Below are 461,373 nucleotides of genomic sequence, written 5' to 3'. Positions count from 1 at the left end.
TTCTTCATGATGACAATCAGTATATTGTATATCAGGCCATGCTTATTTTACTTGCATGGTCAATACCCGAAGGATTTGAAATGCTTGATCGTTTCATCCATGAAAAATGGGATCAAAAAGAAAATTTTGAACCCCATAGACTCTATAATGAAGACAATGTATACGATGTAATTACCAATGCATTGTATATTGCAACATTCAATGGAAAAAGCGAACAGGAATTATATCCTTACATCAGACAGTTCCTAAATAGCTATGGAGATAAGTTCTTTGAATCTAATCTAAAGGATTTTCTGTTAAAGAAAAACTGCAGCTTCCTTTTAAAAGAAATAGAGCAGGCCATACAAAGTGCCTTACAAAATAAAAGGTACTATCAGGCCAGTCAGCTGTTTCCGGTTATGGTTCATTATAATCCAAATGCATTTAACGAATATATAGATGTTTTTAATCTTTTCATAAACCAGGATAAAAGAATTAGGCACAATAGGGAAGAAGCGCAACTTCAACTCATAAAAGGAAATCCAGAAAGTAGAATTTAAGGATGATTTTATAAGATAAGATAATATATTGCGGAGTACGAAAATGTTTATAAATGGGTAAGATCAACCAATGATGGGTCTATAACCATATAACGCATGGGAAGATGCCAATATTTTTATAGCTAAAATAGATCTTTTGAATTTTAAGATAGAAATTAAGCATAAGGAAAGTAAATTATCATTATTCAATCAAGAAGATCTCTTATTTGATCGGTTTCAATAGGATAAACGATAAAACATGTAGTTGTAGAGCAGAAAAGAAAAAGAATGAGTTGTTTGGCCGATATTAAATTACTTGTTCGAAATGAAATCTCCGAAGTCAGGAGACTTCGGAGAAGAGGTGACCTCGTAAGAGTATCTTCAAATATCTTTTAAAAGATTTATCTGTATAGGCTTACTTGATGAAGACGATTTCTTTTACGGAATTCCTATTTCTTCAGCCTTAATTAATCTACAGCAGATTAACTATTTTATTTTTGTTTCAATGAAAAGTTATCCATATAAACTGCCTGATGAATGCCATTCAGTAAAACCTTCAGCCCTAAATGGGTATCTTTTTTTATAGAAATAGTGTAAGTCTTTTTTTCTCCTGTTATCTTGGAAGGCTTAGCTATTGAAACATATAATTTTGTATCGGAAGCATTATTTACTGAGAAAATCTCCAATGTAGTTTCCCCTCCGTTATCTGAAATATCAAGGCTAAGAGTATAGTTTCCTGCTTTAATTTTCGGAGTTACTAAAAACATATTTTCTCCAGGACTGTTCATTGAGTAAAATATAATTTTTTTGTCACTCGCATATAACATTGCCTTCCCTCCCGGCTGAGCAGTCCAGCATTTATCAATATCTTTCCATGTATCAAAGTTTTCATTGATGGCAGATTCTGTTTTACATTGTGCTTTTACCGTTAGAAGCCCTCCCATAGTTATTAGCCCTGCTAATACGATTCTTTTCATGTGTTATTTTTATTTATTTTATGTAAAAATAAGCAAAAAAAATTATCCCTGAAATATCCAGTTCAATAGAGTATCAGAGACTTTGCTTACTGTTGTTCTTTTATTCTCTTTAATATTTTTTGTAATTTGTACAGATTGGATAAATTTTAATGATCAAAAATATTCGGAGAACGGGAGTTTTTACGGACTTTTAAAAAGTAATAATGTTTGTTTGGTATGGTCCGAAGCTATTATTATTAAACTTTTTGAGCTTATATTATTTTGTTTTTCAATTCTTTGTATTTTGATCGTCCTACAGGTAGAATTTCACCTGTTTTAAGCAATACACTATAACGTGTTCCGGTGTTTATAAGCATTTTTTCAACCTGGAGAAAATTCACCAAATACGATTTATGAATGCGCTCAAATTGATCAGGAAGAAGTTGGTTTAGTAATTCAAGAGACTTATCATGCAGTTCAGTCCGCCCACTATGAAGATGCAGTTCAGTATAGATTCCAGCCCCTTTGATATAAATTATGTCCGTAATATTGATGAGCCGTATCTGCCCGGATTTCTTTACAGCCAGGTATTTAATCTCCTCTTCAGCCTTTACAACAGGGCTCACAAATCGTGTCAAAGCTTTAAAAAATCTTTCCTGATCAAAAGGTTTGGGAACAAAATCAAGTACACCATACTCAAAAGCGATGATTGCTTTATCAATATTAGCTGAAACAATAATCGTATGAAAGGATGCAGCTACCATATGCTCTAGTATTTCAAACCCATTATCTCCATTGAGATTAAGATCAAGTAACAGAAGATCAGGAAGCTGATAGGCTATTTGATCAAGGCCTTTCTGTAAAGAATCACAAATACTGATCTCAACAGATGTACTGGCAAAAAATTCAATTGTCATACGTTCAACACGGCGGGCAATTCTGGCCTCGTCTTCTATAATCAGTATATTCATCATTTTAAAATATGAATTGTAGATATCCATCCGTCTTCAGCAGCCACAGAATCGAACGTCCAGTTCTGTCCGTAACTTTCGGTAAGGCGTGCTCTTATATATTTAAAGCCATTTCCTCCGGATCGATTGGTCATTACCTTTCTATTTTCTGCGACGGTTTTAAAAGTATATTGGTGCGTCTTATCTTGTAAGATATAAGAAAGCACAAATTTCACGGTGTTTCCGGGAAAAGGTTCACTATGGGTTATCCCATTTTCAAGTAGGGTATGGATAATAGCTGGGGGGATCAGTTGTTTCTCATCTATTCCAATTTCTTCCCACTGATAATTAATTTCCTTGCGAAACCCCATAATTGAAACATGCTGCCGGCAAAGTTCAAGTTCTTTCGTGATGGGAATTAGAGTCTGCTCAGAAATCTCGTTCATGATATCAAATTCTGTAGCCAATGCTTGTATGAAACGGGAACCTTCTTTAGGAGATTCTTCTACCCAATCCATCATGGAGGTAAGGGTATTTCTTAAAAAATGAGGTTGAATATTCTTTTTAAGAAGTTCCAACTGTAGCCTTGAAGAAAGAAGGACCGCATTCTGATGCTCTGCTTCAATAACACTTGTACGAATGGAATGAAGGTAAAGCATGCTCAATACAATGACTGTAAAGCTGATGAATAAACCGAAGTCATAGACCACGAACTTATTGATCAATGCACTGATCAAAAGTGCTGTCAACGCAATGAAACCTCCTTTTTCCTTTTGAATAATCCCATTAAAGACCACGATGAGAGAAGCAATCAGCATTGCCAAACTGTACAGACGGGCGGTCAGATCATAAGATTTATAATTGAGAATATAAAGTAACAAAAGGGTTATAACCAATAGTGCCATCAACCATTTTCCTTTTTTAAAATTAAACTGAATGATAAAGTATAAAGGAACCAGCAATGCATTGGTAAAAGTGAGCCAACCAATGATTTCAAGACGTACAAAGAAATAGGGGTATGGAATAAAGACATGAAACTTAAGATATTCCATAATCAGCAAAGTGAAAAAGAGAAGACAGATAGAAGCAAAGATCAGGATATCCCATTGTCTGCGTTGGCTGTTTAGATAAAGAAAAAAATAATAGACTGCTGCAATGAGAAAAGCTCCGGCCATTAGGTTCATATATGACATGGTTACTAATGGTCTTGTCAATAATAAATTATACGGATCAATTTTAAATCCGATGTTGCGTTGCACATGAGGGAGTAATGATTGTGAACTGCGTAAGGCAACCGTATGAAGACCTGGTGAAATCAGATGGTCTGGGATCCTATAATAGCTACTTTCAGTACCGGGTACTTCCGGGTTACCATTTTGCAGAACTTTCCCGTTATTACCGATCAATACCCCGTCCCAATATACTTCAAAAGAACCAAAAGATTGAATCTGAAGCCCAAGCGGTAATGCCTCATCTTCAATTTTACGCAGATCTAAATGGGTTCGTGACCAGAAGATTTTGCCAGAGATATTGCCTCTCTCCTGTGACCAATTTTTGTCATTATAGTCTTTAGATGCCCAAGCCAGGTCATCACCTGTTTTGTAAACGGGTATAGGGTCTTCATTGCGAATAACAGATGGGTTCAGTATGCCGAGCAATACTAGCAAAAACATAAAACTATGCATGATGTAAATATACAAGGTAATTCCCAACAATTTATGGTCGTTCAGAAGCTCATGGAGCCGTTCAGATGTTTTCACCAATGGGTAGCTTGTCTGTTCTTTAATTTTACATCATGAAACTATTAACAACCATCATCCTGATTCTTATTACCGTTCCTTATGCTTTTGCGCAGAATGGTCAGATAAACGGTATTATTCATGAGAACCAGACAACAGTTCTTCCGTATGTAACTGTCACATTAAAAGGGAATGCAGAACCTGCTGTTGCTGTCGGAATTTCGGATAACAAAGGGCAATTTAAGCTGGAAGGCATCCCTGTAGGACATTATACAATCAGTTATCATCTGATCGGGTTTCAGATGATTACCCAATCTGTACAAGTGAAATCTGGTGAGAGTACAAATATCGGAACAATAATTTTAGAACCTGACACAAAATTATTGCAGGAAGTCTCTGTAAAATCACAGCGGTCATCAGTCAGCTTAAAACTCGATAAGAAGGTTTTTGAAGTGGGTAAAGATGTTCTTTCACAATCAGGAGCTGTCACAGACTTACTCAATATTGTACCCTCTGTGAGCGTCAGTCCCAGCGGAACAATAAGCCTGCGGGGTAATAGCAGTGTATTGGTTCTCATTGATGGAAGGCGTACAGGATTAACCCAAAGTAATGCCCTGGAACAGCTTCCTGCTGACCAGGTAGAGCGGGTAGAAGTGATTACCAATCCATCTTCCCGTTTCGATGCGGCTGGTTCAGCAGGGATTATTAATATCATTCTCAAAAAGAACAAAAAAGCAGGTTTCAGTGGACAAATGCGTCTGGTTGGCGGTATTCCTAATGAGACACGGATAAGTCCCAGTTTAAATTATAAATCCAATACAATTAATCTCTTTGCAACTTATGGTATCCGGCTGTCGGATTATGTTGGGCTCTATACCATGCAGCAATCCACCAGACTCTCCGGTATGCCACTGTATCTGAACCAACGTCAGGATGAAGATCGGCATGATGATGCCAGACTGCTTTATCTTGGTGCTGATTTCCAGATTAATGATCACAATACCATTACTGCAGCTTTTTTGCGAAACTCAACTAATGACCATGACAAAACAGAACTCAATTATCTTTATTCAGGCAAAAATGGCAGTATTGACAGCAGTCTCACCCGAAGTGGTGAATCTTGGGAGAAGCGAAGTTATAATCAACTTGAATTTAATTATACCAAAACTTTCAAGAAACCAGGTAAGAAATTAACGGTAGATATGCAGTATGATTTCTGGGACAGTGATAAAGACTGGAATTTATCAACCGCGAAAATACTACCGGTTACAATGAATCTGCCCATGATCAGGACCCGTTCTTTCGGGAAAAGTAAAGACCTGATGATTAAAACGGATCTGGTACAGCCCTTGGACAGTACCTCTACACTGGAATTTGGTTTAAAAATGGAAGACCGAAGGGTGAACAGTGATTTTATTGCCCAACAAGAGAATTCGGCAGGCTGGGAAGTTATCGATCAGATTGATAACCATCTTTTATATAAAGAATTGATTGGGAGTGCTTATATACAGTTTTCAGGTAAAACCGGAGCTTTTGGCTACCAGGCCGGACTGCGTGGTGAGTTGACGCATATTGGTATTGAAGACCGTACTGGTAGCTACACTAATAAAAAAGATTATAGCAGGTTGTTCCCAACATTAAATATCAGCTACCGTTTTACTGCCACTGCTAACTTGCAAGCCAGCTACAGCAAGCGTATCAACAGGCCAAGACTGGGCATGCTGTATCCATTCAATGAACTTACTGACCTCAGTACCCGCTATGTTGGTAACCCGGATCTTAATCCCTCTTATGCCAATGTTTTTGAACTTGCCTTCCTCAAAAACTGGAAAACGTTTACTTTAAATCCTTCTCTTTATTATCAGAGAAATAATGGCGTCATCGAAGATTATACTTTCCGGGATTCTAATGGGTTATTTATTACCATGCCTGTAAACATTGATAGGGAGACACGTGCGGGCTTTGAACTCTCTTTACTCTATAATCCTTTCAGATGGTTGCAAGCAAATGCTGAGCTCAATGTATTTCATTATAAAGAACAGGGCAGTTATCAACAGCAAAACTTCAACTATTCAGGGAATACCTTTACGGCCCGTTTAAGTTCTCAGGTAAAATTAAAGAATAAGCTTTCTGTTCAGGCAGTATATAATTTCAGAGGGTCCAATGCTACAGCACAAACCCGATCAGATGCTGTGCATGGTATCGATTTTGGATGTAGCAAAAATTTTTTAAAAGATAAAGCAACTCTTACCTTTGATGTAAGTAACCTTTTTGGGCTTCGAAAGTTTAGCAGCAGAACCATTGGGTCAGATTATGAGATTAATCAAACCAGTATTCCGAATGCCGCCAGATATCGTCTTACATTAGTGTACCGATTTAATCAGAAGGATAATCAGTTGGTGCGGCAAGCGAAAAGCGGAAACAGAGATTAATCTGGATGAATATAGAACCATAAAAAAGACCCCTTATCAAAGAGGTCTTGGTATATCCATTATTTTCCGGTTTCCTTTTCAATCTTCAAAAGCATTTCTTTGGCATTTTGGTTGGTTGGTTCTAGTTCCAGGACCTTTGAATAGTCCTCTTTTGATAAATGATATTCTTTTTTGTTGAAGTAAGCTTCACCACGGCTGTCATAAATATTAGCCGATTTTGGGAATTCATTGACATTTAAGTTGAAAATTTTAATGGCCGAGTCTATATTTCCGTTTCTTAAAAACTCATAGCCAAGGCCGTTAAGCTCATTTTCATTTAAGAAATTGTAATCGTTAGGATGATTGCTTTTGAGCTTTTTGTAGAGGGCAATTCCCTTGTCGATATTGCTTTCACATTGTTTTCTGATGGTTAAAACAATGGATTCTTTAGTAGATTCTAAAGGATAGTTTTTCCATTGATTCAAACTGGCAATGCTGGAAACCATTTCTTCCACAAGTCTCATATTACTGCCATTGGTCATCACAACGACCCCGTTTCCGCCTTCCACACTTCCTACATAATGGCAGACAAAACCTTCGTTTCCACCGCTGTGTCCAAAATATTTTGTGCCTTTGAAATCATTCAAAAATACACCAAAATTATTGTCTATTCTTTTTGCCGACATTTCTTGAGACAAAATTTTATTTGATTTTCCTAATAATGATAGTTGCGTTTCGATAATATATTTTGCTAAATCTGTTGGATTGGTCCATAAACCGGCCGCCGCTTTTTCCGGGTAGATATGATATTTTCCGTTGACTTCTTTTCCGTTGACATAAGCTGTTGCAAGCAAACTTTCTTTATTTTTTGCAGGAGGCTGATTGAATGAACTACTACTCATTCCCAAAGGAATCAGAATGTTTTTTAGCATATAATCTTCATACTTTTCTCCAGTTGTAGTTTCAAGGATCAATTGAGAAACCGTAGTTCCACCGCCAGAATATTGAAACTTAAGGCCAGGTTCAAATACAGATCGTACTGCAAGTGAGTTAGCCGGTTTTTGTCCATCAAGAATTTGTACGGTCGTAGGCAGTTCTTTTCCTTTTTCATAACCACCAAAACCTCCTACAGATAATCCTGCGGTATGGTTCAATAAGTTAGCCAATGAAATTTTCTTCCCTTTTGATATGGCATCATCATACGGGAATTTCCAATTGGTCAAATAATTATTGATGTCATTATATAAGTCTAATTTACCTTCCTGAACCAGTTTTAAAGCTCCAAGACTATTGAGCGATTTGCTGATGGATGCTGCCTGGAAAAGGGTTTGGGTAGTGGTGGGTCTGTTTTCGGAAATGTCTGCATAGCCATAGGCTTTTATCCATTCTATTTTATAATCCTTAATCACCGCAATACTTACGGCGTTGGCGTTGTACAGCGCCATTCTTTCTTTCAAAGAACCTTTTTTTTGCTTTAATTTATTCCAATAATTCAGATTGGATTCAAATAATTTTATTTTATCATTTACGCTTTGTGCAAATAGATTGAGTGATAAAAAAAATAGGGTAAGTAATGTCGTTTTTTTCATATTTAAAAGAAGGCTTGTATGGTTATTGTATTGTTTAAGTTAATAGTAAAACAATTGAGAAAAAGATAGTATTACATGGAAGTATGAAATTTTAAAATGTCCCTTATGTTTCATTTCTTTGATAGACTTTCTATTTTCAAAAGCATTTCTTTCGCATTATCATTATTGGGATTTAGTTGCAGTGTTTTCTGATAATTCTTTTTCGATTCGGGATAATCTTTTCTTATAAAATAAATTTCTCCACGTGTATCATACACATTAAAGGAATTCGGGAATTCTGATACTGCATAATCAATGATCTTAAGTGCGGCATCTGTATTATTCTCACCTAAAAATTTGTAAGCTAATTTGTTCAGCTCATTTTCAAAACCGTTGAAATTATAGGAGTTAAATTTATTCTTTTTAATGTCTTTCAAATAAAGAATTCCTTCCTCTACCGATGATGCTTTTATCTTTCTGTATACTTCATAAATGACCAGGGGCTTTGGTAAGCTGATTGTCTTGTTATATAAAACATTAAAAATATCATCAATAACCGATTCCAGCTGTCCGCCTCTTTTCCCTGCTCTGGTGTTATCCAGTAAGATCACATATATTTTATCTTCCGGAATTCTGGCAATATTACAGGAAAAACCATTGATCCCGCCACTGTGTGCCATGGTGGTAATATTCTTTCCTGACTTCAGAAAATCAGAATGTTTCTGAATGACCAGTCCATTAGCATATCCATCCAGATAAGGGGTAAAATAGATTTTTTTATTTTCATCATTTAACAGCGTATTTCTGTATAAGGCAGTGTCCCATTTGTACATATCATTTGCTGTACTATACATTCCGCCTGCTGCAAAGACTGCAGTTTGCATATTGATATAGTCGGTTTTCTGATAACCATCATAATCAAAATCATAACCTTGTGCATAGCTTGAAATGATTTGTTTGGTATTTTCCATGCCTGTGTTTTTCATGCCGATAACATCAAATATCTTTTCCTTTAGGACTTCTTCATAGGACTTTTGAGTAATCGCTTCAATAATTAATCCCAATAAATAATAACCTGTGTTGCAATAACTGTGTTGAGTTCCAGGTTCAAATCTTAAATTGTCTTTGAAATATTTAATAGCGAAGTCTTTATTCGAGGAATTTTCGAAAACCATTTTAGTTTTAAAATCAGGGAAATCTGTGTAATTAGGCAATCCTGAAGTATGGGTCAGAAGATGATGAATGGTAATCTTATCCCCGATAGATTTATTGTACCAGGGTAAATATTGGCTTATTTTATCATCAAGACTGATTTTTCCTTCTTGTTTGAGCTGCATAATCAGCATTCCAGTAAACTGTTTTGTAATGGAACCTATTCTGAACTTAGTATCAGAAGTCGCCTCAATGTTCCAGCTCATATCGGCTTTTCCGTAATTTTTTTTTAGGATGATCCTACCATTTTGAGCAATTAGTGCACTTCCGTTAAAAAGGTCAAACTGATGGTGTTTTTCAAGGATCAGGTTTATCTTTTCAGCTTTTCTCTGTTCTGATTTTAGAATGTTTTGCTGACAAAATCCACTTATTGATAACAACAGGAAACAGGTAAACAGGAAATTTTTCATAATGATTAATTGTTGTATAATTTTCTGTAAAGATGCTTCAGATAGTGTGAATACGCGACCGATTAAAAAAAGTCGAACGCATTTTCCAGATAAAATGGATATTACATTGAACTTTTCCTAAAATCAGTGAGTGTTGTATGTACAGGCTTACCTGATAACGCCGAATTCTTTTTTAATGAAATTTCCATTTTATAAGGAGTAATTGATCTTTATACAATAAAGGATAAAAGAGGAGAATGAGGGTAGGAGCAATTTTCATTTATAGAATTATAAGGTCCCGTTTTGAGCTTTTTGAATTAAGCATCAAGCCTGTAAATAAACTCTTCAATCTCCATCTGTCTTGCATTGGCGAAACCTTTATCTGTACCAACTCTGATAAAGTTACAATTTTCCAGTACCTTTTGTGAGCCAAGATTATCAAAAGCAACCCGTCCAAAAATAGGTCTGGTCGGTTCAAGGGTAAGAAACTCTTTTAACGCTGTTGTGGCAACACCTTTCCCCCAGAGCTCCTTATCAATCCAATAAGTAATTTCTGCATCGCCTTCCATAATAAACTTTGCAATACTTCCCGCGACAACAGTACCTACTATAATCGTCTGGTTATTGACGGTGGGGTCATTCAATAATCTGGTGTATTTAGCCAAATATGCTTCTTTATTGACAGAATCCTTTGAAGTAAATGCTGCCAGATGATTGGCTTCAGTATCAAGCTGAAATTGAAAAAGGATCTCTAAATCAGCAACGGTTGTGGGTCTGAGTTTTATTTCATTTTTAATATTGTTCATTTTGAGTGTCGGGTTGGTTGATTTTCAAATATAATTAAATATTGCCATCAGAAAACACGTTTCAGTTGTCGTGTTTTATCAGTAAGACAGGGATTGCCGAAATCATAAAGTTTAATACAGATTTAATACTACGGTGATCCAGATAAAAATGGAATCCGGTAGTTTCGTGAGCGATTTACAAATGATAAATACGTATTATCCCTTATTACCTAATAATTATGATTCAAAAACAACTCTTTGGATGGATGCTTATGCTTGCTGTAACAGGCATGGGATGTCAGAATAATCAATTAACCTCAGCAGCAATGGAGGAGGAGCTTCCATCGAAAGCCAGTACCAACAGAGTAGAGGCAGAGGTTAGTGTTAATCCTTATGTAGATACCAGTACTTATATCAATTCAGGCTTCAGCTTTTTAAATCCGGCCCAAGTTAATAAAAATCGCCAGGCTATTGGTGGAAATGCATACACCGAAGTCTATGGATTCAATATCCCGGAAGAAAACAGGGTAAGGGGAATCCGCTGGAACACTGATGATGAAACTACTTCTATTTGGAGACCACAAGGAATTGCCGGATTTACCAAAGATGGTGTTCGCTATTTGTTGGTGAGCTGGTATGCAAAAGATGACGCAGAATATAAAGGGTCCCGCATTACCCTGATTGACATCAGCCCAAGTTCAAGCACCTATCTCACCTACCGGCATATCCTTCTGGTACAGCCTGATATCCCAACCAATACCACTACCTATACCCAATACGGCTCTTACGCTCCACTGAAAGTACATGCTGGTGGCATAGCCTATTTCAAAGGGAAAATATATCTCAGCAGTACCAATCTGGGCGTTCGGATATTTGATCTGAATAAAATTATTGAAGTAAGTACCGGAGATACTACCAATGAGAAATGTGGTAAAGATGCCAACGGAAATTTATTCGCTTTTAACTATCGGTATATATTACCACAAACTGGGTATCAAAAGATTAATAATGCTAGCCCTTTCTCCACTATACAATTGAATGATGAAGGAACTCAGCTTTGGACTGGCCAATATTATGCAGGCAGTGCGGATGCTTCTATTGTTCCTAAAGTCTTTGGCTTCCCCATTGATGCCAATGGAACCATCCAAAACTCAGGGATTGTGAGTGTCGCTCCTAAAAACAGTCTTTTTACAGATAATCATGCCCATGGTATCCAGGGTGTATTCCGAAAAGGAAACAGAACATGGCTTTCCTGCACCGGATCTCCAAGCAATTCTTACGGTTCCAATGCCAGATTGGCAAGATATACTGATGGAGCCGATGACACAGTACGTTATAGATGGCCCTACGGAGCAGAATCTCTTTATTACGAATCTCAATACAACTATCTATGGAGTCTTACGGAATATGAGCCTAATGCCGGAGCGCAGAATGGTAACCAAATCAACCGATGCATTTTTGCGGTAGATTTTTCTAAGTATGAATAAGGTAAAATATCTAGTATATATTTAATATAAAAGCATCATTACAATATGATGCTTTTATTTTTTTATGGTTTTCCTGAAATAAAATCTCTAAAAATGGGAGCTGTAATCACTACAGGTATAAATACTTACTAAAATATTGTAGTATAAACGCCTACTGACTACGGTATAAATACCTGACATGAAAATTAGAAATTTATACGCTACCATCACTCCATTTTTCGCCGTTACTTTGACATGTTCAAAAGATGTTTCGAAACCCTGAACAAAAAATGGCAGCCTCCGAAAAGCCGATAAAAGAGTAGGAAAAAAACCAAAAATTATTAATCATGAAAAATCCAGAAAATGTTGCTCCTTTTGTAGAAGCATCAGAACTCATTACAGAATTAAAAGACAAGGCTAATGATATACTATCAAGTGTTTTAAGCACAGAGCTATCCTCTATAACCATTAACGGCAAAGGAAATTTCCCTTATTACTGGCAGGATCCCTCAAATCTTAAGTTTAATAAAAAAACATACGACTGGATCTCATCAAATCTTAAAGCCAATACTGAGCCGGTTCAGCTTGATCAGGTATTTACCAATTATTTTATTGATGTTTTCTCAAAAGTCAATTATTCTTTATCTGAAGAAGATACAGTGATATTAAATGATGCTCATAAAAATGCTACAGATCAGCAAATGGCTTTACTTAATGCATGGGTAGGAGCTTATGGTTCGCTTCCTCCTGCAACAGACACCATGCAGCCTATTGATATCATTATGAATAAAATCGCGACAGAATGGGCTAATCCGGCAACTACCTTATCCCAGATTCAGAAAAGTGATAACCTGGATGCTTTACTGAATAAAACTCCGGCAAGTGGCCAACCTATTCTTCCTGTTTTAGCGAACTATCTGAATGCTCTGGGAGCCACAATATCTTTACAGAACAATGTGACGATGAATAATGGTTATTTATCCAGAGTGTTGAAGAATGTACAACAGCCTAAAAAAGATAACGGAGGTCTGCAGTTGAATGACGACAGTATTTTACCTGCCTTCCAGGTGACAACACCCCTTAGCGATATTTTAAACGGACTTAAAAATACCTCTCAGGCGGCTCAGATAGACATGGAAGTTAAACGTGAATCCGAAAGCCGGTTCCAGGTTTCCGTACAAGGGAAGACTGGTTTTTCTATTCCTATCTTCGACTTCTTTACCTTAGGAATTGGAGGCAATGCCAATTATTTCAGTGAAGATATCGCCATCAGCAAAAACTCGATCAAAATATCGATGTCTTTTACCGGAGTTACGCTTGTCAACTTTGGTCCTACAGATTTTAATATTGCAAGCAATATGTACTGGGCATGGTTTGATCCTATCCGTAAAGCGGAAGTAAACAGTGCAGACAAAGAGAAAGAAAAACATATTTCCGGATATAAATTTTCTCCGAATCCTGCTACCAAATTCGGACCTGACGGACCTTTTGGTTTGCTGAACGGGGTTGCAATTTCTAATTACCCTAGTGTTGAGATTACGGTAACCAGTGAAGATTATAAAAGCATTCAAAAAACCTTTGAACAATCTTCTTCTGCAACACTTTCCTTCTTAGGAATTCCTTTGGCCAGTGTTACAGAATCTACGTATTCTTCTTCTATTCAGGTAGACAGTTCAAAATCAACTATCAAGATTACTTTAACCCCTCCTCAAAGTCTGATCGCTGGTAACAATAGAGATTCCATAGCCTGGGTTCTTGGTGCTATCGTCGATTATCCTGCACAGGTAAATAGTGAAAGAGAAATGCTTGAGAAAGGTGCCTATCCCAATTATCAGCTCTATAAAGATAACACCGGAACTACCTATTGTTCAGGAAGCAAAGTGAAATCTCACGATGTGGGCAGTGCTTGGGTCAGTAAATGTCTTGCAGCCCATCCGGGAACAAGCTGCTCCGGAAAACCATGGACAAGCCCTAGCCAAAAAGGAACAGTTTGGCCATAAACAAATAAAATCCTATTAATAATAAGAGACTGTCTTTTGAGGCAGTCTTTTATATTATAATGGTTTTTCGATTTTTACTCTTAGTTACTGCACGATTGTATCGTGTGGTTCTTTATTTCAATCCTTAGTTACCAAATCCTCTGTGTGGTTTATGGCTTTCTATCTCAATCCCATTCTCATAAAGTTTTTATCTTTATAAAAACATAATTGATGAGTCGTAATTACAAATTCCATAATCCTGAAGGATTATATTTCATAAGTTTTGCTGTTGTAGGTTGGCTGGATGTCTTTATTAGAAATGAATACAAAGAAATCTTTGTAGAAAGTTTAAGATTTTGCCAAAAGAATAAAGGAATGGAAATACATGCATGGTGCATCATGTCAAATCATGTGCATTTAGTGTTCAGAAGTATAAATGGGCAAAAGCCAGAAGCTCTGATAGGAGACTTAAAAAGATTTACAAGCAAAGCACTTGTGGCCGCTATCAAAGAAAATCCTACAGAAAGCAGAAAGGAGTTTTTATTAAATTTCTTTCTCAAAGAAGGCTCAAAGGCTTCAAATGTAAACCAATATCAGTTTTGGAGACATGATAATAGACCTATTGAGTTGTGGAGCAATAGAGTGATTAATCAGAAGATTAATTATGTACATCAAAATCCTGTAAAAGCAGGTTTGGTTTTCCGTGCAGAAGATTATAGATACAGCAGTGCAATAGATTATTCTGATGTAAAAGGACTTTTAGATGATATTGTTGTTTTTAGAATGTTTGATTTGTAATATTATATTAAAACCACACGAAAGATTCGTGCGATAGCGGGGATATTGTTGTTTTTAGAATGTCTGATTTGTAATATTATATTAAAGCCACACGAAAGATTCGTGCGGTAGCGGGGATATTGTTGTTTTTAGAATGTTTGATTTGTAATATTATATTAAAACCACACGAAAGATTCGTGCGATAGCGGGGATATTGTTGTTTTTAGAATGTTTGATTTGTAATATTATATTAAAACCACACGAAAGATTCGTGCGATAGCGGGGATATTGTTGTTTTTAGAATGTTTGATTTGTAATATTATATTAAAACCATACGAAGGAATTCGTGCGGTAGCGAGGGTAGTTTGCTTATTCTTAATCTTAAAAAATACTTTTAGGAAAGTTGAGATGTCTTTATTTTAATATAAATCTTATTATTGGGAATTATTTTTATATTTGTTTCTTAATAAGTTAATAACGAAAAACATGAAAAATTTAAAAAAAGTTTCAAGAAAAGAATTGAAGCAAGTAAAGGGCGGTGAAGGTAATAATGGTGACTCAAAATGCCCTCCCGGAACCAATGATTGTATTTTACCATTTGGAGGGAATATGTGTATTCCTGATGATAATCAAATGGCATGTCCAGAGTTATAAGACAGAATCTTTAAGCATCGGTAGTGCTGAATATATCTCTAAAAAGCAAAAAGCCTTTCAATTCTCCTGAAAGGCTTTTTAATTAGAAAATTTATTATTTTAAAATTTCATTCTGGTAAAGAAGATGACTATCTTCATCAAAACTCATTAAGATCATATTGTTGTTAGAAGGTTTAATTTTTTTAATCCTAAAATCATACGAAATGATTTATGAAAAAATTAGCGGACAAGAAAATATATTCCAACAGCAATTCCGGCATAAGCCAGAACTGTAATAATATCAGCTATGGGTTTTGAAAAACGTTTTTCCGCAATCTTATCACCATTGATCTGGTTCTTATGGAATTTCAGAATTTTTTTAGGACTATTAACCGGATGGGCTACCAGGCTGTCACTTTCCCATCGGTCAACGATTACTTTATAGCTCTTGCCATCAACGTCAATTTTAACATTTTTATTAGGGGTAAGCTTCTCCTGAATATTGATTGGGACAGGCGCTTGTTGTGTGGTAGGATTTTGGAATTCAGCGGCTGCACTTTGCATTTGAGGAGCATCAGGAGTCGTACGAATAGCATTTTTTTTAAATGCTTGTTTATTGTCTGGCGCTGTAGTCACTTGCTTTTTAACCTGGTAAGTATAGCAACTGGTAAGAGAAAATAATATGATGATGAGATAAAGATTCTTTTGCATTGGTTAAATTTAAGAATTAAACGGAATATTTAGTATTTTCTTTTGAAGAAACCTGTTAAAAAATTTAGCGTTTGGATTTCCGTTTATTGTTTTGCTTACCACCTGTTATGGTTTATCTTGTATTTCAGGGAGCTTAATTTCTTTGTTATACAGCAGATCAACAACATTTTGCATAAAGTTTTCTTTTTTAATTCGTTCTCCATTCGTAACATAAGCGATGGAGAGGTCATCTTCTTTATTATAAATAAGAATGGCATGTGATCCTAATGTATCTCCACCGTGTCCATAAAATATAAGATCGTTAAAATGCCAGATTGCCATCCCTCTTCCCCAATCTTCTTTTCCTGGTTTAGGCTCCATCAGCTCCAGGGATTCTTTCTTTAGGATCTTATTATGGAATAAACTATTGATGAAAATATTCAGATCATAAGGGGTCGCAGAGACATCGCCTACGCCAATTACATTGAGTAAATTTATTTCCTTTTTCAGAATCGTCCATGAATTATTTTCATATCGATAAGGCAGAAATACATTTTTTTGATCGGGTTTGAAAGAAGCCAGATTTTTGAGTCTCAGAGGCTGTATAATTTCTGAATAGAGTATTTGGTGAAACGGCTTATTATGTTTTTTTTCAAGAATTTTAGTCAGAAGGTAATAAGCGGAATTTGAATATGCTGTTTTTTCGCCAGGTTCAAAGCTTTTTCCTTGTTTGACAATGAGTTCCATGATCTCCCGGTCAGTGGTCTTTTCCGTTACCCAAACTTCTCCGTCTTTTACCACATAACTTCCCAATCCGCTGGTATGTTCTAATAAATTTTTAAGGGTTATGATCTCTGAATTTGGAACTTCCGGATAAAATGCTGAAAGTTTATCATTTAAATCTAATTTTTTTCCTTCAATTAATTTAAAAATTAAAACAGCAGTCATCATTTTGGTTACAGAACCCACCTGATATCTGGTATTTTTATCATCAATTAATTCAGGTATATTTTTTTGTCCAAAACTTTTAGCATATACTTCTTTCCCATTTTTAAAAACTGACAAACGTCCCACTCCTAAATTATTATTCTCAATATAATTGAAATAATTATCTAATTTTTCAGCATGAATCGTTTGTGAAAAAAAGTAATTTGAAAGAAGAAGAACTAAGAATGCCATTGAGGTTTTCATGATTAATAGGTTTATTAGTTGCTGATATAAAAATTGAAGTCTCAAATATATTACATCTGCTAATATCTGAGTCTGTTTGTATGATAATTTTAAATTATTTTCAAAGTTTTATGGCATTGCATGTCTTCCAGGTTCCGATTTCAAAACTAAAAAAGCCTCTCAGGAAAACTGAAAGGCTTTGTAATCTGGAGAAATATATTATTTAAAGATCTCGTTCTGATAAAGAAGATTATCATCATCATCAAAACTTATGATCAAAACTTTATACTGTTTGGCACTGTCATTATTGAAAAATTTAATTCTTGGCGGAACATAATCGCTGTCGAATAAATTAGGATTCCAGTAAAGGGTTTCTCTCGTGTCATTTTCAATTTTTGCATCCTCATCCAGCATTTCAACAAGAAACTCCGATGGTTTATCATATCCTTTTATAACAGATGAATTGTTCTTTGGGGCATCATTCTTTTTGACCTTAGATTTCAGATCACCTCTCATGGTATAAATGGCTACTGCATCACCTATTAATCCGCCACCTTTAATAATCTTTACCATCGCAATATTACTGACAGGCATAGAGGAGATCATGTTAGGATCTGTAAGGATTTCATCTAAATAGAGTTTAGCTTGCTGGCCACGTATATAAGGCATATTTATCCCTGAATTATTTCTTTGAAAGGTTAAACCGGCAGCTCTTCCCTGTAGCCAGTCGAATATATTGGTGAATCCTTCAGCGTGTTGGTCTTCATTCACAAAATCGAATATAGTAGAGTTCTGAGAACTGAACATTCCGGTGGAAAGTTGTTTATCTAATTCTTCTTTCGGATCTTTCTTTTTTCCTGTTAATTCTACTTCTTTAATTTCCTGTACCTCGGCACCCTCTATTTTTTTAGTGTTTTTTTGAGTAGTGATCGCTCTGGAAATGGTTGGTGGAAGGGTTTTATTTCCGGTGGTCTTTACTAATTTATATCGTGTTGCAGGAAAGTTACCCGTAAATTCTGTAGGGTTTACCAATGGCTCTACCGTTACGAATAAATTCTCAGCATTGGATTCTTTTTCATTTCCTGAATTGGCAAATAACGAAACATTCACAGGCTCATCGTTGCTCAGATTATTTAAATAAACATATCCGCTTTGATCGGTCTGAAACGGGCTGATAACAGGTTCACTTTTGCCGGCTTTCAATAATAAAACCACACTGGAATTAATGATCAGCGCGTTATTTTTAACAGGTTTTACTCTGTAAGAAAGAAATTTTTGAGATTTGGTCTTTATAGTGGGTACAGATCCGCTAAGTACAGAATTCCAGTCAAACCTTTTCCAGTTTTCAGAAATAAGCAGCGCATCCAATGCTTCACTATTAGCACTTTTAGAAAAATATTGAGCCGGGCTATCTATTTTTGTAGTAAAATCTCCTGTTAACCAAAGACTGCTCAGTAAATTTTCTTCTTCGGGCTTATTGCTGCCATCATCCTCACTTACCAAAACCGTATAATGTTTAAAATAGGACTCTGGAGAAAGATCAATGCTATTGAAAGACCTTGGCGTTTGTTTTATGCTCTGACCGATAATTTCAGCTTTCTCAAGTTTTAGATCATTGGGCCTTATAAAGCAAAGTCTTTGTGCAACCAGATTATCCTGATCATCAAAGATGGCTAACTGTAAAACTCCATTCGCTCCATTGCTTATTTTGATAGGAATAAGACTGGAAGCTTCATTGGTTAACTGTTTAATATTGGCCCTGTAAGCAAGGTGATTGTTAATGGTTCCTACAATTTTATAATTTTGGAGCTGTTGCTTTAAGTTAACGCCTTTTAAGGTGTATTTAATTCCATCTTTAGCACTGTTAACTTCTAAATGAAGGCCACTGTCTGCCACTTGAGGCAGGTCTATTGTTTTGCTTTTTCCTGTATTATCCTGAATGATAGCCTGGTATTTTTTTCCTGAAGCCGGCGTTATGGTAAAAGAGGCCACATTTTTATCAAAAGATTTAAAGGTAGCTACAGGAGTATTGGGGTTCTGTACATCTACTACTTTTCCAGTCCAGTTTTCGGGTAAAGAAGAACTGCTTGATAGTCTTACAGCAAATTTTGTAGGAGTTCCGTGAATGAAGGTTCCACCTTCCGGAAACGCTTTTGCAGACCAATCAGAACTTTTAGAAATGACCAATGATTCTGCGGAATTAGGATTGTAAACCGGAATGGTTTTAACAATCTGGAAATCTTCGTTAAAGTTGGTCATGTAAGGCGTATAGGCTCTTACAAAATAAACCTGTTCAGGAAGGTCTTCTTTCAGTTGAAAGTCTCCGCTTCCTTCACCATTGGTAAGAAGTACGGTCTTCCAGTCTATTAATTTTTTATCAGAATTGTATAATTCTACAAATAGGGTAGTAGAGAGTGCAGAGCGGTTATATCCGTCAAATACAAAGCTTTTAAACCAGATTTTATCCCCAGCTGCATATTGTGATTTGTCAGTAAGTACATATACTTTTTCCTGTTCGTAATTGTTCTCAAGATTTGTAATTGCTTTTTCCAGTTTGGTTTGTGCCAGTATAGGTTGTACCATGGAAAGCAGCAATACACCGAATATATTTTTCATAGAAATCTTAACGCATTTTAATTCAGCGCTAATTTAATCATTTAAAGACTTCGAAAATTGATATTTAACCTCTTATTTTAAAAGAAATATATTAGATTGGTGATATTCCTTCGGATATGATTTCTTAACAAGAGATTTGGAAGCGATGTATTACAAAAAATGGTTGAATGTATTAGGTCTTGGATTTCTCCAATTATATGAAAACAAGGAGAATTATCGGAACTGTTCAGGTTTTTGTTTTTTTGCTGCCTGTTCTACCAGCTCATGAATACGTTTTTGTCGGGTTTCTGGGCGTTTGGCAAAAGTCACCCAGTGTAACATCATTTTTTTAGATGTTTTACTCAGCGCTAAAAAATAGTCTTTTGAACCGGCATGTGCTATAAAGGCATTTTCCAGATCATTGGGGATGATAAGTTCTTCAACACTGTCCAGAATAGTCCATGAGCCGTTTTCTTTAGCCACTTTAATAGTTTCAAGCCCGGCTGGCTGCATCATACCTGTATCTATAAGTCTCTGAACTTTTTCTTTATTAATCTTAGACCAGTTACTTTTTGTTTTACGTTGGGTATACAATTGCATAAATGAATTGGAGTCTATCGTCTTTCTTGTGCTGTCAATCCAGCCAAAACAAATCGCTTCATCCACTAATTCACTCCAGCTGACAGTAGGAAGTCCAGATTTTTTATTGTTGCAAATAAGCCATATACTTTGGCTTGAACGATGGTTTTGTACCAGCCATTCACGCCATTCCTGTATTGTATTTATAGCGAGTTTCTTTTTTTCTAAACTTGTTTCCATTGTATTGTTGTTTTGCTTTTGTTTTCTTGAATATTCTGTGCCGTATGACGGATAGAATTTACATGAAATACATACGTGATAAGGATCTTATTTAATTTAATACAACAAAATTAACAGTATCATTGACAGCTATGTGTCAGTAGTGGATAAAATTCCATTGAGTACCTGGTCTCTACGCTCAGATAATGTCCCATTGACTCTAATTACTTCTATCCCAAAATCACTGATCCAATCATAGAGTAAATTATTGACCTGGCTTCTGAGTTTTGGAAGTTCAATCTGGTGTATAGGGATTAAATCCGGTTCTTCAATCGGAACAAATACAAAAAGGTCAATTTCAGCAATTATTGCCTGAGCTTTTTCAAAGAGAGATTGAATATTTCTACGAGGATCAAGAACATGAAGATAGGCTAAGAGATCAATGACACCTCTGTCAAATATCACATTGTCTCCACTTTGCAGAATTAGTTTTGCTGAATAATTGAACTGTTCAACAAAGTCTTCAGCATCAGGAATTTCTGAAAATTCATAACCATATAATTCCATTTGATAATAAGGTTCTGTCTCAAAAGTATAACCTGGAAGATGTTCCAGAAGTTCTTCCGCCAAAGTGGTTTTGCCAACGTTGTGAGCCCCGAATATCGCAATTCTCATATTTCACTTAATTTTATGATTCGCTTTTCCTTTGTGATCTCATTAATGGAAACCTTAAACCTTTCTTTAAAGATATTAAAAATGGTTTAGAAAAATAAAAGCACCAATTTAAATTAATGAGTGCTTTTTGATGTTGAGGATTTTATTTCAGGGAAAATACATTATTCGATCCAAAGATGCCCCATAGAATAGGTTCTGGCTTTACCTGCCACAATCACTCTTTCGCCTTTGTTTTCGCAATAGAGCTGACCTCCTCTTTCTGAAAGTTGACGGGCGAAAAGTTGATCTTTTCCTAATCTTGATGACCAAAATGGGATAAGTGAACAGTGTGCAGAACCGGTAACTGGATCTTCAAGAATAGACGACTGTGGCGTAAAATATCTTGAAACAAAATCACAGTCTGTACCAGCAGCAGTCACAACAACGCCTCCCGGATCGAGATTAATAAGATCCAAAATAGATCTTTCAACGATAATTTTTTTGATATCTTCCTCAGATTCATATACCAAAACATAGTCTCTTGATTTGAAAACTTCTGTAGGTTGTATATTGAGAGACTTTACTATAGTATCCGGAAGAGTAGAGGGTTCAGGCATTCTTGACGGGAAATCCATATAATAGAATCCATCTTTTACATCTACTGTTAATTCACCACTTTTGGTTTCAAAAACAATTCTGCTATTTGGATAATGTAAGATGGAAGCCAGGCAATGAGCGGTGGCAAGGGTAGCATGCCCGCATAGATCCATCTCTATTTCAGGAGTAAACCATCTTAGGTGAATGGTGTCACCATTATCAATAAAGAAAGCGGTTTCTGCTACAGCATTTTCACGGGCTATTTTTAAAAGAATTTCATCAGGCAGCCAATTTTTCAATGGGACAACACATGCGGGATTTCCATGGAAAATTTCTTCTGTAAACGCATCTATTTGATATAATTCTAACTTCATGATTGATAAAATTTAAGGTTGTACTATGGGATTATAAAATAATATGTGTTGGGTGTTGAACTTTACGATAGTTTTTGCTTTTTAAACACCGAAAAGCCATCTGATGATTCCTCTCTTTTCTTTGTTTTTAAAGAGAAAAGAGGGTGGTTGTTCAATAGTTTCATGGTAGGTGATTCAAATTTCCAGTTTGGCCTTTTATCCAGAAAATAAAAAACAGCACCATCATTGGCTTTAATTTCGAAAAAATCATCCGAAAATTTATTCAGCGTATTTCTTACAGGCATATAAGTAATTTCTTCTATTTGCTCAGCAGGATAAGAGATTTTATTGATGACAAGGCCATTATCTGTTAGAAAGACATTGGCAGGAGGCAGATTTTTTTCCAGCATCCGATATTCTGATAAACAGACAAGTGGGAAAAAGATGAAACAGAGAATGGTAGGAAAAATTAAGGTGATAGGATCTTCTTCTTGTGTACTTAAAAAATAACAGGCTATTGTGACTATATGAACGAAAATAATAATTACTCCATACCTGTAAAAGAAGAACTCGAAATAACTGGGGTTTAATTTTTTCACGAATAATAGTGTTTGGTTTTCCCTGCCATACAGGCAGAAAATGTATTTTGTTGCATAAAAATACAAAAGTTTATATTAATATTTATATCGATGCTTTTCAGTATTGTAAATCATTTAAGCTCTTTTTTATATTATTTTGAAGGAATGGTGGAGAACTTGTTTTGAAAGAGTGTGGTTTTTTCTAATAATTAGTTTATACATAAAAAATCACCACTTATTTAAAGTGGTGATTGGTATTTTGTTTGGTCAGGACTCTATGATCTTAATCAGTTTAATAAAAAAGGGTAAGATTAAGCGCCTGCCTCTTCGTCGGTGAAAATCTGAACCCCATCTTTCTTTTTAATTAACTGAAGCGGGTATAGTTTCGGATTATATTCTCCGTGTAAAACTTCATTAAGAGCATGCTTTTTAGAGGTGCCGAATGTGACAATCAAAATATTGTCGGCTTTATTGATAATAGGCTCTGTCAAGGTAATCCTGAACATTTCCTGAGGTTTCAAATAATAAGCTGCAACCCATTTTTCTTTTTCATCCAGCACTGCTTCTCCCGGAAATAGGGAAGCCGTATGGCCATCATCACCCATCCCTAAAAGGATAAAATCGAAAACACCTTCTTCACCTAATACATTTCTGATTTGCGTTTCATATTCTTTAGCGTACTCTTCAGGATCAATTCCATCTTTATACATTGGGAAAATCTGATCTTTATTAACGGGAACTTTATTCAAAAGAGTTTCCAGGGTCATTTTAAAATTACTCTTTTCATCATCAAGAGCAACCCATCTTTCATCTACCCAGAAAACATAAACTTTGTTCCAATCTATTTTATCTGCATATTCCGAAGTCGCCAATAAGCTGAAAATGGCTTTCGGAGAAGAGCCACCGCTTACAGCCACCACAAATTTTCCGTTTTTTTGAATAGATTGGCCGGAAAGCTCAATGAAAGTATCTGCTGCTTTTTTATATAAAGTATCAAGCGTATTAAATATTGTAATATCCATTTTTATTTCTTAGTTAAATATTAAACCCACTGATGCCCTTGTCTTTCAACCAAAGCATTGCTATCATCAGGCCCCCAGCTTCCTGCATCATAATTTGGGAAAGAAGGATCCTTAGTTGTTTCCCAGGTTTCCTGAATTGTTTTTACAACATCCCAGGCTTCCTCTACCTGGTCAGAGCGCATAAACAGCGTAAGATCACCTACAAGAGCCTCTAGTAAAAGGGTTTCATAGGCTTCAGGAGTATCTGTCTGACATGCAAAATTATCAAAAATCATTTCTACAGGCTTTAACTCTAATGACAGTCCAGGTTTTTTTGACATAAACTGTAATCTGATATCCATTTGAGGCTGAATGTTAATAATCAGTCGGTTAGCTGATAAAAGTGATGTGCTTTCTGAAAATGTAGAATGGGGAAGTGGTTTAAACTGAATCGTAATATAAGAATGTTTTTCTTTCATTTTCTTTCCGGTACGAACGTAGAAAGGAACATTTTCCCATCTCTCGTTATCCAGATAAAACTTAATGGCAGCGAATGTTTCTGTATTAGAATCAGCGGCAATTCCTTCTTCCTGACGATAACCGTTTACCTTGATACCATTTACCTTGCCTTTTCCATACTGTCCCCGAACGGCATAATGATCTACTTTATCCGATGAAATTCTACGGATAGATTTTAAAACATCCACTTTACGATCCCTGATTTCACCAGACTCCAGTGAAACCGGTGGTTCCATAGCTACCATACATAGAATTTGTAAAAGATGATTCTGAATCATATCACGTAAAGCACCCGTCTGCTCATAAAAACTGGCTCTTGTTTCTACTCCTACTTCTTCCGCAACGGTAATCTGAACAGATTCTATATGCCTGTGATTCCATAAAGGCTCGAAAATTGAGTTTCCGAATCTGAAGGCTAAAATATTCTGAACGGTTTCTTTTCCCAAATAATGGTCGATACGGTAAATTTGTTCTTCCTGAAAAGTTTGTGAAAGAAGATTATTCAGTTCTATAGCCGACTCTTTATTATGACCAAAAGGTTTTTCTATAATAATTCTATCTTTTGAAGGATCAGAAGCAATAGAGGTATTTTTAATATGATTTGAAATGACCGATACAAAGTTCGGAGCAATTGAAAGATAGAAGAGTCTGTTCCCCCTCGTTCCATAAACTTTATCAAAATGTTCCAGTTTCTGATATAAATTTTGATAAGAACTTTCTTCATCCAACTGATGTTGAAAATAGCTGATGTGCGCCTGAAAACCAGCCCAATCTTCTTTGGTTACTGTTTTTCTTGAAAAGCTTTCCAGATTTTCTTTAATATAGGCTCTGAATTTTTCATCTGTATTTTCGGCTCTTCCCAATGCTAAAATATTAAAGCCTTTGGGCATTCTGCCATCGATATATAAATTATAAAATGCAGGAAAAAGCTTTCTTTTTGCCAAATCTCCTGTTGCACCAAAAATAACAATGGTTGTTGGATGCAGGATTGTGTTGTCGCTCATTTTCCGAATTTAGTTATTTACGTTTTGCCATGAAGTGTGAAAAACTCCTTCTCTGTCAATTCTTTGGTAAGTGTGTGCCCCAAAATAATCACGCTGAGCCTGAAGCAGATTGATCGGTAAAGATTCTGTTGTATAGGCTTCGAAATATCCTAAAGCTGTCTGAATTCCTATGCTTGGAATTCCGTTTGATGCAGCAAAGGAAGCGACTTTTCTTAATGAAGAAATTTTATCTTTTACAATTTCTGAAATCCCTTGATCCAATAGAATATTAGATAAATTCTGATCTTTAGAATAAGCCGAATAGAATTTTTCTAATAAAACAGAACGGATAATACATCCGCCTCTCCATATTTTGACAACATCTTTTAAAGGAATTTCAAACTCATATTCTTCAGAAGCTTTTACCAGTAATGCCAATCCTTGAGCATAGCTGATTAAAGTAGACAAATACAAAGCTTCGCCCACTTCTTTGATGAACAGGTCTATATTTTCAGGAGTTGTTATTGCTCCTTTAGGATATAGTTGAGAAGCTTTCACTCGCTCATCTTTATAGGCAGATAAAATTCTTGAAGTTACCGCGATATCAATAGTCGGAATAGAAACACCAATTTCCATGGCCTGCTCAGAAGTCCATTTCCCTGTTCCTTTTGCTCCGGCTTTATCTAGAATCTGGTCAACAAGAAAACCATCTGTTAAATCATCTTTTTGTTGGAAAATATCTCTTGTTATTTCAATAAGGAAAGAATTCATTTCCCCTTCATTCCATGTTTTGAAAACTTCATAAAGCTGATTATTGTTTAGATTGGCTCCTTTTCTCAACAAATCGTAAGCCTCACTGATTAACTGCATAATAGCATACTCAATACCATTGTGAACCATCTTTACGTAGTTTCCTGCAGAACCTTTGCCCATGTAAGCGGTACTAGGTTCACCATTAACTTTTGCTGCAATTAATTCCAACATAGGTTTTAACAGGTTGAAGGCTTCCAAATCTCCACCAGGCATAATACTCGGTCCTCTTCTTGCTCCTTGTTCTCCTCCGGAAACGCCCATTCCCATAAAATGTAGGTTTTTAGACGCTAAATCAGCAATACGTCTTTCAGTATCTTTGAAATAAGAATTTCCAGCATCTACTACAATATCTTTTGGGCTGAGAAGCGGTGTAATGCTTTCCAGAACAGCATCTACGGGTTTTCCTGCGGGAACCATTAAAATAATTTTTCTCGGAGTATCCAAAGCTGATACAAACTCTTCAAGAGATGCAGTTCCTTTAACTGAAGTTCCAGGAGTGGCTCCTTGATGAAGTTCTCTTACTTTTTCCTCATCCAAATCGAACCCTGCGGTAGAAAAACCATTATCAGCAATATTATAAAGCAGGTTTCTCCCCATTACGCCGAGACCGATGACCCCGTAATTGTACTTTTCCATTCTTCTCTTATTTAAGATTTATTTTATTTTTACAGGTCAAATTTACGGAAATGCATAGCAGTAAAAAAAATATATGAAATTTTCTTTCAATCGTTACAGTAGGTTTCATCAACTGAAAAATCTGCAAACGATCAAGAGAGATTCATATAATTCATGCTGGCTATTGAATTACACGATAATTATATTGTTTATATTAGAAAAAAGGAAATTGATTCATTGAGGTGAATTCGCCTCAATTTAAAAGCTAAAAAAGATGACCATAAAAATCTATAAACCAGAAAACCTTATACTAAAAAAGTATATTGAATGCTTTTATATCCTCGAGCAGACTTCTGAAGAGACCTCTGTGACTTATCTTACCTTTCCGAGCATTTATACGATTGTCACTATTAGTGAGAAAACAGAAACCCAGATTAATAAAAATAAAATGACGATCAGATACTGCCAGTCCAATCCAATTGAAACCAATCTGGTAAGCAATTTTAATGAACCGGTATTGATCAATTATGAAGGGATAATCAATGAAATTACGACTTATTTCAAACCATTGGGGATCAATGCTTTTATACCAAATAAATTAAGAGATTACGCGGAAGGAAGCTTTCCAGATTTTAGTCCATACGAGGATTATAAAGAAACCATGGCAAGTATTCTTTCCATAAAAGATCCGGATGAAAAAATAAGGACGATCGAAGGGTATTGGCTTTCAAAACTTCGTCCGTTTGAGAATGTTTTACTGGCGGAGGTACTGACTGAAATGCTCAGTACAAATAATATAAATCAATCTATGACGAAATTGTCTTATACAACGGGCCGGTCCCGAACAACGATCAACAAGCATTTTGATCAGCATATTTGTAAAACACCTTCCCAGTTCAAAAAAATCATCAGATTCAGAGCCGCGATTCAAAGCCAGCTTGATGAGAAGAATGGAGTAGGATTGTCTTATAGTGTAGATTATTTTGATCAGTCCCACATGATCAGGGATTTTAAAACACTAACAGGTTTTACGCCAAAAGTTTTTTTTTCAAAAATAACAACACTTGAAAAAGGTGTTATAAAATGGATGTTTATTTAGTAGGTTTACAAAAATACAATGATGATGGTTTATTAAGTAGTAACATTGCAGTCTAATAATATCATCAAATAGTTTATGAAGCCAATTCTAATCATACTGTTTTTTCCACTTCTTATTTTTGGACAGAAAAATGCAACAGCTGATCTTGCGAAATATATGCAAGCTCAGGTTGAAATAAATAATTTCAGTGGAAGTGTCCTTGTAATGAAAGACGGCCAGGTTTTACTAAAGAGAGCGTATGGTTTAGCAGATTACGAATGGAAAATTAAAAACACCATTGATACTAAATTTCAGTTGGCTTCAGTAACAAAACAATTTACCGCCACTGCTATACTTCTATTGATTGAAAAAGGGAAGCTATCCCTTAATGATAAACTAAGTCAATTTCTGCCAGATTACCCCAAGGCCGATAGTGTTACGATTCATATGCTTTTATCACATACCTCAGGGCTGGCTATGGGTTTTAAAGAAATAGCCTTAAGTTCGATGGACAAAGATTCTGCCTATGCCGAAATAAAGAAAATACCTTATGAATTTTCTCCTGGAGCTAAAAGCGGATACAGTAATATTGGCTATTATTTATTGGCTAAGATCATTGAAAAAGTGTCAGGTGAGAAGTACGCCGTTTTCTTAAAGAAAAATATATTTGAAAAAGTGGGGATGAACAATACGGGCATCAGTAATAATGAGTCGATAGTTGAAAAAAAAGCAAAAGCTTACTGCCATACAGAGCATGGGATTATTCATAATCCTTATATCAACTGGGAAATTAATTTAGGACATGATGGTGTGTATTCTACAGTTGAAGATCTGGCCTTATGGGATCAGGCCCTATATGGAACTGATATTCTTTCCACACAGATGAAGAAACTAATGTTTAAGCCCTATGGCACTGAAAATTGGGGATATGGCTTTATCATCAATCCGTTTTACAATCAGGGACGTCAATTAATTGCCCATGACGGGGGCTTTTTTGGTACCATAACTTCCTTTAACCGATTTACGGATGACCAACTTTTTGTGACTGTACTTTCTAATAACGAATCATTTTCCCATATTATAAGTTATGGACTCTCCGCAATTGCATTGGGGAAAGAAGTAGAACTTCCTTACAAACATCATCAAATTGAAATAGATACGAGTTTATATGATCAATATGCAGGTAAATATGATCAAATTACCATAGTGAAAATTGATGGTAAACTTTATTTTAACAATGTTGAAATGGAGCTCATCCCAGAGTCTAAAACCAAATTTTTTAGAAAGGATAATAATGACAGGACCATTGAATTTATTCCAGATAATAAGGGCTTTTATACGACTGTAATTCTAACAAAAGGTGGAGTAAAAGAGGTTATAACAAGGAGTAAATAGCCACGATGGTTCTACGGCTTAATTGCCAACCGGATTATTTTTTTTTAATGAGAACATTTCTAATTTACTGTAAGTATTTCTGATTTTGAGAATAGGAATGTTGAAGGTTTTAATTTTTTTGAAAATTAATGAGTTGATTGTTGTTTGCTTAAAATAAATATGCGCAAAATTTAAAAAAATATGCGCATATTGTCGTTTGTAATCAAGACCGAATTATCTTATAACACTTTTATAGATGATCGGTTCCACTTGAGCCAGGCTAAAGGAGAATTACGGAGCTGCTTTCATCCTTGAATTTTTAACAATTTGATATTTTTTAAATTTATCGTATTAGGCTGATCTCATACTTTTGCTTCTTTGTAGAAAACAAAAGCGCTGTTATTCTTTGTTTTTAGATGGATTGATATTAAAATCGATAGCCAATATTCAATCCAAGCTTTATAACTTGGTTATGATCAGTTTTATTTGCATTGAATACCAGTCTTCCATAACCAGCGTTGGCTTCTAAAACAAACCCTTTCTTTGTGACAAACTTCCATCCCAAACCAGCACCCAGTGCTAGATCATAAACATCTTTACCTTCAGTGAAAGTCAGGTTGTCTGCTGCGTATATTTTTTTCCTATCAATAGATGTGAACATTCCAAATCCTTCGACAAAAAACCCGGAAGCATATTTTTTGCCAAAATAATATCTGTAATAGGGGGAAATATAGTAATTCATATCATCTTCTTTTGTATTATCATATACCACCAACGCAGAGATCCCCAGAGATGAATGTTTGTTCAGATACCGTTCAAAACCTATTTCCGCAGCACCGGATAACGGCGAGATTAGATTTAATTTAATTTCATTTTTTTTCTCATAGGGATCTCCATTCGTTTCACTGTTTTGAGCATGAACAGAATAAAAAGTAAACAAAATGATTACTAATAAAAAGCTTTTTTTCATAAAAATTAATTTGAATTATTTATCAGGCAAAATTCAAATAATAAAAGTTAGAAGGGGTTTCAAAAGCTTAAAAATGGAGAAAATGGCACTTATTTGAGGGTGTTTTTATATTCATTTGGAGTTTGACCGGTAACTTTTTTAAAGGCTTTATAAAAAGTTGTTTTTGAAGTAAACCCAGACTCTAATCCCATCGTCAGCAGAGTATAGTTTTCATATTCCGAATTTGATATCATTTCCTTAACAGCCTCCACTCGATATTGATTGATATAGTGGGCAAAGTTGTCTCCTGTTATCGTATTTACAATCTGTGAAAGATATCCCGCACTTATGCTTAGTTTTTCAGCAACTTTTTCTCGGTTTAATGTACTGTCGGTATAAATATGCTGATCTCTGCAAAGAGCTTCCAGTTTTTGGAAATAAAGATTATCTGCCGTGATCGATTCTTTATATTCTTGTGGAGTATTATTTTGTACATTCTGTACAATTTGCAAATCCGTATGCGAAGTAACTGAATCTTGATTTAAAAGATTATAGACAGCATCTTTGTTTTTGGCAAGCTTGTATTTATAAATACCTATATAGGCTGTCCAGTGCATGATAAATGTTGCCGATAAAGCCAGCCCACTCATGGTAGAGGAAATGTCTATTCCAAAAAAGAATCCTACCATATAGGTAATTAGCCAGGTAGATAATAATAAATAGAGAGTCGTTAATAAAGTAATTACCCATTTTTTTTCTTGTGGATCTTTTAAGTATCTTATCATAAAATAAGAATAAAAAGGAGGAAAAAGGATAATGATAAAAGCAAATAAAAGCTGAATCAGTCTAAGTATATTGATGATGAAAATACCAGAACCTGCGATTTTATAGAGTCCTAAAATATCATTAATATGGTATAAAATGGTAAAAGTAGAGGAGTAGGCAAACGGAATGTAATACAAATAAGTTCTTTGTCTGTTCTTTACAGTATCATCAATTCGGTTTATTATAAAAAGGAAGATGAAGACGGGTAGTAAAAATATCCACTCAATATAGTCCAGAAAGCATAGCAAAGGATAGGATTTAAATGCGCCTTCAAGCTCAAAAACGTAATTCAATAAAACAAAGGAAAGTGCAAATAACAAGTAGGCTAAATATCTATTTGAATTGCTGTTGAATAGGGAAGATTTTAAAATAACTAAGCCTAAGACTATTCCCTGGAAAATTGCAATATTTAAAAATGTTGTATAAATCAAATTTTTAATATAAAAGTTGTTTTAAATATAGTTCTTTCATGCAAATTGACACAACAAATTTATAGTACTGCTGATGACTTTTGTTTAAAGATTGAGAAACAAGTTCAATTAAGATGATTTATTAAAAAAGCAATGGAAATAAGAACTGTTGCAATTTAAAAAAAGGGTGCCTTTAAAATAGACAGTACTGTTTTGTGGTAGGTACTCAATAATAGTGTTCTATGCTTGGATGCTTTCAAAAGTTTCTTTCATTCCATCTTTATAAGTCGTTGGTGTAAAATTAAATTTTTCACAAAACTTAGTACTATCAAAAAAATAATCTTGTGTATTTTGATATTGCATTTCCACCAGATTTCTGATTGTTTTATCAAACAAACCAATAATTTTCATTAACCAGGGTTTTAACAAAAAAAATGATGGTTTTTTGTTTGCTAAATCAGCAGCTATTTTTATAAAATCTTTACCCCGTAATTTTTCAAAAGCAGTTGGCAAATGCCAAACCTGATTATAAGCATCTGCTGTATTTCCTAAAATAGCTGTTGCTTTGGCAGCATCTGGCGTGTAGGTAAAAGAGTGAATTTTGTTGGCGTTAGATTGCCACATCATCATCTTACCTTTCTTGATGGGGGTTAGCAAAAGTGTATTAATAATTCCATTTCTAGCATTTGGTCCGTAAAAATCGGCACTTCTGGCAATAATTAATGGTAACCCTTTTGTCTGCATTGCAGCCATCAATTTTTCGAGCACAATCATTCTTACTTTTCCTTTTTCTGACGACGGATTCATTGTAGAGTTCTCTTGCATATGGGGAATTTCCGAATAATCATACACATAAACATTGTCCAAAAATACAAGTTTGGCTTTATGTGTTATACAAGCATTTATCACATTATCGATAACTAATGGCCAATTTTTTCTCCAAATATTTATATCATAAGGAAACCCTACCACTAAATAAACGACATCTGCACCGGTAACTGCATTTTTTACCAAATCTCCATTCGTAATATCTGCAACAAAAAGTTCGTCATCTGTATTTACCTTTTGGGGATTTCTGGCAACTAAACGAATTTTATCAGTGTATTTTTTTAATTCTTTTGCTAATGGAATTCCAATATCGCCACCAGCACCTAATATAACTTGCATAATTTTTAATTTTATTAGCAAATTTCGTCACTATAAAGGTAGAAAAATGATGACTTTGGTTAAGATTTTAAGGTATTTAAACTACGTTTACGGATTCGGCTTAAACTTTCCGGTTCTACACCAATATATTGTGCGATATACCGTTGAGGGACGCGCTGGAGGAGCTTGGGCATTTTTTCAAGTATTTCTTCGAATTGCTCTTCCGGTGTTTTAGATAATAAAGACTGAATTTTTTTGATATTTTGAAGCGTTATGGTTTCCACCAAATTATTGAAATACGTTGCAATTGCAGGGAATTTTTGCAAGCAAAGCATCAAATCATCACAAGAAATAACCATGCATTCTGTTTCTTCCAAACAAATGATGCTGGTGGAAGATTTACATTTTTTTGAAAAGCTTTCTAAGTCAGTAGAAAACTCATTTTCAAAAGAAAAATTACAGGTTCTTTCAGTTCCTTTTTCTGTATAAAAATATTGCCGTAAAGCTCCTTTTAAAACAAAAAAAGCTTCAAAAGAAACACTTTCTTTTTCCAACAGAATAGTATTCTTTTTAAATTGTTTATGTTTAAAATAAGAATAAAAATTCAATGCATCTTCTTCGGAAATTGTTCCGTAACTTGAAAGGAGTTGATGAAAATTTTTCATTGTTAAACTGTTGAATTCTTGAATTCTTGAATTCTTTTTCTATCTAAAAACTTCTGAGATTATTATGCCTAAACATCCGTTTGAACATGCCTCTATTTTTCAGACAAAACCTCCCAATAGTAGATATTATTTTCAAAGGTAAGACATTTAAAAACTTTTATTTTGGTATATATTATGGTTTCATAATTTTTTCTGCTAAAATAATGAGTTCATTCTGAGTGTCTTGATCTGCTTCATTAGAAAGTAGAACGATACCCGAATTTAGAGCCGGATAAAATACCATGTAGCTGCTAAACCCAAGGCTTCCCCCGGTATGTGAAATACTAACCCTGCCATCTTCTGTCTTTTTTACTTTCCAGTTAAGTGCAATTGCTCCATCTTCAATTTTGCCAAAAGTTGGCTGGTGGCTAAGCTTTACAATAGCATTTTGCTCATTCAGTTGAAACGCCATGTATTTTAACATATCCGAACTGGAAGAGGCTATACTTGCGGCTACTCTTAGATCCTCCCAATCAATTACAGGCATAATACGTCCCTTACCATCATAGCCAATTGCCATTTTTGCAGGCCGTTTACCAGATCCTAAGAGATAAGTATTTTTCATTTTTAAGGGTTGCACAAAATGCTTTTTCAGGAGATTCGCATACGAGTCATTATAAATGTCCTCCATTATGTATCCCAGCAATTGTGCTGCAGTATTGCAATGCCTGGAAACACTTCCTGGTGAAACCTTTAACTTCACTTGATGCAGATCTCTGTAAAGATCCTGTCTGCTGTATTTTTTGTGAATAGAATCTAAAATATAAGGTATGGAGTCTGGATCTGCTTTTCCGAAAATATCTTTATCCGGCATCCAATTGGGTAACCCTGAAGTAAGGTTTGCCAGATTAAGGAGTGTAATAGGTGTTCCATTATAATTCAAATTGGGGTAATCTTCCTTCAGATATTTTCGTATATCATCGCTAAGGGCTGCCTTTTTATCAAGAACGGCTTTCGCAAGTAAGGTTGCACTAAATGTTTTGGTAATGGAAGCCAGTTCATATACGGTATTTCCTGTTGGCAGTTCTTGTTTGTCCTTTTGGGTAGAACCATAATTATAAAGATAAGGCTTTCCATTTTTTATAATACCGATTGAAATACCCACTCTGGAATTATTTTGCATAAAGGCAGAAGCTGATTGATTTACCAATGAATCTAATGTCGTTTTTAATTGATTGTCGGTGGGCAATTTTATTTGACTTGTCTGAGCAAAACAATCTGAGGTAGAGATCAGAAATGTTAAAAATAAGAATAGATTTTTCATATATATTTAAGTTTTGATAAGACGTTTTTGAGATTTGGAATAGGTCTACAGGCAATTGAAAAGATACCATGTATTCATTCCTTTAAAGTTATAATTTTAATAAAGGAAAATTCAAAATATATTTGAAAATAGATTTTCACATTTAATATTCCATGTTCTTGTAACAGCATAATTGCAACTTTTGCAAAAGTGTTGACTAACAGAGTTGCTTTGAACCACTAGTTTTTGTAAAATTGATACAATTAATGGAGGCAAGGCAATTATGATAATTTGCAGAGAATTTTCCATTGTAATTTTTTCATGATTAATTATAATAAAGACAAATTATTTTATTCTTTTGTTACATGAATATGAAAATAAATTTCTAATCTTCCTGTATTGTTTGTATTTTTCAAAAAATATATTAGCTGTTTTTTGTCTTAAAAAAGGTGAAAAGGATTTACAAAAGTAATAACATGAAAACAGTGCTGCTTGTAATAAAGTGCACTGTTTTTATAGTTTATGATCTCGCGGGCTGAAATATCGAACCTTTTTACCGATTTAGATATGTTTTTTTATTAAAAATCATAGTTTTTATATGCGGTTCATGTTTGTTAGAATCCCTGTTGGTTGTTTTGTTGATCGTTAATTTAATAAAATGACGGCTTATTGCCATAAACACCAGGTTTGTTGACCCCTACACTGGCTCGTACATCTTTTTCAGGATGTTCAATAATATGGGTAATATAATAAGCTATTGCTTTTCGGGATACTTCTGTTCCCATAAAAGGTTCTCCTTTTTGTGTTGTTTCATAATCCGTCTCATTTTTATCCGTTAACCATGAAGGACGGACGATGGTGTAATCAAGACTCGACTTTTCAATAATGTGAGCTGCTTTACTGTATCTAACCAATTCAGAGCCAATCATTCGGTTATTCCATTCTCCAAACTTACCGGCAACTTCATCATAGATTCCAAGGGAGGTTACGAAAATAAGACGCTTTTTAGCATAAGCTTCCATGGTGCTTACGATTACTGAAGCCATTTTATCCACTTGTCCGGCAAGATTGGCATATACAATATCACTTTCTTTTATGGCTGTTGCAAGGTCATCCTGATTGAGAACATCACCAAGAATAATGTTTGAGGATGAAGCAAATTCCTTAACATGATCTGAATTGCGGGCAAATAATGTCAATAAAATATTTTTATTGGGGATAAGAAATTCAATGACATGTTGGGCAATAGCCCCACCTGCACCCAATATTAAAACTTTTGTGGTCTCCATTTGTATGCTGTTTTAAACAACGAAGTCAGAAATAATCTGACCCGTTGTTATTTATTAATTATAGGTTTTCTTTATAAAAAGGGATTAGCTTATCCAATGCAATTGCTACCGGTTCCGGTTTATCATAAAGATCATAATGTGACCAGCCATCAACCACTACTAATTCTTTTTTCTGAGAAGCGGCACGACGAATAATCTCAAATCCGTCTCTGTATGCTCCGAATGCTCCTGGTTTACGTCCCACAATTACCAGTAACGGCTGGGTTAATAGTTTTTCAGCCAGATTATAAGCATCCCAGGTTATGGCAGCAGCATTATGAGAGAATAACGTTTTGTTTACTCCATTGGCACTTTCACCACGGGAAGTACGGTAATATTCAGTAGCCTCCAGAAGGTCAATATCAGCACCTGCTTCTTTAGCCATTTCGTAAGTAGGATAAAGCCCTTGGTCAACTCTTAAAGCAGCACCTCTGGCCTCTGCTGTCCTTTGCTCTGCAATGGCTTCAAGATTAGCGATTGGATCACCAAATTCACGCATTACACGGCCATAATTAGCTCCGGTTACTGTTGCAACTGCCTTGATACGACGTTCTTTCATGGTGGCATTAATCGAATAGCCTCCTGCACCGCAGATTCCCAAAACTCCGATCCTTTTTTCATCTACGAATGGAAGGGTTACCAGATAATCACAGGCATAGCTGTAATCTTCTACACGAAATGACGGATCTTCTAAAAATCTGGGATCACCACCACTTTCCCCCTGAAAAGAAGCATCCGGAACCAAGACCACAAATCCTGCATCAGCAAATGCCTGGCCATATACATTTCCTGAAGTTTGTTCTTTACAGCTTCCAATAGGATGGGTGCTGATGATGGTAGGATATTTTTTGTTCTCATCAAAATCCGGAGGGAATAATAAGTCTGCTGCTATATCCCAATACAAAGCTTTGAATTTTACTGACTTTTTCATTTTTTAATATTTTTTATGATGATAAAATTTGTTTGTTCATTTTGATAAGACAAAGTTATGCTGGGGGGGCTGCTGTATTTGAAAACAAAATACTGTAAAACAGAAACATTTTACTGATTTCTGAATACCTTGGGAGAAATTCCTGTTTTTTTACGGAAGAAACGGGTAAAATATGTGGGGTATTCAAAGCCTAAACTGTACGCTATTTCATTAATACTAAGGTTTGTATCGCGTAATTTAGCCTTTGCTGATTGTATGATATACTGATGGATATGTTCTATTGGGGATTGTCCCGTAAAATGTTTAATTACATCTCCAAAATAATTGACAGAAAGATGAGCCCTTTCTGCGAAATAAGCAACGGAAGGAAATGTATCTATATTGTTATCTTTTCCAAAATACCAGTCCAGGTCTTTATAAAAATCAGCCACTACTTTATTGTAAACTTTGCTTCTTGATTCAAACTGACGTTCATAAAAGTTTTGGGTATAGGAAAGAATGAGAACAGCATAAGAAACCAAAACATCCTGAGAAAAATCTTCCCGCTGATATTCTTCATAGGCTTTTATAAAAAGATCATATAAGACCTTACTCTCACGGTCTGTCAGAAATAAGGCTTCATGGCGTGTATAACCGGTAAATGTATAATCTTTTGCAAATTTATGAAGCAGTTTAGGGTTGACGAAAATTCCATATCCTATAAAAGGGTGTTCCAGATCCCATTCCATATTATTTCCCGGTTTATCCAGAAACAAGCAGGAGCTAGACATTTCTTCAACAGGGGGCTGCACTGCAATATTGTTTTTGATGGCTATTACATAGAACTCCAGTTCTACAGGGGGAGATTTTAAAAGGATATTCTCGTGCTCATCATAATGAATCACCTGAATAGCATCACTAGTGGAGCTTTGTACATTAATGTATTTTAAAAAGGATGGGATGTTATAGGACTTCATCATTGTATTGTTTATCCAAAAATAAAAAAATACTTAATTGATTAATGAAACTTATTACGGTAAAAACGAAACGATTTACAGATTTGTACATTAGAATGATGAATCAGTTTCAAAAGTTGGATACTATTGTTTGTATATATGCAATTTAATTCAATACAGATAAAACCTGATGATCAAAGAACAGGATTCGGCAGACTAATGGATGTTGTGATGAAACAATATCAATGATTTAATATTTTAGCTGTCTTTTCCTTCAGTAGATCGTGCTTGAATTATTTTTTGATTAAAAAATTAAACACGAAGTTCAATAATACTTCTGCCATTATTTTAAATGGGCAAAACGATGTGACTTCGTAGCTGATGAAGCAGTATGCTTATCCATCCGCTTTTACGAATCAACTTTGTTGATTCTATCTTTGCTCACTTAAAAATCAGCGGTTTGAAAAATAAAAGCTTTGCATCAAAAAATATCATCCGCACATTATTTTTAATCACTAAAATCCTTAAATCTAGGTACTTTCCCATTCGCATTTTATTTGTAAGTTAGTGCCGCAAAAAATAATGCCGTATAAAATATACCGAACGATTTTGATGCAGAAGGATTTGAGTTGTTTTATCCCTCACTATTTAAAAGAAATTATACACCATAAACCTAAAATGTATTAACATGAAGAAGACACTGATTATTCTATCCATAGGCGCTTTGCTTGCTGCCTGTAATAAAAAGGCTGAACAAAAAACAGATACAGCTCACGATACTGTCGCTCTAGAAGATTCCAGGGCAGCAGAAAAATCTTCGGGAGGAACAAATGATTTTGATATCAACTCCATACCGGTTTCTACCGCTGAGGTAGGTGATCTTCCTTTTTTCAGTTTTCCCAAAGGACTGGAATCCCAAAACAAACCGGTACAAAGAAGCTATGATATGCTGTTTTTCCCACTTAACGGCATAATGACGCCCATAGAAGGAAAAGTTTGGAAAACATATGTCGTCAACGAGAAAACTAATAAGGAAGATTGGTCGTTGCCGTATTTTTTGAAAAGCTATGATGACGCTATTACAAAAGTGGGCGGGGTAAAGATATTTGACGGTAAAGTTTCCCAGCAGGAACTTGACAGAATAAAAGAAGACGCAAAATACTTTGGAGAAGAGGGTTCTATAGACTATTGGAATGAACCTGTAAAAGTCTATGTCATCAGAAGAACCAATGGCGATGATATTTATATTCAGCTCTATGGAAATACTTCTACCGGAGGAATACAAATACTCCAGAAAGCACCGTTTAAACAAACAATTTCCATCCTAAAATCTGATGAAATAAAAAAAGAATTAGAGGCAAAAGGCAAAGCTGTATTGCATATTAATTTTGATACCGACAAAGCGAGCTTACAACCCGATGGCAAAACAGCCGTAGATGAAATAACAAAAGTCCTGAAAAACGACAGCAACCTGAAATTATCTATTAACGGCTATACCGATAACAGCGGAAATGATGCCCATAATCTCCAACTCTCAAAAGATCGTGCCACAGCCGTATTGAATGCGATAACCACATCAGGCATCGATAAAGCAAGACTTTCAGCAGAGGGCTTCGGCAGCAAAAATCCGATAGCAGATAACAGTTCTGAACAAGGGAAGGCACAAAACCGTAGAGTGGAGCTGGTGAAAAAGTAATTTTAACCTGATAAGAATATAGAATGAAATATTCTTTTGCTTAAAAAGTTGATGCTTTGCTCATCAGATATACATCAGAGTAGAAATTGATCTGCTCTGATTTTTGTTTTGGTAACTATATACAAATTTACATTAGGTTTATTGTTTAGTTGTTTCGCCTTGTCATTCTGACGAAGGAAGAATCTAAACTCTGAATGAGATTCTTCCTTCGTCAGAATGACAATAGTGTAAAATTATATAAATGCCTTTGTTTTTATAGCTCTACTATTAGGATGAAATTTTAGCAAGTCCCTGATCTCTCCTTTTTGCTGATGCTCCAAACCCGCTGCGCAAAGTCTCCTGACTTTAAGCTGGTAAATAAGATGATTCCCGTTATACTTGCTCCGAAGTCAGGAGGCTCCGGAGAGCGGAGGATTTAATTTCCATACATGGAATAGTCAGGTGAATGTATGCTTTGGTGTACTCAATCTTGTAGTGGGTTGAATGTATTATGAATAACATATTTGATTTATTATTACATTAGTACTACGTTAATTTTAAATCAATTATGAAAGCATTGGTCATTTCAGGAGGAGGGAGCAAAGGGGCTTTTGCAGGCGGGGTAGCTGAACATCTTATAGAACATAATAAAAACGACTATGAACTCTTTGTAGGGACTTCAACCGGAAGTCTTCTGATTCCTTTTCTTGCTCTTGGAGATATCCAAAGAATTAAAAAGTTGTATACCACCATCGAGCAGTCCGATATTTTTACGGTTTGTCCGTTTAAAATAACGAAGAAGAACGGTGAAGTAAAAGTAGGGATCAATCATCTGGCGATTATCAGGCAGTTTATAAAAAGACAAAAGACATTAGGAGACAGTACCAACCTCAGAAATCTTATCCGCAATAGTTTTACAAAGCAGGATTTTGAAAGAATAAAAGAACTGAAAAAAGAAATTGTAGTCACAGTAGCCAACCTTACAACGCAGCAAATAGAATATAAGTCTTCTAATGAATACAGTTATGAGGATTTCTGCGACTGGATCTGGGCTTCATCCAATATGGTTCCGTTGATGAGCTTATGTCAAAAGAACGGAAATGAATATGCTGACGGAGGCTTTGGAAACCTTATCCCTTTACAGCACGCCCTGGAGAAAGGAGCGTCATCCATAGATACCATTGTATTGCGGCTGGAAAAAACGTCATACAATAATCCACCTCTCCAGAATGTATTGGATGTTTTTGCCCGTACCATAGATTTTATGCTGAATCAGATTGCCAGTGACGATCTTATTATTTCACAGTTGGAAGCGGCAACCACCAATGTACACATCAATTTCTTTTTTATCAACAGGATACTCACCACCCATTCATTTATATTTGATAAAGAGGAGATGGCAAAATGGTGGCAGGAAGGACTGGAACTTTTCCAAACCATCGAATGCAAAAGTTTATTGTTAAAAGCGAAGCCTGCAGACCTTATTTAAATGAATGATAAAGAGAGTTACAAATGCTGGTTGGCTATGATTAACAAAAATGTTGGAAGCCGGAGAGCTCCATATAAATTGACACCTATTGATCCGAAGTTTTTATCTGATTCGGAAAATCCTGAGTGGCATAACGAACCTTGAGGTCAGGCAGCATTAAAACGGGTGGTTTTTTACCGGACATAATTAATACCTGATCGATTGGACGGGCATCTGCCGGTGAATCTGCAACGAAAGCCTGAATGAGCCTTATACCTGATTCCGGCAGGAGGTTCTGAGGAACGGAAATGGAATGTCTGTTCATCTTTAATAGCCATTCTGGGCGGCCATTGATAAGTTTAACTGGCGGATGAACTACCTGTAAATCCACAGCTCCGGATAAAAGGCCCGTAGTTAAAGGTTTACCCTGATTCAATAAAACGACTGATGTTTTCGGAGCCTTTAATGAGGCAATTTTGTATAGGTCAACGTCAGGTCTGTTCATTGGGATAGGGGATAGTCCGGCTTGATCAATCGTCAGAGGGTCTATGCCGGTTTTCGCTTTAAGAGTAGCGGCCATTTTCAGATAAGGTTTTTCTTCGTTGAGAACAGGCCCTTCAGCGGCATGGCGCTCGCCGACATACATAAGAATTTTGGCTTCCGGAAAAGACTGCACAGCACGACGAATAAGATTGTCAGCCTGTTTCTCTTCGCGCTCCTGAGCTGTATATCCGCGGCCGGCTGTCTCGTAAGATACCGGATGATACCCCATTGCTAGCGATTGTCTTACGAAATCAGCGAAAATGGGATCATCAAAATAATAACCACTATAGAAATCACCTGCTCCTCTCACGACTCCATCTGCCGACAGCTGATCCATTTTGCGGCGTTCTTCCTGATCATCTGCATACGGTCTCAAAGCTTCCATAGCAAGAATGGTATAGCCAAGTGGTTGTAAAGCTTGGGCCACTTCAAGTCCGAAAGCACGCCCACGAGGATCCAGGTGATTCTCATTCAGGATAACGATACGGGTATGACGCGCGCGCTTTACTATTTCATCGATGGCATTAGTGCCTTTAGATAAACGCAAGTTCGCAATCTGTTCTTTGGGTACATGGAAGTCCGAACTTTTAGCCTTATTGAATGTTGGTATTCCGGTCATTGCAGACATCACCTGTGCCCATTGATCCACCACATCGGGATCATCAATCTGATCCACACTTTCTACATTCAATCTTTTGAGCATACCAAATGAAGCCTCCAGATACAACCCATGTGAAACATCATCAATAGATTTCTTATAAGCCACTAAAAGCGTATCGTTATCTATTTTCTTTATCGGAAGAACAGCGGTTGATTGTGCTGGGATTATGGTAAAAGCAGATGTAGTAAGGATCATCAATAAACTAAAGCGAAGCGGTATTGCAATTTTCACAGGGATAATCATTTTTTTATGATACAATTATAGTCAAAAAAACGATTAAGTTGAGTGTTTGTGATATAGATTACAGATTGACAGGAGTTCTATGCTGCGCAAAATATTACAAGTTTGGGGTAGTCAATAAGATTATTTCCTTTAAACATATTTCAAGTCAAAAGGCTTCGGCAGTTCTGAACAAGGAAAGGCGCAGAACCGTAGAGTAGAGCTGGTGAGAAAATGATGTAAAATCTATAAGAATATAGGATTAGATATTCTTTTGCTTAAAAACCCCAACGCAAGCTGGGATTTTATTGTTTTGATTTCTATTGAACAAAGTCGGGGAAATTTGAGTGCAGAAAATTTATCTTTTTATTTAAAACGATTAAATTTTAGTGCTTTAGCAAGATGAAAAGCTTCTTGCGAAATTTTGAATATTTTCATTCCATCATTATCGAATGTTTTAGTATCTGTAATACCTTGAAAAGCAAGCGGCCCATAACCGGAAGTTGCATTATTCCATTTATGAGCCATAAATTTTTTAATATTATTTTCACCTTCAATTCGTGTTTTTGAATTAAGATATCTTTTAATTGATCCTGATGGAGCCCATTCTGTATTAAGATGATTATAGGTTAGTAACTGACTGTTATCAGATAATGCATTTCTAATGGCTTGAGGAAAAGTATGTGTATAATAATTACCAAAGCCCTCAATCTCCGCTGTTCCAGAGCAGCACGCACTACTACCATCAAATGGTAACAAATCAGTATCAGCTGATGAATATTGTATATTATATTGGGTTGCAACTTTTATCAGTTCCCTATGAAAATGGTTTGCATAATCATTATTAACTAGAAATTCTAATCCACTGATTTTATTGTCTGAGTAATACTTACTTATATCCGTATTTAAAGATTTATTAATGGTTTCGAGTAATTTTTTTTTCCCAATAAAAGGGATTTTAAGAAATTCAACCGAAACATGTTTAACCCCAGCCGACGCTAGTTTGATTAATGCTTCTTTAGCTTTTTCTAAATTTCCAGGAATCATTGGCTGAAGCCTTGCAGAAACCCAACAAGATGAAGCAATTAGCTTAATCATTTCTAATCTTTCTGAAGGTAAGGGGGTGTTAACTTCTAATTTTTTTGAAAGTTCATCATTTAATGTACTAAACGAAACTTGTATTACAAATTTGCCACTGGAAATTAAATCTATATAATCTTCTTCAAAAAGAAGGTTTCCCTTAGTTGAGATAATTGTTGGATATTGAAAATGTGATAAAATTGTTAAGGTTTCAAAAGTTTTTTTCTTTAATGACTCATATGGCATAAACGGATCACTCATACCTCCAAAGTGTAATGGGACTTTTCTTTTCAGGAATTGAGAAATAACATTCTTGCGATGATTATCTTCTTTTAGACGTAAAAAAATATTTTCAAATGCTTTTGTATTTATTGTTTTTATCCCTTTTGGTGGATGATTCCCTCCTCGGTTTTTAGCAAAACAATAAGAACATCTAAATGAACATTTAGAATAGGAATCAAGCCTCAAAGGTAAGCTACAATGTGAAATTTGAGAGCTTATACTTAATGCATAATCATAATTAGTTGCCATATTATAAATAATTCGAAATTTGACTATTTCCCAGATATATTATTAGTTTTTGTTATTTCAACTGAATCTGTTTTTTTTGTAGAATCTAATTTTACTTGAGATTTTTGGTCTATTTTTATTTCTTCAGGGGTGGTATAGTTTTTTGATATATTCATATTTATCGGTGTAGTTGATTCATCTTTTGTTGTAAATGGAATGTCTGATAAAAATATCCCTGAAAGTATTGATATTATTATTGCTGGAATGACCACCCAAAATGTAGTATTAACTCCCTTAGACATAATATCTGTTAATTGTCTCTCAAATTTATTTTTATAAGCATTGTGAACTAGTAATAGATATGCATGCTTTAAATTTTGAATATATAAATCACGAGGAGTAGATTTTATAAAGTTTTCGAAATAGAAACTTGCCCCAATAATATATCCATTAACACCAATTTTATCTTGTTCAAGCTTTTTGCTCTTTTGCCATGCTGAAGAAATAAATGGAATTTTAGATAATCCTTCAACGCCATGATAAAACCATTCCCAGCTGTTTCCTAAATTTGGAATTTTTGTAGTATCAATTTTTAAAAAGTGATATCTATCTGATTTTGTTTGCCAATAAAAGCATGTGATGACACGGAAAGCTGTAATAATCATTGTAAGAAGCCCCAAACATATAGAGATACTAATTAAATAAACAAGTGAAATAGATGAGGATGTTATAAATTTCAATAGTAATCCAAGACCAGTCAGCCCTATAGCAACAAGTTGTAAAGCAGCCTTATAGTAGTCGCCTCTTCGTTGATCCAAAACTTTAGTTAGATCAAGATAATGTTTTATTAAACCTTCTGCTGTTTTAGATTTTGTTTCAATTACCTTTAATACTTCTGGGTCCGTACTTTCAGGGATTTCAGCAAAAAGTTTATCAATTTTCTCAAATTCAATACTCATTCTATCAAGAAATTCTTGATCCGGTTTATTTGTATCCTTCCACCAATCCATAATTTTGTTTTTTAGTTAACTTAAATAATTACTTGTGATAAAAATATATAGATTAAACGACAAAAGCTGTCGCATTATATTTTATTTATATTTTGGATTTAGGTTAGGATTAAAGTTTTTACATATTTATACATTTTTTTTTTATAAATTTTTCCAAATCAGACCTTAATATTTTATAAACCCAACCTCTAATGACGCAAAAATCATCAGCTTTTGTTATTTTCATATTAGGTAGTAATTGAACTGTATTTAATCCTTCATTGATAAGAAAAGCATCAAGTGAAAATGGTCTTAGAATAGATACTTGATCATCTTCAAATGCTTGATCTCTTCTTTCAATATCATAGTAGTAGAATTTATTTATCTCACTTGTAGAACGGCGATATCCAAACATACCCTGCTTTAAAATATCAGAATCTTTCATATAAAAAAAATATTCATGTGGTATATTTTTATAAAATGAAAATTTTTTCTTAAAAGTTGGAAAAAGATCTTCTACAAATTTCTGATATACATTTTCTAAATGCTTAAAAAATGTTTCTATATATAATTTTGCTTGATCTTCACTATATTGGAAGGTTCTAAGTTTATTTAAATTGTATTCATTAAGTTCTTTTGCTTCTATAACTGATTTGTCAGGATACGGTAGGTGGTGATTTTTAATTTCATTATATCCTCTTTTTAACAAGATATTTACAATTTTAAATAGTTCTTCAAAAATAGCAATTTCACCACCGAAACAAAGTTTAGGTATCTCCTTATTTGTTTTAAAAGCTTCTTCAACTTTTTGATCAAGTAGGGGTGAAGACATACCTTTTCTATGTTTATAATGATAGTTTGCTCTAATTTTATATAGTTTATTTCTTAATTCTTTTAAGTTGATAGGGTATATTTGATCAAGTCTTGGTAAATAATAATCAATTGGTTCTATTTCGTAACCTAATTTTCTGTGATAATAATAAAGTATTAACGATATTTTTTCTAAAAGTATGATGTCAGAATTGTAGGTAATTAGTTTATTTTTATTAACTATTTCTTTTAATTGTTTAAATAGGTTTTCTTTTATGATTTTCTTTTGGTTTGAAATTAAAAAAGGTGTATTACTTCCATATACAGAGTTTATTCCCATTCTTAAAAAATCATCCCTATTTAAATCTGAAAAAGGATCTGTTAAATTTTCGAATCGAACTTTTTTTGATGAATTAGGCTTTAAATGAAATAGAGCATATCCATCATCATTTAGAAGATCCTTCGGAAGCATAATACCAATTTCCCCTTCTGTTTTTGGATCAAATAATTTTTTGAAATTTTTGAAATTTTTTTTCTAAATAAGAATTATAATTATTTACATACTGAACAGCTTTATCTTCTTTAAATTTAGATAATATATATTTATGAGATACACTAGCATTTTCAATATAAAAATCGATAGCACTTTGACCAATATAATTTTCATAAAATTCTTCAAGAATATTGTAAAATTGTGTATCACTCAATTGATCAAGTTTGTAAGTGTGAAAGCAAATAATGTAATCTCGAACTTTAGAATAATAAAAATTTACATTATAAGACTCCTCTTTATTAGACCTAATAAGTATGTTTCTTGAAAATAACTCTTCTGGCAAGTTATCATCAATCGCGAAATTTAATTTTTCTAAGAGATTATTGACATCCAATCCGTCATCTTCATACTTTTCTAATGAAGTATAATTACGACTCATTAGTATTTTTCCAACTTTTGCAAGAATTCTTATACCAGATTGAAAACGTAATTCTGTTTTTTCAAGAGACTCTTTGATATAGTTTTTTATTAATTCTTTATCATCTATTTTATCAGGTATTTGTTTATGATTATAAACCTCACTGAATATTCTTAAGAAAAATCCGTTTCTTAATTCATTTGATAAGAGTTTAGAAATATCTCCTTTTAAATTGAAACTATTTTTATATTGTAAAGTGATATTTTTAAGTTCATCATCATTAAATTCTTTCAATAAGAATGCAGGATTATTATTGGAGTCACTTATTCTCTTATGGAATTTACAAAGTTCTTCAAAAAGATGAGTATTTGTCCCTTTTATCTTTAAAATACCATCCCAAATGTTTAATTTACAACTTATACAAATCTTGATCTGACTTAAGTTTCTACATATAAGAGCTATTTCACTTAATTCTAATGAAAGATTTGGGTTCGTGCTTTCATCTATTGCATCAATGAATATTAAAATTTTTTTATTTAAAAATCTTCCTAATTCATCAAGCTTTTTTAAAATTAGGCTACTTTCACTTTTACTCGAAAAAACTCCATTTAAATCTTGAGCAATATGTTCAAGTGGCGATTTATTAATTATAGCAGCATTATAAAAGAATACAAATTTATCTTCTAAATTTTGGATAGCTAATGAGCACATTACGTTTGTTTTGCCAACACCTGCAGGTCCCACTATTCCAAAAAAGTTTGCGTCCGAGCTAATAAATTTATTAAATACTGTTAATAAATCCTGTCTTTCATGGTAAAGTTCTTTTACAAATTTAGAAGAGGGAGTATTAATATCTCCAACAATGAGTCCCATTCTATCTTGAACTTGTTTCTCACAAAAGAATTTCAGATTTTCAGAAGAGAATGACACCAACTTTGTAAGTGCCTCATATCTTATTTTTAGCTCAACATCACTTGAAAGTTTATAATCATTTTTCCAGAAAGCAGATTCTTCTGAAATTTTTTTATTGGTTAGTTCAGATCTGGATACAGAATCAAAAATTTTTGTTACTTTTCCATTAGTAATTATGGTGAAAGGTGCTATATCGTCCAAAAGAGATCTTGCGTATGAGATACCTTGATCTATATCATTTTGGGTTATAGAAATTGAGTCATTTTTTAATTCAATGATAAATAGATTTCTACCATTTCTTTTACATAAAATATCTGATCTTCCCTTGATGATTTTTTGAGTTTTTCCAAGTCTTATGGTAAATGATTTTTCCAACGAAATCTCAGACTGATCAAAGCCCAGGTCATGCAAAAATGGTAAAAGTAATTTTCCTCTAATTTCTTCTTCGTTCATTGATATATTTTTAAATTATCTTAATAACTATGGGGAATTAAGATAATATTCAAATATACAAATACATAAATGTTGTTGCAATAAATATTTGTATTGATCATTGGATAAGTAATTAATGCAGACTAGAATGTTTTCTTAGAATAAATCCTAACTCTCGTCAGGATTTATTACTAAAATAAAATTTTCCTATTGAAAAACTTCCATTACTTTCCAAGATACTTTTGAACGGCAGCGGTAGAAACTCCAACAGCTTTAACTGCATCTTTTAATTGTTCTTTGGTAACACCAAACTTTTTTGACCAATATTCTAGCTCCCAACTTTCGTTTACATTCACTTTGGTTGCATCTTGTGGCCTTTTTTTGCTTAAGTCATCGCTCATAATAAATAATTTTTAGGGTTAATAAGAGCAAAGGTACATGAGCTTAAAATCATATCCTTACGGATTTCCGTAAAGTAAAAATCCCAACTTTCGTCAGGATTATTCATTTATAAGTTTAAAGAAATCAGATAAACTAATTTTTCTTGCTTCACATATTTTAAAAAGTGTTTCAACGGGTATTCTGTATGTTTCTTCACTTTTAATTTTTCTAATGGTACTTTCTTCTACACCATGATTTTTGGCAAAAGAATTTTGTGACTTGCCTTCTTGAAGCCAAGGTATCAACCATTTTTTTGTAATGTATGAACAAATTTTCTCGTTTATATCTGTCATAGAACAAATGAAATAATTAAATAATAAAAAATTACGGTCGATCGACCGTAATTGGATTTGTTTTATTACATTTATAAAAAAAATACAACCTCATGAAAAAAATAAAAACACATTTCGATACCCGGTTTCGGGCAGACAAGAAGCACTCCGGGCTACAGCTGATGGAAACTTTCTTCCATTTCAATGAGCTGGATGATTCCAAAGAAATGCTCAGCAACTTAGTGAACTATGCGGTAAAGAGAAATAACTGGATCAATGAAGATCCGGCGGTGATCTTCCAGTTTCATCAATCGATGAGGTCGTTGATGCGGGCAGGCTATCTCATCATGCTGAAGGAAAGGAAATGGACTGTAGATACCCAGCCGGAAAAGATTTCCCCGTGGCTTCTTGGCCTGCTTTCGGAGAAGGAATACCGGAATCCGCTGCTGGTTTTCAAAAAAGCATTCGGAGCATACACCCTCAAAGAATTTGATTATTTTATGTCCGGAATCGTCTATTTTTCCATGGGTGTCTATGAAAATCTACCGGAAAGGAATATCGTGATGCCCTACATCCATACGGTTAAAATGCTGGATGCTGCACACCTTATCATTCAAAGAAGGCGAGAAAAGAAAACGGCTGACATTAATTTAGGATAGAAGGGTTGTGTATAAATTATTGATTCAGATGGTTAATGTATTGACGATGTGTTTTTTTTAAACGCAAAGATTTAGTTTTATTATGCATATTTTCAGGGAGCAAAGGATAGAATCAACTTTGTTGATTCGTTGAAGCGTGTGGCTAAGCATAAAGCTTCATCAGCGACAAAGTCGCACCACTTTGCCTCCTTACAATAAAGCAGAATAAAACTAAATCTTTGCGTTTAATCTTTTCATCAAAAGATAATTCCAAGTATGATCTATGATAATGTAATGATAACGTTTTTTTTTAACGCAAAGTTTTAGCTTCATTATGTATATTTTCAGGGCTTCATCAGCGACAAAGTCGCCTCATTTTACCTCCTTACAATAAAACGGAATTATCCATAGACTTTGCGTTTAATCTTTTACTCAAGAGATAATTCCAAGTATGATCGATAGTTATAGTAATGTGCTGATGGTTTTTTTGACGCAAAGTTTTAGCTTCATTATGCTTATTAGTAGGGAGCAAAGGATAGAATCAACTTTGTTGATTCGTTGAAGCGTGCGGATAAGCATACTGCTTCATCAGCGACAAAGTCGCATCACTTTGCCTTCTTACAATAAGGCGGGATATCCATAGACTTTGCGTTTAATCTTTTCATCAAAAAATAATTGCAAGTATGGTCTATAGTTATAATAATGTATGTTTTTAGACGCAAAGTTTTAGCTTCATTATGCGTATTTTTAGGGAGCAAAGGATAGAATCAACTTTGTTGATTCGTCGAAGCGTGTGGATAAGCATAAAGCTTCATCAGCGACAAAGTTACACCACTTTGCCTCCTTACAATAAGGCAGAATTATTGATGAGCTTTGCGTTTATCTTTTTAATTAAGAAATAATTTCAAATATGACCTCCACCTGGGCAAAGTTTCCTGACTTTGAGGTTATAGAGTCGTAAGGTTATTTCTTTTAAACCTGTTCCAATGTCAGGGGACTTCGGAGAGCGTGGTTCAGAAAAGATAAACCATTAAGGAAGATGAAGATTTTAAGGAAAGTTAAGATCCATCAAAGATGGATAGGGCAGTTCGCTTAAAAATAGCTTTAGCTGTTCCCTTAACTTTTCTTAAACCCTTAAAAAATCTTAATGGTTCAATATATTTAATCAAGAAAAAATGCCCCTGAAAAGGGGCATTGTATATTATGGTGCTTTTACTTGCTCTATCTTGATGAATATTTTAGTAAGATTGGGTTGGGAATTGCCTGAAGTGGGAGCTCCGGCCATAATGGTTGCGGTATAAGCGGTTTTTGAAGAAGGATTACTGTCTATCCAGGTATATCTTCTGTGCTCAGGTCCGCCACTGGCCCCATCTATAATCCCTATGTTCCCCCAGTATGCATTACCCATTGCCCCTGTGCCTTGAGGATACCAGGTAGCTGATGAATCTGCCATACCGCCCCATACTCCTGACGTAATATTGTTTGTAGTTACCGCTGAACCAATATAACCACCATATTCGGTATTATAATTCCAATACAGATTAACGGTAGAACCTGTATTATTATACAATTGTACATTAGGATTGGCAAGGGTAGTACCACTTGTGGTATCAAATATTACCCTGATCGAATACTTACCATCTGGGGTAGTAAGAGGGAAAGTATAGGCCTGTTTCCCATTGGCATCGGTTGTTAGGGTAGAATATCCCATCACAGCAACAGATGCAATGTCTGCACGGCTGGTATTTCCTACGGTAGCATTACAGTTTTGTGCTGCTGTTAAGAAAGGAACGGTAGTGCTGGTCATAGGAATAGTCATATCATTAGCCGTGGTAGGCGTTCCGGTCACTGAGAATACCAATTCACCATCACCAAACTCTAAAGTTCCGGGTCTTAGCTGGAAAGTTAATCCGTTTACTGTAAAAGGAGCTCCTGAATTATACGAGCCTCCGTTTCCCTGGTTATAGGTAACTCTCAGGTTTCCATTGAAAGGAGTACCGGGAGCATACGTAGAAGGATTTAAGTAAGCGGTAGTACATTGTAATGCGGAAATCGCTGGAGAGATGGTATTGGTTGCTTCTGTAAGTCGTTGCCATACTGATCCATCAAAATAATAATACCCCATAGCAGTAACATTGATACGCTGTCCTGTATCATCTCCTCCGGTAACATCCGTAATATAAATTAATGCGCCTCTCTGATCGCTGCTATAGGTAGCCGTATTGGCGGTAAGCTCAGCTCTTGTAAGCCTTGGAGCCTGTAATCCGAATGTTTGTGTGTTATCCGTAATCACTCCTGAACCATCTCTTTTAGCAGACACATCCATCGTTGTTTTTGGTGAAGCTGTATTGATGCCAACTTGGGCAAATGAGAATCCAGCAATAAGAATAGCACTGAATTGTGTAAATTTTGTTTTCATATTAAGGTGTTGTTTTGGTAAGTCAAAGATAGCTTTTTTTATGAATAAATAAAAAAAATACCTTTATAGTTGAGGAAAAGTAATTAATTCGTAATATTCTATTAAAGTATGGGATTTTAAATAAGTTTGTCATGTTTTTATTGAAGTGCTTTATGTTGGATTAAAACTCGTTATTTTATCTAACCGGCTCTAATCATTTTGCTCACTTAAAATAAAACAGAATGATCATGAACTTTTCGCTCATCCTTATTAATGCAAAAATCAGATCAAATAATTAAAAAATAGCATTTTTCTGCATTATTCTACATGCTAATTTTGCTCTCAAATAAAATGACTGTTACCCTTGGGACAGATCCGGGCAAAAATTCTAGGAACGTCTTGGAGCAAAAGAAAATAAGGATTGGTTAAATTAAGAATGCACCCTATAGAAAATGGAAATGATTATAACAAAAATTACAGAAAACGATATAGCAGAATTACAGGAGATCAGTAAAAAAACGTTCTCCGAAACATTCTCCGAGGATAATACAGCAGAAAGCATGACGCAATATCTTGAAACAAGTTTTGCAGCAGAAAAGCTTCATGCCGAGCTCAACGACAGAAACTCCGAATTTTACTTTGCCAGGGTGGATCAGAAAGTCATAGGATATTTAAAGCTCAACACAGGTTTATCACAAACTGAAATGAGAGGGGATCATGCGCTTGAAATTGAAAGGATATATGTTTCTAAAGATTTTCACGGAAAGAAAGTAGGACAGGCTCTTTATGACAAAGCGATTGCCATTGCCACAGAAAAAAATGCAGATTACGTTTGGCTGGGCGTTTGGGAAAACAATTTGAGGGCTATTAATTTTTACAGCAAAAACGGATTTAAAGCGTTTGATAAACATATTTTCAGACTCGGAAATGAAGAACAGACTGATATTATGATGAAACTGGATTTAAAAAGCAACACAATGAAAACTGAATTTTTTATAAAATCATTCGAAGAATTATCCACTATCGAACTTTACAACATATTAAAATTAAGAAGTGAAATATTTATTATAGAACAAAATTGTGTGTATCAGGATATTGATGATAAAGATTTAAAATGCCATCACCTGATGTGTTTAGTAGATGGAAATCTGGCAGGATATACCAGAATTGTTCCGCATGGTTTGACCTACGAAGACGCATCCATTGGCCGCGTTGTAATTGGTTCGGATTATAGAGGATTGGGATTAGGAAAACAGCTGATGGAAAAATCTATCAAAGGCTGTCAGGATATTCTTAAGGAATCAAGAATCCGGATCAGCGCACAATTGTACCTGCTGAAATTCTATAATGCCCTAGGTTTTAAAGAAGTAGGAGATTCTTACGATGAAGACGGAATTCCGCATATAGAAATGGTTTTAAATTAATTCCAGAATATTTTTAAGAATCGGATTAGGGTCGTCTTTTCGCCATTGGATGTACAAATCTGTAACAAATGGAATAGGGATAAAACGGATTCCGGTATTTTGGTGAAGATGATAAGAATGCGGCAGAATCGAAATGCCTAATCCGTTTTTAATCAATGAAATAATAGTAGAGCCAAACTCACAGCGAATATAAGAATCAAGATTGATGTTGTAAAAATCGAGGACTTCCTGAACCAGTACATTGTAACTGCTGCCATCATCTCCTGTGGTTAAAAGAAATTTCTGATCTTTCAATGTTTCTGCAGAAATATCTGATAAGGTTTTAAAATGATGATTTTCAGGAACTACTAAAGAAAGATTTTCCTGGTTTAACTTCTTTTCATTAATTCCAGAATACGTATTGATATCACGGGAAAATGCCAGATCTATCTTATAATTTTTAAGATAATCTTCCTGAATTTCATTAGTCAGCTGAAACAATTCCAGATGAAGGGTTGGAAAAGCAGCCGAAACCTTTTTTATAAAATCGGGTAAAACCGAAGAGGAGATAGAATCGGGATGTGCAATTCTTATCGTTCCATATTCACCTAAATGAATTTGCCGGGCCAACTGATGAAAAGATTCCATTTGACTAAGCTCTTCGCTCCATTTTTCCTGCAAAAATTTTCCTGCTGGGGTAAGTTTCACATTTCGTTTATCACGATAAAACAGCTGAACGCCCAGTTCACTCTCTAAAGACTGAATGTTCCGGCTCAAAGCAGATTGTGTAATATTCATTTTCGCGGACGTATTCCAAAAATGAAGTTCTTTTGCCAATGCCAGAAAATATTTGAGCTGTTGTAGATCCATTGATGCAAATTAATCATTAGTTAGACAAATTTAATAAGTAAATTGAATTAAACGGACCTCAATAAAAGAAAACTGTAAACTTTAAAAAATCGGAATCAGGTATTGATACTAAGAAAGCACTATTTTTTTAAAGCAGTGCTTTTTAATTGTTTGTAAACTGTAATTAAAATTTGTGGCTCATGGAAAAAACTCGCATCTTTAGCCCGTAACATCATGCAGCGGCAAGATGTTGGCGGCTATTATACCGCAGAAACTATTTAACAGTGAAAACAAAATAAAAAACATGAAAAAGATAACGCTATTTTTTGCTTTAGCTTTTGGGATTATAGTATCCGGACAGACTCAGAAAACAAAGATTTTATTAATCGGAACGATTCATTTTGAAACCCCGCATACCGATCAGTTTGAATTAAAGGTAGACGATTTTTTAAGTGCAAAACGACAGAGTGAATTAGAAAACTTAACGAATGTTCTGTCTCAGACAAAAGCTACTAAAGTAATGATTGAAAGGCCAATTGACAAACAAGGCGCTACCGACAGTTTGTACAGTTTATATGTAACAGATCGTTATAAAATGACAGTTTCAGAAAGAGAACAAATTGGTTTCAGGTTAGCTAAAAAATTAAAATTAAATCGTGTAAACTGTATAGACAAATTTTATGGAATGACGCACGATAGTTTAATGGCTGCAACTGCAAAAGAAAACAATCAACTTTATTTACTGAAGGACTTACAGGTCCATGCAAAAGCAATGATCAGTGATTTTGATAATAAACTGAAAAATGGTACCATAACTGATGTTTTAAAATACATCAACAAACCTGAAGAATTAAAAAGGAACTTATCAATTTATCTGAATTATATAGCAAAGGTTGGAGCAGGTAAAAATTTTGCAGGAGCACAATATGTATCAGATTGGTATTTAAGAAATCTTGCCATTTATTCAAATATTCTCGATCAAATTGAACCTTCAGACCACTATGTTGTTTTAATTTTTGGGCAGGGACACATTCCTATCTTAAAACATTTTTTAGAAAACAATGATAATTTTGAGGTGGTGGAGCTTAAAAGTGTATTAAAATAAAAGCCCCTCAACAACCCTTTTGAGCCAGTTAAAATGGAGTTAATGCTTGTTTATATTAAGTTTTCGTTAATCCAAAAACTGATCATCTATGCATTTTCAGTTATCTCCAAGCATTGAAACGTTGGGTGTCATTTGCAAACAGCAGAAATAACTGAAGTTGCTGGAATTAACAATTTTATAAAATATAATCGGGCAGATCCAGGTATAGAATGCCATAATTTTCTCTATATTTAGACGATCTATATAAAAATGGCCTGTGTCTGCAATTTGTGGTCTACAGCATGCTGATAAACAAATATAAAAAGGACAATGCCAATACATCAATTCCCTCTGGACGGAGGCATGTTATATAAAGAAACAGATATGGCTCAGTTTTTCCCTGAGCCGTTAAATGCAATAACAGCTGCATTCTTTTTAGCCTTAGCCATTTTTTGGACCCTTAAAATGAAAGGACATTTTAAAGAATATCCTTTTTTAACGTACTGCCTGGTTTTATTATACATAGGTGCCGTAGGAGGAACTGTCTATCATACATTCAGGCAATGGCCGGTATTTATCATGATGGATTGGTTACCTATTATGGTATTGTGCTTTTCTGCCGGGTTTTATTTTTTAGCTCAGAGCCTCAAATGGTACTATGCTGTTGTAATGGTTCTTGTATATCTGGTATTGATGCTGGGGTTGAGAAATTGGATTTTGGTAGATAAGACTTCTCTTTTTATCAACGTAAATTATGCAATCATGGCTTCATTTGTGCTTTTTTCGGTATTACGATATTTAATCTATACCCAATGGAAAGCCGGTAAATGGGTAGGATTTGCTTTATTGTCGTTTGCTCTCGCACTCACCTTCCGGATCATTGATAAATGGGAATGGTTGAGTTTCGGAACCCACTTTTTATGGCATACTTTTGGGGCGGTAGCCACATTTTGCATGTTTAATTATCTCTATCTTACACGGGATATAATGAGAAAAAAATAAGTGGTTTTTATTTTCTTTGAAACTTTAATTCATACGCGATTATCAATATTTTGGTTCTTTTTAACTTCATCGAACTCTGAGTTTGTGATTAAAAGAGTTTCCCGCAGATTCCATAAATTTCACAAATGTTTGTGAACATTTTCTCTCGCAGATTTTATTTTATAAAGGGACTAAACCTTATAGGTTTTTAATATGCATAAGTTTTAAAACCTATAAGGTTTGATTCGATAATTTCCAAAAGATCTCAGAATTCTTATGGGTGAAAAATCTGCTCAATCTGTGATAATAATAGAAATCTTTGATTTTTTAAGATTCTTATATACAAAGTATATAACTTAAATCGCTTAAGTGTTTAAAAAGCTTTTGTGTCTCCTTTAGGGTTTAATAAAAAAGTTTAAACAGCTTTATCGATAATTAGCAATAAAGTTTATTTTATTTTGTGAAATTCAGAGTCTGATTCTTTTACTATTGAAAGAAAGATGATTTACTTATATTTGCCCTGCAAAGCAAATCTAAATGTTCAAAAAAGTAATCACTGTATTTATCCTTAGCTTTTATACGGGGTTTTGTTCGGCCCAACAGGTTCGGCCCTCCAAATCCTCTGAAATTTACCGCGATCTCAAAACGCTTAAACAGCTGCCTAAAGTTTTATACCTTGCAGCGCATCCTGATGATGAAAATACAGGATTACTCTCCTGGTTAATCAACGATCAAAATGTAGAAACGGGCTACTTGTCTTTAACGAGAGGCGATGGTGGTCAGAATTTATTAGGGACAGAGCAAGGGGCTGCATTGGGTTTAATCAGAACGCATGAGCTTTTAGAAGCGAGAAAGTTAGACGGTGCCCAACAGTTTTTTACCCGTGCGATTGATTTCGGCTTTTCTAAAAATACCACTGATACTTTTAAACAATGGGATGCAGACAGCATTACAGCGGATGTGGTTTGGGTCATTCGTAAATTCCGTCCTGATGTTATCATTTGTCGTTTTCCTCCTACTGCTGCGGCAGGTCACGGACAACATGCTGCTTCGGCTGTAGTGGCAGAAAAGGCTTTTAAGCTGGCAGGGGATAAAAATGCTTTTCCAGATCAATTAAAATATGTCAATGTATGGCAGCCCAAACGCGTTTTGTGGAATACTTTCCGATTTGGTGGGGTCAATACAACAGCTGAAAACCAACTGAAAGTTACCGTTGGACAATATGATGCGCAACTGGGAATGGGCTATGGTGAATTGGCAGGATTAAGCAGAAGTTTACATAAAAGCCAGGGGGCGGGAACACAGTCTGTAGCTGGTATCAGAACTGAATATTTTGCCCATGTTCTGGGTGAACCTGCAAAAGAAACACTTTTTGACGGAGTTGCTAAAACCTGGACCTCACAAGGAAACGCTGATATTGACCAATCATTAGATACAATTATTTCCGCTTTCAATTTCAATAATCCGGACCTTAGTTTACCTGCTTTGCTTGCTTTGCGAAAAAAGGTGATGGCGTTAAAAGATACAGATCTGAAAAGGGATAAACTTCAATCTCTTGATCAGATCATTTTGAGCTGTGCCGGATTTATGGGTGAAGTGGTGACCAATCAGGCTGAAGCTGTTGCCGGAGATCATTCCAATTTCAGGTTAAATCTGGTTTCAAGAGCTGCCAATCCTGTCGTTTTAGAAAATGTAAAATGGTTAAGTCAATCAGAAAGCTTCAATAAAAAACTCTCAAAAGATTCTTTAATTACCATTCAACATGACATTCAGATTCCTGCTGATGCAGCACTCACGGAACCTTACTGGTTAGCAAAACCTCCTACGAACGCAGCAACTTTCTCTGTTCCGAATGAGACTTTAGTCGGTTTGCCTGAAGCAGAATCACCATTGAATGTTTGGGTTGGTTTAAAAATCGGTTCAGAAGATTTTCAGGTTAAACTTCCTTTATCTTTCAAGAAATTAGACCCGGTGCGTGGTGATGTAGTTGAAGCCTTACGTATTGTTCCTGCAATAGAACTGAAATTTACACAGCCATTGTATGTGGCCAAAGACAATGAAGATGTACATTTGAGTTTAAATGTTAAGGCTAATTCTAACAAACCATATAGTAAGGGTGTTCTAAACCTGATGTATAACGGAGAACGATTAGGCAGTGCTGATGTTAATTCAATCAATGGGAAAGATACTACCATCGATTACGTTATTCCGAAAGCTAAGCTTGCTGCAATACGCTCATCCCGTCTGCAATTGGATGCCAATTTTGTGGCAGATGGAGTCACCTATCATAAAAAACAAATAGTAATTCAGTACCCGCATTTACCTTCCTTGCAATATTTTGAGCCTGCAACAGCCACTGTAATGAAGGGCGATATTCAGGCAAAGGTTAAAAAAGTGGGGTATATAGAAGGTGCGGGCGATTTCATTCCCGAATTCCTACGCATTGCAGGGATTCAGGTAGAGGTCCTGAAAGACGAAGATTTTTATGGCAACATAGATGGATATGGCGGAAATGGTAGTCAAAATAAGTTATCGCAATATGATGCCATTGTATTGGGTGTTCGTGCCAATAACACAGAGAAAAAACTGGGTCGCTGGATGCCTTTTTTATGGTCTTATGCAAAAGCGGGAGGTAATTTGGTGATGCAGTACAATACCAACCAGGATACATCCGTTGACCAATTGGGAATGTACAATTTCAGCATTGCCAATAAGAGGGTTACCGAAGAAAATGCTGCGGTTACGTTGTTAAATCCCAATCATAAGTTACTGAACTTTCCGAACAAAATTACTAAAGATGATTTTAAAGGCTGGGTGCAGGAGCGTGGTGCCTATTTCCCTGCCCAATGGGATGCGGCATATGAACCGCTTTTTGAAATGCACGATACGGATGAAGAACCTCTGCAGGGATCAACTTTATATGCTAAATACGGGAAGGGCAATTTTATTTATACCCCGTTGGCATTTTTCAGACAGCTGCCTGCAGGAAATGTGGGTGCGGCACGTTTATTTTTAAACTTTTTATCTGCACAAAAAAACTGATGAACAAACAACTTAAGAATTGGAATATCTGGTACATACTATTAGCTGTTGCATTAGTATTGCAGATCGCATTTTATTATTGGTTTACTAAATTCTGGGCATGAGTACTATAGATTGGACAGTTCTTATTTTTACACTTGTTGTAGTGGTGGTTTATGGCGTATTGATCGGTCGTGGCCAAAAAAGCAACGAATCTTACCTGAAAGCAGATAATAAAATGCCTTGGTATATTGTGCTTTTAGGAATTATGGCTACCCAGGCAAGTGCCATTACCTTTCTTTCAGCACCGGGCCAGGCGTATACAGACGGGATGCGTTTCGTGCAGTATTATTTTGGTTTGCCTTTGGCGATGATTGTGATCTGTATCACTTTCATCCCGATTTTTCAGCGTTTAAATGTTTACACTGCCTATGAATATTTAGAAAACCGTTTTGATAAAAAAACAAGGGTACTTACCTCATTGCTATTTCTTTTTTCGAGAGGTTTATCAACAGGAATCAGTATTTACGCTCCGAGTATCATCTTGTCAAGCGTTTTAAACTGGAATATTTACTTAACCAATGTTTTAACAGGAGGTATTCTGCTGATTTATACCTATGTTGGTGGAGCAAAAGCAATTGCTCACACCCAAAAATTACAGTTTCTCATTATTCTGGGAACCATGGCTTTTGCAGGGTATCTGCTTATTCAGAATATGCCAAATGGAATTGGTTTTAAGGATGCACTTTATCTGGCAGGGAAGTCAGGAAAGCTCAATGTTATCACCACAGAATTCGATTGGAAAGATAAATACAATATCTGGAGCGGGCTGATTGGTGGTTTTTTTCTGGCACTTTCTTACTTTGGTACTGACCAGAGCCAGGTGGGGAGGTATATAACGGCGAAAGACACTACCAATGCAAAAATGGGCTTACTGTTGAATGGATTGGTTAAAATTCCGATGCAGTTTGCAATTCTCCTGATAGGTGCTTTGCTTTTCGCTTTCTTTTCCCTGAAACCAGCTCCTATCTATTTTAACGAACGTTCTTATCAATATTTAAAGGAAACAAAACCTGAACAGGCTGCTGTTTTTGAAAAAGAACATCAGGATTTACAACTTAAATTCAATGCAGAATCAAAAGAAATTCTAAAGTTGAAAGAGACTCATTCGCCCGAACTCAATAAAACAATTCAGGATTTTAAAAACACACAAACCGAAGTAAAAGCACTTCACGGAAGGGTAGAGGAAGCAATTAATCATTCAAACTATAATGCGGAGAAAACGGATACCAATTACATTTTTCTGTATTTCGTAAAAAATACCTTGCCTGTAGGGATGATCGGTTTACTGTTTGCTGTCATTTTTCTGGCCAGCTGGGGTTCCATTTCGGCAGCACTTAATTCTCTTGCTGCCTGCTCATTAAAAGATGTTCATCTGATATTTAAAAAAGAAATTCCTGATGATGCCACCGAATTGAAGTATAGCCGACTGCACACTTTGGCCTGGGGTATTTTCTCAATCGGTGTGGCCATGTTTGCAACGCAGATGGGTTCCCTTATTGAAGCGGTTAACGTATTAGGTTCTCTTTTCTACGGCCCAATATTAGGGATTTTTCTGGTCGCATTTTACTACAAAAAGATTACCGGTTCCAATGTATTTATAGCGGCGATATTATCAGAAATTACGGTGATTGCCGTTTATCAGTTTGATATCGTATCGTTCCTTTGGCTTAATGTAATTGGGGCAGCGGCAGTCATAATATTTTCTGCAATCGGGCTATTGTTTTATAAGCCGAAAGAAGTAAATTCGTAAACAAACAATAATAAAAACAAATAAATAAGAATAGTATGAAAACAATGATTAAATCAGTGGTCGTAGTTATGGCTGCCATGACAATTTCAGTGAATGCATTTGCTCAGGAGGCTAAAAAACCAGCTAGCCCTCCGGCTACAGCAACCGGAAAAATTAAAGATGCAACTATTACAATAGCTTATAGCAGTCCTTCTGTAAAAGGACGTACCATCTGGGGTGGTTTAGAAGCGTATAATAAAGTGTGGCGCGCAGGTGCCAATGAAGCCACAACTTTCGAAACGGATAAAGATATTACTGTTCAGGGTAAAAAACTGGCTAAAGGTAAATATAGCTTTTTCTTAATTCCTAAAGAAAGCGGAACCTGGACTGCCATCTTTAACAAAGAGCCAAAACAATGGGGTGCTTATAAATATGAAGAAGCAAAAGATGCTTTACGTGTTGATGTAAAAACAAAAGCTTTACCAGCCACACAGGAAACTTTAGTGTATAAAATAAACAATAATGGATTCACAATGGATTGGGATAAAATCTCAGTTCCTGTAGAGATCAAATAAATGTAAATAGAAGAATTTAAAATCCCGGTTAATCCGGGATTTTTTTTGTTTAAAATTTTAATACTGTATCAAAGATTATAATAACTTTACTGGATAATCGCTTGAGTAGATCACTGAATTTCCCGGTTCAGTAATAAATCATATTCTTTCTGATCCTTTCATTTGTTAATTGTACCATTCCATAAATTGTCCTCAGGCTTTTCCTGTTACCGTCTTGTTTAGATTTTTTGAAGAATAGAATCTTTTATTTTTAAATGGTCACAGTTTTGATGTAAAAAGAAGGAACATTGAATTCAGAAACTGAAAACAAAAAATTCAAAATGTTTTTCGATCTTTTTCTTTTACCCATTTACAAAAATTATTAATTAAAAATGTAACAATGGAAAATAAAAACTTAACTCAAAAAAGTATTGATACAGTAAGGGTTCTCTCAGCAGACGCAGTACAGAAAGCAAATTCAGGACATCCAGGAACGCCAATGGCTTTAGCACCACTGGGACATTTGTTATGGTCTGAAGTCATGCATTACAGTCCACAAAATCCAGGATGGGCCAATCGGGACCGGTTTGTTCTTTCTTGTGGTCATGCCTGCATGCTGCAATACTGCTATTTATATTTGACAGGGTATAACGTTACATTAAGTGACATTGAAAACTTCAGACAGCTGCACAGTATTACTGCGGGTCATCCTGAATATGGACTCACTCCGGGAATTGAAGTGACGACCGGTCCGTTGGGGCAGGGATTTGCGAACGGAGTGGGAATGGCGATTGCTCAGCAATACATGGCAAAACGTTACAACCAACCGGATTTTAATATTTTTGATTATAAAATTTATGCCATATGCAGTGACGGTGATATAATGGAAGGTGTTTCTGCAGAAGCAGCATCGCTTGCCGGACATTTGGGTTTAGGAAATATGATTTATTTCTACGACAGCAACCATATTACGATTGAAGGGAATACTGATCTGGCCTTTGATGAAGATGTTTCCAGGAGATTTGAAGCGTACGGATGGCATGTACAAAATGTACCGGATATTAATGACCTTGAAGCATTATCCATTGCCATCAGGAATGCACAAAAAGAAACAGGACGCCCTTCTTTAATAAAAGTTCGTAGCCATATTGGTTATGGAAGTCCCAATAAACATGATTCGGCGTCAGCACATGGCTCACCTCTGGGAAAAGAAGAAGTTCGTTTAGTAAAAGAAAATTTCGGATTTGATCCTGAAAAAAGTTTCATCGTACCTCATGATGTACTGGATTTTTATCGTGAAGCAGGCAGAAAATCCTCAGAGAATGAGGATGAATGGGATACCTTGTTTGAACGTTACAAGAAAAAGTATCCTGATCTTGCTGAAGAATACGAGTCTATCTCTTCCGGAAAATTACCTCAGGGCTGGGAAGAAAAGATGCCGGTATTTGAACAAGGGGAAGAGATGGCAACCCGTAAGGCTTCTGGCAAAACACTAAATGCGATCGCAGAATATTTACCTCAATTAATAGGCGGTTCAGCAGATTTGTCGCCTTCTACCAATACAGTTCTGGAAGCTTATCCATCATTTTCCGCAGCCAACCGGGACGGTCGTAATTTCCATTTTGGAATCCGCGAGCATGCCATGGGAGCTGTGCTTAACGGAATGGCTTTAAGCAATTATTTAATTCCATACGGTGCAACATTTTTAATATTTTCAGATTACATGCGTCCGCCGCTCCGGCTTGCAGCGATTATGAAAATACGCCAGATCATGGTCTTTACCCACGATAGTATTGGTCTCGGAGAAGACGGAACAACGCATCAGCCGGTAGAACAACTGATCGGATTGCGGACCGTTCCGAATATGACCGTTATTCGTCCGGCGGATGCAAACGAAACTGTACATGCATGGCGGGTTGCGATTGAACACAAAGAAGGACCTGTTGCTATTGCACTGACCAGACAGGAAATTCCGGTTATCGATCAAAAAAAATATACGAATGCAAAAAACCTGGAGAAAGGGGCTTATATTCTTTCAGATTCGGAAGGAGAGCCTGATATGATCTTAATTGCCAGTGGATCTGAAGTTCATTTAATTTTGAAAGCTCAGGAAGAACTGAAGAAAAATAAGATTGATGCCCGTGTGGTAAGCATGCCTTCCTGGAATTTATTTGATCAGCAAGCTGATGCCTATAAAGAAAAGGTTTTACCAAAAAAAATCCGTAAGCGATTGGCTGTCGAAGCGGGCTCAACAGTGGGATGGATGAAATATACAACTGACGATGGTGATGTGATCGGAATCGACAAATTTGGCGAATCTGCACCGGGAGAAGAAATCATGAAAGAATACGGATTTAGCATTGAAAATATAGTACAAAGAGCGGTTGCTTTATTTTCGAAAAACATATAAACTTTTTTACGACCTTAGTATGTATTCTTTACGATGACAAAAATATTTTAGAATTAAATAATAAATTGGAATGTCGATATTCATAAAAATTGGAATCTGCGCAGATCACGGTGGTTTTGAACTTAAGGAAAAAATAAAATCTTTTTTAGTTGAAAATCAATTCGAACCGGTAGATTATGGCGCAATGGAACTTAACAGTGCAGATGATTTTCCGGATTTTGTAATTCCCCTTGCAAAGGCTGTGGCTTCAAAAGAAGTTTTCCGAGGCATAGCAATTTGTGGCAGTGGAGTGGGAGCCTGTGTTGTTGCCAATAAAATTCCCGGTATTCGGGCGGCATTGATCACAGATTATTTCTCGGCACATCAGGGTGTTGAGGATGATGATATGAATTTAATCTGTCTCGGCGGACGGGTCATAGGTTATGCAATGGCCGAAGAATTGGTTTTAGCTTTTCTTAATGCAAAATTCATTGGAGCTGAAAGACATCTGCGGCGCCTGGGAAAAATTCGGAATCTGGAAGACCGTCCATCCTGATAAGTGTTTTTAAAAGCTTAGTATTCTAAAGCAATCAATGAATGACGGGCTGTTTTTCATACGAAACGGTGATGGAAAATTTTAAAAACTAACCTGTTGTTTTAATTTAATTTTAAAAAAAAGTAAATAAAAAATGTCAAAAACTTCAGATACAAAAGTAAATGCTACAGTCTTAATTATTTTCGGAGGAAACGGAGATTTGACTCAACGGAAAATCATTCCTGCATTGTATAATCTCTTTCTTGAAAACAGATTGCCTGAAAAATTCGCTATTATAGGAACTTCAAGAACAGAATTGAGTGATCAGAAATATCGGGATTCCCTGTTGGAAGGGATCAATCAGTTTTCCAGAACAGGGAAGGCTAAAAAAGAAAAGTGGGCAGAATTTTCCTCAAATATTTCATATCAGGCAGCTGATATCAAAGATGTAGCATCTTACAATGAATTCTATTTAAAAATAAACAAGTTGAAGGAGGAGTGGAAGCAGAATCCTTCAATACTGTATTATTGTGCTGTTTCACCGGATTTGTTCTGTACCATTGCAGAGAATATTTCCAAAAGCAAACTGGAGAATGACCAGAAAACCACCCGCATCATCATTGAAAAACCATTTGGCAGAGATCTGGAATCTGCAAGGGCTTTAAACGCAAACTTACTGACCATTTTTGATGAAAAGCAAATCTACAGGATAGATCATTATTTGGGAAAAGAAGTAGTTCAGAATGTGATGGCTTTTCGTTTTGCCAATACCATTATGGAACCTCTATGGAACCGTACGCATATCGAACATGTTCAGATCTCGGTGACCGAACAGATTGGTGTAGAAAATAGAGGAAGTTATTTTGACCGTGCAGGCATCTTGAGGGATATGATCCAAAACCATTTGCTGCAATTGTTATGTATTGTTGCCATGGAACCGCCTATCAACTTCGATGCTGACCTTGTGCGTGACCGGAAGGTTGATGTTTTGAAGGCTATCCGGAAAATTGTTCCGGGTAAAATTGATACTATAGCTGTCAGAGGACAATATGGATCAGGCTGGGTTGAAGGCAAAGAGGTTCCCGGTTATCCTGAAGAAACTGATGTGCAGGCGGATTCAAATACTGAAACCTATGCCGCTATGAAATTCAATATCGATAACTGGCGCTGGCAGGGTGTTCCTTTTTATTTGCGAACCGGTAAAAGACTCTCTAAAACAGCTTCCTATATAGTGGTGCAATTTCGGGAAGTGCCACATAATATGTTCAATAATGAAGAACACGCTATTCCAAAACAGAACAGGCTTATTATTAGTATCCAACCGGATATGTCGATTAAATTTCAGCTTGAAAGCAAAACGCCGGGTCTTGAAATGATGCTGAATACGGTGGATATGGTATTTGATTATTCGGAAAAAACAAAGACCGAGTCGCCGGAGGCTTATGAAACACTATTGTTAGATGTTATTTCGGGAGATCAGACCTTATTTATGCGGGCTGATCAAGTGGAGGAAGCGTGGAAAGTTGTCATGCCGATTCTTGATCATTGGGAGAACAATAAAATGACAAGCTTCCCGAATTATCCCGCCAACTCCTGGGGTCCGGAAAATGCAGATGCACTCATCGCCAAAGACGGCTTTCACTGGATCAATTTACCTCAAAAAAAATAGTATGACCAAAAATGTTACGTTTCTAAATCTAATTAAAGTAGACCGTTTTGATAATCGTTTTATTTTTGAAGGCTGAAATTATATAAAAATTTTTGAGCTTACACCATTTGTTTTTTTGTCCTCTCAATAATATTGTATTCATTTGGTATTCAATATTTAATATAATTTTAATTTTATTGATGCTTAATTCGTGAGATTGGTCTGTAGTTTGGATATAAATGATTGGAAAAAGGATGTTATTCAATAGAAAATAAATAATGACTTTATTTTATTAACATTAATGCCTTTATTCCCAAAAATAATTAAGAGTAATCCCCATACATTATAGTTTTTCAATTGTAATTTTTTGATAACTATAACCTCTATGAGGTATGATATAATAATTTAAATCAAACCTTAAATCTCTTTTTTATGAAAACAAACACAATTTCCTATCATGAAGACGTATTTCTAATGAAGGATGATATGATCTCAGACGGTACTCAATTGCTTGCTGCAAAATTGTACATGGCTCTGAAAAAATTGATAATGCTTTCCATTATTGCTCTCTTTGCAACAACTTCTTTTTTTGCACAGAATACAGGGTATATTGATGATCAAACGACTGTTACTGTAAAAACTCAGCTTGCACCACCTGCATTACCGGATTATGTACAGCCTCCGTGTCCGGGAGATGGTTATTTGTGGACTCCCGGATACTGGGCCTGGGACGTAAGCGGATATTACTGGGTTCCAGGAGTCTGGATTTTACCTCCTTCTGTTGGCCTATTGTGGACCCCTGGATACTGGGGATTCTACGATAGCTTCTACGGATGGCATCCTGGATATTGGGGACCTAGAGTAGGGTATTATGGAGGAATCAACTATGGTTTCGGATATTTTGGAAGTGGTTTCTACGGCGGAAGATGGGATCATGGCCACTTTATGTACAACACTTCAGTGTGGAGAGTGAATAATAATATTCACAATACCTACATCAATAAAGTGAATATTGTCAATAACAATCGTATGAGCTTTAATGGAGGAAAAGGCGTAATGTATCATCCGAATAAAGATGAAATGGATGGCATGCATGATAACCGGGTTTCCGCAAGCAAAGAACAAATGGATCATGAAATGAATATGAGGAATAATATGGGACAATTTCATCATAATTCCGGCCCAATGATCCACAGCATGAACTTTCCGGGCGGACAGGGATTTGACAGAGGAGGAAGAGAAATGGGAATGGGAGGAATGCACAGAGGTGGTGGTGGAAGAGGCAGAAGATAAACGAATTCCCGATATTATAAGTAATAAAAAAACCGTTTCGCTATTCGTATGAGACGGTTTTTTATTTTGAAGCAGTTTATTCTTTTCATGATGTATTAAAGTTTTCTTACCCTTGCCATATTCGCTTTATCATCCATTTCATAATTTAGTTCACCCATCTGAATATTCAGATATCTTTCATTTTTTATAATTCTGTATAGCCCAAATCAGTAATGCATTTTTTTCTTTTGGAATGCCCAGTTTTTCTATAATTCTGGTACGGTGTCCTTCTACTGTTTTTTCAGACAGGAAAAGAAGTTCTGCAATTTGCTTACTGGTTTTTTGACCCGCTATTAATTCTATTATTTTTCTTTCAGAAAGTGTTAATAGGTTGAGTTTGCCAAGGTCATCCGTGTGTTCTATGGTGTAATTTTGAAGTAAAGCTCCGGAATAATATTTCTTTCCTAAAGCAATTTCCTTCATACATTTTTCTAAATCAGGACAAGCTTTTTCTTTTAAAATATAACCATCTACTTCAAATTCTTTTGCCTTGTTCAGAACTCCGATTTCATTGTGCATGGTAAGGATGATCACTTTCGTGCGCCATTTATTTTCCATTACTTTTTTGGCCACTTCCAATCCGTCCAGCCCCGGCATATTTAAATCTAAAACCGCTACATCCGGCAAATAAATCTGAATGTAATTAAGTGCTGCCGTTCCATTAGAGCAGGCACTCACTACGTTATATCCTAAATTGGTAAGGTAAGAAACAGTTCCATTCAGGGTTAGAGGATGATCGTCTGCAACTAGAATTTTCATTGTATTATTTTTTTATTTGAACCACTATTTTTGTGCCTTTATCAGTGGATGTGATAGTGGCTTGTCCACCAATGGCTTTGCTTCTTTCTATGATATTGTGTAAACCAAAAGCATCCTTTTTTTCAAGCGTTTCTTTTACATTAAATCCTTTTCCGTTATCCATAATTTCTAAAATAACGGTGTCTTTATTTTCAGTGAGAACTACTTTTGCCGCGATCGCATCTGCGTATTTTATAATATTTGAAACCGCTTCCTGCACAATTCTATAGATTTGTAATTCTTTTTCAGTCGTGAGACCATCCTGATAATGGATTTCGGATGAGATCATAAAACGATGGGTATTTTGAATACGTTCCATGAATTGTTCTAAACTGGCTTCGAGTCCTATTTTTTCAAAAAGAACGGGATGTAAATTTCTGCTGATGGCTCTGATGTCGTTAATAATGCTATCCACCTTGTCATTTAATTGAAGCTGGCTTACCTCAAAGGAATGCTTAAGCGACAATAGCTCATGGCTCACGCTGTCATGGAGATCAGAGGCAATTCTTTTGCGCTCTTCCTCGGTTTTATCCAGAAGGTTTTTAGTAAACTGCAATGATCGTTCTTTTTCTAAAGACAATTTCTTTTGTTTTTGTTTTAAATAATAAATAATAATGGCTAATAACAATGCAATAAAGACGAGTATTAGAGCTATAATAACAGCATTTTTATTGATAATAGTTTCTTGTTGGAGTTTAATTTCCTGCTCTTTTTCTTTCGTTTCATATTTTGCTGCGAGTTCTAAATTGATCAGCTTACTTTTTGCGCTCGATAAGCTGTCCTTGGTACGGTACACTTCATTATTATAAAAAACAACCTTGTCCGGATCTCTGCTTTGAATTGCTTTTTCTAATAAAACATTATAAAATAGGTTAGCTCTTTCGTAGTTTTTATGTTCAAGCAAATTGGGTAGTGAATTTTCTATATATTTTGTGTTACACGTTTTTACATCTCTGGCGATTTGATATAAAGCTAATGTTGCTTGGTAATCCTTTTGCCAATTTTGAGAGGTGTTTTTTTCTGCAACAGGCTTTATTCTGTCTAAAACTATATGGGCATCGTTTAATTTATTTTCTTCAACTAAAGCTTCTATTTCGTAATCAGAAATACAAAGCAGCAGTACATCATTATCATATTGGCTGGCTATATATTCTTTGTAAGTTTCGTGGATATATTTATTTTTCAACTGATGCTGATTAAAAAAACCATAAACGGAGCATTTATTATACTTGCCCATAAAATAATCATAGGTGTTCCCGATTTCTTTAGAGATCTTTATCACTTCATCCGCACTTGCGATTGCCTTCTGAAAAGAACCATTTGCTTTGTAAATATTGACATAATTCGACTCTACAGAAGCTATACTTTCCTGATCTCTGATTCTTATGGAGTAATTTCTGGATTTTTCATTTGCTTCTATACTATTTTTTAAATCTCCTAAAACAAAATAAGTATATGATAAATCATAATAAGCACGGGCTATTTTGTAACAGCTTTTGTAATCATCCGGTTCTAAGGCTGTAATTTTTAAAAAGTAATCCTTAGCCTTGTTGAGATGGTCTCTGTCAAATTCTAAATTGCCATAATAACTATCAATGTAAATTGTTTTTATCGGTGGTAATTCTCTTCTATACCTTTCATCAAATTCTTTTACAACGTTGGTAAGACGAGGATCAAAATCATAAAAGTAAACAAATTTTGTAGTCACTAAATCCAGAATTTTGGAGGCGTCTGAATAATCACCTTTTGCCATTTTACTTTGATAGTAGTCCAAAAAAACTTTCAGGTAACGGTCTTTATCTGCGTTATAGTTTTCATTTTTTCTTAACCAGACTTTTGTAGGCTCTTCTTTTGGCGGAGTTACTTTTTCAAAATAAAAACTTTCCTTTTTTTCTCTGCATGATAATGTGAAAAAAGTAATGAATAAGAATATGATTTTCTTAATCGTAGGCATACTTGTATTTTTTTACAAATGTATCAATTTCTAATATTGAAAATTATACAATCTTCAATTCAGGGGTTTACCCTTATATAAATCTCCGGAAGAATAATACAATTTTGTGAAGTAATTAATAAAAATTCTTATCATGAAAAGAAAAATACTTTTAATGCCTTTCAAACTAAATTTTCAAAAAATTTGGATTGCCTATTTTTTAATGATTTTCCAATTTGGATTTTCTCAGCAAGGATCAGCGCTGGATTTTGATGGCGCAAACGATTATGTAAACTGTGGAAACATTTTACCTACAAGTTATACCAAAGAAGCTTGGATTTATGTGAAAAGTTTAAGCACCCAAAACAACATTATCTCTGGTGGTGATTCGGATGGGCTGCACGCTTTCTGGATCCCCAATAGTTCCGGTAAACTTTCTGCTGGGCATAATGGTGGTTGGTTTAGCGTAGAAGACTCTGTGCCATTGTCTATTAATACTTGGTATCACGTTGCAGTAACTTATGATGCTGCTACTAGTACAATGAAATTGTTTAAAAATGGAGAATTGGTTGATACCAATAATGAGGTTGATCCAGTTGAAGGAGGAAACATTGTCAGATTAGGCGCTTTTAATAATGCCGCCAATAGCTTTACAGGAACTATGGATGAAGTAAGAATCTGGAATAGAGCTTTATCTCCCGGTGAAATAACAAACCATATGAACTGTGAGCTATCAGGTCCGGGAGCAGGATTAATGGCATATTATAAATTTAATCAGGGCGTTGCTAATGCGAATAATACTTCTGTAACAACCTTGCAAGACAGCAGCGGAAATAATTATAATGGAACTCTTAATGGTTTTGCTTTAAACGGCAACTCTTCTAACTGGGTTGGCAATAGTATTATAAATACCGGGACTACATGTTCTGGTTCTTTAAATGTATCGTCAGTAGAAAAAATGAAATTTAAATTCTTTCCTAATCCTGCTACAAACAAGGTGTTCCTGAGATCCGAACAACCCATTGTAAATGTTGAAGTGATTAACTTTCTAGGACAAACTGTTATAAAACAGGAAATAAGCAGTGGGGAAGCAGAAATCAATTTGTCATCTCTTACTCCAGCCTCTTATTGGATGAGAGTAAAAACTGAAAAAGGTATTGAGACCATAAAAGTCATTAAAAAATAAAGACGGTAGAACTAGAAATTTTTTAAAGATATCTTTTAAAAAATAGCGCCAACTGATTTTAGTTGGCGCTATTTAGCTTTTTGTGACCTCGACAGGGCGCTATCCAAACTCTTTTTTACTGACATAGAAAGTGTTTTGGATTTATATTGCTGATAATGAGATGAATTATTTCATATTGCTGATTTTGTACCTTATTAATTTAAAATATGATTTCATTTTTTAGATATTTGCACATGGCTCTATTGATAACTTTGGATAATGTCTATAAATTGTACAATCTTGATTCTTCAAAAAAGACGGAAGGAATAGTTATTCTCAATCAACAAAATGATCCTAAAAAGAAATATACAAATAATAGCCGTTTATTTGATGGTTTATTGCTAGGGTTCCTGATACAAGGATCCATGAAAGCACAGATTCATTTTTTAGAATATGAAATGAACGCAGGTGATATTGCTATTTTGCAGCCGCAATTGATGATCGACACAAACTCATTGAGTGAAGATGCCAAAATTGTAACCATTGGTCTTTCCTTAGATTTTATTACAGCATTTCCAGTTTTACGTGAGTTTATAATGAACAACCAAATTAGATGGCAGCCAATTATCAGACTTCAGCCTGAAGAAATAAAATTGCAAAATGAATTATTGACGCTTATACAGAATTTCTACAATAAAAAGCCTAGCCATAATAAAACGGAAATGCTTCGACATCTTGTTATGGTTCTTATGAGTATGATTTCTGAAGTATATTCTTGTTTACCGAGTAACAAAAGCTTGGTGAAAAACCGCACACATGAGATTATAGATGATTTTTATCTACTAATTTCAAAACATGCAAACCAACAAAGAAGTGTTGCGTTTTATGCTAAAAAGCTACATTTAACACCACAATACCTTTCCACTTTCCTGAAACAGAGAACTGGAAAATCTGTATTACAGTGGATTGATCATATCACAATTCTACATGCTAAAACACTATTGAAATCTTCTAATTTATCAATTAAAGAAATTAGCAATGAGCTTCATTTCGAAGAAACAAGTGTCTTTTGCAGATATTTTAAAAGAATAGTGGGAGTGTCACCAAAAACCTATAGAAACGAATACTAATTTATGTTCTTTTATGTCTAAACTATTTACAGATTGCTGAACATGATTAGCTTTCAGATTGTACGTAAACACCATTAAATTGTTAATACCTGCTTTTTATCTCTGTTTAATTTTACAACATGAAAAAAACAGGAAAAAAAGCAGCTATTGGATTTATATTTGTAACGTTGTTGATTGATATTACAGGTTGGGGAATTATACTTCCAGTGGTTCCTAAACTCATTGGAGAACTTATCAATAGTGACCTTAGTGAAGCTGCAAAATATGGAGGTTGGCTTGGCTTTGCTTATGCTATTACGCAATTTATATTTGCACCTATAGTGGGTAATCTTAGTGACAAGTATGGAAGACGCCCAATTATTTTAATTTCTCTTTTCGGATTTGCTATTGATTATGTACTATTAGCACTAGCGCCTTCTATTGGGTGGTTGTTTTTTGGAAGAATCATTGCCGGTCTTACTGGAGCTAGTATTTCAACAGCTAGTGCATATATCGCCGACATATCCACCGATGAAGATAGAACTAAAAATTTCGGCTTAATCGGTGCAGCTTTTGGATTAGGTTTTATTATAGGTCCGGTAATAGGTGGTTTGCTTGGACATTATGGAGCAAGAGTTCCCTTTTATTTCGCGGCTATATTATGCATGGTGAATTTTCTTTACGGCCTGCTTATACTACCGGAAAGTTTAGAAAAAGATAAACGCCGGTCATTTAGCTGGAAACGTGCAAACCCTATTGGAACAGTTAATTTTTTGAAAAAACAGTCAAAAATATCAAATCTCGTCATCGCTTTAATTTTGGTCTATATTGCGCTCCATGCTGTACAAAGCAATTGGCATTTTTTTACTATGTATAAATTTAATTGGACGGAAAGAACTGTAGGTCTATCGCTTGGTTTGCTTGGCTTATTGCTTGGCTTAGTACAAGGAATTCTAATTAGATGGACAACTCCAAAATTAGGAGAACAAAAAAGTGTATATTTTGGGTTGATATTGTATGCATTAGGTTTAATGCTTTTTGCATTTACTAATCAAGGATGGATGATGTTTGTTTTTCTCGTTCCTTATTCCTTAGGTGGGATCTGCGGACCCGCACTTCAATCAATAATCAGTAAAAATGTTCCTGCAAATGAACAAGGTGAACTGCAGGGGGCATTATCAAGTTTAGTGAGTGCTACCTCTATTTTGGGACCTCCAATGATGACCAACTTATTCTATTATTTCACTCATGATAAAGCCCCTTTTCAATTTTCAGGAGCTCCATTTTTTCTGGCATCCATTTTAATGTTTATGAGTGTAATTATTATATATTTTGCTTTTCGACAAAAAGGTGAAAAAGAAGCTAAAGATTAAAAAAATGCAATAATATGAATAAGTAGGGGTAAAGATTTAGCCTTAGACCGGTTTTTGTTGCAATTCCAAGATTTTTATGCGTAAAAATAAGAGACAACTATCAAATAATTGTCTCCTTCAGTGACTTTGACGAGCGTATCGATGATTTGGTTTGTTGGTTCGCAAATACGACAATTTATATAGAGATATATTTTGGTTTATTAAATTATATTGTTTCCTCCCGCTAATAAGAGATTTTTTATTTAAAACTTGATTTGAAAATTTTACTTACCTATTTCTTTTACTATTTTGTCGATCATTTTTTCAGCATTACCTTGGGTTCCTCCCAGTTCAATTGCTTTTTTATAGCAATCTATGGCCAAATCATATTGCTTGTTGGTATAATACGCTTCACCCAAACTATCTATAACATTGGGGTTTTTTGGAAATTCTTTTACAACCAATTTAAAGATTTCAATGGACTCGCTTATTTTGCCAGCTCTTAGCAATTCATAGCCTAATGAATTTAGGTCGCTTGGGTTATCAAAACTATATTCTTTTTCAGAAGTTTTTTTCAGTTGATAATAATTTTCAATCGCTTTATTTACATCGATTAGAGCTTCTTTTCTTAACGCTTGATAAACCGATTTTTTAGGGATTTAGTAAGTTTTTCCAAGCATAATGTCACGGATTGTATGTCCTAAACTATACACTTTATTGAGGTTATTGGATGCCAGGATTACAATGAAATCATTTTTTATATCATTTAATAAAATAGATTCAAATTTATACGAAATACCGTTGTGACGTTGCAATTCATCTTCTTCATAATATCTACCAAGAGAACCACCTTCTTCTTTTGCATAAGGATTATTCAATAATGTTTCAAAGGATTTTCTGGAAATTAACCGATTATGATTCATTGCATCAATCCATTTGTACATATCATTGATGCCTAACCAAAGCCAACCGCTTATAAATTCTAATTCCGGGCATCTTACGTGGTCCATATCATAACAGGATGTTCGGTTTTTGTACCCTGCTTTTGCATCAAAAACGGAATTGGTCATTTTCAAAGGTCTGATAATGTTTTTAGTAACAAAATCCTGGAAAGTGGCTCCTGTTACCTTTTCAATAATTCTTCTTTGCAAAAACACATTGCCGTTATCATATCTATAGCCTTTTCCCGGCTCAAATAAGAGGGTGTCCGTTTTTCTCAAAATCTTCCAAGCTTCTTCATCATTTTTCGGGACGATCATTTTATTTTCAATTCGAGGGATTCCACTGGCATAATTGATTAAATGTCTGGTCGTTACTTTTTCTGACCATTTTGGCAAGTCCAAATTATATTTCGAAATGGGATCATCAAGATTTAACTGACCACGCTCCACCAACATCATAATAGCAACTGCATTAAACTGCTTTACAATAGAGCCAAAATTAAAAATGGAATTTTTCGTTAAAGACGTTTTTCTCGTTTCATCGGTAAAACCAAATGATTTTTGATAGATGATTTTTCCTTTTTTAGCGACCAAAATATTTCCGTTGAACAAACCTCTTTCGTAGGATTTGGTCATGAGTTCGTTAATTTGATTGATTTCTGTTTTTTGTTCAGTTGGCTTTTGGGCTGAAAGAAAATTGGTGAATAAAATACTTAATGATATTAAAAAAAATATTTTTTTCATTGTAATTATATTTTAAAAAACTTTCTGCAAATATGTTGTGAAAATCTATACTATACGACCGACTAAAAATAGTCGAACGCATTTGTAAGGAAAAAAAAATGAATTATTTTGGGTTTCTTCTGAAATCTGTAGGAGTTGTTCCCGTATATTTTTTGAATGAGGTATTAAATGAAGATTTAGAATTAAATCCAACTTTGTACAAAATTTCCAAAACGGTCAACTCTTTTTGAGAAGAATCTTTTAGAATTTGCATGGCTTTTTCAATTCGATATTCATTCACGAAATCGAAAAAATGTTTGTCCATATACAAATTAATCAAAGCGGATAAATCTTTCACAGGTATTTCTACTTGCTCTGCTAAATTCTGAATCGTTAGTGAAGAATCGAGATAAGGTTCATTTTTAATCATAAACTCTTTTAAAGAATCGATTTGAGTATTCTTTTCTTTATCTATTTTTGGAGAGGATTTTTCTTCGGAAACTACTTCTTCTATCGGTTTTAAATCAGAATTCACACCTCGGAAAAATTCGGGATTATTTAACGCGACAAAAAGATACCAACACGTACAAAACAAAAATGCTACTCCATCAATAGTTACAATCCACGCCCGAATCTCACCGATGCCAAAAATATACGTAACCAACCATCTTATCAGAACAATAAAATGTAAAACGTAATAGAGAATTGCTATTGTGTAAAGAGCATTGAGTGATGAAATATTTGGGTTTGTGTAATTCTCGAGATATACTTTTTTAGCCTTTCTAATTGCGAAAAATGAGGCAATAAAATAGACTTGAAACAACGCTTCGAAAAGGAAGAGGAAAAATTGCAAGAGCGGCATATCGTTCATGCCGTTGATGAATTTTATTTTCGCAGGTCTATCACTACAATAAATTCCCCACATCATAAACGCATTGAACGCCAAAAACGGAATAAGATGTATTAAGTGTTTCGGTTTTAATCGAAAGTTGGTGTAACAAACAGACAATACATAAAGATAAAATAATGCTGAAACCACGTAATTAGTGCTCCAACGAAACGCTTCGAGGTTGATAAAATTAACTGGAAATCCGTGTTGCAAAAACTTGATAGCGTCGAGTGCATTTATAAAAAGAAAGAACGCTAACAGACAGTTTGAAAGTTTGTTCTTGGTTTTTACAGTTACTAAAAACAATGCAAGTACAAGTACAAGAAAAATTCCTATAAAAGCGGCTATTTCTTTAAAAGTGAAGTTTTCCATTCTTATAAAACAATTCCTGCAAATTACTTATCCTATCTCTAGATCTTTATAAGATGCAAAGATATTGATTTATGATCACTAAACTATATTAGGGGACCCATATTATATTGAAATCCAATCAAAATCTTTAATCCTTTTTTCTTCTGAATTGGAATGTCTTCATTATTGTAATTTAGATTTTGGTAACTCTATAATTGAATGTACAAGTTAATTGAAATAAGTTTTTATTAGAATGTATGTTACTCAACAATTAAATTAATCTAATCATAGTCATCCTTACAATTTCTTACAAGTCTATTTAACATTAAAATTTTAAGAAATTTTTTCTGGTTTAGGCTGACATCATAAACAAAAAAATAGCGCCAACTAAAGAGAGTTGGCGCTATTTGGCTATTTGTGAACTTGACAGCACGCTATCCAAACTCTTTTTTTACAGATATAGAAAGTGTTTTAAATTTAACTTATTGAAAATTAGTTATTTGGCGGTTATGTGGTTTTGTTTCAATCCTGTCAGGTTATTCCTTAATTACTATATTTTGACATAACTAAATTATACATTTAAATTACACATTATTTATATTTTCTTTTATGAATTTAATTGATATCATCTATAGCTGGCCTATTTTTTCTTAGTATTTCTTAATTGGATGTTTCTTGATATTTCGTAAGTTTTTTTGAGTATATTAATGCCTATAATTTTTTTGTGATGAAGATTTTAGAAAACGCAGTTGATGCGATCGAAATAGGCTTGGAAGACTACAAAAGCGAAGACCCAAGGAGGTCAAAATCTGCAATTAGGAATATTTTCGCTGGTATGCTTCTTTTATTTAAAGAAAAGTTACGTAGAATGTCGCCGGAAGGAAGTGATGATGTATTAATAAAACAGAGTATAAAACCGAAAATGGGATCTAATGGAGATTGGTCATTTCTAGGATCTGGAAAAAAAACTGTTGATGTACAACAAATAAAGGATAGGTTTGGAGGTCTAGGTATTCAAGTAGACTGGATGGCTTTTGATCAGATTAATAAACTTAGGAATAACATTGAGCATTATTATACAGATGAAGCACCTTCGGTTGTAAATGAGATTGTTTCTAAGTCATTTAAAATTATACGTGATTTTTCTAAAACTTATTTAGAAATAGAGGCAGCTGATCTTTTGGAACAGTCATCTTGGGACATTTTTTTAGAAGTAGATGAGGTCTATGAAAAAGAAAAGGAAGAAAGTATAGAATCATTTAATCAAGTCAATTGGACTTATTCTTCACTTGCTAGGGCAATACAACATGTTCGGTGCACAGCATGTGATTCTGAACTTGTACAAGCGATAAAAGATCAAGTATATGAACCAGGACGACCATTAGCCTTAAATTGTAAAAAATGTGGAAATGAGTTCGATCTAGAAGATGTTCTCAACGATTGTTTAGAAGAAGAATTTGGAATTGAAGCTCATATTGCGATTATGGATGGAGGTGATAGTCCTTATGCCGATTGTCCTGATTGTAATGAACCTACTTATATTTTTGAGGATGATTGTTGCCTTTCTTGCGGTTATATCCAAGTTAATAAAGAATGTCACGTTTGTGGCACATCACTTGACTTAGAAGAAGCGTATGAAGGAGCTGTATGTTATGCGCATAAAAGATTGTTAGAAGAGGATGATTAAGTACAATTTAAAAAAGTAAAAACTTAACATACATTACCTGAAATTTATCGATTTATTTTCCGACACAAAAGTTAGAGTTCAAAACAACCTATTATTTATCAATATATTAAAAATATCGGGAAACAAATGAGTTATATAATAGATCTAAACATAACTTCATGTATAATAAGCTGTTGTATTTTTGTATTAAACCAAGTCAAACTGGAATTTTTATTGATTTTCAATATGTTAATTATCAATTATCTTTCCTGTTCAGAGGCATTAAAATATTCTATTAAATTAGTACGATCGTAAGCGGATTTTTGCATTTATTTCGTCCACTTGATTTTTGATATTTCATTAGTGTCATTTAGTGTAAATGTCATTCTGCTAAAATTGATTGTCGTTTTTGGACGGTCAGTTGATTTTGCTGTATAACAATCTAGATTGATTGCTACATCTGAATTATCAAAATACCATTTGGTACGAATCTTAAATTCCTTTTGACAGATTTCCTCATCAGGTGACTCAAAATAGTTTCGAAAATCTTGGATATTATTTATTACTGTTTCTGTTTCCCAGTTGCTTGATATTTCAAAAACAATGTTTTTGGAAACATTGTTGAAGATCAGGCCATGATCTTTACTATTGCAGCCCTTTATAAAATTTCAAATAATTTTTCTTGGAATTTTTTCAAACTCTCTTCTTTCTTTTTTCTTTACCTCAAAGTAATTTAAAAAATCTTCTTTGGTAATGTCCTCAATTTTATCAATTCCTCTATGAAACGCATCTTGTGGACTGCTGTACAATTTGTCTTTCAAAATTGGAGGATTTTCGCTTTGGCTTTTCTCAGAAAAATTATCAAGTAGCAGAAAGCCCTGTTCTCCTGTAGCTGTATTTTTGCCTGCTACTATATTTACATAATAGCTTCTGGTATCTTTTCCGAATAAAACTTCAATCAAAGGAGAAAATCTGACAGGCCTACTCGGTGAAGTTTTAACCAAATATTTAGTTTCATTTAATGGATTTTCGATCGGGCTACCCCAGTCTGTGGTACTAAATTCCGATTGATAGCGTGTTATTTCCAATCTGATTTCTTTTCTACCATTATTTCCTTGTGTTACAAATTGATATGCAGGAAATAGGTTCAATATTGCTAGGTCAAGTTCCCACTGTTCGTAGTCACTTTAGAGACTGATTAGAAAATTATCTTCATATTCGACAATGATGATAGGGGTATCAATACTTTCACCTACCAAAATATCTTTTATAAGCTCGATATCGGATTTACGGTTTACCGATATGCGGATAGCTGTTTCTATCATAAATAGATTATATAATACTGTTACTTCTCAATATATTTTCGTTCATCATAGAATAGATTTACACAGCTTAGTTCGTCTTTATAGATAAAGCACTCTGTCCTGAAATCCTTTCCATATGGACATTTTTCTACTTTTAAACTTTTAACAGTATAGAATTCGATGTTATTGACTACTTCATCATTTTCCAAATCGTAGTTTGGTATCATTTCCAAAAATCTATAGTTCAAAATATTGTTATTAATGGGATGTTGTCCGGTATAAAAAAGAGATATGACATAGATTTTACTTACGTTCCGAAAAAATGGATCTTGCCTTTTTTTTATCAGTTTTCGGATGGTTCTACCATCGTTTACCACATCCGTTATGATAAGTATATTTTTGAATTCACCGTCAGGATTGTCGAAGTTTAACAATCGTTCAGATTCGTGATGCTCATCATGTCTATATGAATATGGTAGAAACGAATATGGCTTATTAAATTTTATAGCTGCTTTTGTTGAGATAATATTTCCTTCATACCCCAACCCAACAATCATATCAATATTTTCTTCCCCAATTTTTTTTTCCAGCACGTCAATGACTGCATTTTTTAAAAAATTCAGGTTATCTTTATTTTCTATAAGTTTCGATACGTCAATCCAATTATGTGCTCTGGAAGTTTCGCTGTAATGGTAATGTCCAGTATAAAATATCTTAAGATCCTTTACTTTGTCATATAGAACATCGGTAAATTCTGGACTATAATAAATATTTTCTTCGGAAGACTCAAGGTCAGTAATTGAAATTTCTGCAACATTAGTAATTTCAGTTGTATCTTCCGTAGTTATCTCGATTATCTCTGAACCAAGCTGCGGTGGCTGTTTTTTGAAAATTATATATTCCTCTTGTTGATGCGATGCCTGGTGGCTTCTTACGTCCCATTCATAATCGAAATTATTGTCTGAAATCTTTTGCAAAGCATAGATTTTATTATGGAGGATGATATCATCATCAATTTCAAGAGGATACACCTTAAAGGTGGCATCATATGCTAAGGTTGTTAAACAGCCTGCGTCGCTTATAGTAAGCTGATCACCTGGAATTGATCTGCTACTACTTATATGCTCGTTGCCACTCAGTACAAAATTGATATCGAATTCGATCAATTTATTGATGAATCTTGTCCTATTTTCACTTAACCATTGTCCAGCGTTCTTATTCTCGTAAGCTGCGGTTAAATTGTGATGGGTACATGCAATAGTTTTTATGTCTGCCCCTGTCATACTTCTGTATTCCTGTTCAAAGTCGGCAACTGTGATGCTTCCATCACGCTGCTGCATATCAATTCCCAAGCAGGAGTTTAGCCCCATCAGTAAAATACGGTCTTCCACTATCAATGTATCGAAGATAACTTTATTGGAGTCAAAGGTTTTACCTAACAAGTTAAAATAAAACGCTGAAAAATTTTTAAATTTTGTTTCATTGACAATCGCCTTTGCGGGATTTTCATTATCTGCATATAGGTTTTGAATTGCCCTCCTGTTTAAGTCGTGGTCGCCAGGTATCAGTAATATTTCTTCTCTGTTGATGTTAAGATCGTTGATAATCTTGTTAATATACTTAGTCGCAAACTCAAATTCTTTGACTTCTCCAGCATTAGTAATGTCTCCGGTAATCAAAAGATATATTTTAGATCCGGAATAGTCTCTTTTTACAACACTGATAAATTTGTCAATATAGTGCATTCCCGGTTCTGTATCATTCTCAGTACTAAGACGAAAATCTACTTTAGCTGGTCCGCCTCCTAAAACCTGGTGCAGTGATACGTGCAAATCTGAAAGGTCTAAAATAATATTACTCATTGAGTGGTTTTAAGTTAGTGTAAATATAGTATCCCAATTCTTCATTATTATGCTCGGAAACTGAGAATATCGCAATTGTCCGGTCTACATTATCAAGTTGCAGGTCTTCGCGAGTTAAGGTTTCAATTTTGACCAAAGAAACATTTCCAAGATATTTTCCACCTGAAAATTCTATTAAGTTTTTAGTTATTTTAACCTCCGTTCCTAAACAGACAAGGTCGGATACAATTATGTATTTCGTGTTTTCAAAACTATGTTTTTCAAGTTTATTGTATAACTTGTTGATAGGGCCAATTTTATCAAAAATAAGGATATCTAATTTCAGCATCTTGGATAATATGGAGACGATAAATGTACTTGTCAAACTCTGGCCGACCAAAATAGGACCATTGTCAATCTCGCTTTTCCATTTGCTGTAAATTTTGACTGCCAGTTTGTACAGGGCAAAATATATAAATGGTCTTTCTAGGCTGATCAATTTTTTCAAATCGATAAATGAATGTAGATATACGAAAGACGATGCATGTTTCTGATTATATGGCGAAATATACTTTTCCTTGATCAATTCCTTGAAATAGTTACTGAAAAGAACAGTTGCTCTGAGTTCATTGGAGTAAATTTCTTCCGTTTCACTTGCGAAAAAATAAAATAGATCGTAACGGCCAGATTCGTTGGCGATATTTTTCACATTCTCTATATTTTCCAATGAAAGTGGCTTTATCAGTACTTCAGTGACATTTTTGAAAATAAGTTTGTACCCGAGATTTCGGATTTCTATAATTTTATCTAAGATGTTATTTTGTAGATGTTCTATATATCTAAAATCTAAAATAAGATATTTTATTCCGGTAGGTGGATCATCCTGTAAATGAGCAAAAAGCCGGCATACTGTCTCGTATTGCAAACTTCGGACAAAAATGCCGTCATTATTGTCTTTGATATAGTTGGAAGTGAAAACCTCTTCTGCGTGCAAACTAAAGTATAGAAAGTTTGCATTTTTTATTTGCGAAACTATCATACTTAACTGTTAGGTATTTCTACTTCGATGTGAACACCACGAAATTTAACATTGAAAAATCTTATGGAAGAATATTTGTAATCATCATTATATTTATTGCAGATGTTTTCGTACAACAAAACAAAGTGATCTAAAATTAAATTTTTTAGCTCCAACATGTACGCTAATTGTGATTCAGTCGTAACGTCATTTATTAATATTTTTCGATGGATGTTGAAAAGTTGGTTCCGTAGATTTGAAAGGTTATTTAGTTCTTTTTGCATTCTGCTTGAAATGATAATTTGGGCATTGTCACAATGTAACCTGAAGTAGCCATTTGAATTAAGAACTACCGAAAGCATAAGGTCAAATAACCCTCTTCTGTCTTTTAGGCATGAATAGTACAGGGTTTCAATAATAAAATCAAAATTCTCAAGAATTTTGGAATTAAGATTTAAGATTTTAATTAACTGTAATTTCTGGATCAGTTCCTGAGGTTTGTACAATGTATCTGCCGTCTTTGTTTTTAAGGACTGGACTAGCCCTATGCCATTGTCCGATATTGAAAATTTTGTTGCAAATTTATTAACAAACATCAAGGCAAATGTATTTGATTTTGAGTGTAATACACCATTGGTGATCAATTCGGATAAGATCTCAACATAAATATCAATTTTGTCGGCAGTATTGGTATTATCGAATAGCAAATCTTGAAAATGGTCCCTTACAATATAACTGTATTCAGAAATTAGATAATCCCTTTTGTCGTCCTCTTTCGTAAACTCGTTAAGTTTTTGTTGCAGATTATTTTCCAATAATGAATAAAAGCGAACACGGTGTTCTGAACGTGGTCTGTTGGTAATAAAGTCGCCTAGATATTCTTCTTTGAAATTCAGGATATTTCTACCATAAGGATGATAAGGGTTTCTGTTGTTTCCAGCGACGTAAAAGAAATCACTTTTGTACAGAAAGTTAAGTACGTGTTTTGTTGCCTGATTATTATACAGTGATAAGTTGATCGGTTTTTTATAATGTTTACTGAGCTGTTCAATGAGACTGAGCAGCAGGGGAATAGTTATGGGTTCAATATTATATACTGAGTCATATATCTGAGCATCTCCATTTTCCACTAACTTGAATGTGATATCTTGCTCTGTTTTAATGTTCAGTGCAACATCTCGTAAAAATCTTGTGTAGAATGAATATGGGGTCAGTTTTTCATTATTCTTTAAAATACTTACCATAGATCTTATAGGCTTTAGTAATATATATATATTAAACCAACTGATTATTTATGAAGGTTATTCTAGTATGGTCTTGTACAAAATTAAAAAAAATATCTTATTCATAATAATTTCGTTTTTATATAATATTGTATGTCTTGAACCATTGGATATTTAGGGAATTTACTAATACTGTCATAAAAATACTGTGAATTTAATATCTAACTTTACGGGTTTCCGTAATTATCTAGATAAATCGTCGGCCGTTATTAAAAATTAATTCTTTTTTTGTATTTTTTCACTTTAACCATATTAACTCTACATGTATATATCTTCTTTAAAACTTTGGAACTTCAGAAAATATGGAGGTCCAGTTTTTGATCTTAGCTCTCCACATCTAACAGTACATTTTAATAAAGGAATGAATATTTTGATCGGAGAAAATGATTCAGGGAAATCTGCGATCATAGATGCCATAAAGCTTGTGTTAAAAACCCATGCATACGAATGGATAAAGGTCGAAGAGAATGATTTTTTTAGTGATGATAATCAGATTTCACCTATTTTAAGAATTGAACTGGAATTTTCCGGAATCACCAATGCCGAAGCTGCCAATTTTATAGAGTGGTGCGGAATTCAGGATGAGGTCATGGATGTTGGCGGTAGGGAAGAGATATTCCGGAGGCCAAAGTTGTATCTGATCTATCAGGTTGAATACAAGGATGGCAGGATTTTGCCTGCCGACGTAAAGGCGGGGATGGACCGTGTGGGAAATACGTTGACAGCAGAAGCTAAAGAATATCTCAAATGTACATACCTTAAGGCTTTACGCGATACCGATAATGAGCTTGCTGCGAAGAAGAATTCAAGATTGTCCCAGATTTTGAAGGAGCACAAGGAATTCAAGCATACACAGGAAAATGGAATGCACGAATTCGAGGAACTGTTTGAAGGTACAAGTGAGCAGATAAGGGATAAATTTAAAGATGAACAACTGGGCTATCACACAAATATCAAAAAGGTAGTGGATGATTTCATCGTTTCGTTCATAGGCGACAATTCCGAGTCTGTGTTTGATTTCGGACCGACAAAGATTACCAATATTTTAGAGAAAATTTCGCTTGGAATAATCGGTGCGAAAAATTTGGGTTTGGGAACTATGAATAGGCTGTTTATGGCTGCAGAATTGCTCCATCTCAGAAAGGCGGACTGGAACGGTCTTAAACTATGTTTAATCGAAGAACTCGAAGCACATCTTCATCCACAGGCGCAGCTAAAAATAATAAATCGGTTGAAAAAAGAGGTAGGAATTCAGTATATCCTTACCAGCCATAGCCCTAATATTACCTCACAGGCAGATTTAAGGGAAATTATAATTTGTAAAAATAACGACGTGTTCCCGCTAGGTGAGGGAAATACTAAACTGGATCGAAAGGATTATAAGTATCTGGAGCGTTTCCTAGATGTTACCAAGAGTAACCTTTTCTTTTCAAAGGCAAATATCATAGTTGAGGGTTGGTCTGAAGAGATACTTCTTCCTACGCTGGCCGCTAAATTAAGAATGGATCTCGCCAGGAAAGAAATTTCGGTTATCAATGTGGCTTCAACAGCCTACCTGCATTTTGCGAAAATATTTTTGCGTGCGGATGCTCGTAAAATGAATGTCCCAATTGCAATTATTACCGATCTGGACAATAGACCTGATGAGTTTGGCGTTTTCAGGTCTTTTTTTAGGGAAGACAAAACGTTTAAAAACAAACTCTGCAACATTAATGTTTTAAAACGTGAACTCAAGTCTACAGATATAAAATTAAACATCGCTATACAATGGACTCTGGAATGGTGTCTTTATCGTTCTTGTTTATCTGATATATTTAAGGAAGCAGTTTTACAAGTACACAGTAAAACAGAAGAGTTCCAAAAGGATAATGATGCATTTAAAGCTTCATTTGAGGGGAAGTTTATTAAGAAGCTGTCAAAGAAATCGGGGACATCTCCCATAGATAAGGTGGCAGTTATGAATGTTTTTGCTGAACTGTTGTTGGAGGATACCACCATAACGGCTGATCAGATTACTGAAGATCGGTATCTTTCTTATTTGGTGAACGCTATTAAACAAGTATATGATTATGAGAATTGATCCATTACACTTGAGAGCTGCCGAAGAGATTTTGATAGGCGGGGAGGTTTTCGATCCTGAAAGAAGGGCATTTATTGCTAACATGAATACGGTTGATTTATTGGCAGTACCTGGAAGTGGCAAGACTACAGTTTTACTGGCTAAATTGTATTGTCTAGCTAAACAAATGCCCTTGGAGGCGAATCGAGGGGTATTAATACTCTCTCATACAAATCATGCCATCCAGGAGATTGAAAAAGCTTTAAAGCCTCTGTGTCCGCAGCTTTTTGCATACCCAAATTTTGTAGGGACGCTTCAGAGTTTTACAAATAAATTTGTGGCCAATCAGGCTTGCTTTGAGCTGTATGGTAGCTATATTCATAAGAATGACGATGAGATGTACCACTATGAAGTAGAGACATTTTATAGAAGCCTTCAGTATTCCAAAAAAGGACAAAATCCTGCTAATCTTAAAAATAAGCTTTTCGGCTTGGTTAACAGAGATTTCGTAGGTACATCTAGAGAAAAGGAAAGAAATATATTAAAGTTTCTGAAGGATTGCTCATATGATCTTGATGGAAGAAAGGTTAAAATTGGTAATACCTCGAAATTGACATATGCTGGTGTTAATAGAGAATACTATCTTGAGTTGGAAAGGTGGAAGTTAAGTCTTTTGTCCCAAGGTGTTCTGTCATTCAAAGATAGCTTTGATATCTCAAAAAGGTATTTAAATCTTCCCGGTTCAACTGATCTTAAAGAGGTTTTACAAAGTCGGTTCAAATACGTTTTTATTGATGAAATGCAGGATCTTGATTTTGATCAGGTACAATTAGTAGAAGGTATTTTCTTTACTGAAGGTTCTGCCACCACTATTCAAAGAATTGGCGATCGAAATCAGGCAATTTACTCTAGTTCATCGTTACATAGCGAAATTGTCTGGAGGACCCGGAATGAGACTGATCCTGAAAGATTTCAAGCAGATCTAAGTCTGACTAATTCACATCGGTTGACACCAGTAATTGGTAAGCTAGTTGATGGCTTCGTATTGAACCGAAGTGGTGGATATCGGGTGGTAGGTGCTTCCGGTCGTGAATCAATTCCACCCCATCTTTTAATCTTTACGGATGAAACTCAAGCTATGGAGCTTAAGGAAAGATATATCGGACTAATTAAAAATTTCGGACTAAACCAAAATGCTAAAAATATTGAAAGAGGATTTCATATCATTGCTTGGACAACTGACAAGGAGGAAGGTTCTGAAAGGTGGCATTTAAGAAAGCTTTTTCCAGAATATTCGAGGGAGATCAAGAAAGGAAGAGACGATTTCGATTGTTTAAGAAAGTATATATTTTTGTTTGACCGTAAAAAGCCAACTTTTGAAGCTGTGCGGAAATCTCTTTTAAATGGAATTGTTAGAATTTTACGAATTGAAGGCGTTAATATTCCTGGAGATTCTCCCAAAAAGTATCGTAAGTCTACTTTTGTTCAGTTGATTAAAAGTAAGGGGGATGCATACTATGACGTATTCAAGAATCGACTATTTAATTGGTGTTACTCAATTGTTGTTGAAGAAAATTATGAGGAGGTATTTGATGATTATGTTGATTATATAAGAAATCAAATTATCGATTTAATTGGAAATTTTAGAATTGCAAATTCAGAAGGTTTTATTAACAGGGAATTCAATTTCAATGCCGCTGAAATGATAGAATCTGAGGGGGTTGAAGACGATGATCTTGTCGTCAAATTAGGATCTATCCATTCGGTAAAGGGACAGACACATTGTGCAACTATGTATGTTGAGACGGATTACCACACATCCGAGCTGGCTAAGTTGACTGTGTTTGTTAAAGGAACAAAGAAAAGACCCGATTTTATAGGACGCAATCCTTTGTTTTTTCAGGAACAGGATTTTTCTCATTTAAATAAGGTGAGATCCAATGAAACGCTAAAAATGATGTATGTAGGCTTTTCGCGACCGACGGATCTGCTCTGTTTTGCAATAAGAAGAGATAGCGTTGGGCAAGATGTAGAAAAGTTTAGGGAGGCAGGTTGGACGATCGTACCTGTGGATGAGGAATGTGGCCAGACCGAGGCCGCTGTTTAGCTTTTCTATTTGATATAATGCATTGCATTGCAGGAAGCTGATGATGGTAGTCTCTTCATACTAGTTCATTTCAGAAGCAACCCCCAATCGAGCATAAGAAACAGTAGGAGAACATATTTCATTTTCTCTAGAGAGACGACTATCAAATAATTCTCCTTCAGTAAATTAAAAGGACGCTGTCCAAAGTCTTTTTTAACTGATTTAGAAAATATTTTAGAAATATGTATTTGAAAATGAATTATTTGTTTTCAGAAATTAAAAAGAAATCATTAGGAGAAGATAAAAACATACTATTTATAAAATGGGACAGATTCATTCGTAATGTTGAATATGCTTACAAAATGATTAGAAAGCTGCGAAAATATAAAACGACAGCAAAGGCTATTGATCAACCAATTGATTTCTCTGTGCTGGAAAGTACTGTTATGCTGGCTGTGTATTTAGCGGTTCCGGAAGCGGAAAATACCAGGAGGGCTCAAAATACTGCAAATGGCATTCGTTGAGCTAAGTTGATGGGTAGGTATCCTAATATAGTGCCTATTGTTAATAATAACTGGAATAGTCCTAACTCTAATTTTTCAGGTGTTAATTTATTGTAACTGTCATAATACATACTTATTTGCTTTTAAATAAGATCTCCAAAGCCTTTAAATTTGGAGATCATATTTTATTTTCCTTGCGGGGGTAAGTGAAGGTGTATTTCTGGGAGTTTTTTATTATCATGTTGGCGTTTATGAGGTTCTCCTGTCGACTTTGAAATCTCTTAGGTCTTGTTTTTAAAGCTATGAGTTTTAAATTTGTTGGTTTATTAAATTTAATGAAAAATAAACTGAAATATAGTATATAATAAAAAAGCTATATCTTTTTTATTAAAGCTCTCCATTCATCTGGTAAAATTTCATTTTTAAAATAACTATGCGCAAGATATCTGATACAAGATAGCCCCAATAAGTCCGTATTGTATTGCTGAGGCGATTCTACTTTTTCTAAAACAGTACTTTTAAATTCACTTAGTATGCCACTGTTTTTTAAAAATTCTAAATCATCTTTAACCCTGTCAATTGTTTCTACAAAATATTCATTGTGTAAATTTCTTTCAAACAAAAGTTTTTCGACCTTATGTTTTGCCGGGTCAATTGATACAATTTGTAAACTGAGGTTTTCATCTATAAAGGATAGTATTTGTTTAAACAGATCTTCAGAATTAAAAATGATGCTAAATTCCAGCATGATTGCTAGTAAGACAGAGGATTTATCACTATAGTTTTCTGGTTTTATATTCGTAGAGTAAAACTCGACAACTGAGTCAATATTATTGTAGAGTTCTGGTAGTCTATTGTATCTAATCTTTTCAATTCTTATATTTGAAACAACCTGATCACAGTAATTGTATAAGAAATTAACATCCTTTTGTCTCAATATTTTTTTATCACTAAAAAATAGAAATAATTGGACTATAGGTATTGAATGGTTATCAAAAATTGGTCTGTTGAAGCCACTATTATTTTCTACCAATTCTATAATTAAGTCTTTTTGTTTGTTTTTAATCTTCTCTATATTTTTCGATTCATATACTGTGTTTCTTAATCTACAATAATAAATGATGTCATCCAAATACTCAAAACATCTTATTGGATAACCAATTTTCTCGTAAAATCCACCCATTTCGGAAAATAACCCATTTTCAATCTTTGCTGCTAGAAAGGTTTTTTGGAAATATTTTCCTAAAATTAAAGTTTGGTTCTTAAGGAGTTTTCTAAATTCAAGGACAACTGCTTTTTTGGATTGTAAATTATTCTCTAAAATCCAATGCCAAGTTTTCAAAATTAAAAATTTAGAACATTCTTTTGCTGGTAATAAGTAGTTGTTTTCACTACTATAATGATATATTAGTGAGTTTAATAGATTTAATGTAGCAAATAACTTCCTGAAAGCTCTGCTTCTAATGCTTTCAAATCTTTTGAACTGTATATTTACCAGTTCTTTAAATTCTAAAAATTCATTGTCAGGAGCATCTAAGAATGCTAAGGTTTTTTTCAATAATCTAGCGCTGTCGCTGTCGGAAAGTAGATATTCGTTGAATAAATATTTTCCAAATAATTCGGTTAAATAGTAAATATCCCAACGTTCAAATTCTCCATCCTTAAATTCTCGCGTAATTAAGCCTTCAAAGGTGTTCCGGATGTTTGTTTTCAAAACTCCATTATGAACAATAACAATCTTTACGGGTAGCTGATTAAAATCTGAAATACTTGAATCCTTGAAAATGGTGTCTTTAGCTTCCATTATTGATTCTCTGATACCGTCAGTCTTGAAGTATGTAGCTTGGGTGATATCTCTATCAGCATGCCCTTTTAGTTCGAAATACCATTTGTGATCAATTCCATTCTTGTCTTTGCCCACTGCAATGATATCTTTACCATATTGCGATTGTCCCTTTGATTCTTTAGCTGTTTGTATGATTCTAAATCCCATTACGTTGAGTAGTAAGGGAAACAAATAATCTAATTCTGAATCTTCCTTTAAGGATGCTAAATATTCCTGTACTATAATGGCACTACTATTCATTTTCAAGTGTTTTTATTATCTGTGCAAAATCCTCATCTGACCAATCTTTTTTTCGATATAACCCTTTTTCTATTTCATATTTATTATAATTAATGAAATAACTTCTTGGCATTGTAAAACTGGAACCAAAAGTACTGAGTTCGGAGATAGGCTGGTCTGCTCCCATTCTGAAGCCTCCACCTTTTGCAAGTTGTATAGTATTTCCTCCTAAGATTGAGAGAAGACTATCATTTTCAAGATCTTTGTTAATTGATTTCCCCATGCTTTTGTGAAAAGAGTCATTAAAACTCCTGATCAACTTGTAATTCGTATTATAAGGATTGAATTCTTTAATAGAGTTTTTTAATTCAGTATTCTTTTTATGATATTCTGAAATATAAACTTTAATCCTTTCAAGTGTATTTTTATAAAATGGATTTTGTAGATCTAAATTATTTTCTAAAGCCTGTGGTACGTGCCCTCCATAGTCTTCTGATATTTCTTCTAATTTACATATAAAACTTTCCCTGATTAGCTCACTGCTGGAATCTAACAATGGAAGTAAGGGAACAATTCTTTGGGATGGATCATTAAAATCATCGGTTAGAGACATCCAAAGCTTGTATTGTGAAAGCGGAGATAGTTCCAAAATATTTAAAGTAAATATGTATGGAACTCTATCAGAAAGGAAATGAAAGATTTCAACGCCTAAAAAACGTTTACTTGCTGTATTGTTGGTTAAAAGATCAATTAAAAAGCTATCCAGATCAGATTTATCTAAGGTAAATAGGTATGATTGGAAACTTTTTATAAAACTTTTAAATGGCTTTTTATCAGTTATATTAAGAACTACATTTTTAAAAAAGCATATTTTTCTTACATGCCACAAGAAACCATTCAGTAAACGAATATGTTTTTCAATACTAAAATACGGTTGTCTTATAAATTTGATTACAACTTCAATTTTTTGTGGATAGTATTCTTTGACCAGCATCAAATTTCCTAAAATGTACTGCGCTGTATTTTCATTATCAATTTCATTAAGAAATTTTTGAAAACAATATGCATGATATTTTTCTTCATTCGATCTCAATATTGTAAAGACAAGTGCTAACACAGAGGTTTTGTATAAATAGCTTCCAATATACTTTTCTACAATTTGAATGAATATATCACAATCCCTATTTTGTATGTTTGAAATTTTTGATAGCCCAAAAAAGATGACATTTAATTTTAGATCCTTTTCTATTAACTCGTTTAGAATGTCGTTATAAAAAACTATATTTTTACTTTCGTAGAGACCTGTAACAATCGCAGATAAAATATTGTCATTAATGTCTTCTAAATCGACTGATTTTTTTAGAAGCTCTATGCCAAAATCATAATCTGAATAACTTTTCTCTCGAATTCCGCTTAAAATTAGACCTAGATTAAAATTGTACTCAGTGTCACTTTTAGTAATTTCCACTAGACAAATGGTGTTTGCTAAAATCTGGTCGACCGTCAAATTTAGCTCCGGAAGTAAACTTGAATAAGCCTCAGAGAAGTTATTTATATATTCAGGAATGTTTTCGGAATCAATAGCTTCTAGGAATGTATTGAAGGATTCATTATGATTTGAATTAGCCTTTCTTATTATGAATTTCCAAACTTCTTTTTCAAAGATCAGAAAATTATGGAAATTTTCAGTGTGATCAAAGTGCTGTAAGATATTGATGATAAATTCTATGTTTTTTTCAAAAGAGTCACTCATCTGAAAACCATATTTATCTTGATATCTTCCAAAAAGATAAGGAATAAGTATCTCATAATTTGATATGGAGAGCAAATTATTTTCCTGCTTAACTATATTCTCTTTTATTAATACAGCATCAAGATCATTAGGGGAAAATTGCAGCTTTTTCTGTTCCAATGCAAAATCAACAAATGTGTTTATAATTTCTTTCATAAAAATAGCCTATCTTTTGATAGATGTTTCGTAATAGTTTGACACCTATCAAATATACGAATTTGCTTATCCAAAGTCTAAAAGTGTTTCCTAATATTATCAGCTGGATTAGCCATTGAATTACTTTTTAATGTTTCTTCTTCTGAAAGAATCAGATTTTTTATTGAATATAAATTTCTTGTCTTTGCAGATATTTAGAATTTTCAATTAATATCAATATAAAACTAGTAGTGTATGACTTCTTATTTTATGTTTTTTAATTATTAATTTGTAAGTCAAATAAATAAATTAATTATATGAAGTCAGCCTATTTATACGTCCGCGTAAGTACAGATGAACAAAAAAGAAAAGGTTACTCCCTGCCTGAGCAAGAAGATAGATTATTGAAATATTGTAAATATAACAATATCGAAGTTAAAGGAATCTATCGTGAAGACTATTCTGCCAAAAATTTCAACCGACCTGAGTGGAAAGAATTGTTTTCAGAAATTAAAAAGAAATCATCAGGAGAAGATAAAAACATACTATTTATAAAATGGGACAGATTCAGTCGTAATGTTGAATATGCTTACGAAATGATTGGAAAGCTTCGGAAATATAAAACAACAGCAATGGCTATTGATCAACCAATAGATTTTTCTGTGCCGGAAAGTACCGTTATGCTGGCTGTATATTTAGCGGTTCCAGAAGCGGAAAATACTCGGAGGGCTCAAAATACAGCAAATGGTATTCGTCGAGCGAAGTTGATGGGTAGATATCCTAATAAAGCACCTATTGGATTTATTAATTTGACATTAATGGATGGTAAAAAAACTATTGCTCCTAAAGAGCCTGAAGCTGATATTATAAAGTGGTCTTTTCATCAAGCTGCCCAGAACGATCATAAGATTTCCGAAATAATGAAAATGGCTAATGAAAAAGGATTGATATGTTCACGGTCACACTTCTTTAGAATTTTACGGAATCCAATTTACTGTGGGCTTATATCAATCAAACTTAAATCTAATGAAGAACAAATGATAAAAGGTTTGCACGAACCTTTAATATCTGAATCGTTATTTTATCAAGTTCAGTCTGTTATTAATACAAAAAGAAAAACTACTTCTAAAAAAGATGATTTAAAAGAGCTGTTTTTTCTTAGAGGTTTTTTGACTTGTCCTGTTTGTGATCGAAAACTCAGTGGGAGTATTGCACAAGGAAGCTCAAAAAAATACCCATATTATCATTGTCATGATCGCTGTAGAACAAGGATAAACGCAGTTTTGCTGAATAATTGCTATCAAAATAAGCTTCAGCAATTGATACTATCAAATAACACAATTGAACTATTTAAGGATATTTTGGAAGGTCAGAATATAAAGACACAGAAAGCAAGTTATTTATACGGTCAAAAACTATTAGAAAGAAGAATAAAGGAGGAAGAACTAACTCTTTCTAGAGGTAGAAAATTATTTATAGCAGGAATATTGAAGATTGATGATTATAATGAGTTAAAAAAAGAATGCCTGGTTAATACTAAAAATTTTGGCAAAGAAAGACGTGATATTGCTCTTAAATTAAAAGCTATTGATAGAAAGAATCAAATAGAAAATAAAGCACTAGTTGAAATTTTCCAAAAATTTTCCGAGTTTGATACCTCAGACAAAAGATGTATTGTAAGTCTTATTCCACCAGTTGATATTGATTATAAAACAGGAGATCTCTCTTTGGGCTTGAATCAAGCATTCTCAAAAATATTATTAAAGAAAAGTAACCGAAAAACTAATAAGAAAAATGAATTTCATTGATAAAAATGTTTCAGTTGAGCAAGCAATTATTCTTCTTGCTAAGAATGGAATTCAGGTAAATGAGAAGGAAGCTAAAATTATATTGGAATTACTATATTTAGTATCAAAAAATTATGATAAGCCAAAAGAGAAAAAAATACTAGAACCTTAATGGGATTTCAAACTACGCTTCAATACCGATGAAATCTCTGATAGAGCACTTTTAGACTGTCTGTTTCAGATGGGCTAGGGATTTCACATCAAAAAATTCAAACCATAAAATATCAGGCTGTAAAAGTTTGATATAGAGATTTTTATGCATAAAAAAAGAGAGACAACTATCAAATAGTTGTCTCCTTAAGTGACCTCGACAGGATTCAAACCTGTAACCTTCTGAGCCGTAATCAGATGCGCTATTCAGTTGCGCCACGAGGCCGTTTTGTTATCTTGTTGTTTAACGGTTGCAAATATACCACTTTTTTCCTTTCTTTGAAAGATGAAACAGAAAATTTTACTTTTATTTACGGCATTTTCGCTAATTGCCTGTAAAAGAGAATCAAAAATTTCGTCCTCAGATTGGACGACTCTCTCAAATCGTACCCAATACAAGGAACAGAACGGAAGTCTGGAGCTTAAATCGGGGAATTTTACCTATAATTTTAAGCAAAATCAGACTCCTTTCAAGAAAATCATCCTTCTTAATGCCAGTATGGCGGGGTATATTTCAGAGATTGGAGCTGAAAATTTAATCATTGGTGTATCAAGTCCGGAGTACATTTATTCAGCAAAGATCCAGAATCTGATTAAAGAAGGAAAAATTCAGAACGTAGGAAGTGACCAGAAGTATGATCTGGAGAAAATTATTTCCATGAAACCAGATGCTATTTTCACTAATTATATTGCAAGTTTTGATAATGCTTACCAGCTATTGAAGAACAATGGAATCCAGGTTATATTCCTTGATGAGTATATGGAGCAGCAGCCATTGCAAAAAACAGCTTATATTAAAATTTTCGGAGAACTTTTCGGAAAAGAAAAAGAAGCTGAAGCTAAATATCAGGAAGTAGAAAAAAACTATAATGACCTGAAACAATTGGCGTTAAAAGCAAAAGAAAAACCCGTTGTTTTAGCCAATGAAATGTATGGTGATGTATGGTATCTCCCAGGTGGAAATACTTCGGTAGCCCACTATATTGCTGATGCTAATGCTACTTATATTATGAAAGATAATAAGGATGAAAAAGCGTTGACGATGAGTTTTGAAGAAGTGTATGCTAAAACAAATGGTGTTCAATACTGGGTAAATGCAGGAAATCACACTTCAAAAAAGGAAATGTTGAAAATGAATCCTTTTTATGGAAAACTGGAGGTGTTCAATAAAGGAAAGCTGTATACAATGGCAGGAAAAGAGAGAGAGAAAGCCAACGATTTCTTTGAAAGTGGTGTTGTAAGAGCAGATGTAATCCTTAAAGATTATATTAAAATCTTCCATCCTGAACTTTTACCGGATTATCAGCTTACTTATATGAAAGAATTGCAGTAACTCGGACTATTTGCTTATTTTTGCCTTTCCTTTTTATAAAGTTATGTGGAAAAGAATTAAACAATTTATTTTCATCGTTCTTGTATTGAACGTAGTTTTCATCATCTGGGGAAGATTTTTTAATCCACCCATTACCTTTACCCAGATAGGAGGCCTTTTTGAGTACGGAAAATTACACAGAGACTATATTTCCTATGATGAAATGGGAAGTAATGTAAAAAAAGCGGTGATTGCTTCAGAAGACCAGAAATTCTTTGACCATAACGGTTTTGATTATACTGCCATTGAAAAGGCAATGAAATATAATGAAAAAGGTAAAAAAATTAGAGGAGGAAGTACTATTTCTCAGCAGACGGCAAAGAATGTCTTTCTTTGGCAGGGCAGAAGCTGGGTAAGAAAAGGATTGGAAGCCGTTTATACTTTCATTATTGAGAAAGTATGGAGTAAAGATATTATCCTTGAAAGATACCTGAATTCCATTGAAATGGGTCAGGGCGTATTTGGTGTAGAAGCAGCAGCACAATATTATTTCGGTAAATCATCCAAAGATCTTAGTACCTCAGATGCAGCCTGGATTGCTGCTGTATTACCGAATCCGAAGAAATATGATCCAAAGAATCCATCTCCTTATTTGAGAAAGAAACACAATTGGATCATGAGACAGATGAGGAATGTAAGTTTGAAATAGTATCTTTGTACTAATGAAATTCTTTAATTCCAGCACAAATTTTGAGTCAGTTCTTAAAAAATACTTTTCTTTTAAGAACGAAACCCTTTCTTTGGAACCCTTTGCAGAGTTGTTAGAGAGTGTAAAAAGGGCAGACTTTACAGATGTGCTTAACTTTCTCAGAAACAATCCGAATTTTGCGGAAAACTTTAAACATTATATTCATAATATTTTTAAAGAAAGACCCTTCAATCTGTCCTTGACGGAAGCCAATATTCTTTCTGAAAATGCCTTCTTCCCGGAGCTTAAAAAAAGGATCCTGAATAAGGTATTACCCCCTGTAGAAAATGAAAAGACAGTGTGGTATATGATTGATAATGTAAGCCTCAGACCTAAAACCGATCTGAAATACCTTCACAACCTTCCGGAGAACGAGGTTAATGAATTTTTGAGACTTATTGGAGCTTCAGACTTTATCATTAAACCTAATGTAAAAAAAGAGCTTATCTTCTCCATGAACATCCTTTCATGGAGGGTTACGGGAATGGCTATGGAAGTAGAAGTGGTAAGAATGGCTCCTCAGTATAGGAATCTTTCCAATCCATTTTTAGCACTACAAAATGAACTGGAAGCTCTGGCAGATGATCTTGTTAAGGATCCCGAACTGCAATTACATTCCAAAGACAGCCGATATAAGCAGATTAAGATTTACTCGGAGCAATGTCTGGAGTTTGTGAATATTGCGTTTAAAAATTCAGCCAAATATGGGATTTCAGGAAAGATTAATCAATCATTGCTGAAGATTCGTCAGCAAACTGACAGGATTTATGAGATTATACAGCTGTTGATTATTGACAATGAAGAAGATGTTCTTGTAAAATCAAAACAGCTGATTTTTAATATTCTAAATTATAAATCTCATAAAAATAATATCGCAGATCTTATCAATGACAGTACAAGGCTAATTTCCCATCTTATCACCAATCATACTGCAGAAGCAGGAACCCATTATATTACTTCTACAAGAAAAGAATATATGACGATGTTCTACAAGGCGAGTGGTGGTGGGATCATTGTAGGAGCACTCTGTGTTCTGAAAATGTTATATGGATATATCCCCGGAAGTGACTTTTCACATGCGTTTTTGTACTCGATGAATTATGCCATGGGATTTGTGATGATCTATCTGATGGGATTCACACTGGCCACAAAACAGCCGGCAATGACCGCTGCAACAATGACTAAAGTGTTGTCTGAAGAAGGGAACAGCCAAAGAAATAATACAGAATTTGCCCATCTTGTCTCCAAATTATTCCGAAGTCAGTTTATTGCTTTCGTAGGAAATGTTTTACTGGCATTTCCGATAGCGCTTGCCATTATTTATGGATTGGATGTATTCTTTTCCCAAAACCTTGCTGTTGACAGGTCCGATAAATTATTAAAAGACCTGGACCCTTTCAAATCCAAAGCGATTCTGCATGCGAGTATTGCAGGCTTCTACCTTTTCATTTCAGGAATTATCTCAGGAAATATTGGTAATAATTCTGTATTCTACCAAATTCCGGAAAGGATTGCCAAAAATCTTTCTATCAGAAGTTTTTTCGGTAAGAAATTCGCGAAAGGATTATCAAAATATTATGCTAAGAACTGGCCGGGAATTGTTTCTAACTTCTGGTTCGGAGTGTTCCTTGGAGCAACCGCACCTGTGGGATTATTTTTCGGGCTTGATCTGGATATCAGACACATTACCTTTGCCGCAGGAAATTTTGCACTTGGACTGTATGGAAAAGATTTCTCCGTAGACTCTTATACGTTTTGGATATCCTTTTTTACTGTGTTTTTAATAGGTTTCTTTAACTTCCTGGTGAGTTTTAGTTTATCTATGTTTCTGGCTTTTAGATCAAGAAAGATGAACTTTGGACAGGTAAGTGAAATCTATAAAGAGATTTTTAAGTATTTTGTAAAACATCCATTGAAATTCTTCATTCCATTACGCTCAGGATTGGATAAAAAAGCTGATGATTTGATGAGCAGTACGATCTCTCATAAGTCGGAAGAGAAGGATCATTAAAATAAAGAAGCGAAAATAAAATAGAAAAGTCCCGATAGAGTTCGGGATTTTTTATGAGAAATAAATTCTCAATAATGTGAATTAAAAATAATTGTTTACTTTGGCTAAATATTATTTCGCCGTGGTAAGATTTGATATTTTATGGAAAATCATCCTGGAACATTTTCTTAAGGTATAATGGAAAAGTAACTTCATACACATATCCAGACTTTAATGTTCAAAAGATCATAATCATATTGGGAGCAACTAAAAAAGATCGTCTGAATAAAATTACCGGAACTGAAATTCAAGGGATTTTATTTAAAAATGATAGTATAAAAATTGCTGGAGTTTTGAAAAACTACAGTCCAATTAATCCGGAAGCCGGGATTGATGAAAAAGATTATTGGGGACTGGCTTCAGGAATATATGAAAGATAGAAGTTAATAAACTTTAGTGGAATCTTACTTTTAAAGGATTTGCAGATCATCAAATTTATCTATTCCAAACTTATCCTGAAACTTTTTCAGGTAAAAGCTTTTACGCATTTTAAAATCATTCTTTAATAAGGGAGAATCAATTTTAATAATGATGCATTTGTTTTCAATATTCACGCTTCTGATTTCATTGAACAGACTTTGATCTAAATAATCCTCAAGAAAGTCTTTGATATCAAAAGCCACCAGTTTATCTTCAAAACCATAGATTCTTGCAAAAGATTTTACGAGCTCCGAAGATTGGTATTCGCGTTTTTTCTTCTTCATAATTGTGTTGTCTGGTTCGTTATATCTCAAAAATAATACTTTCTTCGTTAATCTTTTTCACTACGCTTTCGGTACGTTCTCTATGTGTATCGGTAATGAAAATTTGCCCAAAGCTTTCACGATTCACTAATTCAATTAATTGCGAAACTCTCGTGTCATCAAGTTTATCAAAAATATCATCCAATAAAAGGATAGGCGTTTTCTTAGTCAGTTCTTTAATAAGACTCATCTGAGCAAGTTTTAAAGAAATCAGAAAAGATTTTTGTTGTCCCTGAGACCCTATTTTTTTGATCAGAATGTTGTCCATTTCAAAAAGAAGATCATCCTTATGGATTCCTTTTGAAGTGTAGGTGAGCATACGGTCTTTCTCAATACTTTCCTTCAAAAGTTCTTCAAAAGTATTTTCCAATAGGTGAGATTCATAGATTACAGAAACTGTTTCTTTTCCACCGGAAATAATCTGATAGAAATTCTGAACAATAGGATTGAGCTGCTCTACAAATATCTTTCTTTTATTAAAAATTTTAGTCCCAAATCTGGTAATCGGATCATCGTAAATTTCCAGTGACTCTTTATCCCATGTTCTGTTCTTAGCAAAATATTTCAGCAAAGCATTTCTCTGCTGGATTGTTTTCTGATACTGGATCAGATCAAAAAGATATTCAGAATCTGTTTGAGAGATCATAGCATCCAGAAACTTTCTTCTGCTTTCCCCCGAATCAGAGATAAGGTTTGAATCGTAAGGTGAAATCATAACACTTGGAAGATAGCCAATATGATCTGCAAGCCTGTCATAGCTTTTATCATTTTTTTTAATTACCTTCTTGGCTTCCTTGGGCTGGGTAATTCTGATGTTATCTTCACTATCTTCATTATGTATCTCAGCATCAATGGTGAAAAAATCTTCTTCTTTTTTGATGTTGTTGAAATCTGTATTTCCCAAAAAGCTTTTACCTACTGATAAATAATGCAGAGCATCCAGAATATTGGTTTTACCCACTCCATTATTACCCACAAAACAGTTAATTTGTGGGGAAAATTCGAACTTCTTCTCAGAATGGTTTTTGAAATTATATAGGGAAAGCTTTTTGATAATCATTCTTCAAAAATACTCCATTATTAGTAAAAATAAAAAAGGAAGTGCTGAGCAAGTTTCCACTCCGAATGAAAAATAAGAGTCATCTCTCTTATTTTCAGAGAAATAAATAAAAATATAAGTGATGATGCTGGATGAAAAAAATGCAATTGCATAAAGTGGCTCTAGATAAAAAACTCCAATGATATTGCTTATAAACACCATACCGTACGCAATATATTTTGTATTTTGAACACCAATAAGCATAGGGAAGGTCCTTACTGTATCACTATTCATATCCCGGATATCAAAGGGAAGCACTAATGCCGTAATATAAAAGAAACTGATAAGGAAAATAGGCAGACTGAACTCAGGAAGAGTCAGCCAGCAGTTAACCAGTGCCCAGACTAATCCTACATAAAATACTTTTAATAAAGGAATTTTCCGAATATAAACATCCAGAAAGAAACTGTTGTACAAAAGCCCTAACACAACAATAATAAACCATTTTAGTAATCTTACCTCATTATGATTATGGATGATTAAAAAAGCACAGACAATCCCGGCAACAGCATTAAGGACCAATATTCTGAAAAAATATTTAGTGTATTGATACTTCGTATAAATATACCCACTGAAATACGTGATGAAAATCAGAAGAATAGTAGGGAAACGGAATGTGTTTTGCTCTTTCATGAAAAATACTGCAAAAAGAGTTCCCATTAAGGAGACATAAATTTGACTGTCTATGACGGTTTTTTTCAGTATTTTTATAATATTCATTTATCAAAATTAATATATATGAAAAGATTTTCCAAGATATTTATGCTTTCGTTGCTATCATTGGGATTTTCACCGGTTTTCGCACAGAAATATTATGATGACCAGTGGAAAAAAATAGCAGAAAACAGCCAGAAAGGAGCGTATAAATCTAATCTACCCATTATTTTAGACATGGAAAACCAAGCTATGAAAGAAAATAATACCATTCAGTTAATCCGTTCTTTGAAAGCGGAGTTCAGTATTGTAAACCAAACTGTAGATGATGATCAGAACGATGCAGCTTCAAAATTCTTTAAAAAACTTCAGGAAGCAGAAGGAAAACTGAAAGGAGATGAGAAACTGGTCTATAAAGTTCTGTTGAATGGATTTTTCCTGGATTATTACAATCAAAATTATTGGAAGATCAATGGCAGAACCAATATGAGTACGCAGGATCTTGCTCAGATTGAAACCTGGACCAAGCTTGATTATAAAAACTATTTAAATAAAAGCTATAAAGAACTGGATCAGCAGAAACAGGACATGAAGAAAACTTCATTGGAAAAATATAAAGTATTGTTTTCGGAAACGAAGGATATCGCTTATTTTCCAAGTCTGTATGATTGGTATAGTCTTAAAAAGATCGCTTTTTTATCAGAGAATAATATTTTCACAAAAAATGAGCTTACAGAGAACAGAACCTCTATTAATGCAATTTTCGACGAGTTGATTGCACAGAATAACGGGAATCCCAAACTGTATTTCATGAAAGAAAAATTGGTGAATAATTGCGATTTCAACCAATGTAAAGATAAACTTGAGCAGCTACAGAAGCTTGCCAAATCCGATGTACAAGGTGATTACAAAGTGGTCATCATGGAAGGGATCATGGATGAACTTGTAATGAAAAAGAAGGCAAAAGAAGCTATTGCTGTTGCTGCACAGGCTAAAAGTGAATATCCGAAATCTCCTTTCATAGAAAATATCAAAAACAAGGAAAACCAGATTACCAATCCGGTGCTGAATATCAAATATGAAAAACAGATCCAGAATAATCTGCCCATTCATTTTGTTGCAGAGTACCAGAATGTTTCGGAGTTTTCATTGAACATTTATGAGGTAAAAGAAGACTTTTTATCGCTGATGAAATATGTGCAGAATTCCTATGCAAATAACTACTTTGGGCAAGTGAAAAAGAATTTGGTGCGAAAGGAGACTTACCAGCTTTCAGACCCGAAAGATTATCAGTCTCATAAAACCTCATTGGAAATTAAACCACTTCCTGCCGGAGTATATGTTGCCGAATTTTCAGTGCCAGGAACCGATACAAAAGATAATAACCCTGAAAAGAATTTCTATTTTCTGGTTTCGGGAAATAAGATTATTTACCAGTCAAAATCTTCAAGAAGCTCACTTTCAGATGATTTGAAATTAGTGAATAGTGAAAATGGAAAACCTGTAACGAATGAAAACCTTACCTTTTATGAATTTGTGAACAGCAATTCGATTAATAAAATTGAAGGAAAAACCAATGAGAACGGAGTTTTTAAATTTCCAGCCACAGCTAATAAAGAATACTACAGAACATATCTGATTCAACAACCTAAAACCAATGATTTTCAGATCATGCAGGTGTACGGGAACAATAATGTTGAAGATTACAACCCAAACAAAGAAGCCCGTTCCAAAGCTCAGATTTTTACAGATAGAGCGATCTACAGACCTGGACAGATGGTTTATTTCAAAGTAGTTAATACCCGTTTAAATAATGAGACTGAGTCTGTACTTTCAGGGTTGAAGCAAAAAATCACTTTAGTGGATGCTAACAACCAGGAAGTTTCTTCTCAAAGTTTTACCACTAATGAGTTTGGTTCCTACCATGGCAGTTTTATGCTTCCAAAAGGAAAACTGAATGGTACTTTTTATATGAATACTGATGGTGACAGTCAGGGATATAAAGATATCAGAGTAGAAGAGTATAAAAGACCAAAGTTTGAAGTTACTTTCGACCCTGTAAAAGATGAATATAAATACGGGCAAACCATAGAACTGAAAGGGAAAGCTATGATGTTTTCCGGGGTAGCTTTAAGCAATACAACGGTGAACTATGAGATCAAAAAACAAAATATCCGTTGGAGATATTTCTGGTGGTATCCAAGAGATAATGATAATGAAAACTCAATCTTAGGAGAAGCCAAAACCAATGAAAAAGGAGAGTTTGTGATTCGTTTAGATCTTAAGAAAGACGAAAAACTGGAAGGAATTCAGATTGATAACTATCAAATCAATGCTTCCGTTACTGATATCAATGGGGAAACTCAATCAGCTAATACAGATCTGAAGGTAGCTTCCGTTTCCCACTACATCAAAGCTGATGAAATTAAGAATATATTCAGTGATGAAACGGCGAGACTAAAAGTAGAAACCAAGAATTATAACGAACAGGTTCTTAAAAAATCGTACCAGGTTAAGTTATCAAAACTAACAGCTCCGGATCGGATTTTTAGAGATAACTTCAAATCAGAAGTTCAGAATCTTCCACAATATTCAAAAACAGAATTTATTAGCAAATTCCCACACGATCTGTTTGATAAAAATGATGATGTCAAAAACTGGAAAACAGAAAAAGTAGTTGTTGAAAGACAACAACAGCAATCTGCAGATAATGCCCAACTTTCATCAAACTTGGATCTTGGAAAACTTGAAGCTGGGGATTATCAATTGGAACTGTTTAATATTGAAGGAAAAGACACGATTAAAGCTTCTCAATATTTCAGCGTTTGGGATAAAACGTCCCTGAAACCGGCTCAAAAAACTTTCTTAACGGTTATTGCACCGAAGGAGGAGTTTGCAAGAGGTGAAAAAGCGAAAGTATATGTATATTCTGCAATTCCTGATGCGTTGGTAAATGTATTTGTTCAGAATGGGTCTGGAAAAACGATCACGGAAATCCATCAATTTAAAAAAGGAATGTTGGAATACACAGCAGATATTCCAAAAGATAAAAGTGTTTCTGAACTGAACCTTCAGTTCCAGTTGGTCGCTTATAACGATGTTCAGACAGAAACAGCTGTTTTAAAGATCAAGGATACAGAGAAACCTTTAAAAATTGAAACAGTTACTTTCAGAGATAAGCTCGAACCGAATTCAAAAGAAAAATGGATGGTGAAAGTTACCGGAAATGATAAAGAAAAAGTGAACGCAGAAGTGTTAGCTAATATGTATGATATGTCTTTGGACCAGTTTGCAGTAAATAACTATGGCTGGGATAAACTGTATACTCCATTCAACATTATTACATCTTATGATATCAGAGAATACCTGTTACAAAAAAGTTATCAGAACCGATTGAAATATTTCAATGGAAACTATGTAGCCGTTCCTGAATTTAATTGGTTTGACGGTAACCTGTTTTATAGCTTAGGAGGAAATGGAGTGAAATCTCCTAGAACTAGAAAATATAAAACTGCTCTTCCTGCTCCTACAGCAGCTCCTATTGCTAGAAATTCAGTAGCACTTGAAGAAGTGGTGATGACTGCCTATGGACAAAACAAATCAGCACTACAGGGTAAAGTAGCAGGCGTTGAGGCTGCAGAAGCTGATGCCGCTGTAGATCAGGTCGAATCACAAGAGGCATTGGAAAAAGTTCCGGTACGTCAGAATCTAAATGAAACTGCATTTTTTTATCCGGACCTGAAAACCGATGCAGAAGGAAACGTCAACTTTGAATTCACTTCTCCGGAAGCTTTGACGAAGTGGAAGCTGATGTTCCTGGCTCACACCAAAGATGCAAGAGCTGCTACCTTGGAGAAAGAAGTGGTAACTCAGAAAGAGTTCTCTGTAACGCCAAATTATCCGAGATTCTTAAGAGAAGGAGACGAACTGAACTTACAGTCAAAGTTATCCAACCTTACCAATAAGAAAATGAATGGTTCTGCAGAACTTCAGATTTTAGATGCATTTACGAATGAAAATATTTCTTCAAAATTCGGAATCAACTCAGGAACACAGAACTTTAATTTAAATGAAAATGGAAACGGAGCATTAACATGGAGCCTAAAAGTTCCAAACAATGTTTCTTCTATTATTTTAAAAATAGTTGCGAAGGCAGGAGCTTATTCTGACGGTGAGCAGCAGGCTGTAGCCGTATTGCCAAACAGAATGCTGGTAACCGATGCTGTACCTGTTTTTGTGAAAGAAGGAGAAACAAAGACTTTCGTGTTGGATAACCTTAAAAATAATACATCTACAACGGCTTCTAATGTTTCAAACACCTTGGAATTAACCACCAATCCGATCTGGGAAATTATGTTTGCCCTTCCAAGCCTGAAAAACGATCAGAACAGTTCGGCGGATGTGGTTTTCAATAAGTGGTTTGCAGATGTATTAGCTTCTGAGATATTCAAAGCTAATCCTAAAATGAAGACCGTGTTTGATGAATATCAGGGCAAAGGATTATTGAATTCAAATCTTGAAAAAAACCAGGAGCTGAAACAATTGTTATTGGATGAAACGCCATGGGTACTGGAAAGTAAAAATGAAGCTGAGCAGATGCAAAAACTAGCACTTCTGTTTGATGTCAATACGATGAGGAATTCTATTAATCAGAATTGGGATGATTTCAGTAAGCTGCAAAATCCGGATGGTGGATTTTCATGGTATGCAGGCTATCCAAGCTCTTACGGTACATCATTATATATTCTTAAAAACCTTGGAAAGGTTAATCTATGGTTAAAAGATAACGCCAAAGAATATCAGAGTGCAGGACAGAACGCTTTAGTCGCAAAACTGATTCAGTATGTAGATAACGAGATTAGCAAATATGCAGAGACTAAAAAAGAGAATGTCTGGAGCAATTGGGTGCTGGATTATTTAGATACCAGAAATTACTGGGAAAAACAATATCCTTTGAAAGGAAAAGGAGCAACATTAAAAGCATTAGTAAAACAAAAAGCAAAAACGGCAAAAATTACCGATTTTACATTCTTCGGTCTTCACCGTGCAGCTTTACTAATGAATAATTATGGAGAGAAAGCGGTATCTGATAAATTAATGACTTATCTTAAAGAAACCTCTACAGACACCAAAACACAAGGAGTCTATTGGAAACAAAACCTGAATGACTGGGGTTGGTTCAGCTCAAAAGTAGTAAACCATGCAGGTGCTTTGGAAGCGTTCAATACCTTAAAATCCAATGATACCAACTTTATAGAAGATATCAAGATCTGGCTGGTAACGCAAAAAGAAGTGAACTCATGGGGAAGTTCAAGAGGAACTGCTGAAGTGATCTTCACGATCTTAAATTCAGGGAAATCATGGACTGGTGCTGAAAGTGATAAAGCAACCATCGTTTGGGGCGGAAAAGAGATTGTTCCTCAGACTCAGGCAACCGGATATGTAAAATCAACCGTAAAAACGGATGCAATAGATAAAAACCTAGGAACAGTCACAGTGACCAAACCAGGTCCAGGAATTGTTCAGGGAGGGTTATTCTGGCAGTATTACGAAGATTTAGATAAAATTAAATCATCTGAAAATTATATTTCCGTAACCAAAGAACTGTATAAAAAAGTAAAAACGGTAAATGGAGAAGAGCTTCAGAAAATCTCAGCAGAAACACCGTTGAAAGTAGGAGATAAAGTAACCGTAAGAATGATTCTGAACACAGACAGAGCAATGGAATTTATTCATATTAAAGATATGCGTGCGGCAGGATTTGAACCCGTTGATGCATTATCAGGATATCAGTGGAAAAATAATTTAGGATATTATCAATCTACTAAAGATGCGTCTACTAATTTCTATATTCAATATATGCCAAAAGGTAAATATGTCTTTGAATATGATGTAATTGCTAATGCATCCGGAAAGTTCTCAAACGGTATTACTACAATGCAAAACTACTATGCTCCACAGATGAATGCACATACAAAAGGAACCGGAATTCAGATTTTGGAATGATTTTTGGCTATTAGGAAATACGTAAAATTTAAAACCAAATAAAATGAAATTTTCAAAAACTTTAATTACTGGATTGGTATTGATGGCTGGGGTAAGTGCTTTCGCTCAAAAGAAAGCTGAAAAGTTTGAAAAACTACAGATTGAAATGTTCCCAAAAGCTAAAGAAGGATACAAGCAAGTATATATTCAGCTTCCAGTAGCAAAAAACGAAAGTGATTTAAAAGTGGAAGTTTTTGTTGGAGCTGAAAAAATGTTAGACTGTAACAATTACTCCTTAATGGGAGAAATGAAAAGCCAGGATCTTCAAGGATGGGGGTACAACTATTATGAAGTAGAGTCTAAAGGAGAAACTGCAGGAACTTTGATGGGATGTCCGGGACAGAAACTTTCTAAAAAGTTTGTTACCCTTAAGCCGGAAATTGTAAGATACAACAGTAAACTGCCATTGGTATTCTATGTGCCAAAAGATATAGAAGTTCGTTACAGAGTTTTAAGACCTGATAACACCATGAAAAAAGCAGTTCAAAAGTAGAATTTGCAAGCTTATTATAAACAGAAAACTCCTCGCAGTAATGTGGGGAGTTTTCGCTTTTATATTCTTCATGTAAGATAAATGAATATTAGGATGGAGACTATGCTATCTTTTTGTTGTCACAACTCGGAGTTCTTAAATACTTTGTTTTCTACGAAAAAAAAGGTAAAGAGCAAGTGGTAAAAGTAGAGTTAAAATTTTTTTCAAAATTTTTTAGTTTTTAATTAACATTTAAACGATTTTGATAAGACTTTATTTTAAAGACTTTTATACTTAAACAAATTTTAAACTTGTTTTAAATTCATAGTTTTGTTAAATTATGTTTGAAGATTTTAACAATTTTTGCATTATATTTGTTATAAACATAAACCATGAAAAACAATTTATTGATTTTTACGTTTAGTTTTTTTGCTTTTCCTGCTTTTGGCTGGGCACAGTCTGCGCCGGATTTTAAAGAACTTCTGGATAGTGCAATGGTTCGGGACTCGAACCTGAAAATGCAGATTACCCAAAACAAACTTACCGATCTTGACGAACATAAGTTAAAAGATATCTTTCTTCCTACATTGGAACTAAGTGGTAAAGCCGGTTATCTTAACGGAACAGCAAGGCTTACGTCTCCAGAAATTAATCTGGCTCCTTTTATCAATATCGCGGAGGGAGCTTTCAACAATAACTTCAATGTATCCGGATTTTCAGGCGTTGCCAAGGCAGAAGCCAAGATGCTTGTGTATTCCGGAGGAAAAGTTAAATACCTGAAAAAGGCAGTTGAAGAAAAGAAGAAGTCTGAAGATGTTCTGTTAGAAAAATCCAGAGATGAAGTTGTAGCGAGTATTTCCAGAGCTTATGACCAGCTGGCACTGATCCATCAGTCTAAAAAAGTACTGGATGAAAGTAAAAAAAGACTGGACATTAACAAAAAAACAGCAGATAAAGCGTTAGGCTACGGGTTGATTACTCCTTACGATCACAAAAAAATTGAATTGGCTCAGGCTACTTTAAATGCAAAAGTGGTAGAATATGAAGGAAAAAAAGAACTACTTCTTACTCAGCTTTATATTTTAACGGGAATCAATAGAGAACGTTTAAAGATGATTGATCCAACGCTATCTCCTGTAGAACTTCTTACAGCAGAAAAAGGAATTGACCAAAGAGCTGAGGTTCGTGCCCTTGAGCATGGAATTGCTGCTGCGGATTATAAAATAAAAGCAGAAAGAACCTGGATGATTCCCAAAGTTCAGCTGATGGCTTCCGCTTATTATATTGGGTTATATGGTAACCATATCAAAAGCTCTGAAAATATAGTTCCTGCTGTTCCAATTCTTGGCTATGAAGGGAAAAAACTGGACTGGAGTCCTAATAATATTAATATTTTTCCTTTAATCACGGCTGGAGTTGGGTTTAAATGGGAGATTTTTGATGGAAAAGAAGGGAAACATGCCGAAGAAACGGCAAAAGTAGGTAAAGAAGTGCTTCAGAACCAGAAAGAAGATGCATTGAAAAAACTATCGTTGAACTTAGCCAATAATCAAACCAATTATGATATTGCTACCGCTCAGATTACTTTAAAAGCTAAAGAAAAGGAACTGGCTAAAAGTGCATTGGTACAGGCAGAAAAAGAATTCAGATATGGTATGAGCAAATCCTCACAGCTTATTGATGCAGAAAATGACCTTGAAGTGGCAGAGCTAGGATATCAGAATGCGATTTTCAACCAGAGAAGAGCAGGAATAGAATTGATGAGAGCTACTCAGGAACTGGACATTACTAAATTTTATTTAATCCCTTAAAAATTAAAATGATGCATAAAAATATATCCATACTCATTGCTTCTCTGTTTTTATTGGGAAGTTGCGACAAGAAAGACGAAAAAATAAAGGAACCGGAAGGAAAAACAAAAAAAGATGTGATCTCTTTTGCTCCGAAGGTTACCGGAAGAATTCTAAAGATATATGTCTCTGAAGGACAGTCGGTAAAAAAAGGAGATACCCTGGCTCAGCTTGACGTTCCGGAAGTATCTGCAAAAATTGCGCAGGCTCAGGGTGCGGTAAGTGCCGCTACAGCCCAGGAACAAATGGCTAAAAATGGGGCTACACCAGACCAGCTGAGACAGCTTCAGGCAAAATATAAAGGACTGAAAGAGCAATATGATTTTGCTCAGAAATCCTATAGAAGAGCTAATAACATGTTCCGCGACAGTTTGATGTCTCCACAAGCACATGATGAAGTGTATGCTAAACTTCAGGGGGCAAAAGCTCAATATGATGCTGTAGTTGCAGAATTAGATGATGTGAACAGAGGAACCCGTTTCGAAAAAGTAGAAATGGCAGCAGGACAGGCTTCTCAGGCTAAAGGAGCTTTACAGGAAGCTAACGTAGCTTATTCTGAGAGATATGTTATTGCGACCAATGATATGGAAATTGAAACCATCAGTCTAAATACAGGAGAGTTGGCAACAGCCGGATTTGCTTTGTTCAACGGATATATTCCAGAGAGTACTTACTTTAGGTTTACGGTTCCTGAAAGTGCTATTTCAAAATATAAAAAAGGGCAGAATGTGAATATGCAGGTAGTTTACAATAAAGAAAACCTGGAGGGAACAGTAGTGTATATCAAACAGCTGACAAGATATGCAGATATTACAACAGCTTATCCTGATTATCAGCTGCAGGATGCGGTCTACGAGATTAAAGTTAAGCCTACGGATATGAATAAAGCGAAAAGCCTTTTGGTGAATGCCAATGTGATCCTGAAATAATTACGAAATAAGATGGCTAGCCCCAATACATACAGCTTGCCGTGTGTTTATTTAAAATTTTTAAAATATACAGATGAAAGAATTTTTCCGTCTTTTAAAACGAGAGTTCAAACTTTTTATCAGCAATTCTACCTTGAGAACAGTGTTCTTTTTGGCACCAGTCTTTTATGCTACCTTGCTGGGGTTTGTCTATCAAAGTGGAAAAGTTGAAAATACCCCTGTATTGGTGATTGACAGAGACAATACACCGCTGTCCAGTCAATTAACCGAAATGCTGGATGATAATAAAAGCATTAAAATTATCAGATACCTGCAGGAACCTTTGAGCATAAAAGATGAGGTGATCCGTCATGAGGCAGCAGCTGTCGTTATTATTCCGTCCCGTTTTGAAGGGGATATGCTTCAGAAAAAATATCCTGAGCTGAATGTGTATGTCAATACGGGGAACGTTTTGACGGCAAACTTTGCCTCCAAAGCATTACAGCTTACCATAGGGACGTTCTCTGCCGGGGCTTCTATCAAGGCTTTACAGAAGGCAGGAATGCCCGCTGCAAAGGCTGTTACACAATATGAGCCTTTCAAAACCAATTATATTACCCTTTTCAATACGACCAGTAATTATCTTATTTTTATGTGGCCGGCCATGCTGGCGGTAGTATTACAGCAGGTGATTCTGTTGGCGATGGCAGTAAGTTTTGCTGCAGAATTCCAAAGAGGTTCTTTCGTAAAAGAGTATGTGAAAATGAAGAAATGGGCATTTCCAACAATGCTTATTAAGGTTATTCCAATTTGGGTATTCTCCATTCTTATCGTAGGTGTTTACTATCTTATGCACATGATTTTCAAAGTGCCGATGCCGGAAGGGATATTTAATTTTATTCTCCTGACCGCTGTTTTTGTAGGCTCTGTTTCCTTCCTTGGGGTGTTCATTAGTATATTAATTCCGGATGCTTTGAAGGCAACGCAAATCCTGATGGTGATTGCTTCACCTGCCTTTATCATTAGTGGTTTTACATGGCCTTTAAATGCGATGCCTGCCTTTGTACAGTTTATTGCGAATATCATTCCGTTAACGCCTTTTTTACAAGCCTTTAAAATTCTATTAATTCAAAAAGGATCTGTAGAGCTTACTTTCCCATATCTGAAACACTTAAGCATTCTTTTAGTAGTTTATGCTATTATAGGGTGGATTGCTTTAAAGATCAAACTTTGGTTTATTTTCAAAAAAGCAGCTCCTCAGGAAATTGCAGCAGAAGGAGGTTCTGGAGCGGAAAATGAATAGTTTGTTTTTATCATAATGAAAGAGTAGGGATTCATATTACGCTTATACTCTCAAACATTTATACTCTCAAACTTCTAACACCACCCGGTCAAAAATTCGTTGAATTTTCGCTATTCCTCAGAAGGAGATGAAGGATCAGGTATGGAATTGTTATCGGTATAGAATAGTTGTGGAATAGATAAAATGTACACTAAAACCCTCATACTCTCAAACCCTCAAACTCTTAGTTCGAATCTCAAAACAAAAAAATTCTCCACCATAAAAATCAAACAAAAAAACTGATATATTTGTCTGTAGTAAAAACAGATCGTATATGGAAAATGTATTTGACGCAAAAGATGCTCAAAATTATATTGATAGAATAAACAGGCTGGTGGAAGATACTCATGGATTATGGGGAAAAATGACGGTGGATCAGATGTTGGCGCACTGTAGTATCACATATGAAATGGTATATGAACCGGAAAAACATAAAAAACCGGGATCTATTGCAAAATTTATTCTAAAAACTTTTGTGAAATCTAAAGTAGTAGGTGAAAAAGCCTATCCGAGGGATTCTCCAACAGCTCCTCAATTTTTAGTATCCGGAAGAAAAAACTTTGAAGAAGAAAGAAGAAGATTGATTGGTTTTATACAAAAGACTCAGCAATTAGGAGCAGATGCTTTTGATGGCAAAGAATCTTTCTCTTTCGGAAAATTAAAAGCTCAGGAATGGAACAATATGTTTGCCAAACATCTTAACCATCACCTGTCTCAATTCGGAGTTTAAAAAAATCACACTATGAAAAAACTTTTATTGCTCTTGATTCTGGCAACCAATTTTGTGTTGGCCCAGATGCCTAATATTTCAAATATATGGCTGAATAACAGTAACCCTTATATCGGAACCATTGGAAATAAGGGACAGGAACTGAAGCTTAAGATTACGATTTCTGAACAGAATAAAAAGAATGATCAGCAGTATTTTGTTTCAGGATACTCTCTTGTAGATACCAATTATGCTAAACTTGAAGGAACGTTAACCATTTCAAAATATAAGGATTCAAAAAAACAAGGAACAGTATTTGGAGAATACGAACTGGCTGAAGAGAATAAAGGAAAACATTCTGGAATTTTTAAAGGGAGATTCATCTATAACTTTAAATGGAACAGAAAAACTGAAAAAGTGGAAGGACAGTATATTGAACTGATCGGTAATTGGAAAAGCTATGATGGAACCCTTGAGTTCAAAACACATCTGAAAAATCAGTAATATCAAAGGGAAACTTGTTCTTACATGTACAATTGATTAATAAAACAATAACTTACATCAACTTTAAAATATGAAATTAGGAGCCTTTTCAATCAGTCTTAGTGTAAAAGACCTTCAAAAGTCCAAAGATTTTTATGAAAAACTGGGCTTTGCAACGATGGCTGGAGCTACAGAGCAAAATTACCTCATCATGAAAAACGGATCTACTTTGATAGGACTGTTCCAGGCAATGTTTGATGGGAATATGCTGACTTTTAATCCGGGATGGGATGAAAATGGGCAAAATCTTGAATCCTTTGACGATGTACGCGAAATCCAGAAACGTTTAAAGGAGAGTGGAGTAGAGATTGATAAAGATGCTGATGAAAACACTTCAGGACCTGAGCATATCTACCTGAAAGATCCAGATGGAAATATGATCCTAATCGATCAACACAGATAAACAGAATTCAAAAAAAATTAAAACTTAACTAAAAAAAACAATCATGGCATCAGTAAATGTTTATTTAACATTCAATGGGAATTGCAGAGAAGCATTCGATTTCTATAAATCGGTTTTCGGAGGAGAATATCCTTATATCGGAACTTTCGGAGAAATGCCTCCTATGGAAGGAAAAGAGGTTTCAGAAGAAGATAAGAACAGAATCATGCACGTTACCCTTCCTATTTCCAAGGAAACGGTATTAATGGGAAGTGATACAGGAGGAGAATGGGCTTCCGACTTTAAAAAAGGAAACAATTTTTCAATTTCTATCAATGCGGAATCCAAAGCAGAAGCAGAGAAATTATTCAATGGTCTTTCTGCGGATGGACACGTAACAATGCCATTGGCAGATACTTTCTGGGGTGCTTACTTTGGAATGTTTACCGATAGATTCGGGATCAACTGGATGGTTAATTACGATGATCCTGCTAAAATGCAGCAACATCCATAAGATTTATATTTTGTATCTGAAATATAGTTATAAGTTACCGGCAGTCATCCTGCCGGTTTTTTATTTGATATTATATTTGCATCCCGAAAATTTTTAAATTTGATATGGAAAACAATAATAATTAATTAAAAATAGAATGATGAAATTTACCCTTGAAGATATTAAAACTGAGCATCAAAAAGTAAAAAGTGGAGCTGATTTCCCTCAATATATAAAAGCGATTAAAGAACTTGGTGTTTCTCACTATACAACGTATGTGGAGGATGGAAAGACAGAATATTTTGATCCCCATAATCAATCTGCCCAAACAGCAGGTAAGTATGATAAACTTGGTGTTTCTGAAAAGGTGAATCTTGACCATTTTAAAGCAAGATTAAAGCTTCACCAGCAGGGAGGTACAGATTATATGACATTCTGTAAAGACTGTGCAGAAAATGGAATTGAAGGCTGGAAAATGGATTTGAATGGAATGACTTGTACTTACTTTGATAAAGAACGGAGAGATCTCTTAATAGAGCAGATTCCGGGGTAAAATAGTTGGAATTTGGTTAAAGTGTCAGATTTAAAGTTGCTTACTATAAAACCTTGATTGTGTTAACTAAAAAATATCGTTTGCGATTATTGATTTAAATTATTAATTTTGTTAAAAACGATAGATAATAGTAATTGATAAGCATGAGAAAGGTTTTTACGAAGTTGGCATTCACGGTATTGAGTTTGGGGTCTGTTCTTACATGGGCGCAAAAAAATGATTTGGGTGCATGGTATATGTATTTTGGGAATAATAAAATCAGTAAAAAACTAAACTGGCATAATGAAGTTCAGTATAGAAATTTTGATGCTATTGGGGATCTGGAACAGCTTCTGATCCGCACCGGAATTGGATATGATCTGACAGAAAATAATAATAACGTATTGCTAGGATATGGATTTATTTTGAGCCAGCCCTATGTAAATGGTGATAAAAAGGAAAATATAGAACACAGAATTTTCCAACAATATATTACCAAGCAGAAGTTCGGACGTTTTAATCTTCAGCATCGTTATCGTTTGGAAGAACGTTTTCTGGAAGATGATTTTAGAATGAGATTTCGTTATATGTTAGGATTGAATATACCGATCACTCAAAAGGAAATGCTGCCGAAAACATTGTATGCATCTGTATATAATGAGATTTTCCTCCATTTCAATAGTCCTACTTTCGATAGAAACAGAGTTTATGGGGCATTGGGCTATGTCATTAACAAAAACATGCGGATTGAAGCCGGTTATATGAATCAGATTCAGGAAAACAGAAATAGAGGACAGATTCAGATTGGTTTTTATAACAATATACCGTTTACCAAAAACTGATTGTAACCGTTTCTGCTGAATGCGCTGATGAAAATCATTATTTGAAACTATTAAATAATTAACACAAAAATAACACATAATGCATTCAGGAAAAAGATTTGGAGCGCGTGAATTCATCAATTGGACACGGCGCAGTATTTATGCTTTAATCGTATTGGCAGCTATTCCTACGATTCTTTATTTTTTAGGTTGGAAATTTCTTTCCGTGCCCTGGCAGCCTATTGCGATCATGGGAACAGCGGTTGCTTTTATCGTAGGATTTAAAAATAATGCAAGTTACAGCAGGCTTTGGGAGGCAAGACAGATTTACGGAGCGATCATCAATGACAGCCGTAGCTTTGGATATATTCTAAGAGACTCCCTTATTGTAAAAGATTCACATAAAGTAAAAGAAATGTTCCTTCGTCATTATGCATGGCTTACAGCACTAAGATTCCAGCTTAGAGAACCAAGAGCCTGGGAGAATACAGGATCTGCACAGTTTGATGAATATGCTAAAAAGTATGATATTCCGGAACGGCTTTCAAAACTGGATGATGAACTGAAGAAATACCTTTCAGAAACAGAACTTCAATATATTCTGGGTAAGAAAAACAGGGCAACTCAATTGATGGCCTGCCAAAGTAAAGAATTGTCTGAAGCTTATGAAAAAGGAGAAATTAATGATTTTCAGTGGACACAGATCAATCAGCAGTTGGTGAAATTTACTGACAGTCAGGGAAAAGCAGAAAGAATTAAGAACTTTCCTTATCCAAGGAACTTTTCTTCCATTACCACTTATCTTTTGTTGTTGTTTATTGTATTTGTTCCTTTTGGGTTGTTGAAGGAATTTGATAAACTAGGTGAAGGTTCTGTGGTTGAAGGATGGACAATTTGGTTCAATATTCCTTTCTCTTTATTGGTAACATGGTGTTTTCATACCTTAGACAGTGTGGGAGAGGCATCAGTGAATCCTTTTGAAGGAAGTGCCAATGATGTTCCTATCACCCAGATCAGCCGTACCATTGAAATTGATATGAGAGATATGCTGGATGAAACCGATCTTCCGCCGGCAATTACTCCCAAAAATAATATTGTCCTTTAAAACCCTTATGGATACAACTCTGCGTTATCTGCAAAATCAGCGTGAGCCTTGTTAAGAAAATAAACCTTATAGGTTTTTAAAACCGATAAGGTTGAAACAAAATAATTAAAAATAATACTTAAAAAAACGAAATCAAATGATTCACAGCTATGTTATAATATCCATTGTAGTCTTATTGTCTGTAATGATATTAGTAATGATAGGGCAAAAATTGAAAGTAGCTTATCCAATCTTTCTTGTAATTGCAGGATTGCTCATCAGTTTTGTTCCGGGAATGCCTCGTGTAGAAATAGAACCGGATCTTGTTTTTCTTATTTTTCTTCCACCCATATTATTTGAAGCCGCATGGTTTACGTCATGGCAGGATTTTCATAAATGGAGAAAACAGATCTTTTCCATGGCTTTTGGATTGGTATTTTTAACATCAATAGTCGTTGCGTACCTTTCATCTTCTATTATTCCGGGGCTTACCGTAGCAATGGGATTCTTATTGGGTGGCGTAAATTCTCCACCGGATGCTGTAGCGGCTACTTCCGTATTGAAGCATATGAAAATCCCTAAAAAGATCACCAATATCCTTGAAGGAGAAAGTTTAATTAACGATGCATCCAGTTTAATTGTATTTAAATTTGCCCTTGCAGCCGTTATTTCAGGGCAGTTTATCTGGAAAGATGCCGTTCAGGATTTCTTTACTATGGCGATTGGAGGAATTGCAGTAGGAGTCGCAGTTGGTCTTCTGTTCGGAGCGTTGTTGAGGATTATTCCTACGAATTCTAATATTGACACCGTTATCACACTGATCGTTCCTTACATTATGTATGTTGGAGCAGAACACTTCCATTTTTCAGGAGTTTTAGCTGTGGTTGCAGGTGGATTGCTAATGTCTTATAATTCCCATTGCTACCTGAGTCACACCTCAAGAATTCAATCCGGGAATGTATGGAGTGTTCTGATATTTCTGATGAATACCATCATTTTTATCCTCATCGGTCTTGAGTTGCCAATTGTTGTGGAGGGACTGACAGATTATACTGTTTCAGAAGGAATTTTCTACAGTGTGGTTATAGGCGGAGCAATTATCGGAACAAGAATAGTATACAGTTATGCGTTGATGTACTTCCCAAGGCTTTGCTCTAAAGAATTAAGATTGAAGGTCCCGAAACCGGATTGGCGCGAACCTTTTATCATCAGTTTTGCAGCGATGAGAGGGGTGGTTTCATTGGCGGCAGCATTGTCTATTCCTGCATTTCTTCCTAATGGAGATGCTTTTCCACATCGTAATATCATTTTATTTGTCACTTTCGTTATTATTCTGATTACTTTGGTTGGGCAAGGATTGTTGCTTTCTCCAATCCTGAAATTATTAAACATCCAGGATACAGGAAGTGAGTTGCCGGAGGAAAAGCAAGAAGTTATTTTGATGCGTAAGCTTAAAGAAACAGCTTTGCATAAACTGGAAAATGATTTTTCTGAATTGGCAGTATCCAACAGTCTTGTTCGTCATCAAAAACATAAATTGGAAAACGAAATGATGTTGATGGCTGATAAAGCCCAATGTATGGCTTCTACCGGAGATTATGTAACGGCCATCAATGAAAATAAAGATGTCTTGCGCCAGGTGATTCAGGCACAGAGAAACGAATTACATAGAATGAAAAAAGAAAAAATATTTGACGATCATGTGATGAGAACCATTGAAATGCAGCTGGATTTTGATGAAGCAAAAATTACCGGATTTTCTCATTGATACTATGGGATGTTTACAATAAAGTAAAATTAACCATAGAAGTCACAAAAGGATTTAAGCTAAGTCTAAAATTAAGGTTAACTTGCATAAAATGCACAAAGTGAAAATCTACAGATTTTCAAAACTTAAGTGCTCTTTTCAATAGTAAGAATATTAACTTTAAAATGACTTAAGTGTTAAGATTCTTTTGTGACTTTTATCGTTAAAATAGTTGAATTAAATTTTAGTAATATGAACACACCAATCACCGTCCAATACAAAATAAATGCCCCCATCGATAAGATTTGGGAAGCATTGACAGATAAGAATGAAATGAAGTCCTGGTATTTTGATATTAAGGATTTTGAGCTTGAAGTAGGAAAAATATTTAATTTTTACGAACCCGGAGGCGAAAATAAATACCATCATCAAGGTGAAATTCTTGAAATTCTTCCTAACCAAAAATTAAAGCATACCTGGTCTTATCCTGATTTTTCAGATTTGAAAACTACTGTAACATGGGAATTACAACCAGAAGATAACGGAACTTTGGTCAAATTAACCCATGAAGAAATTGAAAACTTTAAAGAGTTGGGAGAAGGTTTTTCAAGAGAAAATTTTACCGGAGGCTGGAACTCCATTGTAGGTCAGAGTTTGAAAGAATATTTAGAAAAATAAACGAATGATAGCATTAGAGTCTTTTCATATTAATGATGCGCCAGCATTGATTTCAAATATTAAAGATAAAAAAGGCCTTCTGCAGTTTGCGGGGCCTATGTATCGCTTTCCTTTAACTAAAGATCAGCTTGAAGTAGATTTGTCTGATGAAAACAGAACACTATTCAAAATAATTGATGTAGAAAATCAGAATACAATCGGTCATGCCCAAATATTTCTAAAAGATGAAACATTTCTGTTGGGAAGAGTTTTAATATGGGATGAGAATAACAGGGGAAAAGGGTATGGCAAAAAGGTGATGCAGGAACTTCTGAAGTATGGATTCAGTCATTTAAACAGAGAGCTGGCAGAACTGAATGTCTACGACTGGAATACCGGAGCCATTGAATGTTACAAAAAAGTTGGCTTTGTTATTGATCCGGCTGTAAAGAATGAAGCGAAAATTGATGATGAAACCTGGGTTTCAATTAATATGAAGATTCACAGAGATACTTTTCAATTATAGAAGTTATGAGCAGATTTACTGGACTTCGACCCGTGCTTTGGACAGAAAACCTCGATGAAACTATAGGTTTTTATTTGCATATTCTCGGTTTTGAGCTATTAGCCAGAAATGATGACTGGCATTGGGCATCCCTGAGAAAAGACGAGGTGTATATCATGCTTGCTTTACCCAATAAACATGAAAATACAGTAACCATTGGTTTTACAGGATCATTTTATTTTAATGTAAATAAAGTAGATGAATTATGGGAACATCTTAAAACAAAGGCTAAAATCTGTTATGAAATTGAAACTTTTGAATGGGGAATGAGGGAATTTGCAGTGTACGATAACAACGGATATATCCTACAATTTGGTGAACCTATGGATAATATTGGCAATACGGAATAAAATTTGCTATTTTTGGGGAAATATTTAGAAAGTCAATGAAAAAAAATATAATAGCGGGTTTCGCAGCAATTTTACTACTGGCATCTTGTAATAAGGATAAGGAAATTCTTGATACATTAAACACATATAATAATTCAATGGAAGCAAAAGGATATCATTTTGGTGATAAACTCCAACTTCCAAAAGAGGTTACAGAAAATGCAGAAAGCGTAAGCATCAGCTTTGGAGATAAAGAAACAACAGATCTTACGATTGATCCGAAGTTTTTTACCTTGGGAGATAACGCAGTTACTTTTAATATCAAAACCAAAGGTGGAGAAACCTTAAATCAGGATGCTACCATCAATGTATTTGCAAAAAATCCTGAAAAAAATATTGCTTACCAGATTGTAGCAGAATATCCTCATGATCCTAAAAACTTTGTACAGGGATTCCAGGCTGAAGGAAATACGATCTATGAAAGTGACGGTCAGAATGGGTCTTCGCAGATCTTAAAATATACATTGGGAACCACTACACCACTTGCGTCTACTAAACAGGCTCCGGAAGATTTTTCAGAAGGAAGTACGATTGTAGGAGATAAAGTATATCAATTGACCTGGCAGAGTAAAAAAGGATATATTTATGATAAAAGCTCTCTGAAATTACTTTCAGAATTTGCTTATCCAAACGTATTAGGTGAAGGTTGGGGATTAACGTATGACGGAAAGAGCCTGATTGCTTCAGACGGAAGTAAGCTTTTATATTTCCTTGATCCTAGTGATCCGTCAAAACTCATCAAATATATTGCTGTAGCGGGAAGTTCACAAGCATACGACCAGCTAAACGAACTGGAATTTCACAACGGATTCCTGTATGCCAATGTATGGCAAAAGCCAATCATCCTGAAAATCAATCCTGCAACCGGAGAAGTAGTAGGTACATTTGATTTTACAGAAATTGCAAAACAAAATACCAAAGGAACAGATGATGTTCTGAACGGAATTGCTTTCAAAGGAGAAAATATGTTGGTAACAGGGAAGAATTGGCCAAAGATTTATGAAGTTGTTATTAAATAAGAAAAGTTTCATAACAATTTCTATTCGAATAAAATAAAGTGTAAATTGGTAGCGTTCCATGAGGAGCGCTATCTTAGTAAAAGAATTTTGAGATTAATCTATCTGATATGCATTTTTATTTTCTGTTCCTCTACGGCGCAGAACGTTCTTCCTTTAGATACTTTGAAGCTTAAAGAGGCCAAAGATATGCTGGCCGATGATTACGGAAACCTGTACATCTATAAAAATAAAGACTTTAGTTTTACCAAATATGATTCTTTGGGAAAGCAGATTGGTAAACTGATGTTTACTGTTCCTTATAAAGTGCAGACGGTACAAAACCCGCTGAATGTACCTTTGTTTTCAGAAAATGCCCAGGAAATGAAATTTATAGACCAAAATATGAATGAAATCCAACGGATTGATTTTAAGCAGAAATTTGGTTTTATAAGAATGGCTTATGCTGAAGATCTACAGCAGTTGTGGTTATTAGATGACAGTACAAAACGTTTGATACAGTACAATTTCAGAAATGATACCACCATCAACTCATTTCCTTTTGATATCAGTTTCGAGGATCTGATGGATCTGCTGGTGTATGAAACTAAAGTCTATGTTCTCACTAAAAAGCATATCAGAATTTATAATCTGAAGTTTGAAAAATTATTTGAAGCGCCAGTGGATAACGGGAAACGCTTCAGACGGGAAAATGATAATATTTTGGTTGTTGCCAATAATTCAATCTTAAAATATATTCCTGAGAAAGGAATGAGTGTTGTTTTTGATGATCCTGATGCACAAATTGTGGATAAAAACATCCTTTCTTATTTTGAAATCAAGGGGAACAAACTCTATCTTTACAGCCTTGAAAAAGTAAAGAAGGCCAGACAGCAAAAACAACAGGAAGCTGAGCTTCAGATCATACAGCAATCTACCGGAAAACCCGCAGATAAAGCTGAAGAAAAAACCAATGGAGAAGGTATTGAAAAGAAGACCTCTGACAACACATTGGAGAAATTGATTGAAGAAACTTCCGAAGTTCAGGCAGCAGGTGTAGAAAAGCTTATCAATTAATCAGTAAATACAAGGAAAAAGAATTATGCATATTGCAGTTACAGGAAACATTGGAGCAGGAAAAACAACTTTAACTACGATGCTTTCTAAGCATTACGGATGGGATGCACAGTTTGAAGACGTAGATCACAATCCTTATCTAGAAGATTTTTATTCAGATATGAGTAAGTGGAGCTTTGCCCTGCAGGTGTATTTTCTGGGAAGCAGATTCCGTCAGGTAAAAGAAATCAGAGAAAGTGGTAAAAATATTATTCAGGACCGTACTATTTATGAAGATGCTCACATCTTTGCAGAGAACCTTAATGATATGAACCTTCTTTCTGACAGGGATTTCAATAATTATTCATCTGTTTTTGATTTGATGAAATCATTCGTTTCAGCACCAGATCTTTTAATTTACTTAAAATCAGATGTTCCGAATCTGGTAAAGAAAATTTACAAAAGAGGACGTGAATATGAAGCATCCATCAGTATCGAATACCTTTCAAAACTGAATCAGAAATATGAAAAATGGATTTCCAATTATACGGAAGGAAAGCTATTGATTATTGAAGTAGACAATTTAGATTTCGTTGAAAAGCCAGAGGATTTTGGATTAATTTTGGAAAAAATTGAAACAGAATTACACGGATTGTTTTAACAAACTTTTATCAGAACATTAAGACAACATCCATTAAATTCTTATTAAATTTGTGAGAAGCAAGTTTAATTTATTAAAATAATTAGAAATGTTAGTGAAAGTTTTACATAACGGAAGCTGTTCAAAATCCAACGCAGTTTTGGAGTATCTTGATGAAAACGGAGTTCATTTCGAGATCATTAATATGATTGAAGATCCACTAAGTATTCTGGAAATCAAAACCGTATTGAAGAAGCTGAATCAGAGCGTTTTTCATATCATTCGAAAGACAGATAAACTGTATATTGAAGAATATGCAGATAAGAATTATTCGGAAGAAGAATGGATTAAAATTCTGTCTGAAAACCCCTCTCTGATACAAAGACCTATCTTGGTAAAAGGTTCAGTAGCGATGTTGGGAAGGCCTATTGAGAATGTAAAGTTCTTTATTGAGAAATAATAAAATATATAAAAACTGCGGCTGTTTCTTACGAAACAGCCGCAGTTTTATTTGTACATAACTTTTTATTCTCTAATAAAAAGACCATCATTTCTGACAGCCTTTTTTTATTTTACAATAGAATAACGCCTTCTATTTTTGCTACTTCTTGATAAATTTTCACTACCTGATTGGCATCTAAAACAAATGCATTGATGTTGCAGGCTGTGTATTTTCCATTTTTGCTTTCGCGGTTCCCTAATGTAAATTTAATACCATCAAAAACCTTGTAAATTTCAGTAAGTTTTGATTGGTCTGTAGGAATAATAAATTTAAATAAATAATCTTCAGGAAAATCATGATGACCTTCCAGTTTCTCCTTTAAAGATTTATAGAAATCTTCAGGACTTGCGTGTTGATTTCCTTGTAATATGTCCATCTGCGGTTCTTAATATTATATAAATATAATGAAATTTTTCCTATTTTCCAAATGGTCCAAGCAGCGATTTGGAGTTCTGGTGTTCGTAATCTTCAATGATATTGAAGAGTCCTGCAACCAGTTGTTCAGAAGCTAATTGGCTCAATCCACCTGAGTTTACAGTATTTTTATTTCCTCCTAAAAGATTTCCCAGGAAATTACTGCCGGATAAAGCGGTATTAATTGTTTTTACGATCCCATATTCGTTAAGTTTCTCATCTACCTTCGGGGCAATAGCTGCAATCAGTTGTTGAGATGTTTTTTCTTTCAGAATTTGTGTGGCAGTCGTTCCCTCAATGATTCGGGTTACATCCTGAGCATTTAAACTGTTTACTGCACCTTGCAGAATAGGCCTTGAAGTGTTTACCGTATACGCAGCAGCCTGTGCAATATAATCTCTTTCTTTAGCAACTAATGACGGAGCAATTTTTTCCAGCATAGAGTTAATGTCTCTAAGCTCTTTCGGAAGTGCCTTGTCTACCATATTGTTCTGTAAAAAGGCTTCTTTATTGGTGTAGATCCCCATTCCTTTATCAATACCATTGAGTAGCATTCTTTTAATAATGGAAAGTCCCATGTCACTTGTGGCCAATGTCGTACAGGATTGTACAGTGGTGGTAATAACAGCACCGGTTCCTATAATAAGAGCGGCTGCAATAATATATTTTTTCATTGATCTTTTTATTGCTTTTTTCAAAAACTGCACCAAAGGTAAATACTATTTTGTATTTAACAAAATATTAATGATTAGTGAATTATTTGGTGATTTTTTTTGTTTAAAATATAATTTAATGATTGAAGATATGATATTAAATTGATTGTTATTTTGGTTTTTAATTTACGTAATGTGATTAAATTGAAGTTTTTTATATATAAAAATATAAATTTTTTGAATTTTTAAGATATGTTAACATGTTTCGGTTTTTTTTCTATTTTTGGCTAATGTCTTCATTTGAGAAATTGAATGCTTCGAAATGAGACAATGTTGAAAATCTGATTGTACGAATAAAATTGAAACTATATGAAACAAAGTAATTTAAAGTATCCATGCCTCATCGCAGTTTTATACTTCGGGATGAACGTGAATGCACAGGTTACAAATGACTCTGCCAAAGTTCAGAAGATTGACGAAGTGGTCATGATCGGATATGGTAGCCGTAAGAAAGTGGATAATACAACATCCATTAGCTCCATCAGTGCAGAAGAAGTAACCAAAACCAAAGTTCTGAATGCTACACAAGCCATTCAGGGAAAAGCTGCAGGGGTACAGATTATGGCTTCTGATATGCCAGGATCTACACCTTCAGTAATGATAAGAGGTCTTGGAACTGTAACAGGAGGTAGAACACCACTTTATGTTGTGGATGGAATGTTTTTAGAAAATATCAACAATATCAATTCTAATGATATTCTTACTTATGATATTCTAAAAGATGCAGCTGCATTAGCTATTTATGGTAACAGAGCTGCTAATGGGGTGATTATCATCACTACAAAATCAGGAAAAGGAAAGTTAAGTGTTTCTTATGATGGATTAGTAGGGGTAAGAAGCCCTTTGAGAACCGTGAAGATGGCAAACGCATCAGAATTTGCAGCTTATAACAATATTGCCCTTAATAAAAATGAGTTTTCCACTAATCAACCAGTGAATACAGATTGGTTTAAGGAAATTACGAGAACAGGGATTTATAATCAACATAATCTTTCTATTTCTGGTTCTTCCGAAGCTGTGAAATACTTTTTCAGTTTAAATAATTATGATGAACAATCTATTCTGAGAGGTACAGATTACAATCGTGCAACCATTAGGACCAATAATGAGTTTAAGATTACTAAGGGAATTACTTTATCTCAAAATTTAAGTGTAGCCTTCACAAAATCAACTCCTAAGCCTTTTAATGCTTTTACAACAGCTTATAAACAATCTCCAATGGTTCCTGTATATTATGGTTCCGGACAATTTGGAATGCCGTATGTAAATGAAACCACAGGTATTGTAGATTATACAGGGTATAAATTTAATGATGTGACTAACCCTGTCAGTCAATTATTACTTAATAATGAACAAAATAAAAGTACATTATTGCAAGGTGGATTGAAACTAGATATCGATATCATTAAGGGGCTGAGATTCACTTCTCAATTTAATGGAGAATATGGTACATATAAATCATATAATTTTAAAGATGAAGTTGCAATCTGGCTTGCAGGAGATCCAACAAGGGTGGCAAATAATTTCTCTGCTTCTAACCCAAAAAATACTTTGGAGAATACAAAAGAAGATTATTACAATTGGTCTTTAACGAATTATTTGACATATAATAAAAAGTTCGGGGTTCATGATATCGAAGCAACAATAGGTACAGAAACAACGGTAAGAAATGGAATTGATCAGACTATTATCAAAAGAAAGAACTTATTGTTGAATGACCAGAACTACTGGAATATCAAAGACACTAATTATATAAATAATGTTCAGAGTCTTTATTCTACAAAATTTGACAGAAATACAACTGTTTCATATTTCGCCAGAGCACAATATAAACTAATGAATCGTTATTTATTGAGTGCTACCGTAAGACGTGATGGATCTTCTCAATTTGCTGCAGGGCAAAAATGGGGGACTTTCCCATCATTCGGAGCGGGATGGATTATTTCTGAAGAAGATTTTATGAAAGACGGGTTCTTTGATCTTTTAAAGCTAAGAGGAGGCTGGGGTAAATTAGGGAATCAAAGAGTTCCTTTGAACTATTTGCCTTTAAATTCTGGTAAAGATTATAATTATGGATTTGGAAATGCAAATCCAGTAAGTAACGGGATTACTGTCAATAAAGGGTATGATCCTGTATTAGGATGGGAGGTTACTGAAGAATCTTCTGTAGGATTAGACTTTGGAATGTTTAATAAGAGGCTTACAGGTAGCGTTGATGCTTACAACAGAGAAACAACAAACCTTATTTTAGGAATAACCAATTATATAACTTCAGGGCAGTCTGAGACTTATTATTCACACGTAGGAGCAGTTAGGAACAGAGGTATGGAATTCTCTCTGAACTGGGCAGATAAAGTAGGCCAAGATTGGACTTATTCAATAGGTGCTAATTATTCATTTAATGAAAATGTTCTTACCAGAGTGGACACTCAAAAGAATATTGCTCAGTTAAGTGGAGGTAGCTTAGGAAATGGAGAATGGGTTAAATTGTTTAATGGTTCTACAGTAGGCCATGCTTTAGGAAGTTTTTATCTATGGGAATATGACGGATTAGATGCTAACGGAAACATGAAGTATAAAGATCTTAATGGAAATGGTGTTACAGGACGAGCTGATGCGGGAGACAGAAAATATTTTAATTCTTATATCCCAAAATCAATGTTAGGAATTAATGTTTCATTAAGTTATAAAAACTGGGACTTTGCAGCCAATGGTTATGGAGCATTTGGATTTAGTGTTTATAATGGTAAAAAAGCCCAGAGAAGTAATAATGTAAATATTGAATCTTCAGTAGTTCAAGATTACTGGACTTCATCTAACCCAACTGGAACAAATCCGAAGCCATCTACTGACAATCCATTAGCGTCAACTTATTATCTGGAAGATGGAGATTATTTCAGAATTAACAATATATCAATTGGGTATACAGTAAAGAATGTAGTGGACTATGTAAAGTCTATCAGATTTTATGTAAGTGCAATTAATCCTTTTATCTGGCAAAAATATACAGGATATTCCACTGAATTATCGGGATATGATCCTGCAGATGCGAAAACAGAGGGAGATCCTTACAAAATGGCAGGAGTAGAACTTAATGCTTATCCGACGTTAAAATCTTTTGTATTTGGTGTAAATGTAAACTTTTAGAAAAAATGAAAAGAAATAAAATACTGTTAATATCATTAATGTTACTAGGTTCAGTAGCTGCAGTACAAAGCTGTAGTGATGAATTTATTGATGTAAAACCATCAGAATCAATGACTATTGATGACCTTGAAAAATTTAATAATAATGATGGTGCTACTTACTTTGTAAATTCCATCTATGCTAAATTTTTAGATTGGAATATGAGTACGTTTGCCTGGATTGGTGTTACTTCCATTATTTCTGATGATGCCGATAAAGGTTCTACAGCAGGAGATAATGGATCTGATAAAAATCTTTTGGACGCATTGGATATTACTGCTACAACACCATCTTTTAAAGAACTTTTTGCTTCTAATTATCAAGGAATAAACAGATGTAATCAAGCTTTAAAGTATATTCCACAATTAGATAAAGCTGACTCTGATTTACGTAAAAGACTAACTGGTGAGGCTAAATTTCTGAGGGCTTTCATGTACTTTACCTTGGTAAGATCTTTTGGGGGAGTTCCTTTGGTGGATCATGTTCCTAGTCTTGATAATGCTGAAGATAAAAAAATGCAGCTTACAAGAGTTTCTAAAGAGGAAATTTATGCATTCATTGAAAAAGATTTGAAAGATGCTATAGAATCCTTGCCAAATAAGTCCGTATATACAGGAAATAATGTAGGTAGAGCATCTGTAGGAGCAGCACATGCACTATTGGCTAAAGTATATCTTTATCAGAAAAAATGGCAGTTAGCTGCAGAACAATGTGATTTAGTGACGGGATACTCATTAACTCCAAGCTTCATTGAAATCTATAAAGTTTCTGGAGAAAATAACGCAGAATCCATCTTTGAAATTCAGGGATCTGGTGCTGATGCAGGTAAAGCAATTCAGCAATATAGCGTGGTTCAGGGAGTTAGAGGTTCCGGTGGCTGGGGCTGGGGATTTGCTACACCTACCCAAGGATTATATGATGCTTATACAGCAGAAGGAGATACGGAGAGAAGAGATGCTACAATTATTCATAGAGATATGACATTGTATGATGGAAGATATATTCCTAATACGGTAGAGAACAAGTTCTATAATTATAAGGCTTATTCTTCAGCATTCTATGATAAGGATGCGACTGATACTAATATCCGTTACCTTAGATATGCGGAAGTTTTGTTAATCAAAGCAGAAGCATTGAATGAATTAGGACAGACAAGTGTTGCTATTCCTCTACTAAATCAGGTTAGAGAAAGAGCTAAGATAGCGCCAACTACAGCAGTTTCACAGGCAGATGTAAGAACTGCAATCTGGAAAGAAAGACGATTAGAACTTGCTTTTGAGCACGACAGATGGTTTGATCTCGTAAGAACAGGTCAGGCACAGGCTGCAATGGCTGCGGATGGTGGCAAAAAATTCATCGTTGGGAAGCATGAATTATTCCCACTTCCTTTTGAATTTATCATGGAAGCTGGTGGCCTTTCTCAACAAAACCCAGGATATAACTAATAACAACCATAAACTAGAGGAGAGTGAAAATTCTCCTCTAATTTTATAACCCATAACCCGATACCAATGAAAAGGACCCTATTATCAATTGCCGTAACTTCTTTATTCTTTACTTTTTCTTGTAAAAATGCCCAGGTTTCCAAACCGGAAATTGTAAAAAATAATGGAGTGAAAAGCACCATTACCGATGAGCAGCTGATGGATCAAGTACAGAAAGATGCCTTAAAGTACTTCTGGGAGTATGCAGAACCTAATTCTATGTTGGGAAGAGAGCGTTACCATGAAGATAATATCTATCCGGATCATGATAAGCATGTTATCACAACCGGAGGTTCAGGATTTGGATTAGCGACTTTATTGGTAGGAGTAGAGAGAGGATTTGTTCCAAGAAAAGAAGCTGTGAAAAGATTAACCCATATCATGGATTTTTTGGCAAAAGCAGATCGCCACAAAGGCGCTTGGTCACATTGGATCAATGGAGAAACGGGTAAGACAGTTCCTTTTGGAAAAAAAGATAACGGCGGAGATCTTGTAGAAACAGCATTCCTTACTTCAGGAATATTAATGGTTCGTGAATACTTTAAAAATGGAAATACTGAAGAAAAAGCTTTAGCTGCAAAATGTGATGAACTTTGGAAAGGAATTCAATGGAACTGGTACACCAAAGGAGGTGAAAAGGTGTTGTACTGGCACTGGTCACCGGAATATCAATGGGAAATGAACTTTCCACTGGAAGGATATAATGAATGTTTAATTACCTATATTCTTGCTGCATCTTCACCTACCTACTCAATTGATGCTGAAACTTATTATAAAGGCTGGACCAGAAACGGGACCTACCTCACCAACAAAACAAAATACGGATTACCTCTGTATGTAAAGCACAACTATGCCGAGGAATACGGCGGGCCACTTTTTTGGGCTCAATATTCATACATTGGGCTTGATCCTACAGGATTATCCGATAAACTGGTGAAAAACTACTTTGATATTAATAAAAATCAAACCCTTATTGATTATAAATACTGTGTTGAAAACCCAAAACAATGGAAAGGCTACGGTCCAAACTATTGGGGGCTAACAGCCGGCTATACAAGAAATGAGGACGGAAGTACTGGCTATACAGCGCACATGCCAAGTAATGATAATGGAGTTATAACTCCTACGGCAGCGTTAAGCAGCTTCCCATATACTCCAAAAGAATCCATGGACTTTCTGAGGTTCATCTATACTCAGAAACCTGAATTTATTGGTTCAGCAGGTCCTTATGATGCAACTTCCATCAATTATAACAACTGGTTTACTCCAAGGTATCTGGCTATTGACCAGGGTACGATAGCACCCATGATTGAAAATTACAGAACCGGTTTCCTTTGGAAGCTATTCATGAATGCTCCGGAAATACAACAAGGCTTGAAGAAACTAAACTTCCAGTCACCAAAATATGGAATCAAATAGATGTTTCTTATTAGTTTCAAGTACATGAACAAGTTTTATTTGTGAATTAATGGCTATTAAGAGAATCAATTCAATAGAAACGGGTTTTAGCCTGTTTAAATAAAAAAAATCCATCCAATGGCTTTAGCCAAAACCTGAATAACAATATGAAATTAAAATTAAAGCATATCCCTCTTTTATTGCTGCCATTCTCTTTACAACTGAATGCTCAGGAGATAAAAGCAGAACTGAACAAAGAGTTTAAACGACAGGAGAAAATGTCCTATATACTGGATTATCCTAAAAACACAAAAGAAAATGTTCCATTAATCGTTTTTCTGCATGGTTCTGGAGAAAGAGGAAATAACCTTGAACTGGTAAAAGCACACAGCCCGTTTACTTATAAAAATCTGATCAAAGAACCAGTAGCTATTCTGGCTCCACAATGCCCGGCAGATACCTGGTGGGATACGGTTACAGTCTATAATCTGATTAAGGATATTCAGAAAAAATATAAAATTGATGCTTCCAGAATTTATTTGACTGGGCTTTCCATGGGAGGTTGGGGAACTTTAAAACTGGCGATGGAGCACCCTGAGATGTTTGCAGCAGTTGCTTCAGTTTGTGCACCAACAGATCAGGTAATGACGGCTAATATTCAGCAATTTAAAGATTTGAATATGAAAATATTCCATGGGGGGATGGATGATATTGTATTACCGGAAAATGCTTTCAAATTTTATCAAAAACTTCACCCTGTGAATCCTTCGGCAGAATTAGTGATTTTCCCTAATGATAATCATAACTCATGGGATTCTGCCTATTCAAATCCACAGTTATATGAATGGATGCTGTCTAAAAAGAAAGAAAAATAAATAAGAATATAAGTTTCGGGAAACGAAAGGAACTACATAAAAATCAAAACAATAATATAAGAAGATAGATTTATGAAAAAGTTAATTGTACTTGCAACCCTGGCACTTTCGCCGGTGTTTTCCGCTCAGGAAATGGTAGACAAGCCTGTACAGTCTTATCAGACTGCACAATATCAGGCGAAGAAGAAAGCCTTTGTAGACAATCTTTTATCTAAAATGACGTTAGATGAAAAAATCGGCCAGCTGAACCTTCCTACTTCCGGAGACTTTACTACCGGAATGGCTCAGAGTTCAGATATCGGGAAAAAAGTAGAACAGGGATTAGTAGGTGGATTATTCAATATAAAAGGAGCGGATAAAATTAAAGCCGTTCAGAAAGTAGCCGTTGAAAAAAGCCGTTTGAAAATTCCAATGATCTTCGGAATGGATGTGATCCACGGATATGAAACAACATTTCCAATTCCCTTAGGGCTAGCCGCTTCATGGGATATGAACCTGGTACAGCAGTCTGCAAGAGTGGCAGCAAGAGAAGCCGCTTCTGATGGGATTAACTGGACCTTTTCGCCAATGGTGGATATTTCCCGCGAACCAAGATGGGGAAGGGTTTCCGAAGGTTCCGGTGAAGATCCGTATTTAGGAAGTGAGATCTCAAAAAATATGGTATACGGTTATCAAGGTAAAGACCTGGCTAATGGTACTAATATATTAGCGTGTGTTAAGCACTTTGCATTATACGGAGCTGGAGAAGCCGGCAGAGATTATAATACCGTTGATATGAGCCATGTAAGGATGTTCAACGAGTATTTTCCACCTTATAAAGCAGCTGTAGATGCAGGAGTGGCCTCTGTAATGGCTTCTTTCAATGAAGTGGACGGAGTTCCTGCTACAGGAAGCAGATGGCTGCAGACTGAAGTTTTGAGAAATCAATGGAAATTCAAAGGATTTGTAGTAACCGATTATACCGGGATCAATGAAATGGTAGATCATGGAATGGGTGATCTTCAGCAGGTTTCAGCACTGGCTTTAAAAGCAGGAGTTGATATGGACATGGTAGGAGAAGGCTTTTTAACCACGTTAAAAAAATCTCTGTCTGAAGGAAAAGTTACCCAGGCTGAGATTGATATGGCAGCCAGAAGGATCCTTGAAGCAAAATATGACTTAGGGCTTTTTGATAATCCATACAAACACGGAGATGCAAAACTGGCAGCCAAAGAAGTGTACAACCTGGAAAATCGTAATATCGCTAGAAACGTTGCCGCTCAATCAATGGTTTTACTGAAAAATGAAAACCAGATATTGCCTTTAAAAAAATCAGGAACCGTTGCCGTAATCGGACCATTGGTCAATAACTCCATGAACATGGCCGGAACCTGGAGTGTTGCTACAAAACATAGTGTTTCAGTTAACTTAATGCAGGGACTTCAGGCAAATTATGGTAAAGAAGTAAAATTCCTTTCCGCAAAAGGAGCCAATATCGATTACGATGCAAAATTAGAAGAAATCTATGCTGCTCACGGAAAGAAAACGGATAGAGATAATCGTTCAAAAGAAGAATTGCTAAAAGAGGCGGTGGATATTGCCAATAAGGCCGACGTTATTGTTTTGGCCATTGGAGAATCTGCAGAAATGAGTGGTGAATCTTCATCAAGGTCAGAAATTACCATTCCTCAGTCTCAGGTTGACCTCTTGAACGAATTGAAAAAGACCGGAAAACCAATTGCAATGATTCTTTTCACGGGTCGTCCATTAGCATTAACAAACGTAAAAGATACTCCTGACGCGATTCTTAATGCATGGTTCCCAGGTTCAGAAGCGGGAAATGCGATGGCAGATGTTCTTTTCGGAAAAGTAAACCCATCTGGAAAACTTCCAATGACGTTCCCAAGAAGCTTAGGGCAGGTTCCTATTTATTATAATGCTAAAAATACAGGCCGTCCACTAGACCAGAAGCTGACTGATAAATGCGAATATCAAAGATTCCGTTCTAATTATATGGATGAGTGCAATACCCCATTGTATGCATTTGGATATGGATTAAGCTATACAAAATTCAATTATTCAGATATCAGTATTTCCAATACCAACCCTAAAGGAAATCAAGAAATTCAAGCATCTGTTACCATAACCAATTCCGGAAATTATGATGGTGCAGAGGTCGCTCAGTTATATATCAGAGATATGGTGGGAAGTATTACAAGACCTGTAAAAGAGTTAAAAGGTTTCCAGAAAGTATTTTTGAAAAAAGGCGAATCTAAAAAAGTAACCTTTACGATCACCCCGGAAACCCTGAAGTTTTACAATGGTGATTTAAAATATGACTGGGAATCAGGAGAATTTGATATTATGATCGGAACCAGCTCCGATGAGGTGAAGCATGCAAAGATTACCTGGACAAAATAAGAAGTAGAAAAAGTTTTTCACAGCCATATGTTTTATGTTTTTCTGGCATGATTTTTATTAATACCGTGTCTGGTTATCATAATATAAACAATATGAAAAAAACAGTTGTATTGAGCGCAATGTTCCTTGGTACTTTAGTATTTGCACAACAAACACCGGTTTTGGGTGGCGATAAAGATGCTCATGGATGTATCGGTTCAGCAGGATATACGTATTCACAGATCAAGAAAGACTGTGTCAGAACTTTTGAAGAAAAAATAAAGCTAAAAGAAGTTGCTACAAAAGGAGACTATATTGCCGCTGTTATTTTCAGCAAAGACAAGAAGAAAGCTGAAGTCTTTGTTAAAGATGCAGAAGGAGGGAGTGTAATTCTTACCAGAGCAGGAAAAGCGAAAGCGTGGAAAAATGAAGATTATGTATTGACTCCTTACAAAAAAAGCGGTTATCAGCTTAAAAAGGATAATGTTGTAATTTATCAATAAAATCAGATTTTCAAAGAAATTAAGTCACCCGGAAGGGTGGCTTTTTTTGTGTGCAGATGGCTTCCGGAATAAATAGACTTTATAAATTGCTCAAAAAGAATGTTTTTGTAACTAAGAATGAATTTAATATCTTTATTTCCGAAAGACTTTTTACCAAACAGAAAACATTAATAATTTAAATATGAAAAAACCAATTTTATTTAGCATGATGTTCCTAGGCTCTTTAGTTTTTGCCCAACAAAAAACTCCGGCTTTGGGAGGTGATAGAGATGTTCACGGTTGTATAGGTTCTGCAGGGTATACCTATTCGCAAATCAGAAATAATTGTGTGCGGGTTTTCGAGCAGAAAATCAAATTAAAGGAAGTAGGCTCAGATAAGAGTTCAACTACCATGACGGCCGTTATTTTTAGTAAAGATATGAAGCGTGCAGAAGTTTTTATTTCTGAAGGAGCAGCAAAAAGTATTATTCTTGAAAAAGAAGGAAAAGCTAAAATATGGAAAAGCGGCAGCCATATTAAAGAAACTTATGTGCTGGTTCCCTACAAAAAGACGGGCTACCAAATTAAAAAAGATGATGTAGTAATTTATCAATAAGATCAAGTTTTTCAAAGTAAAAGTAAGTCACTCGAAAGGGTGGCTTTTTTTATGAATATATGCAGTTTTAAACATTTTTTAGAAGCTTGATCCCGCTATCCACTCATACTCCTCACGCCAGAGCATTCCAATGCTCAATCCCCCGGCTTTCTAACCTGTGTTGCGGGGTAACCGTTACTATCGGGGCTATTTTATGAGTAATGAATGATGAATGATGAATGATGTTGTTGCTAAGGCTCAAATCAGCGTTACTTTATCAATAGAGGGCTTTTTACATCATAACTTTTGTTTCTGAAATTCATTTTTTGTCACCTGGAAAGACCTTTCCTCCTGCATTTTCATTAAGCTCTCCTAAGCTAAAAATAGTTTTAAAATAATACGACGTGCTCTGTCGTTGTGCTGTGATAGTTTTGGATAAGATCATTAAAGTGTAATGAAATTCGGTAATTCATTACAAATATTTCGTGTTAACTCACATGGATATGATTTGTATTAACAAAAAAAAGTTAAATTTGTTCGAATTTAAAAACCTAATCATTAAACTCAAAAACAACACGGGAATGAAAAAAATTTATCTCGGTGCATGTACTGTATGCACGGTTCTGGGTATGTCTGCTCAGGAAGTACTCTGGCAGAAAGACATCCAATCCACTACCCAAGATTTTCTAAGTCAGGTGACTACGACCATTGATCAGCAGTATCTTATTACAGGAAGCTCTATACAGAGCGACAAACTCCAACAAGGCAATAAACAGAACAACGGCTATGATTTCCATTTGATAAAATTGAATCAACAGGGTGAAGAAACTTGGGAAAAGTATTTTTCAGGACAAAATCATGACTATTTATCTGCAACGGTAAGTACTCAGGATGGCGGATTCCTTTTAGCCGGAACTTCGTATTCAGGAAAAGGACTCGATAAGAAAGGCGATTCCAAAGGCGGTTCCGATATCTGGCTCATCAGAATCAATGAATTCGGTGATGAATTATGGCAGAAAACATTGGGAACTTCTTCTGATGAGGAAGCCAAATCTGTTATTCAAACGACAGACTTGGGCTTTTTCGTAGCCGGCAATGTTCAAAACTCATCAAAGGGCTATGGTTCAAAAGATGTTTGGATAACCAGACTCGACAAAGACGGTAAAGAACTCTCCCAATTGATATTAGGTGGAAAAGGTTTAGACGAAGTGGAAAAAATGATTCCCACCAAAGACGGCGGAGCATTATTGGGTATTTATTCAAGAAGTTCCGAGGTTAAGGATTCTGGGATAAGAAATACTGAAGTAAAATCTTCCGATGAAAGATTAGTGAGTTCAACAGCCATAAGCCAGATGCCAAAAGCCAGCAGCAACTTCGGTGAAGGGGATTACTGGATTGTCAAACTGGATAAAAATGGAAAAGTAGAGTGGGAAAAGAACTTTGGAGGTAAGGGAGACGACCATGTGAGAACCTTGGCCTTAACATCAAGCGGTTATGTTATTGGCGGTGAATCAAGATCCGAACGATCAGGAAACAAAACAGTAGGCACCCAAGAAGGAACAGACCTTTGGTTGATTGCCCTTAATGAAAGAGGCGAGGAGCAGTGGCAAAAGTCCTACAATTTCAAAAATCGTGATATTCTGATGGGAATGAGTGTGATCCAGAGTCAAGAGACAAGAGCCAAGAATCAAGACATCACTAAAGGAATCTTATTAGGCGGCTATACCCAGGCCGAGGGAAGAATAGAAAAAGATGATGAGACCTTCTGGATGCTGTACCTGGATGGAAATGGAAATGAACAGTGGAGAAAACATATAACAGGAGAATCCCGACAAAAAGAGGAAAGACTTTCAGATTTAAAGCTGAATAGAGATGGTTCTATTGTGCTAGCGGGAACCAGTGCTAAAGAATTGGGGAAAGAAAACTGGAAAATCGTGAAGCTTGGCGACAAGCAGGTAAGTGATCTGATTGCCAAATATGAAATGAAGATCTACCCGAACCCGGTGTCCGATTATGCCTATGTAGAAATCGGCTTTGATTTTAAAGAAGCTGATATTATGCTGTATGATATGAGTGGAAGACAGCTTCAGAATTTCAAAACCAAGAACAGAGTGACTAAGATCAATACCCAGGCTTTGATACAAGGCGCTTATCTGGTAACTATAAAAACTGATAATAATAAAACAGCGAATGCAAAGCTGATTAAAAAGTAAAAAAACATTAATCATGAAAAAAATAATACTATTATTATTACTAATTGGAACGCTTGGTAAAGCGCAGCTTATTGGTGACGAACAAACCAAACAGGTTGTCCCTTTACCAGCCAGCGCAGAGTCTTACAGTCTTTCCAAAGTGGAGGCTATACCTATGGATTACTTCAGAGGAAAAGCCAATATTAATATCCCAATTTATACAATAAACGTTAACGGAATTAGCATTCCTATTTCTCTTGCGTATAATACAGGAGGAATCAAATTAAACGAGGTAGCGACTACGGTAGGGTTAGGCTGGTCGTTGAGTATTCCTGGAACGATTTCTCATAATGTAGTAGGTCTCGATGATCTGGATGTTCCGTTTTTCAAGAAAAATATAGCCGAATATGGAGCGTATAGTGGAACTATTACAGAGTCATATATGAACAATCAGATACGGGCTGATCTTGAAAGTATATACGGTGGTACTTACGATACCCAAAAAGATATTTTTGATTACAACCTGCCTACTGCATCAGGTTCTTTTCTGTTGAAAGAGAATAATCAGACTTTTTTAATTCCCAATGATGATGTTGTGATCACAAGAAATGATGGTAAATTTTATATAAAAGATACGCAGGGTATTGAATACTGGATGTCTCCAAGAAATTTGGTTATGCCTGAAGGTATGGGAGGTCCTACAGTGGCACATAAGACATTATACAATCTTGATGAACTTAAAGTTAATAGCAAATCTATTCTGTTTTCTTATAATAAGAATAATAGTTATACGGAAAGAAATATCAACCAGGTTGCTAATTTTAAAATATCATCCAAACCAGGTGGAAATTTTCAGGATCTGACTCGTCTTCCCAGATATGAAAAAACAGAAGCCTCTACTTCTTTTTCAGAATCTCTGATCAGTAAAATAAGTTTTGATAATGGGGAAATTAACTTTTTGTATTCCAATGATACTAATGCTGCATTTTCAGATGGTTCCTCATACAGAAAGGATCTGAGCGGCGGTTTGGGAGTTGCACTTCGTAGAATTATAGTAACCAATAAAGCTGGGGTTATTGTAAAAGATATTAGTCTTAATTATAGTTATTTTGAAACGGATAATGCGAATAAAACGTATGAAGATTACAGGCTTAAACTTCTGGGTGTTCGTGATAATTTGCAAAACACGGAATATTCATTTGAGTACAATGAGAAGTATAAGCTTCCTAAACGCAGCAGTAGTAATGATGATTACTGGGGATACATCAACAGCATCTATAATGGAGAAGTACCCAATATCCCCAATAAAGTTTACGATTATGATGTTCCTTTAGCAGAAATGGGCGCTATTTCTACAAGAAACAGAGAATCTAATGAAGAGTATGCTGTTTTAGGGACGCTGACATCTATAAAATACCCTACAGGAGCCAAGAAAAATTTTTATTATGAACTTCCTTACAACACAGTAAAGGAATCTATAGGAGATGCCGATGGATATTTAGGTATAGGGGAACTTAAAACAAGACGTGAAGAAGATGGGTTTGATGACACCAAAACATTCCCTGTTACATCGGCACATATACAGCAAATAATAAACCTTGGAATTAATGCCACTCCCAGAAAACTTCAAATAGATTTTTGGAACTCTTGTGAGAATGCAAAAAATCCTCCGGGGAGTCCGGAGACGATAGCAGAAACTGCCTGTTGGGGGTTTGCACAAACTGGAAGTAAAACTTTTTCCCAATATAGACCAGGCACTATTGACTGGGAAATCCCTGTTGGGCAGGATCTGATGTTGAATCTGTTTAAAATAGGAAAGTGTAATTGCAGTATTTATGGGAAGATTAGATATTCTTATCCTATTTATACAGATAAAACGAAAAAATATGGATCCCCTCGCATTCGTAAAATAGAAGATATTGATGCGAATAATGTTTCAAACGTTTATGAGTATGCCTACGGAAAATATAGCAATGGAGTTTTTATTCCTGATTTTCAGTTGAAACAAAAATATAATTTTTCATCTTTTATTAAAAGACAAATCAAAGAATATTCTGGAGGCACAGAGATTGGATATGCTTTTGAAAAATATTACCGTCTTCACAATTCCAGTCAGGGGAACACCAGCTATGGAAGTTCGGATGTCATTAATTATCCTTCTGTAGTAGAAATTACAGATAAAGGAAAAATTATAAGAGAATATGAAATTTCCAGCAGTTCAAATTATGTATACAATAAATGGAAAGGCGGGAGGTTAAAGAGAGAAATTTATCTGAATAAAGCCAACGATACCTTAAAAGTAATCAAAAACACATATCAGCTAAATACCTTAAAAAACAGTTTGTCAGAATTTACCACCAATGTTCCTAAAATAGCTGCCTTTTCTACAGATTTCGATATTGCAAAAGGAACAGCCATTGTGATGGATGTTCCAGTGGAGATCTATGCTGTGGAACAAAAAATGTACATGATTGAATCTGCAAAAATAGAACATGTGGAAACCACAACAAAGGAGTTTTTTGGAAATAAATCTATTCTAACAAAGACATTAAATGCCTATTGGGATACTGATGTTAACAAACCTTTCAATGTGAAAAGTACTGAAAATATTTTACCATCCGGGGAGAATATAAAAACAGAATATCAATATGCTCACCAAGCCGGAAATCAGCTGTTAATTGATAGAAATATGATTGCTATTCCCTTAGAAACAGCGACCACCAAAACCGCTAATGGAGTTAGCAATATAGTATCAAAAAGCAAAACAATTTTCCCTACGAGCCTTCCAATTTCTCAAACAGGATTTTTGGTACTCCCAACCTCAGTATTGTCTTATGATCTCCAAAATCCTAATCAGGGATCAACAGAATTGAGTTATGATAAGTATGATTCCAAAGGGAATATTGTGCAGTATACTAACAGAGCGGGAGTGTCAACAGTCATTATCTGGGGGTACAACCAAACTCAGCCTATTGCCAAGATTGAAAATGCAAAACTGGAAGGAATTGGGCAACCTTTTATAGATAGTATAGTGAATGCTTCTAATCTGGATGCCGCTGCTGAAAGAAATAATGATGAAACCAATCTGCACAATGCCTTTAAGGACTTTAGGAATAATTTATCCGGTTACCAGATCACAACCTACAGTTATGATCCATTAATAGGAGTAAGAAGTATTACCCCTCCCTCCGGAATCCGTGAAGTTTACCTTTATGATGCTGCCGGCAGGCTTAAAGAAGTCAGAGAACATAATAATACCGGAAAACTATTAAAAGAATTCAATTACCATTACAAAAACTAAGAAGATGAAAAAACTTATAATTCCCATAGGCATGCTGTTGATAAGCTATTCAGTTCATGCCCAGCTTACCCCGGGAGAAAACTATATCCAATCCAGGACCTATCTTGATTATAATGGAACGGCCCCTTCAAAAACCTCAGAAACCGTCCAGTATTTTGATGGTCTGGGAAGACCTAAACAGGTAGTGAATGTAAAAGCCTCTCCCTTGGGAAAGGACGTGGTTACTCACATTGAATATGACCAGTTCGGAAGACAGGTGAAAGACTATCTTCCTGTACCTCAATCAGGAACTTTGAATGGGGGGATTATTCCCAATCCTTTAGCCAATGCCAGCAGTTCTCTTTATGGCTCAGAAAAGATCTTTTCTGAGAAAATATTGGAAAACTCTCCTTTGAACAGGCTTCAGCAGCAGATCCAGGTGGGGAATGACTGGAGTACAAAGCCTGTGAAGTTTGGGTATGAAACCAATATAGGCAATGAAGTGTACCAGCATATTACCACCACCACCTGGGAAAACGGGGCCACTAAAAGTGGGATAAGTTTATCTCCGGCAGTTTTATATGCACCTGGTACCTTGTATAAAAATACAGTGACAGATGAAGATGGAAACCCAACGGTGGAGTTCAAAAATGGGAAAGGGCAAACCTTGCTGGTAAGAAAGCTGATGGGCTCCGCCGAGCAGGCAGATACTTACTATGTGTATAACGAATACGATCAGCTGGCCTTTGTAATTCCTCCCAATGCGGTTCAAAAACCTATTAGTGAAGCTCTGCTCAATGATCTCTGCTATCAGTACCGTTATGACGGAAGAGGAAGACTGGTAGAAAAGAAACTTCCCGGAAAGGGCTGGGAGTATATGGTGTATGATAAACAGGATAGGCTAGTTCTTAGTCAGGATGCCAATTTAAGGTCTCAAGATAAATGGCTGTTTACAAAATATGACCAGTTTTCAAGACCAATTTATACGGGAATATTAGACAGCCAGCCAGGCAGAATTCAACAGGTGGCTGCAATAGAAGGACATGGTTCCAATAACGAAGTCAGATCTGTTAACAGTTGGAGTAATAGTGGAATGGATGTCTTTTATACAAGTAATCAAGCTTATCCTGCAACTAACTTTAAGCTTTTAAGTGTCAATTATTATGATTCTTATCCTGCTTATGGTTTTAATCCAACTTTCCCCATTACCATTCAGGGAGAATCTACTTTAAAAGAAACAGTCTCCTCCGAAGGAAAAAGCACCAAGGGACTTCCTGTGATGAGTTTTGTTAAGAATGTTGAAGATGACAACTGGACCAAGAATTATACGTATTATGACACCAAAGGACGAGTGATAGGAACCCATTCCATTAATCATTTGGGAGGCTATACTAAAACAGAATCCAAGCTGGATTTTGCAGGAGTAGCTCAAACGGTGATCACCAAACATAAGAGACTGGAAACAGACCCAGAAAGAGTGATTACAGAAACCTTTGACTATGACCACCAGAACAGACTTTTGGTACATAAGCATCAGGTAGATGCTAATCCTGTGGAAATCCTTACCCAGAATACGTATAATGAACTTTCGCAGCTGGAATCTAAAAAAGTGGGTGGCATTGCTACAGGATCCGCGCTTCAGCAGATAGATTATAAGTACAATATCCGTGGTTGGATGACTAAGATCAATGATCCTTTGAATCTAAATGGAAAATTGTTTGGCTATGAAATAAAATATCAGGATCCATCTATTCCTACAACTTCCACGGCTCAATATGGAGGGAATATTGCAGAAGCCCATTGGAAAACACCAGATGATGACACCTATAAAGTATATCATTATGTGTATGATAAGTTAAACCGACTAAATCAGGCAATTTATAGAGAGCCGTATACAACAGCACCTGATAAATCCTTCTTTAATGAAGAGATCAATTATGATCTGAATGGCAATATTACCCGTCTTTGGAGAACAGGTAAAAGTAGTTCGAATATGGCTTTACTTGTAGACAACCTTACCTATATCTATCAAGGGAATAGGCTACAGACTGTAACAGATGCTACGCAGAATGAAGCAGGTTATGAAGGAGGAGGTAATTTGATGGAGTATGATGTAAATGGGAATATGATTACGATGAAAGATAAAAACATCAATTCCATTGTCTATAATTATCTTAATTTGCCTAATCAGATTTCAATAAGTCAAAAAGTTATGGGGCGTATTTTTAATACTGCTATAAACCATCTGTATCGTGCAGATGGAACAAAGCTTAGAAAAATTAATTATAATGCAATGCAGGGAGACATAGGAAACACCACTACGACCGATTATCTAGATGGGTTTCAGTATACCTACTATGATAATGGATCAATAGGAGGACCTTTATCACTAGATAAAACAAGTTTTGCTTATGAGGAACAAGCTTATGGTAAGAGTATGGGGCCTATATTTCCTTCTAAACCGAAGTGGCGATTAGACTTTGTGCCTACAACAGAAGGTTTTTACAGTTTCACAGAAAACCGTTATATTTACCAATATAAAGATCATTTAGGCAATGCAAGGGTAAGTTTTGCAAAAAACAGCGCAGGCGTTCTGGAAATAACAGATATAAACAACTATTACCCTTTTGGATTAAACCATGTAGGCGGAAATAAGGGTCTAATAGGTGGATATTTGAATTATAAGTACAATGGTAAGGAGTTGCAAGAAACGGGTATGTATGATTATGGCGCTAGGATGTATATGCCCGATATCGGTAGATGGGGTGTGATTGATCCGCTGGCTGAAACTTCAAGGAGATGGTCGCCTTATACATATGCTTTTAACAATCCTATGAGATTTATTGATCCGGATGGAAGACAAGCAACGGATATATACAAAATGGATAAAAGTGGCAATCTTACATGGATGGCTGAATCTAAAACGGATGTGATTTATACTGAAAAGAATTTTGATAGTAGTGGAAATCTAAAGACTGAAAATGATGGTGGATTTGAAGTTGGTGAAAAAGGCTTTATCAAAGAGAATACTCATCAATATTCAACAACTGGAGAGACATATTTGGACTTTAAAGGAGATGAAACAAAAGGTATGGATTATCTTAATCAAGTAGGAGATTGGATGAAATCGGGAGAAGTAAATGTAGAATTTGGAATACAGACAGCTGAAGTAAATGGTAAAGATAATACTGTTGTATATACATCTAATCAGGAAACGTTTACAAGTCCCGTTTATGATGGAAGTAATGTTAAATTACAAGGACATTTGCATCCTGGGACATGGAATCCCGAACAAATTTCAGGCCCATTAAATCCTAGTGGGTTTCGAATGTCAAAATTTCCACTAAAAGAAAATGGCTTTACCTCTAAGATAATGAGTAAAACTAATCGTGGAGATAGAGTGTCTGCAGAAACTATGCCTAATGCAGTGAATTTTATTTACGCTCCGGCACACAATACAACCATTATATATAATAGCTCTCAAATAATTAAAGCTTATGAAGGAAAATTTAAAAAAAATTAAAATAGTTCTCTTATTATGCATTCTTTTATTGAATTTTGGTTGCTCTGCTCAGACTCACCAAAAGAAGGATTTTTATAATTACATAGAAAAAATAATTGCTGAAAAGGAGTTTGCTTTTTTTGAAATAAGCTTAATTAAAAAATGTAACAATCAATATCTGTTCGGCTTTGCAAAAATGAATTATAATGATAATCTCTCTAACAGGATTAAGACTTATAACTATAAAGGCTCTTTAATAATCTTTGACTTGGGTGAAGAAAAAGATAAGCAGATTATTAATTTTTTCGATTCTTTTTTTGAGAAGACAAATCAAGATATATCTAATTTAAAGAAAGGCAGACAATCAACAATTGATGAAAGAGCACTCTATTTCGTAGATAAAAAATTCATTCCAGATTTTAATAGAACTCAGATTTTTGTGGAGAGCGACTGTGATAAAAGTGAATAGGATATTTTTTAATCCTCCTGCTAACATACGATTATCGTGTGGTAGATAAAATAAATCCTCGCATTTTGCTAGGGTTTTGTGTTTTATGTTGTTCTGTTTTTCTGTTTTGTAAATGAAAACAGAACAATAGAAATAAATCTTTGGGATAATGTTTAGGTATAGGATAAAAGGACTGAATTTTTTATATTTGTGGTAATGAATAAACCCCCGCTGGTGCGATTATTTTGCTCGCGCTAGATTAAATATAAACAGGTTGCTTTTTCAAAGCAGCCTGTTCTTATAAATCCCAAGCTGGATTTTGCAGGAGTAGCTCAAACAGTGATCACCAAACATAAGAGGTTGGAACCGATACAGAAAGAGTCATCACCCAAACCTTTGACTATGACCACCAGAACAGACTTTTGGTTCACAAACATCAGGTAGATGCTAATCCTGTGGAAATCCTTACCCAGAATACGTATAATGAACTTTCGCAGCTGGAATCTAAAAAAGTGGGGGGAATTGCTGCAGGATCTGCGCTTCAGCAGATGGATTATAAGTACAATATCCGTGGTTGGATGACTAAGATCAATGATCCTTCGAATCTAAATGGAAGATTGTTTGGCTATGAAATAAAATATCATAATCCTGTATCTTCAGCAAAATCACCCGGGAAGTTTAACGGAAATATTGCAGAGATCGACTGGAAGAATTCTTCAGAAGACATTCTGAAAAGATACAACTATGAATATGATCCTCTGAACCGTTTAAAAAATGGCTTTTACTCAGAACCTAATGCCACTAATCCTGGCAATGGTAATTTTGATGAATATCTTACTTATGACCTGAATGGAAACATTAATACCCTGCAACGAAAAGCCACCCCAATATCAGGTCAAACTCCTGCATTGGTAGATAACCTTGAATATAAATACACCGGAAACCGCCTGAATCAGGTGATAGAATCTGCAATGAATGATACCGGGTATGAAGGCGGAAATAATATAATAGATTATGATGTGAACGGAAATATGATTAATATGAAAGATAAAGGGATGAATACTATTGATTATAATCACCTTAACCTTCCCAATGCTTTCACAATTAGTAATGCAAATCCTATAATTGGGCAACCATTTAATGCTAACTTGATGTATTTATACCGTGCAGATGGAACCAAACTAAGAAAAACGTATTCAACGCGGCCTCCGAGAGGATCGGCTAGAACCAGTATGACCGATTATCTGGATGGCTTCCAATACTCATACCGGGAGGGTGGAGGACTCTGTCTGACCTGTCGTACCGAATCTGCTTTTGAAGAACAGGCTTACGGAAATCTCGGAAAAACTTTTCCTAATATAGGAGATCCGCCAGCATGGAAACTGGATTTTGTACCCACTTCAGAAGGTTTTTACAGTTTCACAGAAAACCGTTATATTTACCAATATAAAGATCACTTAGGCAATACCCGGGTAAGTTTTGCCAAAGACAGCGCAGGTGTTCTGGAAGTTACCGATACGAATAACTATTATCCTTTTGGTCTCAACCATATCTCAGGAATGTTTGGAACTTCTAATTTTGGAGGATTATATAGTTACAAGTACAATGGTAAGGAGCTGCAAGAGACGGGAATGTACGATTATGGAGCAAGAATGTATATGCCGGATCTAGGAAGATGGGGCGTTGTGGATCCATTGGCAGAGAAGATGACACGTCATAGTCCTTATAATTATGCTTTTAACAATCCTTTAAGATTTATTGATCCCGACGGTAGGCAGGGAAAAGATATAATAATAGTAGGATCAAATGTAAATTTTTCACAGGCAAAGAAAATACTTTTACAAACTAGTGCAGGTAAACAATTATGGAATAAATACAGTAAATCTAAGACAACAGATATTTATATTGGTTTTGGTTCAATTCCGACAAAAGAAGGAGCAGCAGGTAGAACCTCGTATGGTATTGAAAAAACTACTGTGGTGAAAGATGGTAAAATAAATATAGATCCAAAATCGGAAATATCTGAATTTAAGCCTTTTAATAATGTAGATGTAAGTAAAAGCAAAGGAAAAAATATTGCAATGATCTTATTGAATACCAATCCTGACAATGGATATTTTTCATCTACTGAAAAGGCTGAAAAATATCATTCTGAAAGATCGGGAGGAAAGGACAAAAATGACTACGATAATGCTGAGACAATTTATCATGAAATTAAAGCCCATGTGGATTTAGTTGGAAGTAAAGATCAACATGAAGCATATGGTTCTAAAACGGCAGGTTTAATGAGAGATGATATATCTCCCAAAGCAGGAAGTCCTGCTGAAACAATAATGAAACAACTTAAAACAGTTTATGAAAGTAATACTAAACCAAAAGATGAGAATGCTATTGAGTAAAATATTTATTATGTTATTTATAATAAATTATGCTTTTTTGTTTGGACAAAAAAATCAAGTTAGAATTAAGTATTCAGTTATAAAAGATTCATATTATCCAAATCAAAAAGATACTATAACGTATTACTACATTTTGAATACTAAAAATAAAATTAGAATTAAAAAACATATGCTATCGCAGTTTACGTTTGACCAAGATAGCTTGGCTATAAGCGGCTATATATCTGAGGTAAAAAGTAGAATTCTCTACTTTTCGTATGATAAAAAAGATGTACAGAAAATTGATTTACATCGTAAAAATACTAATATTAAATATTGGGGAAAATTTGGAAGCGATATTAATTTAATTCCAATTAATAATAAGACCTATAGTGTTATACAAAATAATATTATTCCTTCTCATAAACTTTATGTCTTTAAAATCATCTATTTAAAAGGATATTTATTTCCTAATAAAATTATATTCAGAGAAAAAGGATCACAAAAAGATTATATATCAGAAGGAATTCCTTTTTAACTATTTCTCGTTTGATATGAGTTATAAAAAAAGACCCTTGCAAATTGCGAGGGTCTTGCCTTACAAAAATGATCAGTATATTTACCAGTACCAAGATCATTTAGGAAATGTAAGGGTAAGTTTCGCAAGAAACAGCGCAGGTGCTCTTGAAGTTACCGATACGAATAACTATTATCCTTTTGGCCTCAACCATATCTCAGGAATGTTTGGAACTTCTAATTTTGGAGGGTTATATAGTTACAAGTACAACGGCAAGGAGCTGCAGGAGACTGGTATGTATGATTATGGAGCGAGAATGTATATGCCGGATTTAGGTAGATGGGGAGTTGTGGATCCATTGGCAGAGAAGATGACTCGCCACAGTCCATATAGCTATAGCTATGCGTTTGATAATCCATTACGATTTATTGATCCTGATGGACGTGCACCAATACCACCTGATATTATCACAAAAGTATTATCAAAAAATACCAAGACATATTCTTCTGGAACACAATATGTATCAAGAGATGTATCCATGACGATGACTTTATTAATATATAATCCTGAAGGCTTGAATCTATCGAAAGCAGGATTTGGATCACAAGGGGTTATAGGGTGGAATGAATTCAACGGGCAAGCAAACAGATCGTTAGCAAATGGTAAAATACAGCAAGATGATAATATTAAAAATTTATCAATTGCATATAAAGTAATTACCGATGCAAATGAAATCAAAGGAACAGCAAATGTTATGACAATTACATCAAAAGATGTTTATAGTAGTAAAGACGGAACTAGTGCAAATGGTTTAACAGAAGGAATTGGAGGACAAATTGGAATTGTTAATTATCAAGGGGGTGATTTTAAACATACTATATTTCATGAATTAGGTCATATGCTAGGACTAGGTGAAGGATACAAACAGGCTGTAACTCTATATCTTAATGAAAATTCAAATACTATTATGGATAATAATGGGCGTTTCAATGTAACTACACAACAAAGAGCAGAAGCTGCCTGGGTCCCTTTAAATGTAAAGCAGGGAGATGTATACAAAGCTTCTACACCTGGAAATAATCCAAATTTTAGAAGGTCATCGGAATTAAAAAAAGCAGTTGAAAACTTTAATGAAATAAACACTCGATAAAGGGATGAAAAATATATTTATAATATTGACTTTAATAACTACAGTTTATTCTTGTCAACAAGATAAGAAAGGATATAAGCTTAAAAAAAGTAGCATTAAAAATGTCAGTTTTGAAATGCCTGTAGGTTTTTTATTAAAAAAAACGAATAGTGAAGATGCTGAAATTTATGATATCCTTTCTAATAAAAAATCGATTGGGACTGTCTATTTAGGTTCTTATTATAAGCCTTTTGTTGAAGATTATTCAATTACTGAAGAAAAAGAAGTTTACAGAAGAGTTGGATCAAAAGGAGCAAGGATTTATTATACACCTAACTTAGATATAGATTATAAAAACGGTGTATTTAATGATAATTACTATTACTATGATACTATTAATAGGAATATTGCTCAAGTCATGCTTCCTAAGAAACCTAATAAAGGACTAGTTGGTATTTATTTTGATAGCGTAGATATTCACAAAAATAAGTTTGCTATAATAAGCAATAATTTAAGTGATGAAAATAAAAAAATATTTTTAGAAATTTTTAAGACAATAAAAATAACCAAAGCTACTCAATGAGTGGCCCCGCTGGCGCGAGCGTCTCGCTCGTGTCGGTAGATAAAAACAAACCCACCGTTTTTTGCGGTGGGTTTTGTATTACAAAAATGGCTTTAAAAGTCTATTATCAGAATTTTATAATTGTCTTTAAAGTTCCTCCCCCGCTGATGCGAGGATCTCGCTCGTTCCTCTGTAGATAAGAAAAACCTCACATATCTGAGATTTTCTGTGTTATATTATTGCATTTTTTTACAAAATCTTTATTTTTTCTGATTAATAAAAATATCCCGTTCCCGCACGAATCCTTTCGTGTGGCATTTTTATTAAGAATTATCTATATTTACCAGTATAAAGATCACTTAGGAAATACCAGAGTGAGTTTTGGGAAAGACAGCGCAGGTGTTCTGGAAATTACCGATACTAACAACTATTATCCTTTTGGACTCAACCATATCTCAGGAATGTTTGGAACTTCTAATTTTGGAGGATTATATAGTTACAAGTACAATGGAAAGGAGTTGCAAGAGACGGGTATGTATGATTATGGCGCTAGGATGTATATGCCTGATCTGGGAAGATGGGGCGTTATAGACCCATTGGGAGAGAAAATGACGAGACATAGTCCTTATAATTATGCTTTTAACAATCCAATCAGATTCATTGATCCAGATGGAAGACAAAATAAAGATGTAATTATTACTGGAGGTGCAGCAGATGCTGCGTTAAAAGAATTGCAAAAATCGGTTTCTTCTGAACTTACTTTAAGTAAAGATAGTAATGGTAAAGTTTCCTATAAACAAAATAATCTCAGTAAAAAACTATCTGGAGATGCTCAGCAATTAGCTAATGCAATTGATGATCATTCCGTTATTGTCAATGCCAAAGCAGAGAATACAAAAGTTACATCAACAGGGAATTTATATGTTGGAGGTGCTTTTATGGGAACAAAAACTAGTCTTTTATTAAATAAAGAAGGCACATCTTTTAGTAAAATAGTAAATACATATCAAGAATTGAACCCAACTGTTTTAAGTACTGCTGATGATTCAATGGGAACTAATGGATCATTAACTTTACATGAATTTACTGAATCTTATCAAGCAGGATTAAAAACAAAAAATACCGGTATAGATGCTTCACCTCCATCTGGAAGGCCTGATTTCAATGGTCCTTTGCCTGATCTCAAAAAAAATAGCCAATATTGGGATGCGCATATGTCTGCGACTCCTCAAAATCTAAAAATTAACGAAATGTTTATGATGCTATGGGTAATAAAATAAGTACATATACAGGAGCTGCCAGAGTTGATTATACATTGCCAAGTGGAACAGTAATAATGACATACCCATAAATAAAACTTATAATGAAAAAAGCTATAATACTAATTATTTTTTTTACATTGATATCATGTAATAATTACAAACATTTTAAAAATGTTTTACCCACATATACTATTTATAAGATAGATTCTATTAATAATTATTATTTGATTTATGCAGAACGAAATAATTCTATTTTTAAAATAGTATCTAAAAAAGAGCATATAACAAAACACTATAAAAAAATAAAAATAGGAAATAATTATGATTTAAATTTAGATTCCAGAAGTTCTCAAACCCCTATCATAAATGGAGTAAAAATGTCTCCAGTTAATTTGATAGACAGTATGTGTTATAATTATGAAGAAAATACGCAAATATGTACAGACGCAAAAAATGGAATTTATGATTTATACACTACAGTAAATCTTAAAGGATTATATTATATAAAATAACCCTACGCTGCTACACGAATCTTTTCGTGTTGTGAAGTAATAATAACAACCATCCTTGCTACGTATTCTAAAACTTTTAGCGGATATTAAATAAAACCTCGTAAAATGCCAGGTTACTTATAATTATAAGTATCAAGGACAAGAGTTACAAGAGACAGGTTTTTACTCATTTAAGTGGAGAAATTATATGCCGGATGTAGGTCGTTTCTTTAATATAGATCCACTTTCTGAAAAATATGCTTATCAATCCCATTATAACTTTTCTGAAAATAGGGTTGTTGATGCAAGAGAATTAGAAGGTCTTGAAGCTGTAGATTTTAGAAAAAATGATAAGTATCAAAATCTTGTAGTTGTAGTTCAAGGCTGGTCAGGTAATACAAGAGCAGGTTATACACAAGCTCAAAATAGAGGTGATGGAACAGTTGATAAACAAGGGTTAGGCGCTTTACAGAGTCTATCTAATTCCAACACTAAAGTTGTAGTTTTTGACTCGTCTCGAAATGAGAATACAAAAAATGATATAAACTCAACAATTTCAAGTTTCAATGAAAATCATCCTGATGGTGTGGTAGCGGCTGTAGGACATAGTTTAGGTGGAGATAATCTTGTAGAGAAAGTAAATGAGAATAAGAATTTGAAAGTGGATTTAATGGTTACTTTAGATATAATGGATTTTATTTCCGATACAGAAATAAAATCTGAAAATGTATCAAAAGTCGTTAATTATCGTCAAACAAAAAACTTGTATGGTGGTGAGAAAGTGACAACTTCAGAAGATAATAAAACAACTAAAGTAATCAATGTTCTAGCTCCTAAATCAGATCATAGAAGCATAGATAATGATTTAAGTAAGAAAGTTACGGAAGTAGTAAAAAGAGAATTAATACCCAATCAATAATGAAAAAATTACCACAAATAATTTTGATTATTTCGTCAGTTTTTACTGTAATATTTTTATACCTTGATTTCGATTTTTTAGAGTTAGTTCCTTTAGTAATATTTTTACTGGCAATTAATTTTTATTTGATTTACACATACGATAGTATATTACTGAATTATATTTTAAATAGTTTATTAATTATTTTTCTAATAATTTGTTTCTCTTTTGGAGCAATACTAAGACAAGATTGGCATTTTATGGAATGAGCAGTATCAAATATATAAAAATCGCTGTTGTTCAAAGTCTTTTTACTTTGAACAAATAAAAGATGCCACTGCTATTTTTGCAGTGGTTTTTGTCTTTAATAAGAATTTTGATTTTTTTATATTTTCCAATATTAAAGATCACTTAACCAATAGAGTAAATTTCACCAATACAGCATTATCAACACCCATCAGTTTGTTCATTTCGTCCTGCCGTATTTTTTATTTTTCTTACCTCTATTCTAAAGCCCCCCGCTGGCGCGAGCGTCTCGCTCGTGTCGATAGATAAAAACAAACCCATCGTTTTTTTTGCGGTGGGTTTTGTATTACAAAAATGGCTTCAAGTCTCCGAATACTTTCTTCATGCTACCAAATCCTTTCGCATGTTGCACAAACTTTTTGTGTGGTAAAATAATAATAGCCATTATAATCTAAAACGAATAAGAACTTTTCAAAATTTCTCTTATATCATCACCACAAAAAATCATAAAACCAACATTTTCATCTCTCACTGAAAAATCGTATTTTTGTGCATCTAAAAAGTAAAAGAACGAATGAATTCCTACAAAAATCCATTGGAAGAGCGCTATTCCAGTGAAGAAATGTTGTTTAATTTCTCACACAATAACAAATTCCGTACCTGGAGAAAGCTTTGGATCGCTTTAGCAGAGATCGAAAAAGATTTAGGGCTTGAAATTACAGATGAGCAGATCGCTGAATTAAAAGCTAATGCTGAAAATATCGATTTCGATAAAGCAGCAGAATACGAAAAGAAATTCCGTCATGATGTAATGGCTCACGTTCACACTTATGGAGATGTGGCGCCTTCAGCAAAGGGAATTATTCACTTGGGAGCTACTTCAGCTTTTGTAGGAGACAATACAGATTTAATTCAAATCCGTGACGGACTTTTAATCTTAAAGAAAAAGTTGGTGAACGTAATGAAGAATTTAGCAGACTTTGCGATTCAGTACAAAGACCTTCCAACTTTAGGATTTACACACTTTCAACCGGCTCAGTTAACAACAGTAGGAAAAAGAGCAACCCTTTGGTTACAAAGTTTGGTTCTTGATATCGAAGAATTAGACTTCTTCTTAGAAACCCTTCGTTTCAGAGGAGTAAAAGGAACTACAGGAACTGCTGCAAGTTTCCTTGAACTGTTCAACGGAGATTATTCAAAAGTAAAACACTTAGATAAAGAGCTTTCAAAAAGATTCGGATTCGAAAAGGTTTTTGGAGTTTCCGGACAGACTTACGATAGAAAGATTGATGCGAAAGTAGTAGCTTTATTAGGAAACATCGCTCAGTCAGCTCATAAATTCACAAACGATTTACGTTTACTTCAGAACCTTAAGGAAATTGAAGAACCATTCGAGAAAAACCAGATCGGTTCATCGGCAATGGCGTACAAGCGTAATCCAATGAGAAGTGAAAGAATCGGAGCATTGGCAAAATATGTAATGTCTTTAACGACAAGTTCTGCAATGGTAGCTTCTACACAATGGTTTGAAAGAACATTGGATGACTCTGCAAACAAGAGATTAACCATTCCTCAGGCATTCCTTGCTGTTGATGCCATCTTATTGATCTGGAATAACATCATGAACGGAATCGTAGTATATCCAAACAGAATCAATAAACACATCGAAGAAGAACTTCCTTTCATGGCAACAGAATATATCATCATGGAAGAAGTGAAAGCTGGGGGTGACCGTCAGGAAATTCACGAAGTAATCAGAGTACACTCTATGGAAGCTTCCAAGAAAGTGAAGGAAGAAGGAAAAGAAAATGATTTGATCGAAAGAATCTTAAACGATGATTCTTTAAAGTTAGATAAATCGAAATTAAAAGAAGTTTTAGATCCTAAGAACTTTATCGGGTTCGCACCAATTCAGACAGAAGAATTCGTCAAGAATGAAGTGCAGCCGATTATAGATCAAAATAAAGACTTAATAGGATTAGAAGCTGATCTTAAAGTATAAAACAATATGCAGCCTTTTGGGCTGCATTTTTTATTTTAAACCCAACCATGAACAAAGTCCTTTTATTTATTACCTTAATTCCTGTACTGGCTTTCTCTCAGAAGAAAGACGTTTTGAGGTATTTTAAATCCAAAGATTCTTTGATTGGAGTCAAAAACCAGGCTGGAAAGATTATTATACCAGCAGAATTTAAAGATTATACCGGAATTAAAGAAGGCGAATTGGTAAAAGACGGGATAGAGAATGAAACGATTCTCTTTGCTGGTGGGAAAAGAGATGAAAAATATGAAAAAAATGCCTTCGGATATGTTTATGATAGAAAAGGTAATTTTTTATATAAGCCTTATTTATATGATAACGGAGCAGACTATTTTTCAGAAGGTGTCAGAAGATTTGTGAAAAATGGGAAAATAGGTTTTGCAGATAGAAACGGAAAAATAGCCATTCAACCTGAACATGATTTTGTCTCCTCTTTCAATTATGGATATGCATCCTTTTGTGATGGCTGTGATTGGGAAAAAACAGAAGACGAACATCGAAGTATTGTGGGTGGAACTTGGGGAGTAATGAACGTTAAAGGAGAAACAGTTCAGTCGGTTACTAAATATTCTGAAAAAGATGTTAATATTGATGGAAAATACTATCCATATTCATTTCAATACAATAAGAAGGAAGAGAAAATTATTCATTTTTTTGAAAAATACAATAAAATAATATCAGACGTTCATTATGTTAATGTATATAATGAGTTATCTGAAAAAGAAAAAAAGCTTCTTTTTGAAATTGTAGAAAGACCCCAAAAAAACTTTCCCTATTATCAAGTGAATACCTATGATTATCAAAAAATAAATTTAGGATCATTCGATGACTTGAAATTTTTCGTATCTGAAGATGGAAAAAGTGTTTATATCTTAAATTATGAAGATAAAATGATTTCTTTCGAGAAATGGTTGAAAAATGAAATACAACAAGCAGAACAATATCAGAAAGAGCACCCTAATAACCCAAACAAACTCAAAAGATAGCCAAAATTAAACTTAATGAGAAAAAATATATTGGTACTCATTTTTGCATTAACATTTGTGAAAAACCATGCACAAAGTGATAAAACAGTTTACTCAATCATAGATGCAGCGGCTCAAAAAGTTGCAGCAGAATCTAAAGCATATTCCGTTTCCGTTGGAGTTGTTAAAGACGGAAAAGTCTACACCAAGCACTTTGGTGAAATAGACAAAGAAAAAGGAAATAAAGCAAATAATGACACTTATTTCGCCATAGCCTCTGTCACTAAGCTTTTTACAGGGCAATTATTGGCTCAGGCAGTTCTGGAAGGAAAAATAAGCCTTGATGATGATGTACGTAAATATCTCAAAGGGTCTTACCCTAACTTAGAATATAATGGAGTTCCTATAAAAGTTCGTAACTTAATTTCTTACGAAACAGCACTTCCAAAAAATCTTCCTATTGATGATGAATTAAGGATAAACATGAACGATGAGACCGCTTTTCTTTACGAGAAGCTCAACAAAGGATATACGAAAGATGACTTTAAAAAAGATTTGGCCACTGTTACATTAAATACGGAACCAGGTAAAGAATATAAATACAGCAATTTAAGCCTTGAGTTGGCCGGTCTCATGCTGGAAAATATTTACGGGAAAAGCTATGAAACTCTTTTGAAAGAAAATATCTTCTCAAAAGCTGGAATGAACCATACCAAACTGGAACTTGGTAAAAATGAAGCTCAGGCCAATGGATATCATGAAAATTATCGTCTGATGCCCGTTTCACAAAGTCTTTTATGGGGCTCAGCTGGTTTGAAAACCGAATCTACAATGGGAGATATGGTGAAATTTTTAAAAGAAGAACTCAATCCGCAAGATAGAATAGTACAGGAGTCGCAAAGGAACATTAACAACAGCAAAGAAGGATGGTATGGATATTTTTGGGATAAATATTGGATTACAGAACATGGTAAAAGAGGATTTAAACATGGTGGATCCTATGGAATAAATACCTTGTTTACTGTATTTCCTGAGCTGAATATTGGAATCTGTATAATAGTGAACATCAATGGACCTGAAACATTTACCGCACTTTATAATGGAACGGATAGTTTGGTAGCTGATCTTATTTCAACCTCAGATAAAAAACAAGTATATGGATATTCCGTAAAGGGAGATAAAATCGTTTTTTCTTATACCCACCCGAAAAACCTGAACGGAAACCTTATCAATACTGTTACTGTAGCAGGAAGTTTCAATAATTGGGATCCTGAAAATAAAGGATATCAGATGATAAAAAAGGATAAAAACCTTTATGAATTGGAGGTTCCTGTATCCCATTTTGAAAAAGGAAAAACCTATTCTTTTAAATTGGTATTGAATAAAGAAGAATGGATAGGAGCCTCTAAAAATGCATCCAACAACGATGGTACCAAAGATCATAATCTGACATTGGTATTATAAGAAAAAGATTGAGGAAAAAGAAAGTAAAAAGAGTAAATTTGTACTCAATAATATAGAGCGGATGATAACGCTTAAAGTAGGATTAATACAGAAAGGATAGTAAGCCACAATCTGATATTGATTCTCTGAAACCCAGAAAAGTAAAAGAAAAATAAATCTAATATTAAAAATCTGACATCTAATGTCTAATAACAAAAGAATTTTCGTAGAAAAAAGAGGAATTTTCGATGTTGAAAGTCCAAAAATTTTTGATGAAGTAAAAGCAGTTGTTCCGGCAATTCAAAGTGTGAAAGTCTACAATGTGTATGATATTTTCAATTTGAATGACGGTGAGTTTGAAAAAGTATTGAACAATACTTTTGTAGACCCTGTTACTGATATTTTACATACAGAAAACCCTGCTAAAAGTATTCATTTCGGAATGGAGTTTCTGCCTGGTCAGTACGATCAGAGAGCAGACTCTGCACAACAATGTATTGCTTTATTGACAGAAAATGAAAAGTCAAAAGTAAGAAGTGGAAAGCTGATCGAATTTGTAGGAGTTTCAGAAGCTGATCTGGTTAAAATCAAGGAACTTTTGATTAATAAAGTAGAATCTCAGGAAAAAGACCTTTCTGTATTGGATATTCCTGCTGATGAAACACCATCAAAAGTTTTGATCCATGAAAACTTTATCAATTTCAATGACGCTGAACTGGAGAATTTCTATAACAATCACGGTTTTGCATTAGGCTTAGATGACCTGAAATTCATTCAGGAGTACTTTAAGACTGAAGCAAGAAATCCTACAGAAACAGAACTGAAAGTATTAGACACGTACTGGAGCGATCACTGTCGTCACACGACTTTCGAAACAGAATTGTCAGACATCCAATTTGAAGGAGCGTTCAAACAAACATTGGATACTATTTTCAATGACTATATCGAAAAAAGAAAATTCTTAGGCCGTGAGCTGAAGCCTATCTCCTTAATGGACTTAGCAACAGTTTGTGGTAAATATTTCCATAAAACAGGGAACCTTGATAATCTTGTGATTTCTGATGAGATCAATGCTTGTACCATCGAGATTGAAGCAGAATACGATGGTAAAAAAGAACCTTGGTATTTATTATTCAAAAACGAAACACACAACCACCCCACGGAAATTGAACCTTTCGGAGGAGCATCCACTTGCTTAGGTGGAGCGATCAGAGACCCTTTGTCAGGAAGATCTTTCGTATTTCAAGCAATGAGATTAACGGGAGCTGCAGACGTTTTAGAATCTGTAGACAAAACATTGCCTGGTAAATTACCACAAAAAACCATTACAAAACAGGCTGCGAACGGATATTCATCTTACGGTAATCAGATTGGTCTTGCAACCACTATGGTTTCTGAAATCTATGATGAAGGTTACAAAGCCAAAAGAATGGAAGTAGGTTTCGTTACCGGCGCTGTCCCTGTAGATTGGGTAAGACGTGAAAAACCTGCCAACGGTGATTCTATCATTATTTTAGGAGGAGCAACAGGTCGTGACGGAGTAGGAGGAGCAAGTGGAAGTTCAAAAGAACAAGATGAAACCTCTATTCATACCATGAGTTCTGAGGTTCAGAAAGGAAATGCAGTAGAAGAACGTAAGATCCAAAGACTATTCAGAAACCCTGAACTGACAAGATTGATCAAAAAATCAAACGATTTTGGTGCGGGAGGTGTTTCTGTAGCCATCGGTGAAATCGCAGATTCTTTAGAAGTAAATCTTGATGTATTACCATTGAAATACGAAGGGTTAAACGGAACAGAATTGGCTATTTCCGAATCTCAGGAAAGAATGGCCGTTGTGGTAGATCCGAAAGACAAAGAAAAGTTCATCAAATTCTGTGAAGCTGAAAATATTGTAGCGGTAGAAGTGGCAAAAGTAACAGATTCAGGAAGAATGCAGATGTTCTGGAAAGGAGACAAAATTGTTGACCTTTCAAGAGAATTCCTTGATACCAATGGATGTTCAAAATCTCAGGAGGTAAAAATCAACCACCTTGAAGAAGTAAAAACAGAAACTAAGGCGTTCAACGAAGAAAACTTTGTGAATACTTTAAAAGATAAAAATGTAGCGTCCCAAAAAGGATTATTGGAAATGTTCGACTCTTCAGTAGGAGGAACAACAGTTGCCATGCCTTTAGGTGGAAAATACCAACAAACCCTAATGGAAGGAAGTGTTCAGACACTCCCTATTTTAGGAGCAAAAGATATCAAAACCGTTTCCTTAGCGAGCTGGGGATTCGATGCTGAAATTTCTAAGCAAAATTCATTATTAGGAGCATCTTATGCCGTAATAGAAAGTGTTGCTAAGATTGTTGCGATGGGAGGTGATTATAAAAACATCCGGTTAAGCTTCCAGGAATATTTCGAAAAGTTAGGACAGTCTCCTGAAAAATGGGGTAAACCTTTAGCTTCACTTCTAGGAGCTTATGATGCACAGATCAACCTTGGATTGGCAGCAATTGGTGGTAAAGATTCCATGAGTGGAACCTATCAGGACCTGAATGTACCTCCAACATTGATTTCTTTCGCATGTGCAAACGGAGAAAAGCAAAACATCATTTCTCCTGAATTTAAAACAGCAGGAAACAAAGTATATTTATTCAATCATACTGCTCAGGAAAACGGTCTTCCAAATTATGATGCGTTGAAAAATGTTTATGAATTCATCTTCGAAAACATCAAATCAGGAAAAATCGTTTCCGTAAAAACAATAAAAGACGGAGGTGTAGCTGTAGCTTTGGCAAAAATGAGTTTCGGAAACAGATTGGGAGCGGAAATCAATGCTGATGAAAACACTTTATTAGCTAAAAATATCGGAAGCTTGATCATCGAAGCTAAAGAAGAACTAAGCAACATATCTCTTCAGCTAATTGGAGAAGTAAAAGATTCTGGGGTCTTAAAGATCAATGGTCTTGAATCCAGTATTTTAAATCTTGTGTCTGCTTACACTGGTACCTTCGAAAACCTTTTCCCAACAACAGAAAAAGAAAAGATTACGGTTGAAATTGATGAAAAATCAAACTCAATCAATCCAAGAAATATCATCATCAAAAAACATGGAATTGCACAACCTAAAGTATTTGCTCCGGTATTCCCAGGAACCAACTGTGAGTATGATACCTTAAACGCATTCCAGAAAGAGGGTGCTGTAGTAAGCAGCTTACCTTTAATCAATATTAGCCACCAATTGTTGGATGAAAGTATTGATGCTTGGGTAGAAGAGATCAGAACTTCTCAGATCCTGGCTTTTTCAGGAGGTTTCTCCGCAGGTGACGAGCCGGATGGTTCTGCAAAATTCATTGTAAACGTTTTAAAGAACGAAAAGATGAGAAATGCAGTTCACGAATTATTAGACAGAGACGGGATGATTATCGGGATCTGTAATGGTTTCCAGGCGTTGGTTAAATCAGGATTATTACCTTACGGAAGAATTAAAGATTTAGATGAAAACTCTCCGACATTGGCTCACAATGCGATCAGAAGACATATCTCTCAGATGGTAACCGTAAAAGTAGTAAACGATGAAAGTCCATGGTTAAAAGGAATGAAAGGACAAACCTTCACCATTCCGATTTCACACGGGGAAGGACGTTTCATGGCTTCAGAAGAAGAAATTAAGAAACTATATGAAAACGGACAAATTGCAACGCAGTACATTGATTTTGATGGAAACATAGCTCATGGAATGCCATTTAACCCTAACAATTCATTATTTGGTATTGAAGGTGTTACCAGCCCATGTGGAAAGATCTACGGAAGAATGGGACACCCGGAAAGATTTACGGAAGGCCTCATGAGAAATATACCAACCGCGAATTATCACAATATATTCAAAAACGGTGTAGAATACTTCAAATAAAAAATCAACCTCATAGAAATTCAATATCTATGAGGTTTTTTTTAACTATTTAATCAATAAGTTTATATTTTTGTATCATTACAATTAGAAAAAACAAAACGATAACCAATGAACGAAGACCATTCTTCTGGCCCCCAAAAAGAAATCAAAAGAATAGACGCAAATTACATTTCGCACGAGATACAACACCTCTTACATTTTGATAAAGGCTTTCCTTTTACTTTTAAAGAAGTTTTAATACGTCCGGGAAAAGCTGTAAGAGAATATCTTAAAGAAAACCGTGAAAAATATGTGAAACCAATCGTATTTTTGGTTTTCGCGGCAGTTCTTTATACTTTTATTATTCATTTATTGCATATTGAAGTGCTCATATTTAATATAAAAGGATTTGAGGAAACCAAGCAATGGGAACATAATATAAATACCGAAGTTATCAATAACTGGATAGATTCTCATCTTGGATATTCTGCCTTAATCATTGGATTTTTTATGGCTTTATGGACAAAAATTTTCTTTTACAGAAAAGGGTATAATTTATTTGAAATATTTGTATTACTAGCTTATCTTTTTGGAGTATTTTTTATTTCACTTTTATTCTTTTTATTGTTGTCAAAGCTTACAGGAGTGTTGATTATCACCCAAATTGGTGTGTTTTTGCTTCAGATTTACTTTGTATGTGCAATAGGTCAGTTTTTTGGAGAAAAGGTCTTTTTAAATTACGTTAAAAGTTTAATTTGTTTATTTTTAGGAGTTGTTACCTACAAATACACTTTGATTTTATTGGCTTATTTGATACATCTTTTTAAGTGAAATATATTTTCATAGGAAAGCTACAACATTTTAGGAATCATAATATATCATTAAAAATGAATTTGAATACCTCAAATAACAATACAAGAAAAATGATCATCATTCATGGTGATCATTTTTCATCTTTAGACGGTTTTTACGAAGAAGCTTCCAATGTTTTAATGAAAGATACAGATTGGAAAGTAGGAACATTAGATGGCTTTGATGACATTCTTTATGGCGGTTTCGGGATCTTTGGAAACAAGGATGAGGTTGAAATCCTCTGGAAGGAATCACAAAAATCAAGAGACGATTTAGGTTTAAAAGCTACTCAGGAGTTTTACGAAAACAAAATCAGGCAGGGAAAACCTTTTAACATAGAACTGATTCAGCAAAGATTAGATGATCTGAATGAAGGAAAAGAAAAAACATTGTTTGAAATCCTGGTAGAGATCATTGAATCACACTCCAATATTAGGTTAACTTTGGATTGATGAGTAATGGGTAATAGGTGGGAAAATATTAAAGGTAAGCTTCATCAAAGATGAGTTGAGGATATAGCTTATAAAAATAGCTTGAGCTATCTTCTTTAACTTTTCTTAATCGCTTAAAAAATCTTAATGGTTCAAAATCTTTTTAATCCAATTCTGTATTAAAAAATCTCTCACAGATAAGGTTGATTCAGTAGATTTTATTTTACTTTGAAAAATATTTTAAAACTCTAATCCATATAACATGTGATGGATTACAATCAATAAACAAAAGAATTAATTGAATGAAGAAAATTGTTTACGGTCTGTTCTTTGGGGATAGCATAACCTATGGAGAATATGACGGCGTTTTTGGAGGTTGGGTAGATATTTTAAAGAGGTATGCACTACAACGTTTCCATGAGGGAAATGGTGATGAGCTAATTTTGTTCAATTTAGGGATTGGTGGCGAAACAACAGAAGGCTTGTTGAAACGAATGCCGGTAGAGCTGGAAGCAAGAAATTCAGCCGATGGAAACTTAATTTTCATAAGCTATGGAGCGAATGACCTTGCTGTAAAAGAAGGAATACAGGTCGTGAATCCTGAAAAATTTAAAAATAATATCATCACAGCTGTTCAGCATGCCCAACAGTTTTCTAATGACATTTATCTGGTAAGCATTCTTCCTATATCTAAAAATATAGATGGAGTAGTGGTGAGTTCAGGAAAACTAAGATCAAATAAAGAAGTGATCGTTTATAACCAGATTCTTAAAGATATTGCAGCAGATCACTCTTTAAGATATATTGATTTTTATAACGGAGTATTGGACGATAAAGAAGTTCTTTTCTCCGCAGATGGAGTTCATCCTAATGAGAAAGGCTATGGAATAATGGCCGAAATTGCCATTCCAATCATTGAAAAGTATTTATAATGCCTTATTTATTTTCTTACGGAACCTTACAGAAAGAACAGGTTCAGCTCGAAACATTCGGACGGATTTTACAGGGTGAAAAAGATGTTTTATCCGGATACAAACTGAATATGCTCGAAATTACAGACCCGGAAGTTCTAAGAAAGAGCGGGGAGAAATTTCATCCTGTTTTGGAATTCTCAGGAAATACTGATGATAAAATAGAAGGAATGCTGTTTGAAGTGACAGACACAGAAATTCTTCAAGCAGATGAATATGAAGTAGACGACTACAAGAGAATTGAAGCCGTTTTTAAATTCGGAAACAAAGGATTTATCTACCTTGCAGCATCTTCTGAAGAATAAAATACAGCTTCTTTTTATAGATGACTTCAAAAATATGAACTATAAGCATAATACATATCAATAGAAACAGGCTTTAGCCTGTTTTGTATTTAAAAACAAATCCATTGGCTTTAGCCAAAACATAAAAAAATTGCCTGATCTACAAATCTGCGAGCATTTTAAAAATAAAAATCAATTTATTTGTTACCCTCAGCAGTAAATTATCATTAATTTTAAAAATCCCTGCTGACAAACAGTTGTCACGACGCCTTTTTATCTTTGTCATACAACAAAAAAATAAAAAATGAATAACGTAAAAATGGAACCTTTCAAGGTGATAGGAATCGCAGTAAGAACAACCAACGAGAATGAACAGGCGGCAAAGGATATTCCGGTATTATGGGAAAAATTGATGCAGGAAAATATATTGGAAAAGATTCCTAATAAAATAGACAATACCATTTATTCAATCTATACAGAGTACGAAAAAGATCATACAAAACCGTATACTACACTGTTAGGATGCAAAGTTGAAAACCTTGATCATATTCCCGAAGGTATGATTGGAAAATCTTTTGAGGGTGGCAATTATGTGAAGTTTACGGCAAAGGGCAATCTTGCAGAAGGTTTAGTCATCAATGAATGGTTTAAAATATGGAATATGGATCTGGATAGAATGTTTACCGCTGATTTTGAAATATATGGAGAAAAAGCGCAGAATCCAGCTGATGCAGAAATAGATATTTTGATTGCTGTGGAATAAAACTCAAAAGACTAAGATACCTGCCTTTATAAACATTTAAATGGAAGACATGACACACCCCTCCTTCGGAAGGATGTTAAATCAAAGATTTGACGGGGTAGTTAAAAAAATACTTCCAATATACCAGAACCCCAATAATCACAGAAGCGATAGCTATGAGTACAACTGCACCGGCTGCTATGTCCTTGATAAATCCGATTCTTTTGTCAAAATCAGGTTGAATGATATCACATATCTTTTCGATGGCTGTGTTGAAAATTTCAGCGCTTAAAACAGCTACAGATGCCATAATAATTAAAGCTGCGTCAATGTAAGTAAGCTTTAAATAAAAAATAAGGAAGAGATTAACAAAGAAGGCAAGAAGCTCAATCTGAAAATTTCTTTCTGTTTTAATCATGATAAAAACACCCCGGAAAGCATTCAGAAAACTTTTATAGAGAGGAGGCTTCTGCATGTTTTTTTACTTTATTTCAACAAAGATAGCTTTTGTATTTTGATTGTTGCCACTAATCTGTTATATTTGGATTATTAAGATTAAAATATATTCAGTGGTCAATATTTTGATATAAAAATATACCGCTATGGAAACCAGAACGTAATATCGGGTCTGAAACCCCATTGACGATCTTTGTTAAAAACTCGTCGGGAATATTCTTTTCTTTGTTGTATGTATTTATTATATTTGTAGAAACTTATTTTATAAATCTATGAAATTTATTATTTCAAGTGGTGAACTGCAGAAGGCGTTGCAAACTGTAAGTGGTGTAATATCAAGCTCTCAATCGAGACCGATTTTAGAAAACTATCTTTTTGAATTAGACGGAAATAATGTTACCATTACAGCATCTGACGGCGAGACAACTCTTGTAACTTCTCTGGAAGTAAAGTCTGATGACTCAGGTAAATTTGCTGTTCCTGCTAAAATTTTTCAGGATTTTATCAAGACATATGGAGAACAGCCTTTAACATTTGTTGTAAAGGACAATGCGGAAGGAACTGGAAGCCAGCTTGAGATTTTAGATGAAAAAGATAATTTCGCAGTAGCATTAGATAACGCTGATGACTATCCCGAATTGCCAGAATTCGACGCTTCTCAAAGCGTGGTAATGCCGGCAGGAGTATTGTCTGAAGCCTTAACCAATACATTATTTGCCACCAGTAACGATTCACTTCGCCCAGTAATGACAGGAGTATTATTCCAGTTTACAGAAAACGAAACCAATTTCGTTTCTACAGACTCTCACAGGCTTGTTGTTTATAAAAGAGCAGACCTGATGAATGCTGAACCAATGGAGTTTATCATGCCTAAAAAACCTTTGAATATTTTCAAAAATATTCTGGCAAGTTCCAATGAAGACGTGAAAATCGACTTCAATGAGAATATGGCTAAATTTACTTTTGGTAAGCACATATGGATCTGTAGACTGATTGATGGTAAATATCCAAACTATACAGCGGTAATTCCTAAAGAAAACCCGAATGTATTGACCATAAACAGAAACCTTTTATTAGGAGCTATCAAGAGAGCATCTATCATGTCTAATAAATCTACCAATCAGGTAAGATTCAAGCTTTCAGGAAATATTCTTCACCTTCATGCAGAAGATACTGAATATGCAAACAAAGCAGATATGCAGATTCCTTGTGATTACAACGGAGAAGATATCAACATCGGATTCAGCTCTAAATTTTTAACTGAAATGTTGACAATCCTCGGATCTGATGATATTACAATGAAAATGTCTCAGCCTAACAGACCAGGAATTATTGAGCCCCTTGATGGTCTTGAAGAAAACGAAAATATCTTAATGTTATCAATGCCGGTAATCGGGTTATAAGATTAAAATAACAAATAGTAAAAGCTGGAGTGATCCGGCTTTTTTTGTTTTCAGGAAATATTTTCAAACCTTACCCCCAAGCTTAATTAGGATCAACTTGTTGATTCCATCTTGGTTCTCTGAAATCTACAGAACTATGGTAAAAAACTTTGCGTTAAAAACCACCTCACAACCACACATATTATTACATTTTCAGAAAAAATAACGTTATTTGTGTAGGATTACAACTCTCATTATGGATGTGAAAATACAATCTTACTCTTCTTCGGATTTTCTTTCAGAATTTACTACTGAAAATTATACTGTGATGATATGGAACGGAGAAGGGATATTTTCTGTGGATGAAATCAATTACCCTTATAATGGTTATCATATTCTGTTTCTTTCTCCTTATCAAAAGTTGAAACTGATTTCGAATACCGATGAAAACATTCAAATGCTGTTTTTTCATGGTGATTTTTACTGTATAGAATACCATAAAGAAGAAGTAGCATGTAATGGACTTCTTTTCAATAATATCTATTTGAATCCCAGTATAGAACTTTCAAAAGATAATTATGAATATATCTTAGAGCTTTTTAATCATATTAAAAAAGAAGAATCTGAGAAACACCAATTTTCACAATCTATTATTAAAACTTATATCCAGTTGATTCTTGCTATTGGCAGTAAGCAAAAAAGCGGGATTGAAAATAGCTCAGTAGTCAACGAAAAGTTACCCAATAAGTATGCTGCGGAATTTCAGAAATTGCTCGAAGGTAACTTTAAAAATGAAAAAGAGCTTTCATTTTATAGTGATAAACTCAACATTACGAACAATACCTTAAGTAAGGTTGTCAAAAAAGAATTTGGCAAGACCCCTAGTCAGCTGATGAATGAGAGAATTATTCTTGAATCTAAAAAACTGCTTCATTTAACGTATCGCTCCATAAAAGAGATTGCCTCAGAATTAGGATTTGATGATGAATTCTATTTCAGTAGGTATTTCAAAAAAACAGTGGGCTGTTCTCCAAAACAATACCGGGAAAAAGTGGGCATTTCTATAGTGGCAAAAATGTCCATGTAATGTCCTGAAATATCTATGGTTAGGCTGTAAGCATGTGAATACCTTTGTTTAAAAAGTAAATCATATGCAAAACAGTAGTTTATACAACCGTTTATTAAAGTTGGATGCGTATTTCTTCAACTTTCTGAGAATATCAATATTTATTGTCATGGCCTGGATTGGTGGGCTTAAAGCCTTTCAATATGAAGCTGACGGAATAGTACCTTTTGTTGCTAATAGCCCTTTCATGAGCTTCTTCTACAAAAGTGCAGGAAACAAAGTACTAAATGAAGATAAAAAGCTTGTTTCGGAATATACTTTATATAAAAATCCGGAAGGAAAAGTGGTAAAGAAAAATATTGACTGGCATACACAAAACGGTACCTATACTTTTTCTTACGGATTGGGTACGATGATTGTCATCATAGGAATTGGGGTTTTACTGGGAATTTGGTTTCCTAAAATCGGAGCAGTAGGAGGAGCTTTGACGTTTTTGATGTCACTGGTTACTTTATCTTTTCTGGTGACTACTCTTGAAGTATATGTTCCTAATCTTGGAGGTGATTACCCGACCCCTCAATACGGATTTCCTTACCTCTCGGGAGCGGGGCGCCTCGTTATAAAAGACATCATTATGATGGCTGGCGGATTGGTTTTGTTTTCCGATAGTTTAAAGAAAGTTTTAAAGCCGTTAGCGTAAGGATTTTAAATTGCTTACTAAAATTGTAGGAAATGCAGAGTATAGATTGATTTATTCAGTCTTCCGATGAAAAATAAATGAAAATTAATTCTCTTAAAATCACTCTTAAATTTCTGTATTTCTCAAAAAAACACGACATTTGTACCGCGAAAAACCGACTCAATAACGGGACGGAATTTCAAATAAAAGTTTCAAAAATAGTACAGATGGAACCTCATGTTTCGTTTGACGAATTAAACAAGTAGATAGATAAGCAAATGAAAATATCAAACAACTGGCTGAAAGACTTTGTAAAAACGGAATTGAAAACTGAAAGAATCGGTGAATTCCTTACAGACATAGGTCTTGAGGTTGAAGGGATAGATAAATTCGAAAGTGTAAAAGGCAGTCTGGAAGGCATTGTTGTAGGTAAAGTGTTAACCTGCGAAAAACATCCGAATGCTGATAAACTGAAGAAGACAACAGTAGACGTTGGAAACGGAAAAATATTGAATATTGTTTGCGGAGCTCCTAACGTAGAAGCAGGGCAAACAGTTCCTGTAGCCGTTGTTGGAACGAAGATCTATGATAAGACCGGAAACTTTTTTGAAATTAAAGAAGCGAAAATTAGAGGTGAGGTTTCCCAAGGGATGATCTGTGCAGAAGATGAACTTGGCTTAAGCGAAGATCACGGAGGAATCATGGTTTTGGATGAAACCAAATATGAAGTAGGTAAAAACTTTGCAGACTATTTTGAATTAACGAATGATGAAGTTCTTGAAATTGGGTTAACACCCAACAGAACAGATGCTATGTCGCATTATGGTGTTGCAAGAGATCTTCATGCGTTTCTTTCTACAAACCAGCAGAAGTCTCAATTTAATAAAGTAGCTTCAGAAGTCTTAAATAACGAAGGATCTCACGATTTCAAGCTAGAAATCGAAGATGCAGAACTTTCTCCAAGATATATCGGTGCGGTAATTGAAGATGTAAAAGTTGCAGAATCTCCCAACTGGTTAAAAGACAGATTAAAGGCCATCGGACTAAGCCCGATCAATAATATTGTAGATATTACCAACTATATTCTTCACGGGTACGGACAGCCGCTTCACGCATTTGATGCAGATAAAATTGCAGATAAAAAAGTGAAAGTAGGAGTGGTAAAACCGGGAACAAAATTCACTACCCTTGATGGAGTAGAAAGAACACTGAACGGTACTGAGATCATGATTAAAGATGGTCAGGATACTCCAATGTGTATTGCCGGGGTTTTTGGTGGTGAAAATTCAGGTGTATCTGAAACGACAAAAACAGTTTTCCTTGAAAGTGCTTACTTCAATCCAATTGCGGTAAGAAAAGGAGCAAAACTTCACAGTTTAAATACGGATGCTTCTTTCAGATTTGAAAGAGGGGTAGATCCAAATCTTACAAGAACAGCTATTACGCACGCTATCAAAATGATTCAGGAAATTGCTGAAGGTAAATTGGTAGGGGAGCTTTTAGAAGAATATCCTAAGAAAATAGAAGATAACTATGTGATCATAAGGTTCTCTAAGATTGAACAGATTTTAGGAACAAAAATTCACAGAGAGAAAGTAAAAGAGATCCTGAAGGCATTGGAAATCCAGGTTTTAAATGAAATTCCTAACGGCTTTGAAATCTCTGTTCCTGCTTACAGAGCAGACGTAACAAGAGAAATCGACGTTATTGAAGAGATTTTAAGAATCTATGGATATAATAAAATTGATGCTCCTCAGAAGATTTCATTTACACCGGTTAAGCTAAGTGCAAACGATCAGGATGAATTGGAAAACAGCTGGGCAAGATCTTTACAAAGTCTTGGTTTCAATGAGGTAATGAACAACTCATTAACTTCAGTAAAAGACGAAACAGATGCTGTAAAACTATTAAACCCTCTAAGTGGTGATCTTGCATTCATGAGAAAATCTTTATTAGAAGGGCTTCTTCAGAATACGGTTTATAATATCAACCGAAAGAATGCAGACATCAAATTCTTTGAATTAGGAAAAATCTACCACAAAAGAGAGAAATACGAAGAAAGAAAACAATTAGCCATTATTGTTTCGGGAAGAGATGTAGCTGAAAACTGGTTACAGCCTAAATCTGCAGTAAGCTTCTACAATCTTAAAGCATATGTAAACGTTTTATTGGAAAGATTAGGAGTAAACTATAAAGAAGTTGCTTTATCTGATGATAGATTTTCTGATGCATTAGCTTATGAAGCAGAAGGTAAAGTCTTGGTAAGAATCGGAAAAGTAGCTCCGGCATTGTTGAAGGATTTTGATATTGATCAGGATTGCTTCTATGCTGAAATTGAACTTGAATGGGCTCAGGAATTACGTTCTAAAAATGAATTGAAATTTAAAGATATTCCGAAATTCAATAAGATCAGAAGAGACTTAGCGTTATTGATTGATAAGACTGTTAATTATCAGGAGCTATACCAGACAGCGAAGAAAAACAAATCCCCATTCATTAAAGGGATTAACTTATTTGACGTATATGAAGGGAAAAATCTTCCTGAAGGTAAGAAGTCTTACGCTATGAGCTTTGAGTTGTTAAATGAAGAAAAAACACTGGAAGAAAAGGAAATCACTGAAGTAATGGATTCTCTAATTAAATCTTTCCAGAAAGAATTCAATGCAGAATTGAGATCTTAATTTTAAAAGATTACAGAAATATATAGAAACGGACTTTTTAAAGTCCGTTTTTTTTGTTTTTAAATTATTCTAGGGATTAAATAGACTATGAAATAATATTCTAAGTGTCTATGTAGTTTAAAAAAAATAACCATGCAGTAGAGGTATATATTATTTTAGTTGTGCATTCGTGGCCATTATAAAAGCATATATTAGCAGTAGATAAAATCCTGGTGCTTTAAAGAACATTCAGACTACACATCACCTTGCGCCTTAGTATTTTCCAATCTATCAAATAAACATTCCAACGTTGAGATGGCTTCGTTTTGCTCTATGATGAAGTAAAAAATTTCAACTGTTAAAGAATAATAAAATTGATAGTGGCCCGTTTAAATAAGATAAAATCCGTAAATTTGGGTTAATTCAAAAAGTAAAAAATGAAAAATCTTTTTTTAAGTATATGTACAGCAGCAGTATTGGCATCATGTGGAAGCATGACAAGTCCATCTGCTTCTAAAGTAGGAAAAGCTCAGCCGGCTCTTGCCAATACAAAATGGACACTGGCCGATAACGTAAAAGGTAAAATTCCAACATTAAATATTGAAGGAGAAAAGATCAACGGAAATGCTGGTTGTAATAACTATTTTGGAACAGCTACGATAGATCCTTCTACAGGAGGTTTTTCAGCAGGCCAGATGGGGTCTACCAAAATGATGTGTAACAATATCGGAGTAGAGCAAAACTTTATGGATATGATGGGGAAAGCTAACAAATATGTAATCTCAGGAAATGTACTGGAGCTTTATAAAGACAATCTTTTATTATTGAAATTCAATAAATCAGAATAAAAAATAAAAGGAACTCAATTTGAGTTCCTTTTTTATGATTTAGATGTTATTAATCTTCCTCTTCTTCGTCGTACTTAGCCAACTCTTCATCGCACCATTTGAATGCTGATTCTACCACTTTCGTAGCTTCGTCTGCCATAGTTTCTTCATCGTCTCCTTCAAGATCATCTAACCACTCAACTTCCTCTTCCTCAACATTTAGGATAAATCTTGGATATTCTGTGTGGACTACGAATAGATCTTCTGGAAATTCCGAATTATCTGCTAATAAAAACTTTGGTAATTTCATTTTTTTAATGTTTTAACTTTCTCAAAGATAATAAAATTATTGATATTTATTCTTGTCGATCTTAACTTTTTGTAAAACTTTATAACGTGTTAATGTTGTTTTTTTTAGAGTATCCAGAGGCTTAAATGTAACGGTTAATTGGGGGTTTACAGTGCTGATGAGTTCTGCTAATTGTACTTTCTCCAAATCTTTTTCTTCAATAATAAAAAACTTCAGCGGAACTTTATCTAAATTTTCAGATTTTAAAAATTTAGTAATCGCTTTTCTGTTTTCAAGATAATTCCCTTTTGAAAGCCATGTGAAGAGCATTCCGGACATTAAACTTAAAATACCAATAACATACACTTTAGTATGGAAGACTTCAAACAGTTTTTTAAAATAAACCAACCAGAGAGGAAAGCTAAAGGGAGCTAGTAATCTATAATCCATAGGGTTTATAGAATAGAAATACTGTATAAAATAAGAACAGACAATTCCTAAAATTCCTATGAAAATACAAAAGAACTCAGGATCTGAAAGCTTTTGCTTAATAAAAAGGAATGCCATGAAAAGAATATTTAATACACCAATTCCGTAAATTCCATAATTGATAATACCACCGGCAGGATTGGCCATATGAATAAACGGATTAAAAGTAGTACTCAATCCCTGGAATAATTCTACCAATAATTCAGGAGTCGTGTGAAGGCCTATTTCCAAAAAATCCTGTACATAGTCTTTATTAAAATAATCAATGAATAAAAACTTATACAATACAATGAAAATCATTCCTATAGCTGCCGAAATGATGAAAGAAAGCCCATACTTTCTTTTCCAGAAGATAAGTCCATACAAGCCTGTTCCACCAATGATAAAGAGTGCACTATATCTTATATTATACAGTATAATCAAAGAGAGGGAAAGGTAAAAAATCGCTTTCCAGCCTTCTATTTTTCTATCAATAATAAGGGCTGAAGTGTACAGAAAAAGGAATACGAAAGGTAAAATAAGTGCTTCACTCATCGTAAAAGCAAAAATGGAAAGAATGCTGAATAAGCTGCATACCACAATTGACTCCCTGAAATAAAATTTCTTTTGCCAAGCGAATAAAATAATAAACAGACAGCCAAGAATACCGATTAGTTTACTGCTCCAAAACTCATCCAATCCAAAGTAGGTAAAGAATTTTATGGCTGAAGGATAGCCCAGAGGAGTTGTAGTATTATCAATGACAGGCAGTCCATGAGCAAATCTCATATAGCGGATAGAATCCGGATTTACTCTTCCTTTTTCATTGAGTAAAAAACGAAAAATGGTCATCACTATAGTAATGATGACCAATAATATTTGAATATTTTTCTCTTTAATTTTCATCAAAGCTGTAGTTATTTAGTATAAGTAGAGGTTGAGAACCCAAATTTATAACTTATAACGCACAACTCATAATTTGAATAATTATTTTAAAAACATTTTTGAAACTTTTTCAGCTTTTTTACTTTCAGAGTAATCGTAGAAGCCTTCTCCTGATTTTACTCCTAGTTTTCCTGCTGTTACCATGTTTACCAATAATGGGTTCGGGGCGTATTTAGGATTTTTGAATCCGTCATACATTACGTTTAGAATCGCAAGACATACATCAAGACCAATGAAATCTGCCAATTGAAGTGGTCCCATTGGGTGAGCCATCCCTAATTTCATTACCGTGTCAATTTCCTCTACACCAGCTACACCGTTATAAAGTGTTTCAATAGATTCATTAATCATTGGCATTAAGATTCTATTGGCTACGAAACCTGGATAGTCATTCACTTCTACAGGAACCTTTCCTAATGATTTGCTCATTTCATAAATAGCATCAAAAGTCTCTTTAGAAGTAGAATATCCTTTGATGATTTCAACCAGCTTCATGATAGGAACCGGGTTCATAAAGTGCATTCCGATTACTTTATCTGCTCTTTTTGTAGCAGCAGCAATTTTCGTGATAGAAATAGAAGATGTATTAGTCGCAAGGATACAACCTGCAGGAGCCGATTCATCCATCTGACCGAAGATCTTTAATTTAAGATCAAGGTTTTCAGTAGCAGCTTCTACAATAAGGTCAGCAGCTCCCACAGCATCATTAAGAGCGGTGAAAGTAGTGATGTTTCCCAACGTTTCAGCTTTTTGCTCTTCAGTAAGGTTTCCCTTTGCAATGATTCTGTCAAGATTCGTAGTAATGGTTTTCAGTCCTCTGTCTAAAGCTTCCTGAGATACATCTACAAGATTTACTTTAAAACCGCTTTGTGCGAAAGTATGTGCAATACCATTTCCCATGGTTCCTGCTCCGATAACTACAATGTTTTTGATCATTTTTTCCTTTATTTTTTATAGATAGTTAAGTTTTTTGCATTCATGAGATCCTCCTGATGAGCGATATCTGTGGAATCAAAATTTATATTTCCGATGTTTTCCGACTTTTTGTTATTATTCTGATTAGAAACAGAAGCCGTAAGTCCACGTATGAGTCGTTTTTTCTGGTTGAGGGTTAGAAAATCAGTGCCTACATACAGTTCAAATTCACCTTCTCTGCCCAATCCTTTTTGTATCAGGATCTCCAGACTTCTAATCTGATTCTTCCTTTTAAATTCTTTCAGGTAACTGATGACCGGTTTTTCAGAAGCCGTACCACAGCATACACTTGTATAGCCGATCTTTAAATAGTTTTGATTCTTCTGTGAGAAGAAGAATGTGGAGCAAAATAAAGCCGCTGCTAATAGTCCTTTTTTCATAATGATGAAGTCAAAGAATCAATCTGATTCTCTGCGCTAAAATTAAGCTTAATATTTTATTTATTAAAATTATCCCACACTGCTTTGGAAATATCCGAGATGATCTTACAGTTTTCAGCTTCTGACTCCTTAGAATTGCTTACATATACTGCAATGGCATAATGCTTTCCGTTGGGAAGAGTGATGATACCCATATCATTTTCTGCAATGGTGAGAAAGTTATCTTTTTTGCCTGAAGATCCTGTTTTATGGGCTATGGGAGTTCCTTTAGGTAGTTGTTCAATAATTTTATTGGTCCCGGTTTTGGTTCCCAGCATGATTTTCATCAAATAGTCAGTAGATTTTTTCGAAAGCAACTTTCCGTCGTAGAACTTTTTCAAAAGCTGTACGGTAGAATTGGCTGTAGTATAATTTTCAAATAAAGAGTCCCAACCGTTGATAGCCATCCCACGTTCAGTATATTTGATCTGGAAGTCTTTTACGCCTTTAGAATTCATAAACTTCTGCACAGCCTGAGTACCACCTACAAGTTCTATCAGGATATCACAAAGATTGTTATCACTTAATGCTACCGTATAGTAGATAATCTCACTTAAAGTAGCTTCTGTATTTCCTTCAGGATGCTTCTCCTTGTAAGGAGACCAAGTATTATACAGTTCAGATTTTTTAATGAAAATCTTTTGATCCAGTGAAAGTTTTCCTTTATCCACAAGATCAAGGGCAGCACAGGCCACATGAAACTTAAAAACACTCATCATAGCAAGCTTTTTCTCACCGTTTTGGCTGTATTTAAATTGATTTTCAAATCCTAAAACAGAAACGCCTACCGTAGCTTGCTTACTCTTTGTAATTGCACTTATTCTTTGTTCCAAAGATGATTTTTGTGCTGACGCAAACGCAGATATTAAAAGGAAAATTGCGGCTATTTTTTTCATAATAACAGATTAAAAAGAAATCCCTTTTAGCATCTAAAAGGGATCTGCAATTTAAGGTAATTATTGCTATTTTACTTCAAAATAATTCAGATTTACGCCCTCATTTTCAAATACGATTCTGAATTTATTTTCTCCTTTCTGAAATGGGATACTCTTTGTAGAAACGGTAGTCCAGTTTTCATTTTTGCCTGTAGAAGGCAGTGCGACGCTTGTCAATATTTTTCCTGAAGCATCCTCAACCCTTACTTTGGAAGGATTAATACTAGAGTATCTGATCTCGAAGGTATAATTTTTATTCACCTTGGAATTGACTGTATACTGTAACCATTCTCCGGTTTCTGTTTTTCCTACATAATACTGATTGGTTATTTTATCCTGACATGAATAGAGGTCAACACCATCATTTCTCATTTGCTGACCATAGTTCCATTCTGATCTTTTTGCAGGATCACTTACCCAGAGATTAATAAAATCCTTATCCAGGTAAGCCGAACCTATTCTTCCCAGGTCATAGTCTGATGCAAATATTCTTCCGGGAACCTGGTGGTTCTTAAACGGTTTTGTAGAATCATCCGAAACTTGTCTGAACATCGCATCTATAACGTCATTTTTAACTTCTACATTGCTGAATTCGTAGTTTTCAGCGATTTGCATCAACGTTTTTTGAGCATATTCTTTTGATGGTTTTTCACCTCCATTCTTCCAATAGTTCAAGAGCTTTTCATATTCAGGAGTTGTTTTTACATTCGTAATTCCGGCGATATTATCAATCTTTTTCATAGGCCAGAAAGCGTATCCAATATTGTGTTTATCCAGCAATTGAATTAGTTCCGTGAACCATACATTCGAATTTTCACCGGTTTCTCCAAGCCAGATTGGCATATTATGTTTTTCTCTTAAATCCAGTGCAAACTGAATGGTTTTGTCATCATTGTAATTCCAGTATTTATGAAAGCTAAAAGCCATGTTGTTGTCCCAAATCGGGATTAATCCGTTGTAGTTATTGCCCCAGCCATTTCCTTCAATAAAGATAATATGTTTTTGGTCAACTTCACGAATAGCATCGGTAATGTCTTTCTGTAATTTCCAAAGAGGAGCATTTGACATTTCGTCTGTTCCGTTTGGATTTTTTCCTGTGAAATTGATGTTAGGCTCATTGATAATATCATATCCGCCAATCCAAGGTTCGTTTTTGTATCGCTCTGCCAGTTTTTTCCATAGTGCAACTGTTTTTCTTTGATTTTCTTCACTATCCCAAAGAGATGGTTTAGCCTTATCATTATCAGAGATATTGGCATCATTTCCTTGTCCGCCAGGGGCAGCATGAAGATCAAGAATCAGGTAAATTTTGTTGTCTTTACACCATTGAAGAAGATCATCGGTCATTTTAAAACCCTCTTCCAGCCAAGTATCCTTGCCTTTTATTGCTTCTTTTTCTATAGGAAGGGTATAGAGATTATAATGCATTGGAAGCCTGATGGAATTGAAACCGGCTTTTGCTAAAAAATCAATATCCTGCTTCGTAATTCCATTCTTTAAATAAGCCTTATAAAACTCCTGCATACCATCTTCACCAATCAGTTCAGCTATTTTTTCCTTAATTTTATACTGAGGGCCAGCAAAATCAGCTGTTTTCAGCATATAGCCTTCCTGTAGCATCCAACCTCCTAAACCGAGGCCTCTCAACTGGATGTTTTCACCTTTATCATTAACGATTTTCTGTCCTGAAGTCTTTAATAATTGAGATGTCCCAAATTGAGACAATAATAAGGCGGATAATAGGATGGATCTTTTCATAGTTGTTTTGATTTTAAATAATGAGGGGATTAGATTTTAATTATAAGAAAATGGTAGCATCATAATAAGAGTCTATATGAAGACCACTTATTCTGGCCGGAATCCATTGGATATGTAAAACAAAATCTTTCAAATATTTTCTGAATTGTTTTTCAAATATATTATTTTTTTTGTTTTGAAACTGGCTTTCTGATAATAAATCAGTGATTTTATTTTTTAAATGACATCTGTAATCAATAAAAAATGCTATCTCATAACCTTTTTTTGATTATTAAGATAGCATTGTAAGTATTACTGTTAATGAAAACAGTATATTTTTATTTCTGACTGATAAGCTTCATAATTTCTAAAGCAACCTTTAAGGCTTCGGTTCCGTCTTCAAGAGAAACTTCTACATTTTTATCACCCGTAATGGCATCAGCAAAAGAATTTAATTCATCAAGAATAGCATTGTTAGGCTGAATATTTGGATATTCAAACAAGATCTGGTTTTTCTCTCCTTCAGCATTTTCAATAATCATGTCAAATGGAGTAGGACTTTCCGGAGCGTCTTTCATTCTGATTACTTCTGCCTTTTTCTCAAGAAAATCTACTGAGATATAAGCGTCTTTCTGGAAGAATCTGCTTTTTCTCATAGCTTTCATTGATATTCTTGAGGTGGTAAGGTTGGCAACGCATCCGTTTTCAAATTCTATTCTGGCATTCGCTATATCAGGAGTTTTGCTTACTACACACACACCGCTGGCATGGATGTTTTTTACCTTAGATTTTGCGATGCTTAGCAAGATATCAAGGTCATGAATCATAAGATCCAATACCACGGAAACATCGGTACCCCGAGGATTAAATTCGGCCAAACGGTGAATTTCAATAAACATCGGATTGTTGATATATTCCTTGGTTGCTATGAAAGCCGGGTTATATCTTTCCACATGTCCTACCTGTGCTTTAATGCCATTCTCCTGGCATAAACGCAGGATTTCTTCTGCCTGTTCCAGGGTTTGGGTAACAGGTTTTTCAATAAAGAAATGAAGTCCTTTTGCAATTGCTTTTAATGCATAATCATAATGATAGACTGTAGGAGTAACAATGTCCAGCATATCAATCTGCTCAAGCAATTCATCAAAATTTTCAAAATATTTATATCCGAATTCAGCTTCTAATTTTTTCCCGTTTTCAATATCTTTATCGTGGAAGCCTACAAACTCATATCGATCTGACTGATTAAGAAGTTTTAAATGGATCTTTCCCAAGTGTCCGGCACCTACCAAACCTGCTTTTAACATAGCTGTATAAATTTCTGTAAAGATAGTGAATGTACATTATAAAATACATGACTTTTCACTTAGATATCCTCCAAGTAGATGGTAATAAGTACAAATATTATTATTTAAAAGAATTATACTAAATTCGCGCACTATAAAAATTATCAACTATGAAAAAAATATATTTCGTCTTATCTATTATTGGAGTATTGGCCACAGGATGTTCAGGATCAGGAGACAGTATTGCCACTGAAGTACAACCACCAAAGGCTACATGCGAAACTCCAACAAGTTTAAGTTTTAAACCGTTATATAATATTTTTTCATGGAGTAGTAATAGCACTGAGGGAACAGGATTTTTTGAAGTGCAGTATGGGGAACAGGGCTTTGCTTTGGGAAGTGGTACGGTAGCTGAAGTGAGCAATACCTCTTACAGTCTTCCATTATTTAAGGGGAAAAAATATGATTTGTATGTAAGAAGGAACTGTGGAACGGCTAATGGAAAGAGCAATTGGGCAGGACCAATTACCATTCTTTCCGAGAATACTACTGCGTGTGTAAAACCAGGGTATGTAAATTATACAACATCTACTTCTTCCGTCTATGATCCCACTTTTTCAGCGACTGTTTCCTGGGAAAGTGATGGACTTTCCGTGTATGAAGTGTATCTAGGTACGAGTGGTACTCCACCGGCTCCTGGAAATGGCGACCCGGTTCTTCCTGGACACAATGCAGCTTTTGTTAACTTAAATAAGACAATTTCTTATATGTTCTATGTCAGAAAAAGATGTGCGGATAATACCTATACCGATGTCACCTCACAGGTGGTGAAATGGAATTGATATATAATAAAAAAGCTGTCAAATTATTTGACAGCTTTTTTTGTGGATAATTCTTTTGCCCGATTTCTAAAATCTAAAATCTAATTTCTTACTTTTGTCACATGCAGGATTCGTTTGTACATAAAGGAAAAAGAAAGAATTTAGTAGAATATCTCAGATATAGAATTGGGATTTCGGATGAAAATGTACTTTCGGCAATGAATGAAATTCCGAGACACCTTTTCATTGAAAGTATTTTTGAAGACTTTGCCTATGAAGATAGGGCTTTCCCCATCTTGGCGCATCAAACCATTTCTCATCCATCAACGGTAGCAGAACAGTCTGAGCTGTTACAGGTGAAAGCAGGTGAAAAAGTACTGGAAATAGGGACCGGATGTGGGTATCAGACCGCTGTTTTAATCGCAATGAAAGCTCATGTATATACAGTGGAAAGACAGAAGGATCTTTTCGATTTCTCAAAAAATAAATTGAGAGAACTTCATTTGTATCCTAAATTCCAGAGCTTTGGAGACGGATTCGCCGGGCTTCCCACTTTTGCTCCTTTCGATAAAATTATTGTAACCTGTGGAGCCGGAACTTTACCTACGGAATTATTAAAACAATTAAGAGTAGGCGGTATAATGGTAATCCCATTGGGACCAACAGATGAACAGGTGCTATACAGATTCACAAAAGTAGGACCAACAGAGTTTGAAAAAGAAGAATTTGGGGCGTATAAGTTTGTTCCGATGCTGGGGAATACCAATCAATAAAAACTAAGATTAAATTCTGAATTAAAAAAATAATTGTTGAGTCATAAAGCTGGTAGAGGAATGGGTCTCAAACACCAGTTCTTAATGAAATAGAATGCATATAAGTTTTAATTATAAAATTCGTGCAATCGAGGTCAAAAAAAATTGTGAATTTTGAGGAGTAATCTGGAAGATATCGTATTGAAAAAGAAAAAAGTTGTAGTTGATATAATTTAAAGTTTTTTGTGTTTTTTTTAATAAATTTTTGGTTCAGTTCGGAATAGAAATTGGACTTCTTTACAAACAAACCCACTTAAAATCTTATGATTATGGACACAAACAGATTTAAAGCGTCCCATGATTTTAGTAATCTTCAAAAGAACCTGAACAATAATCCCGGATATAGTGTAGAAAGCTATTCCCAGCAGGTAAAAGATTATATTCATGATATGAAAAGCAAGAATCAGGAGGCTACAAAACAGGGATTTATGACTCATGCACAGAAATCAGTAAAAGAAGTTTGGGAAGAAATTCAGGAGATAGCTTCTGAGGCTTGGGAAAAGAATAAGAAGCATTCTGATGAAAAAAATAATATTTAATATTAAAGTTGAATAACCTTACTTTTTGCAAGTGAGGTTTTTTATTTAAATCCAAAAAAGTAATAATGAAAGTCTTTATCAATAAAAGAATTCCTGAGGTCGGAATCAATATGTTGCAGGAAGCAGGATTACAGATTGTATTTCCTGAAAGTGAAAATCTAACTTATGAAGAATGGTTGAAGTATTGTCAGAATACAGATGTTATTTTAAATGTTGGCGGTGATTTTAAATATGACAAAGTATTTTTTGATTCCTGCCCTACTATAAAAGCGATCGCGTTGTATTCTGTGGGATTTGACCATGTGGATGTAAAAGAAGCTAATGTAAGGAATATTCCGATTGGAAATACACCGGATGTGTTGAGCCGAGCGACTTCTGATGTTGCTTTTTTACTAATGCAATCGGTAGCAAGACGGGCAAGTTATAATTTTCAAAAAGTAAAAGAAGGAAACTGGGGTGCTTTTGATCCTTTGCATGCTTTGGGACAGGAACTTTATGGTAAAACACTGGGTGTTTTCGGATTAGGAAGAATTGGTTTTCAAATGGCTGAGAAATGTAAAAAAGCTTTTGATATGGAAATTATTTACAACAATCGTCACCGTAATGAAGAAGCAGAAAGAGAACTTGATGCAACTTATGTTACCTTTGATGAATTGATTAGAAATTCAGACATACTGAGTGTTCATGCCAATTATACTCCTGAGCATAAAGATCTTTTCAATCAGTCTGTATTTGAAAAGATGAATTCTGATGCTATTTTTATCAATACAGCAAGGGGTGGCTTCCATCAGGAACAGGACTTATACCATGCATTAACTGAAGGAAAGATCTGGGGGGCAGGTCTTGATGTAACCAATCCGGAACCTATGTCTGCAGACAATCCTATTTTAGAATTATCTAATGTTTGTGTATTGCCCCATATTGGTTCAGCAACCGTTGAAGCCAGAAACGGAATGGCAAGACTAGCTGCCGGAAATCTTATTGCTTTTTCAAAAGGAGAAGTGATGCCTAATTGTGTGAATCCAGACGTTTATTCCCATCACTCATCATAACTTGGAATTATTTTTGTTCTTACTATAGTAACCCTTAAAAACCTAAATATTATGGCACCAGAAAACAATATAAATGAGCAGAATGAAAGGCTGGAACGCATGGATTATGATCCTAACGAAGATATATTCAAAAGAGAAAAACATATTTCGCTGGATGGAGATGGGAATCCTATATTTGATGAAGATATCGATGACGACAAAATAGATAAAGGCCTTGATATCCCAGGGGCCGAAGATGATGATGAAATGGAAGAAATAGGAGAGGAAGATGAAGAAAACAACTATTGGAGCCTTAGTGATAATGAGGACGATCATGAAGAGGAAAATGATGATGTTCTAACTTAAAATTTATACGTATAATAAATAATAACCTTGCTGAATTTCAGTGAGGTTTTTTGCTGTCTATAAAGTTTGTCTATAAGGGAAAGTTGTTTTTATTTATTATGATTATTTTAGCAAAAACTAATTTAGACGTATCACTATGATAAACATTTACATGAGATTACTGCTGATTGTATTTTGTAATATGATTGTTGCAAACCTTTATTCACAAGATAAATACATTAAAGACCCTAATTTTAATGCGGCATTTCAAACCAATAAACATTTTATTGATGGAAAAGAAGTTATTACAACTTTAACACAACCAGATGGAAAAATTTTAGTGGTTTATAAAAATTATGAATATACTCTTAACGTAGGAGACATTACTAAAATTGTAAGAATAAACCCAGACTTTACCTTAGATACTTCTTATATTGGAGGGAATTTTGATGGGACTGTTAATAGTATTTCATTGCAGAATGACGGTAAAATTGTTGCTGTAGGAAGTTTTACAAAATACAACAATGTAACAGAGAAAAATATGATCAGGCTTAATGGAGATGGCACCAAAGACAATACATTTAATATAGGAACCGGATTTGGATATGAAATGTATGATACAAACAGGTCTGTAAGAAAAGTAATGGTTCTGAATGGAGGAAAGATTTTAGTCTCCGGTAATTTTTTATCATACAATGGTATTAGCACAAAGTATGTAGTAAAACTGAATAGTGACGGATCTCTTGATACGGCGTTTAACTTTCTGCCAACATTTCCTAATGATGTTATAGATTTTGGCCTTCAGCAGAATGGTAAGATCGTAGCCATCAATAAAAACAGAGTTTGGAGGTATAATAGTGACGGATCCCATGATACCTCTTTTTATACTCATGATGACAATACTTTTAGTGGAGATATTAAAACCATTGCTCTGGCAGATGATGATAAAATATATTTAGGAGGAAAATTTAAGCTTTCAGAAAGCCGACAATATATTACCAGATTGAATGCAGATGGAACAATGGATGGGAGCTTTTTACCGAAAAGATTCTATACGATGGCTTATGAAAACGCCGATCATAACGGAGTTTTTGCGTTACTGCCTCAGACGGGTGGAAAAGTTATTGTTGCGGGTAATTTCAGGAAATATGGAGATAATTGGGTAGGAGGAATCATAAGACTCAATAATGATGGAAATATGGATTCCTCATTTTTGGGAAGGATATCATCTATACGGTATGAAAGTTCCGGAGAAGTTATACAGCATTTAAGGGTTGATAATGATGGCGATATTATTGCGGGTGGAAGAATTAAGCTATACAATGAAATTTCAGCCAATAATATCGTTAAGTTTTCTGCTACTGATGGAGAGGTTAATATGTCTTTCCGTAATATTTGTAAAGGTTTTGATAGAGCACCTAATAAAGTAGTAGTACAACCTGACGGTAAAATGCTGGTATCGGGAGAGTTCTCCTCATACAATGGAATTACGCGAGATAAAATCATTCGTTTAAATCCGGATGGGTCTGTTGATGAGAGTTTTAGTGCAGATGCGTATTTATATCTGTCATCAGGAATATATCCTTTTGACATACACCTTCAAACGGATGGTAAAATAGTATTGTTAACAGGAAATGTTATACAAACTTCTTATTTTGGAGCATTTGGTGGAGCAGTGATCAGATTAAATCAGAATGGCTCTTTGGATACCTCATTTTTTAGTCTTGTAGGAAATGATATAGGATTAGATGGCCAGGCTAGACAATTTATTGTGAAGGACGATGGCAAAATTATTGTACCCAATATGTACAAGCATAATACTATACTTTTGCCGAATCAAGGAATTGTAGCGTTGGATACTGATGGTAACTTAGATAATTCTATCGTTTACCAAAAACCTTATTCATCAATATTATGGCTTAAACTTTTACCTGATAATAAAATTCTGCTTTCCGGAAATAATTCAGGAGGTGCAATTCAAAGAGGATTGGGAAGACTTTTGCCAAATGGGCAGATAGATCCTACTTTCGTTATGGCTCCTTCATTTAATAACAATCGTGACTTTTTCCCAACTTCTGATGGTAAGATTTTAGCATTGGAAAGAAATTCATCTGTCCATAAAATTTCCAGATATAATAATGATGGTACCGTAGATGTTTCTTTTGTTCCTCCTACTTATCCAATGGTAGGAACAGAACTGATGTATCAGCCTTTAGAATTTGAAAATAATGGAAAATTCCTGACATCTGTACCTAATGGTTTTGATTCAAGAAGCCTTGTAAGACACAATGCTAACGGAACTTATGATACTACATTTGATATTGGAACAGGATTTACCATTTCACATACAAAATACTATGGCGAAATTGTATCTGAGATCAAAAAACACGGGAATGGATTTGTTGTCGCAGGAGAATTTGATTATTTTGACGGTCAATATACAAAAGGAATTGCGAGACTTATTCCTCAAAGCTTATTAGGGACTAAAGAGACAAAAACAGCAAAGAAAAATTTGATTTATCCTAATCCAACAACGGGTATTATTAATGTAAGAACAGAAGGGTTTAATCAGTATCAAATTATGGATAGCTTAGGAAGGGTGGTTATCAATTCAAAAGAGTTAACCTCCACGATTGATGTTTCTAATCTGCCTAAAGGTGTTTATTATATTCATCTGAATGGAAGTAAAGAGAAATCTGTTGAGAAATTTATTAAAAAATAAAAACGAAGGATACGCTAAGAAATACTATATATAAAATATAAACCTTACTAAATTTCAGTGAGGTTTTTTATTTTTCATCTGAATGATAATCTTATTTTGTAAGAAGAAATTCCCCTCCTCTGGAGGGGTGGATTCAAAAATTATCAAATTTTTGAAGACGGGGTGGTTCCATAATGCGTAATAATAAAATCCTCTAAATCTTTCATAGTCAACACAAGATTATTCCTTACGTCAAAATCAGCAATCCTAAAAACCAATAGACCTAAAGATTCCAGATATTTTTGCCTAATGTCATCATAAACTTCTTTCCCTTCATGGCTTGAACCATCAATTTCTATAATTAATCCTAAAGATTTCACATAAAAATCGACAATATAGTTTCCAATAATTCTTTGTCTGTCGAAATCAATATGATGAAAAGTTCTTGCCCTAACTTTTTTCCAGAAGATAACTTCACCTAGTATTCTGGCTTTACGTTTTTCTTTTAATAATACTTTTAAATAGGGATTATAGGGAAGGTTTTCTACAAAATTTTTATGAATGGGAATTCCATTGATGGAGGTTAGTATTTCTTTCATTTGTGTGTTTTAACCACCCCGTCTTCCAAAATTCTTTGAATTTTGAAATCCACCCCCTCCAGAGGAGGGGAATGTGAGTGCATCTTTTCAAATATAGTATTAAAAATATACTGTTGATTATCTTTTCACAGGGTTGATAATTAATTTTTTTGCTTATTCGTTCTTTCCCACTTTGCTTTTCCCCTCTTTTGTTGCCTATATTTCATAATTTGAATATCTTTAAAACTTCAAACATTGTTTAAACATAGAACTTTAAATAGCAATATGACATTCCAAGAACAGATACAGCAGGGGATTCCTAATCAACTGCCACAACCACAACCATACGAGACCAATATCAACCATGCTCCAAAGCGTAAAGAAATTTTAGGGGAAGAAGAGAAAAAACTGGCATTAAAGAATGCTTTACGTTATTTCGATCCCAAGTTTCATGCAGAATTAATTCCTGAATTTAAGCAGGAGTTGGAGGATTACGGAAGAATTTATATGTATCGTTTCCGTCCGGATTACGAGATGAAAGCGAGATCCATTGAAGATTATCCGGGAAAATCTGAGCAGGCGAAAGCCATTATGCTGATGATTCAGAACAATCTGGATTATGCAGTGGCTCAGCACCCTCATGAATTGATTACTTACGGGGGAAATGGTGCTGTTTTCTCTAACTGGGCACAATATCTGTTGACGATGAAGTATCTCTCTGAAATGACCAATGAGCAGACTTTGGTCATGTATTCAGGACATCCGATGGGATTGTTTCCGTCTCATAAAGATGCACCAAGAGTAGTCGTAACGAACGGGATGATGATCCCGAACTATTCAAAACCGGATGATTGGGAGAAATTCAATGCTCTTGGCGTAACGCAGTACGGGCAAATGACTGCAGGAAGTTATATGTACATCGGCCCACAGGGAATTGTTCACGGAACAACGATTACCGCTTTAAACGCTTTCAGAAAGATCAATAAAGAGCCAAAAGGAGGACTTTTCGTAACTTCAGGATTAGGAGGAATGAGTGGAGCTCAGCCAAAAGCAGGAAATATTGCCGGTTGTGTTACCGTATGTGCAGAAGTAAATCCAAAAATCACCAAAATCCGTCATGATCAGAAATGGGTGAATGAAATTTATGAAGACCTTGATGCATTGGTAAAAAGAGTAAGAGAAGCGCAACAAAATAAAGAAACGGTTTCTTTAGCGTACCTTGGAAACATTGTGGACGTTTGGGAAAAATTTGACAAAGAAGATTTAAGAATTGACATTGGTTCAGACCAGACATCACTTCACAATCCTTGGGCGGGTGGATATTATCCGGTAGGACAAAGTTTTGAAGAATCCAATGCAATGATGGCTGAAGACCCTGAATTATTTAAAGAAAAAGTTCAGGAAACTTTAAGAAGACACGCTGCAGCGATCAATAAACATACAGAAAAAGGAACTTACTTCTTCGATTACGGGAATGCCTTCTTGTTGGAAGCTTCCAGAGCCGGAGCAGATGTAATGGCAGATAATCCAACATTAGGAAGAGAATTTAAATATCCAAGTTATGTTCAGGATATTATGGGACCAATGTGCTTTGACTACGGTTTTGGACCATTCCGTTGGGTATGTGCAAGCGGAAAACCGGAAGATCTACAGAAAACTGATGAAATTGCATGTGCTGTATTAGAAGAAATGATTAAAAACTCTCCTGAAGAGATCCAGCAGCAGATGAAGGATAATATTCAGTGGATCAAAGGAGCACAGGAAAATAAATTGGTAGTAGGATCACAGGCAAGAATCCTGTATGCCGATGCAGAAGGAAGAATGAAGATTGCTGAAGCCTTCAATAAAGCGATTAAAAATGGTGAGATAGGACCGGTTGTATTAGGAAGAGACCATCATGATGTTTCCGGAACAGATTCTCCTTACAGAGAGACTTCCAATATCTACGATGGTTCCAGATTTACGGCAGATATGGCCATTCACAACGTTATTGGTGACAGTTTCCGTGGGGCAACCTGGGTTTCTATCCATAATGGTGGTGGAGTAGGCTGGGGAGAAGTAATCAATGGAGGTTTCGGAATGCTGCTGGATGGCAGTGATGATGCCGACAGAAGACTAAAGTCTATGCTTTTCTGGGACGTGAATAACGGAATCTCAAGAAGAAGCTGGGCAAGAAATGAAGGGGCTATTTTCGCAATTAAAAGAGCGATGGAAGCTGAACCTAACCTAAAGGTAACCCTTCCGAACCTTGTAGACGAAAACTTACTGTAAATTATAAATAATTCAGCATTGGCTAGTATTAACAAACAACTGTTTTCACACCTCAATGTAGAGGATAGTGATCCTGTTTGGGAGAAATTTGCTGAGGTTGAGTTTTTAAAGAAAAACATATTCCCGGACCATAAAGCCTATCTTCTTGAAGATGGGCTTGTCCGTAAATACTACATTAACAGTACTTCAGACATCGATACCGAAGTTTGTGCAGAATTCTACTTTCCCGGTGATATTTTTACCGTTGGAGATAAAGGTTCTGAAGGTATTTATGAATCCATCAGCAGTGGTCTTGCCTGGGAAATTACTTTAGATGAGGTAAAAGATATGTTCGCTGTAAACCCTGAGTGTCGTTTTGTGCAAAATTATTATCTGACCAGGAAACTGAATGCCGCAATGAAACGCGAAATGCTTCTGCTTAAAAATACTCCTCAGGATCTTTATGAATATCTATTAGCCAACAAGCCCCATTATATTCAGAATATTCCTTTAAAATATCTGGCGTCATATATCGGGATCACTCCAATTTCTCTGAGCCGAATCAGAAAGAGAATTAATTAACTTTTGTTTATTGTTTGACCTTCTATAAGTCTTTTCCTTTGTTGAAAAAAGAATATGGAAATACAAAAATTAAACTGGGCAGGAATAAAACTGATTTCTCAGGGGAAAACAGTTTTGATGGATGCAGTAGAGGATTTTTCTTATTACAAACCTGTATTAGGAGAGGCTGTAGATGAAGTAATCTCTTTTACAGATGAGATAGAAGCAGATTATATCTTATTTACCCATATGCATCTGGATCATTTTGATAAAAGTGTTGTGGAAAAATGCCTGAAAAAGAATGGGAAACTAATTGTATACTCAGGGTTAGAATCAGTTGTCAGAAAGATTATGGGTGATATTGAAATGGTTGTATTGAACCTTAATGAAGTTTTTACAGAAAACAATATTACCTTTAAACCTGTATTTGCAATGGACGGAGTAGGAGAAATTCAGTCTTCATGGATCGTGGAAGATGCAACCACTAAAATTTTTCATGGTGGAGATACCATTTGGCATAACCAGTTCTGGAAATTGGGAAAAGAGAATGAAAATATAGAGTATGCATTTTTGCCTGCTAATGGTGTTGTTGTGAACTTTGAAATAATAGGATTGGAATACAGCCCGGTTCCAGCTTCACTTAATTTGAAGGAAGCTTTTTCTGCGGCTCATCTTTTACATGCTAAAAAACTGGTTCCGATACATTATGGATTATTTTCGCATGAGAAATGTTATATTCCACAGCTGTTTGATGAGAATGATCTAAAAAGAATTTCTGATGAGGTAGGACAGGAGTATATGGTTTTGAAGGATGGAGAAGTGTTGATGGATTCATAGACAAACATTTGTTTTTTAACAAATAGATTCATAAATTAAAAAATGAAAAAAATTGGAATTATAGGTTGTGGTTGGTTAGGCACTCATATAGCAGAGAAGTTATCGGGTCAATATGAGATTTTTGCAACCACCACTTCAGCGTCTAAGATAAAAGATTTATCCGCTAAAGGATACCACATCACTCAAGTTAGCTTTCCAGATGATGATATATCGGAAACAATGCAGGAGTGGGAAATAGCGCCACAGTTGGATGCGGTGATTATCACAGTTCCGTTTTCGGGAGTGAGAGGAGCTGAAATTCCTTTGTATGATAGAGCTAAGAATTTACTTGCATTTCTTGGAGATTATAAAGGTCAGGTCTATTTGATGAGCTCTACAGGAGTATATCCTGATACTGAAAAAGAGTTTACGGAAGATGACCGTCTTGCAGATGATGTGCCAAGCGAGGGTATTATAAAAAGCAGATTTCCTGAAGTTAATATTTTGAGATTGGCAGGGTTAATGGGAGACCAGAGGCTTCTAAAGAATTATAATATATCCAATCTGGATCTGCTGGTTAACCATATTCATTATGCGGATATTTGTTCAGTCGTTGAAAAAATGCTGGAGAATAAGTCTCAGTCCAAAGTCTATAATGTGGTGGCGCCTGTGCATCCTAATAAAGAAGAGATCATCAATGCACAGAAAGATCTGCCGTATTCAGGTGAACGTACCACCCAAGGCAGAACAATTTCACCCTCAAAATTAATTTCAGAACTGGATTATGAATTTCAATATCCTGATCCACGATATTTTCATCTTACGAATGGTTCTTAAGGAATGATGTCTTAAAAAATAGAAACCTGCTGTTAAGCAGGTTTTTTTAGATTTCTAGGTTTCTGTAATTATATTTTTAATCCTGATAGTCAATGATTTTATATGCAATTTGTTCTTTCTCTATATAGTTTTTAAGTTCATCAAGATCTTTCCACACATAAGAAGAGCCATACTGACAAATATAGATACCATCTTCCTCAAAAATAATACTGATATTAGGCATTTCTCCAGTGTTTTCTGCATGTCTGAAATCCCGAAACACCTGATGGGCATATTCATATTTTTTCTCGAAAAGATCAGAGCTTTCTAACAAGTCCTGAGTTTCTAATTTGTAAAATATTCATAATAATATTATTTTTTGATTAGCTTGAATATATAAGGATTATTTAAGAACTTATATTTTTTTAATTCTTTTAAATTTTCATCAATTGTTACTCCCTTTATATTGAGAAAAGAATCAAGAAATCTTTTACCAGAAATTTCATTTACATTATATGGAGAAATTTCATCAAATATTTTTTCAATATTAAGCTCACTAATTTTAGAAATTAGTTTAATGTATCCATCCTTATGATTAGGAAGTGCTTTGGAATAGATTTCACCTTTTTCTTTATAAGTTATACTTCCTTCAAATTGCTCAACTTCCGAATCTTTAGGAAAATTTATAATGACAAAATCCTTTCCATTAATATTTAAATCAATATATTCCATAATGATATAGTTTTTCATTGAAAATTTTAAAACTTTATTTTTTCGTTGCTATAAAGTAATGACAATTGCTTATAGCAGAATTTGAAAGCTTACACCAGCAACTTTAGATTTAATCAATTTTATTTTTATTATATAATGTTAGCTTATACTCTATCTGACCTTGGAACTCATTAGTAAGTTCAAATGTTTTCTTTAATTTAAATATTAATTCATCTAATTGTTTCATTAGATTTCTTTTTGATTTATTAAGGTCTGATTGAATATTTGGAAGTTTAGCACTTTCATTATAGAAGCCTAGCATTCCATTTATTGCGGCGGGAATATTCTCTTTTAGTGAAGAAACAGAATTATATGTTCCATTTAAACTCTCATAATTATCATCTATATTATCCTCATCAATTAAGTTGAGATATTTTAACCCAACATTAATAGCTTCTTCAAAATTATCATAAAAATTTGGGGTTTCTAGTTTTATCCTATCGGAGTAATCATTGATAACTTTAGAAGTTCGTTTAAAATATTCAAGAACAGTATTTTTATTTGTATTTGGTAATTTTGTAATTCTTTTAATTTCTTCAGCTTTCTTTTGTAAGTCTTCACCAATTTTTACGGTGCTCTCAGAGATATTTGTCAAAGCTATATTTGAATCTGCTAAATAGTCTTCAAGTTGAAAGATATAATCCAATAAACCAAAATCATCTTTATTTTCGAATGATTCATTTTTTTCGATTAAATGATTTTCTATTTTTGCTACTTCTCGTGAAATGTTATATTCAGCTTTAGAATTCAAATCATCAATCCTTATAGGTATATGCATTCTTAAGTGAGCCTTGAGTTCTTCTATAGTGTTAAAACTCCAATATAAAATGTTATTTTCTTTAAGGGTTTCTTTAAAGTTATTAATTCTATTTAGCTCCTCTGTATTAATTTGATCTAAGGATAAAGGAGGAACTGTCTTAAAATAGAATAATATTTGTAGGTTTTCACCATTTTTAAACCTCTTAACTGCTCTTAGAAACTCTTCTTCAGTTCCTGAATTAGCTATCTCAGTTTTTGTTCCAAATTTTTGCCAAATCATTCCAATAAATATATCATATTCATTTCCAATATCTTTATTTATTAGATCTTGAGTATAATTATGAGAAATTCCTGGAGCGGAATGAGTTTCCCATTTTATCAAATTTAAGTTTATATAATTTCTACTTGCATAGCTTATATTAAGCTCATTAATAATGTTATTAATCTCTACTCTTTCAGGATCTAAATCACTTGGTGAACCTAAGAATAGTGAAAATTGGGTAATGGTTTTTGCCATGTTTAAGCTTGTTAATTATTGTAATCCAAATTTATAAGACTTAAAAATCAAAACATTACGGGAAGCCATAAAGAAATGAATTTTATTATAATTATGGCTTCTATAATCTGCCGCCCAACTCTAGGTGATGAAGGTTGGTTAGAAAAATATTAATATATTTTTTTGTGTTTTTGTGATTTCCAAACCACATATATACATAAATTTTATCTTCATCTAAATTATTATATAAGCTTTAATAATCTGTATGGTTTTCTTGCTTTTGAATATCTACAAGTGCTTTCATTAATTGTCCATTCTCATAAGTAATTATTATGTGAAAATTCTCATCAATTTTAACTGATATATAATCATCTTCTTTACTTTCATCATTTTTGAAACTCCAATATGCCGAAAAAATAGCTTTACCTAAAGTAATTGCCGTTTCAGTATGTCCATCGTGTTTTTTAAAAGGATATTCATAATTTTCAAAATCAACTTTTGTTTGATAATATTTTTCATTTATTTCTTCTTTAATCTGTTTGTACAAATCAATAGTTCTACTTTCTAAGCTCGCTTTTATAAAAATCATCGCTCTACAGAATTCATCTTTTAAGAAATTTATAGCAATCAATGTTGTTGGATATCCAGCAAATTGTATATTGTCGAAGATTAAAGTGTTATGACTACTGTCTTCCAAACTAAGAATTCCGCCTTTCTCTCTCATCATTTCACTGACTTTTTGTTGATTTTCGCCAAATGGAATATTGAGAAAACCATTGATTTTTAAATTCATATTTTATTTTAGATGATAGTTTTTTATCTCAAAAGAATAAAAACATTTGATTTTGAGTATTTCAAATGTATATAGATCTATTGATTAATTAATATGGTTTTCCATAATTAGGATATTGTTTCCAACCTTTTTCATCATCACAGCATCTTTATAAATAAAAGAAATACTATGAAAATTACCATCCCAACACCCTGTCATGAAAACTGGGATAACATGACACCTGATGAAAAAGGAAAATTTTGTTCTGTCTGCTCTAAAACCGTTCAGGATTTTACTCGTTTTTCAGATGAAGAACTGATCAATAGTTTTGATTCAAATGAAAATATTTGTGGAAGGTTTCGGGAGGATCAGTTGGGTATAAACCTAAACTTTTCATTGGCGAGTAAATTAGCCTTTGGACTATGGATAGTAGGTGGTTTTACTACTGTTGTAAATGCACAGGAAATAAAGCCAACAGAGAAAGTACAAGGGGTGAATATGAGTGTCATACCTACTGACAATTTTAACAGAAATCCATCTTTAAGAATGGGAGCACCCATTTCAAGACCCGCAGAGAAACCTCTGGTTTTGCTTAATAATAAAAAGATTTCTATAGAAGAATTACAAACATTAAAACCAGAGACTATTGAAAGTATAAATAGTTTTCTACCAGCAGAAGCTATAAAACGATATAGACAAAAGGCAAAACATGGCGCCATAGTACTCACTACAAAAAAATAAAAGAAAAAGGGAGCAAGAGTAATAAAAAAATCTCCGGTAACAGATAATTACCGGAGATTTTTTGTTTATTGTTTTACAGCCTGAATTGCCGCTGCATAATTAGGTTCCTGAGAAATATCCGGTACCTGCTCTTCATAGATAATGGTTCCCGAAGGATCTATTACGACAACAGCCCTGCTGAGAAGTCCTTTCATGGAAGATTCTACCATTTCTACCCCGTAATTCCATCCGAAATCAGAACGGAAATCTGAAAGCATCACCACATTATTGATCCCTTCAGCACCACAAAATCTTTTTTGAGCGAAAGGTAAGTCCTTGGAAATACAAAGAACCACTGTATTGGGAAGATTTCCTGCCTCCTCATTGAAATGATGCACAGATGCTGAGCAAACTCCCGTATCTACACTCGGAAAGATATTTAAAATAACATATCTCCCTTTGTAAGCATCTAAGCTCTGGTCATTCATATTAACATCCGTAAGGGTGAATTTAGGAGCGGGTTTGTTGACATCCGGTAATTTGGAGTAAGTACGTACAGGTGTTCCTTTTAATAAAACAGTATTGATCGCTTTAGATTTTTGAGCGAAACTAAACGCTGAGAAAAGAAATAATGTACTGAAAACTATTTTTGAAAACATTGAAATTTATTTTTAAACAAAAGTATCGTTTTTTTCAGTTGGCTGAGTTAATTTTCGTTCAAATAGCTCTTAAATAGAGCAAATCTATTGAATCACTATTCTTAAAATCAATTTTTACATCTACCTTTATTCTTCACAATTCATTCAAATTATTAAATACTAAAAATATGAGTTCAGGAAACAATCCAGCATTTCAAGATATTTTTAAAAGCGAAAACGAAATCCCCGAAGAATATAAAGTCCCCGAAATTCATCAGAAAGTCTATCTTCTCAATGGTGAGCTGGTGGAATGGAAAGGAGAAACCCAGAATATTTATTCCCCGGTTTGTATCCCTACAGAAAACGGTTTGGAGAGAAAATTGTTGGGAAGTATTCCAAATATCGGCCCTGAAGAAGCCATGGAAGTGCTGGAAGCTTGTGTAAAAGCCTACGATAACGGCCTTGGAGAATGGCCAACAATGTCCGTGGAAGGCAGAATCAAGTGCATGCAGAAATTCGTCTATTTGATGATCCAACAGCGCGATCTGATTATCAAACTGCTGATGTGGGAAATAGGAAAAACACTAGCCGATTCTACTAAAGAATTTGACCGTACCGTAGATTACATCAACCAGACGATTGATGCTTTAAAAGATCTGGACAGAGAATCTTCCCGTTTCCAGGAGGCAGAAGGAACCATTGCACAAATCAGAAGAGCACCCTTGGGGGTGGTTTTAAGTATGGGGCCTTTCAATTATCCTTTGAATGAGATCTTTACCACACTGATCCCGGCATTGATTATGGGAAATACCATTTTGTTTAAGTTACCTAAACACGGAGTTTTAGCCCATTATCCTTTATTGAATGCCTTTAAAGAAGCTTTCCCGAAAGGAACAGTAAATACTTTATATGGAAAAGGTTCTGAGATTATTACTCCGATTATGGAAAGCGGAAAAGTCAATGTATTGGCCTTTATCGGTTCCAGTAAAGTAGCGAATGGATTGAAAAAATTGCACCCTAAAGTGAACCGTTTAAGAGCAATCCTGAGTCTGGATGCTAAAAATGCAGCTATTGTTACCAAAAATGCCAATCTTGATGTAGCGGTTAGTGAATGTATTCTTGGGGCACTTTCTTTCAATGGTCAGCGTTGTACAGCTTTAAAACTGATTTTTGTACAGAAAGAAATTGCAGCAGAATTTACCACAAGGTTAAGTGAAGCTGTTTCCGCTTTGAAAGCAGGTTTACCATGGGAAAAAGACGTGAAAGTAACACCGCTTCCGGAAGTCAATAAACCTTCTTATCTGAAAGAATGTATTGAAGATGCCATACAGAAAGGAGCTGTTGTTTTAAATAAAGAGGGCGGTTACACAGAAGAATCTTTTGTTTTCCCCGCTGTAGTCTATCCTGTAAATAGCGATATGAAGTTATATCATGAAGAACAATTTGGTCCTGTCATTCCGGTGGTTCCTTTTGAAGATATTGAAGAACCTATAGATTATCAGGTCAATGCTTCCCATGGAATGCAGGTAAGTATTTTCAGTGAAGATCCAAAGGAAGTTGCAAAACTGATTGACCCTTTTGTAAATTTGGTAAGCCGTGTGAATATCAATTGCCAGGCACAGCGTGGTCCGGACGTATTTCCGTTTACCGGAAGAAAAGACAGCGCAGAAGGAACACTTTCTGTTTTTGATGCCTTGCGTTCCTTTTCAATAAGATCTCTGGTAGCCGCAAAACTTACAGATTCTAATAAAAAGTTACTGAATACCATTGTAAGGGAGCATGACTCCAATTTTTTAAGCACAGATTATATTTTTTAGCAATAATCCCTTGCGATATTGAACATACAATAAAAATCCTTGAAAAGCTTCTTTGTTTTTTAAGGATTTTTTTTTCAATGATTTCTGTAACAATTTTTTTAAATCAAAACTAACTCTATAGAGTAACGAGCTATGACCTCACTAGAGCAAGAGTTTATCCATAAGATTGAAAAGCATAAAGGAATCATTTTTAAGATTTCCAAAATGTATATGTCCGAAAAAGAGGACCGCGATGATCTTTTTCAGGAAATTACCTTTCAACTATGGAAGGCATATCCAAATTTCAGGGGGGAAAGTGAATTTTCAACCTGGCTATACAGAATTGCTTTAAATACAGCGATTATTTTTCTCAAAAATCAAAAAAGAAGAGGTTTTATCGGAAATGAAGACTTCTCTAATCATATAATTGCCCACGAAGAGTATGACAATGATAAAGAAGAGCGGATGACTGAAATGTATAAAGCGATTCATCTCCTTAATCCTATTGACAAGGCCTTTATTTTCTATTACCTGGAAGACTTTTCAGGAAAACAAATTTCCGAACAGATGGGGATCTCCGAAGGAAATGTAAGGGTGAAAATGAACAGAGCCAAAAATAAATTGAAAGATATCTTAAACCAATATACCCCTAACCAACCTTAAATCAGTAATCCAATGAATATAGATGAATTAAAAAATACCTGGAATGAAGATATTGGAAACGAAACGCCTGAAATTAATACAGAGCAACGCCATAAAATCAATCTTCCCCTAGAAAAAGTACGTAAAAATATGCGAATGGAATTCTGGTGGGTGGTAGGAATCTTCATTTTTGCCTTTATGGTTTGCTCCGTTTGCAGACCTTTTAAACTTCAATTGTATATTACGGTTTTGATTGCTTCAATGCTTATTGTTACGGTTTTCTTTTACAGCAAGTTTTTTAAACTGTATAATAATATCAGCAATACAGAACTTAAAACCAATGATTCTCTCAAGGACCTCATCACTCAGCTGAATCTCAATAAACAATATTATTTATCCTACTATATCAGTTTTGCACCGTTTATAGTATGTGAGATCCTTATTGTGCTGGAGTTTATTCCCCGGCCACAGCCTTTAAGCGAGACGAAGATTGCACTTATTCTGATTGGAAGTGTCATCGGAGGATTATTTTTACTGTTTTTCTCTGGAAAATTCTGGTTTCATCGTTATTATGGAAGATATATCAATCATATAGAATCCCTTTTAAAAGAACTGAAGAGGTAAACTAAATAGGTTTCGGCGGGCTTAAAGCCCGCCGAAACCTATTTATACATTAAGAAATGTTGAATTTTTTCACTTCAAAATCTTTCTTTTTCAGTTAATTTTTCTCTGCCTTCTCCTTACCAATTTCATTTCTTATCCAATCCAGTTGCGGGTCTTTTTTATCAATAATATCCTGCATATTTTCTTTGATCTCTATATCTGGAATCACTCCTTTTTTAGTGTCTGAAAAATCAATATTCGGTTGTACCAGAAGCAGTCCGATTGGAAATGTAATCTCGGAATTAGGCAGTTTTTGATAAGAATAAAAACCTGCTACTGTTCCGTCATTGGCACCTCCTGTTTCTTCTCCTACAAGAGTTGCTCTTTTATCATTCTTAAGCTTTGCCGTAATAATAGAAGAGGCAGAAAAGCTTCCGCCATTAATAAGAACAAAAACTTTACCGTGAAAAGCTTCCTTATTGGGCTTTGTAGGTTTATCAGCCTTCATTTTGTAGAAAACCTTTCCGTCCTTTTTATAAGTACTAAAAGCTTGGGCAAAAAAGTAACTTGGATAAGAGATACTTTTAATGGCATAGTCTAACGGAGTACTTTTTCTAAAATAATTGGTCCTTAACGGGATATCTCTTGAGGTAACCTGTGAAGGTTTTATCAGGGTAAAAGGTTTATCTGTAAGATAGGAATACAGATTATTGATCTCATAAAGAGAACCTCCATAATTATTACGGACATCTATGATGAGGTAATCTGATTTTGCATTTTTAATCTTTGAAAAAGTTTTTTTATAAAACTCGCCCGAATATTCACGGGAGAAACTTTTCACTTTTATATAAGCAATCGTACTGTCTTTATCCAGAAACCTAAAACTTCGGTTATAAGAGTTGCTGGCCGCAACATAATCATTGAGTTTTTTCTCCGGAGTACGCTTATTCATCTCCTTATCCTTTTGAATATCGGTATCTAATTTTGATTCCCGCGTTAAAGTGTAAGTACGTTTTTCACCTTTATAAAGCGTTTCGATGATGGCCTTGTCTGCTAATCCGTTTTCTGCAGTATAATAATTGAAAAAGAGATCCTTTAAAAAATAGGGCTGAAAAGTAGTATTATACCCGTCACTGCTGATAACGTTTCTGTATTTTTTGATATAGTCCGATACCGGAATATTGTTGATAGACAGAACCTCAGTTCCCGGTTGAATCTTTTCAATAGAATCTCTGTTTTCCGTAATATACATTTGATCTCCGGAAATATAATAACCAAATCTGCTGAACAGTCCTTTTTTCTGTTCTAATTCTTTAATTTCTCTTTTTGTGAATTTTTTTCTCGGAACTCTTAATGAAAGATGTCCTTCCCGGATTCCGGCAACTACAGGTTGAAGTTTAAAATAGAACTGAAGTGGGGTAAGAGGTTCGTTAAGGGTTTGCTTAAGACTGTCAAACTTATGATCTAATTCCTGTTTGGGGATATACCAATACAGTTGTGGATGCATCTGCTGGAGTTTTGAGTAGGCAAAATCTACATCTTCCTTAAGCTGCTCCGGTGGGATACATGAGGCCCGCTGTTCGTTGTGCCTTCTGATAGACGCACATGAGGAAAGCATGGCCAGAATAAATATTACCGAGTAATTTTTCAATATATCTTTGAGTTTTTTTAAGCCGCTAAAATAGAAAGTTTAAAATTAATCATCACTTAAATGAATAATAAATTTTCTGAAACACATGATAAATTTAGTTAAAAAATAGACTCAAATGCATCTTATTTTCATGTAATCACAAAAAGTAGGTACCTTTGATGTTTATTTTTTACAAATGATGTATTGGATTCTTGTGGTTGTGATTCTGTTGGCAGCAACCTATTGTATAGTAATTAACAGACCGGCATTCGGTGCAGTACCAAAAGGAAAACGATTGGAACGTATCAGACAGTCGAAGCTTTACCGGAATAAACAATTTCAGAATATCAGTCATACACCCTCCCTTGCGGAAGGCTATAAAATGACCAAAGTAACCTATGATTTCTTTTTAGGAAAAAAGCATCCTTTACTGAAGCCTTTAAAAGAAATTCCTTCCCTTCCTTCAGATTTGAAAAGTCTGGATAAAAATACAGATGTTTTCATCTGGTTGGGGCATTCATCTTATTATATACAGACCGATGGCATTTCATTTTTAATTGATCCTGTATTAAGCCTGTATGGCTCACCTTTCAAATACTTTAATAAAGCGTTTAAAGGATCTGACATTTTTAAACCTGAGCACATTCCGGATCTGGATTATCTTGTGATTACCCACGATCATTTTGATCATCTGGATTACCCGACTGTTAAATCCATTAAAGATCGTACCGGAATGGCTATTGTTCCATTAGGAGTTGGGGCACACCTGGAAAGATGGGGATATACGGAACAACAACTTATCGAAGAAGAATGGGGAACGGAAGTTGAGCTAAAAAATAACATAAAACTGATCTTTACTCCGGCAAGACATTTTTCAGGAAGAAGATTAAAGCAGAATGATACCCTTTGGACTTCCTATGTACTGGAAACTCCTACTAAAAAATTATTCCTTGGAGGTGACAGTGGTTATGATTCCCATTTTAAAATGATAGGAGAGAAATATGGACCTTTTGATTATGCTATTCTTGAAAACGGACAATATGGTGAAGCATGGAGGTATATTCATACTTTACCGGAAGATGTCATTCAGGCAGCCATAGATATTGATGCCAGACATATCATTCCGGTACACGCTGCTAAGTTTGCATTGGCACTTCATCCCTGGAATGAGCCTTTACAGAAAATAACAAGTCTCGGTAAAGAAAAAGGGTTAGATATCCTTACTCCGATGATTGGAGAGGTAGTAGATCTCAATCTTAAAGATCAGCAATTTTCAGTCTGGTGGGAGGCCTGATTAAGCATGCCAGATATCTTTATACCTTCTGGGATGATTTTCAAATTGTTGACGTACAAAATCACATTCCGGGTCTACAAGCAAATCTTTTTCTTCTGCATAACGAACCAGTTCATCCAGCAATAATTTGGCATAGCCTTTACCTTCACGCTCTTCATCCAGCTTGGTATAATATACAATAAGAAGTCTTCCGTCAACCTCTATGGACATATAACCCGCTTTTTTCTCATCAATAAACAACTGCAGTTCATCCTGATATGGAGATACCATAAATTTTATATTTTCCATAATTATTGAGATTTGGTTGATAAAAAATAATTCTGAGAACTCCCGAAAGCATTCTCTTCCTTTAAAATTACAAAATTATTTAACATGAAATAATAGTTTTTGAGAATCTTAACGAATTTTATAAAAGTATTAGATGATTAAAAGGTAAAAGGTTTTGTCATTAAGCAACTATTATCCATATAGATATCAACATCAGCTTTATTGCCTTTAGTCAGCCCACAGATAATTTGCAATTGAAATGTAACCTTAAAAACCATAAACTTTAAACTGAAAATCAGTATATCATATCTCTGTTTAATCATATGTACCCCGTTAAAAATATCGTTTTCTGACAAATAAAAATTTCAAAACTTGTTATAATTTATAAATTATTTGAAAGATAATCAGTTGTTTATATTTTTTATTAACAAATATTAGGAATTAGAGTTAATAGTTGGCACTTTAATTGACTACTTCACCATGTTTAATTTAAAAGAGGAATGAAATGAAAAAGTTATTGCTAACAATATTTTTGATGGGGACGTTTAGTCTGAGCTATGCCCAATCAGATTATTATAATGATTATAGAAGAAGTATTTCAGATATTAATTGGCAGACAGTAGTGGCTGATCTGTTGCTTTCCACTACACAAGCCAATCAGGTGTATGCTCTCAATGATAGATACCGTAATTATGATTCATGGAATAGAGTATATGTAGTAGAGCCTGGAAGATGGAGAGGAGACCGATATTCAGAGCTGGAAAGAATTATTGGAAGAGAAAAATATCTTGTCTTTAAAAAAAGATATTACAGAGGGCAAAACCCTGTTATTGTATACGAAAGAAAAAACGATTATAAAAAATACCGTAAAAACAGGGATAAATACTATAAAGAAAGAGCAAAATATTACAAAAAACAAAATAAACACAACCATGGACGCCATGGGGATTGGGATTAACCATTATCAATTATTATATATATTCACTATTAAAATGGCTGGCATTCGTGCTGGCTATTTTTATGATAAGTAATGAATAATATTGTTTTTAGGTGTCTATAAATGGTTCTTAGTTTGATTCAACTCAATTAATATAAAAATTAAAGATTCTATGGTTCATTTAAGATCTCAAAAAGCTTATTCAGTGAATTAATTCTTATAAAATGTCAATAGAATTAATGAACTAAAAAAAACTTCTATTTTCTAGTCCCTAACTTCCATCTTGTTATTCTCTTGGCCAAATAAATAATTATATGCATTAATTTGTTTGAATTTTATAACTTTGATCTATGGACTCTAAAGAATCATTACAAGGCTTTTATGAACGAAATGCTCCCAATTTGGGACCTCAATGTCTGGGACCTCAAAATTTGGGGCATTTCAATGTGTTTTCAAGGGAATATTGTTCCCCACTAACCCCTTACAGCAGGAGAGATTATTATAAAATTTCTCTGATTATAGGAAAGGGTAAACTTCACTATGCTGATAAATGGATTCGCGTGGATCGTCCTGCCTTGTTATTTTCCAATCCTATTGTTCCGTATTCATGGGAAGCAGATGATGAAGATCAGAAAGGTTGGTTTTGTCTTTTTACAGAATCGTTTTTACAAAATGGAAGCCGTTTGGGGAATCTCCAGGACTCGCCTCTATTCAAAATTGGAGGAACTCCGGTTTTCTTTGTGGAAGAAGAGCAACAAAAGGTACTTTCTGATCTGTATACTAAAATGATGACGGAAATTGAATCGGATTATGTTCACAAGTATGATATGCTAAGAGCGTATCTTCACCTGATGATTCATGAAACCATGAGAATGCATCCGGCGGAAACCTTTGAACCTTACCAGAATGCCTCTCAAAGAGTAGCCTCTTTATTTATGGAGCTGTTGGAAAGACAGTTTCCAATTGACAGTCCGGAAGCTTTTTTAAAGTTAAAAACGCCCAATGACTATGCTCAGAGTCTTTCTATTCATGTCAATTCTTTAAACCGTTCCGTAAAAGAGATTACGGGGAAAACCACAAGCCAGCAAATCACAGCAAGGGTGATACAGGAAGCGAATGCTTTGCTGACCCATACAGATTGGAATGTTTCTGAAATTGCTTATGGATTAGGTTTTGAAGAACCTGCTTATTTTACCAACTATTTTAAAAAACAAACTGGAATAACTCCTAATGCCTTAAGATTGAACCTTGTTTGAATTTTATAATTCTTAGTTTGAATTCTATATCAAAGATGGTGGGTTCATGTTCTAATTTTGTCTCATAGAATTAAAATAAATACCATCATGAAATTTAAAAAATTAGGAAACACCGGCGAACAACTTTCTGCAATTGGATTAGGCTGTATGGGGATGAGCTTTGCTTATGGTCCATCAGATGAGCAAGAAAGTATCAGCACTTTACACAAGGCATTAGATTTAGGAGTTAACTTCTGGGATACAGCAGATATGTATGCGAATGGAGAAAATGAAAAATTAATTTCTAAAGTTCTAGTACCCAACAGGGATAAAATTTTTATTGCTACTAAATTCGGATTCAGATTTAAAGATGGAAAAGCCAGTCATAGTGGTGCTCCGGGAACTTATTTTGACGGTTCTCCGGAATGGATCAGAAAGGCTGTGGATTTAAGTCTTCAAAGGTTAAAAATTGATACGATAGATCTGTATTACGCCCACCGGGTAGATCCCAACGTTCCGGTTGAAGAAACTGTGGGTGCTATGGCAGAGTTGGTTAAAGCAGGTAAAGTAAAATATATCGGATTGTCTGAAGCCTCCGCAGAATCTATTAGAAAAGCTAATAAAATTCATCCTTTAGCTGCTTTACAGTCAGAGTATTCTATCCTTACTAAAGATGTTGAGAATGAAATTCTGCCAACGATCAGAGAATTAGGGATTTCATTGGTGCCTTACTCCCCATTGGCAAGAGGTCTTTTTGCGAATATTAATGAAGTACAAAACCTGGGAGATGATGATTTTAGAAAATCATTGCCACGTTATCAGCAGGAATATCTTGAAAACAATACAAAACTCGCGAATGAAATCAATGAATTTGCTGCTTCTAAAGGAGTAAAAGGAACTCAGTTAGCCTTAGCATGGGTGTTGAATCAGGGAGACGATATCATCCCCATTCCAGGAACCAAACGTATCAAATATTTAGAAGAAAATGTTGCAGCTGCCAATATTGAGTTGTCTCAGTCAGATTTGGATACCATTGATGCCATTCTGAAAAAATATCCGAATGTAGGAGAACGATATAGTGAAGGATCAATGAAATTGGTTAATAACTAAACACTAATTATACCTAAACTGAGTTTCTGAATGGCAGAAGCTCAGTTTTTTTACATTAAAAAATATTATCACATTCATTGCCATAGAACATTTCCTTTCGGAGATGTTATTTAGGTTATGATGAATTCAAAAAACACTATTTTACATTATGAATAGAAGAGAACTATTGAAAAATGGGTTGTTGGCAGGGACATTAAGTCTTATCCCTTTTTCGAATGTATTGGCAGAAACAAAGGTCATTTCCGAAAAAACAGGAGATGATCTTGCCGGTTTTAAAAAGATTACATTGGGAGAATTAGAACTGTTTATTCTGACAGATGGATATATTCATGAAAAAAATCTGAGCTCATTTGCGCCAAGAGGAAATGTGACTGAACTAAAAAAAATACTTAAAGACAATTTCCGATCAGAAGATTATATTGATATGGCGATCAATATTCTGCTTGTTAAAACAAAGGAAAAACTGATCCTGATGGATACAGGGATGGGAATATTTGCGGATGAAAGAACTGGGTTTTTATTAAAAAGCCTTCAGAAAGCAGGATTCTCAGCAAGCGATATCACTGACATTTTCCTCTCTCATGCCCATCCCGATCATATGGGTGGAGTGGTAGACAAACAGAATAAGCTTGTTTTTCCCAATGCTGCTATTTTTATTTCGAAAATAGAATATGATTTTTGGATGAATGCTTCCATCAATGATTTTAATCACAGTGCTTTGAAGGCTCATCCCGAAATGCTAACCCAGATTATTCCGGCACTTCAGAATATATTGAAAGCTATTCAGCCAACGTTGAAATTTTATGATTTAAACAGGACGCTGTATAATCATTTCAATTTTCAATTAGCTCCCGGACATACTCCCGGATTAACCGTTACGACAATATCATCAGGGAACGAAAAGCTGATATATATTGCTGATCTTATTCACTCAGATATTATTCTTTTCCCTCATCCTGATTGGGGATTTTCAGGGGATACAGATCTGGATATTGCTGCCAATTCCAGAAAGAAATTTCTTAAGCAGTTGGCGGATACAAAGATCAGGGCATTTGCTTCTCATTTGCCATGGCCAGGACTGGGTTTCACAAAAATAAAAGCTCCGGGATTTGAGTGGATTGCTGAGAGTTTTATGAATTAAGAAAGTTTTTAAAATACTAAATAATAGCGGGCTAAAGTCCGCTATTATTATAAAAAATCATTTAGTTTTAGTCTTATATCCCCATACCCAATAAAAAAGCTAAAAAGGTATTATTTCTCTTTTTCAAATTCAAATGGAACTTTCATTTCATCATTAGAAATAATAGCTTTTAATTGGTTGCCTTCTGACGAATATTGAATTCGTTTCGGGAAGTTTAAAGAATCATTTATACATATAAATTCATTGTTTTTAGATTCTGTCATTTTAAATTCAATGAATTGTTTTTCTTTCGGAGTTTTAACCAATAGACTCCATTTCCCATTGGAACTAACAAGCTTCATGGTTTCTTTGTTGATGGTATCTCCTTTTTGTAGGGTAAATCCAATTCCAGCATATTCTGTCGGACTTATTTTGTTCCAATTTTCAAAAGTTTCTTTTCCTGCTTTTTCATTTGATCTTTTCCATTTTCCGGTTAACCAATCAAAATTTGCAATAGGTTCAGCTTCTGAGTTCGTTTCTGATTTTCCACTTTGATTAGTTTTTGTGTTTTGGTTACAGGATAAAACTAATGTTGCAGCAAATAAAATAAGTAATGAATTTTTCATGATAATAAGTTTGGTTTTGTGAATATATAAAAAAATAATAAAAAGGATAATGTTGTTTTATGGAGGCATTACTAAAATAAAAAACCTCGCAATTTGCGAGGTTTTTTATATCATGAATTGAAGTCTCTAAAATTAGATCCCGTCAATGATTTCATTTAAAACAGTACTTGGTCTCATCGCTGCGTAAGTTTTATACGTATCAGTTTTGTAGTAACCTTCAATGTTTTGAGGTTTACCTTGAGCACCAATTAATTCTGCGTTGATTACTTCTTCGTTTTCCTGCATTGCCTGTGCAACCGGAGCAAACTGAGCCGCTAATGTAGCATCAGCAGTTTGGTTAGCTAAAGCTTCAGCCCAATACATTGCTAAATAGAAATGAGAACCTCTGTTATCAATCTGGCCTACTTTTCTTGCAGGAGACTTATCTGTAGCTAAGAATTTAGCATTCGCTTCATCCAATGCATCCGCTAAAACCTGAGATTTTGTATTCCCCTGAGTTTGTGCTAAATGCTCTAAAGAAGCCTGTAGTGCTAAGAATTCACCTAGAGAATCCCATCTTAAATATCCTTCTTCAAGGAATTGTTCAATGTGTTTTGGAGCAGAACCTCCGGCACCTGTTTCAAATAAACCACCACCGTTCATTAATGGAACAATAGAAAGCATTTTAGCAGAAGTACCAAGCTCAAGGATTGGGAAAAGGTCTGTTAAGTAATCTCTCAATACATTTCCTGAAACAGAAATAGTATCTTTTCCTTCTCTAGCTCTCTTAAGCGTTTCAGTCATGGCATCTTTTACATCAAGAATTCTGATGTCAAGACCTGTAGTATCGTGATCAGCAAGATATTTTTCTACTTTTTTGATAATCTCTCTGTCGTGAGCTCTTCCTTTGTCTAACCAGAAAATAGCCGGAGTGTCAGAAAGTCTTGCTCTGTTTACAGCTAATTTTACCCAGTCCTGGATAGGAGCATCTTTAGTCTGACACATTCTGAAGATATCTCCTTTTTCTACTTTCTGAGAAAGAAGAACATTTCCAGCTTCATCCTGAACTTCTACAGTTCCTTCAGAAGATAATTGGAACGTTTTATCGTGAGAACCATATTCTTCAGCTTTTTGAGCCATTAGACCAACGTTTGGAACAGATCCCATAGTGGTTGGGTCTAATTTTCCGTGCGCTTTCATATCATCAATTACTGATTGATAGAAACCTGCATAAGAACGGTCCGGAATGATACAAACTGTATCTTCTTCGTTTCCGTCTTTGTTCCACATTTTACCTCCACCTCTTACAAGGGCAGCCATCGATGCGTCAACGATGATGTCAGAAGGAACGTGGAAGTTTGTAATTCCTTTGTCAGAATTTACCATGGCCACTCTTGGACCTTCAGCTAATGCTTTATCAATATCAGCTTTGATATCAGCTTCCTGAGCATTTCCTTTTATTTTTTCGAAAAGATCAGCAAGACCGTTATTGGGATTAATATCTAAAGATTTGAAAGTCTCAGCATATTTAGTGAATACCTCTTTGAAGAAGGTTTCTACGATAGCCCCGAAAATAATAGGGTCAGAGATTTTCATCATCGTAGCCTTAAGGTGAGCAGAAAGGAGAACATTTCTTTTCTTAGCCTCTTCAATAGCTTCCTGAACGAATACTTTCAAAGCATTTAGGTTCATTACAGAAGAATCGATTACTTCACCAGCCTGAAGACCTGCAAAGTCTTTCAATACGGTTTCTCCTTCATTTCCTTTGAATACGATTCTGTATTTTGTAGCGTTTTCTAACGTTGTAGAATTTTCTGTTCCGTAGAAATCACCATTGTTCATGTGAGCCACGTCAGTTTTGCTGTCAGAAGCCCAATCACCCATTCTGTGAGGATTTGCTTTTGCATAGTTTTTAACAGCTTTTGGAGCACGTCTGTCAGAGTTTCCTTCTCTTAATACAGGGTTTACCGCACTTCCTAAAACCTTTGCATATTTAGCTTTAATTGCTTTCTCATCATCATTCTTAGGTTCTGCAGGATAATTTGGTACTGCGAAACCTTTTCCTTGTAGCTCAGCAATAGCTGCATCTAATTGAGGAACAGAAGCAGAAATATTGGGTAATTTGATAATGTTTGCGTCCGGCTGAGTTGCCAATTCTCCTAATTCGGCTAAAGCATCACCAATTTTTTGGTCATCCTTTAAAAATTCAGGGAAGTTAGCTAAGATTCTGCCTGCCAGGGAAATATCCGGAACAGCGATCTCAATATCTGCTGATTTAGTGAAAGCTTTTACGATAGGTAAAAACGAGTGAGTAGCCAGCATTGGAGCTTCATCCGTTAATGTGTAGTAAATTTTTGATTTTTCTGACATTATACTGTTATTTATTATTTGAAATTAAAGTCCCACAAATTTACTAAATATGATTGTTTTTTTAGGGAATTTTTAAATAAAAAAAGAAGCCAAAAGCTTCTTTTGCTTTTTATATCTGAACAATTGTATATTCTCCGGATGCATTAAAATTGATATTAAATTCAACTTTGAAGTTTTTAAGACTTGAATTCAGATTGGGAATTGTTTAAAAAACTGATGGACAGACTAAAGTGTTTTTATTTCTACTTTAAGATTAATTTAACCTTATATTAGATAGAAAAATTTTCTATTTTGATTAAATTTGAAAAACTAAAAAAATAAATATTATGTCAACGACAATCACTTTAAAAGGAAACGAAGTACACACAATAGGAACATTACCAGCTGTAGGAACCAGCGTTAAAGATTTTGCATTGGTTGATTCAGGATTAAATGTGAAGACTCTTGAAACTTTTGAAGGAAAAAAGAAAGTATTCAATATTTTCCCAAGTATTGATACACCTACTTGTGCAGCTTCCAGCAGAAAATTCAATGAAGAAGCTTCAAAACTTGAAAACACGGTGGTTATCAATGTATCTAAAGACTTACCTTTTGCATTAGGAAGATTCTGTGCAGCAGAAGGATTAGATAAAGTAGAAACTCTTTCAGATTTCAGAAGCAGCTTTGGGGATGATTATGAAGTAACGATCACAGATTCTCCATTGAAAGGACTTTTAAGCCGTGCTGTAATTGTTACAGATGAAAACAATAAAGTAGTGTATACTGAGCAGGTTTCAGAAATTGCTGATGAACCTAATTATGATGCAGCCCTTGCAGCATTAAATAATTAGTAGAAATAATTTTTGTAAAAAGCCTTGTGAAGTTGATTTGCAAGGCTTTTTTTGAATCCAAAACACACAATAGATGATGACAAAACTTTACGAACAATATGGTGAACTTTTTCAGGTAGACCAAGAGCATTTTGATGAGTTTTATACACTTCTTAAGGATACCTTGCTTTTAAAATCAGATTTTTTCCTGAAACAAGGTGAAAAATGTAAATATTTAGGGTTTATCAAAAAAGGGACGGTCAGAAGTTTTTATATCAACGATCAGGGTAGAGAAATTAATTTCGGATTTTATTTTGAAAATGAATTTTTTACCGATTACGAAAGTATACTTTGTGATACCGTATCTAATATGAATATCCAGGCATTAGAAAATTGCGAGATCTTATTGTTGAGTAAAGAGGATTTGCAGGCATTATATCAGAAAGAAGCGTATTGGCAGAAGTTCGGACGAATGATGAGTGAGAAGATTTATCTGGATGCCAAAAAAAGAATTGATGATTTACTATGCCGTTCTCCGGAAAACAGGTATTTAAATCTTTTAAAAAAACAGCCCCTTCTTTTTCAGAAAATTGCACAAAAACATATTGCCAGTTACCTTGGCGTTACAGAACAATCTTTGAGTAGAATCCGGAGCAGGATCGTTAATTAACTTAAGTTAACGCCTGATAATATTTTAGTTGGTAGCTTTATCATTATCAAATTTTAATACTTATTATTATGGAACAAAAAGATTTAACCATTATTTTGGTACACGGAGCTTGAGGAGACGGATCTCATTGGCAATACATTATTCCTTCTCTGGTAAAAGCAGGATATAAAGTGAGAAGTGTTCAGAACCCTCTTACCTCATTACAGAACGATATTGATAAAACAAAAGATCTTATTGATGCTCAGGAAGGGAAAGTTCTTTTAGTAGGACATTCTTACGGTGGCGCAGTTATTTCAGGAGCTGGAAACCATGATAAAGTAGTTGGGTTAGTGTATATTGCTGCCTTTGCACCGGATGCTGGTGATAGTTTAGGGGCACTTCTGGGAAGAAGAGAATCTCCGGGTGGAGCAAGTATTTATCCGGATAGTAAAGGTTTTTTATGGATCAAATATGATGAATTTAAATCAGCTTTCTGCCAGGATCTGGATGATGAAAAAGCGCTTGTAATGGCATTGTCTCAAAAGCCTATTCATGGGCAATGTTTTGGAGACGAAGCAGGAGAGCCGGCATGGAAAACAAAACCAAGCTGGTATCAGATTTCATCCAATGACCATATGATTCCTGCAGAAACGGAAAAAGAAATGGCAGAGAGTCTTCAGCCTAAAAAAATAATTACATTGGATGCAGGACATGCTTCGTTAGCTTCACACCCTAATGAAGTTACCCAATTGATTTTAGAAGCAGCGGCATCACTTTAAAATACAAAATAACAATCAAGATAGACAAAGCTCTGGAAAATTTTAAGTATTTTCACAGAGCTTTTTTATTAAATAAAGATCAATATGGTAAAAAGAATCGTAGCCAATATAAAAACGGATGATCTTATAAAAGGGGATCACTTTTATCAGGATATTTTAGAACTTGATGTTTTGATGGATCATGGCTGGATTAAGACCTTAGGAACTGAAGAAGAAGCAAAAGTGCAGATCAGTTTTGCAGAACAGGGAGGTAATGAAACTGAAGTTCCGGATTTGTCTATAGAAGTGGATAATGTAGATGAAGTTTATGATAAAATGAAAAAGGCAGGCTTTAAGATTGTTTATGATATTACCCATGAAGATTGGGGAGTTCGCAGATTCTTTGTAAAAGATCCTTTTGGAAAAGTAGTCAATATTCTCTCCCATCAGTAAAATAAAGAATATCATTAAATAGGAGCGCACTTTAGTCCGTTTTAATGAGAAGAAAAACAATCCTCTGGCTTTAGCCAAAGCTTAAAAATATTTTATTCAATCTTGATTATTATGAAAGCAGATCAAATTATCCCTATACTCAGAATTTTTGATTATCAGAAAACCCTTGAATTCTACATGGATTGGCTAGGCTTTGAAATTGTCTGGGAGCATCGCTTTGAAGAAAATATGCCGGCTTATATAGAAGTGAAAAAAGATAATATTATTCTTCACCTTACTGAGCATCATGGGGATGCAAGTCCCGGAAGCAGTATTTTTATCTGGGGCGAAGGTATTGCAGATTATCATAAAGAACTTATTGATAAAAACTACAAATACAATCGGCCTGGTCTTGAAAAAACTTTTTATGATGCTGTTTCTTTCACTGTAAATGATCCGTTTGGAAATAAGATTATTTTCAATGAAAAATTTGATGAGGCAAAACATGGCACTTTAACGTTCGATGTGATTGAATAATCTTGTCCGATTAATATTATAATGTATTCATAGTATGTTATCAGCAATACATCAGGAATTTGAAGCACCTGAAGAACTTCGGGACAGTATCAAATGTTTTTGGTATAACAGTCGGGATTATGGAGAGTGGTTATCAAGTTTTGAAGTGATGCCTGATGGCTATGTTGAAATTATTTTTCATTTTGGAGGTGGATGTAGTATTTCTCACGATGGAAATGTAGAAGAATTACCCTCTCCATTCTTGATGGGATTACTCAATCAACCTGCTGTTTTCTATAGTCAAAACCGTTTGGAGATTATTGGAGTCAGATGTTTCCCATGGTCTGTTTTCGACTTATTGGGATTACTGCCACGTAAAAGTAAAAATGGCATCTACTTATTTGAACATCCTGTTGCAAAGCTTCAGACTATTTTGAAGCAAAAAATTCTTGCTGGTAGAATAGATGATGCAATAATGGAGGTTAAACAGTGTTTTATGGATATACGGTCACAAGTACCTGTTGACAGTATGTTATTTAAAGCAGGAGTAGCTTTGAAAAGAACAAAAGGGAGTATTCCCGTAAGCCAGATTGCCGCTGCCGCTCATACAACGGTTCGTACATTAGAAAGAAAATTCAAACAATCTTCCGGCCATACGGTTAAAGACGTGTCAGGTCTTATGCGTTTTGAACAGGTGAGAAATCATCTTTGGCTTTATCCTGAATCCAATATTGCAGGATTAGCTCAGGAATTGGGGTATTCTGATCAGTCTCATTTGAGTAGAGAATTTAAACGGTATACAGGAGTAACACCCGCTGCATTTGCCAGAGAAGCAAGAAAAAGAAAGCAAATAATGAACAGTGATTTTGTCGCATTTATACAAGCCTAACCAGTAGCTAATCGTGAATTTTGTAGAGGAATTAAGACCCTACAAAATTATGATATTGAAAAATAAAAAAATAGCAATTATTGGAGCTGGGCCTGTTGGTTTGACAATGGCTGTTTTACTCCAGCAGAAAGGAGTGGAGGTAACCGTTTACGAAAGAGACAAAGATGCAGATACAAGAGTTTGGGGAGGAACACTGGACCTTCATCAAAACTCAGGGCAAGAAGCGATGGCACGGGCAGGATTGCTTGAAAAATACTATGCTACTTCCATTCCTATGGGAATAAATATAATGGACGATCAAGGTAATTTACTATTGACCAAAAAAATTACCCGTGAAAATCAGCACGACAATCCTGAGATTAATAGAAATCATTTGAGGGAAATGTTACTTGATGGGCTGGCAGACAATACCGTAGTCTGGGACAGAAAGTTTACCGGTATGGAAGAAGACAACGGTCAATGGTTATTACATTTTGAGAACAAACCCAGTAGTATTGCGGATTTGGTCATCGGTGCCAATGGCGGAATGTCTAAAGTGAGGCAATATGTAACAGAAACTGAGATCAAAGAGACCGGGACTTTTATTATCCAGGGAGATATTCCGCAACCTGAAATCAACTGCCTGGAATTTTATCAATGGTGTGACGGAAAAAGACTTATGGCAGCTTATCAGGGTAATTTATTAGTAGTGAATCCCTATAACAATGGAGCGCTTACTTATGGAGTAATATTTAAAAAGCCTGATGAATGGATTTTGAACAATCTTGCTGATTTTCAAGACACAGATTGGGTAGTCCGGTTTCTTTCCAATAGATTTTCTAAGTGGAGTGATCGTTATCAACAATTATTTCGTTCAACTTCTTTTTTTGTCGGATTACCCACAAGAGTAATCCCATTAGATAAACTTTGGAAAAAGGACCGTATTTTACCGGTAACACTTATCGGAGATGCAGCTCACGTAATGCCTCCTTTTGCAGGACAAGGCGTAAATACAGGATTGATGGATGCATTAATTTTATCAGATAATTTAACCCAGGGAACCTTCGAAACCATAGAAGATGCTATTGCAGATTATGAACAAAAAATGTTCATCTATGCGAAAGAAGCACAAATGCAGTCAGGGAAAAATGAAATAGAAATGCGTGATCCTGACTTTTCATTTACAAAATTGATTAAATAGTTGATCGTTTTAAGGTTTTCATTACTGAGTCAAATCATTAAAATTTAAGATTAATAATGCTACCTTTACGTTTTCAAAATAGAAATGAAACGTTCAGGAACTGCAGATTTACCCCTTCACTATGGCAAAGTACCGCCATGGCTGTATGAACGGATGTCTGTTCTCGGACTTTCCATTGTTGAAGCTATTTTGACGGATTATGGTAAAGATGAGGTGCTTCGCAGGTTAGCAGATCCGTTTTGGTTTCAAAGTTTTGGTGCTGTGATGGGCATGGATTGGCATTCTTCAGGAATAACCACTTCGGTAATGGGAGCTTTGAAACGTTCCATTAATCCTAATTCCCAATCACTCGGACTTTATATTTGTGGCGGAAAGGGGAAATTTTCACGAGAAACTCCGTCTGAATTGATTCAAATTGCAGATAAAACAGGCTTAAATGGGCATGAACTTGTAAAAGCAAGCAAACTTTCGGCAAAAGTTGATAATACAGCAATTCAGGATGGCTACCAGCTGTATCTGCATAATTTTATTCTTTCAGATAATGGAAGCTGGAGCGTTGTTCAACAGGGAATGCACGAATCAGATGGGACGGCAAGACGCTATCATTGGCATTCAGGAAATATGACCTCTTTTATACAGGAACCTCATACCGGAATTAACGGGGTTTCAAGAGGGCGCATTCTCAACCTTACAGATTCCGAGGCGGCGGAAAACCGGAAAGGAATTCTGGATATTTCTCACACGGATTCTATAGACGTCATGAAAGATTTTTCAAGATTGATTCTTCCTGCTCATCATGATGTTCAGGCTTCCGATGTTGATCTTAAGCGTTTAGGGGCGCTTTTATATGTTACCCGTGAGCAGCAACCTCAGAATTTTGAAGATTTATTGATGCTGGAAGGAGTAGGACCAAGAACCATGCAGTCTTTAGCTTTAGTGAGTGAGGTCATTCATGGAGCGCCATCAAGATTTGCTGATCCTGCAAGATTTTCTTTTGCTCATGGCGGGAAAGACGGACATCCGTTCCCGGTTCCAATCAATGTATATGATGAAAGTATCAGTATTCTCAGAAAAGGAATTGAAAAATCAAAGCTTGGAAATTCAGATAAACTGAATACTTTAAATAAACTTCATCAAATAGTAACCAAGGCTGAAAAAGATTTCACCCCAGATTTTGATATTCAGAAAGTCATTGAAGACGAACGTCAGAATTCATGGCGGTTTGGTGGTAAGACAGTGATGGGAGATGCTCAAAAGCCAAGCCCCCCAAAGCCAATTCAGCTTTCTTTATTTTAGGAGGAACACATATATTAAGTTGTAATTTTTAAAGCCTTTTCCTGAAGTTTTAATTTCCTTTTCCAAGTAATAACCAATGTTTGTATAACCTAGCCCTTTCTACTGAAGGGTATCAGATTATAGATTTGATGGGCTGGTGTTTTTAGGTGAATGAAACAATTGTTTAATTGTTTTGATTTATGAAATTATCATGAATTCAACGAACTATGAGGTGATAAATTGCTTTTAGATGATTTTGTTTAATAATTATTACATTTAATTCAATTAAAAAAATTAATTTTAAAGTCTTAAAAAAATGACCAGATGACTCACCAATCACTTGAAATCTGTTACGATTTTCCTTTTTTTCTTCAGGAAGAACTTGATGAAATATTTCAGGCTCATGAAAAGAAATTCTTTCAAAAAGGTGATTTTATTCTTGAGGAAGGCAAGATGGCTAATGAATACTATATTCTGGATAGCGGATTGGCACGTTCATTTGTAAATGATTTTAATGGAAATGAGGTAACAACCCATTTTTTTGTAGAGAATGAAGTGATTATTGAGGTATTATCTATGTTTCAAAGAATTCCGACTCAGGAAAATATTGTCTGTATCACAGACTGCGAATGCTGGAAAATGGGATATGATACTTTTGAGGAATTATTTCATAAGATCCCCAACCTTAGAGAATGGGGAAGAGCCTGGATGTCTAAAGAACTTTTTGATTACAAGCAGCGATCTGTAGAAATGTTTACCTTATCAGCTACCAAAAGGTATCTTAATCTAATGGAACAAAAACCTAAAGTGGTACAATTTGCTCCCTTGAAGCAGATTGCATCCTATCTGGGTATAACCGATACTTCATTGAGCAGAATTCGTAAAGAATTGGTCTCTCATCCCAAAAAAAATTAAATCTTGCCCTATGACAAGTAGATTTTCATGATACCTTGGTAATTTTGGTTAAAAGTTTAACACCAAATTTACAAAAAATGAAAATCAATCAAATTTATGTCAATTTACCTGTAAAAGACGTACAGAAAACGAGAGCGTTCTGGACAAAGCTTGGTTTTTCCATCAACGAACAGTTTTCAAACGATAAAGCAGTAAGTGTAGTGATGAAGGAAGATCATATCTACACCATGTTTCTGAAAGAAGAATTTTTTCAAACCTTTACCAACAGACCTTTTGCCAAAGGAGATACAACGCAGGTGCTTCTTGCTATCGGAGTAGAGAGTAATGAAGAAGTAGATTGGATAGTAAAGACAGCCATTGAAAACGGAGGTTCAAAGTACAGCGAATCTATAGATTACGGTTGGATGTACCAAAGTGCCTTTGCAGATATAGATGGCCATCAGTGGGAAGTAATGCATGCTGATCTTTCTAAGATGCCTACAGAAATTCATCAATCCTAATATCGAATTTGAAATGGAAACAAAATCAAATGAGATAACATTGATACAACACCAAGTAAGTGTTACCTATAAAGCGATCTCAATCAATATAGAAGGAATTACCCATGAGGAATCAATGATTTTTCCTAATGGTGAAGGCAATTGTATGAACTGGGTGTTAGGACATTTAATTGACGTAAGAAATGGTTTGTTACATATTCTGGGAGAGGGCTCGATATGGAATGGAGAACCATTTTCAGCTTATAAGAGAGGGGTTATTGCTTTAGAAAAAAAAGATGAGTTTGTAGATTTTGAAGAATTAAAGTCTTATCTGCAAAAATCTCAGGAAAAACTGGAAGCAAAATTAAATATCCTTGATAGGTTTAATCCTGAAAATATTAATGATATTGCAACACTCTGCTTTCATGAGAACTATCACTCCGGACAGTTGGGATATATTCGAAGGCTCTTGGGTAAATCAGGAGGAATAAAATGATAGATAAGTCAATGGATAGTAAAAAGCGCCTTGATTAAGCTTAAAAATCTGTGTTATCTGGGAGAAAAATATATCTATCATTCAATTTTATCGTAGATAAAACTCCTGCACTTTAAAAGCATAAAATTTGTCAATGCGCCCTTTCATTTTTCTTACTTTAATATCAAAAAACAAAATAATGGACACACCAAAATCAAAAAAAATAGAACTCGTTATTCCGGCTTATAGAATGCATACCCAAAGCTTTATCAATGTTTTGGATGGTATTTCGGAAGAAGATGCTTTGAAAAGAATTGAAAACAAAACCAACCATATTATCTGGATGGCAGGAAACTTTGTGAATATGCGCTACGGCTTAGGCTGGGTACTTGGGCTTCAGGAGAAAGATCCTAATAATGATTTGTTCTTTCAGGGAAAAGCATTGGACGAAAGCTTTACATATCCAACACTAGCAGATTTGAAGAAAAATTTTCATGATATTTCTGCAAAAGTATATCAGAAGTTATTGGAGGTAACCGACGAAGAATTGGATGAAATTTTTGAAATAGGGATGAATATTCCTTTTATTAAAGAAACCAAGCTCAATTTTGTTGGCATGTGCATTGGTAGGGAAGATTATCTCTGCGGGCAAATAGGTTTGATGCGTAGAATTTTAGACTATCCGGGAATGAAGTATGATGTGGATGAAAATATTAAATATTAATCTATGAATCCATTAGAAAAAGGATATAAGCAAGTCAACGGGATCCAGATGTATTATGAAATCTATGGTTCAGGAAAACCTCTGGTTTTAATTCATGGGGGAGGTTCCTCTATTCTCTATGACTTTAAAGAAGTCATTGCAAGGCTGGAAAATGAATTTCAGCTTATTGGAATAGATCTCCAGAATCATGGGCGAAGTGAACACCGTGATATTCCTGAAACATTTGAACAGGACGCTGATGATGTAGCAGCACTTTTGAAGGGCCTTAATGTTGATAAAGCTTCATTCTGGGGATTCAGTAATGGGGGAAATACCGTAATACAGATTGGGCATCGTCATCCCAAAATTGTAGAAAAACTGGTTGTGGCTTCAGCATTTTATAAAAGAAACGGAATGATAGATGGCTTTTTTGAAATGATGAATGAAGCTACATTTGACTCCATGCCGGAGCCTTTCAAAATCAACTTTTTGAACCTAAACCCAGACTTTTCTAAACTGGAAAATCTCTTCGAAAAGGATAGCAAAAGAATGCAAACTTTTGTAGACTGGGATGATGAAGTGCTACGTTCTATAGAATCACCTACTTTGTTTATCAGTGGGGATAAGGATGTGATGAAACCGGAACATACCACAGCAATGTGGCGGCTGGTAGAAAATTCACAATTAATGATCCTTCCTGTAGGACATGGAACTTATATGATGCCTGATTTTGATGGCAGCCTCAATGAAAATTTAGTCAACTTTACCATAAAAGAAGTTGCAAATTTTTTAAATAATTAAACAATTACCATACGATTGATATTCGTCTAAGGGCTGAACCATTCGTGTATCAATAAACAAAACAATAACATTTTAAAATTAAAAATCATGGCAAAATTAAATCCGTACTTAAATTTTGATGGAACCGCCGAAGAAGCTTTCAATTTTTACAAATCCATTTTTGGTGGTGAATTCGTAGGTGAAATTCATAAAATGGGAAATGCTCCCGGTACTGAAAACCTTTCTGAAGAAGAAAAAAACAGAGTAATGCATATTGCTCTTCCAGTGGGAAGTGACCTTTTAATGGCATCTGATATTGTTCCTAGCTTCGGGCAGAAGTTAAATGTGGGAAATAATAACTATGTTTCCATTTTCCCAGAATCAAGAGAAGATGCAGACAGAATCTTTAAAGGACTTTCTGAAGGTGGAAATGTAGAAATGCCTCTTGAAGACCAGTTTTGGGGAGACTATTTTGGTAGCTTTCAGGATAAATATGGTGTACATTGGATGATAAACTATAATGAAGAATACACGAAATAATCCTATATTTAACTAATTATAAAAAGGAGCGCCCGTTTTTCGGGCAGCTCTTTTATTCAATCAAAAAATTAAACTATGGACCCAATTAAAATAGACATTACCATTTTAGCACCGGTAGAAAAAGTATGGAATTATTTCAATGACCCCAAGCATATTACCAAATGGAATTTTGCTCACGAAAGCTGGCATTGTCCCAGTTCTGAAAACGACCTGAAGGTGGGCGGGAAGTTTAAAAACAAAATGGAAGCAAAAGATAAAAGCTTTGCATTTGATTTTGAAGGAGTGTATGATGAAGTAACCCCTCTTGAACTTATAAAATACCATTTGGAAGATGGGCGTAATGTAGAGGTGATCTTTGATAAGATTGATGAGAATACCACAAAAGTTATTGAAATTTTCGATCCCGAGAAACAAAATTCTGTGGAAATGCAACGAGATGGCTGGTATGCTATTCTCAACAATTTCCATAAGTATGTTGAGAATCATTAAAAATACGTTGTGTCGCCATGATCAATTTAGTTATCATGTCAAAGAGTTTGAATTCCATATATACTGTTAGCTATGATCCTGAGGAAGACTTTCTTTTGGGGGTTATTGCAGTACCTGCAAGAATAGCTTTAAAGAAGGAAAAAATAGATTCTTTGGAAAAACTGTCAGATTATTCTGAAAAAGAGATCCTGCAGCTTCATGGTTTCGGGAAAAATGCAATGATAAAGCTGAAAGATTATATGAAGGAGCATCAGATGTGTTTTAAGGAAGCATAAAAGTAAAAAGGCTTGAATTTTTTATCGTGTCGTTGTGAATAGATAGAAGCAATTCTTTTTGAGCACAAGGACATTGGATTTGTTTTGCTTTATGCATATAATTTTTTACCATGAAACTTACATCTCTGTCATTCTGGATGGAGAGGAGTGTAATGAAGGATCTCAAGAATAATCTCCCGCAGATTCCGCAGATTTTATAAATATGTTCAGCTAGATTTGCTTAATCTGCAAAGTGGAAAAAATAAACAGTGTCTCTGTCATTCCGAATGAAGCAGAGCATAACAAAGATTCTTAACCCAGAAAAAGATCATAAAATCTACAGTTTCTACAGATTTTATGAATAAATTGTCTACAAAATAAATTCTATCATTAAGAAAGAATAATATAACATCAACCTTTAAAATTTAAACTTATGAATAACGATATTTTTCCATGTCTCTGGTATGACGGAGACGCCAAGCAATCCGCAGAATTTTACTGCAAGGTTTTTGGTGGCGAAATTACGGCAGATACACCTGTGGTAATGAACATTGATTTGTTCGGACAAAGATTAATGCTTTTGAATGGTGGTCCTCATTTCAAAAAGAATCCTTCCATTTCATTTATGGTAATCTGTGATTCCGAAGATGAGGTGCAAAAATATTGGGATCAATTACTGGAAGGAGGGATGGCTCTTATGGAACTTGGGTCATATTCATGGAGTAAGAAATATGGATGGGTTCAGGATAAATATGGCGTGACCTGGCAATTATTTTTAGGAGAAAAAGCACAGGAGCAGAAAATAGTCCCTACTTTGATGTTTATTCATGAAAATAATGGAAAAGCCAAAGAAGCAATGGAGCTTTATACTCAAACATTCCCAAATTCAAGCATTGGAAACATTTTGAAATATGGTGATGGAAGTGAAGGACATGCTAATCCTGAGCCAACAGAAAATGTTCAGCATGCCAATTTTGTTATTGATGGTTACTCTTTATTCTGTATGGATAATTCTTACGATCATCAGTTTGATTTTAATGAGGGTATTTCACTGGTTGTGATGACCGATGACCAACAGCAAACCGATACTTACTGGAATGCACTTACCTCAAACGGAGGCAGAGAAAGTATGTGTGGTTGGTTAAAAGATAAATATGGGTTAAGTTGGCAGATTGTGCCTAAAAGACTGATTCAGCTAATGAACGATCCAAATCAGGAAAAAGCCTATCAAGTGGTACAGGCGATGATGAAAATGCAGAAAATTATTATTCAGGATTTAGAAGACGCTTATAATTCTTAAACATATTTCGGCTTATTGTTTGATGTTATGTAGAGAAAAGGTTTGCTTATGAAAACACAGAACAAATCACAATCTAAGTCGAAAGTTCCTAAGGAAGGGCAATTTCCGGAAATTATCCGTAATGACTATCAGGGAAGTCAAAAGTTATTAAATAAGAAAGCCGTTATTTCAGGAGGTGACAGTGGAATAGGCCAGGCGGTGGCCGTTCATTTTGCAAGGGAAGGAGCAGATGTTGCCATTATCTATAAGGAAAGTGATAATGATGCCAAAGAAACCAAAAGACTGGTAGAAAAAGAAGGCAGAAAATGCCTTTTGATGAAAGGCAATCTTACCAGAAAAGTGTTCAGAACCCAATGTGCTCAAAAGATTAAAAAGTCATGGAATAAGATTGATATTCTTGTTAATAACGCAGGAATTCACACTTCAAAAAATAGTCTGGAAAAAATATCTGATGATCAGATTCAAGAGACATTTGATACCAATATCATTTCTATGATTTCTTTTACCCGGAATTTTCTTATGATGATGAAAAAAGGAGGGCGGGTTATTTGCACAACTTCCGTTACAGCCTATCGGGGAAGCGATCATCTGATTGATTATGCTGCAACAAAAGGAGCGATCTTATCCTTTATTCGTTCATTGGCTGATAATCTTGCTGAAAAAGAAATTTTGGTGAACGGTGTTGCACCAGGGCCTATATGGACGCCACTTGTAAAAGAAGCATTTGATGATCTTTCAACATTTGGAAAAGATACTCCGCTGAAACGTGCTGGCCAGCCATCAGAAGTCGCTCCGGCTTATGTTTTTCTTGCTTCTAAAGATGCCAGTTATATTACAGGTGAGGTGATTCATATCAATGGCGGAGATTTTGTTGGAGGTTAAAGGGTATACTTAAGATCTTAGCGTATTCATTTTAGCTATCCAATCATTAAATTTAAAAATATCACTTAATATATTTAACACATTATGGAACAATTATCATATGAAATAGAAATCAATGCAGAACCTGAAAAAGTATGGAGTGTCCTTTGGGGAGATATTACCTACAGACAATGGACAACGGCTTTTACAGAAGGTTCTTTTTATGAAGGAGAACTGGAAGAAAATAACATTATAAAATTCTTAGACCCTAAGCATAACGGGATGTACAGCCGTGTTGAAAAAGTGATTCCCAATGAGGAAATTAGATTTCTGCACCTAGGAGAAATTTATGAAGGAATTGAAGTCGCTAAGGATTGGGGTGATGCAACGGAATCTTATTTCCTGGAAGAAAATGATGAAGGAATACTATTGAAAGCCGTCATTAAAACTCCGGCGGAGTTTAAAGATTTTTTTGAAGAAAAATTTCCCAAAGCGCTGAATATTATCAAGCACCTTTCAGAAAACCAGCTTTAAAGAAATGCTCACTTGAAAAACACAATCAATCACAAAAATTTAAAATATGGAAACCCTATCATACGAAACAATAATAGATGCTCCTTTACAGAAGGTATGGGACATTCTCTGGAGTCCTGAAACATACAGCCAATGGACAAAATACTTTGGTGCCGGATCTTCTGTTATGAAATCCGACTGGCAGGTTGGCGGAAAGACTTATTTCCTTAATGAAAAAGGAGATGGAATGGTTTCTACCATAGACAGCCTGGAGGAACCCCATCAAATTGTTTTTAAGCATTTGGGAATGACCGAAAATGGAGTAGAAGACACACAAAGCAAAGAAGTTATGGAGTGGAGCGGTTGTTTTGAAAAATATTTTCTGATAGATTTTGATGGGAAAACTAAGCTTCACACTGAAGTTCAGGTAGACAGTGAATGGCGGGATCATATGGAGACAGGATTTACAAAAGGATTGATCGTTGTGAAAAGTTTGGCTGAAGGGGGAAATATCAGTTCGGTATAGAAGAGTTTTAATTTTGAGGTTAAGAGGTTTGAGTTGTGTATTTTGCAATTTTTATTCCTTGTTCCCCTATCTCTTTATCTATTGTGTATCAATTCAAAAAAATATGAAATTATTAGTAATTCTTTTCGGGACATTTATATTGGCTTTACTGGGAACCATGCTATTTCAGGGTAAGCCGGATCTTTTATTCTCAGGGAATCTTGGGATGGCGGTTTTCATCCTATTTACAGGATTCTCCCATTTTAAATTTCAAAAGGGAATGGCAATGATGATTCCGGATTTTATTCCTGCTAAAATGTTTTGGGTGTATAGTACCGGGATTTTGGAGATTGCTGCAGGAATAGGTCTTATGATTCCTGCTATTCGTGAAATGACAGCTGTTTTGCTGATTATTTTCTATATATTGGTTTTTATAGCTAATATCAATTCATCCCAAAAGAAGATTAATATTTTTAAAGCAGATTACACAGGTCCGGGGATGCAATATCTTTATAAACAGAGAATTCCCATGCAGATCATTTTAATAGCTTGGACCTTGTATTTCGGAATTTATCTACATTAAATGTATAGGCAGTCTTCAGGACTGCTTTTTATTGTAAAAAAGTCATAATAAATGTTAAATATTGTAACATTTATTGTTTTGAGTTGTCTTATATATAAAGAATCTGATTTTTTATTGAGTAAAATATTGAATTGGGAACTCTGTTTTTTAACTTTAAAAACGTAAGTTATGAATCTAAATTCCAAAATTTTCGGTACAGCTTATATTGTACTTTCTTCTATTATGATCAATGCACAAAACTCCGCAGCTAAACTTCCGGGAGATCCCACGCTTCCGTCTACAAAAGCCAATCTTGAGAAACTCGTATCCTATGATAAGGGAGATTTCAAATATAAAGTAGAAGATTATTTTGCAAGGCCAAAAGCTTCAGCATTTAAAATATCTCCCGATGGGAAATATCTTTCTTATAAAGAAAAAGATAAAGACCGCAAAAATCACGTATATGTTAAAGATCTGAATTCTGGAAAAATTACCAAGGCTATTGTTGAAAAAGATGATTTGATAAAAGCATATGGATGGTTGAATAAAAGTCGTTTGTTTTATACTCAAGATAAAGGAGGAAATGAAAATATTCACTTATACGCAGCAAATGTAGATGGAACAAATCTTAAAGATTTAACCCCATTTGACGGAATTACATTGGGAGAGATTAACCCGATAAAAGATACCGATTTCGTTGTGGTCACTATGAATAAAAATAATAAGCAGATCTTCGAACCTTATAAAATCAATTTTGTAACAGGGGAAATGACTCAGCTGTATGAAAATAAAGATGTCAATAGTCCTATTGATGGGTATATTTTTGATAAAGACGGAAATTTAAGAGGATATAGTGTTCTTGAAAACGGGCTGACTACTAAAACTTATTACAAAGATTTGCAGACAGGAAAATTCAATCTTCTGAAATCTGCAGACTGGTCGGATACCTTCAGCATTATCAGATTTAATGATAACTCTAAGAACAAAGACGAAGCTTATGTAGTGACCAATCTGGATAGTGATAAGACAAGAATTGTTTTGTATGATCTTAAGAAAAATGCAGTAATCAAGGAAGTGTATGCTAACCCTGTATTTGATGTGAGTTCGATAAGCTTAGCAGGTAAGAACAGAAATTATGAACTGGATTACATCAGCTATGAAGGTTTGAAAGGCGAGACAGTACCCGTAAGTAAGTTTTATAAGGAAGTTGATGACAAATTAAAAGCCCAGTTTGGAGATAAAGAGTTTAGTATTGTTTCGTCAGACGATAATGATGATAAACTTTTGGTAGTGGTAGGAAGTGACAAATTATACGGAACTTACTATGAGTATGATACTAAAACCAAACAGACAAAACTTCTTTATAATCTGATGCCACAGCTGAAAGAAGAAGATATGGCTGAAATGAGGCCTATTGAATTCAAAAGTAGAGACGGATTAACCATTCGTGGGTATATTACACTACCTAAAGCGGCTTTGGAAGGGAAAAAAGTTCCTTTGATCGTAAACCCTCACGGTGGTCCTCAGGGAATCAGAGATCATTGGGGTTTCAATCCGGAAACTCAATTGTTTGCAAGCCGAGGGTATGCCACGCTTCAGGTGAATTTCAGAATTTCAGGGGGATATGGAAAAGAATTCCAAAAAGCTGGATACAAGCAGATCGGAAGAAAAGCTATGGATGATGTGGAAGATGGAGTAAAATATGCGATCAGCCAGGGTTGGATAGATAAGGATAAAATAGCCATTTATGGAGGAAGTCATGGAGGATATGCTACTTTAATGGGATTGATTAAAACTCCGGACCTATACGCTTGTGGTGTAGACTATGTGGGAGTATCTAATATCTTTACCTTCTTTGATTCCTTCCCGGAATATTGGAAGCCTTATAAAGAAATGGTAAAACAGATCTGGTATGATTTGGATAACCCGGAAGAAGCTAAAATTGCTAAAGAAGTATCACCGGTATTTCAAATTGATAAGATTAAGAAACCATTATTTGTGGTACAAGGGGCGAATGACCCTAGGGTAAATATTAACGAGTCTGATCAGATCGTAAAAGCAATGCGTGCAAAAGGATTTGAAGTTCCTTATATGGTAAAATATGACGAAGGGCATGGATTTGGAAAAGAGCCCAACAGAATCGAATTGTATAAATCTATGCTAGGTTTTTTTGCTGAGAATTTCAATAAAAAATAAACAGGCAATTTTAATAATTTTGGAAACGGAGGATATGATGTCTTCCGTTTCTTTTTTTATTATTAAGAGAGCATAGCCAAGTAATCTTTTTAGAAATTGGATGCTGAGGTTACTTATTGACTAGCTGTATGCTTTTAAGGTACGGGAGTTTTATCTGCGATAAAATTGAATGATGGATATGTTTTCTGACAGATCTCACAGATTCTTAACGTAATAATGTTGGCTAAAGAATTTTATATTATAGTAAAGTTTGTCTTTTCAAGGATGAATCTGACGTGAATACAAATATAAAATCTAGCCCTGATAGCAGCGGTTACCCCACAGCATGTATGGAATAAGCTTGGGGCGAGGAGTATGAGCGGATAGCAGGAAATAGCTCCCTGAAAAAATGGGTAATCAGCAATGAGCAGTAAATAATGAGTGGCTGATGCATAAACAAAAGAAATAAAAGCCCGATGAATAAAAGAAAAACCAAAATTCCGGAAAAATATTTTAAATTTATTAAAGTAAAACCAAAAGGATAGCCGTCATATCAGTATGGAGGTTGTCGAAAAAATAACAATGCCACAAAAGGATAAAGAAAGTATCATCTCACAAACCGTTTCCAACTACGGAGGGAAGCTGATGTCTTATATTCGTCCTAAAGTGAAAAACACGGAGGATGCAGAAGATATCCTGCAGGAAGTGTGGTATCAGTTCAGTAGTATTACCAATCTTTCTGAGATTGTGAATGTTGGGGGCTGGCTGTACAGGGTAACGGCGAATAAAATTACAGACCGTTACCGTAAAAAGAAAACAGAAAATCTTGAAGATTTCGTCTATGAGGACGAAGACGGAAGTTTTTCCATCAAAGATATTTTATTGATGGATGAAAGCGCAGGTCCTGAAGTAAAGATGTTTCAGGATGAGATCTGGAAAAAACTGTTTGAAGCATTGGATGAACTTCCCGAAAAACAAAGGCTGGTCTACGTAGAAAACGAACTCAACGACAAAACCCTCCAGGAGATCGCCGATGAACAGGGAGAAAACATCAAGACTATCATCAGTAGAAAAAACTATGCTGTGAAGCATTTGAGAAACAGATTGAGAAGATTATACGAAGATTTAAAAAGTTAGAAAAAGAAATTATGAATCATAAACACAAAAAGGGCTGGATTTTTTTATTGTTATGTCCGCCATTAATTCTCTTAGCCGTTACCTGGATCGTAATGTCACTTTGGAATTGCCTTCTTCCCGAAATTTTAGGCGTGAAGTCCATTACATATTGGCAGGCAATGGGAATCCTGATTTTAAGTAAGATTCTTTTTGGAGGTTTTCATTTTGGAAAAGGAATGCGAGATTTCAAAGAAAGAAAAATGAGAGAGAGAATGGAAGGATTATCGCCTGAAGAGAAAGAAAAATTTAAAGAAGCCTGGAGAAACAGATGCTCCGGAGGATTCTTCAACAGAAATAACGAATAATTTAAAAATTTTAAAGAAGTAGTAAAGTAAAATTAAAATTCATTCGTCTTTATAAAAAACAAGTAGTAGTAAAATTTAAAATTTTGAAAAAATGAAAAATTCAGCATTAAAAGGTGCTCTTGGAGCACTAGCCGTTGTGGGTGTTGCCTTAATCGCTAAAAAAGCTGCCCAAAGAAAAAGATTTATCAGAGGTATTTTTGATGAATATGGAATTAAAGAAAAATCGCCTTTCGGATTAGCCGATAAGATCAGAGAAATGAATGATGAGGAGTATCAGGAACTGAAAGGGAAATTCAAAAAAGAATTCAGTTCAAGATGCTGCAAAAAGGATAATACCTGTGAAGCATAAAAAGTAAAAACTAAATTGAAATTGTTTAATTCGGGCTCGGGAAGCAAAGCTTCCCGAGCCCGAATTTTTTTATTTTAAAAGCAGTCAACTCGTTAAGCGGAATTTAAGAATGTTTTGGCAGTGAACTTATTGATTAAATACTAAATTTGTTTTCTTTTTATTACAAATTTTAAGATCATGACACCGAAGAATATTTTCATCATTATAATCGCTTTTTTTTCTATAAGTGTTTATGGACAGAAATCTGAATTGAAAAATAAGCAATATATTTTCTTTCTGCACAATAAGTTTTTGGAGGAACATCCCTCTGATGAAGCACATCCTAAATATGGTATTGTGGAGTATGAAAAAGTACTTCATGAATTGAAGGACAGCAGCAATGTTATTCTTTTTGAAAAGAGAAAGCCCAATACTGATCCGGCGGTATATGCTCTGAAAATAAAGAAACAGATTAATCGCCTGATAAAAAAAGGAGTTAAAGCAGGAAATATTACGATTGTCGGAACATCTCAAGGCGGTTATATTGCACAGTATATTTCCTATTATGAAAAAAATCCGGAGCTGAAATTCGTTTTTATTGGAGCCAGCTTTAAAGATGATTCTTTAGAGAAGGATGAAAATTTCAGGCTGTATGGAAAGATTTTGTCTATTACAGAGAAAACTGATGATGGGCATGTTCCTCTATCTCAGGAGCAGCGATTTATCAGGTCTGAAATTAAAGATTTTAAAGAAATTGAGCTTAATACAGGACTGAATCATGGTTTTCTGTTTAAAGCTCTTGATGCCTGGATTCTTCCAACAAAAGAATGGATCAATCGTAAATAATATAGAGTAAATACAAGTAATTGACTTTATATGATTTGTTGGAAAACACAAGAGTATAAGACTTTTTTGCCTCGAATACACAAATAAAAAGTATTGTACTTTAAAATATCAATTGAAAAAGCCTTTTCTATGTACCCTTTAGTTTGTAAAAAAGAAATTAAGTTTACAAACTAAAGGGAACATAGATTTTATACAAGTAAACTCATTCGTGGATTAGTGGCCATCAAATAGGCAGTATTCAACTTTTCGCAGATAAGATCCTTGCGTCTTAAAAATATAAAGCCTGTTAGTCTTCTTTGCGCCCTTGCGCGTTCCAACAATTACTATCAGACTTTGGAATTGTCAGAAATACCTGCTTATTATTTACGATGAATACAAAGTAAAAAGAAAAATAAATCCTTATTTTTGTATTGTTCAATGAAAGACTACTACTATTTTCTCGGTATACCTCAGGATGCTTCGGAAGAAGACATCAAAAAAGCGTATCGGAAGCTATCTCTAAAATATCATCCCGATAAAAATGATAATGATGATTTCTTTGCAGACCGTTTCCGCGAAATTCAGGAAGCGTATGAAATGTTGAGTGATCCAATCAGGAGACGCAGTTATGATCAGAATTTAGAAAGTCATCAGCGAAGCTTTAGATATAATATTCCTCCTGCAATAAAGACTTTTACAGCCAATAAAATTCATGCAAAAAGAGGAGAGGAGATTATTATCAACTGGCAGACAAGCAATGCTGATGTAGTAAAAGTTTTGCCTTTCGGACTTGAAAAGCCATATGGGGAAAGGATCTTTAAGATCACAGAATTCAAAGATGGAAAATTTCAACTATTGCTTCATGCAACAAACTCATTATTGCATAAAACTGTAGTTCAGGGAATTACTATTACTGAGGTTTTTGAAAATGATACGGACAAATTCAAAAATACAGTGGAGGAAATGTTTAAATCACAACCGAGAACGGAGATCAACAAATCCGGGCAGCCTAAAATTGTAATGCTGTTTTGGGGTATTATTGTGCTGGTGATAGCTTTATATTTCCTGATAAAGGAGTTTTTTTAAGCCATTTTCTTCCTTCCAGGACACTTTTTACATCTTTTCCCTTTCTTGAATTTTTTGCAGCAAGATTTCTTTTCGCAAAACATCTCTTCATTGTTAAATGCATACACAGGTGCCAAAGGTGGAACTTTAAACGGGACAATCATATTCATGTTGCAAATATATTAATTTAGAATAAATATAATTAATAAAATTTCATAAAATTCTTGAAACCTGATGAATAGCAATGCGAAGCCCTATTTATGAAGTCGATTGCCCTTAAAACCGTACTCTGTTTTATATGTGAATTTTCACATTTTTCATACCTATACTTTTATTTTTTACCTGTTATAAATAAAAACAGATTTTTGCTATTTTAACTTTTACCTGAAAATTTCACCCAATTTTCAATGAATCTTCATTGTCTTATTGGTAATAAAATGATTGTCTTGTTGAATACTATTTGTATAATTGAGATAATGGCTGTTTAAAATAGATTAAACTTTATCCGATTGTTATCAAAAGCTGATAGGTTTGTAATAAGTAAACTATTTAGTGAATTATCATGGAAAATATGCTGTTGTACAATCGTGTAAAAAATTGTAATTTTACCCATCTTTTTACAAACAAAATCTAATAAATAAAAATGAATACAGAACAGTTTGTGAGCCGTCACATTTCCCTAAATGAAGCCGATAAACAGGCGATGTTGGAAAAACTTGGCGTTTCTAGTATTGAAGAGTTAATTTCTCAGACCATTCCTTCTTCCATCCGTTTAGAAAAAGATCTTGAGATCTCAGAGCCACTTTCGGAATACGAAATGCTGAACCATTCTAAAGAATTGGCATCAAAAAATACTGATTATACAAGTTATATCGGTTTCGGATACCACAATACCCTTTTGCCATCAGCAATTCAAAGAAACATATTTGAAAACCCTAGCTGGTATACTGCATATACTCCATATCAGGCTGAAATTGCACAAGGAAGACTGGAAGCTCTTCTTAATTTCCAGACTGTAGTGTGTGACCTAACCGGTTTTGGTCTTGCTAATGCTTCTTTGTTGGATGAATCTACTGCAGCTGCTGAAGCAATGCACATGTTCTTTAACAACAGAACTAAAGATCAGAAGAAAGGTGAAGCGAATAAATTCTTTATTTCTGACCTTGTATTGCCTCAAACAATCTCTGTATTGAAAACTAAGGCTGAAGGGTTAGCAATTGAAGTGGTAGTAGGAGATCACAAAACTCATGCATTTGACACTTCTTATTATGGTGTTTTATTACAATATCCTGGTAAAAACGGAATCGTTCTGGATTATACAGAAAATATCGTAGAATATAAAAAATTAGACCTTCAGGTAGCAGTTGCCTGTGATCCGATGGCTTTGGTGAAATTGAAATCACCGGCTGAAATGGGTGCTGACTGTGCGGTAGGTACTTCTCAGAGATTTGGTATTCCATTAGGATACGGAGGTCCTCACGCAGCATTCTTTGCTTGTAGAGAAGAATATAAAAGAGATATTCCTGGAAGAATCATCGGAGTTTCTCAGGATATGTACGGGAAACGTGCACTAAGAATGGCGTTACAAACTAGAGAACAGCACATCAAGAGAGAGAAGGCAACTTCTAATATCTGTACTGCTCAGGTTCTTTTAGCAGTAATGGCTGGTATGTATGCTGTTTACCACGGACCAAAAGGATTAAACTATATTGCAGATCAGATTCACTTTAAAGCAAATGCTTTGAAAGGAGGACTTGCAGCATTAGGATATCAGGTTGTAGAAGAGCCGATCTTTGATACAGTAAAAATCACGATGCCTGAAGAAGAGAAAGGAAGACTGATGAGAATGATGCAGGATCACAGACTTAACCTTAACTACTTCACAGAAGGTGTTGTAAGCATTGCGATCAACGAAAGTACTACATTGGAGAAATTAAATTATCTGATGGCTTCTTTCGCTCAGTTCAAAGACAAGCAGACTTTCAAGTTAGAAATCAAAGAAGGATACAGCATTCCTGAAGAAAACCTTAGAAAGGATCAGATTCTTACAGAAGAAGTATTCAACAGATATCACACGGAGACAGAATTGATGCGTTACATCAAACGTCTTGAGAGAAAAGACTTATCATTGACTCACTCAATGATCTCTTTAGGATCTTGTACGATGAAACTGAACGCAGCTACTCAAATGTTGCCACTTTCATGGGCAGATTGGGGAAGTGTACATCCGTTCGTACCGGTAGACCAGGCTGGAGGATATCAGCAAATGATTGCAGAGCTTGAAAAAGATCTTGCAACCATCACTGGTTTTGCAGGAACTTCATTGCAGCCAAATTCAGGGGCGCAGGGAGAATATGCAGGATTAATGGTTATCAGAGAATACCATATCTCAAGAGGAGACCACCACAGAAATGTAGTATTGATCCCTCAGTCTGCACACGGAACTAACCCGGCATCTGCGGCAATGGCAGGAATGAAAATCGTAGTCGTGAAAAACCTTGAAAACGGGGAAATCGACTTCGAAGATCTTAAAGCTAAAACAGAATTACATTCAGCTAATTTATCAGCTGTAATGATTACATATCCGTCTACTTACGGATTCTTTGATGCTAATATCAAGGAAATTACCAACCTGATCCACGAACATGGAGGACAGGTTTATATGGACGGTGCTAACATGAACGCTCAGGTAGGATTTACAAGTCCAGGAAACATTGGAGCAGATGTTTGTCACTTAAATCTTCACAAAACTTTTGCTATTCCTCACGGAGGTGGAGGTCCTGGAGTAGGTCCAATTTGTGTGGCTAAGCACTTGGTACCATTCCTTCCTTCCAATGCAAACATCAAAATTGGAACTAAAGAAGCTATTGATGGTATTTCTGCAGCACCTTACGGTTCAGGATTAATTCTAAACATTTCTTATTCTTATATTAAAATGTTAGGAACTGAAGGGTTGAAAAAAGCAACAGGACATGCCATTATGAATGCTAACTACCTTAAGTTAATTTTAGCTGAGCACTTCCCAATTTTATATTCAAACGAAAACGGAAGAGTAGCTCACGAATGTATCGTAGATTTCCGTCAATTCAAATCTTTAGGAATTGAAGTGGCTGATGTAGCGAAGAGATTAATGGATTATGGTTTCCATGCTCCTACGGTTTCTTTCCCTGTGGCAGGAACATTAATGATTGAGCCTACAGAATCTGAAAGCAAGTCAGAAATTGATCGTTTTGCAGAGGCTTTAATCTCTATCAAACATGAAATTGATGAGATTGCGAACGGACAGGCTGACCCGGCAAATAACGTATTGAAAAATGCTCCTCATACAGAACAATTGGTGATCTCTGATTCTTGGGATAAACCATACAGCAGAGAAAAGGCAGCTTATCCGCTAGAGTGGGTAAGGGATCACAAATTCTTCGCTTCTGTATCAAGAGTAGATGAAGCTTACGGAGACAGAAACTTAGTATGTACTTGTGAGCCGATTGAAGCTTATATGTAATCAGAATTTTTTCCAGATATAAGAAGTCCCTTTCAGTAATGAAAGGGACTTTTTTTGTATTTTTGCGACTTTTAAAACCTGTGAGTTATCATTATCTTATATTCCACAGATCATATAAATTTATAAAAACATAATAACTATGAAATTGCTTTTTGCCTTACTGTTATTAGTAAGCTTCAAATCTTTCGGGCAGATCACGATTCGTGAAGAGAATACCGGCGAAAAAATTGTACAAAAACCAAAAGCTTATGATAGTCTGGTCAATATATCATATCAAAAAAAGGCCATTGATTTTTATCAGTTTATAGGACAGACATTATATTATATACCCAAGTCTAAAAAATATGAGTCTAAGTTTAAAAAAACGATGGATGATTCACTTACGGAAAATTTCTACTATAAAAATAAAGTTCCTGTAAAAAAAATACCAACTTATAGTTATGAACAGTTGAATCCGGGTATTGGAACGAAAGCAGGTAAAAATAAATATTTAAATTCTGCTATGGATTCTACGTACATATACGCTCCTTCTTTTGAACAGTATAGAGTATTCGGAGCAACAGAAATGACTGGGATTTTTCATACAAAAAGAGCGGCTCTGGAAGGAAAGTATTTTACAATATTAGATGTGGTGCTTAAGAACAGTATTGATCCTAAAGATTTGGCATCAAAAAAAACAGATGTTAAATTAGGAGATGTAGACGGAGGGGTAAACAATATATATTTATTTAAACTAAAAGATAATGTCTCTAAAGATACTATTTTATGGAAAGTCAGAAGGGATGATGGTATTCAGCACAGACCTTTTATTCTTGTTTCATTCTTTACAAAATTGAAAAAGCTGTATTCATCCAATAACGTTATTGCCGAATGGGATTTAAACGGGTTCACAGATATAAATACAGGAAACACTGTATATATAAAACAGAATGATAAATGGATGTGTACCGATTTTAGTTTTGTAGATACAAAAGATAATTTTGAACTTGTTCCTTATTTCTTTCTTAAAAATACAAAAGGAGAAGAGATAAGAGTGACTGTTGATGATATGATTGAAAAAGGAAGATTTATCACTGAAAAAGACTTTAATGCCCGTGAAATAATAAAACGGCAGAAACTGGAAGATTTAAAGAAGGAGGAAATTGCTAAGCAGGCAAAGATTGCTAAAGATCATGAAGAATCACGGCGGACTCTTGTTAAAATGTTTGGAGAAAAATATGGTAACCTGGTTAACGACAGCAGGGTGGTGATTGGTATGACCAAAGAAATGTGTGAAATGTCCTGGGGAAGCCCAATCGTTGTAAATACTATAAAAAGTAAAGAATCCGTAATAGAACAATGGGTCTATAGTAGAGGTAACTATCTGTATTTCAAAGGGAATACACTGGTGATTATTCAAAATTAAGATGCCGGCTTCCAAATTATCATTTTAGATTTGAAGAATTGATAAGAGGATACCGATTGCCATAGGTAATCAGAATTTTTCTGGATAAGACAAATCCCTTTCAGTAATGAGAGGGATTTGTTTTGTTATTCCACAAATTCGGCAGGCTTTGCGGAGCGGACAAAATAGATTAAGTTTAGAATATTTGTCTCTTTTGCTGGTTTATATTGATGGTAGACACTGCCCTTTTATTAATAATAAAGGATTATTTCCTATCTTTCTTTAAATTTTAAATAAAGATGAAAGTAATTGGTTTAATCGGGGGAATGTCGTGGGAAAGCTCGGTATTGTATTACCAGATCTTAAACAGAAAAACACGGGAAATTTTAGGAGGAAGCCATTCTTCTGAGTGTTTGATGTATTCAGTAGATTTTGGTGAAATTGCATTGTTGCAACATCAAGGAGACTGGGAAACACTTGAGAAAAAGATGATCGCCGCTGCTCAGCGATTAGAGCGTGGTGGTGCTGATATTGTTTTGATCTGCACGAATACTATGCATAAAATGGCGGAAGCAATTGAACAAAATATAAATATTCCTTTACTGCATATCGTAGACAGTACAGCAGCAGAAATTCAAAAGAAATCATATACGAAACTGGGAATGTTGGCTACCCAATTTTCAATGGAAGAGGATTTTTTAAAAAAACGATATAAAACGAAATATGGTATTGAAATAACTGTTCCCGAAGAAGACCAGAGAAATGAGATCCATCGGATTATCTATGAAGAACTAGTAAAGGGTATCATTAAGGAAAGTTCAAAACACTACTATCTGAAAGTTATTGGTGAGCTTGTGAAAAATGGTGCTGAAGCCATTATTTTGGGTTGCACAGAGATTGAGTTGCTCATTAAGCAAGAAGATGTATCTATAGACCTCTTTGCAACTGCCCAAATACATGCTGAAAATGCAGTTGAATGGGCTTTAACATCATAATATATAGGGTATCCAACAGAGAAATAAGCTTCTGATTTGGACAAGTATTCCACCTAAATCATTATTTTATTTCTAAGATTTCAAATATAAGTAAAGCCACTCCATTTTGGAGTGGCTTGTTGATGTGCTATATTTCTTTCTTTATCGTCTCTTATAGCTGTAAGCCACCAGAATGGCTATTCCCATAGTAAGAACGGTAATCATTGAAATCGTTTCAATGGAGATTCCACTTTTCATCTGTGTGTTTTCTTTTTCACAAGAATAAAAGAATAATACTGTCATCAATAGACAGCCCGAAAATAATTTTCTGATCATAATTGCATTTGTTTGGTTATTAATGTTTTATAATCAAAAAGTATACCGATTTTATAGACTATGCGTAAAGTGTTTATGAGTAGGTATTGCCCTCAGTTTTCATTTATTTTTCTGGAGATTCTATCAATGGCTGCCTGATGTTGAAAATAATCGACCATCGTAATAATAATAAAAAATAGGCTGGGAATTACTAGCTCTATAATTAAATGCTGAGCGAAGAAATATAAAATTAAGAAAAGGATCCCTGCGTATATCAGATTAAATAAGATAAGATAGAAGGCTTCTACCTTGTAGATTAATGTCTTTGCGCTTTCATTATAAATGAAATATTCTTTGCCAGGCGATATGATCAGAGGAGATCTTTTTGAAAAATCAAGTTTAATAAGACTATCTTTTCCTATGATTACATTATCTTGAATATGTATATCATTCATTTGTCTTTCTTTCAACGAATTACATACAGCATCATTCACATCTTTAAATGTCTTTTCATCTTTTATTGCTCTCTCAAATATATATGAAAACATAGTTTTTATTGATTATGTTTAGGGTTCTCTTCGTTCCAATAATAACTGTCCGGATAGATTCTCGCTCCAAATACGGCGGTTCCTACCCGCACAATGGTAGCACCTTCTTCTATCGCTGTTTCAAGATCTGTGCTCATTCCCATCGATAATTCATTCATGTCTATATTTGAAATGTTTTCGCGGATGATTTCCTGTTGCAGGTTTTTAAGGATTTTAAAACATGGTCTTACCTTTTCTGCTTCGGTACTGAATAAGCCGATAGTCATCAAACCCTTTACTTTCAATGTAGGAAATTCTGAAATTTTTCTGGTTAATTCAATAGCCTGATCGGGGGGTACACCAAACTTACTTCCCTCATTGGAGGTATTTACCTGAATCAAAACTTCAATAGTCTTGTTCTCGGCTGAAAGTCTTTGATGTAGTTTTTCTGCGAGCTCTAAACGATCCAGAGATTGAACACAGGCAACATCATATTGTAAGATATCTTTAATTTTATTAGTCTGAAGATGTCCGATAAAATGATTGACATGGGGTATTCCTTTTAGATCTTCATATTTCTCCTTTAGTTCCTGAACTTTATTTTCTGCAATCAAGGTTTGCCCATTTTCTAATGCGATTTTAATACGCTCCGAGGAAACTGTTTTTGTAGCCAGCAGAAGCTTAACTTCATGAGGATTTCTTCCTGCTTTTTCACAGGCATTTTTAATCCGCGTATTGATGACTTCCAGATTATGAAGGAGATCTTCTTTCATGATTGAATTGTTTCTTTGGTTTCCAGTTTATGAATTAAAGCTGTTTTAACGGCTGTTAAAGCGTGGTCTTTAGCTTCTGCAAATGAAATAGTGTACTTTCTTTCAATGGCTCTCATATCCTCAGGAAATCGACTGAGCAAAGTGTCATAGAAAGTATCCAGAAACTCGGCAGAAGGCATCTCAAAATTGATTCTAAGCTGAAAGCGCCTCAATAGAGCAGTATCAATAATCTCAGGGTGATTGGTAGCGCACAGTAAAAGTGCATTTTCAGGGTAATAATCAATAAGTTGTAGTAAAGTATTGACCAATCTTCTCATTTCCCCGACATCCTTATCATCGCTCCCTCTTGCTTTTCCGATCTGATCCAGCTCATCAAGGAAAAGGACAGATCTTTCTCTTGCCGCTTTATCAAAAATCATTTTAATATTTTGGGATGTTTCACCAATTCTGGAAGAAACAATATTGCTTAAGTTTAAAATAATGATGTTTTTTCCGAGTGCATTGGCAATTGCTTTGGCCGTCATTGTTTTTCCACATCCTGAGCTTCCCTGAAGAAGGATTTTATGATTCACCGGAAGACCGTACTCCTGAAGTTCCTTGCTGTAAGTATGTTCCTTAATAAGCTGTACAAGCTGATCTCTGTTGTTTTTATTGAGAAATACATCGTTAAGGCTTACCTGGTCTTTATCTTGAATAATAAGGTTGTACAGATTCATGATGACAATTAATAGTTTCTTGAATCTAACAAAGATAAGGCTTTATTACATGACGCAGAGCATCCTGATTGAGAATAAACGGGTAGGCCAGGGAGAGCATTATTAATGATGAGTAATGAGTAATGAGTAATGAGTAATGGTGTGGTTTTAATTGTATTCTCTTTTTCAAAGTATAGATACATTGAATGTCCAGCTTGATGGAAACTGTTTTCATTATCAAAAAAAAATAAATCCGAGCATGAGTTCGGATTTATTCATTTGGATATTAAAATTTGTTATGAAACTAAGATCTTTTTGTTATGTTTTTGGGCCCTTTTACCACATTGGTAAAAGAGCGATCTGATCTCTCAGAGTAAAAACATAAAACAATATAATTAGTATAGTTTTGCTATAGGCTTATTGATTTTAATGATTAGTTTCTTTCTCTTCTTACTGTCATAAAATAGGATGAGAATACTACTAAACATGTTGCGATACCGATATAAGTTACCATTTTGTATTATTTTTAATTATTTGACTTTTTTTTATTAATCTTTCAATTGCAATATTACAGCTTTCAAATCACGTGCCAAAGTAAAACACTATGATGTATATCAGTGTGTTATGGATGTTTTATTTAATTTTTAAGAGATTTTTTGTTTACATTTTGTTAATGTATTATTGTGAATTTATTAATATATTTATTACTTCGCCTTTAAAAAAATATGAAAACGTTAACCGTTTACAGACTTATATATTAGACTTGATAAAACAAACAATAAATAATGCAGCGCATAGTATCAGTCTGAAATGAATTTTATTGTGTAAAATTTCAGTGTAAAATAGATTTCTACGTTAAGGAAATTTATTTTTATCGGTGATTTTTTGCGGTTATTTTTTTATCAGCTGTCAGAATCTATGACATTTTGATGATGTCAGAAGCAGAAATGCCACTCTCATTTGTCATCTTATTGGGATTTAAATCTAAACTCAGCAAAGCGAAATATAGAACTTGAGGACTTCTTTTTTAAAACAACAGAAAGCTTTTGTTACTTTTGTATAAATAATACTTTATGGGACGCAGTTACCTTTTTTTGGCTTTGGCCATTGTATTTGAAATCATAGCCACAACCTTTCTGAAAAAATCAGAAGAGTTTTCAAAATTATGGCCATCCGTTGTTACGGTAATAGGATATGCCTGCGCTTTTTATTTTTTAAGTTTGAGCCTTCGTCAGATTCCGGTGGGTGTTACGTATGCGATCTGGTCTGGAGTAGGAATCGTTTTCATCACAATCATTGGAGTGGTGGCATTTAAACAGATTCCGGATCTGCCTGCCATTATCGGGATAGCTCTAATTATTTTGGGAGTAGTTGTCATTAATGTGTTTTCAAAGATGGGAACTCATTAAATAATAATATCCTGTGTGGTTTGAAGCTGTTTCCAATGCTGTGATCTGCTTTTATACAAAAAAAATTTTCCCAGCTTATATTTGAATTGTAAATAACCACGGAATTCAATTCCATTAAATAAGGTATAGGGAATATCCGGATTTTCTTCTAAAGATTGTTTTATCCCTTCAGTGAATACAGTAGGACCTGTAGTAGCATGTACATTATTAGGATAACAGTGGCTTTCTATATTATAAAGCATTAGTTCCAGTGTCTTCTTTAGAAAAGGATGATCTTTTCTAAAAATAAGAGCCCATTGAACATATAGATTTTCATGTCTTTCTCTACTGAGTACCGCTTCATCTTCATCTTTAATAAGTCGCCTAAAAGGTTTGGTTATTGTACTGTCTACATCCAGATATACTCCTCCTTTTTTGTACAAAATAGCATATCTGAAAAAATCTGCTTTTGCTGCACCAATGGTGAGCCTGTTATAACAGTGAATATATTGTGGTGGAAATTCTTCAGACAAAAATTTTACGATATCATGATCATCATAGAAAAAATACTGATACTCAGGATTTTTCCTTTTCATATTCCAAATGTAAAATTTTGTAAGTAAAGGCAGCTTTTTTGTTTTAAAAGTCTGAAATATTTGTTTGGGTATAGCCATATTCTTTTTTTATCATCATTATTAGTTAAGCATGAAGTTGCTTTTATTAATGTGATTCATGTTTTAATAAGTTTTCATGAAAAAGAAGTTGATGGTGGTTTTAATGGAATAGTTTTATTGGTAATTTGATTATATTTTATAAAAATGGTTAAATATTTATGTTCTAAATATTACATTTAATACTTTATTTTCTTGTAAAAATTTATAAATTTTAGAAAGTAATTCACTGTCATTAAAATTGTTATAACTGTTTTTTATTTTTCTATCAGGTACAAAACTAAAGTGACCAAATTAAAAGTTCTTTGGAATGGAATTAAAATACCATTAAGGGGATTAAAATGATATTAGAAAATTGTTAAGAGAAATTAATATAGAAAATAAGCAGTAAAGAAAGTAAGAAGGAGTAGAGGCAATTGCATACCGGATAATCCCGTACAGTGAGAAATAGGTGATGCTTTTTAAACTGTTTGTAGATCTTTGTAAGAAATTAATAAGTGATAATCTGAATGATCTGTGCCATTAATAACAAAATAAATGGATTCTATTCTTTAATAAAGTTGCTGGTCTTTTTCGCAAAAAAAACTTCTCCTTTTTCCTTTGCCGGTTTGTTTGTTAGTAAGTTTCTGTCCACAAATCGGGCAGGTGGATTTTGTATGAACCTGCCAGTGTTTTTTAAGCGTAAATTCTCTTTTCCACTCAAGAAATTCGAAACTGTAATTTCTGGCTTCTGCAATAAGTTCCTTTCGCTTTTTAGCAGGAAGATTCCCCATTAAGCTTTCCGGTTGTACACCAATTCTGAAAAGAACTTCATTCTTAATGATATTTCCAACTCCTGAAAATATATTCTGATCCATTAAAGCATCACATACCATCATTTGTGGATGGGCTTTCAGCTTCTTTTCAGCTTTTTCAGGATTCCACAGATCACTCATCACATCTGCTTCCCAGTCTATAGTGGAAAGAAATTCCAATTCAACAGTTTTTACAGAGCAGGTATAAAAATACATCCCTTCACTCGAGAAAAGCAGCGCTAACCTTAAGCTCTTGTCCGGCTTCGTCTGTTCATTAATACTATAAGACCCAAACATCAATAAATGAATACGAATGGCGGATTTTTCAAAGACCAGATAGGTTTGTTTTCCAAAAGTACGGATCTCACGAAGTATTTGACCCATAAATGGTTCCTTGTCAAATTTTGCATTGCCAGATGCTTCTGTTACTTTATGACCAACAAATTGCAACAGGTTTTCTTTCATTAAAATAATAGATGGACCTTCAGGCATGGTGTTACTTTTCTTGTAAAAGTTCAAATACTATTCCGTAAAATTAAAATATAGAACTCACTATAGCCGGAACTTAAAATAATGATTGAACTATTCCATTTGTCATTCCGTAGGAACCTCATTAAGGCATTTCCAAAATTTAGAACCAGATTCCTACAGAATAAAAATAATGTGGGTGATATCTATTGTTTTTGTCCTACAAAGCGGATCACAGAGCCTGTTCCGTTGTGAAATAATCCTTCCTTAAGTTCAATCTCCGTTTCCTGAAGCTCTATGATAGAGTAGTCAGGGAAATCTGCTTTAATTTCTTCTATAGAAAATAGGTCATTGATGTCTCTTGGACCACCTACTTTTTCGTTTTTTGTGACGTAATCAAGATGTTTTTTACTGAAAGCTTCGAAAATAATAAATCCACCTTTTCGAAGATATTGATCCAGCATTTGATGGATGGATGATTTAATATTTGCTGGAAAATGGGCATAAATAAGAGCAATCACATCAAATTGGTGTTTATGATAATCCAATGTTTGGAGTTCTCCCACCTCATAATCGATGGTTACATCATTCTGTTCTGCAAGTTGTAAAGCTTTGTGCCGGCCTTGTTCACTAATGTCAAAAGATGATGCTTTCCAACCCTGTAATGCTGCGTAAACAGAATTTCTTCCCTCACCGTCAGCAGGAAACAGAATGGTGCCGGGATTTAATTTTTTGAGTTGTTCTTCCAAATAATTATTGGGAGCTGTTCCATATACAAATTCCTCGTGGGTATATCTTTCATTCCATTTGTCAAGCCATGCGTTGTCTTTCATTTTTAATAGTTTAAGTTGTATCAAATGTAGGATCTTTTTATCTGTATTAACTAACGGAAAAAACTCTGATGGCAATAGATTTTTTGAATGATAATGTGTACTTAATAAATATCTCAATATTATTCCATACAATTAAAATTTGGAGTAATTTTGAAAAATGATGAATTTAAACCAGATTTTCACCAATCAACGTACAGGAAACAATCCACATACTAAAGCTTCAAGAACTGATTTTCAAAGGGATTTCGATAGGATTATCTTCTCTTCTGCATTCAGAAGACTGCAAAATAAAACCCAGGTTTTCCCTCTTCCCGGAAGTGTTTTTGTACACAACAGGTTGACACATTCCCTGGAAGTATCATCTGTGGGAAGAAGTTTAGGAAGTATTATTGGTGAATTCATTGCTGAGGACTATAAAAATGAACTTACTGAAGATTCAAAGAATTTTTATCTCTATAACTTAGGAAATGTAATTGCTGCGGCATGTCTTTGTCATGACGTGGGAAATCCTGCTTTCGGACATTCAGGAGAAGATGCTATTGCAAGCTATTTTGAAAGAAACGAAAAAGACCTGAAGTCTAAGTTTAATGAAAAAGAATGGGCAGATCTGGTTAATTTCGAAGGAAATGCCAATGCTATTCGAGTTTTGGCTCAGCAGCAACAGGGAAAAGATGCAGGAGGAATTCAGCTTACATTTTCTACTCTGGCTAGTATTGCAAAATACCCGTGTGAAGCTGTAGCTAAAAAAAAGGGAATTATCCATCGTAAAAAATTCGGGTTTTTCCAGAATGAAAAAGATATATTTCTTGAAATTGCAAAAGGCACCCAGCTTATTTCTGAATGTGAAGAGCCTCATATCTTCAAAAGACATCCTTTTGTATGGCTGGTAGAAGCTGCCGATGATATTTGTTACAATATTATCGATATGGAAGATGCGCATCGATTGGGAATTGTTTCAACGGCAGATTGTAAAAATTTATTTTTTGAACTCGTAAAATCTGAAACAGATGATGTTCAAAGAATTGAAAGAAAGTTAAGTTCTATCTCTAACGAAAACGAACAGATCTCTTATTTAAGGGCGAAAGTAATCAATGCCTTAATTAATAAGTCGATTGAGATGTACAAATATAACTTTGAAACGATCCTTGAAGGAAATCTAGGTAACGGTTTACTAGATATCTATAAAAAAGAAAATAAAGCATTACAGGATATTGCCAGCTTTTCTGTAGAAAAGATTTATAATCATAAAGCGGTTGTAGAGATTGAGAATGCCGGATATAATGTAATGTATGAATTGTTGGATCATTTCATTCCTTCCATCCTGAAATCGGAAGATGAGAGAAAGTCCTACGATCAAAAAGCATTAAAACTCCTTCCAAGACAATTTGTGTATGAAAAAGGAACAGATTACCAGAAAGTATTGGGGATCATTGATTTCGTTTCCGGAATGACAGATAACTATGCCACAGATCTTTATAGAAAAATTAAAGGGATTGATATTGGAATGACGGTATAATTCTATTAAATTAAGGCTGGTAGCTGGAAGTTACAACCCCACACTTCAATAACTTCTTGCTTCCAGCTTCTGACTTCCTTCCTATAATTCTCCCTGGTTTAAATATTATTTCTATCTTTATAAGAATCAATATAAAAACTAAACTATGGGTATTTTTCTGGCTCCCGTTATTATTTTCGGGCTTATTATTTTATTTGCATCGTTTTTTGTGGTTAAGCAGGAAACGGCCGCAATCATTGAACGTTTTGGAAAATTCCAGGGAGTGAAACATTCAGGGCTTCATCTTAAGCTTCCTATTATAGATCAGATCGCTAAAAGATTAAACCTTAGAATCCAGCAGCTGGATGTAATGATTGATACCAAAACACTGGATAATGTATTCATCAAGATGAAAGTTTCGGTTCAGTATCAGGTTATCAGAAATCAGGTAGGAGACGCTTATTACCGTTTGGAAAATCCGGAAAACCAAATTACTTCCTTTGTATTTGATGTAGTGCGTGCCGAAGTTCCTAAACTGAAACTGGATGATGTTTTTGTGAGAAAAGACGATGTTGCAATAGCTGTAAAAAGTGAACTTCAGGAAGCGATGAACAGCTATGGCTATGACATTATTAAGGCATTGGTGACGGATATTGATCCGGATGAACAAGTGAAACATGCGATGAACCGTATTAATGCGGCTGAAAGAGAAAAGACAGCTGCAGAATATGAATCCGAAGCTCAGAGAATCCGAATCGTGGCTGTTGCAAAAGCAGAAGCAGAATCTAAAAAATTGCAAGGGCAGGGGATTGCCGACCAAAGAAGGGAAATAGCTAAAGGACTTGAAGAATCTGTAAGAATGCTGAACAATGTAGAAATCAATTCACACGAAGCATCTGCACTTATTGTGGTGACTCAGCATTATGATACCCTCCATTCCGTAGGAGCAAGTAACAGAAGTAATCTTGTTCTTCTTCCCAACTCGCCAACGGCAGCCAGCAGTATGCTGAATGACCTTGTGGTAGCAATGACAACAGCTAATACAGTGGGAGAAGCAAGCAAAGGAAAATACCCTGAACCGCCACAAAAACAATCAGGATATTAATATGATAAGCATGATGGAAGCTAGAAAGTTATGACAGCCAAAGAAGTAAATAAATATTTTTTAATTAGTTTATAATACTACTGGAGGCTTACTTCCTGATATAACTTCAAGCATCCAGAAACATCCGTCTTCAGGCTCGGTGATTATAAAATAAAAGGCTTCAGAATTTTCTGAAGCCTTTTTATTTTATTTCTTTGTTTTAGAAACCTGTTCTACCAATGTATATTTTATTGAAGAGGCGTCTGCCGGTGGGTTAGCGATTTTTTCTGTTTTTACTTTTAAAACATATTCGTATCCCGGTTCGTAAGTGAACCCTTCAATATTGCTGTAGAAATTACCCCAGTTTTCAGAAGCATTTTCTTTTACCTGTAAACACTTCATACGGCCTGCTCCTGCAGAACAATCTACGGTTTGCGCTCCTACGATAAGTGTTTTTTCACCCGCTGCTGGAGCATCTTTTTTCGTTTTAGAGACTTGTTTTACCAATGTATATCTTATTGAAGAAGCGTCAGCCGGTGGGTTAGCAATTTTTTCTGTTTTTACCTTTAAAACATATTCATACCCTGGTTCATAAGTAAATCCTTCGATGTTTGTGTAAAAATTAGTCCAGTCTTCTGAAGCCTTTTCTTTTACTTGCAAACATTTCATAGGAGCTACTCCTGTACAGTCTGCTGTTTGTGGTCCTACGATGAAAGTTTTTTCATCTCCAGCGGATACTCCAGCTGTTGTTGTACATTGCGTCATTGCGAATAATGCGAATGCGGGTGCTACGCCCTTTAGAATTGTTGCTATATTTTTCATAAACTTGATTTTAGCCCATACCTCGCAATTACCATGCCGGAATTTTTTTGAATTAGCGGATTTCCGGGATTGTTTTTTTATTTTTTAATCATTTAATTTGAGAGCTCCAATAAACGAAATCATGGAAATTCATATCTTAAATAGAGCAGAATGAAAATGAGAAATATTGGAGACCAGGAAATTATAGACAGAATCAAAGGCTCTGAATAGAATTCCATTTTATAACGAAAATTAGCAAAATATAGAGTTTATATTTTGCTAAAAAGAAAAGGATTTTAATTGATGAAAAAATTGTTCGTGTTAATTTCTGTTGTTTGTATAGCTGGTAATGCATTTGCTCAAAAAGTAGATAATGCGTTGCAGGGATATTTTGAAGAACAGGGAAACGAGACTTTCTATAAAAGTTTCAATTTTGATGGAAATGGTAAAATAGTGGATGGCTTTAAAAGCAGCTATTACTTTACTAGAAATGATAGTTTGATAGTGATTCCGGATAAAGACATATTTATCTTTAAGATTAAAAAAGATAAGCTAATTGGAGTTTCAGACTGGGTTAAAAACGGAGTCTGGATCCGTAAAAAAGATAGTACAGAAGTTAATAACAGAGTAAATCCAGCAGAAGCTCAGAAAAGAGCGATTTTATTGGCAGGATATTATGATAAGACTAAGAATATGTCAGGATTGGATGCTCTGTTTTCAAATACTAATGATTATACCAGAATTAGTGACGACTTTTGTAATCAAGGATTGGCAAAAGCTTGCCTGAATGCCTTTGGATTAAAAATGATGGAATATACCCCGGGGTTTTTTGGTGATCTTGAAAAAATTAAAGATAAAAAGCTGAATCCTCACCCGGAATTGATAGAACTTTCCAAAAAAATAATAGACCTTGGAGAACCGGAAGGATATAATGTTCTGGGAGCTTATTATCATCTGCTGGGACTACGCGAAAAGGCTTTTGAAACCTGGAAAGAAGGGGAGAAGCATGGTGATCCTGCCTCTATGATGTCAATGGGACTTATTGAGGTGGGTGAAGAGATGGATAAGGCTCCTAAAAGTCCTAATATTAAAAAGAAAAAGAAAAAATAATGAAGAAGCTGTTATTTTGTTCTGCTTTGAGCTTCACTTCTTGGGTGAGCGCGCAGACCCTAAAAAAAGAAGATGTTATAGGATTTTGGAAACTAAAAGAATCAGGGTTTTATGAAGGAAAAAAGAAGGTTGTTAAAGACTTTGATAACTGCCGGCTGATGCGTAACTATGCAATAAGAGAGGATGGTTTTGCCGTGTATAATTATATAGAAGGAAAAGTAGGGGATTGCACACCATCAGAGCCAAGGCTTTCTTTCTGGAAGGTCATAGACAATAGAATTCAGTTTTATGTAGATGATAAAAACATTCTTGAAGAGGTGGTAGTAATCTTCAATAAAGATAAGACAATTACTTTTTCAAATTATATTCCGGAACCGGTTAAAGATAAAGATGCAGCCTTAGAAAAAGTATTGAATACAATTCATTATGATATTCTGGAAAAACAGTATTAAGAATAAATATATAATGGTAATCCTATGAATTTTGTTACAGTCATCTATCTCATCAATTTATTGTTGTATGCTATGTATTTCTTTGGAAAGGGGAGTAGTGAAGAAGTTATTACCATTGTAGATTATTCGATTTCTGCAATTATGTCGCTTTTTTTAATTCTTGCCGGATACTTTAACGCAAAGCAAAAAATGACGTATAGATCTGTCCTGTGGATGTTTTTTGTAAATATTGTATTCTTTGTAATATCCGGGTTGTTTGACCAGTTTGGAAATAATTTTAATCTTCTTTCCACAAGTGGGGGTGACAGCTTTATTTTTACCTTGGCTTTAATACTCTATAATGGCTATCTATTCCCTTTGATTGTAAAGCTGGAAAGAACAGGTTTTTCCCTTGTATTGCCTCTCATATTATCTTTTATCCTGCCATCTTTAGGTTATTGGATAGGGAAAATGACTCCACCGAAAAATTCAACTTCATCTGACTAAATTTAATCTGAGTTCAGGCGTTTTGATTTAAGAGGTCCTACAATTTATATGGTCTATTGTCATTCCAACGAAGGTGAAATTCTTCATTTCACTCCGTTACATCCAGAATGACATTCCATCTTTAAAGGGAAGTTGTAATGTTAATATTCCTACCATTTTAATTCCTCCTATATAGTTTAAAAAACATGTTGCTGAGAGCAAAATAGAATGGTGTGTTGTTACGGATTCTGTACTTGATTATTAGTACCTGTAAACTTTTGTTTTCCAATTAGTAATTCAAAGAAAAGTCTGAAATCCGAGATCAGTGACCATAACGGATACTTGAAGGTGGCAGGCTTATTCTTTTCAATCACAGCATGGCTAAACCAGGCAAACCCATATCCAAAAATAGGAATGTACCATAAAAACCTTTCCTTTCCTGAACTGATGACATATCCTATTACAAAAAATACAAGTAATGTACCGATAAAATGGAATATTCGGGTTCCTGTTTTACTGTGTTCCGTGAGATAAAACTGATAAAATTCTCTATAGGTTTTGATTCTTTCAGACATAGCGGCATTAGTTTATTGTTTCTGTTGAATGTGTAGCAATAATTCTGCCGATTTTAAATAAAGATGAAAAAGAAAAAAGGCAAAATAGCTTATCTGCTACTTTGCCTTTTTTAATATTTTATCTATTGTTTTTAGTTGTTCTTTAGTTCTTTTCCAAGCTTACTGTTTTTATACCCGTAGAAGAAGTAAATAAACATTCCGATTAGGAACCACATCCCAAACCAGAACCAGTTCTCATGGCTCATTCCGGTAAGAAGATATAAACAAGAACTTAATCCTACTAATGGAATAAGAGAAAGGTTCTTGATAAAAGCAACCCCACATAAGATGAGATTGATTAGGATAAAGAAGAAGATAGAAGCTCTGAACTCTCCCTCTTTAGGGTCACTCCAATTCATCAGTGTTTGGAAAAACTCAGGCTGCCAGTAATAGAAAACGATCAGTCCTCCAATGAAAACAACAGGAAAAATAATCTTACCATTGATATAAGGAAGATGGAATCTGCCTTTTATTTTTTCTTTGGCAGGAAGTGTCAAGACTCCGGCACAAACCAAAACAAATGCGAAGATTGTTCCGATACTTGTAAAGTCAAGGATAAAGGTTTTATCTGTAAATAAGATAGGAATTCCTACTACAATTCCCGTAACAATGGTTGCAAAAGACGGAGTTTTATATTTTGGATGGATTTTAAGGAATTTCTGAGGCATTAGTCCGTCACGACTCATCGCATACCAGATTCTTGGCTGCCCCATTTGGAAAACCAATAATACCGTAGTAATGGCAACAATGGCAACAAAAGAAACCACCAGTTCCATCCATGCTACATTGGCATTTGTTTTTTCAAAAATGAAGGAAAGCGGGTCTCCCACACCATCAAATTTTCTGTAATCTACCATCCCCGTTAATACCAATGTAAGAGCAATATAGATCACAGTACATAATACAAGTGAGATAATCATCCCTTTTGGTAAAGTCTTTTGAGGATCTTTGGTCTCTTCAGAAAGAACACTTAAGGCATCAAAACCAATATAGGCAAAGAAAACCCCTGAGACAGCACTCATCACCCCTGTAAATCCATTAGGCATAAAAGATGGAGTTCCTGTTGTAGGACTTATTGGTGTCCAGTTATCCGTATTAATATAAGCAAAACCTACCAAGATTACCAGTATAATAACGCCTAGTTTTAAGATGACCAAAGAGTTATTGAAGTTTTTACTTTCTTTTACGCCTATATAACAAAGCCATGTAATTAATCCGTTGATGACCAAAGCTGGAATATCCACGATGAACTTAAGACTTCCGATCAATGGAGCCGTATTCCATGCATTGATTAATTCTTTATTTTCTGAACCATTGCGGATAGCTTTGCTGGCTTCCGTATAACTACACGTAAGATAATCGGGAATATGCATTCCGAGACGCCCTAAAAAGCTGGTGAAATAATCAGACCATGAAAAGGCAACATAAATATTTCCGAAAGAATATTCCATAATTAATGCCCAGCCGATAATCCAGGCAATTAATTCCCCGAAACTGGCATAAGCATAGGTGTATGCAGACCCTGCGGTAGGAATTCTGCTGGCAAACTCAGCATAGCATAAAGCGGTAAAACCGCAGGCAAAGCCACAAATCAAATATAGAAGGATGACACCGGGGCCACCTCTGAAAACGGCTTCTCCCAAACTGCTGAAACTTCCAGCTCCTATAATCGCCGCAATACCAAAAAATACAATGTCCCAAACGCCTAAGACTCTTAAAAGTCCTGTTGAAGTATCTGTATCTGAATAGATTTTTCTTCTAAAAAGTTGACTCATTCAATAACTATATTTGATTTGAAAAAAAGCAAATGTAATGATTTTTTATTTTGATGTTAACAGTCATTAACAACATTTGGATAAAATAGCATAATCAGAAACATTTAGTCTTTATAAACAGGTATTTCCACATAGCTGTCATTATACCATTTTATTTCCATCGGTTCTCCCGAATCTTTTATCGTTTCATCACTTACATCTTTCCCCGTTCCGTAGTTGAGTTGCCAGTTAGGCGTTTTGTTAATCCCTATCACCAAAAGCAATTTACTTCCCTTCTCGATCTTTTTACTCATAACATAAGCATTTTTCATAGGAATCTGTTCAATGGTGTTTGGGGTAAGAAGCTGCCGTACTTCATGATCTTTAGCATAGCTGGCTCTTGCAATATGGGAAGATAACCAGAAAAGTTGTCCATCAGGCTTGATCTGATAGAGATAAGTATTGGTATCAAGGTCTTTTTTATTGACAGAAATATTAAAAATCCCTGACATATCTCCACTGATGATAAGATCCTTATCCAGTACTTCACTTTCAAAATAAATGGAATTGGTGGTTTTAATACTGTCTTTTTTGCTTACAGCATAATAAGTGTCTTTATCATTTCTGTTTTTGAAATCAACCTTGAGTAGAGTAAAGCTTTGTTGATTGGGTTTATTAAAAACCGAAGGATTGTTTTTACTATCCTGAAGATAAAACTTAAGACTGGAAGTATGTATTTTATCCAAACTTGGAAAATGTTTCCATGTATTGGTATTCATGACCTGGAAATTAACTTTATCTTTTAAAAGGTTCGGTTTTTTTCCATTCTTAAGAATATAATCAAACCATGAAAAAGCAAGATCATCAATACTGATTCTGGCTGCCGGATCTATAGGGCTTCCTTCAACATAAGTGAATCCAAAGCTTTGTGCTCCACCATGATTATAAGGGCCCATCACCAGATAATGATCTGCATTTCTGTTATATTTCATATGCTCTTTGTAATAATACAATGCACCAATCTGGTCATCATCATAATATCCGGTAGTTGTGAGAATAGGAATGTTGATGTTCGCAAATTCCTCTTTATAAGGAACCATTTTTTGCCAGTATTGATCATAACCCGGGTGATCCAGCCATCTTTGGAATACTGTACTGGGCTTACCACTTATAGTATCCAGCGCTCTGAATGATTTACCACTTTTATACCATGCCGTATTGATAGAATCCCATTTTGCAGCATTACTGAAATCTGCCTCATCAGTATATTTATTGTTGGTGACGTATTGGATCCATTGCAGCATGTAATTCATAAACACATTATTTTGGGCAGGGTAATCAATTCCAATTCCTACAGAAACTTGTGGAACAATAGTTTTTAAAGCAGGATGCAGTTTTTTCACAGCGGCCCATTGGCTGAATCCTACATAACTTCCTCCGATCATTCCTACTTTACCATTGCTCCATGGTTGTTTGCTTACCCAGTCAATGACTTCATAAAGATCCTGTGATTCATGCTCAAAAGGGTTGTTTTCGTCATTACTGTTTCTTTTGCCTCTTGTATTGACCACAGCTCCTACATAGTTGTAAACCGCAGCTCTTTTTCCAAAAAAATGATCAATTTCACCAGCGTAAATGTTACTGGTAAGAATAACCGGAAGAGGAGACTTGTTCTCTTTTTTTCTGATAATGGTAATGGTCAGTGTGTTACCATTTCGGGTTTTAAGATCTTTTGTTTCTGTAATAAATTTTTCCTTGTCCTTTACCATTAATAGCTGCATCACCTGAGGGTGGATGCTGGAATAAGTCTTATAATTTAAATAAGCTTTACATAATGCCAACGCAGAAGCATAATCTATACTGTCTTTTCCTTTTTGTTTATCCAGTGCTTTTTTCAATAGTTTTCTGAAATTATTGACATCACCATTCACAGCAAGTCCAACCCTGGGAAGCAAATGTTCATCCAGGCTTTCGTATTTTTTATTGAACGCTGTCTGAAGTGCTTTAGGAAATGAAGCTTTCGTTTCCGCTTCCGTTAATTTTGCCATACTGTAAATTTCGTATCCCATAGATTTATATCCGGCCATGTTATGGTCAGCAAACTGTTTACGATGTTCAGCCAGGGTTATAATGGATTTTTTGTAGTCTTTAGCCACCATCTGCAGGCGGAAAAGAGCATCTGAAAAATCTACGTCGTTTTTAGGTTTGTACTTCACAGTCTGAAAGTTAGAAATCACCTTAGTCGCTAATTCTGGCATCTGTTTTTCCAAAATAAGAGAATCTGTGACTGCTGCTTTGGGGAAATAAAATTTTTGAGCCTGCATTAGGTTGACAAAAATTAATGCTAAAAGTATCTTAAATTTCATGTTACAGTGTATTTATGGTATGTTTTTAGCTGCTGTTGAAAAAGTATCAGATCAAAATGTATTTTGTTAACTGTTTACTAAAATTGTTTACATTTTTACCAGACTAAAGTAAGAATTTTTATCATGTGATAGTGAAATGTTTTTTGCTGTTATGAATTCACTGCTTTACATTATTAAATCTGCTAAAACTTGCTTAAACAATAAGTTTTTAATATTTTCGTTAACTTATTTAGACTAATTTTCTTATATCAAGAAGAATGAAATCAAAAAAAATACTTTTAGCGGCTGCGGTCATTTATTTCGGAATCTCCGATGCTCAACAGTCCCAATATTTTACCCAGAAAGAAAATTACAGATTCAATCTAGCTGAGAATCTTTATCAAACCAAAATATACAACGCCTCCCAATACGAATATGCAAGACAATATTTCTACAATCAGAATTTGTCCCGTTCGAAAAAGGAGGCGGCGCAGTTTTTTGATAATGTGATTGGTGTGATTCTTCAGAAAAATCATGCTGAAGAAGGATTGACTGCTTTCATGAAAGAATATCCTAATTCTGCTTATTTTGCCCAGGCTAATCTTCCTTTAGCGGATTATTATCTGGCTAAAAAAGATTTTGACAAAGCATTGGAAACTTTGAAAAAGGTTAACCAATACCAGCTTTCAAAAGAAGAGAATACCCAGTATATTCTGAAATTAGGGTATGCCAAGTTTATGATGGGAGATTCTAAAGGAGCTACTGATGCTTTAGAGGAAGCTTATAAAACTGCAGATCAGTCTCAGAAAGGGGAGATCGCTTATATGCTTGGACACCTGTACTACAGCAATAGGCAAAATGATAAAGCTTTCCAGTATTTTGATTCTATAAAAGATCAGGATAAGTTCTCGAAGCTGGTACGTCCGTATTATGTACAGATGTATTATAATGATAAGAACTATGATAAAGCTATTTCTGAAGGGAATGCTTTATTGAATGAAAATATTTCAGAGTCATACAAAGCAGAAGTGCATAAGATCATTGGCGAGAGTTATTTCATGAAGAATGATTATAATGCTGCCTATCCACATTTGAAAAATTATCTGAATGTACAGCAGAACCCATCGGAAAATGACCTTTATGAAATGGGATTTGTTGCGGCTCAGCTGAAAAAATATGACGAAGCAGTTTCTTATTATAACCAGCTTGTGAACAGTAATTCAGCATTGGCGCAAAATGCCTATTATCAATTGGGGAATGCTTATTTAGCCGTTGATAAAAAGCAGGAAGCTCTTTCAGCATTCCGTTCTTCTTACCAGATGGATTATGATGCAAAGGTGAAAAAGTTAGCTCACGAACAGTATGCTAAATTAGGATATGATATCGGAAACCCGTTTGAAAATCCGTCTACCGTTCTTCAAAGTTATATCAACGAAAACCAAAACGCTTCCAATGCCTCGGAAATGAGATCACTATTGGTGAAATCATACTTGTATTCCGGGAATTATAAGGAAACGTTGAATGCAATTGACCGACTACAGAGTTCTTCCCCTGAGATCAACAAAGTAGATCAGGAGGTTTCTTATTTATTAGGAACAGAGGAATTCAATAAAGGGAATTATGATGAAGCAGAAAAGTATTTCTTAAGAAGCTTAGGCTTTAATATCAATAAAGAATTTAACAGCAGGGCTTTATATTGGCTGGCACAGGTATATTATCAGAAAGGAAATTATCCGTCTGCCATTGTTCGTTACGAAAAGCTTCTAAATGAAAACTTCCCGGAAAAGCAACAGCTGCCCTATGATCTGGGATATGCTTATTTTAAAGCAAAAAAATTCGATCAGGCTGCCACTTACTTTAAACAGTATCTGGCGAATCCTAAACCTGAATTTAAAAATGATGCAGAACTTCGTTTAGCAGATATTCATTATGCGAATAATGACCTGAATGAAGCGATTGCCATCTACGATAAAAATGCAGACGCTACAGATTATACTGTATATCAGAAAGCCATGGCTTTAGGATTTAAAGGGGATACCCAAGCGAAGATCAGTAATCTGAAAAACTTATTATCAAAATATCCGGATTCCGAGTATTATGATGATGCTCAATATGAAATAGGAACGGCTTATGCAGCGCAGGATGATTTTGCGAACTCCAATGATTACTTTGGAAAGGTTATTAAAACATCTTCAGACAAAGATCTGATCGCCAATGCATCTATTTACAGAGCACAAAATTATATCGATCAGAACCAAAATGATAAAGCACTTTCTGAACTGAAATCGTTGGGAGAACAGTATAAAAATACTGCATATGCTCAAAAGATTGCTCAGGCAGCAAAACCTATATTCACGAAAAATGGCGATGTTTCAGGGTATGAAAACTTTGCCAGAAATATAGGGGTAAATGTTGATGCTTCTGAAATTGATGAGATCAACTTATCTACAGGAAAACAATATTTCGCTAAGAAAGATTATAAAAATGCTATTTCTTACTATGAGAAATATCTGACGCAGAATCCAACAGGAGAAGGTCTTTATCAGGCTAAATATGAATTAGGAGAAAGCTATTATCAAACCAATAATTCTACAAAAGCTTTACTTGTTTTACAAGAGGTGGCCGGAGTTCAGAATGATTATCAGGATGATGCTCAAACTCGTTTAGCCCAGATTTTCATTGCACAGGGCAATACGGCTGAAGCTAAGAAATATCTGGAGGGTATTAAAAATTCCTCGAACATCAGCATTAAAAACTATGCGAATGTTGAGTTGATGAAGCTGTACGCGGATGAAAAGAACTTCTCTGAAGCAGAAAAACTGGCCAATGCTGTTATTGCTAATTCTAAAAACTCTGCAGCTGTTATAGAAACGGCAAAAGTAATTAAGGCTAGAAGTTTGATGAATTCAGGAAAAGATAAAGATGCTCAGGCAGCTTATGTTTCTCTTGAAAAATCGTCCAATACTTCGGTAGCAGCGGAAGCACTGTATGCAAAAGCTTATTATCAGAATAAAGGAAAAGCCTTCAAATCTTCTAATGAAACCATCTTTAAGCTTGCCAATAATTATGCATCAGAAGAATATTGGGGGGCAAAAGCATTGGTAATGATGGCTAAAAACTATATTGGCTTAAAGGATAACTACCAGGCAAGTTATACATGTGACCAGATTATTTCTAATTATAAAAGCTTCCCGGACATCGTAGCAGAAGCGAAAGAAGTTAAAAAGCAGATTAAAAAGTAAAAATGCAGTATCCTGTTCATGTAAACAGTCATTAATGCATTTTACATGGATACATAAATACAAGAAGTAGTAATGAACAGAAAAATTCAATTATTATCCATCATATTTTTAGGGGTTTCGCAGTTTGCGTTTTCCCAGATCAAGGAGGAAAAGCTGGTTCTTAATAAAAAGAGAGAACCGGAAGTGAAGAAGATCGAGAAAAAGAAGACTTCCGTAGAAACCATTAAAAACTATCCGCCGGAAGAGAAATCCCAGACTCCTGTAAGATATACCATTACAGATGTTCCTGCGGTTTCTGACTTCAAAACTTCAACAATCCAGGGAGAAGATGTGGCTCCGAAATTTGACGGAACAGCTCAGAATAACTATGTCCAGTTCGGAATGGGAAATTATGGGAAGATTCTGTTGGATGGGAATGTTTCCAAAACCCTTGAAAATAAGTTTGAAGTAGGAGCAGATGTGCATTTACTTTCTACCAGTGGTCTTAAAAATGATTACGATTGGAAATCCAAGCAGACTTCAGCTACGATTGGAGCTTTCTTGAACTCTTATGGAGATAAAGGGAAATTCAATATTAATGCAGAGTATGGCTTGAATAATTATAACTATTACGGAATTTATGCTTTGGCACCGTCAGCAGATGTTGATCTGAAGCAAAAAGTGAATCAGTTCAAAGTGAATGGATACTATGATTTCTATTCCAATGAAATTTTAAATGATGTAAGAGTAAAGTCATCATTCCTGAAAGATCATTTTGATGCTCAGGAAAATCAGGTTTCTATTTTGGCTAACTTCTCTAAACATGCTGTTGAATTAGGAAAATCAGGAATCAATCTGAATGCTGATTTAGGTGTAGGTTTAGAAGCTGTAAAAACAGATTTTGCTATCGTTGACAAAAACTCGTCTAATTTCTTCAACACCAATTTAACTCCAAAAGTTACCTTTAGAAAAGGAGAGTCTTATTTGATGTTAGGATCAGGATTTTCTTTCCTGAATGCTAAGAATTCAAACAGATTGATGGACCAGGTGAAGAATAATAAAACCTATTGGTTCCCACAAGCAGAATTCCAGGTGGCTGCTGCTAAAGAATTTAAATTCTACGGAGGAGTAGATGGTGGTCTTAAGCTTAATACATACGGAGATCTTCTTCAGGAGAACCCTTACGTGCTTTCTGATCAGTACTTAAAGCCTACAGAAACGAAATATCACTTTTATGTAGGACTAAGAGGAGATATTGATGAAACGTTAAAATATGACGTTTCTGCCGGTTTCGGAAAAATGAAAGACATCATGTTCTTCAGAGCAAACAGTCTTTTTGACAATAATTACACGCTGAACCGTTCTGCTTATGATTTTGCAAACACATTCTCTGCGACCTACGATGATGGAAATATAAGCGATATTAAAGGGAGCGTACAGTATTTCCCATTAGAAAACTTAATGATTGACGGGGAAGTAAGGTTTACAAAATATAACTTGAAGAATTACGATAATATCTACAACGTTCCATTAGTGAACGCGAGTATTGGTGCTAAATATACAATGCTGGACAAGAAATTATTACTAGGTTTCAAAGGAATTTTTGCGAGCGACAGAACAACGAACTCTTTTTCAATTGAAGGAATTGCAGATGCTCAGTCTCCTAATGGAATGATTTACCGTTCATTAGAAAATACGAATGATAAAGTTGGTGGTTATGCGGATTTAAATCTTTCAGCAGAGTATAAAATTCACAAAAATTTCAGTATTTTCGCACTCGGAAATAACCTTCTAAGCTCAAAATATCAGACCTACAAGGCTTATAAAGTCTTAGGTCCACAAATTCTGGGTGGTGTGAAGATTACTTTCTAAATCCAAAGCAATGAATGATAAGTAATTTTGAAATTATACATTACTTATCATTTATTCCTAAAGAATACGGCTGCATAGTTTAATGGATAGAACTTCGGATTTCGGCTCCGACAGTGAGGGTTCGAATCCTTCTGCGGTCACTTGGCGGGAAAAATCACTTTTAGGAGTGATTTTTCCTTTTTTTTTCCTTTGTAATTGATTGTTAATAAGCAAGATAGAAGATAGAGCAGAATTGATCTGGGGTGTTCGAAAAGTTGTTTCGTAAAATTCGAGTTTTTCGGCAAAAATCGAACACATTACCGTTTTTTTAGTCTCAGAATCCCCTGTAGTATAGAGTTGCGAGAGATTCGGTAATACTTTTAGCACTTGATCAAGTTTTGTTCTAATATCGGTATTTTTACCAGTCAGCTTTTGATTCTGTAGTTCCATTTCTAATGCATCAATTTTCTTTTTACTTTCATTTTTTATCAATTGATAATCTTCAAAATCCAATTTGTCTTCTAAATATTTTTCTCTGGCACTATTTAGACGATTGTTTAAGTTGATAATTTTTGAAGAGATTTCTTTTCTCTTCACGTCAAGACCTTGATGAATATTTTTAAAATTGATTAAAAGTATTTCCTTAATAAGTTGACTAAATCCAATATGACACTCATATTTTTTTAACTCTTTTATAAATGCGTCATTAACCATTTCAGAGCCATATCTGTATCCACATCTGGATTTGCAGTGATAATAATAGTAGACATTCTTTTTACCTTTCGATCCGCTACCGCTAATATGACCTCCGCATTTTGGACATTTTAAAAAACCTCTTAATGGAAAATGATTATGAGCAATTATTTTTCCTTGTGGTCTTTCTTCCCAAGTTTTTCCACTTATTACTTTCTGTACTTTATTAAACAGTGATTCCGAAATCAAACTTTCATGGGTAGCCTCAACAAGACAGGCTTCTTCGTCTTTATAAGCTTTAATAAATATTTTACCACAGTACATAGGATTTTTGATTGCCCGGTAGAATGATGTACTGCTAATGTTTGCACCCTCCATAGCATTCATCTTCAGCCTTATTTGATTGATGGCGTATTTGCCTTTAGCAATCTCATTAAATGCCCAGAGCATATTTGAAGCTTCCGGCTCTTTAAGACCAACATATTTTCTACCATCTTCGGTGCACTTATTAACATAACCATACGATGCTGTTCCCATGAGCCTGCCTTCTTTCTGAGCTCTTCTCATTCCATAAAAAGTATTCAAGGCTCTGCGATCATTTTCAACTTCCGGAGCTGCCAAATAGATTGCCAGCATCATCTTATTTTCAGGAATAGACATATCAAGAGGCTGCTCAATTGCTTGAGGGGAAATGTTGTTACCTAGCAGCAATTTAATCATCTGATAAGCGTCACCAGCGTTTCTGCTAAAGCGATCCCACTTTGTAAATAGAACTAAATTGGATTTTAGACTTCTTTTTTTAATATGATTGATATATTTTGTCCACTCCGGTCTATTAAAGTTTTTTGCAGAGTGGTCTTCAAAGATCACCTGACCGATCGTGATCTGGTTTTGATTACAATATCTTTCTAATCTTTCATGCTGATCCCTCTGTGAATAACCTTTGTCAGCTTGTTCATCTGTAGAAACTCTAATATATAAATCTGCTATTAGCATAGTGGTAGGTTTGATGTTAACATTGTGGCTATCAGGCTAATGTAGTAAAATTTATTTTAAAATATAGTTTTTAATTATAAGATCTGCCAACTGATGTGCAAAATCCATTATACTCCTGACTTCGTCATCTGTTGGATTTAACCCAGATTCCGTGAGAATCTTTTTAGATCTTTCGAAAGAAACTTTTTTTAAAGTATTCTGCGAAAAGTCTATAATTCTATCCTGCGATTCATTTTTCCGATCGCTTTTTTGTGAAGAAATCTTTTTCATAAGCACTCATCATATTTAATTTCTTGTCGTTGATTTAAATTAAATTATGATTGGCAATTATGAGGGAAGTAAGTTCGACGTATGTTCGTATTATTTGTCTTTTAATGTCTTTTTATTTTGAATCAATTGCTGCACCAATGTTCATAAAAGCAAAAATTCTGTCGGTTATTTTAGTGAAAAATAATAGTTAACTATGTACATTTTTTTAAAACTAAATCATTTTTTTATGTAACATAAGCCATTTTATTAAGAGTACATTTGAGGAAGAACTAAACTTTATGTTTAAAACTTTTCTTTCATCGTCATCTATAAAATCTTCCATCTCTGAAGTGGGAGATATAGGTCATCAACATCATTCAATTAAAAAATTTGAATGATCAATGGTCAGTTCAATTTCCTCAAATATCTTTAAATTTGTTATAAATTTTTAATAATGGACAGTCTTCTTTTTTCCTCTGAATTCAGTTCTTCTCCTGATTTAAAGGATAAACTTTACCAGAATGGTATACTGAAAACCTATCACGAAGGCGATATCATTCTGGATGAAAATGCTTCTATACGTTCGATTCCGATTGTGATGAAAGGATTGTTAAAAGTCATCAGGACGGAAGAAGACGGCAGAGAGATTTTACTCTATTATATCAAAGCTGGTGAAAGCTGCATTATGTCGTTTTTGGGAGGTATGCACAATGAGAAAAGCATTGTAAAAGCCGAAGTGGAAGAGGATTCCGAAATCCTTTTTTTACCAATAGATAAGGTCACACTATTCATCAAAGAATATCCTGAATGGCTGGATTATATTTTCAGGCTTTATCACAAACGTTTTGAAGAATTGCTCGATATTATCAATGCGATCGCCTTCAAAAAAGTAGATGAAAGACTACTCAATCTGCTCCATAAAAAATATGAAATTTCCCGATCTAAAACCATTATCATTACCCACGAACAGCTTGCCAATGAGCTAGGAACGGCTAGAGTAGTGGTGTCAAGACTTCTGAAACAGCTGGAGGATTCCGGAAAATTGATGTTAGGAAGAAACAAAATTATCCTTTCAGATTCTATTTAAATTCCCTTTTGTAACAAAAGTAGCGGTGCAGCTTCAGAGATATTTCCATTTTTGCCTTATAAAGTTAAAGAATGGAAATTTACGGTTATATCGCATCGGTTTTTATAGGAGTTTCTTTAGGGTTAATAGGTGGTGGTGGAAGTATTCTTACCTTACCTGTCCTTGTTTATCTCTTTGGTGTAGATGCTTTTCTGGCAACAGAATATTCGCTTTTCATTGTCGGTGTAAGCAGTATGGTTGGCTCGGCTTCTTATTTCAAAAAAGGATTGGTCAATTTTAAAACGGCTTTTGTCTTTGGTCTTCCCTCCATCGTTTCTATTTTTCTGACCCGTAAATACCTTTTGCCATTGATTCCTGATGATATTTTCAGTCTTGGAAACCTCATAGTCACCAAGAATCTATTTCTGCTGTTGATTTTTGCAGGCCTAATGATCATTGCCTCTTATAAAATGATTCAAAAACAAGTTGAAATTACAACTGAAATCAATCATTCAGAAAACCACAAAACGCTTTTGGCCGCAGGAGAAGGTTCAATAGTCGGAGTTTTCACCGGTTTAGTTGGCGCAGGCGGCGGATTCATGATCATTCCGGCACTGGTCAACCTTCTGAAAATACCTATGAAAGTTGCGATAGGAACTTCTTTAGTGATCATTTCTTTTAATTCTCTGATCGGATTTTTTTCAACATTCAATGCAATGAAAATTCAATGGAATTTATTGGGAACCATCTCTGCCATTGCGATTGGAGGAATTCTCATCGGTACCCAATTATCAAAGAAGATTGACGGTAAAAAACTAAAGCCTGCTTTCGGATGGTTCATTTTGGTAATGGGGATTTACATCATCATCAAAGAACTTTTCCTTTAAAAATTCTTGTGTAACAAAAGTAGCTGTACAACAAAATTCAAACCCGGAAATTTATATCAAATTAAAATTTAAAAACAATATTAAAATGCAAATAGAACAGATCTATACAGGATGTCTCGCTCAGGGAGCTTATTACATTGTTTCAAACGGTGAAGCAGTGATCATTGATCCTTTAAGAGAAACCCAGCCATACATCGACAGATTGGAAAAAGACAATGTAAAACTCAAATACATTTTTGAAACGCATTTTCACGCAGATTTTGTGAGTGGCCACGTTGATCTGAGTAAGAAGACAAATGCACCAATCATATACGGACCAACTGCAAAGCCCGAGTTTGAAGCCATCATTGCTGAGGACGGGCAGATCTTTGAAATCGGGAAAATCAAAATCAAAGTTCTGCATACTCCGGGACACACAATGGAAAGCTCTTCTTTTTTATTAATTGATGAAAACGGAGAGGAAAAAGCACTTTTCAGTGGAGACACTTTGTTTCTTGGCGATGTAGGTCGCCCGGATCTGGCTCAGAAAGCGGCGAATATGACCCAGGAAGAATTGGCAGGACTTCTTTACGAAAGTTTATACAAAAAAATTCTGCCTTTGGACGATGAAATCATCGTTTATCCTGCGCACGGAGCGGGTTCTGCCTGCGGAAAAAATATGCAGAAAGAAACCGTTGATACGTTGGGTAATCAAAAGAAAACCAATTATGCGCTCAATCAAAAAGACAAAGAAAGCTTTATAAAAGCTGTTACAGACGGACTTCTTCCACCGCCTGCCTATTTTGGGATGAATGTAGCGATGAATAAAAAAGGCTACGACAGTTTTGATGAGGTTTTGTCTAAAGGTCTCCACGCTCTCTCTCCTGAAGAATTTGAGGAAATGGCAGAACATTCAGGAGCTTTGATTCTGGATGTAAGGAATAATGAAGATTTTGCAAAAGGTTTTGTTCCCCAATCAATTAATATTGGATTAGACGGAGATTTTGCACCTTGGGTCGGCGCTTTGATCGTAGATGTGAAGCAACCGATTCTTCTCATTACCAATGATAATGAAGAGCAGGAAACGGTCACAAGATTGAGCAGGGTAGGTTTTGATAATGTTATAGGTTTTCTGAAAGGTGGTTTTGCAGCCTGGAAAAACAGCGGAAAAGAAATTGACAAAGTTCATCGAATTTCTGCTACAGATTTTGAAAAGGAAATTGAAAATAAAGAGGTGAAAATTATTGATGTACGAAAAGAAAGTGAGTACGAAGCAGAACACGTCGATGAAGCCTATAACAAACCATTGGCTTACATCAATGAGTGGGTTAACCATCTTGAACCGACCGAACATTTTTATCTTCACTGTGCAGGCGGGTACCGAAGTATGATGGCGGCAAGTATCCTTCAGGCAAGAGGTTACAGAAATTTTACCGAAATTGAAGGTGGATTTAAAGCCATCGCACAAACTGATGTTCCCAAAAGCGATTTTGTATGTCAAAGTAAAGTTTTGAAGTAATTTTGAATTAAATAAGTAAATTAATGTTAGATATTATAAAAGAACCCTGGCCGTGGTATATTGCAGGTCCGCTAATTGGTCTTACTGTTCCGGCTTTGCTGATTTTAGGCAATAAATCTTTCGGAATCAGTTCATCATTGCGACATATTTGCGCAGCCTGTATTCCGGCAAACGTGAGTTTTTTCAAATACGACTGGAAAAAAGAATCCTGGAATTTGTTTTTTGTACTAGGAATTTTCTTCGGAGGAATGATCGCTGCTCATTTGCTGATGATTCCCGGAGAAATTACAGTCAATCCAAACCTTAAAGCAGAATTGGCAACCTATGGGATCACAGATTATAGCAATCTTGTCCCGACACAACTGATGAATTTTGAAAGTTTATTGACGTTAAAAGGATTCATTCTGATGGTTGTCGGTGGATTTTTGGTTGGCTTCGGAACGCGATATGCAGGAGGCTGCACCAGCGGACACGCGATAATGGGGCTTTCCAATCTGCAATGGCCGTCTTTAGTAGCAACGATTTGCTTTATGGTCGGCGGTTTTTTAATGGCCAATGTCATTCTTCCAATTATTTTATCTCTATAATATTATCAACTATGAAAAAAGAAACAGATATACGTCACCAGGACACCATTTGTACCAACGAAAGCCATCTTCAACACAAATGGTACCACGATTTGAAATATTTAATAGTTGGTGTTTTATTCGGGATCGTGTTTGTAAAAGCTGAGATCATCAGCTGGTTCAGAATCCAGGAAATGTTCCGTTTGCAGTCATTTCATATGTACGGCGTGATTGGAAGCGCAGTTTTGACTGGGATGATTTCCGTTTGGATCATCAAAAAATTCAAAATGAAAACCATTTATGGAGTAAAAATCTCCATCGCTCCTAAAACTTTTAACAAAGGACAAATTTACGGAGGTTTGATCTTCGGGTTTGGCTGGGCAATTACAGGAGCTTGTCCCGGACCTTTATTCGCACAGATTGGAACAGGAGCTTTTGCGGTTATTATTACGTTGGTGAGTGCTGTTCTCGGAACTTGGGTCTATGGATATTTTAGAAATAATCTGCCCCATTGATTATGAGACCGTCACTCCAAAATAGTGTCCTACGACTGCAGTGATTCCCATGGCGACAGTTCCCCAGAAACATATCCTTAAAACAGCCACTCCTATTTTGGAACCTCCGGTCTTTGCAGAGATTGCTCCCAACACCATCAGAAAAACAATAGAAAATCCATACTGGAAATACACCATTTCTTTGATAGGTGCTAACATTGAAACTGCAAAAGGTAATAAAGCGCCCAAGGCAAATGAACCAAACGAAGCAAAAGCAGCCTGGAAAGGTTTGGCCTGAGTGATCTCATTTATTCCCAGCTCATCGTGTGCGTGAGCAGCCAAAGCATCGTGCTCTGAAAGTTCCGTTGCTACCCGTAAGGCAGTGTCTTTGCTGACGCCTCGTCTTTCATAGATCTTTGCCAATTCCTTCAGTTCAACTTCCGGCATTTCTTCGAGTTCTCTCTTTTCACGAAGCAGATCAGCCTTTTCAGTATCCTCCTGTGAACTGACCGAAACATATTCTCCGGCAGCCATAGACATAGCCCCGGCGATCATTCCTGCCAGTGCTGCAAGTACGATAGTGTGACGGTCCGGCTGTGCTGCAGCAACGCCGATCACGATACTTGTAGTGGACAATAATCCGTCATTGGCACCTAAAACCGAGGCACGGAGCCAACCCATTCTGTTGACATAATGTTTTTCTAATAGATGATGCATATCAAAAGTTTAAGACCAATCCTGCTCCAAGACTTTTAGGTTCTAGTACGGGATAGATCATTGTTATGGTATTGGATTCTTTTTTATTGAACAGCTTGTTTACGGTAGGAAAAAGCCAATAGGCCAGCTCAGTACTTAAAATACCAAATCCGGCTCCTGCGACCACATCGCCTACCCAGTGCTTATTATTGAGGGTTCTGTATACTCCCGTAAAAATGGCAATGGGGTAGCCTGAAATGGCCAGCCAGATGTTCTCATCCTGATATTCCCTGAACAGAAAATGTGCCGAAGAAAAAGCGGTCGTGGTATGTCCTGAAGGAAAAGAAAGATGATTGGAGCCATCCGGACGTTCCTCTTTTACCAGATGCTTTAAAGGCAAAACAATCGCAGCAGAAATCAGTTGTGAGGTTCCGTATATAATGGTCCGTTCCTTTAAATTATGCTTTCCTTTTATGCCTGCAAGATTATAACCGTACACCATTGCTGCCGGTAAATATTGGGTATAGTTGTCCAATGTGATGTGCTTGGGTTGATGTTCTCCGATCTCATACTTTGTGGAACTGTTCAGATTTTTGAGCGCGTCAGAACTTAAACTGACCACTCCGAAGCCAATAAACACAGTTGGAACAATGAGTTTTTTGTAGCTTGGTTGATAAACTTTATCACCATAACTCTCTATTTCTTGTTTTTTCAGTTCGACTGAATCAGATCTAACCTGTCCAAAACAAATATTGGAACAGGTTAAAACAATGATTGTTACTATTTTCATGGTTAATTACTTAAACCTTAAATTTAAGGAAATAATATCTGATTTCATCCCTATTGATTTGGTATAATGTCCATACCTTATCTCCAGCATATTGAGTCTTTCTATTCCGAACAATCCATTCTTAGGATTGATACGGATGCCCGCCCCGTAAAAGTTGCTGCTGAATTTTGAAAGGTCATAATTGCTGGTATAGAAATCATCAAACGCCGTGTGCTGCTGATAAGGTGAAAAATATTTGGCACCCGTCTGAGAATAATACCTGTAAAAAGGACTCACCGAAACAAAAGGTGATATCTTCACAGGCGTTTCCAGACTGATCGTATTGGATCTCAATCCCCAGTCATCGGTATAATAGCGGTAATAGGCTCTCAGGATCACCTTATCTCCGAAGAAATAATTTGCTCTAAGTCCCAAAGGAAGTTTGAATCTCTTATCCGGCAACGCTTCCTGATGCACAGATCCATCCGTAAAATAAACCCTGTGGAAAGGTAAACTCAAATAACCTGTCTGCTGAACGGCATCTGTCATCAATTCCAATTGAAAATTCTTATTGATGATCTGAGAATAAGATAAGGAAAGCGCATAGGTATTTCTCCCGCTGGTTCCATAACCTTCGTGTTCTCCTCCGCCTGTACTTCCAGTCCGAAGTTCGATCGGAGCAATAAGCTTTACCTGATCCAGAAAAGCCTGAAACTTGGCAGTGAATTCTCCCATTCTGTTTGGTGTTTTCTGTGAAAATCCAATATTGGCTCCGATAGACTGGTAATCAAACTCTCCCGAATAGGAAACGCCGGCCATTATCGTGCTCCCTTTGGCTTCGTTTTCACGGCTCCATCCCAAAGAAGGATAAATCCTTGTATCTGCGTGTGAAGCCGATGAGTTGGCCTTGAGATCGATCATATCTGATGAGGCTGACGTATAATGGTCTATCCCGACATCCAAAGTATATTTGTTCTTTCTTAGTTTCTTGTCATAATTCACAAGGACAACGTCTATCGAATTAGAAATATCGTTGAGTTTTTCTGATCCTACACCGCCCGTTACCGCAGAATTATTTCCGTCTTGTTTATAATAACTCGATACAAGATTGATCTCATCCAGACTTAATTTTTTGGAGGCTTCAGTATTGGTGTTTTCCTGTGCCTGAGCATTGAAGAATCCAAAAAGGGCGATAATGCTTATAATTACTTTTTTCATTTTAATTCATTTTAGGTTTTAGTAATTATTATGTTAATTACATCCGCATCCACCACCCACTTTACCGGCGTTAGCTCCTGAAGAGCCTTCGCGATAAGACTGGAAACTGAGTTCTGTCTTTTCAATTGTCCGGTTGCCAAGAACCATCTCAGCATCGTTGAGCTTGCTTTTTTCGTATTCTTTTACTGTTGTGCAGGAATGAACTGATGAAAGGGCAAAGAATATAAAAATGCCCATCATTATTTTTATTACACTATTTTTCATTAGGATTTTTTTACTTGTTTAATGTCAAAGATTCTCAAAGACATTATTTGAAATTGATGTTTTTTGATGAATGAATATTGTTTTGATCATCGATAATAATACACTCTAAGTGGTTGATCTGATCCACGAGACCAATTGCAGCCTCTATTCCCATAATCGTTACTGGCGTTGCCATGGCATCCGCAATCTCGGCGTTCGGACAGATCATCGTCACACTTTTGATTCCCGAAACCGGCATTCCCGTTTTGGGATTGATGGTATGGGAATATTTTTTACCGTCTATCGTTACGAATTTCTCGTAATTGCCGGAAGTTGCTACGGAAGTATTGGTGATGTTCATATAAGAAAACGGAAGCGCAGCATTGTCGGGATCTGCAATACCGATCGTCCACGGTTTTCCGTCTGCCTGTAATCCCCAAGTCGTAAGGTCTCCGGAAGCATTAACGACTCCGGAAGCAACCTCTCTTTGTTGGAGAATTCTTTTCGCCATTTCGGCAGCGTAACCTTTGCCAATACCGCCGAAACCGATCCGCATTCCTTTTTCTTTTAAAAAAACCGTTTGGCTTTCCCCATCTAAAAGAATATTTTTGTAATTGACCAGTTTCAGATGCTCTTTTACCAATTCGGGATCAGGAAGTTGCTTCATTTCACGGTCAAAATTCCAGAAGGTTTTATCGATTCCGCCATAAGAAATATCAAAATATCCATTTGTAATATGGCTGATCCTTAAGCTTCTTTCAATCAGCTGAAAAACTTCTGCATCTACTTTTACAGGTTGGATACCGGCATTTTTGTTGATAAGACTGGTCTGGCTGTCATCGCTGTAAGTCGTGAGCAATTTCTCGATCCTCTGGATTTCTGAAATTGCAGCTTCGATATGGTCAAAAGCAATTGCTTCACTGTCATCCACAACAGTGATCTCGAAGATATTTCCCATTAGTTTTTGGGATTTTCGAAACTCTTTCAGCATCATTTACTTCTTTTGATAAAAACTTTTTATTTCATTGCTAAAAGAAACTGCACTTTCCGACGGAAGACCTTCCCAGGTTTTCAGAATTTTTCCTTCAGAATTGAGCAAAAGGGTGAACGGAAAAAGACCTTTAGAATTGTATCGCTCGGCCAGAGAAGCATTTTCTTTTTTAATCTCTGCGGAAGGTTGATTTTTTTTACTTCTTGGAAAATCTGCATTGACATACTCCAAAATATGATCGGTTGTCAGCTGTTTGAATGTCTCGGTTTCAATAATATTCTTATGCAGCTTGATACACGGAATACACCAGTCTGAGCCGGAAAAGTTAAGAAGAATCAATTCGTTTTGTTCAGAAGCTGTTTTCTTTGCTTTTTCAAAACGTGTTTGTGCAATTGCTAGTACAGAGAATAGAGCCAAAAAAATGGCTGTAAATATTGTTTTCATAATGTGTATAAATTAGATTGTAGAACCAATTGTGTCTGAATGATGTTAAATTCATTCAGATCCTAATATTTTGTAAAGTATTTTAAGACAGTCTTGGTGGCTGCCAGATAGAGTGCAAATAACCTTTAAAGAAGAAATCATTATCTGATGATGCTATTTTTTCACGTGTAATATGTCCAAAAAAAATATTTCTTTCTTCAAGTTTAAAGACCTGATTTATTGTGAAAATAAGATTTAGTGGGGTAGAATGTATTACAAAAGGCAGTTTCCTATCTGTTTTGTAATCTGCATCTTTTACCGGATTATCATAGTGGGTTTTAAGAAAAGCTTCAAATGTCATTTCTGAATTCAGCTTTTTGTGTTCCATAAAATGCTCGACAAGAATCGGAACTTTCAACAGCTGATAAAGTTCAGTTGTTGAAAAGAGAAACAGTGCGAGTAAAACTACGGAAACCCATTTTTTCATATATCAAAATTATGTAATGTTTCGTTAAGAATGATTTTAAATAGTATGTAATCAGTTATTTCACTTCCTTTTTTATTTCACTGACCCACTTTTCTATTTCAGCCCGATCAGAAGCAGATAGTTTTGCATCCTGATGAATAACTGTATAGGAAGCAAGCGGCATTTCGCCTTCTTTGACGGTTTCTACGATCTCATCGAGTTTTTCAAGCTTTTTTTCGCGGCTGTAAGAATTGAATTCATCAAAGTTCAAATGTCTTTTACCTGAATTCACGTGATCTGCCAACCACCATTTCACAGGCTGTACTTTACTGTACCACGGGTAAGAGGTATTATTGGAATGGCAGTCATAGCAACTTGTTTTCAAAATTGCCTGAACTTTTTCAGGTATTTTATAGTGATTTTCGATAGCGTTGGCAGATTGACTCTGACTGATGTTTTTCTGGACATCAATAAACTGAATACCGATAAACAGCAACAACAGTACAGTTAAAATATTTTTTAAATTTAAAATTGACTTATTCATAATTTTTTATTTTTTTTTGGATTAATATTTATTTGAGTGGAATTATTCCTCTTCACTTGCCGTATTTTTTAGCTTCATCAAAAGCGTGTACGCATTCTTGGTAACGATTTTTCTGTTCTTAAAATTTTCAAAATTTTTGATTTGAATGAAACCGTTTTCAGCTTCTCCCAGCGTTACCGGAATCATTTTATAAGTTTGTTTTTTCCCCTCAACAAAAACATAATCTTTACCTTCAAAATTAACAATGCTTTCCTCTGGTAGCGCGTTGGAAAAGGATGTTTCAGTCTCGATCTCAGCGTTCATATACATCCCTGGAGTCAGATTGTGATCGTACTGCTCAAAATGGCAATGCACATCTGCCGTTCCGTCTGCATTGATATCTTTGCTGATCAGGATAATTTCGCCACCGTATTTTTTATCCGGCTGCGTATTGGTATTGGCGGTAAATCTTTGTCCGATTTTCAACATTTGCAGGTCTTTTTCATACACTTTTAGGTTCAGGTGAATGTCATTGGGATTGATGAGTTCAAACAAAACATCAGAAGGATTGACAAACTTTCCGATATTCACATTCACTTTGCTCACAAAACCGTTGATCGTGCTGTACACCGGAACACTTTTCCTGATGTTCCCCGAAGTAAGACTGCCCGCGTTGATGTTCACGATCTTAAGCTGTTCTGCCAAAGTATTCATCATAATTCTCTGGCTGTTCATCTCAGACTGCGCCATCTGCATCACTTTATCACTGCTTGCCTGGCTTTGGTTCAGCTTTTTTTGCCTGTTATAATCCAGTTCTGCAAAATGAAGCTTCGATTTAGCCATCAGATAATCCTGCTGAAGCTGTATAAACTGAGGATTTTCTATCACAGCGATCACCTGTCCTTTATTTACCCGCATTCCCGGAAGGAGATTGGTATTTTTCAGATAGCCGCCCAACGGAACACTTACGGAAACCAAATTCTGTGGTGGTACATCTATTTTTCCGTTGATCTTGAGCACCGTAGAAATATTTTTCTCAGACAATGGCATTGTTTCGATAGTCGTATTTTTAAGCTGAGCATCGGTCAATGTAACCGTAGTTTCATCTTTAGGAGCTGTTGGCTTTGCAATAGTTTCTTCTTTTTGATGGCACTGAACCGAAAAAAAGAGAGCAAGTATTAATAAAACCGAATATTTATTTTGAATTGATTTTAACATAATTTATTGATTTAAAGTGATATATTCCAGCTCAACAATACTTTCATTAAGATTCCAAACGGCATCTGTATAATTATTTTTGATGCTGATCGCATGATTGGCAAGCATTACGAATTCGAGATAATTAATTTCTCCGTTGATGAACTGTTTTTGAGCGGTTTCCAGAATCGTATCGGCATTTTTAAGTTCATATTTCTCGTACTGAGAAACAATTTCCAGGTTTTTCTGCTGAATTTCTGATAGTTTTTTATACTGATTTTTTAATGTAAACTCCGCATTCTGAAGATCATTTTCGGTCACAGATTCTGCAATTTTTGAAGCTTCAATTCTCGCTTTTTGTCCGCCCGAAAATATGGGAACTGAAACACCAACCTGAACCGAATGAAACTGTGGTGAAGCATTGTACACTTTGTCATCCGCACCCATTCCACGGAAACTGTTGAGATTATAAGCGAATTGTAAACCCGGCAATAATTTGGATTTTTCCAAAGCCGTTTGTTGTGCTGCAATGCTTTTTTGCTGTTCCAATATTTTTAACGAAGGATTACCGGAAACGTCATTTTGAAGATTGGAAAGAGAAAAAATACGGTCTCCATCAAGAATTACTTCAGTTTCTGAATTCAGAAGCCATTGCAATTGCAGCTGCAAAGTTCTGAGTTCCTGTTTCACCTGTTTGATCTGAATTTCAATAGCTGATTTTTGATTGGCAGCAGTTGCTTTTTCCAAAATATTACTCTCGCCACTTTTTAATCTTAAAGTTGCCTTATCCAGAAATTGAGCATAAAAATCCAAAGATTCATTCAGAATTTTTTTCTTTTCCTGCCAATACAGAATGTTGTAGAAGGTGAGTGTCACGCTTTTTTTCAGCTGATATTCTTTTAATGAAATATTCAGCTCGCTTTTTTTCCATTCTTCTGTGTACAGATTTTTCTGTTTTTTGTAAACAGTGGGAAATGCAATGCTCTGGGAAACCCCAAATTTCAGATCACTGTAAGCGCTGTTGATTTGCCCGTAATCCGCAGAAATTCCTGTCTGAGGAATGTCAGAAGAAGTCTTGATGAGTGCTTTTGCATATTCTGATTTTAATTTCTCATTCTTAAGACCTCTGTTGTTTTTCAAAGCGATGGCAACCGCTTGATCTAAAGTAACTTTGGTTTGAGAATTCATCATATTTCCTGTTAAAACACAGAAAATAATGAGAACAGGCGTTATTATATTTTTGCGGTTATTTTTCATTTTTAATCCTTTTTCAATAGTTACGTAAAGCAGTGGAAGCACAAAAAGGGTGAGCAATGTCGCAATCAAAAGTCCGCCGATGACAACGGTTGCCAATGGTCTTTGGACTTCTGCTCCGGCGCCGTTACTCACTGCCATCGGGATAAATCCTAATGAAGCCACAAAAGCAGTCATCAACACTGGTCTTAATCTGGCTTCTCCGCCGTCTACCACAATTCTGACAATATTTTTAATGCCACCTTTATACAGTCTGTTGAATTCTGAAATCAGTACAATTCCATTAAGGACAGCCACACCGAAAAGCGCGATGAATCCAACACCAGCACTGATGCTGAAAGGCATTCCTCTTGCAGCCAGTAACAGCACACCGCCTATAATGGAAAGCGGAATCGCCGTATAAATCAAAAGACTTTCTTTCACCGAATTAAACGCCAGAAACAACAGTACAAAAATTAAAACCAAGGCAATAGGAACTGCAATCATCAGTCTGTTTTTGGCATTTTTGAGGTTTTCAAAAGAACCTCCGTACGTGACATAATATCCTGTAGGAAGTTTCAATTGTTTGTCAACTTTGGCTTGAAGTTCTTCTACAATTCCCTGAACATCACGGTTTTTGATGTTAAAACCTACCACAATTCTCCGTTGCCCGTTCTCACGCTGGATTTGGTTCGGACCATCTTTAATCTCGACATTGGCAAGCTGAGAAAGCGGAATCTGATTACCAGACGGCGTGGGAATTAATAAATTCCTGACATCATCCAGATTCTTTCGGTCATTACTGTTTAATCTGACGACCATATCAAAACGTTTTTCGCCCTCGAAAACCAGACCTGTGCTTTGCCCTGCAAAAGCGGTATTGATCACTCTGTTGATGTCTCCGATAGACAAATGATATTGTGCAATCACCGGTCTGTTGTATTGGATAATCACCTGCGGAAGACCAGAAACAGGCTCGATATATAGATTTTGAGTTCCCTTTACGGTATTGATTATTTTACCAAGCTGATTGGCATTTTTCGCCAATATTTCCAGATCTTCTCCGAATATTTTCAAAACAACATCCTGTCTTGCGCCGGTCATCAATTCATTAAAACGCATCTGCACAGGATACTGAAAACCAACGGTAATTCCGGGAACATCTTCCAACGCTTTGCTCATTTTGTCTGAAAGCTCCGGAAAGGTTTTGGCGGAAGTCCATTCGCTTTTATCTTTCAGGATTACCATCATATCCGAAGCATCCATCGGCATCGGGTCGGTGGGAACTTCTCCGCTTCCTATTTTGGTAACTACTTTCTGAACTTCCGGAAAGCGGGTTTTCAGAATATGAGCTGCTTTCTGCGTACTTTCAATTGTGGTTTTGAGGTTGCTTCCGGGCAAAACTCTGGTATCAACAGCAAAATCTCCTTCTTCCAGGGATGGTATAAATTCGCCTCCCATTCTGCTTAGAACCACTACTGAAAGGACAAAAAGTACAATCACAATACTGAAAATGGTTTTCGGTATTCTTAAAACTTTTAGTAATGTTTTTCGGTAAAGATTTTCAGCCTTCGCCATTAATCGGTCTGAGAAGTTCATTTTGTGGTTTATTTTTTTGCTTAAAATGATAGAACTCATCATCGGAATATAAGTCAGCGAAAGCAGAAACGCGCCCAATAAAGCGAAGGCAACTGTTTGTGCCATTGGTTTGAACATTTTACCTTCAATCCCTTGTAATGTTAAAATAGGCAGATATACAATTAGTATGATAATCTGCCCGAAAACCGCACTGTTCATCATCTTTCCTGCGGAATCTATTACAATCGTATCCATTTCCTGTTTTGAAACGGATAGTGCTTTCCGGAATTTTGAATTGTGGGTAAACTGATGCATGACAGATTCTACAATAATCACGGCACCATCTATAATCAGCCCGAAATCCAATGCACCCAGACTCATCAGATTTCCGCTGACGCCAAAGAGATTCATCATACAAACTGCAAAAAGCATCGCTAAAGGAATGACAGACGCGACCAACAAACCTGCACGGAAATTACCCAGAAATAAAACCAGTACAAAAACGACAATCAATGCGCCTTCCATCAGGTTTTTTTCAACAGTACCAATGGCGTTGTTCACCATTTTGGTTCGGTCTAAGAATGGCTCAATCACAACTCCTTCCGGCAAGGTTTTTTGAATCTGTGCGATTTTGGCTTTTACATTTTTGATCACCTCGCTGCTGTTTTCACCTTTCAGCATCATCACGATCGCACCGGAAACTTCGCCATTGTCATTATAAGTCATTGCCCCAAATCTTGTCGCATAACCGTAACGCACCTCTGCAATATCTCTTATAAACAGAGGAACATCATTGTTTTTGTTGGCGATCGCAATGTTTTTGATATCATACAGATTTCCGACCAATCCTTCGCTTCGTATGTATAGGACAGTAGGTCCTTTTTCTATATAAGAACCGCCTGTATTCTGGTTATTGGTTTTCAACGCATCGAAAACATCGGTAATGGTGATTCCGTAAGCATTGAGTTTATCCGGATTGACGGAAATTTCATATTGTTTCAGTTTACCACCAAAACTGCTGACTTCTGCAACGCCTTTTACACCAAGCAATTGTCTTCTGACAATCCAATCCTGAAGCGTTCTGAGTTCCGTAATATCGTATTTGCTTTCGTATCCTTTTTTCGGACGGACAACGTATTGATAGATTTCACCAAGTCCCGTAGAAATAGGTCCTAAAGAAGGTGTTCCGACGTCTTGCGGAATTTGATTTTGAACTTGTTGCAGTCTCTCTGCAACTTGTTGTCTTGCCCAATAAATATCAACATTGTCATCAAAAACAATGGTCACTAATGAAAGCCCGAACCTTGAAAAACTCCGGATCTCTTTCATCCCCGAAATATTACTGTTGGCTTGTTCTATTGGGAAAGTGACCAATCTTTCGATATCTGTCGCCCCAAATGATGGAGCAGTTGTGATCACCTGAACCTGATTATTGGTTATGTCAGGCACTGCATCTATTGGTAGTTGCGTGACCTGATAAGCACCTACGCCTATCAACCCGAATACCAATAATGCTATAATGAGTTTATTCTTTACAGAAAACTCAATGATTTTTGTTAGCATAAATAATTCTGTTAAATCTTAATTTTAAATAGATAGTTTTTGCTCCCTATTCCTGTCAATGATGTTCTACAAAATCGCTGTGCTTACCAGTAAGTACAGACCTGATTTTTCTTTTGTTGATGAATAATAGAAGCAGGGGAGAGCTCAACACAAGACGTGTTGTAACATAAAAATAAAAAGGCTGATTAACAGTTTTTTGGCGGCTGCCAGATAGAATTTACCGCGTCTTTATGATAGAAAACCGGGCTGTAAGAAAAAGTTACCTTCGGGTGATCACAGGGTATTTGCTTTTTTATTTCTACACTGAAATCAGGATTCACCGTAAAAACGAGAGCGAGTGGAAAAGAGTGATCTGCAAAAGGCAATTTTTGGTCTGTCTTATAATCCGAATCTTTAACAGGATGGTCGTAATGTATTTTCAGAAATTCAGTAAAGGTCATTTCCGGATTGAGCCCTTTATGCTCAATATAATGCTCTACAAGAATAGGCAGCTTCAATAACTGATTAAGCTCAGTTGTTGAAACCAGATATAAGGAAAGCAATAATATGGAAACCCACTTTTTCACAGATCAAAATTATGCAATGTTTCGTTAAGAATGATTTTAAATTAATGATAAGCACTTCATCTTTATAAATAGTAAAATGCTACCACATAGATTAAATTCTAATCAGACTGAATTTTTTAAATTTTCGTTGATAAACTGAGGAGGAGATCAAGAGTGACAGATCTATTCTGCTGTCACATTTACTTTTACAGTCACAGCATCGCCGGTTTTGATTCCCAAAAATCCAGGGCGTTACATTCCAAATTCTGAAAGTTTAATGGTCTCCGTGCCCTCAATCGTGTACGAACTTCCTTTTTTTACAATTGAGACGGGGAAGGAAACATTTTTAGAAGTTCCTGCTATGGTCAACTTTCCTGTAGCATTGCTTTTTCCAACCTTTAGAGAAGTTGCCGTAAAAGTTACATTTGGTGCTTTATCAGGTTTCAATGCTGCATAGGCTTTCTTTTCCATTGTTTTTCCTTTTTCTGCCTTGAGGCTTTTTACAGGAACCGTTAAAGTAACGTTGTTGATCACATTGCCTGCTGCAGTCCCGGAGAAGGTGGCTGTGGAACCTGTCATTTCCCAATCGTGCATCGGAGATGTTCCGGTGATTGTTACATCGACAGATTTCTGAATTAACTTTTGAGCGTTTGAGAATTGAGGTAATAAAATGGCACCGTATAATAAACCGATGCTGATCAATTGTTTTGTTGTTTTCATTTTTTTAAAATTTTAATTTTTTGGGATTCTTTATTGATAAGAATAAATTTTTGTAATAAAAAAGGATAGAGCTTCAATGCATCTATCCCTTACTCTCAACCTTTTGAAAATATATCAAATACTTTCTGATGGTTTAATTGGAAAAATGATTGATTTATAAGACGTGGATGACATCGCAAATAGAATGAATTACTACGAGCCAAAGGTGGTCATTTGTTAAATGACTGATGTTGTATTCTGATCATGAAAGTTTGCATCCTTCACAGATTAACATTTCATCGACTTACAGCAGACTAATGCCAATTAGCAGTCATTCGCAATCATCCATCCTTATTGGATCGGGAGAAGTAGGTAATTGATCCCATCGAATGTCAATAAGACACAGTGAAAAAAAGTATCCATATTTTTTGCAGAATGGAACAATTCTAAATTTCGTCTTATTCACTTTTAGTGTTGGGTGGTAGTAGTTTAATTGATGTACCTTACCCTTCACTTATTTCCGGATCAAGCCGTTTTTTAAAGGATCATTTTTAAAATTTGAATGATCGATTTGGAGACTATTGATGATTATTTTTTGAAACGAAGGTTAGATTAAGAAGCGATGACATCCGCCGATCCCAGTTTTAATATTACTCACTACAATATATTACACTTAGTTATGAAAAAATTATTCAATGGCAGATTTTCAACACTCTTTGGTGTTTTAAGTTTATATGTTTTTTTATCATTTGTGGTAAGGATCATATTGCTGATCTGGTCTGTAAATGATTTGGATCTCAACATTAGGCATATCCTGAGGGCTTTTTTCACAGGATTTGTCTTCGATCTTACAATGGGTTCGTTATTTTTGGCTTTGTATACCGTTTATCTATTGCTGATTCCAAGAAAATGGATCGGATCATTATTCGATAAGTGCTTTACCTATTTCTATTTAAGTTTACTATTATTCATTATTTACTTCAGTCTTTTGGCAGAAATTCCCTTTTGGGAAGAGTTCGGCGTGAGATTTAATTTTATTGCCATCGACTATCTGATCTACACCTATGAAGTCTTTGAAAACATCGATCAGTCTTATCCTTTACCTTTGATTGGAGCTGTTTTGATAGGATTGATTATCCTGACATTTTTTTTATTCAAAAAACTTGACATTTTCAAAAATACTTTTTCCGTTAAAAATCCCATACGACACCGTTTGATTTATGCAGTTCCGGTTTTGACGATTGCTGTGGTTTTAGGATTGGTGATGAAAAATAAACAGGCAGATTTCACTGACAATCTTGTGGTGAATGAGCTTGGAAAAAACGGGGCTTTTTCTTTTGTTTCTGCGTATCAGTCAAACGAACTGGATTATGAAATATTTTACCCGACACTTCCGGAAAAAGAAGCTTATTCGGTTTTGAAACAAGATCTTTTACAGGATAATCAAAAATATTTTACTGAAACAAATGATGGTATTTCAAGGGTAACACAAGGGAATAATGAGCATAGACCGAATATTATTTTAATCACCATAGAAAGTTTCAGTGGGGAATTTCTAAAAGCATTCGGCAATAAGGATAATATCACCCCTAATTACGACAGGCTTGCCGATCAGAGTATCTTTTTCACAAACCTTTATGCGACAGGCACAAGGACTGTCCGGGGAATGGAGGCTTTAATGCTTTCCGTGCCGCCAACTCCAGGAAACAGCATTGTAAGAAGACCGGATAATCAGGAGTTATTTTCCGTTTCCGCGATTGTGAAAGCAAAGAACTATCAGCCTTATTTTATTTATGGCGGGGATGGTTATTTTGATAATATGAATACTTTTTTCGGAGGTCAGGGCTTTGATATTGTCGACAGAGACAGAGGAAATCCTTTGCCAGACAACATTAAAACCGACAGATTTCAAATTAAAGACAACGAGGTCACTTTTGAAAATGCCTGGGGCATCTGTGACGAAGATCTTTATAAACAATCGATAAAATACGCCGACAAAAGCACTAAAGCAAATCAGCCGTTTTTTCAGTTTGTTATGACGACTTCCAACCATAAGCCTTTTACTTTTCCCAAAGGTAAAATCGATCTTCCGCAAGGTGACCGAAATGCTGCTGTAAAATATACAGATTATGCTTTAGGGAAATTTTTGGCTGATGCAAAAACAAAATCGTGGTTCAAGAATACAGTCTTTGTGATCGTTGCTGATCATTGTGCCAATAGTGCAGGGAGATGGGAAATCAACATTGCCAATCATCATATTCCTGCCATCATCTATAATCTTCCTCTGCAAAAAACTGAAAAGATCAATCGTCTGACATCACAGATCGATCTGATGCCGACATTATTCGGATATCTCGGCTGGTCTTACACGACATCTCTGTACGGAAAAGATATCAATCAAACCAAAGTGGGGGACGAACGTGCATTCCTGGGAAATTACAGGACATTAGGGATGTTGAAGGGCACTATATTCACTCAAATAGATGACAGAAGAAGAGTAGAACAGTTCATCGTTTCCGGGGCCAGCCAGTCCCTATCTGAAGTAAAATCAAAGAATGATACACTCATTTCACGGACTATTTCCTATTATCAAACCGCCAGTGAGAGATTCAAAAATGGAAAAATGAAAGAAAAATAGATTCTGTAAAAAGAATGAAATTCTAAATTTCTTCAAACTGGGATCTCAACTTTGAAGAAAAAATGATGAAAGTACTTAACAAGTAGCATCGGTAACCATCCTTTTTGGCTGATGAAAATTGTGGCAACTACTTTAGGGAAAACTTTGGGCGATTTTATTTCCATGACACTCAACCTCGGTTACACCGTGGGAATTGCGATTACGGTGTTACTTTTTCTAATCAGCATTTCCGTTCAGTTGAATGTAAAAAGGTATATTCCTTTTATTTACTGGATTGTTATCATTGCTACGACAACATTGGGAACTGAGATCTCGGATTATATAGACAGAACATTGAAGGCAGGTTATCTGTTGGGCAGCTTGATTTTGGGAGGCGGTCTAATAATGACCCTTCTTTTATGGTATAAAAAGTATAAAAATCTCGAAGTATATCCTGTTTTCGAAATCAATAAAGAAATCTATTATTGGGTTGCTATTCTTTTCTCCAACAGTTTGGGAACAGCTTTTGGAGATTTTATCAGTGATAATTTAGGTTTTAGTTATTGGGTCGGGGCTGTTATCACAGGAGCTGTCGTACTTATGGTAGTCCTTCTTCACTATTTCGCAAAGATCAACCGTATTGTATTATTTTGGATTGCATTTATTTTTACAAGACCATTCGGAGCAACTTTCGGTGATTTTCTGACAAAATCCATATCTAAGGGTGGTTTAAACCTCGGTACCTTTAATGCAAGCTTGGTATCTTTAATTCTGATGGTAATAATGATCATTATTTCACATCGAAATCAAAATAAAAATTAAAGTTTTAAATACAGAATTTAATATTTGCTAAACGTCGAAATGAAATCTCTTTGAAATTTGATGAAGTTGATTTTATTGTATCGATAGGGGAGTGAGTGTATAAACTATTATATTTGCCATTCAATTTAATTTTTATCATTACGTTATGAAAGAACTTATCGAAAAGATCAATGCAGAGTTTGAAGCATTTTCAAATGAAGCCAGCCAGCAATCTGAAAAAGGAAACAAGGCAGCGGGAACAAGAGCAAGGAAATCAGCTTTAGAGTTAAGCAAACTGTTCAAGGATTTCAGAAAAGTTTCTGTTGAAGAATCAAAGAAATAAATTCTGTTAAAGTTTAAACCCTGCATTTAGTGCAGGGTTTATTATTTAGAGTGTCTTCAAATTCTATCGTTTCAAAAGTACTGATTTTTGTCAACGCAAAACTAAAACAGTTAAGAACCTGACTCTATCAATTAAAAATGGCAAGATACATTTATATAAATGTTTTCATAGTTGGATCATAAACCAAAGTTCACAAACAAACTGAATCTTGATCTCGCTTCAATATCTCCACTTGCCAGATTGGTATAAGCGGGCAACATCAATTCGCTTCCCAAACTGAATTTCTTGTAGGACGCCTCAAATCCCAGCTTCCCGTATAGTGCACTTCCGGCCGTTCGAGGCATAACCTCTCCAAATTGTTTGTTCCAGTCATAGACCTCACCCTGTAGCCCCAGTTTTCCTGAAATATTGCTGTTTTCATTTTTCCAGATCCTGTGGAATCCTGTGACCACATAATTCCACTGGTTTCCGAACTGATAATGCTTCTTGTTCTCTGTTTTAAGGGTATAATCTGTATTGACCAGTAACGCAAACAGGCTTTTCTGATATTTGTAGCTTAAAGCCATCTGATAATCCCAACTTCCTGTTCCCAGCTGAAAACTTGGATTGACGCCTGTGATCCCTTTTTCATCAAATTTACCTAATGGGATCTTTACACCGATCCCACCATTGAGCTGATGGAAAGTGTTTTTTGATTTCATCAGTTCATAGATTCCCATTAAGCTGGCATCACCGATGCCACTTACTTTGATATCACCTTGAAGGGTTTTCTTCTCGTGGAAATTAAATGGGAGGCTCGCATATACGCTCAATTTATTGGTAACCGGAATTTTCCCCCAGATCTGGATCGTATTAAAATACTGGTCCTGGGTCAGATCATTCGTGAAAAGGTTTTCTTTCGCTTTATAATGCTGTGCAAAATATTTGATGCCGATGAACTGAGGATTCAATAAAGATTCAAAACCTGAAGATCCGTTTCCGGCAGCACATCCGCAAGCGTCACAGAAGAATTCCTGAGTTTTTAAAGAGGTGTAAGCCTGAGATTCATATCTTGGAATGTAAAGACTGTCTTTTTCAGCCGCTAAAATGGAAATATTAATAACTGAAAATATAATTAAAATGAATTTCTTCATTATTCTGCAAATTTTTTATTGGTTATAAAATTCTGGTCGCTCAAGGTTTTAAGGAAAGCGCTGATATTTTGTTTTTCCAAGCTGGTCATTGAGATTCCGACGTGCCCGTTTTGTTTTAAAAGTGGATCAAGATTCGGCTGGTCTTCGACATTGTCCGAATAGAAATTAAGAACCGCTTCCAACGTGTAAAAACGTCCGTCGTGCATATAGGGTGCTGTATGTTCTACATTTCTGAGACTCGGAACCCTGAATTTCATATTGTCGTTCCAGTCCAGTGTCACACGGTACCTTCCCCGGTCATCGTACTGAGCGTTGTAATACATTCCTGTATTCCTGTAACTTTCGTCTGTAAAGAGTTCTCCGCTGTGGCAACTTGAGCATTTATTCTGAAAAAGTGCCATTCCCTGAGATTCCTCGCTGGTGAAACTGGCTGTTCCTTTTTTGTGACGGTCATATTTGGAATCTGCGGAGATCATCGTTCTCATAAACTGAGAGATTGCTTTCAGCACACGTTCCCCGGTAATATTGTCGTCACCGTAAGCTGCCTTGAACATCTTTTTGTAGTTGGCATCTGCATTCAGTTTTCCTACCACTTCCGGTAAAGAGCTATCCATCTCGAAATCTGTCGTAATTGGAACGAGCGACCTCTCGTCCAGATTATGGCTTACTCCGTCCCAAGAAAAATTTTTGAGAAAAACCATATTCTGAATGGCCGGTGCATTTATGATCCCCAGTTTATCATCTATCCCGTGGCTCACAGGATGTCCGTGATGGGTGAAAGCATATTCCTGGATGTGGCAGAATCCACAGGATATAGTATTGTTTCGGGATAGTTTCCCTTCATAGAATAATTTCTTTCCTAAAGCAACGCCGTTTACAGTAATTGGATTTCCGGTGATGTCAAAGGTCATTTCAGGAAAACCGCTGGGTTTTTCCAGATCATACGCTTCGTCTTTATCAATGGGAATTCCTTCGTATTCATCTGAACAGGAATTTAGAATTGCCAATAGCAAAAAAAGAAAAATCAAAAGAGAGCCTGTTTGCTCTCTTTTGGATTGATAACAATGTTTAATCATTGTGAACGTGGTCTACTTTAAACATTTTTGTCAGGTTGTTGGTTACATTAACCAAATGCTGGTTAGAACCCATCGCCATATTATTGGTATTATCTAAAGTCAATGCTGTCTGTCCGCTTAAATATTGATTTAAGTCAGCAAGGATATGGATCGAAGGCGTAATGTCCTTGCTTACTCTTGCAGTGGTCGGAAGATCCAAGGTCACCTCCCTGTAAAGGTCAGCAGTCCCATTGGCCGTTGTATCACCCATATTTCCACAGTGGTTCATAAATTCCGTATCAGCTTTTAAAGATCCGTATTTACCTTCCAACTTCGTAAAGATATAGCCTGCAGCCCAAGACCACGCCATACCAGCTGTCTTGGCTTTTTGCCAGAAAATTCCCTGTCCGTCCTGTCCGATCAGATAAGCGTTTTGACTGATCCCCAATCCAATTCTGATTTTTTTGTAATTGTTCTTTGGAATTTCGGTAAGGTTGATGTAGTTGATCCCTGCAAGTGCCTCGGCCTGATCGATGATAAATGCCAATTTGTCAGGATTGTTGTAGTTGTATTTGAACTCACCGCCGTTCTCATCGATCAATACGATGTTGCTGATCACGTATTTAAGTGTAGAAAACTGGTGTTTTTGTCCGTTTGAAGAGGTCTGTGTCGTCTGATTAATAACAATGCCACCCAGATTGTTGAACCCATTTTCGAACTTTACCTGTAGTTTTCCAGGCGTTGAGTCCTGAACTTCGTCATCATCATTGTTTCTACAAGATGAAACAGTCAGTAAGGTCATTACAAAAAAGGCCATTGATAAGAATTTGTAAATTTTCTTTGTTTTATAGATTAAGATTTTAAATTATTTATTGTGATAAAGAGGGGAGCGGTGCATCGGACTTTTTGGAAACACATGATGTGACCGTCCATCCTCAGTTTTTTAGGAAAAGATATGGCTTGACAAAAAGATCTTGGAAAAAGGCTGTTACTAATCTGGAAAAACAAGTTGCATTTTTCCTGTAAAAGCTTCAGACAAAATAAAAGACAGTTTGATATAATAATTTTCTGTCATAACATTACAAGAACTATCTCTTCTCCAGAAACAGGTAAGATCTTTCCCATAGAAATATCATTTCCTTTGTTTAAAAAGAAAACGCTATTTTAAATATTTTTCCGGATTTTGTTTGAACCTGTCTTTGCAATGCGAGCTGCAGAATCCGTAGATCCTTTTCCTGTAAAGCGCCGTATCGGAAATCTGATCCTCGCTTTTCATTTTGCATACCGGATCATAAGTATTGATAACCTTTACTTTTCGGAGATCCGCTTTTTTTGAGATTTGCTTCTGGTCTCTACCAGTCTGCTGTGCATACACAAGACTTGCAAACATCACAAAAAAGGATGCTGCTGTTGATTTTAATTTCATTGCTTGATGACTAATTAATAGGTTTTATCTTCTTAAGAGGAAGTATCAATTAAGCCAGGGGCGGATGAAATATGTTTGTATAAAGTATGGAGTTGTAAAAATCGGTACAGAACGTACTGATAGAATGAGAATGAGCGAAACTAATGTCTGAGACAAAAAATTTAAATTCTTCTGTCGTCAGGAAGACATCGATTGTCGGAGCAGTAATCTTTTGAGAGTTTTGGGTCGACTGTTCCTGATTGGATCTTGCAAGTTGTTTGGAAACATAACATTTACCATTACACATTATTTCCGGCTTTGCTTTAATTAACCAACGGCAATATCGGTCGTATTGCAATCGTGAAAATAATAAATATGGAAATAAGATATTTCAAAATCTAATCTTCGCAAATATACAATTTGAAAATTAGTAATGAACTGATATTAATCACTTGAAGTAAATGGGTATAAAGGATCAGTTCATCTTGGTTCTCGGCAATCCTATCTCGAATTCCTGCGGATAAGGTTTACGGGAGGTCATACTCACGTCTTCCCTAAGGCTCCTTTCAATTGCCTGAGATTTTTCCTCATCCATGGAATATCGGGGGTCGGCAATGATCGGCATCTTTGCCATCTTGGTAATGGTGACCGTAGGAAAATGGTAATCGACCTCAACCGTTCCGAGCAACAAATAAATTCCCCCTTCTTTGAAAGGAAATTTTCTAAGACTATCCGGAAAATGAGCTGTGTCAAAATACTGACCATCAGCATCGATCCAGGTCCCGAAGTACATGTCGTCTTTCTTGCCGGGATGATCTTTCTTTTTGATAGGCACATGCTTTCTTGATATCAGATACGCCAGCATCTTGACTTGTCTTTTATGATATTTTAAAAGATCCTTTACTAAAACGTGACCCCTGTATCTTGTTTTCAGCAGATCAAATATAGAAAAGGAGACGGGAAAGCCCAATATCTCAATTTCATCAAAAGCATCTTCAAACCGGTCTCTCTGAATAACCGGTAACATATAATCCTTTTGAGGCTCGTCAAATAAAGAAATAATTTTAGTTCTGTACTGACCTTTAGAGAACAGGAATCTGGCCTCGATCAGCAGTTCATGTTTTTGTTTTCCTGTGAATCTGAAAGCTCCGATGAAAATAAGAGTCTGTAATGTTTCGATGCCTATAGAAACTCTTTTCACAAAATCTTCAAGCGACTTATAGTCTCGATTGTTTTTTCTTTCTTCAGGAATGAACTGCTTGACCGTAGCCTCTAATTTTTCGATGTGCATCAGGCCTAGGTATACTTCTGTTCCATAGACCGTCGTCTGGAATTCACTGAGGTTGACACAAGGATTATGAATGGTCGCTCCTGCCATTTTAGCTTCGTGCACATAAACTTCCGTTCTATAAAATCCACCGCCGTTGTTGATGGCAGAAACCATAAATTCAATAGGGTAGTAGGCTTTCAGATAAAGACTCTGATAACTTTCCACCGCATAGGAAGCCGAGTGGGCTTTACAGAATGAGTATCCTGCAAAGGATTCGATCTGGCGATACACTTCTTGGGACAATTTTTCAGGATGACCCTTTTTCTTGCACGATTCAAAAAAATCATCTTTTAATTTTTGCAGGGCGGATAATGAACGGCCCTTGCCGCTCATGGCTCTTCTTAGTACATCCCCATTTTCCGCAGAAACACCCCCAAAATGAAGTGCGATTTTTATCACGTCCTCCTGATACACCATAATACCATAGGTTTCACCCAATTCTTTTTCAAAGACCTCGTGAAAATATTCAAATTGATCAGGATGGTTATGCCGGAATATATATTCCCGCATCATACCACTCTGTGCTACACCGGGTCGGATGATAGATGAGGCGGCTACCAGGACTTTATAATTATCACATTTCAGTCTTCTCAATAAACCCCGCATCGCTGGGGATTCTATGTAAAAGCATCCGATGGTCTTTCCAATGCTCAGGAATTCATTGCACTTGGTCTCACCTTTGGAAATCCTTGTATCTTCAATGTCAACAATAATCCCTCTTTTTTCTTCGATCAGTTTGACCGTATCTTTGATGGTTCCCAATCCTCTCTGAGACAGAATGTCAAACTTTTCCAGTCCGATATCTTCAGCCGTATGCATATCGAACTGCACGATAGGGAATTCCTTTGGAGGAAACTCCAAAGCAGAGTAATTGGTGATCGGATCCTCGGATATAAGGATGCCGCAGGAATGCATGCTTCTCTGATTGGGAAAGCCGACCAATAGTTTTTCATATTTATAAATTTCCTGAACGATGGAATTCTGATCGTGCTGGTCTTTTGGTTTTTTGGAAAGTAAATCCAGTTCTTCTTTGGGCAGCCCGAAAACTTTCCCCAATTCCCTGAATCTCGATCTGCTTTTAAATTCAACATTGGTCCCGCAAAAGGCTACATGGTTTTTTCCATATTTTTTAAAGATATATTCCAAAATAGTATCCCTATTCTTCCAACTCCAATCCAGATCAAAGTCCGGAGGTGTCTTCCTGTTAAGATTTAAAAACCTTTCAAAATAAAGGTCAAGTTCCAATGGGCATATGTCCGTGATCCCGATGCAGTAGCTCACAATGGAATTGGCACCGCTGCCACGACCAACATGCATAAAGTCCATCCGGTTGCTGTACTGGACAATATCCCAGGTGATCAAAAAATAGCCACAGAAATTAAGTTGATCGATCACTGCCAGTTCTTTATCCACTCTTGCCTTTGCCTGTACGTTATCATCAGGATATCTTTTGTCTAGGCCCTCATAAGCCAGTTTTTTCAATAATTTAAAATCATTTTCCTTATTTTCGGTATAATATTTTTTGTTTTTGGGTGTTTTAAAGTCAAAGTCAAAACTGCATTCATCAACAATATATTTTGTGTTTTCAATGATCTCCGGATATTGGGAATACTTCTCTAACAGTCCTCTTTTACCGATAAAGTTCTCATTGCTTTTACAATAATCATCCTCTGTGAGTTTAGTGAATAAAGTGTTGCCTGCTATTGCCCTCAGAACCTTATGCAATTCATATTCTTCATCCGTCTTAAAGGTTACCGGATGGAGGATAACCATTTTATGGGTTAAAGCTTTCAATTCAGGATCGAACAACCGATTGAGCTCATCCTGCCTGATCCCGATAAATTCATGTTCCAGCAGTTTTTCAGGAATATTTGTTAAGGGATAGATTACAAAACTATCTTTCAGTTCTGGATTAGCTTTAGCGATCTCGATTCCTTCATAATTGTAATTGGTTAAAAGCCTGTTGACCTCTGCGATGCCTTTTGGGTTTTTGGCAAGACAGATGTAGTATTGTTCATTTTCAACCCTGATATCCATCCCGACAATCGGTTTGATTCCTTTTTCCTGACAAAGTTTGTAAAACTGATAGATACCGGTCACGGTATTGATATCCGTCAATGCCAACACTTTTAGTTGATAATCAACAGCCAGCTGAACCAGGTCTTCAACAGAGATGGTTCCATAACGTAAACTGTGATAAGTATGGCAATTAAGAAACATAAATAAAAATTTATTTTAAAAAACCCGATGCCCTTCCTACACTTGAGCTTCCAAACCTGTTCTTGATATGATCCATTGTCTGATACAGGGAGATCATTTCTTCCGTGTCTTCGAAAAGATCCATTTGATGAAGCCCATGCACCAGCCCGGTAAATCTGACACCGATCAATCGGATCCTCATTCTTCTGGTATAGACCTTCTTGAACAATTCAAGGACATATCTGAGAAGGGTATGGTCCGCAGAAGTATAGGGTATCCTGCATTGTTTGGTCTCCGTATCGAAATTGGAATATCTGATCTTCACGGAAACGGTTGAGGTCAGCCACTTTTCCTGCCTCAGCTGATAAGCCAGTTTTTCCACCATACCCGATAGAATGCTTCTGATCTTCAGTATATCGATCGTATCCTGAGCAAATGTATCCTCCGTGGAGATCGACTTTCTTTCAGAGTAGGGGATTACAGGGGTTTCATCGATGCCATGGGCTTTCTTCCAAAGTACCATTCCATTCTTTCCGACCAGTTCTTGTAGTACGTCAATGGGCATTTCAGAAAGGGTCTTTATGGTCTTGACACCCAGTCGTGAAAACAGGTTGAATGTTTCAGGTCCGACCATCGGAATCTTTTTGATGGACAGCGGATTTAAAAAATTTTGGATATTGGCCTCTTTCACTTCAAATCTTCCCGTAGGCTTCGATTCACCGGTCCCGATCTTGGAAACTGTCTTATTAGTGGATAAAGCAAAGCTGATCGGCAAGCCGGTATTTTTTGTAACCGCATCGACAATCTCATTGGTCCATTGAAAGCAGCCGAAGAACTTGTCCATTCCTGAAAGGTCAAGATAAAATTCATCGATGCTGGCTTTCTCCAACACCGGTACTTTTTCCTGAATGACCTCGGTCACCAAATGGGACATATTGGAGTAATGTTCCATATCCCCCTTGATCACTTTTGCTTCAGGACATAACCTCAAAGCCATTTTTATCGGCATCGCCGAGCGCACTCCAAATTTCCGAACCTCATATGAGCAAGATGCCACCACACCACGATCACCACCTCCAATGATTATCGGCTGTTTCTCCAATTCGGAGTTTTTCAGCCGTTCACAGGAGACAAAGAACGTGTCCAGATCCATATGTGCAATTGCTCTTTCCATTTGACAAAATTAGATACATTATGTATCTTTTTTATTATATTTGCGGATACAAATTGTATCAATGTCAATATTTTCAGAAAACATCAGGCTTCTAAGGCATAAGAAAAATTTATCCCAGCAGAGCTTCGCAGAAAGTCTAGGGATGAGTAGAGTGCGGTATTCAAAATACGAGGACGGGCGTTCAGAGGCACCTTACGAGATCCTGATCAGGATCTCCAAATTCTTCAATGTGAGCATCGATCTGCTGCTGACTTTGGATATCAGCAAATACCCGGTGGACAATATGATGAAGCTACCGGAGAACAGGGTGGTATTGCCGATCACCGTAGATTCTGAAGGGGAGAATTTTATCGAGATCGTACCACAGAAAGCATCGATGGGTTATCTGAAAGGTTTCAGTGATGCAGATTATATTGATAAGCTTTCCCGAATGAAACTTCCCTTTTTGAAAAATGGAAAATACAGGGCTTTTCTGGCGGATGGTGATTCGATGCCTCCTTTTGCAGACGGTTCCTATATTATAGGCGAATACATAGAACAATTGACCGACCTGAAACCTGGAAAGGAATATATTTTCGTCACTTCAGAAGGCATCACCTACAAGACATTGGTCAAGCAGACGAAAAAGTCAGTTATTGTCTCGGCTGACAATACATTTTATGAGCCTTACGAGATCCCTCTTGAAAATGTTTTTGAGGTATGGAAATATGTGCGTGGGATCCTTCCGGAAAATTATAAACCGGGAAAGACAAACGAGACCTATATCAATACAGTGTTACAGGAACTTAAAACCAGTATCAAAGAATTGGACGACAAAGTCTCTTCCATTAAATAATTTTTATCAATCAATATTCCCATGCAGCTAAGTTTATTTGACACAGAAGAATTTTACGAATTTCCAAAAGATCTTTTGGAATACAAAGAAAATTTCCTGAGCACTGAAGAGGCAGATCGGTTAAAAGATCATCTGCTTCAAACAGCACCATGGGAACAGCGTACTCAGAAGATGTATGATAAGACCGTCATAACACCACGACTGACCGCCTGGTATGGTGATGACAAAAAATCTTACCAATCGGCTGATAATAATACATCAGATACCAATCCCTGGACTTCGGAGTTGCTGGCATTAAAAGAAAGAATTGAAAAAGAATTCGGTTATAGGTTCAATGGGGTTCTATTAAATCTCTATCGGGACAACAATGATTCAGTAGCCTGGCACAGGGATAAGGAAAGCAGGTATGGAAAGCGTCCTGTTATTGCGTCCATCAGCCTTGGGCAGACCAGAAACTTTGATTTCAGAAAAAAAGACCATCATCAGAGCAAATACAGCCTACCACTCCCAAACGGTTCACTGCTCATTATGAAGGGTGACCTTCAGGAAAACTGGGAACACCGGATCGCTAAATCTACAATACCCATGAAGGAACGAATTAATTTGACCTTCCGATTGATCAATGAACTATAATATCAAAAAAAAATAAAATACTAGTTATGTCTATTTCTTACTACGATTTTAAAAATCTGCCCATGCGATCTCAATACGAATTGGCCTTGGCCGAAGGAAGGGTCATCAGTGAAACCTCTAAGGATGGACTAAAGTTTGTATTGTATGAACTGTCAAGTTTTTCAGTCGAGATCGTATATAAGACCATCAATAACAAGATCGAAGGTCTTAGCGTCTTCCAGAATAAGGGAACTCTATGACACATAAAATAATTTTCATTGGTATGATTCGCAAAATGTGTGATCAGGATCACATGAAAAAAGTGACGTTGATCCTGTGTCAAAAACACAGGTAAATTCCAACTTTGTAGTAATCAATTAAACAGATATAACAATGAGCAAAAAAGTTTTATTCGTGCTTACGAGTCACGATGAATTAGGAAATACAGGTCAAAAGACGGGATTTTGGACGGAAGAGCTAGCAGCGCCATATTATGCATTATCTGATAAAGGGGTTGAAATTACATTGGCATCTCCAAAGGGTGGTCAGCCTCCAATTGATCCGAAGAGTGAAGATCCTACAGCTCAGACTTATGCTACACGCAGAATGGATGATGATCAGGTATTAAAGGACAAATTAAAAAACACCCACAAATTATCCGAAGTCAAAAGTAAAGACTTTGATGCGGTATTCTATCCTGGTGGTCACGGTCCTTTATGGGATCTGGCGGAAGACAAGGTTTCTCAGGAATTAATTGTTGATTTTTACAGCAATGATAAGCCTGTAGCATTCGTTTGCCACGCACCAGGAGTTCTGAAGGATGTGAAAATAGATGGTGAGTATCTGGTAAAGGATAAAAATGTTACCGGATTCACCAATACTGAGGAAGAGGCAGTACAGTTAACTGATGTTGTTCCGTTCCTCGTTGAAGATATGCTGAAACAGAATGGCGGATCATACAGTAAAGTTGAAAATTGGGCTCCTTACGCTGTGGTTGACGGAAGACTGATCACAGGACAAAATCCTGCCTCATCTGAAAAAGTGGCTGAGGAATTATTAAAACTTATTTAGTTTTTTCATTCCAAAGGATCAGACCTTGATGTTCGACTGTAAAATAATTTCATTCTTTTTAGGAAACATTAAGATAATCAGGTCTTTTTTAAAATACAATTAACACCAATGAAGATTTTAAAATGTATTTAGTTTACATAATTTTGCAAAGGAAATACTTGTAAAAAGGTTTTCATGGTTATTAGTTTTTATCCCCATATTATTTGGGGATTTTTTTATTTCTATAGCAACTGAAATTTTGTAATGGTTGAAGCCAAAAGTTAGAAAACGACATACTTTCTATATTCTTTTAAAGTATAGGTAATTGTTGCATTCAATTTAAAAGCTCACCTTTTCAGGATATGTAAACACGGCTATTTTATTTAAGTTCAATTAGCAATACCTTTGCTTCTCAAGCTTTTTTAAAACGACAGTCAATCACATGGACGATCAAGATGTCACATATCCGGTCTATTCACCAGCCTCAGTTATTGGGATCTTCAGCAATGCCCTGAAGCTCAATGCCACGGTCAATCTGATCTATCTTAAAGGCAGATATGCTTTTGGTGGTGGTAGATCATATGGAAACTATTATTATGACCTTCTGTTCTCAGAAGGTGATCACACTTCGATAGGGATTCGTATTTCTTCATTGCTCAGGAGCAAGATCACCAATAATGAGGTCTACACACTCAGAGGCTTTATTGAGAAAAGCATTAAAAATTCTTCGATTGAACTGCGTTTTGTGGTTGATGAGATCGTTCAGCAGGAAGAGAGATCCATCTCCGAAGAAGAACTGGAAAGGTATGGGCTGATCCAGAAAAAACTGGAGACAGGATCAAAAGACCTTGAGACCCTGATCAGGGATAAGATGCTCAAAGATGAAAAAGTCAGGGTCGCTAACATCTATGGGAACAACGCCATTGTCCAGAAGGATTTTTTTGAAGGATTGGATGTTTCCCTAAAATATTTTGATATTTCAGATCACAGCTGCAATATCACTTCCTCCACGGCGATCATTTCCAAACTGAAGGAAATTTCAGCTTTGGATTATGACATTGTTGCCTTGGTCAGGGGAGGAGGTGACAGGCAAAGTATGGAAACTTTTAATGACCTGAACTTATCCGAATTATTCATCACAATGAAACCGGTTACTGTCACGGCTATCGGTCATACGGTCGATGAGACCTTATTGGATAAGCTGGCCGACAAGCGTTTTCATTTACCCCACGATTACGGTGCTGGATTGCATGCCATTGCAGAGAAGCTATCCCACGAAAGATCCAATTCAAGAGCCCTCCTAATCGATGAGGTGAAAAAAGATGTCACCAAGCAGTTTTCGGAGCAGGTAGAAACTTTGGAAAAACAGCTGAAGAAGAAAAATGAAGAGTTCACCGAAGCCCAGAAAATATATAAAGAGCAAGTAGAGAACCATAACAAAACCTTTACAGACCAACTGAAAATCAGAAACGAGGAATTTCAGAAACTTCAGTTATCATCTGGTAAACAGTTGGAAGATCTTCAGAAGAATTTCCAGGAGCAGCAGAAACAGCGCCAGGCTGAAATGGAAAGCTACAAAAAGGAGATCGCCGCTCTGCACGAAAAGAATGTCCAGTCCGCCATCAATGAAGAGACTGCTTCATTAAGAATTCTTTTAGAAAATGTAAGGCATGATAATGTAAGGCTGAATCAGGAAGTGCACAGAAATAAAACTAATTATGGGAAGATTATTATAGTTTTTCTTATAGCATTGATCATTGGCTTTTTCTTAGCAAAACTGGTTTAAATAACATTTTGAACCGAGACACGGTACTAAATCAGTTTTCTCTCTTTGGCAATAACGGCAAGGTGGAAAGGCGTTTTCGCACCGCATAGCTTTTTTATAATTGTAAGTCTTTTCTCAATGCTGCTCTTACTTGTAATGATCGATTCGTCGTCCTCAAGTTGTTTCGGTATATCACCGATCTTCAGACCTTGTGACAAGTACTTTAGTATCAAAAAATCTACTTTTTCCATTTAACAAATTTAAAAATAATTATGTTCTGTCGAGTTCGATCCAGACAGGTGCATGGTCACTGCTTTTTTCCCAGCCGCGGACTTCCTTGTCGATACCCCCTCTGAGCAGGCTTGATTTCAAATATGGGCTTAATAAAATATGGTCTAATCTGATTCCCGCATTTCTGTCGTACGCTTTGTATAGATAGTCCCAAAATGTATAGATCGTTTCATCTTGAAATAAGGTACGGATAGAATCTGTCCATCCATTTTTCAGAAACTGGCTGTAAACTTGTCTGACTTCTGGTTGAAAAAGTGCATCATCTTTCCATCTTTCAGGTTTATAAACATCTTTTTCAGTCGGAATAATATTAAAATCGCCTATCAATATGGCAGGCAGATTCATATCGATAAATTGTTTTGTTCTTTTTTTTAGACGCTTGATCCATTCCATTTTGTATTCAAAATTTGGCCCTGGAAAAGGATTTCCATTCGGTAAGTAGAGACAGCAGATCACGATCTGGTCAATAATCACTTCAAGATAGCGGCTTTGAATATCATCTGCATTACCAGGCAGTGAACGCTGGACTTCTGTCATGTCAAAACCTCTAGATAGGATTGCTATTCCATTCCATTGCTTTTGTCCATGCCATATCGCCTGATAGCCGGCTTGGTTAATTTCAGCAATAGGGAATTTTTCCTGCGGCGCCTTCAATTCCTGAAGGCATACGATATCTGGCTTTGCATTTTTCAGCCACTTAAGGAGGACAGGCAGGCGACTGTTGATGCCGTTCACATTGTATGTTGCTATTTTCATCGTTACGACTTACGTTTATATTTTCTTTAAAGCTGAAGCTTTGTGGACAGCACTTTTACCGGTCTTTTCGCTCATCACCTCATATTGCGGGCTGTCTTGAGAAGCTCTTCTCTGCCTGTTTATAAAAATAAAATCGCTGGTATGAATTGTTGTGATGATTCCATGGGTCTCTCCATAACGAAATTTCCATTTGACCTTATCTCCTTTTTTCAACATTATTTTTATTTTATACCGATTTCAATATGATCTGATAAACCAATATAAAGACAAAAACCATACCTTATAAAAGAACCTTTTTACTTTATATCATACGATATTCAGTACGACGATAAAACCGATTAAGATATTTATTCTAAAATATAAATACAATAAATCTTTTCGGTACTACGAAAAGGTAGTGATTTTATGTGATGTTCAATTTCCAACTTTACCCTATTAAAAGTTGATCAACTGTTCAAATCATTATTAACATCAAAAATCACCGTTATGAATACCGAAAGAACAGAATTTATAGCATGGATGGAAAGAATCATGGAACGATTTGACATCCTTAAAGAACAAGTGTCATCTAACCAGTCCAGATTCATAGAGATCGACGGCGAGGTACTGTTGGACAATCAGGACGTATTACAACTCTTAAAGATCAGTTCAAGATCCCTGCAACGCTACCGCACTGACAAGAAGCTGCCATACTACACCATTAGTGGAAAGCTTTATTACAAGCTGTCCGATGTCCATCAGCTCATCAGAGAATGTTTAAGTACATAATGAAGTAGGACAGAAGCTGCCAAAAAAGTAGACACAGTTCCAAATCAAAACAATCACCACCCATCCCTCTATCTTCATCGCACAAAATATCTGCTATGGAAGAGAAGGTACAGAATGCAACCAATGAAACGAATAAGATCGAGTCGGTATCTGACACTTTGCTTGTCCTGAACATCAACACCAATGCGGTCGAGATGGTCAAAGGCATAGACAAGGAAGGAAACCTGCAAAAGTTCCCTCCGGAAGATAAAAAAGACAATGACCAATTGATCCGGGTTGACAAGCACGGCGACCTGTTCTCCAACTTCTTTTCTAATTTCTACCGGCAGCTTAAAAACCCTTCGCATTTCAATTTCTTCAAGGTCTCGGAATATGATGCGGTCCATACCGCGAAAGACCTTCAGCAATATGTTGATCAGGCATCCCCTGAAGAAAAGGAAAAGCTGAAAGAATATGCAATACAATTAAAAAATACAAACCCATTAAAAAATCAGAATACAATGGAAAACAACACAGACAATCAGGAATACCGTTTCCAGCCGGAACAGATCGACTGGAAGACGATGGAAAAATTCGGGCTCAATCGTGAAAAGCTTGAAAAAATGAATGCCATGGATCCTCTGCTCCGGGGATTTAAAACCAATACCTTAATTCCTATCACCATCAATCTGGGAACAGCGGTCAGCAAGATGGATGTCCGTCTATCACTCCAGACCGCAGACAACGGAGAGGTTGCCGTGAATCTGCACGGCATTCGCAAAGAGCCTAACTACAATCTTAAGTTCCTCGGTCACGAGTTCACTGACGAAGACAAGAAAAACCTTAAAGAAAGTGGCAATATGGGAAGGGTCGTCGATCTGGTCAACCCCAAGACCGATGAGATCATCCCATCAGTCATCAGCCGTGACCGACTGACCAATGAATTGGTTGCGTACAGGGCAGAGTATATGAAGATCCCGGATGAGATCAAGGGCATCAAGCTGGATGATCACCAGAAGCAGACCTTACTCGAAGGTAAGCCACTTTATCTGGAAGGAATGACCTCCAAAAAAGGAGAACTGTTTGATGCTACTGTACAGTTCAACGCTGACAAACGCTATGTTGAATTCATTTTCAACAACAACCAGAACCAGCAGCAAACGCAACAGCAGAGTCAATCTACCTTGCAAAATCAATCCAAAGGTGGGGAAGCCCCGAGAGTATTCCGTGGAAAAGAACTGGATGATGCACAGTATGATAAATTCAAAGCAGGGCAGACGGTGTATGTTGACGGACTTGTTGACGGCAAAGGAAAAGCCTACCAAGGCTACATCACCTTCAACAAGGAAACATCTAAAACGGATTTTTCTTTTACCAACCCCAACAAATTGAAAGAAAAAGCCCAAACATCAGAAGACCATAAGACACAGAAAGCGGTCAATTCCGATGGCAAGACGAATGAAGCCACCAAGAATCTCAAAGAGCCTTTAGATTCCAAACAGCAACAGCCTGCCAACAAGCAACAGGAAGCCCAGCAGAAGAAACCCGTCAGATCCAAAGGGCGCAAGATGTAATCCAAGACTTACAATTACAATCACAAAAACAATTCTAATCATAATAAATCCAATCCTATGAAAGCCATCATCGCAGAAAAGCCAAGTGTTGCACGAGAGATCGCCCAATTGTTAAATGCCAACGAAAGAAAAGACGGTTACCTGGAGGGCAACGGTTACTGCATAACCTGGGCATTAGGTCATTTGGTGTCATTGGGAATGCCGGAAGATTATGGTATAAGAGGCTTTGACAAAGCCTCTTTACCTATCTTTCCAGATCCATTCCTGTTGATCCCAAGGTCCATCAAAAAGCAAAACCACAAAGGTTACCAGCCTGATCCGTCAGCCCTCAAACAATTAAAGATCATACAAAATATCATCAATAGATGCGAAAGCATTATTGTAGCTACCGATGCGGGAAGGGAAGGAGAGCTGATCTTCAGATACATCTACCACCATCTAGAATGTAACAAACCATTTGAAAGACTGTGGATCAGTTCCCTTACAGAAAAAGCCATACAGGATGGCTTCAAAAAGCTACAGTCCGGTTCAGCATTCGATGGTTTGTATCAGGCAGCCAAAGCCAGAAGCGAAGCCGACTGGCTGGTCGGGATCAATGCCACCCAGGCATTGAGCATTACCGCTAACCAGGATGTTTATTCCTTAGGCAGGGTACAGACCCCGACATTAGCTTTGATCTGCAAAAGATTTGATGACCATCAAAATTTCAAACAGAAGAAATACTTCCAGATCCAGTTAAAGCACCGAAAAGAATACCTGGATTTCACCAGCCAGTCAACTGAACAATGGGAAGACAAAAAACAGGCAGAGCAGATCCTAAGATCCATAGAAAGAGAGGGCAGGGCCACTGTTGAGAATGTCTCAATCCAAACTTTAAAAGAACCAGCACCCCTACTTTTTGACCTGACAGAACTTCAGAAGGAAGCCAACAGAAAATTGGGACTATCAGCCGATGAGGTCTTGCAGACCGCACAGTCACTTTACGAAAAGAGATTCATCACCTATCCAAGAACTGGCAGCAACTATATTCCCGAAGACCTCTGGGCGGAGATCCCGGAGCTGGTCAGAATTCTCAATACGGTCGATCAATTCAAACCTGCCATTTCAACCCTTAAATTCGGGAACTTCAACAAAAGGATGGTGAATGACCTCAAGGTGACCGACCATCACGGACTTCTGATCACTACAAAGATCCCATCAGCGATCACCGCAACGGAGAAAGCCATCTACGATATGATCGCCTATCGTTTACTGGAATCCCTTTCAGAACATTGCTCCAAGCAGGTCAGTCATATTACGCTCAAAGTGCACCACTATGAATTCAGCATCAAAGGATCAAAAATACTGACCAAAGGCTGGCGAGCCATCAAAGGGTTACTCTCAGAACATAACGATAATAACAAAAATAACGACAGCAATTCCAATAACAATAAAGTTGAAAAAACACTCATTGAACTTCCTGAATTCAAGATCGGGGATGAACTTAAAATTTCCCAAGCTGTGCTACAGGAAAAAACAACCCAACCGCCCAAACTGTACAGTGAGGCAGATCTGTTATCGGCGATGGAAAATGCAGGAAGATCGATTGAAGATAAAGAAGCACAGAAAGCCATTTCAAATATCGGGATCGGTACACCTGCCACCAGGGCATCAATCATTGAGACATTGCTCAGCAGAAACTACATCAACCGAAAAAGCAAGGCTCTAGTACCAACCGAAAAAGGAATCAAAGTTTACCATCTTGTCAAAGACCAAAAGATAGCCAATGTGCAAATGACCGCAGAGTGGGAGATGGCATTGGACAAGATCGAAAAAGGCGAGCTCAGCTCAAAACGATTCATCACCGATATCAAAGACTACACAACAGAGATCACCAAAGAACTTTTATTATTATCCATCGCTCAAGAAAACATCCCGGAACTCAAATGCCCAAAATGCAAGCAGCAAAACCTTATCATCAAGGACAAAATCATTAAATGTCCAGATGAGCAATGCAACTGGTTACAGTTCAGAACTGTTTGCGGAGTACAGCTCAGCATAGAGCAGATCACTTCACTCATCAACAACAGAAAAACCCCACTTATCAAAAATATGAAAGCAAAAAACGGAAAAAAGTTCAGTGCCTACATCGTTTTGAAAGAGGATCACAAAACCATCTTTGAATTCCCTGATCACTAAATTTATTTTAAAATAAGTATCTTAGAAATAAAAAACTATGAAAGTGTTTTTATGTTATAAACATTCATCAGTAGAGATCAAATGGGATCTCCCATTCCTTCCCCGTATCGGAGAATATATTTAAATTACTGAACTTTTATCCGAAAAACAACTGGGAGCCAAAAAAGATTATCTTAAGATCATCAATATCTCATGGTTTCTGTATAAAGATAGCACGGAGTCATCGATTGAAGTTCTTTTAGAATAAATGGCTCAAGTGAAAATTCACGTTACATTAAATCTAAAATTCTTAACAAATCAACGAGATGTTCAGCTTTTGTTCTGTTAGATATTTGAAAAATATTTGGATTCGACACTTGATATGTCGAAGTCCAAATCGTTTCATAATTAAAATTTTCATGGATATTTTCAACCGCCCAAACGGTTTCACCTCTAAGTCGTGTTGCACAAATTATGACATCACAATTAAAGTCATTTACCAATTCTAGCAATCGTTCAAGCAAATTTGTGTTAGGATCACCTTGAGATTCAATTCCTATAATTCTGCCATTTATTTGAACTACTAATCTAAAATCGTCTTCCTGATTTACAGCTAATGGAATTGGAAATATTGGAACTAGATCAGTTAAGTTATTAATAATAATTTCTGCTAAAGCTCTTAAAGTTTCTGTTTTTCCGGTATTAGGATTATTCCACAGTGCTACGATTGTTTTTTTCATAAGTCTAATAAAGATTTTTGCTTGTACTTAATTGATATTGTCATCTAACCTGTCTCTCGCTTCACTCAACCATTCTCTATTCAAACTAATAATTGAGAATGGGATTACAGGATTATTACGATGATTAAAAACAAAAATTTTAGAAAAAAAGTTTTGCTTAATATCCAATGCTGCATTTTTATCCAAATTAAATTTTTTCCAATTTTTGAAAATTTTATCTGGTACATAAAAATCAAATTCTGTCGAGTCTTCTTCATCTCTATGTTCAGAATATACAGTTAGGCGCCAGACATTAGGTCGATCATTCCACCAATGAATTTCAGCTTTCAAGGCCTTTAAACTATTGAAATTTTGAATTTTATTCAAAATATTGTTCTCTCTTCTTGTTCTTGCAAAAAGAAAAACCATATCACCTGTTTCCAAAAGACCTACATATGAATATCGAATAGCTTCATTTGAAAAATTGATTATTTGGCTTAATAAATTGTCTTCCTCAAGTAAATTACTTGCTATTTGATGTCTTAGATCAGTAATGTCACCAGCTCTGTCTTTTAAAAAATTGTAAAGTTGGCGAAGTTCAAATGAAGAAAATACACGCAGTGTTATACTACTAATTGAATTGATTTTCTCAATAGTATCATCATCAAGAAACCATTTTAATGAAATAAGTGGCACTTTGTTATTTGCTGCAAACTCAACAGCTGGTGCACTAAAATCGTTAACAGATGCGACCCCAACTTGATATAAGTAACGTGTTCTGCTATCAATTGCATAGGAAGCTCTTCGATTATTTTTTCTTTCTTGAAGACTATCACGGGTAACTATTTCAAATTCATTAATGTCGTTTCTAAATCCTACAGCATTTCTTATTATGGGCAGTCCAACTTTATTGGTTTTTCCATAAGATTTGCACTCAAATATTAATTGCGTAGGGTATGCAAATGGCATCTGTATGGGAGGATTCATTATTATATCTGCATCATGTGCAGCACCTCTGCCATTAATAAAGAATAGACCCATGCTTTCGTAGGAAAAAATTCCCTCCGGATCAACCTTAACATTTGTGAAACCACAATTTTTGAGCATTTCACGAATGATATATTCCAATAATGCCCCTTTTATATTTTCTGGTGCCATTGTTCTATAATTATCTAATTACCATATTTGAATAATATCGTTAGCAAGATCCTCAGTTCTCTTCACAATTTTAGTCTCGTTCCAAATTTTATCCCCACCTTCGTATGGTGTCAGTATATCAAATTTTGTTATTCCCAAATCAGCATAATCTTTGATGCCTTTTTTTCTTCCTTCCCCTTTAATTTTTCTATCAAATTCGTAATTTCTTAAAGAAGTGTTTAAGGAACTATTAAGTAAGGTCATGTTACCGATATGACTAATTTTCGCCACACGCTCTTTCTTTGCTGTGTCTCGATCAGAGATTAATATTCCATTTGCATCTAAAATATCAACATTGCTCCAGAACTGTTCCCATTTTTGTGGCATCAGATGTTCTAGAGAATAATTATATTTAAGTTCCTTAACTGATTGTTTTCGGTCGTTTGCTCTGCGATATAGCTCTATCCAGAACAGAAGTAATGTGGCATTTTTATTGACTATCGATGTTAAACCATTTTTTATATTATCATCAGTCTGCTCGAAGAGTTTAAGATCAATTGCCGAATTATCCCTAATAAATTCTTTACACATCTTGTTATAACTTTTCGTTTCTGATTTGGTTATCATTCTTCTGACAACTAGTGATTCAACTTTTGAAAGTTCTTTAAGAAGTTTGGTTTCATCGTTATCGTACTTATAGAAAAGAGATAGAACATAAGGATGAAATGTGGAAATTTCACATATGTTAAGAATATGGAATAGTCTTATATAGTGATCTTGGTAAGTAAAAAGCGTGCTTGGATTAAAAACCAATATTTTTTCTCTAAATAATGTTGCATATTTCGCAATCTCACTAATGAAATCCTTTAGATTACTTCTTGAAATATTAAAAATATAATTCTTATAAAGATTGGAAAGGTCTGACAAAGTATGTTTATCGGGGTCGAAAAAGCCTTTTATAACGGAAATTGAATGTAATAAAATCTCTATATTATCACGCATTAATCTTCCTGTAGCTCGTGGAGTATCCCAAAAAATAATTGCTTCCTCATCAATTGTAAAGACATTCTCCCAATTTGACTGATAAAGCTCTTCAACTTCTCCTTCTGTATCAAATAGCTCTAAAGCTTTCTGAAATAAGGCATTTTTAACGATATCTGCACTGCTTAGCCTAACACCAGCACTGTTGATTGTATCAAATATCGTTTGTTCATTTTCTTTTTCGGACAAATCGATAATAACCAGAATTTTGTTCTCATCATCTAATAATCTGTTAAATAGCTCCAAGCGGTCTTCCAATGAAATGTCTTTTAATCTTTCAGAGAAATACTTATAACATTGATATATTTTACTATTTTTTGAAGTTGTCTTAGTAGCAGCATTTTCTACTGTTATTGATTCGTATAGATCATCAGGTATTTTATTATTGATAACATCATGAAAGTGAGATCGGTCTACTTTTGAATGACTTATTTTAACAAAATAATTTTTGTCAGTTTTATTTTTTTTAAAGAATAGATAATTCCTTAGAGCATCTTCACTATTTTCTTGTGTCTCTGTGTCAAAACCGTTAAAAATTGCTCTAAGTAAAATGCTTAAGGTGGTAAGTCGTTGTTGTCCGTCAATTACCAAAACTTCTTTTGGCTTACCAGATTGTTTCTCTTGTTGTTTTAGAATTAGTGACCCAAGGAAATGACTTTTCTCAAAATCTAATAAATCAGTTAGTATATCATCCCAATTTGTTATGTCCCAAACATAACCACGTTGAAAAAAAGGAATTCTCACAAGACCTTCATTTCCTAAAAATGTCAACGACATTGCTTCAGCTTTCATGTATAGTTTTTTATATTGTTATTAATTAAAATTTATAAATACTGCAATTAATCATCATCATCCTGAAAATATATATTTTTATCACCAATAATTCGCACTTTTTCGAGTCGGTCTTTTTTCATTGGCTCATCTTCGAGAATCGTTAGCATCTCATCGATTATTTCAGGATTATTTCTGATATCGAGCATGTATCTGATATATTCATTGCTTGTATAGTTACCAAATCCAAGAGGTTCTATATTTTTCACAAAATTGGTCATACCATCATTCATCTTACCTGAGAGAAGTAAAATTAATAGCTCTCTTTGAAGATGTTTTTCTTTTTCAAAGGTAAATTCTTGTTCAATAAAAATTTTATAGGGTTTGGAGAACGTCAGAATATCGTAGGTGTTGATATTTCTATTTCGTGATTCATTTTGAATGATTTCGTAAAGCACTGAACATATCTTTTTTAATAATTTTCCAATGAACCTTTTTACCGAAATACTGTTTTCTACCATTGGTTTTATTCCATGTTGTTCAGTTACTTTTAACTCTGATTTTAGAAATGCGATAAAGCGAAAAAGATCTTGATTGGGTTCATAAACAGATTGCAAGTTATATCGACTATATCGGGTTGTCCGGTAAAAATCGGTCAATAACTGCAAAAACTTGACATGTTGTTTTCCAAAATTTAATGTATGTTTCTGCTTTATTCTATTTAAAAGATCCATATGATTATGAGTAATCAATGTTTTTTCAAAATCTGATTGATTAACCTTTTCTGTATGCTCACTAAGAATAATTGTTATTTTCTGTAGTCTTTCGATACCAATAGATATATTATACAAAAACTCAAATATCTCATGTTCATAACGAAAATATTCAATCTGATCGAAGGAATACAATCCATTATAGATCATACTCCCTGCAACATGAAGCTCGGTACCTAAGCGAAAATTTTTCCAAAATAGTGAGGGATCTTCATACATATCTTTTGTAATATTAATTTTTTACAGCCACTAAGCTAGAGTATGAACTAATGTTGAGGAATGAAGCCATGTCCGAATCCTTTAAATTCAATGTGATTAATTTGATCTAAAATATCGTTGGGTGGTACTTCGTTCTCTAAAATTATAGTTTGTTTGATTTTTGTTTTAGCTATATATCTGTAAAAATCCATTGCCAAATTTAATTCGATTCCTTCTCCGTTTGCATTTGCTTTCTTGTACGTAACTAGCGGAGAATCTAATACAGGAACACCAATTCGGTACGTATTGTCTTCCATCAGCTCATTTAAAGCAATTATATATACTGAATAGTAAATAGCTCTATAACCTTTTCCATAGGTATTTCTAAAACTATTTCCTATTTCAAATTCAAACGATTCACTACTATAATTAACAATTTTATTTTCCCCGATTTCTTTCAATATTTCGGACATTCTTTTACAAAGTTTTTTTGTCACATCGGATGTTAAAGTAGGGTAGTTGCCTTTAGATATTGGAATTGATGACTCTAAATCTCTGATAGTTTGCGAAAAAGAATTGGTTTTATTAATAATATCCCGAATGCCGATCAATTGACTTTTCTTGTTATTTAACGTTGTTAGAATTTCAATTGTTTTATCCAATTCATTACCGATTCCGTCTTTTAACTTTATTCTTAACTGCTCAAGTTCAGCTGTTGTAGATGATAGCTTTTTATCAATATCTTCCTTTTCTTCACTAATTAAACTTTGTGAAACTTTTAATTCTTTTAAAAGCGAATTTATTTTTTCGATTTCTGATTCGCAAGAAACAATAATTTGCTCTATGTCCAGTGTTTTAGTGGCAATTTCCTGCTTGCATGTAGGACAAGAAGCATCATTGTTTTCGGACATAAATATACCTGATTCTATCGTAGATTTAAGTCTTAAGACATCGCTGTTATATTGTTGCTCTAATATGTAAGATCTTTTTAATAATTCCGTAATTTCATTATGTCGTTTATTTAAATCTGTAAAATCAACATTTTTATTTTTGTAATCGCTTTCAACAGACAAATAGTCCTTTTTAATTCTAGCAAAATTCAGTGTGAAATTATTTAAGGAAACATCAATTTTCGCTAATTGGCTTTCAATATCATCAATATTCAAATTAGAATCGATTTCAGTATTGCTGATAAATTCATGCAACAAATCAATCTTTCCTTTCCTTTTCTGTATCTCCTGACTGGAGATCTTTTTTTGAATATTGCTATCATCATTCCCTGTAAGGAAAAACCTTAAAGTATTTGATTCTTCAGTTTCTCTCGTATAATGAGATACGATTGGAGATGCTTTTGTGATTATGCGTTCTTCATCAATTAAGGCTAATTTTATAACATTTCTGTAGGATAAATTTATAGTATCTCCTTTTACATTTTTTCTAATTTTCTTATTTTCAATATTGTTCAAGCTTAAGAAGAAACTATTCAAATTATCTTTGGAGTTAGAATCTAAATTTCTTTTCAAAATTTCAGGTTCGGAACTTAACTTATTGATTTTAGAACGATATACCTTATAAGTATTGTTATTTTTAATTTCTGTTTCAATTGTGTAGACCTGATCATCTGCTTCTATTTCAAGAAAAATATTTGAATAGCCTTTTAGTTCGGGAATTCCTTTCAATTTATCTGATGAACCTAACATAAAATCGAGGCAATCAAATATAAATGTTTTACCAGTATTGGATGGTCCGGAAATAACATTTAAACCAAGTTTAAATTGAACAACAGCGTCTTTTTTATTTTCTCCTGTTAAACGTAATTCTTTAAAGATATATCCAGCCATTATTTCAAAATTCCAATGTTAAATTCTGTATGAGTTAGGTTATTTCCAGTGCTAAAAATATTTTTCAATATTATCTCATCAATAGACTCATATTTCTTAAAAAACCATTTTACACGCATTAACAACTCTCGGGTGTATTCCTCTGATAGTTTTTCCAAAAAAGGTGTAGAATCTTCAGTTGCTGTATAAGTGATACCTTCTGCATCATAACTTATATCTGCCAAGTTTTTATAAAGTAAAAAATCCATGCTGTCTTTGATTAGGTTTCTTTTTATGAAAATCTCACTTTCTCTGTATGGAACAGGGGCATGAATACTTAAGGTGTTATCATCAAAATCCCCGGAGTGGATTATGATATAGTCTATGTAAATTAAACTTTGCAAGGTGACTTTTTTAGGAAAAGCTTCATTTAGTATAGAGAGCAATCTTAGACCTATCTCTAATGGATTATTGAACGGATTATTTTGACTCATCTTTCCATATTATTTTTTTGTCATTAACTAATTGATGACAAATCCCTTTTCTATCGTTAACAATGCTTACTGTTGTCAAAGGATTTGATGATAGTTGGAGAGTTGAAGCTAATTGCTCAGAAGCTTTAATTTTCTTAAATGCATTGTCGTGGGAATCCTCAACGGTATCAATAATTCCATTATATATCTCATCCTGAAAATCTTGAAAAGTGTTTATTGGTAAACTATCCCTATAGAAGTTTCTGAGTTGTTCTGCATAATGAAAATTTATTCTAGTCCTATTAAAATGATTTTGATAGTTCAAATTCGTTTGTAAATCAGTTTGACTTTCATATTTGGTTTTAGACTCGTCTCCATAAGAAATAAATAGCTGTTGAACATATACTAATTCGTTTTCTTTAATTTGATCAATAGCAGCTTCATCAATTTTTGGTCTGCTTGGAAGACCCCCTCCAAATCTTATAATATGGTTAGGATGGTTTTTATGTTTATCTAAAATCTCTTTGATGTTGGTTTTTTTGAAGATTCCGAAATCAAAATTTTCGAAATAGTTTAAAAATTCACCTTCCAATTTAACATCTGCATTTTTAGTGATTTTTGTTTCACAACTTTGAACCCAATTATCCTTAATTTTCTGCTTCAGTAGATCTTTATCTGTAAGTAATTTTGATAATGAGGTGCCACAACCTTTAGGCGCAACAAAAAAGTATTTTTCCGGAATCGGATAATCTTTTTTAAAAGTATAATATAGTATTTTTCCAATCTCTACATAAACGTCGGATGGGTGTAATGAATGGTCATAATGTTTGCATTGGAAACAATCCCACTTGTAATTTTTTACCGTTGCTGGTTCAATATATGCTATTACATCCCTGCCATTATCGTTTGCTCCGCCAATCCTATCAATTTGAACATAATCATCTTTAAGTACTTCTAAATACTCCTTGGTGAAAAGTTCCCATTCTTCTGGTGAGAATATTTCTATCCTCTTTATAGGAACAATGTTAGCTCCATTCGTAACTTCAAAATTTGATGTAAATTTTTTTTCTAACATTATCTTTGTTGATTAAATATTTTGTTTTACTGAGATTTACGAATTTAACAAATATATCAACTTTTCCTTTCACCTCTTTACGGATTACCGTAAAAGAACAAAAATAGTACATTAGTAAAAATATTTTGTCAGTATTTTTACTGAGTTTTCTAGGAATTTGCATGTAAGTAATATTGTACGAAAAATGCTTTTCCACAGTAGATTTTCTAGTAAAAGAATTATATTATATCTTAGCTAATTCAAGGGGGATAATTGGTGGCAATATGAATAAAAAGAGTTTAACAGAACGTGATATTTGTTCCAAATACATCACACCTGCATTGATAAATGCAGGGTGGGATTTGCATATTCAAATTCGAGAAGAATTTCCGCTTACCAATGGAAGAATTATTGTCCGTGGCCAATTACATACCCGTGCTAAGAATAAACGTGCTGATTATGTGTTGTTTTATCAACCGGGAATTCCAATCGCAATTATCGAGGCCAAAGACAATAATCATACAGTTAGTGCTGGAATGCAGCAAGGACTTGCTTACGGAGATATGATTGATGTTCCTTTTGTATTTAGCTCCAATGGTGATGGCTTTTTATTCCACAATAGCATTGCTAAAGATGGCAAAATTGAAACTGAAATTTCCTTAGAAGAATTTCCTTCACCAGAAACATTGTGGAAAATATGGTGTGAATATAAGGAGATAACACCAGCTCAAGAAGCTATAATAACTGAAGATTACTACAGTGATGGTGGTAACAAAATACCCCGCTACTATCAACTACTAGCAATAAATAAAACTATAGAAGCCGTTTCAAGAGGAGACAATAGAATTCTTTTGGTCATGGCAACTGGTACTGGCAAAACCTACACTGCTTTTCAAATTATTTGGAGATTATGGAAATCAAAAACTAAAAAAAGGATTTTATTTCTTGCAGATAGAAATATTTTAGTGGATCAAACTATGACGAATGACTTTAAGCCTTTTGGGTCTGCAATGACTAAAATATCAAAAAGACAAGCTAATAAGTCATATGAAATTTATTTGTCTTTGTATCAAGCTGTAACAGGAAATGAAGAAGAGCAAAATATATACAAACAATTTTCACCGGAATTCTTTGATTTAATTATCATTGATGAATGTCATAGAGGTAGCGCAGCTGCTGATTCTAATTGGAGAAAAATTTTAGAATACTTCTCTGGTGCAACACAAATTGGTTTAACTGCTACGCCAAAAGAAACACATGAGATATCCAATACTGATTATTTTGGGAAACCAATATATACCTACTCTTTGCGACAGGGTATTGATGATGGATTTCTTGCCCCTTACAAAGTAGTTAGAATCGATTTGGATAAGGATCTTACTGGTTGGCGGCCTGACAAAGATATGGTCGATAAATATGGTAATACTATTGAAGATAGGATCTACAATCAAAAAGATTTTGATAAAACATTGGTGCTTCTGAAACGGACAGAGCTAGTTGCAAAGAAAATATCTGAATTCTTAAAGCAAACCAATCGATATGACAAAACAATTGTTTTTTGTGATAATATCGACCATGCTGAAAGAATGAGACAAGCTTTGGTAAATGAGAACAGTGATATTACTGCGACGAATAATAAATATGTTGTTAGGATTACTGGTGACAACGAAGAGGGGAAAATGGAACTGGATAACTTCATTTTTCCAGAATCGAAATTTCCTGTTATTGCCACAACATCAAAACTAATGACAACAGGTGTCGATGCACAGACTTGTAAACTCATAGTCCTCGATCAACGGATTCAATCTATGACCGAATTCAAACAAATTATAGGTCGGGGTACGAGGATAAATGAAGATTACAACAAATTTTTCTTCACCATTATAGACTTTAAGAAAGCAACTGAATTATTTGCTGATCCTGATTTTGATGGAGAACCAGTTGTTATCTATGAACCAAAATCTACTGATTCACCAGTACCACCAGAAGATGATTTTGATAATGCTGAACATAATATTTCTGTAAATAATGTTGGAAATGAAAATCATGAAGACAATGCTTGCAACACAGCGTCTATCAAAAAATTTTACGTAAATAATGTTTCAGTTTCAGTAGTTGCTGAAAGAGTTCAGTATTTTGATGCACAAGGCAAACTTATAACAGAGTCATTAAAAGATTACACAAAAAAAACTCTTGAGAAAGAATTTACTTCTTTAGATGATTTTTTAACGAAGTGGTCAGATGCTCAGAAAAAGAAGATTATAATAGACGAATTGGCGAAAGAAGGTGTTTTCTTTGAAGCTTTAGCAGAAGAATTGGGTAGAGATCTTGATCCCTTTGATATTATTTGTCATGTGGCGTGGGATAAACCACCTTTGTCAAGAAAAGAGAGAGCTGAACAGGTTAAAAAAAGAAATTACTTTACGAAATATGGTTTGCAAGCACAACAAGTTATTCATGCCTTACTTGATAAATATTCAGATGAGGGCGTTGAACCCATAGAAGAAACAAAAATCTTAACCATTCAACCTTTTACAGATTATGGTACTCCACTAGAGATTATTAAAATCTTTGGAGGTAAAGTACAATATGATAAAGCGGTTAAGGAGTTAGAGCAACAAATTTATTCATATAAATAATTTAAATACTATATATGTCATTAGGTACATTAATAAAAACCATACAGGATATAATGCGGAAGGACGTTGGTGTCGATGGAGACGCACAACGAATAAGCCAGATGGTTTGGTTACTTTTCCTTAAAATATTTGACGACAAAGAAAAAGAGTGGGAGATAACGATTGATGATTATAAATCACCGCTTCATAATCGTTTCAAGTGGTCTAGTTGGGCTGCTGATGATGAAGGAATGACTGGAGAAGAATTAATTGATTTTATTAATAATGATTTATTTCCATCTTTGAAAAAACTTTCGACAACTGCTGGTGTTTCACCGCATGGTAAAATTGTAGGAAGTGTTTTTGAAGACGCCTATAATTACATGAAGTCAGGAACACTTTTACGTCAGGTAATCAATACGATTCAGGGTGATGTAGATTTTAATTCCTCAAGTGACCGACATATTTTTAATGATATCTATGAAAAGATATTGCAAGATTTACAATCAGCAGGTAATGCAGGAGAATATTATACGCCACGTGCAGTAACACAATTCATGGTTGATATTCTGAATCCGCAGTTAGGAGAACGTGTTTTTGATCCAGCATGTGGAACTGGCGGATTCTTGGTGAATGTAATTGAGCACAAGAAAAAATCTTTTAAGACAAATAAAGATATTGCCAAACTGCAAGACAATATTCACGGGATAGAAAAAAAACCCTTACCTCACATGCTTGCAATGACCAATATGATGTTACACGGCATAGATATACCGAGCAATATTAGACACGATAATACCTTGAGCAAACCGCTTAAAGATTACGGACCAAAAGACCGAATGGATGTAATTATTACCAATCCACCATTTGGAGGTGTTGAGGAAGACGGTATTGAAAAAAACTTCCCAAAAAAATACCAGACCAGAGAAACTGCCGATTTATTTATGGCCTTAATCATGCACTTGCTAAAACCAGATACAGGAAGGGCTGCCGTAGTTTTACCTGATGGTTTTTTATTTGGAGAAAGTGTAAAAACCAATTTAAAGCGAGAACTTTTAAAAGAATTTAATCTTCATACAATTGTTCGCTTGCCAAAGGGAGTTTTTAGTCCTTATACAGGTATTAATACTAACATCTTATTCTTTGATAAAGGCGAACCAACCAAACACGTTTGGTATTATGAGCATCCCTATCCTGCAGGCTACAAATCCTACTCAAGAAGCAAACCTTTACGAATTGAAGAGTTTGATTTAGAAAAAAAATGGTGGAACAACCGCAAGCAAAATGAATATGCTTGGAAGGTTTCTGTAAAAGAAATTGAGGATAAAAAGTACAATCTTGATTTTAAAAACCCTCATTTTGTTGATGAAGTTCATACTGATCCAGAAGTATTGATAAAAGACTATGAACAAATAAGCAAAGAACTTATTGCTACACGAGATTTATTGAAAAAAGAATTAATGCAAGCATTAGGAAATTAGCAAAAGATGAAATTATTAGAAAAACATTTTGAAATTGCATTAGAAACTCCTGAAGGCATTACCCGATTGCGTGAACTGATTTTAAAATTAGGCATACAAGGAAAATTAGTAACCCAAGATCATAAAGATGAGTCTGGTATTATATTAATAGAAAAAATAAGAATTGAAAAACAGAAACTAATCGATAAAGGATTAATTAAGAAGCAAAAAGAACTTGAAAAAGTTGCAGATGAAGAAATGCTCTATACTCTTCCAAAAGGATGGGTATTTGAAAGATTAAATAATGTCATTGATGTTCGGGATGGTACTCATAATTCACCAAAAGATGCTACTGGTATTAATACATTTCCTTTAATAACTAGTAAAAATTTTATTAATGGAATAATTGATTTTGACAGTGCTAGAAGAATTTCGGAAGAAGATCATATTGAAATATCAAAACGTTCTAATGTTGAAAAGGACGATATTCTTTTTTCAATGATTGGTGGCAATCTTGGTAATCAAGTAATAGTTTCAGATAATCGTCAATTTAGTATTAAAAATGTAGCATTATTGAAATTTTACAATAAAGATTTAACCATTCCTTTTTTTATCAAAAAATATACAGAGTATTTAGCTTTAGATATACAGATGAAAGCAAAAGGTGGTGCTCAACCTTTTGTTGGTTTAGGTGAATTAAGAAACCTAATTATTGGACTTCCTCCTGTTGAAGAACAAAAAAGAATAGTTGAAAAAATAAACCAACTAATTCTTTTATGTGATAAGCTAGAAGCAGAACGAAATCGCAAAAACAAATTACAACTTCAAATAAATTCGGCAGCTATTAACAACCTAATTAAAGCTAATGACGAAATAACATTTAATAATGCTTGGAGTTTTATTGCCAACCAATTTGATACTCTATATGCAGTAAAGCAAAATGTAACCGATTTAAAAGAAGTAATTCTAAATCTAGCCATGAGAGGTAAGTTAGTCTCTCAAGACAATCATGAACAATCTGCGATAGAATTGCACAAGGAAATACTTATCGAAAAAAGCAATTTAATTAAAAGCGGAAGTATTAGAAAACAAAAAGAACTGCCTGCTGTTAAAAAAGATGAAATCACTTATGAATTACCTAAAAATTGGAAATGGGTTAGATTAAATGATTTCGGTACTTGGAAGTCAGGTTCAACACCAAATAGAAGTAACAGTTCATTTTATGAAGGTAATATTCCGTGGGTTAAATCAGGGGAAGTCAAGCAAGGAAAAATAAAATTCACAACCGAAACCATTACTGATTACGCATTAGAAAAATGCTCATTACATATCAATCCTATTGGTTCTGTTTTAATAGCAATGTATGGAGCTAATATTGGCGAAGCTGGTATTTTAGAAATTGAAGCTGCAACAAATCAAGCGGTTTGTGCATGTAATACTTTTGCAGGGATAGACAATAATTTTTTATACAACGTCATTCTTTCTTTGAAAAACAACTTTATTTCTCAAGGTGCTGGTGCAGCTCAACCAAATATCTCTCGTGAAAAGATTATCAATACTGTTGTTCCGTTACCCCCCTATGAAGAGCAAAAAAGAATTGTAAATAAAATTAATCAACTCTTTGAACTTTGCGAGACACTAGAAAAAAAAATTGAGCAATCATCAAAAAAACAATCTCAAATCCTAAATGCGGTTTTAGCACAAATATAGCACTATGAGACTTAAGTATTTACATATAATAGGAGAGTACAAAAACCTAAAAGATTTCAAATTAGATTTTGATGGCAGCAGTTTTATAGATGTTTTTGTAGGTAAAAATGGTACTGGTAAATCTAATTTGTTTGAGGCTATAATCGAAATTTTTAGGCATTTATTCGTGTCCGATTATGAAATAAATTTTGATTATAAAATAGTATACGAACTTAACAAGGAAGATATAAACATTAGTTGGGAAGCAGGAAAACTACTTCGCAATGGTAATGAATTAAAATCAATCCCTAAAAATAATTTGCCCGACAATATTATAATCTACTATTCTGGTCATAATGATAAAGTATCAGATTTAGTTACACAATATGAGCAGGAATTCAAGAAGAAAGTTAAAGGTGCAAACGTTGATGATATTAGAGAATTTATAGGTATTGGAAAAGAATATAAATCATTATTATTGGCTATTTTATTATTACAAAATGATCACAATAATGCGAAAAAATATATAAAGCAAAAATTAGGAATTAGCCAAGTTAGTCATGAAGTGAAAATTGTTTTAAAAAGACCGGATTATGCAATAGATAATGAGGGTTTCGATGTTGATCCATTTGATAACTCAACTGCTTTTTGGAAAGCAGAGGGTGTTGTTGGTGAATTTTTAAAAAAAATTGATACAGTTAAAAAAGGTGCACAATTGCCGGAAACTAGAGACCGACAAGAAGGATATTTTAGAAATACAAAAAATCAAGATGAATATCTTCTCTATTATGACATAGCTGATATGCAATCAAAATTTTTAGAAAATAGTTCCTTAGATTTATTTAGAAGTTTTGACAATTTGAAAACTATTGAAATGTTAAAAGAACTTTCTATAGTTGTTACTCTAGAAAATGGAACTGTAGCAAATATTAATAATTTCAGTGATGGTCAATTCCAAACAGTCTATATTTATTCTATCGTAGAATTATTTAAAGATAAAAACTGCTTAACTCTTCTAGATGAACCAGATGCTTTTTTGCACCCAGAATGGCAATTTGATTTTTTAAAACAAGTATTAGAGATTAACGAGAAAAAACTAGAAAGAAACCATGTGCTTTTAAGTAGTCATAGTGCAATTACTTTGCTTCAAAGCGAAGAGCGCAAAGTGAATTTTTTTAAAATTACTAATAATAAACTAAATATATACAAAGTAGATAAAGCTTATGCAATTTCTCAATTATCTTCGCAATTAATCAATCTCCAAGTAGATAAACAAATATTGAGTATAATCCATACACTTGGACAGGATAAGCCAATTCTTTTCACAGAAGGATATTCTGACCCAATAATTTTAAAATATGCCTATCAAATACTTTATGACACAAATGATATACCTTTTGAAATATGTTTTGGTCATGGATGTTTGTATCTGAGACTGCTTTTACAAAATAAAAAGTTTTTAGACGAAATGAATGGTAGACCTATATTTGGTTTATTTGATTTTGATGAGGCATATGGTGAATGGAGCTCTATAAAGATGAATAAAGATTTACTTGAGAATGATTTGAAAAAGGGACTTGCTAAACAGTTCAATGACAGAGAAAGCTATGCATTATTATTGCCGATACCTAATATACCAGAAATATTACCCCAAGTAATGAAAAGTGATGGGACGACTTATGAAAACTATTCTAAGTTAGAGATGGAACATCTATTTTATTCAGATACAACTAAAGAAAGTTTTCACGAAGTTGAAATAACTGGAGGAGCAAAAATAATCGAAATTAGTGATGCTCGAAAAATGAAGTTTTCTACAGAAATTGTACCTAAATTAACAAAGGCAAGTTTTGAAATATTTAGACCAATGTTTGAGTTTATAGAGAGCAAAGTTTCTTCTTAAAGCATGCAAGTCTTATTTTTTATTTATTTTGATAGGCTTTTGATACAAGTGCTCCTTTTCTTTCCTTATCGAATTTGAGGAGTTTGTTATTTTCTTCAACTCTAATAAAAAATTCAGACATTGATATTTCAAAAAAGTCGCAGATTGCAAATAGTTTACTACAAGTTACATTATGGTCAGTGGAAGTGTACCTTTCTAACCCTAGATTTTTACCAATTTCATTGAAATACTGATTGTTTTCATCTAATAGAGCGGTACCTCTCTCTTTATACAGTTCTTTAATAACCTCAGATATTGCCTCAGTAAGTTCACTTATTTTTATTTGTTTTTTCATTAAAACAAAAGGAGTAATAAAAAAACACGATTACAATTACACATGTGTAAATAAATTTGTATATTAGCAAAATGTTACATTTAAAATTAATGTAACTTTGCGATACTTCAAAAAATATTAGAAGCTATTGCTTAGAATCTAGTCATTGAAAACTGGTAATTTTTAATTGGGACAAGAGGATAAGCAGAAAGCTCACGACCTAGGCGTGGGCTCTCTTATCTGTTCCCAAGGGTATACCAGTGCCTCAATGATGGATGATGTAGAGTCCCACGCCGTCTTTTTTCCAATGCAGTTCGCCCATCTCTACAATAAATCTAAGCCCGCTTCCTAAAAATACAGTATCAGATTATACGATACAATAGGAGGGTACAACCTATTGCGGCTTTAAAAAGCTCACACGGGACACAGATTTCATTCATATTAAATTCTTTCCGGTGCCTTGCGGTCACTGCTTACAGAACCTCACCAGTCCTTTTTCACACCAAAGGGCATCAGGAAAGTTTTTATCCATCGATGAATCCATCACATTAATTACAAAAAATAAAAAAACAAAAAAGCCCCTTCCCATACAGTTTGACGACATAGGGAAAGAGCAGATCAGTAATTAATTTAACGATTAAAAACCTTTTACAAATCTATGAAAAATTCCTATTACAAGATAGGAGGTATTTTCTTTGGCCTTATGCTGACAGCTGTCAGCACCAACACAAAAGCCCAAACACGCACCATTTCCGGTACCGTTACTGTAGCCAATAAACCGCTTTCAGGAGTAACCATCTCCCAAGAAGGAAGCAATCAGGTAACGACTACCAGCGAAAACGGAACCTATACATTACAGGTTTCAGCAGAAAATCCCATCCTATTGTTCAGACATCCTGATTATGCTGAAGAACGAATCACAGCCACCAATCAGACCGTCGTCAATATCAGCTTAGAACAAAAAGTAAAGGGAATCGAAGAAGTTATTCTCAACGCTGGCTACTACAAGGTCAAAGACAAAGAAAGAACCGGTAGCATCGCCAAAGTTTCAGCAAAAGACATAGAAAATCAACCCGTGACCAATGTACTTGCCAGTGCGCAGGGTAGAATGGCAGGAGTAAGCATTACCCAAAACTCAGGAACTCCCGGAGCAGGTTTTGATATTCAGATTCGTGGGCGAAACAGTCTCCGCACCCGTTTGAATTCGGATACCGACGGAAACCAACCCCTGTATATAGTGGATGGTGTTCCTATCGGAGGGAGCGTTACTTCAAGATACGGAGCCGGAATTTTACCGAATGCCGATATCAATCCTTTAAATGCAATCAGCCCCAACGATATTGAAAGTTTTGAAATTCTCAAGGATGCCGATGCCACTGCCATCTACGGTTCGCGGGGAGCAAATGGAGTAGTACTCATTACCACCAAAAGAGGAAAGAGAGGAAATGTTAAACTTTCCCTGAATTCTTCTTATGCTCTGAGTCAGACTTTATCTAACCTTAAGATGATGAACACAGAACAGTATATTGCCATGAGAAAACAAGCTTTTGCCAATGACAATATTTCTGTGTATCCTGTCAATGCCTACGATGTGAACGGTGTTTGGGACAGCAACCGTTACACGGACTGGAGAAAAGAACTGATCGGGAATTTTGCCACTTTGTCCAACACACAGCTTTCATTAAGCGGAGGAAGTGAAACCACCAGTTTTCTGGTAAGTCTGGGACATATGGAACAGACCATGGTATTCGGGCAGGATTTCAGGTATAGAACGAATACGATTTCCGGAAATATCAGCCACCGCTCTCAGGACAGGAAATTCAGTTTTAACTCATCCAGTTTATTTTCATCATTAGATAATAATCTGATCAATTCTGATATCACAAGGAATGCGTACAGTCTTTCTCCTAATGCACCCGCTTTATATGATGCTAACGGAAATCTGAATTGGGAAAATAATACGTTTACCAATCCTGTTGCCGCTTATGAGAATTCATATTCCAACGATAATCTTCAGTTCATGAATAATATGAGTGCAGAATATGAAGCATTTGAGAATTTCAGAATTAAGGTTAACGGAGGATTTAACTATAATACCCTTGAAGAATGGTCTTTACGCCCAAGTACAGCTTTTAATCCTTCCACCGGAGCAACTTCACTTAATTCACAGTCTTCCAAAAGTAATATGAACCGTTTTTCTATGGTCGTCGAACCACAGATCACCTGGCTGTTTAAAAAAGGAAAACATCAGCTGGATATTTTGGTGGGAGGAACTTATCAGAGAGATACCAACGGATCAGGTGCTATTCAGGGAACCGGTTATGAAAGCAATGCCTTTATTAATAATATCGGAGCGGCACAGACCAAGGTCATTCTGGATCATATCACCACAGAATACCGATATGCAGCATTTTTCGGAAGGGTTAATTATCAGTTTGATAAAAAATATATTGTCAACATTACCGGTAGACGGGATGGAAGCAGCAGATTCGGAAGCAATAACAAGTTTGCCAATTTCGGTGCGGTAGGAGCAGCATGGCTGTTTTCGGAAGAGAATTTCCTGAAAGATAGTTCATGGTTGAGTTTCGGAAAACTGCGAGGAAGTTTTGGTTCCTCAGGTAGTGATAATATCGGAGATTATCAGTATCTGAATACATTCGCAACATCAACGCTGATTTATAATGGGACATCAGGACTCAGCCCAACCAAATTATTCAATCCTGATTTCAGTTGGGAAAGAACAGTGAAAATGGAGGCGGCTCTTGAACTGGGATTGTTCAAAAACAGACTGAACATGACGGCAGCATATTACAGAAACCGCTCCGGAAATCAGTTGGTAGGCTACCAGCTTCCAGCAGTAACAGGGTTCAGTTCGGTTTTAGCGAACTTGGATGCAGTTATTAAGAATACAGGCTTTGAATTTGAATTGAGAGCAGATGTTCTGAAATCTGAAAACTTCTCATGGAATAGTTCTTTTAATATAACATTTCCTCAGAACAAACTGATTTCATTTCCGGGTCTTGAAGGTTCTACCTATGCGAACAACTATATTGTTGGAGAACCCATTTCAATCATTAAACTGTATCAGTTAACGGGCGTAAATCCCGCTACCGGATTATACAGCTTTACGGATTTCAACGGTGACGGAAGAATCTCATCACCGGACGACCGCCAGATTGTGGAAAATATAGGGCAACGGTTTTTTGGAGGATTAAGCAATGAGCTGAGATACAAAAACTGGAACTTATCTTTCCTTTTACAGTTTGTAAAACAACAGAGCCGAAATTACAACTCAATTATAACCTCACCGGGCATTATGACCAATCTTCCGGTGGAAGCGCTCAATGTCTGGTCTCCTCAAAATCCAAACGGACTTTATATGCCGTACCGATCTGTGAATTCATCTTCTAACAGTCTTTTTCAGACCAGTACAGCCAGTGTGTCTGACGGATCGTTTATACGCTTGAAAAATGTTCAGATCAATTATACCATTCCGATGCGCTCATCAGTATTTCGGGAAGCTAAAGTCTACTTTCAGGGACAGAATCTTCTGACATGGACGAAATATTTCGGAATTGATCCTGAATTTACATCTGTAGGTTTCTTACCCCCTTTACGGACTTACTCATTGGGAGTACAGCTGACCCTTTAATTAAATGATTTTGATTTTGAATTATTAAAACAAAAAGAAAATGGCAACAAATATTAATAAAATAACAGCAATAGCAGTGCTTTGTATTCTGACTACACTGATATCGTGCGAAAAAATGCTGGAAGTAGATCTTCCGGAAAATCAGATGCTGTCTGAAACAGTGTTTCAGGATGCCCAAACTGCTAATTCGGTACTTTCGGGTTTATACGCCGGACTTTGGGAAGCTTCGCCGATTGCAGGAGATCAGAGTGGCAGAATACTGAGTCTTTACACCGATGATTTGACGTACTACGCAGTCAACGCTACCAACGGGCTTCCCGAGATTTCCAATAATACTTTGATAGACACCAATCAATTTGTAAGTTCAGTATGGTCTGCAGCCTATCAGAAAATATATGTCAGCAATTCAATAATTGAAGGACTGAATAGCTCAAGTTCTATATCAGCTGCTGAAAAAAACAGAATGACAGGGGAAGCTTTGACCATTCGTTCTTTGCTCTTTTTTTATCTGCAGCAAATCTATGGTGATATCCCGTATCCAGTTACAACTAATTATCAGATCAATCAATCCATTACCAAGACAAATTCTGAGGAGGTTTTACAGCGCATTGAATCAGATCTTACAGAGGCAGTAGAACTATTACCGGATCAATACCGTTCTGCAGAAAGGATTTTTATTAACAAAAAAACGGCTCAACTGATGCTGGCAAAAGTTCAGATGCAAAGATCAAAATATGCTGAAGCTGAAAGTACTTTAAAAGCCGTCATTCAAAGTCCTCTGTACCAATTTCAGAATGATATTACAAAAGTTTTTCTAAAATCAGGAACGCATATTATCTGGCAACTTAAACCAAAGAACAGTGGTGATCCTGTCAGAGAAGCTACCCTCTATTATTTCGCCAATGTAGCACCTTATTCTATGTCCCTGTCTCCGGCTCTTGTCAGTTCATTCCAGACCGGTGATCTCCGTAAACAGCATTGGATGGCGGCTGTTACCGTAGCAGGAACGACCTGGTACCGTGCAGAAAAATATAAAGCAAGATCTGCTAATACAATGGAAAACTCTATCGTTTTCCGACTGGAAGAGGCTTATCTTCTTTTAGCTGAATCTTTGGCTAAACAAAATAAGACTGCGGAAGCGCTTCCTTACATCAATCCTATAAGACAGAGGGCAGCTGAACCCCTTTTGGCAAGTTCAGTTTCACAGAACACTCTTTTGGATGAAATTCTGAAAGAAAATAGAAAAGAGTTTTTTACGGAAATGGGTCACCGCTTTATAGATCTGAAAAGAGCAGGGCAGTTGAATACCTTACAAACGACTAAGACAAATTGGAAGGATTTTCATAAAGTTTGGCCTCTGCCGCAGAAGGAACTGTTAATGAACCCCAATATGAACCCTCAAAATTCAGGATACTAATGAAAACCGTTTGTCTTTTATTATGGCTTTGCTCAGGTATCCTGATTAAAGCACAGAAAACTGATGCCGAAATGGATCAATGGATGTCTCGTTTTTCAACAGCAATAGGTGGCTTGCAGGTAACGGATGATCAACGGTTTGCCTTAGTAACGAAATATTACAGGAAGAATTCAGATACAATTTTGATTTTTGATACAAAATCAGAGAACATAATTTTAGATACTTTGCTAAAAAAAAATAAAGTTGCATTCCTGAATAACAATCTCGCATTTGCCGTAGGTAATGGTACAGCAGAACTGATCGATCTGCCGTCAAAAAAGAGAAAGAAGTTTGATCAAATAATTAGTGGAGAAATTCTGTCAGTGTCAAAACAGGTGGTTCTCCTTGATCATGCTAAGAATATCAATATCTATGACTATAAAGGGAAACTTCTGCATTCTTCAAAAGGAGTGCAGGATTTTATTTCGGATGGGGACGGCAGAGTATATCTGGTTTATAAAAATGGTAGCACCTCTGAAATTGCTGTATGGAATGGTAAAACTGTAAAAACGATACATACAACGAGCAATGGTATTAAATCAATAAAGTACCTGCCATCAAAAAATTTCATTTCATTGACAGAAGAATATCGGAAAGCAGATGATTTAGAATTAAGTGTTTTTTTAATCAGAACATCAGATAATTATTTATATAAGAATAAGGAAATCAGTTCTAGTGGATTTGAATCCGTTAAAATATCTGAGATTCATGATTCCGATACTTTCCTGATTGATTTTCAGCATATCCAGCAACCACAGAAAGATAAAATGGTAGAGGTATGGTATAGTGGAGATAAACGCCTGCGGGACAAAAAAGACGGAACAAAGCATCATCGGTACCTACACTGGAACATTTCAAAAGATGAGATCATAGAAATACCGACAGGTCATTTTTCTGATTTTATCGGGATGAATGATGCCCACTATCTTTGGGCATATCATACAGACGAAGAATTCAATTATACTGGCTATCGCAGTTTTAATGTATTCAGATATGATACTTATACCGATAAGGCTGAACGTATCTTTGAAAATGTCGAAGAATTGGTCATGAGTGAGAATCGCAGATTTACACTTGCGTACCGTATTGATAAAAAAATGTGGATCTTATATGACCATTTTCTCAACAAGATAAAAGATATTATGACTACCGAAAAGCTTACCAATCCAGTAATGATGTCTGATCAGACAGCCTTATTTGAATGTGCAGATGGTTTGTTCAGATATGATCTGATAAAAGGTAGCTCAAAAAAAATTATTGTTGCAAACAATTCAAAAGTGACCTTTCATAACTTACTCGGAAACCTGATCCATCATATAAGTAATTTTAAATTTGTCGAAAGAAGTGCCGATGCAAAGAAACCTCTAGTATTAAATGTAAAAAGAACAGATTATAATGATAACGGCTATTTTACATTTTTGAACGGAGAGATACGAAATCTAATTCCTTATACTCCCAACAAAATAAAAGACTTTAAATACGACAAAAAGAAAAACATAATATTTACTGTAGAGGAAAATTTTAATGTAGCCGCCAGTTTGTATTTAACTGAAAAAGGTGATGCCGAAAAGAAATTATTATACCATTCAAATTTGCATGATCAGAAATCAAAGTTTATGAAACAGGATATTCTGTCCTATAAAAACAGTGTGGGGACCGCTTTAAAAGGAGTTCTTACCTATCCTGTAGATTTTGATTCCTCGAAAAAATATCCCGTGGTGGTTCAGGTCTACAGTTTACTTTCCGGCAGTGCAGACAAGTACCTTTACCCTGACTGGGGTAATACTGGCTTTAACAAACGTACGCTTATAGAGAATGGTTATTTTGTTTTCCAACCGGATATACTATTCGATAAGAGAGGAACAGGTCTTTCCGCTTTGGATTGCGTGAACAGCGGTTTGGATGTAATTGTAAATCATCCGAATATTGATGCATCTCGGTTGGGATTGATTGGTCATTCTTTAGGAGGATACGAAACCAATTTCATCTCTACTCATTCCAAACGCTTTGCAGCATACGTTACAGGTGGATCATTAGGTGATATTCCTCACTTTTATTTTTCGTTCAGCGATCTTTTTAATGTTGCCAATTATATGCGGTTTGAAAACGGTCAGTTTGAGATGGGAGAACCATACTCTGATAATAAAGACGTGTATTTTCGTAATAATCCAATCAATTATGTGGAAAATGTGAGTGCACCGGTCTTGATATGGGCAGGAAAAAAAGATACTAATACTCCTTTGGATCAGCCTATGAGTTTCTTTATGGGATTGCTGCGAAATGATAAGAAGGCTGTGGCTTTACTGTATGACAAGCAGGAGCACTCTTTAAAGGATGATTCTGAGGAAATCAAAGACCTTAATAATAAGGTAATGGATTGGTGGAATTATTTTTTAAAAAAAGAGGAAAATATTGACTGGATTAATCAGGAAATGAAAAGGGACGCTCAATAGCGTCCCTCATCTTTCTATTATGGAATTTGAAAAAGTTCGCTTCCACACATGGTTCCTGAGCCTTCATCATGAAGATCGGTAGTGCCGTCAACTTCCCATTTACAGACAATACCATTATTAACATCACTACACTGTTGCTCAGCATTTTGACATTGGAACTGTCCTCCTCCTACGCTCACAATTCTGTAAGCAGGTACTAAAGCTTTGTTACTCTTTTTTGCTACGTTGGTAGCAAGTGCTGACCCTGTGCCCACTAATACTAGGACAACAGGAAAAAGAAATTTTTTCATAATAAAGAAATTTGATTGTGCCTACTCTTGGATACGGTTTTCGGCTACCCCGTTTTTAAAATATTTTGTCAAAGAATTTGTCAAACGGTACTGAATGAGCTGATTTCCTGCAATGACGTACAAGTGCTTATCGGTAACTATAAAATCTGACATCTCAGAATCTTTGTAATGATCAATGTAAATACTTCCGATATATTCCTGCTTATTGATATTGTAAACATCAATTGTTCTGCTTTCCTTCCATCTTTTGACGGGTTCATGCTGGCCTCTTAAGTAGGCAGGATTAAATAAAAGTCCGTTGAAAATTTTTGCATTCCCATTGACAAGCAATGCTGGTTTAGACATTTTAAATCTTCCGTCGGATAGGGAAGTTACCTTGATCTGGGCAATAGTTGTTGTATCAATAGTTGATAACCTCCGTTGAAGTTTCATTGTTGAATCCATCACAATAAACTGATTACGGTAAGCATGAATGTAAGTTACTTTTGATGATTTAGGATCTGAAGACAGATTACCGTCCGAATCAAATACCCCATCAGATTGTTTTTCCAGAAGTTGCGGAAATAACTGGACTTTATTTTTTCCATTTTTTCCATTTTTTTCAATCGTTAATAAACCAAGTGTAAGATTTTTAGTTGTTGATGACAGTGCTCTAATGGCCATTCTATTACTGTTGATAATTTCTATCTGACTGAAAAAAGCATCCTTGTAACTGATGACCTCCGTTTCAGGACGGCTTAACTGCCCTCTAGATATTACAGGCACTGTACCGTCGTAGATAAAATAATTGTTACCATAGACTTTAACCTCAATCTTTCTATATGGATATTTTTTAAGATCCAGATCCATTTTTAAATTGGGTCGTTTTTGAAGCAATGAGTCGACAGTCAGTAGATTTTGTGGCATGGTCCTGTTTCCAAGATATACCTTTTGATTATCAGATCCTGCAAAATAGTACGTGTTGTTTTCGAGAGCAATACTTTTTGTTTTTAGAACAGGATGCATTAAAAACCTTCGTGTAAAATTATTTTCCTGCTTAATCACATAGTCTGATCTTAAAAATAAAAAAAGAATAATGATCGCACTTAGAATATTGGAAATGACGAGTGATAGAATAACAGTTTTGCGTGGATATTCGTTCTTTGAATATAAAAAGACAGCTACAATTCCCAGCACTACACTTGTGATATTGAAAATCAAATGTTCTGTCCATCCCATCTTCTCCAGGATCCCTCCGCATGAACATGGTACGAAATCACTATAATTTAAAATTAAATAGATGTAGACCGTAAACGCTGTCATCATTGCAGTTGATGAATATAATCCCAAGAGAAATGTTTTTGGAAAAATCAGCATCAGTACGATGAGCAGTTCTGCAATAATTACTGCATATGATACAAATCCTGCATAAGCACTTAACAAAGGTGATTGCCCAATCTGAACCTGAAAGTTTTCAAAATCCAGTATTTTGCTGATTGCAGCATAGCAAAAAAGCAGTATAAAAAAGTAGGTGATCACTTTAACAATTATAGAATATGTCTTTCTCATGGTAAATACTTGTAAATTTTAACAGGCTATAATTAATTTCCATTTGATCTTCCTTCCACAATAGTCCGGCATTCTCTCACCTTTAAATAAAGTGACTGTCGTTCTGAAATTCCCCATACTTTCCCAGATGCCGCTTTCCGGACATGGTAAGCCTGTGACAACTGATATGGAGGTATGGGGAATCATAGGTCATAAGGTGTGATTACTTTTTTGGGACAGACCGCCAATTATCGCCATCTCTTACCGGCGGATCGGGATCTACAATTTCTCCTGACGATCTGGTCGAATCTCCACGCATCATGAACTCTGGTTGTGTGTCATTTGATCGACTATGATCTGCACTGACATCTTCATCTCGATCGGTACAGTTTTGCAATAAAACTGACGCTATCGCTATACTAAAAATTGGGATAAGCTTTTTCATTTTAATTTTTTTAATTGGGTTATCCCGGCCGGATTAAGATAGAATTCTAAGCCAAAGGTATCGGTCAAAAAGCCTCAAAAAAAGTGTTGTTCGGCGTGATTTTAAAATTAATACGTCACAATTTTAAAATTGATCCCATTGATTTTAGTGACTATGTAGTTGTTTATCAATAAAATAAAGCCTCCTATGCTTTTTGATAGTATGAAATCTATGTGATCTCATAATTTCACTAAAAAAAATGTCTAAATTTGATATGGTGAGTTTCTAAAATAAGTGATATGGAAAGGGTTGCATACTTTCTTGTATTCATTTCTGTTTTTTCACAGCTCCTGTTTTCACAGGGTCATCAGACAACATTCAGTGAGATAAGAAGTTCATATGAGAAAAAAGACATTGACGACAGCAGTGCCATGCCTCAGGTACGACGATACATCCAGAAAGCAAAATCAGAGTCCAGTTTTAATAAGCTAATTCAAGGATACCGCGACGGACGTCAGTTTGACTATGCCCATAAAATGCAGTACGCGGACAGTGCAATATTGGCAAGTCGTCAGTACGGAACGAGTGATGATCTGAGCAGGGATCATCTCAGCAAGGGCATTATCTACTATTTCTATCAAAAAAATTACAGGCAGGCACTTAATCAATATGTTCTTGCCTACAACTATTCTAAAGGTTCCGATGACCAATACCAAAAATATAAAGTGGTCTATCATCTCGGTATCGTCAAAGGTCATTTGGGGTATTATGAAGATGCGTTGTCCCATTTTGAGAAATGCATACGATTTTACGGTCAGCATATCACCGAAGATCTTCACAACAATGAGACCTATAATTACAAAAAGGCCTATTTCAACAGTCTTCACCAGCTGACGGTCATCAACCGCTATCTTAAGAATTTTAAAAAAAGCGACAGTTTGAGCTTATTAGGGGATAAGCTTACCCGTAATAACATAGACTTTGTTCTGGAGAACAGTTATTTTCTGAAGTGCATAGCTATATCAAAATACAACGACGGAGCGTATACGTCAGCAAGCGCTTATCTTAAAAGGTCGTTGCCTGCCATTGTTAAGCGAAATGATTTCGCATGGGCCTCTGTGGTCTATTTTTATTTGGGCAGAATTGATATTGCACAAAGGAAACCTGAGCAGGGTATAATGTATTTCTACAAGGTCGATTCGATCTTTAACAAACAAGGATTTGTCATTCCCGAAGTTTCACCCAGCTATAATTTTCTGATCGGTTTCTACAGGTCGAAAAAAAATATTAAAAGACAACTGTATTACACCAATCAGTTGCTTAAAGCCGACAGTCTGATCAGCAATGACTATCCTTATCTGTCATCGAAGCTTCACAGGGATTATGACCGGAGCAGTTTACTTGATGAGAAGCAACGCCTTGAGAAAGCCAGCAGAAAGAAAATAATGATAGGACAGATTTTAATTGCATCCGGATCAATGCTACTCGGATTTTTTATCTACCGTTACTACAGGGAACGCAAGATCAGAAAGCAGTATGAGCTACTGCAGAAAAAATTAGAAAACCAGCCCAACGTCATTGCTGACGTTGATGGCGAGATGTCCCCAAAAGGTCCTTCGAGAAAGACCAGCCTTACTGCAGCAATGACCGAAGAAATCAGGCAGAAACTTAATAAATTCGAGAAAGAGCTGATGTTCACCAAGAAAGGCCTGACCGAAAAAAGTGTTGCTGTCAAATTGGGAACAAATTCACATTACCTCTCGGTGTACATCAACGAAAACAAGGGAATGAACTTCAACAAATATATGGCCGAGCTGCGGATCAACCATATCACGCACCTTCTGAATACCGATACGAAATATCTTAATTACAGCATCACAGCATTGGCAGAAGAATGCGGTATTGCAGCAAGGCAAAATTTTTCCAGCCTATTCTTCGAGATCAATGGAATCCGACCTACAGACTACATCAAGAATCGAAAAAAGGACCTTGGGATCAGTTGATTGTCGCATGAATACACGAATTTTTGTAAATTTCTGAAAAAAGGACATGGTAACAAAAGCAATTTTTAGAAAGATCACAAAATTACATGACGATTTAGAGCTGAAGATCAATGAAGTATATGACGACGATGACGATATTGTGAAAGTCGCAGAGAAATCCTTACTGCTGATCGATGAATCCATCAGAAAGTTAAAAGAAATGATCTCAGCGCACGATTTTGAGAATATCGCTGAAGAGGTTTACTTTTTCAAGAAACTAAAACCACAATTTATCTCAAAGTTTATCTATTTATCTGCAATTTTAGAACTGGAATCCCATAAACCGAATGCAGGGAACAAGGCAATGAAAAAATACTACGAGGCAGAACAGGAAAAACTCAAAAGTTTTTACATGGAACATGCGGAATTTTATGGCTATCATCGAAGAGAGGCTACCTATCTCGACCATAAAGTCTTTATCAGAAATTCATACGACCTGAAAATGAAATTATCGTCAGGCTTCTACAATTTTGACAGCAGCTTTACCACTTCTCACGATCATCTGGTAGCCAGATTCATTGCCAGCCAACAAATGGACAAATACCTCAAAAAGCAGCTCGAGAAATTAAGTAATAATGACAACACTAAAACCTTGTCACCCCTGGTATGGTCTGCCTCCAAGGTTGGTTTGATCGAACTCATCTATGCTCTTTATCAGATGCGTTGTTTCAACGGAGGCAACATCGAGCTCAGTGAGGTCATTAAATTTGCAGAAAAATCCTTGGACACAGATTTAGGCAACTTCCACAAAACGATATTTGAGATCCGAAACCGAAAACAAGGTCCAACGAAGTTTTTGCATCTGGTCTGTGAACATCTCGATCAGCACTTCAAGAATTCAGAAGGAGAATAATTCTCCTGCGAAAACCTCGAATGGTTTAAAATTTCCATTTGAGGTTTGCTTTAGTTTTTATTAATGAGGTGCTGCAGATCGGGGTCATTTGAAATCCGTTCCATTTCATTACCGATGATCATCACGATATCTGCTTTGACACTTTTATAGTTTGATGTAATTTCTGCCTGCATGCTGTCTTTTCCCTGCTCGTCGACAAATGAGCGGATCTGAGGTATGGGTTGGTAATTCTTTTCCAGTTCAGAAAGTTTAACGGTGTCAACGACGATTTCTGAATGGAATATTTTCTGTTCGATCCTTTCATCGAAATTATCTGAGACGGCACCGACAAAAAATCCCTGTGTCAAAGTCGAGATCTTAGAGGCCGGGATCAGGCTGTCCAATTGTGTTGAAATGGATGTTGAAGTATCATTTCTATTGATGGAGATGCTTTGCCTTTTCTGCAAAACCTTGCCAAATCTCTCTGACAGGGCTTTTGCAGTTTCTCCAACCACCTGTCCGCTGAAAATATTCCCAACGGTGTTTTGGATCACTTTGCTTTCCTTATCGCCGTAATCCCTGGTCAACTGTGAAAAATCCTGAAATCCCAGACAAACAGAAACCTTGTTGCTTCTGGCGGTTGCGATCAGATTATCCAATCCTCTGAAATAAATCGTAGGGAGCTCATCAATTATGACCGAGCTTTTTAGCTGTCCTTTCTTATTGATCAGTTTGACAATCCTTGAGTTGTAAAGTCCCAGAGCTGCTGAATATATATTCTGCCGGTCAGGATTATTTCCTACACACAAAATCTTCGGTTCCTTCGGATTATTGATATCCAACGCAAAGTCATCCCCTGTCATTACCCAATAGAGTTGCGGAGAGATCATCCGCGACAAAGGGATTTTTGCCGAAGCGATCTGCCCCTGCAACTGATCCTGTGCACCGCCCTGCCAGGCATCCATAAAAGGGGAGAGGTAGTTCTCCAATTCGGAGTAAGAAGTGAGAATCGTAAAGACATCCTCGTATTTTTTGTTCAGCAATTCAATGGCGTGTGGAAACGTACAGTATATCCCACCTTTGTAGATTTTCAGAAACCAAATGATCGCAGCTAAAAGGATAATAGGGCTTTCCACGAAAAAGTCGCCCTGCTTTTGTATCCAGCTTCTGTTGAGATTCAGCATAATGGTATAGGCTGCTTCATAAGCATCAGAAATATCCGTCATAAAGTTCGGGTTTAGGGGATTGCAACGATGGCTTTTTCTAGGATCGTCAAAGTTGATGATATAGAATTTAGGTTTTACCGAATATCCCTCTGAATGATTTAACAGATGGTTGTAAGCAATGGTAGAAAGGTCATCGAACTTAAAATCATAGATATACATGGAAAATCCTTTTTCAATATGCTGTTTTATATAGTTGTTGACTACAGCGAATGATTTTCCCGATCCAGGCGTACCCAGAACAATGGTAGCGCGAAAAGGATTCACGACATTGATCCAACCAGGATGCCATTTCCCTTGATAATAAAACTTAGTTGGTAGATTGACAGAGTATTCGTTATAAAGAAGTTTTATTTCCTGTTGGAAGCTTTCATTTTCGCTGTTGAATACATCATCCATTAGATGATGTTTCAGAAGTCTGCTCATCCACACACCAGCCATCATCAAGAAAATATAACCCGAACCAGTTGACAGCATATATAAGGGAACCACAAAGTCCGATGACAGTTTTAAAAGGGGTATGCTAAAAAAGAATAATAATACACCCAAACCCAAAGCAACATATATTTTGTTCCAGGTGATCTTTTCATTTTTCACCCCTTTGGTGCCAAGGCAACTCAGGCTCAACAAAAGCACTGCAAAAAGTTTTGAATACAGTGGTTTGCTAAATAATCCTGCTGCCCGATCAAAGTTTTGAAGGATCTTATTGACAAGATTTAAAGTCCAGCCGCGTTCTTCAAAAAAGCCATAGCAATACCAATACAAATGCATCACAACCAAAATAACACTGACCGTTCTCATAAATGCCATTATTTTGGCAAGTCCTCTTAAATCATCTTCTCCCTGCATAACTGTAAAGTTTAATTTTAGACAATCAATGTATTGTGCCTTGATCAGGTACCGGAAATGTGGCAGCCTGTGGCATTGTATGCATACATTTGGCGTTGAGTAACAGGTAATGTTATTTCAAATTTCTATCTTTAAAAATTGTTATAAAATAAAGGCTGATCAATGATAAACGGTATTTCTTCACATATTTTAGAAAAGTGGCTTCGCGCCTGGACCTTGTCACGTCAATTGCCACTACCAACAAAATTTAAATCAGGTTTTAAAGTTGATGTCGGTTATGAGAAGCAAAAGACGCGGTATATATTTGCAGAGCTTAATGACGATTTTATACAACTTACAAAAACTATAAAAGAAACCTGGGTGTTCCTCAAAGTCTGCGCTGCTCCTGAGGATCTTATAAATGTAATCTCTGATCAATGGGTGATTCAACCACAAGGGTACATGATGAACTGTTCCTCACCAATGAATATTCAAAAAATTACCCTGCCTGCTAACTACAAGGCTGATGTTAAAAATTATAATTCAACTACCCTAATAAAAGTGCTGACGAAAGAAGGGGAATTGGCATCGATAGGTCGTATTACAATAGTAGAGGATTTAGCTATATACGATAGAATTTCTACTGAAGAAAATCACAAGCGAAAAGGTCTGGCAACGTATTTGATTGCGGAGCTTGAGAAAATTGCGGTATCACAAAATGTTCATGAAAATTTTTTGGTAGCAACAGAGCAAGGCAGATCACTTTATCAATCGTTAGGGTGGAAAGTTTGTAGTCTATATACATCAATTGTCATCCCATCTTAGAAATACTCATATTATTCGCTCACCTTGATCTGTTTTTCTTTCTTTTTTTCTTCAATTGGTTTGCAAAATCCTGTTCTTCATAATCTTCGCCTTGTGTTTCTGGAAGTAAACCACCTAATGCTTCAAATATGCTATCTCCGTGTTTTTCAGTATGTAAGAAGTCAAATAAATGATGCGTTTCTTCAGCAGGCAAATTCTCCTTACTGTTGGACTGTGAAGCTTTTGGTGACTGGTCATCTTTTGTAAGGTCGGCTTTGATGTTATCGTTCCAATAATCATTAAAGGTGTTAGCAGAAAACTCTTTGCCTAAGCGTGACCCGTTCCAAACGCTTTTAGAATGATGATCGATAAAAGTTATTCCATAGATCCTGCCGTTGTCATTTTTACGGACAACAGTATCAATTCCCTCTTTTTTCAATTTCTTTTTAAATGCTTGCTCATCTTTCGAAGAATGATGTGCTTCAATAATCGATCTTTTCAAATTTTGTTTGAGCGGTTGATTATTGCTTTTGTTTTTACAAGCAGTGAAGTGTTTTTCGAGAGCATCGATTCCTGCATTTTTCCCGAACAAAGATGCTTTAAAAGGATTTCCTGCTTTTTTTCCTTGGTCATCTAAAGGAAAATAAAGCAATCCTCTTTTTAATTGGCCTTGTAATTCTCCCTCCACTTTCTCCACAGTAATATTAAATAGTGAAAGCAGCGCATTAAATTCCCCTAACGATTGAAATTGGTAGTAGGAGGATAGGTGTCGTATTACCGATGCAATCTGGCTTTTGATATCTCCAGATTTAAAATTAATCGGTCGAAAGATCTTTTGATTTTCCTGAGACTGTTTCTCAACTGCGGATATCAGACCGAATTTTTTTTCCAGTTCCCGGCAGACTTTCATCGAACGGATCTTTTCAAATTGATCGGATATCTTTTTTCCATCTTCATCAACGCAAACTGAAACAATATGGATGTGGCTGCGGTCGATATCGGTATGCTTGAACACGATGAAAGGCTGATCGCCATAACCCATTTCATTCATATACTGCTCAGCTATTTCTCGAAATTTTTCATCAGAGACCTTGTCTTTAGGATCAGGATTAAGGGAAATATGCAGCGTATGTTTTTCGGTATTTCGGTTTGCCAGTAGGTAAGGTTCAAATGATCTCGCTAATTGAGCAACAGAATACTTCCCGTCAGCTGTTTCAATCATTTTATTGGTCATCAGAATTTCTCCCTTATCCTGTTCAATTTTTGAATTATTATACGACAATGTGCCAAAAAGATTACTGCTTCTTCCAATTTTTGCGATCATCTTATTCTAGATTTTTCAAATGTTTTTGATCAAATTCTTCTATCAACTGCATCACTTTTTTGAAAATCTCCACCATTTCTATAGTTTGTTTCTCCAATTTATAAAGAAGAGCGGCTGCTTTTTTCTCTGAAAAATTAGTGTATAACAGTTTAACCATCTGATTATAATTGACTCCAACAGCCCGAAATTGACTGTGAAACGAGGTCAATCGCATATAGAAATCAGTTGTTCCTTTGTCGACTTTCACGGTCTTGATCGTCTTTTCAAAAATGCACGAAGTGATAAAATGCGCTTTTACGTTCATTCCTGACTGGTCAAAAAGTTCAAGAAAGCGGGAATGTTCCACCTCATTAAATGAGATCGTATATCGAATCTTGGCGGGATCTGCCTTCGGATGGCGTCCTGTCTTTTTCTTTGGTTTACCATTATGTTCACTCATCATTTATCCAATTAAATTTAAAAAACATCGACTTCGGAGATTGTTTCTGCTCCCTGCAAGGGCAAGTTGTTTTGCGCATCCGAAATCGTTTCGAGATGCTCAAAACACAACTTGCCCCTTTCGGGTGAAAGGCTAGACCCACAATACAATAGATTTAATCCAGTAGTACAGACTCTTCTTCTGTTTAAAGGTTGATAGCTTTAAACCAGTCAACTAAGCTTTGACAAAGTAAACGACAATGCTTCACAGACTCTCTGAAGTTCATAAGGCCAAACAAATCCATTGCGAGTCAAAGACAACCACTTAGAAGCTGAGTGCAGCCGGATGTTATTTATTTGTACCAGAATGTCGGCAGGACTGATGTATGGCAAAATCGTTTGAGTTCTTGAAGGCAGGCATACCAACTTTCCAGACGTTAGTCAGGATATCCGGAAAGCAATAGCACAAGATAAAGATCAGTCAGGCATTCCAACCTGACGGAAGTACAGGATCCTTTCAGGAAAGACCCACTGACTGATTGAATTCTGATCCTACAGTTGGAAGTCAGATATGCTTTCAATTGCCTAAGATTGCAGGAAAGCCGGATATGATTTGAGCCAGCCAGCTATCACTCTAGAAGTATCGTTAACTAATGTTAACTATAAAATCAAAAAAAATGGAAACAAAAAAACAACCAGTCATTATCGCCTTTTCCACTCAAAAGGGAGGAGTGGGAAAAAGTACCTTCACGGCACTGTTGGCAAGTATCCTTCATTACCGATTAGGATATCAAGTCGCTGTGTTCGACTGTGACTTCCCACAGTACAGTTTAATACAGATGAGGGAGAGGGACCTTAAAACAGTGATGCAGAATGAGATACTAAAAAAAATGGCTCATAAGCAATTTACAACCATCAATAAAAAAGCCTATCCTGTTTTCCAGAGCAAGACCGATACGGTTTTGCAAGAGTTTGAAGCGTATGTTGATAATTCCGAAGTTGTGCCGGATATCGTTTTTCTGGATCTACCCGGAACAGTCAATACGGCTGGCATTTTGAGTACACTCGCCAATGTCCACTATATCTTTTCACCCATAACCGCGGATAGGGTTGTCCTTGAAAGTACCCTTAGTTTTACTGATGTCCTGACCAATATCCTGATGAAGAAAAAGCACACTGAGATCAAAAGCATACAGCTGTTCTGGAATCAGGTCGATGGTAGGGAGAAAACACCGCTGTATGAAAATTACAATAATGTGATCAAAGATCTGGGACTTCAATTGATGGAAACATCGATCACAGACAGTAAGAGATTTCGCAAAGAAGGGGAGACGGTCGCCAAAACCGTTTTCCGTTCGACATTACTGCCAGCAGATCCTAAGTTGATGATATTATGCAGGCTAGACCAATTTATGGAGGAGTTTTTAAGAATTGTAAAATTGTGAAAAGATGGACAGTGATAAAAAGAACAATGAAGACAACAATATCGATGAACAATATCTGATGTCCATCATGGCGGGCAACACAAAGAATGAATCGCAGAGCCAGGAACTTGATTCCTTAAAGGAGAAGCCGGCGACGAAGCAAAAAATAAAAAGCAAAAAAAGTCTTGAAATCACCTACGCTGAGCAGTTTCTCACGCATCACACGATGACCAAGCGTGGTGATAAAAGTATTTATATTCGACCTGAATATCATGAAAGACTTTCACGGATCATCCAGATCATTGCCGAAGATCAGATCCCTTTATATGCTTATCTCGATAATATTTTGGCGTACCATTTTGAAACGTTTGAAAAAGAGATCACTGATGATTTCAACAACAAATACCGTCCAATCTTTTAATCTATCATCTTATGGAACAATTAATCATCATAGGGCTATTATTAGTTATCATCCTACTACTTTGTGATAGGAAATTTACAAATCAGCATCCAAAGGAAAAAAGTGCCGAAGCTCACCTAACTGTGCCCTCTATTATGGGAAAAACAAAGATAGAAGAAAGAAAGTTACAGCCATCTGATGCTGATCAAGGACAAGGCGAATCTAGTGTCATTAATGTAAATAATTTTGATTCAGAAACCAAGGAGGAGGTATTTGAAAATACGGCTTCAAAGAAAGAACTTGACGAGATACTGGTCAAAAATAATGATTGGGAATACGAGGAAGAAGACTGGCAGTACCAGGATGATTCTAAAATAGAAAGCGGGTTTGCTACAGGGGTTACCTTTCAGGAATTGAGTACTGCGGGACAGTTGCTTCAGCAAGAGGTGCTGGAGACTGACTTAGAAAAGCAAGCGGTCAACATCATTCAAAAAATTCAGGAAACCGAGCTTTTTGATCTTTTAGAAAATTCATTGGGTGATGCATCAAAGCGAATTGTCGCTTTGCTTAGCCAGAGTATTTCGAATAAAGTTGAGGACATTTCTGTCAAGAAGCGTCAAGATAATGCAGAGGGTTTCGACATTGGGGAGTTTGTTTAGGCAAATTCCCCTTATGTCTTTAAAAGCTCAGTTAAATTAGTCTTACCATAGTATTTTTTCTTAAGCCATAGACTTACTTTCACAAACAGTGTAAGTGCCAGGACTTCAACCAATGGACCAACGAAACAAAAAACATCTCACTGCTATTTTATCTGTACTAAAATATCTTTAGAAAAACTTAAGAGTACGCTAAGAAAATTCAAATACTACTTTTATAATCTTTGTTCAAAAGTATATTATGATTAGTTCAACACATTTACATGCTATGGTCATCCATTTTCCCATTGCATTACTTCTTATTGGCTTTTTTAGTGATTTAATTGGTATTATATTTAAGAAAATATTTTTTAAGCATACTGCCTTTTACTTATTAATTTTGGGTACATTTGGTACAATAATTTCTTATTTTTCGGGTGATTCTGCAGGTGAAGGTATGGAAAGTGGCATATTAGGCAAAGCAATTGAAATGCACGCAGAAGCAGCACTTTTAACATTATGGCTTGCTATTACCACAGCTATTTTATATACTGCTGTTGATGTATTCAGATTTACTAACAAATGGATAAAACTCATCCGTTTTCTAGTATTTGCCATTTTAATTGGATCTGTTTGTCGTACCGCTTATTTAGGAGGACAGCTAGTTTACAATCACGGTGCAGGCGTAGAACTGGCATTACCTAATTTTAATGAAAATGAGAGCAATTCTAATCCAGAATAATTATTTAAAATTATGAGAATTTTACTAGTGGAAGATGAACCTTCAATCTCTGGCTTTTTAAAAGAAGGACTAGAAGAAGAAGGTTTTGCAGTAGATGTTGCTGATAACGGAAGAGTGGGTTTAGAATTAGCCCTAGATTTGGTAAATGAATATGATATTCTATTGCTAGATTGGATGCTTCCTGGTATAAGTGGAATAGAAATTTGTAGGAATGTTAGAAAAGTAAACAAGCGAGTGCCCATTATTTTTTTGACCGCAAAGGATACTGTAGATGATACTGTTTTTGGTTTAGAAACAGGTGCTAATGATTATTTGAAAAAGCCTTTTGCTTTTGAAGAATTACTTGCAAGAATAAGGGTATTGATGCGAAATAGTACAGGTGAACAATCCCAATTTACATTTCGAGATATTGCGATGGATATTGATGCACATCAAGTAACTAAAGACGGAAAAGAAGTTATACTCACCCAAAAAGAATTTGGGTTATTAGAATTATTGCTGCGTAACAAGGGAAAAGTATGCCGCCGCTCCAGGATTATGGAAAAAATATGGGACATTCATTTTGATAAAGACACTGCAGTTATCGATGTTTTCATCAATGGATTACGAAAAAAATTAGATACTGATGGTAAAGAATCTATCATTCAAACTATTAGAGGGGTTGGATATAGAATTAATGACAACGAATGAGGTTAAGTTTCAAAAAAAGAATAGCGACTTATAATTTGATCGCAATTGCTGTCTTGACCGCGATTGCTTTTGTCGTTATTTATGGTGTAGTTTATTATACTTCTTACAAGCATTTAGATGAGGATATTATTACAGAAAAAAACGAAATTTTTGCTAATTTAGATTGGGACGATGACCAAATCATCATGAATAAAATGCCAGAATGGGAAGAGGCAGAACACAGTCAAATCGAAGTAAACCCTACATTTATACAAATAGTGGATTTGAAAGGGAACACTATTTTCAAATCTATCAATTTACAAGACAGTCACTTTCTTTTTAATCCAAAAAATAAATCAACGGTCTTTTATAACGAAACTATTAATAATCAAAAAATAAGACAAGGTCAATTTCCTGTATTTAATAATAATCATAAAATAATAGGACAATTAACAATTGGCGTTTCACAGCAGGAATCCTACAATGTTTTACATAACTTATTGATAGTTTTAATTTTAACATATTGTGTTATTCTATCCATTTTATATTTTATTATGTCTTTTGTAGCTTCCAAAGCTATTGCACCCATACATCAATTGGTTGATTCAGCTTCACAAATTGATTATACCAATATTAATTCCCGATTGCCATTACCCGAAAATCAAGATGAAATACACCAATTAGCAACTACCATAAATCAACTTTTGAACAGGTTAGAAAATAGTTTTTACCAGCAAAAACAATTTACATCAGATGCTTCTCACGAGATGCAAACCCCTTTGGCTGCAATAAAAGGAATTATAGAAGTACTTCTAAGAAAGCCACGAACTGCCGAACACTATGAAGTAAAAATGCAAGAAGTACTGCATCAAACCAATAGGTTATCACAATTACACAATCAATTGTTGCAACTTGCCCGTTTAGAATCCAGCGTTCTTATTGCGAATAAAGAACCTGTAATTCTACATACAGCCATTGGAAAAAGCATCGAAAATAACGAATCACTCCTCACAAAAAATAGCATACATATCCATAATAATCTTCCGCAAGAAGCTATCGTTTCTGCAGATATTCTTTTATTGGAAATGATTCTTGATAACCTCATTTCTAATGCCGTAAAATACAACAAAACAGATGGGAATATTTACATTTCCTATAATTCTTCTGATCAAATTTTGTGCGTAGAAGATGATGGTATTGGAATAGAAGCGGATAAATTACCCTTACTATTCAATAGATTTTATAGAGTTGATGACTCCAGAAATTCTCAAATACCTGGAAACGGAATAGGTCTTTCCATTGTAAAAAGATTGTGTGAAGTACAAAACATCATACTTACCGTAAACAGCGTCAAAGATCAGGGCACCTCATTCTGTTTACAATTTATTTCCTAAAAAACTTTAGTTGATTTTAAGAATTCACTTAGAAAAGTAAAAGATAGCCAGTGTTACCTTTGCTTTATAAATAATCTTAAAATCAATTAAATTATGAAAGCGCAAACAATCACCCTTGCATTACTTCTTGTAACATTAAGTTTTTTTTCTTGTAAAAAAAATGAAAAATTAGAGTCAGAAGCATCTAGTACAAAAGTAGATACCACTAAACATTTCCAAAATACAAGAGCTGCAACTTCTGAAAAAGAAGGGAACGAAACTTACGAAAAAAAAGAAACCGGCGAAGTCAGCGAAAGAAAAGAAAATAGTGAAGCAGGTGAAAAAAATGAAGCTAACGAAAAAAATGAGAACAAGTAAACTGATCAATGATAAAAAAATATGAAAACTATTATTTTTAAAACTCAAAAAGGTAGATCTATTATTATAAATAATAAATTTGCTATCCTAGCAAGTCTTGTTCTAGTTGCCTCTCTTTTTTTGAATTCTTGTAAAAAATCAAATGAGAATAGCAACGAAATGAAACCTCCAGCTGAAGCAGGTACCACAAATAAAGAATCCTCAGAGCAAAAAGCAATTTCTGTAGAACGGGCAAAGGTAAAAACAGTCGCCAATATGCAAGAAGCATTTAATGGTGAATCAAATGCAACCGCTCGATATGCTGCTTTTTCTAAAAAAGCGGAAGAAGAAGGATTTAAAGAAATTGCATTACTATTCAAAGCAGCATCTTTGGCTGAAAAAATACACGCTAACAATCACAAAGCGGTATTAGAAGAGATGGGAGTTGTAGTAAAAACACCAACTATTGACGTAAAGGTACAATCTACCAAAGAAAACTTAGAATTTGCCATAAAAGGAGAAGCTTATGAAGCAGCGACGATGTACCCCACATTTCTTAAAGAAGCAAATGCAGCGGGAAATCAATTGGCTTTAATGAGCTTGAATTATGCTTATAAAACCGAGAAAAAACATAAAGAATTTTATGTACTTGCATTGGCTGCACTAAACGGCAATAAAACAAACACTTTGGCTTCTACTTATTTTGTTTGCCCTACTTGTGGTAATACGTATGAAACAACAGCACCAAAACGCTGCGGAATTTCTATGACAAGTGGCGAGAAATTTATTAAAATCAATTCACTTTAAAACGTAGAAATAATGGATCAAGCACACATACATTTGCTCATTACTCATCTGCCTATATTTGGTTCGCTTTTGGGAACTTTAGTTTTAGGATATGGTATCTGGAAAAAAAGCAATACAACGAAAACGGCAGCACATTATATCTTTATTATTTCTGCTTTAGGGGCTGTCATTGCCTACATAACAGGAGAAGGTGCAGAAGAAACGGTAGAAAATATACGGGGTGTTTCAGAAAATATAATAGAACAGCACGCTGATTTTGCAGCGTATGCACTTACAGCATTTATCTCTGTAGGAGTTGCATCGCTCATTACAATATATCTTGAATTTATTAAAAATTCGTTGGCAAAATCATTAACATTGGTAACTCTTTTTTTAGCAATAATCAGTTTTGCTTTAGTGGCTCGAACTGGCTATCTTGGAGGTCAAATAAGACATACCGAAATTTCATCAAGCACCACTATTCAAAACGGTAATGAAAAGAACAATGAACAAGGTGAAAAACAAGATGATGACTAAAAATACATTATTTATCGCAAGGAAATCTATTTAAATATCAGAGCGATTCAAAAAGAATCGTTCTTTTTTTATTAAAATTGATCAACATTATCTCCACTCTTTATTTTGTAATTATATTTACCAATCACAACAATCCGAAAAACTCAAAAAATGATAACAATCGACAACTATTTAGATAATCATTACATTCACCGAAGCAATTGGCTGCGAGCAGCTGTTTTGGGAGCAAATGACGGAATAATCTCCATTTCCAGCCTTGCAATAGGTGTTGCAGCAGCAAGTTCCACAAGAGAGCCAATCCTTTTAGCCACAATTGCCGGTTTAGTTGCAGGAGCTTTGTCTATGGCAGCAGGAGAATACGTTTCGGTAAGTTCACAAACCGACACAGAAAAAGCTGATATTGAAAGAGAAATTATAGAGCTAAAAGAAATGCCCGAACAAGAATTGCAAATATTGGCTCAAATTTATGAAAAGCGAGGTCTTAAAAAAGAAACCGCATTGCAAGTAGCAATAGAACTTACAGAAAAAGATGCATTAGCAGCACACATTAGAGATGAATTGGGCATTAATGAAATCAGCCAGGCAAATCCTATTCAGGCTGCGTTAGCATCGGGTGCAGCTTTTACAGTGGGCGGTGTTTTGCCGCTTTTGATCATACTTTTTGCTCCTGTAAAGGGAATGGAATATTGGCTTTATGGTTCTACCATAATTTTCCTTGTTATTTTAGGGACAATGGCAGCAAAAACAGGTGGTTCTAATATTCCAAAAGCTATTTTAAGAATTACCATTTGGGGAACTATTGCAATGGTTTTATCAGCTTTAGTGGGTTATATCTTTGGTGTTAAAGTATAATTAAAAATTAATAGTCAAGTTTAATTAACAAGATTAAAGAATGATAAAAACTGAAAAGCAAGGTTTATTGCAATTGCTGAAAATTTCATCTCCGTTTATTGTAATCACTACAATTTATACAATATTGGTACTTGGACTTGAAGAATATTTTGGTGATCATATTTATAAAATATCAGGACAAATCGGTTCTGTATTTGGACTTGCGGTTGCATTTTTCTTGGGTTTTAGAATGAATTCTGCCTACGACAGATGGTGGGAAGCAAGAAAAATATTTGGTGAACTTACAAACAATACAAGAAGTTTTGTAACAAAAATATATGCTTACTATGGAAATAAAGAGAATTTCAAGGGATCTGGGGAATCAGATGTAAAAATAGAAGCTCAAAAATTAATAGAGTTGAGTATTTTATACATTCGCCAGCTTAAAAATGAAATGCATAACAACTTTAAGCCAAAATTTAATGAAGAAGAAACACAACTATTAAAACGCTTTAAAGTAAATAGCAGCAATAAAATTTCAAATGAAATTTTATTAGCACTCGCAGAAAGCTTTGAAACAGATTTTGCATCAAAAGCTAATTTTGAAAAAAATGACTTAATGCAGCATATTAATCGTTTCTACGACATTCAAGGTAAAGCAGAAAGAATAAAGAATACTCCTTTTTTAATGATTTACAGTGCTTTTACAAAAATTATTGTGAGTTTCTACGTCATTCTTATTCCATTATTTATTGGCGATATCGATTTGGGCGGAGAAGAAAGCCGTTTTGAGTTATTAGCAATTCCAATTATGGTTATCATTAGTTCTTCTTTTTTAACCATCAATAAATTGGCAAATTTATTCGGAGAACCATTTTCTGAAAATAAAACATCTGTAACAATTAATGAAATCTGTATTACGATTGAACAAAATTGTAACGAAGTAAAAAATAAACTTTTATAAATTTTTTCAATTAAGTTTATTTTAGATTAAAAACGGAATTAAATGTCCGTTTTCAGTCAGAATACTCAAAATCAGCACTCTTTTGTCATTCCGTAGGAGTCTAAACGGTTTTATTTCAGTGTGTTTAAATTCTTTCAGAATGACAAAAATAATACTTAGACTAAATTCTTATTGATTTTTGACATTCAAAAAACGGATATCTATAGTAAGAGGCAGTCTACGAAAAAGTAAAATTTCGTACGTTAATGATAAGATCTATTAATATTTGCAATTTAAATAGATTGACTAAATGATTAAAACTTTTCTTAACAATCTAAACTTCTCTTTTTTTAAGCTTATTACGATCTTCTCAGACATAGTCTAAGGTAAATTGAATATGCTTACCATCTTAATGGAGAAAGATGCTTAAGTAATTCTTATAAAGCTCTTGCCGAGGCATTATTAGCTTCCCCCTTATTAAGTTCCGAAGTAACTCTCCATCTAAGTTCCGTACTCATTCTCCAGTCGAGCATAAGATTCTTTCAATTTTATCCAATTCCCATAATGCTACAACAAGTCCGTTTTTGCCTTGGATAACTTCCAATCTTTTTGGCAATCAGTGAAGCTGTAACAGTTTCATTTTTTATAGAAGCTGCAAACCTTCATATTTAGGCCTAGTTTTCAATAATCTTTTTGCTTTTGATTGTTCCTCCTATATGTTCTGATAACGCAAAATACCCCGTAGATACTAAAATAATAAATAGCTTCTTATCATTCAAATCTCTGATTTTTTGGGCAAATTTGAACCCCACTAACTACATCCAAAGCAAGTACCTGATCGGTAAACTCCGAAGTATCAGTATAATATTCTTCTACTGTAAATGAGAGTTATGATAGAGAAGCCCATCTAAAAACATAGGTTGCATCTCTTACTGCTACGTTGATAGCCCTTGTATTAAATCAGTGAAAGAACAAAAGCAGGCTTGGACGAAGCACGGAAAAGAGGTAAGAAAATAGGTGGCAGGAAAGCATTAAGTAAGGAAGCAGCAAAAAGCTATTATTGCAGAAAGTTATTATATGAGGGGGATAAAAAGCTTCAACGAAATTGCCACTGACTTGAAGATTTCGAAAATGACATTGTATAAGTATTCTAGAGAATGAAATGTAGAAAGTACAGCTTACAATTGGAAGTAATTTATTTGATCTATAAAAAACGAATTATTTAATAGATTATAGCCTAAGCGAGTTATATTTTCCGTTTCGTCGACTGACCCCTGACTTGATCGTTTTTACTGGATAAAGTTAAAAAACTTTTAAAGTAATTTTCCTAAAAGTGTTGAAACTTATTAAAAGTTAACACTCTAATCGATGATTTCATTCTTTAAAATTCCCCACAAATTTGCAAGTAATTATAAACGATTGCCGGAAAGTTTAGCGCTGTTCAACTGCCAAAAGATTCCCTAAAGCGCCACACAGTTAAAATAATTCCTAAGCTCAGTCATCTTTGTCCCATAGTTCCGCAAAGTGCGGCACACCATAACAAATTGATGTGTTTCAATTATGAGAAAACAAAGAAAAAAATTACTGCTATTAGGTCTAAGCTTTTTAGCAGTAACAGGTGCCTTTGCCCAAGGCAATGGTACCGCAGGAATCAATGAGGCGACCCAGATGGTCACTTCTTATTTTGAACCGGCAACCCAACTCATTTATGCCATTGGGGCGGTCGTCGGACTGATAGGCGGAGTGAAAGTTTACAACAAGTTCAGCAGTGGTGACCCCGACACCAGCAAGACCGCTGCCAGCTGGTTCGGCGCGTGTATATTTCTGATTGTAGCTGCAACGATCCTCCGTTCATTCTTCCTTTAAATTTTGTTACTATGAATACCTATCATATCAACAAAGGCATCGGAAGGACGGTAGAGTTCAAAGGGCTAAAAGCCCAATACCTGTTCATTTTTGCAGGAGGATTATTGGGGATACTCGTATGCGTGATGGTCATGTACATGGCTGGCGTCAATACCTATCTCTGCCTTACGATTGGCGGAGCAAGTAGTGCTATTCTCATCTGGCAGACCTTCTCACTCAACGGAAAATACGGCGAGCACGGACTGATGAAATTGGGAGCACAAAAAAAGCATCCCAAGTATATCATCAGTCGAAAATGCATCTACCGCTACCTGAAAAGCAACCGTCAAAAAACTTCAGCATGAGAAATACCTCCAAAGCCGCAACGCTGGAGAGTAAATTTCCACTGCTTGCGATAGAGAACGACTGCATTATTTCAAAAGATGCGGATGTCACGGTTTGTTTCAAGGTCAGGCTACCTGAACTCTTTACGGTGGCATCTGTGGAATATGAAGCGATCCATTCAGCCTGGTTCAAGGCCATCAAGATCATGCCTGATTTTACGGTCGTCCACAAACAGGACTGGTTTATCAAAGAAAACTATAGCCCGGATCTGTCCAGAGAAAACCAGAGCTTTCTTTCAAAATCTTTTGAAAGACATTTCAATGAGAGACCATTCTTAAACCACTATTGCTATCTGTTCATTACGAAAACCAGTAAGGAGAGAATGCGGATGCAGAGCAACTTTTCCTCGCTGTGCAAAGGCAAACTGATCCCAAAGGAGATCAAAGACAAAGAGGTAATCAGTCGCTTTATGGAAGCTGTCGACCAGTTTGAAAGGATCATGAATGACAGCGGTTATATTCATCTGGAAAGAATGACCGAAGATGAGATCTCAGGAACCGAAAGCCAGTCAGGAATATTGGAGCAGTACCTGACCCTGTCGAGAGAAACCAATCCTTCTTTGCAGGATATCAAACTCGGATCAGAAGAAATGCGCATCGGCAACAACCGGATCAGTATGCATACTTTATCCGATACCGATGACCTGCCCGGGACGGTCTCATCACATAGTCGATATGAAAAGTTAAGTACCGACAGGAGTGGCTGCCTATTGTCTTTCGCATCTCCGGTAGGACTTTTATTAAGCTGCAATCACATTTATAACCAATATCTGTTCATTGACAACAGCGATGAAAACCTGAACAAATTCGAAAAGTCTGCCAGAAACATGCATTCATTGGCAAGATACAGCAGGGCGAATCAGATCAACAAGGAATGGATAGAGAAATACCTCAATGAAGCTCATTCATATGGTCTCCAATCCATCCGGGCACATTTCAACGTGATGTCTTGGTCTGATAATCCTTCAGAATTGAAACAACTGAAAAATGACACCGGAAGTGCATTGGCACTGATGGAATGCAAGCCCCGTCACAATACGACAGACACGGCAACCTTGTACTGGGCAGGTATTCCCGGAAACGCTGGTGATTTCCCAAGCGAAGAAAGCTTTTACACGTTCATTGAACCAGCCTTGTGCTTTTTCACCGAAGAAACCAATTATCAGGATTCACCCTCACCGTTCGGGATCAAGATGGCTGACCGTCTGACAGGAAAGCCTATTCATCTGGATATATCAGACCTACCCATGAAGCAGGGCATTATTACCAACCGGAACAAGTTTATTTTGGGACCTTCAGGAAGCGGTAAATCCTTTTTCACCAACCATATGGTCAGACAGTATTATGAACAAGGAGCTCACGTATTACTGGTCGATACCGGAAATTCTTACCAAGGCTTGTGCGAGCTGATCAAGGGCAAGACAAAAGGGGAGGACGGCGTATATTTTACCTATACAGAAGACAATCCGATTGCTTTCAATCCATTCTATACCGATGACGGCGTTTTTGATATTGAAAAAAGAGAAAGCATCAAAACCTTGATCCTCACACTATGGAAAAGGGATGATGAACCACCCACCCGTTCAGAAGAGGTTGCTTTGTCCAATGCTGTTAGCGGATACATTGAACAGATCAGGAGCAAAAATTCCCATCCCTCATTCAATGGATTCTACGAGTATGTGAAAGATGACTACCAGAAAGTTCTGGAACAAAAGAAGGTCAGGGAAAAGGACTTTGATATCGCCAACTTTCTCAACGTGTTGGAGCCTTATTACAAAGGCGGTGAATACGATTACCTGTTGAATTCAGAAAAACAACTTGATCTCTTGTCCAAGCGATTCATCGTTTTTGAGATCGATGCGATCAAAGACCACAAGATCCTGTTCCCGATCGTGACCATCATCATTATGGAGGTCTTCATCAACAAGATGCGAAGGCTCAAGGGGATCAGAAAACTCATCCTCATTGAAGAAGCCTGGAAAGCGATTGCCAAAGAAGGGATGGCGGAGTACATCAAATACCTTTTCAAAACGGTCAGGAAATTTTTCGGAGAAGCCATTGTGGTGACCCAGGAAGTGGATGACATCATCCAGTCACCGATCGTCAAGGAGAGTATTATCAATAATTCAGACTGCAAGATCCTATTGGATCAGCGCAAGTATATGAACAAGTTCGATGATATCCAGGCAATGTTGGGATTGACTGACAAAGAAAAATCTCAGGTACTCTCTATCAATATGAACAACGATCCGAAAAGACTCTACAAGGAAGTCTGGATCGGACTGGGCGGAACTCATTCTGCGGTGTATGCTACGGAGGTTTCCACCGAAGAATATCTGGTGCGCCCATAAGGGCATATAGTGAATGTGGTTTGGCAACCACTGGGCAAGTGTTTATAACGCCCATCAACAGCCGACTTATCCGAACGGGAAACCCGACGGGGAGTGTAGCATGTCGGAAAAGCCATAAGTCAACTAATTGTCGTGTTGCGACTGAATGGCGAGTTGAAAAGTTAGATATAAGGATGAAGTCTTGATTGATTGAACGACAGTCCGAACGGTCAGTTCTTAGGCAGTGACGGAAGACAGTTACCAACGTCACTTTGTGGTAATATCCTAATGACAGGTAGTAGTGATAGCATAAACAGACCACAACGTAACTGCAATAAGCAGAAAAGGGCGAACATCGCATCCGACAATCTAACGTGCCAATAGTTGCTATATGTCTAAATGGGGATTGCCTAAGTCGGAATGCCACAGGCGTGGCTATGGAAAAAGCTCCTGAATATCCGATACGGCAACGGAGTCTCCGTAGTAGTCCGAGCAGGGGAAAGCCCTGTACATGGCGAAGGGAGACAGTCAATTTAGTTTAATACGATTAACGGAAAATGTGAGAGACATTATGAGAAATCCAGAAAAAGTATTGAACAGTCTAATAAGGCACAGCGGAAACACGGACTATAAGTTCGAAAGGCTATACAAGGTTCTGTTCAATGAAGAGATGTACTTTATCGCCTATCAGAAAATCTACAGTAAAGTAGGCAATATGACGGCAGGAGTTGATGGAAAGACCATCGACGGAATGAGTATATCCCGCATTGAAAGGCTGATTGCATCGTTGCGAAACGAGACCTATCAGCCAAACCCATCCAAGAGGACATACATTCCGAAAAAGAACGGGAAGAAACGTCCGCTTGGTATACCATCTTTTGATGACAAATTAGTGCAGGAGGTTATCAGAATGATATTGGAAGCAATTTATGAGGGTAGCTTTGAGCATACTTCACATGGGTTCCGACCCAATAGAAGCTGTCACACAGCCCTATTAAGCGTCCAACAGTCATTCACTGCTGTACGGTGGTTCATCGAGGGCGATATAAAAGGCTTCTTCGACAATATCAATCACGAAATATTGATTGGTATCCTAAAGGAGCGTATCGCTGACGACAGGTTCATTCGGTTGATACGAAAGTTCCTCAATGCAGGGTATATTGAAGATTGGGTGTACCACAAAACATACAGTGGCACACCGCAAGGTGGGATTGTAAGCCCCATCCTTGCCAACATTTACCTTGATAAACTCGATAAATATGTCAAGGATTATATCAAGGACTTCGATAAGGGTAAAAGAACTACGGCAACACGCCAGTACAGGCTACACGAACAGAGACGATACCGCTTGGCCAAGAAACTCAAATGTGAGACAGACGAAACTGTCAGAGAGCAGATGATTAAGGACATCAAAGAGTTGAGACAGGAAAGAAACAAATATCCAGCTTATGACAAGATGGATGGCAGTTTCAGAAAGTTAAAATACGTTAGGTATGCGGACGATTTTCTTATCGGGGTCATAGGTAGCAAAGAAGACTGCAAAAAGATAAAGGAAGACATCAAGGTTTACCTTGATGAAAAACTGAAACTTGAACTGTCTGATGAAAAAACCTTGGTGACTAATGCTAAGAAACCAGCCAAATTCTTAGGCTTTGATGTCTCCGTGCGAAACTCCGATGAATCCAAGAGAGATAAGCACGGTAGAACCGTAAGATGTTTCGGAGATAAGATTGTACTCCGTGTCACAGTAGACGTGATGAAGAAAAAGCTACTGAGCTATAATGCCATGAAACTGGTAAATAAAAAAGGCACAGAAGTTTGGAAACCACGCTCACGCTATTACATGAAAGACTTGGATGACTTAGAAATCATCAGTCAGTACAACGCTGAAATACGGGGCTTTTACAATTATTACTCAATTGCCAACAACAGCTCGTTTGTCCAGTCATTTTCTTACATCTTGGAGTACAGTATGTACAAAACGTATGCACTGAAATACCAAACTTCAATCAGTCAGGAAAAGACTAAAAGATGTATCAACGGAGTATTTTCCATTCCCTACAAAAACAGGAAAGGAGATATAATGTACAGACGCTTTTACAAAGAGGGTTTCAAACGCCAAAAAGCTGCCCGTGGTGCTTACGTGGATAGTTTACCTGTCACAGTTACCATTACAGGAGGAAGAAACAGCCTTATAACAAGGTTGCAAAACCAGAAATGCGAATTATGCGGTGCCAACGAGAAATTGGAAATGCACCATATACGCAAATTGAAAGACCTGAAAGGTAAGCAAGACTGGGAAAAACGAATGAGTGCAAGGAGAAGAAAAACCTTGGCATTATGCTCAAAATGCCACGATAAGATACACGCAGGCAAGTTAGACTGAATAAATTGATGGAGAGCCGTATACCTGGAGACAGGTACGTACGGTTCGGGGGAGAGTTCTTGGAAACCTACCATAGTCAATATGGCAAGGCGCCGGGTTCTTATCCTACGCTTACACTACTGAGGAAACAGAAAAGATGGAGGTGATGAATCTCGCCTCTGAACTTGATGGTAATGTAGAACATGCCATCAAGAGGATCTCCCTTAGGAAGATCAAACCTAACAAAGACAATTAATTCAATCATTTAAAATTTAAGAACAATGAAAAATTTGATTATTAAAACAGCAATGGTAGCCATTTTCGCAACCGCAACTTACGCAAAAGCACAATTCGTAGTGACCGATCCGGCTAACCTCGCATCAGGAATTCTGAACTCCGCCAATGAAATTGTGCAGACCTCATCAACCGTTTCCAATGTCGTCAAGAACTTCAACGAAGTTAAGAAAGTATATGAGCAGGGTAAGGAATATTATGATAAGTTGAAAGCCATCAATAATCTGGTCAAAGATGCCCGAAAAGTTCAGCAGACCGTTCTGATGGTAGGAGACGTATCAGAAATATACGTCACCAATTTCAGCAAGATGCTCAATGATCCCAACTTCAATGCCCAGGAGCTGACGGCGATCGCAAACGGCTACTCAGCATTACTGACCGAAAGTACAGAACTGCTGAAAGAGCTAAAAGAGATCATTACGGCAAATGGCCTTTCGCTCAATGATAAAGAAAGAATGGATGTGATCGACCGAGTGTACAAAGAGGTCAAAGAGTACCATAATCTTGTAAGATACTACACAAATAAGAATATTTCTGTCAGCTATCTGAGAGCAAAAAAACAGAACAATACCCAAAGGGTATTGGATCTTTACGGTACATCAAATCAAAAATACTGGTAAGATGGAACCTAGCAATTTACACGAAGTCCTTCGTTCGGTCTATGATGAGATGATGCCATTGTGTGCCGATATGGCCGCGGTCGCAAAGGGCGTGGCTGGCCTGGGCGCCTTGTTCTATGTGGCCATCAAGGTATGGCAGTCACTCAGCCGTGCCGAACCGATCGACCTGTTTCCAATGCTAAGACCATTTGCCATCGGCATCTGCATTATGTTCTTTTCAACATTGGTACTGGGAAGTATTAACGGTGTTTTAAGCCCGATCGTTCAGGGTAGCCATTCAATGTTGGAGAATCAGGTGTTGGATCTGAACGAATTGCAGCAAAAAAAAGATCTTCTCGAACGAGAGGCCATGCTCAGGAATCCCGAAATGGCGTATCTGATCTCGGATGAGGAATTTGACAAAAAGCTTGACGAGCTAGGCTGGTCGCCATCTGATCTGGTCACGATGTCAGGAATGTACATTGAGAGAGAAATGTTTGATATTAAGAAGCAGATCAGGGACGGTTTTCGAGAGTTCTTAGAAATCCTCTTCCAGTCCGCAGCGTTGGTGATTGATACAATCCGGACCTTTTTCCTCATTGTACTTTCTATTTTGGGACCCATTGCATTTGCCATCTCTGTATGGGATGGTTTTCAGACCACACTGACGCAATGGCTGACGCGATATATCAGTGTTTATCTATGGTTGCCGGTTGCTGATATTTTCAGTGCCATACTGGCCAAAATTCAAACACTCATCATTGAGAAAGATATTGAAATGCTGGCAGACCCGAACTTCATTCCTGATACTTCTAATACCGTCTACATCATCTATATGGTCATCGGTGTTGTCGGATATTTTACGGTGCCAACTGTCACAGGATGGATCATTCAGGCAGGTGGTGCCGGAAACTTTATGCGCAATGTCAACCAGACCGCTACAAAATCAGGCAACATTGCAGGAGCGGCAGCGGGTTCGGCAACAGGGAATATTTCAGGCAGACTATTAAAATAAAAATACGATCCAATGGAATTTAAAACTTTAAGAAATATAGAGAGCAGCTTCAAGCAGATCCGCTTATTCACCTTTGTTTTTGCGGTACTCTGCTTTGCAGTAGTGGGCGTTGTTGTTATCAAGTCCTACCAATTTGCTGAAGAGCAACGTCAGAAGATCTATGTATTGGATAACGGCAAGTCGCTGATGGTAGCACTCTCGCAGGATATGTCGATCAACAGACCCGTTGAAGCGAGAGAGCATGTAAGACGATTCCATGAATTGTTCTTCACTGTTGCACCGGATAAAAATGCCATTGAAAGCAATGTCAAAAGAGCTTTCAATCTGGCAGACCAGTCTGCATTCGATTATTATAAAGACCTTCAGGAGAAGGGCTATTATAATAGGATCATCTCAGGGAACATCCAGCAGAGGGTCGAGGTTGACAGTGTGGTGGCTGATTTTAACAATTATCCATATTCGGTCAAGACGTATGCAAGACAGTTCATTATCAGGTCCAGTAATCTGACGATACGAAGTCTAATCACCAACTGTTCATTAGTGAACTCCGTGCGGTCAGACAGCAATCCCCAGGGATTTACCATTGAAAAATTCAATGTCGTTGAAAACAAAGATGTTGAAACTGTTGAACGTTAACAATAAGAACAATGAAAAAAATAAGAGATATAATAGAACGCCATGTCTTAAAGGCAGATCAAAAATGGAAAGCGCTACCCACGGTGCAGCAGCGGTTAATGACTAAGCTTTTTTTTGGATGTTATGTCGTTCTTACAGTTGCTGTGCTGGTAAGCATAGCCATTTCGACTGGAAATAAGAATAACACCATCTCGATCAGTCACATCACCACCTTTTCAGACCGCGTTGATGTGGGAAATACTGCAAATGATAACCGCACGAATGCCCCGATTAAAAGATAAACTTATGAAAGATTCAAATACAATTAAGATCACTGAAGGTGATTCACCGCAATCTGAGCAAGAACCAAAAAACTTTCAGAATTCACAGTGGGAGCGACTAAAGAAGCCGGTCATTTATTTTTTGATGGCAGCGGTTTGTGCAGGTTGTTTTTACCTCATTTTTAAGCCTAAGGAGAATACAATTGTTGATGATTCCGGTTTTAATGCGGGTATCCCGCAGGCCAAAGATGATCAGCTGCAATCTGATAAACAAAAAGCGTATGAACAGCAGCTCCTCGAGCAAAAAGATGAAGCGAAAAGAAATGCGATCACCACTTTATCGGATTACTGGTCTGACGAAAACAATAAAGGCAGTAATCCCGACGGAAATCCACTGACAGGCAGTTCGGACGGCCTTCCACCGTCTGATCAGAATGCTGTCAAAAGTTATCGCAATGCGCAGCAAACATTGAGTTCCTTCTACAGTCGTGACGATCGTGAAGTAAATAACCTCAGAAATGAAATCTCCAGATTAAAGAATGAGGCTCTTCAGAACAATGCTGTCCCTGCAGGTATGGGCGTCAATGACCAGCTGGAACTGATGGAGAAATCCTACCAGATGGCTGCCAAGTATCTCCCTGTCAATAATAAGGAGGAGGGATCAGTATCTGGAACAGATGATGTGAAACCATCTACTCAAAAGGATCCGCTTTTCACAGCAGCAAAACCAGTCCGTCAAAATGTTGTCTCATCCTTGTACAGGGAACCGTCAGACAGTGCATTTATAACAAGTTTGAATGATCGTTTTTTTGGATCTGGCCATGATATTAAGGATGACAGGCAAGTCGGTAATGCGATTAAAGGCACTATACAGGAAACAAAGACAGTGACTTCTGAAAGTACTTTATCCATAAGACTTGTGGAAAATATGCGCCTCGGCCGCAAGGAGATTCTCGCCGGAATCTCACTTAAAGCTACAGGAAAGTTTCAAGGTGGGAGACTGCAGCTTATCATTTCATCCATCGAATATCAGGGCAGTATCTACCCAGTAGAAATCAATGTTTATGACAATGATGGTCAGCCAGGTTTGTATGTTCCATATTCACCGGAACAAAATGCCGTAACCGACATTGTGGGCAGTATGGGGCAAACTTCGGGCACCAACATTATGATGACCCAATCAGCAGGTCAACAGATCGCTGCAGACATGAGCAGGGGCGTGTTGCAAGGCTTGTCGGGCTATTTCCAAAAACGAGTCAGACAGCCCAAAGTCACTGTAAAGTCTGGTCACCAGGTATTTCTGATATCTAAAAAATAACAACAAAAATTAAAGAAAAATGAACAAAAATAAAAGTCATTATCTCTTGATAATTCTGTTTCTGCTCTTTGCGAGCAGATCGTCCGCTCAGGATTCTATATCAAGTCATCTGCCATTGGAAGAGGCAAAATTAAAATCCTTCAAAATGCAGGTCACGTACAACAAGACTTCCCATCTGCTGTTTCCTTCACGAATCCGCTACGTTGACCTCGGAAGTGATCTGTTGATCGCCAGTAAGGCTGATCCTATCGGAAATGTTCTTCGTGTCAAATCTGCCGTCAGGGATTTTGAAGAAGAAACGAATTTTTCGGTAATCACAGAGGATGGGAAGTTTTACAACTTTGATGTCTATTACAGTTCTTTTCCGGACGTGCTCAGTTATGATTTGTTAAAGCAGCAAAGAAGCATGGAACAACAATATTCTACGGATGTTTTGTTTGAAGACCTCAAGGGAAGTTCGTCTTCCCTAACAGAACTGATCATGGAAAATCTGTATGAAAAAAGCCATAGAACGATCAAACACATTGCTTCTAAGAGCTTTGGAATTCAGTTCTCAGTGAGAGCACTCCATGTCAATGACAACAAATACTATTTTACTTTACAGCTTAACAACAGCAGTAATGTAGCCTATGAAATCGAATGGGTCACTTTCAAAATTGTCGACAAGAAGATTTTAAAAAGAACCGTTGTTCAGGACAAATTATTAGTGCCGATTCGGGTCAATATGCCGCTTACTTCAGCTTCTCACCATTCCGACCTGATGGGAATTTATTTATTGGATCAGTTTACGCTTTTGAAAGATCAGGTTTTAGAAATCGAAATTCTGGAAAAAAATGGTGGACGGCATCAGAAAGTAGAACTTGAAAATAAAGATCTCATCAATGCAAGATTGATTAGCGGTTTAACTATAAAATAGAGGTATGATGAAAAAGATATTTTTAATAATAATAGCACTGCTGATGAATATTATGACTTATGCTCAGCAAATGATCCTGAAGCAAAAGGGTTTAGAAGTGTCGTATTCCGTATTTCCGCAGTCTCCTGAGAAATACAATTATGCATTAAGTGCAGGTCTAATTTCCTATGCTAAAAACGGTAATTATCTTTTCGGATATGCGGAATACAACAGACAATATAGCGAATATACCCATTACGATATTCCGATTGATACGTTTTTGTTCAATGGAGGATATAGCCTTTATCTGTGGGGAGACCTGATGCGAAATGTCAATTTAAATCTAGGCATAGGCGGGCTCGCAGGTTATGAACAAATCAATAAGGGAAATGAAATGATCTATGATGGCTCTATTATTAATTCTACCGGGAATTTTATTTACGGTGCCAATGGTAAGCTGTCCTTGGAAAGCTACCTGACGGAACAACTGGTTTTTCTGGTCAATGGTCAATTGCGCTATTTGCAGAATAGTCAGCTTGGACAGCTTCACGCTTTGTTTGGTTTTGGACTGCGATTTAATTTTTAAAATGTTACAAAATGAAAAATGTCATCAAACGTAAATTATCAATATTGTTCAGGTATTCGTTGCTCATGTTTATCGTCAGTTTGCTAATGAATTCTTGTCAAGACAACGATCTGGAAATCCAGCAGGACTTCCCATTCGAGGTTGAAATATTGCCTGTTCCATCGAAAATAGTAGAGAAGGAAACCGTAGAAATTCGTATTTCGCTCCTCACTTCTTCCAATTTTGATGGAACCTCGTACCGAATCCGTTATTTTCAGTTTGAAGGCTCCGGTCAACTTCGCTATTACAACGATGAGCCCTACCTGCCTAATGACGAATATCCATTAAAGCAAAAGCAGTTCAGGCTTTACTACACCTCTCAAGCTTCGGAATCCCATCAGTTCAGTATTTGGATCAAAGATAGTTTTGGAAACGAACGGAAGGTTGATTTTGAATTTGACAATGCGTCGTAAAAAATAACGTTAACTTGTAGATGGCTTGGTGTAAAACCAAGCCGTTTTTTCATAACTAAAATCATAATGACATTCAGAGCAAAATCAGGTCAATAACAGACTGAATAAAGTTTCAGCCTCTTCATTTAGGAGATTGCAAATAAAAAATGAATTATCTGGGATCTAAAATAAGACTGTCAAGTTTTATCTACAATGTCATATCAAACTCTGTAGATCAGAAACTGTCTGATTGCAGTTTCTTCGATCTGTTCGCAGGAACAGGAGCAGTGGGGAATTGTTTTTATAATAAAGTTAAGAGTATTGGGTACAATGACCGTGAATATTACAGCTATGTTCTCAATTCCGCATTTTACAGTGAAGTAGGCGGGCGGCAATACCAGTTGGTACTTGACGAACTCAATCAATTAGAAGGGGTGGAAGGATTTATATTTCAGGAATACTCGGAATCAGGAACGGCAGGGAGATTATATTTCTCCGCAAACAATGGAAAGAAAATTGATGCGATGAGGCTGAACATTGAACAACTGTTTCAATGTTCTGAAATAAATGAGGACTTGTATATTTTGTTGATAGCGACACTTCTTGTCGCCGCAGATAAGATTGCTAACACTGCATCTGTTTATTGCGCTTACTTAAAAAAGTTGAAAAAAACAGCGACGTTTACTATTGAACTAAATCCCATTAAAAGGGCTGTGAGATTAATAGAATATAAAGTCCACAAAGATGATAGCAATATGCTGATTAAAAATATCAAAGGAGACATATTATATTTGGATCCGCCTTACAATGCTAGAGAATACGGATCATACTATCATTTGCTCAATACCATTTCAATTTATGATACCAAATTTAAACCCAAAGGCAAGACCGGAATAAGATCTTATGAAACATCTAGATTCTGCCTGAAAAAAGAAGCGGATAAAGCGCTTCTGGAAATACTCAATACTGCTGATTTTAAGCATATATTTCTTAGCTACAATAATGAGGGTTTCATTTCATCATCCCGAATAAAAGAGATGATGACGGGTTTGGGGTACTATCAATGCTCATCTATAAAATACCCAAGGTTTAAAAGTCATACAGATGATAGAAAGTCCTATACTGAGGAATCTTTACATCATTTAATGAAATATTAAATGGATATTCTAATCAGCAACTTTTTTGAATAGTGAAGATCTTTGTTTTGGAAATTCAAATGTGTTGCTTCGATTGGTTGAAAAAGATGTTTTCGCCCGCAGAAAGAAATAATCTTTTCTCCGTCTTTCAAGAAAGACATAAAAAACTTTCCGCAACTGTTTTGATAAAGAAGGACAAAGAAGGCGTATCAAAAGGGTTGTATCATTATTAATGCGAAAAGACGTTTCCGACCAGCGGAAGGAATTGTCTTTTCGCCGTGTTTGAAAATACACGACAATTCAAATATTGCCGTGTATTTTATTAATTACAGAATCCATTTATAAATGACCTTCGTCGGCAAATGATAAATGATCGGTTGATGTCAGAATGAAATGATCGAGTAATTTAAGGTTTAAAAATTCTGATGCGCTCTTAATGCTCTGCGTAATTTTCAGATCCTCGGCAGAAGGTTTTAAATTTCCGGAGGGGTGATTATGTGCCAGTATCACAGCTGAAGCGTTGCAAAGCAGTGCCGCCTGCATAATAATACGGACATCGACAACAGTGGAAGAAATTCCTGATTCAGAAATTTTTCTAATTCCCAAAACCTTGTGAGCCTGATTGAGATACAGCGCAAAAAAAGATTCTCTGTAATCCATTTCATCACGGTCAAAGTACTCGCGGAATACCTCAACGGCATCTCTTGAACTACCGACCAATTTCTCAGAATTTCCTTTTCTGGAATAACTTAATTTTATCTCGTTGACAATATTGAATTTCATAGGTGTTGCTCTTGTACGGCAGAGACTTGAATTTCCCGTACTTAAATTTTAAAACTGATAGTTAATTCATAATTAAAGTTTCTGCGCCAGATCGGGCAAACTTGTCGCAAAGATCAAAAGCCTTTTGAGACTTCAACTGTGCGGTTCCTCCTAAGACTATGGATTGAAGTTTGGCTTCGTTATCCTTGTAATTTCTGACATTCTGAAAGTAACCTGTAACAGCATTGTAAGCACCAAACAAAGTTCCTTTCGTTGTCTCCATTTGTTGGCTTTCGCTGATCATCGCATAGGCAAATGCATCTTCAACGGTATTTTTAAATATGGTTGACAGATCATCAAAATTTCCTTTTTGTAAATGGTTCAGCATTACTTTATTAGGACACAGTGCCAATTGGATCAACTTTTTCATTTCATCATCACCGACCGTAATTTTTGCCCAATGGTTAAAGGTACTTTCTAATTCATTACTCAATTTATTCGCTAATCCCATGACTTTGTGGGCATCTTCCAAGCGTTGTTTTGCTCCTGCTGTATGTCTGATTCGTACCACATTGCTTATATTTTTTAGAGAAGCATTCAAGGTATTTTGACAGACAATGCGGACAGGGGTAAATGCGGCGGTGATGCTTCCGCTCCCATCGTGCGAGGTGGTAAGGAATATATATTTCTCTGTAATATCGTCACCGTTACCAACTCTTATGTAATCGGGTAATTTGGCGGTGATAAAAATGCGTTCACCATTTCCTAAAGCTCCTGCGGTCTCGTACAAGATTCCTTTTCCACCGCCTACAATAGCATCAAAAAATGAAAAGGCTTCACGGTTTTGTACGATATGGTAGTCTCTACCGACCACGCCTAAAACGGTGTTGTTATCGGTGCGGATATTAGCAAAATAGTTAGAAACTTCCAATTCTGAATCGATCATTTCTATTCCGTTGCTATTTTCTATAATGCCTGCACCTTTTGTAAATAGGGGAGACTTTTCTACCTCGTAGTCAAGTCCTGCAAATTTGATGGCTTCTTCACTTGTTGGGTATTCTTCTACGACCTGCCCCAAGTTGTGCCATGCTTTTTCCCTTACACTGAAAAATGAATATTTTCCTGTTCTGTTGTTGAAATTTAAATTATGTGCCATGATTTTGATATTTTGATTGTTAGAGAATTTTGGTTGATTGTTTTAAAATGGTAGGTCATCATCCTTGTCAGTGTCGTTGGATTTAGAATTGGAAATTTCCTTCCTATCTGTTTTGTTCGCCTTAGTAGAGATGTTTTCGGTTCTTTTACCACTACTGTGAACTTTGATCTGTGAGGTGTGGAAATTCAGACCTGCGTGAGGTTCTCCGTCTTTTCCCAACCATGCAGAGGTGTAGGCTCTTCCGCTTAACTCTACCAAAGTGCCTTTTGTTAAAAGATCGGCCACTTTTGGAGAGATCCAATAGGCGCACTCAAAATAGGTGGTCTGTTCGATCCGTTCGCCCTGTTTGTTGCGATAATTGTCATTCGTAGCAATTGAAAAATTAACTACCTGTTTTTCATTGGACAAGTTGCGCACTTCCGCATCCCTTGTCAGTCTTCCGATAATGTTCATAACCCTAGGTTTTTTAAGATTGTACATTTTGATCTGTTTTCAATCTTTTCTCCGACCCGTCCCCAAAAAGCCTTTCAGGCTTCGCTGAATATTTTTCAAAAGAAAAACCGGAAAAAAGAAAGCAGATAATCTTAGCGGACAAAGAGGGAAGCCAAAAGGAAACGGAATAATTGGAGGGTACCTTTAGGGAGGAAACCGTTTATGCCGTAGTCTTTTTGCTGGATTAAGAATTGGATGACCGATATACCTTAGCTGCCTTTTTACCGGTTGCTTGTAAAAAATTCAAGTACTTAAAAGTTATTTTCTTTCCCAAATGACTTATAGGCTGTTATAAACGAAATAATGTTAATTGTAATTATGCATCTATTATCATGATTTCTCATTTTCTAGGAATTTTTTAGCGAAAGTAATTCGCCTCCGGGTTTCCAAAAGTTCTTCATGCTCGTTTGGGATTTCAATGTTTGCCCCAAAGTTCTCATTCTAAGCTAAAAAGGCAAGGATATGAAATGATGGATATTAATGAAAAAATCATTGATTCCGAAACAAGATATGTGTTATTCGAAAGAGAGGCTTTAAAATCTAAATAAGCAAATCGTAGAAAGGCTAGGAAGGTTTTTTTGTCGATTATTATAATATATTAGGAAGTTTATTTGATCTCCAAAAAGAGAATTTCTTAAGAAATAACTGGAACTTTCGGAAAATACTAGACACTGTCTCGTAATTCTGTATTGGCGATGTTGTATTCCTACTGTATTCGTGTGATGAAAAATTAAGATGAGTATGAGAGAATTTCTATGAAATAGAGGCAGCTCAAAACAGTTTGAGGATTGAGAACTTGCCGGCAATTTAACGTGGCAAATACTCGCGATAACGCATTTCAAACAGTGCCAAGTTGTATGATAATATACAAATATCTAAATTTGCGGCTATGGAGGGAGACGCTCAATTACCGAAATTACGATTGTCTGATTTTAGTCCTATGGAACAAAAGCAGGCGATTCTGGCTGCAATTGTCGCATCTACGGATGATGCAATTATTAGTAAAACACTTGATGGAATTATTAGCAGTTGGAATCCTGCTGCCATAAAGATGTTTGGTTATACAGAAGATGAAGCAATTGGTAAACATATTTCCCTAATTATTCCTGATGATCGATTAGATGAAGAAGCTTTTATTATCAGCCAGATAAAAGCGGGAGAAAAAGTCGAACATTTTGAAACTGTCAGAATGGCGAAGGATGGCAAATTTATTTCCTTGTCACTGACTATATCTCCAATTCTAGATGGAGACGGGAAGGTTATAGGTGCATCAAAAATTGCACGTGATATCTCGGAGCGCAAAAAAGCCCGTGAGAAACAGGCAATGCTTGCATCCATTGTTTCCGCCTCAGATGATGCAATCATTAGTAAAACGTTACAAGGAATTATTACCAGTTGGAATCCTGCTGCTATAAAGATGTTTGGTTATACAGAAGATGAAGCCATCGGTAAACATATTTCGCTCATTATTCCTGATGACAGGTTAGATGAAGAGACCTACATTATTGGAGAAGTTAGCAAAGGTATAAAAGTCGACCACTTTCAAACGATCCGTAAAACGAAAGATGGGAAATTGGTGCCGCTCTCTTTAACGGTGTCCCCGGTTATCAATGAAAGTGGCAATATCATTGGGGCTTCTAAGATAGCTAGAGACATTAGTGCGGAGCAGGCGTCACAGCAGGAAACTGCTAGATTGTATGAGCATCTGAAAGTGCTGAATGCAAAAAAAGATGATTTTATAGCGCTTGCGAGCCATGAGCTCAAAACGCCTCTCACCAGCATGAGCGCTTATTTGCAAATTCTCGCAAGACTGGAACAGGATGTAAAAAATAAAACATTTGTAGATAAGTTGCAACATCAGTTAAAGAAACTTTCTTCACTTGTGGATGATCTTCTGGATGTTTCTAAGATTGAAGCAGGTAAGATGCGTTTCGAAAAAGAGGATTTTGATCTTAAGGAGGTTATTGAAGAAGCTATCGATATGATTATCCACGCAAATCCTGGCTATAGTATAACTTTTGAGAATGCAAGTCCCAAATGTATCGTCAACGGCGATTCGCACCGAATTGAGCAGGTCGTAATAAATCTTATGACCAATGCCATACGTTATTCACCCAATAGCAATAGTTTAAAAATATATTTGATTGAAGCATCTAATGAAATAAAATTAGGTGTCGAAGATTATGGGATTGGCATTGCGCAAGAAAAATTGCAAAATATTTTTTCCAGATATTACCGTGTTGAAGGCAGCAACGGTAAAGTTTCAGGTTTGGGTATCGGTCTTTATATCTGCCATGAGATCGTAAGCAGACATAATGGAAGAATATGGGCAGACAGTACTCTGGGTAAAGGCAGTACATTTTGGTTCGCCTTACCTCGCTAATACAACCTCGGATAGGTATATCATTCCTTTGAATTATTTATACTTCCTGCCTGGCAATATTTAAAGAAGAATTAACAGAATATACGGCTATAATAAATCTGCAGCAATGCTTTTTAAACAAAACAATAACCATAAAACAACGCATTTTTTGATCTAGCAGAATAATTGTATCGATCGAAACTTCTATTTATTTTATGAATGCAAGTCCGCACTTCCACTGATTTTTAAGTTGGCAAAATGCTTAGCCTCTGTATATCTTTAAATAAATAATCTATAATCATAACTTCGACCCTCAAATCTAGACAGTAGCTTACCAATCTTAGCAATTTGGTTAGACGAGTCGATTGTAGAGGGCAACTTAGAATAGAGATCTAGTGAGTTCCAATTCATTTTTGTTAGACCAAGAATCTCTGTAGCGATTACATCTATATTCGATTCTCCGTAGTGTTTAGTAATTTTAACAGGCGCAGGAATGCTTCGGCCACCAAGATAAAATTTGTAATTTGGCTGTTTTACAGAAGGAACTATTCCATGTGTCCATAACAATGCCGTCTTTTTATTAGTGACAATGCAAGTACCTCTTGATATTGGAAACTTATCAATTTGAAGATTATTCTGATAAACACTCATCGCAAGAAATTTTGCGTCAGTATCATAATTAATTTCTATCAGATCAATCTTTTTGATACCAGCCTGATTAAGACTTGCCTTTATACCATTAATTTCATCTTCGGTAAATCGTGTGCGCTTATGAATAACTACCCTTTCAGGAAGTGAATCTAAAGACTCGTAAAAAAGTTCCCTAATTGATACTCCAAACTGAAATGCGTCTTTATAAGAAAGATAAGGGTTATTTTGTTTATCCAAAAAATAATTATCGATTTTTGAAAGTCTATATTTCAATCCCTGACCATTAGAATCATATATGTGACTGCAGCCGATTACAATTTCGTGTTTGTTTTTGATTTTTGAAACACTGTAACCTATGCCCGCATAAGCAGTTTTTCTTTCTTGATTATTTAAGATCCAAGGCGTTCTTAGTGATTTTACATAAAATGAAAGTGAAAGCCACCAATATATTTGACATTTCAGTTTGTCATCAAGCGTATCTTCTCTAATAAGTTGGGTTGATATTCCTTTTGATGCTGCAAAAGCCTTGATATAATCATGAAGATCAAAACTCTCTGTTTCATTTATATATGTTTCAAATGGCTGCCATTCTAAAGGTATGAATATTACAACTGTACTCGAACTTTGAATAGCAGAAATCTTTTGGATTCTGTCTGTTATAAGTCTGGCCAAAGCGATTGCGTTTTCATGAGTCTGCTTTGAGTTCTCCGCTACAAACTCAATGTTCATCCACATGGTGTTATCATTGGTTGCCGGAATATTAATGGGAATATTAAACGCCGATACAAACCCTGGATAATCTATCAGGTAGTCCGTATTAATGTTTTGTGTGGAATGTCGTGAATTAATGGCTGAAAGGAAGCTGAAAAATCTTTCTGAGTATTTACCTCCGCATACAACTGAAAGGTTAATTTCATTTGAATGAATAATTCCATTAAGGTTCACATCATACGGACGATTATTAATAAGTCCCCGCATTGGATGATAGTCCTTGAAATCATTGTCGCTAGAGGTATTTTTAAAGATCAACTGCGGTTCCAAGAATTGTACTCCTCGAAATTGAGTCTGCTTTCCATTATAATTCTGTGGAGCATATGAACGATATTTGTTGTCGATGACGTCGATTTCTCCATACGCTGTATTTGAGCTGATCTGAAATTCAAAACCTGTTCCTGAATTTGGTGGATATTCAAAAATCAGTTTTCTATTGTTAAATAATAGTCCGTTCCACAGTTGCAGTTCCTCGTCATATTTATGATTGTAAAGCTTTTCTAGAATGTTCTTACTGATCTGCTGTTTTAGAGATTTTGAAATTTCTTTGGTGGAGTTTAAATAAACTGTCGGTGCAATAGCTAAATAACCGAAGCCAGAGTTCTTGTCAAAATAGAGCGAGATGTAAATCGCTTTATGAACAGTTATGTCACCTTGTTGGCTGATGTGAGTCTTCATCCAAATTTTATCTCTGTAATTTGAGTTTACCTGCGTAGTAGAGCAGAAGAATTTTAAGATGGCATTTAGCATCAGGTTTTTAAAAACAGTGACGTTCTCTACATCTTGACGTGAAATCTGTTCCCTTTTAATATCAGTTTTAAGGTAAGCTCTAAATACAGAATTAATCTCACTTAATGTACCCAGTGCAAAAACTTTACCTTTAAATGGAACTGCTGAAATACTTGTGTTTTCTGTAATTTTTCTTAAGAAAGCCCACGGTCTTTCGTTTTTATAATCTATTTCAAATTGAAATACTTCCCGGGGAAACACAACAGGGTGAAGATTGCTTTTTATGTATTTATCGGTTTTGGTGAAATTTAGTTTGAAATCTGTATTTACCGTTTCCTGATCGTCAGATATTTCAAGGACTTTTTGAATTTTGTCAGAGATTTCCTTATTGTCTTCAAAAATTGTCTTAGTAAGGTGAATTAAGGTTTTGTCGAATCCATCTGTAGAAATGTAAAATGCTTCTCTGCCAGATTTTCTCACATGTTCGATAAGTTCTTGTACTTCAATATTCATATTGTCACCATGCCCGCACCAGTATAATCTGCCAGTGCCTCTTTTGGAGAATGCAGACTTCAAAGCATTCATTAGTGAGACATCACGGCCACTATATCCAGCGACAATAAGATTTTTATCCGAATGGTAGTTTGCAAGTTGTTCTTGGAAAATTTCGTGCTGTGAGTCAAGTTCATTATCAGTGTTTTTTAATGTTGAGTATTTATAGTCACCATGTAATGCGATACACATTAATTCCTTTGTACTTTGGTTTCTAAATATGCGTTCAGCATTATCAAGCGTGATTTCGATCGGTGTTAGATTATTTTGGTGTGCGGCTTTTACCATAAGACCGTCAAAATTCGTCGTCCACACTGACTTCACGATGCCTTGTCCTGCTAAGAAACATAATAGTTTATAACCAATATATGGTTGTTTGTTTTCAATGAGGCTAAAAAAATACTTTCTTCGATCTTCAGCAATAGGATAGGCCTTTTCTGCATAGTAAGAATACTCTTCCGAAGCATCAATCTTCGGAAAGCCTCCATGGTTATCGATCCATTTTTGTATACTTATCCGTACATTTTCATTCTTGTGATTTTTGTAGTATTCAGCTGCATTTATATTTTTTGAAATATAAATATCACGCTTCCACTCCCAAATGCAGTCGTACGCAGATTGTATGCCTGAGCTTATTGAAGCTCCAGCGCCAAGAAGAAAGGAGTGGGGGACATCAATATTTCTTTTAATTGATCGCAAGAATGCGTCATAATCTAAATGTAAATTTTCTTCAATTATCATGGGTTGTATAATCCTATTTTTTAGCGTGGCCTCTGCATTTTTATGTTGATAAATATAGTATAAAATTTTTACAGGTTTTAATATTTTTAATGACAGAAAATTTAAATATCATATAGTAGAAATAATTCTTTTAGTGTTCTAGACTAAGAACAAAAATTAAATTGTGTGTAAGGTTTCCCGTAAATATATCTGGATTTTTTAATTAGGGGTTGTGCTATTTATTATTTATTATGCCAATAACGGCAAAAAAACTTATATTTGCATCGTGAAAATTGTGTAATTTTTGCCGATGAAGGCTATCTAGAATCTTATGAAATATATATCAGTAGCAGAATTTTCCAAAAAATGGAACATACCTGAAAGAACTGTCAGGAATTACTGTGCGCATGGCAGGATTAACGGTTCGTTCTTAACTGGTAAAACCTATAATATTCCAGAGGATGCGCTTCCTCCTTCAAAAGAAAGTAAAAAGAAGTTTAGTAAAAATCCTTTGCTGAACAAACTGAAGGAAGAGAAAGAAATGAAGCTCAAGGGCGGCATTTATCACAGAACCCAGATCGATCTGACGTACAACTCAAATAGAATAGAAGGAAGTAGGCTAACATTAGATCAGACAAGATATATTTTTGAAACAAATACGGTCGGGGTTTCGAAGGAAAGTATCAATGTAGATGACATAATAGAAACTACAAATCACTTTAGAGCTATTGATCTCATAATTGATAAGGCTAAATCAAAATTAACTGAATCATTAATAAAAGAGCTTCATTTCTTACTAAAGTCCGGAACATCTGATAGTGCTAAAGACTGGTTTAATGTTGGGGAATACAAGAAATTGCCGAATGAAGTTGGAGGTAATGAAACTACAGCACCGGGCAAAGTAGCAACTAGAATGAAAGAGATTTTATCTGAATACAACGATATTGAAAATAAAACCATTGAGGACATTATTGCCTTTCACTATCAGTTCGAAATTATTCACCCTTTTCAAGACGGAAATGGTCGTGTTGGCAGATTGATTATGTTTAAAGAATGCTTAGCTAACAACGTTATTCCATTTATTATTGATGAAGAGCTAAAGCTATTTTATTACAGAGGATTACAGGAATGGGAAAATATTAGAGGTTATCTTCTTGATACCTGCCTAACTGCCCAAGATAACTACAATGCCATTCTGAAATATTTTGAAATTCAAGAGTAAAAGCACATCTAAGCCAAGTGTATCAATTAAATACATTAATTAATAGTTGTTGGATTAGCCGAATATTTTTATTTAAAAGATTTCGGTTATATGGAAAAGAACATTGAAATTAAAAATATAAGCACTGAAGAGATTATCAAAATTCTCAAAGAAGAGGAGGAAATTGAGTTAACTATTGAGGAAGCTGAACAAATTGTAGAATTTCTAAAAATGCTATTGACAGTCACAATAAGGGAGTTTTTAGATGAATAATATTTTAAGATTGTAGAGATGAAAAAAGCCGATTTATACATTCGTGTTTCAACCGATGAGCAGGCAGATAAAGGATATTCCCAAAGAGATCAGGAAGAAAGACTGAGACGATACTGTGAAAATAACAGTATCGTAGTTGGACAGGTCATTTATGAAGATTATTCAGCCAAAACCTTTAACAGGCCTGAATGGATCAAACTGCTAGATACACTTAAGAAAAAGAGCTCCAGAACCAACTTATTGTTGTTTACAAAATGGGATCGTTTTAGCAGAAACGCAGGTGATGCCTATCAAATGATCAATATGCTCAAAAAGCTCCACGTTGATCCGCAAGCCATTGAACAACCTTTGGATCTTTCAATTCCCGAGAATAAGATGATGTTGGCAATCTATCTTGCTGCACCGGAAGTTGAAAACGACAGACGTGCCCTGAATACCTACTATGGAATGCGTCGTGCAAGAAAAGAAGGAAGATTGATGGGAAGGGCGCCTTATGGATATGTCAATAAGATCACTGAGAATGGGAAGAAGTAGGTCACTCAAAAAGAACCGGAAGCTTCAAATATGAAATGGGCATTTAATGAGATGGCAAAAGGTGTTTATTCAGCCAGCCAGATCATGGATATGATGAATATGCGGGAAGGGAAAACTGTAAAAGTCAGTGCTTTTCTTGCCGGCTTAAGGAATACTGCATATTGCGGAAAAATTTATGTAGAACAATATAATGACGAGGAGGCTCATTTTGTTCCAAGTATTCATGAACCTTTGATCAGTGAGGAGTTATTCGAAAAAGTCCAAAATATAATGGATGGCAATGCAAACCTTGCAAGACCCAATGTAAAAATCTTGTCTGACGATAATCTTCCCCTGAGAGGATTTCTAGTCTGTCCGGAATGTGGTCATTTAATAACCGGTAGTGCATCTACAGGATACTCTAAGAAATATTATTACTACCATTGTCAGTCACCATGCGGATATCGTTATAAAGCAGAAATTATTAACAATAAATTCCTGGAATTACTACAAGCTTTAGAAATGAGGGAGTCCATTAAAAAATATTTGAGAAAGGTCTTGAAACAAAATTTTGAGAAGTTTATCGATAATCCTCAACATCAAAGAAAAAAGATATTAATGGAAATAGATGGATTGAATAACAGGTTAAAGTCGGCACGAAACAAATTACTGGAAGAGATCATTGATAATGAGGATTATTTGGAAATTAAAACTGATTGCAAGGACAAAATTGAAAAGTTAGAAAGCAACCTGACCAAAGTAAAAGATAAAAACAAAATAGATTTTCCGAAACTACTTGACCATGCATTATCGAACGTTGTAGATCTTGCTAAAGTCTTTAGTAGTGGGGATATCACATTGAAACGTCAAATAATTAGTTCGATATTCCCTGAAAAATTGGAATTTTTTGAAAATCATTATCGAACTATGCGACCTAACGTTTTGTTGTCCTATATCTATCAGATTAACAATGATTTACGAGCTAAAAAAAACCGGAAAAATAGTGAATTATCACCTCTTTCCGGTCTTGTACCCATAACCGAATAAATATCGAAATATTTGGTGGAAGATTTAGAAAGAATCACAGAATTATCAAGAATGAAATATTAAATATTTTTACATTTTTATATTACCTTGATCTACAAAATTTATTATCCTTGATTTTTTTATTTCCAATATCGTTGATTGCTATCTGTTTTAAAATTTTCGCTTTTGAGATTACTATCTTCATATAGAGTTTTAAAATCTTAACATTGATTACGAATATTATTTTTATGATTTCAAAAATTCCTCAATATCTACATATAGAAAATTGTATAAATTCGAAATTTATTCAAAATTGCAATTATAAATTAGCAAAATGAAAATCCTGATCATAGAAGACGAAACAGAGCTTGCAAAAAGTATTTCCGAATATCTTTCGGGAGAAAATTATGTCTGTGAATTTGCACCTACTTTCAGTGAAGCAATGGATAAGGTTGAAACTTTCCAGTATGACTGTATCTTATTAGATATTATGCTTCCAGACGGTAGTGGTCTGTCAATTTTAGAAGAATTAAAAAGACAGAATAAACAGGATGGGGTCATTATTATTTCGGCGAAGAATGCTCTGGATGATAAAATAAAAGGATTGAAGCTAGGGGCAGACGATTATCTTACAAAACCTTTTCATCTTTCAGAATTAATGGCAAGGATCTATTCAATTATAAGAAGAAAACAATTTAATAATTCGAATGTTGTAAAGCAGAATGAATTAGAGATCGATCTTTTAGCCAAAACTGTTACTATTAATAATCAAACGATTATCCTTACAAAAAAAGAATTTGACCTTCTTATTTACTTTATTGGAAACAAGAATAAAGTTATTTCTAAAAGCACCTTAGCAGAACATCTTTCCGGTGATTTTGCGGATATGCTGGATAACCACGACTTTGTCTATGCGCACGTCAAAAATCTTAAAAAGAAATTATATGAAGCTGGCTGTGATCATTATCTGAAAACAGTTTATGGAACGGGATATAGATGGGAAAATATGTAATTAATTATGAAGCCACTATTAAGTAAAACTACCAGACCGTTTTTAATTTTTGTTATGATTGTTCTGGTTTTCAGTATCCCAGTATATTATTTCGTAGTCGATGCAATATGGCAGGATGAACTTGACGAGCACAACGAGATCGTTGCAGAAAAAACAGGCTATGAATTTAACAAAATGAATGCTTCCATAGAAGAAATACAAAGCAGTATTACCTTGTGGAATCATATCCAACCAGGAACCAATATTGAAAAAATAACTTCCAATCATTTAAGGAAAGACTCACTTTTTACAGCTGAAAAATACAAACCTTTTTCTGCGGATCCGACGATCGAACGCTACAGATGTCTTAAAAAGGTCATTTATATAAAAAAACAACCTTATCTTTTTACCATAGAGACCAATATTGAGGAAACGGAAGGCACTGTAATGATCATTGGTCTCATTACATTTTTCTTTTTTCTTTTGATCGTGACAGGGTTGTTTATACTTAACAGGAGATTGTCCAAAACAATCTGGAAACCTTTTAGAAACACACTTGACAAACTGAAGAATTTTAATTTAAACACACAGACGCAGATTGAATTTGACAAGACAGACACTACAGAATTTGAAGAATTAAATCAGTCATTACGAAAATTAATTACTCATAACGTATCCGTTTATAAATCGCAGAAAGAGTTTACAGAAAACGCGTCTCACGAGTTGCAGACTCCGTTGGCCATCTTGAAAAATAAGCTTGATCTTTTGTTACAAGATGTAAACCTTACCGAAAGGCAATATGATATTGCAGAAGAAATGAACCGGGCTCTAACAAGAAGTTCAAGAATTAATAAGAACCTTTTGTTATTAGCAAAAATAGATAACAGCCAATTCGATAATTCTGAAATCATTAAGCTGGACGATCTATTGCACCAAAGTCTTGATGTCTTTAATGAACATTTTGAACAAAAGAATATTTCTGTTACAGAAAATATTTCTTCAGGCATTAAAGTAAATGGAAACAGCGGGCTGACTGAAGTTCTTATCAATAACCTAATTTTGAATGCTATCCGTCATACTTCACGTGACGGAGCAATATCGGTGAAGTTGACAAATTCAGTATTTGAAGTTGCCAATTCCGGAACTGAAAAATTAAATACAGATCTATTATTCAAAAGATTTTCGAAGCTTTCTGCTGACAATAGCGGAAGTGGTTTAGGACTAGCCATCATCAGTGAGATTTGCAAATTCCACCACTGGACAATCAATTATAAATTTGAAAATAATTTGCACATTTTTTCTGTAAAACTATAAAATTCAAAATTTCTTCAAAATTCAATTTTAGTTTTGCTGCATAATTCAATTTATGCAATCGTCCTTTTATTTCTATAGCCTAAAAGCTAAATTCCATAGAATAAGCCTTTTAAATTCAAATCATTGATATGAAAAATATTAATGACAGTTTTTTGAAAGGAAGAGCAAAAAGCCTTAAATACACATTTAACGGCGCATTTCTGTTGCTGAAAACAGAACATTCGATAATGACACAGTCTTTCATCGGGGTTATTTTCGTCGCTTTAGGCTTCTATTTTAAAATCACAAAAGTTGAGTGGATGTTTCAGATATTTGGCTTTGGACTTATTCTCACGGCAGAAAGCCTTAATACTGCAGTGGAAAAACTCTGCGATTTCGTTCATCCTGAATACCATAAAAAAATTGGTTTTATAAAAGACATTGCTTCCGGAGCGATGACATTTGCTGTGATCTCAGTTTTAATATTACTCACTCTTATCTATTATCCTTACTTATGAAAAAGTTATTCAATGGCAGATTTTCAACACTGTTTGGCGTTCTGAGTTTATATGTTTTTTTAGCATTTGTAATTAGGATAATACTACTGATCTGGTCTTTAAAAGATCTTGAGCTTAATTTCCTACATATTTTGCGGGCTTTTTTCACAGGGTTCGTTTTTGACCTGACGATGGGTTCCTTATTTTTGGCATTTTACGCCTTTTATCTTTTGATCTTTACGAAAAGATGGATTGGATCTTTGTTCGATAAAATCTTCACCTATTTTTATCTTAGCTTGATTTTCAATATTATTTATTTTAGCCTTTTGGCAGAAATACCTTTTTGGGATGAGTTTGGCGTGAGGTTCAATTTCATTGCTGTAGATTATCTTATTTACACTTATGAAGTTGTCGAAAATATCAATCAGTCTTATCCTTTACCTGTGATTGGAGTTGTTTTGGTAGGATTGATCGTCCTTACATTTGTTTTATTTAAAAAACTGAATATCTTCAAAAAGACTTTTTCTGATAAGAATTCTATCAGTAATCGTTTATTTTATTCACTTCCGGTTTTGGCAATTGCCATTATTTTAGGCTTGGTGATGAAAAACAAGCAGGCGGATTTCAGTAATAATTTGGTGGTAAATGAATTGGGGAAAAACGGTGCTTTTTCTTTTGTAACTGCCTTCAAATCAAACGAGCTTGATTATGAAACCTTCTACCCGAAACTTCCGGAAAAAGAAGCTTATTCAATAGTTAAGAAGAATCTTTTACAGGAAAATCAAAAATATACAACCGCAAAATATGATGATATATCAAGGCTTACCACAGGAAATAATGAACAAAAACCTAATATCATCCTTATTGCCATAGAAAGTTTCAGCGCAGATTTTCTGACAGAATTTGGCAATAAAGATCATCTTACGCCCAACTATGAAAAGTTGTCGAATGAAAGTATTTTCTTTACAAACCTGTATGCAACAGGAACAAGAACCGTTCGCGGGATGGAAGCTTTAACATTATCTGTTCCGCCAACACCGGGAAATAGCATCGTAAGAAGACCTAATAATCAGAATTTATTTTCCATTTCTACAATTGTAAAATCAAAAGATTATCAGCCCTATTTTATTTATGGGGGCGATGGTTATTTTGATAATATGAATACCTTTTTTGGTGGACAGGGATTTGATATTGTTGACAGAAACAGAGGTAATCCTTTAGCGGACGAGATTAAAACACAAAGATTTGCAATTCCTGATAACGAAGTGAAATTTGAAAATGCCTGGGGAATCTGTGATGAAGATCTTTATAATCAATCTATCAAATACGCTGATAAAAGCGCTAAAGCAAACAAACCGTTTTTTCAGTTTGTAATGACCACTTCCAACCACAAACCTTACACTTTCCCAGCAGGAAAGATCGACCTTCCGCAAGGTGATAGAAATGCTGCCGTGAAATATACAGATTATGCTTTAGGAAAGTTCATTGCGGATGCGAAGACAAAACCCTGGTTTAAAAATACCGTATTCGTTATAGTTGCAGACCATTGTGCAAGCAGTGCCGGGAAGTGGGAGATCAATATCGACAGACATCACATTCCTGCAATTATTTATAATCTTCCACAGCAACAACCAACAAGAATTGATCGTTTAACTTCACAGATCGATTTGATGCCGACTTTATTCGGATATCTCGATTGGAATTACAACACAAGTTTGTATGGAAAAGACATCAATCAAACAAAAGTTGGAGATGAAAGAGCTTTTATAGGCAATTACAGAACATTGGGAATGCTGAAAGGAAATATTTTCACACAGATTGACGATAGAAAAAGGTTAAAACAGTTTGGGGTTTCAGGAAATGAAAAACAGACTTTATCAGAAATAAAAGCAGAAAATCAGGAATTGGCCTCTCAAACCATTTCTTATTATCAGACAGCAAGTGTAAGATTCAAAAATGGAAAGATGAAAGTAAAATAGAATATTCTGAGATGTAAAACCTTCCAAAAGATTGGTGATATCATCGATCTTTTGATTTTTAATAGGGTACAATATTTGGATTTTAATCAATTTTTAAAACCTGAGATTCAAAATTAATTCAGAATTAGGATATTAATTTGTGTCAGATAATTCCAGAATTATGAGATTGATAACTTTTCTGCAAAACAACAAAAGGCTTTTATTTCGAGCCACGGCTGGTTCGCTTTTGATTGCATTTGTAATATTAAGCTGTATTGTTTTCTTTCTGCCATTGGAATATTTGGACATCCATATTTCAGAAGAAATACAGGAAAAACAAACTCCTAACCTTAATACACTGATGATTTGGCTGAGCTGGTTTGGCAGAACATCAGTTTCGGTTGTAATGGTCGGTATAACTTCACTTATCTTTTTTATTTTAAGATTAAAAAAAGAAGCTGTTTTGATGGTTTCTACACTTTTTTCCGGAATTTTAGGGTTAGGACTAAAAATGCTGATCAACAGACCACGTCCTTCCAAAGATCTGGTTGTCCTTTTGGAAGAAACAAAATATCAGAGCTTCCCTAGCGGTCACGTTTTGTTTTACACAGTTTTTTTCGGTGCATTGATATTGATCATTCTTCATTTAAAAAAGATTAAGTATAAGGTCAAATTATTTCTGATTATCATTTGTCTTTCGATGATTTTCTTGGGAGCGGTTTCTCGGGTTTATCTCGGCGCGCATTGGTTTACAGATGTTTTGGGTGGATTTATACTAGGCGTTTTTTGCGTCTTGATTATTGGATATTTCTACGTCAAAAATGACAAAAACATTCCAAAAGCGTAACTAAAATTCAAAATTTATTCTAAATCAGATTGCATTTTTGTACTTAAAATACGACGTAGTGTAATCTTTTATTTAGAAATATGATTTTAAAAATTGTCCTTTTATTTTCGGGAACTATTCTCGCTTTTTGGCTGAGCGCTATATGTGGTGGCGGAGCAAGTCTCATATTAGTTCCGATTCTAAACCTGTTGCTTCCCACCTCTGTCGTACCTTTTTCATTAACAATTGGGACTTTTACAAGTTCTGCATCAAGAATTGCGGTGTTCAAAAAGCACATCAACTGGAAGATATTTTTCTGGTTTGTTCCATTTTCAATCCCTGCGGTTTTAATCGGAGCTTATCTCATTAAATATATAAATCCCAATTATTTACAGCTCATTGTTGCTATGTTTCTTATCGCCAATTTACCTCAATTGTTCAAATCTAAAAATACTGCTGAGAAAGAGGAAAAGCCATATCCGGAATATGTTTTGGCAATTGTTGGCTTTCTGGCAGGTTTTGTATCCGGAATGACTGGTGCAATCGGACTTTTGTTTAATCGGTTTTATTTAAAATTTGGACTCAAAAAAGAAGAAATAGTTGCAACGAGAGCGGCCAATGAAATCTTTATGCATCTAATCAAGTTGATAATTTATATAGAACTGGGATTATATTCAAATACGGCGTTGTGGTTGGGTTTGACGATTGCTGTAGCTACAATAATTTCTTCATATACCGTAAAATATATCCTTCCGTATTTAAGCGAAAACATTTTCAGAAAAATTGGTTACAGTGCAATGGTTATTGCGGGAGTGACATTATTTGCTGGGACCTCCAATAGAATTATCAAACAAGACAAAATTACTTTTGCGGCTGTTCAAAAAAATAACCAAAAAGAATCTATCATTTCCTGGAGGAATACTGACTTGGTTTTGGAATATACTTATGACGAAGGTTTAGAAATAGAAAGGCCTATTCTTCCCGAAGAGTTACCGGATCGACTTATGGAAAAATACAACCAGCTTAAAAACAAGTTTGACACGATTCATATTGAGAAGGTTTTTGTTTTTAGAAAAGAGCCGAGTTACGAATTCTATTGTTTCAGAAATAATCTAGTGACAAAGCTAGAGATGAAATGATTCAAAATTTCTACAAAATCAGAACTCATCTTTTGCCAATCAACAAAACATCTTTTGTAAATATATAATGAAAACCGCTAATGAATAGTTTAGTAGAAGCTGTACGTGATTATGTGATATTGTTTCTTTCAGAAAATCTTTCGAATGAGCTTGTTTTTCATAACATCAACCATACCTATGAAGTTGTTGCTGCGGCGAGAGAAATTGGCTCTCAATGCGATCTTTCTGACAATGAAACTCTTGCTTTAGAAGTTGCTGCCTGGTTCCACGATTGTGGGTATGCAAACACATATCTCGGTCACGAAAACGAAAGTAAGAAAATAGCCAAGGATTTTTTAGAAAACTATGGATGCGAGAACGGTTTTATCAGTTCAGTTTTAAACTGCATTGAATCCACAAAATATCCGCCCAAACCTTCTTCACTAATCGAAAAAGTGTTATGTGATGCTGATCTGTATCATTTGACAAGAGCGAATTATCCAAAGTATGAAAAGGCATTGAGAAGGGAATTTGAAATATTTCTAAAACTGATCTACACTGACGAGGAATGGCTCAAAAAGAACTGTTGGTTTCTCTCAGAACATACCTATTACACAGATTTTGGTCAAGAAGTTCTTTCGAAGTTTAAAGAGACCAACATTCAGATGCATTGTCCTAAATAAATTTTAAATCAAATTAATAAACATAAGATGTCAAAATTCACTCAAAAAACAGTTTTTAGCATTTTCATATTATTTTCAACATTTGGAAAAATTTCTGCCCAAAGTAATGATACCATTCAGGTTCAGGAAACAAAGCAAGATAGCATCGTTGAACTGAATACAGAAACAGATCATCTTAATTATAAAAGATTGATTGTTCCTGCGGCCTTAATAGGCTACGGCGTTGCAAGTTTGTCAGTAAAAGGGATTAAACAATTGAATTTCTCTACTAGAGATGAGATCAATGAACACAAACCGGATCACATCAGACTGGATAATTACACCCAATTCGCACCTGCCGCTTTGGTCTATGGATTAAATGCTTTTGGGGTAGAAGGAAAACATAATTTCCGTGACAGAAGTATCATTTACGGAACTTCGATGTTGATTACATCAGCGTTTGTAGTTCCATTAAAGCATATGGTAAAGGAAGAAAGACCGGATCAATCCAATAATCTTTCTTTCCCTTCAGGTCATACAGCGATTGCGTTTGCCTCTGCACAGTTTATGTTCCGAGAGTACAAGGACACCAATTTCTGGCTCGGAATTTCTGGATATTCAATCGCTGTTTTTACGGGAGTTTACAGAATGTTGAATGATAAGCATTGGGTTGGAGATGTCGTTGGCGGAGCCGGATTCGGTATTCTTTCCACGGAACTGGCTTATTGGTTATATCCTAAAATCAATCATTTGATAGGAGGGAAAAATCAAAATTCAGCCACTATGGTAATGCCTTTTTATCAGAATAAAAGTGTAGGGATTGGTTTTGTTAAAACCTTTTAATTGATGTCAAAAAATAAAAATATGTGGTTCTATTATGCCTTGCTTTCAGCTGTTTTTGCTGCATTCACAGCAATTTTTGCAAAAATGGGAGTATCCAATATCAATTCTAATTTAGCAACTGGAATTAGAACAGTAATTATTTTGGTATTGGTCTGGAGCATTGTTTTTATAAAAGGCGAGTCTAACGATATTGGATCATTATCAAAATTCAATCTTATTTTTCTTGTCCTTTCCGGTGTCGCAACTGGGTTATCCTGGCTGTTTTATTTTAAGGCTTTACAGATAGGCAAAGTTTCGCAAGTCGCGGCGGTAGATAAATTAAGTGTAGCTATTGCTATTATTTTATCAATCTTCTTTTTTAAAGAAACATTAACATTGAAAACTGCGATCGGGGCTTTGTTGATTATCGGCGGAACTATTTTACTTGCGTTTAAATAATAAAGATCCGGTCATCTATAAAATATTTTGATTTTTTAGTCGAATTCAAAATGTTTTCAGAATTGAATTTCATTTTTGCCTCATCATAAACATCGCTTTGAAAAAACTATCAATTCTTTTCGCTTTAATATCGACAACGTTAGTCTGTGCTCAAACTATAGACAAAAAATCATCTGACACTTTAAAAGACCATCAGGTTAAAACCATTCAGGAAGTTATTATCAATGGAAAAAAACCTATTGTCGAAAATAAAGTTGATAAAATAGTCTACAATGTTGCCAATGACGTAACCTCACAAAGTGGAGCTGCAATTGATGTTTTGAGAAAGGTTCCACAGGTAACGGTGGATGCAGACGGAATTGTGGAGTTACAGGGAAATCCGAATGTCAGATTCCTGATCAACGGAAAACCTTCAAGCATATTTGGGAATAGTCTTGCCGATGCGCTGGCTTCTATTCCTGCAAGTCAGATCAAAAGTATTGAAGCAATAACTAGTCCCGGATCAAAATACGATGCGCAGGGAACTGGCGGAATCATCAATATTGTTCTGAACGAAAGCAAAGTAAAAGGCATCAACGGATTGATCACTGCGTCTGCGGGAACACGTTTTGAAACGGGCTCATTAAATCTGAACTTCAGAAATAATAATTTCAGCTTAAATACCTTTTTCAGCGGAAATGCACAGTTGAAATCCAGAACACCTTTTTCACAAGACAGGATTTCTCATACAGCTACCACTCAAACCCGATTATTGCAGGACGGCTACACCGATTTTCAGAGACACGGTTATCGTACAGGATTGGGCTTTGACTGGACAATCAACAAAACGAACACATTAAGCGGTTCCATTTCTTACAACGATTTTGCCAACAAAAGCATCGGTTTCATTAATCAGCAACAATATATTGCTGATTTTTCTAATTCAACTGACCAGTCGATCATTGGTTACAGAGCTTCAGACAACCGTTCTTCGGTAAATTCTATTGATGGAAATTTGAGCTATCGAAAAATATTCCAAAGAGAAGGACAGGAATTGACAGCAGATTTCGTTGTAAGCTACGGATCACCTAAAAGTAATTATTTACAAACTCAAAGTCTTGCAGCAGCTTTATCTCCTTATGATGGTATTTCGGGGAGAAATCCGGGAACGGATACCAGTCATAATTTGTCGGTCGATTATGTGCAGCCGATCAATGACCAAATTACATTGGAAATGGGTACAAAAGCAATTTTCCAGCACATTACAACAAATACGGATGTGAATGTTTTGGATGCTTTTTCAAGACAATATGAATTTGATCCTTTCCAGTCTTACCGTTTGAAATATGATATGGGAGTTTATGCCGCATATGTTTCCTCTTCATTAAAATTATTTAATAACTGGCTGGATGTAAGAGCAGGGGCACGTTACGAATATACGACGGTAAAAATAGATTATCAGAATACCAATATTCCATCATACAGTTTGCTGGTGCCGTCATTCATTTTGTCTCATAAATTTGACAGTGGCGAAACGATAAAATTAGCCTATACAAGAAGAGTTGAAAGACCGGAATATGCTGAATTGAACCCATTCTTAAATTTCAGCGATCCTCATAATATCACAACAGGAAATCCTGCACTAAAGCCGGAAATAGGGGATAATATGGAATTAGGTTACAATAAGAATTTTGAAAACGGCGCTAACCTTTCATTCACCCTTACAGAAAGGATCAACAGTCAGGATCTGAAACAAATCACTACTTTTTACCCAATTTATACGGTAAGCGGGACAGATTATACAAATGTTTCAGTAACCAGAAGAGATAACATCGGCAAGGAATATAATTCTGGTGGAATATTGTCAGGTTCTGTTGCTTTTTTAAATAATAAATTAAATCTTCGTGGTAATATGATGGTTTTTCACCGATATATTGTCAGTAATTATTTTGGGAACGTTGATATGGGAATGCGTTACCGCCTGAATTTAAATCTGAATTACTTATTTCCAACAGATTTTATCGTAGAAGCATTTGGGAATTTTAATTCTGCGGCGAAAAATATTCAGGGTAAAAATCCACAGTCGATCACTTATAGTATTGCGGCGAGAAAACAGTTCTGGAATAAAAAAGCAAGTATTGGAATTACAACAACCAATCCTTTCAACAAGTATATCAAACAGGCGACAACTGTTGAGACAGGTGATTACAGCTCATCTTCTGTCCGTTATTTACCACTCCGTTCTTTCGGGATCAGTTTCAGTTATAAGTTTGGAAAAGATTTTAAAAAGGAAAAAGATATCAGTGATGATTATTTGAATGCGGCTTCTCAAGGAAATTAGGAAAAAATATCTGGACTTAATGATATTAATTTGTTATTTGTTATGACTTTGAAAATAATTATGCATTCAAAATATGAGCGATAGTAGGAAATTATCTGTATTTTTCCAACCGTATGAGAATAAATAATTTTAATTAAAGCGTGGTTTTATAAATTATAGCTGTGTCTTCGATTCGTAATATTAGCGTCGTATAGATTGCATTACTAGATCGTCAAATTTAGAATAGATGAATTTTTTAATTCTGTTAAAGTGAATTTTTTATAATAAAGCAGCGTAAATATAACCTGTTGCTTATTGTTTGCTATTGCGCTTATAATGTAGTTGCGTCAAACCAGTTTCAAATGTTTTTGCTGTAATGAATTTAAGTGCCTGTTCGGGTCTTCCATCTTTAAAAAGCCTTTTTCCGTCACCCAACAAAACTGGAATTACCGAGATTGTAAATTCATCTATTAAGCCCTGCTTCAATAGGTCATTGATTACTTCTGCGCCACCATCACAATAGATATTTTTACCATTTTCTGATTTCAAACGGTCAATTAATTCTGTTAAGCTGCCTGTATAGAAAATCGTTCTACCTACTTGCGGTCTCTCAGTTCTTGTTATGACATATACATCTCGTTGTCCGTTGTCATAATGAGACGCCCCAATTTCGCTAAGGACATAATCATATGTCTTCCTTCCGATAATTATGGTGTCAATTTGGGAGGTAAATTCCTCATACCCATAATCTTCTCCTGCTTTTTCTACAAGTTTCAAGAAACTCAGATCATCGTTTGATTTTGCAATGTATCCGTCCAAACTCATTGCAATAAAAAGTGATATTTTTCGCATTTGTTTTGAATTTTAATGTTTCAGCAAAATTACTTTTACGTTGCGAACTACACTTTGTAAAAATGCGACAAAATTAAAATGATGATGGTGAAAGCCCCGTATTGCGTTTGAACTCATTGCTAAGATGTGAATGATCGTAGTATCCACATTCAAATGCAATATCTAATAAACTGCGGTTTAGCTTCGGATTTTTGATTAAATTCAGAGCATTCTGAAAACGGATAATGTTCGAATATTCTTTTGGCGATAACCCAATTAGCTTTTTAAAATTCCGCTCCAGCTGTCTTACGGTTGTAAAATTCTTTTTTGCCAGATCATAAATGCTGATGGTTCCGTTTGTTGAATGTATATCATTGAGTTCGGATTGTAGCAGGCAATTTTTGCTTTTGATCCGATCCGAATAAAAATGGTTAAAATAAGAGAATGGATTTTCAAGTGTTTTATCGACACTAAATGAATTCGCTTTTTCTAATGCGATAGTATTATTTGTCAACTCATTTTGTGAAGCGTGGGTATAGAAATTAGCAAAAGTTGCCGGTTTTAGGCACGCACCTAACAAATGTGTATCGATTTCAATTAAGCTATCTTTAAAAGAATTCATTGCACCGACTGTAAATTCCAGTGATATTGACCACCCAATTTCAATTCAAAGTGACCAGGTAATTTCGGTTTAAATTGACCACCTGGAATGAATTCATTTTAATGCCATATATATCAATTTACTACATGTTGAAATTTATTTTTTATCCATTTTGTTAATTTGTGTAATCAGATTCTTTTTCCAAATAATTGATTGATGATAATTTTGCAATTTCATTCAAATCTTCTACAAAAGTGTTCGAAAATTGTACCTCTGGGGTCACAAAAGCTCCTTTTTTAGGGGCTTTTTTATTGGAGTATAGGCGGCTGTATGCACCGTTGTATTTTATATCCACACAATTTTTACCTTCAAACTCAAATTTTTCTGCTGCAACCGAACACAAAATGAATCGTTTAGTTTCTCTATCTTCTTGTAAATAGAGTGTTGAAAAGTTTGGTACGACTTCTAAAATCTTTTCAACTTCTGATTTTGTAATTCCATTTTCAAAAGTATTTAGCTTAGCTGTGGCATTTCCCTTTGAGCCACTTCTTGATATATTTTTTAAAGGAATGATTAAAAAGCTTAACAGTGGTAAATAGACTGTTATTAATAGTAAAAGCAGTATTAATAATTAAAAAATAATGTTATAGCTTTGAATATGAGATGAATAGTTTGATGTAAAATAAAATTTGTAAATGGTAATTTATATTTTAAGAATTTTTAACATTGTAAATATTCTTTTAGGCATAAACATTGTTTATTTATATACCAATTACTAAAATATTATATTATGAACAATTCAGATTACAACAAAGCGGAAAATGCAGTTAATGAAACAGAAAACTCTTTAAAAAATACAGCTGATAATGCAAAATGGAAAATCAGTGAATTAGCGGATAAAGCTAAAGATTATATCAGCGAAAAAAGAGATAATGATCAGGAAGCTACTCAGGAAGACTGGCTGGATAGAGTAAAGGCAAATGTTTCTGATGCGTGGGATGATATTAAGGATAAAGCTGATGAAGCATGGGAAAAGACTAAAGATGCCGCTGAAGATGTAAAGGCAGAATGGAGAAAGAAAACCAATTAATGAATTAAGTTAGTTTAAAAATCAATGACCGGTGCCGGGAGGCTCCGGTCATTGATTTTTATTTTAATGGTATATTTGTATTCTACTTTTTTAATGGATAACTCAGTTGTCAATCAAATGATAGGAAAATGGAAAAATCAAGATTTAGTACAAAATTCTGCGGCCTTCCATTTTTATTATTTCCTGATTAACCATTTTTTTTATGGTTCTGATTACAGTTTCTACCCTCAATCCGGTAAGGTCGGCAATTTGTTGGCGGGTAAGTTCCACAGGAAAACACTGCTGGCAGTCTCCATCATGATAACTTTTAAGATAATCCAATAATCCTTTAAGGCGCTGGATAGGATCTGCTGAAGCTATATTGCGCACCATTAGACTGTTATAATATAATCTTTGTGATAAACACATATTCACTTCTAAAGAAAGATCAGGGTGGGTTTTAAGCATTTCTATGAAATTTTTTTTAGGCACCCTCACTACTTCTGTGGCTTGTAAACTTACAGCATTGGTGGGATAAAGTTTTTCGATAAATAGTAACGGGTCTCCAAAACTTTGATTGTTGCCCAGGATGTTATGAATAAATTCTTTCCCGTTTTCAGTAAAGGTGTTTAGCTTTACTTTCCCACTTATAATCTGAAAATAATATTGAGAATGTTCACCTTCTTTGAAAATAAACTCTTTAGGCTTGTACATAACAGTCTCACCTCCGAATGAATAAAGAATTTGCACATCAATATTCATGCAGCTTATTGTTTTTTTCATAGTTTGCTTTTTTATAAATTAGAGCGCTTTTCTTAAAATATTATAAACAGTTTCAATCCTTATGCCATTGATTTTTTTTACGTAAAATGTGGTACGGAATTCTTAAGGATTATCCTTTAAAAATTACTGTTTTTCGAAATATTGTGAGTATTTTTGAAGCTAAAGTATCCGTAACTAATTATTGATTTTAACTTCTATGATTTTAATTGTTGATGACAACCAAAGTAACCTTTATTCACTTCAAAAATTACTTGAATCTAAGGACTTCCAGGTTGAAACGGCCGGCTCTGGTGAAGAGGCCTTGGGGAAAGCTCTGAAAAATGACTATGCCTTAATTATTCTAGATGTTCAGATGCCTGATATTGACGGCTTTGAAGTTGCAGAAACACTTGCCGATTACAGTAAAACGAAAGATGTACCTATTATATTTTTATCAGCTGTTAATACAGATAAAAGATTCATCACTCAAGGGTATGCTTCCGGTGGTAAAGACTATGTAACGAAGCCGGTAGATCCTGAAATTCTTTTGCTTAAGGTGAAAACATTCTATAGTCTTCATGAGCAGAATATTGCCATGAAAAAAACACAGCAGAATCTTGAACTTGAAGTAAAAGGAAGACGGGAATCTCAGGTTACGATGAAATCTCAGCTAGATCATTTTCATCTGATGTTAGAATCTCTTCCTCAGATAGCATTTACGCTTAATGAAGACGGAACTGTCGATTTTGTGAATGGTAAATGGTATCAATATTCCGACACAGAACAAAGTTTCCCTGAAACACATCCCGATGATCATGATATCAAGGAAGAATTGGAACGATGCAGAAAAAAGGGAAAAGCACTGGAATTAGAAGTCAGAATTAAAAATATCATTTCAGGTAATTACCGTTATCATTTACTAAGGATAACCCCGGTATATGATGAAGATCGTATTAAAAACTGGGTTGGGACATTTACTGATATTGACGATCAGAAAAAAGTAGAAAAGGAAAAAGATGAATTCTTAAGCATTGCAAGCCATGAATTAAAAACTCCTTTAACCAGTATTAAAGCATATGTTCAGTTATTGGAGAGAAAGCTAAAATTAGATAAGGAGAGTCCCGAAGCAGGATTTGTTACAAAAGTTCAGGGGCAGATTGATAAGCTGAATACACTCATTACAGATCTTCTGGATGTTTCAAAAATTGAAAATGGAAAGCTGAAAATTAACAGAAAACCGATAAACCTGGAAAGTGTAATCAGTAATGCTGTTGAAACCATACAACAAACTCATGATGACCGTAAAGTAGAGATTTTGCGCCACGGAATAAAACCGGATATTTTAATTCCTTTGGATGAAATCCGTATCGAGCAAGTGCTCATTAACTTTCTGACGAATGCTATCAAATATTCACCCAATAACAATCAGGTAATCGTTACCACTTTTGTAGATGAAGAAGCGCAGGAGGTAAGAGTTAATGTTACCGATTTCGGGATCGGAATTCCTGATTTTAAACAGGATGCGGTATTTAAAAAATTCTATCGTGTAGAAGAATCTTCACTTCAATTCCAGGGAATGGGAATCGGATTGTTTATATGCTCTGAAATCATCAAACAGCATCATGGAAACGTTGGCGTTTCCAGTATTGTAGATGAAGGCTCTACATTTTATTTTACTCTGCCATTAAATTAAACTTCATGCCGAAAAAAATTATACGAAATCTTCAGTTTGGAATAGGATTGTCTCTTCTGATTTTAATAGCCAGTTCAGTCGCATCATATTGGAGTATCCAGAATCAGATGAACCACCGCGAAAGTCTTTCCCAAAGCAGACGTTCTGTGACAGCAGTGAAAGATATTCTGGTTGCACTTTTGGATGCTGAAACGGGAAACAGAGGCTTTCAGCTTACCGGTAGAGAAGATTTTCTGGAACCTTATAAACGTGGTATAAGAGAGTATTCCAAAGCTTTAGTGCTTGCGGAGTCATTAGGAGTAAAGGATAATAACCAGCAGGAAAGACTGGCAGGATTGAAAATAGCAGTCAGCCAGGTGATGGATAATCTGAAAAATCTGGTGGAAAGCAGACGAAGAGGAATCGTAATGACCCAGCAGCAGATTGTAACCAGCAAAGCTTATATGGACGAATGCCGGAAGATTGTAAGAGATTTTGTACAGTATGAAGAGAATCAGGTTGAAATTAAAAATAAAGATTTAACACGTTCATCAGAAACAACAGTTATATTTATTGTTTTTTCCGCGCTGGCTGCAGTAGTGGTAACTGCATTTTTCTATTTTAAAATGCGCGCAGATCTTATCAGAAGAGATGAGCTTGAGAAAATGCTGAGAGATAAAGATCAGGAAATGACACGCCGTGTAAGTGCCATTCAGAAAATTGCGAACAGAGTAGCCAATGGTGATTACAGTGAGAAAGCAGTGGATAACTCGGAGGATGATCTTGGAGACCTTGTAGAATCCCTGAATCACATGACGGAATCTCTCAAAATCTCTTTTGATAAGATTAATAAAAGCGACTGGCGTCAGAAAGGCCTTGCTTTACTGAATGAATCTCTGGTTGGGAATAAATCAGTACAGGAAGTCTCCAATAAGGCTTTACATCAGTTGATTGAATATGGAAATTGTATCAACGGTTCATTATATCTTTTTGATGAGGGTATTCTAAAGCTTAATAAAGCATTTGGATTGGAAACCAATATGAAAAGAACTTTTGATCCTGGAGAAGGAATGGTAGGACAGGCCTTCCTGAATTCTAAAACACAGGTATATAATAATCTTCATGAAGATGATTTTGTAGTAACCTTTGCCAGTAGTACCATTAAGATCTATGGAATAATTCTGATACCGATTTTCGCAGATGGACATGCAATAGGAGTTCTTGAATTGGGCTCTACCTCCAATTTTGAGGAAGACCGAATCAGTTATTTTGAGGAGTGTTGTGTGAATATAGGAATAGCCCTGAATGCTGCCAAAGGAAGAGAAAAAGAGCAACAACTCCTGGAGGAGACACAGGCTCAGTCTGAAGAATTACAAGTACAGCACTCTGAGCTTGAAAATCTTAATACTGAATTGGAAGCTCAGACACAAAAGCTTCAGGCCTCAGAAGAAGAGCTAAAAGTACAGCAGGAAGAATTGATGCAGGCCAATGCAGAGCTGGAAGAACGCTCAAGATTACTGGAAGAGAAAAATCATTTAATTGCCGAACGCAATAATGAGATTCAGAAAAAGGTAGAGGAACTGGCGCTCAGCACAAAATATAAGTCTGAATTTTTAGCCAATATGTCTCACGAATTGCGGACACCTCTTAATTCAATCCTTCTTTTATCAAGATTAATGGCAGAAAATCCAGATGAAAACCTTAATGAAGATCAGGTAGAATCTGCCAGAGTTATTCAAAGTTCAGGAACCAGTTTATTAACCCTAATAGATGAAATTCTTGACCTTGCAAAAATAGAATCCGGCAAAATGACTCTGGAATACCAGAAGGTGGCAGTTGAAGATATCGTAAAAGATCTGAAAAGCCTTTTCAATCCTGTATTTCAGGAGAAAACACTTCCATTTAATATTCAGATTGATTCAGACGTTCAGAAAGTTATTGAAAGTGACCGTCTCAAAATTGATCAGGTCTTAAGAAACCTGTTGTCTAATGCTTTAAAATTTACTACAAAAGGAAGCATTGATTTACATATCAAAAAACATTCTGAAAAGCCTGAATTTATTATATTTTCAGTAAAAGATACAGGTATTGGCATTGCGGAAGATAAACAGAAAATTATCTTTGAAGCATTCCAGCAGGCTGATGGATCTACAAAAAGAAAATTCGGAGGTACCGGTCTGGGACTTTCAATAAGCCGTGAGATTGCAAGACTTTTAGGTGGTGAATTAGCTCTGGAAAGTGAGGTGAACAAAGGAAGTGAATTCATTTTCATTATTCCTATACATCCGGTAACTGAAATCGTTCATTCCGAGAGCGATCGTGACCTGGTGGAGATCATTCGCGAAGATGTTGAAGAAATCCAGCACATCCTTGATAAAGGAGATGCTGTTCAGGTAAATACCTTAGAGATACCTGAAGATGTGGAGGATGACAGAGAGAGTATCCAGGAAGGGGACAAGATCATTCTCATTATTGAAGATGATACTAATTTTGCAAAAGCTTTATTAAAATATGCCCATTTGCAAGACTATAAAGGTATTGTGGTGGTAAGAGGAGATTATGCTCTTTCAGCAGCTCAGCAATATCATCCTCATGCAATTTTACTGGATGTCCAGCTTCCTGTAAAAGATGGATGGGAAGTGATGGATGAGTTGAAGTCGGACCCTAATGTAAAGCATATTCCTGTCCATATGATGTCTGCTCTGCATGTGAAAAAAGAAAGTCTTATGAAAGGTGCAGTTGATTTTATTAATAAGCCGGTAGCCCTCGATAAAATGACTGACGTATTCAGGAAAATTGAAGAAGCATTACAAAAGGGGCCTCAAAAAGTTTTAATTGTTGAGGAAAATGCAAAACATGCCAATGCATTGTCCTATTTTCTGAGTAATTTTAATATTTCCTTATCGGTAGAACATAATGTTGAAGATAGTGTCAAAGCACTTACTTCAAATGTTGTTGATTGTGTAATCCTGGATGTTGGGGCTGCAAAAGGAAATGATTACCATATTATTGAATCAATAAAAAGTTATGAGGGGCTGGAGAATCTTCCGATCATTATTTTTACTGAACATCATTTATCTAAAGAAGAAGAGCTTAAAATAAAACAATATGCAGATTCTATTGTTGTAAAAACGGCACATTCTTATCAAAGAGTTTTGGATGAGGTTGGTTTATTCTTACATCTGGTAGAAGAAAAAAATGGTTCAACTGAAAATAACAGAGGTAGGATGCTAGGTTCCTTAACGGAAGTTCTTAGTGGAAAAAAAATACTTATTACTGATGATGATGTACGCAATATTTTTTCTTTAACTAAAGCACTAGAAAAATATAAAGTTGAAGTAATTGTGGCCATGGATGGAAAACATGCTCTTGAGCAGATTAGCCAAAATCCCGATGTAGATGTTGTTTTAATGGATATGATGATGCCGGAAATGGATGGTTATGAAACCATTAAGGTAATAAGGAAAATGCCGGCATTTAAAAAGCTGCCTATTATAGCTATTACTGCCAAATCTATGATTGGAGAGCGTGAAAAATGTATTACGGCAGGAGCTTCTGACTATATCTCGAAACCAGTAGATATTGATCAGTTATTATCGCTCCTTCGTGTTTGGATGTATGAAAGTTAAACAGATAAATTCTGATGGATAAGAAAATCTTAATTGTGGATGATGACCCACGCAATATATTTGCATTAAAATTAACTCTTAAAGCGCGTGGATATGCAGTTGAATCCTGTACAATGGCTCAAGAAGCTTTAGAGATACTAAAATCTAACGCCCAGTCTTATATTGTTCTGATGGATATGATGATGCCGGGAATAGATGGTTATGAGGCGGTCAGGATGATAAGGAGTACTCCCGAAATCAAACGTGTTCCTGTAATTGCCGTAACGGCACAAGCAATGCCTGAAGACCGTCAGAAATGTATAGAAGCAGGAGCAGATGATTATGTATCAAAACCGATTGATGTTGATCTTTTAATAGTAGCAATAGAAAAAATTTCATAGATGCTGGAACCAAGTATCGTAAAAGATGAAGAAATAGAATATCTCATCCGAGATGTTTATGATCTTTATGGCTATGACTTTTCTGGCTATAGCAGAGCTTCATTTAAAAGAAGAGTAAATCGTATATGTCTTTTAGATAGGTTTACGAGCTTTGCAGAGCTTAGATATACCATTATAAATGATATTGAATATCTAAAACGTTTTGTAGAGGAAGTTACAGTGAATGTTACGGAAATGTTCAGAGATCCCTCTTTTTTTAAAACATTACGGGAGAAAATATTGCCTCAGTTAGGTACCTATCCATTAATCAGGATCTGGATTGCAGGCTGTTCAACGGGAGAGGAGGCTTATTCTATTGCGATTCTGCTGAAAGAAGCTGGCCTTTATAATAAGTCTCTGATTTATGGTACTGATTTAAACCCTGCTGTTCTTGAAACGGCAAGAGCAGGTATTTTTCCTCTACAGCAGATGAAGCTTTATTCAGAAAATTATATGCTTTCCGGTGGAGTAAAAGATTTTTCTGATTATTATACTGCTAACTATGACAGCGTAAGATTTGATAAAAGCTTGCAGGAAAAACTGATTTTATCAACTCACAATCTTGTATCAGACAGCTCTTTTAATAGTTTTCAACTGATTATATGCAGAAATGTACTGATTTATTTTGACAGGGATCTTCAGGAAAGAGTTTTCAGGCTTTTTGATAACAGCTTGGAGAATTTAGGCTTTCTGGCACTGGGAGCAAAAGAAACCTTGCGATTTTCTACTATTGACAAGAATTATCATCAGATCGAAGATCAGAAGATCTGGAAAAAAATTGATCATCATTAATATTTGATATTATGAAGTCACAAAGCAATACGAGATTAATTGTTATCGGAGGATCAGCAGGAAGTCTTCAGGTTATTATTGAAATGATTAAAAATCTGGATGATAAAATTAATATTCCCATTTTGCTGGTAATTCACCGTAAAGCACAATCAGGAGATATTCTTAGGACTTTACTTCAGCAGTTTACAAGAATACCTGTTGTAGAGGTTGAGGATAAAACACAGCTTGAAGAGAATATGATATATATTGTTCCTGCCGATTATCACTTATTGTTTGAGAATAATAAAAATATGTCATTAGACAGTTCTGAGAAAATGAATTATTCGCGTCCTTCCATAGATGTGACATTCAGATCTGCAGCAGAGATTTATGGAGAATATGTAATTGGTGTTCTTTTATCTGGGGCTAATGCTGATGGAGTAGAAGGGCTAAATTATATTAAAAAGCACAATGGAAAAGTCTGGATTCAGGATCCTGAAACAGCAGAAGTGGAATATATGCCAAGACATGCTATAGAAGAAATTGATTATGATTTAATTATCACACCTGGTACTTTAGCAAGTTATATAAAACAATTATAATATTTAAGAATATAAATAATCTAAATAATATGAGTAAAAAGAAAATTTTAATTTTTGATGATGATACAGCTATTTTAGAAGTGATCACCATCATATTTGAAGAAAATGGATATGATGTAAAAATCTCAGAAACATCACACGATATTATTGAGAAAGTAGCAGACTATGAGCCGGATGTTATTTTGATGGATAACTGGATCCCAAAAATCGGGGGAGTAGAAGCTACAAAACTTCTTAAAAGCAAAGAAGCATTTAGACACATTCCTGTAATTTATGTTACAGCCAATAATGATATTGTTGCCTTAGCAGCAGAAGCACAGGCAGATGATTATGTTTCAAAACCATTTAATTTGGATGATCTTGAAACAATGGTAGCAAAGCACATAAAAGAACAAGTCTGATAGATATCAAATAGTTCTGCGATAAAATCTCTCAAGCAATTGAGAGATTTTTTTATTTTTCTTCGAGGAATGTTATAATTTGTTCTTTCGGTAATGAAAGTGTATTGATTTCCTGAATTAAAGAAGATAATAAAAGGTATAGTGATGGATTTACCAAGATAGTATCCGAAAATGTTTTGACAAGTATTAATTTTTTTGAAACAACATTCTGTACAACCACATATTCATTTTTGACATTGATATCAATATTCAGCTCCTTTTTAATAAAAAAATTGAAGTATTCATCAATTAATTTTTTATCGTTGTTTAAATGTAATGGTTCGGTTTTGATTCGGTCCATGACAAATATTTTAATTGTTTATTTTTAAACAATTTTTATGCCGTAGATAACATTTGAACACTAGATGACCCTTATCAAAAAGAATATGCCTGTAGAAATGCTGGTCATTACCAGACTGCTGCATCAGGGACTTATTGAACTGGCATACTCTGATCTGGATAAAAGAAGTAAGCTGATCCGTATTACAGAAAGAGGGGTGCTGATCCTGGAAAACCAAATGGAAAAGATCCGCCAGGATACCCATATTGTTGCAGGAAATCTTACCTACACAGAAAAGATGGAACTCATACGAATCCTTAATAAGCTGGATCGTTTCCATTATCCGATTTTTTCACGAAACATCAATTCTGAACAGCTTATCAATACTGTGTATGACGAGTATACATTTAAAATTTCTTAGAATAAAATGTATTCATGGTTAAAAATTAAGGTTTCCAGTATACAAAAAATTCAAATTCATACCTCACAGGTTCCTGTATTATTATTACTATAGAAATTAAGTGAGATCTTGGTTAATATAATTTATATAATTCTGATTACCTCCAGGAACATTTATACCTGATAAGATCTTGTGTCCTAAATAGAATAGTAGGTGAACTGAGTCTTTTGGAATATGAAGCTGTAAATTATATGAATTGATCAATTCATATTTCCACTTATATAATAGACAATGATTCATCATTTCTTGTAAATCATTATTTAAAAGCGCAAGTGTTACGGTAATTTCGTTATTGCTTAATTCTTGCTGAGACAGCTCCATTGCTAGTTTTATTTTTTGATGAACTAACAAGCAGTATGCCATAATACACGCCCATAATTAAATGTGGTATTTATTTTTTTATAGCCTATTACAATTAATATGTACCTTTAATTAAACTAGTTTAAAATACCATTTTGATATTCAACCTCCTAATGCTCTTGGAGTTTTTTTTATACCACAAAAAGAAAGATTTCCTTAAACAGTGATCTAATTGGCACGCCCATTGTTAATGTATAAAAGAGTTTTGAAGAAGAAAACTTGTTTAACACCACTCGCATAACTTATATTTCGTTTTTGAAATTTTGCCTCCCTATTGATAGGGGAGGCTTTATTATTAGCCTGAAAATTTGTTGTACATATTTTTAATGCGTCAGATTCTGTCGTGTGATGCATGTTTTATTTATTCCATATTTATTTATCTCTGATGAAGTGTTGGTTTCAGAATAAACTTTAATCGATACAAAATATATCTGACTTTTTCATATGGAGCGTTCGATTATACATGTGGAAATCTAATCCATCAAAAAAATAGAACAAGAAGATAAAAACTCCTAATTTAGTTTTGTTTATTTTTCCTAAATTAATGTCCTATAAATTATGAAATCGGACGACCAGAAATATCACCATTATAGACTGTCTGTTCCCAACGAATTTGAGACAGTATTTTCTCATTTCTATTTTGCAGAGAACAATTCAACAGGTTCAATAACCAAAACTTTGCTGCCATCTTTTCAGACGATTATGGTATTCAATTTCGGTGCTAAAGCCCGGTTAGTTTCCGGTGCACAAAGCGAAATTGAAGTAGATAAATTTATCGTACTTGGTCCCATAAAGTCTGCTTTTGAGTATATCCTTACCCCCGGATCGCAAATTTTAGTTGCAAATTTCAAAGATGATGCTTTTTATCGTTTTTTTGACAAAGCATTTCTTTCTGACCATTTGCCAATACATCCTGATGAAGCAATGGAAGAGAATTGTTTTACCTATTTATGGCATCAATTAAATGGTATACCAAACATTTCAGATAAGGTAGATCATATTCTCGATTTTTGCAGACCCTATTTAAAATTGCAGGACTCTACTGCTACATTACTGAGTAATTTTAAAGACGACACCCTAAATCCAATCAAAGCTATTGCAGAAGAAACCGGACAGACTGAAAGGAATGTACAATTGATGCACAAAAAGTATTTTGGATATAGTGCCAAAGAAATCAACCGATATAAGCGTTTTGTAAATGCAATCAGAAAAATAGAACAAGTTCTTTTGTCATCGAAAAATGTAGATTGGTTTGAGGTTGTAGATGCATGTGGATATTATGACCAAAGCCAGCTTATTCACGATTTTAAACATTTCATCAATCTTTCTCCTAAACGTTTTGTAAGGTTCCAACAAGATATTTGTCAAGCCTCAGCTGAATAGCCGTTTCGTTTTCTTACAATTTTCCCGTTTGGGATCATCCTACTTTTGTTTTGTTCAATTACTTAAAACAAACAAAATGAAACATCTTATTATTTATGCCCATCCTAATAAGGCAAGTTTAAATCAATTATTCAAACAAACGGTTGAAGAAACGTTACTGCAACAAAAGCATGAGGTTGTAGTCAGGGATTTGTACCAGCTTAATTTTGATCCGGTGTTATCCCTTGAAGATATTGCCGGGCAACGCAAAGGCATCGTTAATGAAGCCATCAGAACTGAGCAGGAATATATTGCCTGGGCGGAAGTGGTAACATTTATTTATCCGATATGGTGGACAGGTATGCCGGGTATTATGAAAGGATATATTGACCGGGTATTTAGCTATGGGTTTGCCTATCGTTATGACAACGGTGTGCAAAAAGGACTGCTGGCTGGCAAGACAGCTTACATTATCAATTCGCATGGTAAATCAAAAACGGAATATCAGGAAATAGGAATGGATAACGCTTTAAAGCTCACCTCAGACACAGGTATCTATGCGTATTGCGGTTTCGACATCAAACAGCATTTTTTCTTTGACCTTGCCGACCGTGCCATCGCAGATACTATAGAAGCATGGAAAACGGAAATAGTTGATGCCTATAGCATTAGTAAGCCTAATAATAAAATGCAGATGCAATAAAGAGGTACTTTACTAGCCGAAAATATTGGAAAGAAAAACTAGACATCTCGCTCGTATCTGGAATAAAGTTTTTTAAGTCATTTAAAGAAAGAAATGCCAATACCAACAAAAACACCAGTTGCTCAATAATACAAAAGCCATCTTTGTTAGTAATAAAATATATTAATATTTTGAAATTAGTTTTATTTAGTTATATTTGGAAATAAGAACTAGATGTTCTATAAAACTAACAAACTAATAAATAACTATGAAAAACCTTAAGAAAATCACAAGAGACAGTATGAAATCAATCAAGGGTGCAGGTCCAACTTATTGCAGAGTGGGATATATCTACAGATGTGATTCTATTTATGAATGTAATCCGGATATGGATATTTGGGATTGTGTTTGCGGATGTGTTCCTGTCACTAAACCAGTGTAATTGAAATTTTTTTCAGGAGATCTGATTATAAGATACCATTAAGCCACCTTCTATAGGTGGCTTTTGGTTTTATTATGAGAAACTAAGAGGGCTCAGATATTGAAAGACTTTAAATTATATTTCTCAACAGCTTTTTTATTATTTAAAAATTGTTTTTTATGGGGTTAGTTTTGTAGCTATACTGGTATGAATTTTAGAAATTAATAGATCAATTCTAAAATATAACTCGGAGTCTAAAGTATCATACAAATTATCATTAGATTGATTAATAATTACTTCAATGCTTCTTAATGGTAAATCAAGTTCAAAGAAATCATTTATTTCAAGATGATCATAATAAGACTTAACCTTTATAAAAAAGCTGGTAGAGGCCCAATCTAAAGTTTTCATACTTACTATGTGTTTTTGAATATAATCTTTTGATTGTTCAGGTATACCAAAATGTTCAACAATACATTCAGTTAGACTTAAGAAATCCTCTAAAATATTTAGATTATCTTTCTTTGTTAATCCACTTAAACTATCAGCAGAGTATCTAACATTTGTTATTCTATTGATTAGATAATTTTTTTTGAAATTTTTCATATGTGCTTTTTACTTAAAAATACAAAAGATTATTCTAAACCGGAAATGATTTGAAAAATTTAAAAACTATTCATTTACCTCCATTATAAACAAATAAAGTCTACCCTGGTTTTATACAAGGTAGACTTTTATATATATGAGATAAGTAGATTTCTTATTTTGGATATACCGTTGCGATAAATTGCTTATCAGTAGCAGATAAAACAGTGTTATTCCCAACACTGAAACCGTTTGTGGTTAGCGTTGAACTGATGCTATAGTGCATAATTGATAACTTGTCGTAAGCACTATATTGAGTTTGTGATGTTGAATATTTTGCGAAAAGGTTATTATCTACTTGAGCTTGAGTCCAATAGTTTGGAGCCCCTGCATAATAGGCATATACTTTTGGCTTATCCCATGGAATAGCAGCTAAAGGATGTTGGTGCTCATGGATCATTCCCAATGCATGTCCGAATTCGTGAATGGTTGTTCTACTGAATTCTGAATCACTTGTTGAGTCATTAAACCAACCGAAGTTCATTGTTTCCTTATTGGAAGCTATACTAAGAGCATCTTTTCCTATATATGAATAAGACCCTGCGTTGGCGGTAAAAGTAACGCGGATCTGTGCTGTTCCACTGGTGATAAAATTAAATTTGATATTGGCATATTGAGACCATTCATTTGCATATTGCATCACTTTATTACGTACTTTAGTGGTTCCCCCATTAAGACTTACAGTGATTACACTACCATTCGGCCATTTTTTACTAGTAACAACAGCTCCTTTTGAGGCTGTTCCTGGGGAATATCCCTCTCCGGGAAGATAAACATCTTTACACATTTGTGTATTTTCGAAACCAACAGGAATATCTGCTGGAGGTATTGCTTGGAGCATGGAAATTCCTTGTTCTTGTGTTACTTTTTCGTCTACATTATCATTTGTAGTATTACAAGATACCATTGCCATTGAAATAACAGATCCTAATAAAAGTTTCTTGTGTAGTTCCATAATATTTTTATTTTTAATTTTGGTTAATTTTTTTAACGATATGAAAAAGAAATCATATCATTGGGAATTAAATCTATGATAAAAAACAATATTCCTTCTCTTTTTATTTTGTAAAATAAGATTTGAGTAGGTCTACACAGATACTACACTTGGCTAAAATTCCTTTCTATAAAGGGATGTGGTCGATGTGAAATTGAGATATTTTAATTTTATTAGGTTTCCTATTAACGTCATTGTGTGCTGAATTAAATGAAATATGTATGTATTATAAATGAAAAATTCATTGTATTGTTTCAATTTTATTGATTTTTTGATAAGTAAATCAAAATTTGGTGATTTAAGCGTGACAAGGTTTTATCATTAGAGTTGAAAATATATTTGAATAATTAACTTTATTGTATTGGTACAGTTAATATTATTTTGAGGAAGTTATGAAAATACTTGTTGGTGATTTTGCGTAATCCTAATGATGAGTTGATACATAAAAAAACACCACTTTGAATAAGTGGTGTTTTTTTGTGTTGATAGAATTTGCCTGATAAGGTAAATGGGAATTTTTACCTATTGTATTTAATTTTAATGATTACTCTAATCGAACTACGTTAATGATGAAAGGAGCTACGATATTCGTTGAACTCGGGGTTGATCCAAAAGTAAGTGCCTGGAATGTAAGAATCTGACCTGCGTTCATTTTTAACAGAGTTGAATTGGTACATGTGACGAACGATGGGGCTCCGTTTTTTTCTGGTAATGTAACTTTATTACTTGTAAAGGATTGCTGAATTCCATTTAAACTGATTTGGGCATATCCCATATATCCATCTCCGTCGTCTTCATTTGTATCCCTTTGAGGATAGTTAACCATAAAATCAACCTTATATAATCCAGCTGCATTTGCTGTAAAAGTATTTCCAGTCAGTTCATTCAGATTATCAAAAGTCTTTGCAGAAATTATAGCATTCGTAAATGTATTGTTTAATGTTATTGTCACTACGCCAGTCCCTCTTGCGGTACTTACATTGGATGAATTGCGTAATTGTACAACACCTGTACTGTTTACAGTTAAGCTTCCTACTGGACCTGATGCACCCTGCAATCCTTCCAGTCTTAAAGGGTTTGTAGCATTGATATGAAGCTTATTGGTAGCAGTGGAAGTTCCTATACCTATATTTCCTGTAATCGGGTTGATTCTCATTCTTTCAATTAAGCCTCCGCCAACAGAGTTTCCAATATAGAAATCTTCTTCTGAGCCATTAATTAATGTTGATCCTGTACGAAGAGATCCTAATGCCCAATTAGCGCCTCCTGAAGAAGGCCCATTATTGGTGAAACCAAGTAATGAATAGTTTCCCGTAGCTAAAGCAGAAGTATTTCTTAAAGCCACAATTCCGTATTGATTGGTTCCGGCGGTAGCATCAATCAAATTAAATCTGTTTGAAGATGGAGTGGTAGAGACTACATGAAATCGTGTTTCAGGAGATGCTGTCCCCAATCCGATTCTATGATTGGCTGCATCTATTGAAAAAGTAGTTCCATCAACAGAAAAACCATTAACGATGGTAGAAGTAAATGCTAATGTATTGGCTTCTTGGGTTACCACCCTGTTTCCTATGATATATCCATCAGAATTGTAAATATTTGCTGAGATGGCTACCCATTGCAGTCCTGTGAAATAGTGATATCCAGTATTATGAATACTGCCTACCTGTGCTATGCTTGGTGTTAATCCAAATGGTGAAATGATATCTGTGATATAAACAATAGCCCCTATCTGATCGCTTCCGTAAGTTCCAGATTCTTTTGCTGCTAATTGCTGTTTAGAAACCCTTGGTGGCAAAAGACCATCTTTCATATTAGGGTCTGTAGTTCCTGCAACATCTAATGTTGCATGTGGATTTTCTGTATTTATCCCTACCTGTGCATTTAATATAACAGCTATGCATAAAGCGATCAGGGAATAGAATTGCTTACCTTTCATGTTTTCGGTTATTAGTTTTTCTTTTTTTATAGTTGTGATTTTAATATCTACTCAATGTATTTCATTGTTTCGTGATAAAAATATTGAGTAGATATTGTAAATCAGTTGCGCAAACTTATTTTAATTTTTCGTTTTATGATTAAGTATAAATACTGCATTTTATAAAAGAAATTCCGACTTGAATGAATGATATTAGAAGTGTAGCAATATTTTTTAGGGTAGATTGTAAATTGGAATGTATATAATGTGCTATTTTATTGTGAAATGTATAATTAATAGTTAGATACAATAAGACCGTACTTATGAAATGGAGGAGTAAGAACTTTAGTATTGGTGAAATATGAAATTTACATCATATTTTTAGCAGTTTTATTTCTTTAGTTTTCAGTGTTTTGCCATTCCTCATTTTTGTTTATCTTAGGTTTGTTGAAAATAGATGTTTGTACTTTATGGTAAGTTGGATTTTGATTCAAATCAAGCCCATGTTTTGAAATAAGTAATCATATATTTAATAAATACAATGGACGAGTTAAAAATAAATACAATTATTCAAGGCCTATCAGATTCTTTGCAGACAAGGAGTTATGATAAATTTGTTAGCTATTTTACAGAGAGTGCAATTTTTGAAATACCATTTACAGTGAATGGTAAGATTGTGATTAATGGAAAAGAAAATATAAAAAAGCACTTTGAGAATGTACAGCAAAACCCACTTGCCCAGTTGATTGAAATAGAGGATGTTTATACAAAAATATACCATTGTATAGATACCCAAACAGCTACTGTTGAGTATTTCACGGAAGGAAAATCATTAGCAACGAATGAACCTTTTGAAATACAATCTTCTATTGCGCTTATTAAATTTGATGTAAGTGGTATTGTTTATTACAAAGATTTTCCAAATACTTTGGGAATTGCACAAAAAGCAGGCGTTCTGTCTCAATTAGCAGGAAGTTGGATAAAATGAGATAGAAAATTCTCTTGATAAAGAACAGATAATATTTTAAAAAAAAGGATGAAATTTTTAAATTTCACTCTTTTGGTACACTCTTAAGTGATAGCAATGTAACATGTATTTCAGATATCTTTGCTGAAATAATTATTGAAACATTCTGCGACATTTGGTCATTGTATTTCTGCTTAATCCAAAGTACACTGCTAACTGAAGATTATTCATCCTATGATTTTTTTGATAATCAAGATGCGCAGAATATCTGATTTATTGTAGGAGTGAAGTTGCTGAGTATAAGATTGCTTCCCTTGCTTAAGAATGCGGATATGTATCCCACGGGCATTTGTGAATGCATTTAAAAAAGAAAAAGGATTTACGTCTACGCTATTATATTTGTCGAACAGTTGAAAATTTCTGTTTAATAAGAATCTTCGCGGTGTTTTTATTTGAATAAAATAATATGATCAATTATACATTAAGAAGTGTAGAGAAATAAAAAATCCTCGAATGACTTCGAGGATAAAAACTAATAACCATGAAAACTCAAATTAAACATGAGAATCGGGTGCAAATTTAAGACAAAATAAGTTATTGGGCAATTGGAGTTATCAATAAGTTATATTGTGAATTTCGTTTGCTTTTGAAGAAACTAGGTTGAGGAAGAAAAAGTGATATAAAAAGAAGGAATCAACCCAAAAAATAGTTATAAAACCGGGTTTGTTTTCACTTTTGAAAAAATCTTGTGAAATTATATAGATAGCCAACAGCATATTGACTTTAAAACGACTCGCCAAGTAACAATATGGCCTGGAAGATTTATAAACTTCCAGGCTTATTATATAATAGTTTCAAATGATTCAGTGGTAAAATTCAGTGAATTCTACGATGAAAATTCTTCAGCATTGGGAAGGATCGTAAACCTCCATGAAGAATATAAATTGATAAGACCGACTCAAAGAAATAGAGAGTCAATGAAGAATCAATTGCAAAAAATATTAATTAAGATTATAGTTTGTAATGACCAGGCTCAATATAAAATGTACATAATTCTGATCTGTTTCCTGTCTGTTAATCAGCTTGTTTTTATATTCGTAAGAATTTAATGCCTGCGTTAATTTCTGATAGGTTTCAAAATTGTCATCTTTAATTTTTACCCTTATATTGCCATCTTTCCTGTTAATGAGTTGATTATCTAATGTTCTTACTTTAAATAAAACGTTAGATAATTTCGGACGGAAATTCATTGCCCCGATATATCTTTCAACAATATTGATTTTGAATGTATCAAATATGATGTTGTGAAAAACAATTTTAGAGTTAGGCTCTTGAGTATTGAGCTCGAGCTTATAATTCATTATAATTTAAATTTTAGTAAAGATTAGCCTTAATTATATCAATAATAAAGCCTTGTTAATAGATCATTCCCATAATCATGATAACATATTTTCTGATACAGGAATTAATGAGTAAAGATAAAGTTTTTTATTGATAAAAAAGTATGGGAAGATTAAATATAATGGATTTATGATGACATGTTGGAGGTAATGAAGTTATGAAATAGGTTACTGTAAGGTCATTTGAAAATATTTTTAGGATTTAAATATTTCAACTCATACAAAATATCTAACTTTAAACTTCTCACTATATTCTCAAAACATTCGAAAAAAACTAATAAAAATTGAAAAAAACGTTATGTACAATGCTTATTATTTTAGCAGGCTTAAAATTATGTGCACAGAATACCTATGTGTTTTTTGGTTCATTTAATCATAATAAAGAAACCGAAGGAATTTACGTCTATGAATTAGATACCCTCAAAGGAAGACTATCGAAAGTAACTTCTGCTAAAGGAGTTTTAAATCCATCATTTCTGACACTGTCACCAGATGGAAAATATGTTTTTGTCTGTACAGAAAGTAAAACCAAAAATGCAGGAAGTGTAAGTAGTTTTGAGTTTAATGCTGAAAAAAAGTCTCTTACTTATATCAATAGCCAGAAAAGTGGTGGGGAGAATCCTGTTTATCTTGCAGCTCATAAGAGCGGAAAATGGTTGATTAATGGAAATTATACCGAAGGAAGTACTTCTGTTTATCCCATTTCACAAAATGGAGTGATACAACCGAGGGTTCAGAATTTTCAATTTTCAGAAGGAAGTATAAATCAGGACAGGCAGGATCGGGCTCATATTCATTCAACCGTTTTTTCTCCTGATTTTAAATATGTGTTTTTACCGGATCTTGGAGCCGATAAAATAAGAACCTATAAATTTGAAGCGGATAAAAAAGAACCATTGACAGAAGCCGAAAAGTCTTTCACTCCAACTCCTTTAGGTAGTGGACCAAGGCATTTTACTTTTCATCCCAATGGAAAATTTGGCTATTGTATTGAAGAAATGGGCGGTGCTGTAAGTGTTTACCAGTATGATAATGGAAAACTGGAACCTATTCAGAGAATCAATACCCATTCCGATCAGTTTAAAAATGACTTTGAAAGTTCAGATATTCATATTTCTCCGGATGGACGCTATCTGTATGCTTCAAACCGAGGAAAGGAAAATAACATTGCTATATTTTCAATTTTGAATGACGGGACATTGAAAACGGTAGGATATCAATCTACAAAAGGAAATCATCCAAGAACCTTTACGATTGACAGCACCGGAAAGTTTTTAATTGTAGCTCATCCTGTAAGCGGAACTGCCGTTGTCTTTAAGCGGAATTCAGAAACAGGATTGCTGAAAAAAGTAGGCAGAGAAGTGAAATTAAACGGTGTTTCTACCGTTCAGATCAGAAAATACTAATATCGAATAGGTTGAAATTCAAAGTGATGAAATTCAATAATGAGAAATAGATTTTGCTGTTGTAATACTCATTTTATAACGTTTAATTAACTTTTATATGATGCCTGAAATTGTATTAAAAAGAGTCTATGAAACGCCTTCTCCTCATGATGGTTATCGGGTTCTTGTAGACCGTTTATGGCCTCGTGGACTGACTAAAGAAGCAGCAGATATTGATGAATGGAACAAAGATCTTGCGCCTTCTTCAGAATTGAGAAAATGGTTTCATCATGATCCTGAACGATGGAAAGAATTTTCAGAAAAATATCTGAAAGAGCTCCATGAAAATAAGCCTGGAAAGGAGTTTCTGGACCAACATAAAGGCCAGGAAAAGATCACATTGGTATATGCTGCAAAAGACGAAGAACATTGTCATCCCCTTATTTTAAAAAGTTATTTAGAAAGCCTGAAGTAAATTAACGTTGCTTTATCCTGAGTGAAACGCCTCTGCCATCCTTTATAACATTTTCAAGAGCATAACTTCGAAATTCCTGTTTGAAAAATAAAATAACAAGCAATAAATAAAAAAGCAGAGATCAATTCTCTGCTTTTTCTTTTTTTACGGCCCGATTCATAATAAGAATTATTCCCAATAGAAAAATAGCAATGATAAGGTATCGCCAGGAAAGATCCTTTTGTTCCGTTACTGTTCCACTTACGGAAATAATAAAGCTGGTGATTGAAGTGATAACATAAACCAGTCCGCCCATCAATCCGCCGGCTGTTCCTGCATTTTTAGGAAAATACAGCATACTCGTTGTAAAAAACGAAGTAAATAAAACGCCCGAACAGATATGAATAAAAAAGGCAAAAGGAATCATTATATAAAGACTCTCTGCAAAGTAGCTGGTGGTTATTAATCCTGCAATTAATATCAGTTGAAGGATAATAGGCAATAAAATTCTCGATTTAAAATCCAAACCAAGTCTGCGTTTTCCTATAAAGCCTCCTATCATCCATGAAAACCCTAAAATCAGGGTACAATATCCAATCACTACAGGAGTAAAGTGGAAGGTGTTTTCAATAATGAAAGGGCCGGTAATATTGAATAGCATCACAATAGAGTAGCTTAATCCCAGAATAATGATTCCGAGCATGAAGATTTTGTTTTTAAGCATCATGGAATACAGGTTAATATTCTCTGAAAGATCCAGTTTCTTTTTTTGCGGAAGACTTTCACCGCTGAAGAACCACTCGAACAGAAATAAAAATCCTGCATAAAAAGCAAGGAAATAAAAGTTAGCATGCCAGTTAAAAAGCTTTTCAAGGTAACCGCCGAGGAAAGGAGCCAAGATAGGACCACAAGACCAGGCAATCGTAAAATAACTCAGGTAATGCTTTACCCGTTCGGCATCATAAAGATCTACAAAAATAGCACGGGTAGCCACAACAAGTACAGAAACGGCAACTCCCTGAAGGATGCGGAGTAAGCATATTAATAAAATACTATTGGTCATAGTAATGAAAATACTGCTCAGGATCAAAATAAATAAAGCAAGTAATTTAGGACGGTAACGACCGATACTGTCCAGAATTCCGCCCACAAATAATTGAGAAATTCCGTAGCTCAGCAGGTAAGAAGTTAAAGTGATCTGTATATCTTTTTCTGAAACCATCATTTCCTTGGCCATAGAAGGGAAGGATGGCAGGTAAATATCAGTAACAAACCCCGAAAGCGGGATAGACACAAAGGCCATAATGGTTATTAATCTGATGCGTTTCTCAGATGCTTCTCTCAACATATTCATTCATTTTTTACCATGCAAAAATACTTCAAGAATAGAAAATTGAGTTTTAAAAGACAAAGTAAAAATTACAAAATTCAAATATTTAAAAAGAGTTCTTGAATTTTAATGGCGAAGTCTCTGCATACTTTTTAAAGAAATTATTAAAATGGGATGGCTGCTCAAAACCAAGGGTATAACCAACTTGGGCAATATCCCAGTTCGTGTATTTCAGAAGATTTTTAGATTCCTCAAATATTTTTTCTTTTATAATTTGCGTGGTCGTGAGGCTTGTAACCGATTTTACAGATGAGTTCAAATGGTTGACATGTACATTCAGATGATCTGCGAAAGCAGAAGCCGTTTTTAAAGCTAAAGGGTAGGCTGGAGAATCTAAAGGGAACTGTTTGTTCAGGAGCTCATCAAACAATCTGTACAGTCGGACATTGGCAGGAAGGTCATTAAGACTTACATCCTCCACACGGTTTTCCAGGGCAAGGTGCAAAACAGAGGCAAGGTTACTTTTAATACCATTGCAGCGAAAAGGATAGGTAGAATGGTTCAGTTTGTACATCTGCTCAAAATACATGGTAGCCAGTTGGATCTGTTCCTCATCCAGGAATATAAACGGTTTGCTCCATTCTTTAAATAACGATGTCTTTTTAAACAAGTTAAATTCTGAATTTACATTAAAAAATTCCTGATTGAATAAACAGGAAAACCCTTCCTGAAAATCATCTTCACATTCCCATGTATAAGGAATATTGGGTGATGGAAAAAATAGAGCCGGGCGGTCAACATATAGGGTGTGGGTTCCATAATAGGCCGTTCCTTTTCCTATGATAAAGCATATTTTGTAATAATCACGTCGGTTATAAGGGCTTTTAAAACTGCAATATTTTCTCGGAATGATGTTGAAATGGGTTTTTCCGGTCTCAAGATCTGCATCAGATATTTCGAGAATATTTCTACGGGTACGTTTGTAGTAGTCTTTTATGGTTTCCAGTTGATCACTCATTGTATCAGAATTATAAAAATCAAAGATAGACAAATCTTTGGTTTTTAAGATTTGCCTTCAATAGTTTTTATGAGTGGTATTGATCGAAGATCTATTAATTCTTACTGATATTCATTTCTACAATATAAGACGGAAGCTGAAATGGAGGAGTTTTTGCATTTTCTTTAATAATAAAGCCACACTCTTTTAAAAACTCCAATAAAGGATCTTCTGCAAAGATGTTGGCCCAGATAATATCGGTAAAAGAAGCTGCCGTTTTGCATTTCTTCCATAGAGATTCACGAATTTCTTGGGTATCATATTCCCGAAGAATAATAAAATTAAGTTCTGTAAGCCTTTTATCTCCGTCTGAACCCGGATATCCAGAACCACTTTTTAGAATACCATAGCCTACAGGTCGCTCATCTGCATATGTGATAATAAGCTGATTAGACAGGTTGTTGAGCTCATTAATCATTTTCCTTGGGTCCCAGTCTTCTATATAGTGCCCGATCTCTTCCTCTGAAACATGTTCTTTGTAAGTGGTGTTTACATAAGATTTGATCATTGTAAAAAGATCATCAACGCCTTCGTCAGAACCTATGGTAAATTTTGAAATGATTTTCATTCTTTTTTCTTCAAAATTATAAGATTAATTTATTCAGAAAGGATACAGATGGTTAAAATGTAACCGGTACAGGTTCTAATTTTGTAAATTTGTTCAGTACAGATTGAGATGAGATGATGAAAACTTATAAATACGAAGCTTTTACAACGATTATTGAAGAACAGATTCGTAACGGAATTTTACAGGCTGGTGAAAAGCTACCCTCCATTCGGGAAATAAAAGAAAGATATACTCTGAGTACAAGTTCAGTACAGAGCGGTTTCGAATATTTAATGATTAAAGATTTGATTGAAAGTCGTCCACGCTCAGGATATTTTGTAGCTGATAAAAGAGAAGAGAATATTCCAGAAGCCAGAGCAAAGCTTCCTTCTGTTGTTCGGGATGAGGAATTTATGAAGAATATACGGCTTACTTCCAAAAGAATTTCAGAATCAAGTTCCTTTAATACAGCAGTTCCTGGTGATCTCTTGATTCCTCAAAAACTGATTCTAAGAACCATGCAGGAAGTGATCCGGGAAAAAGGAGCTTCTCTGCTGAGATATTATCCTTCCAATGGGCTTGAAGCATTGAGAAAGCAGATTGCAAAGCAAATGGCAATGTATGGCTGTTCCTTCAATCCTGATGAACTGATTATTACAGACGGTGCTTTGCAGGCGCTTACGATTGCATTAAGTTCTGTAACCAGGGCAGGTGATGTTGTTGCAGTAGATAGTCCGTGTGTATTTTCCATTTTGGAAGTTATTGCCAATCTGGATTTGAAGGTTATTGAAATCCCTGTTCATTACCGAAGTGGCTTTGATACTGAATATTTTCGAAATGTGTGCACTGAAAATGAGATCAAGGCTCTTATTGTTACCCCTAATTTTCATAATCCAACCGGAATCCTGATGAGTGATAGAACCAAAAAGGATGTCTTGGAAATAGCAGAAAGCCATCACATATGCATTATTGAAAATGATATGTATTCTGATCTTTATTTTGAAGAAAAAAGACCATCCAGCATTAAAAGCTTTGATGAAAAAGGATGGGTAATAACCTATTCTTCATTTTCAAAAACTCTGGCTCCCGGAATTCGTTTAGGTTGGCTGTATGCTGGACCATTTTATGCCAAGGCAGAAAGAGCAAAGTTTGCACTGGGCCGATCAGTATCTCCTATTTATCAGGAATTGATCCTTAAGTTTTTACAGAAAAATAGCTATGAAAGACATTTACGGTCATTCCGTAAAAAGCTCAATCAACAGGCTACCCAGTTACTTGAAGTCCTGAGAAAGTCATTTCCGGAAGGGGCTTATTTCCATAGACCTCAAGGTGGATACAGTATTTGGGCACAAATGCCGGAAAATATGGACATGAAGAAATTTTATAAGTATTGTGAATCAAAGAACATTTTATTTACACCTGGAAGCACATTTTTCCTTACAGATAAATACGACCATCACTTCAGAGTTGTTTTTGCAGAAAGAATAACTCCTGAAAGTCTTCATCTATTAAATAGAACGGGAATGAAAGCTTGTGAATTTATTTTAAATGGAAACTAAGGCTGAGACTATTTGTTAAAAGAGAAAACTATTTTTCAGGGAGATTGAGATCCATGTTTTATTTAGTCATATATTTGATATTCTTACTCTTATCAACTTCCAATTGGGGAATTGTATCCGTTGTAGGAAAAGAAAAGCCATCTATCCATTTTTCTTTCTTAAGATCAATATCTTCACCGCCTATTATATGTTTCTGAAAGAAATAAGAGATATCCTGTTCCAGATATTTCTGAACAAGATCAAGGAAAAGCTCATCCGTAAACTTTACACTTTTCTCAGTACAGGTTTTCAGAAGCTCCCGCATCAGGTCGTCTAGAGATTTTTGGTAATTGGTTTTCAACATAATTTGATTATCCAGCCAGAAGGCAAAAATAGCCCCTCGTCTATAGGGAACCTTTTCTATATTTCTGCTTTTCCAGAAGTCATCTTTTATTTTGTAATTAGGAATGTTTTTTTCAGGATTCTTCCAATGACTTTTAATGATTTCGGTGTTAAAAAGCTTTTGCCATTCCTCCATTGAGATATCTTTTATTCTCAATCTGTTTTTGTAGGTATAATAATCAGTAAAACCTTCACTGAACCAATAATTGAGCTCTTCATGCTTATTTTGAATTTTATTTCCAATCCATTCATGCATTAATTCATGATGAAAAAGGTACAGGTATGAATTCTTGTTATTGAAAGGATTATTGGTTCCCTGGATCATAAATGCATTTTTAATAGCAGAACCTGTAGTACTGTATCCTTTATACAGGCTGTCTTTTTGGGAAACAGTGGGAGTCATGGTAATGGTAAAATAATCCTGATCGTAATCTTGCCAGAAATCCCTTTGAGATTGTACGGCTTTCTTAAGATTGGAAAATAAAAAATCATCTGTAAAACCGTTGTTCCATTCGCCCCTCAAGGCAAAATAAATAGGTTTATCATGTACTTTAAAATTGTAAAACCTGTAATCACCACCTATAAAAAGAGAGTTATAAAAGCCATCCCAAAGAGTTGTTTTGATTTTCTGTTTGTGAAGTTGAGAGGCGAAATTATTATGAAGTTTAAACTTTTCCGGAAAATTGATCCATTCAACAGAGAATTCAAATTCTACCTCATCAGACGTTTTCGTGAAAGAGAATGGAACCATGAAAAGATTCTTTCCTAAAACATGAAAGAATGTGTTATTGATTCTCGGGCGGTTGAATATCTTATAATTAGGATCTGTAAAATCTTGCTTGACGTGATAAATTAGGGAAAATTCAGTTCCTTTTTTCTTTTGGAGCTTAATCGTATTGCTTTCAGGAATAGTTTCAAAAGTAATATCAGGGTTTTCTTGCTTTACTATTGCCAGGTTTTTAAAAAGGTCTTTTTCGCCCCAGCTTTCATTAGCGTAGTAAAAGGATAAAGTATCAGAGGCTTTTTTCAGCTTATAATCTACCTGTACTTTTAAACCGTTCTTTGCAAGGTTTTCATTATAATAAACTTTATAGCTAATCTTGTTTTGTGAAAAGGCAAATAATGGCAATATAAACGTTAGGAAAAATATTTTCTGAACATGGATTAAGTCGTTTTTCTCAAATGTAATATAAAAATCCAAGATAGGAGATAAACTTGGATGTGTTTTGAAAAAATAAAGAAGGTCTTAAACCTTTTAAAAATATTGTAGCCATTATAAAGAAAATTTTGAAGAAAAATGAATGGGAGAATCGTGGAAGAAATTTGATCTATCCAGGATTTCAACAGGATTTTTGTAAAAAGTGAAGGGCTAAAATCGATAAAAATCGGTTCAAGGGTAGAAATATGTTAAAAATTCAGTGATTTTGCCCAAACTTTTTTCTTTGCTACTAGGCTGGAATCACCATAAAACCTATATTTGCAGCCTAAATTTTTAAATATAATGAAAGAACTAATTGAAAAAATCAACGCAGAATTTGAAGCGTTCACAACTGAGGCAAACCAACAAGCGGAAAAAGGAAACAAAGCAGCTGGTACAAGAGCTCGTAAATCAGCTTTAGAACTAAGCAAATTGTTTAAGGATTTCAGAAAAGTTTCTGTAGAAGAATCTAAGAAGTAATTCAACCTTTAGCCGGCTTTTGTAGCCGGTTTTTTTTTACCCATAGCGCAATCAGTTTCTCAAGATTGCCATGATTTCTCAAAGCATCAAAAGTTCCGATCTTAAATGAATTTGAAAAGCCGAAAATAAATTCATGTCTATTGATTTCGTTTTTAGCCTCAAATATTAAATTTTTCATTGTAGAATGGTTATCATCTGTATAATTTGTATTTTAGAAATATCAATTACACAAAATATGATGAAACATTCTTATTTACTGTTTATTCTGTTTTTTAATCTTTTTTCAGCCCAAAAGCTTCAGGTTGTAGATTCTGAAAATGGAAAACCGATTCCTAATGCAAGAGTTCTTTTGCATAATCAAATTGTTTATACTAATGAAGAGGGTTTTGCGCCCGTAGATCAAAGCTCGGTAAACTTTGAAATTTCAGCATCGGGATTTCAAAAAGCAATAATTCAAGAATTTTACTCTCCCATAAAGCTAAAAAGAGGGTATAAAAAGATTGATGAAGTAAAACTGATAAAAGTAGATTTGAAAGATATCTTTGAAGATGTTGCCAGCCATTACAAAAAAAGATACTATAATGAACCTTCCCTTTATGATGTTACTTATAAAGAAAAAAGGAGTGATAATAACCAGATTCATTTTTTAGTTATTGCAGAAACAAAGTTATGGAGTAAAACTAATTTTTATAATCACAACAAATCTTTTGATAATAATCTCCAAATGCAGCTGAATAATGTAAAATACTTTAAAGATCTAAAATCAGACAGCATGTTTGTAAAGGGAATCAAGAAATTCTCTGATGAATATATGGGAAATTATTTCTTTAATTTTGAGTTAAACAGGGCTTTGGCCCATGTAAAAAATAAGGCATCTAAATATTCCGGATGGATATTTTTCGAACAAGGTAACGAGCAATTCATCACATTTAACATTAAGTCAGGATTAGGGATTGAGATGAAAGGAGAATTGAAATATAATAAGGCTGATAAGGTGATTACTTATTTTGAAATTCATTATTTGCAGGACCAATATCCAATGGTTAAAAGAAGAACTGGAGCAGGAGAAGAGTTTGATTATCAGTTAGGAAATGCAATGCTCGTTTTTGATTTTTACAAAAAAGAAGGAATATATGTTCCTGCTATGAGCAAGATTGAAGGTAATAAATTTGTTGCTTATTATAAAGGGGTTAAACATGAGCGGAAAATCAGCAGAGAACTTATTTACAATACTTTTAAGAAATCAGATGAAAAAGGACTAACTCCTAGAGTAGATTTTGCTAAAGACATTTGGGATAATACTTTGGTAAAAGAAAATAAAAATAATACAATTTTATTGACCACCGAGGAACAGGCTTTTATCAACAAAAAGCTACCGGATTTCGAATCAAAATAGATGGGAATGACATGCTGCCAACTTAATATAATAGATTGAAAATTTCATTTTTCTTCAAAAATGAGTCTGAATGCTGATGTCTAAAGACTTTTTTATTCTATTTTTTTTATCATCTCCGTAATTTCCTTTATCTTTAATGCAATCAATATACATTATGAGGATAAATAGATTTTTTGCAGTACCGGCTGTCATGTTGGCTGCTCAATTTTCATGGGCTCAGGTAAAGGTAGACCCAAAAGAAAACCTTAACCCAATCATAAAAAGCATTGTAGATGAAGTGAATAACAATTCCCAGCTTGAAGGGATGGCGTATGAGCTTCTGGATGGGATAGGACCACGTCTTGTGGGAACTCCGGAAATGCTTGCTGCTAATGAGTGGAGCGCTGAAAAGCTACGCTCATGGGGAATTGATGCCAACCTTCAGCAGTTTGGAACCTGGAAAGGGTGGCAGAGAGGAACTACCCATGTTGATATGGTGTTTCCAAGAACTAAATCTTTGACAGCTACTCAGCTGGCGTGGAGCCCTGCTACTAAAAAAGCAGTTGAAGCAGAGGTAATCATTCTTCCAAGAGTGTCTTCTAAGGCAGAATTTGACAAATGGCTTCCCGCTGTAAAAGGAAAGATTGTGCTGATGGCCCAATATCAGAAGATAGGACGTTCTGATGAGCAGATCAAGGAGTTTGCAACCCCGGAACTTTATGAAAAACTTAAGGCAGAAAAAGATCAGGCAACCAAGGACTTTGCAGCTTATGTAAAGAACATTGGATATGATAATAATACTCTTCCTCAAGCATTAGAAAATGCAGGTGCGGCTGGAATTGCCATTTCAAACTGGACCGGGATTATGGGTGCAAACAGGATCTTCGGAGCCAAAACATCCAAAATTCCAATGATTGATATTGATGTGGAAGATTATGGGATGCTTTACAGAATGGCAGAGAAAGGAGCTCAGCCTAAAATTAAAATAGATGCTCAGTCGAAAGTTCTTCCCGATGCGAAAAGCTTTAATACCATCGGTATGATTAAAGGGAAAGAAAAACCGGATGAGTATGTCATTTTATCTGCTCACCTTGATTCTTGGGATGGAGCTCAGGGAGCCACAGACAACGGAACAGGAACACTGACGATGCTGGAAACCATGAGAATTCTTAAAAAATATTATCCTAATAATAAAAGAACAATTGTGATCGGACTTTGGGGAAGCGAAGAACAAGGATTGAATGGTTCAAGAGGCTTTGTAGTAGATAATCCTCAGATTATAAAAGGAACACAGGCTGCATTTAATCAGGATAATGGTACCGGACGTGTCATCAATATCAGTGGCCAGGGATTTGTGAAAGCTTATGATTATATCGGAAAATGGCTTGATGGTGTTCCAAAAGCAGTAAGAAACCACATTAAGACTGATTTCCCTGGAATGCCTGGCGGTGGTGGATCAGACCATGCTTCATTCGTGGCAGCTGGAGTACCTGGATTTTCGCTAAGTTCCTTGAATTGGGGCTATTTCGGATATACATGGCATACGACAAAAGATACCTATGACAAAATCGTTTTTGATGAGGTGAAGAATAATGTGATCTTAACAGCAGCATTAGCTTATATGGCTTCTGAAGATCCTGAATTCACCAATAGAGAAAAAAGAGTAATGCCTAAAGATGATAAAGGAAACCTGGTACAATGGCCGGAAGTAAAAGAACCTAAAAGAAGTTCTAAAGATTATAAATAATAAAAGATTCTATATCCATAGAATTACTTGAATGAAAGAGGTTGCCTGCAAAGGTGACCTTTTTTATTGTTTCACTTCGTTCATTTTTGAAATACAATAGATATTGCCATTTTAGAGCAGATGATTTCTTTGTTTTGTACAATATTTTTGTTTTTTGTACATATTTTACATGAAAATATACAATAAAAAAACATGTAAATACAAGAAGATGTAAAGTGTGGATTTTTAATTTTAAAAAATTTTTAGAATTAAAAACACACAACATTATGAAAAAAAATATTTCAGATCGGAAAGATCCGATTCATACGACTGACCCTATAAACAAGCAAAACTTTTATGCCGTAAAGTCTGGAGAGACGCTGGAAAGCATTGCTTTGGATCTTATGCTTGAAAATCCCCGGTATCTTCTCGAATATCATAATCAGCGCTGTAGTTTCCTGGATACAATTCCTGAGAACGGAAGATTAAGGCTGATGCAAAAGCTTTGTATTCCCGCTCCGGAAGAAATTTCGGAAATAAATACAATTATACAGGAACGGGGAGAAAGTGTATATAAGTCATTTTCTAAAGGAAAAATTCCCTTCAATGCTGAGGCGGTTTCCGGAGTATATAAGGTCAGGCAAACCGAAAGTGATGATGGAATACTGAAGAGTGAATATGCTTATTCAATCTATTGTAATTATATAAAAGAAGAGGAAAAGGGATACCGTATTCATTTTTCAATGAGTGATTTCACTAAAGATGGTGAAGAACTGGAACAGAAGATCAACAGTCTGGCTTCAGCGTTTGTGAAAATTATTTATCCGGTAACATTCATTATAGATCGTTCTGGAAAATTGGTGGCTGCAGAAACTCATAAAGAGATCCGGCATATAATAAATGAAATTGAAGCATTAAAAAAATATCATCAAGGCTCTTATGCATCGCTGCATATCAATCAGATGAAAGATAAAATGGCTCATCCAAAGGTTATTTATAGCAGTTTGAAAACTATAGTACCCGTACAGTTCATTTTCAGTTCTTTTTATCAGGCTCATTATAATATACAAGGCTTTTCAGTTCCATATACAGATGAATTTTCATGGCTGGCTCCAGCTTCTCCTATCAGAATGGAAATAATTAATCAAACCTTATCAGAAGAAAAATCCGGATGTATAGAAGTAGTACAGACAGGGAAATCTGTGGATTACCGGACGGTTGAAGAATTGTACGATACGGATTGGGAATATGATGAGCTGGAAAAACCTCATTCAAAATCACTGATCGCCAGCCATTCGGCAATATATACATTAAAGGCTGCTGATTTTTCTATACAGAAAATAAAAGCAGGGTTTCATATTCAGATGGCCGATTATGAAAAGTCCATGACTTTTGAGCTAGAAAAATTAGCAGGATAATTAAAAGAACACAATTGAACCCACACAACACAAAAAAATGTCAGAAAATTTATCAACACACAACGGAAAGCATTTTGTCATCCAAAAAGGCAAAGCCAGCTGCAATCAGGGAGATGTGTTCCCTCAGTTTAAGGTAAATTCCCATCAAAAGCATTATTGGAACCAACAAGACGTTACAGCAGATTATCTTGCGGTAACAGAAGAAGATATACACTTCAATCCTGCCGGGCCAAGCTTCGGAAAATGCAGATTAAAACCCACATCTGGCGGATATTTACCCTGTGCGTATGTCCCTGCCGGAAAATGGCAAAAGACTTATGAAAAGGTAAATATTATGGGGAAAAGCTGCCTTTCTGAAATCTCCGAACTGATGTGCAGTACTGGAGGAATGATTACTGTGAAGGAACATGGCCAGACTTCTACTATGAACAGGCAAGGTATAACACTTGCTGATCCCCAAAGTTACCATCTTATTAATCCGTTTATGGATTTAAAAGAATCTCAGGCAGAACTGGAAGAACCCGATCCGATTTATGAATAAAACATTTCAAAACTAACAAGTATGGCAAAATTGACTATTACAGGCAATACCCAACCTATTGTTGGAAATACGGAGGCATATTCACTTTCAGTCTTTGATAATCTGATGTCTTCCAATTCTTTTTCTTTTCCACCACTCAAAGTACAATGGAATATTCATGTAAAGGATCAGAAAGGATGGCGGATTACTCATGGGAATGTCAAAGATGGAGAACAAATAACCTATAAATTCACCCATAAAAGCTTAAAATACAAAGCTTTAAAAATTGAAGTGACAAGAGGGAAGGACAAAGGTGAATTGTATATACAACCACAGCCGGCTGAAGAACCCAAAATACTCCGTGTAGATCTATTAGATATTAATTCTCAGCGACTGCAGAAAGGAAAACTACTTTATTATACAGATACTTTAATTGCTAAGGCCCATTGTGTGGGAATGTTCGGACATAAAGTATCTTTTACTTTATGGGAAGACGATGCAATAGGTGAGGGGCATGATCCGGTTATTAATATGATGAACAGGATCAATCCGGTGCCTCTTGTTGGGGAAGTGGATCATGAAGGGATTGCTAAAGTCATTTTCAGGTTACCCAGCTATACCATGGCTGTACAGATCGCTAATGCCCAGGTGGCCAGGGGAGATCAAAATGAAGGGAAAACCCATGAGTATTATGTGACGGCAGAAATGGCTTCCAAACATATTCTGAAGGCCAGTCCCAATGTAAATGTGGCTAATCCCACTCATGTTCCTGAGCCTCCTAAAAAGCAAAAGCCCAAAGAAACGCTTCTCGCTCACAGAAAACCTCCGGTGGCTCCTGAAAAGAAAGACACAAAGCCTGCTAAACCCAAACCTAAAGAGAATACTCCAAAGTTTCCGCAAACTCCGGCGGCCTGGAAACAGGCCGATCCTGAAGGAAAGATTATAAGTGTGGAATTTACAGATGCTACAGGAAAGCCTTTGAAAAATGCTAAAACTGGCGATGTTGTATCTATTAAGATCAGCACCCGGAATATGAGTGGGAAAAATGTAAAGGTAAGGATCTGGGAAGAAGATTTCTCACGCTATAGCAATGATCTGGTATATGAAGTATCCGCAAAGCTGGCTTACAATACGACAAACTTTATCAATGGGGTTGTCTTAACAAAAGATATGTATACCAAAAGCTACGAATGGGGTGAAGGGAACGAACGGGAATATTTTATAGAAGTTGAGCACTTGAATACCTCTGTAACCTCTCAGGTGATTCCGGTAAGCCCGGATGCTGAACCGGTGAAAGTGGAGGCTAATGATTCTCCCTCGATTATTAAAGGAGCAAAATTAGAAACTAAAAATTGTGGTGGTAAATATTGTATTGACAAAAACTCCCCTCCAAGCGAACTTATAAGAGAAATTAATATTCGTTTAGCCGGTTTTGGAGGCAATGTCCCAACAGATAAATTTACGGACAGAACCGAAAAAATGATTAAACAGTTTCAGAGAGATTATATGAAAGTTCCTGAAACTGGAAAAGTTTGTGGAAGTGTTTTAAAGGCAATTGATGAGTTTTCAAATAAATATTCAATTCCTTTTAAGCGCATTAAATGTAAATGTGGTAAATGTTCTGGTTTTGGAAATGGAAAATATTTTGAGCAGGCACAAAAAAATAATATTTCTGAAAAATATAGGAAATATGAGTATCCAGGAATACACCGTTCAATATATTGGGCAACTAAAGCAATCATGCATTATTTTGCAACGTTAGAAAGTGCATTGGGATATAAAATAGGTGACATTTCTTCAGGATATAGATGCCAAGAAGATAATGTTATTAATAAACGGGGTACAACTAATCATATGGGAAAGGCATTAGATTTACACGTATATAAAACAAACGATAATAAACGAGCAAATGGAAAAGACAGGGGAGCGAAAGAAGGTAGAAGCCTTTTTTCAAAATATTCAAACGCTAGAATAAATTGGACTACCAAAAATGAATTTTCATTAGAACCAGCTAATATTGCTCCCACTTGGATACATGTTGATGTTCGGGAGTTTGAATTAATTTACTTAAAAGATCAATTTTTTGTAAGCTCTGCCCAAACAGCAGAAGGAGGTAATATTATTTCTATTGCAATGAAATTCAGTAATAATATGTGTAGTTGTGGGGGTGATTTTTCATCTGACCATAAAGAACAAAAAATAGAGCATATAGATAAAGAATTTGGTATTGAAGATGCTAGAGAAGCATTAAAATACATCAATGATAATTTCGGACGAGAAAGAGCTGTTGTTATTGAGAAAATGTATCGGCTCGAAACATCACATTTTACATCTTTACAATATAAGGAGACAGGTACACCTGGAATGGAAGCCCATGGAGAAGCTCCTTATTATGGATGGAATTCTAAGTACTGGGAAAAGAATCCAGAGTATATTCCAATGGGATTAACTGGAATTAAAGAAGGGATAGGAATTGGCTACAATAAACAAGATACAAAAAATAATAAACAATTTATTGTTTTTCCATCTGTTAAAGCAGGTATGCTATATTTAAACGCTTATATAGACAGGTACAATGGAAATTATGCCAGATGGTATAGCACTTCTGAAGAGGGGCAGAAAAAGTATATAGAGTCACTAAAAGGAATAAAACCACACATAGTAAATAATTTTTAAAAATGAAAAATTTAGTATTGTTTTTATGCATTATAGTTGTAAGCTTATTAAATGTATCATGTAAAAAAGGTGAAGCATTATTGATTTCATCAAAGAATAAAAATAATGAAGCATATAATATTCAGGTTAATGAACAGAATAATAATGCTTTATTAAATTTTGTAAAATCTACATCCTTTGATTTTAAAGGATATTCTTTAGGAAAAGTCGGGGCATATATAGATAATATAGCAAATAATTTCGCTCTAATAAAGATATATATTGAAAACTCTGGAGGTACCGGAACACTAGGGTGGATAAAAGTTGATTTTTTAAGTGATAAGGCCTATGATATTACTATCAATCCGGAAAATCCTAAAGGATTAACATTCAATAAAGAAAAGTATTTAGCTTTTAAGAATGAAATTCTTGATAATGAACCTGCAAATAAGGCTATAAATGATACCATAAAAGCTCATAAGCTTCCAATTGAGTGGTCCTCAGAAAACAATTTATTATCTGTGAAATTATCAGATACATTTTTCAATATAGAAATGGACAATCCAAACAATGATCATTTCATTACCTATTTATCTAAAACAAAAAGCTTTATACCTATTATTTTGTCGAATTGTTATGAATCAGGATATTGTGAGGAATATTTAATTACCATAAAAGATAATAAGGAATATTCTAAATTAAAAATTTATTATAATACAGCTCCTGATGGAAATTTGAAAAATTATGAAACAAGAGTTTATAAAATTAATGAAGATTTTGTTATTGAGCTAAAAACAGAAAAATATATTAATGATGAGCTCATTTCTGAAAAAAAAGAAAAGTATAAAATCAATCCTGAGGGAAAAATAATTCTACATTAAAAAAGAAGGAGCTTTCGGGATAGGTGATAATAGAGATATTTAGGTGAGGATAGCTTTTGTATTAACTATTGTTGCAAAATAATTGCTTCAAAAAATAAATATATCTAAAGATATTAAAGAGGTAAAAAGTGGGAATACAGCTAATGCATCTAAACAAAATGTCAAAGCAAGGCATTTACACTTTGAAATTACTGATGCAAAAACGACAGGAGACGGTCTGAATAATAGAGAAAACCCTGCATTTTATGTAAGGCTAAAAACTCCAAATAAAAATAGGCAGGAGAATAATAAAAACTAACCAGATGAAAAAAATTATACTAAGCATTTTCTATTTTATTGGAACACTGTTGATATCATGCTTTGGTGATGGAAGTCATAAACAGAAAAATATTAAACAGAAAATAAATGTTGATACAATAAATACTAGGCGAGCGGATAATATAAATAATTATGATAATGAACTGGAATCTAATGATGAAATTATAGAAGATAAACAGTTTTCAAAATGGAAAGATGAATATCATTACTTTTTCCAATATATAGATCATAAGGGAATTTCATCTGATTTGAAAGCCAAAATTAACTTAATAAAATCAGATAGTTGTGTTTTTGAAAGTTGGTTTGAAGATCCAAATGATGAACAATACAATAAAAATGGGTATTTAAAGCTGTTAGGGCATATATATGTTTCAGATGATAAAAATTTAAAAATTATTTTTTTAGAAAATACAGTATTAAACGGTGAATCTCCTGAGTTGGATCCGGTTTTCACTTTAATCAATAAAAAAAATGAATTTTATATTGAAAGTTTTTTGACCTCTCCACCTCATAACGGAATTATTGAAATGCCGATACAAAAAATCAAATAAAAATAAAGCCATCCCGCAAAACTGTGAGATGGCATTTATTTAAATATAATTCTTTAAATCAGACAATGTTGAAACCTGGGCTTCATGCGGTTTGGAAAGTTTTCCAAAACCATAGTCACAAAAAATAAAAGGCAATTCGTTGGAAGCAGCAGAATTATAATCCGTCTGCGTATCCCCAATGTATATAGAATTTTCAATGGATAGACCATTTCTTTCCATAAGGAGATGTATGTTTTCTGACTTTGTCTTTTGTGTACGTCCATGAGATTCAAAGTCTACAAATAGAGTGTTAAACTGGTAATATTCTAAAAAAGATTCAATATATCCATCCTGGCAATTGCTTACAATAAAAAGATTGTGGGTATTGGCCAGACTTTTCAATGTATCCTCAACACCTGGATAAAGAATGCCGCCTTGTATACGTGATATCTTATTTTCCTGGGCTACTACTTCAGAAAGGAGTTCCTCAATCTGAAGGTCTGAAATTCCTGGAAGCATATCCTTCAGAATATCATGAGCCAGTAAACCCATATATTGATTCATATCATCAGGTTTCAGTTCCTGTTGTATCAGTTGACGCTTACTTAAAACATCATTCCATATTTTGATAATCGTTGCTCTGGAATCCCATAAAGTTCCGTCCAGATCGAAAATTAAGTTTTTATAATTCAAAGTGTTTCTTTTTAATTACGATTTTTTTAATTTTATTAAGCAATTATTTGACCATTAAAACATGTACAGAGAGTAAAAAAAATTAAAGCGAAACTTACCTTAATATGCTCAACCTCTTAAAAGAATTTAATGGTTGAAATAATAGATATTGCTTATAAAATCATGCTTAATTGCACTCTTTTCCTTGCCTCATCCACTTCCGTTACCTTTACTCTTACATGCTGATGCAGTTTTACGACCTCATTTACATCAGAAACAAATCCGTCTTTAAGCTGAGAAATATGAACCAAACCACTTTCTTTAATTCCAAGATCCACAAAACATCCAAAAGCGGTAATATTGTTCACGATTCCCGGTAAGATCATACCTGCTCTCAAGTCTCTGATGCTTTTTACATGAGGATCAAATTCAAATACTTTGGCAGCTTTCCTCGGATCTAAGCCTGGTTTTTCAAGCTCCTTTAAAATATCTTTGATTCCCAGAATTCCGATGTCCCCGGTAATGTAATTTTCAGGTTGTATCAGGGCCACTTTTTCCTTATTGCCAATCAGTTCATCAGCTTTAATTCCCAGATCTTTAGCCATTTTTTCAACGATTCCATACGATTCAGGGTGTACCGCAGAGTTGTCCAATGGATTTTTTGAATTGGTAATTCGTACAAACGCAGCAGCCTGCTGAAATGCTTTTTCTCCAAGCCTTGGAACTTTCTTAAGCTGTTTTCTATCTTCAAAGGCTCCGTTTTCAGCTCTGTAGTTCACAATATTTTCAGCCATTTTCTCTCCAATTCCGGAAACATAACTTAATAAAGATTTACTAGCTGTATTTAAATTAATTCCTACAGAATTTACACATTTCATCACGGTAGAATCCAGTTCATTTTTCAATTGAGTCTGATCTACATCATGCTGATACTGTCCAACTCCAATAGATTTTGGATCAATTTTCACCAACTCAGCCAATGGATCAGAAAGTCTTCTTCCAATAGAAACCGCCCCACGAACAGTTACATCATAAGTTGGAAACTCTTCCCTTGCAATTTTGCTGGCAGAATACACCGAGGCACCCGCTTCCGAAACTACAAAAACCTGTAAAGGCTTATCAAAAGCAATTTTCTTGATAAAAAATTCAGTTTCACGGCTTGCCGTTCCGTTTCCGATAGAAATAGCTTCAATATTATAGGCATTCACCATAGAACGGATCTTTTTCATAGCCATTCCGGATTCATTCTGAGGAGCGTGAGGGTAGAGGGTTTCATTATGAAGAAGATCTCCCTTTTCATCGATACAAACCACTTTACAGCCGCTTCTGTAACCAGGATCAATCGCCAGAATTCTTTTTTCTCCCAATGGCGGAGCCAGCAGTAACTGACTCAGATTTTCAGAGAAGATCTCAATCGCTTTTTTATCCGCTTTTTCTTTAGCTTCCTGTAATGCTTCATTGGAAATAGCAGGTTCCAGAAGTCTTTTATAGCTGTCTTTAATCGCTAGAGCAATCTGTTCAGAACTTTCATTATTAGACTTGATAATCGCTTTTTCAATAAAATCGATAGCTTCTTCTTTATCAATCCCAACGTTGGTTTTCACAAAGCCTTCGGTCTCCGCTCTTAACATTGCTAAAAGCCTGTGAGAAGGGATTCTGCTGAGGTTTTCTTCCCATTCGAAATATTGGGAGAACTTTTGAGCATCTTCTTCATCCTTTTTAGCCTTCACAACTTTGGAAGTAACAACAGCTTTTCGTTGGAACAAACGACGCAGGTTCTTACGAACATACATATTTTCATTGATCCATTCTGCCATGATATCTCTGGCGCCCTGAAGGGCATCTGCTTCAGAAAGAACCTCATTATTCAAATATTTTGAAGCCAAAAATTGTACATCATTGTTCTTCTGACTCATAATGATTTTGGCTAAAGGTCCGAGTCCTTTTTCCTTGGCAGCATCAGCCTTGGTTTTTTTACGCTTTTTAAAAGGCAAGTATAAATCCTCCAGTTCTTGAATATCAAAGCTTTCTTCAATTCTTTGTCTCAGTTCAGGAGTTAAAGCACCCTGTTCTTCTATAGATTTTAAAATAGATTCCTTTCTCTTCATCATCTCCTCAAATTGTTTGCTGATCTTGGCGATCTGCTCAATTTGCGTTTCATCCAGGTTTCCGGTTTTATCTTTCCGGTAACGGGAAATAAAAGGAATGGTACAGTCTTCTGCTAATAATTGTAATGTATTGTTGATGCTCTTCTCAGAAATATCGAGCTGCTTCTGTATAAATTCTACGGTCGTCATTGTTCTGTTTTCGGAAGGCTAAAATAATGTTTTACAACGAAAAAAGGCGAGTTGCCCCACCTTGAATAGTTTTTCCTGTGAATTAAAATTTAATTGACAATTGCTATTGCCATTCCATCATATTCTTTTGCTCCTACGGTTTGCATAATTGTGGCGGTAACTTTTGGGTTGCCAGCCAGCATTTGATTAAAACGCTGTACCCCTCTCACTTTTTCATCATTGCTATTTTCATCCAAAATCTGGCCTTCCCGGATGACATTATCACAAATAATTATTGTTCCCGGATGAGACAGTTGTAATGCCAGTTCAAAATATTCAGTATAAGGGGGCTTATCTGCATCAATAAAAATAAAGTCGAAAGCTTCTTCACCTGTAGCAATGAGTTCATTCAATACATCCATTGCTTTACCGATTCGTAAATCAATCTGGTCAGAAAGGCCTGCTTTTGCAATGTTTTGACTGGCAATATCAGCGTGATGAGGATCAAATTCTACTGTAATCACTCTACCGTCTGCAGGAAGTGCTCTGGTCATCCAAATAGTACTGTAAGCACCTAAAGTCCCCAACTCTAATACACGTTTAGCCTTGCAGGTAAGAAGCATCAGTTGAAGAAACTTCCCCTGTGTAGGAGAGATGCTGATCTGAGGCATGGAAGCATCATCGAGAGATTGAATAGTTTCCTGGAGTACACTATCTTCAGTGGCTACCAGATTGCTGATATATTGATCTACTTTTTCAAATAATTGCTGATTCATATTTTAGATTTGATTGAAACGAAGGTAGTGAATTTTGAAAGCTGTTACAACTGAAGCTATAGTATTAAAAATAAAAATCCCCCGTATTGGAAGACGAGGGGGCTTAAATGTTTTCACAACGGAATAATCCTTATTGTGAATTGCTTTTCAAAATTATTAAGACAAATATAGAAGAAAAAATCTTTAATGTAATTATGGAAATCCGTAATTCGAATGATTTTTTTATTTCTATTTTTATGTAGTTATGAAAAACTAGATAATTATGAAGAAAATTATAGTTGGGGTAGATGTTGGAGTTTCATCTGTTGGAATAGCAGTTATGTCAGAGGAAAATCAAAAAAAAACAATAGAAAATTTAGCTGTAAGAATTGTTCCGGAAGATCCTGATTTTCATGGAAAGTTTTACTCTGGTAATACTGCAAGTAAAAACCTTGAGAGAACTATAAAAAGAGGAATCAGGAAAAATAATCAAAGATATAAAGCAAGACGAGATAAACTTTGCCAAACTTTGAAAAATAACAATATGTTTCCTGCTAATAATTTGTTCCATCTTTCTGCAACTGAACTTTATGGGCTAAGAGCAAAAGCTGCTTCAGAACAAATCTCTTTACAAGAATTAGGAAGAGTTCTAATTCTTATAAATCAGCGAAGAGGTTTTTTAAGCAATAGAAAATCTGTTTCGGAAGAAGAAAATTCAACTGAATATAAAGAACGGATTGCTGAACTTGAAAAAGCATTAGAAAATAAAACAATTGGTCAAAAACTTTATTCTGAATTAGAGGAAAGCAATAATACTTTTGAGGTTCTGATTCGAGAGCGGACTTATCAAAGAAGTTCTTATATAGAAGAATTTGATAGGATTTGGGATGAACAAAAAAAGTATTACCAAATTTTAACAGGAAGCCCAAATGAAGATAATAACAAAGGAACATTGTATGATTTAATTCGTAATAGAATCATTTACTATCAACGTCCTTTGAAAAGTCAGAAAGGTTTAATCGCTGAATGTTTGTTTGAGAAATATCATAAAGCAGCTGTAAAAAGTTCCCCTTATTTTGAATTATTTAGGATTTGGCAGAAAGTAAATGATTTATCTTGGAAGACTACAAATGGAGAGACTTTTAAACCAACGCCAGAGCAAAAACAAAAGTTAAAAGATGCCTTATGGAATGGGGGAAATCTGAATGCAAAATACAAATTATCAATAACTGAAATCAAAAAACTTTTAGGTTACGGAAAAAATGAAAAAATATATCTGAATTTTACTGAATTAGATGGAAGCAGAACCTGTGCGATATTAAAAAATGCGTTGGAAGAGGCAGGAATAGAAAATACTGAACAATACCTATTATTTAATTTAGATATCAGTGATGAAAAAGGAGGTTTATTTGAATTGTGGCATATTACCTATTCGTTACCGACAGAAAAAGAAGTGGTGAATGCATTAAAAAATCGTTTCGGATTTTCAGAAAATCAATCGAAAATTATTGCTAAAAAAGTTGGGTATCCTTCTGATTACGGAAGCCTTTCAACTCGTGCCATTCGAAAATTACTGCCACATTTGGAAAAAGGATTAGGTTACAGTGAGGCTTGTGATGAAGTTGGCTATGACCATAGTGGATATAAAACAGAAATAGGACTTAAACCAAAGTTAAAGCAACTTAAAAAGAATGAATTAAGAAATCCAGTTGTCGAACAAATTCTAAATCAGGTTGTAAATGTTATAAACCTTGTTATTGAGAAGTATGGTAAAATTGATGAAATAAGAGTTGAGTTAGCGAGAGAACTAAGGAATAGTGCGAAAACTCGAAAAAATATTTCTCAGGGGAATTCAAAGAATAAGAGGAATAATGATGTTATAAGAAAAAAACTTATAGAAGAGTATGGATTCAGGTTAGTTAATGGACGAGATGTAAAGCGTTATATTCTTTGGGAAGAAACTACTCACGAATGCTTGTATTGTAATAATCCTATTAATGGGACAGATATGCTTACGGGCAATGCGGACATTGAGCATATTTTGCCAAAGTCTCGTTCATTTAACAATGCGATGACTAATTATATTATTGCTCACAGAAAATGTAATTCCAATAAAAGGCAGAAAACCGCTTATGATTTTATGGAGTCTAAAGGAGAAGAAGCATTAGGACAATATATAGAAAAAGTAAATGCTTTGTATAATGATGGAAAAGGAAGTATTTCAAAATCTAAATTTGATAATTTGTTGTGCAAAGGTGAAGATATTCCTTCTGATTTTGTGGAAAGAATGAAAAAGGACTCCCAATACATCTCCAAAGAAGCGGTAAAAATGCTAAAAACCATTTGTCCGAATGTTTATACTACGACTGGGCAGGTAACTGATTTTTTGCGTGAAGAATGGGAATTGAAAAATCTTTTGCAGGAATTAACTTTCGATAAATATAAAGCAATTGGTCAGATAGAAGAAAAAACAATAAAAACCAATAATGGACAAACCAAAACTTTTGAAGTTATAACAGATTGGAGCAAAAGAGATGACCATAGACATCACGCTGTTGATGCTTTGATTTGTGCTTTAACCGATCAGAAAATTATTTTCAAGCTTAATAATCTCAACAAAATTTATCAATATGAAAGAGATGCATTGAGCCAAAAAGAAATAGAGGAGATTGAAGAATTTTTAGAAGGAAAGTTTTCTCTGAAAGAATTTTCGACACAACAGGGAAATATCATAGAATGCTCTATACCAAACATTCGCAAAGAAGTGCAAAAACATCTTGAAAATATTTTGATTTCTTTTAAAAAAGAGAATAGCAAGGTTCTTACAAAAAATATTAATGCACCTAAAAATATAGAACAGAAAACAACCTGGGTTCCCCGCGCAAGATTGCACGAAGATACTATTATGGGACGTGTAAAACGTATTTCTGAAAAGAAAATAAAACTCAACGATAAAATTCTAATGGAAGAAATCGAAATGGTTGTAAATCCTGAAATCAAAGAAATGCTTTATCAGCATCTTGCGAAATTTGACAATAATCTGAAAATTGCTTTTGATCAAAAAACGTTGAAAAGAGAACCGATTTCTTATAAGGATAATGAAGTAAAAGAATTTGGTGTTTATGAATGGGTAAATACGAAAAGAGTAAATATTGAAAGTTTTTTAACCGATAATCAAAAAACAAAGTCTGCTAAGGATAAGTTTATAGAAAATGTTCTAAAATCGGATAGAGGAATAGGAATTTTATTAGAAAAACGATTAAAAGAGTTTAATGGAGATTATAAGGAGGCATTCAAAAATTTATTTGAAAATCCTTTCATTACCAAAAATGGAATGACCGTTAAAAATGTGACAATTTATGATGAAAGCAAGGTCGAGAGAGTAAGAAATGGTTATGCAAAAACAGGCGGAAATCATCACGCTTTAATCTATAAAGATGAAAACGGAAAATACAATGATAAAGTAGTTTCATTTTGGGTAGCAGTAGAAATTGGATTGTTAAACATATCAGAACACAATAATCCTTATCCGATTATAAATAGAAATGATCATGATGAACTTGGTATTTTCCAATTTTCTATGCAAATCAATGATTTATTTGTATTTGATTTAAAGCATTCTGAAAATCCACAGGAAGAAAATGAAATCGACTTTTTTGATGTGAAGAACGGAAAGTTGATTTCAGATAAATTGTTTAGGGTTCAGAAAATGACAAAGAAAAGTTCTGGAGCTTTTGAAATAACATATAGGCATCATTTAGAGGCAAATCTTAATAGGAGTGATAAAGCTTTAAAGGGATATACTTGGGATGAACACGGCTCAAATAAACATTTAGAAAGGTTAACAAAAATCAGAATTAGTCATCTTGGGGAAATTATAAAAATTGGAGAATAATAAATTAGTATAAAAATGATTACCCGTTCCATTTATATCGGCAATCCCGCTTATCTCAAGCTCAAAGACGAGCAGATGAAGATTCTTTGCCCGGAAACCAAAGCAGAGAAGGGAAGTGTACCTGTGGAGGATTTAGGATTACTAATGCTGGATCATTTTCAGATCACGGTTTCACACCAGCTCATCCAAAAAATGATGGGCAATAATGTAGTAGTGATAAGTTGTGACTCGCATCATTTGCCACATGGAATAATGCTTCCGATGTATGGACATACCGAACATTCTGATAGAGTAAAAGACCAGCTGGAAGCCAGCGAACCCCTCAAGAAACAGCTTTGGAAACAAACCGTAGAATGTAAAATTGAAAACCAAAAAGAAGTTCTCCGAATATTGGGAAGCTATTACGAGCCGATGATAGATTATCAAGCCAACGTAAAAAGCGGTGATATCACCAATATGGAAGGCATTGCCGCACAACATTACTGGAAATATCTTATCAGTCTGGATTTTCTGAGGCAGCGTTTTGGAGATTCACCCAATCAGTTTTTCAATTTCGGATATTCGGTTCTCAGAAGTATTGTAGCAAGAGCAATTGTTGAAACCGGGTTGCTTCCTGTTCTCGGAATTTTCCATAAAAATAAATACAACCCTTACTGTTTGGCCGATGACCTAATGGAACCTTATCGCCCTTTTGTTGACATATTAATAATGCACTGGCTTGCAATTCATTCAGAAACGGAAGAATTAACTAAAGAATTTAAAGCTTTTATCTTACAGATTGCAACCAAAGATGTGAAAATAGACGATAAAACCAGACCGTTACTAGTTGCAATAAAAACAACAGCTACATCACTGTATAAATGTTATACGGGAGAAAAACGTCTGATCTCTTATCCTGAACTGATATGAATGCCGAAAGGTTTAACGCTTACCGAATTATGTGGGTTTTAGTATTATATGATCTTCCGACAGAGACTAAGGCCAATATGAAGGATGCGAATCGTTTTCGTAAATCTTTGCTTGATGATGGTTTTACATTATTTCAGTTTTCAATGTATGTAAGGCATTGCCCAAGTCGTGAAAATGCTGAGGTTCATATTAAAAGAGTGAAGTTTATGCTACCAAAAGCAGGTAAAGTCGCCATTATGTGCATTACTGATAAACAGTTTGGTGACATTGAAATATTTTTCGCCAGAAATAAAGAAGAACCTCCTCCAACCTTTCAACAGCTCGAATTATTCTAAATTTTGAATCCTAAAAACAAAAACAATCTATTGATTTTCAGTAGATTGTTTTTTGAGGTTGTGACTAATCACGAAGATAATAATTTTTGAAAGCAATTCACAACTTTGTAAGGCTTACAGTATATTTTATTTTTGTTGTGACTAATCACGAAGATAATAATTTTTGAAAGCAATTCACAACTCAAGGGAAATATTGGTAATTATCTGTTCAGTTGTGACTAATCACGAAGATAATAATTTTTGAAAGCAATTCACAACTGATAATATGTTCTTGCGAAAATGTACTATGTTGTGACTAATCACGAAGATAATAATTTTTGAAAGCAATTCACAACTCCTTCAATTGAAGAAAAACCCCAATATTAGTTGTGACTAATCACGAAGATAATAATTTTTGAAAGCAATTCACAACGGTACATGCTGTACAAATTCACATCTGCATGTTGTGACTAATCACGAAGATAATAATTTTTGAAAGCAATTCACAACATACTTTCTACGGTTGCAAATACTATTTTCGTTGTGACTAATCACGAAGATAATAATTTTTGAAAGCAATTCACAACATTATTGGATTGCCGGATCGAATAATATTCGTTGTGACTAATCACGAAGATAATAATTTTTGAAAGCAATTCACAACTGACTCGCCATAATAAAGCGACTGATCTCGGTTGTGACTAATCACGAAGATAATAATTTTTGAAAGCAATTCACAACCGGATTGATTAACCACTAAAAAACAATACAGTTGTGACTAATCACGAAGATAATAATTTTTGAAAGCAATTCACAACTCTGTAAACTTGTTTGAAATTTGACGATCAGTTGTGACTAATCACGAAGATAATAATTTTTGAAAGCAATTCACAACCATTAAAACAGATAGGATTTTTCAAATGAAGTTGTGACTAATCACGAAGATAATAATTTTTGAAAGCAATTCACAACAGACCCTGTGCATTTTCAGCAGATTGACCAGTTGTGACTAATCACGAAGATAATAATTTTTGAAAGCAATTCACAACTACACTTAAGAGCCTCTTTTCTTTTAGCCTGTTGTGACTAATCACGAAGATAATAATTTTTGAAAGCAATTCACAACTATAAATTAGTTTTTATAATTCGTCTTAAAGTTGTGACTAATCACGAAGATAATAATTTTTGAAAGCAATTCACAACCTTTGAGCTGCGTCGATAACGTTTTCCATAGTTGTGACTAATCACGAAGATAATAATTTTTGAAAGCAATTCACAACATGTCTTGCCACTCACCTACGACTTCAGCAGTTGTGACTAATCACGAAGATAATAATTTTTGAAAGCAATTCACAACATAAAAGACGTTGGGACTTAAAACATTCATGTTGTGACTAATCACGAAGATAATAATTTTTGAAAGCAATTCACAACTACTTTTCCTTTTCAGCTTTTAACCTAATTATTGTGACTAATTACAAAGACAATAATTTTGAAATCAATTCACATGTAAATGACTCTATTGAAGTAATAAAAAATAGAATAATGTGATCATTAAAAAAATATAAACAGTTATTACCTTTGATTGCTCAAAATTCATATTTTAAACAAACATTTTTATGTCTTCAATGTCTTGGGAGGTTTTTCATACCACAAAAAGAACGATTTCATTAAACAGTGACGTAATTGGCACACGCATTGTTAATGTTAAAGCAAGTTTTGAAGAGAAAACTTTGTTTAACACCACATCACTTTACTAATAATTCATTTTGAACTTTTGCCTCCCTATTGACACGGGAGGTTTTTTCTTTTATTCATTCACTTTTGTGGAAATAATTTAACGATTTATTATATTATTGCAGTGATTGGTTCCTGCAGACAAATGCTAGAATGGTGTGGAAATGAAAGTATTGCATTTTATGCATGTAAGTATTATATTTACTTTATAATTCCTCTAATAAATAGAGTTTATGATTAGTTTTAATCCTCGGAGAGATCCGGGGATTTTTTTGTACGCTTTGGTCTCAATGAAATGAATATAAATAAAGAAAGAAATCCCTCTAGCGAGGGATCTTATTTATGGTACATAGGGAATACATCTACAAGAGCAAGGTATACCAAGCTCTGCATCACATATAGCCATGTCATCGCAAGTATACAAATAGCCGGCTGGACAATAATCAATTCCTCCTTTAATAGCTTTTAGATTTTCTCTTGTGATTTTTTTTAATTGTTTCATAGTATAATTTTAATTTGTAAGCGCTAAATATATAAATTATTCTTGGTTGAGGGATTTAACATATAAATATTTTTGGGAATATCTGGATGTAGTTTTAAAACCAACCAATTTTCCTATGGGTAGCATAAAAATCAAAATAGGTTGATGAAATAAATATTTTCAATTTTCGTTTATTTCTTACCATGTTACAATTCCTAACATGGGTAGCGAAATTTACATTTCTTGATGTATGATAAGAGAAGACCCATAAGGTTTTTCTATTTTTGTACCCGAAAACAATAAACTTTTTTAAACAGTTCAATAATATGAAAAAAATTAGCGTAATCGCATTAGTAGCAGTAGGATTGTTAGCTGCATCATGTAACAGTAAAGAAAAAACAGATACAGCAGTAGCTACAGAACAGACTGTTGCAGAAAGTAAAGGTGAAGTATTGGCAGTAGATACTGCAACTTCTTTAGTGAATTGGAAGGCTTTCCACAAAGGAGGAATGGCTCCACGTTGGGGGACTCTTACTGTAAAGTCAGGAGATCTTAGCGTTGATGGAGGTCAGGTTTCTGCAGGAAACTTTGTAATTGATATGAATTCTATTAAAGTAGATCCTGCTTCTGTTACAGAAAAAGATAAAAAACCGGCAGATCTTGAAGCTCACTTAAAGAATCCTGATTTCTTTGATGTAGCGAAAAACCCTACTTCAGACTTCAAAATTACAAGTGTTACGGATTTAAAAGAAACTCCGAAAGACGCTGTGGCAGGAGCTAATAAAACAGTAAGTGGAAACCTTACTTTGTCAGGAAAAACTATGAACGTTACTTTCCCGGCTAAAGTAGACGTAGCTGAAGGTACGGCTGCTATTCAGGCTAAATTTACTGTAAACAGAGCTGATTGGGGAATCAAATTCGGGACTTCGGAAGCTGATCCTGCTGAATGGATGATTAGCAAAGATATCGAAATTGCGATTGACGTAAAAGCAAAGAAATAAAGAAATAAACTTTCTATAAATCAAGAGCTGCCTGATAAAGGCAGCTCTTTTTCTTTTCCCTAGTAGAACAGGAGAGTAATGAAGTAAGGAATAATATTTCATAACCTTTTTTCATTAAAAGTCCTTCCAAAAGAGTGATTTATTTTTTTACAGATCATCTTAACCTTATTTTAGGACTTGATAACGCATGGACGGCATTATTTTTTCTTTCCATTAGAGATAACATCCAAAATCATAATATCATGTCAAAAAAAATTGCAATTCTAGCTACTAACGGCTTTGAAGAAAGCGAACTTCAATCACCTAAAGAGTATTTGGAACAACAGGGATGGACTGCTCATGTGGTAAGCCCTGAAGGAGAAACAATCAGATCATGGGCAGAAAAAGATTGGGGGAAAGATTACCATGTTGACAAAACATTGAATGAGGTAACCGCTTCTGAATATGATGCTTTAGTTTTACCCGGCGGGGTTATCAATCCCGATCAATTAAGAACAAATGGGCAGGCATTGTCATTTGTAAGAGATTTTTTTATACAAAATAAACCTGTTGCAGCCATTTGCCACGGACCACAAATTTTAATCAATGCAAAGGTTGTTAAGGGAAGAAAGATGACTTCCGTAAAATCAATCAGTAAAGATTTGATAAATGCCGGAGCCCATTGGGAAGATAGTGAGGTGGTGGTTGATAATGGTCTGGTGACCAGCAGGACACCAAAAGATCTTCCTGCTTTTAATGCTAAAATGGTAGAAGAATTTAAAGAAGGAAAGCATGTAAGTCAAGGTTTATAGCCACACTAAAGATGAAGATATAAGGCCCGGAAATTCAAATTCCGGGCCTTGATTATGAATGATGCTGTTAATTAAAAATCCATGAATTTTGAATCCGTACACAATATTCACTTCCCAAATACAAAGGGTTACCATGTTTTTCAGACCAGAATCCATCCAGTATGTCCTGACTCAAACAACGGTATACCGCAACACCTTTATAGATTTTGTGGTCATCACCTTCATAATTAAAGTTAAGCACTAAAATATGGTCTTTATAAAATCCGGTTCCATTCTGGATATGGTCACCAATCACCCATTGGGCAATGATGCGGGCATTTTCATCAACGGATAAAATTAAGGTACCCTGATAAGAAACCTGGTCAGATGCCTCCTGATTGCTTCCTTTGATAGAATAGGTGCCTGCCAAATCATGTACTGTCATTGATTCATTTTTTATGGGTGTCAAATTTAAAGAAACTTACTCTGATAAACCGTACAAATATTACGTTGGAAAAAAGACATTAACCAGATGGTTTTCTCTATGTATAAATTAAACTTATTTTTGCAGCAAATTAATTTTATAATGATTCCTTTTCTGTTAATTACTAACCTTATTACCTTCGGCGTTTTCGGATTTGATAAACTGCAGGCCAAAAGACATCAGTGGCGGATTTCTGAGAATGTTCTTTTAGGTCTTTCATTGATAGGGATTATAGGTGCTGCTGCAGGAATGATTATTTTCAACCATAAAGTTTCTAAAAAATCTTTTCTTGTAAAGTTTTTTATAGTGCTTTTAATTGATGTTGTATTATTGTACAGGCTAATAAGACATTGATAAATAAAAAACAGCCTTAATGGCTGTTTTTTTATTAATTGTTAATAATACCAAATGGCTTCCATGTATTCGTTCCATCAGTTGTGTTGACCCACCCGATTGGCATATTAACAGAAGGACCGGTATTCAGAATAATATCACCTCGCTTCCAGTCAGGAGAAGAAACCGAAGGAAAAGTATCTGCATAAGTTATTTTTACTTTTCCCAAATGAAGAGAATCATTCAAGTTTTGATAGTAAACCGTTCCCAGGTTGTCATTGGTAATAAAATTACCTATAATATTGGGACTAATGCCAGATAAGCATTTATTGTGGGTAATGGTTGTCTTTAATCCGGAATCTGCTCTGATATCATATACTTTGAAATTTTTAATTGAATTTCCCCTTACATCATCATAAAGAGATTCCTTTCCCATAATATTAACGCCAATGGAGGTGTCATCCGGTATTGCATTGTCGTAAATTAATATATCATTGTCAATAATTTTATTTCCTCTTGTAAATGACGAATTCTTGATGCTATTGGCTAAATAGATTCCGTATCCGGGGTGGGAAAGTGCAATGTAATTACTGTTAATATTCCAGTTATGGCTCTCCGCTCCAATCACAATTCCAATATGTCTGCAGAAATCAATCATACTGTTGAGTACATTAACGTGAGAAGTTTTTTCAGCGTAAATTCCCTGATAAACATTAAAGATAAAAGTATCAATAATTCTCCAGCCTTCTTGTGAAGTGCTTCCTTCAAAAAAGATACCTTTACTGCCAGGTATATCTATAAGTTCTTCCTCATTTGTCTCCTCGTTTATTACTTTGACATCTATCGAAATGCTGGTATTGTTGGAAATTTCATTGTTCACGGAATTGTTTTTGATATGCATTCCTATCTGACAATTACCAATTTTTACAGTCTGAATTTGGGAAGACCAAAGATAATTTGCTTCCAGTCCTGTTTGATAACCATTGATGGCAAGATTTTTTAAAATAATATCATAAGCATGAACCTCCGGTGTTCCGATTATTTTAATACCGGTAACATTATTAGGAGTGGTTGTGTAAAGAGTCGCATTATAAATTCCGAATCCTTCCAAAACAGTACCCGAAGCATTGGTTGTGATCTCTTTCCCATTAATAACAGTCTTGTATGCGTTAATGATAATACCATGATTATTGTTGGTTATAAGAAAAGGGGGAAGACCTATTGTACTTTTAGTAGAGGAACCTGTAATTTTAATGGCTTTATTGATCTGTAAAGGCTGATAAAGCATATATCTCCTGTTATCAAGCTTCAGAACCTGTCCGGCTTCCATTTCATCAATCAGCTTTTGGATTTCAACGGAATCATCGGTCATGCCATCTCCACGAACATCTGCAATTGTAATAGAAATATCATCAGTAATAATTCTTTTATAGTATGAAACCGGACCATTGCCGTTTTTTTTAATGCGGTATAGGTATTTTCCATCAGGAACAGGAAGATCTTGTTTTTTAAAATTGGCAATTTCACCACTGAAAGGATCAATCAAACTTACAATGTTAAGATCCGAAGCAGGATCTGAAGATGAAAAAAAAGAATCAATGGTTAAAAGATTTAAATTGTTTGTCATTTTTTTGTTTTTGGTGATTAATAATAGGATAATACTCTTGCAAGAATGTATTGAGACAAAGATAAAATGGAGTAGCGACAGAACTTGACGTGTAATATTTTATTATAGCATAGTGGAAAGAGCTAGATTTTAAATTTAGTTATGATTAAAAAACATTTTTTGAATTCCGTTTTTTCTTACATTTATCATTCAACAACAAAAACAATATAACTATGAAAAATGTAAGAAAAATTACCAGAAGTGAAATGAAAACACTGACAGGAGGAATTGCAAAAGGAATGGTAAGATGTAAGGATCCCGATACTTGTATATTGAGATGGGGATGGCCTACAGGATCTTCAAGTAATTGTGATGAAATGGCCATTATTTGTGGAGATGCACCAGCAGTTGATCCATGTGATTCGTCTTTATGTCCATAACCATTTAAGAGTGTTTTTTCAACACTCTTTTTTTATACCTCTGTAAACGTGTATTTTAAACAGAATGTTAATTATTTATCCAATAAAATTGTTTTTCATTAAAAATCACTATTTTTGCACTCGTAAAAATCCTATATGCAAAACATTAGAAATATTGCGATTATCGCACACGTTGACCACGGGAAGACGACTTTGGTTGACAAAATCATCCACGCTACTAACATTTTCAGAGAAAATCAGGAGAGTGGAGAATTAATTATGGATAACAATGATCTTGAAAGAGAAAGAGGGATCACCATCTTATCCAAGAATATTTCTGTTACTTATAAAGACACTAAAATTAACGTAATTGATACTCCTGGTCACGCGGATTTCGGTGGAGAAGTAGAAAGAGTATTAAAAATGGCTGACGGGGTTATTTTGTTAGTGGATGCGTTCGAAGGACCAATGCCACAGACAAGATTCGTACTTCAGAAAGCTTTAGAATTAGGATTGAGACCATTAGTGGTTATCAATAAAGTAGATAAACCAAACTGCCGTCCGGACGAAGTTCACGACCAGGTATTTGATTTATTCTTCAACCTTGAAGCTACTGAAGAGCAATTAGATTTCCCAACATTCTACGGTTCTTCTAAGCAAGGTTGGTTCAACACTTCATTAGAACAAACTGAAGATATTTTACCATTATTAGATGGTATTTTACAATATGTTCCTGAACCGAAAGTAACTGAAGGTAATCTTCAGATGCAGATTACTTCTTTAGATTTCTCTTCTTTCTTAGGAAGAATTGCAATCGGAAAAGTAACAAGAGGAGAGCTTAAAGAATCTCAATGGATCGGTCTTGCTCAGGCAGATGGTAAAGTTGTAAAAGGAAAAGTAAAAGAACTTTACGTTTTTGAAGGATTAGGAAAGAAAAAAGTAACTGAAGTAAAAGCAGGAGATATCTGTGCTGTAGTAGGTTTTGATTCATTCCAGATCGGTGATTCATTCGTAGATCTTGAAAATCCTGAACCATTGGAAAGAACTGCTATTGATGAGCCTACATTGAACATGACGTTCTCTATCAACAATTCACCTTTCTTTGGTAAAGACGGTAAATATGTTACCTCTAATCACCTTAAAGAAAGATTAACTAAAGAATTAGAGAAAAACTTAGCATTAAGAGTTCAACAAACTGATGATGCAAATACGTTCCTGGTATTCGGTAGAGGTATTCTTCACTTGTCAGTTTTGATCGAAACAATGAGAAGAGAAGGATATGAGATGACAATTGGTCAGCCACAGGTTATCTTAAGAGAAATTGATGGTGAAAAATGTGAGCCTTATGAATCTTTAGTTGTTGACGTTCCTGAAGAATACGCTTCAAGAGTTATCGACTTGGCAACGCAAAGAAAAGGTGACCTTCATATCATGGAAACTAAAGGAGAGATGCAGCACATGGAATTCGAAATTCCTTCAAGAGGTTTGATCGGATTACGTTCTCAAATGTTGACTGCAACTGCTGGGGAAGCTATTATGGCACACCGTTTCACAGAATATAAGCCTTTCAAAGGAGCTATTCCTGGAAGAAATAATGGAGTGTTAATCAGCAAAACTCAAGGGCCTGCTACAGAATATTCTATTGCTAAATTACAAGACAGAGGAAAGTTCTTCGTTGATCCAGGTGAGGAAATCTATGCAGGAATGATCATTGGGGAGCAAAACAAACCAGGAGACTTAGTGGTAAACATCGTGGAAGCAAAACAGTTGAACAACATGAGAGCTTCAGGAAAAGATAAAGATACTGGTGTTGCTCCAAAAATCTTATTCTCATTAGAAGAATGTATGGAATATATCCAAGGTGATGAAGCTATTGAGGTAACTCCGAATTTCATCAGAATGCGTAAGAAACTTCTTTCTGAAGAAGAAAGAAAAAGAGTTGAAAGATCAGCGAAATCGTAATCATTTCGATTTACAATCAATATCATATAGAAAAGCCTCGAATTTTTCGAGGCTTTTTTTCTAAAGAATAGGAAAAAATGTTTATTTTTTCACAACAATATCCAAAGTATTAAAATTTAATTTAAAGTAGTTTTGCGGCTATGAAAATGAGTAAACTAAAACTTATCGTTTTAATGGGAGTTCTAGCGTCTTATAGCACCTCATGTTCTACTCAGAACAATGTAACAAAGACCCCTCCTGTTAAAAATACAACAAAACCTAATACCAATAATACTACCAATCAGCCAAAACCTCCTGTAGCAGTAAAACCTACACCGGGAACTTCAACAGAAGAAACATTCAGAACCAATCTTCCTGAAATTAACAGAGAATTCCGTGGTGCTTGGATTGCCAGTGTTGCCAATATCAACTGGCCATCTAAAAACAATCTTACGGTGGAGCAGCAGAAAGCAGAAGCTATCAGTATGCTGGATATGCTGAAAGATAATAACTTTAATGCTGCTATTTTTCAGATCAGACCTTCTGCAGATGCTTTATATACAAGTAATATAGAACCCTGGTCTTACTTTTTAACCGGAGAAACAGGAGCAGCACCTTATCCAAACTATGATCCGTTATTATTCTGGATCGAAGAAGCCCACAAAAGAGGATTAGAATTACACGTTTGGTTAAATCCTTACCGCGCTCATCACACCAATGGTGGTACGGTAAATAAAATGTCCATGGCTAACAGAATGTCTGACATTGTCGTAAGATTAAAAAATGGAATGTACTGGTTTGACCCAGCGAACCCAAAAACACAGGACCATGTATCCAATGTAGTAAAGGATATCGTAAAAAGATATGACATTGATGCCATTCATTTTGACGATTATTTTTATCCGTATGCTACTTACAACAAAGGAGCTGATTTTCCAGACTATGCTTCATGGAATGTTTATCAAAGCAATGGCGGAACTTTATCAAGAGCAGACTGGAGAAGAGATAATGTAAATAAATTTGTAGAACGTATCTACAAAGAAATTCATGCAGAAAAAAATAATGTAAGATTTGGAATCAGCCCATTTGGAATCTGGAAACCAGGATATCCGGCAGGAATTGTAGGATCTTCACAGTTTGATGAGCTGTATGCGGATGCCAAATTATGGCTAAATAAAGGTTGGGTAGACTATTTTTCTCCACAATTGTATTGGCCGATTGATTCAAAAGGGCAGGGCTTTGAAGCATTGCTAAATTGGTGGCAGTCCGAAAATACAATGAAACGTCACTTATGGCCTGGTTTAAATACCGTTGAGATTAAAACGTATGACCGTCCAACAGAAATCAAGAACCAAATTGATATTTCCAGAAAGATCCTCAAAAATGATGCAGGTGAAATTCATTGGAGTATTGCAGGATTAACTAAAAATCCGGGAATGCTGCCGACCCTGAAAAACGGACCTTACAGTGAAAAAGCATTAATTCCGAAATCTCCATGGATCAAAACCGTTCCTTTGCAGACTCCCACCTTATTTATTAGTGATAACGGAAGTTTTGCACAGACAAGATGGAGTACAAAAAATGCTTCAGAAGTTTTCCAATGGGTACTTTTCAGCCAGTATGACGGAGTATGGCAAACCGAAATTTTACCATTGGATACCCTTTTTAAAGATGTTCCTAAGTTCAAAAATGGTAAAAAGTTGAATGGAGTGGCGATCAAAGCTATTGACAGATTAGGAAACGAAAGTGATTACATGGCAAAAAAAGTCAAATAAAGAAAAACTAAAGACCGTATTGTAAAGGTCATTAAAGTTTTAATAAATATAAAAGGGTTTAACTTAAAGTTGAACCCTTTTTATTTTTTTATTTGAACCTTTGTACAGAAAAGGTGAATCAGTTTCAAAGCCTGGATGCAAAGCAGTGTTAAACATCTTTTGATTAAGAAAATTTCAAAAATTTTATGCCGTTTTATTTTAGAATAACTATAAATTATTAGCTTAAAATAAAGAAAATCAATATGATATATATTGGTTTGAGTTGGTTTTAAGTAAATTAAGAACCTTAGCGGAATCATTTTTGCATGATTAGTTCCATAATCACCAAAATATAACATTTATGAATACTAACAGACTTTCCGCAAAAGTGGAAAAAGCACTTAGTGACCAGATGAACAAAGAAATTCATGCATCACACATTTTTCTATCGTATGGAATTTGGGCCGATGATAAAGGCTATCAAGGGATTGCTAATTTTCTTTACCGTCATTCTCAGGAAGAAAGAAACCATTCTATCAAGTTCATGGAGTACATTTTAAATAGAGGTGGAAAGCCCAAAGTAAATGCTATTCCGGCCCCTCCAGCCGATCCGGAGACACTCACAGCCTGTTTTGAAGGCGTTTTTAAACATGAAGTAGACAATACTACTGCCATCTACAAAATTGTAGATCTTTCTATGGCAGAAAAAGACTGGGCAACCTGGAATTTTATGCAGTGGTTTGTACAGGAACAGATTGAAGAAGAAACATTAGCTCAAAACCTTATCGATAAATTAAAAATTGCAGGGGGCGACAGAGCTACAGATGAATCTTTATTTACTTTGGATAAAGCTTTACAGGAAGCACCGAATGATGTACCATTGGCTCAAGAAGCCACAGGAAATAACCCATAAAAATTAATCAGTAGCATAAAACTGTTTGAAAATCTGTCAGAACGCTGGCAGATTTTTTTTATTATGAAACTCCCTTAAAATTCACTATCTTTGCACGCTGAAAGTTCAGGAATCAGTAACGAGGGTAGAAGGAACCAAAACTTTATACTCTCAACTTTGAACTTTCAAACCCTAAACCTTAAACTTTGAATTTTACAATATGAAATGTGGAATCGTAGGCCTTCCGAATGTAGGTAAATCAACACTTTTTAACTGTCTGAGCAACGCAAAAGCTCAATCAGCAAACTATCCTTTCTGTACTATTGAACCGAATCTGGGAACCGTTTCAGTGCCGGATCAGAGATTATTTGAACTGGAGAAAATCGTAAAACCCGAAAGAGTTTTACCAGCTGTAGTTGAAATCGTTGATATTGCAGGTCTTGTAAAAGGTGCCAGTAAAGGAGAAGGACTAGGGAATCAATTTCTTGCTAATATTCGAGAGTGTGAGGCGATCATCCACGTTTTAAGATGTTTTGATAATGGAAATATCATTCACGTAGAAGGTTCAGTAGATCCATTAAGAGATAAAGAAATTATTGATATAGAATTACAACTGAAAGACCTTGAAACAGTAGGAAAAGCAGTTGAAAAAGCTAAAAAATTCATCAAATCCGGTAAGAAAGAAGATATCCTTACTTACGAAACCCTTCAGAATTTACAGAAATTTCTTGAAGATGGGAAAAATGCAAGAGAATTTGCAATGGATGATTTTACAAAGTCAATTATTGCTGAAGTTCAGCTTTTAACCAATAAACCAGTACTTTACGTTTGTAATGTAGATGAAAATTCTATCAAAAACGGAAACGAATGGATTGGCAAGATTGAAACGATGGCTAAAAATGAAGGGGCAGAAGTAGTTGTATTAGCTGCTCAGATTGAAGCTGATATCAACGAACTGGAAACTTTCGAAGAAAGAGAGATTTTCCTTGATGAGCTAGGTCTTACAGAACCGGGAGTAAACCGTTTGATTAGAAAAGCTTATGACCTTTTAAAGCTTCAGACCTATTTCACTGCCGGAGTAAAAGAAGTAAGAGCATGGACTATCGGACAAGGATGGACAGCTCCTCAGGCTGCTGGAGTAATCCACACAGACTTTGAAAAAGGATTCATTCGTGCAGAAGTTATTAAGTATAATGACTATATGACGTATGGTTCAGAAGTAAAAGTAAAAGAAGCCGGAAAACTTTCAGTAGAAGGTAAAGAATATATCGTTCAGGATGGAGACATCATGCACTTTAGATTCAACGTATAAGAAAAATATTAAAGTTAGTTTTATAAAAAAGCGTTTCCATACTATAATTTGGGAGCGTTTTTTGCTTTCGTGAGAAAAACTGTACTATGAAAATCATTTATTTTACGATTATTGTCTTCTTTTTTTCATGTTCAAAGCCTATTGAAGATAAATGCTTCATAGATAAGATGAATACTGAAGATGTTGTGATACAGGTTGAAGATTCCCAATCTTATACGCTAAAACAAATTCTTGCAGAAAACCCCAATTATCTAGAAATTACCAATCTTACTACATACCGGGACTTTAAAACAGACAGAACCGAATTTCGCCTTCCAATAGCGGAGTTTGGAGAAAAGGGTAAAACAACTGAAACTGGCAATACAATATTTGATGAAAAGTTTTCTGATCAGTTTATATGTTTTGCAAAACAAAATTCTGGAGATACCTTATATGGACTTGGGATGAACGGACTTGGATACTGGTTGCTAAAAATTGAAAATAATAAACCTTCTGTCTATTTTTTAGGGCTTAGTCCAAACCTGTATTATTTCAATAAAATTCAGCGGAATCCGATTGTTGAAGGAGATTATCTCCATATTGAAGGAAGTCTGGTGAAAATTGATAATCCTATTGATCGTGGTGGGTACAAAAACTATTCAGTGATTGAAGATGGCAAATTGTTTAAAATTAAACTGAAAGATCTGATACAGGATTCCGATCAGGATGGTTACAATGATATTTTTGAGAATAGTTTTGGACTCAATCCCCATGAAAAAGATACAGACGGTGATGGAATCAATGATTTTGAGGATAAGAACCCTATGTTCAGATCATCAGATAACAAATTCACCCGTCTTTATAATCAATTGGTTTCTGATACTTTTGTAGGGGCTGAAAAGTTGGATTATGAATTTCAGGTCTATCAAACAGACTGTGAATATTTTCATCAAATCAATCCTCCTCAAAAGATATTATTTGTACCTGAAGACAAAAAGAAGCAAACATATTACACCAAAGTCGCTGACATTATTGAAGAAACAATTTCTCCAATACAGAAAAATAAAAAGAACCCGAACAGTTTTTATATTTATAAAGCAGGAGCTTTCTATAAAAATGATTATTCTGCAGATTATGAAAACGGAAAGTGGGTGCTTAAAGTGGTTGGTGGATACGTTATTTAAAATAATCTGATATTTCATTTATTAAAAACAAAAGCACTTTCCAACAAGTGAAAGTGCTCAAATTATAAAAATAACAAAAGGTTGATGTTTAGTCAAATGGTGGTTCAGGTACATACCAGCACTCCCTTTCTGTGCATCCTGTTCCTGTTATCATACACCGGCCGGTTTTATAATCTATACAAGAGTATGATCCGCCGATAATGGTTTTTAATACTTTCTTATCTAATTTCTTTCCTTTATTCATAGTCATTGAATTGTGTGAATCGTTAATGAAACTAAGGAACAATTGGATTAGGTCTGCATTCTCTTTCTCCACAGCTTTTACTTGCTGTTTTGCATTGGCCGGTAAATAGGGCAATACATCCCATTAATCCTCCCATGATCACTCGTAATTCCCTTTTACTTAGTTTTTAGGATTGTTTGAGGTTGGGTTTTCCATAGTTTTCTTAAGGATATATGTTCCTATGGTTCCAATATAGGTCTGCATTGTGGTTCTGCGCATCCCAGACCAAAAGCTCTGCATTGACCAGTCATAGGGTCTATACATTGCCTTAATCCTCCTGTAATACTTCTTAATTCTCTTTTGTTGAGTTTTTTCCCGTTGTTTAAGTTTTGACTTTTCATGATTATGATTTTTAAATGTTAGATTATTATCTTTTAAAAAGGAAAAGGAGGTTCAGGTGCATATCTGCACTCTCTTTCTGCGCATCGTATTCCGGTAGCGATGCAACGTCCCGTTTCTGGATCAAGACACATCTGTAATCCACCTTTGATGGATTTTAATTCCTTTTTGTTCAGTTTTTTTCCGTTATTCATAGTATTAATTTTAAGAAGTTTGATGATTACTCTATAGTGATGGGTGCTGGTCTGCATTCTTTTTGCCCGCAGACAGGTGAAATAATGGTACAGCCATTGGGATATGGTGACTCACAAGGTTCATATGGAGTTGGACAAAGTATTGGTTCCATACAATTAAGAAGCCCTCCTCTAATCGTGGTAAGTTCTTTCTTATTCAGCTTTTTCCCGAATTGTGAAATTTGATTTTTCATTGTTTTGATTTTTAGTGAGTTAGTTACATACTAATGTAGTGAAAATATTTATTCATATATCACTTTCTGTAGAAAAAATGTAATAAATATTTTGTTTTTATTAAAAATCAACTTTGTATATTTGAATTTTACAACTTGTTGATTATGGAGACAATAGCTCACTCTTCGTTAGAAGATTTTTATAGAGAAATGACTGCCAAACTGGGGAAAAGCCTTGAGGATATTTTTCCTAAAGGCCTCCATAAAGATATTGGACATTTTAATGTATTCGATATCGCTCAAACCCTTGAAAAAGTAAGAAGTACTTCCGAAATGCCTTATAACAGACGGAAATATTACAAAATCAGTTTGATTAGAGGAAAAAACAGAGCTGAGTATGCCGATAAGATCATTGCAATAGAAAAAAATGCGCTGCTGTTTGCTACTCCTAAAGTTCCTTATCATTGGATTCCTGAAGATGGGCAGCAATCTGGAAGTTTTTGTGTATTTACTGAAGATTTTTTCATGAAAGAAGCTTCTTATAATTCCTTGGAAAGTCTGCCAATTTTTCAACCGGGAGCGGTGCCTATATTTGAAATTGAGGATGAATTGGCTGATGAAATAGAAATTCTTTTTAAAAAAATAAAAAAGGAAATTGATTCAGATTATCTATTTAAATATGATCTGATTAGGAATTACGTTTGGGAGCTTATTCATTATGGTCAAAAGCTACAGCCTGCTACAAAAATTTCAGTTTCAAAAGATGCTTCTATGAGAGTTGTATCTTTATTTATAGAATTATTAGAAAGACAGTTTCCTATTGAATCAAGAGAACAGCGGTTACAGTTGAGAGCAGCCAACGACTATGCTGAAAGATTGTCTGTACACGTTAATTATCTCAATAAAAGACTAAAAGAAAGCACCGGAAAAACGACTACAGAATTTATCGGTGACCGTATCATTCAGGAGGCAAAAATCCTATTAAGACAAACCCAATGGAATGTATCTGAAATTTCTTACACGCTTGGTTTTGAAGAAATAGCTCATTTTTCAAACTTTTTTAAAAGAAAAACGTCATATACTCCTTTAGAATTTCGTTCATGATTTGAATTTTGCAAATTTCGGATTGATTCAGGTAAACTCTTTCTGATGTAAATATTCCAACTTTGTATCACTAAAACAACCAAAAATATGGAAGCAAAAACAAAAATAGCATTGGTAACCGGGGGAAGTCGTGGCTTAGGTAAAAATTCAGCCCTTAAAATTGCCCAAAAAGGACTGGATGTTATCATTACGTATAGAAGCAATAAAGAAGAAGCAGAAGCTGTAGTTAATGAAATAAAAGCTTTGGGTAGAAAGGGAGCCGCATTTCAGCTGGATACAAAAGACCGTAAAAGCTTTGAGGCATTTGTGAAAGAAGTGACTGACCACTTAAAAGAGGCTACGGGAAATTCCCATATTGATTATCTTGTCAATAATGCAGGAACAGCTTTATATGCTCCGATTACAGAGGTTACGGAAGAGCAGATGGATGATATGCTGGATATTCATTTCAAAGGAGTATTTTTCTTAACTCAAAAATTATTGCCATTCATCAATGATGGTGGTGGGATTATTAATATCTCTTCAGGACTGGCAAGATTTGCAACACCCGGCTCATCAGTCTATGGCTCTATAAAAGCAGGAGTGGAAATGCTGACTAAATATATGGCCAAAGAATTGGGATCCAGAAAAATAAAGGCTAATGTAATCGCTCCGGGAGCTATTGAAACTGATTTCGGAGGCGGAAGAGTAAGAGACAATAAAGAAATCAATGATATGGTAGCGGGTTCTACTGCTTTAGGCAGAGTAGGACTTCCTGATGATATTGGTGGAGTAGTGGCTTTTCTTTGTACCGATGATGCTGGCTGGATCAATGGACAAAGAATTGAAGCTTCAGGAGGAATGTTTCTTTAATAAAGAAAAAAATGATTACCTATTCACTTCTCTGAATTTTTCAAACAAGACAAATAAAAAACCGGTCATGCATACCGGTTTTTATTTTTTTAGACTACTAGTCAATCGGATCAACAGGAATGGGAGGTTGACATTCTTGTTCCTTGCATCCTGGCCCATGATAATAACAATAGTCTCCGTAGATTTTACATCTTACTTCTCCTCCTCCTGTAATCATTTTCAGCTCTTTCTTGGCTAATTTCTTTCCTTTGTTTAAATTTTGATTGTTCATGGTTTGATATTTAGAGAGTTACATGCAACGAATATACGGAAAACATTAATTATAAATCCCGTAATGGAGAAAAAATGAATTTTGTGATTTTTTCAAATTATTGCAGTTGTTGTATTGTAGGGAAATACTAACATGCAAAAAAAGTCTATCTCAGAAAGAAATAGACTTTTTAAATATAATAAAGAGCTTTATAAATCTAGATTTAAAGAGGGGCTTTGCATTCCTGTTCAGCGCAGAATGTTCCATATTGCTTACACTCTGTAAAACCTTCCGGTCTGCAAATTCTTAGACCTCCTTTGAGGGTACTCAATTGTTTTTTGTTCAATTTTCTTCCGTTGAGCTGAATGTTGTTTTTCATAGTTTAGATTGTAATAAATTGATGGTTATTAAGGTCTGCATATTTTTTGTCCACAATAAGGAGAAATCATGGCACAGCCATTCTCGTCAACATTGGAATGGCACGGCTCCATATGAGGAAGGCAGATTTCCTGAGCAGGCATACAGTCCAGTAGACCTCCTGCAATGGTTTTTAATTCCTTTTTAGTAAGCTTTTTTGCTTGTAGAGAAGTTTGTTTTTTCATAATAGTGATATTTTGATTATTGTTGTAGAATTAATTCCAAGGCTCCTGGGGTTGATCTGGTTTACATTGATCTTCCGCGCATTTAGGATGATACTGTCTGCATCGTAATGAAGGATCCAGACACATCAAGAGTCCTCCATGGATGGTTTGCAGCTCTTTTTTATTCAGTTTCTTTGCTTTTGATACGGTTTTGCTTTTCATGATTCTGATTTTTAGTAAGTTAGTTACACGAATATAAGAAAAGTTTTAACAGTAAATCACCTATTGAAGAAAAAATATATTGTATTGTGTGTTTCTGGAAATAAATAAGTTCCCTGATGTCAGGTTAAAAATACTTCTAATACATCTTACAATAATTATACTTTTGAAAGATTTTCTAGTGCTCTTTCTAATGTTTCCTGTTTCTTTGCAAAACATAACCTGATTACATTTTCATTCAGCTTATTTTTGTAAAATGATGAAAATGGGACACTTGCTACCTTATGATTAATAGTTAATTCACTGGCAAAATCAAAATCATTTTTATCTGAGATTTTAGAATATTTTACTGCCTGGAAATAAGTTCCTTCACAATCTAGCAACTCGAAGGACGTTCCAGAAAGTCCTTGTCTTAGGAAATCTCTTTTTTCCTGAAAGAATTGATTAAGATGAAGGTAATGTTCATCGTTTTTCATATACTCCGCTAAAGCAAGTTGAATAGGAGTGTTCACACAAAAAACATTGAACTGATGTACTTTTCTGAACTCATCTGTTAAGGCTTTGGGAGCGGCACAATATCCTACTTTCCAGCCTGTAACATGAAATAGTTTTCCAAATGAGGCTACAAGAAGACTTCTTTCTTTAAGCTCAGGGTATTTACAGATACTTAAATGCTGTTTTCCATCAAAAACAATATTTTCATACACTTCATCGCTTAAAATAAGGATCGAAGTCCCTTTGACCAATTGAATCAGCGCATTGATATCTTCTTCTTTTAAGATTTTTCCTGACGGATTATTCGGATTGTTGAGGATAATCATTTTGGTTTTATCACTTACCAGGCTCTTTACAGTAGCCCAGTCGATTTGATAATCAGGAGCTTTCATTTCAAATCGTTTTACAATACCTCCAAAAAGCTCTACAGTAGGTTCATAACAGTCGTAAGCAGGCTCAAAAATAATCACTTCATCATCTTTTTTGATAAAAGCAGCAATAGCGGTAAAAATAGCTTGAGTTCCCCCTGCTGTCACCGTAATTTCTGAATCCGGATGATAGGTACTTTGATGACTGTTTTCTATTTTTCTGGCAATTTCCTCCTTTAAACCAATCATTCCTCCCAATGGAGCATATTGGTTGAACCCTTTTTTTACAAAGTGATCTACATGGTTTAATAACTCGGAATCCGGCATGAAATCAGGAAATCCCTGAGAAAGATTAATCGCTTCATTTTCATTGGCAAGCTGGGTCATTTGGCTGAAAATAGTAGTTCCTACATTGGAAAGCTTAGATAAAGGAAGTTGTATCATATAAACAGATTTTGTTGATCCCGAATTTAATGAATTATTTAAAACGCTGTTCATTTACATACTTCTATTCTTATCAATGTTTAGAATACAGTAAAAGCTGCTTTTTTAGGTTGACATTATTTGTGGCATTTAAATAGCTGCGTAATCAGCAAAATCTATAAGGCTTTTATCGACAAAAACAATTTAAACACTTGTTTGAAAAATATTTTTTTTTGCTTTTAAATATGCTGGGTGATGCTTACATTTGTTATGCTAAAAATAATTTTTTAAAACCAATGATCATGAAAATTAAGAAGATTGAATTTCCGGCAAGATCCATTTTGTCTCAAGGAAATGAAAAGTTTGATTATGTAGATAGTTTTGAAGGTGGACTGGTAGGAAACGGGCAGAATTTTAACATTACACAAATAGGGAAAGCTTTTTTTACAAGTGGACCAAAATGGGGGAAGAAAATGTTTGCTATCAGGAATAAGATGGTAGGATTATTTGGTTTGAAAACCGGTGCAGAAAATGATCCGGAGAAAGATGCTGATAGCTTTACCTGTGAGGTAGGAGAGCGTGTCGGTATTTTTAAGATTTTTGATAAAACCAGCAATGAAATTATTCTTGGTGAAGATGATAAACATCTGGATTTCAGAATTTCTATTTTATTTGATAAGAACCAAGGTGGACAGGATGAAAATTCTTTAACAATCTCTACTACGGTAAAGTTCCATAACTGGCTGGGAGTATTGTACTTTTTACCAGTACGGCCGTTTCATAAGCTCATTGTTCCGGCTATGCTTAAAAATATTATAGGCAAGCTGGAAAGTGCGGCATAATAATTTCAGAGGGTAAGTGTCGGAACACAGACATTTACCCTTTTATATTTCATTCAATTAAGTCTACTTTTTTGTGATGTTAATCTTGATTTCAGGAAGAATGTTGATAAAAAAATGAAGATTAAAATTCGGATAATTTTGGACAATTTCGTACTTTTGTATGTTTGCTGAAATCATATATGTCACAAGAAATAAATCCAACCTACTCGGAAGATAATATCAGAACCCTCGATTGGCAGGAACATATCCGTCTGCGTCCCGGAATGTACATCGGGAAGCTCGGTGACGGGTCCTCTGCTGATGATGGTATTTACATTTTACTTAAAGAAATTCTGGATAACTCCATTGATGAGTTCAGGATGAGATCCGGTAAAAGAATTGAAATAAAGCTGGATGACGGAAAGGTCACTATTCGTGACTTTGGCCGTGGAATTCCGCTGGGAAAGGTAGTAGATGCCGTTTCCAAAATGAATACCGGAGGTAAATACGACAGTAAGGCATTTAAAAAATCTGTCGGACTGAACGGGGTCGGTACAAAAGCTGTAAATGCCCTTTCAGATTATTTCAGAGTACGCTCTTTCCGTGATGGGAAAATGAAGGTGGCGGAATTCTCCCGAGGGATGATCAAAGAAAACTTTGATGAAAAAGAAACTTCGGACAGAAACGGAACCGAAATTTCATTTATTCCGGATGGAGACATCTTCCTGCATTTCAAATACAGAAAAGAGTATATCGAAAGAATGCTCCGTAATTATGCCTATCTGAATCCAGGATTGAAAATAGTATTCAACGGGGAAACCTATTTTTCTGAAAATGGTCTGAAAGACCTTTTAGAGGAAGAACTGGAAAGTGATACTCTTTATCCGATCGTTCATTTAAAAGGGGAGGATATTGAATTGGCAATTACCCATTCTGATAAATCACAAACGGAAACTTATTTTTCATTCGTTAACGGACAGAATACAACGCAGGGTGGTACTCACCTTAATGCTTTCCGTGAAGCCTATGTGAAAACCATCCGTGAGTTTTTCAATAAGAATTTTGATGCTTCCGATATTAGAAAATCAATCATTGCCGCTATTTCCATCAATGTAGAAGAACCGGTTTTCGAATCCCAGACCAAAACAAAGCTGGGATCTAATGATATGGGGCCTAACGGACCTACCGTAAGGACTTTTATTATTGATTTTCTTAAAAGTAAACTAGATAATTTCCTACATAAAAATCCTGAAATAGCTGAGGCCATCCAAAGAAAAATTCTGATCTCTGAGAGAGAGAGAAAAGAACTTTCCGGAATCCAGAAGCTGGCAAGAGAAAGAGCTAAAAAAGTATCTCTGCATAATAAAAAACTTCGTGACTGCAGGCAGCATTATAACGATCAGAAAGCTGAGAGAAAAGGAGATTCACAGATTTTTATTACTGAGGGAGATTCTGCATCAGGATCTATCACCAAATCAAGAGATGTAGAAACACAGGCGGTATTCTCGTTAAAAGGAAAACCTCTGAACTGCTACGGATTAACGAAGAAAGTGGTGTATGAAAATGAAGAGTTTAACCTTCTTCAGGCTGCTTTGAATATTGAAGAAAGTTTGGAGGACCTGAGATACAATCAAGTAATTATTGCAACGGATGCCGATGTTGATGGAATGCACATTCGTCTATTAATGATCACATTCTTCCTGCAATTTTTCCCGGATCTGATTAAAAATAATCATCTTTACATCCTTCAGACCCCGCTATTCCGGGTTAGAAATAAAAAGGAGACAAGATATTGCTATACAGAAGCAGAACGAGTAAAAGCCTTGAATGAACTTGGGAAAAATCCTGAAATTACACGATTTAAAGGGTTAGGGGAAATTTCTCCGGATGAATTTAAACATTTCATCGGAAAAGATATCCGTTTAGAACCGGTAGTAATTGGAAAAGATCAAACTATAGATCAGCTACTAGAGTTTTACATGGGAAAAAATACACCAGACAGACAGACTTTCATCCTTGAGAACTTGGTGGTGGAAGACGATTCTGATATTGATAAAAAACACATTCTTGATGAAGTAAGCAGCTAATACCTGATGAGCACCATATAAGAATCACAATGAGATTAAGTAACCGTAGTAAAGCATCATTTTATAACTTTATAAGCACGCTGTTGATGATGATGGTCGTGTTTGGAATTGCAGGATTTTTAGTTAATAAATATAGATTTCATACGCTAGGCAATGAAAGCTATCTGATGATAATTGTTCCCATAATGCTGTTGATTATCTTTCACCTTAACGGACGACAGATTTTTGAATATGACAGTGATGGTGAAGCACTGCATTTTAAGAATAGGAATATCATTCCTTTTTTAAGCAAACCTCTTCACGATGAGTTTCCGAAATATAAACTTATAAAATATGACGTAGTTCGTATTTTCTTTATCAAAAGATTATACATTACCGTTTCAAGTAAGAATAATGGTTCCACTATGTTGAAGTACCAGATTTCTTACCTGACCAGAAAAGAAGTAAACGATTTAAAACTCTCTCTGAATAAAGTAGTAAAAGCTAATAAAGAGAAAAAAGATTAATATAACAGATGACGACAGAAGAATATTCGCATGAGGGTGAAAGCTTAAAGAAAGTTTCCGGTCTATATAAAGATTGGTTTCTGGATTATGCTTCCTATGTAATTTTGGATAGGGCAATTCCTTCGGTATTTGACGGGTTAAAACCGGTTCAGCGAAGAATTATGCACTCTATGCGGGAACTGGAAGATGGCCGTTACAATAAAGTGGCCAATATCGTGGGAAATACCATGAAGTATCACCCTCACGGGGACGCCTCTATTACGGATGCCATGGTGCAGGTAGGACAGAAAGAATTACTGATTGATACTCAAGGAAACTGGGGGAATATCTACACAGGAGATTCTGCTGCGGCAGCGAGGTATATTGAAGCTAGGCTGACTCCTTTCGCCCTGGAAGTAGTCTTTAATCCTAAAACTACGGAATGGACAAAATCCTATGACGGTAGAAATAATGAGCCCGTTGATCTTCCTGTAAAATTTCCATTGCTTCTTGCACAAGGGGTGGAAGGAATTGGAGTAGGACTTTCCACAAAGATTCTTCCGCATAACTTTAATGAGCTTATCAATGCATCTGTAGCTTATCTAAAAGGAAAGAAATTTGAGGTTTATCCGGACTTTTTAACAGCCGGTTACCTGGATGTATCAGAATACAATGACGGTCACAGAGGCGGAAAGGTAAGAGCCAGAGCTAAAATCACCCAAACAGACAAACACCTGTTGGTGATCTCTGAACTTCCTTATTCCAAAACAACGAGTGACCTGATCGATTCTATCCTAAAAGCCAATGAGAAAGGAAAGATTAAGATCAAGAAAATTGAAGATAACACTTCCGATAAGGTTGAGATCCTGATCCATATTCACAACGACGTATCTCCGGATAAAACGATTGATGCCCTGTATGCCTTTACAGACTGCCAGGTAACAATTTCGCCGAATGCCTGTGTGATTGTGGGTGATAAACCAATGTTTATGAATGTTTCTGATATTCTGAAAATGAATACGGATCATACGGTATCATTGCTGAAAAAAGAACTTGAAATAGAACTTCATGAGCTTCAGGAAAGCTGGCATTTCTCTTCACTGGAAAGGATTTTCATCGAAAACAGGATCTATCACGATATTGAAGAAGTGAAAACCTGGGAAGATGTTTTGAAAACCATCGACAAAGGATTGAAGCCTCATACCAAGCATCTTTTAAGAGCAGTAACAGAAGAAGATATTTTAAAATTAACCGAGATCAGGATCAAGAGAATTTCGAGATTTGATTTAGATAAATTTAAAGAAAATATAGCCTCTCTTGAAGGTAAAATAGAGCAGGTAAAACATCATCTTGCCAATCTGATAGCCTATGCTATTGAGTATTATCTGAATATTCAGAAGAAATACGGAAAAGATAGACAGAGAAAAACAGAACTTAGAATCTTTGATACCATTGATGCAACCAAAGTAGCTGTTGCCAATGAGAAGTTCTATGCTAATTTTGAAGAAGGCTTTATCGGAACATCATTGAAGAAAGATCAGTATATGTTTGACTGTTCAGATATTGATGATATCATTACTTTCAGAAAAGATGGTAGCATGAAGGTGGTAAAAGTGGAAGCTAAAACATTTATCGGAAAAGATATTCTCCATGTGGCCATATGGAAGAAAAATGATAAGCGAACCGTGTACAACATGATCTACCGTGAAGGCAGGGAAGGACCTTATTATATGAAACGTTTCTCTGTAACCGGGGTTACCAGAAATACAGACTATCCGTTAGCTTCAGATAAAAAAGGTTCAGAAACATTATACTTTTCAGCCAACCCGAATGGGGAAGCAGAAACCGTTACGGTTCTTTTAAAGCCAAATCCTAGAATCAGAAAGAATAAAATGGAGATCAATTTTTCTGATCTTGCTATTAAAGGACGTGATTCTAAAGGAAACCTGGTGACCAAATATGCAGTGAAGAAGGTAGACCTTAAAGAAGAGGGCGTTTCTACACTGGCTCCAAGAAGGATTTGGTTTGATGATACAGTAAGAAGGTTGAATGCTGATGTAAGAGGTACCTTGCTGGGTAGTTTTAAAGGAGATGATAAAATATTGACAATCAATACTAATGGAGAAGTAAAGCTTGTTTCTTTTGATTTAGGAAACCGTTTTGATGATGAATATCTGGTCTTGGAAAAATGGAAGCCTGAGCAGCCCATTACTTGTATTTATTATGATGGTGAAAAGCAGATCTATTTTATCAAAAGGTTCCTGCTGGAAAATACAGTAAATGTACAGACCTTTATGCCATCTGAACATCCGAATTCATTTATAGAGAATGTCATCGTAGCCAATGATGTAACAGCAGAAATTATTTTTGCAAAAGATAAAGGGAAAGAACGGGATCCGGAAACCATTAATATCGACGAATTTATTGCCATAAAAGGGATAAAAGCGATAGGAAATCAGTTTACGAAATTTAAGGTAAAAGCCATTAATATTACCATTCCAGAACCTGTAGAAGAAGAACCGGAAGTATATGAAGAACCGGAGCCAGCCGGAGATATGGATGAAGATGGCGGAATCATCGGAGATCTATTCCAGGGCGAAGAAGAAAATGAAACCGAGTAGGAGATAACAACTTCTATTTAACAGTAAATAAAAACATCAGATGGATATATTTGTTTTGATTATTATTGCCGTTACTTGTGTATTCAGTTACATGGGGTTCAATAATACCGTTTTATTTGAAAAATATAAATTCAATGTTGGAGCAATTGCCAACCGTAAAGAATATATAAGGCTGATAAGTTCTGCATTTTTGCATGCAGATTTTATGCACCTGTTTTTTAATATGCTTTCCCTATACTTCTTTCAGGGAGTGGTGGTTCACTTTTTTGGAGAAGTTGGATTCTTAATGATCTATTTCGGATCAATGATCCTTGGAAACCTATTTAGCTTGCAGATTTACCAGAAACAGCCTTGGTATTCCGCTATCGGAGCTTCAGGAGCTGTTTCAGGGATTATTTTTGCGTCCATTGCGATGGCTCCCAATGAGATCAGTGTAAACTTTTTACCGGGATGGTTATTTGGGACATTGTATTTCGGATATTCTGTTTACATGATGCTGAACCCTAAACAATGGGACAACCTGGGACATGCTGCCCATCTTGGAGGAGCATTTTTCGGGCTTGTATATTCTATTGTATTACATCCGCAGCTGGCCATGAGTAATATTTTATATCTTGGAGTCATGTCACTACCATTGATTTACCTGGGATATCAGATTTTTATCAGGAAGCGAATAAGATAAAAGCTTTTTTAATCTAAAATATCAAAACCAATGAACACATCAGAATTCAATAGTTTCATCGTGATACTTATCTATGGTTCATTGGTTTTGCTTTCTCTGCTGAACATTGCCAATCCTTTAAAGGTTAACCGGAAAGCCAATTTCTGGTTCGGAATTTTTCTCTTTCTTTGGTCTACATTCTGGCTGGATGAAGTTCTTTTCCTCATAACTGGCTCAGTTATAGAGTTCCACTCCTTATTTCCGATCCGGATTGTACAATATCTAACCCCTGTCTTTTTTTATTTCAGCGTATTATTTCATACCAATCCCTCTTTTAGATTTAAAATAACAGATATAAAGTTTCTGGTATTGCCAGCGGTATTTTTTGTATTTCTTGTATTGGTTAAACTGGGGTATACTCATCCTTTTGAGTTTCTAAGTATCCTCCTGATCTTGGTTCAGGCATTGTTTTATACTGTTCTTTCTTATATCACCATCAGAAAACATCAGCGAAACATCCAGCAGTTTTCTTCCAATACCGAAGGAATCAATCTGAATTGGCTGGAATATATTATCCTCGTCATTCTTGCAGTGAATATTATTTATGTAGTATACAATCTGTTTTATGATCCTAAATCTTTAAACTTCTTTATCAATGCAGTATTCCTTGTGGTCATTTATTGCGTTGGTTATTATTCATTAAAACAGAAAGAGATTTATCCGTTAGAAGAAAAACAACGTGAAGAATTAATCTCTATTCAGGATGACGTTGACTCTGAAGAGGTAAAAAGGAAACTGATGCCGGATGAAGAACTCATAAGAATCAAAACGCAGCTTGAACATATGATGGAAACTAAGAAGCCTTATCTGGATAGTGACTTGAATCTCATCAAACTGGCAGATATGCTTACTGTTACTACTCATCATTTATCTTATGTTATCAATACTGGTTTTCAAAAGAATTTTTTCCAATATGTGAATGAATTCAGGGTTGAATATGCCAAACAGCTTCTTAAAGATTCCGGAAGTAAATTATCCATTCTGGGAATCGCTTATGAGTCAGGTTTCAATTCCAAGACTTCCTTCAATACTACTTTCAAAAAAGTGACCGGGCAAACTCCTTCCGAATTCAAAAAATAAGTTCCGATTTATAAACTTTTACTTTGTAAACATATTTAATTTATTGATTATCAGCTGCTTGATTTTGATTTGTTTTTAGGTTGAAAATAGGTTCGTTCAGATAATCCGGAACATTCAAAGGAGGTTTCCATGATAGCTTTGTACCGTAAAATTTAATCTTATGGATACCAAAGAATCATACGCTGTGGTGACGGGAGCAAGTCAGGGACTGGGAAAGGCCTTCGCTGAAAACCTGGCCAGAAAAAATATCAATCTTATTCTGGTAAGTCTTCCCGGTCAGAATTTAAAAGAACTTTCCCGGAATCTTGAAGAAAAGCACCCTATAAAAGCTTATTGCTATGAAGTTGACCTTTCTATTAATGAAAACGTAATGAAGCTTACAGAATGGCTTAATTCGTCTTTTAATATCCATATCCTGATTAATAATGCAGGTCTTGGGGGAACAAAGAAGTTCACTGAAGCTACATCCGATTATATCAACACCATTTTGCAGGTCAACGTAACCGCAACTTCTCTTATTACCCATCAGCTGTTACCTAATCTTTTGAAACAGCCTAAAGCATATATTTTAAATGTTTCAAGTATGGCTGCATTCTCTCCTATAGGCTTTAAGACGGTATATCCGGCCTCCAAAAGTTTTATTCATTCCTTTTCAAGAGGACTGCATGAAGAATTAAAAGATACAAATGTTTTTGTAAGCGTGGTGAACCCCGGAGCTATGAAAACCAATGCTGATGTCTGTAAAAGAATCGAAAAACAAGGCTTCTTTGGAAGACTGACGCTTTTAAATCCTGATAAAGTAGCGGCTCGGTGTATTCGGCAGTTATTTAAAAAAGATTCCGTAATTATGGTCAATCCAATAAGCTGGCTGATGATGAAGATTCTTCCCATATGGATTAAGCTTCCCCTGATGACTCAAGCGATAAAAAGAGAGATCGAGGCATGAAAAAAGTTTTTGTAACCGGAGCTACAGGGCTTCTGGGAACCAATATTATCATTAAATTATTACAAAATGGTTATTCTGTTATTGCTCTGGTGCGCCAGAAAAGCAAATATCTGGGTGAAGAAAATGAAAACCTGAAACTGATTGAAGGTTGTATAAGCTCTGATCTGTCATTATATCTTGCCAATGTTGACTGTATCATTCATATAGCTGCAGAAACGAATCAGAACCTGATCCGTTATGAAAAGTATAAAAAAGTAAATTATGATATTACGGCAAATTTGTTCTCTCAGGTGGAAGTTTGTGGGGTAGAACGATTTTTGTTTGTGAGTTCGGCCAATACGATTGGATATGGAAGCCAGGAATATCCCGGAAATGAAGAACAGCATCAGAAATACCCTTTCACAGATTCTTTTTATGCACAAAGTAAACTGAGTGCTGAAACTTACCTTTTGGAGAACTGTAAAAATACAAAAGTGGTCATTTTAAATCCCACCTTCATGATTGGGGCTTACGATAGAAAACCAAGTTCCGGAAAGTTGATTTTTTGGGCGTGGAAAAAGAAACTGATCTTTTACCCAAAAGGAGGGAAGAATTTTGTTCATGCAGAAGATGCAGCCAATGGCATAATCAATGCTATGGAAAAGGGGAAGAATGGAGAAAAATACTTATTAGCCAACGAAAATTTAAGCTACAAACAGTTTTTTGAAAAGATAAATGAAACTGCCAATCAAACCCCAATGATGATTCCTATTCCCAATATATTATTGAATATTTTAGGATGGGTTGGGGATATTCTGAGGAGATTAGAAATAAAAACCAATCTCTGCACTTCAAATATGAAAGCACTCCAGATTCACAACTATTACACTAACCAAAAGTCGGTAGATGAGTTGAAAATTCAATATCAACCGATCAATAAGGCCATAGAAGATGCAATTAATTATTTTAATTCGAAAGAGAAATGAAGAGTGGATTTCATGATATTTAAACAAACAGTCCGTTCTTATAAAATGGATCTTTTATGAGGATAATATCCTTTCATACGATTCATCCGGAAATACAAAAAAACCGACAAAAGTCGGTTTTTAAATTTTAGTATTTTGTTTCCTATGGATTGCTTTGTATTTTTTGAGTGATATTTTTATTGGAAACTATACAGGCTTTACTACAATTATTAGCAGTGGAAATATTAACTTGTATTAATCCAGGCATAGATCGATAGTCTTCATGATTATAAGGACTTTCTGAGCCATCCCTTCCTCCGCCTTTGATGTCATATCTTATTTTGGCTACTCCGGTAAATCCGTTAGCAGGTTTAAAAGCTAATTTTCCTGTGGCTGGATAATAGGTCCATGTTCCTTCGCTATTGGTGTAGACCCCTCCGCTTATATTAGGAATAACGGCACCATTAATATCTAAAAACCGGAATGAATTAAAATCAATATTATCGTAAGAAGAAACAGGTGGATTTTGACCATTTTTTGAGGTATAAGCGGCATCATTCAGAAGGGGAGAGTATGTGGATTTTATTCCCGGACATCCTGCAAACAGATCATCAGTAACTTCAGCGGCATAAGGTCTGGTAACTCCCAGGTTTTTTAGCAGGTGTATATTTTTAGCATCTCCGGTTGAAGCGGCAAATCCAATCCTGAAAGTGGAAGGAGGAGAAGTGTCCAGCGTTCTTACCTGATTATTTTGCATGGCATTCTCTGTATATTTTAAAGAGGTGGGATAATAGTAGCTGTCAATAATCTTTTCTTTAACATTGCCATGCTGAATCTCTACTGTAATATTATAGCCTCCTGCAGGATTTGGAATTAAGTTGATATAAGCCTTACGGAATCTGGCATCAGAATCATCCTGGGGAATTGAATTTCCTCCGTTTTCCATAGTAAACTTGCTAAAAGTGGAATTTTGAGTCGCCATATGCTTTCCGGTCTGAACATTTAAGTATATCGAACGGTTGTTGCTTGAAGGAGCTGCGTTGGTTGCTGTACTGTAAAGCAACGGATAACCATTGTATCCGGCAGGTTCCGAAGATGAAAGATACTGATTACCACGTTTACCTCTTAAAGTTACATTACTTCGGCCATCAGCTATAGACACATCGGTAAGTCCGTTTCTTGTTCTGTCCCCCTGACGAAATCTGGTTTTAAAATTTCCGAATTCATCGAGACCGATTCCCAGATAAGCTCCCCTCAAACCTTCCAGATTTCCTCCTTGTCTTGAATTTCTCATCACAAAAGTATAGCCTAGTCCTCCTCCAAAATAACCAAGATTAAGTTGGTCTTTGGGAATAGATCCATCCACTAAAAATATGGAGATTCCATCACCTCCATTGGAACTTCCACCATAGATGACATATTCAAATTCGAATTTAATTCCCTGATCACTGGTGAATTTTCTGTCCGCAAGGATAACACCTCCGGATATATTATTCACATTTCTGGTTAGCCTTAAACCGTCCGTTGTAAAAGTAGCATCATTCTGAATTCCGCTTGTTGTTACCTTATACGCTTCCTGGGGTTGCAGTCCCTGGGTAAAATTAACAAAATAAGGAAACCCTGTACCTTGTTGATTTTGGGCTACAATGTCTTGAGAGAAAACGAAAAAGGAAATAATAAACAGAGTTTTTTGAAGATATAAGATTGAAATATTTCTGTTCATAACTCCATTATTTTACAACAAAAACAATATTAATAAAAGAACAGTCTGTGGCCGCAGCTCTTACATCATACGTCATTACTCCTGTATCAGAAATAGAAATATTTCTGAATACGTTAGGATCAGCATCTGTCACATAATAATAAAGATCTTTGCTTGAAGGAAAGAAAGGGATGGAAGCAGGAGCACTCGTGCTTTTTGCTTTTGGAGTTCCAAATTGATTTTTATATAAGGTATAGAGATCTTTGGTTTGAGCGGTGGCATTTTGAGAAGTATCGAAAGATACGCTGGGCATATAAAACATTTTGACAGCATTTCCACTGATACATAGCCAATCCGGGCTGGAAGGTGTTCCTATATTCTGGCTTAAACACTTTTTATCCGTGTCATAAATAAGAAGTGAATTGGCAGGATTGGCGATAGCATCCCTTTTAGCTGTGGTAAGTCTTGGAATCAACATTCCTTTGTTTTGGCTGTAAACCTCTAAAGCTGCACTGGCATCTGGATTTGGTGTGTTAATCCCAACCTGTGCATGCGCAAATGAACTCATTGTAAAAAAAACAATTGATAAGAAATAATTTTTCATCCTAAGTGTATTTATTGTATGTTAACTTGTTTGTTTTTAATGTTAATACTCTCTTTTAAATGTGTTTTTATGGTTGTTTTTTGGTAAAAGACAATGGCATTAGAGTTTTCTGACAGTTTTAGTTCTATCAAAAAATATTTCATTTATATCAACCTGTTTGAGTTGATACCTTATTGAATAAGATTAGACTATGTAAATTCTTTGATTGTGATAAGATCAAGTAGCAGATATAATAAATACAAGCCTCATAGCTGAGGATGACCTTTTATTCTGCAAAAAAAATCAAAAAATGAAATGTGTTAAATAGCCATACTCAGTTGAATGGCTACTAAAAAAGTATAATTCATAATGCTTGTGTTTTATGCAAATATATAAATAATTTATTTTAATTGCTTGTTTTGTGATAATTAATTCTGTTATAATTTAATTTTTAAACTAAAATTTAATTTTTCATTAGTATTTTTATATATATGATAATCATAATAGATTATTTTTGTACAGCTTGGTATAGGGAACATCTTGATTTCAAATTTATTAGATAAAAAAATAAACCCTGTAAGATAACTTACAGGGAATTTTAGGGTATAATAGGTATCCAATTATTTTCAAAGGGATTTTTGGCAGAATAAAATGTAAGTATACTTATCAATAAAGATCTTATCGCAATTTTTGTTATTTTGAAAAATTTTCAAGAGCTTCTTCAAGCATTGAAACAAAGTTGATGTGTTGAGTCTTATTACTTTCAAAGATAAAATCCCTCATGCTTTTGCTTTCATACTTACTGAAATCCCCAACAATAGCCAATCCGATACGATAGTTAGAAAATTTTTGCAGAATTTCTCCGGCAATTTTGGTTTTCAGGTCAAAGAAATCAGGGGTGATGTTCTTTTCGTAGAGAATTACTTTATCAAATCCCTGATAATAAATATTTCCCATAAGATCGAGTCCGTCATCTGCAGATTGGATGATGATTGTATCAGAACTTACTTCTGCAATTTTTAGAGTTCCAACATTATGTGGTTTGATGACCATGATTTCTATACTGTATAGTAATGTTTATAAGCAATAAAATTACTTATTTTCTTCCATAAATAAATCGGTCATTTTCAGATAAGTCTTTTAATAACTGTGCATTGGAAAAGTAATGATACAATTCCAGCGTTTCAGGACCTAACTTTTGATTGATTTCTAAAAATAAAAGGCCATTGTTTTTCAGATGCTCTCTGGAGTCCTCTGCAATCTTTCTGTAAAAAATTAAAGCATCAGAAGTAGGAGAGAAAAGAGCCATGGTAGGTTCAAATCCTTTTACGGAATCTTCGATCTCTGTTTCTTCTTCAATACCTATGTATGGCGGGTTTGAAATGATAACGTCATATTCTTCATCTAGCTGAGTATTCAGATAATCTGCATGGATCAACTTAACCTCAAGCTGGTGATAAGCTGCGTTACGATTTGCCGTTTTCAGAGCCTTTTCAGAGAAATCGATAGAAGATACCTCCGCCTCTGGAAAATGCTTTTTTAAAACCAAAGGAATTACACCACTTCCTGTTCCGATATCCAGAATCTTCAGTCCCGAATCATTATTTTCTAAATTTTGAATCTCCCGGATGGCTATTTCCAGCAATTCTTCTGTTTCAGGGCGTGGGATCAAAACATGTTCATCCACGAGAAATGTCATTCCGTAAAATTCAGTTTCTCCCAGAATCTGCTGATAAGGTCTTCCAGTTTTTAAAGCGGAAACTAGCTCGTGAAGTTGCTGTTCGTCGTCAGTCAGAAGTTCCTGTTCAGAAAATCTTCTTTGCTCAAAAGAATCAAAGCCTACTATTTTCTGGAGGAATAGGGAGGTTAAAAAAGCACTTTCCGACTCAGTATAAAGGTCGGAAAGTTCTGCTTTGAAATATTTTTTAAATGTTGATATTGTCATTTATCTCGTAAAAACCAGTTTTGTATCAGTAGATTTTTCGTCATCAATTCTATACCCTTCATAATTGAAAGTTTTTACATCATCCAGGGTTTTAGCCTGAGTTTCGGCACAGAATCTTACCATAAGACCTCTTGCATGTTTTGTATAGACTACAATCGTTTTCAGTTTACCGTCTCTTAATTCATAAAAATCAAAGTCGATAACCTGGTGGTTTAATTTTTTTCTGTCAATTACTTTTCCATACTCATTACTGGCCAGATGAAGAAGAACTTCTCCTTTTTTCATTTCGGTGTTCAGTTGTTCGGTGATTTTCTCTCTCCAGAATTCATACAAATTTTTGTACTGATCGAACTCAAAATGGCGTCCCATTTCCAGTCTGTAAAGCATGACTTTATCAGAAGGTTTCAGAAGGCCATACAATCCGGAAAGCATTCTGTAGTTTTTTTGAAGGTAATCTACTGCATCTTTGTCAAGCGTTTTGGCATCCAGCCCTCTGTACACTTCGCCTGTAAAAGCATACATGGCAGGAGCGGACTCTTTGGCTGTAGGTTTTGCTTTCCATTTTTGATTTCTTTCCCAGTTTTCATCAGCCAGTTTGGGCGAGATTTCCATAAGCTCGGAAAGATATTTTGGTGATTTTTCTTTTAAATAAGTTTGTATAAAAGCTGCCTCTTCAATGAATTTAGGTGTAGTGGTTTTCAACAGGTCCGTTGAATTTTCTACGTTCATTAATTTGGCAGGTGATGTTACAATTTTCATAATGTTAAAATACAGATAAATGTTTAAAATCAATAAAATTCATGACCATCAGAGTGATAAAATCAATCATAAAATGACAGACAATAAGAATTTTAATATTTGAATATTTTTTATAAAACATAGCAAAAACAGCTCCAATGAAGAAAGGTACTACCACCTGACCAATGGTTCCGTAAGTGCTGTGAAGAATTCCGAATAAAGCCGCGGAAACTAAAATCCCCAAAAGAGGACTGTTGTATATTTTCTCAATTCTGGGCTGTATATATCCTCGCATCAAAAGCTCCTCTACAATTCCTGCTGTAAGGCATGTAAAAATAATTAAAAAATAATCATTTTTAAAGAGCGAGGTGAACTGCAGAATCTTGTTACTTTCTTCTTTATGGATTAAAAACTGGATCAATCCGTTCAAAATGGCTCCTCCGAATACGCAGATCAGATATAAAAAGACGATTGCTTTTATGTTGAATATAATAGAATACTTCTTTTCTTTTATAAGTAAAAAAGAACCCTTTTCAATCAAAAGACTGTACAGAAATATAATAAGTAAGACGGTCCATATAGCAATTCTGCTGAGAGAGAAAGTGTTTCCCGAAACAGCCTTTACTCCTGTAATCATACTGATAACAGGGAAAACATAGAGCATCGTTGTACCTAAGAGTACAAATGTGAGCAGAATTCCCACAGAATATTTTCCGTTATTCCCCATAAATCTATCAACCGTAATTCTTACGCTAAACCAGAATCTTAAAAGTCAAAAAATTCTGAATTAAATGATCCCTTTCCCCTGACGGATAATTTCAGGTTCTCCTGAAGTAAGATCCACAATCGTTGAAGCCACATTATCTCCATACCCTGAATCAATAACAATATCTACCAGGTGATCGTATTTTTCAGCAATCAGTTCCGGGTCTGTAGAGTATTCGATAATTTCATCATCATCTCTGATGGAGGTTGAAGCAATAGGATGGCCTAGTTTTTCAACAATAAGCTGTGGAATGGGATGATCGGGAACACGAATACCAATTGTTTTATGACCTTTATAAGCTAAAGGTAAACTCTTGTTAGCGTCTAGAATAAATGTAAACGGCCCTGGAATATGACTTTTCAAAAATCTGAAAACCGAAGTATCAATAGGTCTTGTAAAATCGGAAAGATGACTCAAATCATTACAGATTATTGAAAATTTTGACTTTTCAAGCTTTAATTTTTTCAGTTGGGCCAACTTTTCCATGGCTTTTATATCAAAAATATTACAGCCAAGCGCATAAATTGTATCTGAGGGATAGATAATTAATCCACCATTATTTAATGTTTTAATAACTTCATTCACAAGGTTTTCCTGTGGGTTGTCGGGATAAATTTTTAATATCTTTGCCATAAAACAAAGATACAAATAATAAAATAGTTTTCATAAAAGTCCTTTATTTAAAAGAAAAATTAGGATTTTTAAAAAATAGCCGTATCTTTGCAATCCAATATCGCGGGATGGAGCAGTAGGTAGCTCGTCGGGCTCATAACCCGAAGGTCATCGGTTCGAGTCCGGTTCCCGCTACTAAGCAAGTGTTTTCGGTAAACACTCTAAAAATACACCGCGGGATGGAGCAGTAGGTAGCTCGTCGGGCTCATAACCCGAAGGTCATCGGTTCGAGTCCGGTTCCCGCTACTAAGCAAGTGTTTTCGGTAAGCACTCTAAAAATACACCGCGGGATGGAGCAGTAGGTAGCTCGTCGGGCTCATAACCCGAAGGTCATCGGTTCGAGTCCGGTTCCCGCTACTAAGCAAGTGCTTTCGGTAAGCACTCTAAAAATACACCGCGGGATGGAGCAGTAGGTAGCTCGTCGGGCTCATAACCCGAAGGTCATCGGTTCGAGTCCGGTTCCCGCTACTAAGCAAGTGTTTTCGGTAGACACTCTAAAAATACACCGCGGGATGGAGCAGTAGGTAGCTCGTCGGGCTCATAACCCGAAGGTCATCGGTTCGAGTCCGGTTCCCGCTACTAAGCAAGTGTTTTCGGTAAACACTCTAAAAATACACCGCGGGATGGAGCAGTAGGTAGCTCGTCGGGCTCATAACCCGAAGGTCATCGGTTCGAGTCCGGTTCCCGCTACTCAACGAGAGAAGTAATATAAAATTACTTCTCTTTTTTTTTACTTTAAATGTTGGATTTGTTGCAACTTCCATCGTTGATATTCTTCTTTCATGCAATGGCCGCAGGGACGATACCCATTTTGAAAAGCCTCCTGAACATCAGTAAAGAAAACCCGGTTTTCTTTTTTTATTCTTTTTCCTGATTTACAGCCAAGTAATCCATAGATTTTTAGTTTTTTATTTCCACCCAGAAGAATTTCGTTCTTCCGGATTTTACTTCTTAGTTCAGAATCTGAGAGTTGTGAATGTAGGATCATATTTTTAGTAAGGAAGTTGGAGGTTGGAAGAGGAGTGTCTTGAAAGCCTGAAGTTTAAATATTTTTGTATTGTACTCAATTGTATTAAATGATCGTTATTGATTTCCCGCCCGCTATCATTTCTCTGCATCATGGAAAATAATTCCAAGGGCATAACGTTTTCCGGTTTTTACTTCACTTACCCCATGTTTCATATTCACTCTGTAATACCCTTTTGTTCCTTTCTCGGGTTTGAAATGAGTAGTGAAGATGAGAATGTCTCCTTTCTTAGGTTTTAAAACAATTGCCTTGGATTGTGCTCTTGGCACTTGTTGGGTAAGAACGAATTCTCCACCCGTAAAATCCTTTTCTGGTTCGCTCAGCATCAGTACAATCTGAATAGGAAAATAAAGATCTCCATATAAGTCCTGGTGTAAAGTATTAAAACCACCTTCACCATATTTCAAAATCAAAGCAGTAGCTTTTTGTTGATTATTAGAGTGGCATTGCTGCAAAAAATTACTGTGTTCTGATGGAAAAGATATATCAATATTCAAAGCTTTAAACCAAACATTAGCAATAGATGATAGGTGAGGATAGATGTAAGTGCGGATGGTTTGAAGCAATTCCGGTAATGGATAATTAAAATATTTATATTCACCCAGGCCAAAACGATGCCTTGCCATCACCACAGTCTTTCGGTATAGTTCTGCTTGATCGTAGTTGGAAATGAGTGTATCACATTCATCTTTTGATAATAGATTGGGAATAATGGCGTACCCGTTCTGATGCATGGATTCTGTCGTGAGCTGCCAATCGGTATTTTCAATTCTTTGGAGTAGATCTGTCATTTTTTTTGCTTTTATGGAACAAAGATCTGAAGTTGTAAGGACGTATAAAATCCGGAACATGCGGTATTTTTAGCCTTCTGGACTATCATTATAACATTAATCTGGATGGTAAATCCAGTCCTGTTTAAAGGTACTTTTGCTATGTTAATAAAATACCTATAACAATGAATTACACAATTAAAAAAGCAAGTCTTGAGGATCTTAATGAAACGGCGGAATTATTTAATCTTTACCGTGTTTTTTACAGACAGGAATCTGATGTAGAAAAAGGAAAAGCATTTCTTAAAGAAAGATTCCTGAATAGTGAGTCTGATATTTTCCTTGCTTGGGCTGATGGCAGAGCTGTAGGATTTGTACAGCTTTATAAATTATTCCATTATACCAAATTACAAAAACAGTGGTTGCTAAGTGATTTATTTGTACATCCTGACTATAGGGGAAAAGGGCTTTCTGTTGCGTTGATTGACCGCAGTAAACAATGGTGTGAAGAAACAGGAGCCTGCGGACTGATGCTTGAAACAGAAAAAACAAACGAAATTGGTAATGTACTGTATCCGCGTTGCGGGTTTGAATATGACGGATTACACAATTACTACCAGTGGTGGAAATAGTGAATAAATGAATGTAGGGTTGAAATGAAAATTCTTTCTGCCATTAGTTATTTATACGTAATGATGAGTAGTATTATTTCTACAATTACTGGCATTTAATTCTACAGCTATTCTTTTATGAGTAGGAGGCATAGTCCTATTTTTGTACTGCTCTTATAGATCAGAGGTAGGACAATTGATTCTATAGAGTTTATGCAAATTTTCTCCGCCTTATTTCTACTTTTTCCCCAAGTTTTATGATTAGTACCACAAAACTGCTTTTTTGGCGGGGATTTTTTGCAGCAAAAAAGAGAACTGTTATTCAGTTCTCTTTTTATATGTTCGTTTATCATTTTTTTATTGGGCTAATTGAGCATAAGGAGTAAGTTTATTCTCGTCACTCATAGTAGTTCCCAAAAACTCTCTCTTTTGGTCAGCCTTCATTCTTCCTGCAGCATCATTGGCATTGAAATAAGCTTCAGTAAGTTTCGTTGCAATTTCAGCCGGTTTGAAATCAAATTTCGTATCCCCTTCTACTCCTAAATATCCATTTTTTCTGGTAAGGTTAGAAATGTAGTTACCATAATTGATGAATGTATTTCTAAGGTATTGCGTATGGTATTCCATACATTTTTTAGCTTTCTTGGAAGAATTGTTCATAATACAGTTTTTCATATTGTTTCTGTATAAAAACCATTCAGATTCTAAGATGCCATATTCTTTTCCCAGTGCTGTCTTTCCGTTGATCACAATATTATTGTCCCCTTCTTTTGTTGCAATGGCCTGAAGATGTTGAATGACCAATGGTACTGTAGCTTCAATCTTAGATTTGGTATCCTTTAGTATGCTAAGATCAGCAGCAGGAGATTTTTTCTTTTGAGCTGTAGTAATGTTAAAAATGAGCAGCAGTAGTACAATCAATAAATTATATCTTTTCATGAGAAATTTTTAAGGCACTAAAATAAATATAATTTCCCGGTTTTAACAAATTCATTTTCATTTTATTTAATAAAATTTAACAAATCTACAATGTAATTTGTTCATTGTTGTATAAATGATGGTTTTGAGTTATTTGTTTTGGCGATTTTTTTATAAAATTTCTTAATAGTAAATAAAATTCATTGCTATATCTGATGTTCATATTTAATTTGCAAAATCTAAATGCAGTATATTTTGAAATGTATTGGTTTTCATTTCTGAAGCTGAATGAATTTCAAATCCTTCTCTTGAAAATTTATAAGGATTTTACTATTATTTAAAGTGAATATTCATTTCTATAAGTGTGATATTTACATTTGCTTTGTGTAAAACAAGCCTTCTCTTTATCTTTAGATGACATCTATTCTTATAAAACCTAATAAAAATCAGGTTTCTCACGTAAAATAAGCTTTCCCGCTGTTTAGAATTATTACAAATAAAGTTATATTTGTAGCTTCTTTATTTTTAATAAGACTAAATAATAATAAATGCAGAAGATCACTAAAAAGAAATCCCAAGGTACCTTCAAAAAATATATTCTGAAAGCTCATTTGTGGCTCGGATTACTTTCCGGTATTATTGTTTTAATTGTTTCTTTGTCAGGCGCATTTTTTGTTTTTAATGAAGATATTACGGCTGTTTTGCGTAAGGAACACACTTTTCACGGGGAAAAGGGTATCGAGCATAAGAAGCCTATTCCTTTACGTGAGTTGAAAGATCTGGTTAATGCCCAGCTGAAAAATGAAATTGTAAAAGCTGATGAAGTCACCATTCCTATAGATCCTGCCCGTTCCTATCAATTCGGACTGATTAAAGGGAACCCTGATGGCTGGCATCACTTTAATAGCATTATTGTTTATAAAAACGTTTATGTCAACCAATATACCGGAAAAGTACTCGCAATATATGATGTAAAAAATAACCCTTTCTTTGTCTGCATGGCCCTGCATCGTTCATTGCTGCTGAGTAATAAAGTGGGAGGTACTATTGTGGGAGTATCTACTATTATCTTTGTGATCATGCTGGTAACAGGGATTATTCTGTGGTGGCCTAAGAATAAAAAGATGCGTAAACAGCGTCTGTGGTTTCAATGGGAGAAGGTAAAAGGCTGGAGACGTAAGAATTATGATGTACACAACATTCTTGGGTTTTATGCTTCCTTTTTGGCCCTGATTGTAGCGATTACCGGCATTATGTATTCGTTCCGTATTACCCAAATGTGGGTCTATGTATTACTTAATGGCTTTTCCTCTGCTACACCAGACTTCAGTCAGTACAAAACAACCGCTCCGGAATCCATAGAAACAGTAACAACCATAGATCGAATTATAGAACAGGTAAAAATTCATTATCCGGAAGCCTATTCCTTTGGAGTTGATTTGGAAGATCATACTGATGCAGATCATCAACATGATAACTTAAGCATCTGGATTAAAGAAAAGGAATTTACTTATGGAGAATCTTCCATGATGATTTTTGACGAACATTCAGGGAAGCTTCTGTTTAACCGCTCACACGGAGATAAGGCTATGGCCGAAAGAGCGACAGATGCTACTTATGATTTGCACGTGGGAGCCTTTTTTGGAATGCCTGGAAAAATACTGGCATTTATCATGAGTTTATTCTGTGCCTCATTGCCAGTAACCGGATTTATGATCTGGTGGGGCCGAAGAAATAAAAAGAAAACAACAATCTAAAACCATTATTCATGAAGAAACACTATATATGGCTACCTTTATTGGCGAGCCTGAATGCCTACGGACAGACAGAAAACCAAAACGATTCTTTGCAGACAGATAAAGTTTCAGAGATTAGTGGCATCGTAGTAAAAGGTAACAAAGCGGTTTTTCAGCAAAAAGCTGATAAAATGATTTTTAATGTTGAAAACAGTGTATTATCTGATGGTACTACGGTATTGGAAGTACTGGGAAAAACACCGGGGGTAGTGGTCTCGCAGGATGGTGAGCTATCCTTACGCGGCAAGAAAGGAGTAAGTGTAATGATAAACGGTAAGCTGAGCTCGCTATCCACAAAAGAGCTGGCCAACCTCTTGCGATCTACCAATTCTACACTGGTCAAGAATATTGAAATTATTGCCAATCCTTCTTCCAAATATGATGCTGCCGGAAATGCCGGGATCATTAATATTGTGCTGAAAAAAAATTCATTGGAAGGACTTAGCGGAAACTATTATTTGAATGGCGGAAGAGGCCGTAAAAATAGAATTAATACCGGAATGAGCCTAAACTATACCCATAAGAAACTCTCTTTGCACGGAGACTATAGTTATACCTTCCGTGGAGAGGAAGAAAGACGGAATTTCAGTCAGGTTTTCTTCGACGAAAAACAACCTCAGCAGGTGACCCGCAGAACAGAGCAGCATTCAACAACCAATGAGCCTTTGACTTCTAATAACTTTAAAGTAGGTGCGGATTATGCTTTCAATGATAAAACAAGTATTGGCGCGTTATTCGATGCTAAAATAGGACGGTATGAAGATTTTTCAAAGGGTGAGAACAGAATATTTCAGCCTGTGGGCAATCTGTTTGCCCATGTACTTTCGGATAATCAAAGCAAAGAAAACTGGTACGATTATACCTATAATCTAAAGGGTACCCATATCTTCAACGATAAAGATTATAAAGTAGACGTGGATCTGGAATATGAAACATCACGGTTCACCTCCCGTCAGAATCAACTTTCAGATGCATTAGTGAATCAGGGAACAGAGAAATTCAACAACAGAAGAGGAAGTATTGCTTCCCGTCTGAAAGTTTTCAATGCAAAAGTAGATTTTACTCTTCCTTTTAGCGAAATGCATAGTCTGGAAACAGGACTTAAATCTACCGTAAAGTCTAATAATAATCCTTCAGAATATTCAATACAGCAGGGTGAAGAATGGATCAATGATGATAAAGCAAGTAATGAGTATGTATACAAAGAGCAGATTCATGCACTATATGCCAACTACAAGCTAAATCTGACGAAATGGACCTTCCAGCTAGGGTTGAGAACAGAAATTACCCATACGGATATCAACCAAAAAACGTCTCAGGAACAGAGAAAAAGAGATTATACCAATCTTTT

412 protein-coding genes, 8 tRNA genes, 2 pseudogenes and 1 CRISPR repeat array (2 of these 423 only partly in view) are annotated in these 461,373 nt (G+C 35.3%); of the genes and pseudogenes, 264 read left to right on the top strand and 158 right to left on the bottom strand.

Going from position 1 to position 461,373, the window contains the following annotated elements:
• Positions 1-539: the 3' portion of a hypothetical protein gene (locus EL260_RS17415; protein ID WP_123856643.1), read on the top strand. 124 nt of this gene lie to the left of the window's left edge; 539 of the gene's 663 nt are visible here — the last part of the coding sequence; its start codon lies beyond the left edge, outside the window; it ends in the stop codon at positions 537-539.
• 470 nt (positions 540-1,009) lie between these two features.
• On the opposite strand, the gene EL260_RS17410 is transcribed toward EL260_RS17415, so the two are convergent.
• The 3 genes from EL260_RS17410 to EL260_RS17400 all read right to left on the bottom strand — a co-directional run bounded on the left by EL260_RS17410 (position 1,010) and on the right by EL260_RS17400 (position 4,184).
• A complete protein-coding gene (locus EL260_RS17410; protein ID WP_123856641.1) occupies positions 1,010-1,495 on the bottom strand; it encodes a hypothetical protein in 486 nt (161 codons plus the stop codon).
• Positions 1,496-1,746: 251 nt separating this feature from the next.
• The gene (locus EL260_RS17405; protein ID WP_228445512.1) at positions 1,747-2,448 is read right to left on the bottom strand and encodes a LytR/AlgR family response regulator transcription factor; all 702 of its coding nucleotides are present in this window, start codon (positions 2,446-2,448) and stop codon (positions 1,747-1,749) included.
• A complete protein-coding gene (locus EL260_RS17400) occupies positions 2,445-4,184 on the bottom strand; it encodes a histidine kinase (RefSeq protein ID WP_228445510.1) in 1,740 nt (579 codons plus the stop codon). Before EL260_RS17400 ends, EL260_RS17405 begins: the two co-directional genes overlap by 4 nt.
• 35 nt (positions 4,185-4,219) lie before the next feature.
• Here EL260_RS17400 and EL260_RS17395 point away from each other — a divergent pair, with 35 nt between their 5' ends.
• Positions 4,220-6,595 carry a TonB-dependent receptor domain-containing protein gene (locus EL260_RS17395; RefSeq protein WP_123856639.1) on the top strand — a complete coding sequence of 792 codons (2,376 nt, stop codon included), beginning with the start codon at positions 4,220-4,222 and terminating at the stop codon, positions 6,593-6,595.
• Between the two features lie 59 nt (positions 6,596-6,654).
• Here the strand turns inward: EL260_RS17395 and EL260_RS17390 are convergent, their stop codons facing one another.
• The 3 genes from EL260_RS17390 to EL260_RS17380 form a co-directional block, all read right to left on the bottom strand.
• Positions 6,655-8,163, bottom strand: coding sequence for a serine hydrolase (locus EL260_RS17390; RefSeq protein WP_123856637.1), 1,509 nt, complete (start codon positions 8,161-8,163; stop codon positions 6,655-6,657).
• Between the two features lie 110 nt (positions 8,164-8,273).
• Positions 8,274-9,764 (bottom strand): serine hydrolase domain-containing protein, encoded by a 1,491-nt coding sequence (locus EL260_RS17385; protein ID WP_123856635.1) that lies wholly within the window; start codon positions 9,762-9,764, stop codon positions 8,274-8,276.
• A 296-nt stretch (positions 9,765-10,060) separates the two neighbouring features.
• Positions 10,061-10,549 carry a GNAT family N-acetyltransferase gene (locus EL260_RS17380; RefSeq protein WP_123856633.1) on the bottom strand — a complete coding sequence of 163 codons (489 nt, stop codon included), beginning with the start codon at positions 10,547-10,549 and terminating at the stop codon, positions 10,061-10,063.
• A gap of 218 nt (positions 10,550-10,767) precedes the next feature.
• Here EL260_RS17380 and EL260_RS17375 point away from each other — a divergent pair, with 218 nt between their 5' ends.
• The 4 genes from EL260_RS17375 (at position 10,768) to EL260_RS25645 (ending at position 15,404) form a co-directional block, all read left to right on the top strand.
• Complete coding sequence (locus EL260_RS17375; protein ID WP_123856631.1) at positions 10,768-12,015, top strand: hypothetical protein; 1,248 nt, start codon at positions 10,768-10,770, stop codon at positions 12,013-12,015.
• A 326-nt stretch (positions 12,016-12,341) separates the two neighbouring features.
• The gene (locus EL260_RS17370; RefSeq protein WP_123856630.1) at positions 12,342-13,994 is read left to right on the top strand and encodes a lamin tail domain-containing protein; all 1,653 of its coding nucleotides are present in this window, start codon (positions 12,342-12,344) and stop codon (positions 13,992-13,994) included.
• Positions 13,995-14,204: 210 nt separating this feature from the next.
• Entirely contained in the window at positions 14,205-14,771 is a 567-nt protein-coding gene (locus EL260_RS17365) for an REP-associated tyrosine transposase (RefSeq protein ID WP_123856628.1), read from the top strand.
• A gap of 465 nt (positions 14,772-15,236) precedes the next feature.
• On the top strand, positions 15,237-15,404 hold the full coding sequence (locus EL260_RS25645) for a bacteriocin-like protein (RefSeq protein ID WP_164466540.1): 168 nt from the start codon (positions 15,237-15,239) through the stop codon (positions 15,402-15,404).
• Positions 15,405-15,623: 219 nt separating this feature from the next.
• On the opposite strand, the gene EL260_RS17360 is transcribed toward EL260_RS25645, so the two are convergent.
• From EL260_RS17360 to gndA, 10 genes are all read right to left on the bottom strand, one after another.
• Positions 15,624-16,094 (bottom strand): hypothetical protein, encoded by a 471-nt coding sequence (locus tag EL260_RS17360; protein WP_123856626.1) that lies wholly within the window; start codon positions 16,092-16,094, stop codon positions 15,624-15,626.
• 105 nt (positions 16,095-16,199) lie between these two features.
• Positions 16,200-17,264 (bottom strand): serine hydrolase domain-containing protein, encoded by a 1,065-nt coding sequence (locus EL260_RS17355; RefSeq protein ID WP_123856624.1) that lies wholly within the window; start codon positions 17,262-17,264, stop codon positions 16,200-16,202.
• 198 nt (positions 17,265-17,462) lie between these two features.
• Complete coding sequence (locus EL260_RS17350; protein ID WP_123856622.1) at positions 17,463-19,859, bottom strand: hypothetical protein; 2,397 nt, start codon at positions 19,857-19,859, stop codon at positions 17,463-17,465.
• A 213-nt stretch (positions 19,860-20,072) separates the two neighbouring features.
• Positions 20,073-20,657 (bottom strand): YdeI/OmpD-associated family protein, encoded by a 585-nt coding sequence (locus tag EL260_RS17345; protein ID WP_123856621.1) that lies wholly within the window; start codon positions 20,655-20,657, stop codon positions 20,073-20,075.
• A gap of 129 nt (positions 20,658-20,786) precedes the next feature.
• Positions 20,787-21,311, bottom strand: a complete 525-nt coding sequence (locus tag EL260_RS17340) for an ATP/GTP-binding protein (protein ID WP_123856619.1) — start codon at positions 21,309-21,311, stop codon at positions 20,787-20,789.
• A 161-nt stretch (positions 21,312-21,472) separates the two neighbouring features.
• Positions 21,473-22,261, bottom strand: a complete 789-nt coding sequence (locus tag EL260_RS17335; protein WP_123856617.1) for a PhzF family phenazine biosynthesis protein — start codon at positions 22,259-22,261, stop codon at positions 21,473-21,475.
• A 62-nt stretch (positions 22,262-22,323) separates the two neighbouring features.
• Complete coding sequence (locus tag EL260_RS17330) at positions 22,324-22,839, bottom strand: hypothetical protein (protein WP_123856616.1); 516 nt, start codon at positions 22,837-22,839, stop codon at positions 22,324-22,326.
• A 290-nt stretch (positions 22,840-23,129) separates the two neighbouring features.
• Entirely contained in the window at positions 23,130-23,840 is a 711-nt protein-coding gene (pgl, locus tag EL260_RS17325) for a 6-phosphogluconolactonase (RefSeq protein WP_123856615.1), read from the bottom strand.
• 20 nt (positions 23,841-23,860) lie between these two features.
• Positions 23,861-25,342 (bottom strand): glucose-6-phosphate dehydrogenase, encoded by a 1,482-nt coding sequence (zwf, locus tag EL260_RS17320; protein WP_123856613.1) that lies wholly within the window; start codon positions 25,340-25,342, stop codon positions 23,861-23,863.
• 9 nt (positions 25,343-25,351) lie between these two features.
• The gene (gene gndA / locus EL260_RS17315; protein ID WP_123856611.1) at positions 25,352-26,770 is read right to left on the bottom strand and encodes an NADP-dependent phosphogluconate dehydrogenase; all 1,419 of its coding nucleotides are present in this window, start codon (positions 26,768-26,770) and stop codon (positions 25,352-25,354) included.
• A gap of 253 nt (positions 26,771-27,023) precedes the next feature.
• Between gndA and EL260_RS17310 the strand changes: the two genes are divergently transcribed.
• Positions 27,024-27,848 carry a helix-turn-helix domain-containing protein gene (locus tag EL260_RS17310; protein ID WP_123856609.1) on the top strand — a complete coding sequence of 275 codons (825 nt, stop codon included), beginning with the start codon at positions 27,024-27,026 and terminating at the stop codon, positions 27,846-27,848.
• Between the two features lie 75 nt (positions 27,849-27,923).
• A complete protein-coding gene (locus tag EL260_RS17305; protein ID WP_123856607.1) occupies positions 27,924-29,222 on the top strand; it encodes a serine hydrolase domain-containing protein in 1,299 nt (432 codons plus the stop codon).
• A gap of 406 nt (positions 29,223-29,628) precedes the next feature.
• Here EL260_RS17305 and EL260_RS17300 read toward each other — a convergent pair whose 3' ends face one another.
• The 8 genes from EL260_RS17300 to EL260_RS17265 form a co-directional block, all read right to left on the bottom strand.
• Positions 29,629-30,171 (bottom strand): DUF3575 domain-containing protein, encoded by a 543-nt coding sequence (locus tag EL260_RS17300; protein WP_123856606.1) that lies wholly within the window; start codon positions 30,169-30,171, stop codon positions 29,629-29,631.
• 89 nt (positions 30,172-30,260) lie between these two features.
• Positions 30,261-31,406 carry a helix-turn-helix domain-containing protein gene (locus EL260_RS17295; RefSeq protein ID WP_123856604.1) on the bottom strand — a complete coding sequence of 382 codons (1,146 nt, stop codon included), beginning with the start codon at positions 31,404-31,406 and terminating at the stop codon, positions 30,261-30,263.
• Between the two features lie 219 nt (positions 31,407-31,625).
• The gene (locus EL260_RS17290) at positions 31,626-32,552 is read right to left on the bottom strand and encodes an NAD-dependent epimerase/dehydratase family protein (RefSeq protein WP_123856602.1); all 927 of its coding nucleotides are present in this window, start codon (positions 32,550-32,552) and stop codon (positions 31,626-31,628) included.
• A 59-nt stretch (positions 32,553-32,611) separates the two neighbouring features.
• The gene (locus tag EL260_RS17285) at positions 32,612-33,196 is read right to left on the bottom strand and encodes a Crp/Fnr family transcriptional regulator (RefSeq protein WP_123856600.1); all 585 of its coding nucleotides are present in this window, start codon (positions 33,194-33,196) and stop codon (positions 32,612-32,614) included.
• A 172-nt stretch (positions 33,197-33,368) separates the two neighbouring features.
• On the bottom strand, positions 33,369-34,499 hold the full coding sequence (locus EL260_RS17280; RefSeq protein WP_123856598.1) for a serine hydrolase domain-containing protein: 1,131 nt from the start codon (positions 34,497-34,499) through the stop codon (positions 33,369-33,371).
• A 629-nt stretch (positions 34,500-35,128) separates the two neighbouring features.
• Complete coding sequence (locus tag EL260_RS17275; RefSeq protein WP_123856596.1) at positions 35,129-35,767, bottom strand: NAD(P)H-binding protein; 639 nt, start codon at positions 35,765-35,767, stop codon at positions 35,129-35,131.
• 58 nt (positions 35,768-35,825) lie between these two features.
• Complete coding sequence (locus EL260_RS17270; protein WP_123856594.1) at positions 35,826-36,737, bottom strand: alpha/beta hydrolase; 912 nt, start codon at positions 36,735-36,737, stop codon at positions 35,826-35,828.
• A gap of 110 nt (positions 36,738-36,847) precedes the next feature.
• Positions 36,848-37,696: a helix-turn-helix domain-containing protein gene (locus tag EL260_RS17265; RefSeq protein WP_164466539.1), complete on the bottom strand. Its 849-nt coding sequence runs from the start codon at positions 37,694-37,696 to the stop codon at positions 36,848-36,850.
• 664 nt (positions 37,697-38,360) lie between these two features.
• Between EL260_RS17265 and EL260_RS17260 the strand changes: the two genes are divergently transcribed.
• Both EL260_RS17260 and EL260_RS17255 read left to right on the top strand, forming a co-directional pair.
• A complete protein-coding gene (locus tag EL260_RS17260; RefSeq protein WP_123856593.1) occupies positions 38,361-39,368 on the top strand; it encodes an OmpA family protein in 1,008 nt (335 codons plus the stop codon).
• Between the two features lie 547 nt (positions 39,369-39,915).
• The gene (locus tag EL260_RS17255) at positions 39,916-40,836 is read left to right on the top strand and encodes a patatin-like phospholipase family protein (RefSeq protein WP_123856590.1); all 921 of its coding nucleotides are present in this window, start codon (positions 39,916-39,918) and stop codon (positions 40,834-40,836) included.
• A gap of 85 nt (positions 40,837-40,921) precedes the next feature.
• Here the strand turns inward: EL260_RS17255 and EL260_RS17250 are convergent, their stop codons facing one another.
• From EL260_RS17250 to EL260_RS17225, 7 genes are all read right to left on the bottom strand, one after another.
• Positions 40,922-42,250 carry a hypothetical protein gene (locus EL260_RS17250; protein WP_123856589.1) on the bottom strand — a complete coding sequence of 443 codons (1,329 nt, stop codon included), beginning with the start codon at positions 42,248-42,250 and terminating at the stop codon, positions 40,922-40,924.
• A gap of 354 nt (positions 42,251-42,604) precedes the next feature.
• Positions 42,605-43,849 carry a radical SAM protein gene (locus tag EL260_RS17245; protein WP_123856587.1) on the bottom strand — a complete coding sequence of 415 codons (1,245 nt, stop codon included), beginning with the start codon at positions 43,847-43,849 and terminating at the stop codon, positions 42,605-42,607.
• A 23-nt stretch (positions 43,850-43,872) separates the two neighbouring features.
• Positions 43,873-44,838 carry a hypothetical protein gene (locus tag EL260_RS17240; protein WP_123856585.1) on the bottom strand — a complete coding sequence of 322 codons (966 nt, stop codon included), beginning with the start codon at positions 44,836-44,838 and terminating at the stop codon, positions 43,873-43,875.
• 118 nt (positions 44,839-44,956) lie between these two features.
• The gene (locus EL260_RS25845) at positions 44,957-46,099 is read right to left on the bottom strand and encodes a hypothetical protein (protein ID WP_198418049.1); all 1,143 of its coding nucleotides are present in this window, start codon (positions 46,097-46,099) and stop codon (positions 44,957-44,959) included.
• A 28-nt stretch (positions 46,100-46,127) separates the two neighbouring features.
• The gene (locus tag EL260_RS25840) at positions 46,128-47,903 is read right to left on the bottom strand and encodes a type I restriction enzyme HsdR N-terminal domain-containing protein (RefSeq protein ID WP_198418048.1); all 1,776 of its coding nucleotides are present in this window, start codon (positions 47,901-47,903) and stop codon (positions 46,128-46,130) included.
• Positions 47,904-48,106: 203 nt separating this feature from the next.
• Complete coding sequence (locus tag EL260_RS17230; protein WP_123856584.1) at positions 48,107-48,283, bottom strand: DUF3606 domain-containing protein; 177 nt, start codon at positions 48,281-48,283, stop codon at positions 48,107-48,109.
• 99 nt (positions 48,284-48,382) lie between these two features.
• Positions 48,383-48,616, bottom strand: a complete 234-nt coding sequence (locus tag EL260_RS17225) for a helix-turn-helix domain-containing protein (RefSeq protein WP_002977873.1) — start codon at positions 48,614-48,616, stop codon at positions 48,383-48,385.
• A 92-nt stretch (positions 48,617-48,708) separates the two neighbouring features.
• Here EL260_RS17225 and EL260_RS17220 point away from each other — a divergent pair, with 92 nt between their 5' ends.
• Entirely contained in the window at positions 48,709-49,254 is a 546-nt protein-coding gene (locus EL260_RS17220; protein ID WP_123856583.1) for a hypothetical protein, read from the top strand.
• A gap of 1,180 nt (positions 49,255-50,434) precedes the next feature.
• On the opposite strand, the gene EL260_RS17215 is transcribed toward EL260_RS17220, so the two are convergent.
• Positions 50,435-51,652, bottom strand: coding sequence for a hypothetical protein (locus EL260_RS17215; RefSeq protein ID WP_123856581.1), 1,218 nt, complete (start codon positions 51,650-51,652; stop codon positions 50,435-50,437).
• A gap of 437 nt (positions 51,653-52,089) precedes the next feature.
• Between EL260_RS17215 and EL260_RS26165 the strand changes: the two genes are divergently transcribed.
• Positions 52,090-53,055, top strand: coding sequence for a GNAT family N-acetyltransferase (locus tag EL260_RS26165; RefSeq protein ID WP_317127336.1), 966 nt, complete (start codon positions 52,090-52,092; stop codon positions 53,053-53,055).
• Here EL260_RS26165 and EL260_RS17200 read toward each other — a convergent pair.
• Complete coding sequence (locus EL260_RS17200) at positions 53,047-53,904, bottom strand: LysR family transcriptional regulator (protein ID WP_123856580.1); 858 nt, start codon at positions 53,902-53,904, stop codon at positions 53,047-53,049. The two genes, EL260_RS26165 and EL260_RS17200, sit on opposite strands and share 9 nt — an antisense overlap.
• 283 nt (positions 53,905-54,187) lie before the next feature.
• Here EL260_RS17200 and EL260_RS17195 point away from each other — a divergent pair, with 283 nt between their 5' ends.
• From EL260_RS17195 to EL260_RS17155, 9 genes are all read left to right on the top strand, one after another.
• A complete protein-coding gene (locus tag EL260_RS17195; RefSeq protein ID WP_123856578.1) occupies positions 54,188-54,988 on the top strand; it encodes a DUF5694 domain-containing protein in 801 nt (266 codons plus the stop codon).
• A 309-nt stretch (positions 54,989-55,297) separates the two neighbouring features.
• Positions 55,298-55,969, top strand: a complete 672-nt coding sequence (locus EL260_RS17190) for a hypothetical protein (RefSeq protein ID WP_123856577.1) — start codon at positions 55,298-55,300, stop codon at positions 55,967-55,969.
• A gap of 516 nt (positions 55,970-56,485) precedes the next feature.
• Positions 56,486-58,990 (top strand): PIG-L family deacetylase, encoded by a 2,505-nt coding sequence (locus EL260_RS17185; protein WP_123856575.1) that lies wholly within the window; start codon positions 56,486-56,488, stop codon positions 58,988-58,990.
• Positions 58,991-59,090: 100 nt separating this feature from the next.
• Positions 59,091-60,782: a sodium:solute symporter gene (locus EL260_RS17180; RefSeq protein WP_123856573.1), complete on the top strand. Its 1,692-nt coding sequence runs from the start codon at positions 59,091-59,093 to the stop codon at positions 60,780-60,782.
• Between the two features lie 35 nt (positions 60,783-60,817).
• Positions 60,818-61,336 (top strand): DUF2911 domain-containing protein, encoded by a 519-nt coding sequence (locus tag EL260_RS17175; protein WP_123856572.1) that lies wholly within the window; start codon positions 60,818-60,820, stop codon positions 61,334-61,336.
• Positions 61,337-61,715: 379 nt separating this feature from the next.
• Complete coding sequence (tkt, locus tag EL260_RS17170) at positions 61,716-63,725, top strand: transketolase (RefSeq protein ID WP_123856570.1); 2,010 nt, start codon at positions 61,716-61,718, stop codon at positions 63,723-63,725.
• A gap of 70 nt (positions 63,726-63,795) precedes the next feature.
• Positions 63,796-64,260, top strand: a complete 465-nt coding sequence (locus EL260_RS17165; RefSeq protein WP_228445508.1) for an RpiB/LacA/LacB family sugar-phosphate isomerase — start codon at positions 63,796-63,798, stop codon at positions 64,258-64,260.
• Between the two features lie 133 nt (positions 64,261-64,393).
• Complete coding sequence (gene zwf, locus EL260_RS17160) at positions 64,394-65,908, top strand: glucose-6-phosphate dehydrogenase (protein ID WP_123856568.1); 1,515 nt, start codon at positions 64,394-64,396, stop codon at positions 65,906-65,908.
• Between the two features lie 411 nt (positions 65,909-66,319).
• The gene (locus EL260_RS17155; protein ID WP_198418047.1) at positions 66,320-67,180 is read left to right on the top strand and encodes a YXWGXW repeat-containing protein; all 861 of its coding nucleotides are present in this window, start codon (positions 66,320-66,322) and stop codon (positions 67,178-67,180) included.
• Between the two features lie 177 nt (positions 67,181-67,357).
• On the opposite strand, the gene EL260_RS17150 is transcribed toward EL260_RS17155, so the two are convergent.
• The gene (locus EL260_RS17150) at positions 67,358-67,978 is read right to left on the bottom strand and encodes a response regulator transcription factor (RefSeq protein WP_123856566.1); all 621 of its coding nucleotides are present in this window, start codon (positions 67,976-67,978) and stop codon (positions 67,358-67,360) included.
• Between the two features lie 4 nt (positions 67,979-67,982).
• Positions 67,983-69,971, bottom strand: coding sequence for a tetratricopeptide repeat-containing sensor histidine kinase (locus tag EL260_RS17145; protein WP_123856564.1), 1,989 nt, complete (start codon positions 69,969-69,971; stop codon positions 67,983-67,985).
• A gap of 133 nt (positions 69,972-70,104) precedes the next feature.
• Here EL260_RS17145 and EL260_RS17140 point away from each other — a divergent pair, with 133 nt between their 5' ends.
• The 3 genes from EL260_RS17140 to EL260_RS17130 all read left to right on the top strand — a co-directional run bounded on the left by EL260_RS17140 (position 70,105) and on the right by EL260_RS17130 (position 73,597).
• Complete coding sequence (locus EL260_RS17140) at positions 70,105-71,136, top strand: LamG-like jellyroll fold domain-containing protein (RefSeq protein WP_123856562.1); 1,032 nt, start codon at positions 70,105-70,107, stop codon at positions 71,134-71,136.
• A 233-nt stretch (positions 71,137-71,369) separates the two neighbouring features.
• Positions 71,370-72,245 carry a helix-turn-helix domain-containing protein gene (locus EL260_RS17135; protein WP_123856560.1) on the top strand — a complete coding sequence of 292 codons (876 nt, stop codon included), beginning with the start codon at positions 71,370-71,372 and terminating at the stop codon, positions 72,243-72,245.
• Positions 72,246-72,364: 119 nt separating this feature from the next.
• The gene (locus EL260_RS17130) at positions 72,365-73,597 is read left to right on the top strand and encodes a TCR/Tet family MFS transporter (protein ID WP_123856558.1); all 1,233 of its coding nucleotides are present in this window, start codon (positions 72,365-72,367) and stop codon (positions 73,595-73,597) included.
• A 263-nt stretch (positions 73,598-73,860) separates the two neighbouring features.
• Here the strand turns inward: EL260_RS17130 and EL260_RS26045 are convergent, their stop codons facing one another.
• The 3 genes from EL260_RS26045 to EL260_RS17120 form a co-directional block, all read right to left on the bottom strand.
• Positions 73,861-74,040: a tetratricopeptide repeat protein gene (locus EL260_RS26045; protein WP_228445506.1), complete on the bottom strand. Its 180-nt coding sequence runs from the start codon at positions 74,038-74,040 to the stop codon at positions 73,861-73,863.
• Between the two features lie 195 nt (positions 74,041-74,235).
• A complete protein-coding gene (locus tag EL260_RS17125) occupies positions 74,236-75,261 on the bottom strand; it encodes a serine hydrolase domain-containing protein (protein WP_228445504.1) in 1,026 nt (341 codons plus the stop codon).
• Between the two features lie 103 nt (positions 75,262-75,364).
• Positions 75,365-76,501 carry a helix-turn-helix domain-containing protein gene (locus tag EL260_RS17120; RefSeq protein ID WP_123856556.1) on the bottom strand — a complete coding sequence of 379 codons (1,137 nt, stop codon included), beginning with the start codon at positions 76,499-76,501 and terminating at the stop codon, positions 75,365-75,367.
• A gap of 706 nt (positions 76,502-77,207) precedes the next feature.
• Here EL260_RS17120 and EL260_RS17115 point away from each other — a divergent pair.
• Entirely contained in the window at positions 77,208-78,167 is a 960-nt protein-coding gene (locus tag EL260_RS17115; protein ID WP_123856555.1) for a hypothetical protein, read from the top strand.
• A 647-nt stretch (positions 78,168-78,814) separates the two neighbouring features.
• Here EL260_RS17115 and EL260_RS17110 read toward each other — a convergent pair.
• From EL260_RS17110 to EL260_RS17095, 5 genes are read right to left on the bottom strand one after another with little or no spacing between them, the layout of a single operon-like run.
• On the bottom strand, positions 78,815-79,297 hold the full coding sequence (locus tag EL260_RS17110; protein WP_123856554.1) for a hypothetical protein: 483 nt from the start codon (positions 79,295-79,297) through the stop codon (positions 78,815-78,817).
• Between the two features lie 36 nt (positions 79,298-79,333).
• Positions 79,334-79,471: a hypothetical protein gene (locus tag EL260_RS25635; RefSeq protein WP_164466538.1), complete on the bottom strand. Its 138-nt coding sequence runs from the start codon at positions 79,469-79,471 to the stop codon at positions 79,334-79,336.
• Between the two features lie 20 nt (positions 79,472-79,491).
• Positions 79,492-81,312, bottom strand: a complete 1,821-nt coding sequence (locus tag EL260_RS17105) for a phosphoribosyltransferase family protein (RefSeq protein ID WP_123856552.1) — start codon at positions 81,310-81,312, stop codon at positions 79,492-79,494.
• Positions 81,305-82,330, bottom strand: coding sequence for a hypothetical protein (locus EL260_RS17100; RefSeq protein WP_123856550.1), 1,026 nt, complete (start codon positions 82,328-82,330; stop codon positions 81,305-81,307). Before EL260_RS17100 ends, EL260_RS17105 begins: the two co-directional genes overlap by 8 nt.
• Before the next feature lie 2 nt (positions 82,331-82,332).
• Positions 82,333-83,553, bottom strand: a complete 1,221-nt coding sequence (locus EL260_RS17095) for a hypothetical protein (RefSeq protein WP_123856548.1) — start codon at positions 83,551-83,553, stop codon at positions 82,333-82,335.
• A 301-nt stretch (positions 83,554-83,854) separates the two neighbouring features.
• On the opposite strand from EL260_RS17095, the gene EL260_RS17090 reads away from it, so the two are divergent.
• The 3 genes from EL260_RS17090 to EL260_RS17080 all read left to right on the top strand — a co-directional run bounded on the left by EL260_RS17090 (position 83,855) and on the right by EL260_RS17080 (position 88,261).
• Positions 83,855-85,672, top strand: coding sequence for an ATP-dependent nuclease (locus EL260_RS17090; protein ID WP_123856546.1), 1,818 nt, complete (start codon positions 83,855-83,857; stop codon positions 85,670-85,672).
• Positions 85,662-87,758 (top strand): UvrD-helicase domain-containing protein, encoded by a 2,097-nt coding sequence (locus EL260_RS17085; protein WP_164466537.1) that lies wholly within the window; start codon positions 85,662-85,664, stop codon positions 87,756-87,758. The genes EL260_RS17090 and EL260_RS17085 overlap by 11 nt, the downstream gene beginning before the upstream one ends.
• A 233-nt stretch (positions 87,759-87,991) precedes the next feature.
• Positions 87,992-88,261: a recombinase family protein gene (locus EL260_RS17080; protein ID WP_228445502.1), complete on the top strand. Its 270-nt coding sequence runs from the start codon at positions 87,992-87,994 to the stop codon at positions 88,259-88,261.
• Positions 88,262-88,613: 352 nt separating this feature from the next.
• Here the strand turns inward: EL260_RS17080 and EL260_RS17075 are convergent, their stop codons facing one another.
• Together EL260_RS17075 and EL260_RS17070 are read right to left on the bottom strand one after the other, a co-directional pair.
• Positions 88,614-90,326, bottom strand: coding sequence for a hypothetical protein (locus tag EL260_RS17075; RefSeq protein WP_123856542.1), 1,713 nt, complete (start codon positions 90,324-90,326; stop codon positions 88,614-88,616).
• Entirely contained in the window at positions 90,319-92,253 is a 1,935-nt protein-coding gene (locus tag EL260_RS17070; protein ID WP_123856540.1) for a hypothetical protein, read from the bottom strand. Before EL260_RS17070 ends, EL260_RS17075 begins: the two co-directional genes overlap by 8 nt.
• Before the next feature lie 296 nt (positions 92,254-92,549).
• Between EL260_RS17070 and EL260_RS17065 the strand changes: the two genes are divergently transcribed.
• Complete coding sequence (locus EL260_RS17065; RefSeq protein WP_123856538.1) at positions 92,550-94,040, top strand: recombinase family protein; 1,491 nt, start codon at positions 92,550-92,552, stop codon at positions 94,038-94,040.
• Entirely contained in the window at positions 94,027-94,191 is a 165-nt protein-coding gene (locus tag EL260_RS17060) for a PTS sugar transporter subunit IIBC (RefSeq protein WP_076350970.1), read from the top strand. Before EL260_RS17065 ends, EL260_RS17060 begins: the two co-directional genes overlap by 14 nt.
• Positions 94,192-94,381: 190 nt before the next feature.
• On the opposite strand, the gene EL260_RS17055 is transcribed toward EL260_RS17060, so the two are convergent.
• Positions 94,382-94,455 (bottom strand) — tRNA-Arg (locus tag EL260_RS17055).
• Positions 94,456-94,515: 60 nt separating this feature from the next.
• Here EL260_RS17055 and EL260_RS17050 point away from each other — a divergent pair.
• From EL260_RS17050 to EL260_RS17035, 4 genes are all read left to right on the top strand, one after another.
• Positions 94,516-95,562, top strand: coding sequence for an ABC transporter substrate-binding protein (locus EL260_RS17050; protein ID WP_164466535.1), 1,047 nt, complete (start codon positions 94,516-94,518; stop codon positions 95,560-95,562).
• Positions 95,563-95,605: 43 nt separating this feature from the next.
• Entirely contained in the window at positions 95,606-96,250 is a 645-nt protein-coding gene (mtgA, locus tag EL260_RS17045) for a monofunctional biosynthetic peptidoglycan transglycosylase (RefSeq protein WP_123856536.1), read from the top strand.
• 13 nt (positions 96,251-96,263) lie between these two features.
• On the top strand, positions 96,264-98,300 hold the full coding sequence (locus EL260_RS17040) for a recombinase (RefSeq protein WP_123856534.1): 2,037 nt from the start codon (positions 96,264-96,266) through the stop codon (positions 98,298-98,300).
• 236 nt (positions 98,301-98,536) lie between these two features.
• Entirely contained in the window at positions 98,537-98,719 is a 183-nt protein-coding gene (locus tag EL260_RS17035; protein ID WP_126367232.1) for a hypothetical protein, read from the top strand.
• 30 nt (positions 98,720-98,749) lie between these two features.
• Here the strand turns inward: EL260_RS17035 and EL260_RS17030 are convergent, their stop codons facing one another.
• From EL260_RS17030 to EL260_RS17020, 3 genes are read right to left on the bottom strand one after another with little or no spacing between them, the layout of a single operon-like run.
• Positions 98,750-99,043: a hypothetical protein gene (locus tag EL260_RS17030; RefSeq protein ID WP_123856530.1), complete on the bottom strand. Its 294-nt coding sequence runs from the start codon at positions 99,041-99,043 to the stop codon at positions 98,750-98,752.
• A 19-nt stretch (positions 99,044-99,062) separates the two neighbouring features.
• Positions 99,063-100,142: a DNA replication/repair protein RecF gene (gene recF, locus EL260_RS17025; protein ID WP_123856528.1), complete on the bottom strand. Its 1,080-nt coding sequence runs from the start codon at positions 100,140-100,142 to the stop codon at positions 99,063-99,065.
• A gap of 3 nt (positions 100,143-100,145) precedes the next feature.
• Positions 100,146-100,901, bottom strand: coding sequence for a UbiA prenyltransferase family protein (locus tag EL260_RS17020; protein WP_123856527.1), 756 nt, complete (start codon positions 100,899-100,901; stop codon positions 100,146-100,148).
• An 18-nt stretch (positions 100,902-100,919) separates the two neighbouring features.
• On the opposite strand from EL260_RS17020, the gene EL260_RS17015 reads away from it, so the two are divergent.
• The 20 genes from EL260_RS17015 to EL260_RS16920 all read left to right on the top strand — a co-directional run bounded on the left by EL260_RS17015 (position 100,920) and on the right by EL260_RS16920 (position 122,525).
• Positions 100,920-106,841, top strand: coding sequence for an alpha-2-macroglobulin family protein (locus tag EL260_RS17015; RefSeq protein ID WP_123856525.1), 5,922 nt, complete (start codon positions 100,920-100,922; stop codon positions 106,839-106,841).
• 43 nt (positions 106,842-106,884) lie between these two features.
• Positions 106,885-107,373: a serine protease inhibitor ecotin gene (eco, locus tag EL260_RS17010; protein WP_123856523.1), complete on the top strand. Its 489-nt coding sequence runs from the start codon at positions 106,885-106,887 to the stop codon at positions 107,371-107,373.
• 371 nt (positions 107,374-107,744) lie between these two features.
• Complete coding sequence (locus EL260_RS17005) at positions 107,745-109,163, top strand: TolC family protein (protein WP_123856521.1); 1,419 nt, start codon at positions 107,745-107,747, stop codon at positions 109,161-109,163.
• A gap of 11 nt (positions 109,164-109,174) precedes the next feature.
• Positions 109,175-110,131: an HlyD family secretion protein gene (locus tag EL260_RS17000; protein WP_123856519.1), complete on the top strand. Its 957-nt coding sequence runs from the start codon at positions 109,175-109,177 to the stop codon at positions 110,129-110,131.
• 73 nt (positions 110,132-110,204) lie between these two features.
• Complete coding sequence (locus tag EL260_RS16995) at positions 110,205-111,413, top strand: ABC transporter permease (protein ID WP_123856518.1); 1,209 nt, start codon at positions 110,205-110,207, stop codon at positions 111,411-111,413.
• Positions 111,414-111,726: 313 nt separating this feature from the next.
• Entirely contained in the window at positions 111,727-112,182 is a 456-nt protein-coding gene (locus tag EL260_RS16990) for a DUF1569 domain-containing protein (RefSeq protein WP_123856516.1), read from the top strand.
• A 12-nt stretch (positions 112,183-112,194) separates the two neighbouring features.
• Positions 112,195-112,665, top strand: coding sequence for a hypothetical protein (locus tag EL260_RS16985; protein WP_123856514.1), 471 nt, complete (start codon positions 112,195-112,197; stop codon positions 112,663-112,665).
• 70 nt (positions 112,666-112,735) lie between these two features.
• The gene (locus EL260_RS16980; protein ID WP_123856512.1) at positions 112,736-113,107 is read left to right on the top strand and encodes a VOC family protein; all 372 of its coding nucleotides are present in this window, start codon (positions 112,736-112,738) and stop codon (positions 113,105-113,107) included.
• 43 nt (positions 113,108-113,150) lie between these two features.
• The gene (locus EL260_RS16975) at positions 113,151-113,600 is read left to right on the top strand and encodes a VOC family protein (RefSeq protein WP_123856510.1); all 450 of its coding nucleotides are present in this window, start codon (positions 113,151-113,153) and stop codon (positions 113,598-113,600) included.
• A gap of 136 nt (positions 113,601-113,736) precedes the next feature.
• Positions 113,737-114,132: a DUF1398 domain-containing protein gene (locus EL260_RS16970; RefSeq protein WP_228445500.1), complete on the top strand. Its 396-nt coding sequence runs from the start codon at positions 113,737-113,739 to the stop codon at positions 114,130-114,132.
• Positions 114,133-114,275: 143 nt separating this feature from the next.
• Positions 114,276-114,953: a DUF2490 domain-containing protein gene (locus tag EL260_RS16965; RefSeq protein ID WP_045498246.1), complete on the top strand. Its 678-nt coding sequence runs from the start codon at positions 114,276-114,278 to the stop codon at positions 114,951-114,953.
• Between the two features lie 79 nt (positions 114,954-115,032).
• Entirely contained in the window at positions 115,033-116,037 is a 1,005-nt protein-coding gene (locus tag EL260_RS16960) for a bestrophin family protein (protein ID WP_123856509.1), read from the top strand.
• Between the two features lie 136 nt (positions 116,038-116,173).
• Positions 116,174-117,784: a Na+/H+ antiporter gene (locus tag EL260_RS16955; RefSeq protein ID WP_123856507.1), complete on the top strand. Its 1,611-nt coding sequence runs from the start codon at positions 116,174-116,176 to the stop codon at positions 117,782-117,784.
• A gap of 231 nt (positions 117,785-118,015) precedes the next feature.
• On the top strand, positions 118,016-118,441 hold the full coding sequence (locus EL260_RS16950) for an SRPBCC family protein (RefSeq protein ID WP_123856505.1): 426 nt from the start codon (positions 118,016-118,018) through the stop codon (positions 118,439-118,441).
• 4 nt (positions 118,442-118,445) lie between these two features.
• On the top strand, positions 118,446-118,946 hold the full coding sequence (locus EL260_RS16945) for a GNAT family N-acetyltransferase (protein ID WP_123856504.1): 501 nt from the start codon (positions 118,446-118,448) through the stop codon (positions 118,944-118,946).
• Positions 118,947-118,951: 5 nt separating this feature from the next.
• Positions 118,952-119,335, top strand: coding sequence for a VOC family protein (locus EL260_RS16940; RefSeq protein ID WP_123856502.1), 384 nt, complete (start codon positions 118,952-118,954; stop codon positions 119,333-119,335).
• 35 nt (positions 119,336-119,370) lie between these two features.
• Positions 119,371-120,393 carry a glutaminyl-peptide cyclotransferase gene (locus tag EL260_RS16935; protein ID WP_123856500.1) on the top strand — a complete coding sequence of 341 codons (1,023 nt, stop codon included), beginning with the start codon at positions 119,371-119,373 and terminating at the stop codon, positions 120,391-120,393.
• 45 nt (positions 120,394-120,438) lie between these two features.
• Positions 120,439-121,446 (top strand): hypothetical protein, encoded by a 1,008-nt coding sequence (locus tag EL260_RS16930; RefSeq protein WP_228445498.1) that lies wholly within the window; start codon positions 120,439-120,441, stop codon positions 121,444-121,446.
• 25 nt (positions 121,447-121,471) lie between these two features.
• Positions 121,472-122,086, top strand: coding sequence for a deoxynucleoside kinase (locus EL260_RS16925; protein ID WP_123856498.1), 615 nt, complete (start codon positions 121,472-121,474; stop codon positions 122,084-122,086).
• Between the two features lie 88 nt (positions 122,087-122,174).
• Complete coding sequence (locus EL260_RS16920) at positions 122,175-122,525, top strand: ArsC/Spx/MgsR family protein (protein WP_123856496.1); 351 nt, start codon at positions 122,175-122,177, stop codon at positions 122,523-122,525.
• A 112-nt stretch (positions 122,526-122,637) separates the two neighbouring features.
• Here the strand turns inward: EL260_RS16920 and EL260_RS16915 are convergent, their stop codons facing one another.
• Both EL260_RS16915 and EL260_RS16910 read right to left on the bottom strand, forming a co-directional pair.
• Positions 122,638-122,943 (bottom strand): DUF493 family protein, encoded by a 306-nt coding sequence (locus EL260_RS16915; protein WP_123856495.1) that lies wholly within the window; start codon positions 122,941-122,943, stop codon positions 122,638-122,640.
• Between the two features lie 40 nt (positions 122,944-122,983).
• A complete protein-coding gene (locus tag EL260_RS16910; RefSeq protein WP_123856493.1) occupies positions 122,984-123,655 on the bottom strand; it encodes a DUF4197 family protein in 672 nt (223 codons plus the stop codon).
• Between the two features lie 348 nt (positions 123,656-124,003).
• Here EL260_RS16910 and EL260_RS16905 point away from each other — a divergent pair, with 348 nt between their 5' ends.
• The 27 genes and pseudogenes from EL260_RS16905 to EL260_RS16775 all read left to right on the top strand — a co-directional run bounded on the left by EL260_RS16905 (position 124,004) and on the right by EL260_RS16775 (position 162,625).
• On the top strand, positions 124,004-126,841 hold the full coding sequence (locus tag EL260_RS16905) for a SusC/RagA family TonB-linked outer membrane protein (RefSeq protein WP_123856491.1): 2,838 nt from the start codon (positions 124,004-124,006) through the stop codon (positions 126,839-126,841).
• A gap of 5 nt (positions 126,842-126,846) precedes the next feature.
• A complete protein-coding gene (locus EL260_RS16900; protein WP_123856489.1) occupies positions 126,847-128,325 on the top strand; it encodes a RagB/SusD family nutrient uptake outer membrane protein in 1,479 nt (492 codons plus the stop codon).
• Between the two features lie 66 nt (positions 128,326-128,391).
• Positions 128,392-129,783: a glucoamylase family protein gene (locus EL260_RS16895; protein WP_123856487.1), complete on the top strand. Its 1,392-nt coding sequence runs from the start codon at positions 128,392-128,394 to the stop codon at positions 129,781-129,783.
• A gap of 146 nt (positions 129,784-129,929) precedes the next feature.
• Positions 129,930-130,637, top strand: a complete 708-nt coding sequence (locus EL260_RS16890; RefSeq protein ID WP_123856485.1) for a carboxylesterase family protein — start codon at positions 129,930-129,932, stop codon at positions 130,635-130,637.
• 72 nt (positions 130,638-130,709) lie between these two features.
• Entirely contained in the window at positions 130,710-133,037 is a 2,328-nt protein-coding gene (bglX, locus tag EL260_RS16885) for a beta-glucosidase BglX (protein ID WP_123856483.1), read from the top strand.
• 92 nt (positions 133,038-133,129) lie between these two features.
• Positions 133,130-133,519 (top strand): hypothetical protein, encoded by a 390-nt coding sequence (locus EL260_RS16880; RefSeq protein WP_123856481.1) that lies wholly within the window; start codon positions 133,130-133,132, stop codon positions 133,517-133,519.
• A gap of 181 nt (positions 133,520-133,700) precedes the next feature.
• Positions 133,701-134,114, top strand: a complete 414-nt coding sequence (locus tag EL260_RS16875; RefSeq protein ID WP_123856479.1) for a hypothetical protein — start codon at positions 133,701-133,703, stop codon at positions 134,112-134,114.
• A 560-nt stretch (positions 134,115-134,674) separates the two neighbouring features.
• Complete coding sequence (locus EL260_RS16870) at positions 134,675-136,306, top strand: T9SS type A sorting domain-containing protein (protein WP_123856477.1); 1,632 nt, start codon at positions 134,675-134,677, stop codon at positions 136,304-136,306.
• A 13-nt stretch (positions 136,307-136,319) separates the two neighbouring features.
• On the top strand, positions 136,320-139,586 hold the full coding sequence (locus EL260_RS16865; protein WP_123856475.1) for a hypothetical protein: 3,267 nt from the start codon (positions 136,320-136,322) through the stop codon (positions 139,584-139,586).
• Positions 139,587-139,590: 4 nt separating this feature from the next.
• The gene (locus EL260_RS16860; RefSeq protein WP_228445496.1) at positions 139,591-143,088 is read left to right on the top strand and encodes a DUF6443 domain-containing protein; all 3,498 of its coding nucleotides are present in this window, start codon (positions 139,591-139,593) and stop codon (positions 143,086-143,088) included.
• On the top strand, positions 143,063-143,536 hold the full coding sequence (locus tag EL260_RS16855; protein ID WP_123856473.1) for a hypothetical protein: 474 nt from the start codon (positions 143,063-143,065) through the stop codon (positions 143,534-143,536). The genes EL260_RS16860 and EL260_RS16855 overlap by 26 nt, the downstream gene beginning before the upstream one ends.
• A gap of 401 nt (positions 143,537-143,937) precedes the next feature.
• A complete protein-coding gene (locus EL260_RS16850; protein WP_123856472.1) occupies positions 143,938-145,914 on the top strand; it encodes an RHS repeat domain-containing protein in 1,977 nt (658 codons plus the stop codon).
• A 10-nt stretch (positions 145,915-145,924) separates the two neighbouring features.
• Complete coding sequence (locus EL260_RS16845; RefSeq protein ID WP_164466534.1) at positions 145,925-146,431, top strand: hypothetical protein; 507 nt, start codon at positions 145,925-145,927, stop codon at positions 146,429-146,431.
• A gap of 16 nt (positions 146,432-146,447) precedes the next feature.
• Positions 146,448-147,560, top strand: a complete 1,113-nt coding sequence (locus tag EL260_RS26225; protein WP_123856468.1) for an RHS repeat-associated core domain-containing protein — start codon at positions 146,448-146,450, stop codon at positions 147,558-147,560.
• A 4-nt stretch (positions 147,561-147,564) separates the two neighbouring features.
• Positions 147,565-148,122 (top strand): hypothetical protein, encoded by a 558-nt coding sequence (locus EL260_RS16835; RefSeq protein WP_123856466.1) that lies wholly within the window; start codon positions 147,565-147,567, stop codon positions 148,120-148,122.
• Between the two features lie 290 nt (positions 148,123-148,412).
• Positions 148,413-149,381 carry an RHS repeat domain-containing protein gene (locus tag EL260_RS26220; protein ID WP_394343525.1) on the top strand — a complete coding sequence of 323 codons (969 nt, stop codon included), beginning with the start codon at positions 148,413-148,415 and terminating at the stop codon, positions 149,379-149,381.
• A gap of 83 nt (positions 149,382-149,464) precedes the next feature.
• Positions 149,465-149,875 (top strand): hypothetical protein, encoded by a 411-nt coding sequence (locus EL260_RS16825; RefSeq protein ID WP_123856462.1) that lies wholly within the window; start codon positions 149,465-149,467, stop codon positions 149,873-149,875.
• Between the two features lie 175 nt (positions 149,876-150,050).
• Positions 150,051-150,773, top strand: a pseudogene (locus tag EL260_RS16820) (RHS repeat-associated core domain-containing protein); the annotation flags it as partial.
• 799 nt (positions 150,774-151,572) lie between these two features.
• Positions 151,573-153,000, top strand: coding sequence for an adenylosuccinate lyase (gene purB / locus EL260_RS16815; RefSeq protein ID WP_047096071.1), 1,428 nt, complete (start codon positions 151,573-151,575; stop codon positions 152,998-153,000).
• A 47-nt stretch (positions 153,001-153,047) separates the two neighbouring features.
• A complete protein-coding gene (locus EL260_RS16810) occupies positions 153,048-154,025 on the top strand; it encodes a WG repeat-containing protein (protein WP_123856460.1) in 978 nt (325 codons plus the stop codon).
• A 15-nt stretch (positions 154,026-154,040) separates the two neighbouring features.
• The gene (locus EL260_RS16805; protein ID WP_123856458.1) at positions 154,041-155,468 is read left to right on the top strand and encodes a serine hydrolase; all 1,428 of its coding nucleotides are present in this window, start codon (positions 154,041-154,043) and stop codon (positions 155,466-155,468) included.
• 181 nt (positions 155,469-155,649) lie between these two features.
• A complete protein-coding gene (locus EL260_RS16800; RefSeq protein WP_123856456.1) occupies positions 155,650-159,345 on the top strand; it encodes a phosphoribosylformylglycinamidine synthase in 3,696 nt (1,231 codons plus the stop codon).
• Positions 159,346-159,453: 108 nt separating this feature from the next.
• A complete protein-coding gene (locus EL260_RS16795; protein ID WP_123856454.1) occupies positions 159,454-160,155 on the top strand; it encodes a DUF3667 domain-containing protein in 702 nt (233 codons plus the stop codon).
• Between the two features lie 56 nt (positions 160,156-160,211).
• Complete coding sequence (locus tag EL260_RS16790; protein ID WP_123856452.1) at positions 160,212-160,628, top strand: ribonuclease inhibitor; 417 nt, start codon at positions 160,212-160,214, stop codon at positions 160,626-160,628.
• 281 nt (positions 160,629-160,909) lie between these two features.
• Positions 160,910-161,539, top strand: coding sequence for an SGNH/GDSL hydrolase family protein (locus EL260_RS16785; protein ID WP_123856450.1), 630 nt, complete (start codon positions 160,910-160,912; stop codon positions 161,537-161,539).
• On the top strand, positions 161,539-161,883 hold the full coding sequence (locus EL260_RS16780) for a gamma-glutamylcyclotransferase family protein (RefSeq protein ID WP_123856448.1): 345 nt from the start codon (positions 161,539-161,541) through the stop codon (positions 161,881-161,883). The genes EL260_RS16785 and EL260_RS16780 overlap by 1 nt, the downstream gene beginning before the upstream one ends.
• A 283-nt stretch (positions 161,884-162,166) precedes the next feature.
• On the top strand, positions 162,167-162,625 hold the full coding sequence (locus EL260_RS16775) for a GyrI-like domain-containing protein (protein ID WP_123856446.1): 459 nt from the start codon (positions 162,167-162,169) through the stop codon (positions 162,623-162,625).
• Positions 162,626-162,701: 76 nt separating this feature from the next.
• Here the strand turns inward: EL260_RS16775 and EL260_RS16770 are convergent, their stop codons facing one another.
• Complete coding sequence (locus EL260_RS16770; RefSeq protein ID WP_123856444.1) at positions 162,702-163,079, bottom strand: diacylglycerol kinase family protein; 378 nt, start codon at positions 163,077-163,079, stop codon at positions 162,702-162,704.
• Positions 163,080-163,332: 253 nt separating this feature from the next.
• On the opposite strand from EL260_RS16770, the gene dnaN reads away from it, so the two are divergent.
• From dnaN to EL260_RS16745, 5 genes are all read left to right on the top strand, one after another.
• Entirely contained in the window at positions 163,333-164,463 is a 1,131-nt protein-coding gene (gene dnaN / locus EL260_RS16765) for a DNA polymerase III subunit beta (RefSeq protein ID WP_123856442.1), read from the top strand.
• Positions 164,464-164,698: 235 nt separating this feature from the next.
• Positions 164,699-165,529, top strand: coding sequence for an AraC family transcriptional regulator (locus EL260_RS16760; protein WP_123856440.1), 831 nt, complete (start codon positions 164,699-164,701; stop codon positions 165,527-165,529).
• Positions 165,530-165,593: 64 nt separating this feature from the next.
• Positions 165,594-166,208 carry a DUF417 family protein gene (locus EL260_RS16755; RefSeq protein ID WP_123856439.1) on the top strand — a complete coding sequence of 205 codons (615 nt, stop codon included), beginning with the start codon at positions 165,594-165,596 and terminating at the stop codon, positions 166,206-166,208.
• 257 nt (positions 166,209-166,465) lie between these two features.
• The gene (gene pheT, locus EL260_RS16750; RefSeq protein ID WP_123856437.1) at positions 166,466-168,868 is read left to right on the top strand and encodes a phenylalanine--tRNA ligase subunit beta; all 2,403 of its coding nucleotides are present in this window, start codon (positions 166,466-166,468) and stop codon (positions 168,866-168,868) included.
• 416 nt (positions 168,869-169,284) lie between these two features.
• Positions 169,285-169,695 (top strand): META domain-containing protein, encoded by a 411-nt coding sequence (locus EL260_RS16745; protein WP_123856435.1) that lies wholly within the window; start codon positions 169,285-169,287, stop codon positions 169,693-169,695.
• Positions 169,696-169,744: 49 nt separating this feature from the next.
• Here the strand turns inward: EL260_RS16745 and EL260_RS16740 are convergent, their stop codons facing one another.
• From EL260_RS16740 to EL260_RS16710, 7 genes are all read right to left on the bottom strand, one after another.
• Positions 169,745-169,984: a hypothetical protein gene (locus tag EL260_RS16740; RefSeq protein WP_123856434.1), complete on the bottom strand. Its 240-nt coding sequence runs from the start codon at positions 169,982-169,984 to the stop codon at positions 169,745-169,747.
• A 36-nt stretch (positions 169,985-170,020) separates the two neighbouring features.
• On the bottom strand, positions 170,021-171,337 hold the full coding sequence (locus EL260_RS16735) for a hypothetical protein (RefSeq protein ID WP_123856432.1): 1,317 nt from the start codon (positions 171,335-171,337) through the stop codon (positions 170,021-170,023).
• A gap of 81 nt (positions 171,338-171,418) precedes the next feature.
• Positions 171,419-172,309 carry a 3-hydroxybutyryl-CoA dehydrogenase gene (locus EL260_RS16730; protein WP_185145934.1) on the bottom strand — a complete coding sequence of 297 codons (891 nt, stop codon included), beginning with the start codon at positions 172,307-172,309 and terminating at the stop codon, positions 171,419-171,421.
• A gap of 11 nt (positions 172,310-172,320) precedes the next feature.
• Positions 172,321-172,731 carry a hypothetical protein gene (locus tag EL260_RS16725; protein WP_123856428.1) on the bottom strand — a complete coding sequence of 137 codons (411 nt, stop codon included), beginning with the start codon at positions 172,729-172,731 and terminating at the stop codon, positions 172,321-172,323.
• Between the two features lie 56 nt (positions 172,732-172,787).
• A complete protein-coding gene (bla-A, locus tag EL260_RS16720) occupies positions 172,788-173,666 on the bottom strand; it encodes a CGA/CIA family class A beta-lactamase (protein WP_123856426.1) in 879 nt (292 codons plus the stop codon).
• Positions 173,667-173,732: 66 nt separating this feature from the next.
• Entirely contained in the window at positions 173,733-175,463 is a 1,731-nt protein-coding gene (locus EL260_RS16715) for a cellulase family glycosylhydrolase (RefSeq protein WP_123856424.1), read from the bottom strand.
• A gap of 317 nt (positions 175,464-175,780) precedes the next feature.
• On the bottom strand, positions 175,781-176,749 hold the full coding sequence (locus EL260_RS16710; RefSeq protein ID WP_123856422.1) for a Gfo/Idh/MocA family protein: 969 nt from the start codon (positions 176,747-176,749) through the stop codon (positions 175,781-175,783).
• A 149-nt stretch (positions 176,750-176,898) separates the two neighbouring features.
• On the opposite strand from EL260_RS16710, the gene EL260_RS16705 reads away from it, so the two are divergent.
• The 6 genes from EL260_RS16705 (at position 176,899) to EL260_RS16680 (ending at position 182,998) form a co-directional block, all read left to right on the top strand.
• A complete protein-coding gene (locus tag EL260_RS16705) occupies positions 176,899-177,570 on the top strand; it encodes a hypothetical protein (RefSeq protein ID WP_123856420.1) in 672 nt (223 codons plus the stop codon).
• Positions 177,571-177,671: 101 nt separating this feature from the next.
• The gene (locus EL260_RS16700) at positions 177,672-178,322 is read left to right on the top strand and encodes a protein-L-isoaspartate(D-aspartate) O-methyltransferase (RefSeq protein WP_123856418.1); all 651 of its coding nucleotides are present in this window, start codon (positions 177,672-177,674) and stop codon (positions 178,320-178,322) included.
• Positions 178,323-178,630: 308 nt separating this feature from the next.
• Positions 178,631-178,900, top strand: a complete 270-nt coding sequence (locus EL260_RS16695) for a prevent-host-death protein (protein ID WP_123856416.1) — start codon at positions 178,631-178,633, stop codon at positions 178,898-178,900.
• Positions 178,901-178,965: 65 nt separating this feature from the next.
• The gene (locus EL260_RS16690) at positions 178,966-179,952 is read left to right on the top strand and encodes a 2-hydroxyacid dehydrogenase (RefSeq protein WP_123856414.1); all 987 of its coding nucleotides are present in this window, start codon (positions 178,966-178,968) and stop codon (positions 179,950-179,952) included.
• Between the two features lie 51 nt (positions 179,953-180,003).
• Complete coding sequence (locus EL260_RS16685) at positions 180,004-180,297, top strand: hypothetical protein (protein WP_123856412.1); 294 nt, start codon at positions 180,004-180,006, stop codon at positions 180,295-180,297.
• 151 nt (positions 180,298-180,448) lie between these two features.
• Positions 180,449-182,998 (top strand): T9SS type A sorting domain-containing protein, encoded by a 2,550-nt coding sequence (locus EL260_RS16680; RefSeq protein ID WP_167469962.1) that lies wholly within the window; start codon positions 180,449-180,451, stop codon positions 182,996-182,998.
• Between the two features lie 143 nt (positions 182,999-183,141).
• Here EL260_RS16680 and EL260_RS16675 read toward each other — a convergent pair whose 3' ends face one another.
• On the bottom strand, positions 183,142-183,576 hold the full coding sequence (locus tag EL260_RS16675) for an endonuclease domain-containing protein (protein ID WP_123856408.1): 435 nt from the start codon (positions 183,574-183,576) through the stop codon (positions 183,142-183,144).
• 264 nt (positions 183,577-183,840) lie between these two features.
• Here EL260_RS16675 and EL260_RS16670 point away from each other — a divergent pair, with 264 nt between their 5' ends.
• The 4 genes from EL260_RS16670 to EL260_RS16655 are packed head-to-tail and all read left to right on the top strand — an operon-like array spanning position 183,841 to position 188,019.
• Complete coding sequence (locus EL260_RS16670; RefSeq protein WP_123856407.1) at positions 183,841-185,826, top strand: urocanate hydratase; 1,986 nt, start codon at positions 183,841-183,843, stop codon at positions 185,824-185,826.
• A gap of 18 nt (positions 185,827-185,844) precedes the next feature.
• The gene (locus EL260_RS16665) at positions 185,845-186,387 is read left to right on the top strand and encodes a Crp/Fnr family transcriptional regulator (RefSeq protein ID WP_123856405.1); all 543 of its coding nucleotides are present in this window, start codon (positions 185,845-185,847) and stop codon (positions 186,385-186,387) included.
• A gap of 54 nt (positions 186,388-186,441) precedes the next feature.
• Positions 186,442-187,203, top strand: coding sequence for an MBL fold metallo-hydrolase (locus EL260_RS16660; RefSeq protein ID WP_123856404.1), 762 nt, complete (start codon positions 186,442-186,444; stop codon positions 187,201-187,203).
• Positions 187,204-187,245: 42 nt separating this feature from the next.
• Positions 187,246-188,019 (top strand): Rossmann-fold NAD(P)-binding domain-containing protein, encoded by a 774-nt coding sequence (locus EL260_RS16655; protein WP_123856402.1) that lies wholly within the window; start codon positions 187,246-187,248, stop codon positions 188,017-188,019.
• A 76-nt stretch (positions 188,020-188,095) separates the two neighbouring features.
• Here EL260_RS16655 and EL260_RS16650 read toward each other — a convergent pair whose 3' ends face one another.
• The 4 genes from EL260_RS16650 to EL260_RS16635 form a co-directional block, all read right to left on the bottom strand.
• Positions 188,096-188,332, bottom strand: a complete 237-nt coding sequence (locus tag EL260_RS16650; protein WP_123856399.1) for a hypothetical protein — start codon at positions 188,330-188,332, stop codon at positions 188,096-188,098.
• Positions 188,333-188,370: 38 nt separating this feature from the next.
• On the bottom strand, positions 188,371-188,748 hold the full coding sequence (locus EL260_RS16645) for a hypothetical protein (RefSeq protein WP_123856398.1): 378 nt from the start codon (positions 188,746-188,748) through the stop codon (positions 188,371-188,373).
• Positions 188,749-188,839: 91 nt separating this feature from the next.
• Positions 188,840-190,045, bottom strand: a complete 1,206-nt coding sequence (locus tag EL260_RS16640; RefSeq protein ID WP_123856396.1) for a hypothetical protein — start codon at positions 190,043-190,045, stop codon at positions 188,840-188,842.
• A 232-nt stretch (positions 190,046-190,277) separates the two neighbouring features.
• Positions 190,278-190,817: a hypothetical protein gene (locus EL260_RS16635; protein ID WP_123856394.1), complete on the bottom strand. Its 540-nt coding sequence runs from the start codon at positions 190,815-190,817 to the stop codon at positions 190,278-190,280.
• Positions 190,818-190,985: 168 nt separating this feature from the next.
• On the opposite strand from EL260_RS16635, the gene EL260_RS16630 reads away from it, so the two are divergent.
• Positions 190,986-191,537 (top strand): hypothetical protein, encoded by a 552-nt coding sequence (locus tag EL260_RS16630; RefSeq protein WP_123856392.1) that lies wholly within the window; start codon positions 190,986-190,988, stop codon positions 191,535-191,537.
• Positions 191,538-191,602: 65 nt separating this feature from the next.
• Here the strand turns inward: EL260_RS16630 and tpx (EL260_RS16625) are convergent, their stop codons facing one another.
• A complete protein-coding gene (gene tpx, locus EL260_RS16625) occupies positions 191,603-192,103 on the bottom strand; it encodes a thiol peroxidase (protein ID WP_394343549.1) in 501 nt (166 codons plus the stop codon).
• 239 nt (positions 192,104-192,342) lie between these two features.
• Here tpx (EL260_RS16625) and EL260_RS16620 point away from each other — a divergent pair, with 239 nt between their 5' ends.
• From EL260_RS16620 to EL260_RS16610, 3 genes are all read left to right on the top strand, one after another.
• On the top strand, positions 192,343-193,971 hold the full coding sequence (locus EL260_RS16620; protein WP_123856388.1) for an NADP-dependent glyceraldehyde-3-phosphate dehydrogenase: 1,629 nt from the start codon (positions 192,343-192,345) through the stop codon (positions 193,969-193,971).
• Between the two features lie 132 nt (positions 193,972-194,103).
• The gene (locus EL260_RS16615) at positions 194,104-194,613 is read left to right on the top strand and encodes an RNA polymerase sigma factor (RefSeq protein WP_123856386.1); all 510 of its coding nucleotides are present in this window, start codon (positions 194,104-194,106) and stop codon (positions 194,611-194,613) included.
• A 12-nt stretch (positions 194,614-194,625) separates the two neighbouring features.
• Positions 194,626-195,216, top strand: a complete 591-nt coding sequence (locus EL260_RS16610; RefSeq protein WP_123856384.1) for a hypothetical protein — start codon at positions 194,626-194,628, stop codon at positions 195,214-195,216.
• 94 nt (positions 195,217-195,310) lie between these two features.
• Here the strand turns inward: EL260_RS16610 and EL260_RS16605 are convergent, their stop codons facing one another.
• Positions 195,311-196,846, bottom strand: coding sequence for a S41 family peptidase (locus EL260_RS16605; protein ID WP_123856382.1), 1,536 nt, complete (start codon positions 196,844-196,846; stop codon positions 195,311-195,313).
• A gap of 175 nt (positions 196,847-197,021) precedes the next feature.
• On the opposite strand from EL260_RS16605, the gene EL260_RS16600 reads away from it, so the two are divergent.
• Entirely contained in the window at positions 197,022-198,119 is a 1,098-nt protein-coding gene (locus EL260_RS16600) for an MBL fold metallo-hydrolase (RefSeq protein ID WP_123856380.1), read from the top strand.
• On the opposite strand, the gene EL260_RS16595 is transcribed toward EL260_RS16600, so the two are convergent.
• Positions 198,120-198,407, bottom strand: a complete 288-nt coding sequence (locus EL260_RS16595; RefSeq protein ID WP_068943752.1) for a GNAT family N-acetyltransferase — start codon at positions 198,405-198,407, stop codon at positions 198,120-198,122.
• A 484-nt stretch (positions 198,408-198,891) separates the two neighbouring features.
• On the opposite strand from EL260_RS16595, the gene EL260_RS16590 reads away from it, so the two are divergent.
• From EL260_RS16590 to EL260_RS16575, 4 genes are all read left to right on the top strand, one after another.
• A complete protein-coding gene (locus tag EL260_RS16590) occupies positions 198,892-199,344 on the top strand; it encodes a hypothetical protein (protein WP_123856378.1) in 453 nt (150 codons plus the stop codon).
• A gap of 329 nt (positions 199,345-199,673) precedes the next feature.
• The gene (locus EL260_RS16585) at positions 199,674-200,579 is read left to right on the top strand and encodes a helix-turn-helix domain-containing protein (protein ID WP_123856376.1); all 906 of its coding nucleotides are present in this window, start codon (positions 199,674-199,676) and stop codon (positions 200,577-200,579) included.
• Between the two features lie 87 nt (positions 200,580-200,666).
• Positions 200,667-201,668 (top strand): aldo/keto reductase, encoded by a 1,002-nt coding sequence (locus EL260_RS16580; protein WP_123856375.1) that lies wholly within the window; start codon positions 200,667-200,669, stop codon positions 201,666-201,668.
• A 148-nt stretch (positions 201,669-201,816) separates the two neighbouring features.
• Positions 201,817-202,809, top strand: a complete 993-nt coding sequence (locus tag EL260_RS16575; protein ID WP_123856373.1) for an MBL fold metallo-hydrolase — start codon at positions 201,817-201,819, stop codon at positions 202,807-202,809.
• Between the two features lie 110 nt (positions 202,810-202,919).
• Here EL260_RS16575 and EL260_RS16570 read toward each other — a convergent pair whose 3' ends face one another.
• Positions 202,920-203,414, bottom strand: a complete 495-nt coding sequence (locus tag EL260_RS16570; RefSeq protein WP_228445495.1) for a DUF6265 family protein — start codon at positions 203,412-203,414, stop codon at positions 202,920-202,922.
• 132 nt (positions 203,415-203,546) lie between these two features.
• A complete protein-coding gene (locus EL260_RS16565) occupies positions 203,547-205,763 on the bottom strand; it encodes an NADP-dependent isocitrate dehydrogenase (RefSeq protein WP_123856371.1) in 2,217 nt (738 codons plus the stop codon).
• A 326-nt stretch (positions 205,764-206,089) separates the two neighbouring features.
• Between EL260_RS16565 and tpx (EL260_RS16560) the strand changes: the two genes are divergently transcribed.
• The 30 genes from tpx (EL260_RS16560) to EL260_RS16415 all read left to right on the top strand — a co-directional run bounded on the left by tpx (EL260_RS16560) (position 206,090) and on the right by EL260_RS16415 (position 232,402).
• On the top strand, positions 206,090-206,593 hold the full coding sequence (gene tpx / locus EL260_RS16560; RefSeq protein ID WP_123856370.1) for a thiol peroxidase: 504 nt from the start codon (positions 206,090-206,092) through the stop codon (positions 206,591-206,593).
• A 73-nt stretch (positions 206,594-206,666) separates the two neighbouring features.
• A complete protein-coding gene (locus EL260_RS16555) occupies positions 206,667-207,242 on the top strand; it encodes a Crp/Fnr family transcriptional regulator (protein WP_228445493.1) in 576 nt (191 codons plus the stop codon).
• 137 nt (positions 207,243-207,379) lie between these two features.
• Positions 207,380-208,000 carry an alpha/beta hydrolase gene (locus EL260_RS16550; RefSeq protein WP_228445602.1) on the top strand — a complete coding sequence of 207 codons (621 nt, stop codon included), beginning with the start codon at positions 207,380-207,382 and terminating at the stop codon, positions 207,998-208,000.
• 84 nt (positions 208,001-208,084) lie between these two features.
• Positions 208,085-208,432, top strand: a complete 348-nt coding sequence (locus EL260_RS16545; protein WP_123856368.1) for a VOC family protein — start codon at positions 208,085-208,087, stop codon at positions 208,430-208,432.
• Positions 208,433-208,543: 111 nt separating this feature from the next.
• The gene (locus tag EL260_RS16540) at positions 208,544-208,948 is read left to right on the top strand and encodes a glyoxalase superfamily protein (protein ID WP_123856366.1); all 405 of its coding nucleotides are present in this window, start codon (positions 208,544-208,546) and stop codon (positions 208,946-208,948) included.
• Positions 208,949-208,982: 34 nt separating this feature from the next.
• Positions 208,983-209,816 carry a helix-turn-helix domain-containing protein gene (locus EL260_RS16535; protein WP_123856364.1) on the top strand — a complete coding sequence of 278 codons (834 nt, stop codon included), beginning with the start codon at positions 208,983-208,985 and terminating at the stop codon, positions 209,814-209,816.
• A gap of 49 nt (positions 209,817-209,865) precedes the next feature.
• Entirely contained in the window at positions 209,866-210,996 is a 1,131-nt protein-coding gene (locus EL260_RS16530) for an FAD-dependent oxidoreductase (protein ID WP_123856363.1), read from the top strand.
• 84 nt (positions 210,997-211,080) lie between these two features.
• Positions 211,081-212,292 (top strand): DUF763 domain-containing protein, encoded by a 1,212-nt coding sequence (locus EL260_RS16525; protein WP_123856361.1) that lies wholly within the window; start codon positions 211,081-211,083, stop codon positions 212,290-212,292.
• A gap of 303 nt (positions 212,293-212,595) precedes the next feature.
• Positions 212,596-213,186, top strand: coding sequence for a Crp/Fnr family transcriptional regulator (locus EL260_RS16520; protein WP_123856359.1), 591 nt, complete (start codon positions 212,596-212,598; stop codon positions 213,184-213,186).
• A gap of 77 nt (positions 213,187-213,263) precedes the next feature.
• On the top strand, positions 213,264-213,686 hold the full coding sequence (locus tag EL260_RS16515; RefSeq protein WP_123856357.1) for a VOC family protein: 423 nt from the start codon (positions 213,264-213,266) through the stop codon (positions 213,684-213,686).
• Positions 213,687-213,699: 13 nt separating this feature from the next.
• Positions 213,700-214,161, top strand: a complete 462-nt coding sequence (locus EL260_RS16510; protein WP_123856355.1) for a DinB family protein — start codon at positions 213,700-213,702, stop codon at positions 214,159-214,161.
• Between the two features lie 178 nt (positions 214,162-214,339).
• Complete coding sequence (locus EL260_RS16505) at positions 214,340-214,864, top strand: DinB family protein (RefSeq protein WP_123856354.1); 525 nt, start codon at positions 214,340-214,342, stop codon at positions 214,862-214,864.
• Between the two features lie 3 nt (positions 214,865-214,867).
• A complete protein-coding gene (locus EL260_RS16500; RefSeq protein WP_123856352.1) occupies positions 214,868-215,644 on the top strand; it encodes an alpha/beta fold hydrolase in 777 nt (258 codons plus the stop codon).
• Between the two features lie 87 nt (positions 215,645-215,731).
• Positions 215,732-216,163 carry a VOC family protein gene (locus EL260_RS16495; protein ID WP_123856350.1) on the top strand — a complete coding sequence of 144 codons (432 nt, stop codon included), beginning with the start codon at positions 215,732-215,734 and terminating at the stop codon, positions 216,161-216,163.
• A 75-nt stretch (positions 216,164-216,238) separates the two neighbouring features.
• The gene (locus EL260_RS16490) at positions 216,239-216,652 is read left to right on the top strand and encodes an SRPBCC family protein (protein ID WP_123856349.1); all 414 of its coding nucleotides are present in this window, start codon (positions 216,239-216,241) and stop codon (positions 216,650-216,652) included.
• A 17-nt stretch (positions 216,653-216,669) separates the two neighbouring features.
• A complete protein-coding gene (locus EL260_RS16485) occupies positions 216,670-216,927 on the top strand; it encodes a helix-hairpin-helix domain-containing protein (protein WP_164466533.1) in 258 nt (85 codons plus the stop codon).
• Positions 216,928-217,339: 412 nt separating this feature from the next.
• The gene (locus EL260_RS16480; RefSeq protein ID WP_123856347.1) at positions 217,340-218,206 is read left to right on the top strand and encodes a VOC family protein; all 867 of its coding nucleotides are present in this window, start codon (positions 217,340-217,342) and stop codon (positions 218,204-218,206) included.
• A gap of 48 nt (positions 218,207-218,254) precedes the next feature.
• The gene (locus EL260_RS16475) at positions 218,255-219,088 is read left to right on the top strand and encodes an SDR family oxidoreductase (protein ID WP_123856345.1); all 834 of its coding nucleotides are present in this window, start codon (positions 218,255-218,257) and stop codon (positions 219,086-219,088) included.
• A gap of 84 nt (positions 219,089-219,172) precedes the next feature.
• Positions 219,173-219,601 carry an SRPBCC family protein gene (locus EL260_RS16470; RefSeq protein WP_123856343.1) on the top strand — a complete coding sequence of 143 codons (429 nt, stop codon included), beginning with the start codon at positions 219,173-219,175 and terminating at the stop codon, positions 219,599-219,601.
• Between the two features lie 46 nt (positions 219,602-219,647).
• Positions 219,648-220,106, top strand: a complete 459-nt coding sequence (locus EL260_RS16465) for an SRPBCC family protein (protein WP_123856342.1) — start codon at positions 219,648-219,650, stop codon at positions 220,104-220,106.
• Between the two features lie 103 nt (positions 220,107-220,209).
• Positions 220,210-220,668 carry a DoxX family protein gene (locus EL260_RS16460; protein WP_123856340.1) on the top strand — a complete coding sequence of 153 codons (459 nt, stop codon included), beginning with the start codon at positions 220,210-220,212 and terminating at the stop codon, positions 220,666-220,668.
• A gap of 168 nt (positions 220,669-220,836) precedes the next feature.
• On the top strand, positions 220,837-222,843 hold the full coding sequence (locus tag EL260_RS16455; protein ID WP_123856338.1) for a S9 family peptidase: 2,007 nt from the start codon (positions 220,837-220,839) through the stop codon (positions 222,841-222,843).
• 561 nt (positions 222,844-223,404) lie between these two features.
• The gene (locus tag EL260_RS16450) at positions 223,405-223,959 is read left to right on the top strand and encodes an RNA polymerase sigma factor (protein WP_185145917.1); all 555 of its coding nucleotides are present in this window, start codon (positions 223,405-223,407) and stop codon (positions 223,957-223,959) included.
• 11 nt (positions 223,960-223,970) lie between these two features.
• Entirely contained in the window at positions 223,971-224,303 is a 333-nt protein-coding gene (locus tag EL260_RS16445; RefSeq protein ID WP_123856335.1) for a hypothetical protein, read from the top strand.
• A 91-nt stretch (positions 224,304-224,394) separates the two neighbouring features.
• Positions 224,395-224,652 (top strand): hypothetical protein, encoded by a 258-nt coding sequence (locus EL260_RS16440; RefSeq protein WP_089735915.1) that lies wholly within the window; start codon positions 224,395-224,397, stop codon positions 224,650-224,652.
• A 177-nt stretch (positions 224,653-224,829) separates the two neighbouring features.
• Entirely contained in the window at positions 224,830-225,477 is a 648-nt protein-coding gene (locus tag EL260_RS16435; protein WP_123856333.1) for an alpha/beta hydrolase, read from the top strand.
• A gap of 417 nt (positions 225,478-225,894) precedes the next feature.
• The gene (locus EL260_RS16430; RefSeq protein WP_123856331.1) at positions 225,895-226,542 is read left to right on the top strand and encodes a J domain-containing protein; all 648 of its coding nucleotides are present in this window, start codon (positions 225,895-225,897) and stop codon (positions 226,540-226,542) included.
• A 622-nt stretch (positions 226,543-227,164) separates the two neighbouring features.
• Positions 227,165-230,023, top strand: coding sequence for an aminomethyl-transferring glycine dehydrogenase (gene gcvP / locus EL260_RS16425; protein ID WP_123856329.1), 2,859 nt, complete (start codon positions 227,165-227,167; stop codon positions 230,021-230,023).
• 139 nt (positions 230,024-230,162) lie between these two features.
• Positions 230,163-231,428 (top strand): hypothetical protein, encoded by a 1,266-nt coding sequence (locus EL260_RS16420; RefSeq protein ID WP_123856327.1) that lies wholly within the window; start codon positions 230,163-230,165, stop codon positions 231,426-231,428.
• Between the two features lie 278 nt (positions 231,429-231,706).
• Entirely contained in the window at positions 231,707-232,402 is a 696-nt protein-coding gene (locus tag EL260_RS16415) for an aspartate/glutamate racemase family protein (protein WP_123856326.1), read from the top strand.
• Positions 232,403-232,543: 141 nt separating this feature from the next.
• Here the strand turns inward: EL260_RS16415 and EL260_RS25630 are convergent, their stop codons facing one another.
• From EL260_RS25630 to EL260_RS16400, 4 genes are all read right to left on the bottom strand, one after another.
• Entirely contained in the window at positions 232,544-232,717 is a 174-nt protein-coding gene (locus EL260_RS25630) for a hypothetical protein (protein ID WP_164466532.1), read from the bottom strand.
• Between the two features lie 92 nt (positions 232,718-232,809).
• The gene (locus tag EL260_RS16410; RefSeq protein ID WP_123856324.1) at positions 232,810-233,244 is read right to left on the bottom strand and encodes a hypothetical protein; all 435 of its coding nucleotides are present in this window, start codon (positions 233,242-233,244) and stop codon (positions 232,810-232,812) included.
• Between the two features lie 5 nt (positions 233,245-233,249).
• Positions 233,250-233,996, bottom strand: a complete 747-nt coding sequence (locus tag EL260_RS16405; protein WP_123856322.1) for a YggS family pyridoxal phosphate-dependent enzyme — start codon at positions 233,994-233,996, stop codon at positions 233,250-233,252.
• Positions 233,993-234,712 carry an AAA family ATPase gene (locus EL260_RS16400; RefSeq protein WP_123856321.1) on the bottom strand — a complete coding sequence of 240 codons (720 nt, stop codon included), beginning with the start codon at positions 234,710-234,712 and terminating at the stop codon, positions 233,993-233,995. The genes EL260_RS16405 and EL260_RS16400 overlap by 4 nt, the downstream gene beginning before the upstream one ends.
• A gap of 1,052 nt (positions 234,713-235,764) precedes the next feature.
• On the opposite strand from EL260_RS16400, the gene EL260_RS16395 reads away from it, so the two are divergent.
• On the top strand, positions 235,765-236,100 hold the full coding sequence (locus tag EL260_RS16395; RefSeq protein ID WP_123856319.1) for a DMT family transporter: 336 nt from the start codon (positions 235,765-235,767) through the stop codon (positions 236,098-236,100).
• On the opposite strand, the gene EL260_RS16390 is transcribed toward EL260_RS16395, so the two are convergent.
• From EL260_RS16390 to EL260_RS16380, 3 genes are all read right to left on the bottom strand, one after another.
• Positions 236,097-236,753, bottom strand: a complete 657-nt coding sequence (locus EL260_RS16390; RefSeq protein WP_123856317.1) for a glycosyltransferase family 32 protein — start codon at positions 236,751-236,753, stop codon at positions 236,097-236,099. The genes EL260_RS16395 and EL260_RS16390 overlap by 4 nt on opposite strands.
• Before the next feature lie 548 nt (positions 236,754-237,301).
• Positions 237,302-238,036: a DNA-formamidopyrimidine glycosylase family protein gene (locus tag EL260_RS16385; protein WP_123856315.1), complete on the bottom strand. Its 735-nt coding sequence runs from the start codon at positions 238,034-238,036 to the stop codon at positions 237,302-237,304.
• A gap of 182 nt (positions 238,037-238,218) precedes the next feature.
• Positions 238,219-238,845 carry a class I SAM-dependent methyltransferase gene (locus EL260_RS16380; RefSeq protein WP_123856314.1) on the bottom strand — a complete coding sequence of 209 codons (627 nt, stop codon included), beginning with the start codon at positions 238,843-238,845 and terminating at the stop codon, positions 238,219-238,221.
• Positions 238,846-239,005: 160 nt separating this feature from the next.
• On the opposite strand from EL260_RS16380, the gene EL260_RS16375 reads away from it, so the two are divergent.
• Together EL260_RS16375 and EL260_RS16370 are read left to right on the top strand one after the other, a co-directional pair.
• Complete coding sequence (locus EL260_RS16375; RefSeq protein WP_123860558.1) at positions 239,006-240,361, top strand: deoxyguanosinetriphosphate triphosphohydrolase; 1,356 nt, start codon at positions 239,006-239,008, stop codon at positions 240,359-240,361.
• A 145-nt stretch (positions 240,362-240,506) separates the two neighbouring features.
• Positions 240,507-241,445 (top strand): SPFH domain-containing protein, encoded by a 939-nt coding sequence (locus tag EL260_RS16370; RefSeq protein ID WP_123856312.1) that lies wholly within the window; start codon positions 240,507-240,509, stop codon positions 241,443-241,445.
• Between the two features lie 186 nt (positions 241,446-241,631).
• Here the strand turns inward: EL260_RS16370 and EL260_RS26030 are convergent, their stop codons facing one another.
• Positions 241,632-242,246: a DUF4377 domain-containing protein gene (locus tag EL260_RS26030; RefSeq protein ID WP_228445491.1), complete on the bottom strand. Its 615-nt coding sequence runs from the start codon at positions 242,244-242,246 to the stop codon at positions 241,632-241,634.
• Between the two features lie 282 nt (positions 242,247-242,528).
• On the opposite strand from EL260_RS26030, the gene EL260_RS16355 reads away from it, so the two are divergent.
• From EL260_RS16355 to EL260_RS16345, 3 genes are read left to right on the top strand one after another with little or no spacing between them, the layout of a single operon-like run.
• Complete coding sequence (locus EL260_RS16355; RefSeq protein WP_123856311.1) at positions 242,529-243,335, top strand: hypothetical protein; 807 nt, start codon at positions 242,529-242,531, stop codon at positions 243,333-243,335.
• Positions 243,335-243,787 carry a lipocalin-like domain-containing protein gene (locus EL260_RS16350; RefSeq protein WP_123856308.1) on the top strand — a complete coding sequence of 151 codons (453 nt, stop codon included), beginning with the start codon at positions 243,335-243,337 and terminating at the stop codon, positions 243,785-243,787. The genes EL260_RS16355 and EL260_RS16350 overlap by 1 nt, the downstream gene beginning before the upstream one ends.
• A gap of 24 nt (positions 243,788-243,811) precedes the next feature.
• On the top strand, positions 243,812-244,273 hold the full coding sequence (locus EL260_RS16345) for a hypothetical protein (RefSeq protein WP_123856307.1): 462 nt from the start codon (positions 243,812-243,814) through the stop codon (positions 244,271-244,273).
• 218 nt (positions 244,274-244,491) lie between these two features.
• Here EL260_RS16345 and EL260_RS16340 read toward each other — a convergent pair whose 3' ends face one another.
• The 3 genes from EL260_RS16340 to EL260_RS16330 all read right to left on the bottom strand — a co-directional run bounded on the left by EL260_RS16340 (position 244,492) and on the right by EL260_RS16330 (position 248,986).
• The gene (locus EL260_RS16340) at positions 244,492-244,827 is read right to left on the bottom strand and encodes a DUF962 domain-containing protein (RefSeq protein ID WP_123856305.1); all 336 of its coding nucleotides are present in this window, start codon (positions 244,825-244,827) and stop codon (positions 244,492-244,494) included.
• Between the two features lie 131 nt (positions 244,828-244,958).
• On the bottom strand, positions 244,959-246,641 hold the full coding sequence (locus tag EL260_RS16335) for an APC family permease (protein ID WP_123856303.1): 1,683 nt from the start codon (positions 246,639-246,641) through the stop codon (positions 244,959-244,961).
• Positions 246,642-246,745: 104 nt separating this feature from the next.
• Positions 246,746-248,986, bottom strand: coding sequence for a CocE/NonD family hydrolase (locus EL260_RS16330; protein WP_123856301.1), 2,241 nt, complete (start codon positions 248,984-248,986; stop codon positions 246,746-246,748).
• 257 nt (positions 248,987-249,243) lie between these two features.
• Between EL260_RS16330 and EL260_RS16325 the strand changes: the two genes are divergently transcribed.
• The 3 genes from EL260_RS16325 (at position 249,244) to EL260_RS16315 (ending at position 254,198) form a co-directional block, all read left to right on the top strand.
• A complete protein-coding gene (locus tag EL260_RS16325; protein WP_123856300.1) occupies positions 249,244-252,207 on the top strand; it encodes a tetratricopeptide repeat protein in 2,964 nt (987 codons plus the stop codon).
• A gap of 72 nt (positions 252,208-252,279) precedes the next feature.
• On the top strand, positions 252,280-254,058 hold the full coding sequence (locus EL260_RS16320) for a TonB-dependent receptor (RefSeq protein ID WP_123856299.1): 1,779 nt from the start codon (positions 252,280-252,282) through the stop codon (positions 254,056-254,058).
• Between the two features lie 68 nt (positions 254,059-254,126).
• Positions 254,127-254,198 (top strand) — tRNA-Arg (locus tag EL260_RS16315).
• A 580-nt stretch (positions 254,199-254,778) separates the two neighbouring features.
• Here the strand turns inward: EL260_RS16315 and EL260_RS26215 are convergent.
• Together EL260_RS26215 and EL260_RS16305 are read right to left on the bottom strand one after the other, a co-directional pair.
• Positions 254,779-255,726: pseudogene (locus EL260_RS26215) on the bottom strand (recombinase family protein); the annotation flags it as partial.
• 51 nt (positions 255,727-255,777) lie between these two features.
• Entirely contained in the window at positions 255,778-255,996 is a 219-nt protein-coding gene (locus tag EL260_RS16305) for a hypothetical protein (RefSeq protein ID WP_034978520.1), read from the bottom strand.
• Positions 255,997-256,429: 433 nt separating this feature from the next.
• Here EL260_RS16305 and EL260_RS16300 point away from each other — a divergent pair, with 433 nt between their 5' ends.
• From EL260_RS16300 to EL260_RS16280, 5 genes are all read left to right on the top strand, one after another.
• The gene (locus EL260_RS16300; protein ID WP_034978522.1) at positions 256,430-257,062 is read left to right on the top strand and encodes a Crp/Fnr family transcriptional regulator; all 633 of its coding nucleotides are present in this window, start codon (positions 256,430-256,432) and stop codon (positions 257,060-257,062) included.
• Positions 257,063-257,133: 71 nt separating this feature from the next.
• On the top strand, positions 257,134-257,928 hold the full coding sequence (locus tag EL260_RS16295; protein WP_123856298.1) for a sulfite exporter TauE/SafE family protein: 795 nt from the start codon (positions 257,134-257,136) through the stop codon (positions 257,926-257,928).
• 85 nt (positions 257,929-258,013) lie between these two features.
• Positions 258,014-259,426: an MBL fold metallo-hydrolase gene (locus EL260_RS16290; protein WP_034978527.1), complete on the top strand. Its 1,413-nt coding sequence runs from the start codon at positions 258,014-258,016 to the stop codon at positions 259,424-259,426.
• A gap of 23 nt (positions 259,427-259,449) precedes the next feature.
• Positions 259,450-260,013, top strand: a complete 564-nt coding sequence (locus EL260_RS16285) for a YeeE/YedE family protein (protein ID WP_034978529.1) — start codon at positions 259,450-259,452, stop codon at positions 260,011-260,013.
• 11 nt (positions 260,014-260,024) lie between these two features.
• Positions 260,025-260,507: a DUF6691 family protein gene (locus EL260_RS16280; RefSeq protein WP_123856297.1), complete on the top strand. Its 483-nt coding sequence runs from the start codon at positions 260,025-260,027 to the stop codon at positions 260,505-260,507.
• On the opposite strand, the gene EL260_RS16275 is transcribed toward EL260_RS16280, so the two are convergent.
• From EL260_RS16275 to EL260_RS16220, 12 genes are all read right to left on the bottom strand, one after another.
• Positions 260,508-261,203: a VIT1/CCC1 transporter family protein gene (locus EL260_RS16275; RefSeq protein WP_034978533.1), complete on the bottom strand. Its 696-nt coding sequence runs from the start codon at positions 261,201-261,203 to the stop codon at positions 260,508-260,510.
• Position 261,204: 1 nt separating this feature from the next.
• On the bottom strand, positions 261,205-261,972 hold the full coding sequence (locus EL260_RS16270) for a phosphatase PAP2 family protein (RefSeq protein WP_123856296.1): 768 nt from the start codon (positions 261,970-261,972) through the stop codon (positions 261,205-261,207).
• 6 nt (positions 261,973-261,978) lie between these two features.
• Positions 261,979-263,169, bottom strand: coding sequence for a DUF3570 domain-containing protein (locus tag EL260_RS16265; RefSeq protein ID WP_034978536.1), 1,191 nt, complete (start codon positions 263,167-263,169; stop codon positions 261,979-261,981).
• Positions 263,170-263,202: 33 nt separating this feature from the next.
• Positions 263,203-263,433, bottom strand: a complete 231-nt coding sequence (locus EL260_RS16260; RefSeq protein WP_034978538.1) for a DUF4266 domain-containing protein — start codon at positions 263,431-263,433, stop codon at positions 263,203-263,205.
• Positions 263,434-263,476: 43 nt separating this feature from the next.
• Positions 263,477-264,403 (bottom strand): FAD:protein FMN transferase, encoded by a 927-nt coding sequence (locus EL260_RS16255; RefSeq protein WP_034978675.1) that lies wholly within the window; start codon positions 264,401-264,403, stop codon positions 263,477-263,479.
• 3 nt (positions 264,404-264,406) lie between these two features.
• Entirely contained in the window at positions 264,407-264,847 is a 441-nt protein-coding gene (locus tag EL260_RS16250; RefSeq protein ID WP_034978539.1) for a thioredoxin family protein, read from the bottom strand.
• Between the two features lie 82 nt (positions 264,848-264,929).
• Positions 264,930-265,313, bottom strand: a complete 384-nt coding sequence (locus EL260_RS16245) for a hypothetical protein (RefSeq protein WP_034978541.1) — start codon at positions 265,311-265,313, stop codon at positions 264,930-264,932.
• 55 nt (positions 265,314-265,368) lie between these two features.
• The gene (locus EL260_RS16240) at positions 265,369-265,836 is read right to left on the bottom strand and encodes a heme-binding domain-containing protein (protein WP_123856295.1); all 468 of its coding nucleotides are present in this window, start codon (positions 265,834-265,836) and stop codon (positions 265,369-265,371) included.
• A gap of 42 nt (positions 265,837-265,878) precedes the next feature.
• Positions 265,879-267,033 carry an efflux RND transporter periplasmic adaptor subunit gene (locus EL260_RS16235; RefSeq protein ID WP_375600496.1) on the bottom strand — a complete coding sequence of 385 codons (1,155 nt, stop codon included), beginning with the start codon at positions 267,031-267,033 and terminating at the stop codon, positions 265,879-265,881.
• A gap of 3 nt (positions 267,034-267,036) precedes the next feature.
• Positions 267,037-271,386: a CusA/CzcA family heavy metal efflux RND transporter gene (locus EL260_RS16230; protein ID WP_123856294.1), complete on the bottom strand. Its 4,350-nt coding sequence runs from the start codon at positions 271,384-271,386 to the stop codon at positions 267,037-267,039.
• A 185-nt stretch (positions 271,387-271,571) separates the two neighbouring features.
• On the bottom strand, positions 271,572-271,952 hold the full coding sequence (locus tag EL260_RS16225) for a hypothetical protein (RefSeq protein WP_123856293.1): 381 nt from the start codon (positions 271,950-271,952) through the stop codon (positions 271,572-271,574).
• 231 nt (positions 271,953-272,183) lie between these two features.
• Complete coding sequence (locus tag EL260_RS16220; RefSeq protein ID WP_123856292.1) at positions 272,184-272,651, bottom strand: YceI family protein; 468 nt, start codon at positions 272,649-272,651, stop codon at positions 272,184-272,186.
• 658 nt (positions 272,652-273,309) lie between these two features.
• Here EL260_RS16220 and EL260_RS16215 point away from each other — a divergent pair.
• The 3 genes from EL260_RS16215 (at position 273,310) to EL260_RS16205 (ending at position 276,391) form a co-directional block, all read left to right on the top strand.
• Entirely contained in the window at positions 273,310-275,268 is a 1,959-nt protein-coding gene (locus EL260_RS16215; protein ID WP_123856291.1) for an LTA synthase family protein, read from the top strand.
• A 111-nt stretch (positions 275,269-275,379) separates the two neighbouring features.
• Positions 275,380-276,069, top strand: coding sequence for a COG4705 family protein (locus tag EL260_RS16210; protein ID WP_123856290.1), 690 nt, complete (start codon positions 275,380-275,382; stop codon positions 276,067-276,069).
• Between the two features lie 145 nt (positions 276,070-276,214).
• A complete protein-coding gene (locus EL260_RS16205; RefSeq protein WP_123856289.1) occupies positions 276,215-276,391 on the top strand; it encodes a histone H1 in 177 nt (58 codons plus the stop codon).
• Positions 276,392-276,567: 176 nt separating this feature from the next.
• On the opposite strand, the gene EL260_RS16200 is transcribed toward EL260_RS16205, so the two are convergent.
• The 6 genes from EL260_RS16200 to dinB all read right to left on the bottom strand — a co-directional run bounded on the left by EL260_RS16200 (position 276,568) and on the right by dinB (position 284,687).
• A complete protein-coding gene (locus tag EL260_RS16200; RefSeq protein ID WP_123856288.1) occupies positions 276,568-277,524 on the bottom strand; it encodes a transporter in 957 nt (318 codons plus the stop codon).
• Positions 277,524-278,600: a cytochrome-c peroxidase gene (locus EL260_RS16195; protein WP_123856287.1), complete on the bottom strand. Its 1,077-nt coding sequence runs from the start codon at positions 278,598-278,600 to the stop codon at positions 277,524-277,526. The genes EL260_RS16200 and EL260_RS16195 overlap by 1 nt, the downstream gene beginning before the upstream one ends.
• Positions 278,593-279,396 (bottom strand): MbnP family protein, encoded by an 804-nt coding sequence (locus EL260_RS16190; RefSeq protein WP_123856286.1) that lies wholly within the window; start codon positions 279,394-279,396, stop codon positions 278,593-278,595. The genes EL260_RS16195 and EL260_RS16190 overlap by 8 nt, the downstream gene beginning before the upstream one ends.
• A gap of 342 nt (positions 279,397-279,738) precedes the next feature.
• Positions 279,739-280,005, bottom strand: coding sequence for a YHS domain-containing protein (locus tag EL260_RS16185; protein WP_228445489.1), 267 nt, complete (start codon positions 280,003-280,005; stop codon positions 279,739-279,741).
• Between the two features lie 454 nt (positions 280,006-280,459).
• Positions 280,460-283,534 (bottom strand): DNA polymerase III subunit alpha, encoded by a 3,075-nt coding sequence (locus EL260_RS16180; protein ID WP_123856285.1) that lies wholly within the window; start codon positions 283,532-283,534, stop codon positions 280,460-280,462.
• A 10-nt stretch (positions 283,535-283,544) separates the two neighbouring features.
• Complete coding sequence (gene dinB, locus EL260_RS16175; RefSeq protein WP_123856284.1) at positions 283,545-284,687, bottom strand: DNA polymerase IV; 1,143 nt, start codon at positions 284,685-284,687, stop codon at positions 283,545-283,547.
• 61 nt (positions 284,688-284,748) lie between these two features.
• Between dinB and EL260_RS16170 the strand changes: the two genes are divergently transcribed.
• From EL260_RS16170 to EL260_RS16150, 5 genes are all read left to right on the top strand, one after another.
• The gene (locus EL260_RS16170) at positions 284,749-285,522 is read left to right on the top strand and encodes an XRE family transcriptional regulator (RefSeq protein WP_034978555.1); all 774 of its coding nucleotides are present in this window, start codon (positions 284,749-284,751) and stop codon (positions 285,520-285,522) included.
• Positions 285,523-285,543: 21 nt separating this feature from the next.
• Positions 285,544-286,155: an alpha-ketoglutarate-dependent dioxygenase AlkB family protein gene (locus EL260_RS16165; protein WP_123856283.1), complete on the top strand. Its 612-nt coding sequence runs from the start codon at positions 285,544-285,546 to the stop codon at positions 286,153-286,155.
• Positions 286,156-286,181: 26 nt separating this feature from the next.
• A complete protein-coding gene (locus EL260_RS16160) occupies positions 286,182-286,394 on the top strand; it encodes a hypothetical protein (protein ID WP_123856282.1) in 213 nt (70 codons plus the stop codon).
• Positions 286,395-286,527: 133 nt separating this feature from the next.
• Entirely contained in the window at positions 286,528-287,205 is a 678-nt protein-coding gene (locus EL260_RS16155; protein ID WP_123856281.1) for a type 1 glutamine amidotransferase domain-containing protein, read from the top strand.
• 421 nt (positions 287,206-287,626) lie between these two features.
• Positions 287,627-288,970: an exodeoxyribonuclease VII large subunit gene (locus EL260_RS16150; RefSeq protein WP_123856280.1), complete on the top strand. Its 1,344-nt coding sequence runs from the start codon at positions 287,627-287,629 to the stop codon at positions 288,968-288,970.
• Between the two features lie 26 nt (positions 288,971-288,996).
• Here EL260_RS16150 and EL260_RS16145 read toward each other — a convergent pair whose 3' ends face one another.
• The 3 genes from EL260_RS16145 to EL260_RS16135 are packed head-to-tail and all read right to left on the bottom strand — an operon-like array spanning position 288,997 to position 290,212.
• Positions 288,997-289,200 carry a hypothetical protein gene (locus EL260_RS16145; RefSeq protein ID WP_063970968.1) on the bottom strand — a complete coding sequence of 68 codons (204 nt, stop codon included), beginning with the start codon at positions 289,198-289,200 and terminating at the stop codon, positions 288,997-288,999.
• A 19-nt stretch (positions 289,201-289,219) separates the two neighbouring features.
• Positions 289,220-289,996, bottom strand: a complete 777-nt coding sequence (gene xth, locus EL260_RS16140) for an exodeoxyribonuclease III (protein WP_123856279.1) — start codon at positions 289,994-289,996, stop codon at positions 289,220-289,222.
• Positions 289,997-290,011: 15 nt separating this feature from the next.
• Positions 290,012-290,212 carry a hypervirulence associated TUDOR domain-containing protein gene (locus EL260_RS16135; RefSeq protein ID WP_123856278.1) on the bottom strand — a complete coding sequence of 67 codons (201 nt, stop codon included), beginning with the start codon at positions 290,210-290,212 and terminating at the stop codon, positions 290,012-290,014.
• A 270-nt stretch (positions 290,213-290,482) separates the two neighbouring features.
• Here EL260_RS16135 and EL260_RS16130 point away from each other — a divergent pair, with 270 nt between their 5' ends.
• The 3 genes from EL260_RS16130 to EL260_RS16120 all read left to right on the top strand — a co-directional run bounded on the left by EL260_RS16130 (position 290,483) and on the right by EL260_RS16120 (position 294,495).
• Positions 290,483-290,764: a helix-turn-helix domain-containing protein gene (locus EL260_RS16130; protein WP_123856277.1), complete on the top strand. Its 282-nt coding sequence runs from the start codon at positions 290,483-290,485 to the stop codon at positions 290,762-290,764.
• Between the two features lie 95 nt (positions 290,765-290,859).
• On the top strand, positions 290,860-292,317 hold the full coding sequence (locus EL260_RS16125) for a DUF3945 domain-containing protein (protein ID WP_123856276.1): 1,458 nt from the start codon (positions 290,860-290,862) through the stop codon (positions 292,315-292,317).
• 57 nt (positions 292,318-292,374) lie between these two features.
• The gene (locus EL260_RS16120; RefSeq protein ID WP_123856275.1) at positions 292,375-294,495 is read left to right on the top strand and encodes a type IA DNA topoisomerase; all 2,121 of its coding nucleotides are present in this window, start codon (positions 292,375-292,377) and stop codon (positions 294,493-294,495) included.
• A gap of 269 nt (positions 294,496-294,764) precedes the next feature.
• On the opposite strand, the gene EL260_RS16115 is transcribed toward EL260_RS16120, so the two are convergent.
• The 7 genes from EL260_RS16115 to EL260_RS16085 are packed head-to-tail and all read right to left on the bottom strand — an operon-like array spanning position 294,765 to position 302,481.
• Positions 294,765-295,214 (bottom strand): hypothetical protein, encoded by a 450-nt coding sequence (locus EL260_RS16115; RefSeq protein WP_102980703.1) that lies wholly within the window; start codon positions 295,212-295,214, stop codon positions 294,765-294,767.
• Between the two features lie 27 nt (positions 295,215-295,241).
• Positions 295,242-296,351 carry a hypothetical protein gene (locus tag EL260_RS16110; protein ID WP_102980702.1) on the bottom strand — a complete coding sequence of 370 codons (1,110 nt, stop codon included), beginning with the start codon at positions 296,349-296,351 and terminating at the stop codon, positions 295,242-295,244.
• Between the two features lie 18 nt (positions 296,352-296,369).
• Complete coding sequence (locus EL260_RS16105; RefSeq protein ID WP_123856274.1) at positions 296,370-298,163, bottom strand: DUF262 domain-containing protein; 1,794 nt, start codon at positions 298,161-298,163, stop codon at positions 296,370-296,372.
• Between the two features lie 47 nt (positions 298,164-298,210).
• Positions 298,211-299,134 carry a hypothetical protein gene (locus EL260_RS16100; RefSeq protein WP_102980700.1) on the bottom strand — a complete coding sequence of 308 codons (924 nt, stop codon included), beginning with the start codon at positions 299,132-299,134 and terminating at the stop codon, positions 298,211-298,213.
• Positions 299,135-299,181: 47 nt separating this feature from the next.
• Positions 299,182-300,954 (bottom strand): AAA family ATPase, encoded by a 1,773-nt coding sequence (locus tag EL260_RS16095; RefSeq protein WP_123856273.1) that lies wholly within the window; start codon positions 300,952-300,954, stop codon positions 299,182-299,184.
• Positions 300,954-301,427, bottom strand: a complete 474-nt coding sequence (locus EL260_RS16090) for an ABC-three component system middle component 2 (RefSeq protein WP_102980698.1) — start codon at positions 301,425-301,427, stop codon at positions 300,954-300,956. Before EL260_RS16090 ends, EL260_RS16095 begins: the two co-directional genes overlap by 1 nt.
• Entirely contained in the window at positions 301,414-302,481 is a 1,068-nt protein-coding gene (locus tag EL260_RS16085) for an ABC-three component system protein (RefSeq protein ID WP_123856272.1), read from the bottom strand. Before EL260_RS16085 ends, EL260_RS16090 begins: the two co-directional genes overlap by 14 nt.
• A gap of 263 nt (positions 302,482-302,744) precedes the next feature.
• On the opposite strand from EL260_RS16085, the gene hsdR reads away from it, so the two are divergent.
• From hsdR to EL260_RS16065, 4 genes are read left to right on the top strand one after another with little or no spacing between them, the layout of a single operon-like run.
• Positions 302,745-305,099 carry an EcoAI/FtnUII family type I restriction enzme subunit R gene (gene hsdR, locus EL260_RS16080; protein WP_123856271.1) on the top strand — a complete coding sequence of 785 codons (2,355 nt, stop codon included), beginning with the start codon at positions 302,745-302,747 and terminating at the stop codon, positions 305,097-305,099.
• A gap of 14 nt (positions 305,100-305,113) precedes the next feature.
• Positions 305,114-306,559 (top strand): type I restriction-modification system subunit M, encoded by a 1,446-nt coding sequence (locus EL260_RS16075; RefSeq protein WP_123856270.1) that lies wholly within the window; start codon positions 305,114-305,116, stop codon positions 306,557-306,559.
• A gap of 6 nt (positions 306,560-306,565) precedes the next feature.
• Complete coding sequence (locus EL260_RS16070; protein WP_123856269.1) at positions 306,566-308,248, top strand: restriction endonuclease subunit S; 1,683 nt, start codon at positions 306,566-306,568, stop codon at positions 308,246-308,248.
• A gap of 4 nt (positions 308,249-308,252) precedes the next feature.
• Positions 308,253-310,127 carry an AAA family ATPase gene (locus EL260_RS16065; protein WP_123856268.1) on the top strand — a complete coding sequence of 625 codons (1,875 nt, stop codon included), beginning with the start codon at positions 308,253-308,255 and terminating at the stop codon, positions 310,125-310,127.
• Between the two features lie 19 nt (positions 310,128-310,146).
• On the opposite strand, the gene EL260_RS16060 is transcribed toward EL260_RS16065, so the two are convergent.
• Positions 310,147-310,461, bottom strand: coding sequence for a hypothetical protein (locus tag EL260_RS16060; protein ID WP_123856267.1), 315 nt, complete (start codon positions 310,459-310,461; stop codon positions 310,147-310,149).
• A 637-nt stretch (positions 310,462-311,098) separates the two neighbouring features.
• Here EL260_RS16060 and EL260_RS16055 point away from each other — a divergent pair.
• Genes EL260_RS16055 through EL260_RS16045 form a run of 3 tightly spaced genes read left to right on the top strand, consistent with a single transcriptional unit; the run spans position 311,099 to position 318,001 of the window.
• Positions 311,099-314,092 carry a SusC/RagA family TonB-linked outer membrane protein gene (locus EL260_RS16055; RefSeq protein WP_123856266.1) on the top strand — a complete coding sequence of 998 codons (2,994 nt, stop codon included), beginning with the start codon at positions 311,099-311,101 and terminating at the stop codon, positions 314,090-314,092.
• Positions 314,093-314,132: 40 nt separating this feature from the next.
• The gene (locus EL260_RS16050; protein ID WP_123856265.1) at positions 314,133-315,509 is read left to right on the top strand and encodes a RagB/SusD family nutrient uptake outer membrane protein; all 1,377 of its coding nucleotides are present in this window, start codon (positions 314,133-314,135) and stop codon (positions 315,507-315,509) included.
• On the top strand, positions 315,509-318,001 hold the full coding sequence (locus EL260_RS16045) for an alpha/beta hydrolase family protein (RefSeq protein WP_123856264.1): 2,493 nt from the start codon (positions 315,509-315,511) through the stop codon (positions 317,999-318,001). Before EL260_RS16050 ends, EL260_RS16045 begins: the two co-directional genes overlap by 1 nt.
• 17 nt (positions 318,002-318,018) lie before the next feature.
• On the opposite strand, the gene EL260_RS16040 is transcribed toward EL260_RS16045, so the two are convergent.
• Genes EL260_RS16040 through EL260_RS25625 form a run of 3 tightly spaced genes read right to left on the bottom strand, consistent with a single transcriptional unit; the run spans position 318,019 to position 320,025 of the window.
• Positions 318,019-318,291 (bottom strand): DUF6520 family protein, encoded by a 273-nt coding sequence (locus tag EL260_RS16040; protein ID WP_027379072.1) that lies wholly within the window; start codon positions 318,289-318,291, stop codon positions 318,019-318,021.
• Between the two features lie 21 nt (positions 318,292-318,312).
• Positions 318,313-319,839: a MauE/DoxX family redox-associated membrane protein gene (locus tag EL260_RS16035; RefSeq protein WP_123856263.1), complete on the bottom strand. Its 1,527-nt coding sequence runs from the start codon at positions 319,837-319,839 to the stop codon at positions 318,313-318,315.
• Positions 319,840-319,857: 18 nt separating this feature from the next.
• Positions 319,858-320,025, bottom strand: coding sequence for a hypothetical protein (locus EL260_RS25625; protein ID WP_164466531.1), 168 nt, complete (start codon positions 320,023-320,025; stop codon positions 319,858-319,860).
• A gap of 516 nt (positions 320,026-320,541) precedes the next feature.
• On the opposite strand from EL260_RS25625, the gene EL260_RS16025 reads away from it, so the two are divergent.
• Positions 320,542-322,245 (top strand): helix-turn-helix domain-containing protein, encoded by a 1,704-nt coding sequence (locus EL260_RS16025; RefSeq protein WP_123856261.1) that lies wholly within the window; start codon positions 320,542-320,544, stop codon positions 322,243-322,245.
• A gap of 46 nt (positions 322,246-322,291) precedes the next feature.
• A complete protein-coding gene (locus EL260_RS16020; RefSeq protein ID WP_123856260.1) occupies positions 322,292-323,137 on the top strand; it encodes an RteC domain-containing protein in 846 nt (281 codons plus the stop codon).
• Between the two features lie 50 nt (positions 323,138-323,187).
• On the opposite strand, the gene mobC is transcribed toward EL260_RS16020, so the two are convergent.
• The gene (gene mobC / locus EL260_RS16015; RefSeq protein ID WP_123856259.1) at positions 323,188-325,188 is read right to left on the bottom strand and encodes a conjugal transfer protein MobC; all 2,001 of its coding nucleotides are present in this window, start codon (positions 325,186-325,188) and stop codon (positions 323,188-323,190) included.
• A 162-nt stretch (positions 325,189-325,350) separates the two neighbouring features.
• Here mobC and EL260_RS16010 point away from each other — a divergent pair, with 162 nt between their 5' ends.
• Entirely contained in the window at positions 325,351-325,992 is a 642-nt protein-coding gene (locus EL260_RS16010) for a GNAT family N-acetyltransferase (protein WP_073334096.1), read from the top strand.
• A 19-nt stretch (positions 325,993-326,011) separates the two neighbouring features.
• On the opposite strand, the gene mobB is transcribed toward EL260_RS16010, so the two are convergent.
• Positions 326,012-327,295 (bottom strand): conjugal transfer protein MobB, encoded by a 1,284-nt coding sequence (gene mobB / locus EL260_RS16005; RefSeq protein ID WP_102980681.1) that lies wholly within the window; start codon positions 327,293-327,295, stop codon positions 326,012-326,014.
• Position 327,296: 1 nt separating this feature from the next.
• Positions 327,297-327,734: a conjugal transfer protein MobA gene (gene mobA / locus EL260_RS16000; protein ID WP_102980721.1), complete on the bottom strand. Its 438-nt coding sequence runs from the start codon at positions 327,732-327,734 to the stop codon at positions 327,297-327,299.
• 655 nt (positions 327,735-328,389) lie between these two features.
• On the opposite strand from mobA, the gene EL260_RS15995 reads away from it, so the two are divergent.
• From EL260_RS15995 to EL260_RS15875, 24 genes are all read left to right on the top strand, one after another.
• Positions 328,390-329,157, top strand: a complete 768-nt coding sequence (locus tag EL260_RS15995; protein ID WP_102980720.1) for a ParA family protein — start codon at positions 328,390-328,392, stop codon at positions 329,155-329,157.
• 4 nt (positions 329,158-329,161) lie between these two features.
• Positions 329,162-329,557 carry a DUF3408 domain-containing protein gene (locus EL260_RS15990; protein ID WP_102980680.1) on the top strand — a complete coding sequence of 132 codons (396 nt, stop codon included), beginning with the start codon at positions 329,162-329,164 and terminating at the stop codon, positions 329,555-329,557.
• A gap of 11 nt (positions 329,558-329,568) precedes the next feature.
• Positions 329,569-330,195, top strand: coding sequence for a hypothetical protein (locus EL260_RS15985; protein ID WP_102980679.1), 627 nt, complete (start codon positions 329,569-329,571; stop codon positions 330,193-330,195).
• A 238-nt stretch (positions 330,196-330,433) separates the two neighbouring features.
• The gene (locus EL260_RS15980; protein ID WP_102980678.1) at positions 330,434-330,913 is read left to right on the top strand and encodes a DUF2231 domain-containing protein; all 480 of its coding nucleotides are present in this window, start codon (positions 330,434-330,436) and stop codon (positions 330,911-330,913) included.
• 12 nt (positions 330,914-330,925) lie between these two features.
• Positions 330,926-331,603, top strand: coding sequence for a response regulator transcription factor (locus EL260_RS15975; protein ID WP_102980677.1), 678 nt, complete (start codon positions 330,926-330,928; stop codon positions 331,601-331,603).
• Complete coding sequence (locus EL260_RS15970) at positions 331,600-332,976, top strand: sensor histidine kinase (protein ID WP_102980676.1); 1,377 nt, start codon at positions 331,600-331,602, stop codon at positions 332,974-332,976. Before EL260_RS15975 ends, EL260_RS15970 begins: the two co-directional genes overlap by 4 nt.
• Positions 332,977-333,069: 93 nt before the next feature.
• Positions 333,070-333,333, top strand: coding sequence for a hypothetical protein (locus EL260_RS15965; RefSeq protein WP_123856258.1), 264 nt, complete (start codon positions 333,070-333,072; stop codon positions 333,331-333,333).
• A gap of 21 nt (positions 333,334-333,354) precedes the next feature.
• Positions 333,355-334,119, top strand: coding sequence for a rubrerythrin family protein (locus EL260_RS15960; RefSeq protein WP_102980674.1), 765 nt, complete (start codon positions 333,355-333,357; stop codon positions 334,117-334,119).
• Positions 334,120-334,131: 12 nt separating this feature from the next.
• A complete protein-coding gene (locus EL260_RS15955) occupies positions 334,132-334,635 on the top strand; it encodes a hypothetical protein (RefSeq protein WP_102980673.1) in 504 nt (167 codons plus the stop codon).
• Between the two features lie 150 nt (positions 334,636-334,785).
• Entirely contained in the window at positions 334,786-335,487 is a 702-nt protein-coding gene (locus tag EL260_RS15950; protein WP_102980672.1) for a VIT1/CCC1 transporter family protein, read from the top strand.
• Between the two features lie 40 nt (positions 335,488-335,527).
• Positions 335,528-336,430, top strand: a complete 903-nt coding sequence (locus EL260_RS15945) for a bestrophin family protein (protein WP_102980671.1) — start codon at positions 335,528-335,530, stop codon at positions 336,428-336,430.
• 1,539 nt (positions 336,431-337,969) lie between these two features.
• Positions 337,970-338,275, top strand: coding sequence for a DUF4134 domain-containing protein (locus EL260_RS15940; RefSeq protein WP_102980670.1), 306 nt, complete (start codon positions 337,970-337,972; stop codon positions 338,273-338,275).
• An 11-nt stretch (positions 338,276-338,286) separates the two neighbouring features.
• Positions 338,287-338,619 (top strand): DUF4133 domain-containing protein, encoded by a 333-nt coding sequence (locus tag EL260_RS15935; RefSeq protein ID WP_102980669.1) that lies wholly within the window; start codon positions 338,287-338,289, stop codon positions 338,617-338,619.
• A complete protein-coding gene (locus tag EL260_RS15930; RefSeq protein WP_123856257.1) occupies positions 338,616-341,009 on the top strand; it encodes a TraG family conjugative transposon ATPase in 2,394 nt (797 codons plus the stop codon). The genes EL260_RS15935 and EL260_RS15930 overlap by 4 nt, the downstream gene beginning before the upstream one ends.
• Positions 341,010-341,559: 550 nt before the next feature.
• On the top strand, positions 341,560-343,374 hold the full coding sequence (locus EL260_RS15920) for a reverse transcriptase domain-containing protein (protein WP_041461709.1): 1,815 nt from the start codon (positions 341,560-341,562) through the stop codon (positions 343,372-343,374).
• A gap of 260 nt (positions 343,375-343,634) precedes the next feature.
• Complete coding sequence (locus EL260_RS15915; protein WP_102980667.1) at positions 343,635-344,267, top strand: DUF4141 domain-containing protein; 633 nt, start codon at positions 343,635-343,637, stop codon at positions 344,265-344,267.
• 1 nt (position 344,268) lies between these two features.
• Positions 344,269-345,261, top strand: a complete 993-nt coding sequence (gene traJ, locus EL260_RS15910; protein ID WP_034978607.1) for a conjugative transposon protein TraJ — start codon at positions 344,269-344,271, stop codon at positions 345,259-345,261.
• A gap of 12 nt (positions 345,262-345,273) precedes the next feature.
• Positions 345,274-345,897 carry a conjugative transposon protein TraK gene (gene traK / locus EL260_RS15905; protein WP_034978609.1) on the top strand — a complete coding sequence of 208 codons (624 nt, stop codon included), beginning with the start codon at positions 345,274-345,276 and terminating at the stop codon, positions 345,895-345,897.
• 11 nt (positions 345,898-345,908) lie between these two features.
• Positions 345,909-346,178 (top strand): hypothetical protein, encoded by a 270-nt coding sequence (locus EL260_RS15900; RefSeq protein WP_051880051.1) that lies wholly within the window; start codon positions 345,909-345,911, stop codon positions 346,176-346,178.
• Positions 346,179-346,182: 4 nt separating this feature from the next.
• Positions 346,183-347,475 carry a conjugative transposon protein TraM gene (traM, locus tag EL260_RS15895; RefSeq protein ID WP_123856255.1) on the top strand — a complete coding sequence of 431 codons (1,293 nt, stop codon included), beginning with the start codon at positions 346,183-346,185 and terminating at the stop codon, positions 347,473-347,475.
• A gap of 19 nt (positions 347,476-347,494) precedes the next feature.
• Positions 347,495-348,391 carry a conjugative transposon protein TraN gene (gene traN, locus EL260_RS15890; protein ID WP_034978612.1) on the top strand — a complete coding sequence of 299 codons (897 nt, stop codon included), beginning with the start codon at positions 347,495-347,497 and terminating at the stop codon, positions 348,389-348,391.
• A 7-nt stretch (positions 348,392-348,398) separates the two neighbouring features.
• Positions 348,399-348,956: a conjugal transfer protein TraO gene (locus EL260_RS15885; protein ID WP_051880052.1), complete on the top strand. Its 558-nt coding sequence runs from the start codon at positions 348,399-348,401 to the stop codon at positions 348,954-348,956.
• An 11-nt stretch (positions 348,957-348,967) separates the two neighbouring features.
• Entirely contained in the window at positions 348,968-349,408 is a 441-nt protein-coding gene (locus tag EL260_RS15880; RefSeq protein ID WP_123856254.1) for a TraQ conjugal transfer family protein, read from the top strand.
• A 146-nt stretch (positions 349,409-349,554) separates the two neighbouring features.
• Positions 349,555-350,544 carry a DNA adenine methylase gene (locus EL260_RS15875; RefSeq protein WP_034978618.1) on the top strand — a complete coding sequence of 330 codons (990 nt, stop codon included), beginning with the start codon at positions 349,555-349,557 and terminating at the stop codon, positions 350,542-350,544.
• Between the two features lie 318 nt (positions 350,545-350,862).
• Here the strand turns inward: EL260_RS15875 and EL260_RS15870 are convergent, their stop codons facing one another.
• The 3 genes from EL260_RS15870 to EL260_RS15860 form a co-directional block, all read right to left on the bottom strand.
• The gene (locus EL260_RS15870; RefSeq protein WP_034978620.1) at positions 350,863-351,306 is read right to left on the bottom strand and encodes a JAB domain-containing protein; all 444 of its coding nucleotides are present in this window, start codon (positions 351,304-351,306) and stop codon (positions 350,863-350,865) included.
• Between the two features lie 61 nt (positions 351,307-351,367).
• Entirely contained in the window at positions 351,368-352,441 is a 1,074-nt protein-coding gene (locus tag EL260_RS15865) for a DUF932 domain-containing protein (protein ID WP_034978622.1), read from the bottom strand.
• 42 nt (positions 352,442-352,483) lie between these two features.
• Positions 352,484-352,894: a single-stranded DNA-binding protein gene (locus EL260_RS15860; RefSeq protein ID WP_034978696.1), complete on the bottom strand. Its 411-nt coding sequence runs from the start codon at positions 352,892-352,894 to the stop codon at positions 352,484-352,486.
• A 928-nt stretch (positions 352,895-353,822) separates the two neighbouring features.
• Here EL260_RS15860 and EL260_RS15855 point away from each other — a divergent pair.
• Entirely contained in the window at positions 353,823-355,316 is a 1,494-nt protein-coding gene (locus EL260_RS15855; RefSeq protein ID WP_051880053.1) for a sensor histidine kinase, read from the top strand.
• 258 nt (positions 355,317-355,574) lie between these two features.
• Here the strand turns inward: EL260_RS15855 and EL260_RS15850 are convergent, their stop codons facing one another.
• The gene (locus tag EL260_RS15850; RefSeq protein ID WP_034978624.1) at positions 355,575-358,739 is read right to left on the bottom strand and encodes an SIR2 family protein; all 3,165 of its coding nucleotides are present in this window, start codon (positions 358,737-358,739) and stop codon (positions 355,575-355,577) included.
• A 310-nt stretch (positions 358,740-359,049) separates the two neighbouring features.
• On the opposite strand from EL260_RS15850, the gene EL260_RS26160 reads away from it, so the two are divergent.
• The 14 genes from EL260_RS26160 to EL260_RS15785 all read left to right on the top strand — a co-directional run bounded on the left by EL260_RS26160 (position 359,050) and on the right by EL260_RS15785 (position 372,677).
• Positions 359,050-359,940, top strand: coding sequence for a Fic family protein (locus EL260_RS26160; protein ID WP_034979996.1), 891 nt, complete (start codon positions 359,050-359,052; stop codon positions 359,938-359,940).
• A 90-nt stretch (positions 359,941-360,030) separates the two neighbouring features.
• Complete coding sequence (locus tag EL260_RS15840; protein WP_117590505.1) at positions 360,031-360,192, top strand: DUF2624 family protein; 162 nt, start codon at positions 360,031-360,033, stop codon at positions 360,190-360,192.
• A gap of 18 nt (positions 360,193-360,210) precedes the next feature.
• A complete protein-coding gene (locus EL260_RS26015) occupies positions 360,211-360,726 on the top strand; it encodes a recombinase family protein (protein WP_228445487.1) in 516 nt (171 codons plus the stop codon).
• Between the two features lie 30 nt (positions 360,727-360,756).
• Positions 360,757-361,752 (top strand): recombinase family protein, encoded by a 996-nt coding sequence (locus EL260_RS26010; protein WP_228445485.1) that lies wholly within the window; start codon positions 360,757-360,759, stop codon positions 361,750-361,752.
• A 313-nt stretch (positions 361,753-362,065) separates the two neighbouring features.
• Positions 362,066-362,743 carry a response regulator transcription factor gene (locus EL260_RS15830; RefSeq protein WP_034979970.1) on the top strand — a complete coding sequence of 226 codons (678 nt, stop codon included), beginning with the start codon at positions 362,066-362,068 and terminating at the stop codon, positions 362,741-362,743.
• Between the two features lie 6 nt (positions 362,744-362,749).
• On the top strand, positions 362,750-364,036 hold the full coding sequence (locus EL260_RS15825) for a sensor histidine kinase (RefSeq protein WP_034979967.1): 1,287 nt from the start codon (positions 362,750-362,752) through the stop codon (positions 364,034-364,036).
• Positions 364,037-364,164: 128 nt separating this feature from the next.
• The gene (locus EL260_RS15820; RefSeq protein ID WP_034979964.1) at positions 364,165-364,533 is read left to right on the top strand and encodes a diacylglycerol kinase family protein; all 369 of its coding nucleotides are present in this window, start codon (positions 364,165-364,167) and stop codon (positions 364,531-364,533) included.
• Positions 364,530-366,491, top strand: coding sequence for an LTA synthase family protein (locus EL260_RS15815; protein ID WP_123856253.1), 1,962 nt, complete (start codon positions 364,530-364,532; stop codon positions 366,489-366,491). The genes EL260_RS15820 and EL260_RS15815 overlap by 4 nt, the downstream gene beginning before the upstream one ends.
• A 160-nt stretch (positions 366,492-366,651) precedes the next feature.
• Positions 366,652-367,317, top strand: coding sequence for a phosphatase PAP2 family protein (locus EL260_RS15810; RefSeq protein WP_034979958.1), 666 nt, complete (start codon positions 366,652-366,654; stop codon positions 367,315-367,317).
• Positions 367,318-367,397: 80 nt separating this feature from the next.
• A complete protein-coding gene (locus tag EL260_RS15805; protein ID WP_102980775.1) occupies positions 367,398-368,435 on the top strand; it encodes a sulfite exporter TauE/SafE family protein in 1,038 nt (345 codons plus the stop codon).
• A gap of 80 nt (positions 368,436-368,515) precedes the next feature.
• A complete protein-coding gene (locus tag EL260_RS15800) occupies positions 368,516-369,097 on the top strand; it encodes an HD domain-containing protein (RefSeq protein WP_051880110.1) in 582 nt (193 codons plus the stop codon).
• A gap of 27 nt (positions 369,098-369,124) precedes the next feature.
• Positions 369,125-369,919, top strand: a complete 795-nt coding sequence (locus EL260_RS15795; RefSeq protein ID WP_034979952.1) for a phosphatase PAP2 family protein — start codon at positions 369,125-369,127, stop codon at positions 369,917-369,919.
• 21 nt (positions 369,920-369,940) lie between these two features.
• Positions 369,941-370,357, top strand: coding sequence for an EamA family transporter (locus EL260_RS15790; RefSeq protein WP_034979987.1), 417 nt, complete (start codon positions 369,941-369,943; stop codon positions 370,355-370,357).
• Between the two features lie 97 nt (positions 370,358-370,454).
• The gene (locus EL260_RS15785; RefSeq protein ID WP_051880109.1) at positions 370,455-372,677 is read left to right on the top strand and encodes an outer membrane beta-barrel family protein; all 2,223 of its coding nucleotides are present in this window, start codon (positions 370,455-370,457) and stop codon (positions 372,675-372,677) included.
• A 291-nt stretch (positions 372,678-372,968) separates the two neighbouring features.
• Here EL260_RS15785 and EL260_RS15780 read toward each other — a convergent pair whose 3' ends face one another.
• Entirely contained in the window at positions 372,969-373,508 is a 540-nt protein-coding gene (locus EL260_RS15780; protein WP_034979949.1) for a dihydrofolate reductase family protein, read from the bottom strand.
• Between the two features lie 73 nt (positions 373,509-373,581).
• Positions 373,582-374,109 carry a helix-turn-helix domain-containing protein gene (locus EL260_RS15775; RefSeq protein ID WP_083391933.1) on the bottom strand — a complete coding sequence of 176 codons (528 nt, stop codon included), beginning with the start codon at positions 374,107-374,109 and terminating at the stop codon, positions 373,582-373,584.
• A gap of 769 nt (positions 374,110-374,878) precedes the next feature.
• Between EL260_RS15775 and EL260_RS15770 the strand changes: the two genes are divergently transcribed.
• The gene (locus tag EL260_RS15770) at positions 374,879-375,178 is read left to right on the top strand and encodes a hypothetical protein (RefSeq protein ID WP_123856252.1); all 300 of its coding nucleotides are present in this window, start codon (positions 374,879-374,881) and stop codon (positions 375,176-375,178) included.
• A gap of 144 nt (positions 375,179-375,322) precedes the next feature.
• Here the strand turns inward: EL260_RS15770 and EL260_RS15765 are convergent, their stop codons facing one another.
• On the bottom strand, positions 375,323-375,940 hold the full coding sequence (locus EL260_RS15765) for a Crp/Fnr family transcriptional regulator (protein WP_228445483.1): 618 nt from the start codon (positions 375,938-375,940) through the stop codon (positions 375,323-375,325).
• 196 nt (positions 375,941-376,136) lie between these two features.
• Here EL260_RS15765 and EL260_RS15760 point away from each other — a divergent pair, with 196 nt between their 5' ends.
• From EL260_RS15760 to EL260_RS15735, 6 genes are read left to right on the top strand one after another with little or no spacing between them, the layout of a single operon-like run.
• Positions 376,137-377,612 (top strand): hybrid sensor histidine kinase/response regulator, encoded by a 1,476-nt coding sequence (locus tag EL260_RS15760; RefSeq protein ID WP_123856251.1) that lies wholly within the window; start codon positions 376,137-376,139, stop codon positions 377,610-377,612.
• Positions 377,613-377,617: 5 nt separating this feature from the next.
• Positions 377,618-381,220 (top strand): response regulator, encoded by a 3,603-nt coding sequence (locus EL260_RS15755; protein ID WP_123856250.1) that lies wholly within the window; start codon positions 377,618-377,620, stop codon positions 381,218-381,220.
• A 14-nt stretch (positions 381,221-381,234) separates the two neighbouring features.
• Positions 381,235-381,600, top strand: coding sequence for a response regulator (locus EL260_RS15750; protein ID WP_185145916.1), 366 nt, complete (start codon positions 381,235-381,237; stop codon positions 381,598-381,600).
• The gene (locus EL260_RS15745) at positions 381,601-382,431 is read left to right on the top strand and encodes a CheR family methyltransferase (protein ID WP_123856248.1); all 831 of its coding nucleotides are present in this window, start codon (positions 381,601-381,603) and stop codon (positions 382,429-382,431) included. It begins immediately after the preceding gene.
• An 11-nt stretch (positions 382,432-382,442) separates the two neighbouring features.
• Positions 382,443-383,012 carry a chemotaxis protein CheB gene (locus EL260_RS15740; RefSeq protein ID WP_123856247.1) on the top strand — a complete coding sequence of 190 codons (570 nt, stop codon included), beginning with the start codon at positions 382,443-382,445 and terminating at the stop codon, positions 383,010-383,012.
• A gap of 29 nt (positions 383,013-383,041) precedes the next feature.
• Complete coding sequence (locus tag EL260_RS15735) at positions 383,042-383,413, top strand: response regulator (protein WP_123856246.1); 372 nt, start codon at positions 383,042-383,044, stop codon at positions 383,411-383,413.
• A gap of 52 nt (positions 383,414-383,465) precedes the next feature.
• Here the strand turns inward: EL260_RS15735 and EL260_RS15730 are convergent, their stop codons facing one another.
• Positions 383,466-383,753 (bottom strand): hypothetical protein, encoded by a 288-nt coding sequence (locus EL260_RS15730; protein ID WP_123856245.1) that lies wholly within the window; start codon positions 383,751-383,753, stop codon positions 383,466-383,468.
• Positions 383,754-383,817: 64 nt separating this feature from the next.
• Between EL260_RS15730 and EL260_RS15725 the strand changes: the two genes are divergently transcribed.
• From EL260_RS15725 to EL260_RS25620, 4 genes are all read left to right on the top strand, one after another.
• Entirely contained in the window at positions 383,818-384,153 is a 336-nt protein-coding gene (locus tag EL260_RS15725) for a helix-turn-helix domain-containing protein (RefSeq protein ID WP_185145915.1), read from the top strand.
• Between the two features lie 957 nt (positions 384,154-385,110).
• Positions 385,111-385,935 (top strand): helix-turn-helix domain-containing protein, encoded by an 825-nt coding sequence (locus tag EL260_RS15720; protein ID WP_123856244.1) that lies wholly within the window; start codon positions 385,111-385,113, stop codon positions 385,933-385,935.
• A 76-nt stretch (positions 385,936-386,011) separates the two neighbouring features.
• The gene (locus tag EL260_RS15715; RefSeq protein ID WP_123856243.1) at positions 386,012-386,617 is read left to right on the top strand and encodes an NAD(P)H-dependent oxidoreductase; all 606 of its coding nucleotides are present in this window, start codon (positions 386,012-386,014) and stop codon (positions 386,615-386,617) included.
• A gap of 247 nt (positions 386,618-386,864) precedes the next feature.
• Positions 386,865-387,038 (top strand): bacteriocin-like protein, encoded by a 174-nt coding sequence (locus tag EL260_RS25620; RefSeq protein ID WP_164466529.1) that lies wholly within the window; start codon positions 386,865-386,867, stop codon positions 387,036-387,038.
• Positions 387,039-387,194: 156 nt separating this feature from the next.
• Here EL260_RS25620 and EL260_RS15710 read toward each other — a convergent pair whose 3' ends face one another.
• The 3 genes from EL260_RS15710 to EL260_RS15700 form a co-directional block, all read right to left on the bottom strand.
• A complete protein-coding gene (locus EL260_RS15710) occupies positions 387,195-387,623 on the bottom strand; it encodes a hypothetical protein (protein ID WP_123856242.1) in 429 nt (142 codons plus the stop codon).
• 154 nt (positions 387,624-387,777) lie between these two features.
• Positions 387,778-388,617, bottom strand: coding sequence for a M12 family metallopeptidase (locus EL260_RS15705; RefSeq protein ID WP_123856241.1), 840 nt, complete (start codon positions 388,615-388,617; stop codon positions 387,778-387,780).
• A gap of 583 nt (positions 388,618-389,200) precedes the next feature.
• Positions 389,201-390,595, bottom strand: a complete 1,395-nt coding sequence (locus tag EL260_RS15700; RefSeq protein ID WP_123856240.1) for a hypothetical protein — start codon at positions 390,593-390,595, stop codon at positions 389,201-389,203.
• Between the two features lie 520 nt (positions 390,596-391,115).
• On the opposite strand from EL260_RS15700, the gene EL260_RS15695 reads away from it, so the two are divergent.
• A complete protein-coding gene (locus EL260_RS15695) occupies positions 391,116-391,562 on the top strand; it encodes a nuclear transport factor 2 family protein (RefSeq protein ID WP_123856239.1) in 447 nt (148 codons plus the stop codon).
• 980 nt (positions 391,563-392,542) lie between these two features.
• Here the strand turns inward: EL260_RS15695 and EL260_RS15690 are convergent.
• Positions 392,543-392,902 (bottom strand): prevent-host-death protein, encoded by a 360-nt coding sequence (locus EL260_RS15690; RefSeq protein WP_123856238.1) that lies wholly within the window; start codon positions 392,900-392,902, stop codon positions 392,543-392,545.
• A gap of 344 nt (positions 392,903-393,246) precedes the next feature.
• Between EL260_RS15690 and EL260_RS15685 the strand changes: the two genes are divergently transcribed.
• Both EL260_RS15685 and EL260_RS15680 read left to right on the top strand, forming a co-directional pair.
• The gene (locus tag EL260_RS15685) at positions 393,247-394,347 is read left to right on the top strand and encodes a lactonase family protein (protein ID WP_123856237.1); all 1,101 of its coding nucleotides are present in this window, start codon (positions 393,247-393,249) and stop codon (positions 394,345-394,347) included.
• A gap of 97 nt (positions 394,348-394,444) precedes the next feature.
• Positions 394,445-394,801, top strand: a complete 357-nt coding sequence (locus EL260_RS15680) for a DUF488 domain-containing protein (protein ID WP_317126511.1) — start codon at positions 394,445-394,447, stop codon at positions 394,799-394,801.
• Between the two features lie 121 nt (positions 394,802-394,922).
• Here the strand turns inward: EL260_RS15680 and EL260_RS15675 are convergent, their stop codons facing one another.
• From EL260_RS15675 to EL260_RS15665, 3 genes are all read right to left on the bottom strand, one after another.
• Positions 394,923-396,128, bottom strand: a complete 1,206-nt coding sequence (locus tag EL260_RS15675; protein WP_123856236.1) for an MFS transporter — start codon at positions 396,126-396,128, stop codon at positions 394,923-394,925.
• 88 nt (positions 396,129-396,216) lie between these two features.
• Positions 396,217-397,128: a helix-turn-helix domain-containing protein gene (locus EL260_RS15670; RefSeq protein WP_123856235.1), complete on the bottom strand. Its 912-nt coding sequence runs from the start codon at positions 397,126-397,128 to the stop codon at positions 396,217-396,219.
• Between the two features lie 94 nt (positions 397,129-397,222).
• Positions 397,223-397,735 (bottom strand): hypothetical protein, encoded by a 513-nt coding sequence (locus EL260_RS15665; protein WP_123856234.1) that lies wholly within the window; start codon positions 397,733-397,735, stop codon positions 397,223-397,225.
• A 113-nt stretch (positions 397,736-397,848) separates the two neighbouring features.
• Here EL260_RS15665 and EL260_RS15660 point away from each other — a divergent pair, with 113 nt between their 5' ends.
• Positions 397,849-399,273: an aminotransferase-like domain-containing protein gene (locus EL260_RS15660; RefSeq protein WP_123856233.1), complete on the top strand. Its 1,425-nt coding sequence runs from the start codon at positions 397,849-397,851 to the stop codon at positions 399,271-399,273.
• Between the two features lie 58 nt (positions 399,274-399,331).
• Here EL260_RS15660 and EL260_RS15655 read toward each other — a convergent pair whose 3' ends face one another.
• Entirely contained in the window at positions 399,332-400,855 is a 1,524-nt protein-coding gene (locus tag EL260_RS15655) for a M1 family aminopeptidase (RefSeq protein WP_123856232.1), read from the bottom strand.
• 300 nt (positions 400,856-401,155) lie between these two features.
• Between EL260_RS15655 and EL260_RS15650 the strand changes: the two genes are divergently transcribed.
• A complete protein-coding gene (locus EL260_RS15650) occupies positions 401,156-401,332 on the top strand; it encodes a histone H1 (protein WP_034684091.1) in 177 nt (58 codons plus the stop codon).
• A 1-nt stretch (position 401,333) separates the two neighbouring features.
• On the opposite strand, the gene EL260_RS25615 is transcribed toward EL260_RS15650, so the two are convergent.
• Positions 401,334-401,510: a hypothetical protein gene (locus EL260_RS25615; protein ID WP_164466528.1), complete on the bottom strand. Its 177-nt coding sequence runs from the start codon at positions 401,508-401,510 to the stop codon at positions 401,334-401,336.
• A gap of 57 nt (positions 401,511-401,567) precedes the next feature.
• On the opposite strand from EL260_RS25615, the gene EL260_RS15645 reads away from it, so the two are divergent.
• The 8 genes from EL260_RS15645 (at position 401,568) to EL260_RS15610 (ending at position 410,776) form a co-directional block, all read left to right on the top strand.
• Positions 401,568-402,728 carry a carboxypeptidase-like regulatory domain-containing protein gene (locus EL260_RS15645; protein WP_123856231.1) on the top strand — a complete coding sequence of 387 codons (1,161 nt, stop codon included), beginning with the start codon at positions 401,568-401,570 and terminating at the stop codon, positions 402,726-402,728.
• Positions 402,729-402,882: 154 nt separating this feature from the next.
• Complete coding sequence (locus EL260_RS15640) at positions 402,883-404,454, top strand: M28 family peptidase (protein WP_123856230.1); 1,572 nt, start codon at positions 402,883-402,885, stop codon at positions 404,452-404,454.
• 266 nt (positions 404,455-404,720) lie between these two features.
• Positions 404,721-405,851 carry a hypothetical protein gene (locus EL260_RS15635; protein ID WP_123856229.1) on the top strand — a complete coding sequence of 377 codons (1,131 nt, stop codon included), beginning with the start codon at positions 404,721-404,723 and terminating at the stop codon, positions 405,849-405,851.
• A 37-nt stretch (positions 405,852-405,888) separates the two neighbouring features.
• The gene (locus tag EL260_RS15630; RefSeq protein WP_123856228.1) at positions 405,889-406,392 is read left to right on the top strand and encodes a DUF4280 domain-containing protein; all 504 of its coding nucleotides are present in this window, start codon (positions 405,889-405,891) and stop codon (positions 406,390-406,392) included.
• Positions 406,393-406,413: 21 nt separating this feature from the next.
• Positions 406,414-409,047: a peptidoglycan-binding domain-containing protein gene (locus EL260_RS15625; protein WP_123856227.1), complete on the top strand. Its 2,634-nt coding sequence runs from the start codon at positions 406,414-406,416 to the stop codon at positions 409,045-409,047.
• A 2-nt stretch (positions 409,048-409,049) separates the two neighbouring features.
• Complete coding sequence (locus EL260_RS15620; protein ID WP_123856226.1) at positions 409,050-409,907, top strand: hypothetical protein; 858 nt, start codon at positions 409,050-409,052, stop codon at positions 409,905-409,907.
• Between the two features lie 82 nt (positions 409,908-409,989).
• Entirely contained in the window at positions 409,990-410,205 is a 216-nt protein-coding gene (locus tag EL260_RS15615; RefSeq protein ID WP_123856225.1) for a hypothetical protein, read from the top strand.
• A 4-nt stretch (positions 410,206-410,209) separates the two neighbouring features.
• Positions 410,210-410,776, top strand: coding sequence for a hypothetical protein (locus EL260_RS15610; RefSeq protein ID WP_123856224.1), 567 nt, complete (start codon positions 410,210-410,212; stop codon positions 410,774-410,776).
• Positions 410,777-410,815: 39 nt separating this feature from the next.
• Here the strand turns inward: EL260_RS15610 and EL260_RS15605 are convergent, their stop codons facing one another.
• The 3 genes from EL260_RS15605 to EL260_RS15595 all read right to left on the bottom strand — a co-directional run bounded on the left by EL260_RS15605 (position 410,816) and on the right by EL260_RS15595 (position 414,479).
• Entirely contained in the window at positions 410,816-411,448 is a 633-nt protein-coding gene (locus EL260_RS15605) for an HAD family hydrolase (protein WP_123856223.1), read from the bottom strand.
• A 152-nt stretch (positions 411,449-411,600) separates the two neighbouring features.
• Positions 411,601-413,724, bottom strand: coding sequence for a Tex family protein (locus EL260_RS15600; protein ID WP_123856222.1), 2,124 nt, complete (start codon positions 413,722-413,724; stop codon positions 411,601-411,603).
• 89 nt (positions 413,725-413,813) lie between these two features.
• Positions 413,814-414,479 carry an O-methyltransferase gene (locus EL260_RS15595; RefSeq protein ID WP_123856221.1) on the bottom strand — a complete coding sequence of 222 codons (666 nt, stop codon included), beginning with the start codon at positions 414,477-414,479 and terminating at the stop codon, positions 413,814-413,816.
• 262 nt (positions 414,480-414,741) lie between these two features.
• Between EL260_RS15595 and cas9 the strand changes: the two genes are divergently transcribed.
• Genes cas9 through cas2 form a run of 3 tightly spaced genes read left to right on the top strand, consistent with a single transcriptional unit; the run spans position 414,742 to position 419,597 of the window.
• Complete coding sequence (gene cas9, locus EL260_RS15590; protein WP_123856220.1) at positions 414,742-418,353, top strand: type II CRISPR RNA-guided endonuclease Cas9; 3,612 nt, start codon at positions 414,742-414,744, stop codon at positions 418,351-418,353.
• 15 nt (positions 418,354-418,368) lie between these two features.
• Positions 418,369-419,262 carry a type II CRISPR-associated endonuclease Cas1 gene (gene cas1 / locus EL260_RS15585; protein WP_123856219.1) on the top strand — a complete coding sequence of 298 codons (894 nt, stop codon included), beginning with the start codon at positions 418,369-418,371 and terminating at the stop codon, positions 419,260-419,262.
• The gene (gene cas2 / locus EL260_RS15580; RefSeq protein WP_034678328.1) at positions 419,259-419,597 is read left to right on the top strand and encodes a CRISPR-associated endonuclease Cas2; all 339 of its coding nucleotides are present in this window, start codon (positions 419,259-419,261) and stop codon (positions 419,595-419,597) included. Before cas1 ends, cas2 begins: the two co-directional genes overlap by 4 nt.
• Before the next feature lie 57 nt (positions 419,598-419,654).
• Positions 419,655-421,010: direct repeats of the CRISPR family, unit length 47 nt; unit sequence GTTGTGACTAATCACGAAGATAATAATTTTTGAAAGCAATTCACAAC.
• Positions 421,011-421,653: 643 nt separating this feature from the next.
• Here the strand turns inward: cas2 and EL260_RS25610 are convergent.
• Complete coding sequence (locus EL260_RS25610) at positions 421,654-421,815, bottom strand: bacteriocin-like protein (RefSeq protein WP_164466527.1); 162 nt, start codon at positions 421,813-421,815, stop codon at positions 421,654-421,656.
• Positions 421,816-422,120: 305 nt separating this feature from the next.
• On the opposite strand from EL260_RS25610, the gene EL260_RS15575 reads away from it, so the two are divergent.
• Positions 422,121-422,795: a YceI family protein gene (locus EL260_RS15575; protein ID WP_123856218.1), complete on the top strand. Its 675-nt coding sequence runs from the start codon at positions 422,121-422,123 to the stop codon at positions 422,793-422,795.
• A 242-nt stretch (positions 422,796-423,037) separates the two neighbouring features.
• A complete protein-coding gene (locus EL260_RS15570) occupies positions 423,038-423,586 on the top strand; it encodes a type 1 glutamine amidotransferase domain-containing protein (RefSeq protein ID WP_123856217.1) in 549 nt (182 codons plus the stop codon).
• A 67-nt stretch (positions 423,587-423,653) separates the two neighbouring features.
• Here EL260_RS15570 and EL260_RS15565 read toward each other — a convergent pair whose 3' ends face one another.
• Complete coding sequence (locus EL260_RS15565; protein WP_123856216.1) at positions 423,654-424,010, bottom strand: hypothetical protein; 357 nt, start codon at positions 424,008-424,010, stop codon at positions 423,654-423,656.
• 141 nt (positions 424,011-424,151) lie between these two features.
• On the opposite strand from EL260_RS15565, the gene EL260_RS15560 reads away from it, so the two are divergent.
• On the top strand, positions 424,152-424,403 hold the full coding sequence (locus tag EL260_RS15560) for a DUF1294 domain-containing protein (protein WP_123856215.1): 252 nt from the start codon (positions 424,152-424,154) through the stop codon (positions 424,401-424,403).
• A gap of 34 nt (positions 424,404-424,437) precedes the next feature.
• Here the strand turns inward: EL260_RS15560 and EL260_RS15555 are convergent, their stop codons facing one another.
• Positions 424,438-426,009, bottom strand: coding sequence for a right-handed parallel beta-helix repeat-containing protein (locus EL260_RS15555; RefSeq protein WP_123856214.1), 1,572 nt, complete (start codon positions 426,007-426,009; stop codon positions 424,438-424,440).
• Between the two features lie 212 nt (positions 426,010-426,221).
• On the opposite strand from EL260_RS15555, the gene EL260_RS15550 reads away from it, so the two are divergent.
• The 6 genes from EL260_RS15550 to EL260_RS15525 all read left to right on the top strand — a co-directional run bounded on the left by EL260_RS15550 (position 426,222) and on the right by EL260_RS15525 (position 433,469).
• Positions 426,222-426,428, top strand: a complete 207-nt coding sequence (locus EL260_RS15550) for a bacteriocin-like protein (protein ID WP_123856213.1) — start codon at positions 426,222-426,224, stop codon at positions 426,426-426,428.
• Positions 426,429-426,563: 135 nt separating this feature from the next.
• Complete coding sequence (gene typA / locus EL260_RS15545) at positions 426,564-428,369, top strand: translational GTPase TypA (RefSeq protein ID WP_123856212.1); 1,806 nt, start codon at positions 426,564-426,566, stop codon at positions 428,367-428,369.
• 140 nt (positions 428,370-428,509) lie between these two features.
• Positions 428,510-430,123, top strand: coding sequence for a glycoside hydrolase family 10 protein (locus EL260_RS15540; protein ID WP_123856211.1), 1,614 nt, complete (start codon positions 428,510-428,512; stop codon positions 430,121-430,123).
• 340 nt (positions 430,124-430,463) lie between these two features.
• Positions 430,464-431,015: a ferritin gene (locus EL260_RS15535; RefSeq protein WP_123856210.1), complete on the top strand. Its 552-nt coding sequence runs from the start codon at positions 430,464-430,466 to the stop codon at positions 431,013-431,015.
• Positions 431,016-431,214: 199 nt separating this feature from the next.
• Entirely contained in the window at positions 431,215-432,306 is a 1,092-nt protein-coding gene (ychF, locus tag EL260_RS15530) for a redox-regulated ATPase YchF (RefSeq protein WP_123856209.1), read from the top strand.
• Between the two features lie 86 nt (positions 432,307-432,392).
• A complete protein-coding gene (locus tag EL260_RS15525) occupies positions 432,393-433,469 on the top strand; it encodes a hypothetical protein (protein ID WP_123856208.1) in 1,077 nt (358 codons plus the stop codon).
• Positions 433,470-433,931: 462 nt separating this feature from the next.
• Here EL260_RS15525 and EL260_RS25605 read toward each other — a convergent pair whose 3' ends face one another.
• From EL260_RS25605 to EL260_RS15510, 3 genes are read right to left on the bottom strand one after another with little or no spacing between them, the layout of a single operon-like run.
• Entirely contained in the window at positions 433,932-434,093 is a 162-nt protein-coding gene (locus tag EL260_RS25605) for a hypothetical protein (protein WP_164464481.1), read from the bottom strand.
• A 33-nt stretch (positions 434,094-434,126) separates the two neighbouring features.
• Positions 434,127-434,285 carry a bacteriocin gene (locus EL260_RS15515; protein WP_123856206.1) on the bottom strand — a complete coding sequence of 53 codons (159 nt, stop codon included), beginning with the start codon at positions 434,283-434,285 and terminating at the stop codon, positions 434,127-434,129.
• 26 nt (positions 434,286-434,311) lie between these two features.
• Positions 434,312-434,518 (bottom strand): hypothetical protein, encoded by a 207-nt coding sequence (locus EL260_RS15510; RefSeq protein ID WP_123856205.1) that lies wholly within the window; start codon positions 434,516-434,518, stop codon positions 434,312-434,314.
• A 144-nt stretch (positions 434,519-434,662) separates the two neighbouring features.
• Between EL260_RS15510 and EL260_RS15505 the strand changes: the two genes are divergently transcribed.
• A complete protein-coding gene (locus tag EL260_RS15505) occupies positions 434,663-435,601 on the top strand; it encodes a helix-turn-helix domain-containing protein (protein ID WP_123856204.1) in 939 nt (312 codons plus the stop codon).
• A gap of 87 nt (positions 435,602-435,688) precedes the next feature.
• Entirely contained in the window at positions 435,689-436,453 is a 765-nt protein-coding gene (locus EL260_RS15500; protein ID WP_123856203.1) for an SDR family NAD(P)-dependent oxidoreductase, read from the top strand.
• 97 nt (positions 436,454-436,550) lie between these two features.
• Here EL260_RS15500 and EL260_RS25600 read toward each other — a convergent pair whose 3' ends face one another.
• From EL260_RS25600 to EL260_RS15485, 5 genes are all read right to left on the bottom strand, one after another.
• The gene (locus EL260_RS25600) at positions 436,551-436,724 is read right to left on the bottom strand and encodes a hypothetical protein (protein WP_164466525.1); all 174 of its coding nucleotides are present in this window, start codon (positions 436,722-436,724) and stop codon (positions 436,551-436,553) included.
• Positions 436,725-436,926: 202 nt separating this feature from the next.
• Positions 436,927-437,082: a hypothetical protein gene (locus EL260_RS25595; protein ID WP_164466524.1), complete on the bottom strand. Its 156-nt coding sequence runs from the start codon at positions 437,080-437,082 to the stop codon at positions 436,927-436,929.
• Positions 437,083-437,110: 28 nt separating this feature from the next.
• Positions 437,111-437,305 (bottom strand): bacteriocin, encoded by a 195-nt coding sequence (locus EL260_RS15495; protein WP_123856202.1) that lies wholly within the window; start codon positions 437,303-437,305, stop codon positions 437,111-437,113.
• Positions 437,306-437,335: 30 nt separating this feature from the next.
• Entirely contained in the window at positions 437,336-437,506 is a 171-nt protein-coding gene (locus EL260_RS15490) for a bacteriocin (protein ID WP_123856201.1), read from the bottom strand.
• A gap of 155 nt (positions 437,507-437,661) precedes the next feature.
• Positions 437,662-438,810 carry a methionine aminotransferase gene (locus EL260_RS15485; RefSeq protein WP_123856200.1) on the bottom strand — a complete coding sequence of 383 codons (1,149 nt, stop codon included), beginning with the start codon at positions 438,808-438,810 and terminating at the stop codon, positions 437,662-437,664.
• Positions 438,811-439,091: 281 nt separating this feature from the next.
• Here EL260_RS15485 and EL260_RS15480 point away from each other — a divergent pair, with 281 nt between their 5' ends.
• The 8 genes from EL260_RS15480 to EL260_RS15445 all read left to right on the top strand — a co-directional run bounded on the left by EL260_RS15480 (position 439,092) and on the right by EL260_RS15445 (position 448,515).
• Positions 439,092-439,631, top strand: a complete 540-nt coding sequence (locus EL260_RS15480) for a DUF2867 domain-containing protein (protein WP_123856199.1) — start codon at positions 439,092-439,094, stop codon at positions 439,629-439,631.
• A gap of 179 nt (positions 439,632-439,810) precedes the next feature.
• A complete protein-coding gene (locus EL260_RS15475; RefSeq protein ID WP_123856198.1) occupies positions 439,811-441,697 on the top strand; it encodes a DNA topoisomerase IV subunit B in 1,887 nt (628 codons plus the stop codon).
• Between the two features lie 29 nt (positions 441,698-441,726).
• Positions 441,727-442,203, top strand: a complete 477-nt coding sequence (locus EL260_RS15470) for a hypothetical protein (RefSeq protein WP_123856197.1) — start codon at positions 441,727-441,729, stop codon at positions 442,201-442,203.
• An 8-nt stretch (positions 442,204-442,211) separates the two neighbouring features.
• Positions 442,212-444,803: a DNA gyrase/topoisomerase IV subunit A gene (locus EL260_RS15465; RefSeq protein ID WP_123856196.1), complete on the top strand. Its 2,592-nt coding sequence runs from the start codon at positions 442,212-442,214 to the stop codon at positions 444,801-444,803.
• Between the two features lie 40 nt (positions 444,804-444,843).
• Positions 444,844-445,485, top strand: coding sequence for a rhomboid family intramembrane serine protease (locus EL260_RS15460; RefSeq protein ID WP_123856195.1), 642 nt, complete (start codon positions 444,844-444,846; stop codon positions 445,483-445,485).
• A 30-nt stretch (positions 445,486-445,515) separates the two neighbouring features.
• Positions 445,516-446,604 (top strand): helix-turn-helix domain-containing protein, encoded by a 1,089-nt coding sequence (locus EL260_RS15455; RefSeq protein WP_123856194.1) that lies wholly within the window; start codon positions 445,516-445,518, stop codon positions 446,602-446,604.
• Between the two features lie 160 nt (positions 446,605-446,764).
• Positions 446,765-447,550: an SDR family NAD(P)-dependent oxidoreductase gene (locus tag EL260_RS15450; protein ID WP_123856193.1), complete on the top strand. Its 786-nt coding sequence runs from the start codon at positions 446,765-446,767 to the stop codon at positions 447,548-447,550.
• Positions 447,547-448,515, top strand: coding sequence for an NAD-dependent epimerase/dehydratase family protein (locus EL260_RS15445; RefSeq protein ID WP_123856192.1), 969 nt, complete (start codon positions 447,547-447,549; stop codon positions 448,513-448,515). Before EL260_RS15450 ends, EL260_RS15445 begins: the two co-directional genes overlap by 4 nt.
• Before the next feature lie 142 nt (positions 448,516-448,657).
• Here the strand turns inward: EL260_RS15445 and EL260_RS15440 are convergent, their stop codons facing one another.
• The 7 genes from EL260_RS15440 to EL260_RS15410 all read right to left on the bottom strand — a co-directional run bounded on the left by EL260_RS15440 (position 448,658) and on the right by EL260_RS15410 (position 454,861).
• The gene (locus tag EL260_RS15440; protein WP_228445481.1) at positions 448,658-450,217 is read right to left on the bottom strand and encodes an L-type lectin family protein; all 1,560 of its coding nucleotides are present in this window, start codon (positions 450,215-450,217) and stop codon (positions 448,658-448,660) included.
• A 7-nt stretch (positions 450,218-450,224) separates the two neighbouring features.
• Positions 450,225-450,800, bottom strand: a complete 576-nt coding sequence (locus tag EL260_RS15435) for a hypothetical protein (RefSeq protein WP_123856191.1) — start codon at positions 450,798-450,800, stop codon at positions 450,225-450,227.
• Between the two features lie 672 nt (positions 450,801-451,472).
• Positions 451,473-451,832, bottom strand: a complete 360-nt coding sequence (locus tag EL260_RS15430; protein WP_123856190.1) for a DUF4180 domain-containing protein — start codon at positions 451,830-451,832, stop codon at positions 451,473-451,475.
• Positions 451,833-451,875: 43 nt separating this feature from the next.
• Entirely contained in the window at positions 451,876-452,724 is an 849-nt protein-coding gene (gene prmC, locus EL260_RS15425; RefSeq protein ID WP_123856189.1) for a peptide chain release factor N(5)-glutamine methyltransferase, read from the bottom strand.
• Positions 452,725-453,483 (bottom strand): peroxide stress protein YaaA, encoded by a 759-nt coding sequence (gene yaaA, locus EL260_RS15420; RefSeq protein WP_123856188.1) that lies wholly within the window; start codon positions 453,481-453,483, stop codon positions 452,725-452,727.
• A 4-nt stretch (positions 453,484-453,487) separates the two neighbouring features.
• Positions 453,488-454,189 (bottom strand): CPBP family intramembrane glutamic endopeptidase, encoded by a 702-nt coding sequence (locus EL260_RS15415; RefSeq protein WP_123856187.1) that lies wholly within the window; start codon positions 454,187-454,189, stop codon positions 453,488-453,490.
• Between the two features lie 60 nt (positions 454,190-454,249).
• Complete coding sequence (locus tag EL260_RS15410) at positions 454,250-454,861, bottom strand: L-threonylcarbamoyladenylate synthase (RefSeq protein WP_123856186.1); 612 nt, start codon at positions 454,859-454,861, stop codon at positions 454,250-454,252.
• A 101-nt stretch (positions 454,862-454,962) separates the two neighbouring features.
• Here EL260_RS15410 and EL260_RS15405 point away from each other — a divergent pair.
• The 6 genes from EL260_RS15405 to EL260_RS15380 all read left to right on the top strand — a co-directional run bounded on the left by EL260_RS15405 (position 454,963) and on the right by EL260_RS15380 (position 455,590).
• Positions 454,963-455,035 (top strand) — tRNA-Met (locus EL260_RS15405).
• A gap of 38 nt (positions 455,036-455,073) precedes the next feature.
• Positions 455,074-455,146 (top strand) — tRNA-Met (locus EL260_RS15400).
• A 38-nt stretch (positions 455,147-455,184) separates the two neighbouring features.
• Positions 455,185-455,257 (top strand) — tRNA-Met (locus EL260_RS15395).
• Positions 455,258-455,295: 38 nt separating this feature from the next.
• Positions 455,296-455,368: transfer RNA gene (locus tag EL260_RS15390), tRNA-Met, on the top strand.
• Positions 455,369-455,406: 38 nt separating this feature from the next.
• A tRNA-Met gene (locus EL260_RS15385) sits at positions 455,407-455,479 on the top strand.
• A gap of 38 nt (positions 455,480-455,517) precedes the next feature.
• Positions 455,518-455,590 (top strand) — tRNA-Met (locus tag EL260_RS15380).
• A gap of 40 nt (positions 455,591-455,630) precedes the next feature.
• Here the strand turns inward: EL260_RS15380 and EL260_RS15375 are convergent.
• A complete protein-coding gene (locus EL260_RS15375) occupies positions 455,631-455,888 on the bottom strand; it encodes an Ada metal-binding domain-containing protein (protein ID WP_123856185.1) in 258 nt (85 codons plus the stop codon).
• A gap of 116 nt (positions 455,889-456,004) precedes the next feature.
• The gene (locus tag EL260_RS15370; protein WP_123856184.1) at positions 456,005-456,718 is read right to left on the bottom strand and encodes a 2OG-Fe(II) oxygenase; all 714 of its coding nucleotides are present in this window, start codon (positions 456,716-456,718) and stop codon (positions 456,005-456,007) included.
• Positions 456,719-456,882: 164 nt separating this feature from the next.
• On the opposite strand from EL260_RS15370, the gene EL260_RS15365 reads away from it, so the two are divergent.
• Positions 456,883-457,329: a GNAT family N-acetyltransferase gene (locus EL260_RS15365; protein WP_123856183.1), complete on the top strand. Its 447-nt coding sequence runs from the start codon at positions 456,883-456,885 to the stop codon at positions 457,327-457,329.
• Between the two features lie 336 nt (positions 457,330-457,665).
• On the opposite strand, the gene EL260_RS15360 is transcribed toward EL260_RS15365, so the two are convergent.
• Positions 457,666-458,247 carry a hypothetical protein gene (locus EL260_RS15360; protein WP_123856182.1) on the bottom strand — a complete coding sequence of 194 codons (582 nt, stop codon included), beginning with the start codon at positions 458,245-458,247 and terminating at the stop codon, positions 457,666-457,668.
• A 527-nt stretch (positions 458,248-458,774) separates the two neighbouring features.
• Between EL260_RS15360 and EL260_RS15355 the strand changes: the two genes are divergently transcribed.
• Both EL260_RS15355 and EL260_RS15350 read left to right on the top strand, forming a co-directional pair.
• Complete coding sequence (locus EL260_RS15355; protein ID WP_123856181.1) at positions 458,775-459,983, top strand: PepSY-associated TM helix domain-containing protein; 1,209 nt, start codon at positions 458,775-458,777, stop codon at positions 459,981-459,983.
• Between the two features lie 11 nt (positions 459,984-459,994).
• Positions 459,995-461,373: the 5' portion of a TonB-dependent receptor domain-containing protein gene (locus EL260_RS15350; RefSeq protein ID WP_123856180.1), read on the top strand. It continues 745 nt past the right edge of the window; only the first 1,379 of its 2,124 coding nucleotides appear in the window; its start codon is at positions 459,995-459,997; its stop codon lies off the right edge, out of view.

It is taken from the genome of Chryseobacterium nakagawai, from assembly GCF_900637665.1.
GTDB classification, from domain to species: domain Bacteria; phylum Bacteroidota; class Bacteroidia; order Flavobacteriales; family Weeksellaceae; genus Chryseobacterium; species Chryseobacterium nakagawai.
Note: the sequence above shows the minus strand (reverse complement) of the source record. Positions and strands in the feature narration are given on the sequence as shown.

What these genes read in the sequence shown, in the direction of transcription:
- EL260_RS17410 (WP_123856641.1), bottom strand. Translation starts at nt 1,495, where the DNA reads ATGAAAAGAATCGTATTAGCAGGGCTAATAACTATGGGAGGGCTTCTA.
- EL260_RS17405 (WP_228445512.1), bottom strand. Translation starts at nt 2,448, where the DNA reads ATGATGAATATACTGATTATAGAAGACGAGGCCAGAATTGCCCGCCGT.
- EL260_RS17395 (WP_123856639.1), top strand. Translation starts at nt 4,220, where the DNA reads ATGAAACTATTAACAACCATCATCCTGATTCTTATTACCGTTCCTTAT.
- EL260_RS17390 (WP_123856637.1), bottom strand. Translation starts at nt 8,163, where the DNA reads ATGAAAAAAACGACATTACTTACCCTATTTTTTTTATCACTCAATCTA.
- EL260_RS17385 (WP_123856635.1), bottom strand. Translation starts at nt 9,764, where the DNA reads ATGAAAAATTTCCTGTTTACCTGTTTCCTGTTGTTATCAATAAGTGGA.
- EL260_RS17380 (WP_123856633.1), bottom strand. Translation starts at nt 10,549, where the DNA reads ATGAACAATATTAAAAATGAAATAAAACTCAGACCCACAACCGTTGCT.
- EL260_RS17375 (WP_123856631.1), top strand. Translation starts at nt 10,768, where the DNA reads ATGATTCAAAAACAACTCTTTGGATGGATGCTTATGCTTGCTGTAACA.
- EL260_RS17370 (WP_123856630.1), top strand. Translation starts at nt 12,342, where the DNA reads ATGAAAAATCCAGAAAATGTTGCTCCTTTTGTAGAAGCATCAGAACTC.
- EL260_RS17365 (WP_123856628.1), top strand. Translation starts at nt 14,205, where the DNA reads ATGAGTCGTAATTACAAATTCCATAATCCTGAAGGATTATATTTCATA.
- EL260_RS25645 (WP_164466540.1), top strand. Translation starts at nt 15,237, where the DNA reads ATGAAAAATTTAAAAAAAGTTTCAAGAAAAGAATTGAAGCAAGTAAAG.
- EL260_RS17360 (WP_123856626.1), bottom strand. Translation starts at nt 16,094, where the DNA reads ATGCAAAAGAATCTTTATCTCATCATCATATTATTTTCTCTTACCAGT.
- EL260_RS17355 (WP_123856624.1), bottom strand. Translation starts at nt 17,264, where the DNA reads ATGAAAACCTCAATGGCATTCTTAGTTCTTCTTCTTTCAAATTACTTT.
- EL260_RS17350 (WP_123856622.1), bottom strand. Translation starts at nt 19,859, where the DNA reads ATGAAAAATATATTCGGTGTATTGCTGCTTTCCATGGTACAACCTATA.
- EL260_RS17345 (WP_123856621.1), bottom strand. Translation starts at nt 20,657, where the DNA reads ATGGAAACAAGTTTAGAAAAAAAGAAACTCGCTATAAATACAATACAG.
- EL260_RS17340 (WP_123856619.1), bottom strand. Translation starts at nt 21,311, where the DNA reads ATGAGAATTGCGATATTCGGGGCTCACAACGTTGGCAAAACCACTTTG.
- EL260_RS17335 (WP_123856617.1), bottom strand. Translation starts at nt 22,261, where the DNA reads ATGAAGTTAGAATTATATCAAATAGATGCGTTTACAGAAGAAATTTTC.
- pgl (WP_123856615.1), bottom strand. Translation starts at nt 23,840, where the DNA reads ATGGATATTACAATATTTAATACGCTTGATACTTTATATAAAAAAGCA.
- zwf (WP_123856613.1), bottom strand. Translation starts at nt 25,342, where the DNA reads ATGAGCGACAACACAATCCTGCATCCAACAACCATTGTTATTTTTGGT.
- gndA (WP_123856611.1), bottom strand. Translation starts at nt 26,770, where the DNA reads ATGGAAAAGTACAATTACGGGGTCATCGGTCTCGGCGTAATGGGGAGA.
- EL260_RS17310 (WP_123856609.1), top strand. Translation starts at nt 27,024, where the DNA reads ATGACCATAAAAATCTATAAACCAGAAAACCTTATACTAAAAAAGTAT.
- EL260_RS17305 (WP_123856607.1), top strand. Translation starts at nt 27,924, where the DNA reads ATGAAGCCAATTCTAATCATACTGTTTTTTCCACTTCTTATTTTTGGA.
- EL260_RS17300 (WP_123856606.1), bottom strand. Translation starts at nt 30,171, where the DNA reads ATGAAAAAAAGCTTTTTATTAGTAATCATTTTGTTTACTTTTTATTCT.
- EL260_RS17290 (WP_123856602.1), bottom strand. Translation starts at nt 32,552, where the DNA reads ATGCAAGTTATATTAGGTGCTGGTGGCGATATTGGAATTCCATTAGCA.
- EL260_RS17285 (WP_123856600.1), bottom strand. Translation starts at nt 33,196, where the DNA reads ATGAAAAATTTTCATCAACTCCTTTCAAGTTACGGAACAATTTCCGAA.
- EL260_RS17280 (WP_123856598.1), bottom strand. Translation starts at nt 34,499, where the DNA reads ATGAAAAATCTATTCTTATTTTTAACATTTCTGATCTCTACCTCAGAT.
- EL260_RS17275 (WP_123856596.1), bottom strand. Translation starts at nt 35,767, where the DNA reads ATGGAGACCACAAAAGTTTTAATATTGGGTGCAGGTGGGGCTATTGCC.
- EL260_RS17270 (WP_123856594.1), bottom strand. Translation starts at nt 36,737, where the DNA reads ATGAAAAAGTCAGTAAAATTCAAAGCTTTGTATTGGGATATAGCAGCA.
- EL260_RS17265 (WP_164466539.1), bottom strand. Translation starts at nt 37,696, where the DNA reads ATGATGAAGTCCTATAACATCCCATCCTTTTTAAAATACATTAATGTA.
- EL260_RS17260 (WP_123856593.1), top strand. Translation starts at nt 38,361, where the DNA reads ATGAAGAAGACACTGATTATTCTATCCATAGGCGCTTTGCTTGCTGCC.
- EL260_RS17255 (WP_123856590.1), top strand. Translation starts at nt 39,916, where the DNA reads ATGAAAGCATTGGTCATTTCAGGAGGAGGGAGCAAAGGGGCTTTTGCA.
- EL260_RS17245 (WP_123856587.1), bottom strand. Translation starts at nt 43,849, where the DNA reads ATGGCAACTAATTATGATTATGCATTAAGTATAAGCTCTCAAATTTCA.
- EL260_RS17240 (WP_123856585.1), bottom strand. Translation starts at nt 44,838, where the DNA reads ATGGATTGGTGGAAGGATACAAATAAACCGGATCAAGAATTTCTTGAT.
- EL260_RS25845 (WP_198418049.1), bottom strand. Translation starts at nt 46,099, where the DNA reads ATGCTTCCGAAGGATCTTCTAAATGATGATGGATATGCTCTATTTCAT.
- EL260_RS25840 (WP_198418048.1), bottom strand. Translation starts at nt 47,903, where the DNA reads ATGAACGAAGAAGAAATTAGAGGAAAATTACTTTTACCATTTTTGCAT.
- EL260_RS17230 (WP_123856584.1), bottom strand. Translation starts at nt 48,283, where the DNA reads ATGAGCGATGACTTAAGCAAAAAAAGGCCACAAGATGCAACCAAAGTG.
- EL260_RS17225 (WP_002977873.1), bottom strand. Translation starts at nt 48,616, where the DNA reads ATGACAGATATAAACGAGAAAATTTGTTCATACATTACAAAAAAATGG.
- EL260_RS17220 (WP_123856583.1), top strand. Translation starts at nt 48,709, where the DNA reads ATGAAAAAAATAAAAACACATTTCGATACCCGGTTTCGGGCAGACAAG.
- EL260_RS17215 (WP_123856581.1), bottom strand. Translation starts at nt 51,652, where the DNA reads ATGAAAACAAAATTTACACAATTCAGTGCTATTCTTATTGCTGGATTC.
- EL260_RS26165 (WP_317127336.1), top strand. Translation starts at nt 52,090, where the DNA reads ATGATTATAACAAAAATTACAGAAAACGATATAGCAGAATTACAGGAG.
- EL260_RS17200 (WP_123856580.1), bottom strand. Translation starts at nt 53,904, where the DNA reads ATGGATCTACAACAGCTCAAATATTTTCTGGCATTGGCAAAAGAACTT.
- EL260_RS17195 (WP_123856578.1), top strand. Translation starts at nt 54,188, where the DNA reads ATGAAAAAGATAACGCTATTTTTTGCTTTAGCTTTTGGGATTATAGTA.
- EL260_RS17190 (WP_123856577.1), top strand. Translation starts at nt 55,298, where the DNA reads ATGCCAATACATCAATTCCCTCTGGACGGAGGCATGTTATATAAAGAA.
- EL260_RS17185 (WP_123856575.1), top strand. Translation starts at nt 56,486, where the DNA reads ATGTTCAAAAAAGTAATCACTGTATTTATCCTTAGCTTTTATACGGGG.
- EL260_RS17180 (WP_123856573.1), top strand. Translation starts at nt 59,091, where the DNA reads ATGAGTACTATAGATTGGACAGTTCTTATTTTTACACTTGTTGTAGTG.
- EL260_RS17175 (WP_123856572.1), top strand. Translation starts at nt 60,818, where the DNA reads ATGAAAACAATGATTAAATCAGTGGTCGTAGTTATGGCTGCCATGACA.
- tkt (WP_123856570.1), top strand. Translation starts at nt 61,716, where the DNA reads ATGGAAAATAAAAACTTAACTCAAAAAAGTATTGATACAGTAAGGGTT.
- EL260_RS17165 (WP_228445508.1), top strand. Translation starts at nt 63,796, where the DNA reads ATGTCGATATTCATAAAAATTGGAATCTGCGCAGATCACGGTGGTTTT.
- zwf (WP_123856568.1), top strand. Translation starts at nt 64,394, where the DNA reads ATGTCAAAAACTTCAGATACAAAAGTAAATGCTACAGTCTTAATTATT.
- EL260_RS17155 (WP_198418047.1), top strand. Translation starts at nt 66,320, where the DNA reads ATGAAAACAAACACAATTTCCTATCATGAAGACGTATTTCTAATGAAG.
- EL260_RS17150 (WP_123856566.1), bottom strand. Translation starts at nt 67,978, where the DNA reads ATGAAAATTCTAGTTGCAGACGATCATCCTCTAACCCTGAATGGAACT.
- EL260_RS17145 (WP_123856564.1), bottom strand. Translation starts at nt 69,971, where the DNA reads ATGCCTACGATTAAGAAAATCATATTCTTATTCATTACTTTTTTCACA.
- EL260_RS17140 (WP_123856562.1), top strand. Translation starts at nt 70,105, where the DNA reads ATGAAAAGAAAAATACTTTTAATGCCTTTCAAACTAAATTTTCAAAAA.
- EL260_RS17135 (WP_123856560.1), top strand. Translation starts at nt 71,370, where the DNA reads ATGGCTCTATTGATAACTTTGGATAATGTCTATAAATTGTACAATCTT.
- EL260_RS17130 (WP_123856558.1), top strand. Translation starts at nt 72,365, where the DNA reads ATGAAAAAAACAGGAAAAAAAGCAGCTATTGGATTTATATTTGTAACG.
- EL260_RS17125 (WP_228445504.1), bottom strand. Translation starts at nt 75,261, where the DNA reads ATGAAAAAAATATTTTTTTTAATATCATTAAGTATTTTATTCACCAAT.
- EL260_RS17120 (WP_123856556.1), bottom strand. Translation starts at nt 76,501, where the DNA reads ATGGAAAACTTCACTTTTAAAGAAATAGCCGCTTTTATAGGAATTTTT.
- EL260_RS17115 (WP_123856555.1), top strand. Translation starts at nt 77,208, where the DNA reads ATGAAGATTTTAGAAAACGCAGTTGATGCGATCGAAATAGGCTTGGAA.
- EL260_RS25635 (WP_164466538.1), bottom strand. Translation starts at nt 79,471, where the DNA reads ATGATAGAAACAGCTATCCGCATATCGGTAAACCGTAAATCCGATATC.
- EL260_RS17105 (WP_123856552.1), bottom strand. Translation starts at nt 81,312, where the DNA reads ATGAGTAATATTATTTTAGACCTTTCAGATTTGCACGTATCACTGCAC.
- EL260_RS17100 (WP_123856550.1), bottom strand. Translation starts at nt 82,330, where the DNA reads ATGATAGTTTCGCAAATAAAAAATGCAAACTTTCTATACTTTAGTTTG.
- EL260_RS17095 (WP_123856548.1), bottom strand. Translation starts at nt 83,553, where the DNA reads ATGGTAAGTATTTTAAAGAATAATGAAAAACTGACCCCATATTCATTC.
- EL260_RS17090 (WP_123856546.1), top strand. Translation starts at nt 83,855, where the DNA reads ATGTATATATCTTCTTTAAAACTTTGGAACTTCAGAAAATATGGAGGT.
- EL260_RS17085 (WP_164466537.1), top strand. Translation starts at nt 85,662, where the DNA reads ATGAGAATTGATCCATTACACTTGAGAGCTGCCGAAGAGATTTTGATA.
- EL260_RS17080 (WP_228445502.1), top strand. Translation starts at nt 87,992, where the DNA reads ATGAATTATTTGTTTTCAGAAATTAAAAAGAAATCATTAGGAGAAGAT.
- EL260_RS17075 (WP_123856542.1), bottom strand. Translation starts at nt 90,326, where the DNA reads ATGAATAGTAGTGCCATTATAGTACAGGAATATTTAGCATCCTTAAAG.
- EL260_RS17070 (WP_123856540.1), bottom strand. Translation starts at nt 92,253, where the DNA reads ATGAAAGAAATTATAAACACATTTGTTGATTTTGCATTGGAACAGAAA.
- EL260_RS17065 (WP_123856538.1), top strand. Translation starts at nt 92,550, where the DNA reads ATGAAGTCAGCCTATTTATACGTCCGCGTAAGTACAGATGAACAAAAA.
- EL260_RS17060 (WP_076350970.1), top strand. Translation starts at nt 94,027, where the DNA reads ATGAATTTCATTGATAAAAATGTTTCAGTTGAGCAAGCAATTATTCTT.
- EL260_RS17050 (WP_164466535.1), top strand. Translation starts at nt 94,516, where the DNA reads ATGAAACAGAAAATTTTACTTTTATTTACGGCATTTTCGCTAATTGCC.
- mtgA (WP_123856536.1), top strand. Translation starts at nt 95,606, where the DNA reads ATGTGGAAAAGAATTAAACAATTTATTTTCATCGTTCTTGTATTGAAC.
- EL260_RS17040 (WP_123856534.1), top strand. Translation starts at nt 96,264, where the DNA reads ATGAAATTCTTTAATTCCAGCACAAATTTTGAGTCAGTTCTTAAAAAA.
- EL260_RS17030 (WP_123856530.1), bottom strand. Translation starts at nt 99,043, where the DNA reads ATGAAGAAGAAAAAACGCGAATACCAATCTTCGGAGCTCGTAAAATCT.
- recF (WP_123856528.1), bottom strand. Translation starts at nt 100,142, where the DNA reads ATGATTATCAAAAAGCTTTCCCTATATAATTTCAAAAACCATTCTGAG.
- EL260_RS17020 (WP_123856527.1), bottom strand. Translation starts at nt 100,901, where the DNA reads ATGAATATTATAAAAATACTGAAAAAAACCGTCATAGACAGTCAAATT.
- EL260_RS17015 (WP_123856525.1), top strand. Translation starts at nt 100,920, where the DNA reads ATGAAAAGATTTTCCAAGATATTTATGCTTTCGTTGCTATCATTGGGA.
- eco (WP_123856523.1), top strand. Translation starts at nt 106,885, where the DNA reads ATGAAATTTTCAAAAACTTTAATTACTGGATTGGTATTGATGGCTGGG.
- EL260_RS17005 (WP_123856521.1), top strand. Translation starts at nt 107,745, where the DNA reads ATGAAAAACAATTTATTGATTTTTACGTTTAGTTTTTTTGCTTTTCCT.
- EL260_RS17000 (WP_123856519.1), top strand. Translation starts at nt 109,175, where the DNA reads ATGCATAAAAATATATCCATACTCATTGCTTCTCTGTTTTTATTGGGA.
- EL260_RS16995 (WP_123856518.1), top strand. Translation starts at nt 110,205, where the DNA reads ATGAAAGAATTTTTCCGTCTTTTAAAACGAGAGTTCAAACTTTTTATC.
- EL260_RS16990 (WP_123856516.1), top strand. Translation starts at nt 111,727, where the DNA reads ATGGAAAATGTATTTGACGCAAAAGATGCTCAAAATTATATTGATAGA.
- EL260_RS16985 (WP_123856514.1), top strand. Translation starts at nt 112,195, where the DNA reads ATGAAAAAACTTTTATTGCTCTTGATTCTGGCAACCAATTTTGTGTTG.
- EL260_RS16980 (WP_123856512.1), top strand. Translation starts at nt 112,736, where the DNA reads ATGAAATTAGGAGCCTTTTCAATCAGTCTTAGTGTAAAAGACCTTCAA.
- EL260_RS16975 (WP_123856510.1), top strand. Translation starts at nt 113,151, where the DNA reads ATGGCATCAGTAAATGTTTATTTAACATTCAATGGGAATTGCAGAGAA.
- EL260_RS16970 (WP_228445500.1), top strand. Translation starts at nt 113,737, where the DNA reads ATGATGAAATTTACCCTTGAAGATATTAAAACTGAGCATCAAAAAGTA.
- EL260_RS16965 (WP_045498246.1), top strand. Translation starts at nt 114,276, where the DNA reads ATGAGAAAGGTTTTTACGAAGTTGGCATTCACGGTATTGAGTTTGGGG.
- EL260_RS16960 (WP_123856509.1), top strand. Translation starts at nt 115,033, where the DNA reads ATGCATTCAGGAAAAAGATTTGGAGCGCGTGAATTCATCAATTGGACA.
- EL260_RS16955 (WP_123856507.1), top strand. Translation starts at nt 116,174, where the DNA reads ATGATTCACAGCTATGTTATAATATCCATTGTAGTCTTATTGTCTGTA.
- EL260_RS16950 (WP_123856505.1), top strand. Translation starts at nt 118,016, where the DNA reads ATGAACACACCAATCACCGTCCAATACAAAATAAATGCCCCCATCGAT.
- EL260_RS16945 (WP_123856504.1), top strand. Translation starts at nt 118,446, where the DNA reads ATGATAGCATTAGAGTCTTTTCATATTAATGATGCGCCAGCATTGATT.
- EL260_RS16940 (WP_123856502.1), top strand. Translation starts at nt 118,952, where the DNA reads ATGAGCAGATTTACTGGACTTCGACCCGTGCTTTGGACAGAAAACCTC.
- EL260_RS16935 (WP_123856500.1), top strand. Translation starts at nt 119,371, where the DNA reads ATGAAAAAAAATATAATAGCGGGTTTCGCAGCAATTTTACTACTGGCA.
- EL260_RS16925 (WP_123856498.1), top strand. Translation starts at nt 121,472, where the DNA reads ATGCATATTGCAGTTACAGGAAACATTGGAGCAGGAAAAACAACTTTA.
- EL260_RS16920 (WP_123856496.1), top strand. Translation starts at nt 122,175, where the DNA reads ATGTTAGTGAAAGTTTTACATAACGGAAGCTGTTCAAAATCCAACGCA.
- EL260_RS16915 (WP_123856495.1), bottom strand. Translation starts at nt 122,943, where the DNA reads ATGGACATATTACAAGGAAATCAACACGCAAGTCCTGAAGATTTCTAT.
- EL260_RS16910 (WP_123856493.1), bottom strand. Translation starts at nt 123,655, where the DNA reads ATGAAAAAATATATTATTGCAGCCGCTCTTATTATAGGAACCGGTGCT.
- EL260_RS16905 (WP_123856491.1), top strand. Translation starts at nt 124,004, where the DNA reads ATGAAACAAAGTAATTTAAAGTATCCATGCCTCATCGCAGTTTTATAC.
- EL260_RS16900 (WP_123856489.1), top strand. Translation starts at nt 126,847, where the DNA reads ATGAAAAGAAATAAAATACTGTTAATATCATTAATGTTACTAGGTTCA.
- EL260_RS16895 (WP_123856487.1), top strand. Translation starts at nt 128,392, where the DNA reads ATGAAAAGGACCCTATTATCAATTGCCGTAACTTCTTTATTCTTTACT.
- EL260_RS16890 (WP_123856485.1), top strand. Translation starts at nt 129,930, where the DNA reads ATGAAATTAAAATTAAAGCATATCCCTCTTTTATTGCTGCCATTCTCT.
- bglX (WP_123856483.1), top strand. Translation starts at nt 130,710, where the DNA reads ATGAAAAAGTTAATTGTACTTGCAACCCTGGCACTTTCGCCGGTGTTT.
- EL260_RS16880 (WP_123856481.1), top strand. Translation starts at nt 133,130, where the DNA reads ATGAAAAAAACAGTTGTATTGAGCGCAATGTTCCTTGGTACTTTAGTA.
- EL260_RS16875 (WP_123856479.1), top strand. Translation starts at nt 133,701, where the DNA reads ATGAAAAAACCAATTTTATTTAGCATGATGTTCCTAGGCTCTTTAGTT.
- EL260_RS16870 (WP_123856477.1), top strand. Translation starts at nt 134,675, where the DNA reads ATGAAAAAAATTTATCTCGGTGCATGTACTGTATGCACGGTTCTGGGT.
- EL260_RS16865 (WP_123856475.1), top strand. Translation starts at nt 136,320, where the DNA reads ATGAAAAAAATAATACTATTATTATTACTAATTGGAACGCTTGGTAAA.
- EL260_RS16860 (WP_228445496.1), top strand. Translation starts at nt 139,591, where the DNA reads ATGAAAAAACTTATAATTCCCATAGGCATGCTGTTGATAAGCTATTCA.
- EL260_RS16855 (WP_123856473.1), top strand. Translation starts at nt 143,063, where the DNA reads ATGAAGGAAAATTTAAAAAAAATTAAAATAGTTCTCTTATTATGCATT.
- EL260_RS16845 (WP_164466534.1), top strand. Translation starts at nt 145,925, where the DNA reads ATGTTATTTATAATAAATTATGCTTTTTTGTTTGGACAAAAAAATCAA.
- EL260_RS26225 (WP_123856468.1), top strand. Translation starts at nt 146,448, where the DNA reads ATGAGTTATAAAAAAAGACCCTTGCAAATTGCGAGGGTCTTGCCTTAC.
- EL260_RS16835 (WP_123856466.1), top strand. Translation starts at nt 147,565, where the DNA reads ATGAAAAATATATTTATAATATTGACTTTAATAACTACAGTTTATTCT.
- EL260_RS16825 (WP_123856462.1), top strand. Translation starts at nt 149,465, where the DNA reads ATGAAAAAAGCTATAATACTAATTATTTTTTTTACATTGATATCATGT.
- purB (WP_047096071.1), top strand. Translation starts at nt 151,573, where the DNA reads ATGAATTCCTACAAAAATCCATTGGAAGAGCGCTATTCCAGTGAAGAA.
- EL260_RS16810 (WP_123856460.1), top strand. Translation starts at nt 153,048, where the DNA reads ATGAACAAAGTCCTTTTATTTATTACCTTAATTCCTGTACTGGCTTTC.
- EL260_RS16805 (WP_123856458.1), top strand. Translation starts at nt 154,041, where the DNA reads ATGAGAAAAAATATATTGGTACTCATTTTTGCATTAACATTTGTGAAA.
- EL260_RS16800 (WP_123856456.1), top strand. Translation starts at nt 155,650, where the DNA reads ATGTCTAATAACAAAAGAATTTTCGTAGAAAAAAGAGGAATTTTCGAT.
- EL260_RS16795 (WP_123856454.1), top strand. Translation starts at nt 159,454, where the DNA reads ATGAACGAAGACCATTCTTCTGGCCCCCAAAAAGAAATCAAAAGAATA.
- EL260_RS16790 (WP_123856452.1), top strand. Translation starts at nt 160,212, where the DNA reads ATGAATTTGAATACCTCAAATAACAATACAAGAAAAATGATCATCATT.
- EL260_RS16785 (WP_123856450.1), top strand. Translation starts at nt 160,910, where the DNA reads ATGAAGAAAATTGTTTACGGTCTGTTCTTTGGGGATAGCATAACCTAT.
- EL260_RS16780 (WP_123856448.1), top strand. Translation starts at nt 161,539, where the DNA reads ATGCCTTATTTATTTTCTTACGGAACCTTACAGAAAGAACAGGTTCAG.
- EL260_RS16775 (WP_123856446.1), top strand. Translation starts at nt 162,167, where the DNA reads ATGAATAACGTAAAAATGGAACCTTTCAAGGTGATAGGAATCGCAGTA.
- EL260_RS16770 (WP_123856444.1), bottom strand. Translation starts at nt 163,079, where the DNA reads ATGCAGAAGCCTCCTCTCTATAAAAGTTTTCTGAATGCTTTCCGGGGT.
- dnaN (WP_123856442.1), top strand. Translation starts at nt 163,333, where the DNA reads ATGAAATTTATTATTTCAAGTGGTGAACTGCAGAAGGCGTTGCAAACT.
- EL260_RS16760 (WP_123856440.1), top strand. Translation starts at nt 164,699, where the DNA reads ATGGATGTGAAAATACAATCTTACTCTTCTTCGGATTTTCTTTCAGAA.
- EL260_RS16755 (WP_123856439.1), top strand. Translation starts at nt 165,594, where the DNA reads ATGCAAAACAGTAGTTTATACAACCGTTTATTAAAGTTGGATGCGTAT.
- pheT (WP_123856437.1), top strand. Translation starts at nt 166,466, where the DNA reads ATGAAAATATCAAACAACTGGCTGAAAGACTTTGTAAAAACGGAATTG.
- EL260_RS16745 (WP_123856435.1), top strand. Translation starts at nt 169,285, where the DNA reads ATGAAAAATCTTTTTTTAAGTATATGTACAGCAGCAGTATTGGCATCA.
- EL260_RS16740 (WP_123856434.1), bottom strand. Translation starts at nt 169,984, where the DNA reads ATGAAATTACCAAAGTTTTTATTAGCAGATAATTCGGAATTTCCAGAA.
- EL260_RS16735 (WP_123856432.1), bottom strand. Translation starts at nt 171,337, where the DNA reads ATGAAAATTAAAGAGAAAAATATTCAAATATTATTGGTCATCATTACT.
- EL260_RS16725 (WP_123856428.1), bottom strand. Translation starts at nt 172,731, where the DNA reads ATGAAAAAAGGACTATTAGCAGCGGCTTTATTTTGCTCCACATTCTTC.
- bla-A (WP_123856426.1), bottom strand. Translation starts at nt 173,666, where the DNA reads ATGAAAAAAATAGCCGCAATTTTCCTTTTAATATCTGCGTTTGCGTCA.
- EL260_RS16715 (WP_123856424.1), bottom strand. Translation starts at nt 175,463, where the DNA reads ATGAAAAGATCCATCCTATTATCCGCCTTATTATTGTCTCAATTTGGG.
- EL260_RS16710 (WP_123856422.1), bottom strand. Translation starts at nt 176,749, where the DNA reads ATGTTAAAAGCAGGTTTGGTAGGTGCCGGACACTTGGGAAAGATCCAT.
- EL260_RS16705 (WP_123856420.1), top strand. Translation starts at nt 176,899, where the DNA reads ATGAAAAAAATATATTTCGTCTTATCTATTATTGGAGTATTGGCCACA.
- EL260_RS16700 (WP_123856418.1), top strand. Translation starts at nt 177,672, where the DNA reads ATGCAGGATTCGTTTGTACATAAAGGAAAAAGAAAGAATTTAGTAGAA.
- EL260_RS16695 (WP_123856416.1), top strand. Translation starts at nt 178,631, where the DNA reads ATGGACACAAACAGATTTAAAGCGTCCCATGATTTTAGTAATCTTCAA.
- EL260_RS16690 (WP_123856414.1), top strand. Translation starts at nt 178,966, where the DNA reads ATGAAAGTCTTTATCAATAAAAGAATTCCTGAGGTCGGAATCAATATG.
- EL260_RS16685 (WP_123856412.1), top strand. Translation starts at nt 180,004, where the DNA reads ATGGCACCAGAAAACAATATAAATGAGCAGAATGAAAGGCTGGAACGC.
- EL260_RS16680 (WP_167469962.1), top strand. Translation starts at nt 180,449, where the DNA reads ATGAGATTACTGCTGATTGTATTTTGTAATATGATTGTTGCAAACCTT.
- EL260_RS16675 (WP_123856408.1), bottom strand. Translation starts at nt 183,576, where the DNA reads ATGAAAGAAATACTAACCTCCATCAATGGAATTCCCATTCATAAAAAT.
- EL260_RS16670 (WP_123856407.1), top strand. Translation starts at nt 183,841, where the DNA reads ATGACATTCCAAGAACAGATACAGCAGGGGATTCCTAATCAACTGCCA.
- EL260_RS16660 (WP_123856404.1), top strand. Translation starts at nt 186,442, where the DNA reads ATGGAAATACAAAAATTAAACTGGGCAGGAATAAAACTGATTTCTCAG.
- EL260_RS16655 (WP_123856402.1), top strand. Translation starts at nt 187,246, where the DNA reads ATGAAAAAAATTGGAATTATAGGTTGTGGTTGGTTAGGCACTCATATA.
- EL260_RS16645 (WP_123856398.1), bottom strand. Translation starts at nt 188,748, where the DNA reads ATGAAAAACTATATCATTATGGAATATATTGATTTAAATATTAATGGA.
- EL260_RS16640 (WP_123856396.1), bottom strand. Translation starts at nt 190,045, where the DNA reads ATGGCAAAAACCATTACCCAATTTTCACTATTCTTAGGTTCACCAAGT.
- EL260_RS16635 (WP_123856394.1), bottom strand. Translation starts at nt 190,817, where the DNA reads ATGAATTTAAAAATCAATGGTTTTCTCAATATTCCATTTGGCGAAAAT.
- EL260_RS16630 (WP_123856392.1), top strand. Translation starts at nt 190,986, where the DNA reads ATGAAAATTACCATCCCAACACCCTGTCATGAAAACTGGGATAACATG.
- EL260_RS16620 (WP_123856388.1), top strand. Translation starts at nt 192,343, where the DNA reads ATGAGTTCAGGAAACAATCCAGCATTTCAAGATATTTTTAAAAGCGAA.
- EL260_RS16615 (WP_123856386.1), top strand. Translation starts at nt 194,104, where the DNA reads ATGACCTCACTAGAGCAAGAGTTTATCCATAAGATTGAAAAGCATAAA.
- EL260_RS16610 (WP_123856384.1), top strand. Translation starts at nt 194,626, where the DNA reads ATGAATATAGATGAATTAAAAAATACCTGGAATGAAGATATTGGAAAC.
- EL260_RS16600 (WP_123856380.1), top strand. Translation starts at nt 197,022, where the DNA reads ATGATGTATTGGATTCTTGTGGTTGTGATTCTGTTGGCAGCAACCTAT.
- EL260_RS16595 (WP_068943752.1), bottom strand. Translation starts at nt 198,407, where the DNA reads ATGGAAAATATAAAATTTATGGTATCTCCATATCAGGATGAACTGCAG.
- EL260_RS16590 (WP_123856378.1), top strand. Translation starts at nt 198,892, where the DNA reads ATGAAAAAGTTATTGCTAACAATATTTTTGATGGGGACGTTTAGTCTG.
- EL260_RS16585 (WP_123856376.1), top strand. Translation starts at nt 199,674, where the DNA reads ATGGACTCTAAAGAATCATTACAAGGCTTTTATGAACGAAATGCTCCC.
- EL260_RS16580 (WP_123856375.1), top strand. Translation starts at nt 200,667, where the DNA reads ATGAAATTTAAAAAATTAGGAAACACCGGCGAACAACTTTCTGCAATT.
- EL260_RS16575 (WP_123856373.1), top strand. Translation starts at nt 201,817, where the DNA reads ATGAATAGAAGAGAACTATTGAAAAATGGGTTGTTGGCAGGGACATTA.
- EL260_RS16570 (WP_228445495.1), bottom strand. Translation starts at nt 203,414, where the DNA reads ATGAAAAATTCATTACTTATTTTATTTGCTGCAACATTAGTTTTATCC.
- EL260_RS16565 (WP_123856371.1), bottom strand. Translation starts at nt 205,763, where the DNA reads ATGTCAGAAAAATCAAAAATTTACTACACATTAACGGATGAAGCTCCA.
- tpx (WP_123856370.1), top strand. Translation starts at nt 206,090, where the DNA reads ATGTCAACGACAATCACTTTAAAAGGAAACGAAGTACACACAATAGGA.
- EL260_RS16555 (WP_228445493.1), top strand. Translation starts at nt 206,667, where the DNA reads ATGATGACAAAACTTTACGAACAATATGGTGAACTTTTTCAGGTAGAC.
- EL260_RS16545 (WP_123856368.1), top strand. Translation starts at nt 208,085, where the DNA reads ATGGTAAAAAGAATCGTAGCCAATATAAAAACGGATGATCTTATAAAA.
- EL260_RS16540 (WP_123856366.1), top strand. Translation starts at nt 208,544, where the DNA reads ATGAAAGCAGATCAAATTATCCCTATACTCAGAATTTTTGATTATCAG.
- EL260_RS16535 (WP_123856364.1), top strand. Translation starts at nt 208,983, where the DNA reads ATGTTATCAGCAATACATCAGGAATTTGAAGCACCTGAAGAACTTCGG.
- EL260_RS16530 (WP_123856363.1), top strand. Translation starts at nt 209,866, where the DNA reads ATGATATTGAAAAATAAAAAAATAGCAATTATTGGAGCTGGGCCTGTT.
- EL260_RS16525 (WP_123856361.1), top strand. Translation starts at nt 211,081, where the DNA reads ATGAAACGTTCAGGAACTGCAGATTTACCCCTTCACTATGGCAAAGTA.
- EL260_RS16520 (WP_123856359.1), top strand. Translation starts at nt 212,596, where the DNA reads ATGACTCACCAATCACTTGAAATCTGTTACGATTTTCCTTTTTTTCTT.
- EL260_RS16515 (WP_123856357.1), top strand. Translation starts at nt 213,264, where the DNA reads ATGAAAATCAATCAAATTTATGTCAATTTACCTGTAAAAGACGTACAG.
- EL260_RS16510 (WP_123856355.1), top strand. Translation starts at nt 213,700, where the DNA reads ATGGAAACAAAATCAAATGAGATAACATTGATACAACACCAAGTAAGT.
- EL260_RS16505 (WP_123856354.1), top strand. Translation starts at nt 214,340, where the DNA reads ATGGACACACCAAAATCAAAAAAAATAGAACTCGTTATTCCGGCTTAT.
- EL260_RS16500 (WP_123856352.1), top strand. Translation starts at nt 214,868, where the DNA reads ATGAATCCATTAGAAAAAGGATATAAGCAAGTCAACGGGATCCAGATG.
- EL260_RS16495 (WP_123856350.1), top strand. Translation starts at nt 215,732, where the DNA reads ATGGCAAAATTAAATCCGTACTTAAATTTTGATGGAACCGCCGAAGAA.
- EL260_RS16490 (WP_123856349.1), top strand. Translation starts at nt 216,239, where the DNA reads ATGGACCCAATTAAAATAGACATTACCATTTTAGCACCGGTAGAAAAA.
- EL260_RS16485 (WP_164466533.1), top strand. Translation starts at nt 216,670, where the DNA reads ATGATCAATTTAGTTATCATGTCAAAGAGTTTGAATTCCATATATACT.
- EL260_RS16480 (WP_123856347.1), top strand. Translation starts at nt 217,340, where the DNA reads ATGAATAACGATATTTTTCCATGTCTCTGGTATGACGGAGACGCCAAG.
- EL260_RS16475 (WP_123856345.1), top strand. Translation starts at nt 218,255, where the DNA reads ATGAAAACACAGAACAAATCACAATCTAAGTCGAAAGTTCCTAAGGAA.
- EL260_RS16470 (WP_123856343.1), top strand. Translation starts at nt 219,173, where the DNA reads ATGGAACAATTATCATATGAAATAGAAATCAATGCAGAACCTGAAAAA.
- EL260_RS16465 (WP_123856342.1), top strand. Translation starts at nt 219,648, where the DNA reads ATGGAAACCCTATCATACGAAACAATAATAGATGCTCCTTTACAGAAG.
- EL260_RS16460 (WP_123856340.1), top strand. Translation starts at nt 220,210, where the DNA reads ATGAAATTATTAGTAATTCTTTTCGGGACATTTATATTGGCTTTACTG.
- EL260_RS16455 (WP_123856338.1), top strand. Translation starts at nt 220,837, where the DNA reads ATGAATCTAAATTCCAAAATTTTCGGTACAGCTTATATTGTACTTTCT.
- EL260_RS16450 (WP_185145917.1), top strand. Translation starts at nt 223,405, where the DNA reads ATGCCACAAAAGGATAAAGAAAGTATCATCTCACAAACCGTTTCCAAC.
- EL260_RS16445 (WP_123856335.1), top strand. Translation starts at nt 223,971, where the DNA reads ATGAATCATAAACACAAAAAGGGCTGGATTTTTTTATTGTTATGTCCG.
- EL260_RS16440 (WP_089735915.1), top strand. Translation starts at nt 224,395, where the DNA reads ATGAAAAATTCAGCATTAAAAGGTGCTCTTGGAGCACTAGCCGTTGTG.
- EL260_RS16435 (WP_123856333.1), top strand. Translation starts at nt 224,830, where the DNA reads ATGACACCGAAGAATATTTTCATCATTATAATCGCTTTTTTTTCTATA.
- EL260_RS16430 (WP_123856331.1), top strand. Translation starts at nt 225,895, where the DNA reads ATGAAAGACTACTACTATTTTCTCGGTATACCTCAGGATGCTTCGGAA.
- gcvP (WP_123856329.1), top strand. Translation starts at nt 227,165, where the DNA reads ATGAATACAGAACAGTTTGTGAGCCGTCACATTTCCCTAAATGAAGCC.
- EL260_RS16420 (WP_123856327.1), top strand. Translation starts at nt 230,163, where the DNA reads ATGAAATTGCTTTTTGCCTTACTGTTATTAGTAAGCTTCAAATCTTTC.
- EL260_RS16415 (WP_123856326.1), top strand. Translation starts at nt 231,707, where the DNA reads ATGAAAGTAATTGGTTTAATCGGGGGAATGTCGTGGGAAAGCTCGGTA.
- EL260_RS25630 (WP_164466532.1), bottom strand. Translation starts at nt 232,717, where the DNA reads ATGATCAGAAAATTATTTTCGGGCTGTCTATTGATGACAGTATTATTC.
- EL260_RS16410 (WP_123856324.1), bottom strand. Translation starts at nt 233,244, where the DNA reads ATGTTTTCATATATATTTGAGAGAGCAATAAAAGATGAAAAGACATTT.
- EL260_RS16405 (WP_123856322.1), bottom strand. Translation starts at nt 233,996, where the DNA reads ATGAAAGAAGATCTCCTTCATAATCTGGAAGTCATCAATACGCGGATT.
- EL260_RS16400 (WP_123856321.1), bottom strand. Translation starts at nt 234,712, where the DNA reads ATGAATCTGTACAACCTTATTATTCAAGATAAAGACCAGGTAAGCCTT.
- EL260_RS16395 (WP_123856319.1), top strand. Translation starts at nt 235,765, where the DNA reads ATGGGACGCAGTTACCTTTTTTTGGCTTTGGCCATTGTATTTGAAATC.
- EL260_RS16390 (WP_123856317.1), bottom strand. Translation starts at nt 236,753, where the DNA reads ATGGCTATACCCAAACAAATATTTCAGACTTTTAAAACAAAAAAGCTG.
- EL260_RS16385 (WP_123856315.1), bottom strand. Translation starts at nt 238,036, where the DNA reads ATGCCTGAAGGTCCATCTATTATTTTAATGAAAGAAAACCTGTTGCAA.
- EL260_RS16380 (WP_123856314.1), bottom strand. Translation starts at nt 238,845, where the DNA reads ATGAAAGACAACGCATGGCTTGACAAATGGAATGAAAGATATACCCAC.
- EL260_RS16375 (WP_123860558.1), top strand. Translation starts at nt 239,006, where the DNA reads ATGAATTTAAACCAGATTTTCACCAATCAACGTACAGGAAACAATCCA.
- EL260_RS16370 (WP_123856312.1), top strand. Translation starts at nt 240,507, where the DNA reads ATGGGTATTTTTCTGGCTCCCGTTATTATTTTCGGGCTTATTATTTTA.
- EL260_RS26030 (WP_228445491.1), bottom strand. Translation starts at nt 242,246, where the DNA reads ATGAAAAATATAGCAACAATTCTAAAGGGCGTAGCACCCGCATTCGCA.
- EL260_RS16355 (WP_123856311.1), top strand. Translation starts at nt 242,529, where the DNA reads ATGAAAAAATTGTTCGTGTTAATTTCTGTTGTTTGTATAGCTGGTAAT.
- EL260_RS16350 (WP_123856308.1), top strand. Translation starts at nt 243,335, where the DNA reads ATGAAGAAGCTGTTATTTTGTTCTGCTTTGAGCTTCACTTCTTGGGTG.
- EL260_RS16345 (WP_123856307.1), top strand. Translation starts at nt 243,812, where the DNA reads ATGAATTTTGTTACAGTCATCTATCTCATCAATTTATTGTTGTATGCT.
- EL260_RS16340 (WP_123856305.1), bottom strand. Translation starts at nt 244,827, where the DNA reads ATGTCTGAAAGAATCAAAACCTATAGAGAATTTTATCAGTTTTATCTC.
- EL260_RS16335 (WP_123856303.1), bottom strand. Translation starts at nt 246,641, where the DNA reads ATGAGTCAACTTTTTAGAAGAAAAATCTATTCAGATACAGATACTTCA.
- EL260_RS16330 (WP_123856301.1), bottom strand. Translation starts at nt 248,986, where the DNA reads ATGAAATTTAAGATACTTTTAGCATTAATTTTTGTCAACCTAATGCAG.
- EL260_RS16325 (WP_123856300.1), top strand. Translation starts at nt 249,244, where the DNA reads ATGAAATCAAAAAAAATACTTTTAGCGGCTGCGGTCATTTATTTCGGA.
- EL260_RS16320 (WP_123856299.1), top strand. Translation starts at nt 252,280, where the DNA reads ATGAACAGAAAAATTCAATTATTATCCATCATATTTTTAGGGGTTTCG.
- EL260_RS16305 (WP_034978520.1), bottom strand. Translation starts at nt 255,996, where the DNA reads ATGAAAAAGATTTCTTCACAAAAAAGCGATCGGAAAAATGAATCGCAG.
- EL260_RS16300 (WP_034978522.1), top strand. Translation starts at nt 256,430, where the DNA reads ATGGACAGTCTTCTTTTTTCCTCTGAATTCAGTTCTTCTCCTGATTTA.
- EL260_RS16295 (WP_123856298.1), top strand. Translation starts at nt 257,134, where the DNA reads ATGGAAATTTACGGTTATATCGCATCGGTTTTTATAGGAGTTTCTTTA.
- EL260_RS16290 (WP_034978527.1), top strand. Translation starts at nt 258,014, where the DNA reads ATGCAAATAGAACAGATCTATACAGGATGTCTCGCTCAGGGAGCTTAT.
- EL260_RS16285 (WP_034978529.1), top strand. Translation starts at nt 259,450, where the DNA reads ATGTTAGATATTATAAAAGAACCCTGGCCGTGGTATATTGCAGGTCCG.
- EL260_RS16280 (WP_123856297.1), top strand. Translation starts at nt 260,025, where the DNA reads ATGAAAAAAGAAACAGATATACGTCACCAGGACACCATTTGTACCAAC.
- EL260_RS16275 (WP_034978533.1), bottom strand. Translation starts at nt 261,203, where the DNA reads ATGCATCATCTATTAGAAAAACATTATGTCAACAGAATGGGTTGGCTC.
- EL260_RS16270 (WP_123856296.1), bottom strand. Translation starts at nt 261,972, where the DNA reads ATGAAAATAGTAACAATCATTGTTTTAACCTGTTCCAATATTTGTTTT.
- EL260_RS16265 (WP_034978536.1), bottom strand. Translation starts at nt 263,169, where the DNA reads ATGAAAAAAGTAATTATAAGCATTATCGCCCTTTTTGGATTCTTCAAT.
- EL260_RS16260 (WP_034978538.1), bottom strand. Translation starts at nt 263,433, where the DNA reads ATGAAAAATAGTGTAATAAAAATAATGATGGGCATTTTTATATTCTTT.
- EL260_RS16255 (WP_034978675.1), bottom strand. Translation starts at nt 264,403, where the DNA reads ATGCTGAAAGAGTTTCGAAAATCCCAAAAACTAATGGGAAATATCTTC.
- EL260_RS16250 (WP_034978539.1), bottom strand. Translation starts at nt 264,847, where the DNA reads ATGAAAACAATATTTACAGCCATTTTTTTGGCTCTATTCTCTGTACTA.
- EL260_RS16245 (WP_034978541.1), bottom strand. Translation starts at nt 265,313, where the DNA reads ATGAAAAAATGGGTTTCCGTAGTTTTACTCGCACTGTTTCTCTTTTCA.
- EL260_RS16240 (WP_123856295.1), bottom strand. Translation starts at nt 265,836, where the DNA reads ATGAATAAGTCAATTTTAAATTTAAAAAATATTTTAACTGTACTGTTG.
- EL260_RS16235 (WP_375600496.1), bottom strand. Translation starts at nt 267,033, where the DNA reads ATGTTAAAATCAATTCAAAATAAATATTCGGTTTTATTAATACTTGCT.
- EL260_RS16230 (WP_123856294.1), bottom strand. Translation starts at nt 271,386, where the DNA reads ATGCTAACAAAAATCATTGAGTTTTCTGTAAAGAATAAACTCATTATA.
- EL260_RS16220 (WP_123856292.1), bottom strand. Translation starts at nt 272,651, where the DNA reads ATGAAAACAACAAAACAATTGATCAGCATCGGTTTATTATACGGTGCC.
- EL260_RS16215 (WP_123856291.1), top strand. Translation starts at nt 273,310, where the DNA reads ATGAAAAAATTATTCAATGGCAGATTTTCAACACTCTTTGGTGTTTTA.
- EL260_RS16210 (WP_123856290.1), top strand. Translation starts at nt 275,380, where the DNA reads ATGAAAATTGTGGCAACTACTTTAGGGAAAACTTTGGGCGATTTTATT.
- EL260_RS16205 (WP_123856289.1), top strand. Translation starts at nt 276,215, where the DNA reads ATGAAAGAACTTATCGAAAAGATCAATGCAGAGTTTGAAGCATTTTCA.
- EL260_RS16200 (WP_123856288.1), bottom strand. Translation starts at nt 277,524, where the DNA reads ATGAAGAAATTCATTTTAATTATATTTTCAGTTATTAATATTTCCATT.
- EL260_RS16195 (WP_123856287.1), bottom strand. Translation starts at nt 278,600, where the DNA reads ATGATTAAACATTGTTATCAATCCAAAAGAGAGCAAACAGGCTCTCTT.
- EL260_RS16190 (WP_123856286.1), bottom strand. Translation starts at nt 279,396, where the DNA reads ATGGCCTTTTTTGTAATGACCTTACTGACTGTTTCATCTTGTAGAAAC.
- EL260_RS16185 (WP_228445489.1), bottom strand. Translation starts at nt 280,005, where the DNA reads ATGAAATTAAAATCAACAGCAGCATCCTTTTTTGTGATGTTTGCAAGT.
- EL260_RS16180 (WP_123856285.1), bottom strand. Translation starts at nt 283,534, where the DNA reads ATGTTTCTTAATTGCCATACTTATCACAGTTTACGTTATGGAACCATC.
- dinB (WP_123856284.1), bottom strand. Translation starts at nt 284,687, where the DNA reads ATGGAAAGAGCAATTGCACATATGGATCTGGACACGTTCTTTGTCTCC.
- EL260_RS16170 (WP_034978555.1), top strand. Translation starts at nt 284,749, where the DNA reads ATGTCAATATTTTCAGAAAACATCAGGCTTCTAAGGCATAAGAAAAAT.
- EL260_RS16165 (WP_123856283.1), top strand. Translation starts at nt 285,544, where the DNA reads ATGCAGCTAAGTTTATTTGACACAGAAGAATTTTACGAATTTCCAAAA.
- EL260_RS16160 (WP_123856282.1), top strand. Translation starts at nt 286,182, where the DNA reads ATGTCTATTTCTTACTACGATTTTAAAAATCTGCCCATGCGATCTCAA.
- EL260_RS16155 (WP_123856281.1), top strand. Translation starts at nt 286,528, where the DNA reads ATGAGCAAAAAAGTTTTATTCGTGCTTACGAGTCACGATGAATTAGGA.
- EL260_RS16150 (WP_123856280.1), top strand. Translation starts at nt 287,627, where the DNA reads ATGGACGATCAAGATGTCACATATCCGGTCTATTCACCAGCCTCAGTT.
- EL260_RS16145 (WP_063970968.1), bottom strand. Translation starts at nt 289,200, where the DNA reads ATGGAAAAAGTAGATTTTTTGATACTAAAGTACTTGTCACAAGGTCTG.
- xth (WP_123856279.1), bottom strand. Translation starts at nt 289,996, where the DNA reads ATGAAAATAGCAACATACAATGTGAACGGCATCAACAGTCGCCTGCCT.
- EL260_RS16135 (WP_123856278.1), bottom strand. Translation starts at nt 290,212, where the DNA reads ATGTTGAAAAAAGGAGATAAGGTCAAATGGAAATTTCGTTATGGAGAG.
- EL260_RS16130 (WP_123856277.1), top strand. Translation starts at nt 290,483, where the DNA reads ATGAATACCGAAAGAACAGAATTTATAGCATGGATGGAAAGAATCATG.
- EL260_RS16125 (WP_123856276.1), top strand. Translation starts at nt 290,860, where the DNA reads ATGGAAGAGAAGGTACAGAATGCAACCAATGAAACGAATAAGATCGAG.
- EL260_RS16120 (WP_123856275.1), top strand. Translation starts at nt 292,375, where the DNA reads ATGAAAGCCATCATCGCAGAAAAGCCAAGTGTTGCACGAGAGATCGCC.
- EL260_RS16115 (WP_102980703.1), bottom strand. Translation starts at nt 295,214, where the DNA reads ATGAAAAAAACAATCGTAGCACTGTGGAATAATCCTAATACCGGAAAA.
- EL260_RS16110 (WP_102980702.1), bottom strand. Translation starts at nt 296,351, where the DNA reads ATGGCACCAGAAAATATAAAAGGGGCATTATTGGAATATATCATTCGT.
- EL260_RS16105 (WP_123856274.1), bottom strand. Translation starts at nt 298,163, where the DNA reads ATGAAAGCTGAAGCAATGTCGTTGACATTTTTAGGAAATGAAGGTCTT.
- EL260_RS16100 (WP_102980700.1), bottom strand. Translation starts at nt 299,134, where the DNA reads ATGTATGAAGATCCCTCACTATTTTGGAAAAATTTTCGCTTAGGTACC.
- EL260_RS16095 (WP_123856273.1), bottom strand. Translation starts at nt 300,954, where the DNA reads ATGGCTGGATATATCTTTAAAGAATTACGTTTAACAGGAGAAAATAAA.
- EL260_RS16090 (WP_102980698.1), bottom strand. Translation starts at nt 301,427, where the DNA reads ATGAGTCAAAATAATCCGTTCAATAATCCATTAGAGATAGGTCTAAGA.
- EL260_RS16085 (WP_123856272.1), bottom strand. Translation starts at nt 302,481, where the DNA reads ATGTTAGAAAAAAAATTTACATCAAATTTTGAAGTTACGAATGGAGCT.
- hsdR (WP_123856271.1), top strand. Translation starts at nt 302,745, where the DNA reads ATGAATAAAAAGAGTTTAACAGAACGTGATATTTGTTCCAAATACATC.
- EL260_RS16075 (WP_123856270.1), top strand. Translation starts at nt 305,114, where the DNA reads ATGTCATTAGGTACATTAATAAAAACCATACAGGATATAATGCGGAAG.
- EL260_RS16070 (WP_123856269.1), top strand. Translation starts at nt 306,566, where the DNA reads ATGAAATTATTAGAAAAACATTTTGAAATTGCATTAGAAACTCCTGAA.
- EL260_RS16065 (WP_123856268.1), top strand. Translation starts at nt 308,253, where the DNA reads ATGAGACTTAAGTATTTACATATAATAGGAGAGTACAAAAACCTAAAA.
- EL260_RS16060 (WP_123856267.1), bottom strand. Translation starts at nt 310,461, where the DNA reads ATGAAAAAACAAATAAAAATAAGTGAACTTACTGAGGCAATATCTGAG.
- EL260_RS16055 (WP_123856266.1), top strand. Translation starts at nt 311,099, where the DNA reads ATGAAAAATTCCTATTACAAGATAGGAGGTATTTTCTTTGGCCTTATG.
- EL260_RS16050 (WP_123856265.1), top strand. Translation starts at nt 314,133, where the DNA reads ATGGCAACAAATATTAATAAAATAACAGCAATAGCAGTGCTTTGTATT.
- EL260_RS16045 (WP_123856264.1), top strand. Translation starts at nt 315,509, where the DNA reads ATGAAAACCGTTTGTCTTTTATTATGGCTTTGCTCAGGTATCCTGATT.
- EL260_RS16040 (WP_027379072.1), bottom strand. Translation starts at nt 318,291, where the DNA reads ATGAAAAAATTTCTTTTTCCTGTTGTCCTAGTATTAGTGGGCACAGGG.
- EL260_RS16035 (WP_123856263.1), bottom strand. Translation starts at nt 319,839, where the DNA reads ATGAGAAAGACATATTCTATAATTGTTAAAGTGATCACCTACTTTTTT.
- EL260_RS25625 (WP_164466531.1), bottom strand. Translation starts at nt 320,025, where the DNA reads ATGATTCCCCATACCTCCATATCAGTTGTCACAGGCTTACCATGTCCG.
- EL260_RS16025 (WP_123856261.1), top strand. Translation starts at nt 320,542, where the DNA reads ATGGAAAGGGTTGCATACTTTCTTGTATTCATTTCTGTTTTTTCACAG.
- EL260_RS16020 (WP_123856260.1), top strand. Translation starts at nt 322,292, where the DNA reads ATGGTAACAAAAGCAATTTTTAGAAAGATCACAAAATTACATGACGAT.
- mobC (WP_123856259.1), bottom strand. Translation starts at nt 325,188, where the DNA reads ATGCAGGGAGAAGATGATTTAAGAGGACTTGCCAAAATAATGGCATTT.
- EL260_RS16010 (WP_073334096.1), top strand. Translation starts at nt 325,351, where the DNA reads ATGATAAACGGTATTTCTTCACATATTTTAGAAAAGTGGCTTCGCGCC.
- mobB (WP_102980681.1), bottom strand. Translation starts at nt 327,295, where the DNA reads ATGATCGCAAAAATTGGAAGAAGCAGTAATCTTTTTGGCACATTGTCG.
- mobA (WP_102980721.1), bottom strand. Translation starts at nt 327,734, where the DNA reads ATGAGTGAACATAATGGTAAACCAAAGAAAAAGACAGGACGCCATCCG.
- EL260_RS15995 (WP_102980720.1), top strand. Translation starts at nt 328,390, where the DNA reads ATGGAAACAAAAAAACAACCAGTCATTATCGCCTTTTCCACTCAAAAG.
- EL260_RS15990 (WP_102980680.1), top strand. Translation starts at nt 329,162, where the DNA reads ATGGACAGTGATAAAAAGAACAATGAAGACAACAATATCGATGAACAA.
- EL260_RS15985 (WP_102980679.1), top strand. Translation starts at nt 329,569, where the DNA reads ATGGAACAATTAATCATCATAGGGCTATTATTAGTTATCATCCTACTA.
- EL260_RS15980 (WP_102980678.1), top strand. Translation starts at nt 330,434, where the DNA reads ATGATTAGTTCAACACATTTACATGCTATGGTCATCCATTTTCCCATT.
- EL260_RS15975 (WP_102980677.1), top strand. Translation starts at nt 330,926, where the DNA reads ATGAGAATTTTACTAGTGGAAGATGAACCTTCAATCTCTGGCTTTTTA.
- EL260_RS15970 (WP_102980676.1), top strand. Translation starts at nt 331,600, where the DNA reads ATGAGGTTAAGTTTCAAAAAAAGAATAGCGACTTATAATTTGATCGCA.
- EL260_RS15965 (WP_123856258.1), top strand. Translation starts at nt 333,070, where the DNA reads ATGAAAGCGCAAACAATCACCCTTGCATTACTTCTTGTAACATTAAGT.
- EL260_RS15960 (WP_102980674.1), top strand. Translation starts at nt 333,355, where the DNA reads ATGAAAACTATTATTTTTAAAACTCAAAAAGGTAGATCTATTATTATA.
- EL260_RS15955 (WP_102980673.1), top strand. Translation starts at nt 334,132, where the DNA reads ATGGATCAAGCACACATACATTTGCTCATTACTCATCTGCCTATATTT.
- EL260_RS15950 (WP_102980672.1), top strand. Translation starts at nt 334,786, where the DNA reads ATGATAACAATCGACAACTATTTAGATAATCATTACATTCACCGAAGC.
- EL260_RS15945 (WP_102980671.1), top strand. Translation starts at nt 335,528, where the DNA reads ATGATAAAAACTGAAAAGCAAGGTTTATTGCAATTGCTGAAAATTTCA.
- EL260_RS15940 (WP_102980670.1), top strand. Translation starts at nt 337,970, where the DNA reads ATGAGAAAACAAAGAAAAAAATTACTGCTATTAGGTCTAAGCTTTTTA.
- EL260_RS15935 (WP_102980669.1), top strand. Translation starts at nt 338,287, where the DNA reads ATGAATACCTATCATATCAACAAAGGCATCGGAAGGACGGTAGAGTTC.
- EL260_RS15930 (WP_123856257.1), top strand. Translation starts at nt 338,616, where the DNA reads ATGAGAAATACCTCCAAAGCCGCAACGCTGGAGAGTAAATTTCCACTG.
- EL260_RS15920 (WP_041461709.1), top strand. Translation starts at nt 341,560, where the DNA reads ATGAGAAATCCAGAAAAAGTATTGAACAGTCTAATAAGGCACAGCGGA.
- EL260_RS15915 (WP_102980667.1), top strand. Translation starts at nt 343,635, where the DNA reads ATGAAAAATTTGATTATTAAAACAGCAATGGTAGCCATTTTCGCAACC.
- traJ (WP_034978607.1), top strand. Translation starts at nt 344,269, where the DNA reads ATGGAACCTAGCAATTTACACGAAGTCCTTCGTTCGGTCTATGATGAG.
- traK (WP_034978609.1), top strand. Translation starts at nt 345,274, where the DNA reads ATGGAATTTAAAACTTTAAGAAATATAGAGAGCAGCTTCAAGCAGATC.
- EL260_RS15900 (WP_051880051.1), top strand. Translation starts at nt 345,909, where the DNA reads ATGAAAAAAATAAGAGATATAATAGAACGCCATGTCTTAAAGGCAGAT.
- traM (WP_123856255.1), top strand. Translation starts at nt 346,183, where the DNA reads ATGAAAGATTCAAATACAATTAAGATCACTGAAGGTGATTCACCGCAA.
- traN (WP_034978612.1), top strand. Translation starts at nt 347,495, where the DNA reads ATGAACAAAAATAAAAGTCATTATCTCTTGATAATTCTGTTTCTGCTC.
- EL260_RS15885 (WP_051880052.1), top strand. Translation starts at nt 348,399, where the DNA reads ATGAAAAAGATATTTTTAATAATAATAGCACTGCTGATGAATATTATG.
- EL260_RS15880 (WP_123856254.1), top strand. Translation starts at nt 348,968, where the DNA reads ATGAAAAATGTCATCAAACGTAAATTATCAATATTGTTCAGGTATTCG.
- EL260_RS15875 (WP_034978618.1), top strand. Translation starts at nt 349,555, where the DNA reads ATGAATTATCTGGGATCTAAAATAAGACTGTCAAGTTTTATCTACAAT.
- EL260_RS15870 (WP_034978620.1), bottom strand. Translation starts at nt 351,306, where the DNA reads ATGAAATTCAATATTGTCAACGAGATAAAATTAAGTTATTCCAGAAAA.
- EL260_RS15865 (WP_034978622.1), bottom strand. Translation starts at nt 352,441, where the DNA reads ATGGCACATAATTTAAATTTCAACAACAGAACAGGAAAATATTCATTT.
- EL260_RS15860 (WP_034978696.1), bottom strand. Translation starts at nt 352,894, where the DNA reads ATGAACATTATCGGAAGACTGACAAGGGATGCGGAAGTGCGCAACTTG.
- EL260_RS15855 (WP_051880053.1), top strand. Translation starts at nt 353,823, where the DNA reads ATGGAGGGAGACGCTCAATTACCGAAATTACGATTGTCTGATTTTAGT.
- EL260_RS15850 (WP_034978624.1), bottom strand. Translation starts at nt 358,739, where the DNA reads ATGATAATTGAAGAAAATTTACATTTAGATTATGACGCATTCTTGCGA.
- EL260_RS26160 (WP_034979996.1), top strand. Translation starts at nt 359,050, where the DNA reads ATGAAATATATATCAGTAGCAGAATTTTCCAAAAAATGGAACATACCT.
- EL260_RS15840 (WP_117590505.1), top strand. Translation starts at nt 360,031, where the DNA reads ATGGAAAAGAACATTGAAATTAAAAATATAAGCACTGAAGAGATTATC.
- EL260_RS26015 (WP_228445487.1), top strand. Translation starts at nt 360,211, where the DNA reads ATGAAAAAAGCCGATTTATACATTCGTGTTTCAACCGATGAGCAGGCA.
- EL260_RS26010 (WP_228445485.1), top strand. Translation starts at nt 360,757, where the DNA reads ATGAAATGGGCATTTAATGAGATGGCAAAAGGTGTTTATTCAGCCAGC.
- EL260_RS15830 (WP_034979970.1), top strand. Translation starts at nt 362,066, where the DNA reads ATGAAAATCCTGATCATAGAAGACGAAACAGAGCTTGCAAAAAGTATT.
- EL260_RS15825 (WP_034979967.1), top strand. Translation starts at nt 362,750, where the DNA reads ATGAAGCCACTATTAAGTAAAACTACCAGACCGTTTTTAATTTTTGTT.
- EL260_RS15820 (WP_034979964.1), top strand. Translation starts at nt 364,165, where the DNA reads ATGAAAAATATTAATGACAGTTTTTTGAAAGGAAGAGCAAAAAGCCTT.
- EL260_RS15815 (WP_123856253.1), top strand. Translation starts at nt 364,530, where the DNA reads ATGAAAAAGTTATTCAATGGCAGATTTTCAACACTGTTTGGCGTTCTG.
- EL260_RS15810 (WP_034979958.1), top strand. Translation starts at nt 366,652, where the DNA reads ATGAGATTGATAACTTTTCTGCAAAACAACAAAAGGCTTTTATTTCGA.
- EL260_RS15805 (WP_102980775.1), top strand. Translation starts at nt 367,398, where the DNA reads ATGATTTTAAAAATTGTCCTTTTATTTTCGGGAACTATTCTCGCTTTT.
- EL260_RS15800 (WP_051880110.1), top strand. Translation starts at nt 368,516, where the DNA reads ATGAATAGTTTAGTAGAAGCTGTACGTGATTATGTGATATTGTTTCTT.
- EL260_RS15795 (WP_034979952.1), top strand. Translation starts at nt 369,125, where the DNA reads ATGTCAAAATTCACTCAAAAAACAGTTTTTAGCATTTTCATATTATTT.
- EL260_RS15790 (WP_034979987.1), top strand. Translation starts at nt 369,941, where the DNA reads ATGTGGTTCTATTATGCCTTGCTTTCAGCTGTTTTTGCTGCATTCACA.
- EL260_RS15780 (WP_034979949.1), bottom strand. Translation starts at nt 373,508, where the DNA reads ATGCGAAAAATATCACTTTTTATTGCAATGAGTTTGGACGGATACATT.
- EL260_RS15775 (WP_083391933.1), bottom strand. Translation starts at nt 374,109, where the DNA reads ATGAATTCTTTTAAAGATAGCTTAATTGAAATCGATACACATTTGTTA.
- EL260_RS15770 (WP_123856252.1), top strand. Translation starts at nt 374,879, where the DNA reads ATGAACAATTCAGATTACAACAAAGCGGAAAATGCAGTTAATGAAACA.
- EL260_RS15765 (WP_228445483.1), bottom strand. Translation starts at nt 375,940, where the DNA reads ATGAAAAAAACAATAAGCTGCATGAATATTGATGTGCAAATTCTTTAT.
- EL260_RS15760 (WP_123856251.1), top strand. Translation starts at nt 376,137, where the DNA reads ATGATTTTAATTGTTGATGACAACCAAAGTAACCTTTATTCACTTCAA.
- EL260_RS15755 (WP_123856250.1), top strand. Translation starts at nt 377,618, where the DNA reads ATGCCGAAAAAAATTATACGAAATCTTCAGTTTGGAATAGGATTGTCT.
- EL260_RS15750 (WP_185145916.1), top strand. Translation starts at nt 381,235, where the DNA reads ATGGATAAGAAAATCTTAATTGTGGATGATGACCCACGCAATATATTT.
- EL260_RS15745 (WP_123856248.1), top strand. Translation starts at nt 381,601, where the DNA reads ATGCTGGAACCAAGTATCGTAAAAGATGAAGAAATAGAATATCTCATC.
- EL260_RS15740 (WP_123856247.1), top strand. Translation starts at nt 382,443, where the DNA reads ATGAAGTCACAAAGCAATACGAGATTAATTGTTATCGGAGGATCAGCA.
- EL260_RS15735 (WP_123856246.1), top strand. Translation starts at nt 383,042, where the DNA reads ATGAGTAAAAAGAAAATTTTAATTTTTGATGATGATACAGCTATTTTA.
- EL260_RS15730 (WP_123856245.1), bottom strand. Translation starts at nt 383,753, where the DNA reads ATGGACCGAATCAAAACCGAACCATTACATTTAAACAACGATAAAAAA.
- EL260_RS15725 (WP_185145915.1), top strand. Translation starts at nt 383,818, where the DNA reads ATGACCCTTATCAAAAAGAATATGCCTGTAGAAATGCTGGTCATTACC.
- EL260_RS15720 (WP_123856244.1), top strand. Translation starts at nt 385,111, where the DNA reads ATGAAATCGGACGACCAGAAATATCACCATTATAGACTGTCTGTTCCC.
- EL260_RS15715 (WP_123856243.1), top strand. Translation starts at nt 386,012, where the DNA reads ATGAAACATCTTATTATTTATGCCCATCCTAATAAGGCAAGTTTAAAT.
- EL260_RS25620 (WP_164466529.1), top strand. Translation starts at nt 386,865, where the DNA reads ATGAAAAACCTTAAGAAAATCACAAGAGACAGTATGAAATCAATCAAG.
- EL260_RS15710 (WP_123856242.1), bottom strand. Translation starts at nt 387,623, where the DNA reads ATGAAAAATTTCAAAAAAAATTATCTAATCAATAGAATAACAAATGTT.
- EL260_RS15705 (WP_123856241.1), bottom strand. Translation starts at nt 388,617, where the DNA reads ATGGAACTACACAAGAAACTTTTATTAGGATCTGTTATTTCAATGGCA.
- EL260_RS15700 (WP_123856240.1), bottom strand. Translation starts at nt 390,595, where the DNA reads ATGAAAGGTAAGCAATTCTATTCCCTGATCGCTTTATGCATAGCTGTT.
- EL260_RS15695 (WP_123856239.1), top strand. Translation starts at nt 391,116, where the DNA reads ATGGACGAGTTAAAAATAAATACAATTATTCAAGGCCTATCAGATTCT.
- EL260_RS15690 (WP_123856238.1), bottom strand. Translation starts at nt 392,902, where the DNA reads ATGAATTATAAGCTCGAGCTCAATACTCAAGAGCCTAACTCTAAAATT.
- EL260_RS15685 (WP_123856237.1), top strand. Translation starts at nt 393,247, where the DNA reads ATGCTTATTATTTTAGCAGGCTTAAAATTATGTGCACAGAATACCTAT.
- EL260_RS15680 (WP_317126511.1), top strand. Translation starts at nt 394,445, where the DNA reads ATGATGCCTGAAATTGTATTAAAAAGAGTCTATGAAACGCCTTCTCCT.
- EL260_RS15675 (WP_123856236.1), bottom strand. Translation starts at nt 396,128, where the DNA reads ATGTTGAGAGAAGCATCTGAGAAACGCATCAGATTAATAACCATTATG.
- EL260_RS15670 (WP_123856235.1), bottom strand. Translation starts at nt 397,128, where the DNA reads ATGAGTGATCAACTGGAAACCATAAAAGACTACTACAAACGTACCCGT.
- EL260_RS15665 (WP_123856234.1), bottom strand. Translation starts at nt 397,735, where the DNA reads ATGAAAATCATTTCAAAATTTACCATAGGTTCTGACGAAGGCGTTGAT.
- EL260_RS15660 (WP_123856233.1), top strand. Translation starts at nt 397,849, where the DNA reads ATGATGAAAACTTATAAATACGAAGCTTTTACAACGATTATTGAAGAA.
- EL260_RS15650 (WP_034684091.1), top strand. Translation starts at nt 401,156, where the DNA reads ATGAAAGAACTAATTGAAAAAATCAACGCAGAATTTGAAGCGTTCACA.
- EL260_RS25615 (WP_164466528.1), bottom strand. Translation starts at nt 401,510, where the DNA reads ATGAAAAATTTAATATTTGAGGCTAAAAACGAAATCAATAGACATGAA.
- EL260_RS15645 (WP_123856231.1), top strand. Translation starts at nt 401,568, where the DNA reads ATGATGAAACATTCTTATTTACTGTTTATTCTGTTTTTTAATCTTTTT.
- EL260_RS15640 (WP_123856230.1), top strand. Translation starts at nt 402,883, where the DNA reads ATGAGGATAAATAGATTTTTTGCAGTACCGGCTGTCATGTTGGCTGCT.
- EL260_RS15635 (WP_123856229.1), top strand. Translation starts at nt 404,721, where the DNA reads ATGAAAAAAAATATTTCAGATCGGAAAGATCCGATTCATACGACTGAC.
- EL260_RS15630 (WP_123856228.1), top strand. Translation starts at nt 405,889, where the DNA reads ATGTCAGAAAATTTATCAACACACAACGGAAAGCATTTTGTCATCCAA.
- EL260_RS15625 (WP_123856227.1), top strand. Translation starts at nt 406,414, where the DNA reads ATGGCAAAATTGACTATTACAGGCAATACCCAACCTATTGTTGGAAAT.
- EL260_RS15620 (WP_123856226.1), top strand. Translation starts at nt 409,050, where the DNA reads ATGAAAAATTTAGTATTGTTTTTATGCATTATAGTTGTAAGCTTATTA.
- EL260_RS15610 (WP_123856224.1), top strand. Translation starts at nt 410,210, where the DNA reads ATGAAAAAAATTATACTAAGCATTTTCTATTTTATTGGAACACTGTTG.
- EL260_RS15600 (WP_123856222.1), bottom strand. Translation starts at nt 413,724, where the DNA reads ATGACGACCGTAGAATTTATACAGAAGCAGCTCGATATTTCTGAGAAG.
- EL260_RS15595 (WP_123856221.1), bottom strand. Translation starts at nt 414,479, where the DNA reads ATGAATCAGCAATTATTTGAAAAAGTAGATCAATATATCAGCAATCTG.
- cas9 (WP_123856220.1), top strand. Translation starts at nt 414,742, where the DNA reads ATGAAGAAAATTATAGTTGGGGTAGATGTTGGAGTTTCATCTGTTGGA.
- cas1 (WP_123856219.1), top strand. Translation starts at nt 418,369, where the DNA reads ATGATTACCCGTTCCATTTATATCGGCAATCCCGCTTATCTCAAGCTC.
- cas2 (WP_034678328.1), top strand. Translation starts at nt 419,259, where the DNA reads ATGAATGCCGAAAGGTTTAACGCTTACCGAATTATGTGGGTTTTAGTA.
- EL260_RS25610 (WP_164466527.1), bottom strand. Translation starts at nt 421,815, where the DNA reads ATGAAACAATTAAAAAAAATCACAAGAGAAAATCTAAAAGCTATTAAA.
- EL260_RS15575 (WP_123856218.1), top strand. Translation starts at nt 422,121, where the DNA reads ATGAAAAAAATTAGCGTAATCGCATTAGTAGCAGTAGGATTGTTAGCT.
- EL260_RS15570 (WP_123856217.1), top strand. Translation starts at nt 423,038, where the DNA reads ATGTCAAAAAAAATTGCAATTCTAGCTACTAACGGCTTTGAAGAAAGC.
- EL260_RS15565 (WP_123856216.1), bottom strand. Translation starts at nt 424,010, where the DNA reads ATGACAGTACATGATTTGGCAGGCACCTATTCTATCAAAGGAAGCAAT.
- EL260_RS15560 (WP_123856215.1), top strand. Translation starts at nt 424,152, where the DNA reads ATGATTCCTTTTCTGTTAATTACTAACCTTATTACCTTCGGCGTTTTC.
- EL260_RS15555 (WP_123856214.1), bottom strand. Translation starts at nt 426,009, where the DNA reads ATGACAAACAATTTAAATCTTTTAACCATTGATTCTTTTTTTTCATCT.
- EL260_RS15550 (WP_123856213.1), top strand. Translation starts at nt 426,222, where the DNA reads ATGAAAAATGTAAGAAAAATTACCAGAAGTGAAATGAAAACACTGACA.
- typA (WP_123856212.1), top strand. Translation starts at nt 426,564, where the DNA reads ATGCAAAACATTAGAAATATTGCGATTATCGCACACGTTGACCACGGG.
- EL260_RS15540 (WP_123856211.1), top strand. Translation starts at nt 428,510, where the DNA reads ATGAAAATGAGTAAACTAAAACTTATCGTTTTAATGGGAGTTCTAGCG.
- EL260_RS15535 (WP_123856210.1), top strand. Translation starts at nt 430,464, where the DNA reads ATGAATACTAACAGACTTTCCGCAAAAGTGGAAAAAGCACTTAGTGAC.
- ychF (WP_123856209.1), top strand. Translation starts at nt 431,215, where the DNA reads ATGAAATGTGGAATCGTAGGCCTTCCGAATGTAGGTAAATCAACACTT.
- EL260_RS15525 (WP_123856208.1), top strand. Translation starts at nt 432,393, where the DNA reads ATGAAAATCATTTATTTTACGATTATTGTCTTCTTTTTTTCATGTTCA.
- EL260_RS25605 (WP_164464481.1), bottom strand. Translation starts at nt 434,093, where the DNA reads ATGAAAAGTCAAAACTTAAACAACGGGAAAAAACTCAACAAAAGAGAA.
- EL260_RS15515 (WP_123856206.1), bottom strand. Translation starts at nt 434,285, where the DNA reads ATGAATAACGGAAAAAAACTGAACAAAAAGGAATTAAAATCCATCAAA.
- EL260_RS15510 (WP_123856205.1), bottom strand. Translation starts at nt 434,518, where the DNA reads ATGAAAAATCAAATTTCACAATTCGGGAAAAAGCTGAATAAGAAAGAA.
- EL260_RS15505 (WP_123856204.1), top strand. Translation starts at nt 434,663, where the DNA reads ATGGAGACAATAGCTCACTCTTCGTTAGAAGATTTTTATAGAGAAATG.
- EL260_RS15500 (WP_123856203.1), top strand. Translation starts at nt 435,689, where the DNA reads ATGGAAGCAAAAACAAAAATAGCATTGGTAACCGGGGGAAGTCGTGGC.
- EL260_RS25600 (WP_164466525.1), bottom strand. Translation starts at nt 436,724, where the DNA reads ATGAACAATCAAAATTTAAACAAAGGAAAGAAATTAGCCAAGAAAGAG.
- EL260_RS25595 (WP_164466524.1), bottom strand. Translation starts at nt 437,082, where the DNA reads ATGAAAAACAACATTCAGCTCAACGGAAGAAAATTGAACAAAAAACAA.
- EL260_RS15495 (WP_123856202.1), bottom strand. Translation starts at nt 437,305, where the DNA reads ATGAAAAAACAAACTTCTCTACAAGCAAAAAAGCTTACTAAAAAGGAA.
- EL260_RS15490 (WP_123856201.1), bottom strand. Translation starts at nt 437,506, where the DNA reads ATGAAAAGCAAAACCGTATCAAAAGCAAAGAAACTGAATAAAAAAGAG.
- EL260_RS15485 (WP_123856200.1), bottom strand. Translation starts at nt 438,810, where the DNA reads ATGATACAACTTCCTTTATCTAAGCTTTCCAATGTAGGAACTACTATT.
- EL260_RS15480 (WP_123856199.1), top strand. Translation starts at nt 439,092, where the DNA reads ATGAAAATTAAGAAGATTGAATTTCCGGCAAGATCCATTTTGTCTCAA.
- EL260_RS15475 (WP_123856198.1), top strand. Translation starts at nt 439,811, where the DNA reads ATGTCACAAGAAATAAATCCAACCTACTCGGAAGATAATATCAGAACC.
- EL260_RS15470 (WP_123856197.1), top strand. Translation starts at nt 441,727, where the DNA reads ATGAGATTAAGTAACCGTAGTAAAGCATCATTTTATAACTTTATAAGC.
- EL260_RS15465 (WP_123856196.1), top strand. Translation starts at nt 442,212, where the DNA reads ATGACGACAGAAGAATATTCGCATGAGGGTGAAAGCTTAAAGAAAGTT.
- EL260_RS15460 (WP_123856195.1), top strand. Translation starts at nt 444,844, where the DNA reads ATGGATATATTTGTTTTGATTATTATTGCCGTTACTTGTGTATTCAGT.
- EL260_RS15455 (WP_123856194.1), top strand. Translation starts at nt 445,516, where the DNA reads ATGAACACATCAGAATTCAATAGTTTCATCGTGATACTTATCTATGGT.
- EL260_RS15450 (WP_123856193.1), top strand. Translation starts at nt 446,765, where the DNA reads ATGGATACCAAAGAATCATACGCTGTGGTGACGGGAGCAAGTCAGGGA.
- EL260_RS15445 (WP_123856192.1), top strand. Translation starts at nt 447,547, where the DNA reads ATGAAAAAAGTTTTTGTAACCGGAGCTACAGGGCTTCTGGGAACCAAT.
- EL260_RS15440 (WP_228445481.1), bottom strand. Translation starts at nt 450,217, where the DNA reads ATGAACAGAAATATTTCAATCTTATATCTTCAAAAAACTCTGTTTATT.
- EL260_RS15435 (WP_123856191.1), bottom strand. Translation starts at nt 450,800, where the DNA reads ATGAAAAATTATTTCTTATCAATTGTTTTTTTTACAATGAGTTCATTT.
- EL260_RS15430 (WP_123856190.1), bottom strand. Translation starts at nt 451,832, where the DNA reads ATGGTCATCAAACCACATAATGTTGGAACTCTAAAAATTGCAGAAGTA.
- prmC (WP_123856189.1), bottom strand. Translation starts at nt 452,724, where the DNA reads ATGACAATATCAACATTTAAAAAATATTTCAAAGCAGAACTTTCCGAC.
- yaaA (WP_123856188.1), bottom strand. Translation starts at nt 453,483, where the DNA reads ATGAAAATTGTAACATCACCTGCCAAATTAATGAACGTAGAAAATTCA.
- EL260_RS15415 (WP_123856187.1), bottom strand. Translation starts at nt 454,189, where the DNA reads ATGGGGAATAACGGAAAATATTCTGTGGGAATTCTGCTCACATTTGTA.
- EL260_RS15410 (WP_123856186.1), bottom strand. Translation starts at nt 454,861, where the DNA reads ATGGCAAAGATATTAAAAATTTATCCCGACAACCCACAGGAAAACCTT.
- EL260_RS15375 (WP_123856185.1), bottom strand. Translation starts at nt 455,888, where the DNA reads ATGATCCTACATTCACAACTCTCAGATTCTGAACTAAGAAGTAAAATC.
- EL260_RS15370 (WP_123856184.1), bottom strand. Translation starts at nt 456,718, where the DNA reads ATGACAGATCTACTCCAAAGAATTGAAAATACCGATTGGCAGCTCACG.
- EL260_RS15365 (WP_123856183.1), top strand. Translation starts at nt 456,883, where the DNA reads ATGAATTACACAATTAAAAAAGCAAGTCTTGAGGATCTTAATGAAACG.
- EL260_RS15360 (WP_123856182.1), bottom strand. Translation starts at nt 458,247, where the DNA reads ATGAAAAGATATAATTTATTGATTGTACTACTGCTGCTCATTTTTAAC.
- EL260_RS15355 (WP_123856181.1), top strand. Translation starts at nt 458,775, where the DNA reads ATGCAGAAGATCACTAAAAAGAAATCCCAAGGTACCTTCAAAAAATAT.